Genomic DNA, 448,890 nt, shown 5'->3' with positions numbered 1-448,890 from the left:
CTCAAGGCCAGCCAGAAGCCCAGGCCGCCACCCAGGCTCCAGGCCAGGGTTTGCGCGACGCCAAAACCGTTTTCGCTGGCCTGCAGGCTCAAGCCTAGCAGCGCTACGTTGGCCAGCAGCAAGGGCAGCAAGCCGTCAAAGGGCAGGGCGGGCAGCAGGCGTGTCAGCAGAGTGAGCAGCGGCTTGATCAGCAGCACGCACAGCGGCAGGAACACGAACAGGCGCAGGTACTCAAGCTGCAGGGGCAGCAGCGCCAGGCGGTAGATCAGTTGCCCAAGGCCGACTGCCAAAACCAGCAACACCAGGGTTGCCAGCCCCAGTGCATGCACCTGGCGCCGATCCTGATCGGTAGCGCTGCGCAGCAGTGGGTCGATGGCCAGTCCCTGGTGCAGGACCAGGTTGTTGATCAGCGCGGCGCTGACCAGGGCCAGAAAGAATTCGCTCATGAGGGGGCCGAATGCTGAGGCTGTCCGCCATTATCCGGCAATGACGCGAGGATGAGAACGCCCCGGCCGCAATCGGCCGGGGCGTGAACCTTACTTGATGCGCTGGCCCGGCTTGGCGCCGCTGTCAGGGCTGAGCAGGTAGATCTCTTCGCCGCCAGGGCCGGCTGCCATGACCATGCCTTCGGAGATGCCAAAGCGCATTTTGCGCGGTTTGAGGTTGGCGATCATCATGGTCAGGCGACCTTCGAGCTTGGCTGGGTCCGGGTAGGCCGACTTGATGCCGGAGAACACGTTGCGTTGTTCGTCGCCGATGTCCAGGGTCAGGCGCAGCAGCTTGTCAGCACCTTCCACGGCTTCGGCCTTGAGGATCAGGGCGACCCGCAGGTCGACAGCGGCAAAGGTGTCGAAGTCGATCTCGGCCGATAGCGGGTCCTTGGCCAGTTCGCCATTACCGGTGACGACGCTGGTCTGGCTGGCCGCCAGGTCTTCCTTGGAGGCCGCGGTCATGGCTTCGACCTTGGCTGGGTCGATACGGCTCATCAGCGCCTTGAACGGGTTGAGCTGGTGATTGCTCAGGCGGGTCTGATGGTCGGCCCAGGTCAGCGGGGCGACGTTGAGGAACGCCTCGGCGTCGGCGGCCAGCACGGGCAGTACCGGTTTGAGGAAGATCACCAGCTGGCGGAACAGGTTGATGCCCTGGGCGCAGATCGCCTGGACTTCGTCCTGCTTGCCTTCCTGCTTGGCCAGCGACCATGGCGCCTTGTCGGCGATCCAGGCGTTGGCGCGGTCGGCCAGGCCCATGATCTCGCGCATGGCGCGGGCAAAGTCGCGGCCTTCGTAGGCTTCGGCAATGCCCGGAGCGGCGGCAAGGAAGGCTTCGGTCAGCTCTGGTGCGGCGTCGCCGTCAACCATGACGCCGTCGTTACCCTTGTGGATGAAACCGGCGCAGCGGCTGGCGATGTTGACCACCTTGCCGACCAGGTCGGAGTTGACCTTCTGGATGAAGTCTTCCAGGTTCAGGTCGAGGTCGTCGACGCCGCGGCCAAGCTTGGAGGCGTAGTAGTAGCGCAGGTACTCCGGCGCCAGGTGATCCAGGTAGGTGCGGGCCTTGATGAAGGTGCCGCGCGACTTGGACATCTTCGAGCCGTTGACGGTCAGGTAGCCGTGCACGTTGATACCGGTCGGCTTGCGGTAGCCGGCGCCTTCGAGCATGGCGGGCCAGAACAGGGCATGGAAGTTGACGATGTCCTTGCCGATGAAGTGGTACAGCTCGGCTTTCGAGTCCTTGCTCCAGAACGCGTCGAAGTCCAGCTCCGGGCGGCGGGCGCAGAGGTTCTTGAAACTGGCCATGTAGCCGATCGGTGCGTCCAGCCAGACGTAGAAGTACTTGCCCGGCTCATCGGGGATCTCGAAGCCGAAGTACGGCGCATCACGGGAGATGTCCCATTCCTGCAGGCCGGCATCCAGCCATTCGGCGATCTTGTTGGCCACCGCGTCCTGCAGGGTGCCGCTGCGGGTCCACTGCTGGAGCATGGCCTGGAAGTCCGGCAGCTTGAAGAAGAAGTGCTGCGAGTCCTTGAGCACCGGCGTGGCGCCGGAGATCGCCGACTTGGGGTTCTTCAGCTCGGTTGGCGCGTAGGTGGCGCCGCATTTTTCGCAGTTGTCGCCGTACTGGTCTTCAGTCGCGCACTTGGGGCAGGTGCCCTTGATGAAGCGGTCGGCCAGGAACATTTTTTTGTCCGGGTCGAAGTACTGGGTGATCGAACGGGTAGCGATGTGCCCGGCGTCACGCAGCTTGAGGTAGATCTGGCTCGACAGTTCGCGGTTTTCTTCGGCGTGGGTCGAGTGGAAGTTGTCGAACTCGACCAGGAAGTCGGCGAAATCCCCGCTGTGCTCGGCCTGGACGGCGGCAATCAGTTGCTCGGGGGTGATGCCTTCTTTCTCGGCGCGCAGCATGATGGCCGAACCGTGGGCGTCGTCCGCGCAGACATAAATGCACTGGTTGCCGCGAAGCTTCTGGAAGCGCACCCACATGTCTGTCTGGATGTACTCGAGCATATGGCCAAGGTGAATGGAACCATTGGCATAGGGCAGGGCGCTGGTGACGAGAATCTGACGTGGCTCGGACATGGGGGCTCGGCTACTTTTTTCGGCTACTTGAGATGAAACGGTGATCGGCCACTATAAAACGCCGGGAAATATATTTCACCCCATGGACGTATCTGAACAGGTATGACGGGTTAGCATAGTGGCCTGTTTTGCTCAGTCTTTATAACGGGAGTCTCCATGAGTGCCGTCACTCGCGCAGCCGTCGAAGCCGTACTTCGCCAGTACACCGACCCTTACCTGAACCAGGACCCGGTCAGCGCCGGCTGTGTCCAGGCCATCGATATCCAGGGCAATCGCGTCAGCGTGCAACTGCAACTGGGTTATGCCGCCGGTCTGTTCAAGAACGGCTGGGCGCAGGTTCTGCAAACGGCTGTCGAAGGTCTCGACGGGGTGGCTTCGGCGCAGGTCGAGATCACCTGCGTGATCGCCGCACACAAGGCCCAGGCGCAGATTCCGGGCCTGGCCAACGTCAAGAACATCATTGCCGTGGCGTCGGGCAAGGGCGGCGTCGGCAAGTCGACCACCGCCGCCAACCTGGCCCTGGCCCTGGCCCGTGAAGGTGCGCGGGTGGGGATTCTCGATGCTGATATCTATGGCCCGAGCCAGGGCGTGATGTTCGGTATCGCCGAAGGCACGCGGCCGCAGATCCGCGAACAGAAGTGGTTCGTGCCGCTCAAGGCCCATGGTGTCGAGGTCATGTCCATGGCCTTTCTGACCGACGACAACACGCCGATGGTCTGGCGCGGGCCGATGGTCTCCGGGGCGCTGCTGCAGCTGGTGACGCAAACGGCCTGGGACGACCTCGATTACCTGGTCATCGATATGCCGCCGGGCACTGGCGATATCCAGCTGACCCTGGCGCAGAAAGTCCCGGTGGCTGGCTCGGTCATCGTCACCACGCCGCAGGACCTGGCGCTGCTCGATGCCAAAAAGGGTGTGGAGATGTTCCGCAAGGTCAACATCCCGGTGCTGGGTGTGGTCGAGAACATGGCCGTGCACATCTGCTCCAACTGCGGTCATGCCGAGCATCTGTTCGGTGAGGGCGGCGGCGAGAAGCTGGCGGCCCAGTACGGTGTCGAGCTGCTGGCATCGCTGCCGTTGTCGATGCTGATCCGCGAGCAGGCCGACAGCGGCAAGCCGACGGCGATTGCCGAGCCGGAAAGCCAGATTGCCATGGTCTATCAGGAGCTGGCCCGTCAGGTCGGGGCGCGGATCGTGCTGCAGGAAGCGGCGGCGCCGGCGATGCCGAATATCACTATCAGCGAAGATTGAGGTGATGCTATCGCTGGCAAGCCAGCTCCCACAGGTTCTGCATGCACTGGACCTTGTGGGAGCTGGCTTGCCAGCGATGGGCCACCAGACAGCCTAAAATCAAGGCATAAAAAAAGCCCCACCTGTTAAGGGCGGGGCTTTTTTCAAGCTGTAAAGCGGAAGTTAGATAACTTCTACTTCTTCAGCCTGCATGCCTTTCTGACCGCGGGTAGCGATGAAAGAGACCGCTTGGCCTTCTTTCAGGCTCTTGAAGCCGTCAGCCTTGATGGCTTTGAAGTGTACGAACAGGTCGTCACCGGATTGTGGGGTGATGAAGCCGAAGCCTTTTTCATCGTTGAACCACTTAACGGTACCGGTTTGGCGATTGGACATGGTCTGTCTCCTTGGACAAAGTTAACTACGACTCAGGAAACGCCCTGGCCGAGACTGAGTGCAAAGAGGCAGAAAATTCATGAAGATGGGTTGATCGAAATCTTGCATCAGGTAGATATTCTCAGTGACACGTGCAGCACAGTGGCGTCACCTTAACCCTTTTTCCAGAACGTGCCAATGGTCTTGTGAAGCTTTCTCATAATTCATGACTGACGGTGCTTCAGGCCCCCGCGCAGGCCCCGTCATACGTGGATCCGACGGTTGATGTCGCATGGAACTTTGAACCCGGCGCCGGGCCCGGTAAGATGCCGCACAGAATTTTTTCACCACGCAATTTCAGGACACCCCGCCATGAGCATCAAATCGGACAAGTGGATTCGCCGCATGGCGCTGGAACACGGCATGATCGAGCCTTTCGTCGAGCGCCAGGTGCGCGGTGAGAGCGACAACCGGCTGATCTCCTTCGGCGTCTCCAGCTACGGCTACGACGTGCGCTGCGCCGACGAGTTCAAGGTGTTCACCAACATCAACTCGGCGACCGTCGATCCGAAAAACTTCGATGCCGGCAGCTTTGTCGACGTCAAGAGCGACGTCTGCATCATCCCGCCGAACTCCTTCGCCCTGGCCCGCACCGTCGAATACTTCCGTATCCCGCGTAACGTGCTGACCATCTGCCTGGGCAAGAGCACCTACGCCCGCTGCGGCATCATCGTCAACGTCACCCCGCTTGAACCGGAGTGGGAAGGCCACGTGACCCTGGAGTTCTCCAACACCACCACGCTGCCGGCAAAGATCTACGCCAACGAAGGCGTGGCGCAGATGCTCTTCCTCGAATCCGATGAAGAATGTGAAGTGTCCTACAAGGATCGTGGCGGCAAATACCAGGGCCAGCGCGGCGTTACCTTGCCACGCACCTGAGGCGACAAAGCGAGGGAATTCCTCGCCCCCGGCACACTCCAATGAGTTGAACTGTTCCGCTCGGCAACACGCCAGGCGGACGTCAACCAGGAGCAGCCCATGAAACTCGACCCGACCATCAGTGCCAAGCTGGCCGTGCTGCAGCCCAACAGCGTTGGGGTGCTGGCCTGGTCGTTGCTGGCACATCCGCACCCGCATAGCGTGCAGGCGGGCGGCGTGCCCGGTCAGCCTGACCCGGACACCCCCGATTCACCGCAACCGGGTGAACATCCGCCGATGGAGCCGGGCGAGCCGACCTTGCCCGACGAGCCGCCACCAGCGCCGATCGCCTGACCCCTACTTGAGGTTGCCGCTCAGGAACTGACGCAAGCGCTCGCTTTTCGGATTGCCCAGCACCTCTTCCGGCGGCCCTTGTTCCTCCACCAGGCCCTGGTGAAGGAACATCACCTGGCTCGCCACTTTGCGCGCGAAGGCCATTTCGTGGGTGACCATGATCATGGTCCGGCCTTCTTCGGCCAGGCCCTGAATCACCCGCAGCACTTCGCCGACCAGCTCCGGGTCGAGGGCCGAGGTCGGTTCGTCGAACAGCATGACTTCCGGCTCCATGGCCAGCGCCCGGGCAATCGCCACCCGTTGCTGCTGGCCGCCGGAGAGGAACGCCGGGAACTGATCCGCCACCCGCGGCGCCAGACCGACCTTGTCCAGGTAGCGGCGGGCGCGCTCTTCGGCCTCGTGCTTGCTTACCCCCAGTACCCGCCGCGGCGCCATGGCGATGTTGTCGAGTACGCTCAGGTGGCTCCACAGGTTGAAGTGCTGGAACACCATGGCCAGGCGCGTGCGCAGGCGCTGCAGCTCGTCCGGGTCGGTGACATGCAGGCCATGATGGTCGTGGGTCATGTGCACCGGCTTGCCGTCGAGGGTCATGCTGCCCTCGTTGGGTTGTTCGAGGAAGTTGATGCAGCGCAGGAAGGTACTCTTGCCCGAGCCGCTGGCGCCGATCAGACAGATCACGTCGCCGGTCTTGGCCTTGAGCGAAACGCCCTTGAGCACGTGATGCTCGCCGTAGCGTTTGTGCAGGTCTTCGATGGTCAGTTTGTACATGCGCAGGCTCTAAAGGTAAGGGTTCAAGGCGACAACAGGTAGCCGCTGCGATAGGCCTGGTTGCCTGCCACATGGGCAACGACCATACCGGCGGTGGCCATGCGCCGCAGCGAGCGGGCATAAAGCAGGCCGGGCTGGGTATTGCGCACCGGGGTTACCCGGTCGCTGAGCGGATCGATGACTTCAGCGATCAGCTCATTGGCTTGCAGGTACTGGCCCGGTTTGGCGTGAAACACCAGCAAGCCGCCCAGGGGCGTCGCCACAGGCTCCACACCGGCCAGCGGCGTTGCCGGGTAGCTCAGGGCGGGCAGGGCGGCGGGCTCGCCTTCAATGGCGCCGTAGCGGGTCAGGTAATCGAGGATTGCTGCGCAGTCCTGTTCCGCCAGTGGATGGCTGACATCGCCCTGGCCACGCAATTCGACGGTCACCGAGAAGCTGCCCTGGGGGATCGGGAACTGCTTGGCGAAACGCTGCTGCAATTGCCACCAGACCAGGGTAAAGCACTCATCGAAGGACTGGCCGCCCGAGTCGGTGGCCAGCAGGCTGGCCTGGGCTCCCAGGTAACGTGACAACGGCTCGACCTGTGGCCAGGCCTCCGGGGTGGTGTACAGGTGTGCCACGGCCTCGAAATCGCAGTGCAGGTCGAGCACCATCTCGGCATCGCAGGCCAGGCGTTGCAGGGTCAGGCGCTGGGATTGCAGCGGGGTGTGGGCGACATGGGCGTCCAGGGCGCGGCGCAGGCTTTCGCGAATCAGCGCGATGTTGTGCTGCGGGTCCTGGCTCAGGTGATCGGCGACCTGGTCGCCGACCTGGTCGCTCAGGTCGACGAAGTGGCGGTTGAAGTTTTCCCCGCTCTGCAGCTCATAACGGCCCAATGGCACATCCATCAGCACCTGTTCCAGGCCCACCGGGTTGGCAATCGGCACCAGCACGATCTCGCGGCGCAGCAAGCCCTGGTCCTCAAGCTCAGCCAGGCGTTGCTTGAGGTGCCAGGCCACCAGCATGCCGGGCAGTTCATCGGCGTGCAGCGAGGCCTGAATGTAGATCTTGCCGGCTTGCGGGGGGCCGAAGTGGAAGCTGTGGATCTGCCGGGCAATGCCTGGAACCGGCGCCAGAATGTCGTGAGTCGAGTGATGCATATCAGTCCTAGTGTGTCGGTCCTAGAAAAGCCAGCCAGCGACGTTCGGCGAGGCGGAACAAGCCTACCAGGGCGAAGGTCACGCACAGGTAGATGGCCGCAGCGATGCTGAACGACTGAAAAGTCAGAAACGTGGCCGAGTTGGCGTCACGGGCGACCTTGAGGATGTCCGGCACGGTGGCGGTGAAGGCCACTGTGGTGGAATGCAGCATCAGGATCACTTCGTTGCTGTAGTAGGGCAGCGAGCGGCGCAGCGCCGACGGCATGATGATATAAGCATAAAGTCTCCAGCCGCGCAGGCCGTAGGCCTTGGCTGCCTCGACTTCACCATGGTTCATGCTGCGGATCGCCCCGGCGAAAATCTCCGTGGTGTAGGCGCAGGTGTTGAGGGCAAAGGCGAGGATGGTGCAGTTCATCGCGTCGCGAAAGAAGCTGTCGAGCAGCGGTTGGGCGCGCACCGCTTCCAGGCTGTAGATCCCCGTGTAGCAGATCAGCAACTGGATATACAACGGCGTGCCGCGAAACAGGTAGGTGTAGAACTGGACCGGCCAGCGAATCCAGAAGCGCGGCGACACCCGGGCTATCGACAGCGGGATCGACACCACGAAACCGATGGCCAGCGATGCGGTCAGCAGCCACATGGTCATGGCCAGGCCAGTGATGTGGGTGCCGTCGGTGTAGAGGAAGGCGCGCCAGTATTCCTGCAAGAGTTCGATCATCGGATGGCCTCCCGGGTGCCGACGTTATAGCGCCGTTCCAGCCAGCGCAGGGCGACGTTCGAGGCGCTGGTGATCAACAGATAGATGAAGGCGGCGACCACCAGGAAGTAGAACAGCTGGTAGCTGCTCTTGCCGGCGTCCTGGGCGGCCTTGACCAGGTCGGCCAGGCCGATGATCGACACCAGGGCGGTGGCCTTGAGCATCACCATCCAGTTGTTGCCGATGCCTGGCAGGGCGAAGCGCATCATTTGCGGAAAGACCACGAAGCGGAAACGTTGCAGGCGTTTGAGCCCATAGGCGGTGGCTGCTTCGACCTGGCCGCGGGGCACGGCGAGGATGGCGCCGCGGAAGGTCTCGGTGAAATAGGCGCCGTAGATGAAGCCCAGGGTGATGACCCCGGCGGCGAATGGATCGATCTCGATGTATTCCCATTCCATGGTGTCGGTCAGGGTGGTCAGCCAGGTTTGCAGGCTGTAGAAAATCAGCAGCATCAGCACCAGGTCGGGCACGCCGCGAATCAGCGTGGTGTAGGCCTGGGCGATCAGGCGTAGCGGGCGCACTGGCGAGAGTTTGGCACTGGCACCGAGCAGGCCCAGGCCAACGCTGACCAGCAGCGACATGAAGGACAGTTTGATGGTCATCCAGGTGCCCTGCAGCAGCAAGGGGCCGAAACCCTTCAAGCTGAATGCCGAGAGCCCCAGAAATTGCAGCAGGTCTTCGAACATGAACCGAACCTATGCCAGTAGACGCGAACAGGTGGGAACCGGCGTGGCCGGTTCCCACATGGGTTATTTGCCGCTGTAGAGGTTCAGGTCACCGAAGTGTTTTTTCTGGATTTGGGCATAGGTGCCGTCGTCGTGTAACGCTTTGATACCTTTGTCCAGGAGCGCCTTGAGCTCAGTGTTACCTTTTTTGATACCGATGGCGGTCTTGGATGGCAGCAATTCGCTGTCGACCGGCTCGCTGACTTCGTAGTCGGCGCCTTTGGGCGACTTGAGAAAGCCCAGCTCAGCCTGGAGCATGTCCTGGATCGAGGCATCCAGGCGCCCGGAGGTCAGGTCTGCGTAGACCTGGTCCTGGTTCTGGTAGGCCTGGGTCTTGACCCCGGCCTTGTCCAGCACGGCTTTGGCGTAGGCTTCCTGGATAGTGCCCTGCTCGTAGCCGACGGTCTTGCCCTTGAGCGAGGCCGGGTCGGCGGTCAGGCCGGAACCTTTCTTGAACACCAGGCTGGTGGGACCGGAGAACAGCTCATTGGAGAAATCGATGACTTTCTCCCGCGCCGGGGTAACGGTCATCGACGAGATTACACCATCGAACTTGTTGGCCTTGAGCCCTGGAATCATGCCGTCGAAGTCGCTTTCCACCCACTTGCACTTGACCTTGAGCTCAGCACAGATGGCATTGCCCAGGTCGATGTCGAAGCCCACCAGGGTACCGTCGGCGGCCTTCGATTCGAATGGTGCATAAGACGGATCAACGCCGAAGCGCAGCTCCTTGTATTCCTTGGCCAGGGTATTCCCCGCAGCCAGACACAACGCGAGTGCGGAAAGCGTCAGCCATGCTTTTTTCATTGTGTGTCCTTGGATTCGCAAAGTGTTGGGGTGGCACAAAGCCGTTACCGGTCGATGCCAGACAACACAGTGATAGCAAGTTTCACACCATATTCCAGCCGGCCCCCACAATGGATCGGTGTATGCATGATCCTGTGGGAGCTGGCCTTGCCAGCGATGGGCTGTAGCGCGGCGCTTTTAGTAGCGCGCATCCACCGGTTTGCCACCGTTGGGCCAATCCTTGACCTTGTCCGGGAAGTCCGGCCGTGGTTGCTGCGAGAACCAGGCCGCGACATCCACCGCCTCCTGATCACTCAAGCCACCCTGGCCCAATGGGAACTTCTCGTGGAAGCCAATCGGCATGTTGCGTTTGACGAATGCTGCGGCGGTATAGGTGCGGGCCATGCCGGCGCCGATGTTGAACGACTGCTCGCCCCACAGTGGCGGGTACACCAGGCTGCCGTCTTCACGGGCCAGGCCCTCGCCATTGCTGCCATGGCACACCGCACATTGTTCGGCATACACCTGCTTGCCGTTGTCCAGGTCCGGCTTGATCGCGGTATCGATCTTGCCGACCCCGCGTCCGGCCACTTTGTCGCCCGGCAGGGTGTTCATCTTCATCCAGTCGAAGTAAGCCACCATCGCCTGCATATCCGCTGATTGCGGCGGTAGCGGTTTACCATTCATCGAACGACGGAAGCAGCCGTTGATGCGCTCTTCGAGGGTGACTTCCTTGCCCGCCCGCGGTGCGTAGCTGGGGAAGAATGCCGAGACGCCGACAAACGGCGAACCATCGGCCACGGTGCCGGCGTTGAGGTGGCAACTGGTGCAGTTCAGCGCGTTACCGACGTTGTTCGGCAGCAACTCGCGGGTTTGCAGGTGCAGGCGCATGCCACGGATGACCTGGTCGGCGTTGGCGGCAGCCAGCAGGTTGGCCAGGCGCGGGGTTTCAAATGCCGTCGAGTCGGTGGTCTGCGGGTTGAGTTGCTCACGCAGTGTCTTCACCTGCTTGGCAGTGATCGGCGAGCTGTTGTTGCCCCAGCGATTGCGCACGAAACTCAGGATCTCGGCGATCTCTTCATCGGCCAGGCGCGCAAACCCCGGCATGGTGTAGACCCGCGAATGGGTGGCGGTCTGCGCGGTCTCCCAGCCGGTGAGGGTGATGTGCAGCAAGGAGGTCGGATTGGCCGAGGCGATGCTCGGGTTGCCGGCCAATGGCGGGAACAGGCCCTTGACCCCGCGCCCGTCGGGGCGGTGGCAATCGCTGCAGAACTGGGTGTAGCCCAGGCCGCCACGGCTGCTGAACAGGTCATCCGGTGCTGCAGCTGCCAGCGGGATGTCCGGCATCGGCAGGTCGTCCTTGCCCGGCGGCAGGGACTTCAGGTAGCTGGCGATGGCAATCAGGTCGCCATCACTGAAGTGCTGGGTACTGTGATGGATCACGTCGGCCATGTTGCCCGACACCGTGGCGAAGCGGTTCTGCCCGGTCTTGAGCAGTTGCACGGTGTCGTCGACGGTCCACAGGTTGCGCAGGCTCAGGGCGCGCCAGTGCTCAACGGTTTCGCCGGCGAGGAAGTGCTTGCCGCTGCGACCGGCGTCGCTCATGGCTTTTTCCTGGAAGGCGATGCCGCGTGGGGTGTGGCAGGCACCACAATGACCCAGGCCTTGCACCAGGTAGGCACCACGATTGAGCACCTCATCCTTGTTGGGGTCGGGCTCGAAGGGCTGGGTGTCGACGAAGGCGAAGTTCCACAACGACAAGCCCCAGCGCATGTTGAACGGCCAGCTCATGTCCGCTTCCTGGTTGGTCTGGCTGATCGGCGTCACACCGTGCATCAGGTAGGCATAAAGGGCGCGCATGTCCTCTTCGCTCATTTTCGCGTAGGACGGGTAGGGCATTGCCGGGTAGAGGTTGGTACCGTCCGGGGTAACACCTTCGCGCATGGCCTTGTCGAACTGTTCAAAACTGTAGCGGCCGATACCGGTGTCTGGATCGGGGGTGATGTTGCTCGAATAGATGGTGCCCATGGGCGTTTGCAGTTGCAGGCCGCCGGCCATTTGCGGCGCTTGCGGGGCGGTGTGGCAGGCGATGCAGTCGCCCAGTTGGGCGATGTACTTGCCGCGGGCAAGCAGTTCGGGGTCGGCCGCCGCTGCCGGGGGCGGCTCACTGGCGAGTGCACAGAACGACAACACGGTCGTGGCCACCAGGGCCAGACGGGAGAAGGCAGATGCCATTGCATTATTCCTTTAATCACCTGGCGTGGGGTGGTCCCCTGGGCGCAGGGCTGCAATCGTTTTTATGGTTCATCAGGCAGAGGTTGGTAACGAAACCGGCCTCAGTTTCGTTGTAATGGATTTGGTGGCGGGGGCTGTTGATATGGATCAGCGCAGCCGGCATTGCACCGGCTGCGGGTGGTTGTACCGGGGTTACTTGCCCGGCACCAGGGTCAGGCGCTTGCTGCCATAGGCGCGGTCGAAGTTTTGCGGCTGCACCGGCAGGCTCATGTAGCGGCCTTTGAACCAGGCATCCAGGCCGTCGGCAAAGTGCGGGCTGGCCGGGTTGCCGGACTGGCCGCTGCTGCTTTGCAGTTGCAGCGGTTCGACCTGGCCGAAGTCCACCACCATGCGCAGCGACGGTGCCAGTTGCGCGTTGAAGTCCTTGCCCCAGGCGTAGGGCGCCGGGTTCAGGGTACTGTGGTCACCACCGCTGGCCAGCGGGCCGCGGCTGACGGTATCACCCAGGCCGTGGAAGGTCGGTACCGGCCAGCGGTACTGGTGCAGCTTGCCCCATTGCCAGGCGCGGTGGTCATTGCCCAGTTGCGCTTCGCCGGCGCTGACGGCCGCAGCGAGGCTGCGGGCAAGAATGGTCGGTTTGTCTTCTTTTTGCGCGGTTTTCTGATCGTCCCAGAATGGGCTGTCTTCGCGACCGAGCAGGTGGTCGGCCTGGGCCGAATAGGACAACCGGGCATTGCCGACGAACGCCTGCCAGGCCAGGCCGGATTCGGGGCCCAGCTCGTCGAGGAAGGTCAGTTTTGCGCTTTCCTGCAGGAACAGTTCGTACAGGGCGGCATCTGCCGATGTGCTGCTCAGCCGGCCGTCAAAGGCCATCAGCCGGGTGTAAGCCTCACGGGCCCTGGTCCGCTGATCGGCGGGCAGGGCGTCGATTGCCTGCTTCAGGGGCTGGGCCATGCCGGGCGCTTCGAACATCTTTTTCAGCTTGTCGGCAAACAGCGTGGTCTGGTCGTTCTGCATCAGGATCAGGCTGCGGCTGTCATGTTTGCCATTGCCGGCCAGTTGCGCCAGGCGCTCGGCGCGCTCGGGGTAGTACCAGCTGTTGGACAGCTGCATGCCGTAGCCTTTGGGCACACTGCGCTGGTTGGCATTGCCAAGCCAGCCCTGGGGTGGGTCCTGGTCGTAGGGATGGAGCATCGGGTCGGCGTAACCGTCCCAGTCGTAGCGTCCGTCCCAGCCCGGCGACGGCAGCAGGCCCTGGCCTTCGCGGCGGTTGGGGAAGCGTCCGCTGACTTGCCAGCCGATATTGCTGGCGTCGGCAAAGACGAAGTTCAGCGCCGCGGCGCCGATCTCGCGGGTGTTGTCGAACGCGTGCTCGACTTTCTGCGCCCGCGACAGGTTGAAGAAGGCGTCCAGGCTCTGGTCGCCCTTGAACTCGGGCATGCGCAAGGCCAGGCCCAGGCTTGCATTCTGCGGCTGGCCGAGCAGGGTGCCGTGGCGGGTGTCGTACAGGGTCTCACGCAGCGGGCGCTGGCCCTTGATGAAGAAGGTCTCGTTGCGGGCCTGGGCCGGCAGCCATTTGCCGTCGGCCTGGTACATCAAGCGGTTGCCTTCCTTGCGCAGTTTTTCCAGGAACAGGTCCTGGTTGTCGGCCATCACCGCGCTGGCACTCCAGGCCAGCTTGCCGTTGTAGCCGGACAGCACCAGCGGCAGGCCGGCAATCGACACGCCAGCGGCCTGGTACTTGGGCGAGCGGATCTGCACCGGGCTCATGGCCCAGGCACCGAGGGTATCGCTGGCCATCAGGCTCTTGCCGCTGCGGCTGCGCTGCGGGGCAATCGCCCAGTTGCTGGCGCCGGCCGTGCCGAGCAGGTTGAGCGCGGCCAGTTGCTCGCTGGCCGCGGTCAATGGCGCCAGGCCCGCGAGCTGGCTATTCAGGTTAAGGCCTTTGAGCTTGTCGGTTTCGGCCAGGGCCAGGGGCTCGTCAGGATAGCTGGGCAACAGCCAGGCCAGTTTGTCGGTGCCGACTTTCTGCGCCAGGCCCAGGGCTGCGAGTTCTTCCTGCAGGTTGACCGACTGGCTGAAGGTGTACAGGCAGAAGATCAGCGCCGAGTCCTCGGGCTTCCAGTATTCCGGGCGGTAGCCGCTCTGGGCCAAGGGGGCCGGCAGCTTGTCGCGGTAGCGGAACAGGTAGGCGTTGACGCCGCGGGCATACACCTCGAAGAAACGCTTGAGCCGTGGTGAGGCATCGGCATACAGCTGGTTGGCGCTGGCCTTGAGGTTGGCCGCGCGCATCAGGCGGTCGACTTCCAGCACATCGGCGCCGGCCATTTCCGCCAGGCGGCCTTGAGCCAGCAGGCGCATGCCGACCATCTGCCCGATACGGTCGCCGGCGTGGACATAACCCAGGGCGAACAGCGCATCGTGGAAGTTGCTCGATTCGATCAGCGGCATGCCCATGGCGTTGCGGCGCACTGAAACATTCTGCGCCAGGCCCTTGAGCGGCTGCACGCCTGTAGCAGGCAGCACGCTGTCACGCTGGCCGGCCATCTGGCAGCCGCTCAGGCTCAATAGCCCGAGCATCACAGCGGCTACGCCGAACCGGGGGGTAAAAGGGGGAAGGGCTGGCGCGGCCATGATCAGGCTCCTGCAGGGCGTGGCGGTAAAAGGCGCTACGTTAGTGAGCGCGATCACACCATGCAAGCGGGGCGCCGCCTTTATTTTCAGCAGTTGACGAGGCGTCGATCCTGCCGGGAGGGGCTAGCGGCCGCACCTGTGCTGGGCACAAGCGCCGGCCACTGCTACAAGGCCGCTATCAGGCCCCGTGGCACTTCTTGAACTTCTTGCTGCTGCCGCATGGGCACGGATCGTTGCGGCCGACGTCCTTCAGGGCGTTGCGCACCGGCTCCTGGTGGCCGTGGTTGCAGTGCGGGCCGTGTACATGGCCGTGGTCATGGTCGTGATGATCATGATCGTGGTTGCAGTCAGGGCCATGGACATGGGGTTGCTGGGTCATCTTGGGTTACTCCGGAATAAGATCGCCGGGAATTATCTCACCACTGCGCGACAAGTGCAGGTCGCGGGCGAAGAATAATCCGCTGCTCAGTTCACCTTCCAGGCGATAGCGCAGTGGACCTTGGCTGCCTTTGAGCAATTTTGCCAGGGGTTTGACCTGCTGCCAGAGGTTGGTGCGCACCGGGATCTTGAAGGTGCGCCGCGCGTGGGCGCCGACGCTGCGCCAGAGGCTGGCTTCACCTGCGGTCAGCGCCAGGTCGTTGATCAGCACCTTGTAGCTCAGGTAACGGATGAACAGACGGCTGTCGTTGGGGTTGTCGACCTGCACATGGAGCACGAACTCCTGTTGCAGCAGGCGCATCTTTACCGGTTCCACCTTGAGCAGGTGCACCTGCGGGTCTTGATAGTCCGCGTCCAGCCAGCTGGCGCACCCCACCAGTTGCAGGAGCAGAGCGCCAATCAGCAACAGGCGGGCCATCAGGCTCAGCTACCCAGGTAACTGGAGCAGCACTTCTTGAATTTCTGCCCGCTGTTGCACGGGCAGGGGTCGTTGCGCGTGGCCTTGAGGCTGACAGTGGGGTCGATGAAGTACCAGCGGCCCTGGTTCTGTACGAAGGCTGAGCGTTCGCGATGGCAATGCTCGCCGTCGTTGTCGTGCCAGCGGGCGGTGAAGGTTACGAACGCATGTTCAGGCTTGCCGCCGAACACCTCGGCGCTTTCCACCTCAAGGCCCAGCCAGGTGCTTTGCTGGCTCCAGGCCTTGATCGCTTCGCGATCGAGCCCGGCCTGCTGCGCCGGCAGGGTGGTGGCCACCAGGTAGTCGACCAGCCCCAGCACGTAGGCGCTGTAGCGCGAGCGCATCAGGGTCTGCGCGTCGGGGGCGGGAAGCCCTGCGTGATAATGCCCGCAACAGGTATCAAGCAGATCGCCGCTACCGCAGGGACAAACCGAGACACTCATTGCTTCACCACCAGTACTTGCCAAAATTTTCCGGGTTGGCCCAGAACTTGGCATTGAGCCAGTCCGGGACCTGTTTGTATTCATGTAGATCATAGGTGAACAGGTTTAGAACCTGCGCATCCCGTTGGAATTTTTCGCTGGCCTGCAGGGCCAGGGCGAAAAAATCGGTTTCCTGCCAGCCGCAGGCGCTCAGGTCGGCCAGTACCGCCACGCGGCTGGCGTTGAGGTTACGGATACCCCCCAGCAACTGCAGACCGTCACGTTTGGGCAGATGCTCCAGGCAATCGACCAGCAGCGCCAGGTCGAAGCGTTGCGCCGCCAGCTCCCCAGGCAGCGGGCCGGGGCTGGCCACGGCGATCTGCACATGCGGATGGGCCTGGGCGAACGCCTCCAGTGCCGGAAATCGTTCACCTATCAATAGCAGCCGCTGTGGCGCATAGCGATCGAGCAGGGCGGCAAGGGCCTGTTGCGGGGTGCGCTGGGAAAAGCCGTCCATCATCGGGAATCCTCGGTCAGATCGGGCAAGATTAACGGTCTGGCGTCCCTTGGCATAGTGCCGCAGCGCCGCATCATGGCCTATTGCTGGCGGATATCAATGAGGCGGTCTTTACTCCCAGAGCATCGGTTTTGCACCGATTCCCCCTAGGAGATGCAACAAAATGAGCATAGTACGCACAGCATTACCTCTGGTTCTGCTAACCAGCGTGTTGACTGGTTGTGCAGGTTTGCAAAAAACCGACTGGCCGAAGTGTGCTGCCGTCGGGGGTGTAGGCGGCGCAGCCCTGGGCGCCATCGAGAGTTCCAGCTGGGCTGGCTGGGGCGCGTTGCTTGGCGCAGGCATGGCGGCGGGCTATTGCTGGGCCCATGGCGATGGCGACGAAGACGGTGATGGCGTGCCGGACAGCCGCGACAAATGCCCGGGTACCCCGCGTGGGGTACAGGTCGATGCCAACGGTTGTCCGCCAGAGCCCGTGGCCGTGGTCGAAGAAGTGGCCGTGGTCAAGGAAGAGGTCATCGTCATCCGCGATGTTCACTTCGAGTTCGACTCCGCCAAACTGACCGCTGCTGACAAGGAGCGCCTCAATACCATTGCCACGCGCTTGAAAAGCGAAGCGGCGAACGCTCGCTTGAGTGTCACCGGCCATACCGACAGCAAAGGCTCTGATACCTACAACCAGAAACTCTCGGAACGCCGTGCCCATTCGGTCACCGAGTACCTGATCGAGAGCGGTGTGCCACGCGCCAGCTTCGTCTCGGTGCAGGGCGCGGGTGAAACCCAGCCGGTTGCCGACAATGCCACCGCCGAGGGTCGGGCACAGAACCGTCGTACGGAAATTCGTATCGAGCGCTGAAACGCCGACGGACCGCGGCCTGCGGCTTGAGAAGTACTGCAGGCCGGTCTTTACTCCTGTGTGACCGGTAGAGGCCGGTGACACAGGAGCAATTCTCATGAGTGTTCTCTCCAAGGCCACACTGCCGGTCCTTCTGGCCGCAAGCCTGCTCTCCGGTTGCGCGACCCACAGCGATGGCAGCGCCCCACTCAATCAAAGGACCTGGCCTATCTGCAGTCTGCTTGGCGGTCTGGTCGGTGGCGGCCTGGGGGCCATCGAAAGTTCTGCCTGGGCAGCTGGCGCCGGTGCTGCCGGTGCGATTGCCGGCGGCTTGATCTGTTATGCCCAGGATGGTGATGAAGACGAAGACGGGGTGTTCGATCGTCGTGACCGTTGCCCCGACACGCCGGCCAATACCCCGGTCAGCCACACCGGTTGCCCGTCGCCGCAGTACCCGGTGAGCCAGAAGGCGCCGGAGCCTGCAGCCACCTCGCAGGTCATCACCCTCAGCGATCAGGGGGCCGTGATGTTCGCCTCTGATTCGGCGCAGTTGACCAGTGCGGCCCAGCAACAATTGCAGGCGCTGGGCAGCAAGCTCAATGGCGCCAATGTGGTCAGCGTCAAGGTCATCGGCCACACCGATAGCCAAGGCTCCGATGCCTACAACCAGGCACTCTCCGAGCGGCGCGCGAGCAGCGTTGCCGAGTACCTGATCAGTCAGGGGCTGGCACCGTCGAAAGTCACCAGCCAGGGGCGCGGCGAGAGCCAGCCCATCGCCGAAAACGATACCGACGCCGGCCGCGCGCAAAATCGCAGGGTGGAACTGCACCTTAATTGATTGAGCCACTGGCACAAGGAGCGTGTCAGCCGTTACTGTTGCAGGCGATGCCGGCGTGGCTGGTATCGCCACCGAAAAATAACAACGGGGGGCGCCTATGCAAGGCTTACTGGGGCTGGCCAAGGCCCTGACCGTGGTGTTCTGGTGGGTGGTGCTGGTGAATCTGCTGATTCCCCTGGAGCATCCCTTCCACCTGCTGATCAATGCCGCCGGTGCCGCCCTGCTTGGCCTGCATCTGCTGGAAGTGTTGATGTTCAATGGTTGCTTGCGCACGCGCAGCCATCGTTGGTTCGATCGCTTGCAGATCCTGCTGGTGGGTATTTTTCATGTCCTTTCGATTCCTGCACCCCGCAAGGAAGCTGCTCATGCGTAAATTGATCATTCTGGCTGCGTTGTTCAGCCCCCTGGCCCTGGCCGATGCCATTAGCGTGGCGAGCCATTCGGTGCTGCGCTTGCCGAACAAGTCCAGCGTCGTGCATTTGCAGCGCCTGGAGGTTGCGGATTCCGCCACGTTGTTGCTGCCAGCCAGCCTGGTCGACTTCAAAATCGATGAGTTACACCTGGGGCATGACGCGCGGATTGCCATCGTGCCGGCCGACACCACCTTGCAGATCGAGGTGAGTCGGGCCAGTTTGGGCGAGGGTAGCCAGATTGTCGCCCATGGTGCGCCGGGGACCTATGAAAAGGCGGCGAAGGCCGGGCGCAACCTGGCGTTGCAGTTGCATGAACTGCAGGCCTCGACGCTGGCCATTGATGCCCGTGGCGGGGCCGGTGCTCCGGGATACGTCGGGCTCGATGGCGCCAACGGCAAGCCGGGAGGTTGCACCTGGGGCCAGGCCAGCCGCGGGGCCAATGGCGACAATGGCGGCAATGGCCATGACGGCGCGCCTGGTGGCCGGGTACGGCTGGCGCTGCCGGCGGATTTCCCGGCCGAGCGCATTGTGGTTCAGGTCGATGGCGGCGCGCCAGGTGTGGCAGGGGCCGCCGGCAAGCCGGGGGCCGGTGGCGCGAGCAAGGGCTGCCTGGTTTACAGCACCGCTGGCGGTGCCGCGGGCAAGCCGGGTGTGGCAGGCCAGCCAGGTTTGCCCGGGGCGGCTGGGGAGTTGATTCTGCAGCGCCTGTAAAAATACACGCCGACCCTCTGGGAGCCGGCCTTGCCGGCGATGGGCTGCGTAGCAGCCCCCCAGGCTTCAATTCACCACAACACTCCACCCGACAACACCACTGCGATCCCCAGCATCAGGTTGATCCCGACCATCCGGCGAATCCTCGCCATGACCGCCGCGCCCGCAGGCCAGTCTTCGGCCTGCACCGCCTTGCGCAGTTCCGGGTACAGCAACGACTGGATACGAAAGAACAGGGCGAACATCGCAATCGCGCCACCGATCATCACCTGAACATGCCGCGGTGTCGTCTCGAAGCTGGCAAAACGGGTATTGATCATGATCACACCGCTGATCGCCAGCACCGCGATCGCGATCCACACCCACACGAAAAAACGCTGAAACACTTCCACCCACAGGCGCAGACGAGCGGGGCCATCCAGGGCTGCAACCGCCGCAGGGCGCAGGATCAGCCAGGCAAAGAACATCCCCCCGACCCACACCAGGGCGGCCAGAACATGCAGGCTATAAGGAAGGGCAAAGATGGGCATCGGGATCTCCATTCGGCGCAAAGGGCAATAGCGGGGTATGATAGCGACCCAACCGAAACACTGAAAATTTATCCAGCCCTTCGGGCGCCCGACACCATGATCAGCAACGAACTCAAAACCACGATTCAGGGCGCCTATTCGCGTTTTCTCGAAGCCAAGAGCCTCAAGCCCCGCTATGGCCAGCGCCTGATGATTGCCGAAGTGGCCAAGGTGCTCGGCGATATCGACTGCGACGACGAAGGTCGGCGCGTCGGTGAACCGGCTGTGGTCGCGGTCGAGGCCGGCACCGGTACCGGCAAGACGGTGGCCTATAGCCTGGCCTCGATTCCTGCGGCCAAGGCGGCCGGCAAGCGCCTGGTAATCGCCACCGCCACGGTTGCCCTGCAGGAGCAGATCGTCTTCAAGGACCTGCCCGACCTGATGCGCAACAGCGGCCTGAATTTCAGCTTCGCCCTGGCCAAGGGCCGGGGCCGCTACCTGTGCCTGTCGAAACTCGACCTGCTGCTGCAGGAAGGCCAGGCACAGTCGGCCACTGCCCAGCTATTCGAAGAAGAAGGCTTCAAGATCGAAGTCGATGAGGCCAGCCAGAAGCTGTTCACCAGCATGATCGAGAAGCTCGCCGGCAACCGTTGGGATGGCGACCGTGACAGCTGGCCCCAGGCCCTGGAAGACCAGGACTGGGCGCGCCTGACCACCGACCATAGCCAGTGCACCGGCCGCCATTGCCCGAACTTCCAGCAGTGCACCTTCTACAAGGCCCGCGAAGGCATGGGCAAGGTCGATGTGATCGTCACCAACCATGACATGGTCCTGGCTGACCTGGCCCTGGGCGGCGGCGCCGTGCTGCCGGACCCGCGCGACACCATTTATGTGTTCGACGAAGGCCACCACCTGCCCGACAAGGCCATCGGCCACTTCGCCCACTACACCCGTTTGCGCTCGACCGCCGACTGGCTCGAGCAAACCGCCAAGAACCTGACCAAACTGCTGGCCCAGCATCCACTGCCCGGCGACCTGGGCAAACTGATCGAGCAGGTGCCGGAGCTGGCCCGCGAGATCAAGGCCCAGCAACAGTTCATGTTCAGTGCCTGCGAGCAGGTCGCCGATTTCCGCCCCGGCGAAGACATGGAAGGCCGCGAGCGGCCCCGTCATCGCTTCGAAGGCGGGGTGGTCCCCGAGCACATGCGCGAGATGGGCATCGAGCTGAAAAAGGGGTTCTCGCGCCTCAACGACCTGTTCACCCGCCTGACCGAGCTGCTCAAGGAAGGCATGGACGGCGAAGTCAACATCGGCATCGCCAGCCATCAGGCCGAGGAGTGGTACCCGTTGTTCGGCAGCCTGTTGATGCGTGCCCAGGGCAACTGGGAACTGTGGACCGCCTTCACCGCCGAGGACCCGGAAGACAGCCCGCCCATGGCCCGCTGGTTGACCCTGGCGGAAAGCGGCGCGCTGTTCGACATCGAGGTCAATGCCAGCCCGATCCTCGCCGCCGAAATGCTCCGGCGCAACCTGTGGAGCGTCGCCCATGGCGCCCTGGTGACCTCGGCCACCCTCACTGCGCTGGGCAAGTTCGATCGTTTCCGCATGCGTGCCGGGCTGCCCAAGACTGCGGTCACCAGCGTCGTGCCGAGCCCCTTCCACCACACCGATGCCGGCGTGCTGCGGGTGCCGGACCTGCGCGCCGACCCGCGCGATGCCGCCGCCCACACTGCGGCGATCATCCGCGACCTGCCGGAGCTGGTGGAAGGTTCGCGCGGTTCGCTGGTGCTGTTTTCTTCGCGCAAGCAGATGCAGGACGTGTTCGACGGCCTGGACCGCGACTGGCGCAAGCAGGTGTTCATCCAGGGCAACCTGTCCAAGCAGGAAACCCTCAACAAGCACAAGGCGCGGGTCGATGGCGGTGATTCCAGCGTGCTGTTCGGCCTGGCCAGTTTCGCCGAAGGCGTCGACCTGCCGGGCGCCTATTGCGAGCACGTGGTGATTGCCAAGATTCCGTTCGCGGTGCCGGATGATCCGGTCGAGGCAGCCCTGGCCGAATGGATCGAGGCCCGGGGCGGCAATCCGTTCATGGAAATCGCCGTGCCGGATGCCTCGCTGCGGCTGATCCAGGCCTGCGGGCGCCTGCTGCGCACCGAAGAGGATCGCGGCACCATCACCCTGCTTGATCGGCGCGTGGTCACCCAGCGCTACGGCAAGGCTATTCTCAATGCGTTGCCACCGTTTCGCAGAGAAATTTCCTGAAACCCGGAGCGCAATGCTCCGGGCGTTGTCTATCACTCAGTTCAAGGCCCTATGGGCCCTCAAGGAGAGCTCCAGCCCTATGATTCGCCGTACCTTGCCTGCCGTATTCGCACTGTTGTTCAGCACGCCGCTGCTGGCCGGGCAACAGACGCTGTTCAGCTTCGTTCGCCCGGCCGCGGTGGTCAATGTGGTGACCGAAGATGCCAGCCTGCCGCAGTACAACGCAGAGCAGACGGCCGAGGGCGAGGTGCTGCGCCGGGTGGTGTTCAACCCGGTGCAACAGCCCAAACTGCGCCTGACTCCGCAGTCCGGTGCCTGGGACTGGTCCAGTGCCACGGCCATGACCTTGCGTCTGCAAAGCGCCATGGACTGGGCGCTGACCGTCGATGTGACGGTACAGAGCAGCGATGGCAAGACCCTCACCAGCCGCATCGATCTGCCGGCGGGCCCGGCGCAAACCGTCTATGTGCCGCTCAAGGCCAGCTCGCCCCTGAGCCAGGGCATGCGTGCCGGGCCGCCGATGCCCTGGGTGCATGAGGGCCAGCGGGTGTTGCTGACCAGCAGCGCCGGCGAGGTCGACCTCAAGCAGGTGGTATCGGTGACCTTGTCGATGAACAAGCCCAATGTCGCCCAGAGCATCCTCATCGAGCGCGTCGGCACTCAGGATGACGACCAGTTGCAGAAGGCCGTGTACTCCGGCTTGATCGATGGCTATGGCCAGTCCACCCGCGGCCGCTGGCCGGAGAAGATTGTCAGCGACGATCAGCTCAAGGCCGCCGCCAGCCGTGAGCAGCAGCAGCTCAAGGGCTGGCTGGGAGAGCGCAGCAAGCTCAAGCTGGACAAGTTCGGCGGCATCAACGAGGGGCCGGCGTTCGAGGCCAAGGGCTTCTTCCGTACTGAAAAACGCGAGGGCCGCTGGTACCTGGTGACGCCGCAAGGGCACCCGTTCTACTCCCTGGGCGTCAACACCGTGGCCGCCGACGGCGGTCGCACTTACGTCGCCGGGCGCGAAGCCATGTTCAGCGCACTGCCGCAACCGGGTGAAGCGCTGGCGCAGTTCTACGGCGAGGGCAACAACAACGACGGCAACGGCTCGGCCCGTGGCCGCAATTTCAACCAGGGGCGCTGGTTCGACTTCTATGCCGCCAATATCGAGCGCAGCCATGGCACACCGTGCACGCCGGTGGCAGCCAGCGACAAGGCCCCGGCGGTTGAATGCCCGGTAGCCAGCTTCGACAAGCAACGCTGGCAGGGGCATACCCTCGATCGCCTGCAGGCCTGGGGCTTCAATACCCTGGGCAACTGGAGCGAGCCGACGCTGGGCCAGGCCAGCCGCATGCCCTACACCTTGCCGCTGTCGATCGTCGGTGACTACGCCAGTATCAGCACCGGCATGGACTGGTGGGGCGGCATGCCCGACCCGTTCGACCCACGCTTTGCCATGGCCACCGAGCGTGCGGTGGCGATTGCCGCCCGCGACCACCGCGACGACCCTTGGCTGATCGGTTATTTCGCCGACAACGAACTGGCCTGGGCCGCCCCCGGGGATGACCCCAAGGCCCGTTACGCCCTGGCCTATGGCACTTTGCGCCTGACTACCGACGTGCCGGCCAAGCGCGCCTTCCTCAAGCAGCTGCGCGACAAATACCGCAACCAGGCTGGCCTGTCCAAGGCCTGGGGCATTGACTTGCCGGCCTGGGAGCTGATGGAAGACCCAGGCTTCGAACCGCCGCTGCCAAGCCCTGAGCACCCGGAGATCGAGGCCGACTTCAAGTACTTCCAGAAGGTCTTCGCCGAAACCTATTTCAAGACCATTGCAGACTCGCTGAAATGGCATGCGCCCAATCACCTGTTGCTCGGTGGCCGCTATGCCGTGAGCACCCCGGAAGCGGTCGCCGCTTGTGCCGAGTACTGCGACGTCATCAGCTTCAACTTCTACACGCCCAAACCGCAGGACGGTTACGACTTCAGCCAGCTCAAGGCGCTGGACAAGCCGGTGCTGGTCTCCGAGTTCCAGTTCGGCTCCCGTGATCGCGGCCCGTTCTGGCCGGGGCCGATGGAAGTGGCCAAGGAAGAAGGCAGGGCGCCAGCCTATGCCGGCTTCGTCAAGGCCGCTGTGGATGAGCCGTCGATCGTCGGCGTGCACTGGTTCCAATACCTCGACCAGCCGGCCAGCGGGCGTCTGCTCGATGGCGAGAATGGTCACTTCGGCCTGGTGGGCATTACCGATGTGCCGTTCCAGGGCTTTGTCGACGGTGTGCGCAAAAGCAACCTGCAGGCTCAGGAGCAGATCGGTAAAACCTTCGTCGCCACGCAGAAAATGCCCAAGGCCCCCTGACAGCAGCCGTCTGGCGTGGACCGCCCGGCTTCTGTCTGTTCCCAAATCGTGCGCAGACTGAAACAATGCACACCCTATTGAGAAGCCGGTTTTGCGGGAGTTGCTGGGTGCAGATTCAGGGTCATTACGAGCTTAAGTTCGAAGCAGTGCGTGAAGCCTTTGCGGCGCTGTTCGACGATCCTCAGGAGCGTGGCGCAGCGCTGTGCATCCAGGTCGGTGGCGAGACCGTCATCGACCTCTGGGCCGGTAGCGCCGACAAGGACGGGGCCGAGGCCTGGCACAGCGACACCATCGCCAACCTGTTTTCCTGCACCAAGATGTTCACCGCCGTGACGGCCCTGCAGTTGGTCGGCGAGGGCAAGCTGGCCCTGGACGCGCCTGTGGCGCGTTACTGGCCGGAATTCGCCCAGGCCGACAAGCAATCGATCACCCTGCGCCAGTTGCTCAGCCATCGCGCCGGCGTACCGGCCTTGCGCGAGTTGATGCCGGCCGAAGCCTTCTATGACTGGCAAACCATGGTCCAGGCGCTGGCTGGCGAATCACCCTGGTGGACGCCCGGCACCGCCCACGGTTATGCGGCCATCACCTTTGGCTGGTTGATCGGCGAGTTGATCCGCCGGGCAGATGGCCGCGAGCCAGGCGAGTCGATCGTCGCGCGCACCGCCAGGCCGCTGGGTCTGGACTTTCATATCGGCCTGGCCGAAGAAGAATTCCATCGAGTCGCGCACATCGCCCGCGGCAAAGGCAACATGGGCGATGAAGCGGCCCAGCGCCTGCTCCAGGTAACCCTGCGTGAGCCACAGGCCCTGTCGACCCGGGCCTTCACCAACCCGCCAGGCATGCTCACCAGTACCAACAAGCCAGAGTGGCGCCGGATGCAGCAACCGGCGGCCAATGGCCATGGCAATGCCCGCAGCCTTGCTGGTTTCTATGCTGGCCTGCTGGATGGCAGCCTGCTGGAGTCGGAACTGCTGGATGAACTGACGCGGGAGCACAGCCTCGGCCAGGACCGCACCTTGTTGACCCAGACCCGTTTTGGCCTGGGCTGTATGCTCGATCAGCCACGCGTGGCAAACGCTACCTTTGGTCTGGGCGCGCGCGCCTTCGGCCATCCGGGGGCGGGCGGCTCGGTGGGCTTTGCCGACCCGGAACATGATGTTTCCTTTGGTTTTGTTACCAATACCCTGGGCCCTTATGTGCTCATGGACCCTCGGGCGCAGAAGCTGGTGCGGGTATTGGCCAGCTGCCTTTGATCGGTTGACCCCGGTGTGGCCTGAACCCTTTGGCTATTCTGAAATCCAAAGCCCTGCATTGCTGGGCCAAATTTCTTTCATTTTCATGGTGTATCGCTGATGTCTTCGCATAAATCCTTAGCTCTCGCCCTGTGCCTGGCTGTCACCGGCTGCGCGCAGCATCCTCAGAAACACGGGGCCGCTGATGTCGGTTTCAACTGGTGGCCATTTGGCTCGGACCAGGTCGTCGACAAGGAAGTTAAGGACGTGGTAACTGAAAAAGTGGCCAAGGCCGACGCCAAGTCGGACAGCTCCAGCCGCTGGTGGTGGCCGTTTGGCGAGAACGACAAGAGCAAGGTCGCTGCCGTGCCGAAAATCGACCGCAAGGCGACCCAGGCCTGGCTGGACAGTTACGAGCCGAAGCTGCGCGAAGCCATCAAGGACAGCAAGTTCGAAGTCGAACGCCGTGAAGACGTGTTGGTCGTGACAGTGCCGGTCGACAGCTCCTACAACCCGGACCGTCCGGCCATGCTCCTGCCGGTCACCCTTGGCCCGATCACCCGTGTGGCCAAGGCCATCGAGACCGACAAGCAGACCGCAGTGCTGGTCCTCGGCCATGCCGATAGCAGTGGGGTCGCGGCAGCCAATACCAAGCTCAGCCAGGAGCGCGCCCAGTCGGTGGCCGCCATTTTCCGTCTCAGCGGCCTGGAACGTGATCGCCTGATGCTGCGTGGCATGGGCTCGCAAATGCCGCGCGCGGCCAACGACAGCCTCGAAGGCCGCTCGCTGAACCGCCGCGTCGAGCTGGTGCTGACGCCGCAGAACACCATGGTTGCCTTGCTGGCCAAGTACAAGCAGCCGACCCCGACCCCGGCCGAACTGGTTGCCGTGCAGGATGCCAAAGCCCCAGCCAAGGTCGCGGCTAAGCCGGCTGCCAAGCCTGCGGCCAAGGCCCCGGCGAAAAAAGCCACTGCAGCCAAGAAAGCCGCACCAGCCAAGACCGCGGCCAAGAAGCCTGTCGCCAAGCCAGCAGCGAAAAAGGCTGCGGCACCGGCGGCGAAAAAAGTCGCTGCCAACACCAGCCCTGCGAAGACCAACTGATCGTCAAGGAACGCAGTAATGACCCAATCCCTGGCCGATATGCGCCGCGATTACACCCGTGATGGCCTGACCGAAGCCTTGGCTCCGGAGCAGCCGTTCGCGTTGTTTCGTCAGTGGTTCGATGACGCCCTGAAAACCGAGCAACCGCCGGTAGAAGCCAATGCCATGACCCTGGCAACGGTGGATGGCGATGGTCGTCCGCATTGCCGGATCGTTTTGCTCAAAGGCCTGGATGAGCAAGGTTTTACCTTCTTCACCAACTATGAAAGCGCCAAGGGCCAGCAATTGCTGGTCAATCCCTTTGCGGCCATGACGTTCTTCTGGCCGGCGCTGGAGCGTCAGGTGCGCATCGAGGGCCGGGTGGTCAAGGTCAGCCAGCAGGAATCGGACGAGTACTATCAGGTGCGCCCGCTGGGCAGCCGCCTGGGGGCCTGGGCTTCTCCGCAGAGTCAGGTGATTGCCGACCGTGCCGAGCTCGAAGGCCTGGTAAAGGCCACCGAGCAGCGCTTTAGCGACAACCAGCCGCATTGCCCGGAGCACTGGGGCGGCTATCGCCTGTTGCCCGAGCGTATCGAGTTCTGGCAGGGGCGTGCCAGCCGCCTGCACGACCGCCTCAATTACCGCTTGCAGCAGGGCAACTGGCTGCGTGAGCGCCTCGCGCCTTAATCGGCCTGGTAACCGGCGGCCTCGCGCTCCAGCCAGGCCGCCAGTTCACTGCGTTTGACCTTTTGCGCCTTGGCGCTGTCCAGACGTTGTAGCATGAAGACCTTCTTGCCTTCGTCTTCGCCTGCCAGTGACAAGGCCAGGTCACGGTCCATCCAGCGCTTGATGCGAACGTAGATCCACCAGTGGAAGTAAAGGCCTGCCACGGTGGTGATGACGACGATGAAGTAATCCATGTCTATCCTTGCGCTAGAAGTTTCTACAGGCTGCCCCGATAGAACAGGCTGTACGGAAGCTGAATGGAAGCAATTTTACCGCGCATCTGTCGTGACAGTCGTCAATGCGCGGAGTCTAATGGGCATCTGTCTTACGGAGATCATCCAATGCGTAAATCTGTTCTGCTGGTGGCAAGCTTCACCACAATGTCGCTGTTGCTTGGCGGTTGTGCCTCGAGCCTGACCGGCGATTCGTACTCCCGTGATGAAGCGCGCCGTGTGCAGACCGTGCGCATGGGCACCATCGAGTCGCTGCGGCCGGTGAAAATCGAAGGTACCAAAACCCCGATCGGCGGTGGCGCCGGTGCAATCGTTGGCGGCGTCGCCGGTAGTGCGGTGGGTGGCGGTCGCGGCAGTATCGTTGCCGCCGTGATCGGTGCCGTGGCCGGCGGCCTGGCAGGTTCTGCGGCCGAAGAAGGCCTGACCCGTACCCAGGGCGTGGAAATCACCGTGCGTGAAGACGACGGCAGCATGCGTGCCTACGTACAGGCGGTGCAACAGAACGAGATTTTCCGCGTCGGTGAGCGTGTGCGGATCATGACCGTCGACGGTACCAGCCGGGTTACTCACTGAAGTTGTGAACCGGCCATTAAAAACCCCGACTCGGCAGCGCCGGTCGGGGTTTTTTGTTGCCTTGAGTTTCAGGCCACGGCGGGCTTGCGACTCGACAGCGCGGTGATGCCATAGCCGATCAGTGCGGCGAGGATGGAACCGGTGAGGATCCCCATGCGGTCCATGCCGGCGTACTCGCTGCTGCCCGGGACGAAGGCCAGGGAGCCGACAAACAGGCTCATGGTAAAGCCGATGCCGCAGAGAATCGCGACCCCAAGCACCTGGCCCCAATTGGCGCCTGCGGGCAACGCAGCCATGCCTGCCTTGATCATCACCCAGGCGAAGCCGAATACCCCGAGGGTCTTGCCCACCAGCAGGCCGACGGCGATGCCCATGGGTACGTGATGGGTAAAGCTTTCAAGGCTGACGCCCGCCAGCGACACACCGGCGTTGGCAAAGGCAAACAACGGCAGGATGCCATAGGCGACCCAAGGGTGCAGGGCATGCTCCAGGCTCAGCAGCGGGGAGGGCTCGGCGTTTTTCGTGCGCAGCGGGATGCACAGCGCCAGGGTGACCCCGGCCAGGGTGGCATGCACACCGCTCTTGAGCACGCAGACCCAGAGGATCAGGCCGACCACCATGTACGGGCCGAGCTTGACCACCCCCAGCCGGTTCATCGCGATCAGCACCAGCAGGCAGGCCGCCGCCAGGCCCAGCGACAGGCTCGACAACGTGCCGGAGTAGAACAGGGCGATGACGATGATCGCGCCCAGATCGTCGATGATCGCCAGGGTCATCAAAAACAGCTTGAGCGAAACCGGTACGCGCTTGCCCAGCAGGGCCAGCACGCCGAGGGCGAAGGCGATGTCGGTGGCCATGGGGATGGCCCAGCCAGCCACGGCGGCCGGGTTGTCCTTGTTGAGGAACCAGTAGATCAGTGCCGGTACCACCATGCCGCCGATGGCGGCAGCGCCGGGCAGGACGATCTGCGAGGGCTTGGAGAGGTGGCCGTCGACCACCTCGCGCTTGACCTCAAGGCCGATCAGCAGGAAGAACAAGGCCATCAGGCCGTCGTTGATCCACAACAGCAAGGGTTTGGCAATTTTCAGGGCGCCAATCTGGGCGACCACCGGAACATCCAGCAGGCCGTTGTACAAGTAAGACAGCGGCGAATTGTTGATGATCAGGGCCAGGGCGGCTGCAGCAATCAGTAATAGACCGCTGGCAGCTTCCAACTGAAAGAAACGTGTGAAAGTGCTACGCAGGGGCAAGGGCGCTCTCCATCCTGAAGGTTCTGATAGGGGCACACCCTACCCTGTGGTGATATTCTTTAAAACAAAAACTATATTCTTTTTTGTTATATGCTGTAACCAACTCACGCCCTGCAGCCTAGCAGTTGCAGTCGATAATTCACCGTGGCTGTATCTTTAGTAGTTATCGGAATTTTCCTAACATGTTCTGTTGAACTTCGACTTTTTTGCCCGAGAATCGACCATGACCGATCACCGCCAGTGGGCCCGTGAAGCCATCCGCATTATTGAGGCGGACTTCCAGCGCAGCGCCGATACCCACCTTATCCCGTTGCCCCTGCCAGGCTTTCCCGAGGTCGAGCTGTATTTCAAGGATGAGTCGAGCCACCCCACCGGTAGCCTCAAGCACCGGCTGGCGCGGTCGTTGTTTCTGTATGCCTTGTGCAATGGCTGGTTGCGCCCGGGGGCGCCGGTGATCGAGGCGTCCAGCGGCTCGACAGCAATCTCCGAAGCTTACTTTGCGCGCTTGCTCGGGCTGCCTTTCATTGCCGTGGTACCTGCCAGCACATCGCAGGAGAAGATCGCCCAGATTGCCTTCTACGGTGGCCAGAGCCATCTGGTGCAGGATCCGACGCAGATCTACGCCGAGTCCGAGCGTCTGGCCCGGGAACGTGGCGGGCACTTCATGGACCAGTTCACCTATGCCGAACGCGCTACCGATTGGCGGGCCAACAACAACATCGCCGAATCGATCTTTGCCCAGATGCGTTTCGAGCAGTTCCCCGAGCCGAGCTGGCTGATCTCCAGCCCGGGTACGGGCGGCACCACCGCCACGTTGGGCCGCTACGTGCGCTATCGCCAGCATGCTACCCGGGTACTGTGCGCCGATGCCGAGCGCTCGGTATTTTTCGACAGCTACAGGACCGGTGACCGTTCCCTGCGCCTGGACTGCGGATCACGTATTGAAGGCATCGGCCGGCCACGGGTGGAGGCTTCGTTTTTGCCACAAGTGATCGATGCCATGGTCAAGGTGCCGGACGCCCTGTCACTGGCGGCCATGCATTACCTGGCGCAGCGCCTGGGCCGACGGGTCGGCGGTTCGAGCGGCACCAACCTGATTGGCGCCCTGGCGGCGGCGCAGCAGATGCGCGCAGCAGGGGAGGCCGGCTCGATCGTGGCAATACTGTGTGATGGCGGCGATCGCTATGCCACCACTTACTATGACCAGGAATGGTTGAGCGGGCAGGGGTATCAGTTGGAGGGCTTGATTGAGGCGGTGCAGGCGTGTGTCGAGCGCGGTGAGGCGTTGCCGGCGTCGGTATTGCGCGAGGGTGTTTGAAGGGCGGGCTGCCTTGCAGCCCATCGCTGGCAAGGCCAGCTCCCACAAGGTCCGCTGCGACTCAGACCCCTGTGGGAGCCGGCGTTGCCGGCGATTACTGTGTTGCGGTATGAATCAGGCCTGCAAGCCCAGCATACTGCGCGCCACCGCTTCAGCAATGCGAATCCCGTCAACACCCGCCGACAGGATCCCGCCGGCATAACCTGCGCCTTCACCCGCTGGGAACAGGCCCTTGAGGTTCAGGCTCTGCATGCTGGCATCGCGGGTGATGCGCAGCGGCGATGAGGTGCGGGTTTCGATACCGGTCAGCACCGCGTCAGGCAGGTTGTAGCCCTTGATCTGCCGATCGAAGGCCGGCAACGCTTCACGAATCGCCTCGATGGCAAAATCAGGCAGGCTCGGTGCCAGGTCGCCAAGGCTGATGCCAGGCTTGTACGAAGGCTCGACACTGCCAATAGCCGTGGAGGGTCGCCCGGCGACAAAGTCACCGACCAGTTGCGCCGGCGCCTGGTAGTTGCTGCCCCCCAGCAAATACGCGTGGGCTTCGAGCTTTTCCTGCAGCTCGATACCGGCCAGCGGGCCGCCTGGATAATCTTGCTCAGGGGTGATGCCAACGACGATACCGGAGTTGGCATTGCGCTCGTTACGCGAGTACTGGCTCATGCCGTTGGTCACGACTCGGCCCGGCTCGCTGGTAGCAGCAACCACGGTGCCACCCGGGCACATGCAGAAGCTGTAGACCGAACGGCCGTTCTTGGCGTGGTGCACCAGCTTGTAGTCGGCAGCGCCCAGTTTCGGGTGGCCGGCGTACTTGCCCAGGCGCGCCTGGTCGATCAGCGATTGCGGGTGCTCGATACGAAAGCCGATCGAGAACGGCTTGGCCTCCATGAACACGCCACGGGCATGCAGCATGCGGAAAGTGTCACGGGCACTGTGGCCCAGGGCCAGGACCACGTGGCGCGAGTGCAGCTGTTCGCCGCTTGCCAGCACCACGCCGTTGAGCTGGCCGTCGTCCATCAGCAGGTCGGTGACCTTTTGCTCGAAGCGCACTTCGCCGCCCAACGCCTGGATCTCGTGGCGCATGTTCTCAACCATGCCGGTCAGGCGGAAGGTACCGATGTGCGGCTTGCTGACGTAGAGAATCTCATCCGGCGCACCGGCTTTGACGAACTCGTGCAGCACCTTGCGGCCGTGGTGCTGCGGGTCCTTGATCTGGCTGTACAGCTTGCCGTCGGAGAAGGTTCCGGCGCCGCCTTCGCCGAACTGCACGTTCGACTCGGGGTTGAGCACGCTTTTGCGCCACAGGCCCCAGGTGTCCTTGGTGCGCTGGCGGACTTCCTTGCCGCGCTCGAGGATGATCGGCTTGAAGCCCATCTGCGCCAACAGCAGGCCGGCGAAAATCCCGCACGGGCCGAAGCCGACGACGATGGGGCGCTCCTGCAGGTCGGCAGGGGCCTGGCCAACCACTTTGTAGCTGACATCCGGGGCGACATTGACGTTGTGATCGTCGGCGAACTTTTGCAGCAGTTCGGCTTCGTTGCTCGCTTGCAGGTCGATGGTGTAGATGAACAGCAGCTCGCTGTTCTTCTTGCGCGCATCGTAGCTGCGCTTGAACAGGGTGAAGTCCAGCAGTTGCTCGTCGCTGATCCCCAAGCGTTGCACGATGGCCTCGCGCAGGGCTTCATCAGGATGATCCAGCGGCAGCTTCAGTTCGGTGATTCGTAACATGGCAGGGTCCAGTATCCCGGCCATGAACGGCCGGCGGCTTTACACAAACCGCCAAGTATAAGCTGTTCGCCGCCTTTGCAGACAGGTTAAACGCAGGCGCCGATGATCAGTCGTTGCGCGAGCCGCCGTAGTAGGCACAACCGCGCAGGGTCTTGCCGTCCACCCGCAGCTCGGCGCTCAGGTGCTGGACGCTGCCGGTGGCGCTGTCGACGCAGCGCTGCGGGGCGACCCAGAGTTCGACTTTCTGGCCGTTGGCCTCGGTGCTTAGGCTGAAGCGTCCGTCGGGCAGTTGTTCTTCCAGGTAGGGCACGGCCAGCGAAGGCTGACCGACGCGCTCCAGGACCATGCCCTTGCCGCCGGCCTTGAGGCTCCAGTCCGGCTCATGGCCGCTGGCGCGCAGGGTCAGGCGCTTGAAGTTGGGATCGCTGCAGGCGCTGCTGGAATGCTCGACGCGGTACAGGCGCTGCACATTCAACTGGCCATCGTTGCCGCCTTTCTGGCTGGCCGACAGCGTGCCGCGCACGTCGGCGAACAGGGTGCCGGGCGTTGCCGCCAGTGCGCTGGCTTCCTGCAGCAGGCCGGTGTTGCCGCTGTCATTGACAGCAAAGCGGCGGGTTTCTTCGCAGGGCTTGAACAGCAGTTGTCCGCCCTGGGCAGTCAGTTCGCCCTGCATGCGGGTCTGGCCTGCGGTAGAGGCGGCTTGCGGCTTTTCAGCCAGCATCTGGCAGCCGGCAAACAACGGCAACAAGGCGACAAGCAACAGCGAAGGGGCGGCACGCATCAAGCAAACTCCAGCATCTCGAGCAAAAGGTGCCGCCACGTTACGCAGGCTGGTCGCTGATCACAAGGCCTTAGCCAACCTGGTAGGTCTGGCCGGTCTGCATTCCTTCAACGCTCTTGGCATAGGCCAGTGCCACGTCGGCGGCCGGCACCGGCTTGAACCCGCGGAAATACGGAGCATAGGCCGGCATGGCTTCGACCAGTACGTTGGGGCTGATGGAGTTGACCCGCAGGCCACGGGGCAATTCGATGGCTGCCGCCTTGACGAAGGCATCGAGCGCGCCATTGACCAGGCTGGCCGAGGCGCCGGAGCGGATCGGGTCGCGGTTGAGAATACCGCTGGTAAAGGTGAATGAGCCGCCATCGTTGATGAACTCGCGGCCGATCAACAGCAGGTTGACCTGGCCCATCAGCTTGTCGCTCAGGCCCAGGGCGAAGTGCTCCGCATTCATTTCATCAAGGGGGGCAAAGGTCACGTTACCGGCGGCGCAGACCAGGGCATCGAAGCGGCCGGTCTGTTCGAACAGGCGGCGAATCGAGGCGCTGTCGCTGATGTCCACCTGATAGTCGCCGCTGCTGCGGCCGATGCGCAGCACTTCATGACGTTGTTCCAGCTCTTTGGCAACCGCCGAACCGATGGTACCGCTGGCGCCGATCAACAGGATTTTCATTGAGCCATTCCTCGTGGGTAGTGAAGACAAGGCTCAAGTCTAGGGTGGATTTTTCTGCAGATAAGCGTGCTAATAGGCAACCTTTGGTTTTCATGTGGAAACAATCCGTGAGCGACCTCGACGATCTGGCGGCCTTTGCCGCGTTGATGGATGCCGGCAGTTTCACCCTGGCCGCGCAGCAACTGGGCTGGAGCAAGGGGCAACTGTCCAAGCGCATCAGCGCCCTGGAAGCCAGCCATTCAGTGAAGTTGCTGCACCGCACCACCCGGCGCCTGAGCCTGACGGCTGCCGGCGCCATGTTGCTGCCTCAAGCGCAGGCGTTGGTGCGGCAGATGGAAGGGGCACGGCAAACCCTGGCCATGCTCAAGGACGAACTGGCGGGGCCGGTGCGTATCACCGTGCCGGTGTCGTTGGGGGAGACGTTCTTCGAGGGGTTGCTGATGGAGTTCGCCGCCACCTACCCGGACCTGCAGGTGGAGCTTGAGCTGAACAATGGTTATCGCGACCTTTTGGGCGAGGGTTTCGATCTGGCGATTCGTACCGAGGTGCAGGATGACGCGCGCCTGGTGGCTCGTCCGGTGCTGGCCATGCAGGAACTCACCTGTGCCAGCCCAGCCTATCTGCAACGTCATGGAGAGCCGCGGATACCGGCCGACTTGAGCGGCCATCGTTGCCTGCTCAATAGCCATTACAGTGGCCGTGAAGAATGGTTGTACCACCAGCAGCATGAATTGTTGCGGGTGCAGGTGGCCGGAAGCTTTGCGAGCAATCATTACAGCTTGCTGAAGAAGGCGGCACTGCTGGGTGCTGGCGTCGCTCGCTTGCCGTCGTACATGCTGCATGCAGAACTGGCTGACGGTCGCCTGCAGTGGTTGCTGCGCGACTATCAGACGCGCAGCGTACCGTTGTTTCTGGTACACCCCTATCAGGGCGGGATGCCGAAGCGGGTCCAGGTGCTGGCCGATTACCTGCTGGCCTGGTTCAGGCGTAGCAGTCAGGCGCTACGGACCCTCTAGGGTTACATCTTGTCGTCGTTCATTTCTTTTTTCATCATCTTGTCGTCCTTTTCCATCTTCTTGTCCTTGCTCATGTCCATCATCTTGTCGTCGGCCATTTTCTTGTCCATTTTCATGTCCTTGTCCATGCTCGCTTCCTTGCTCATTTTCATGTCGTCGGCAGCCTGTACCGCAGGCAGGAAGGCCAGGGCCGAGCCCAGGGAGAGGATGAGTGCGGCGGCGCTGAGGGTCTTGTTCATGATGAGGCTCCAGTAGTAAGAGGAGGTAAGAGCCAGTGGTTCTGGCTCACCTGCAGCACTAGAGTCCCTTGCCCGGGAGGCGTTACAGCGGGCAAGAAAAAAGGCCCGAAGGCCTTTTTCCTGATGTTGCATGCAACCGTGGGTATCAACCGCCCAGGTAGGCGTCACGAACCTTAGGATCGGTCAGCAGCGCTTCACCGGTACCTTCCATCACTACCCGGCCGTTTTCCAGCACATAGGCACGGTCAGCGACTTTCAGCGCCTGGTTGGCGTTTTGTTCGACCAGGAACACCGTGACGCCATCGCGGCGCAGTTGCTCGATGATGTCGAAGATCTGCTGGATGATGATCGGCGCCAGGCCCAGTGACGGCTCGTCAAGCAACAGCAGCTTGGGCTTGCTCATCAGCGCACGGCCGATGGCGAGCATCTGCTGTTCGCCGCCGGACATGGTGCCGCCACGCTGGCTGAAGCGCTCCTTCAGGCGCGGGAACAGTTGCAGGACCTTGTCCATCTGCTCCTGGTAATCGCCCTTGCTGGTGAAGAAGCCGCCCATGGCCAGGTTCTCCTCCACGGTCAGGCGGGCGAACACCCGGCGGCCCTCAGGGACCACGGCGATGCTTTTGCGCATGATGTGCGAGGACGGCTGGCCGACCAGTTCTTCACCCAGGTAGCGGATGCTGCCGCTTTGGGCCTGCGGCGAGCCGCAGAGGGTCATCAGCAGGGTCGACTTGCCGGCGCCGTTGGCGCCGATCAGGGTGACGATCTCGCCCTGGCGGATCTCGACGTTGACGCTGTGCAGTGCCTGGATCTTGCCGTAGAAGGTGGAAACGTTTTCGAACTGCAGCATTTACGCTTCCCCCAGGTAGGCTTTGATCACTTCAGGGTTGTCGCGGATCTGTTCCGGCGTACCGTCGGCCAGGGGCGTGCCCTGGTTGATCACCACGATGTGGTCGGAGATGCTCATGACCAGCTTCATGTCGTGCTCGATCAGCAGCACGGTGACGTTGTGCTCTTCGCGCAGCACGGTGATCAGGGCCTTGAGGTCTTCGGTCTCTTTCGGGTTGAGGCCGGCCGCCGGTTCGTCGAGCATGATGATCCGTGGACGGGTCATCATGCAGCGGGCGATTTCCAGGCGCCGTTGCTGGCCGTAGGCAAGCGTGCCGGCGGGGCGGTTGGCGAACTCGAGCAGGTTGACCTTCTCCAGCCAGTACCGTGCGTACTCTTTTGCTTCGAGCTCACTGCGGCGGAAGGACGGGGTCTTGAGCAGGCCGGCGAAGAAGTTGGTGTTCAGGTGCCGGTGCTGGGCGATCAGCAGGTTTTCCAGGGCGGTCATCTCTTTGAACAGACGCACGTTCTGGAAAGTCCGCACCACGCCCTTGCGGGCGATCTGATGGCCGGCCAGGCCCTGGATCGGCTGGCCGTCGAGCAGGATGCTGCCGGCGCTCGGCTTGTAGAAACCGGTCAGGCAGTTGAACACCGTGGTCTTGCCGGCGCCGTTCGGGCCGATCAACGCCACCACCTGTTTTTCCTTGACGGTCAGGGCCACGCCATTGACCGCCAACAAGCCGCCGAAGCGCATGCTCAGGCCGCTGACTTGCAGAATTTCGCGGCTCATCGACGCAGCTCCATATGTGGACGTTGCATAGGCAGCAGGCCTTGCGGACGCCAGATCATCATCAACACCATCAGCGCACCGAACATCAACATGCGGTATTCGCTGAAGTCACGCATCAGTTCCGGCAGCAGGATCATCACAACGGCCGCGAGGATCACGCCCAGTTGCGAGCCCATGCCGCCGAGCACGACGATGGCCAGGATGATGGCCGACTCGATGAAGGTGAACGACTCCGGTGTCACCAGGCCCTGGCGGGCGGCGAAGAAGCTGCCGGCGAACCCGGCGAAGCAGGCACCCAGGGTGAACGCCGAGAGCTTGATCACGGTAGGGTTCAGGCCCAGTGCGCGGCAGGCGATCTCGTCTTCACGCAGGGCTTCCCAGGCGCGACCGATCGGCATGCGCAGCAGCCGGTTGATCACGAACAGCGCCAGCAACGCCAGCAGCAGTGCCACCAGGTAGAGGAAGATCACCTTGTTGATCGAGTTGTACTGCAGGCCGAAGAACTCGTGGAAGGTCTGCATGCCCTCGGCGGCCTTGCGTTCGAAGGTCAGGCCGAAGAAGGTCGGTTTCTCGATGTTGCTGATCCCGTTGGGACCACCGGTCAGGCCGGTGAGGTTACGCAGGAACAGGCGGATGATCTCACCGAAGCCCAGGGTCACGATGGCCAGGTAGTCACCGCGCAAGCGCAACACCGGGAAACCGAGCAGGAAGCCGAAGGTCGCCGACATCAGGCCGGCGATCGGCAGGCAGATCCAGAAGCTCAGGCCGTAGTAGTGCGACAGCAGGGCGTAGCTGTAGGCGCCGACGGCGTAGAAGCCGACATAACCCAGGTCAAGCAGGCCAGCCAGGCCGACCACGATGTTCAGGCCCAGGCCCAGCAACACGTAGATCAGGATCAGGGTGGCGATGTCGACCGCGCCGCGCGAGCCGAAGAACGGCCACACCAGGGCCACGGCGATCAGGCCGAGGATGATGTAGCGCTGGGTCCGCGGCAGGGTCAGGAAGTGGCTGACCTTGGGCGATACCAGCGAGCCCTTGGGCGCTGACTTCATCAGGCCGCTCCACTGCTTGTCGAACAGCACGCGCAGGAACATCAGCACCGAGCAGGCGGCGATGATCGACAGGGTCAGTGGCCCTTGGCCGTGCACTTCCAGGTTGATGCCGACAATGCTGAGTTTCAGGCCAAGTACCGGGAAGGCCACGGCCCAGACCAGCAAGGCGCTGAAAAACGCCGATTTGAGATGTCTGTTCATACTTTTTCAACCTCCGGACGGCCGAGAATGCCGGTCGGACGGAACAACAGCACCAGAACCAAAAGGCCGAACGCCACAACGTCCTTGTACTGGTCACCGAAGATATCGGCGCCAAAGGCTTCAGCCACCCCCAGCACCAGCCCGCCGAGCATGGCGCCCGGAATGCTGCCGATGCCGCCCAATACCGCCGCGGTAAAGGCCTTCAGGCCCACCAGGAAACCGGCGTTGGGGTTGATCACCCCGTACTGCATGCTCAGCAGCACGGCCGCCACCGCCGCCAGGGCGGCACCGATGACGAAGGTCAGGGCGATGATGTTGTTGGTATTGATACCCAACAGGTTGGCCATCTTGATGTCTTCGGCACAGGCCCGGCAGGCCCGGCCCAGACGCGAGCGGGAGATGAACAGGGTCAAACCGGTCATGGCCACCAGGGTGACGATGAAAACCAGGATCTGCATGTAGGAGATCAGCACTTCCTCTGCGCCGCCCGGGCCGAAGGAGATACTCCCAGGGATCAGGTTGGGGATGGACTTGTCCTTGGAGTCCTGGGATAGCAATACGGTGTTTTGCAGGAAAATCGACATGCCGATGGCAGAAATCAGCGGGATCAACCGGTTGCTGTTACGCAACGGACGGTAGGCGACCCGTTCGATACTGTAGCCATAGGCACTGGTAACGACGATCGTCGCGATGAACGCGGCGGTCATCAGCAGCGGCAGTGAATCGATACCCATCATGGCAAGCCCGGCAAGGGCGATGAAGGCCACGTAGGAACCGATCATATAGACCTCGCCATGGGCGAAGTTGATCATTCCAATGATGCCGTAAACCATTGTGTAGCCAATGGCTATCAAGGCATAGGTGCTGCCAATGGTCAGACCATTAACCAGCTGTTGGAAGAAGTGATAGATCTCAGGCATTACAGCGCTCCTAAAAACCTGATACGCATTTCACTGGTGGGGATGCCCCGGCCCGGTCTTGTGGTCTTGGCCACTTCGGCACAGGCAACTGCCAGCGAACCGCTGGTGACGGTTTTAAGATTTTCAGGTGAACCTGCTCCCGGATCGCGGGAATCAGGCCCATGAACCTCGTAAAACAAAGCCCACTGCTCGCACAGTGGGCTTGTAGTCATATAGTCAGACGGGATTACTGAGGAGAAACTTCGGTTTTAGGTTTGCCGAAATGCCATTCGTAGACCACGAATTTGAAGTCTTTCAGGTCGCCCTTGGCGTCGTACGACAGGTCGCCGGTCGGGGTCTTGAAGGTACCGGCGTGGATGGCCGCAGCCACCTTGTCGGAGTCTTCGGACTTGGCGGCCTTGATGCCTTCGGCGATCAGCGTGACAGCCGAGTAGGCCGGGAACACGAACGGGCCGCTAGGGTCTTTGCCGTCGGCCTTGATGGCGTCAACGATGGCCTTGTTCGCAGGGTCGGCGTCGAAGGACTTGGGCAGGGTGACCAGCAGGCCTTCGGAGGCGTTCTGGGCGATTTGCGAGATGGAGTCGTTACCGACACCTTCCGGGCCCATGAACTTGGCTTTCAGGCCTTTTTCCTGGGCTTGGCGCAGGATCAGGCCCAGCTCTGGGTGGTAGCCGCCGTAGTAGACGAAGTCGACGTTGGCTTGCTTGAGCTTCTGGATGATCGAGGAGAAGTCCTTGTCACCGGCGTTCAGGCCTTCGAACACGGCAACCTTGGTGCCTTTGCCTTCCAGGGTCTGCTTGACCGCGGTGGCGATGCCTTCACCGTATTGCTGCTTGTCGTGCAGCACGGCAACCACTTTCGGCTTGACGTGGTCGGCGATGTAGTTGCCAGCGGCAGGGCCCTGGGCGCTGTCCAGGCCGATGGTGCGGAAGACCAGCTTGTAGCCGCGAGCGGTGATTTCCGGGCTGGTGGCAGCCGGGGTAATCATGATCACGCCTTCGTCTTCGTAAATGTCGGAAGCGGGTTGGGTGGAGCTGGAGCACAGGTGGCCGATCACGAACTTGACGCCATCGTTGACCACTTTGTTGGCGACTGCCACGGCCTGTTTAGGGTCGCACGCGTCGTCGTATTCCTTGGCTTCAAGCATCTTGCCGTCGACGCCGCCCTTGGCGTTGATGTCCTTGATGGCTTGTTTGGCGCCAACGAACTGCATGTCGCCGTACTGAGTGACCGGACCGGTTTTCGGGCCGGCGATGCCGATCTTGATGGTATCGGCTGCAAACGAATGGCTGGCAACCCCGGCCAGAACCATTGCGGCAAACAGCTTGGAAATCTGCTTAGTAGCCTTACTCATAGTGCTCCACTCATTCTGTTGTAATTTTTATAGTCCTGGCGGCCAGAGCTTGAGGACCGGATCAGGTTCCGTGGGAGGCCACGCCTCGTCACGGACCCGGATAACCCCCGGATTGGCCCTGGCAACTGTACCGGTACAGTGTAGAGCGCTGCTTTGTCGCTTGAAAAGCAGGCCCGCTGGGGCAAAAACCAGGGGTGTCGCCTAATCGACAGAAAGTTACATAAACGCGCCACTGCTTTGCCTGTTTCACTGGCCGAGTCCGGGCATTTACCACCTTGTCGATCAATTACTTATTTTGAAACTGGGTTTTTCTGCAAAAATACCGACCTTTATTGCGGTCGAATTATTTCTGGTAGGAACCCATGACTGATCAACCAAGCACCCTCTATGCCAAATTGCTCGGCGAGACAGCAACAATCGAGTGGAAAGCGCTGGAGCGTTTTTGGGCCAAGGGTGACCTGATTTGGGTCGACCCGAGCCTGGACCTGATCGAAGTTGCGCAGGCAATGGCCGAAAACCGTAGCGAAACCTTTGCTGCATGGCGTAATGCTGGCACTGTCGGCGCGGTCACTACAGAGCAGGCGCTAGACCTTCAGAGCCGCGATCCAGAGATCTGGGCAGTGGTGGTTTCGCCGTTTATCGTGATTCAGGAAAAGACCAACGGCTGATCGCGCGCCAAAATGGTGCGTGAAAATGCACAGCGAGAAGGTTTTGGTGCTCGGGACTGTTCAGCCGGGGTGGCTGTTGGTAACAGTTGAGTGTGCCGAGAGAGTGCGGTAACAGTCTGATCGCGGGGCAAGCCCGCTCCTACAAATGTAGGAGCGGGCTTGCCCCGCGATGCTTTCAATCAGTAATCCACTTTGCCGGTGTGGCTGTTCAACGAGATCACCCGGGTCTTGCCGATACGGTGACGGTAAATCTCCCGCAGGTACTTCACCGCTTTCTTCACGCATTCGCGTGACAGCCGGATGTCATTGATCGAGACGAACTTGCTCTTGTCGTTGATCAGCTCGCGGTACTTCTTCTCGTACATCGGTTTGATCGCATACCAGTTGGTATCGAGAATCTTCGCCGGGTTTTCGAACTCGTTGAGCAGGTCGTCGATGCGGTCTTCGTCGAAGGCCTCGCTGGTGATGAACTCGAGGATGGCGTTGTCCAGGGTGTCGTCGAAACGGTACGGATTACGCGCGAAGCAACGCTTGATGAAGGCCACGATCAGGGTCAGGAAGTCGTCCGACAGGCACGGGCTCTTGGCGATCAGAGTGGTCAGCGAGAGGTTGGCCGAGGCGCCGATGACCAGCGCGTAGCGCTTGAGCGTGGTGTTGGGGAACAGGCTGTTGAGGTGCGTCTTGAGCCGGTTCAGGTCCATGTACGACAGCTTGTAGTCCTTGGGCAGCGACACGATCGACACCACCGACGAACAGTTCTTGAAGAAGTGCAGGTCGTGCAGCGCTGCCGCGTCATAGCCGGAGGCCTGGTACTGCTCGAGGGCGGCGCGGTAGCGCCGGGACTCGATCGGCAACAGGCTGATGCCTTCGATCGCCTGGGTCACTTTGTTGAAGTGCGGCAGGTCGATGGAGCGGAAGAACAGGTCGTCGATGTTCAACCGTGGCTGTTCTTTCTCGAACACTTTGAATTTGTCCGAACTTGGCGACGGCTGTTCCGGTACCACCGATTCGGCATAGGCGATGGCCACGGGGCCGGCCAGGCTCATGAACAGGTCGTTGGCATCCAGGCGGATGGTTTCGCCAATGTCGATGCCGGCGCGACGGAAGTAGTTCTGGTCGTAGTCGGTGGTCACCGCCTGGGCGGTGAGGATGTTGAAGATCTGCTGGGAGATGTACTGGTTGGCGTGCTTCTCCATGGCATTGACGTCGATGTTCTGGATGTTGCCGTCATCGTTCTCTTCGGCGTAACGCATGATGTCGTTGGAGATCAGCATCATGGCGTTCCACGGGCGGATACGGCCCATGACGCTGGCTTCGCTGCTGTCTTCATTGTCGAAGTTGTAAGAGAAATCCCATTCCTCTGACAGGTACTTACACAGCAGCCGGCCAGCGTTGATGTGCAGGGCTTCGGACATTTCACTGCGGTGATCGGAAATGTTCGGCAGCACGCAGATGCCGCTGGTGAAGATCGGCTCGAAGACAAACGAATGGCCGCTCTTGCCGTCGTTCTCGTCGGCCGGCTTGGTATCGAAGGTCTTGTTCATGTACGAGTATTGCTGGGCCAGGCCGAACTCCGATGCCATCCCCGAGCCGGTACCACCGCCGGCGCTGAAGATGTAGAAGTACAAACGCGACTGGTTGGCCTTGATCCCGCAGGAGTCGATCAGGTACGAGTGGATCAGCTTCCAGTCGGCGCTGGAAAAACGGTGGGTTTCCTTGTTGAGGATGATCTTGGCCAGGTACTGGCCGAGAATCGGCGCGTTACCGGCACCCCCGGCATGGACTTCCGAGAGGTCCATGATCTTCATCTTGCTGTAATCGCGGATAAAGCCGCTCTTCTCGCCCTTGCGCGAGAAGCGGATGCGCCCGGCGATGTCCTTGTCCAGGTCACCGAGCATGACCAATGGCTCTACCAGGAATACCGGTTTGGTGCCCTTGTTCTGCACCAGGCGCAGGTTGTTGCGAATCCAGCGTGCCGGGCTGTAGTTCGGTTCGTTGCCCGCGCGGTCTTCGTTGTTGAATTCGTTGAGGTAGAAGGTCCTGGCGTTGTATACAAGTTCTGCGACATCCAGGGCGATGTTCGAGCCACAGCGGCCCAGGCCAATCAGGCACACCGAAGGGAACTGCTGGTCCAGGCGCAACTGGGCGTCGTCTTCGACGTGCACGCTGGGCGGGAACACCAGATCGCGCAGGCCGTCGAGGTTGTCGAGGATGCGCTGGATATCGGTTTCGGTGAAATACAGGTACTGCTGCGGGTTAAGCGCCCGCGGGCTGTAGTAACTCGAGCCGGGAGCGCTGTACGCGGGAGTGGATGAAGTCAGCTCGGAAACCGCGTTGGCAGAAGTAGTCTTGGAGGTCATTTTGCGCCATTTGCCTGGGGGTGGGTGGCTGTTCTAGTAGGTAGCATAGAGCCATCACTGGATGAGGTTCGCGACTGTATCAGTGCGCATTTGGCGTGAGCGATAGGGGTTAACCCTAGGCCTTTGTAGGAGTTTTCCTTGCCACGCCTGCAAACTGAATCGTCCGATCAGTCAACTTCTTTAATCTGTCTGGAGCTGTACATGAGCACTGCACGTCCTTCGTTGGGGTTTGCCGGTATCGGTCTGATGGGCTTGCCGATGTGTCGGCGGCTGTTGGCGGCGGGTTATCCGCTGACGGTGTGGAACCGCTCAGCGGACAAATGCGCCGAACTGGTGAAGGCCGGTGCCCGCCAGGTGGCGACCCCGGCCGAGCTGTGCCAGCACGCCGATGTGTTGATGCTGTGCCTGGCCGACACGGCGGTGGTGCGCGAGGTGGTGTTTGGCGAACAGGGCATCGTCGAGGGCGGCAAGGCCGGCCAGTTGCTGGTGGATTTCTCCAGCCTCGAACCGACAGCCACCTGCGAGATGGCCCGCGAGCTGGCAGCGAAGACCGGTATGAGCTGGCTCGATACTCCGGTTTCCGGCGGCACCCCGGGCGCCGAAGCCGGCACCCTGGCGATCATGGCCGGTGGCGCGGCGCCAGACCTTGAGCGGGTACGCCCGGTGCTGCTGACCCTCGGTCAGCGTGTCACGCACATGGGGCCGGTAGGGGCAGGGCAGGTGACCAAGGCTTGCAACCAGATGATCGTTGCCTGCAACGCGCTGGTGATTGCCGAGGTGGTGGCGCTGGCCGAGCAATCGGGAGTCGATGCCAGCCTGATCGCCGAAGCGCTGGCCGGTGGTTTTGCTGATTCAAAGCCGCTGCAGATACTCGCCCCGCAAATGGCCGAAAGCCGCTTCGAGCCGGTCAAGTGGCACGTGCGCACCTTGCTCAAGGACCTCGATAGTGCGGTGAAATTCTCCCGCGAACAGGCTTCGGCGACGCCGATCAGCGGCCTGGCCGCCCAATTGATGCGCTTGCATGGTAGTCAGGGCTATCTGCAAAAAGATCCGGCGACGCTGATTGATCTGTACCGGCATAAGGATTGAAGCTGCTCTGCCTCTGCTGATGGCGCTGGTTGAGCTCGCCAAGGATCGGCCGTAGTTCGCCCAGCGGCACTGGCCGGCTGAGCAGGTAACCCTGGACGAAGTCGCAGCCTTGCTGGGCGAGGAACTGGTACTGCTCGACGCTTTCGACGCCTTCGGTGATCACCTGCAGGTGCAGGGTGTGAGCCATGACGATGATTGCCTGGACGATTTCCATGTCCGGTCGGCAACGTGGCACTTCCTGGATGAACGAGCGATCGATCTTCAGCGTGTCCAGCGGCAGGCGCTTGAGGTAGGCCAGTGACGAGTAGCCAGTGCCAAAGTCATCGATTGACAGCGATACGCCCTGGGCGCGAATGCCCTTGAGCAGGGCGATGGTGTTGTGAATGTTGCCCATCAGCGCGTTTTCGGTGACTTCCAGTTCCAGCTGGCGCGCCGAGATCCCGGCCTGGCGCAGGGCATCCTCGATTTCACGGCCCAGCTCTTCACGGGCCAGGGTCAAGGCCGAGCAGTTGACTGTCACCTTGAGCCCGTCATACCCGTGGCGGATGAGCTGAGCCAGGTCCGCGCAGGCATGGCGCAGCACCCACAGATCAAGTTCGGCGATCAGGCCATTGGCTTCGGCAATACCGATAAAACGGTCCGGGCTGAGCAGGCCGTGCTGTGGATGTTGCCAGCGCACCAGCGCTTCGAGCTTGGCAACCTGACCGCTATGCAGGTCGAAAATCGGCTGATAGTGAATGCGCAGGCCATGCTCTTCCAGCAGGGCAATACGCAGTTCCTCTTCCAGTTGCAGTTCGAGGGTGGCGCGGGTTTTCAGGTTGCTATTGAAGAAGTTCAGGTTGTTGCGCCCGCAGCCCTTGGATTGGTACAGGGCCAGGTCGGCGTTTTTCAGCAGCTCTTCGCAGGTACGGCCGTCGTCGGGGAACACACTGATACCGATGCTGGTGGTCATCACCATGCGCCGCCCGGCCAGGTCGATCGGTTCCTTCATCTTCTGCATGATGCGCTGGGCCAGGTGCCGGGCTTCGTCGCGGCTGTGCAGGGCAGTAAGGATGCAGAACTCATCGCCACCAAACCGGGCGACCACGTCCTGGCTGCGGGTGGCAATCTTGATATGCGCGGCAATCACCTTGAGCAACTCGTCGCCAGCGTCGTGGCCGAGGCTGTCATTGATGCGCTTGAAATGGTCGATGTCGAGAAACATCACCGCCAGCATGCCGTCATTGGCCGTTTGTTCGGCCAGGCGCTCGGCGAATACCTGATTGAAGCCACGACGGTTGACCAGGTTGGTCAGGGCATCGTAATGGGCGGCCTGCTGCAGGGAGACTCGGGCCTGGTCGAGCTGGCTGAGCAGCACGTTGACCCGGCGCAGGTCGTGTTCCTTGCTTTGCAGCTTCTTGTCCGACAGTGCGGCGCTGATGCTGCTGGCGCTGATCAGCAAGGTAATGAAGGCAATGGTCAGGCTCAGTTGCAGGCTATTGTCGCTGACTGGCAGCGACAGCGGGGTATCGGGGGCGATCACCAGGGTCAATGCCGCCATCCCCAATAAATGGGTGCCGACAATGCCTGCAGCCATCAGCACGCTGGCGCCGTACTTCATCAATTGATAGAGGCTGCCGCTGCCATTGCGCAAATAGCGGGCGAACAGCAGTGCCGCGAGGCTGGTGGCGATGGCCGCGGCAACGGAAGCGGCAAACAGGTCGGGACGATAGAACTGCTGGGCGCTGGAGCGCATAGCCGCCATGCCGGCGTAATGCATGGCGATAATCCCCAGGCCGAAGCACACCGCCGCTTGCAGGTAATGGCGCGGCAGCAGCTCCTGGCGGCCCAGGGTATTCATGGCCATCCAGCCGGCCAGCAGCATGATCAGCAGCGAAGCGCCGGTCAGGGCGACGTCATAGTGCACTTCCAGTGGTGTTTGCAGGGCCAGCAGGCTGACGAAGTGCATGGCCCAGATGCCGCCGGCCAGGCAGCAGGCACCGAGCAGGCGCCACCGCCGCTGAGCCGCGGGCAACTCAACGTGGCTCAGGCGCTCGGCCATGTCGAGGGTGGCAAAGCTGCCGGCACAGGCGATCAGGAATGCAAGCAGCACCAGGTAGGGGTTATGCCTGCAATCGAGAAGGATCTTTCCGGTTGCCGGAAGTTCGGCGAGCATTTCTAGCCCCAGCCACTCCATAGCATCCCTCTTAGTCGAGTGTGCACTCGTCCCCCAATAGCCAGCTCGGAGACCGTTCTGCAGGAGTATAGGAACTCGGCATTAGTCCATCCTGATTAATGGCACATTGACTCCTACGATTTGGTCATTGAGGCAATAGCGCCGGGTTCTAAAACTGCAAATGCTTACAATTACCCGGTATCAGCGTGGTCAATGATGGCAGACAGATCGTCGAGGGCCCTCTAGATTCAGCTCGGCGTACTGGAAAGCCCCGAACAATAATAACGAGGGACTGATCGATGCAGAGCTCCACTCAAGCGGCGAACGCCTGGCGAATCCTGTTTCTGTTGTTTCTGGCCAACCTGTTCAACTTCTTCGACCGCACCATTCCCGCCATCATCATCGAGCCGATCCGCCTGGAATGGCATTTGAGCGATTTTCAGATCGGCTTGATCGGGACGGCGTTCACCCTGGTGTATGCGATTGCCGGATTGCCGCTGGGGCGCTTGGCCGACAACGGCTCACGCAGCAAGTTGATGGGCTGGGGGCTGATGGCCTGGAGCGGGCTGACGGCGGTCAACGGCATGGTCGGCAGTTTCTGGAGTTTTTTGCTGGTACGCATGGGTGTGGGCATTGGTGAAGCCAGTTATGCGCCAGCTGCCAACTCGCTGATTGGCGACCTGTTCCCCGCTGAACGACGGGCGCGGGCCATGGGCATCTTCATGCTCGGGCTGCCGTTGGGGTTGTTGCTGGCGTTCTTTAGCATCGGCGCCATGGTCCAGGCGTTCGACAGCTGGCGGGCGCCGTTCTTCATCGCGGCGGTGCCAGGGCTGTTGCTGGCGCTGTTCATGTTCATGATTCGCGAACCGGCGCGCGGGGCGGCGGAGCCGGTGGCGATTTCCCAGGCGCCGCTGGACCGGCCGTTGCGCCGGGTCCTGAGTGTGCCGACCTTCTGCTGGTTGGTGCTGGCCGGCCTGACCTTCAATTTCGCCACCTACGCGTGCAACTCGTTCATGGTGCCGATGTTGCAGCGTTACTTCCTGTTGTCGCTGCAGCAGGCAGCGGTGGCCACCGGGGTGATCGTCGGCTTGACCGGCTTGGTGGGCTTGACCCTTGGCGGCTGGATTGCCGACAAGCTGCACCAGCGCTTTGCCAATGGGCGCTTATTGTTTGGCGCCTTGAGCATGCTGATTGCAACCCTGGCCACCGCCTGGGCGCTGCATGCCGGGCGGATCGAGATCGGTGTGTTCGTGGCTGTGTTCGGCGTCGGCTGGTTGTTTGCCTACAACTTCTATACCTGCGTCTACACCGCGATTCAGGATGTGGTGCAGCCGCGTCTGCGAGCGACGGCGATGGCGTTGTTCTTTGCCGGGCTTTATCTGCTGGGCGGCGGCCTGGGGCCGGTGGTGGTCGGTGCGCTGTCGGACCATTTTGCCGTGGCGGCGATGCAGGCGGCGGGGCAGGTGCAGATGAGCGAGGCATTCAAGGCTGAAGGCCTGCATGGGGCAATGTACCTGATACCGGTGGCGTTGATGCTGACGCTGGTGTTCCTGCTGCTGGCCTCGCGGTGCTTTAGCCGCGATGCGCAGAGGATGAGGGAAGGGATGCTGGCAGACAGTGAGGGGGGCGCGGGCAAACTTGCGCAGGCCTGAGGGGCCTCATCGCCAGCAAGGCTGGCCCCCACAAGGTTCAATGTTTGCCTGCAATCTGCAGGTTGATAAAGATCCTGTGGGAGCGGGCTTTGCCAGCGATGAAAACGGCGCGGTTTATCCGGCGACCAACACCCGAATTGCTTCCAGGCGCAGCGCCGCTTTCTCCAGCATTGCCAGGCCTTGTTCACGCTGCTTGCGCAGGGCTTCGATTTCGCTGTCGCGTACGGTCGGGTTGACCGCTTGCAGCGCAGTCAGGCGCGCCAGCTCTTCGTCGGTTTCCGCCGCCAGGCGCTGCTGCGCTTGGGCAACACGCTCGGCATGGCGCGGCATGATCTTGGCTTCGCCGCTGTTGATCCGCGGCGCCAGCACGTCGCGCTGGGCCTGGATGAACTTGTTGGCGCTGGCCTTGGGCACGCTTTCGAGCTGGTCGTTGAGGGTTTCGAAGGACACCCGCGAAGCCAGGTCGTTGCCATTGGTGTCGAGCAGGCAGCGCAGGGCGGCCGGTGGCAGGTAACGGCCCAGTTGCAGGGCGCGCGGGGCCACCACTTCACTCACGTACAGCAGTTCCAGCAGCACGGTGCCGGGCTTGAGCGCCTTGTTCTTGATCAGCGCCACCGAGGTGTTGCCCATCGAGCCGGACAGTACCAGGTCCATGCCGCCCTGGACCATCGGATGCTCCCAGGTGATGAACTGCATGTCTTCGCGTGACAGCGCCTGGTTGCGGTCGTAAGTGATGGTCACGCCTTCGTCGTCGCCCAGCGGGAAGCTGGCGTCGAGCATTTTTTCGCTCGGCTTGAGGATCAGGGCGTTTTCCGAGTGGTCTTCGCTGTCGATGCCGAAGGCGTCGAACAGGGTTTCCATGTAGATCGGCAGGGCGAACTGGTCGTCCTGTTCGAGGATCGCCTCGACCAGCTCCTGGCCTTCACCGGCGCCACCGGAGTTGAGTTCGAGCAGACGGTCGCGGCCGCTGTGCAGCTCGGCTTCGAGGCGCTCGCGCTCGGCGCGGGCTTCGTCCACCAGCGCTTGCCATTCGTCATCGTCACCGCTTTCGAGCAGCGGCAGCAGGCGCGGGCCGAACTGATGCTGCAGGGCGTTGCCGGTTGGGCAGGTGTTGAGGAAGGCGTTCAGGGCCTGGTGGTACCACTGGAACAGCCGCTCTTGCGGGCTGTTCTGCAGGTGCGGCACGTGCAGTTCGATAGTGTGCTTCTGGCCGATCCGGTCCAGACGGCCGATACGCTGCTCGAGCAGGTCCGGGTGGGCGGGCAGGTCGAACAGCACCAGGTGATGGGCGAACTGGAAGTTGCGGCCTTCACTGCCGATCTCCGAGCAGATCAGCACCTGGGCGCCGAATTCTTCGTCGGCGAAGTAGGCGGCGGCGCGGTCACGCTCAAGAATGCTCATGCCTTCATGGAACACCGTCGCGGGAATACCGGAACGCACGCGCAGGGCGTCTTCCAGGTCCATGGCGGTTTCGGCGTGGGCGCAGATCACCAGGACCTTGACCCGCTTGAGCATCTTCAGGGTGTCGATCAGCCAGTCGACCCGGGGGTCGAAGCGCCACCAGCGCTCTTCTTCGCTGCCTTCGCCCTGGGACTGGAAGGCCACTTCCGGGTACAGCTCGGCGTGTTCGCCCAGCGGCAGCTCCATGTACTGGTCGGGGTTGGGCAGCGGGTAGGGGTGCAGGTTGCGCTCAGGGAAACCCTGGACGGCGGCGCGAGTGTTGCGAAACAGCACGCGGCCGGTGCCGTGGCGGTCGAGCAGCTCGCGGATCAGGCGGGCGCTGGCCTGGGTGTCGCCATCGTTGACCGCGGCCAGCAGGGCTTCGCCTTCGGCACCGAGGAAACCTTCGATGGTGGCGTGGGCCTGGGGCGACAGGCGGCCTTCGTCGAGCAGTTCCTGTACCGCTTCGGCTACCGGGCGATAGTGTTCGCTTTCGGCGCGGAAGGCGGCCAGGTCGTGGAAACGGTTCGGGTCAAGCAGGCGCAGGCGGGCGAAGTGGCTGTCCTGGCCCAGTTGCTCCGGAGTTGCGGTCAGCAGCAGGACGCCGGGGATGACCTCGGCCAGTTGCTCGACCAGGGCGTACTCGGGGCTGACCTGGTCTTCATGCCAGACCAGGTGGTGCGCCTCGTCGACCACCAGCAGGTCCCAGCCGGCGGCAAACAGCGCGTCCTGCGCCTTCTCCTCTTCTGTCAGCCACTCCAGGGCGACCAGCGCCAGCTGGGCATCCTCGAAGGGGTTGCTGGCGTCGCTTTCGATAAAGCGCTCGGCATCGAACAGCGCAACCTCAAGGTTGAAGCGCCGGCGCATTTCCACCAGCCACTGGTGCTGCAGGTTCTCCGGGACCAGGATCAGCACGCGGCTGGCGCGGCCCGACAGCAGCTGGCGATGGATCACCAGGCCCGCTTCGATGGTCTTGCCCAGGCCCACTTCGTCGGCCAGCAGTACCCGCGGAGCGATACGGTCGGCCACTTCCCGGGCGATGTGCAACTGGTGGGCAATCGGTTGTGCGCGGGTGCCACCCAAGCCCCAGAGCGACGACTGCAGCTGACGGCTGGTGTGCTCCAGGGTGTTGTAGCGCAGCGAGAACCACGGCAGCGGGTCGATCTGCCCGGCAAACAGGCGGTCGCTGGCCAGGCGGAACTGGATGAAGTTCGACAGCTGGGTTTCCGGCAGGGTGCGAGCCTGATTCTGGGCATCGAGGCCGTGATAGACCAACAGGCCATCGACGTCCTCGACCTCGCGCACGGTCAGCTTCCAGCCCTCGAAATGGGTAATCTGATCGCCAGGCGAGAAGCGCACCCGAGTCAGGGGCGCATTGCGCAGGGAGTACTGGCGGGTGTCGCCAGTGGCCGGGTAGAGCACGGTCAACAAGCGGCCGTCCTGTGCCAGAACGGTCCCCAGACCTAGCTCGGCTTCGCTGTCGCTGATCCAGCGTTGCCCCGGTTGATACTGCTGCGCCATACTGCCTGACTCCCGCCATGAAAAAGCCGACTATCTTAACGGATAGCTCTGTGCAGACCAAAGAGTCTAGCAACTTCATCGACGAAAACCGCTGTCGCCATTGAGGGCCCGATACAGCCATGCCGATCTCCAACCCGTGGTTCATCCGAACGCTGGCCGTGGCGGGACTGCTACTGCTGGGGGCCTGTGACAAGAAAGCTTTCGAAATACTGGCGCCGATTCCCCCCGGGCAGCTCGAGGCGCTGGGTGTGCAATCGCCCGTTCAGAGCGTGCATTACCGCGACCGCGAAGGTGAAGGCCTGCTGGTGCTCAGCCGCAACGATGACCAGGTCCGTGACGAAGAAACCGATCAGGACGTTGACCGGGTGCAGCTCAGCGCCACGCTCTACGGTCGCCAGGACGATGACAGCTTCAAGCCGCGTTGGAAAATCGAAAACGACACTACTTGCGCCGGGCTCGACCTGGATGTCGGCTTTTATACCGATGTCAGCGGCGTCAGCGATCTCAACAACGACGGCCTGGCCGAACTGACGGTTGCCAGCCACGCCTTTTGCGGCGGCGGTGTCGATCCCCTTGAACTGCATGTCGAGCTGCGGGAAGGCCAGGCCAGCTATGCTATCAATGGCCAGTCGCTGATCGCCATCGAGGGCGAGGAGCCTTTTGGCGGTGAGCGTGAAGACAGCCCGTCGCTCAAGAGCGCGCCGCAAGTGTTGCGCGATCACCTCAACGAGGTCTGGAACAAGGTGCTCAAGCGCCCGTGGAGCGAAAGCCAACCCACCCCGGCGGACGAGGCGGACGATCAGTAGCCGGCAATTGTGAAGCGGCCCGCACATTTTACCGGCACTGGCTCAAGGCCCATGGCCACCAGCCGACACACTGGCGACAGGAGATCATCCCATGCTGCCGCCCCTCATCCCGCTCAGCGCTGCACCCGTGACCCAGCAACTGGACCCGGTAAAGCCGACGCCAGATATCAAGCCCGTGGTCCCGGCCCAGCCTACTTCCAGCGACAGTACAATCGACCTCAAGCAGCGTGACCCGGAGCAGGCGGCGATCCTCTTGCGTGAGGAGCAGCGCCGTCAGCACCGCAGGCGCCAGTCGAGCCAGGATGAAGAACTGTACCAACCGCTGCCTGGCGATGAAGTCAACGCCGACAACACCGTACCGGTGGCGCCGTTGATAGGCGAGCAGCCACGCCAGGGGCTGCTGGTGGACATCGAAGTCTGAGGATACAAGCGCTACTGGTCAGCGCCGGCCGCAGCCTTCATCATTGCAGCACTGCAGTCAGCTTTCCGAGCCCACCATGAGCCAAGACGACAACCTGATCGACCTCGGTGCCGAACGTGCACGCCGGGTCCACGACCTCAATGAAAAGCGCCTGAACGAAGTTCGCCAGGCGTTCGAGCAGGCCATGCCGCTGGGCAAGGCGAAGAAGAAGCCCAAGGGCAAACCCAAGAAGCGTTGAAAACTTGATGCAGGTCAAGCCTGTACCCGCCTTGCGCGCCCGCTTCCGGGCGCTATTGACCTCGGTCAATTTCCTTCCCCGAGCCATTCGTTACCTTAAGCCCATCGGACAGGTGCAGGCAAATGGAGGCCGACATGTTCTTCGATAATGTGGTTATCGCTGGAGTGATTACAGTCGGTCTGATGCTGATGTTCTTCGTCGGATTCGGAATTTTCATCTGGAAAGATTCGAACAAGCGCAAAGAGCGCTGATCCTTTCCAGTCACGGGCACGCAAGGCATTTAGGGCGACTTCGGTCGCCCCTTTTTTTTGCCTGTGAAAAAACCTTTAATCAAGCACTGGACTATTAATAGTTAGCTAGCTAATAATTGAGCCCTGAACTTCTCGCTTCATCCTGACTATCTTTACAACACCGTCGTTCAAGGTGCGTCCCGTGCCCATCACGTTGCAGGCCCTGCTGGCGCCAAACACATCCGCTGTGCAATTTGCCCTCAAGACGCTGCTTGGCGGTGGCTTGGCCTTGTGGCTGGCGCTGCGCTGGGGGCTTGAGCAGCCGTCCTGGGCATTGATGACGGCATTCATCGTTGCCCAGCCATTGTCGGGCATGGTGGTGCAGAAGGGCCTGGCGCGGCTGCTGGGCACGCTGGTCGGGACCGTCATGTCGGTGTTGTTCATCGGCGCCTTCGCCCAGACCCCATGGTTGTTTTTGCTGGCCCTGGCCTTGTGGCTGGCGCTGTGTACCGCCTGTTCGACCTTGCTGCGCAGTGCCTGGGCCTATTCGTTCGTGCTTGCCGGTTACACGGTGGCGATCATTGCCTTGCCGGCAATCAACCATCCGCTGCTGGTGTTCGACCAGGCGGTGGCGCGTTGTACCGAAATCTGTCTGGGGATTGTCTGCGCGACGGCCACCAGCGCCTTGCTCTGGCCCATGCGTGTCGAGCAACAATTGAGCGGGCAGGCGCGCCAGGCCTGGCAAAGCGGGCTACAGGCCGCCAGTGCCGCCTTGAGTGGCGAAGAACAGGGGCGCAAGGGGCTGCTGGAGATTCTTGGGCGCATCGTCGCCGTTGACTCCCAGCGCGAGCATGCCTGGTTTGAAGGCAGCCTCGGTCGCCAGCGCGCTCGGGCGATTCGCGGGCTGAGCCAGAAGCTGCTGGTGCTGTTGCGTATTTCCCGCTCGGTGCGTCGGCAATGGCGGCAACTCGATGAGCAGCAGGCGCAGCACATGGCCCCTTGGCTTGAGGAGGTCCAGGCGCTGTTGGCCCATCCCGATCAGGCCAGCCTGTTGCTGCTGCGCCAGCGCGTTTGGGATGCAGCCCACGATGAGCGCATCAGCTCGGCCGAACACTACTGCCTGGCGCGCCTGACCTTGCTGCTGGATAACGCCATGGCCGCGACCCAGGCCTTGCGCGGGGTGGAGGAGGGCAAACCGGCCGCCGATGTGCCCGACAGCCTGGCTGCCCATCGCGATGTGTCGCTGGCCCTGCTGTTCGGCTCGCGCAGCGCCTTGGCATTTTTGGCCATGGCCAGCTTCTGGCTGGCCACTGCCTGGCAGGCGGCTCCCGGTGGGTTGGTGCTGACCTGCGTGGTCTGTAGCTTATTCGCCAGCCGCGAGAACGGCGCGCAGATCGGCATGAGCTTTTTGCGCGGGATCCTGCTGGCGATACCGGTGGCGTTTGTGGTTGGGCAAATCTTGCTGCCGGAGCTCAGCAGTTTTGCCATGCTCTGCCTGGCCATGGGCGTGCCGCTGTTCTTTGGCGCCTTGGGCATGGCCAACCCGAAGATCGGTGCCACCGCGACTTCTTATTGCCTGCATTTTATCGTGCTGGTAGCGCCGCTGAATGTCATGAGCTTCGATGTCGCCAACTTCTTCAATAGCGCCCAGGCCATGCTGATGGGCGTCGGCGCCGCGGTGCTGGCGTTCAAGTTGCTGGTGCTGCGCAACCCGGCCTGGCATGGCAAGCGCCTGCGCGCCGCCACTCAGAGCGACCTGGTGCGCCTGACCCGCCGTGAGCTGCGGGGCGCCGACAGCTGGTTCGGCGGGCGCATGGCCGATCGCTTGCTGCAACTGGCCCGGCATTACAGTGCCTTGCCCGAACATGAGCGCGGGCGCTGGGATGATGGCCTGCACGGCCTGGATATCGGTGACGAACTGCTGCACCTGCGCATGTGCCTGGCGGTTGCCCAAGCGCCGGTGGTCACGGCCGAGCGCCAGTACCTGCAGCAACTTGAAGCGGTATTGGCCAGCGGCCCGGCCCCGGGGCGCGGCCAGCGCCTGGACGCGGCTAGCGAGCAGTTCATCGAGGCGCTGCAACATGTTCCAGGCAGTGACCCGCTGCGCCTGGCCATTGGCGCCGTGCTGCAATTGCAGAAGAGCTGGGGCAAGTGGTGCCGTCGGCAGGAGGAAATCCATGGGCTTGCGTGAATGGGCGCTGGGCGGTGTGCTGCTCAGCCCGTTTCTGGTTTATGTGTTGTTGGCCTTGCTGCTGACCGGCGTGGTGCGCCTGCTGTTGCGTTACACGCCGTTGGGGCGTTGGGTCTGGCATGAGGCGTTGTTCGACTGCGCGCTGTTCGTTTGTATTCTGACCTTGGTGACCCACGTGCTGGGGCCGTTATAAGGAGTGTGACCATGCGTGCTGCTGTACGTATCGCAGTAACCCTGTGCCTGGTGGCGGTGGCCATATTTGCCGGCTGGAAGCTCTGGCAGTACTACATGCTCACGCCCTGGACCCGTGATGCGAAGATTCGTGCCGACGTGGTGATCATCGCCCCGGACGTGTCCGGCTGGGTGCGTGAGCTGAAAGTGCATGACAACCAGCAGGTCAAAGCTGGCGAGCGGCTCATGTCGATCGATCGCGACCGCTTCGAAGCCGCCCTGGACAAGGCCAACGCCGTGGCCGAAACCCGCCAGCAGCAACTGCGTCTGCGTGAACACGAAGCGTCGCGCCGTGCCGCCCTGGGGCCCCAGGCGATCAGCGCCGAACTGCGCGAGAACGCCCAGATCAATGCTGCCGTTGCCCGTGGCGAACTGCGCGAGGCGCAAGCCGAGGTCAAGGTCGCGGCCATCAACCTGGCGCGCAGCCAGGTCAAGGCGCCGCGCAGCGGGCACATCACCAACCTGCGCCTGGCCGAAGGCAACTACGTCAATGCCGGGCAATCGGTGATGGCCTTGGTGGATGACTCGACCTTTTACGTACAAGCCTATTTTGAAGAGACCAAGCTGCCGCGCATTCATGTCGGCGACCCGGTCAAGGTCTGGCTGATGAGCGCTGGCGAGCCGATGCAAGGGCATGTCGAAAGCATCAGCCGCGGCATTACCGACCGCAACGCCAACCCTGACAGCCAGTTGCTCGCCGAAGTTGAACCGACGTTCAACTGGGTGCGCCTGGCCCAGCGCATTCCGGTGCGGATCAAGCTCGATCAGGTGCCGGATGGGGTCAACCTGAGCGCCGGCATGACCGCCAGCGTGCAGGTGCGCGAGGACCAAGTGCAGCATTGAGCGCTTACAGGAACATCCCGCCCGACACTTCCAGGCGCTGACCGGTAATCCAGCCGCCGCCATCGCCCAGCAACAGGGCAACTGCGGCGCCGATATCGTCCGGCAGGCCGACTCGCCCCAGGGCGGTGTTGCCGGCGATGAAGTCATTGACCTCATTGTTATCGCGCACCACGCCACCGCCGAAGTCGGTTTCGATCGCGCCCGGCGCAAGTATGTTGACGCGAATGCCGCGGGCGCCGAGTTCCTTGGCCTGATAGCGGGTCAGCACTTCCATGGCGCCTTTCATCGCGGCATAAGCGGCATAGCCGGGCAGGGCAAAGCGGGTCAGGCCGGTGGAGATGTTGACGATCCGGCCCTGGTCGGCAATCAGCGGCAGCAGGCGCTGGGTCAGGAAAAACGGGCCCTTGAGCTGGATATTGAACAGCTGCTCGAACTGCGCTTCGCTGGTTTCACTGAACGGCGCGTTGATACCGATGCCGGCGTTGTTCACCAGAAAGTCCAAGTGCTGGCGGCCGAATACCTTGTGCAGGGTTTCGCTCAACTGCTGGGCAAAAGCCTCGAAACTGGCGCTGTTACCCACGTCCAGTTGCAACATGGCCGCACGCACGCCGCTGGCCTCGAGGGTTTTAACCAATGCCTGGGCCTCATCAGCCTTGCTGTTGTAGGTACCGATGATGTCGATGCCCTGGGCGGCCAGGTGCAGGGCGGTATTCTTGCCCAGGCCGCGGCTGGCGCCGGTGATCAGTGCGAGTTTGCGGGTCATGGTGTGGTCCTCGTGGTCGAGCCGGTGGCTGAAGTTGGGAGGAGTTTATTGGTCGGTTACTGGCTGATAAATCCATGGAAATCGGAAATACTGATCGGGTAGTCCGAACAGTTGAGCGTTCATCCATGAACAAGCTGGAACTGCTGCGCACCTTTGTACGGGTCAGCGAATTGTCGAGTTTCACCCACGCCGCCGAGAGCCTGGGGCTACCGCGTTCGTCTGTTTCCGAACAGGTTCAGGCCCTGGAAGCGCTGCTCGGCGCGCGCCTGTTCAATCGCACCACGCGGCGGGTGCAGGCCACCCAGGATGGCCTGCAACTGTACGAGCGTAGCAAAGACCTGTTGGCGCGAATGGATGAGCTCGAAGGGCTGTTTCGCACCGATGCGGCAACGCTCAGTGGCCGTTTGCGCATCGATTTTCCGACCTTGGTGGCGCGGCGCATCATTCTGCCGAACTTGCCGCAGTTCATGGACCGCCACCCTGGCCTGACGCTGGAGATCAGCTGCACCGATCGTCAGGTCGACCTGCTACGTGAAGGTTTTGATTGTGTGCTACGCATCGGCACGCTGAGTGACCTGAACCTGGTCGCCCGGCCCCTGGGCAGCCTGCGCATGCTCAATTGCGCCAGCCCCGCGTACCTGGCTCGTTTTGGTACACCGACCAGCCTTGCGGATTTATCCAACCATCGGTTGATTCACTATGTGCAGCATCTGGGGGCGCGCAGCCCGGGCTTTGAGTATGAACAGGACGGCGCGACGCTGTACCAGGCCATGCCCGGGGGCATTACGGTCAACAGCACCGAAGCCTATGAAAGTGTCTGCCTGGCCGGGCTTGGCCTGATTCAGGCGCCGGCTGCCGGGCTGCGCGAATTCCTGGATCGCGGCGAACTGGTGCCGGTACTGCAGGCATTCAATGCGCCACCGATGCCGGTGTCATTGCTCTACGCCGGGCAATTGCACCTGCCACAACGGGTGCGGGTTTTTATGGAGTGGCTGGCGCAACTGCTTCAGGCTCAACTCGATCCAGTGGCAGGCGGAAGGTAAACAGCGTTCCGGCTTCGGCGCTCGACACCACTTCCATGCACCCGCCGTGGGCCAGGGCAATCTGGTTGGCAATGTACAGGCCCAGGCCAAGACCGGGTTGCGGTGCATCGTCACGTGGTCGTGAAAAGGGCTGGAACAGTTGCGCCATCACCTGCGGGGCAATCGGTTCGCCCTGATTGTGCACACCGAGGACGAACACCCGATCGCGGATGTCCGCCATGACATTCACGGGGCTGTCGGCAGCGCCATGGGTCAGGGCATTGGCAATCAGGTTGGACAGCAACTGGGTGACCCGCTCGCGGTCGCAGTGCATGTTGCCGAGGTTGCCGATGTTCAGGTGTATCAAGCGCTCCGGGTGCACCCGTTGCAGCTCCGAAGCCACGTGGCTGAGGGCTTCGGCCAGGTCCGGGCAGGGCTGGACGTTGATCATGATGCCGTTGCCCAAGCGCCCGCGGGCAAAATCCAGGACATCGCGCACCAACTGGTTGGCGCGTCGTCCGCAGGTCAGGATGTGCTGGGCGATGGCGCGGCTTTTTTCATCCTGCAGGCGCTGGCTGAGCAGTTCGGCGCCTGCGGTAATGGCGAACAGTGGATTGCGCAGGTCGTGGCCGAGCACGGCGATGAACTGTTCACGCAGTTCGGCGATGGCGCGCTCTTCTTCCAGGGCCTGTTCGGTTTGCTGGACGTTCTCTTCGCTTTCGATCTGGATCGACAACAGGCGGGCGAAGGACTCCATCATTGGCTGGATGGCACTGCCCTTGAGCTCGGCGGGCAGAGGGTCAAGGGCGCAGATGGTGCCGAAGAAGCTGCCGTCGGTGCGAAACACCGGCACGGAAATGTAGCTCTCGAACTTGTAGATGCGCGGGGTGTGGTGGTTGCAGTACTGCTCGTCTTCGCTGGCCTTGTCGATCACGATGGTCTGGTGGCTGGCGCGGATCTCGTGGCACAGGGTGGTGATCAGCTCCAGTTCGCCGCCGACTTTCAGGCCAAAGCCCAGTGAGTCGAGCACGGCGCAAGCCGTCCAGCTGCTGTCGGTAACCCGGGCGACCGCCGCGAAGCGCATGCCGGTGGTCTCGCAGATAACCTGCAGGATGGCAGGTACTGCATTGATACGGCTGATCGTGGCGATATCTGAAGTGACGGCGGTGCTCATGAATCATCCACGTTCGCTGACTACTGGAGGGCGTTGAGTAGGTTAAGTCTAGCGAGCAACAGCTGCTTCGGTGAAAAAATCCTTTACCGGATGCGATGAATTTCCATTAACCTTGACCTCGAGTTGCCCGCCAGAGCGCAACCCCTTTCGCCCAGCGTGCCAATCCCCTTTTCAAGTGAGGTTTGACATGCACATCACATCCCAGGACATCTGCGCCGCCGCCGACCAGCTCAAGGGCTTTGTCGGTTTTCACCGCAAGCTTGGCAAGCATATCGTGCGTTTCAGCGAAGACTCGTTCGGCATGGACGTGGCTGACGACAGCATCACCCCCAGCAGCGAGTTTGTCTGGCAGGCCGGTGACGGCGAGATCATGACCTTGAGCCGTGCCTTGATCGAGGTTCTGCTGGCGCAGAATGTCGATGAGCGGCTCAATGTTACCGAGCCGCTGCGAATTTACCTGCGCCGCAAGGATTTGCCGGAGATTGCCGCACAGCGGCGGTTGCGGGCCTGAGGCGAGACCGCACTGGGCGCATCGCTGGCAAGCCCGCTCCCACAGGGGGTGGTGCACGCCGATCTACACTGGGAGTCGGCCTTGCCGGCGATGCTTTTCAAGCTGACGCTGCCCAGACTGGCGGGATCCGCCCGCTCCAGGGCAGCGTCTGTTCCAACTGCCCGGCCAGGCTCAGCAGCAGACGCTCACCCGCTGCACCCGCGGTAAACTGCATACCGAGCGGTAAGCCGCTAGCCGCATCCTGGTACAACGGCACCGACATCGATGGCGTACCGCAAATGTTCGCCAGGGCAGTGAAGGGGGAGTGATTGAATACCCGGTGCATCCAGCCCAGCCCATCGACCTGTTCTTGACCTGCGTTGTAGTCGCCGATGACCGGCGGCAGCTCGCTCAGGGTCGGGCTCAGCAACAGGTCAAAGCGTTGGAAGAACCCGCCCAGTTTCCGACTGACCAGGTTGCGCTGATCCATCGCCGCGAGCAGCTCGGTAGCCGACAGTGCTTTGCCATAACGGTGCAGCGCCAGGGTTGCCGGTTCCAGCCATTGAGCGTTGAGCGGGCGGCAAGTCTCGGCACTCAGGGCATCAAGCCAGGCTGCGGTGTTGCTGCCCCAGAAGCGCGCGTTCATCTCGACGAAAGCCTCCCACGACAGACCGATATCCAGGTCTACCTGCTGGCAGTGGTGACCAAGACTCTCCAGGGTTCGGACCAATCCCTGAAGCGCCTCGACCATCAGCGGATTGCTGCGCCGGCCATTGAGCGGATGCCACTGCACGGCAATTTTCAAGGTGCCAGGTGCTTGCTTCAGCGCGCTCAGGTAACTGCTTTGTGCAGGGGCCAGCGGGTACGGATCGCCCGCTTGCGCCCCGGCCATGCAATCGAGCAGCAGGGCGCTGTCGCGCACCGTACGGCTGAGCACACCCTGAACCGCTAGGCCGTTCCAGGCTTCGTCCATGAATGGCCCCATGGAAATCAGCCCGCGTCCGGGCTTGAGCCCGAACAAGCCACAGGCCGCCGCTGGTACCCGGATCGAGCCGCCGCCATCGGTGGCATGGGCAACCGGTACCATGGCGCTGGCCACCGCGGCCGCCGAGCCACCGCTGGAGCCACCGGCGCTGCGGTTCAGGTCCCAAGGGTTGCGGGTCGGGCCGCACAGGCGCGATTCGGTGGTGGTGCTGATGGCCAGTTCCGGCGTGGTGGTACGCCCCAGGGTGAGCAGTCCGGCGCGGCGAAAACGCTGCATCAGGAACGAGTCGGCCGTGCTGGCGGTGCCTTGCGCTAGGCGACTGCCGAACTCGTGGGCGCGGCCCTGCATGCTGATTGCCAGGTCCTTGATCAGAAATGGCACGCCGTACAACGGTCCTTCGGCGCAGGCGGGCAGCGGTTCGTCGTGCCAGTGTTCGGCCAGGGCATTGACCTTTGGCTCCACGCTGGCGATAGCCTGCTGCGCCACTGCCAGCACTTCATCGGCACTGACTTGTCCTTGAGCAATAAGCTCGGCCAGGCCGATGGCATCGAATTGCACATATTCACTCACCTTCATGGCGCACTCCCGTGACAATTGACGATAAAATACCGATGGGTATCGAAAGATACTCATGAGTATAGAGTGATACTTGTTAGTATCGTAGTCAACTGGAGTGAGCCCATGCGTTCGCAACGAATCGCCCGTCTGCCCCCGCGCGAGCGGGTCCTGGATGCTGCCCACGAGCTGTTTTTCAACGAGGGCATCACTCGCGTCACTGTCGATGCCATTGCCGCGAAGGCCGAAACCACCAAGATGACCGTGTACCGGCACTTCGAGTCCAAGGATGTGTTGGTACTGGAGTGGTTGCGTCTGATGATGGCCGAGTACGACGAAGTCTGGGGGCGTTTGGCCGAGCAGTTCAGCGCTCAGCCCGCGCGACAGATCCTCGGTTTTGCCGAGTTTCTGGTACAGGAGCCGGTGCTTTCTTCGCACCGTGGTTGCGCCTATACCAATACACTGGCAGAGCTACCGGTGTGCGATAGCCCGGCGCGCGAGCTGATCGAGGCGCACAAGCGTCGTCAGGCGGCCCGTCTGGTGCGCTTATGTGAAGCGTCGGGGATCGCCGAGCCTGAGCAGGCAGCGTTCGAACTGACGCTGCTGCTCGAAGGCGTGCAGATCGTTGCGCAGAACAAAGGTTTTGACGAGGTCGGCCCGAACCTGCTCAAGCTGGTACGCGCCCGGCTTGGTTTACCTGCGGCCTAGGAGACGTCGGCGCGGCTGTTCTCACCGGCTTGCAGCAGTGCTTCGAAGGCCAGCTTGTCGATCGGCTTGCTCAGGTAATAGCCCTGCACCTCATGGCATTGCTCCTTGCCCAGGGCCTTGAGTTGCTGCTCGGTTTCCACCCCTTCGGCGGTGACGGTCAGGCCCATGGCCTTGCCCAGGTTGATGATCGCCTGAACCACGGCGCGGTCGTTGCCGTCGCTGCTGAGCCCAGCGATGAAGCGCTTGTCGATCTTGATGCTGTCGAATGGGTAGGTGCGCAGGTAGCCCAGTGACGAGTAACCGGTGCCGAAATCATCCATGTTCAGGCGCACGCCCAGCTCCTTGAGCGCATTCATGGTGCTCAACGCGCCTTCGATATCGTTGAGCATGACGTTTTCGGTGATCTCCAGCTCCAGGCGCTGGGCCGGGAATCCGGTCGCGACCAGGATCTCATGAACATCCTTGACCACGTCGCTGCGCGAAAACTGTGCGGGCGACAGGTTGACCGACACCAGCAGGCCCTCCGGCCAGTGGCGGGCGGTCTCGCAGGCTTCGCGCAATACCCAGCGGCCCAGGGGCACGATCAGGTCGGTCTGTTCGGCCAGGGGAATAAAGGTGTCCGGGCCCAGCAGGCCTTCGACCGGATGCTGCCAGCGCACCAGCGCCTCGACCGACACGATCTCAAGGGTTTCCAGGCGGTAGCGTGGCTGGTAGTGAAGGATAAACTCACCGTTCTTCAGTGCCTTGCGCAAGTCGTTTTCCAGTTGGCGGCGGTACTGGATCTGCTTGTTCATTTCTGGCGAGAAGTAGCGCCAGGTGTTCTTGCCTTCTGCCTTGGCCTGATACAGGGCGATATCGGCGCAGCGGATCAGCTCGCCGGCATCGAAGCCCTGCAGGCGCGTCTGCGCCACGCCCAGGCTGGCGCCGATGTGCAGGGCCTGTTCTTCGTAGTGGATCGGCTGGTGCAGGCTGTCGATCAAGCGTGCACAGAAGCGATCGATCTCGTTGCGGCTGTCCATGCCGTTCATTACCAGCACGAATTCATCACCACCCAGGCGCGCCACCAGGTCGCCGTCGCGGGTCGATTCGCGCAGGCGGGCAGCGACTTCCAGCAGCACGGCGTCGCCGGCGGGATGGCCAAGGGAGTCGTTGATCGGCTTGAAGCTGTCCAAGTCAAGCAACAACAGGGTCAGCGGTGTAGCGTCCGGGCCCTTGAGCAAGGCCTGGTCGAGAAAACGCGAGAGCTTGTTGCGATTGGCCAGGCCCGTCAGCGCATCATGCATCGACAGGTGCTGGATGCGCGCGTGGGCAGCGACTTCATCGGTAATGTCGCTGGCGGTGCCTCGATAGCCGGCCAGTTTGCCGTCAAACACAATCGAGCGGGCTGAAACCCGGCAAAACCGTACCTGGCCACTCTGGTCGCGATAGGCGCAGCGCAGGTTGGCAACTTGCTGCGAGTCGGTATCGGCCTGGTTGTCGAGCCACTGTATCAGCGGCGTGGTCTCGCAACTGAGCAGTTGGTTGAGCGGTTGGCCGAGCCAGTCCTCGCTCTGAAAGCCCGTCACGGTGACGAAGCGCTGGGACAGGTAGCTCAGGCGATGATGACGGTCGGTTTCCCAGATCCAGTCCGATGCGGCCTCGGCCACTGCGCGAAAGCGCTGCTCGCTGGCTTCCAGCGCCTGGTTAGTAGCCTGCAGGTTGCGCAGGTTGGCGTCGATTTCCTGTGATGTGCGCAAGGCGTAGCGGAAGAAGTAGACCATCAGCAAACCCAGTACCAGCATGGCGCCGAGCAACGGCGGCAGCACGGCCCAGAGCAATTGTTCGCCGGGGCGCGGGGTGATCCAGTCAAGCCGGTAGCCGGTATCGCCAAGCTTCAGGCTGGGTTGATCCGCCAGCGGCGCGTCGGCTTTTTCGATGTGCATGCCGCTCAGGCCGACGCCGCTGCCCAGGCGGGTGAGTTTTTCCGGCGTCAGTTGATCAACGAAGAGCATCACCGAGGTGGTTTGCGGGTCGATGCCCAGCACTTCGTCATCGGGCCGAATGGCCGCAGCCACCAGTACTGCGGGCCAGCCGTTGAACAGCACGTGTTCGGTAATCTGCTGGCGTTCGGCAGCGACGCTGCGCGCCTTGGCGATGATCGGGCCTAGTGGGCTTTCTATATAGGTATCGGCCGGGGCCTTGCTTAGCTGGCCCTTGAACAGGGCGTACTTGGTCGTCTGGTCATCGATGACGAACACCCCCTCGTAGCCGCTGGCGGTGTACAGCGAGTCGCCAACGTTTTTCTCTTCATACGCCCAGTGCAGGTCGGCGCTGCCATTGAGGTGATCATAAGCGGCGTTCCATACCGCGTAACTGGAAAGAAACTGCCGGGATGACTCCAGCCGCTGCTCCAGGGCCTTATGGGCGTAGAAGCTGCTTTTTTCCCGCTCGTTGGTGTTGAGCGTGGCAGCGATATTGAACAGTGCCCCCAAGGCAATCAGACAGGCAAGTGCGAACAACGCCGCGATGGCGGCAATGAGTTTGCGTGTTTGCAAGCTGGGGCGTTGGCTGGCTGGCAGAGCATCGGCAATCCTGTCCATACTCGGGCTGGTCCTTGTTGAGCTGCATCCCTGCGGCCTGGCCGCGCGGACGAACGTTCACTCAGGATAGGCCAGCTTCAGCGCAGTGAGGTCCGAATCGGCGAAATTGACCTGATTACGGCCACCTTTCTTGGCGCAATACAGGGCTTTGTCCGCTTCATTGAGCCAGGCTTCCGGGTCGGGCAGGGCGTCGCTGCAACTGGCCAGGCCGATACTCAGGCTGATGTGCAGCTCCGGTAGCTGTGGGTTGCGGTAGCTGCCGACCCGTTCGCGCAGGCGTTCCATGGCCTGCCTGGCGTCTTCCAGGCGGGTATCCGGAAGAATGACGCAAAATTCGTCGCCCCCGTAGCGTCCGGCCAGGTCATCATCGCGCAGGGTGCGCTTGAGCTCATTGCTCAACTGGTGCAGGACGCAATCGCCGACGACATGGCCGTAGGTATCGTTGATGGTTTTGAAGTGGTCGATGTCGATGATTGCGATCACCGCTTCGCGGCCTTGCTGCTGGCAGATCTGGAACTTGAGCTGCAGCAGGTCTTTCCATGAGCCATGATTGAGCAGGCCGGTCAGGCTGTCGGTGCGGCTCAGGGCGCTTAGCCTGCGCTTGTGTTCAGACAGCTTCATCGCCAGGCGATAACAGACCCAGCCGACCGCCATGGGGTAGAGCGTCAGCATCGGCAGGCACGCATAGACTTGCAGGGTGGTTGCGTGCAGTTGTAGCCCGGGGCCGAACAGGGCGATCGACAACAGCATGCCCAGGCCCTGGATCAGCAGGCCCCTGAAGAACAGACGCTGGCCGCCTGCAGCGAAGTTGTTCATGGCCATCATCGCCAGGATAGTCACGCTGGGCAGCGGGTTGAACTGCAGGGTGGCGGTCCAGAACCCGCCCATCAGCGAGTCCAGTTGCAGGTTGCGGTACTCGGCGTGGTACGGGACGTTGGCGCGCAGGGCGATTTGATAGGCCAGGTGCGGCCAGACCAGGCCGTTGAACAGCAGCAGGGTCCAGGCCCATGAGGGCACAGGCAGGCTTGAAATCCCGGCCATTACGCTGAGCATGCCGATCCCCAGGCCGATGATGCGCGGCAGGTAAATCCGCTTTACAAATGAAAGTCCCTTGCCGCTTTTCTTTTCCATCATGGATGCTGGTCTATTCCGGGGCGCCGTTTATCGCATAAATGCTGTCAATATTGTTGAACAATCGCAGGCTATTGAAAAATGGCCTTACAAGCCATTTCACGGTTGATGCAATCACTGTGGGGTACCATGAAACTGATCTTCATCCTTGGAGTGTTTCTGCTCATGGCCCCGCTGACTCCCCAGGCCGGTGAACCGGCGCAACGCCAGGATGGGCGCTATCGCAACCAGGTGCAGTTGCCCCAGGACGGGGTGATGAAAAAACTGCGCATCGGCCTTAAATACCTGCTCCTGAGAAAGCCCGCCGATACCCGGCCCAGTGTCAGCATTGCCGTGCAGCCCCTGAGCCGCCAGCAGCTGCTTGAAGCACCGGATCATAGCGTCTGGCGCTTGGGGCATTCCACGGTACTGTTGAAACTGAGCGAGCGCTTCTTCATCACCGACCCGGTGTTCGCCGAGCGCGCCTCGCCAGTGCAATGGGCCGGCCCCCGGCGTTTTCACCCGCCACCACTGAAGCTCGACCAATTACCGCCGTTAACCGCGGTGATTCTCTCCCACGACCACTTCGATCACCTCGACGAGCAGGCCATACGTCAACTGGCCAACAGTGCCGAATACTTCATTGCGCCTCTGGGGGTGGGCGATATTCTGATTGGCTGGGGTGTGCCGGCGAGCAAGGTCCGGCAATTGGATTGGTGGCAGGAAACCAGCGTCGAAGGCGTAAGGTTTGTCGCAACCCCGGCGCAGCATTTTTCCGGGCGCGGCCTGTTCGACAGCAACAGTACCCTGTGGGCATCCTGGGTGATGATCGATGACCAGCTGAAGGTGTTTTTCAGTGGCGATACCGGCTATTTCGACGGCTTCAAGGAGATCGGCAAGCAGTACGGCCCCTTCGACCTGACCCTGATCGAAACCGGCGCCTACAACGTCAACTGGCCCGATGTACACATGCAGCCCGAGCAAAGCCTGCAGGCGCACCTTGACCTGCGCGGGCGCTGGTTGCTGCCGATCCATAACGGTACGTTTGACCTGTCCACCCACAGTTGGCGTGAACCGTTCGACCGCATCCTGGCGTTGGCCAATGCCGCACAGGTATCGCTGAGCACGCCGCAGATCGGCGAGCGGGTCAGCCTCGATCAACCGCACAGTGGTCCGGCCTGGTGGCAGTCCAAGCCACAACGGGAGCTGCGTCAGGGCGGCGAACGGGTGCTGGCGGCGCGAGAGCCCTAGGGTTTCTTGCCTGCCGACTGGTCTTTTTGCCGGTCACGCCGGGGTAGGGCAGTGGGCGGCTTGCTGCTGTCGCTACGCACCTGGGCGTGGCTGATCAGGGCGAAAATGAAGCTGCCGCCAATGATGTTGCCGATCAGGGTCGGCACGGCGAAATCCAGCCAGAATGCCGTCCAGCTGACTTCGCCGGCCCAGACCAGGTAGGACACTTCCACCGAGCCGACGACGATATGGGTGAAATCACCCAGGGCCATCAGGTAGGTGATCATCAGGATGATCCACGCCTTGGCGCTTTCCATCGACGGGATCATCCAGACCATGGTGGCGATCATCCAGCCCGAGATGATGCCTTTGGCAAACATCTGGTTCAGGTCGTTATCCATCACCTTGTGGCCGACGTCGAGGAAGGCGACGTCGGTCTTGCTGTCGAAGATCGGCAGGTTGAGCATCACATAGGACACCAGGATGGTGCCGGCCAGATTGCCGAGCAGTACCACCGACCATAAACGTAGCAAGCGACCGAAGTTGCGCAGGCTCGGTTCGGTCATCACCGGCAGTACCGCGGTCAGGGTGTTTTCGGTAAACAGTTGCTGGCGGGCCAGGATCACGGCAAGAAATCCGGCCGAGTAACCCAGGCTGGCGATCACCTGGCTGCTGTCGTCTTCGGGCAGGCGCGAATAGAACAGCCCCATGGCCATCAGCGACAGGCCCATGCTCAGCCCGGCGGCAAGCGCCGACCAGAACAGCGCGGCGATGGTGCGCTCCAGCTCCTGGTCACCCTGGAAACGAATGATCTCGTGCAATACCGCCGCGCGGGGTGGCTGGTTATGGCTGACTTCCTGCTCTTCGTCTGCAGACAGGCCGGGGGTTTTGCCGCTTTGCGCTTCACTCATGGCGGTGGCTCATCTATGGGGTGCCTTATCTACAGATCGACGCTGCTTCGATTAGTTGCTTGCCTCCAGCAGGTTCAGTGCCAGTTGCGCGACCTGCAGGGGCGTGCGGGCGTCTTCGTGCAAGTCATCCTCGAGAAACCAGGCCGCCGACAAACCACACCAGGCGACGATCCACTGCAGCATGTGCTGACGAGGCAGGTCGGCTGTTTCGCATACAATCTGCAAGCGCCGCTGAAAACAGTGTGGGTCGGTGGCCAGAGCGTGGGTCGGATTACAGAACAGGTTGGCATAGTCGAAGGCGCGGTCGCCGTAGAGGTGCTTGGGGTCGATGGCCAGCCAGCCTCTGTTGCCGAAGTCGAGAACGTTGCCGTGGTGGATATCTCCATGCAGCACCCTCTGTTCGCCGGGGGAGGCGAGCAACTGGCTGGCAATGTCGGCGCAACGTCGGTACAGCCCGCCATTTTCTTCGGCGGCGGGCCACAGGCCGGAAAACCAGGGTTGTAGCTCGACCAGTGGCGGCAGCGGCTGGTCCCGTGGTGCATGCAGGCGGGCAATCGCCGCGCAAAGGATGCGCGTGGCCTCTTCGTCGCGACCGTGTTGAGCATGATCGGCCAGTGAGGCGGTCCCCTGAGCACGCTCAAGCAATACGGCGTGATCGATGTGTTCGAGCACCGCGGCGGCGCCTTGGCCATCCCACCACTGCATCAACAAGGCACCGGACTGTTCTTCGGGTTCGTGGGCGATCTTGAGCATCGCTGCCTTGCCTTTATAAAGGACGGGCAGCAAGTGGCTGCTGTGGGTGATGATTGGCTCGCCGTCGGCGGTCAATTGCCAGCGTTGCAGGTAAGGTTCAAACATAGTGCCTCCCAGGGCAGGCCGGTACTCTCTATACAAGGTGCTCATTCTATATAAGGTGCTCATTTTGCCTTTGTTCAATGTTTTTTGAATTAACCCTTGACGCCCGATTTAATCTCTCTATAATTCGCCCCACTTCCGGCGCAGTCGGAACTGAAAACTCCTTGAGTTTCAAAGAGTTAGCAGTTTCAGGACATTCCGGAGGGGCTTCGATCGAAAGATCGACAGCGGTGAAAAAGGCAGTTGACAGCGGTTTGAAACGCTGTAGAATTCGCCTCCCGCTGACGAGAGATCGCAGCGAGTCAAGCAGTTGAATTTGAACGAAAAACTTCAAAATAAACGCTTGACAGGCTCTGAGGGAAGCGTAGAATGCGCGCCTCGGTTGAGGCGAAAAGCTCTTAACCAACCGCTCTTTAACAACTGAATCAAGCAATTCGTGTGGGTGCTTGTGAGTTCAGACTGATAGTCAAAAAGATTATCAGCATCACAAGTGGCTACACGAAAAATCGAAAGATTTGAAAGTAAGTCATTTGAGATTGCTGAGCCAAGTTTAGGGTTTTCTCAAAACCCAAGCAGTATTGAACTGAAGAGTTTGATCATGGCTCAGATTGAACGCTGGCGGCAGGCCTAACACATGCAAGTCGAGCGGATGAGAAGAGCTTGCTCTTCGATTCAGCGGCGGACGGGTGAGTAATACCTAGGAATCTGCCTGGTAGTGGGGGACAACGTTTCGAAAGGAACGCTAATACCGCATACGTCCTACGGGAGAAAGCAGGGGACCTTCGGGCCTTGCGCTATCAGATGAGCCTAGGTCGGATTAGCTAGTTGGTGAGGTAATGGCTCACCAAGGCGACGATCCGTAACTGGTCTGAGAGGATGATCAGTCACACTGGAACTGAGACACGGTCCAGACTCCTACGGGAGGCAGCAGTGGGGAATATTGGACAATGGGCGAAAGCCTGATCCAGCCATGCCGCGTGTGTGAAGAAGGTCTTCGGATTGTAAAGCACTTTAAGTTGGGAGGAAGGGTACTTACCTAATACGTGAGTATTTTGACGTTACCGACAGAATAAGCACCGGCTAACTCTGTGCCAGCAGCCGCGGTAATACAGAGGGTGCAAGCGTTAATCGGAATTACTGGGCGTAAAGCGCGCGTAGGTGGTTCGTTAAGTTGGATGTGAAATCCCCGGGCTCAACCTGGGAACTGCATCCAAAACTGGCGAGCTAGAGTAGGGCAGAGGGTGGTGGAATTTCCTGTGTAGCGGTGAAATGCGTAGATATAGGAAGGAACACCAGTGGCGAAGGCGACCACCTGGGCTCATACTGACACTGAGGTGCGAAAGCGTGGGGAGCAAACAGGATTAGATACCCTGGTAGTCCACGCCGTAAACGATGTCAACTAGCCGTTGGAATCCTTGAGATTTTAGTGGCGCAGCTAACGCATTAAGTTGACCGCCTGGGGAGTACGGCCGCAAGGTTAAAACTCAAATGAATTGACGGGGGCCCGCACAAGCGGTGGAGCATGTGGTTTAATTCGAAGCAACGCGAAGAACCTTACCAGGCCTTGACATGCAGAGAACTTTCCAGAGATGGATTGGTGCCTTCGGGAACTCTGACACAGGTGCTGCATGGCTGTCGTCAGCTCGTGTCGTGAGATGTTGGGTTAAGTCCCGTAACGAGCGCAACCCTTGTCCTTAGTTACCAGCACGTTATGGTGGGCACTCTAAGGAGACTGCCGGTGACAAACCGGAGGAAGGTGGGGATGACGTCAAGTCATCATGGCCCTTACGGCCTGGGCTACACACGTGCTACAATGGTCGGTACAGAGGGTTGCCAAGCCGCGAGGTGGAGCTAATCTCACAAAACCGATCGTAGTCCGGATCGCAGTCTGCAACTCGACTGCGTGAAGTCGGAATCGCTAGTAATCGCGAATCAGAATGTCGCGGTGAATACGTTCCCGGGCCTTGTACACACCGCCCGTCACACCATGGGAGTGGGTTGCACCAGAAGTAGCTAGTCTAACCTTCGGGAGGACGGTTACCACGGTGTGATTCATGACTGGGGTGAAGTCGTAACAAGGTAGCCGTAGGGGAACCTGCGGCTGGATCACCTCCTTAATCGACAGACATCAGCTGTCTTATAAGCTCCCACACGAATTGCTTGATTCATTGAAGAAGACGATATCGGTAACAGCTCTTAACTGGGTCTGTAGCTCAGTTGGTTAGAGCGCACCCCTGATAAGGGTGAGGTCGGCAGTTCGAATCTGCCCAGACCCACCAGTTTCTTGTTGGGGCCATAGCTCAGCTGGGAGAGCGCCTGCCTTGCACGCAGGAGGTCAGCGGTTCGATCCCGCTTGGCTCCACCACCTTACGTCAAAGCTTAGAAATGAATATTCGCATCGAATATTGATTTCTGAACTTTTTCAGAATCGTTCTTTAAAAATTTGGGTATGTGATAGAAAGATAGACTGGACAGCACTTTCACTGGTGTGTGTTCAGGCTAAGGTAAAATTTGTGAGTGATTACAAATTTTCGGCGAATGTTGTCTTCACAGTATAACCAGATTGCTTGGGGTTATATGGTCAAGTGAAGAAGCGCATACGGTGGATGCCTTGGCAGTCAGAGGCGATGAAAGACGTGGTAGCCTGCGATAAGCTTCGGGGAGTCGGCAAACAGACTTTGATCCGGAGATCTCTGAATGGGGGAACCCACTCAGCATAAGCTGAGTATCTTGTACTGAATACATAGGTGCAAGAGGCGAACCAGGGGAACTGAAACATCTAAGTACCCTGAGGAAAAGAAATCAACCGAGATTCCCTTAGTAGTGGCGAGCGAACGGGGACTAGCCCTTAAGTGGCTTTGAGATTAGCGGAACGCTCTGGAAAGTGCGGCCATAGTGGGTGATAGCCCTGTACGCGAAAATCTCTTAGTCATGAAATCGAGTAGGACGGAGCACGAGAAACTTTGTCTGAATATGGGGGGACCATCCTCCAAGGCTAAATACTACTGACTGACCGATAGTGAACCAGTACCGTGAGGGAAAGGCGAAAAGAACCCCGGAGAGGGGAGTGAAATAGAACCTGAAACCGTATGCGTACAAGCAGTGGGAGCCTACTTGTTAGGTGACTGCGTACCTTTTGTATAATGGGTCAGCGACTTATATTCAGTGGCGAGCTTAACCGAATAGGGGAGGCGTAGCGAAAGCGAGTCTTAATAGGGCGTTTAGTCGCTGGGTATAGACCCGAAACCGGGCGATCTATCCATGGGCAGGTTGAAGGTTAGGTAACACTGACTGGAGGACCGAACCGACTACCGTTGAAAAGTTAGCGGATGACCTGTGGATCGGAGTGAAAGGCTAATCAAGCTCGGAGATAGCTGGTTCTCCTCGAAAGCTATTTAGGTAGCGCCTCATGTATCACTGTAGGGGGTAGAGCACTGTTTCGGCTAGGGGGTCATCCCGACTTACCAAACCGATGCAAACTCCGAATACCTACAAGTGCCGAGCATGGGAGACACACGGCGGGTGCTAACGTCCGTCGTGAAAAGGGAAACAACCCAGACCGTCAGCTAAGGTCCCAAAGTTATGGTTAAGTGGGAAACGATGTGGGAAGGCTTAGACAGCTAGGAGGTTGGCTTAGAAGCAGCCACCCTTTAAAGAAAGCGTAATAGCTCACTAGTCGAGTCGGCCTGCGCGGAAGATGTAACGGGGCTCAAACCATACACCGAAGCTACGGGTATCACTTAGGTGATGCGGTAGAGGAGCGTTCTGTAAGCCTGTGAAGGTGAGTTGAGAAGCTTGCTGGAGGTATCAGAAGTGCGAATGCTGACATGAGTAACGACAATGGGAGTGAAAAACTCCCACGCCGAAAGACCAAGGTTTCCTGCGCAACGTTAATCGACGCAGGGTTAGTCGGTCCCTAAGGCGAGGCTGAAAAGCGTAGTCGATGGAAAACAGGTTAATATTCCTGTACTTCTAGTTATTGCGATGGAGGGACGGAGAAGGCTAGGCCAGCTTGGCGTTGGTTGTCCAAGTTTAAGGTGGTAGGCTGAGATCTTAGGTAAATCCGGGATCTTAAGGCCGAGAGCTGATGACGAGTTGCCTTTAGGCGACGAAGTGGTTGATGCCATGCTTCCAAGAAAAGCTTCTAAGCTTCAGATAACTAGGAACCGTACCCCAAACCGACACAGGTGGTTGGGTAGAGAATACCAAGGCGCTTGAGAGAACTCGGGTGAAGGAACTAGGCAAAATGGCACCGTAACTTCGGGAGAAGGTGCGCCGGTGAGGGTGAAGGACTTGCTCCGTAAGCCCATGCCGGTCGAAGATACCAGGCCGCTGCGACTGTTTATTAAAAACACAGCACTCTGCAAACACGAAAGTGGACGTATAGGGTGTGACGCCTGCCCGGTGCCGGAAGGTTAATTGATGGGGTTAGCTAACGCGAAGCTCTTGATCGAAGCCCCGGTAAACGGCGGCCGTAACTATAACGGTCCTAAGGTAGCGAAATTCCTTGTCGGGTAAGTTCCGACCTGCACGAATGGCGTAACGATGGCGGCGCTGTCTCCACCCGAGACTCAGTGAAATTGAAATCGCTGTGAAGATGCAGTGTATCCGCGGCTAGACGGAAAGACCCCGTGAACCTTTACTATAGCTTTGCACTGGACTTTGAATTTGCTTGTGTAGGATAGGTGGGAGGCTTTGAAGCGTGGACGCCAGTTCGCGTGGAGCCATCCTTGAAATACCACCCTGGCAACTTTGAGGTTCTAACTCAGGTCCGTTATCCGGATCGAGGACAGTGTATGGTGGGTAGTTTGACTGGGGCGGTCTCCTCCTAAAGAGTAACGGAGGAGTACGAAGGTGCGCTCAGACCGGTCGGAAATCGGTCGTAGAGTATAAAGGCAAAAGCGCGCTTGACTGCGAGACAGACACGTCGAGCAGGTACGAAAGTAGGTCTTAGTGATCCGGTGGTTCTGTATGGAAGGGCCATCGCTCAACGGATAAAAGGTACTCCGGGGATAACAGGCTGATACCGCCCAAGAGTTCATATCGACGGCGGTGTTTGGCACCTCGATGTCGGCTCATCACATCCTGGGGCTGAAGCCGGTCCCAAGGGTATGGCTGTTCGCCATTTAAAGTGGTACGCGAGCTGGGTTTAGAACGTCGTGAGACAGTTCGGTCCCTATCTGCCGTGGACGTTTGAGATTTGAGAGGGGCTGCTCCTAGTACGAGAGGACCGGAGTGGACGAACCTCTGGTGTTCCGGTTGTCACGCCAGTGGCATTGCCGGGTAGCTATGTTCGGAAGAGATAACCGCTGAAAGCATCTAAGCGGGAAACTTGCCTCAAGATGAGATCTCACTGGAGCCTTGAGCTCCCTGAAGGGCCGTCGAAGACTACGACGTTGATAGGTTGGGTGTGTAAGCGCTGTGAGGCGTTGAGCTAACCAATACTAATTGCCCGTGAGGCTTGACCATATAACACCCAAGCAATTTGCGTCGAATGACCAGATTGCGGTGTTGTGAAGACTGCAAAGCCGAGAATTTGTAACTCACAAAACATCACATACCCGATTCGCTGGAGTGTCTTAAACAAGACCTTCTGGCAACAGAATTTCTTGACGACCATAGAGCATTGGAACCACCTGATCCCATCCCGAACTCAGCAGTGAAACGATGCATCGCCGATGGTAGTGTGGGGTTTCCCCATGTGAGAGTAGGTCATCGTCAAGATTAAATTCCGAAACCCCTATCTGCGTACGCAGGTAGGGGTTTTGTCTTTCTGGCTGTGGGAGCCGGCCTTGCCGGCGATGCAGGCACCGCCTGATTAGCTGGAAACACCAGCTACCATGATTGCCCTTTCCCCAACCTAAGACCATTCCTGCCCCAGCTTCAGACCCGCCTGACTGTCTTATCTAACCGAGTGTCCGCTTAACTGGCGTCCCTCCCATAACGATAAGAAGGCCAAAGCCCATGTCTGCAAATGCTGCCCCGATCAGTCCCGCCCGTGTCGCAGTCATCCAGTTCGACCCGCAGGTCGGTCTTGAGCACTGCGACAACAACCTCTGCCATGGCCTGCAGCTCGCAGAACAGGCGGTCGGCGAGGGCGCCAATCTGATAGTCCTGCCTGAGCTGGCCAACACCGGCTACAGCTTCAATACTCGAGCCGAAGCCTGGGCTCACGCCGAAGCTCTGGCGGACGGTCCTAGCCTGAAAACCTGGGCAGCATTTGCCCGTGAACACCATGTCTACCTGGTTGCAGGCTTTGCCGAGCGCGACGGCTTGAAACTGTATGACAGTGCTGTGCTGTTCGGCCCGGAAGGCCTGCTGGGGCATTACCGCAAAGCCCATCTGTGGAACCAGGAGAAGCTCTGGTTCAGCCCGGGGAACCTCGGCTTCCCGGTGTTCGAGACGCCCATCGGCCGTATCGGCCTGTTGATCTGCTGGGACATCTGGTTCCCGGAAGTGCCACGTCTGCTGGCCATGCAGGGGGCCGATATCATCTGCGGCCTGAACAACTGGGTATGGACGCCACCGCCGTTGTTCGATGCCAGTGGCCGCTGCATGGCCTCTTACCTGACCATGACCGCCGCCCATGTCAACAATGTGCATATCGCCGCTGCCAACCGGATCGGCAGTGAGCGTGGTGGGCGGTTTCTGGGCTGCTCGTTGATTGCCGGCACCAACGGCTGGCCCCTCGGTGAGATCGCCGGGCCGGAAGACCAATGCATCCTCTACGCCGATCTCGACCTCAGTAGTGCTCGCAGCGCACCGATCTGGAACAGCCTCAACGATCTGCCCCGCGACCGACGGACCGACCTCTACGGTTCGATGCTCGGTTATGACCTGCACCCAGCCTTGCCGCGCTAAGGAGGAGGGATGGACAACTCAATCGAAACCTCCCGTTCCACCTTCTGGCCTTTGCTGTTGTTGTGCCTGACGGTGTCGTTGGTCACCACGGTGCTGCTTGAAGTCATCAGCGGTCGCGCCGACGCTTGGATTGGCCTGTGGCCAGACTATGTGCACATGATGAGCAACCTCAACCAGCCCTTGGCGCGTTTGCGCTGGGTCATCGGCGATATCAGCGAAGTGGCCTTCTACAAGCATGAGCTGCCAGCGCTGGGGTTGCTCGCAGGTGCTGCCCTGGCCCATTGGGCCAACCGCAACGGCAAGCGCTGGCAAGGCTTCGCCATTTGCTACGGTACGGGCTTGTGGCCGTGGCTGGTGACCAGTTCGCTGCTGGGGTTGTGGTTCAGTCATGCGCTGTGGGGCTGGACCTTGAACAGTGGCACCTGGCAACCGACCTTCGTCGCGTTCGTTTCGTTGCCGGCGGCTATGGTGCTGGTGTTTGGTCCAGGCTGGAAGGTCGCTTTCAGCGGCGCACTGATGGGCGCTTTGCTGGTCACGCCGGCCAGCCTGTTGCTGGTCAACTACCTGTGCTACCCCTTGAAGCTGCCAGTGGTCGTCGGCAATGTCGGCGGCATGGCGGTTGCCAGTGTGCTGGCGTTCATCTTGATTCGCCGATTTCCGCTGCTGGTGAGGTCAACCGCGTCGGAACACACCCCACAAGCGGTCGGCCAGATCCAAGCCGATTACGGCATCACCTGGACATTGCGCCGGGTATTGGCCGACTTCAGTGAAGCGCCGTTCTTCGGCAATGAGCTGGCGAGCCTGGGTTTGTTGTTGGGCCTGTTGCTGGCGTACATCCTGTCTCCCACGGGCCCGGCCTACGGCTCGCAACTTGTCGTGCAGATGGTGGCGGGGCAGGTGCTGGCCTCGTTCATCGGTGTGCTGATCTGGCGTAGGCAATGGATGCGCCTGGGCTGGTATCCAACCTATATCCCGATCGTTTCCGTCGTCCCGGCTGCCGTGCTCACCTTCGGCGGTAGCTGGCAGGTGGTCGGGCTCAGTGCGGTGTTGGGAGCACTGCTGGCCCCGCCATTGGCGGCCGCTATCAGCCAGCGCCTGCCAAGCCATATGCATGGCTTCATCGGCAATGTGCTGTCCATGGCTGTTTCTACCCTGGCAATCCTCCCCTTCATCAGTCTGGTTACAGGAGGTGACGCATGACCCTGCCCAAACTTGCCATAGGAACCCTGGGCGGCACCCTCAGCATGCTCCAGTCAGCAGTAGGCGAAGGTGTCACTCCTGGTCTGGACAGCACGCAGATGCTCGCCGAGGCACCCCAGCTTGCAAGCCTTGCGCACATCTCGACGAAAACCCTGCAGATGCTGCCCAGTGCATCGTTGTCCTTCATTCAGTTGATCGATGTCCTGTATTGGGCCAAAGCCCAGGTGGAAGAGGGCGCACAGGGGGTGGTGCTGACCCAGGGCACCGATACCCTCGAGGAAGTGGCGTACTTTCTCGAACTGCTCTGGCCCTTTGATGCGCCATTGATCCTGACTGGCGCCATGCGTGCGGCCAGTGAGCCCGGCGCCGATGGCCCGGCCAATCTGCTGGCAGCGGCGCAGGTGGCGCTGGCTGCGCAGAGTCGCGGCCGCGGCGTACTGGTGGTGATCAATGATCAGATCCACGCCGCTGCCCATGTGCGTAAAACCGAGAGCCTGGCCATGGCAGCCTTCAGCTCAGCGCACTTCGGCTGCGAGGGTTTGGTTGTGGAGGGGCACGCGTGCTACCTGAAGCCTGTGAGGCCTCGCCAGCCCCTGCCAGAGCCTTGGCGTCTCGATCAACGTGTAGCGCTGCTGGAGGCCAGCCTGGCTGCTGACACCCTGCTGCTCGAGCAAATGACCGGGTTGGGCTATGAAGGCTTGGTCGTCGCCGGGTTTGGCGCCGGGCATGTATCCGAAGGGTGGGCAAAGAGTGTGGGATACATCCTCACTAGAATGCCGGTGATTATCGCCTCGCGAACCGGCTCCGGCCCTACGGCGCGGTATACCTATGGCTTTGACGGCGGCGAAATGGACCTGCAACGCAAGGGCGCCCAGATGGCGGGGTTCCTGTGCCCGCGCAAGTGCCGGGTATTGTTGTGGGTGCTGATTGGCTGCGGGATGGATGACGAGCTGGAGCACTGGCTGGCCGAGTATCGTCAGTCGCGATGAAGGGGGATCACGTGGGGCCGCGTGTCGGCACCCACGTGTCCTCGGGCGTGCGCTTAGACCAAGCGCTGAGGCACTACGCCGCGCGGCAGGCGGCTGCTGCCGGGCAGGGCGGTCAGGCGTTCACGCCAGTTGGCCTTGAAGCAGAACGCGGTGGGGCTGGCCTTGGCCATGCGCTGTTTGCGCAGCTCTGCCAGGGACGGGGTGGATTTTTTGGCCGGCGCAGACGACTCCGTCTTGACCAGGGACCGCTGACACGACTTGCAGGAAACCTGGTCAGGGGTGGAGGTGCTGGTGAGGTTATTACCGGCGCGACCGCAAGCGACTGCGTCGCCGCTGGTTGAGTAGTGCATTACCAAGCTGTACATCTCCAAACATAGGAACAAAAGCCCCCTATTTTCGCACAGGTTGGCGGCGGATGCGGCGCCATCGTCAACGCCGTGCCGCAGGCTTGAGTCAGAAGGTTGGAGAACAGCGGTGTTTATAGCGGCGAAATAGTACCGAGTGCGCCAATCGCGATGGCCAGCGCCAGAAAACCCACGACGAAGAATGCAAGCTTACCCATTGAGCGCTCCAGATGACGGTTTTGCGGTGCAGCGCCAGGCTGCACTAGCGAGATGCGCCCGGTAGAGCGGGACGCAGGACTATTTTCGCTCTGGCGCTGTTACCGAAACAGATTCAGTTGGCGCTGCAAAATACGGATCAGATCAACTGTCACGCCGCCACTTAACGCCGCCAGGCACCTTCAGGCACTTCAACCTCACGCTCGGCTTGCGCCAGGGCCCGCTTCAAGCCCTCTACACCCAAGGGGATGCAGTAAGCCGGCTTGGCCCGCTCGAACCGCCAACTGTCGTCCAGGCCGCCGGCATCGACGGTGTCGTAACCCAGGTCGTCGAGCAGCGTGCTCACAACGGTCTTCGCTTCACCATCATCGCCGGCAATAGGCAGGGCACGCCGATCCGTCGCACCCCTGACACGTGCGTATTTCTCCAGGTCCTGGGCAAGAATTGCATTGAACACCTTCACCACCCGCGAACCCGGCAGATGCTTGGCAAGCAGTCGACTGGTGGTGGTCTGGAAGCTGTCCAGCGCGGGAAAATGACCATCGCGGTCCGGGTAGTAGTTGTTGGCGTCCATAACGATCTTGCCCTCCAGCCACTGCGCGGGCACGCTGCGGTAGTGCCCGAAGGGGATCGCCACCAGTATCAGCTCAGCAAACCGCGCCGCATCTTCTGCACTGCCCACCTCGCAGCCCAGAATGCCGCTGCGCACGCTGCTCATGGTCTGCGGCCCACGTGAGTTACTGAGCATCACCTCATGCCCGGCGGCCAGCGCCAGCTGCGCTCCTGCCCGACCGATAAAACCTGCCCCGATAATGCCGATACGCATGTCCTTGCTCCGTTGCGTGATAGGAGCGTTTATGATGATTGGCAACCAGATGGAGATAAATTACCGGTCTGGATAGAGTGTCGTTACCAGGAGTGTTGAATGATGGATCGTCTGACCAGCATGGGCGCCTTTGTGATGGCGGCTGAAGCAGGTTCCTATGCCAGCGCCGCGGAGCGTCTGGGCATGTCGCCACAAATGGTTGCCAAGCATGTAGCCGCTCTGGAACATCGCCTGGGCGCGCGCCTGCTCAACCGCACTACCCGCCGCCAGAGCCTGACCGAGCTTGGCAGCGCCTACTACGAGCGCTGCAAACACATCCTCAGCGAGGCGCAGGCGGCCGACTCCCTGGCGCAGATCATGAACGACACGCCCCGGGGCAAGCTGAAGGTCAGCGCGCCGGTCACCTTCGGCTCCTACAGCCTGATGCCGCTGGTGACTGACTTTCTGCGCCAGTACCCCGAGGTTGAGATCGACCTGCACCTGACCGACCGCTTCGTCGACCTGGTCGAGGAGGGCTTCGAGGTGGCGTTTCGCATCGGCCCCCTGGGCACCTCCAGCCTGACCGCCAGGCCGCTTGCGCCTTACCGCCTGGTGGCCTGCGCTGCGCCGCGCTACCTGGCCGCCCACGGCACCCCACGAACGCCAGCCGACCTCGAACAGCACGAATGCCTGGGCTACGCCTATTGGTCGCGCCCGGCCGATCGCGAGTGGCAGTTCGTCCAGGGCGATACCCTGCACAAGGTGCAGGTCGCCAGCCGTTTGCAGGTCAATGAGAGCAGGGCGCTGATGTCAGCGGCGCTGGATGGCTTCGGGATTGTGCTGGGGCCGGAAGACTTTCTGCGCCCGGCGCTGCAAAGCGGCGAGCTGGTGCGGGTTCTGGCTGACTACCAGCCGCCGAGCCGGCAGATGCATTTGCTCTATACCGCCAACCGGCAGAGAACCGCCAAGCTGCGACGGTTCATCGATGCGGTGCTGGCGCGCTTTGCGACCAGTGTGGAAACCGACCATGCAGCTCATTAGCCCCTGACTCAAAGCCGCAGCCAGCGCGCCGCCACCTGCCGCCAGGGTGGGGGGCTTTGATGGCGCTTCTATGCGCCATGGAGCCTGGCTCGAACAGCACCTCAGGCACATCGCGCAAACGAATCCACGGTTCGTGCTGCCACTGCAGCACGCTAAGCGAATGCCTGCCCCAATCCATCTGGCCGATCCTTGGCACGTCCTGCACTGGCAGATCCTGCCTGTCCCGCAGCCGCGGCAAGGTTCGCCGTTGATCGGCATCGAGCTTGCGCACGATATGTTCGTCAAGGTAACGGCCAATCAGCCGGCGAGTTCGCGAGCGCAGAACCAGGCTTGGGACTCGAGCTGCCCGGCACAGGCCGCAATGCTGTTCCCTCAAGCGGAGCAGCCTTGCGATCCACCGGAAACCGGGTCTTTGATCGCTTCACCGTCCTTGGCCTTGAGGGTCTTGGACGGTGATCCTTAAATATCCCTCCGACGGGCCAACAACACGGCCCACACGGCCTGATAAAGGACGGATACAAAAAGTAACATTAAGAAAACTCATTTAAATCAATCTATTAGGTGTTTTCTGGAATTCAGATACAAAAAATTTCAAAACTCACGTGTACAGATGTGAAATGCCAAGGGTAATTTCACCCTCAAGCTGTGCGGTCAACTGCAATGGAATGCAGCCTGTAGCAACCCGGATCTTCATGCCTCCACCGGGTTTGCACCTACTACAATAGAGGGAGCTAATCGTGAACTGCATTTTCTGTGCAATCGCCAAGAAAGAATCACCGGCTGCCGTTGTCTACGAAGACGAGCAGTGCCTGGCCTTTCTCTCCATCCAGCCGATTACTCCTGGTCATGTCCTGGTCATTCCCAAGGCCCACGCAAGCGGCCTGGGTGATATCCCTCCTCAAACCTGTGGCCACATGATGCGTGTGGGTCAACGGGTGGCGGCCGCCCTGCGTGAAAGCGGCTTGAGCCTCAATGAACACCCCTGCGAAGGTATCAACCTGCTGCTGTGCGATGGCGCTGTGGCCGGGCAGACGGTGGGCCACGCCCACCTGCATGTACTGGCCCGCTTTGTCGGTGACGGTTTCAACCTGGGTCATGCGGACCTTCCACTCGCTACGCCCCAAGTGCTGGGCGAGCGCGCAGAGCAGATCCGTCGAGCCTTGACCTCGCTGCCACCGGTTTAACTGCAAGTCGCTTTAGTTTAAAGGCACGCCCGCGATAAGAGGGGTGCGTGCCTTGCTGTGCGCAGTAAGCAAATCATCAACTTGTAGGCATCTACGCAAGGAGGCGAAGCTATGTATTGTCCTGTGGAAACTTAGGTCGTGCGCTGGGCTGAGTTGAATACTACAGATCACAATAAGAAGGGAATTCTCATGCCATCACTCGCAAGTAATAAGGCTGCCTTGCCTTCGGCAAATATGCAGTTGGTAAAGGATGATTCAGCCGGTTCGGCAATCTACAGTTTCTATGATTCAGTACTTCAAGACTTGTGCCAATCTGACAAGGTCAACGTCAGGCAGGTGGTTACGCCAGCGCAGTTTCTCGAACTGTCTCGTGCCCGCAGCCGGTTGTACGGGCAGCGAAAGACTTACTACAAGACGTTGTTCGGTAACGCGGTCGACGACACCGTATGCCTGGATGAATACGACCCGCGTTCCTACGTGTTTGCCTTTTATTATGATGGTGAAATTATCGGCACCCAGCGTATTACGCCTTTCCCTCACGAGTCGGGCGAGTTCATCAGCCATGAACAACTGGTGCGGTTCTCCGGGCCCAATTACGAGAATGAGTGCGTCGAACTCTCGCGACTTATTGTCGACAAGCATTCCCCGGTCAAGAACGTGGTCAACGGATTGGCGATGACCGGCGCCTCGCTGGTCGCCCTGGAAGGCGGCTACAAAACCTTCATCACCTACGTAAAACCACGGCTTGCGCCGAAGTTCGACAGCTTCGTCTTTGATCAGGACGGTATCTTCTTCCAGATCAAAGCCCGCGGTGATCACTACTACGCCCTGTACAAAGGCGATCTGATGCCGTCGGTCACGCCCTTCTTCGGCCTGCAAAGCTGCCCTGCAGACCTGAAGAACATTGATGACTTGATTCGCTACACCTTGGCCGCCCGTGCCGCGAGGCAGTCACTGGCGGGATGAGCATCCAAAAACAACGACAACACTGAGGTTGATCCAAGATGGAAGCCAGGAACAAAGAAGTGGTCATCGAGTTTTACGAGCGCATGTTTGGCCAGCGGGAACTGGCGGTCGCCGATACGTTGATTGCCGAGGATTATGTACAACACAACAATGTATTTATTCCACCGCGCCGCGAAGGCTTCAAGACCTACTTTACGCAGTTCTTCAAAACATTCCCCGAGTCGGGTACCAGCATTGAACGGGTATGCGCCGAAGGCGATTATGTCTTCCTGTATGCCAAGCACTGGGCCAAGCACAGATTCTTTACGGTGAATTACAAGGTGATCGATATCTATCGTGTGGAAAACGGTGTGCTGATGGAACACTGGGATACTATCGAAGGCCTGGGGTTCTTCTCCAAGTTCATCTACATCATAAAGTCCTTACTGCGCCTGTAAGTCCGTGTTCGCTTGATAGTATAAAAAGTGTCATGAATGATTTATCAACCCGCCAAGGAAGAGAGTGAAATGACTGAAGTGACCGCGTTTCGCAAAGAGCTGAAAGCCATCTGTGATGCCGAATGGGAGAAGATCAAGGCCGGCCGCTTTTTCCAGATGATGAAGCGCCCCGAGTTGCAGCGTGACCTCTACATCAAGTCGATTGTCCAGGTGTATCACTACACCAAGAACAACGCGATCAACCAGGCGGTGGCGTGCTGGAACCAGGACCATAAAAAGGTCGGCCTGCTGCGTTTTGCGATGAAGCATGCGCTGGAAGAACTGGGCCATGAAAACATGGCGTACAACGACCTGATCGCCATTGGCGTCGACAAGTCCGAGTTCGATAAGCCGATGCTGCCGGCCACAGAGGCGTTCTACGGCTACCTGGATTTCGTCTCTGTGTGCCGCGGCATCATTCCACGGCTGGGCTACAGCTTCTGGGCCGAGGACTGCTACGAGCACCTCGAGCCATTGATGGATGTCTGCAAGAACCATCTCAAGCTGACCGATCAACAACTTACCTTCTTTGTCGCCCACGCGATCATCGACGAGAAACACTCCGAGCAAGTCAACGCAGCCATCGACCGCTGGGTCGTGACCGACGAAGAAAAAGAGTCGGTCAAGCAAGTCGCACGCACCACGGTTTACTTGATGGGCAAGATCCTCGAGTCGGTCGCCGACGAGTTCTGAGGCTTGGCAACAGGCGTCCTCGCGCACCCCGCTGCGCGAGGACTTTTTACATGGCGTGCACAACAATAAAGCGATCGGCCGGTCTGGCGCTTGTCCAACCGCCTGGCTGCCACGGTCAATTCACTAGGAGGTGACATGAGTAGCAATAGCGACATGATTACCTGGGGCATGATGCTGCGCAAAATCCCCTTGATCGCCCGGGCCATTCCTCGGCTCATCAGGGGAATCAAAGCCTCCAAGCTCAAGGTCGATCAGCCCTGCGGCCTGGGGTGGGCCTTCGAACAGGCGGTTGCGCGCAACCCTCAAGGACCGGCGCTGCTCTACGAGGACAATCGTTTCAGTTATGAACAGGTCAACCAGTGGGCCAACCGTTTCGCCCACTACCTGCTTGCCCGTGGCCTGAAAAAAGGCGATGTGGTCGGCATATTTATTGAAAATCGCCCGGAATTGCTGGTCAGCGTGCTGGCGGTCAGCAAGATCGGCGGTATCTGCGCCATGCTCAACACCTCGCAGACCAACAACGTCCTGATCCACAGCTTGAGCCTGGTCAATCCCTCGGCGATTATCGTCGGCGAAGAGTTGGTGCCATCCTTTGACGCGGTGCGTAACGAGGTTGCCATCGATGAGCTGAGCACGTTCTTCCTGGCTGACACCGACACCACTCGCGATGCGGGCGTCGCGCCCGAGGGTTACATCAACCTGACCCGCGTCAGCGAAGCGCACTCCGCTGTCAATCCGGCGACCACCCAGCAGGTCTACCTGGACGACGCCTGCTTCTACATTTACACCTCCGGCACCACCGGTTTGCCCAAGGCCGGGGTGTTCAAGCACGGGCGCTGGATGAAAGTCTACGGTAGCTTCGGCATGATCGCCCTGGATATGCGCCCCGATGACATCGTCTATTGCACCTTGCCGCTCTATCACGGCACCGGGCTGTGCGTGAGCTGGGGCTCGGCATTGGCCGGCGCCTCGGGTTTCGCCATCCGCCGCAAATTCAGCGCCAGTCAGTTCTGGAATGACACACGCAAATTCAAGGCCACCACCATTTGCTATGTCGGTGAATTGTGTCGCTACCTGATCGACCAGCCTCCCGCCGGCAACGATGGCGACAACCCGGTGGTGAAAATGATTGGCAACGGCCTGCGCCCGGGCGTGTGGATCGACTTCAAGAGACGCTTCAACATCGAACGGGTCTGCGAGTTTTATGCCGCCAGTGACGGCAACATTGGCTTTACCAACATCCTCAACTTCGAAAACACCATCGGCTTTGCCATCAACGCCTGGTCGCTGGTGGAGTACGAACACGACACCGGCGAGCCGCGGCGCAGCGCGAACGGTTTCATGCAGAAAGTCGGCAAGGGTGGCCAAGGCTTGTTGCTGGCCAAGATCGACGACGACGCCCCATTCGACGGTTACACCGATCCGGAGAAGAGCAAAAAGGTGGTGCTGTACGACGTTTTCGAAAAGGGCGATCGTTACTTCAACAGCGGCGACCTGATTCGCGATATCGGCTTTGGCCACGCCCAATTCGTCGACCGCCTGGGGGACACCTTCCGCTGGAAAGGTGAAAACGTCTCCACCACCGAAGTCGAAAACATCATGGTGCAACACCCCCACATCGCCGAAGCCGTGGCCTACGGTGTGGAAATCAAGAACACCAACGGTCGTGCCGGGATGGCAGCCATCACCCCATCGGCCCCGCTGGAGCAACTGGATTTTTGCGACCTGCTGCGCTTCGTCAAAAGCCAGATGCCTCACTACGCGGTGCCGATGTTCCTGCGCATCAGGACCTGCATGGAAACCACCGGCACGTTCAAATACCAGAAAACCAAGCTAAGGACCGAAGCCTTCGACCCCAGCCAAACCGGTGAAGACCCGGTCTACGCTTGGCTACCGGGCACCGAAACCTACGTGCGCGTGACTGAGCAGGTGCTGCAGGACATTCATGGCGGCAAGTTCCGCTACTGAAGGGCAACTGCGCGAGCGTCAAACCACAAGGCCGAACAAATGCGTAATGCTGCTCACTCAAGCGGAGCAGCATTACGCTTCCTGGTATCCCCGTCATAGTGCTCCGCACCCCATTGCTGAGCGAGTGACGTACCGGCCTTATGCTGAAAAGTGAACTGGCCTAATGATTTTGGACACCTTCGTCGGGCGCTATTATGGCGCCCAATTGGAGGCAAAATCAGTGCGAAAATCTTACTCGAACGAATTCAAAATCAAAGCTGCCGAGATGGTGCTGGACGATGGTGAGTCAGTCCCTGATGTCTGCGAGAGCCTTGGTCTAGGGCGGACCGCGCTTCGTCGCTGGGTCGAGCAACTGCGCCAGGAACGAGAAGGCCAAACACCGGTCGGCGCCAAGGCCATCACTCCAGAGCAGCAGCGAATCCAGGAGCTGGAAGCGCTAGTCCGGCAAAAGGACCGGGATATCGAAATCCTAAAAAAGGCCAGTGCTCTCCTGCTTCGGGACTCCAAGGATCGTTCTCGCTGATCAACGAACTGAGTGAGCAATTTGGTGTTTTCGACTGCTGTCGCGTCCTTGGAGTTCGGCGCAGCAGTTTCTACGCATGGCGAAAACGCCAAGGGCGCGGTCTTCGTCCCGATGAAGTCCCATGATGGCACTGTTTATGTCGCAGGTGCGGAAATGAGGTTGGCGGCCTATCACCAACAACTTAATGAAGAGTCCCTGCACCATATCATTCTTGCCATCTTGGTATTTCTTGCCTTCAGTTTATTGTTCGTAGTCGATCTATTACGCATGCGCGCTCATCTCCAGCAATTGCAGATAAACGAACGGATATTGAGTCAGGCAAAAAATGCCGCTGAGGATGCTGATCGTTCAAAATCCAGATTTCTGGCCACCATGAGCCATGAAATTCGCACCCCCATGTACGGTGTCATCGGGGCCAAGCCCGACTCGACGTTTCCATACGCGATACCGGCATAGGTATTCCCAAAGAGCAGCAAGACAGCCTGTTCGAGCCCTTTGCTCAATTTAAAGCACCCTCTAGCCAAGGCTTCAACGGAAGCGGGCTCGGCCTTTCAATCTGCAAGAATCTAGTCGAGGCGCAACAGGGGACTTTATCCTTTGTCAGTCAGCCTGGCGTCGGCTCGACGTTTTCTTTTTCACTTCCCATGGAAGTTTTTCCAGCGTCGGAAATACCCTTCGATAACGATTATGCAGCAGTGAGTTTCGATTCATCTTTTGCCAGGAATTGCCCGCTCGATATCCTGCTGGTGGAAAATCATCCAATGAACCAGAAAGTTGCCATGGCGATGCTGCAAGAACTGGGTTATACACCCGATCTTGCGTCGGATGGTCTGGAGGCAGTCAATCAGTGCATGACTTCGATGCCCGATATCATTTTCATGGACATCAACATGCCTGTCATGGGTGGGTTGGAGGCGGTCCGCAAGATCCGCCAACTTCCACAAGGCGATAGCTGCTACATCATAGCTTTCACCGCCAGTGCATTTTCGAGCGAAATAGAACGTTTCAGGGCCGCTGGTGCCGATGACATTTTAACCAAACCAGCGAACTTCCAGGCCTTGACCCAAGTGCTTCAACGTGCTGCCAACTACCGGGTCAGAACGCCGGTAGTGGATACCATTTCAAGTTGAAAGGATCTCAGGGGGTAAAGGCCATCACGGAAACAGGAGAACCCGAGCCCTCTTTCAGTCGGAGCACGCCAATGACCAGCGTCGTACCTTTTGCGGGCAACTGATCGAGGTTGGTCAGGCACTCCAGGACAATCCCATCTTTCGCCAGAATCTGACTATTGGTGGCGTAGACCGTGTCCTGACCAGGATCGGCGCCATGTGTATCGATACCGACACCTGCTATCTGGCGCTCTTCAAGCAGAAACTTCGTGGTTGCAGCGCCCACCCCGGGGAAGTGGGGCCCCTTCGAATCTTCATTGATAAAGCGCTTGGGATCGTTCCACAGCGCTTGCCACCCTGTATAAAACAGCACGACAGAGCCCTGGTCGATGCGCCCATGTGCCTGCTCCCATTTCTCGATGTCCTGGACGCCAATCACATAGTCTGCGTCGTCATGGGCCTGGGCTCGGATATCAATCACGACGGCCGGTCGCACCAAGGACTCCGGTTTATAGGCATCAATCCCATTAGCGTTGGGATGAAAACTGTTAGGTGCGTTCATATGGGTTGCGCTGTGCTCGCCGATGCTGAAACGCCGCAGGTAATAACCGTCTTTTTCCTGTGAAGCCACCACATCGAATACCACCGGTGGGTCATTAGGCCAAAGCGGGATGGTCGGGCTAATGATATGGCTGAGGTCGACGACCTTTCGAAATTGGATACTTTGCATTCCCGTGATTTCCTTATTCTCTGCGTAAGCCTTAGCGACACCGACCGACAGCAAAGCGGCCAGAACGCCTACGGACATCCGTTTAAAACAACTCTTTTTTTGCGTTGGCATCGTCATGACGATCCCCTCTTCGATCATTGAAGAACTGCTCCCCTCACGTCCAGTGCTGGCTTGATGAAATTTGCCCTGCACTTTGTCAACAGCACTCAGCTCATAGCGAGACCTCACTCACAAGATCGGTCCCATCTGGGAACACAACGAAAAAAAGGCGCGCATCCCACCACCGACAACAGCGCCGGGCCAGCATGCCGGTAATGGAGACGTTTTTGTATTGAATGATCTCAGGAGGGGAACGCCTGGGCGGAACAGGAAAACAATCGGGGAGCATGTACGAGCGCGAAATCGATATTACCTGCCGGGCGCCTTCGGCGTAAGCGTCCGGCGAACTCACCTTCCGAACTCCAGCATTAAGGGCGATGGTGTCCGCGTATTTTTAAGCGGACGCGATCACCCTTATCGCCAGGATTTCCATGCGCCAACGAAGCTCTTACCCGAAACCGTTCAAGGCTCAGGTCGTTCAGGAATGCCTGCAACCTGGCGCAACCGTGTCCAGTATCGCCATCTGCCACGGTATCAATGCCAACGTCATCCGCAAATGGATGCCGCTCTATCGAGACCAGCCTGCAACAACCTCGCTGCCAGCCTTCGTCCCGCTAAAAGCCGCACCTAAACGGCCAGCCGAAGCGTCAGTGCTCATTGAACTGCCCATGGCCGGGCAACTAATCACGGTGAAATGGCCAACCTCAGATCCTGAGGGCTGCGCGCAATTTATTCGGGCTGTCGTTCAATGATCCGCATTGATGCGATCTGGCTGGCCACCGAACCGATGGATATGCGCGCCGGTACGGAGACAGCATTGGCCCGGGTGATCGCGGTGTTCGGTGCGGCGAAGCCGCACTGCGCTTACCTCTTCGCCAATCGCCGGGCTAACCGGATGAAAGTGCTGGTGCACGACGGCGTGGGCGTCTGGCTTGCTGCGCGGCGACTGAATCAAGGCAAATTTCACTGGCCTGGCATTCGCCATGGATGCGAGGTCGAACTCGACAGTGAGCAACTCCAGGCGTTGGTACTGGAGTTGCCGTGGCAGCGCGTCGGTGCAGGCGGTGTGATCAGCATGCTGTAAACGCCGGCCATTCGGCTGGTCTACATGTCGTCGTCCAGTGCCTGCTCTGGCACAATCGGCGGCATGACTTCCTCGCCCAACCTCGACCAGATGACCCCGGAACAGCTTCGTGCCTTGGCGGCACAGGCGTTGCAGTTGCAGTCTCAGGTCTAGGCGATGAGCAAGAAGATTCAGAACGATGAAACCATCATCGAACAGCTCACGTTCGAAATCGCCCTGCTCAAACGCCACAAGTTTGCCAAGCGCAGCGAGCAAATCAGCCCAGCGCAAGGCAGCTTGCTGGATGACCTGCTCGATACAGACCTTGAAGCTATCGAGGCCGAGCTGAAACAGCTTCTTCCCGCTTCGTCACAGGCCGAGCCACGGCAATCGCCCAAACGTGCGCCATTGCCGCCGCAGTTTCCGCGTACCGTAATTCGTCACGAACCCGAGAGCACCCTGTGCGCCTGTGGCTGCCAACTTCAACGCATTGGTGAAGACATCAGCGAGAAGCTGGATTACACGCCGGGCGTATTTACCGTCGAGCAACATGTGCGTGGTAAGTGGGCCTGCCGTCAGTGCGAAACACTGATTCAAGCGCCGGTACCAGCCCAAGTCATTGACAAAGGTATCCCGACTGCAGGCCTGCTGGCCCACGTGATGGTGGCCAAGTTTGCCGATCACTTGCCGCTGTACCGGCAGGAGAAAATCTTTGGCCGCGCCGGGCTGGTCATTGCTCGCTCGACCTTGGCCCAGTGGGTCGGGCAAACCGGTGTACGGCTCCAGCCGCTGGTCGATGCACTGCGTGATGCGGTGCTGAACCAGGACGTAATTCACGCCGATGAAACACCGGTGCAAATGCTTGCGCCGGGCGAGAAGAAAACCCACCGGGCCTATGTCTGGGCCTACAGCACGACGCCGTTTTCGGCGCTCAAGGCGGTGGTGTATGACTTCAGCCCAAGCCGTGCTGGCGAACACGCACGCAACTTCCTGGGCGACTGGAACGGCAAGCTAGTCTGCGACGACTTCGCTGGCTACAAGGCCGGTTTTGAGCAAGGCATCACTGAAATCGGCTGCATGGCTCATGCTCGCCGCAAGTTCTTCGACCTGCATGTTGCGAACAAAAGCCAGCTGGCCGAACAGGCGCTGCACTCGATTGGCGCTTTGTACGAGGTTGAACGCCAGGCTTGGGATATGAGCAACGAAGACCGTTGGCGAATACGTCAGGAAATGGCGGTACCGATCAGCAAAACACTGCATGACTGGATGTTGGCCCAACGCGACTTGGTGCCCAACGGATCGGCCACGGCCAAAGCCCTCGATTACAGCCTGAAACGCTGGGTAGCGCTGACGCGCTACCTGGACGATGGGGCTGTGCCCATCGACAACAACCAGGTCGAGAACCAGATACGGCCATGGGCACTCGGTCGCTCGAACTGGTTGTTTGCCGGGTCACTGCGCAGTGGCAAACGGGCGGCGGCGATCATGAGCCTGATCCAGTCGGCGCGCATGAACGGGCATGATCCGTATGCCTATCTCAAAGATGTGCTGACGCGGCTGCCCACGCAGCGGGCCAGTGAGATCACTGATTTGTTGCCGCATAAGTGGGTAAATAGTCTGGGCTAATCCTACAGCCGCTTCTCCATAACGATGGTGCGCTCCGCCCCATGAAACTCATCGCGGATTTTTTGATAACCCAACGCGGTATAAAACCTTTCAGCTGTAATCGACGATGGCACACGTACAGCTCCAACTCCTGCGCTGGCAGCAGTTGTATGAATGACATCCATCAAATGCCGTCCGATACCGCCTTTTTGGTGAGCCGGGTCAACGAAAACACTTCTGACCACATCACCGTCGAGACCGGCAGTGCCAATAATGTTTTCGCCCAACAAGGCTACGAAGACCTTACGCTTCGTAAGCTGTGTGGTGATGGCTTCAGGAGAAAAGCTTTGCTCAACCTGAGCGATCACATCAGGCGGATAGTCCTGTGAATTTGACTCACGCAGGGCGGCAATAACTACGCGGCTTATCGCTACTGCATCTCTGCTCGTGGCGGGACGAACGTGACATTGTAGTGGTCTAATGATTCCGGACACCTATTTAGGCGAGAATGCTCGCCATAGAGAGGTGTCTGATGACCAAACAACGTCGTACCTTTACCCCAGAATTCAAGCGCGAAGCTGCCAGCCTGGTGCTCGATCAGGGCTACAGCCATATCGATGCAGCTCGATCACTAGGGTTGGTTGAGTCTGCCCTGCGTCGCTGGGTCAACCAACTCCAGCAAGAACGAGGCGGTGTCACTCCTACCAGTAAGGCGCTCACGCCCGAACAGCAAAAAATCCAAGAGCTGGAAGCTCGAATCAATCGGCTGGAACGGGAAAAATCGATCTTAAAAAAGGCCACCGCGCTCTTGATGGCCGAGGAGCACGAGCGTTCGCGTTAATTGATCAACTTCGTTCTGAAGAGCCTGTTGATCTGTTGTGCTCGGTATTTGAAGTCACCCGATCTTGCTATTACGCGCACTGCCGCAAGCGCCGATCTCCGGACGTTGAGCGATTGGTTTTACGCAGCCGAGTGAACGAGCTGTTCACTCAAAGCCGCAGCGCGGCGGGCAGCCGAAGCATCATGCTCATGATGCGCGCGGACGGCATAGAGATTGGGCGATTCAAGGTGCGCAAGCTGATGAACGAAATGAAATTGATCAGCAAGCAACCTGGCTCACATGCCTATAAAAAGGCGACGGTGGAGCGGCCGGATATCCCGAACGTGTTGGATCGAGAGTTCACTGTGTCGGCGCCGAATGAGGTCTGGTGCGGTGACATCACGTATGTCTGGGCTCAAGGTCGCTGGCACTATTTGGCGGCTGTGATCGATCTGTTCGCCCGTCGCGTGGTGGGCTGGGCGTTTTCATCGAAGCCTGACGCTGACCTGGTTATCAAGGCTTTGGATATGGCCTATGAGCAGCGTGGTCGGCCTCAGAACGTTCTGTTTCACAGCGACCAAGGAAGCCAGTACGGCAGCCGAGGCTTTCGTCAGCGACTGTGGCGCTATCGCTTCAAACAGAGCATGAGTCGACGTGGAAACTGCCACGACAATGCACCGATGGAACGGTTGTTTCGCAGCCTGAAAACGGAATGGATACCGACCGTGGGCTATATGAGCGCTTCGTTAGCACAGCAGGATATCGGCCGGTTTTTGATCCAGCGCTACAACTGGCAACGGCCACATCAATTTAACAGCGGGCTGGCGCCCGCTGTGGCCGAGGAAAAACTTAACGCAGTGTCCGGGATTAGTTGACCACTACACATTCCATGCTGAGACCTCAATCCTAAAGGATTACAGCTTAGCGCATCGCAATGTGTCTTCCCCGGACGCTTACCGAGGCTCGCCTTTCTTAAGCTTTTATCTATGCACAAAAAAGCCACCTCAGCTTTCGGCTGAGGTGGCTATGCGGCTGAGGCTATGGTTTCAGCCGATTTTGAAAAAAGTTCAGCCGATCATGAAAACCTACGAACAGGGAAATCAATCCCAGCTCAACGCCCCACCGGTCTGATACTCGATAACCCGAGTCTCGAAGAAGTTCTTCTCTTTCTTCAAGTCCATGATCTCGCTCATCCATGGGAACGGGTTGGTGGTACCTGGGTACTCTTCCTTCAGGCCGATCTGCGACAGGCGACGGTTGGCGATGAACTTGAGGTAGTCCTCCATCATCGCCGCGTTCATGCCCAGCACGCCGCGAGGCATGGTGTCGCGGGCGTATTCGATTTCAAGCTGAGTGCCCTGCAGAATCATCTGCGAGGCTTCTTCCTTCATTTCGGCATCCCACAGGTGCGGGTTTTCGATCTTGATCTGGTTGATCACGTCGATACCGAAGTTCAGGTGCATGGACTCGTCACGCAGGATGTACTGGAACTGCTCGGCAACGCCAGTCATCTTGTTGCGGCGACCCATGGACAGGATCTGGGTGAAGCCGCAGTAGAAGAAAATGCCTTCCAGGACGCAGTAGTAAGCGATCAGGTTGCGCAGCAGCTCTTTGTCGGTCTCGACGGTGCCGGTGTTGAACTCCGGGTCGGAGATCGCGCGGGTGTAGCTCAGGCCCCAGGCGGCTTTCTTCGCCACCGACGGGATCTCGTGGTACATGTTGAAGATCTCGCCTTCATCCATGCCCAGCGATTCGATGCAGTACTGGTAGGCGTGGGTGTGGATCGCCTCTTCGAATGCCTGGCGCAGGATGTACTGGCGGCACTCGGGGTTGGTGATCAGGCGGTACACGGCCAGGGCCAGGTTGTTGGCAACCAGGGAGTCGGCGGTGGAGAAGAAGCCCAGGTTGCGCATGACGATACGACGCTCGTCGTCGGTCAGGCCTTCCGGGTTTTTCCACAGGGCGATGTCCGCGGTCATGTTGACCTCTTGCGGCATCCAGTGGTTGGCGCAACCGTCCAGGTACTTCTGCCAGGCCCAGTCGTACTTGAACGGTACCAGCTGGTTGAGGTCGGCGCGGCAGTTGATCATGCGCTTTTCGTCAACCGCGACACGGGCAGCGGAACCTTCCAGCTCAGCCAGGCCTTCGGCGATGTCGAGTTGGTCCAGAGCAGCCTTGGCGCGCTTGACCGCGTCGGAGTCAGCGGCGGTCACGGCGCGGGCTTCGAGGGCGGCGACACCGCCGGCGTTGTCGAGCTTGTCGATGCCTGCGGCAGCGGCTTGCGTGGCGGTGGTGCCTTTGGCGGCTTCTTCGCCTTCGTCTTTATCGAATTCGTCCCAGCTCAGCATGGTGGGTCTCCTGCTTGAGGGCCATATCAGTATGGCCGGTGGATCTTGGTTGCGGTGCTTGCGGTTGGGTACTGCGGTGCACGCAAAATCTTGGAATGCTTCCCGGGGCTGAGGCCCTCGGGGGAGGTCGGGGTGGCCCCGACCTTATTGTTCGGCCTGGCGAAGAGAGCGGCAGGGCCGGCCCTATCGCTGGCAAAGCCAGCTCCCACAGGAGAGCTGGCCAGCCTTCAGGCGCTTATTGGCAGGCTTCGCAATCCGGCTCGTCGATCGCGCAGGCCTTCGGTACCGGAGCTGGGCCGGCTGGCGCTGCCTGTACCGGGGCGCTGTCGCCACCGCTGGAAACGGCGTTGAGCTTGCCGGTGTTGATGGTCGACTTCTCGGTGCTGGTCGCGGCCAGGGCACGGAGGTAGTAGGTGGTTTTCAGACCACGGTACCAGGCCATGCGGTAGGTCACGTCGAGCTTCTTGCCCGAAGCGCCGGCGATGTACAGGTTCAGCGACTGGGCCTGGTCGATCCACTTCTGACGGCGGCTGGCGGCGTCGACGATCCACTTGGTTTCCACTTCGAAGGCAGTCGCGTAGAGGTCTTTGAGCTCTTGCGGGATGCGCTCGATCTGCTGCACCGAACCGTCGTAGTACTTCAGGTCGTTGATCATGACCGGGTCCCACAGGCCGCGGGCCTTGAGGTCGCGAACCAGGTACGGGTTGATCACGGTGAATTCGCCCGAGAGGTTCGATTTCACGTACAGGTTCTGGTAGGTCGGCTCGATGGACTGCGACACGCCGGTGATGTTGGCGATGGTCGCGGTCGGCGCGATGGCCATGATGTTCGAGTTACGAATACCTTTTTGTACGCGAGCACGCACCGGTGCCCAGTCCAGGGTCTCGTTCAGGTCGACGTCGATGTACTTCTGGCCACGGGCTTCGATCAGGATCTGTTGCGAATCCAGCGGCAGGATGCCTTTGGACCACAGCGAGCCCTGGAAGGTCTCGTAGGCGCCGCGCTCGTCGGCCAGGTCACAGGAGGCCTGGATGGCGAAGTAGCTGACCGCTTCCATCGACTTGTCGGCGAACTCGACGGCAGCGTCGGAGCCGTAAGGGATGTGCTGCAGGTACAGCGCGTCCTGGAAGCCCATGATGCCCAGGCCGACCGGACGGTGCTTGAAGTTCGAGTTACGCGCTTGCGGCACCGAGTAGTAGTTGATGTCGATCACGTTGTCGAGCATGCGCACGGCGGTGTTGACAGTGCGTTGCAGCTTGGTGGTGTCCAGCTTGCCGTCGACAATGTGGTTCGGCAGGTTGATCGAGCCCAGGTTGCAGACCGCGATCTCGTCCTTGTTGGTGTTCAGGGTGATCTCGGTGCACAGGTTCGAGCTGTGGACCACGCCCACGTGCTGCTGCGGCGAACGCAGGTTGCACGGGTCTTTGAAGGTCAGCCATGGGTGGCCGGTCTCGAACAGCATCGAGAGCATCTTGCGCCACAGGTCTTTGGCCTGGATGGTCTTGAACACCTTGATCTTGTTGTACTCGGTCAGGGCTTCGTAGTACTCGTAGCGCTCTTCGAAGGCCTTGCCGGTCAGGTCGTGCAGGTCTGGCACTTCCGATGGCGAGAACAGGGTCCACTTGCCGTCATCGAAGACGCGCTTCATGAACAGGTCAGGGATCCAGTTGGCGGTGTTCATGTCGTGGGTACGACGACGGTCATCACCGGTGTTCTTGCGCAGCTCGATGAATTCTTCGATGTCCAGGTGCCAGGTTTCCAGGTAGGCACACACAGCGCCCTTGCGCTTGCCACCCTGGTTAACGGCGACGGCGGTGTCGTTGACCACTTTCAGGAAGGGTACGACGCCCTGGGATTTACCGTTGGTGCCCTTGATGTAGGAACCCAGTGCACGCACAGGAGTCCAGTCGTTGCCCAGGCCGCCGGCGAATTTCGACAGCATGGCGTTGTCGTGGATCGCGTGGTAGATGCCCGACAGGTCGTCCGGCACGGTTGTCAGGTAGCAGCTCGACAGCTGTGGACGCAGGGTACCGGCGTTGAACAGGGTCGGGGTCGAGGCCATGTAGTCGAAGGACGACAACAGGTTGTAGAACTCGATGGCACGGGCTTCTTTGTCTTTCTCTTCCAGCGCCAGACCCATGGCCACGCGCATGAAGAACACCTGAGGCAGTTCGAAACGCACGCCATCCTTGTGGATGAAGTAACGGTCGTACAGGGTCTGCAGGCCCAGGTAGGTGAATTGCTGGTCGCGCTCGTGATCGATCGCCTTGCCCAGTTTGTCCAGGTCGAAGTCGGCCAGGGCAGGGTTGAGCAGTTCGAACTCGACACCCTTGGCGATGTAGGCAGGCAGGGCCTTGGCGTACAGGTCGGCCATTTCGTGGTGGGTGGCGCTGTCGGCGACGTTGAGGAAGCCCAGGCCTTCGGCGCGCAGGGTGTCCATCAGCAGGCGGGCGGTGACGAACGAGTAGTTCGGCTCACGCTCTACCAGGGTACGGGCGGTCATCACCAGGGCGGTGTTGACGTCCTTGATGGCCACGCCGTCGTAGAGGTTTTTCAGGGTTTCGCGCTGGATCAGGTCGCCGTCGACTTCGGCCAGGCCTTCGCAGGCTTCGCTGATGATGGTGTTCAGGCGGTTCATGTCCAGCGGCGCCAGGCTGCCGTCGGCCAGGGTGATGCGGATGCTTGGGTGCGGCTGCACGCTTGCGTCTTCGGCGTGGCCACGGGTGGCACGCTCCTTGGCACGCTGGTCGCGGTAGATCACGTAGTCACGGGCGACTTTCTGCTCGCCGGCACGCATCAGGGCCAGTTCGACCTGGTCCTGGATTTCTTCGATGTGGATGGTGCCGCCCGAAGGCATGCGACGCTTGAAGGTCGCGGTGACCTGCTCGGTCAGGCGGGCAACGGTGTCGTGGATGCGCGACGAGGCGGCAGCGGTGCCGCCTTCAACTGCGAGGAACGCTTTGGTGATGGCCACGGTGATCTTGTCATCGGTATAGGCGACGACAGTGCCGTTACGCTTGATCACGCGCAGTTGGCCCGGGGCGGTGGCTGCCAGATCCTGGTTCGAATCGGCGGCCTGCGGGGCCAAAGCCAGCGGGTTCTCGCGAGTTGTGTCGGTTTGCATGGGTGTCTCCACGTTCTCTAAGTATGTTTTAGGCGCTTTTTGAGCGCCAACCGTTCCGTCCGAAAGCCCAACAACCGACCACGAGGGCGCGCAGGAACACGAGGTTCCGGCATGCCGCACAGGTCGGGCATACTCACTTCGGGACAGTTCAGGAATTAGGGCAAATGCTTGCCGCTCCCTGGCCGAAGTCAAAGGTCTTGAATCTACGACTCAAAACTGTTGTTGTCGGGTGTGCTGATGGTCTCACCCGTACCCGAAACAACACCCTCCAAGGGTTTGCAACGGAAGCCTGCGCAGGAGCGGTTTGGCTGCTGATCTCTTCTAAAGTTCAAGCAAAAAATCTACCCGTTGAGGGCTTGAGTTCTCTGCTTGACTTGTGCTTGGGATTTTCAGGAAACCCCAAGATGTAGTGTTTTGTTTCGATGGGGATACAAGATAATGCGGTCTTGGGGGTAATGCAAGGTCGGGCTCTGTGGATAACTTGTGCGTATTTTGTGAGTGATTTCACTCAACCCCTTGTAGGCCGCGTCTTAGCGCTGAATGACCGCCCGTCACCGATTTTTTCGCGGGTCTTAGGGTCGCAGGCAGATTTTGCGGGCGCGAACCCTATCACAAAAAATTGGCTTGTCCGAGCAGCTTTCCCGTTGGTTTTTCACCACCGGTAACGGCGGTTGGCAGGCGTCGGTGCCCGACGTAGTATCCGGGGCCAATGTTGCCTTTTGGTGATGTGGGTACTCTTTATAACAACAAGCTGTTGAGGTGAGCCGTGGAGCAGAGCAGTCGGGTATTGATCGTCGAAGATGACCAGCGGCTGGCCGACCTGACCTGTGAGTACCTGCAGGCCAATGGCTTTACCGTGGACGTGGAAGGCGATGGCGCCCGGGCGGCGGCGCGGATTATCGCCGAGCAGCCGGACCTGGTGATCCTCGACCTGATGCTGCCGGGCGAAGACGGCCTGAGCATCTGCCGCAAGGTGCGCCAGCAGTACCCCGGGCCGATCCTGATGCTCACCGCACGCAGCGACGATCTCGACCAGATCCAGGGCCTGGACCTGGGTGCCGACGACTACGTCTGCAAGCCGGTGCGCCCGCGCTTGCTGCTGGCACGCATCAATGCCCTGTTGCGTCGCAGCGAGGCGCCGGCCGAGGCTCAGGCGCCGCAAACCCTGCAGTTCGGCCCGTTGCGGGTCGACAACACCTTGCGCGAGGCCTGGCTGTACGACAGCGGCATTGAACTGACCAGCGCCGAGTTCGACCTTTTATGGCTGTTGGTGAGCAACGCCGGGCGCACCTTGTCGCGCGAAGAAATCTTCACCTCCCTGCGCGGTGTCGGCTACGACGGCCAGGACCGCTCCATCGATGTGCGGATTTCGCGCATCCGCCCGAAAATAGGCGACGACCCGGAGCACCCGCGGATGATCAAAACCATCCGCAGCAAAGGTTACCTGTTCGTCCGTGAGGCGGCCGAAGCCATGGGCCAGGTGCAATGAACTCGATCTTCCTGCGCATCTATGGCGGCATGCTCGCCGCGTTGGTGCTGGTGGCGGTGCTCGGCGTGCTCAGCCTGCACCTGCTCAACGAGGTGCGCGCCGGCCAGTACCGTGAGCGCCTGGCCCACGGCACCTTTACCCTGATGGCTGACAACCTGGCGCCGCTGGATGGTGTCGAGCGCAAGCGCGCCTTGCTGATCTGGGAGCGCCTGCTGGGGATTCCGCTGGCGTTGCAGGCGCTGAGCAGTACTGCCCTGGACGGTGGTCAGCGCAGCCAGTTGCAGCGCGGCCAGGTATTGGTCGAGAAGACCGGCCCGCACGCGGCCAAGGTGCTGCGCCAGGTGGGTGATCTGGATTTGCTGCTGGTTGGTGAAGTGCAGCAAATCAGTGAGCAACTGGCGCGCGCCACGATCTACCTGCTGGCCGATGAGCTGGTGCGCTATCCGGTGGCCGAGCAGCCGCAGCGCCTGGCGGCCCTCAAGCAGAGCAAGGGCTTTGGCTTTGACCTGCGCCTGCAGCGGGTCAACCAGACCGACATGGACGAAGACCAGCGCCGGCGCATCGACGAAGGCGACACGGTGCTGGCGCTGGGCAAGGACGGCGACTCGATCCGGGTGTTCGCCGGCCTGGTCGGTACGCCCTGGGTGCTGGAAATCGGCCCGCTGTACCAGATGAACCCCTATCCGCCGCAACTGCTGGTGCTGATTGCCGTGCTGGGCCTGTGCCTGATCGGCCTGATCGTTTACCTGCTGGTGCGCCAGCTGGAACGGCGCCTGTCGGGGCTTGAGGCCGCCGCAACCCTGATTGCCCAGGGCAGCCTGGAAACCCGCGTGGCGGCCGACGACGCCGATTCGGTCGGGCGCCTGGCCGCGGCGTTCAACGGCATGGCCGAACACCTGCAGCGCTCGCTGACCATCCAGCGCGAACTGGTGCGGGCGGTATCCCATGAACTGCGTACGCCGGTAGCGCGGCTGCGTTTTGGCCTGGAGATGATTGCCAGCGCCAGCAACGACCAGGCCCGGGACAAGTACCTGACCGGTATGGACGGCGATATTCAGGACCTGGATAAACTGGTCGATGAAATGCTCACCTACGCGCGCCTGGAGCAGGGCGCGCCAGCCCTGCATTTTCAACGGGTCGATCTGGATGCCTTGCTGGATCAGGTGATCGCCGAGCTGGCGCCATTGCGCCGCGAGGTCCGGGTGTTGCGCGGCCCGTGCCAGGGCGCGGAGAAGGCGGCGGACGGCCAGGGGGCGTGGGTCGAGGCCGAACCGCGTTACCTGCACCGGGCGTTGCAGAACCTGGTCAGCAACGCCATGCGCCACGCCGAGTCACAGGTCAGCCTCAGCTATCAGTTGGGGGGACAGCGCTGCCGGATCGATGTCGAGGACGATGGCCCTGGTGTGCCGGAAGGTGTCTGGGAACGTATCTTCACCCCCTTCACCCGTCTCGACGATAGTCGCACTCGCGCATCAGGTGGGCATGGACTGGGCCTGTCGATCGTTCGGCGGATCATCTACTGGCACGGTGGGCGGGCGTCGGTGGGGCGTAGCGAGCGTCTGGGCGGCGCCTGTTTCAGCCTGAACTGGCCGCGCAACCAGGACCGCGAATGAGTGCGCCGATTGCCCTGCCGGTATTGCTCGACGAAGCACGGTTCGATGCCTTGCTGCTGGCGCTCTATGGCCCGCAGCTGATGCCGGCGCAACGGCCGGTGCTGGTGTCGCAATGGTCCAAGTACTACTTTGCCCTGGTGTGGCGAATGGTGCGTGAGGGGCAGCCGTTGTCGGCGTTCAGCGCGACAGCGGTGAAGGTCGACGCGCGCGGTTTGCCGGTTGCGCTGGTCGCCGAGGGCGTCGCTTGCCAAGGCCTGCAGGCGGTCATGGCGGCACATCTGCAGCCCGTTGTTGCGCGTATGGTGGTGTTGGGCGCCGTACCGCCAGCGGTATTGTGGGGCAATGCCGGCGATTGCCTGGATCAGGCGCTGCAAGGCATCAGCGACAACACAGGATTGCAGGTGCTGCTGGAAACGCCCGGCAGCCCTTTATTTGCCGCCATCAGTCAGGATTCCGCAGGTCGGCGTCGGCGCCGCACCTGCTGCCTCAGCTACAAGGTCGACTGGGTCGGGCACTGCGAGCACTGTCCGCTGCTGCCCTGACGCTCAGACGCTGACCAGGCTCAACAGCTGATCATCCTGCAGACAGAACTGGCCCGCCAGCTCGCGGCCGTGGTGCCACTGCGCCGACAGGTCGATGAGCAGGCGCAGGCGTGCATGGCCATCAGCGGACCATTCCAGTACTTCGGCGTGCTCAAAATAGAAGCGCTGCCTGACGATGGGGTAGAGCGCTTTGAACAGGCTTTCTTTCAGCGAGAAGGTCAGGGTCACGGTCAGCCCGATTTGGCTGGGGTCCATACGCTGTATTTCGGCCTCGGTGAGAATCTCCCGGGCCAGGCGCTCGGCGCGCTCGTCGCTGAGCAGGCTTTCCTGATCCAGGCCCAGGCCCAGGCAGTCGCTGCTGCGCGCAACCACGGCGGCGGCCCAGCCTTTGCCGTGGGTGATCGAGCCGCTGATGCCGGCGGGCCAGATCGGCGCGCGGTCTTCATCAGTACCCGGGACATAGTCGCGGCCATCGAGTTGCAGCAAGGCTGCGCGAGCGCACACCCGGCCGGCCAGGTACTCGGCCTGGCGCTTGGCCACTGAGCGTTGCAGGCTGGCGGTCTGCTCGATGCCGGCGCGGCTGAAGTCGTCGCTGGCGAGCAGGGCGGGGTCGAACGGGCAACTGACCAGGATCGCGCCGGGGACCGGACGCGGCAGGGGCCAGTGGTGCAGGAGCGGGGCGCAGCAGGTGGGCAGTCGGTTCATGGCCGGTATTGTGCCGTGGCTGTTGCCGGCGTGCCACTGTGTAGGAGCGGGCTTGCCCCGCGATTGCGGTGTAACAGACACACCGCTATCGCGGGGCAAGCCCGCTCCTACAGGGGTTAACCTTTAGTGAAGATCTTTTTGAAGAACGCCTGCAAATCCGCCCAGGAGCTCTCATCCGCCGACTTGTTGTAGCCAATATCAGGCCCACCATGCCCGCCGTGGCTCAGGCGGTCGGCATCGGGGTTGGTAAAGCCATGCTTGGCCCCGGGAATACTGACGAACTCATAGCTCGCCCCGGCCGCGTCCATTTCTTCCTTGAATTTTTCCACCTGCTCCGGCGTCACCATGCTGTCGCTGGCGCCATGCTCTACCAGCACCTTGGCCTTGACGCTGCCCGGCGTTGCTGGCGCATTGGTGACCAGCGCACCGTGGAAGCTGGCCACCCCGGCCAGTGGCTCACCGCGGCGCGCGGCATCGAGCACCACCTTGCCGCCAAAGCAGTAGCCAATGGCGGCGATCCGCTTGGTATCGGTCTGTGGCTGGATCTTCAGCAGTTCAACCCCGGCATCAAAGCGCTGGGCTGCAGTGTTCGGGTTTTTCAGCGCAGCGGCCATGAATGCCTTGGCTTCGGCCGGGTGCTCGCTGTTCTTGCCGTCGCCATACATGTCGATGGCCAGGGCGCTGTAACCGAGGCCGGCGAGGTCGCGGGCGCGGCGCTTGGCATAGTCGTTGAGCCCCCACAGTTCATGCACCACGACCACGCCCGGGCGCTTGCCCTTGGCGGCGTCGTCGTAGGCGTAATAGCCGACCAGGCGCTTGCCGTCGGCGTCCTGGTAGGGAATCTCACGGGTTTGCACTGCAGCCTGGGCCAGGCTGGCGGCGCCGATCAGGGCCAGAGCGAGCAGACAACGCATGGTCGGTACTCCTTTTTTTTTTTCGGGCGGCTCGTGCAGTCGGTTTTTTGCAATCGGTGCAGCTGTTCAGCCGAGGTTCAGCCAGGGTTCAGCGGCGGTTCAGGACGGCTTGCTTACTCTAGCTTCCACACCAACACAGTGCATCACCTGGAGTACCACACGATGAAAAAGCTCAACACCCTGCTGCTCACCGTTGCTTTCCTTGGCGCCAGCGCCGCCGCCCAGGCCGCTGACACCACTTTCGCTGGCGTCACTTATGGTCAGACCAGCGACAAGATCAAAAAATCCGGCCTGCTGAGCCGCAACACGGATCACCTGAACACCGACGGCATCATCAGCAAGGACAGCACCTACGGCATCCGCGTCGGCCAGATGAACGACCAGGGCCGCTACTACCTCACCTACGACAACGTCTCCAACGACCACAGCGGCCTGAAAGTGCGTCAGGAAAACCTGCTGGGCAGCTACGACCTGTTCTACCCGCTGGGCAGCACCACCAAGCTGTTCGGTGGCGCCAGCGCCGGCCTGACCAAGATGAGCATGGAGTCCTCCGGCTACAGCCGCGACACCGACACCGGCTACGCCATCGGCCTGCAAGCCGGCCTGCTGCAGCAAGTCACCGACAATGCTTCGGTGGAACTGGGCTACCGTTACCTGCGCAGCAATGCCAGCACCGAACTGTCCGAGCATGACGGCCCGAAAGTCGGCAGCCTGCGCCTGAACAGCAGCGCCCAGACCTACCTGTCGGCCAACTACGCGTTCTAAGTCGCCTGGCGATGTCCGAACCGGCCTGCATGCGCACGGCCGGTTCGCTGTTATTCTGCATTCGGTCTACAAATTGACTGGCCAATGAAGGCCGGCACGGGTCTGGAGGAGCGTATGAAACTGCTGGTGGTCGAGGATGAAGCACTTCTGCGTCATCACTTGTACAGCCGCTTGACGGAAAGCGGGCATGTGGTCGAAGCGGTGGCCAATGCCGAGGAGGCCCTGTACCAGGCCGAGCAGTTCAACCATGACCTGGCGGTGATCGACCTGGGCCTGCCGGGCATGAGCGGGCTCGACCTGATCCGCCAGTTGCGGTCCCAGGGCAAGAGCTTCCCGATCCTGATCCTCACCGCTCGCGGCAACTGGCAGGACAAGGTCGAAGGCCTGGCCGCCGGCGCCGACGATTATGTGGTCAAGCCCTTCCAGTTCGAAGAGCTCGAAGCCCGCCTCAACGCCTTGCTGCGCCGCTCCAGCGGCTTTACCCAGTCGACCATCGCCGCAGGCCCCCTGGTACTCGACCTCAATCGCAAGCAGGCAACCCTCGACGAACAGCCCCTGGCGCTGACCGCCTATGAATACCGCATCCTCGAATACCTGATGCGTCATCACCAGCAGGTGGTGGCCAAGGACCGCTTGATGGAGCAGCTGTATCCGGACGATGACGAGCGCGATCCGAACGTCATCGAGGTGCTGGTCGGCCGTTTGCGGCGCAAGCTTGAGGGCAGCAACGGCTTCAAGCCGATCGATACCGTGCGTGGTCTGGGCTACCTGTTCACCGAGCGTTGCCGATGATCCGTTCGCTACGCCTGCGTCTGATGCTGGCGGCCGCGGTGCTGGCGCTGCTGTTCATGCTTGGCTTGCTGCCGGCTTTGCAAAAGGCCTTCAGCCTGGCCTTGCAGGAGTCGATCGAGCAGCGCCTGGCGTCGGACGTCACCACGTTGATCTCTGCCGCACGCATTGAAGACGGCAACCTGCAGATGCCGGTGTTGTTGCCCGACGAAAAATTCAACCTGCCCGACAGCCGCCTGCTCGGTTACATCTATGACCGCCAGGGCAACCTGGTGTGGCGTTCGCGAGCCACCGCGGACGAGAACATCAACTACACCCCGCGCTACGACGGGCGTGGCAACGAGTTCGCACGGATTCGTCAGGACGACGGCGAGGAGTTTTTCGTCTATGACGTCGAGGTCAAGCTGCTCGGTGGCAAGACCGCCGCCTTCAGTATCGTCGCCCTGCAGCCGGTACGTGAATACCAGCACACCCTCGACGGCCTGCGCGAAAAGCTCTACCTGGGCTTCGGCGCGGCGTTGCTGGCGCTGCTGGCGCTGCTCTGGGCCGGCCTGACCTGGGGGCTGCGTTCGCTGCGGCAGATGAGCCGCGAGCTGGATGATGTCGAGTCCGGCGCCCGCGAAGGCTTGAGCAGCGAGCATCCACGTGAACTGCTGCGCCTGACCGACTCGCTCAACCGCCTGTTGCGCAGCGAGCGCGAGCAGCGCCGCCGCTACCGTGATTCCCTGGGGGATCTGGCCCACAGCCTGAAAACACCGCTCACCGTGCTTCAGGGCGTCAGCGAAAGCATGGCCCAGCGCCGCGAAGACCGTGAGCAGGCACGGGTGCTGCAAAGCCAGATCGAACGCATGAGCCAGCAGATCGACTACCAACTGCAACGCGCCAGCCTGCGCAAGAGCGGCCTGGTGCGCCACCAGGTGCAACTGCGGCCGTTGCTTGACAGCCTGTGCAGCACCCTGGCCAAGGTCTACCGCGACAAGCACGTGCACATCAGCGTGGATCTGCCAGCGAACGCAATGGTACCGATGGAGCAGGGGGCCTTGCTGGAACTGCTCGGCAACTTGCTGGAAAACGCCTACCGCCTGTGTCTGAGCCAGGTTCGCATCAGCCTGCTGGCCAACCAGGCGCAGGTTGTACTGTGTATCGAGGACGACGGCCCCGGCGTGCCCGCCAACCAGCGTGAGCGGATTCTCCAGCGTGGCGAGCGCCTGGACCGGCAGAACCCGGGGCAGGGCATCGGCTTGGCGGTGGTCAAGGACATCATTGAAAGCTACGACGCGACCCTGACCCTCGATGACTCGCCGCTGGGCGGTGCTGCCTTTCGGATTCGCTTTGAACTGGAGCGCAACCCCTAGGCGGATTATCGCCATCATTGTCGGAATCTTTTCTGCAGCGTGCGGAAATCCGCCAACCCCACCCCGTCAACCTGCAACCTCTTTGTGCATGACAGCCCCGTAAAACCGGGGCTTGCACCGTTAAAGCGCATTTTGGCATCGGGCTTGCTATGGACTCATCAGAGTTCTGCCAGGCAGCTCGACACAACAAATCCCTCCAGTGCAGGAGGGTTCGCGCTTTAGGTACCCCGCATCCTGGCAAGGATGAGCCGGTACCCTTGAGGAATTAGCCATGACGACGCGTCAGCCACTGTACAAATCGCTGTATATCCAGGTGTTAGTAGCGATCACCATCGGTATCCTGCTGGGCCACTACTACCCTGAAACCGGCGTAGCCCTGAAGCCACTGGGTGACGGGTTCGTCAAACTGATCAAAATGGTCATCGCCCCGATCATCTTCTGCACCGTGGTCAGCGGCATCGCTGGCATGCAGAACATGAAATCGGTCGGCAAGACCGGTGGCTACGCGCTGCTGTACTTCGAAATCGTCTCGACCATTGCCCTGATCATCGGTCTGGTCGTGGTCAACGTGGTCAAGCCTGGCGCCGGCATGCACATCGATGTCAGCACCCTGAACGCCAGCAGTGTGGCTGCCTATGCCGCCGCCGGCGCGCAGCAGACCACCGTGGGCTTCCTGCTCAACATCATCCCCAACACCGTGGTCGGCGCCTTCGCCAACGGCGACATCCTGCAAGTGCTGATGTTCTCGGTGATCTTTGGCTTCGCCCTGCATCGCCTGGGTGCCTACGGCAAGCCATTGCTGGACCTGATCGACCGCTTCGCCCATGTCATGTTCAACATCATCAACATGATCATGAAGCTGGCGCCGGTCGGTGCCTTCGGTGCCATGGCCTTCACCATCGGCCAGTACGGCGTCGGTTCGCTGGTGCAACTGGGCCAGCTGATGATCTGCTTCTATGTCACCTGCGTGCTGTTCATCCTGGTGGTGCTCGGCAGTATCGCCCGCGCTCACGGCTTCAGCATCCTCAAGCTGATCCGCTACATCCGTGAAGAGCTGATGATCGTGCTGGGTACTTCGTCTTCGGAATCGGCGCTGCCACGCATGCTGACCAAGATGGAGCGTCTGGGGGCGAAGAAATCCGTGGTTGGCCTGGTGATCCCGACCGGCTACTCGTTCAACCTCGACGGTACCTCGATCTACCTGACCATGGCCGCCGTGTTCATCGCCCAGGCGACCGACACCACCATGGACATCACCCACCAGATCACCCTGCTGCTGGTGCTGCTGGTCGCTTCCAAGGGGGCTGCGGGCGTTACCGGCAGTGGTTTCATTGTGCTTGCCGCGACCCTGTCGGCCGTTGGCCACCTGCCGGTTGCCGGTCTGGCGCTGATCCTCGGCATCGACCGCTTCATGTCCGAAGCCCGTGCCCTGACCAACCTGATCGGCAATGCCGTGGCCACCGTGGTCGTGGCCAAGTGGGTCAATGAGCTGGACGAAGACAAGCTGCAGGCCGAACTGGCTTCCGGTGGCTCGCCGCTGACCGATACCCGCCCGATGGATGACCTGGGCGTGGCTGAAGGTCCTGCTCGCTAAGATGCAGGCGGTGTAACGCAAAAAGCCCATCTTCGGATGGGCTTTTTTGTGTCTGCGGGGGCTTCCACAGATTGGGTGGGAGCGGGCGTGCCCTGCGATGCTTTATTCCACCCGGGTCTCGCCGCTATACACCAGGGTATTGCGACAGCGCCGGCACAGATAGCGCCGCCCCTGGCGCACCAGGCTATGGCGTTGCGCCGAGAACGGGAAGTCGCTGCCAGCGCACGGGCAGCGGTAGATATAGCGGGTCATCGTGCGGCGCTTGACGGCGTAGTTATGGCAGCGGTGGGGCGGCAGTTCATAGACGCCGCGCATGATCAGCTGCCATTCCTCGCCATGGGGCTGGATGCGGTCGCCAAACAGCTGGTGCGCCACCAGGTGGGCGACCTCGTGGGGCACCGTCTGCTTGAGGAAATCTTCGCTGTTTTCGCGGTACAGCTGCAGGTTGAAGCGCAGCAGGTTCTCGTGCAGGTGGGCGACGCCAGCCTTTTGTCCGCGCAGCTTGAAGCTGACTTCGGGGCGCGGGAAGGGGCGTTTGAAAAAGGTTTCGGCTTGCTGGTAACAGGTTTCGACGCGGGATTTGAGCAGTTCGGGCATATCGGGGAACACTCCTGGCCGACGATTATGCCGCAACCGCAGCGACGCTGCCGAGCCACCTGTCAGCGCACAGTATCAGGCCGCCTTGCGGCGGCCTGAGGGTTGGTGCACCTATGTTGCTGTTCTAATAGTTTGCGTCAGTTGGTATAGACGGGCCCCACGCCCAGTCCCCAGACAATCACGGTGAAGGCCATGATAGCGACCAGCACCACCAGCCCTACTGCCAGTACCGAACTCGAGAACAGGAAGCCCTCGTCGGATGGAATGTTCATGAAGGTCGGCAAGCCGACATACAGCAGGTAGACCGTGTAGCACACCGCTGCGGTGCCAACGATCATACCCAGCCACAGGTGCGGGTACAGCGCCGCCAGGCCACCGATGAACAGCGGCGTTGCGGTGTAGGTGGCAAAAGCGATGCAGCGTGCCAGGCTGGGGTTGGCGTCGTAGGTGCGGGCCATCCAGTGGATGAATGCGCCCATGACCGCCACGCCGCCCAGCATGGCCAGGTAGGACATGATGGTCATCCACAGCGCGCTTTCCTGGGTGAGCATGACCGGAGCGCGATCGCCGATGACCCAGCCGACCTGGGTGGTGCCGATAAACGCCGAAATCGCCGGGATCGCGGCGAGGATCAGCGTGTGGGTCAGGTACATGTGACTGATGCTTTCTTCTTCACCGCGAATTTCTTTCCATTCCTGATCGGGATGGGTAAATAGCCCAACAACGTGATGGATCATGCCGGTCACTCCTATCGCTGTTGCCATCGCCCCCCAGCGGAGCGCTGCGGCCCCAAGTCTGGGCCAGAGGTTGGAGGTCACCTTTGTGTGGCCTTATGTCGCAGTATAGAAAGGCGTTCGCTGCATAAAGCCGGCTTTTTAGAGCAAATCGCGCTGTCAGGGCGCTGCTTAATCACGATGCAGTCTTTATCGGATTGGCCTACGCCCGCTGTTGGTTTAAGGGTAAAATGTTCGGCTTTTGTCACACCTCGCGGATTCCAAGCGCTATGGGCACCCTTTCGGTCAACCAGAACAAACTGCAAAAACGCCTGCGTCGTCTCGCTGGCGAAGCCATCACCGACTTCAACATGATCGAAGACGGTGACAAGGTCATGGTCTGCCTGTCCGGCGGCAAAGACAGCTACACCATGCTCGATGTTCTGCTGCACCTGCAGAAAGTGGCGCCGATCAAGTTCGACATCGTCGCGGTGAACATGGACCAGAAGCAGCCGGGCTTCCCCGAGCACGTGTTGCCGGCTTACCTGGAAACCCTCGGCGTCGAGTACCACATCGTCGAGAAGGACACCTACTCGGTGGTCAAGGAGCTGATCCCGGAAGGCAAGACCACCTGCTCGCTGTGCTCGCGCCTGCGTCGCGGCACCCTGTACACCTTTGCCGACGAGATCGGCGCGACCAAGATGGCCCTGGGGCATCACCGCGACGACATCGTCGAAACCTTCTTCCTCAACATGTTCTTCAACGGCACCCTCAAGGCCATGCCGCCCAAGCTGCGTGCCGATGACGGGCGTAACGTGGTGATCCGCCCGCTGGCCTACTGCAGCGAGAAGGACATCCAGGCCTACTCGGACATGAAGGAATTCCCGATCATCCCGTGCAACCTCTGCGGCTCGCAGGAAAACCTGCAGCGCCAGGTGGTCAAGGACATGCTGGTGGAGTGGGAGCGCAAGACCCCGGGGCGTACCGAGAATATCTTCCGTGGCCTGCAGAACGTGGTGCCGTCGCAACTGGCGGACCGCAATCTGTTCGACTTCACCAGCCTGAAGATCGACGAGACCGCCACCCCGCGGTTTGTCGACGTGTTGAACATCTGACCGCCATGCGCGATTATCAATGGTTGCATGAGTACTGCCTGAACCGCTTCGGCTCGGCCGCGGCCCTCGAAGCGCACCTGCCCCAGGCGAAAAGCCCCGAGCAGTTGCGCGCGATCGGCGCCGACCGTTACCTGTCGACCCTGGCCCTGCGGGTGTTTCGCGCCGGTTTGAAGCACAGCCTGGTGGACGCCAAATGGCCGGCCTTCGAGCAGGTGTTCTTCGCGTTCGACCCGCAAAAGGTCGTGCTGATGGGCGCCGAGCACCTGGAGCGGCTGATGCAGGACACGCGGATCATCCGCCATTTGGGCAAGCTCAAGAGCGTGCCGCGCAATGCGCAGATGATCCTCGATGTCGAGAAGGAATTCGGCAGTTTCGGTGGGTTTATCGCCGATTGGCCGGTGACCGATATCGTCGGCCTGTGGAAGTACCTGGCCAAGCATGGCAACCAGTTGGGCGGGCTGTCGGCGCCGCGTTTTTTGCGCATGTGCGGCAAGGACACGTTCATCCCTACCAATGACATGGCTGCGGCGTTGATCGCCCAGGACATCATCGACAAGCCGCCGACCAGCCAGCGCGATCTGGCCCTGGTGCAGGATGCCTTCAATCAGTGGCATGCCGAGAGTGGGCGGCCGCTGTGTCAGCTGTCGGTGATGCTGGCGCATACCGTCAATCACTGAGATCGGTGGTGCCATCATCGCTGGCAAGCCCGCTCCCACAAAACCCTGTGGGAGCTGGCTTGCCAGCGATGAATTCAACTCTTAGTTCGAACCTTCCCCCGCCAGCCGCCGCTCATACTGAAAGCGCCAGCGCACATACAGCAGGGCACTGACGAACAGCGCCAGGCTGATCGCCACTTCCAGCCAGCCAAACAGCGCCCGGGCCGGGTCGAATGCGGCCAGTACACCTTTGATGAAGTACAGGTTGACCACAAAGCAGGTCCAGGCATGCGCACGGGCGTTGCCCAGCAGCATGCCCGGCAGCAGCAGGGCCAGCGGCACCAGTTCGATTGCCAGGATCACCCCGACCCGCGCACCGTGCAGGTCGGCGAACAGCAGGTTGTTCAGGGTCAGCAAGGCGATCAGGCCGAAAAAGCTCGCCAGGCTCAACGCCCGGGTCAGGCGCAGGCGCGGTGTCAGCCATTCGATTGGGGGCAGCACCTTGGGCTTTTTAGCCACGGCCGTTCTCCAGCAGTTTGGCGGTGCTCGCCAGGCGTTGGCCAAGGGCGCGGCACAGGGCGATTTCGTCGGCATCCAGGTCACGCTTGCCGTCGGCACCGGCATGGTGGCTGGCGCCGTAAGGCGTGCCGCCGCCGCGGGTTTCCAGCAGCGCCGACTCGCTGTAGGGCAGGCCCATGATCAGCATGCCGTGGTGCATCAGTGGCAGCAGCATCGACAGCAGGGTCGACTCCTGGCCGCCGTGCAGGCTGGCGGTGGAGGTGAACGCCGCCGCCGGCTTGCCCACCAGGCCGCCGCTCAGCCACAGGCTGCTGGTACCGTCGATGAAGTACTTGAGCGGCGCAGCCATGTTGCCAAAGCGCGTCGGGCTGCCCAGGGCCAGGCCCGAGCAATGGCGCAGGTCATCCAGGGTGGCATACAGGGCGCCGGTTTCCGGGATGTCCGGGGCGACGGCTTCGCACTCGGTGGAAATCGCCGGTACCGTGCGGATGCGCGCTTCCAGGCCGGCCATTTCGACGCCGCGGGCAATCTGCCGGGCCATCTCGCTGGTCGAGCCGTGGCGACTGTAGAACAGAATCAGGATGTACGGCGCGCTCACGGCAGGATCTCCAGCACCTTCTCCGGTGGCCGGCCGATCACGGCTTTATCGCCGGCAATCAGGATGGGCCGCTCGATCAGCTTGGGGTGCTGGGCCATGGCGTCGATCAACTGCGCCTCGCTGAGGCTGGCGTCGGCCAGGTTGAGCGTTTTGTACTCGTCTTCACCGCTGCGCAGCAACTGGCGTGCACTGATGTTCAGCTTGCCGAGCAGGGCCTTGAGCTCGACGGCAGTCGGCGGGGTTTCCAGGTAGCGCACCACGGTCGGGGCCAGGCCGCGGGCTTCGAGCAGCTCGAGGGCGCCACGGGATTTGGAGCAGCGCGGATTGTGATAGAGGGTCAGGTCAGTCATGTTCGGGTCGCATCCAGCAGGGTGTGGCGGCTATTCTAACCGTAGCGACTTCGCATTTTGTTTGAATCTTCGAGAAGGATTGACCCATGACAAGGCGTTTGGCAGCAGCACTGGCCATCACCGCGAGCCTGTTGCTCGGTGGTTGCGGTGCGGATTACGGCCTGGACCAGCACGGCCAGGCGGTGAAGGCCGAGCAGATTGAAGGGCACTGGCTGGTGCTCAACTACTGGGCGGAATGGTGTGGCCCATGCCGTACGGAAATTCCCGAACTCAACGCGGCGGCCAAGCAATGGCAGGGGCGGGGCGTGCAGGTGCTCGGGGTGAACTTCGACGGCCTGCAGGGTGAAGACCTGAAGAAGGCCAGCGAGGCGCTGGGCATCGGCTTCACGGTACTCGCCAGCGACCCGGCCGAGCGTTACGAGCTGCCGCCTAGCGAAGCCTTGCCGGTGACCTACATCATCGATGACAAGGGCAAGGTGCGCGAGCAGTTGATGGGCGAGCAGACGCTTGAGGGGTTGAAGCAGAAGATCGAGGCGCTCAAGGGCGCTTGACAGCAGATTCAAGCTACAAGCGACAAGCTGCAAGATAGAGCAAGACCGCGCACAGTCTGCTTTTACTTGCTGCTTGAAGCTTGTGGCTTGCCGCTTAAGTCAGCCTTCCTCAGGCCAGAAACGCAGCGGCTTGCCCTCGGCCGGCCAGAAACGCACCTGCTCGATCGGCGAGATGTCCCAGCGTTGCACGGTCTCCAGCGCCTGGAGGAAGCGTTTTTCCTGCTCCATCAGTGCCGGCGCGCAGAGCTTGCGGGTGCTGCCGACCTTGCCGAAGGTCAACTTCTCGCCCTCCAGCTGATACGGCGCGAACCAGTGGTTGCAGCCGGCGTTGCCATAGGCGCGGCCGTCGGCGGCCAGGGTCAGGGTCAGGTGGCTGTAGTCCATCAGCGGACGTTCGCCAATCCACTCCAGCAGGTAGCTGCGTTCCTGTTCCAGCTTCATCGGCTCGGCGGCGCAACCCAGCAGGGCCGTGCCGATCAGGGCTGAGAGCAACAGCGTTTTCACTGGGCCGTCTCCTTGCATTTCGGGCACAGGTGCTTGTCGCCACGGCTGACCCAGCCCAGTTCGGCAATGCGCGCGCTGGCGGCCGGTTGTTGGGCCTTTTTGCCCAGTTTGGCATCGACCGTGAATTCGAAGCTCAGGTTCGCCTGGCAGCTGTCGCAGTTGACCTCCCAGGTGTGGATCGCCAGTTCGCCGAATACCGGGCCGCTGGCCACCGCGACCCATTGGCCGGTGGGGTTGATCAGGTGACGCACGGACTCCACGGTCAGGCGCATGGACAAGTCCTTGCTGCCCTTGAGGGTCACCAGCAGAACGTCGTTCTTCTGGATCGAGCCGCCGTTGCCGGTCACTTGATAGCGGCCTGGCACCAGGGCGCGGCACTCGATCAGGGTGTGTTGCGGGTTAAACAGGGTGTAGCGGAAATCGTGTTCGACCATGGGTCCTCCAAATCTGCCGCGTATCCTAGCATCAACCCTCGACCAAGTTCTGCGGATTGCCTGCCGCCCAGCGGGTTATGTTGTCCAGGGTGGTGGCGGCAATGGCGGCCAGTGCCTCGCGGGTGAGGAAGGCCTGGTGGGCGGTGACGATGACATTGGGGAAGGTCAGCAGCCGCGCCAGCACGTCGTCCTGCAACGGCAGGTCGGAGCGGTCCTCGAAGAACAGCTGGGCTTCCTCTTCATAGACATCCAGGCCCAGGTAGCCGAGTTGGCCGCTTTTCAGTGCCTCGATCAATGCCGGGGTGTCCACCAGTGCGCCACGGCCAGTGTTGATCAGCATGGCGCCAGGCTTAAGGTCAGCCAGGCTCTGGGCGTTGATCAGGTGGCGGGTGTCGTCGGTCAGCGGGCAATGCAGGCTGATCACCTGCGCCTGGCGCAGCAGCTCTGGCAGGCTCAGGTAGCGTGCGCCGAGGGCCAGCAGCTCGGGGTTGGGGTAGGGGTCGTACGCCAGCAGTTGGCAACCGAAGCCGGCCATGATTCGCGCAAAGGCCGCGCCGATCTGCCCGGTGCCGACCACGCCGACGGTCTTGCCGTGCAGGTCGAAGCCGGTCAGGCCGTGCAGGGTGAAGTCGCCCTCGCGGGTGCGGTTGTAGGCCCGGTGCAGGCGCCGGTTGAGTGCCAGGATCAGCGCCACGGCATGTTCGGCTACGGCGTGGGGCGAGTAGGCCGGTACTCGCACCACGGCCAGGCCCAGGCGTTTGGCGGCGGCCAGGTCGACATGGTTGTAGCCGGCCGAACGCAGAGCGATCAAGCGCGTGCCGGCGGCCGTCAGGCGTTGCAGTACGGCAGCGCCGAGGTCATCGTTGATGAAGGCGCAGACCACTTCATGGCCGGCGGCCAGCGGTGCGGTGTCTTCGCTAAGGCGTGCGGGCTGAAAGTGCAGCTCCAGCCCCGGAGCGGGGGCGGCACTGGTGAAGCTGTCCTGGTCGTAGGTCTGGCTGCTGAAAAACAGTACGCGCATGGGATCCTCCTGAAGACTTTGCCTGAAAGTTTAACCAAGGGGCAAGGATCAAGCCTTGCCCCAGGTCAGCCAGGGTTCAGGCGCTCATGCGCGCCTGGGCCGTGAGCCGGGTAATGGCCCGGTCCAGTTCGTCGAGGGCTTGCGGGGCTTGTGGGTCATCCTGCTTGAGCAAGGTTTCACTGCGTTGGCAGGCCGCGCGCAGTTGTGGCACGCCGCAGTAGCGCGAGGCGCCATTGAGCCGGTGCACGCGCTCGATCATGCCATTGCGGTCGGCTGCCTCGCGGGCGGTGCGAATCGCTTCGCGGTCGGACTCCAGCGACGCCAGCAGCATCGCCAGCATGTCAGCGGCCAAGTCCGGTTTGCCCGCCGCCAGGCGCAGGCCCTCCTCGGGGTCGAGGACCTTCAATTCGCTGCTGTCGGGGATGCGCTCCAGCAGTCGTTCCGGGCGTGGTGCGCCGAGGGTCAGGCCGGTCCATTTGAGCACCACCTGGGCCAGTTGGCGTTCGCTGATCGGCTTGGTCAGGTAGTCATCCATGCCACTGTGCAGCAGTGCGCGTTTTTCGTTGGCCATGGCGTGGGCGGTCAGGGCGACGATCGGCAAGGGTGCGCCGCTCTGGCTGCTTTCCCACTGGCGGATCTGCTCGGTGCATTCGCGCCCGTCCATGCCGGGCATCTGCACATCCATCAGCACCAGGTCGAAACGCTCGTCCTGCACGGCCTGAACCGCCGCATAGCCGCTGTCGACCGCCAGCACTTCGGCACCGAGGTCTTCCAGCAGGGTTTGCACCAGCAGCAGGTTGGCCGGGTTGTCGTCGACGCACAGCACTTTCGGCAACGGCTGGTCGGACACCGGCTTGCTTTCGCTGCCCGGGCGCCGCGGTTGGACCATCTCCATCAGGGCCCGGCGTAATTTACGTGTACACGCAGGCTTGGCCTGCAACTGGCTGTGGGGGTTGGGCAGGTACGGATGGTAGAGCGCCTGCTCGGTCGTCGGGCACAGCACCAGGGCCTGGCAGGCAAGGTGCTCCAGTTGCTGGATGTGCTGGCCAAGGCGTTCCGGCGAAAGGCTGTCGAGGTTGACCCCGAGCACCGCCAGCTCGAAGGGTTGCCCGGCAAGGGTGGCGGCCTCGACCGCGTGCAGCAATTGTTCGACGGTAGCGAACAGGCTGACGCTCAGGCCGCAGTCTTCCAGTTGATGCTCCAGGGCCTGGCGCGCCAGTTCGTGGCTGTCGACAATCGCCACCCGGCGGCCCACCAGCGGTTGCATGGGCAGGTCTTCGGCATCGTCACGGGCCTTGGGCAGGCTCAGGCTGATCCAGAACTGCGAGCCTTCGCCTGGCGTGCTGTCGACGCCGATCTCGCCGCCCATCTGTTCGATCAGGCGCTTGGAAATCACCAGGCCCAGGCCGGTGCCGCCGGGCTGGCGCGACAACGAGTTGTCAGCCTGGCTAAAGGCCTGGAACAGCGCTCGCACGTCCTGGTTGGACAGGCCGATACCGGTGTCCTGAACGCTGATGCGCAACTGCACGCTGTCTTCGCGCTCGTCCTCGAGCATGGCCCGGGCGACGATGGTGCCTTCACGGGTGAACTTGATGGCGTTGCTGACCAGGTTGGTGAGGATCTGCTTGAGCCGTAGCGGGTCACCGACCAGCGACAGCGGCGTATCGCGATACACCAGGCTGACCAGCTCCAGCTGTTTGGCGTGGGCGGCCGGGGCGAGGATGGTCAGGGTGTCCTGGATCAGGTCGCGCAGGTTGAACGGAATGCTGTCGAGCACCAGCTTGCCGGCCTCGATCTTGGAGAAGTCGAGGATCTCGTTGATGATGCCCAAGAGGCTGCCGGCGGACTTTTCGATGGTGCCCAGGTAGTCGAGCTGGCGCGGGGTCAGTTCGCTTTTTTGCAGCAAGTGGGTAAAGCCGAGGATGCCGTTGAGCGGCGTACGGATTTCGTGGCTCATGTTGGCCAGGAACTCGGACTTGATCCGGCTGGCCTCCAGGGCCTCCTTGCGCGCCATGTCCAGCTCGATGTTCTGGATCTCGATGGTTTCCAGGTTCTGGCGAACGTCTTCGGTAGCCTGATCGATGCTGTGCTGCAGTTCTTCATGGGCGTTGTGCAGGGTTTCGGCCATGCGGTTGATGCCCGCCGCCAGTTCGTCCAGCTCGTAGCTGCCCATTTGCGGCAGGCGTTCTTCCAGGTTGCCGTCCTTGAGCTGGGTGACGGCATATTTGATCTGGCCGATCGGGCCGTTGATGGTGCGGCTCATGCGCAAGGCCAGCAGCGCGGTGGCGGCCAGGCCCAGTAGAATCAGCAGCAGGCTGGTGAACAGGCTGCGGTAGCCACGCAACAGGGTGCCGTCGTGGGACAGCTCGATTTCCACCCAACCCAGCAGGCGATCGGCTTCGCCAGGAATCAGCTCGCCGGCCAAGTCGCGGTGACGGCCGAACACCGGCAGCAGATAACGGGTGGCGTCATTGCCGGTGCGTTGCAGCAGTTGCGTGCCGCCACCGGTGGGCGCCTGGTTGAGCATGCTCGGGCCGGCGTGGGCCAGGGCGTTGCGATCAGGGCCGAGGAAGGCCACGGCCCGTACATCGGACTGCTCCAGGGCCTGGGCGGCGATGCGCTCCAGCTGCGCCGGGTCGTGACGTACCAGCGCCGGCGCCACCAGCGGTGCCAGTTGTTCGGCAATCATCTTGCCGCGTTGCAGCAGTTGGGTTTGCAGCTCGTTCTGCTGCAACCAGGTGAAATAGCCGCCCAGCACCAGTGCCATCAGGCTGGCCGGCAACAAGGCGAGCAACAGCACGCGGCTTCTGATCCCCAATCTATTCAGCACGCCACTCTCCTGTGCGCGGTAAGCGCTGTAAGTCCCCGCCAGCTCCTGCTGACAGACCAAGTCGGAAAAGTACCGCGCCTACTCGCGTAATGCACTCATTTGTATCTGCTTTTGTCTATTCCAAGCGATAAGCCAGGCTTTGCCCGAGCCTTGGTTGCCTGTGCGCAGTGAATACCCAATAATCGCGCAATTGAGAATTGCTAGCATCGGCCAATGACTCCTGTATCTACTTGCGCGTCCAACATCCTTGCCATCGAGGACGATCCGGTCCTGGGCGCCTACCTGCGTGAGGAGCTGCAGCGCGGCGGCTTCAAGGTCACCTGGTGCCAGAATGGCAGCGATGGCCTGCAGGTTGCCCAGCGCGGCAGCTTTGACGTGGTGTTGATGGACATCCTGCTACCCGGCCTCAACGGCCTGGATGTGCTGGCGCAGCTGCGGCAGAACAGTTCGACACCGGTGATCCTGATGTCCGCCCTGGGGGCCGAAGCTGACCGCATCACCGGCTTCCAGCGCGGTGCCGATGATTACCTGCCCAAACCCTTCAGCATGGTCGAGCTGCAGGTACGTATCGAGGCGATCCTGCGCCGCGTGGCGCTGGAGCGACGCCATCACCAACCGGCACAGGTACAGGCCGGGAAATTGCACTTCGATGAAACGACCAGTGATGTCTGTTACGGCAAGCAATGGGCGGGGCTGACCCTCAGCGAATACCGCCTGCTCGATACCCTGCACCGCAGCGATGAGGAGGTACTGAGCAAAGCCTTCCTTTACCAGCACGTGTTGCAGCGCGGCTATGCCCGCCATGATCGCAGCCTGGACATGCATGTCAGCCAGATTCGCCGCAAGCTCAAGGCCATCGGTTATCTCGAGCGCGAAGTGCGGACGGTATGGGGCAAGGGGTATGTGCTCAGTGGCGCAGAGGTGCACTGAAGTGCCCAACCGTCATTCATTGTTCTGGAAACTGGCGATCCTGCTGGTCGGCTTCTGCCTGCTGATGATCGGCCTGAGCTGGACCTGGGGCCGGCATATGGAAACCCAGAACGCGTTCCTCTCGGACCAGGCCAAAAGCACGTTGCAAGGCTATGCCAGTGAAGCCGAGCAGGCCTGGGCGCGTGGAGGGCAGGCCGGTATCGACGCCTGGCTGGCGGCAGTCCGCGACAAGGAGTCCGGCTGGGTCGGGGTGATCGGCCCGGACCTGCAGTCCCTGAGCAGCACGCCGCTCAACGAGGTTGAAAACCGGCGCCTGACCTTTCTGCGCGGTATCGACTGGCCGGTGAGCCCGCGGTCGATCGGCATGCCATGGATGCGCCTGCCGTTTACCGAGCAGCCGCACCTGGGCACCCTGGTCATGGAACTGCCGCAACGTCTGGCGCCGGGGCAGTACCGGGTGCTGTGGCGGGTAGTCACCAACGGCATCATCCCCGGGCTGTTCACCTTGCTGCTGTGCGTTGGCCTCTACCGCATGCTGATTGTGCCGCTGATCCAGTTGCGCGAGCAGGCCAATGCCTGGCGCGCCGACCAGCTCTCGGCACGGGTGGCCAGCAGCACCACCAGCCGGCAGGACGAGCTGGGTGAACTGGGCCGCGCTTTCGATGACATGGCCGAGCGCCTGCAGGGCACGGTCGCCCTGCAGCAGCAACTGTTGCGTGACCTCTCCCATGAGTTGCGCACACCGTTGAGCCGTTTGCGCGTGGCCTGTGACAGCGAAGCCGATGCGCAGCACCTGCGCGAGCGCCTGGGGCGGGAGATCGACTGCATGCAGCGGCTGGTCGAAGATACGCTGCAACTGGCCTGGCTGGACACCGAGCGTGCGCCGCTGAGCAAGGAGCCCATCCAGGTCCAGGCCTTGTGGGACATGCTGGCCGAAGATGCCTGCTATGAAAGTGGCTGGCCCGCCGCGCAACTGCATTGTGCGCTGGAGGCCTCGTGCTGGGTGCAGGGTAACCTCAACAGCCTGGCCCAGGCGCTGGAGAACATCTTGCGCAACGCCATTCGGCATTCCCCCGCCGGGAGCGTTATCCGCCTGGACGGGCGGCGTCAGGGCGATCACTGGTTGATCTGGCTGCAAGACCAGGGCGGTGGGGTGGCGCAAAGCGAGCTTGAGCGCATTTTCGCGCCCTTTACCCGCCTGGACGGTTCGCGGCCCGGCGATGGCGGCTTCGGGCTGGGCCTGAGCATTGCCCGCAATGCCATCGTCCGCCAGGGCGGGCGATTGTGGGCGCAAAACACTGGCCAGGGCCTGCGGCTGAACATGCAACTGCCGGCGGTGTGATCCCGGGGCCGCTTCGCGGCCCATCGCCGGCAAGTCCGGCTCCCACAGGTACTAGGTGCATGCAAATCCACTGTGGGAGCTGGCTTGCCAGTGATAGGGCCGTAAACTCTTGCTTATAGCTTGCAGCTATAACCCCAACACATTGCGTGATATGGGCAAATCCCGTTTGCCGGTATGATAGGCGCCCCCGCAGTCTGGATTGCGAATACGCCATGACCTTGCAGTACCCAACCATCGCCGATTGCGTCGGCAACACGCCTCTGGTCCGCCTGCAGCGCATTGCCGGCGACACCAGCAATACCCTCCTGCTCAAGCTCGAAGGCAACAACCCGGCAGGCTCGGTCAAGGACCGGCCGGCGTTGTCGATGATCACCCGCGCCGAGCTGCGTGGGCAGATCAAGCCGGGCGATACCCTGATCGAAGCGACCTCGGGCAACACCGGTATCGCGCTGGCCATGGCGGCGGCGATCAAGGGTTACAAGATGATCCTGATCATGCCCGACAATTCCAGCGCCGAGCGCAAGGCGGCGATGACGGCCTATGGCGCCGAGCTGATCCTGGTCAGCAAGGAAGAGGGCATGGAAGGCGCCCGTGATCTTGCCGACCGTCTGCAGGCGGAAGGCCGTGGCCTGGTGCTCGACCAGTTTGGCAATGTCGACAACCCTGAAGCTCACTATGTGAGCACCGGCCCGGAAATCTGGCGCCAGACCCAGGGCACCATTACCCACTTCATCAGCTCCATGGGTACCACCGGCACCATCATGGGCTGCTCGCGCTACCTCAAGGAGCAGAACCCGGCGGTGCAGATCATCGGTCTGCAACCGATGGAAGGCTCGGCCATCCCAGGCATCCGTCGCTGGCCGCAGGAATACCTGCCGAAAATCTACCAGTCCGAGCGCGTTGACCGCGTGGTCGACATGACCCAGAGCGAAGCCGAAGAAACCACCCGCAGGCTGGCCCGAGAAGAGGGCATTTTCTGTGGCGTGTCCTCCGGTGGTGCAGTGGCAGCCATGCTGCGCTTGTCCCGCGAGCTGGAAAACGCCGTGATGGTGGCGATCATTTGCGACCGTGGCGACCGTTATCTGTCGACCGGCATTTTCGATTCAGTGAACTGATGTCCAAGAACAAACGTAACAGCGGCCTGCGCTTTCAGCCGGCCGGTGGCACCCGCGCGCCACAGATCCCTACCGGTAAAAAACAGCGCCTGAGCATCGAGCGCCTGGCCGGTGACGGCCGCGGTATTGCCTTTCTCGACGGCCGCACCTGGTTCGTCAGTGGCGCCCTGGCCGAGGAAGAGGTCGAAGCGCGGGTGCTCAATACCCACGGCAAGGTGGTCGAGGCCCGTCTGGAGCGGGTGTTCATTGCCAGCCCGGCGCGCCGCGAGGCCCCGTGCAAGTACTTCGACCGCTGTGGTGGCTGCAACCTGCAGCATCTGCCCCATGCCGATCAACTGGCGCTCAAGCAGCGCCTGCTGGCCGAGCAGTTGCAGCGGGTCGCGGGCGTGCAACCCGAGCACTGGGCAGCGCCGCTGACCGGGCCGGAGTTCGGCTACCGGCGTCGGGCGCGGGTTGCCGTGCGTTGGGACAACAAGGCGAAAAATCTCGAAGTGGGTTTTCGCGCCGAAGCCAGTCAGGACATCGTCGCCATCGACGATTGCCCGGTGCTGGTACAACCCTTGCAGTCGATCATGCGCCACCTGCCGACGCTGTTGCGTAGCCTGAGCAAGCCGCAGGTGGTTGGCCACGTCGAGCTGTTCAGCGGTACCGCGCTGGCGCTGCTGTTGCGTCATACCGGGCCATTGGGCGAGGGTGACTTGGCGCGCCTGCAGGCGTTCTGCGTCGAGGCGGGTGTACAACTGTGGTTGCAAGGCGAAGGTGAACCTTCGCCAGTGGATGCCGGTCAGAGTCTTGGTTTTTACCTTGAACCCTGGAACCTTGAGCTTGCCTACCGGCCCGGCGATTTTGTCCAGGTCAACGCCCAGGTCAACACCGCGATGATCGAGCAGGCCCTGGCCTGGTTGGCGCCGCAGGCGGATGAACGCGTGCTTGACCTGTTCTGTGGGCTGGGCAACTTCGCTCTGCCGCTGGCCCGGCAGGCGCGGGAAGTGGTGGCGGTGGAAGGGGTACAGGCAATGGTCGAGCGGGCGGCAGCCAATGCTCGTAGCAACAATTTGCATAACACGCAGTTTTTTCAGGCCGATTTATCGCAGCCTTTGGCGGCGTCGGGCTGGGCCGCAGGAGGCTTTTCTGCGGTACTCTTGGACCCACCGCGCGACGGCGCTTATGAGGTGGTGCGAAAAATCGCAGACCTTGGGGCGAAACGTCTTGTTTATGTATCGTGCAACCCGGCGACCCTGGCCCGCGACACCGTCGAACTGGTCAGGCAGGGTTACCGGTTAAAATGTGCCGGGATTCTCGACATGTTTCCTCAGACGGCGCATGTCGAAGCCATGGCGTTATTCGAAGCGGGTTAGCCAGGCTGACGCGTTCGGCGCTGCACCTTGGGTCCGGCAGGGGCAGCACCAGTGATTTCAAGCGCATCGCGAATGCGCTGTAGGGAAAGGTAAACAAAGATGGTACAGGTGAGAGTGCACCAGCCGGTCAATACCGACGGCAGTATCAATCTCGAAGCATGGCTGGATCATGTGGTGAGCGTCGACCTGGCGCTGGACCGGGAGGCCCTCAAGGCCGCCTGCGAGTTCGCCCAGGACGTCGAGAAGAAGGGCAACCCGGCCAAGCATTCCTGGGCCGATGGTACGTCGAGTTTTCAGGCCGGCCTGGAAATCGCCGAAATCCTCGCCGACCTCAAGCTCGACCAGGACTCGCTGGTTGCCGCGGTCATCTACCGCGCCGTGCGCGAAGGCAAGGTAACCCTGGCTGAAGTCGGCCAGCGCTTTGGCCCGGTGGTCTCCAAACTGATCGACGGTGTGCTGCGCATGGCCGCCATCAGTGCCAGCCTCAGCCCGCGCCAGTCGCTGGTGCTGGGCTCCCAGGCGCAGGTCGAGAACCTGCGCAAGATGCTCGTGGCCATGGTCGACGATGTCCGTGTGGCATTGATCAAGCTGGCCGAACGTACCTGCGCGATCCGCGCGGTCAAGGGCGCCGACGACGAGAAGCGCAACCGCGTCGCTCGCGAAGTGTTCGATATCTATGCGCCGCTGGCCCATCGCCTGGGTATCGGTCATATCAAGTGGGAGCTGGAAGACCTGTCCTTCCGCTACCTCGAACCCGACCAGTACAAGCAGATTGCCAAGCTTTTGCATGAACGCCGGCTGGACCGCGAGCGCTTTATCAGCGACGTGATGAGCCAACTGCAGAACGAGCTGCTGGCCACCGGCGTCAATGCCGATATCAGCGGCCGGGCCAAGCATATCTATTCGATCTGGCGCAAAATGCAGCGCAAGGGCCTGGAATTCAGCCAGATCTACGACGTGCGCGCGGTGCGCGTGCTGGTCCCGGAAATGCGCGACTGCTACACCGCGCTGGGCATCGTCCACACCCTCTGGCGGCACATCCCCAAAGAGTTCGACGACTACATCGCCAACCCCAAGGAGAACGGCTACCGCTCGTTGCACACGGCGGTGATCGGCCCTGAGGGCAAGGTGCTCGAGGTGCAGATCCGTACCCATGCCATGCACGAAGAGGCCGAGCTCGGCGTCTGCGCGCACTGGCGTTACAAGGGCACCGACGTCAAATCCAGCTCCAACCACTACGAGGAGAAAATCTCCTGGTTGCGTCAGGTGCTGGAATGGCACGAAGAACTGGGGGACATCGGCGGCCTGGCCGAACAGTTGCGCGTCGATATCGAGCCGGACCGGGTCTACGTGTTCACCCCGGATGGCCACGCCATCGACCTGCCCAAGGGCGCCACGCCGCTGGACTTCGCCTACCGGGTGCACACCGAGATCGGCCATAACTGCCGCGGGGCGAAGATCAACGGCCGTATCGTGCCGCTCAACTACAGCTTGCAGACCGGTGAGCAGGTCGAGATCATCACCAGCAAGCACGGTAACCCCAGCCGCGACTGGCTGAACTCGAACCTGGGCTATGTCACCACCTCGCGGGCGCGGGCGAAGATCGTCCACTGGTTCAAGTTGCAGGCCCGCGACCAGAACGTCGCCGCCGGCAAGACCCTGCTCGAGCGCGAACTCAACCGCCTGGGCCTGCCGCAGGTCGACTTCGAGCGCCTGGCGGAAAAAGCCAACCTGCGCACCGCCGAGGACATGTTTGCCTCGCTGGGCGCCGGTGACTTGCGCCTGGCGCACCTGGTCAACGCCGCCCAGCAACTGGTGGAGCCGGAGCGCAGCGACCATGTCGAGCTGGTGCCACGCAAGGCCACCGGCTACAAGCCGGGCAAGCGTGGCGACATCCAGATCCAGGGTGTCGGCAACCTGCTGACGCAGATGGCCGGTTGCTGCCAGCCGTTGCCGGGCGATGCGATCGTCGGCTACATCACCCAGGGCCGCGGCGTCACCATCCACCGCCAGGATTGCGCCTCGGTGCTGCAACTGGCCGGACGCGAGCCGGAGCGGATCATTCAGGTCAGCTGGGGCCCGGTGCCGGTGCAGACCTATCCGGTGGATATTATCATCCGTGCCTACGATCGTCCGGGCTTGTTGCGTGACGTTTCCCAGGTCCTGCTCAACGAGCGGATCAACGTGCTGGCGGTCAACACCCGCTCGAACAAGGAAGACAACACCGCATTGATGTCGCTGACCATCGAGATCCCTGGCCTGGATGCCCTCGGGCGCTTGCTGGGGCGGATCTCGCAGCTGCCGAACATCATCGAGACGCGGCGTAACCGTACGCCGTAAGACTGCTATCGCGGGTCAAGCCCGCTCCCACAGCATCCTCTGTGGGAGCGGGCTTGACCCGCGATAAGGAACCCAAGATGTATACCCTAGACGACCTGCTCCACCTCATGGCCCGCCTGCGCGACCCGCAGCACGGCTGCCCCTGGGATCTCAAGCAGACTTACGCGACCATCGTCCCCTACACCCTCGAAGAAGCCTACGAAGTGGCCGACGCCATCGAACGCAGCGACTTCGAGCACCTGCAGGGTGAACTCGGCGACCTGTTGTTCCAGGTGGTCTACTACAGCCAGCTGGCACGGGAAGAGGGCCGCTTCGAATTCGACGGCGTGGTCGACAGCATTACCCGCAAGCTGATTCGCCGTCACCCGCACGTGTTCCCTAACGGTGAGCTCTACGCCGCGCTCGACACGCCCAAGCTCGACGACACCCAGGTCAAGCAGCGCTGGGAAGAAATCAAGGCCCAGGAGCGCGCCGAGAAGGGCGAGCCCGAGCAGTTGTCGTTGCTCGATGATGTGCCGGCAGCCTTGCCGGCGTTGTCGCGGGCGGCCAAACTGCAAAAGCGCGCGGCCCAGGTCGGTTTCGACTGGCCGGATGCCTTGCCGGTGCTCGACAAGGTCCGTGAAGAGCTCGATGAAGTGCTCCAGGCCATGGCCGACGACGACAGCGTGGCCCTCGCCGATGAGCTCGGTGACCTGTTGTTCGCAGCAGTGAATCTGGCCCGGCACCTTAAGGTCGACCCGGAAAACGCCCTGCGCGGGGCCAACAAAAAGTTTGAACGACGTTTCCGTTTTATCGAACAGGCATTGCGCGACATAGGCCGTCCGATCGAAGATTGCACCCTCGAAGACATGGACGCGCTCTGGGGCGAAGCCAAACGTCAGGAAAAGAACCTGCCCAGCTGCGGCTGAGCTGTTGCATAAGTGAGTGAACGATGAGCCTTTCCCTTCGCGACCAATTGCTCAAGGCCGGTCTGGTCAACCAGAAACAGGTCAAGCAGGTCAGTAAAGAACAGAAGAAACAAAAGCGCCTGGAGCACAAAGGCCAGGTCGAAGTCGACGATACCCAGCAGCGGCTGGCCAAGGAAGCCATGGCCGAGAAAGCCAAGCGCGACCAGGAGCTCAACCGCCAGCAGCAGGAGAAGGCCGAGCAGAAGGCCCGCGCCGCCCAGGTCAAGCAATTGATCGAGGTCTCGCGCCTGCCCAAGCTGACCACCGAGGACTACTACAACTTCGTCGACGACAAGAAGGTCAAGCGCCTGTCGGTCAACGCCCTGATGCGCAGCAAGCTGAGCAGCGGCTCACTGGCCATCGTTGCCCATGCTGGCGGTTATGAAGTGATCCCCCGTGAGGCGGCGCTGAAGATCCAGGAGCGCGACCCACAGCGTATCGTCCTGCTCAACACCCAGGTTGAAGAGCCGGATGCCGACGATCCGTACGCGGCCTACGTGATCCCTGACGATCTGATGTGGTAATAACGACAAACCCCGCTTCGGCGGGGTTTGTTTTTTTGCATGGGGTTATTGCTGTTGCCGTCTGGTCTCGAGGTATTCCAGCTCGATGCGGTAGCTGTGGGCCTCGTGCTCGTTGTGGAACATGCCGACCAGCTCGCCCTGCTGATGCACATCCCAGATGCGCACGCCTGCAGCCAGGCCTTCGTGAGACATTTTGCTTTCGTCGCGCTCAGTTACTTTGACAGTCATCTGCAAACTCCACTTTCAGTTAACTGCGGCACCGTGTCGCAGGTCTCTTTTATAGAATTTGTTAGCAGGCTAAGTAAATGACTGGCGCATGAAACATCTTTCACGTAGGCGCGGGCTCTTGGGGCTGACTGGCCAAGGGCAATAAAAAACCCCGCACCAGGCGGGGTTTCGGTTGCTACCAGCAATCAGGGCTATCAGTTGCCCTTGACCGCCTTGCCATCGACCGTACCGTCCTGCAGCACGATCACGTACTCCTTGCCGTCCGTTTCGACCTGACGCAGTTGTACCAGCAGGTAGTCCCAGTCCTTGGCGAACCACAGTTCGGTGATGCGCTTGCTCTGGCTCGGGTCGCGCACGCGCTCGACCTTGATGGCTTCGACCTGGCCGGTCTTGGTGGTGACCTTTTCCGTACCCAGGACACGGAAGTCGTAGGTATCGATCTCGTCGCCATCGACCACCTGGTAGCTCACGCTCTTCTTGCCCGCTGCCACGTCGTGCTGCAGGGCCAGTTGATAGGTGGACTTGTCCAGCACGCCGCGGTTGAGCGGCAGGTTGATCGCGTCGCCGCGGTCAGTGCCGGTGATCTTCTTGCTGTTCCAGTCGAAATCCAGATCGACCTTCTTGGCCTTGCCCAGGCCGCCACGTTCGAAGTGGTAGGTCTGAGGCAGCAGGGTGTCCTTGTCCAGGCGCAGGGTACTTTGCTCAGTCAGGCTGGCGATCATCATCGACGCCTTGAAATTGAGGTTCCAGGTACCGTTGGCGTTCTTTTCCAGGCTGCGCTCGGCAGTGCCGCTCATGGGCAGCTGCTTCCAGTCGGCGGTGTAGCTGGCCGAGAACGGCTTCAGATCGGCTGCCTGCAGCGGCAAGGCGAGCACGGCGAGAGCGAAGAGCAGGGCACGACGCATAATTTCTCCTAGGGTCGAATCAAGTGGCCGCTGGCCGCCAGAGGCTGGCCATCCAGTAGAGCACCGTGTTCGCCCAGGCGCAAACGGCCCTCGGCAAACCAGCGCACCGCCAGCGGATAGATCAGGTGTTCCTGGCTGTGAACCCGCTGTGCCAGACGTTCTGGCGTGTCATCCAACTCTACCGGTATTACTGCCTGTACGACCAGCGGCCCGCCATCGAGTTCCTCGGTGACGAAGTGCACGCTGCAGCCATGCTCGGCATCGCCGGCCTCGAGCGCCCGTTGATGGGTGTGCAGGCCTTTGTACTTGGGCAGCAGGGAAGGGTGGATGTTCAGCAGGCGGCCCTGGTAGTGACGGACGAAACCGGCACTGAGGATGCGCATGAAGCCGGCCAGTACCACCAGCTGCGGCTGGTAGCCATCGATCAGCTCGACCAGCGCCGTGTCGAACGCCTCGCGGCCGTCAAAGGCCTTGTGGTCGAGCACGGCGGTGGCGATGCCGGCGTCTTTGGCGCGCTGCAGGCCATAGGCGTCGGCGCGGTTGGAGATGACCGCGCAGATCCGCACCGGGCTGTCGCCGGTGCGGGTGTTGTCGATCAACGCTTGCAGGTTGCTGCCGGTGCCGGACAACAGCACCACGACATCACAGGTCGTGCTCGGCATCAGTGCGCCTTGACGTTCTTCAGCTCGACCTGGGCAGCGCCTTCGGCGGCTACGCCGATCTGGCCGATCACCCATGGCTGCTCGCCGGCTTCACGCAGGACGTTCAGGGCGTTGTCGACCTGGTCCTGGGCAACGCAGATGACCATGCCGACGCCGCAGTTCAGCACGCGGTGCATTTCGTGCTCGTCGACGTTGCCTTGCTGCTGCAGCCAGTTGAATACCGCCGGGCGTTCCCAGCTGGCCACGTCAACCACGGCCTGGGCGCCTTTTGGCAGCACCCGCGGAATGTTGTCGAGCAGACCGCCACCAGTGATGTGGGCCATGGCCTTGACCGCACCGGTGTCCTTGATCAGCTTGAGCAGCGGCTTGACGTAGATGCGGGTCGGGGCCATCAGCAGTTCGGTCAGCGGTTTGCCGTCGAGCTGTACGGTTTCGATATCGGCGCCGGAGACTTCGATGATCTTGCGGATCAGCGAGTAGCCGTTGGAGTGCGGGCCGGACGATGGCAGGGCGATCAGGGCGTCGCCGGTGGCAACCTTGGAGCCGTCGATGATTTCGGCTTTTTCCACCACGCCGACGCAGAAACCGGCCAGGTCGTAGTCTTCGCCTTCGTACATGCCTGGCATTTCAGCGGTTTCACCGCCGACCAGGGAGCAGCCAGCCAGTTCGCAGCCAGCGCCGATACCGGTAACCACGGTGGCGGCAACGTCGACATTCAATTTGCCGGTGGCGTAGTAGTCGAGGAAGAACAGCGGCTCGGCACCACAGACCACCAGGTCGTTGACGCACATCGCGACCAGGTCCTGGCCGATGCTGTCGTGCTTGTTCAGGTTCAGCGCCAGACGCAGCTTGGTGCCGACGCCGTCGGTACCGGAGACCAGAACCGGCTGCTTGTAGCCGGCCGGGATTTCGCAGAGGGCGCCAAAACCGCCCAGGCCGCCCATGACTTCCGGGCGCGCCGTGCGCTTGGCAACGCCTTTGATGCGTTCGACCAATGCTTCACCGGCGTCGATGTCTACACCGGCGTCCTTGTAGCTCAGGGAGGGTTGCTTGCTCATGATCCAGGCCTTTAGGGGGAGGGATTCGGGGGAATCGACCGTGACCTGCCAGGCAAGGCGGAGGGAAATCCGGCTGCCCGACCGTCGCCGGTCTGCGAAGGCGCGCGATTTTATCAGGGTTGCCCGGTAGCGGCCATCCTCAGGCCGACGGGCAGAGCTATTATCTGGCTAAAAATACGCTTTAACAGTGCGCGACTGGTTGCCACGGCGCAGGCTGTATAAGGTATAGCAAAGGCGATGGGCACAATTTAGTGCTCGCGGTTGAATGATTTGCCGGGGGCTGCGGTCTGAGCTGCATCCGTTTGTTGAGCCCACGCTTCTTTATTTTCAGGACAGGAATCCTTCATGCGTTTGCGTAATTACCTGGCCGCCAGCTGTCTGGCCCTGTTCGGCCTCTCGGCTCAGGCCGAAACCCTCTCCGGCCTGTACCAGGTCCGCGAACCGGTCAGCGGTCAGGGCGCCGATGCCCGTACCCAGGCCACCGAAAAAGCCCTCGAGACCCTGGTGTTGCGCCTGACCGGCGATGCCAAGGCGGCGCAAAGCCCGGGCCTGGCGGCACTGCGTAAAGATCCGCAACAAATCATCAGTCAGTTCGGTTTCGAGGCCGGTCCGCCGGAAACCGTGCTGGTCGACTTCGACCCGGGCAGTACCGAGCGCGCCTTGCGCCAGGCTGGCCTGGCCCTGTGGGGTAACAACCGGCCATCGATCCTCGGTTGGTGGTTGAACGACAGCGCCGAAGGCTCGAGCCTGGTTGGCGACGGCCAGGGCAGTGCCGAACCGCTGCGTCGTGCCGCCCAGCATCGCGGCTTGCCGCTGCGCTTGCCACTGGCCGATTTGCAGGAACAACTGGTGGCCACCGGCAAGAACCTTGAAGGCACAGACCCGGCGCCGCTGCGTGAGGCTTCCGAGCGTTATGGCGCCGATGCCTTGCTGGCGGTGCACGCCAGCGAAGCCGATGGCAAATGGCAGGGTAAATGGCGCCTGTGGTTGGGGGAGCAACGCGAGCAGGGCACTGCCGAAGGCGCTGATCAGGCTGCCCTGGCCGATGCGGTGATGCTTGCGGTCAGTAGCCGCCTGGCTCCGCGTTTTGTGGCCCGTCCAGGCGCCAGCAGCGAGATGCAGGTGCAGGTCCAGGGCATGACCCTGGAGCGCTATGCCGAACTGGGGCGGGTGCTCGAGCCCTACGGTGCACGCCTGAAGGCCGTGCAGGGCGATACCCTGACCTACCAGGTCACTGGCAACAGCGATCAGCTGCGCGCGCAACTGGGCCTGGCCAAATTGCAGGAACTGCCGCCCGAAGCGCCAGCGACACCTGCCGCCGTCGATCCGGCCCACCCCGGGGCAACCCAGGCTGCGGCTGCGCAAGCCTTCAACGGGTTGCGTTTCCGTTGGTAAACCCTGACCTGGCCGGGAGCCGTTCATGACTGATACACGCCGCTGGGTATGGGTAGGCGGGGCGCTGCTGTGCGCGGCCTTGCTCTATTGGCTGCACCCGATTCTTTCGCCGTTTCTGGTCGGCATCCTGCTGGCCTACCTGGCCGACCCGCTGGTCGATCGCCTGGAGCGCGCCGGCCTGTCGCGCACCTGGGGCGTGGTGGTGGTCTTTGCCCTGTTCACCCTGCTGTTGACCGTGTTGCTACTGGTGCTGGTGCCGATGCTGGCCAAGCAACTGGTGCGCCTGTACGAGCTGGCGCCGCAGATGCTCGACTGGCTGCAGCATGTGGCCTTGCCCTGGGTGCAGGCGCGCCTGGGCCTGGCCGACGGTTTCTGGAAGTTCGACAAGATCAAGGCCGCCATCAGCGAGCACATGGGCCAGACCACCGACATCGTCGGGATCATCCTGTCCCAGGCCACGGCTTCGGGCCTGGCCCTGATCGGTTGGCTGGCCAACCTGGTGCTGATTCCGGTGGTGAGCTTCTACCTGTTGCGCGATTGGGACCTGATGATGGCCAAGATCCGCAGCCTGCTGCCGCGTCAGCGCGAGGAGCGGGCGGTGGCGCTTGCCGGTGAATGTCACGAGGTGCTCGGCGCCTTCGTCCGTGGCCAGCTATTGGTGATGCTGGCCCTGGGGATCATCTATGCCTCGGGGTTGATGCTGGTGGGCCTGGAGCTTGGCCTGTTGATCGGCCTGCTGGCGGGCCTGGCGGCGATCGTGCCGTACATGGGCTTCATCATCGGTATCAGCGCGGCGATGATCGCCGGGCTGTTCCAGTTCGGTGGCGCCCCCTATCCATTGCTTGGTATCGCTGCCGTGTTCATGGTCGGCCAGGCGCTCGAAGGCATGGTGCTGACGCCGCTGCTGGTGGGTGACCGTATCGGCTTGCACCCGGTGGCGGTGATTTTCGCGATTCTCGCCGGTGGCGAAATGTTCGGCTTTACCGGGGTGCTGCTGGCCCTGCCGGTGGCGGCGGTGATCATGGTGCTGCTGCGCCATGTGCATGACCTGTATAAAGAGTCGGATATTTACGCCGGCGAAATCGACCCGGATCTCTAGCTTGATAGCACCTGGCTTGTATTGGCGCTTGTACGCTTATGCAAGCCTTTGATTTTACTTGTGGTCTGCGCCGATTGTGCGACCGGCGCCACGGGTATAAACTTTGCAGACTTTTCACAAAAGGCCCCTTGCGGTTCCCCGGAACTGCCCAGCCAGCATGAAACCGATCCAGTTGCCCCTGGGTGTGCGTCTGCGTGATGACGCCACCTTCATCAACTACTATCCGGGTGCCAACGCCGCCGCTTTGGGCTACGTCGAGCGACTCTGCGAAGCCGACGCCGGCTGGACCGAAAGCCTGATCTACCTGTGGGGCAAGCAAGGTGTAGGCCGTACCCACCTGCTGCAGGCTGCCTGCCTGCGCTTCGAGCAACTGGGGGAGCCGGCGGTCTACCTGCCCCTGGCGCAATTGCTCGACCGCGGCGTCGAACTGCTCGACAACCTCGAGCAGTACGAACTGGTTTGCCTCGACGACCTGCACGTGATTGCCGGCAAGCCGGAGTGGGAGGAGGCCATGTTCCACCTCTTCAACCGCCTGCGCGACAGTGGCCGGCGCCTGCTTCTGGCCGCCTCCAGCTCGCCCCGCGAACTGCCGATCAAACTGGCTGACCTGAAGTCGCGCCTGACCCTGGCACTGATCTTCCAGATGCGTGCGCTGTCGGATGAAGACAAGCTGCGCGCCCTGCAATTACGCGCTTCGCGCCGTGGTCTGCACCTGACCGACGAGGTCGGGCACTTCATTCTCACCCGTGGTACCCGCAGCATGAGTGCATTGTTCGACCTGCTCGAGCGCCTCGATCAGGCCTCGTTGCAGGCTCAGCGCAAGCTCACCATCCCGTTTTTGAAAGAAACGTTGGGCTGGTAAGGCAGGGGCTAGAGCCTCGGCACGTAAAAGTCACATTTTTTTCGATTGAATTTGCAAATCGATGCGATAGAAGGCATAGTCTCGGCTTCTTTAAATTCCAGACACGGTCGTGCCCATGCTAAATCGCTTCGCACCCCTCGTGCCCCTCGCACTCGTGACCCTGCTTTTTGGCTGCGCGACCACCGGTCCCGTATCGCAGCAGCAGGTTCAGCAGCAACCGGTTTCCGCTCAGGTTTCGACCAAGTCCTCCGTCCAGGCGACGCTCGAGGAAGAGCTGGCCACCGAAGCAGAGCTGCAAGATTTCGCCAGCAGCAAGCCTTACCAGCTGCCAGCCCTGGCCGACAACATTCTCGAGCGCGGCATGTCGCTGATCGGTACCCGCTACCGTTTCGGTGGTACCTCCGAGAACACCGGTTTTGATTGCAGCGGCTTCATCGGCTACCTGTTCCGCGAAGAAGCCGGCCTCAACCTGCCGCGCTCCACCCGCGAAATGATCAACGTCAAGGCCCCGCTGGTTGCTCGCAACAACCTCAAGCCAGGCGACCTGCTGTTCTTCAGCACCAATGGTCGCGGGCGCGTCAGCCACGCCGGGATTTACCTCGGTGACGACCAGTTCATCCACTCCAGCAGCCGCCGCAGCGGTGGTGTGCGCATCGACAAGCTCGGTGATCGCTACTGGAGCAAGACCTTCATCGAAGCCAAGCGTGCACTGGCCATGGCTCCGGCCGCGACCACCATTTCGCGCAACTGATCCTTCGACAGGTTCGACCACGGCGACGCAGCTGAAAAGCTCGTCGCCGTGCGTGTTTACAGAAAGCGTCTAATCTAAACTCTCAACTCTTTTCGGCTCTGGCCGGAGCGGCTTCAGACAGGATGTTCTGACCATGGCGATGATGGCGCGCTTCGCGGTACTTTCCCTCGCGGCACTGCTTGGTGCCTGCTCAAGCCATGCCCCGGCCCCGCGTAAAGTGGTCGAGCCTGCGGTGATGGCGCCGCAAGTGTACTTCTCCCCGGTTGCCGAAGACGTGTTGTTCCGTGCCCTGGGCCTGGTCGGCACGCCTTACCGCTGGGGCGGCAATACCCCGGATTCGGGTTTCGATTGCAGTGGCCTGATTGGCTATGTGTATCGCGATGCCGCCGGTATCTCGCTACCCCGTTCGACCCGCGAAATGATCGGCATCCGTGCGCCGAGCATCGAGCGCAACGAGCTGCAATCCGGTGACCTGGTGTTCTTCGCCACCAATGGTGGATCGCAAGTCAGCCATGCCGGTATCTATGTCGGCGAGGGGCGCTTCGTCCATGCCCCGGCCACCGGTGGAACGGTGCGCCTGGACTACCTGTCCAACAGTTACTGGCAAAAAACCTACCTGAACGCCAAGCGCGTCCTGCAGCCGGCACACCTGGCGCGTAACCCCTGACTTTCGCGAGGTAGACGATGACCGCTCAGACGCTCTACCTCGACGACCCGCTCTACCACTACCTGCAAAGCGTATCGCTGCGCGAATCGCCCTTGCTCGCCCGCTTGCGTGCCGAAACCCAGGCCTTGCCTGAAGCGCGCTGGCAGGTGGCGCCGGAGCAGGGCCAGTTGCTGGCGCTGCTGGTGCGCCTGATCGGCGCCCAGCGAATCATCGAGGTGGGCACGTTCACCGGCTACAGCGCCTTGTGCATGGCCCAGGCCATGGCGCATGGGCAGTTGCTCTGTTGCGACCTTGAAGGCAGCTATAACGCCGTGGCCTGGCGCTACTGGCAGGAGGCCGGAGTCGCTGAGCGCATTGAACTACGCCTGGCACCCGCCTTGCAAACCCTGGCGACACTGCCGTCAGAACGCTATGACCTGATCTTCATCGATGCCGATAAGGCCAATTACCCGCAGTACCTGGAAGAGTCCCTGCGCTTGCTGCGTACTGGCGGGCTGGTGCTGTTCGACAACACCTTGTGGAGCGGACGGGTGCTTGAGAAAAAGCCGGACAGCGAAGACACCCGGGCCATCCAGGCACTGAACCACAAGCTCAAGGATGACCCGCGGGTGGACCTGTCGATGCTGCCGATTGGCGATGGCTTGACCTTGTGCCGCAAGCGCTGAGAGGGCGCAGGGTAATAGTGCATGCGATCTGTGTGGGAGCCGGCCTTGCCGGCGATGGGCCGCATAGCGGCCTCCGGATCACTTGGCCTTGCTCACCCGCCAGATCTTGTTGCCCACATCATCAGCCACCAGCACGCCACCACGCTGGTCATTGATCACCCCCACCGGCCGGCCCATGGCCTTGCCCTCGTCATTGAGAAACCCGCTCAGCAGGTCAATCGGTTTGCCTGCGGGCCTGCCAGCGGTGCTGAAGGGCACGAAGATCACCTTGTAGCCACTGTGCGGCTTGCGGTTCCATGAGCCATGCTGGCCGATGAATGCGCCTTGCTCGAACGGCGACGGCAGCACGCCCGGCTCGGCAAAGGTCAGGCCCAGCGAAGCCGTATGCGGCCCAACGGCATAGTCCGGGGCGATGGCGCTGGCCACCAGGTTCGGGTCGGAAGGGTTGACCCGCTGATCGACGTGCTGACCGAAATAGCTGTAAGGCCAGCCATAGAAGCCGCCATCCTTGACTGAAGTGATGTAGTCGGGCACCAGGTCGCTGCCGATCTCGTCGCGCTCGTTGACCGCGGTCCACAGCTGGCCGGTGTGTGGTTCCCACGCCAGGCCGTTGGGGTTGCGCAGGCCAGAGGCGAAGATGCGCTGCTGGCCGCTGGCCGGGTCGATTTCCCAGATCGCCGCACGGCCTTTTTCCTGGTCCATGCCGTTCTCGCCGACATTGCTGTTGGAGCCGACAGTGACGTAGAGCTTCTTGCCATCCCGGCTGGCGATCACGTTCTTGGTCCAGTGATGGTTCAGCGTACCGCCCGGCAGGTCAGCCACCGGCGTGCCGGGGCCGTGGATCGAGGTGGCGCCGGGTTGGTAGTGAAAGCGCAGCAGGCGATCGGTGTCGGCGACGTAAAAGTCATTGCCAACCAGGGCCATGCCGAAGGGCGAATTGAGGTGCTCGATAAAGGTCGTGCGGGTTTCCGCCACGCCGTCATGGTCGCTGTCGCGCAGCAGGCTGATACGGTTGGCACTGGGGACGCCGGCGCCCGCCCGGTCCATGATCTTGCCCACCACCCAGCCACGAATGCCCATGCCGTTATCGGGCTTGGGTGGGGCATTGGTTTCGGCAACCAGGATATCGCCATTGGGCAGGGCATAGAGCCAGCGCGGGTGGTCCAGGCCTTCGGCGAAGGCCACTACCTGGGTGCCGGGGGCGGCCTTGGGCGTCATGCCCGGGGGCCAGCCTATGGCAGGGGCGATGTTGACGGTGGGGATCAGGGTCTTGTTGGGTTCAGGCAACTGCGGCGACGGGCCAACCCCGTCGCTGACATCCAGGCGCGCGTGCTCGCCGCAGCCGCTTAACCCCGCTGTCACTGCCAGCAGCAGTGCAATCGGCTTGATACCCATGTCGTTTCCCTCGCAACATTGGCCGCTATTGCCAGTAGAGGCGGGCCAGGCGTGGGAGGTTCCCCGCTTCAGGCCTGCTTGAGCAGCAGGGCGATGCCGGGGTAATACTGGCCGGCTTCGTTGTGCAGCTTGCGGTAAGCGTAGGGGAAGTACCAGGCGATGGCGCAGGCGTTGTGCTTTTGCAGGTCGTCGACCAGGTCCTGCAGCTCTTCGGGGCTGGCGTGCTGGCCGGCTTTCCAGGGGCTGGCGAACAGCGCGGCAACCTTGAGCTGGCTGGGCGTAGCGATCTGCCGGGCGGCGTAAACGGTCTCGGCCAGGGCGTTGTTCAAATCGAGCTTGGCAATCTTTGGCCAGCGCTGGCTGCCTTGCAGGTAGGCGGCTTCTTCGTGGTTGGCGATGTACAGGTCGCAGCGGCCTTCACGATCACCGTCCTCGCGCTGTTTCTTGCTCTGGTGCTGTTGCAGGGTCACCAGCTCGGCTTGCCAGGCGGCGGCCGAGAGCAGGCCGAGGTTGGCCTGGGCGCCGTGCCAGTAGGGCGCCTCGCCATCGCCGAGGGTCTGGTTGAAGCGGTCGATGCAATCAACCCAACGTTCCAGGGCGGGGCGCAGGAACTCCAGGCGCGCGTTATTGATGATCAGGCCTTGCATGCTGCTCTCCCTTATAGTTGTGATCGAGTACAGCCGAAGTTATGGCTATTTGATATCACTGAAGTCAGTGTTACACAAGATGACAAAGGCGCCATTGATCCAGGCCAGTTCAGCGCCTTTCATTGACGCTCCGGGTGCAACCCTCTAACCTTCGCGACTTGTTTCAGGTGCTCTGTGGGCTATGGCCTGGCAGGGTGAAACAGGGAAGCCGGTGGGCGTGCAAGGCGCGCGAATCCGGCGCTGCCCCCGCAACGGTAGGTGAGTCAAGGCCGCGCAGGGCCACTGGGTGTTCAACCCGGGAAGGCGCGCGGTCCCGGGTGTTCATGGCCCCGCTCACAAGCCCGGAGACCGGCCTGTAACAGCCAACGGCATCACGGAGGGTGATGCGCGGTTCCTCCGGCCTGTGCCGCAGCCCTGCGCGTTTTCCGTCTGCCATATCCATTCATCTGTCACGCCGTTTCCTTCGCGATCCTTGAGCAACCACAGGCTGCCAGGCTCGTTGCGGGCCGGCCGACAGTGGTTTGCGGAGAACCTCATGACTGAATCCACCGAGCGCGACGAACGCCACCTGGCCCGTATGCAGCGCAAGAAGGCCGTCATCGACGAGCGCATCGCCAATTCGCCCAACGAATGCGGCCTGCTGCTGGTGCTCACCGGCAACGGCAAGGGCAAGAGCAGTTCGGCCTTCGGCATGCTTGCCCGGGCCATGGGCCACGGCATGCAGTGCGGTGTGGTGCAGTTCATCAAAGGCCGCAACAGCACCGGTGAGGAGCTGTTTTTCCGCCGTTTTCCCGAGCAGGTGCGCTACCACGTGATGGGCGAGGGCTTTACCTGGGAAACCCAGGACCGCCAGCGTGATATCGCCGCCGCCGAAGCCGCTTGGGCGGTGTCGCGGCAGATGCTCCAGGACCCGTCGATCGCCTTCGTGGTGCTCGATGAACTGAACATCGCCCTCAAGCACGGTTACCTCGATCTGGACCAGGTCCTCAGCGACCTGCAGGCGCGCCCGCCGATGCAGCACGTGATCGTCACCGGTCGTGCGGCCAAGGATGAAATGATCGAACTGGCCGACACCGTCACCGAAATGGGCTTGATCAAGCACGCTTTCCAGGCCGGTATTCGCGCCCAGAAGGGCGTCGAACTATGAGTGACGCGCGCCATTGCCCGGCGGTATTGATTGCCGCACCGGCCTCCGGCCAGGGCAAGACCACAGTGACCGCCGCGCTGGCGCGCCTGCATCGCAACCAGGGGCGCAAGGTTCGGGTGTTCAAGTGCGGCCCGGATTTTCTCGACCCGATGATCCTTGAGCGCGCCAGTGGTGCGCCGGTGTATCAGCTTGACCTGTGGATGGTCGGCGAGCAGGAAAGCCGCCGGTTGTTGTGGGAAGCGGCGGCTGAGGCCGACCTGATCCTGATCGAAGGGGTCATGGGGTTGTTCGATGGCACGCCATCGAGCGCTGACCTGGCCCGTCATTTTGGCGTACCGGTGCTGGCGGTGATCGATGGCACGGCCATGGCCCAGACGTTTGGCGCCCTGGCCCTGGGCCTGGCGCGCTATCAGCCGGACCTGCCGTTTGCCGGGGTACTGGCCAACCGCGTCGGTACCCTGCGCCATGCCCAGTTGCTCGAAGGCAGCCTGACCGAAGGCTTGCGCTGGTACGGCGGTCTGTCACGGGAAACCGGCATCGAGCTGCCCAGCCGCCACCTGGGCCTGGTGCAGGCGAGTGAGCTGAACGACCTCGATGCCCGCCTGGATGCGGCTGCCGCCGCCCTCGGTGCCAGTTGCGATGCGGCCTTGCCGCCGGCGGTGAGGTTCGCCGCGCCGACCGAGCGGGCGATCGAGCCCTTGTTGCAGGGTGTGCGCATCGCGGTTGCCCGCGACGAAGCCTTTGCCTTCACCTATGGCGCCAACCTCGATCTGCTGCGGGCCATGGGGGCGCAGCTGGCGTTCTTCTCGCCGCTGCATGATGCCAGCCTGCCGGATGCTGACAGTTTGTACCTGCCCGGTGGTTACCCGGAGCTGCATCACCAGGCGCTGGCGAGCAACACACCGATGCTCGAAGCCATTCGCGCCCACCATCACGCCAGCAAGCCATTGCTGGCCGAATGCGGCGGCATGCTTTACCTGCTCGAGGCCCTTACCGATGTCGGCGGCGAGCGTGCCGAACTGCTCGGCCTGCTGGCCGGCGAGGCGGTGATGCAGAAGCGCCTGGCCGCCCTGGCTCTGCAGGCGGTGGAACTGCCCGAAGGCACCTTGCGCGGGCACACCTACCATCACTCGCTGACCAGCACCGAACTTGAACCGATTGCCCGTGGCCAGAGCCCCAACGGTGGCCGCGGTGCCGAGGCGGTCTATCGCCACGGGCGGCTGACGGCGTCCTACGTGCATTTCTACTTTGCTTCCAACCCCCAGGCGTCGGCGGCGCTGTTGTGTCCATGAACGAACATGCTTTTACCGAAGCCGAACGCGCGGCGGTCTATCGCGCGATCGGCGAGCGCCGTGACATGCGCCATTTCAGCGGCGGCGAAGTCGCCCCTGAACTGCTCGCCCGTTTGCTTGAGGCTGCGCACCAGGCGCCCAGCGTCGGCTTGATGCAGCCCTGGCGGTTTATCCGCATCACTCAACGGGAACTGCGTCAGCGTATCCAGGCCCTGGTGGAAGAGGAGCGGTTGTGTACCGCGCAAGCCCTGGGCGAGCGCTCCGACGACTTCATGAAACTCAAGGTCGAAGGGATCAACGACTGCGCCGAACTGCTGGTCGCCGCGCTGATGGATGAACGCGAAGCGCATATCTTCGGCCGCCGGACCTTGCCGGAGATGGACCTGGCGTCGCTGTCCTGTGCGATCCAGAACCTCTGGCTGGCCGCCCGCGCCGAAGGCTTGGGCATGGGCTGGGTGTCGCTGTTCGAGCCCCAGGCCCTGGCCGAGTTGCTGGGCATGCCGGCCGGCGCCAAGCCGCTGGCGATCCTTTGCCTGGGCCCGGTGCAGGCGTTTTACCCGGCGCCGATGCTGGTGCTCGAAGGCTGGACCACGGCGCGACCGCTGCACGACATGCTGTTTGAAAATCACTGGGGAGAGTCTTGATGAGTGTGGCGTTGCTGACGGTGGCCGGGGTGGCGCTGGATGCGCTGCTGGGCGAGCCCAAGCGCCGGCATCCACTGGTGGCCTTCGGGCGCCTGGCCGGGCGTCTGGAGCAACGCTTGAATGCCGGTGGCCGTGGTTGGCGCAGCCATGGTGTCAGCGCCTGGTTCCTGGCGGTGGTGCCGCTGACCTTCGTGGCCATGCTGCTGTCCTGGCTGCCGTACATTGGCTGGCTGGTCGAAGTGCTGGCGTTGTACTGCGCCCTGGGCCTGCGCAGCCTCGGCGAGCACGTGACGCCGGTGGCCGAAGCCTTGCGCCAGGGCGACCTGGAAAAAGCCCGGCAGCGCGTAGGTTATCTGGTCAGCCGCGAAACCCGCGAGCTGGATGAAACCGCCGTGGCCCGCGCCGCCACCGAATCGGTGCTGGAGAACGGCAGCGATGCGGTGTTTGCCGCGCTGTTCTGGTTCGTCGTCGCTGGCGTACCGGGGGTGGTGCTCTATCGCCTGAGCAACACCCTCGACGCGATGTGGGGCTATCGTAATGAACGCTTCGAACGCTTCGGCTGGGCCGCCGCGAAAATCGACGACTTGCTCAACTATATTCCCGCGCGGCTGGTGGCCCTGACCTACGCGCTGCTGGGCAAGACCCGCCTGGCCCTGAGCTGCTGGCGGCGCCAGGCGCCGTTGTGGGACAGCCCCAACGCCGGCCCGGTGATGGCTGCCGGCGCCGGGGCGCTGGGTGTCGAGCTGGGCGGCCCGGCGGTGTACCACGGCGAGCTGCACCAGCGCCCGCAACTGGGCGAAGGCCCGCAGGCCGATGCCGAGGCCATCGAGCGCGGCTGGCGCCTGGTCTGCCAGGGCGTGTGGTTGTGGTTGCTGTTGGTGTGCCTGGGGGCTGAATTCTATGCTTGAACACGGTGGTCGCCTGCAACGCGCAGTGCAGCAGTACGGCATTGCCCGCGAAGACTGGCTGGACCTGTCCAGCGGCATTGCTCCCTGGCCTTATCCAATCCCCGAGATCCCGCTGCGCGCCTGGGCGCGCCTGCCCGAGACCGACGACGGCCTGGAGCGGGCGGCCTGCGAGTATTACCAGGTCGAGCAACTGCTGCCGGTGGCCGGTTCCCAGGCGGCGATCCAGGCCTTGCCGCGTCTGCGCCGCCCCGGCACGGTCGGCGTCCTGTCGCCATGCTACGCCGAACACGCCGAAGGCTGGCGCCGCGCCGGGCACCGGGTGCGCGAATTGCCTGAAGATCAGGTCGATTACTACCTCGACAGCCTCGACGTGCTGGTGGTGGTCAACCCCAACAACCCCAGCGCTCGGTTGATATCTGCCGAGCAACTGTTGGAATGGCACGCGCGCCTGGCTCGCCGGGGCGGCTGGCTGCTGGTCGATGAAGCCTTCATGGACAACACCCCGCAACACAGCATCGCCGCGCATGCCGAGCGCTCCGGGCTGATTGTGCTGCGCTCGTTCGGCAAGTTCTTTGGCTTGGCCGGTGTACGCCTGGGCTTTGTCCTGGCTGAACGTCATCTGTTGCAGCTGCTCGCCGAACAGCTCGGGCCCTGGACCATCAGCGGCCCGACCCGGGTCCTCGGCCAGGCCTGCCTGCTCGATAGCGTCGCGCATCAACAGCAGATTGTTCGCTGCGCCGCTGCCAGCCAGCGTTTGGCCGGGGTACTCAGCGCGGCAGGTTTTGCCCCCCACGGCAGCTGCGACCTGTTCCAGTACCTGGTCACCGATCAGGCGGCGCAGCTGCATGAATTCATGGCCCGGCGCGGTATCCTCCTGCGCCTGTTCACCCAGCCGCCCAGCCTGCGCTTCGGCCTGCCGGCCAGCGAGCAGGACTTCCAGCGCCTGGCCCTGGCCTTCAGCGAATACCGCAAGGAACAACCATGACCACCCTGATGGTGCAGGGCACCACCTCCGATGCCGGCAAAAGCACCCTGGTGACCGCGCTGTGCCGCTGGCTGCTGCGCCAGGGCGTTGCGGTGGTGCCGTTCAAACCGCAGAACATGGCGCTCAACAGCGCCGTGACCGCCGAAGGTGGCGAGATCGGCCGGGCCCAGGCGGTCCAGGCCCAGGCGGCCGGCCTGGCGCCGCACACCGACATGAACCCGGTGCTGCTCAAGCCCAACAGCGACACCGGTGCCCAGGTGATCGTCCATGGCCGCGCGGTCACCAGCATGAATGCCGTGGCCTATCACGACTACAAGGCCATCGCCATGCAGGCGGTACTGGCCTCGCACCAGCGCCTGAGCGCGGCCTATCCGCTGGTGATGGTCGAAGGTGCTGGCTCGCCGGCCGAGATTAACCTGCGTGCCGGCGACATCGCCAACATGGGCTTCGCCGAGGCGGTGGACTGCCCGGTGATTCTGATTGCCGACATCAACCGCGGCGGGGTCTTCGCCCATCTGGTCGGCACCCTGGAATTGCTCTCGCCGAGCGAACAGGCACGGGTCCAGGGCTTTGTCATCAACCGTTTTCGCGGTGATATCGCTTTGCTCCAGCCGGGCCTGGACTGGCTCGAAGCACGTACCGGCAAACCGGTGCTGGGCGTGCTGCCCTATGTGCTGGACCTGCACCTGGAAGCCGAAGACAGCATCGACCAGCGCCAGGGCATCAAGGCCGGGCGTCAGCTCAAGGTCATCGTGCCGGTGCTGCCGCGTATCAGCAACCACACCGATTTCGACCCGCTGCGCCTGCACCCGCAGGTCGATTTGCAGTTCATCGGCCCCGGCCAGCCGATTCCGCCGGCCGACCTGATCATCCTGCCTGGCTCCAAGAGCGTACGCGGCGATCTGGCACAGTTGCGCGAGCGCGGCTGGGACGAGGCGATCAGCCGCCACCTGCGTTATGGCGGCAAGGTGCTGGGCATTTGCGGCGGGCTGCAGATGCTCGGCCAGCGTGTGGAAGACCCATTGGGCCTGGAAGGGCCTGCCGGTGCCAGCGATGGCCTGGGGCTGCTGGACTTTGTCACCGTGCTGGAAGCCGAGAAGCAGTTGCGCAATGTCGCTGGCACCCTGCAACTGGAACAGGCAGCCATCAGCGGCTACGAGATTCATGCCGGCGTAACCCAGGGGCCGGCCCTGCAGCGCCCGGCGGTGCAACTGGACGATGGCCGCGCCGACGGCGCCCTCAGTGCCGACGGGCAGATCTTCGCCACCTACCTGCATGGCCTGTTCGAGGCGCCGCATAGCTGCGCCGCGCTGTTGCGCTGGGCTGGGCTGCAGGAGGTAGAGCAAATCGACTATCACGCCCTGCGCGAACGCGACATCGAGCGCCTGGCCGACCTGGTCGAGCAGCATCTGGACACCGCGCGCCTGCGCCAACTCTGCGGACTGAACTGACATGCTCAACCTGATTCTTGGCGGCGCCCGTTCGGGCAAGAGCCGCCTGGCCGAACAGTTGGCCAGCCAGAGCGGCTTGGCGGTCACCTACATCGCCACCAGCGAACCGCTCGATGGCGAGATGAATGCGCGGGTGCAGTTGCACCGCGAGCGGCGTCCGGCCGAGTGGGCATTGATCGAAGAACCGCTGGAACTGGCTCGGGTGCTCTGCGCCACTGCCGGTGCCGAACGTTGCCTGCTGGTCGACTGCCTGACCCTGTGGCTGACCAACCTGCTGATGCTCGACAACCCCGAGCGCCTGGCGGCTGAACGCTCGGCGCTGCTCGACTGCCTGGCGGGCCTGCCGGGCGAAATCATCCTGGTCAGCAACGAAACCGGCCTGGGCGTAGTGCCCATGGGCGAATTGACCCGCCGTTATGTCGATGAAGCCGGCTGGCTGCATCAGGCCATTGCCGAGCGCTGCCAGCGCGTGGTGCTGACCGTCGCCGGCCTGCCACTTACCCTCAAAGGACCTGTACTATGAGTCAAACCTGGTGGCTTGAAGCCTGCCGTCCTGTTGACCAGGCTGTTCGCGAACAGGCCCTGGCGCGTCAACAGCAACTGACCAAGCCGGCCGGTTCGCTGGGCCGCCTGGAGCAACTGGCGGTGCAACTGGCCGGCCTGCAGGGCCAGCTCAAACCGAGCGTCGAGCAGGTCTGGATCGCCATCTTCGCCGGCGATCACGGCGTGGTCGCCGAAGGCATCTCCGCCTATCCGCAGGCGGTGACCGGGCAGATGCTGCACAACTTCGTCAGCGGCGGCGCCGCTATCAGTGTGCTGGCGCGGCAGTTGAATGCTCAACTGGAAGTGATCGACCTGGGCACCATCGACCTGGCGCTGGAACTGCCGGGTGTGCGCCACCTGCGCGTCGGCCCCGGTACGGCCAACTTCGCCCAGGTGCCGGCGATGACTCACGAACAGGGCCTGCTGGCCCTGCAGGGCGGGCGCGAGAGTGCCTTGCGCGCCGCTGCCAGCGGTGCCCGGCTGTTTATCGGCGGGGAGATGGGCATCGGCAACACCACTGCCGCCAGCGCCTTGGCCTGTGCCTTGCTCGGTTGCCCGGCTACCGAGCTCAGCGGCCCGGGCACCGGCCTGGATGCCGCCGGTGTACGGCACAAGGCCGAGGTCATCGAGCGTGCCCTGAAACAGCACGCGGACCTTGGCGACGACCCGCTGCAACGGCTGTTGTGTTTTGGCGGCTTCGAGATCGCCGCGCTGGTCGGTGCCTACCTGGGGTGCGCCCAGGCCGGTGTCGCGGTGCTGGTGGATGGCTTTATCTGCACCGTCGCCGCCCTGGTAGCCACGCGCATCAACCCGCAGTGTCGTGACTGGCTGCTGTTCGGCCATCGCGGCGCCGAGCCCGGGCATCGCCGGGTGCTTGCCGCGCTCGACGCCGAGCCGCTGCTGGAGCTGGGCTTGCGCCTGGGCGAGGGCAGTGGTGCGGCGTTGGCGGTGCCGCTACTGCGCCTGGCTTGCGACCTGCACGGGCAGATGGCGACCTTCGCCGAAGCCGCGGTTGCGGACCGTCCGGCATGATCATCGACCTGCTGCGCCACGGCGAAACCGAACGGGGCGGCGGCCTGCGCGGCAGCCTCGACGATGCTCTGACCGACACGGGCTGGGCGCAGATGCAGGCGGCGGTGAAGGCTGCGGGGCCCTGGGATGCGCTGGTCAGTTCGCCATTGCAACGCTGCGCACGCTTTGCCGAAGCGTTGGGCACCCAGCTGGACCTGCCGCTGCAACTGGCGCCGGGGCTGCAGGAGCTGCATTTCGGCGAGTGGGAAGGGCGCAGTGCGGCAGACCTGATGCTCACCCACGAAGCCGAACTCGGGCAATTCTGGGCTGACCCTTATGCTTTCACACCGCCAGGCGGCGAGCCCGTGGCGGATTTCTCCGCACGGGTATTGCAGGCCATCAGCGCCTTGCACCAGGGGCATGCCGGCAAGCACTTGCTACTGGTCACTCATGGCGGCGTGATGCGCCTGTTGCTGGCCCGCGCCCGTGGCCTGCCCCGAGAACAATTACTGCAGGTCGAAGTGGCCCATGGCGCCTTGTTTCGCCTTGAGCTGCTGGCCGACGGCAGCCTGCGGGAAGTGCACTGAGATGCTGGCGTTCTGGATCGCCCTGCAGTTTCTCAGCAGCTTGCCGGTGCGCTTGCCGGGCATGCCGGCGCCGGAGCAGATGGGCCGCTCGCTGCTGTTCTACCCATTGGTGGGGCTGTTGTTCGGGGCGCTGCTCTGGGGGCTGAACGCGCTGCTGGCTGGCAGCCCGTTGCTGCTTCATGGTGCTTTGCTGCTCAGTGCCTGGGTGCTGCTCAGCGGTGCCTTGCACCTGGATGGCCTGGCTGACAGTGCTGATGCCTGGCTGGGCGGTTTCGGCGACCGCGAGCGCACCCTGCTGATCATGAAAGACCCACGCAGCGGGCCGATTGCCGTGGTTGCCCTGGTGCTAGTGCTGCTGCTCAAGTTCTGTGCCTTGCTGGCGCTGATCGAGCGCGGCGAGGGGCTGCTGCTGTTGCTCGCGCCGTTGATTGGCCGTGCGGCGTTGCTGGGCTTGTTCCTCAGCACGCCGTATGTGCGCAGCGGCGGGCTGGGCCAGGCCTTGGCGGATCACCTGCCGCGTCGGTCGGGCACGCTCGTTTTGCTGCTCAGCGCGCTGGCCTGTGTACTGCTGGCAGGGCTCAAAGGGCTGTGGGCTGTGCTGGTTGCCGCAGCGGTCTTCGCCTGGCTGCGCCGGTTGATGGTCCGTCGTCTGGGCGGTACTACCGGTGATACCGCCGGGGCCATGCTGGAGCTGCTGGAGCTGGCGGTATTGATCGCCCTGGTGCTGTGAGCGGCGAATAAAGGCTTGCAGTTGCCCAGGTGCGGGTATATACACGCATTATGTTGACCAGCGAATGCATCTGCACCCACCTGCGTCGCGCCGCCCGCGGGGTGAGCCGACACTATGACGAGGCCCTCGACGGCTTCGGGATCAATGTTGCGCAGTTTTCCCTGCTACGCCATTTGCGGCGCCTGGACCAACCGAGTATTTCCACCCTGGCCGAGGCCATGGGCCTGGACCGCAGCACCCTGGGGCGCAACCTGCGGGTGCTGGAGGCCGACGGCCTGGTGGCGTTGGCCGAAGGGCAGGACCTGCGCAATCGTATCGTCCTGTTGACCGAGCAGGGCAGGGCCCGCCTACAGGCAGCGGAACCGGCCTGGGAGCAGGCTCAAAGCGATTTGATCAACACCCTTGGCGAGGGCCAGCGCGACGAACTGGTGCGCCTGCTGGAGTTGCTGGCCTGAGCTTTTTACGATTATAAGCGGGTATATACCCGCATAACCTTGCGGCACTGGAGACAACAAAAATGACATCGGTATGGCGAACCAGTGGGTGGATTCTCCTTGGCGCGGCGCTGATCCTGGCGCTGTCGCTGGGCGTGAGGCACGGCTTTGGCCTGTTCCTGGCGCCGATGAGTGCTGACTTTGGCTGGGGCCGTGGCGTGTTCGCCTTCGCCATTGCCTTGCAGAACCTGATCTGGGGCCTGGCCCAGCCGTTTGCCGGCGCCCTGGCTGATCGCCTGGGGGCGGCCAAGGTAGTGATGGTCGGCGGTATTCTCTATGCCGTCGGCCTGGTGCTGATGGGTATGTCCGACTCGGCCCTGACCCTGTCGCTCAGTGCCGGCCTGTTGATCGGTATCGGCCTGTCGGGCACTTCGTTCTCGGTGATCCTCGGCGTGGTCGGCCGTGCCGTACCGGCGCAGAAGCGCAGCATGGCCATGGGTATCGCCAGTGCCGCCGGCTCCTTTGGCCAGTTCGCCATGTTGCCCGGCACACTGGGCCTGATCGGCTGGCTGGGCTGGTCGGCGGCCTTGCTGGTGCTGGGTTTGCTGGTGGCCTTTATCGTGCCGTTGGTAGGGTTGTTGCGCGATCGACCGTTGCCCAGCGATGGCCATGAGCAGACCCTCGGCCAGGCCCTGCGCGAAGCTTGCTCGCATTCAGGCTTCTGGCTGCTGGCCCTGGGCTTTTTCGTCTGCGGTTTCCAGGTGGTGTTCATTGGCGTGCACCTGCCGGCCTACCTGGTCGACCAGCACCTGCCGGCCACCATCGGCACCACCGTGCTGGCGCTGGTTGGGCTGTTCAATATCGTCGGCACCTACACCGCCGGCTGGCTGGGCGGGAGGATGTCCAAGCCGCGCCTACTGACCGCCCTGTACCTGTTGCGCGCGGTGGTCATCGTGCTGTTCCTGTGGGCACCGATCACCCCGTTCAGTGCCTATCTGTTCGGTATCGCCATGGGCCTGCTGTGGCTGTCGACCGTGCCCTTGACCAATGGCACCGTGGCCACCCTGTTCGGTGTGCGTAACCTGTCGATGCTGGGTGGGATCGTTTTCCTCTTTCACCAGTTGGGCGCGTTTCTCGGTGGCTGGCTGGGTGGGGTGGTGTATGACCAGACCGGTAACTATGACCTTGTCTGGCAGATTTCCATCCTTCTCAGCCTGCTCGCCGCAGCACTCAACTGGCCGGTACGCGAGCGCCCGGTCGCGCGCTTGCAGGCGCAAGCGGCATGAGCCCTATGGCCATTCGCACCGTGCTCGGCCTCGCCGCCGTGCTGGTGCTGGCGCTGGCCTGGTGGGGCTGGCATGAAGGCGGTCTGGCGTTGATGCAGTTGGGCATGGGCGTGTGCTAGGAGTACTCTGATTTCTCCAGGTCCGTTTCAAGGAGAAAAAAGATGCGCACACGCTGGATGTTGGTTCCACTGTTGACCCTGGCCGCCGCTGCCAATGCCCTGGCCGGCGAGTGCCCGGCGCTGCTCGACAGCACGCTGCCGGAGCTGCGCGGCAAGGAGCAGATCAACCTCTGTGAGCGCTTTGCCGGCAAACCGCTGGTGGTGGTCAATACTGCCAGCTATTGCGGCTTCGCCCCGCAGTTCAAAGGGCTGGAGAGCATCTATCAGCAATACCACGGGCAGGGTCTGGAAATGCTCGGGGTGCCGTCCAACGACTTCAAGCAGGAAGACGCCGACGCCGAGAAGACCGCCAAGGTCTGTTACGCCAACTACGGCGTGACGTTCACCATGACCCAGGCCCAGCCGGTGCGCGGCAGTGATGCCACGCCACTGTTCAAGGAGCTGGCTGTGCAGAGCAGCGCGCCGAAGTGGAATTTCTACAAGTACGTGATCGACCGCCAGGGCAAGGTGGTGGCTAACTTCTCCAGCCGAACCAAGCCGGATGATCCGGCGTTCAAGGCGGCGATCGAGAAGGCCATCGCTTCCCAGCCCTGAGCTGCCTCAGTGGCTGGCGTGCACGGTCCAGGCCACCAGCTTGAGCACGATCGGGCGCACCACCAGTACGCAGGCGAAGGCCACCGGCATGGCCAGTTGGTAGGCCCTGAGCACGTTGCCCAGGTACTGCTCGTCGATGCCGGCGTTGGCGGCGGTAATCACAAAGCACATCAGCAGGGCCATGATCGCCGACATGTAGAAGGCGAACACGTAAGGGGTGGCGCGAACGCCGAGCTTGCGTCGGCTGCGGACGCTGGTCTGGGTCGTCATGCGGACTCCGTTGGCAGTGGATGAGGGCGCAGCCTAACAAGGCTGCCTGTGGCCGGGGTAGACGCCTCGGACTTAGGTCTTTATAAAGAAGATCTTACGAATGCCCGGAAGCCTGTCATGAACCTGCTCGGTTCGATCAAGAGTTTCATCAAGGTTGTCGAAGCCGGCAGCATTGCCGGTGGCGCTCGTAGCCTGGGCCTGAGTGCCGCCGCCGTGAGCCAGAATATCGCCCGCCTGGAAGCCCACCTGCAGGTGCGCCTGCTCGCGCGTACTACCCGTAGCATGGCCCTGACCCCCAGTGGCAGCCTGTACTACGACAAGGTCAAACACATTGAGCGCGACCTCGAGCAGGCGCAGCAGGCGGTCACCACCCCGGATTGCGAGCCCAAAGGGCGCTTGTGCATCGCTTCGTCCTCGGCGTTCGGCCGTCACGTACTGGCACCGTTGATTCCGGCGTTCAGCGCGCGCTATCCGCAGCTTTCAATTGAGTTGGTTACGAATGATCGGCGCGTCAACCACGCTCAGGAAGGTGTCGATGTCAGTCTGCGAATCCAGCCGCAACTTGAAGATGGCCTGCTGGCCCGGCACATCGCCCGGGTGCCGTTCATTTGCTGTGCGTCGCCGGGTTACCTGGCGGCAGCCGGTTGGCCGCAATCGCCAGAGCAACTCAAGGAGCACCGCTGCCTGGTGTTCCGCTACCCGGTGGACGGTCGTTTTCTGCGCTGGGGTTTTGTCCGCGAAGGGCTGCGCTTCGATGCCGAGTTCGACAAGGTGCTGATCAGCGATGACATCGACGTGCTGACCCAGATGGCCGTGCAGGATGGCGGCATTGCCCGCCTGGCCGAGTTTGTCGCCCGGCCCTTGCTTGAGCGCGGCCAGCTGGTGGCGTTGTTCGAGTATTCGCAATCGGCCAGGGCCTATGCCCAGACCGAGCCGATGGACGTCTACCTGTGCGTGGCCGACCGCTTTGCCATGACGGCCAAGGTGCGGCTGTTCATGGACTACTTACAGGGCCGCCTGGCCCACCTCTGGCCTTGCGAGCAAGCATGAAAAAACCGCCAGGATTGGCGGTTTTCTGCGACGTGGAATGAATCAGAAGCGGTAGGTGAGCGATGCTCCCAGGCCGTGAGCGCTGTTTTCGTACTTGGCGTTGTAGGAGCCTTTGAAGTGCGCCGGGTCGGTAGGCGAAGTGTTCTGGCGAACCTTGACGTCTTCTTCCATCAGGTAGGAGTAGGCGATGTCGACAGTCATGTCGTCGTTCGGGCTCCAACCTGCACCGAGGCTGAACACCTTGCGGTCGCCTGTAGGGATGCGTGGCGAGCGGTTGGTATTGTTGGTCGGCGACTGGTCGACGCTGAAGCCGGCGCGCAGGGTCCATTCCTTGTTCAGCTTGTAAGCTGCGCCAATGGCGTGAGCCCAGGTATCGTGCCAGTTCTGTTCTTCGCTGATCTGCCCCAGGGCAGGTGCCAGGGGGGCAGGAACACCTTCGTTGTTGACGGTGATGGCTTCCAGGCGGCTCCAGCGCGTCCAGGTGCTACCGACATAAAGTGTCCAGTTGGCATCCAGCTCGTGAGTGACGGAGAAGTCGACCGATTCCGGCGTTTTGATCTTCAACGAGGCATCAAACTTGCTGCCGCTCAGTGGGCCAAAGCCGGAGCCGCTGATTTTGGTGTCACCCTCGAGCTTGTAGTCGACCATCGAGTGGTAGGTCAGGCCTACGCGGGTGCTGTCGGTTGCCTGTACCAGCACGCCGATGTTGTAGCCGATGGCGGTGTCATCACCGGAGATCTTGACCTTGCCGTCATTTCTGCCCAGGGAGGTGCGGTTCAGCGAGGCGGATTCCAGGGTGCCGTCGATACGGTTGATAGTCGGACCGAAACCGATCGAGACCTTGTCGTTGAAGGCGTAGCTGATGGTTGGCTGCAGGGTGATGACCTGGACTTCGCTGTTGCTGCCGAAGTAGCGGCCGGCAAAGCCGCTTTCATAGTCGGTTACCAGGCCGAACGGCACGTACATGCCGATACCGAAGGCCCAATGGTCATCGATAGGTTTGACGTAATAGCCCATCGGCACACCGACGACCGGAACCATGTCGCCGTCGTTGCTGCCACCGAAGGTGCCGCTGCCGCTGATATCGGACTTAGCGATGAGAGCGGCACCACCGACGGTGACTTGCTCGCGTTTCAGGCGCGACATGCCGGCGGGGTTGCCGAAAACGGTGCTGGCATCATCGGCAGAAGAAGAGCGACCCGCGAAACCTGTGCCCATGCCGCTGACGCTTTGTTCGTTGAGGGCGAAGCCGCTGGCGAACAGTTGAGTCGAGGCGAGAGTGACGGCGAGGCTGAGAGAGGTTTTGAGCATGACTTTTTTCATTATTAGAACTCCTTGGGATCTCCGGGGCGAAAACTACCAACATTTCGCCCGCAGCGCTATAGGCTGTATCGCAGGAGATAGAGCGGTTTTGTAGGACAATCCTACCAAGATGGCGGGAATTTTCCGATTTTGGGAAGCAGTGACTCTCAGCAGGCCTGAAGAGTCACAGGGGCGACGCAGGTTTGCCAGGCGCTGGTGAAATCGCGCAGGCGACCCTGGGGTTGGAAGGTTTGTCGCCAGATGCGTGCCAGGCCCAGTAAATCGTCGGCGGCGGGTAGTTCGGGGGCCTGTTCTTCGATCAGCATCCAGGCGATGGCGGTGGCGTAGCGCAGGTTGACGGTCAGTTCCAGGTGCGGGCCGCTGAGAAAGGCATGCTGGCTGGCCAGGCCGCGGACCAGGCTGGCAAGGTCCGGGTCGCGGGCCAGGAACTGGTCCCAGAGGCTTTGGTGGCGCAGTTCGCCGATGCGGTACAGGCCGTGGCCGCGGCGGTCGTGCAGGGCCGAGCCGAGGGCCGACTGGCTGGCGGCGACACCGAGCAGCAGGGCTTCGGCGCTGGCGCAGTGACGGCCCAGATAAACCAGGGTTGGACGAATGACAAATTGGCTCAACTCGCTCGCGGCGATACCCATGATGCCCTCGAACTTGAAATTGACCGGCGGACGCTGGAGCTTGGCAGCTGGTGAGTCGGTCTGGCCCGCCGGAAGCGGCCTTTGCCGCTTGAGTTGAAGTCTAGTGTCATATTCGTGCTGTAAAGGCCTGTTTTTAAAACATTTACGGCTTTTAGTTATAAATCATATGCCGTGTGGCGATTAGTGATTCGCACTAAAGGATGGCCAAATTCCTGTGGGAGCTGGCTTGCCAGCGATGGCCGCAACACGTTAGCCAGGGCTGCCCTCATCGCTGGCAAGCCAGCTCCTACAGGGGGATTCGGCAGATTTACCAGGCATAAAAAAGCCCCGCCAGAGGGCGGGGCTTGAGCGTTTGCAGCATCGTGCGGATCAGGCCACCAGGGCCTGACGGGTGCGCTCGATGACGGCCTGCAGCGGCTCGGCTTCGGAGTATTGCTCCGGGTACAGGCGCTCGCTGTGACGGGCAATGCCGTGCTCGTTGACCAGGGTGAAGCTGAAGCCGCCTTTGCGCGACGCCAGGATCAAGCAGTTCAGAGGGGCAAATGCCTGGGAAAGGGTGCGAATGGCAGCCTGAGTATGGATAGAGTGATTCATAGTTATTAGATGTTCCTGCAATAGACACGGTTTTGATCCGTGCACATATAAAACGTTCCAGTAACGCAGGCATTTAAGCCGGTGCGAAGAACCTGACTGGAACAGGGCAGCCAGTTTTGGGCGCATTTATCATGTGGCGCTGGGGCTGACTGGTAGGTACGTCAGAGGACAGGCAACACACCAGGGTCGGGTTCAATGCCGCTGGGTGAAGATCCTGATCAATCTGCAGGTTGGCTCGGTCAGAGTAAGAAGTGATTTACCTGGGGAGCCATCGAGTGGGCCGGTCCTGGTTTCAACAGGCCTGTCCGAAGTGAGGGGCAGGGCACTGTAAGGACTGCTTTGGCCAGAATTGACTTTCAGCTTGGTACTAACGGCGGCAAGACTACAGGAGTCTGCCGGTCTTGGCAAGCTTTGTAAGTTTTCGTCTGACGAGCCGGCCAGTATGTCGCGTTCCTGGCTCGCTGTGAAGTGCTATTTCACCACCTTTCCAGCGCTGTAAGGCAGGGAACGTGCCAATTTCGTGCAGGGAAATGCCTCGCTTCGGGGCGGTTGTGCACACATGGGGCAGCCGCTGTTACAGCTCTGCAACAACGCGGCAGGTGGCTGCCAATGACTTGGCCGTTGCCTTAAGTCAATGAAAAAAAACACTTATTTTAGCTGGTGAAAAAATCGACAGTTTGACTGGAAGCCCCATTTCATAGGGGTTTGCGGGGTGGTTTAGGGGGTTGTCCACCGAGTTATCCACAGCTTCTGTGGATTGTCCCTAGCGCTTGCTCTAGGACGGGCGTGCCAGCTTTTTAGCCGGTGTCCGACAATCCTTCGGCAGTCTTCTGCCAGGGACAAAATGCCCGCCCTGACGTCAAGAAAAAACGCTGAAATATTTTGAAAAAAAGTGCAAAAAAGCACCGGGCCATTGTCAGAGAAATGGAGTAGAGTGGCGCGCCTCTCGAGTTGCCTTCGCTGTTTTTTATGAAGTTTCGCTCTAAAACCCTCGTTGCTCCTGCTGCCCAACCGCCCCTGCCCGAGCCCAAGCGCTTCTCCTTGAAGGTTGCCTTGTGGTTGCTCGACAGCCCGCGCCTGGGTGACAACCCCAACGTCAAGCACTTCGCCGGGCGCCTGCTCAAGCAGCCGGCGCGCCAGGGTGTGGTGGTCGCCCAGAGCCGCCTGGGGCAGATGCTCTGCCGTGACTGCGGCAATGCCCGCGACCGGCGTATCGGCCATGAACTGCTGCGCCAGGCCGCGCGGGCCGGTGACCGCCGGGCGCAGCTCGAGTACGGCCGCCTGTGTGCCCAGGGGCAATTGAATGAGCCGGCCCAGGGCCGTTACTGGCTGGAACAGGCGGCGGCCCAGGGCTCGCAGGAAGCCGTGCGCCTGCTCAGGCAATTGCCTGACGCCTGAGTGCGGCGCGCAGGCCCAAGGCTGATAAGCTGAGCCGTTGATCGTTGGCCGAGGGAGATCGGGGTGGCTATGGCAGTGGATCTGACCAGTATTCTGCTGGGTATCGTGGTGGCGGCCGTGCCGTGCCTGACGCTGGTGCTGCAGGTGCAGCGGCGCCTGAGTGCGCGCCAGGCGCAAGCAGCCTTGCTCGAGGAGCGCCTGAGCAACGTGCAACTGGCCCAGGAAGGCCTGCTCGCCCAACTGGATGCCAGTCGCGACGAAATCAGCGACCTGGGCCAGGCCAATGCCGCCAAGCAGGCTACCCTGGCTGCCCAGGCCCGTGAGCTTGAGCTGTTGCAGATCGATCGCGACAACGCTCGCGACGCCGCGCACGCCTGGCAGCTCGAACGCGCTGCCCGCGAAGCCGAATTGCGTCGCCTGGATGCCCACAGCGCAGCCCTGAGCGCCGAGCTGCGTGAACAACAGGAAAGCCATCAGCAACGCCTCGACGACCTGCAGGGCTCGCGTGACGAGTTGCGCGCGCAATTCGCCGAAATGGCCACGAAGATCTTCGATGAGCGCGAGCAGCGCTTCGCCCAGACCAGCCAGCAACACCTGGGGCAGTTGCTCGACCCGCTCAAGGAGCGCATCCAGGCCTTCGAAAAACGCGTGGAAGACAGCTACCAGCAGGAAGCCCGCGAGCGCTTCTCGCTGGCCAAGGAGCTGGAGCGCCTGCAGCAGCTCAACCTGCGCCTGAGCGATGAAGCCACCAACCTGACCCAGGCGCTCAAGGGCCAGAAGACCCAGGGTAACTGGGGCGAGCTGATTCTGGAGCGGGTCCTGGAGCACGCCGGGCTTGAGAAAGGCCGCGAGTACCAGACCCAGGTCAGCCTCAAGAGCGCCGACGGCGAGCGCTTCCAGCCCGACGTGCTGATCATGCTGCCGGGCGACAAGCAAGTGGTGGTCGACTCCAAGGTCAGCCTCACCGCTTACCAGCAGTATGTTGCCGCCGATGACAGCGAGATCGCTCAGGCCGCGCTCAAGCAGCATGTGCTGTCGCTGCGCAATCACGTCAAAGGCTTGTCCGGCAAGGACTACAATCGCCTCGAAGGGCTGCACAGCCTGGATTTCGTTTTGCTCTTCGTGCCCATCGAAGCCGCGTTTTCGGCGGCCTTGCAGGCTGAACCGAATCTGTTCCAGGAAGCCTTCGACCGCCAGATCGTGATCGTCAGCCCGACCACGTTGCTGGCCACCTTGCGGGTTATCGACAGCCTGTGGAAGCAGGAACGCCAGAGCCAGAACGCCCGGGAAATCGCCGAGCGCGCCGGCTGGCTGTATGACAAGTTCGTATTGTTCATCCAGGACCTGGACGAGCTGGGCAACCGCCTGCAGCAGGTCGACAAAGCCTACAGCGCGGCGCGCAACAAGCTCTGCGAAGGCCGTGGCAACCTGATCAGCCGCAGCGAACAGCTCAAGCTGCTCGGCGCCCGGGCCAGCAAGAGCCTGCCTGCCGAGCTGCTCGAACGGGCCATGAGCGAAGGCGACCCACTGGCCGCCAGCGCCCTTACTGGGCCAGGCTCAGATGCCGATTGAGCAGGGCGCGCAGGGCCGCCGGCTTGACCGGCTTGGCCAGGTAGTCGAGGCCGGCGGCATGCACCTGGGCGACCATCTCGCTGCGCCCGTCGGCGCTGATCACCACGCCAGGTACCGGCTCGCCGAGGCGGGTGCGTAGCCAGGCCATCAGTTCGGTGCCGATCTCGCCGTCGTCCAGGTGATAGTCGACCAGCGCCAGGTGCGGGCGCAGGCCGTTTGCAAGCAGGGCATCGCATTCTGCGCGGTTGCGCGCGGTGGACACCTGGCAACCCCAGCGGCTGAGCAGGCTGTTCATGCCGATGAGAATGCTGTCTTCGTTGTCGACGCACAGCACCTGCAGGCCCGCCAGTGGCTGCCCGGCCTGTTCGGCGGGGCAGGCCAGCGCTATCGCCGGCGCCGTGGCCAGTGGCACGCTGACGCGGAACACGCTGCCCTTGCCCGGCCAGGAGCGCACCTCAAGCGGATGCCCGAGCACTTTGCACAAGCCGTCGGCGATTGCCAGGCCCAGGCCCAGGCCTTTTTCCGCGCGGGTCTGGTGGCTGTCCAGGCGTTTGAACTCCTCGAAAATCACCTGCAGCTTGTCATCGGCGATGCCGCTGCCACGGTCCCAGACCTCCAGCCACAACCGTCCTTGCTGGCGGCGCACACCCAGCAGGATCGGGCTCTTGCCGTAGCGGAAGGCGTTGGTGAGGAAGTTCTGCAAAATTCGCCGTAGCAGTTTCATGTCGCTCTGCACCCGCAGGCGGCTGCCGCGCAGGCGAAAATCCAGGCCTTGCTGCTGGGCCAGGACCTTGAATTCGGCGCCGAGGGTGTCGAACAGCTCGTTGAGGGCAAAAGGCTTGGCGTCGGGAGTGATCTTGCCGTTCTCCAGGCGCGAGATGTCCAGCAGGTCGCTGATCAGCTCTTCGGCCGAGCGCAGCGAGCTGTCCATGTGCTGGACCAGTTGCTGGGCGTCGGCCGACAAGCCATCGCCCTGATGCGACAGCGCCGCCGAGAACAACCGCGCGGCGTTCAGCGGCTGCATCAGGTCGTGGCTGACCGCAGCCAGGAAGCGAGTCTTGGACTGGTTGGCGGCTTCGGCGTGGCTCTTGGCTTCGGTCAGTGCCTGGTTCAGTTGCGACAGTTCATGGGTGCGTTCGGCCACCCGTTGTTCGAGGCTTTCGTTGGCACCCTTGAGGGCCTGTTCGGCTTCGCGGAACGGGGTGATGTCGGTAAAACTCATGACAAAGCCACCGCCGGGCATCGGGTTACCGATCAGCTCGATCACCCGGCCATTGGGGAACAGGCGTTCTGAGGTGTGCGCGCGGCCCTGGCGCATCCAGTGCAGGCGCCTTGCCACGTGCACCTGGGCCTCGCCCGGGCCGCACAGGCCGCGCTCGGCGTTGTAGCGGATGATGTCGGCAATCGGCCGGCCGACGCTGATCAGCCCGTCGGGGTAGTTGAACAACTCCAGGTAGCGGCGGTTCCAGGCCACCAGGCGCAGCGACTGGTCGACCACGCTGATGCCCTGGCTGATGTTCTCGATCGCCCCTTGCAGCAAGGCGCGGTTGAACTGCAGCACTTCCGAGGCTTCGTCGGCGATACGCACCACATCCTCAAGCTGCATGTCGCGGCCTTCGATGGCCGCCTTGACCACCGCGCGGGTCGAGGAGGTGCCCAGTACGCCGGCGAGCAGGCGCTCGGTGTGTTCGATCCAGTCGCCGTCGGCGTTCTGGTTGGGGTTGAAGCCCTTGCCCTGGCGGTAGGCAAAGCGGATGAAGCTTTGCCGGGCGCGCTCTTCGCCGACAAAGCGTGCGGCCAGGTGCAGCAGGTCGTCGATCTGCACCGCCAGCAGCGAACGGCTGCTCGGCCGTGCGCTGGTCTGCTGGCCGATGAAGCGCCCGGCTTGCCAGTGCTCGGACACCCGGGTTCGCGAGAGGATCGACACCCAGGCGAACAGGGTGAAGTTACCCGCCAGCGACAGCACCACGCCCTGGGTCAGCGGGGTGATCGGCAGGTTCAACGGGTTGCCGTGCAGCCAGGCCAGGCCCGGGAACAGCGTCAGCGACCAGCCCAGGCTGTGGGCGGCAATCGGCAGCACCAGGGTGTAGAACCACAGGAACACCCCGGCGGCCAGGCCGGCGAACACGCCGCGGCGGTTGGCCTGCTTCCAGTACAGGGCGCCGAGCATGGCCGGGGTCAATTGGGTCACGGCGGCAAAGGCCACCTGGCCGATGGTCGCAAGGCTTGCGGTGGAGCCGAGCAGGCGGTAGCTGACGTAGGCCAGCAGGAGGATGACGACGATGGTCACCCGGCGCACCGAGAGCATCCAGTGGCGGAAGGCTTCGAACGGCCGCTCGGCGTTGTTGCGGCGCAGCAGCCAGGGCAGCAGCATGTCGTTGGAGACCATGGTCGACAGCGCCACGGCTTCGACGATGACCATGCCGGTGGCCGCCGAAGCGCCGCCGATAAAGGCCAGCAGCGCCAGCGCCGGATGGGCTTCGGCCAGCGGCAGGCTGATGACGAAGGAGTCCGGTAGCACCGAACCTGGCAGCAGCATCTGCCCGGCCAGGGCGATCGGTACCACGAACAGTGCGGCGAGGATCAGGTACATCGGGAACACCCAGCGTGCCAGGCGCAAGTCCTGGGGCTCGATGTTCTCTACCACGGTGACGTGGAACTGGCGCGGCAGGCAGATGATCGCCATCATCGCCACGCCGGTCTGCACGATCATCGACGGCCAGTTGATGGTCTCGTTCCAGAAGCCTTCCAGGCGCGGCGCCAGTTGCGCCTTGCTGAACAGGTCGTCGAAGCCGTCGAACAGGCCGAAGGTGACAAAGGCGCCGACGGCGAGGAAGGCCAGCAGCTTGACCAGGGATTCAAAGGCAATCGCCAGGACCATGCCGCGGTGGTGTTCGGTGACATCCAGGCTGCGCGTACCGAAGACGATGGAGAACAGCGCCAGCACCAGCGACACCACCAGCGCGGTGTCCTGCACGCGGCTGCCGGTGGCATCGGCGCCAGCCCCGATCAACAGGTTGACGCCGAGCACGATGCCCTTGAGCTGCAGGGCGATGTAGGGCAGCACGCCGATCAGGCAGATCAGCGCCACCACCACCGCCAAACTCTGGGATTTGCCGTAGCGCGCGGCGATGAAGTCGGCGATCGAGGTGATGTTTTCCTGTTTGCTGATCAGCACCATCTTCTGCAGCACCCAGGGGGCGAACAGCAGTAGCAATACAGGGCCCAGATAGATCGGCAGGAATGCCCAGAGTTGTTCGGCGGCCTGGCCGACGGCGCCGAAGAAGGTCCAGCTGGTGCAGTACACCGCCAGTGACAGGCTGTACACCCAGGCACGCAGGCGCGGCGGCAGCGGCGTGCTGCGGCGGTCGCCGTAGAAGGCGATGGCGAACATGATGGCCATATAGGCCAGGGCGACCACGGCGATCAGCCCACTGGACAGCGACATGACAACTCCGAAGCAAAAGGGTGATTCAGCCCGACAGCGAACCTCGATCAATCAGTCTGGCACGCCGCAGAGGCTTCGTCAGCGCCGACGATGGTCGCAGTGGCAGAGCGTCGCAGGCCTTAGCCGGGCAAGGCCAGGTCAAGCAGGCAGTAGAGCTGTTCCAGGGTTGGCGGGGCTTCGGCGAACAAGGTGCGGTAGACGGTCGGCGCGACGAGCAAATCGAGCAGGCGCTCGATGTCCGGCAAGGCCTCGCCGCGCGCCTGGGCACGATCGAGAATGACCTGCAGCTGCCCGCGCAGGATATGGGTGCAGTAACCCGGGCAGGCGCTGCTGAGTACGTCGCGCATCAGGTTGCGGCCTGGCTCGGAGGTGATTTCGTCGAGGTATTGCTCGGTCCAGGCGCGCAGGTCGGCGCGCAGCTCGCCGGTGTCGAGCGGTGCAACGTCGGGCAGCACACGCTCGACGGCGACATCGGCCAGCAAGGCTGCCAGTTCGCCCCAGCGCCGGTAGATGGTCGACGGGGTGACGCCGGCGCGGGCGGCAATCTGGGGCACAGTCAGGCTCGCCCGGTCCTGCTCCTGGAGCAACGTGCGTACGGCCGCATGGACTGATTGCTGCACACGGGCACTGCGGCCGCCCGTGCGGATACCTTCTTTGATCGCCATGGGCCAAACCTTAACACAAAGGGTTTGCGTTAAGGCTGGAGGGCGCGCACACTGCACTAAAGCTAATCGTTAGCTTTTATTGGGAGTGCTGATGGTTTTTGAATCCATACCCCCGGGCGCCCGGGGTTTTCGCCTGGTGTACCTGGCCGTTGCTTTGCTGGGCTTTCTCGCCGCCTCCAGTGCGCCGACGCCGTTGTACCATCTGTATCAACAGGCCTGGCAGTTCTCGGCGGCGACGTTGACGCTGATCTTTGCCGTCTATGCCCTGAGCCTGCTGGCGGCGCTGCTGACGGTCGGCTCGTTGTCGGATTACCTTGGCCGCCGGCCTTTGATCCTTGCGGCCTTGCTCCTGGAAATCAGCGCCATGGGCCTGTTCATCGTCGCCGACAGCGTCGCCTGGTTGCTCGCTGCGCGGGTGTTGCAGGGCTTTGCCACCGGCATGGCCACCAGCGTGCTGGGGGCGGCCTTGCTCGATACCGATCGCCACCAGGGGCCGCTGGTCAACAGCCTAGCGCCGTTACTGGGTATGGCCTGCGGTGCGCTGGGGACCAGCCTGTTGGTCGAATATGCTGCATGGCCATTGCGCTTGGCCTACTGGCTGCTGCTGGGCTTGTTTGCCGTGCTGACCCTGTTGCTGCTGCGCCTGCCGGAAAGCGTCAGCCGCCAGCGCGGAGCCTGGGCGTCCCTGCAGCCGGCCTTGAGCGTGCCGGTGCAAGCCCGTCGCGCCCTGTGGCGGATGTTGCCAGTGGATATCGCGGTGTGGGCGTTGGGTGGATTCTTTCTGTCGCTGGCACCGTCGCTGGTGCGCGAAACCACGGGATCCACCTCCAACCTTACCGGCGGGGCGCTGGTCGCCGCGCTGACGTTGAGCGGCGCGGCGGCAATCTTCAGCCTGCGCCAGCAACCGGCACTACGCGTTCTGCGTCTGGGCACGGTGCTGCTGGCCAGTGGTGTGGCGCTGATTTTGCTGGCGCTGCACAGTGCTGCGCTGGGTTTGTTCTTCATTGCCACGCTGGTGGCCGGCAGTGGCTTCGGCGCCGGTTTTCTCGGTGCCTTGCGCAGCACCCTGCCACTGGCCGAAGCTCACGAGCGGGCCGGGTTGATGTCGACCTTCTATGTGCTCAGTTACCTGGCGTTTTGCCTGCCGGCCTTGCTGGCCGGCTTCATGGTTCGCCACTTTGGCCTGATCGCGACTAGCCAGGTGTATGCCCTGGGCTTGTTGGCCCTGTGTCTGCTGGCCGCGTTCGGCCTGTTCGGTCAGCGTTCGGCCGCCACCTGTTCGGCTTGAGGTGCGGCAGGGCGGGCCCCCAGGTAATAGAACAGCGCTGCCAGCAGCACCGAAAAAATCAACAGGTAAAAGGTCGCCACCGGCACCAGGTGCGCCAGGGCAAAGCCGCAGATCACCGGGCCCAGCGCCGCGCCGAGGTTGGACAGGTTCTGCGCGCCGTAGTACACGCCACGCAGATGCTCCGGGGCAATGCTGTCGATGAACATGTACTCGGCGGGGATGACAATGATCTCGCCGAGGGTGAACACCAGCATCGCCAGGCACCAGACCAGCAGCGACTGGGCCAGCGAGAAACCCAGCAGGCCGACCAGGAACAGCGCCATGCCGGCGATCAGCCAGGGCATCAGCTGGCGGCTGCTGATGCGCCGGCCAATCACATACTGCAAGGCAATCACCGTCACCGCGTTGGTGGCCACCAGGTAGCTGATGTAGCGCGCCGCCTCGCTGGCGCTGCTGGTTACCACCAGGTACTGCGACAGGTAGGCGGTGAACTGGCCGAACACCACCGCGCTGAGGGCACCGCCGAGGGTGAAGCAGATCAGCCGGCGGTCTTTCACCAGTTGCACGCCGACACTGAGAAACCCGGCCTGTTCGTTGCCTTCGACCCGCGCCCGCGCCGCGCGCTCGCCCCAGCGCCGGTAGCTCAGGCACATGGCCAGGCCGAGCAGCGCCGAGAGCAAAAACGGCAAGTGATCATCCAGCAGCACCAGCGCCACGCCGACGAAGGGGCCGACCGCGTAGGCGACGTTGCTGAGGGTGTACTTGATCGAGAACACCTCGCTGCGCTCCTCCAGCGGCAGCAGCGCGCAGAAGCCGGCCTTGGCGGCAATGTCCACCACTGCCAGGGCCAGGTTGATCAGCACCAGGCAGAGGAAGAACAGGCTGAGTTCGCGGCTGACCACCGCGCCAATGAAGGCCAGGGTAAAGGTCAGGGTCGCGGCGATGATCACCGTGTAGCTGCGCAGGGTATCGATCAGGTAGCCGCCGTACAGGCTCAGCAATGAGGCGACGATCAGTGCGCCGCCGATCATCAGGCCGATGCCGCTGATGTCCAGGGCGAAGTTCTGTGCAAGGTAGACCACCAGGTAGGGCAGGGTGATCGCCCGGGCCAGGGTCAGGATGAAGGTGGTCGCCAGTAGCAGGCGAACCTGCGCCGAGTAGCTTTTGATAGCGGTGAGCATTGTTAACCACGTCCTTGTTGTTATCGGTGCTGAGCATACGCGTTGGGCGAGGTAATCTGTATATCTGTAAAACCGATAGCAGATAGAGAAAATACCCGTTATATAGATATATTTTTCAGGCATAAGATGAGCTCAACCTCACCGGAGGACAGGAGAATCCATCATGCCTTGCAGCCAAACCCGCACCTCGCCGTTACGCCCGCTGAGCCAGCTGGCGCACCCGCGCGAAGTGATTCGTCAGTTCACCCCCAACTGGTTCGCCGCGACCATGGGCACCGGCGTGCTCGCCCTGGCCCTGGCGCAGGTTGATGTACCAGGCCTGCGCGGCCTGGCCGAATCCCTGTGGTTGCTGACCATCGGCCTGTTCGTGCTGTTTACCTTGCTGTACACCGCGCGCTGGGTGCTGTTCTTTGACGAAGCGCGGCGGATCTTCGCCCATTCCACCGTATCGATGTTCTTTGGCACCATCCCCATGGGGCTGGCGACCATTCTCAACGGTTGCCTGGTGTTCGGCATCAATCGCTGGGGCGAAGGCATCCTGCCCTGGGTCGAGGCGCTGTGGTGGTTCGACGTCGGCCTGGCGCTGCTGTGCGGCGTGGCCATTCCCTACCTGATGTTCACCCGCCAGGAACACAGCATCGACCAGATGACCGCGGTATGGTTGCTGCCGGTGGTGGCGGCTGAAGTTGCCGCCGCCAGTGGCGGCCTGTTGGCGCCGCACCTGGTGGATGCGCACACGCAGTTTCAGGTGCTGATCACCAGCTATGTGCTGTGGGCGGTGTCGTTGCCGGTGGCGTTCAGCATCCTCACCATCCTCATGCTGCGCATGGCCCTGCACAAGCTGCCGCAGGCCAACATGGCGGCGTCGAGCTGGCTGGCCCTGGGGCCGATCGGTACCGGTGCCCTGGGCATGCTTCTGCTCGGCGCCGATGCCCCGGCGATCTTCGCCGCCAATGGCCTCGGCAGCCTCGGTGAAATCGCCCGTGGCCTGGGCCTGATTGCCGGGATCGTGCTGTGGGGCGCGGGCCTGTGGTGGTTGCTTACCGCAGTGCTGATCACCCTGCGCTACATCCGCCACGGCATGCCGTTCAACCTCGGCTGGTGGGGCTTTACCTTCCCGCTGGGGGTGTACACCCTGGCCACCCTGAAACTGGCGGCCTGGCTGGGCCTGGGTTTCTTCCATGAGCTGGGCATGCTGCTGGTGGTGGCCCTGGCCACACTGTGGCTGCTGGTCACCGCCCTGACCCTGCGCGGTGCCTGGCATGGCGAGCTGTTCGTGTCGCCGTGCATTGCCGGCCTGAACAAGTAGATTGCATTTACCTGGGTGTTTGTGGCTTTGTGCGGCCTGCGCGTATCCAATAACAAAGCCTCACTCAGGTACACGGACGATGAGTCAATCTTCACAATTCAGCCTGCTTGGCAAACGGCGCTTTTTGCCGTTCTTCGTCACCCAGTCGCTGGGTGCGTTCAACGACAACCTGTTCAAGCAGTCGGTCATCCTGCTGTTTCTCTACAAGATCGCCAGCCCCCACGGCCAGGACACTGCCATCTGGGTCAACGCCTGCGCGTTGATGTTCATCCTGCCGTTCTTCCTGTTCTCGGCGCTGGCCGGGCAGTTCGGTGAGAAGTACGCCAAGGACGCGCTGATCCGCGTGATCAAGCTGGCCGAGATCGCGATCATGGCGGTCGGTGCCATTGGCATCATGACCCAGATACCCTTGCTGATGCTCCTGGCGTTGTTCGGCATGGGCACCCACTCGGCCATGTTCGGCCCGGTGAAGTACTCGATCATGCCCCAGGCCCTGCGCGAGGAAGAGCTGGTCGGCGGCAACGGCCTGGTGGAAATGGGCACCTTCCTGGCGATCCTCGCCGGTACTATTTGTGCCGGGGTACTGATGTCCAGCGCCGATTACGGCGTCTGGGCGTCATCGGCGGTGGTGCTGGTGGCGCTGCTGGGCTACCTGGCCAGTCGTGGCATTCCGCGCGCCGCAGCTTCTACGCCGGAGCTGAAAATCAACTGGAACATCGCCAACCAGACCCTGGCCACCCTGCGCATGGGCCTCAAGCAGACGCCTGCGGTGTCGCGCTCGATCGTCGGCAACTCGTGGTTCTGGTTCATTGGCGCGGTGTACCTGACGCAAATCCCCGGTTACGCCCAGCAATGGCTGCACGGCGACGAGACCGTGGTGACCCTGATCCTTACCCTGTTCTCGGTGGGCATCGCCGTCGGTTCGCTGTTGTGCGAGCGCATGAGCGGGCACAAGGTGGAAATCGGCCTGGTGCCGTTCGGCTCCTTCGGCCTGAGCCTGTTCGGCCTGCTCTGGTGGTGGCACTCCGGCGAGATCCTGCCGGCGGCCGCGCCGTACGACTGGCTGGCGGTACTGGGCATCGCCCAGGCCTGGTGGGTGCTGGGGTCGATTCTCGGTCTGGGTGTGTTCGGCGGCTTCTATATCGTGCCGCTGTATGCACTGATCCAGTCGCGCACCCCGCAAGACCAGCGTTCGCGGGTGATTGCCGCCAACAACATCCTTAACGCACTGTTCATGGTGGTCTCGGCGATCTTCAGCGTGGTGCTGCTGAGCTTCTTGGAACTGAGCATTCCGCAGCTGTTCCTGGTGGTGTCGCTGCTCAACATCGCGGTGAATTTCTATATCTTCCGCATCGTCCCCGAGTTCACCATGCGTTTCATGATCTGGCTGCTCAGCCATTCCATGTACCGCGTCGAGCACCGTGACCTGCAGCAGATTCCTGATCAGGGCGCAGCACTGTTGGTCTGCAACCACGTGTCGTTCGTCGATGCGTTGCTGATCGGTGGCGCGGTGCGCCGGCCGATTCGCTTTGTCATGTACTACAAGATCTACCGCTTGCCGGTGCTCAACTTCATCTTCCGTACCGCCGGGGCGATTCCGATTGCCGGGCGCAGTGAAGATATCGAGACCTACGAACGGGCGTTCAAGCAGATTGCCGCTTACCTGGCTGACGGTGAACTGGTGTGCATCTTCCCCGAGGGCAAGCTGACCAGCGACGGTGAAATCGACGAGTTCAAGGGCGGCCTCAGCCGGATCATCGAGCAGACACCGGTGCCGGTGATTCCGATGGCGTTGCAGGGCCTGTGGGGGAGTTTCTTCAGCCGCGATCCGGCCAAGGGCTTCTTTCGCCGCTTGTGGTCGCGGGTGACCCTGGTGGCCGGTTCTGCCGTCCCGGTGGAAGCGGCAGAGCCGGCAATGCTGCGTGAGCGGGTCAGCGCACTGCGCGGCGACTCACGCTGAAGCGGCGGGGCAGGGTCAGCTGGTGCTGACCTTGAGCCCGACCAGGCCGCAGATGATCAGCGCCACGCTGACCAGCCGTACCAGGGGCATGGATTCACCGAACAGGATGATCCCGGCGATCACCGTGCCGACTGCGCCGACGCCGGTCCAGATTGCGTAGGCAGTGCCCAGCGGCAGTTCTTTCATGGCCAGGCCCAGCAGGCCGAGGCTGATGACCATCGCGGCAACGGTCAGTACGGTGGGCAGGGGGCGGGAAAAGCCGTCGGTGTACTTCAGACCGACGGCCCAGCCGACTTCGAACAGGCCGGCGAAAAACAGGATGATCCAGGACATGCAGAGTCTCCATCAAGTGATGGGGCCGTCCCCGGAATGGTCACGCGGTGCGTCGTGAGGCCGTCCTCACAGGGGGCATAAGCTATCAGCTGCAAGCGACAAGCTGCAAGCAAAGGCAGCGCGCGTGGCTGTTGCTCTTTCTTGCAGCTTGAAGCTTGCAGCTTGAAGTCAGATCCCCTGCGGGATTTCTTCTCCTCCCAACGCCTCGAACAGCGCCGGCAGGAACTCGCCAAAGGTCAGCATCATCAGGGTGAAGCTGGCATCGAGCTGGCCCAGGGCCTCGTCGCCGCCGTCTTCTTCAGCCTGGTCCTGCAGCAGCTCTTCAAAGCGCAGGCGCTTGATGACCATCTTGTCGTCGAGCACGAACGACAGTTTGTCCTGCCAGGCCAGCGACAGTTGCGTCACGACCTTACCGGTGCCCAGGTGCAACTGGATCTCGTCGCTGGTCAGGTCCTGGCGCTTGCAACGGACGATGCCGCCGTCTTCGTGGGTGTCGCGCAGCTCGCACTCATCCAGTACATAGAAGTCAGGCGCGGCCTGCTGGGTCTTGACCCAGTCGGTCATGGTCGCGCTCGGGGCGATCTTCACGGTCACCGGGCGCACCGGCAGCGAGCCGATGACTTCACGCAGGGTCGACAGCAGGTCTTCGGCACGCTTGGCGCTGGCCGAATTGACCAGGATCAGGCCTTGCTTGGGGGCGATGGCGGCGAAGATCATCGAGCGACGAATAAAGGCGCGCGGCAGGAAGGCCTGGATGATCTCGTCCTTGATCTGGTCGCGCTCCTTCTTATAGACCTTGCGCATCTGCTCGGCTTCGATCTCGTCGATCTTCTCCTTGACCGCATCGCGCACCACGCTGCCCGGCAGAATGCGTTCTTCTTTACGTGCGGCGATCAGCAGGAAGTCACCGCTGACATGCACCAGCGGTGCGTCTTCACCTTTGCCGAACGGGGCGATGAAGCCATAAGTGGTCAACTCCTGGCTGGCGCATGGGCGAGCCGGCTTGCTGGCCAGAGCGGTTTCCAGTGCCTCGGGGTCGAACGGGATGTCCTGGGTCAGGCGGTAGGTCAGCAGGTTTTTGAACCACATGGGGTGAATCTCTCCTCAACACATAAGGAGGGCATTATTCTCCGAGCGGGCGCTTCAGGCCAAGTCCGCTAAGTCTTTGGAACGCCTGAAAATTTTTTTTAAAAAAGTACTTGCCAGAGTGTGCGGTGCTCCGTAGAATGCGCGCCACACCGAGACGAAGGGTGATTAGCTCAGCCGGGAGAGCATCTGCCTTACAAGCAGAGGGTCGGCGGTTCGATCCCGTCATCACCCACCACTTCTCAGTGTATCGCGCAGCGGTAGTTCAGTCGGTTAGAATACCGGCCTGTCACGCCGGGGGTCGCGGGTTCGAGTCCCGTCCGCTGCGCCATATTTAGCTTCCAGGGCCCACTGAACACCCGGAAGCCACAAAGAAAGCGACCTTAGGGTCGCTTTTTTTGTTTCTGGAATTCGTCCAGAATCCACCAGTACGCTGGGACGCTACTGTTTTCTCCGTGCCAGCCCCACTTCTGAGCAAGAGATCGAACATGCAGGATGCAAGCACTTCCCCGGCGCCAATGCTGGGTATCGACCTGGGTACCACCAACAGCCTGGTGGCGGTCTGGCAAGATGGCCGGGCACAACTGATTCCCAATGCCCTCGGCGACGTGCTCACTCCTTCGGTGGTCAGCCTCGACGAAGACGGCAGCATCCTGGTCGGCAAGGCTGCGCGCTCGCGCCTGACCACCCACCCGCAACGTACCGCAGCCGCCTTCAAACGCTTCATGGGCAGCGAAAAAAAGATCACGCTCGGTGACCAGACCTTCAGCCCCGAAGAACTGTCGGCGCTGGTGCTCGGCTCGCTCAAGGCCGATGCCGAAGCTTTTCTCGGCTGCCCGATCAGCGAAGCGGTGATTTCCGTGCCGGCTTACTTCAGCGACGAGCAGCGCAAGCGCACCAGCTTTGCCGCCGAGCTTGCCGGGCTGAAAGTCCAGCGCCTGATCAACGAACCGACGGCTGCGGCCATGGCTTACGGCCTGCACGAGCAGAAGTTCGAGCGCACGCTGATCTTCGATCTTGGCGGCGGCACGTTTGACGTCACGGTGCTGGAGTACGCGCTACCGCTGATCGAGGTGCATGCCTCGACCGGCGACAACTTCCTCGGTGGCGAAGACTTTACCGCCGCCTTGCTGCAGGCCTGCCTGCAGGACTGGCAACTCAAGCCCGCGATGCTTGCGCCCCAGGCCCTGGCCAGCCTTGCCGATGCCATCGAGCAGCTCAAGTGCAAACTGGGCGAGGGCGAGCAGCACTTGAGCTGGAACGGTGACGGCGTCAGCCGCCAGTGGTCGCTGGATGAAGCCCGTGCGCAGAAGATCTGGGCGCCTTTGCTGGCGCGGATTCGTGCGCCGATCGAGCAGGCCCTGCGCGATGCGCGCCTGCGCGCCAGTGACCTCGACAGCCTGGTGCTGGTCGGCGGTGCCACGCGCATGCCGGTGATCCAGCAGATGGTCTCGACCCTGTTCGGCCGCCTGCCTTACCGCCACCTCGACCCGGACACCATCGTTGCCCTCGGCGCCGCCACCCAGGCGGCGTGCAAGGCGCGCGATTCGGCGATCGAAGAGCTGATCCTCACCGATGTCTGCCCCTACACCCTGGGTATCGCCGCAGTGGATGGTGAATACCAGAGCGAGATCTTTGCGCCGATCATCGACCGCAATACCGTGATTCCGACTTCACGGATCAAGCCGTTCTATAGCACCCACATTGAACAGAAAATGATCAGCATCCGGGTCTATCAGGGCGAGCGACCGAGTGTCGAAGACAACATCTTTGTCGACTCCTTCAAGGTCCCGCTGACGCCAAACGGCAAGCTCCAGCGCCTGGACGTGCGTTTTAGCTACGACATCAACGGCCTGCTGGAAGTCGATGTCACCTTGCCGGGTACTGGCGAGCAGTTCAGCCACGTGATCGATCGCAGCCCTACCGGGCTGGATGAAGAAGCGCGCCAAGCCAGCCATGCGCGCCTTGCAGGGCTGAAGATCCACCCGCGCGACGCATTGCCCAACCGGACCTTGCTGGCCCGCCTGGAGCGCGCCTGGTCGCAGACCCTGGGCGATGACCGCGACTTGATCGGTGACTGGCTCAAGGAGTTCAGCGCGATCCTGGCCGGCCAGCACTCGACAGAGATCGCCAACGCTCGCCAGCGCCTCATCGAGGCGCTGGACGAACTGCGTTACTGACCGTTGAGCCGCCGCAGGGCGGCTTGCAGGCCACTGTCCAGGCTGTCCTGTGGCTGATGGACGGGCGGCACACCGTAGCGGTTGGGCAGCGGTTCGCCTGGCAGTATCAGCAGCACCAACGGCAAGAAGTGCAGGAACGGGAGCAGCATCGCGAAGATGATCATCGTCGGGATGCCCCGGCCAATATCGTGCAGACGGCGCAGGGTGGCACTGCCGAGCAGGCCGAAGAACAACAGGCCGAAGAAGGCCTGCCCGAGCGAAGTGCTGGCCGTCAGGGTGAGGATCGGCCCGAGCAAGACGCTGCCGACCACCTGTACGCCATAGCCCTTGCGACCCAGGCGGCTGCCCAGTTTCCATAGGTGCGAGGCCGGTACCGGCTGGCTGCCGGTATTGGCCAGCAGCAGACGCTCAGACCACGACAGCAATGCCGTCAGTGCTGCGCGAATGCCGGCGTCCATGCCCGGGTAATCCTTGCCGCGCTGCAGCTCCTTGAGCACCTTGGCCCGCGGTACCCCGGCGCTGCCGTAGCGTGCCAGGTTCTTGAGGGCGTCGAGCATGCTGTAGAACAGCGTGCTGTTGATCAGCTCGTCTTCTTCCAGCACCTTGCGTGGCGGGCGCACCGGTTCGCCCTTGATCAGGCCGCTGCGAAACGGTTCGAACCAGGCGTCCGGGCAGGTCAGGGTGGAAATGCGCCGCAGCAGGCTGCCATGCTGCTCGGCGCTCAGGCTCGGGTCGTGATAGAGAATGCCGCACAGCACCATCATGCCCAGCACGTCATCGTCAAACGCGTGCGGGTCGTGCTCCAGGCAGGCATACAGTTGCAGGTTGCTGGGCAGCTTGGCGCTGTCCAGGGCTTGTTGCACGGTGAGCAGGCGCTGGCTGATAAAGTGCTGCAGCGGGTCGTTGTCGTCCAGCCAGCCCAGCAGGCCATTGACGTTGCCTTGCTGGCTCTGCAGGCGTAGCAGCAACTGCTGCAACCCGGCGAACGGATGGCCAGGCGCATACGGCAGGCTTGCCAGCAGTTGCGTCGGCACCATCGCCAGCCAACGCTCGGGTTCATCGATCAGGGCGAGCATGAACAGGTTCTGCCGGTGCCAGGTCCACAGGCCGTCGTCGGCAGGCGGGCGCGGCAGCTCGATACCAGCCTCGGCCAGCTCCGAAAGCAGCTGTACGCCATAGGGCTCGGGCATCAGGTTGCCCGGCTTGATCAGTTCGGTGAGCTTGGGCAGGGTTGCGGCCGGGTAGCTGCGCACCCGCCGCAGCCAGTCGCGGGCCACCGACAGGCCGTTGCCTTCGCGCAGCACTTCGGGCAGTTGCGGGTGCGCCGAAGGGCTGTTGATGAAGGCGGTCAGGGCCAGGGCCAGCGGCGACTGGTTGAGCCAGCGCAACTGTTGCTCGGCCTGGTACTTGAAGCCTTCGAGGATCAGGATCTCCAGCGGATCATCGCCCAGCGGTTCGTCCAGGATCTGCCGCAGCAGGCCGCTGTCACCGCGGGTCAGGGCCCAGGCGTGGCGGTACAGGCGCTGCAACTGACGGTCCGGCTGATCGTCGAGCAGCCAGGCCAGCAGCGGCAGTTCATCTTCGCCGTCCAGGTACCATTTGACGTAAATCCCGGCGATACCTTCGTACTCGTTACGCGCGGCTTCGACCAAGCGCGTCACGGTTTCCGGGCGCTGCGACGGGCTGCCCCAGATCTGCCCAGGGTCGTTCGGGTCTTGCGGCCATTCGTATACCGGATCCAGGCGATCCATGGCCTGGATCAGCAGCGGCAGGCGCTGCGGTTGGTGCTTGGCGCACAGGTTCAGCAACCAGCGGGCGGCTTCCGGGTACTGGTGTTCGCGCCACAGGCGGGTCCAGCACTGGCGGGCCAGCTCTACCTGGCCGGTGTCGCTGGCCTGGCAGGCGAGCATATACAGCAGGTCGATATCGTCCGGGGCCTGGCGTTGTTGCTCGGCGATCAAGGCAAAGAAGCAGGTGTTGCCGATGCCGGCCTGGCACAGCTGCGCCAACAGGCGCTGGATATAGGCCTGGTCATCCGGGAACGGCATGCAGGTGTGCAGGGTGGCGAAGCTCTCGAATTCGAACAGCGGCCGGTTATGGTAGAAGTAATCCAGGTTCCTGGCGAACCACAGGGCTTCGACCTGCGCTTCGGCCGACCAGTGTTTCATCACGCGGGTGTCGAACGGGTCTGGCTCGCTGATACTTTCGAGGAATTCGTCGGCCTGGCGCGGATCCTCCAGACGCAGCACTTCGTTTTCCCAGCCCAGGTGAGTGGCCATCAGCTGCACGCAGGCGTGCGACAACGGGCCGGCCTCCATCAGGTTGTACAAAAGGTGCCAGCTGATCTGTTCCTGGTCACCCAGGGTCAAGCTGCTGAAACCATCGATGAAGGCCTGCCAGGCCGGCGGATCGAAGCGTCGGGTCGGGTCGGCGAGCAGCTTGGCGAAGTCCGCCATGGTCTGTTCGATCAGTGTATTGCGCGCAGGCACCGGATCGTCGTGCTCAAGGTCCTCATCCTGCTCGTCGCGGGCCAGGCGCAGGGCGTGCTCATAGGCTTCGCGCAGGGCCTGGAAACCTTGCGGGTCGGTTTCCGGGTGGTGCTGCGGCAACAGTGCGCGGTAAGCGCCGCGGATGACATCGGGATCGTTGGTCGGCTCGATGCCCAGGCGAATCCAGCAGCTCATGACCAGCAATCCTTCGGCAGGGTGTCAGGGCGTTCAGGCAGGTTCAGCGGCAGGTCCCAGGGGATGCTGGCGAAAAAGCCCAGGGAATCTTGGCTCAGGTTTATCATGATGCAACGGTTCCTGTGTTCGCTGCCCTGGCGTTCCAGGCTCCGGGCCAGTTCCTCGTCGCTGCTGCTGGAGCAGTTCCACAGCGCCCTGCCACACAGGTAACCGGCCAGGTAGCGGTCCCAGTCGTTGTAGTAGTGGCGTGCACGCAGGGCCAGGCGGCCGTGCAGCCAGAGGCTTTCATCGAGGCTGACGTAGCCCCTGCGCAGGCCGGCGCGCAGCAGGTAGCTCATGCGCCCGATGTCCCAGGCGCGTACGCCGCCCTGGCCGCAGTCGGCGAGGGTACGCAGGGCGAACTGGTACTCGACGCGTTGGCGTGGGCTCAACAGCTCAAGCACCTGCTGCCATTCGCTGGGCAGGCAGCGCGCGGCTTGCCAGTAGGCGTCCTTGACCCGATGGGCGTGGCCGGTGTCGGCCATGCTGAGGATGTCCAGCAGCTCCTGGCGATTGGTGATGCCCCACCACTTTTTCAGGTCGGCCCCGTCCTCCTCGTCGAGTTCGAAGTAAGTCGCTGCGGTGTAGCTGGCGCCATTGAGGGCGACCATGGGCGCGGAAAGGGCGTACAGCCAGTGCTGCTCGATTTCTTCCATGAAAAAGCTCCGGGGCCGGTAGGGGAGTGTGCGGGTGCCGGCCGTAATGGCGCGGATTGTAGAGAGCCGCGCGGTGCGCGGCAAACCGGATTCGCTGCGTTAAGCGCTGGCCAGCATGGCGCGCTCTTCTTCGCGCAGGGTCAGCACTTCAAAACCGTCGGCGGTGACGGCAATGGTGTGTTCCCATTGCGCCGACAGGCTGCGGTCGCGGGTGATCACCGTCCAGCCGTCCTTGAGGGTGCGCACGCCACGTCCGCCCTGGTTGATCATCGGCTCGATGGTGAACACCATGCCGGGCTTGAGCGGCAGGCCGCTGCCCGGGTGGCCGTAGTGCAACACTTCGGGCGCCTCGTGCATCTGCCGGCCGATGCCGTGGCCGCAGTACTCACGCACCACGTTGTAGCCAGCGGTTTCGGCGTGGCGCTGGATGGCGTGGCCGATATCGCCCAGGGTCGCGCCGGGGCGCACGTGGCGAATGCCTTGCCAGAGCGCGGCATAGGTGGTGTCGACCAGTCGCCGGGCGGCGGCATCGATCTGTCCCAGGCAGTACATCTTCGATGAGTCGGCAATGTAGCCGCCTTGCTCCAGGGTGATGTCGACGTTGACGATGGAGCCCGCCTTGAGCACCTCATCGGTGTGCGGCACGCCGTGGCACACCACGTGGTCGACCGAGGTGTTCAGCGAATAGGCAAAGCCGTACTGGCCCTTGCTCGCCGGTCGCGCCTTGAGCACATCGACGATGAACGCCTCGGCCCGGTCGTTGATCTGCAGGGTGCTGACCCCGGGGGCGATGAAATTGTCGAGGTGGGCGAACACCTGGCTCAGCAACTGGCCGGCAGTGCGCATCAGGGCCAGCTGTTCGGCGTTTTTCAGGACCACTTGGCTCATGGGGGAAGGTATTTCGTCTCTTTGAATGTACGCCAATGATACGGCCACGCCTGCTGGCTGTGCCATCCGATGGTGCAAGCGGGCCCAATGCGGTGCAGCCTGGCAGCCGCCGGTGAGTGCCCGAGCCCCGCACAGCAAGGCCTTGCCGATTCTGGCGCGGCCCTTGCTATAGCTTGAACATCCGGCAATCAACGCAGATTGCCCCGTTCACGACAAAGGCGCCGTGTTGCCCCCGCTTGTTGATTCAAGCCGGGGCAGCAGGGCGCCTTTTTGTTTGCGCAATCAGGAGGTAGGCCGATGAGCAGCACCAGCGTGCGCAGCGTGTGCCCGTATTGTGGCGTCGGTTGTGGCATCGTCATGACCGTGGAAGGCGGGCGGGTGACCAAGGTCAGTGGCGACAAACAGCACCCCAGCAACTTTGGCCGCCTGTGCACCAAGGGCCTGACCGCCCATCAACCGCTGCGCGAGTCCGGGCGCATGGAGCACGCCTACTTGCGTGACCAGCGTCAGCGCGACCCGGTGCAGCGCGGCATGCAGACCGCCATCGAACAGGCCGCGCAGCGCCTGCGGGCGATTATTGATGAGCATGGGCCCGACGCCCTGGGGTTCTATGTCTCCGGACAGATGTCGTTGGAGGCCCAGTACCTGATCAACAAACTGGCCAAGGGCTTTGTCCGCAGCCGGCATATCGAGTCCAACTCGCGCCTGTGCATGGCCAGTGCCAGCAGCGGCTACAAACTGTCGCTGGGCGCCGATGGGCCGCCGGGCAGCTACCAGGATTTTGATCGCGCCGAGGTGTTTTTCGTGATTGGCGCGAACATGGCCGATTGTCACCCGATCCTGTTCTTGCGCCTGCTCGACCGGCTCAAGGCCGGCGCGCGGCTGATCGTCGTCGACCCCAGGCACAGCGCCACCGCTGCCAAGGCCGACCTGTTCCTGCAGATCAAGCCAGGCACCGACCTGGCGCTGCTCAATGGCCTGCTTTATCTATTGCGGCAGAACGGCCAGTGCGACGCCGATTTCATCCAGCGCTACACCGAAGGCTGGGAGGCGATGCCGGCCTTTCTCGAGGACTACACACCTGAGCGGGTCGCCGCCATCACCGGGCTGCGCGAAGTCGATATCCGCCAAGCTGCAACGTGGATCGGCCAGGCCCCGGAGTGGATGAGTTGCTGGACCATGGGCCTGAACCAGAGCATCCATGGCACCTGGCAGACCAACGCCCTGTGCAACCTGCACCTGGCCACCGGCGCCATTTGCCGGCCGGGCAGCGGGCCGTTTTCGCTGACCGGCCAGCCCAATGCCATGGGTGGGCGCGAAATGGGTTACATGGGCCCCGGCCTGCCAGGGCAGCGTTCGGCGCTGGTCGCGGCAGATCGTGCCTTCGTCGAGCAGCTCTGGCAGATCCCAGCCGGCAGCCTGCGCAGCGAAGCCGGTGACGGCACGGTGGCGCTGTTCGAAAGCCTGGCGGCCGGGCAGATCAAGGCCTGTTGGATCATCTGCAGCAACCCGGTGGCCAGCGTCGCCAACCGCCAGCAGGTGATCGAAGGCTTGCAGGCGGCGCAGTTGGTGATCACCCAGGATGCCTTCCTCGACACCGAGACCAATCGCTACGCCGATATCCTCCTGCCCGCCGCCTTGTGGGCCGAGGGCGAGGGGGTGATGGTCAACTCCGAGCGCAACCTGACCCTGATGAACCAGGCCGTCGAGGCGCCGGGCGAGAGTTTGCCCGACTGGCAGATCATTGCCCGTATCGCCTGTGCCATGGGCTACGCCGAGGCGTTCAGCTACGCCAATGCCGAGGCGGTGTTCGACGAGCTGCGTCAGGCCTGGAACCCGGCCACCGGCTACGATGTGCGCGGCGTCAGCTATGCCGGCTTGCGCGAGGCAGCGCAGCAGTGGCCGTGTGAACCCGGACGCGAGCATGATCGCAGCCCGCTGCGCTATCGCAACGACGGTGTCAGCCAGGTCCTGCTGCGTGATGCGCAAGGCCAGGTGCCTGCCATTGCCTTTCCCACCCCCAGCGGCAAGGCACGCTTCTTTGCCCGGCCTTGCCTGCCCAGCGCCGAACGGCCAGACGCTGACTTTCCGCTAGTGCTCAACACCGGCCGGGTCCAGCACCAGTGGCACACCCTGACCAAGACCGGCAAGGTGGCGGCGTTGAACAAGCTCGACCCCGGGCCGTTCGTGGAGATTCATCCGGACGATGCCGAGCGCCTGGGCATCGCTGAAAAGGATCAGGTGCAGATCCGTTCACGCCGCGGGCAGGCGCTGCTGCCGGCACGGATCACCACCCGGGTACTGGCGGGCAACTGCTTTGCGCCGTTTCACTGGAACGACGTCTACGGCGACAACCTGGCGATCAATGCGCTGACCAGCGACGCGGTCGATCCGCTGTCGCTGCAACCGGCCTTCAAGTACTGCGCGGTGGCCCTGAGCCGGGTCGCTGGCGAACGTATCGAGGCCGTCCAGGTCGATCAGCAGCACGCCTCGGTACAGGACAAGCACCTGCTGCTCTGGGCCTCGCAAACCGGCAACGGTCAGGCCCTGGCCGAACAGTGCGCCGAGCGCTTGCGCCAGGTCGGCTTGCCGGTCCAGTTGCGCTGCATGGAAGACGTGGCTGTGGAGCAACTGGACAATCCCGCCAGCCTGCTGCTGATCGCCAGTACCTTTGGCGACGGTGACGCGCCGGACAGCGGCGCGGCGTTCTGGCGTGGCCTGCATGGTGAGCACTCCCAACGCTGCGCCGGTGTGCCCTATGCGGTGCTGGCCCTGGGGGATTCCAGCTATGAACAGTTCTGCGGGTTTGGTCGCAAGCTCGATCAGCGCCTGGCAGAACTGGGGGCTGAGCGCTTGCTGGACAGGGTCGATTGCGAGGGCGATCTCAATGAACCGGCCGGGCAATGGTTGCAGGCGCTGCTGGGCAAACTGGGCCACGGCGAGCTGCTGCTCGAAGCGCCAGTGGCAGCGCCGGCCGCAACCGGCTTCAGTAAAACCAGGCCGCTGGCAACGACCCTGGTCGGCAATCGCCTGCTCAATGGCCCCGGCGCGCTCAAGGAAACCCGCCAACTGGTATTCGACCTGGGCGACAGCGGTTTCACTTATCAGTCCGGTGACGCCCTGGGTGTATGGCCGCGCAACTGCCCGGCGTTGGTCGACGAACTGCTGACCGCCACCCGCTTCGATGGCAGCCGCTGCATCAGCCTCAAGGGCCAGGCCGACATGCCGTTGGCCGAGGCGCTGCTGGAGCACCTGGAGATCGCCCGCATCACGCCGCCATTGCTCGAGGCCTTCGCGGTTGGCAATGAGCAACTGCGCGAGTTGCTTGCACCGCACAACAAGGCTGCGCTCAAGGACTGGCTGTGGGGCAAACAGCTGATCGACCTGGTGCACGCGTGCAAACCCGAGCTGAGCCTGGATAGCTGGTTGGGCCTGCTAAAACCCTTGCAGCCGCGGCTGTACTCGATCAGCTCAAGCCAGAAGCTGCATCCGCATCAGGTGCACCTGACGGTTTCCACCGTCCGTTACGGCCAGCGCAAGGGCGTGTGCTCGACCTACCTGGCCGACCGCAGCGAGCCCGGCCGGGTAGAAATCTTCAGCCAGCCGACCGCGCACTTTCGCCTGCCCAGTGACAGCTCGGCGCCGGTGATCATGGTTGGCCCCGGCACCGGTGTGGCGCCGTTCCGGGCGTTTCTTCAGGAGCGTCAGGCCGAGGGTGCCACAGGCCGCAACTGGCTGCTGTTCGGTGAGCAGCAAGCGGCCACGGACTTCTACTACCGCGACGAGCTGCTGGCCTGGCAGCGGGACGGCCACCTGAGCCGCCTGGACACCGCGTTCTCCCGCGACCAGGCGCAGAAGATCTACGTCCAGCAGCGCATGCTCGAACACGGCGCCGAACTCTGGCGCTGGCTGGAGGAGGGCGGGCACTTGTATGTCTGTGGTGACGCCGAGCGCATGGCCAGGGACGTCGATGCGGCGCTCAAGCAGGCGGTTCATCAGCACGGCGGCATGAGTGTGGAGCGGGCCGAGGCCTATGTCAGCGAACTGAGCCGCGCCAAGCGCTACCTGCGTGACGTCTACTGAGCGCCCCATAAGGGGGAGGGCTGCACCAGCCTGGGTCGATAACGGCCCGGACGGATAGCGTAGAACCCCCGGTTTCAAAGACTTTGGCAGTTGGCACGCTACCTGCTTTTGCTTGCTTACAACGTCCTCGCGGGTCAATGGCGATTCGCAACCGGGACTACATAAAACGACCAGGCAAAGGCGCCTGGAGCTTCGGCTCCAGGCGCCTTTTTTGTTTTTCGGGGTTGGCCCCCAGCAGCAAAGCCACCGTGAATGGCCTTGAGTGAGGATCGGGTATGAATGGGTTTACCAGCATCGAAGCGCGGCAACAGCTGATCATCGTCGGCAACGGCATGGTCGGTCATCACTGCATCGAGCAACTGATCGAACGCGGTGCCCTGGGCCGCTTCCAGGTGCGGGTGTTCGGCGAAGAGCGCCAGCGCGCCTACGACCGTGTGCACCTGTCGGAGTACTTCAGTGGCAGTGATGCCGAGACCCTGGCGCTGGGCGAGGCGGGTTTGTACGCCGGGCACGGCATCCACCTGCACCTGGGTGAGCCGGTCCTGGAGATCGACCGCGAACGCTGCGAAGTGGTCACCCGCACCGGGCGCTACCCTTATGATCAACTGGTCCTGGCCACCGGCTCCTATCCGTTCGTGCCGCCGATTGAAGGCTCGCACGGGGCGGCGCGCCTGGTCTATCGCACCCTCGATGATCTCGATGCCATCCGCGCCGCCGCCAGCAGTGCCCGCCGTGGCGTGGTGGTCGGCGGTGGCCTGCTCGGCCTTGAGGCGGCCAATGCCTTGAAGTCCTTGGGCCTGGAGGCCCACGTGGTGGAGTTCGCCCCGCGCTTGATGCCGGTGCAACTGGATGCCGAAGGCGGCGCGGCCTTGCGTGCGCAGATCGAAGCCCTGGGGGTTGGCGTGCACCTGTCGCGGGCGACCCAGGCCATCGTTGCCGGTGAAGACTATCGCTACCGGATGAACTTCGACGGCGGCGAGTTTCTTGAAACCGACCTGATCGTGTTCTCCGCCGGTATCCGCCCACAGGACGCCCTGGGTCGCAGCAGCGGCCTGGAAATCGCGCCGCGCGGCGGGGTGGTGATCGACAGCGCGTGTCGCAGCAGCGACCCACGGATCTTCGCCATTGGCGAATGTGCCTCATGGAACGGCAGCGTATTCGGCCTGGTCGCGCCGGGCTACAGCATGGCGCGCAATGTCGCGGCGGCCCTGGCCGGTGAAGACGCTGGCAATTTTACCGGTGCCGACATGTCGACCAAGCTCAAACTGCTCGGCGTCGATGTCGGCTCCATCGGCGACGCTCACGGCGCTACGCCGGGCGCACGCAGCTATCGCTTTATCGACGAAGCCACATCGGCCTATCGCCGGCTGGTGGTCGATGCCAGCGGCAAACAGGTGATCGGCGCGGTGCTGGTCGGCGACAACAGCTACTACGACACCTTGCTGCAATACGTGCAGAACGGCATTGCCCTGCCAGCCGACCCGGCCGGCCTGATCCTGCCGCAGTCGGCCGGCGCGCCGGCACTGGGCGTCGATGCCTTGCCCGCCAGCGCGACCCTCTGCTCCTGCCACAACGTCAGCAAGGGCGCGGTCTGCGCGGCTATCGACAACGGTTGCGGCGACCTCGGCGAGCTCAAGCAGCAGACCAAGGCCTGCACCGGTTGCGGTGGTTGTGCGGCGTTGCTCAAGCAGGTGTTCGAGCATGAACTGATCGCCCGTGGGGTCAGCGTCGACAAGAGCCTCTGCGAGCACTTCGCCTACACCCGCCAGGAGCTGTACGCGCTGGTGCGGGTCGAGGGCATCCTCAGTTTTGACGAGATGCTCGCCAGGCATGGTCGCGGCCATGTCGGCTGCGATATCTGCAAACCCACGATCGGCTCGATTCTCGCCTCGTGCTGGAACCAACCGATCATGGACCCGTCGCTGGTACCACTGCAGGACACCAACGACACCTTCATGGCCAACATGCAGAAGAACGGCACCTACTCGGTGGTGCCGCGGATTCCCGGCGGCGAGATCACCCCCGAGAAGCTGATCGTCATCGGCGAAGTGGCGAAAAAATACGACCTCTATACCAAGATCACCGGCGGCCAGCGCATCGACCTGTTCGGCGCCCAGCTGCATGAATTGCCAGAAATCTGGGCCGAACTGATTGCCGCAGGCTTCGAGACCGGCCACGCCTACGGCAAGTCGACGCGCACAGTGAAGTCCTGCGTGGGCAGTACCTGGTGCCGCTACGGCGTACAGGACAGCGTACAGATGGCCCTGACCCTGGAAGACCGCTACAAGGGCCTGCGTTCGCCGCACAAGCTCAAGTTCGCGGTGTCCGGCTGCACCCGCGAATGCGCCGAGGCACAGAGCAAGGACATCGGCGTGATCGCTACCGAGAAAGGCTGGAACCTGTACATCTGCGGCAACGGCGGCATGCGCCCGCGGCATGCCGAACTGTTCGCCACCGACCTGGACGACGCCAGCCTGATCCGCATCATCGACCGCGTGCTGATGTTCTACATCCGTACCGCCGACAAGCTGCAGCGCACCTCGGTGTGGCGCGAAAGCCTGGAGGGCGGCCTGGACTACCTCAAGCAGGTGATCCTCGACGACAGCCTGGGCCTGGGCGCAGAACTGGAAGCGCAGATGCAGCTGGTGGTCGACCGCTACGAGTGCGAGTGGGCCAATGCCCTCAAAGACCCGGAGAAACTCAAGCGCTTCCGTACCTTCGTCAACGACCAGCGCCCGGACCCGGGTGTGCACTTTGTCCGCGAACGCGGCCAGCGCCGGCCCATCGGCGCCGGCGAACTTCACTTGATCCCGACCACCGAGGAGGTGCTTTGATGAGCCAGTCCAACGCTGCGATAACTGTTCAGGCGCAACACTGGCAGGCGGTCTGCAGCCGTACCGACCTGATCGCCCAGTCCGGGGTGGTGGTGTGGTTCGACGGCCGCCAGGTGGCGCTGTTCTACCTGCCCGGGCATGCCACGCCACTGTTTGCCGTGGACAACCACGACCCCAAGTCAGGGGCCAATGTGATCGGCCGCGGGCTGGTGGGGGAGCTCAAGGGCGAGTTGGTGGTGGCGGCACCGTTGTACAAGCAGCATTTCTGCTTGCGTGACGGGCGTTGCCTGGAGGATCCGCGGCAGGCCTTGCAGGTGTGGCCGGTGCGGATCAGTGGCGAGCAGGTAGAGCTGGGTCGCTATTGATGGCCTCATCGCGGGTCAAGCCCGCTCCCACAAAAACGGTGGGAGCGGGCTTGACCCGCGATCAACCGCAAAGCGGTCGCAGTCCGGGCCGAGCCCCGATAAACTCCGTGGATGAACCTCGATACCCGGATCAAATTCCGCCACCTGCTGTGCTTTCTCGAAATCGCCCGCCAGGGCAGTTTCGCCAAGGCTGCCGACGCCATGGCGATCAGTCAGCCGGCTATCTCCAAGACCCTCAAGGAGCTTGAAGAGCTGCTTGAGACGCGGCTGTTCGAGCGCAGCAAGCAGGGCGTCGAGCTGACCCCGGCCGGGGTGCGTTTCATGCGCTACGCCGGCCCCAGCGTGCAGGCCCTGCGCGAAGGGGTGAGCACCCTGCGCGGTGAAGAGCACGCACCGCCCCAGGTGCGTGTCGGCGTGTTGTCGACGGTTGAAAGCCTGCTGATGCCCGAGGTGCTGTGCCGCCTGCACCAGCGCCATGAGGCCCTGGTGGTCAGCGTTGCCACTGGCCCCAGTGCGCACCTGCTGGGGCAATTGCATGTGGGCGAACTGGACCTGGTGATCGGGCGCATGACCGACAGCCCGCAGATTCAGGGGCTGATGTTCGAGCACCTGTACAGCGAGTCGATGTCGCTGGTGGTGCGCCCAGGTCACCCTTTGCTCGGCCGCCAGCCGATCGAGCGCAGCCAGGTCGGGCACTACCCGCTGGTGCTGCCGCTGGCCGGCACGACCATCCGCAAGCATGCCGACAGCCTGTTCGTGCAGTGCGCCATCGAGCAACCGGCGCAACGCCTGGAAACCCTGTCGCCGGCCCTCAGCCGACGTTATGTGCAAGGCAGCGATGCGGTCTGGGTCGCCCCCCGGGATGCGGTGCGCGTTGACCTCAGCCGCGGTGAACTGTGCGAGCTGGACCTGGGCGTCAGTGAACCGGGCGGCTCGGTCGGCATCTGCAGCAACGCCGCCTTGCCCCTGGCGTTGCCTGCGCAATGGTTATGCGAGGTTTTGCGCGAGGTGGCGGCGCAGTACCGCGACGGCCACTACCCTTGAGCGCCCGCTGAGAGCAGGGCATTGATCTCTTGCAGGCCGGCGTCGCCGAGGCTGCCGCTGGCGGCCAGCAACCTGAGCTGGGCCAGCACGATCGCATAACGCTGCTCGGCCAGTTGCTGTTCGGTCTGGGTCACCTGTTGTTCGGCGTCCAGCACATCGGAACTGATCCGCGCGCCGGCCTCGAAGGCGCGGGTGGTCGAGGTCAGGTTGGTCTGGCTCGAGCGCAGCGCCTGCTGCAGCGCCGCGTACTGGCTGATGCCGCTGGTCAGGGTCAGGTAGGCCTGGCGCGCCATCAGGCCGGCCTCGCGGCGGGCGTCCTCGACTTCATCCAGGGCCACACCGTGCAGGGCGCGGGCTTCGCGGGTGCGGCTGGTGGTGCCGCCACCGGCGTACAACGGCAGGCTGACCTGCACACCGACCACGGTCTGGGTGTATTTTTCTTCCGGCAGGGTGACGTCGTAGAGGCTGCCGCCCACCGAGGCGAAGCGGCCGTGAGCGGCCACCAGGTCGACCGTGGGCAAATGCCCGGCTTGCTGCTTGTCGATTTCCTTTTCTGCCACCAGGCGCTTGATCTGCGCCGCCTGGACCTTGAGGTTGTGCTGTTGCGCCTGCTCGGCCCAGGTGCCGATCAGCGCTGGCTGCGGCCCCTGGAAGCGCACCTGCGGGTCGAGCCGCGCCAGGGCCGCGGGCACACTGCCGGTCAACTGCGCCAGGGTTTCCTGGTGCAATTGCACGGCGTTGTGCGCGGCCATCTGCCGGGCATAGGCCAGGTCGTAGCGGGCCTGGATGCGCTGCACTTCGCTTTCGGTGCCGGAGCCGGCCTGGTAGAAGCGTTCAGCCTTGCTGCGCTGCTCCTGCAGGGTGCGCACCTGCTGGCGGCTGGTGCTGAGCAGGTCTTCGGCCAGCAGCAGGTCAAAGTAGGCGTCGGCGACTCGCAGCATCAGGTCCTGGCGGGCGGCCTGCAGGTTGATTTCCCCGGCCAGCACCAGGGCCTTGCTCTGGTCATGGCCGATCACGTTCTGCCAGCGCAGCAGCGGCTGGATCAGCACCAGTGCGTAGGCATTGGAGTTGTCGCGGTTGCGTGTGGACGCGCCGCTGTCGTCGCGGTCGACCCAGGCGGCGCCCCCTTCAAGTGACAGGTTGGGCAGCAGCAGGGCGCGGCCCTGGGGTTCTTTCTCGTTGCTGGCACGTTGTTGTTCGATGGCCGCGGCGTATTTCATGTCATGGGCCAGGGCTTTTTGATAGAGCTGGTAGAGGTCATCAGCCCGGGCCTGCTGGCTGCTGGCGAGCAGTAGCAGGGCGATCAGGCTTGCGCGGATTCGCGAGAGTTGTTCGAGCACGGCAAGGCTTCCTGTTCGGATTGAGCGATTCGTTTGGGGTTGCGCATCAGCAGGACCATCGGCACACCGATCAGCATTACTGCGCCAAGCAGGCCGAAGAGCATGCTGAAGCCGAGCATCTGTGCCTGTTCACGGGTATTGACCAGGGCCAGCAGGGCTTGCGCCTGGGCCGGATCGCTGGTGCCCAGCGAGAGCACGCGTGGGTCGTAGCGGGCAACATCCCAGCCGCTGGCGATGATGCTCGACTCGGTGACGTGCTCGGATAATTGCCGGTAGCGCGCCCAGGAAAAGCGCGTCAGCAAGGTCGCGGCGATGGCGATGCCGACGCTGCCACCGAGCTGGCGCATGAGGTTGAGCACCCCCGAACCGACCGAGATCAGCTGTGCAGGCAGTTGGCGCATGGCCAGGTTGGTGAGCGGAACGAAAATCATGCCCAGGCCAAGCCCGCGGATGATCAGCGGCCAGTACAGGGTGTCGGGGCTGCTTTGCAGGGTGAACTGGGTGTGCAGGTACATCGCATAGCCGTAGATGAGGATGCCGACGCTGACGAACAGCCGTTCATCGATCTTGTTTTCCTGGGACAGCTTGCCGATCACCAGGGTGCTCACGGCGCTGGCCAGGGCCCCGGGAAAGATCACCATGCCGCTCTGGTAGGCGCTCTGGTCCAGCAGCGTCTGCAGCAGCAACGGCACCATGAACAGCGTGCTGTACAGGCCGAAGCCGACACAAAAGGCACAGACCGAGCCCATGAGGAACTCGCGGTTGCGAAACAGCGCCATATTGACGATCGGCGTGGCCACGCGCTGCTCCCACCAGAAAAACGCCAGCAGGCCGAAGCTGCCCAGCAGCAGGCAGGCGATGGTCAGGTCCGATTCCAGCCAGTCCCAGTGTTCGCCGCGCTCGAGCATGATCTGCAGGCTGCCGACGCCCAGGGCGAGCAGGGCGAAGCCGATGTAGTCGATGCTTTGCGGGCGTTTCTCGTTGATTGAGTCATGCACGCAGAGCCACGACAGAAGGATCGCCACAGCGCCGATCGGCAGGTTGATCAGAAAGATCCAGTGCCAGGAGAATTCATCGATCAGGTAACCGCCCACCGAGGGCCCCAGGGTCGGTCCCATCATTACCCCGACCCCGTACAGGGCCAGGCCAGTGCTGACCTTTTCCTTGGGGAACACGTCGTAGATGATTGCCTGGGAGATACCCAGCAAGCCACCGCCAGCCAGGCCCTGGATAATCCGGAAGGCCACCAGTTGCCAGAGCTCGGTGGACATCGCGCAGCCCAGCGAGGCCAGTACGAACAGGATCGAGGAAACCAGGTAGTAGTTGCGCCGGCCGAACCAGGCCGACAGCCAGCCACTGGCCGGGAGGATTACTACGTTGGCGACGATGTAACCGGTCGAGACCCAGGAGATTTCATCCACCGAGGCGCCGAAGCTGCCCATCAAGCTGGGAATGGCAACGTTGACGATGGTGACATCGAGCAGCTCCATCATCGAGATCAGGGTGACCGTGAAGGCCACCAGCCAGGGCGATTTCATAGGGTCTGCTCGGCGTCCCGGATGTTCACCTCAACGAACACGCTCATGCCCTGGCTCAACGCATTGCGGTATCGCTCGGGCACCTGGTCGAGTTCGATGCGCGCCTGGATGCGTTGCACTACCTTGGTGAAGTTGCCGGTTGCGTTTTCCTGGGGCAGCAGTGAGAAGCGCGCACCAGTGGCCGGCACCAGGCTTTGTACGACGCCTTCGAAGCGTTCACCGGGGAAGGCATCGACGCTGATCCGGGCCTTTTGTCCGACCCGCACGCGGCCGATGTGGGTTTCCTTGAAATTGGCGATTACCCACAGGTGCTCGGTACTGACCAGGCTCAAGAGCTTTTGCCCGGCGACCACGAATTGCCCGGGCTCGACTTCCTTTTTTGCGATGATGCCGGCCTGGGGCGAGGTCTGGCGGGTGTCCTGCAGCTGGATCCGAGCCAGTTCAAGTTCCGCTTCGGCAGCACCGATGCGGTATTCCTCGACTTTCAGTGCCGCCTTGTTGGCCAGGGTGCCTTCGACGGCGGCGCGGGAGTTACTGCGGGCTGCCTGTAGCTCGTGGTTCAGGGCATTGAAGCGCGCCTGGGCGGCTTCCAGGTCCTGGGTGCTGACTACGCCCTGGCTGGCCAGGCGCCGGGTACGCTGGTAGTCGCTGCGGGCTTGCTCGAGGTTGGCACCGAGCTGGGCGATGGCGGCTTCGGCGGCAAGGCTGCGGGCCGCGGCGCTGCGCACCTGGCTGTCCATCAGGCCGGGCATGCCACCCTGGCCGGCGGCGACCATCAGGCCGAGGTAGTTGGCCTGGGCTTGCTCGACCCGCCGGCGGTACTCGTCCTCGCGTACCTGGTAGAGCAGTTCGCCCTGTTCGACCCGGGCGTTTTCGCGGATCGGAACCTCGACCACGGTTCCGGAGAGTTTGGCACGGATCGGGATGATGACCCCCTCCACCTCGGCATTGTCGGTACTGACGTATTCCCGGGCGTATTGCCAGCGCTGCCAGCCAAGAAACAGCAGGCCACCGATTACCAGTGCACATACCGCCAATTTGCCGTATTTGCTTTTCACCATGTCATACGCTCTTCGTCTGGATTTTTATCGCGCAGGAAGGGCTGTGCACCGGGCCGTAGCCCGGCACGCAGGTGCTGCCCTCAGCCCAGTTCGGCCTGGTACTGGTGTTGTAATTCGGGTGTCGGCAGGCGCTCGGCCAACAGGTGCTGCACGCCGTCCCACAGGCCGATGCGGGCATTGATGGCGCTGCGCGCGCTGTTGACCAACTGGGTTTGCTGGGCCGGTTCGGTGATGATGGCGGCGATGATGCGTTTGGCCGCCGGGCCGTGGTCGTCGCCGTCCATCTCGATGTGGCGTTTGAGGTAGTAGGTCAGCATCGGCACGCTATCCTCGCTGACCGACCAGTTCTCCAGCAGGCGCCCGAACATGTCCGGGATGATGTCTTCGCGACCGAAGAAGAAATACGCCAGGGCTTGCTCCGTGGTGCCGTACAGGGCGACGTCGAGGGTCTGGCTGACGAAGATCTTGGCCGGCAGCGGAATGTCCGGGGCCGCCAGGGCCTGGCCAAGCGGGGCGCCGTTACCGAGCTGGGTGAGGAAGTTGCGAAACGGCGCGGTGTTGGCACCGATTTCTTCCATGGCGTTGACATACAGCTCCATGTGGCTGATGAAGCCGCCACCTGGACGCTCGTCGGTTTCCTCGCCGATGACTATCTCGTTGATCAGGCGGGCGGCGGTGATGTGCTTGGGCGCCAGCCACGGCAGCTCGACGCAGGTCAGGTCACGCTGGATGCGTTTGAGCAGGGTCATGAAGTCCCACACCGCAAAGACGTGGACCTCCATCAGCAAGCGCACGTCATCCAGGGTGGCGATATTGGCGAACAGCGGGTGCTCCAGCAGGGTGCGGCGTTCGTCCTGGATATATTGATCGATCTCGAAAGACATACTCGGCTCCATGAGTGTCATTGTTGGAAGTGTCAGCGGGCGGGTCCGCTGCCCTCGAGCGAAGCGGGTGCCCGCTCGGGTGTTGCCTGCACCTCCCCGCTGTAGGGGAACTGGCTGGAGCAGTACCTGAACGAGCCGATGAAGCTGGGCTCGAGCAAGGCCTGCCGGTCCTGGTACCAGCCACTGGCGAGCAAGCGCCGATGGACCTGGGGGAGCCGCCAGCACGGCACCCGAGGGTACAGATGGTGTTCCAGGTGATAGTTCGAGCCCGCGTGTAGCAGGCTGCACAGCAGCGAAGTGCGCGAACGGGCGATCGGCGTTTCGACGTCGCTGGCGAAGGCATGCTCCTGGTAGGCATTGACGCCGGAAATCAGCAGGGCCAGCAGCAGGCACACCACGAGCGCCGGCAGCAACACTGGCCAGTGGCTGGCCAGGCCAGCCCAGAGGACGATCCAGCCGGCCTGGCACAGCAGGTTGACCCGTGCCAGCAGGCGGATCTGCTGCGCCGGCAATGGCAAGCGGCCCTCGACCCTGGCCCCGGGCAGCGCCAGTTGCACGGTCTGCAGCAAGTAGCGAGCGGTGGCCTGCAAGCGCGAGACAATCATCCGCATCAACGGATGCCGATAGCGGCGAAACAGTCGCCAGTCCGGGTCTTGCGGGCCGTTGCTGTGGCGGTGGTGCTGCCAGTGGTCGACGAAGTAGCCGGTGACACAGAACCCTGTAAGTATCGAACTGCACAGCACGCCTAGCAGGCAACTGAGCAGGCGCTTGTCGCTGAAGTTGAAGTGAAACCCCTCGTGGCCGAGGATGCCCTGCAGGAACATCCCGTACGCCGCCGGTATCAGCAGCGGCAGGGCGCCCAGGGCCCACGCCGGGCCATGTCCGGCAAGGCCCACATAGGCCAGCAGGGGCACGGCGAACAGCAGCAGGGCATAGCCGATGACCAGGGCCGACTCCAGCGCGGACGTCGCGAACAGGCGCCGTTCGAGCTTGAGTTCAGGCTTGTGAAATGCCGGCCGGTGCATGCCTGGCTCCTTACTCGATCAGCTCGGGTTTGAGCGTCAGTTGTCCAGCCTTGGTCAGCGTGCGCAGGCGCAAGGCGATGAAGGCGTCGACCAGGCTCGGCATGCAGCGCGCACTGTACATGGCCACGGTGCCGAGGAAGGTCAGGCCGCGATTGCGCAAACCGCGCTTGAGGCAGGCACGAACCAGGCCGTCGCTGGCAGCGCCGATTTTTTCTTCAAGCGACAGCAGGGTCTTGTCGCCCAGCTTGAAGCTCACCAGGCGCTTGACCGACAGCCCCACCCGCTGGGCGGGCTGGTGGATGGCGGTATCGATGAAACCGGGGTAGACGGTGACCACATCCAGCTCCCCGGGGTACTGCATGCGCAGCACGTCTGAGTAGGCGCTCATGGCCCGCTTGCTGGCGGCATAGGCGGCAACATAGGGGGCGTTGACCAAGGCGAACAGTGACGACACGTTCACCACCTTGCCGCGGCTGCGCAGCAACCCCGGGAGGAAGGCGGCGGTGAGTTGCCAGGGGGCGAGCAGGTTGATTTCCATGGCCCGGCGCACTTCATCGGTAACCCCGGTCTCGCCGCGTTCGAGGGTCAGGGTGCCGGCATTGTTGACCAGGATATCCAGGTCGCCGAATCGTTCCTGGATTGAGTGCACGGCCTCGGCCAGGGCTTGCTGGTCGCACAGGTCGAGCAGGTAGAAGGCATCCAAGTGCAGGCTGGCGTCGCTTTCCAGGCGGTCGATACCGATCACCGTCGCGCCCAGGCGCTTGAGCTTGTGGGCGGTCTCCAGGCCCAGCCCACGGGCGACACCGGTGATCACCACGGTCTTGTTCATCAGGTTCACGCTGCAACTCCTTTGGCAATGCTGAATGAGGCGTCCTGCAGGTAGGCGTCGAGATTCTTGCTCATCGCTATCTTGGCTGGCGGATGGAACTGCAGCCCGCGGCAACTGAGCATCCACTGCGAGCTGTCGGTGGAGCGGATGAAGTCCAGGCCGCCGAGCATCTGGTGAGCCTGGTCCGAAGTACTGGCCAGCAGTTGCTCTATGCCGTAGCGCACCAGCAGCAGGCGGGCCAGGACCGCCGAGAGGTCGTCGGGGTGGCGCTGGATATCAAGTGCCGCGCCTTCCAGTGCGCTCAGGCACAGTTGCATCTGCGCGGCCAGTTCGACCCGGTGGTGTTCGCTCCAGCGCTGCTGCGCCACCACCGCTTCCACCAGGCCCAGGCAGGCGCCGAGGTAAGAGGCGCTGATCAACAGCTCGAACCAGATGAAACCGATAGTCTGGACTTCGCCCAGCTGGGTCTTGAGGCCGGCGGAAAACACCATCTTGTTGTCGACCAGCACCCGGTCCAGGCGCACCTCGACGCTTTCGGCTGCCGCCAGGGCGCTGTTTTGCCAGAACGGCTGGTGGCTGATGCCCGGCGCGCTGGCCGGGATAAGCGCGACCATCAGTTCTTCGCCCGCCGGGCTGATGCGGCTGTAACTGGCGGTCAGCAAGTCCATGGACTTGCCCAGGCTGCAGGGTTTCTTGCTGCCGCTGAGGATTACGCCGGAGGGGGTTTGTTCAGCCTGCATGCCGGCGTCGAGAATGCCACCGCCGGGTACGCCCTCGGCAAAACCCGAGGCCAGCAGCAAGCGCTGGCGGGCAATGGCTGAGAGCAACAGGCCTTCGGCGCCCGCGCCGTTCTGGCCGATGGCGACCAGGCTTGCCACCGAGAACTGGTGCATGGTGCTGGCCACCGCCAGTGACGGCGAGCGTGCGCCCAGGGCGAGTTGTACATGCACGGCCTGGAAGGCGTCGGCGCCCAGTCCACCAGCTTCCTGGTTGATCAGCAGGCTCACCGGACCGTGATGCTTGAACCAGCCAACCACCGGGCTGTCGGCTGCTTCCCGTGCGGCGAAGGGGATTTCGCCAAGCAGGGCATCAAAGCCTGGGGCAAAGTGCTCGAGAATGGCCCGCGAGCGTTGCAGTAAAGCCAGGGTCATGGTCATCAATCCTTGATGTAACTGGCCGGGAACAGGCCGCTGATGATGGCGCGGATGTTTTCCGAGATTGCCTGTTCGGCGACCGGATCGAGCATGTCGGCAAGCATCGGCAAACCGAGGTCGAAGCAGGAATCGAAGGCAATGGTGGCGTCGTTGCCATCGGCCTCTACGTGCCAGGAGCCGGAGAAGTGATCGATGTCACCGGCGGTCTGGCGGAAGGAGATCTGGCGGTTGCTCGGGTCGAAGGTGTCGCGTTCCTGCCACTTGAGGATGCCGTTGTGAAAGTTCACCTCCCAGTCAGTGAGCGTCACGTTTTCGCTGAGGTTCTTGACGTCGATCTTGCGTACCGACGTGCAGTACTGCGGATAGGCGCTGAAATTGCTGATGGCGGCGTAGACTTCATCGGCGCTTTGACGGGGGATGAAGGCATTCAGGCGGACTTCTTTCATGGGCGGGTACCGGTCGGGAGTGAGGAGGTGAGTGCCACGGCAAAGCCGTCCAGTAGCCATTCGACGTCGGTTTCGCTGTACAGCGCCGGTGGGGTCAGGCGGATGACCCGGTGATCGTTGAGCGAATGGCAGACGATGATGCGTTGGTCGAGCAGGGCCATGACCATGTTGGCGGCGATGGACGCATCGACGAACTCGAAGCCCAGCAGCAGGCCGGCGCAACGCAGTTGTACCTGTTTGGTCCAGCCGTTTTGCTCCAGTAGCTGTTCGAAGCGCCCGCGCAGCAACTCGCCCAGCGCACGGGCTTTCTGTACCAGGCCGTCACGCTGCATCACCTGCAAGGTGGCCTGCACCGCCGCCATGGCCAGCGGGTTGGCACCGAAGGTGGTGGTGTGCATCAGCGGGTTGCGGTTCAGCGGTTCCTGCATCCGCGCCGTGGCGACCATGGCGCTGACCGGCACGCAGCCACCGGACAGGCTTTTGCCGACCAGCATGATGTCGGCCACCACGCCTTCGCGCTCACAGGCCCACCAGTAGCCGGTTCGGCCCAGGCCCGACTGGATTTCGTCGAGGATCAGCACGGCGTCGTGATCGTCACAGAGTTCGCGCACCCGGCGCAGGTAGCCCGGCGGCGGGATCAGCACGCCAGCTTCGGCCTGGATCGGCTCGAGAATCACGCAGGCACGGCAATCGAGGCTGGCCAACTGCTGTTCCAGGGCCTGGGTGTCACCAAAGGGCAGGAAATGGGTGTTGCCCAGCAGGCCGGCGAACGGCTCGCGGTAGGTCGCGCGGCCGGTCACGGCCAGGGCCCCGAGGGTCTTGCCGTGGTAGCCGCCGATGGTTGAAAGGGTTGCCTGGCAGCCGTTCATGCAGGCCAGCTTCAGCGCCGCTTCGGTGGCTTCGGTGCCTGAGCTGCAGAAGTACACATATTGCAGCCCGGGCGGGCAGACCTCGGCCAGTGCCGCCGCAGCGGCGGCCTGATAGGGGTTGAGCAGCAGCTTGCTGGCCATGGCGTGGCTGTGCAGTTGCTCGCTGACCTTGGCCAGCACCTCGGGATGGCCGTGGCCAAGCAGGAACACGCCATAACCGCCGGCATCCAGGTAGCGATTGCCATCGATGTCGTAGATGTACACACCGGCACTGGAGGCTTCGATCTGCAGGTTCATCATCGACGCCAGGCGCGCATAGCCGGCATTCACATGATTGCGGTACTGCTGCTGGATCTTTGCCTTGAGGGCTTCGTTGGGGTTGGCCGTAATGCTGTTCATTCATGCCTCCATGGCAATGGCGGATCGTTGGGGACCCGGCGCCGGCACCTTGAGCATGCGCTGCATGGCCGAGAGCTTGGGCGAGAGCTGGCCGAGGGTGCGGGCCAGTTCCCGCTGCGGGTCGCGGGTATGCATGCGGTGCGCCGGCAGCAATTGCGCCAGGGAGCTGGGCAGCGGCGTACGCAGGCTGGCGTAGCGGCACATCTGCGTGGCCCGGCCCAGTGCGGCACGTACGTTCTCTTCCAGTGCCGGCAGGAATACCGGACGGATCAGCCGGTCGTAGATGTCCGGGTTCATGCAGCGCGGGCGGTCGAAGGGCTTTTGCTGGTTGGCCATCTCCGCGCACATCAGGTCCAGCAGGGTTGTGATGTCCAGGGCATCGGGGCCGTTGGTGAGGTAGTAGTCATCGCCAATCAGGCGCTGGTCCAGGGCGCTCTTGATTGCCGCGGCAGCGACGTCACGGGCGATCAGGTCGACATAGCCGCGTTCCGGGCAGGGGATGATTGGCAGGTAGCCGGACATCATCAGGCCCATGGTCAGGTGAAACCCCTGGAAGTTGGGCATATGCCCGTTCTCGGCATCGCCGATGATGATCGAGGGGCGGAAGATCGACACCGGGATGTCGGCGCTGCGCACCAGTTTTTCGGCCTGGCGCTTGGCGATTTCATAAGGCGTTTGCGGCACCACGCCAGGGTAGTAGTCGCAAGGGTGGGTGAAGGCTGTACTGATGTGGTACAGCGGCGTGCCCGCCTCCTGGACGAAGCTGACAATGTTTTCCGTGCCCTGGTAGTTCACTGAAAAGATCTGCTCGGCCTGGCCGTCGAGGCGGGTGATGGCGGCCGAATGGATCACCCAGTCGACCCTGGCCAGCAACGCCCGGTAATCGCTGTCGCTCAGGCCCAGGTAGGGCTGGCAGATATCCCCGCGCAGCACTTCGACGTTGCTCTGGCGAATCCGGCTTTTGCGCGCCAGGCAGATAATCCGGTAGTCATCACCCAGCTGGTCGATCAAGGTTTCGCCCAGTACACCGGCTCCGCCGGTCAGTAGAACGGTCATCCGTGAATGTTCAGACATGTGCTTACGCTCCTTGCAGACATGAAGTGAATGAAGAGGGTTGGCGCTGAAGGCGACCGGGCAGTCAAAGGGCGGGCACTGTGCCCGTCGCGAAGCGAATTTTTATTGTTTGGCCGCAGGCCCCATTAAACCGGGGCCGCAGCCGAGCCTTCCCGCCACTGATTGGAGATCCCGAGGAGGAGGGCGGGGCAAGGATGGCGGTTTGTCAGGAGAGGGTCTTGAACGATTCGCTTGTCTTGCGCAGTACCAGCGCGGCACGGCTGGGCGACATGCCGATCATGCGCCGCATCATGCGGGTCAGGTGGGCCTGGTCGGAGAATTCGCCGTCGGTGGCCGCCTCGGTGAGGCTGGCGCCGGCGGCCAGGGACTGGCAGGCGCGTTCCAACTTGCGCCAGATGATCCACTGCGACAGCGGCACGCCCATCTGGCTATGGGCGAAGAAGCGCAGGCGCGGGCTGGACAGCCCCACGGCGTTTGCCGCCCGCGATACGGCGCCGGTGCCGCCACAATATTCACGCAACAGCAGCAGGGCATTGGACAGGCGCGGGTCGAAACTGTCATCGGCCACCAGCACCGCATTGAGCGCTGCCATCACCTCTTCGAAGCTGTCGGCCTGGCGAAAACACTCGAGGATTTCGTCACTCGCCAGGACCGTGCCGCTGGCATCGAGCAGCGCATTGAGGGCGCGGCCCAGCGGCGCGTCCGGATAGACATAAAGGAAGGCGACGCGATCGGCATTGGGCCGCGAGCGGTGATTGACGAAGGGCCCGATGATCACCCCGGCACCGCACAGCGTCCGTTCCTTCAGTTCGACGGTGACATCGCTGTGAATACCGATGCACAACTGGATTGCCACGTGGGCATGAGCACTGGTCTGGTCGGTCTTGCCGACATAGCCGAACCAGTAGTCGCCAAAGGTAACCTTGCCATCCCACATCATCTGATTTCCTTTTCGATTGCGCGGGTCCTCTTGAATGAACGAGTAGCCTCATGCCGTAATCTACCCGGTCAGACGCCGATGATAACTGTGTGCCATGGGCTGGTCGATAAAGGTGGTTACAAATGTACTCTGGCAGATTTGTCATATGCTGCTACGCCTGATGAGGTGCAAGCGCAGGCCCGCTCACCCGGTAATATCCTGCTTAGGCTACAGCGGTGAACTTATCCGGCGTTTCTCGCTCTTATCCCGGTAGCCATTGGTCGTGGCCGCCTGATAAGCTCGCGGCTTTACTCGATTGCCCTATTGGCGCATGAACAAGGAAATAGCATGAAACAGCATCGGTTGGCGGCTGCGGTTGCCCTGGTTAGCCTGGTACTGGCGGGTTGCGATTCGCAGACCAGCGTCGAGCTGAAGACCCCGGCACAGAAAGCCTCCTACGGTATTGGCCTGAACATGGGCAAAAGCCTGGCTCAGGAAGGCATGGACGACCTTGATTCGAAAGCTGTCGCTCAAGGTATCGAAGATGCCATCGGCAAGAAAGAACAGAAGATCAAGGACGAAGAGCTGGTTGAAGCCTTCGCCGCCTTGCAAAAGCGCGCTGAAGAGCGCCTGGTCAAGATGAGCGAAGAGTCGGCTGCCGCCGGCAAGAAGTTCCTTGAAGAAAACGCCAAGAAGGCTGGCGTGGTCACCACCGCTTCGGGCTTGCAGTACGAAGTGATCAAGAAGGCCGACGGCGCCCAGCCCAAGCCGACTGACGTGGTTACCGTTCACTACGAAGGCAAGCTGATCGATGGCAAGGTGTTCGACAGCTCCGTCGAGCGCGGCAGCCCGATCGACCTGCCGGTCGGCGGCGTGATCCCGGGTTGGGTCGAAGGCCTGCAACTGATGCACGTGGGCGAGAAGTACAAGCTGTACATCCCGTCGGACCTGGCTTACGGTGCCCAGAGCCCGAGCCCGATGATCCCGGCCAACTCGGTACTGGTGTTCGAGCTGGAACTGCTGGGTATCAAGGACCAGGCCAAGGCTGAAGAGCCTGCCGATCCAGCTGCCGAGTAAGGCCAGCGGATCCCCGCAACGCCCCGTCTCGACGGGGCGTTGTCGTTTCTGGGGTTTACCGAACCCTGGGGGCCGTGCAGGGTCTTAAGCGCTGCACCTGTTGATGGATCAGCGCGCGGCGGGCAAAACGTTTGCGTGATTGAAACAGGTGTGTAAAAAACGCCCGATTTAACCCGGACCCTTGCCGGGCGGGCGCCTTGAGCCTGAAACTGAGCTCTGTTCACAAGGTTATCCACAATTATTGTGGATAACCTTCCTTGGCACTGGCCCTGGAGGCCGTATGAAAGCACCGTGGAACTTCGCCCGATTTCTGCCCCTGGCCGAGCGTCTGCTCAGCCGCGGACGTTTGCCGGCGCTGATTTTTGCCGTGGCGCGCAAAGGCCCACGGCTGGGCAAACTGCGCGAGGACGTGCGCCTGATGCAGGCCCTGTGCCTGGCCTGGTGGCGCGGCGAGTACCGGGCGATCAGCCCCAAGGCGCTGATCACCGTGGTGGCCGGGCTGCTGTACTTTGTCAGCCCGCTGGATGCAATCCCCGACTGGTTGTTGGGCGTCGGCCTGCTCGATGACATCGCCGTACTGGCCTGGGTGATGAAAGCGGTGGCCGATGAACTGGCCGCCTTCAGCGCCTGGCGCAACCGTCAGGCACCGGAAAAACTGCGGGTGGTCGAACGCCTGCCCGACACCCCCGAAGCCCTGCGCCTGGAGCAAGAAAAAAGCTGATCACATCACGACCCTGCACACCCTTATTGGCTGGTAATATAATTGGCATAAGGATTATGCCTACCGATTACATATCGTAATCCTACAAGGGGGTTGTAATGGGTATTCAGGTCATCAGCCGAGACGGTCAACCCGAGTACGCGGTTGTTCCCTGGGAGCAGTACCAGGCGCTGCTCAAAGCCGCCGGGCAAGGCGAGCCGGGTGCCGCCGAAAACACACCATCCAACATTACCGACAGCGCCAGCTTGCCGAGTTTCAGTGAGCTGGCGCGTTTGCGTGAGGGCAAGGGCCTGGCGCCGGAGCAGTTGGCACGCAGCGTTGGCATCAGCCCGGTGTACCTGGCGCTGATCGAAAGTGGTGAGCGCCAGCCGGATGCTGCGATTCGCCGCAGCCTGGCCTGGGAACTGGGTGTGGCCGGCTGGAGCGAGCCGTCGTGAGCGTTCGGATCAGCCGCCAGCACTGGGAAGGCCTGCTCGGCGAGCTGGACGTCGCCCGCCGCCAACGCCACCTGCTGACTTACCGTGCCTTGCTTGAGCGCTTGCAATTGCCCAGCCCGGCCATGCAGACCCTGACCGCTGCCCTGGAGCACCTGGCGGCGCTTGATGCCCGCGCCGAGCAGCCACTGCGTAGCTCGCTGGTGATCAGCCAGGGCGCCAGCCGCTTGCCGCGTACCGGGTTTTTCGAGTGCGTCGAGCGCCTGGGGCGTTTCTCCGGCCCCTCCGATGGCATGGCTGCGGCCTCCTGGCATGCTTCGGAAGTGGTGCGGGTGTTCGAGTACAGCTACCCCGAACACGAAGAAGCCTGAGCGGCGGGCGCGGTATCGATCAGGTACAGGCTGTGCCCCGGCACATCCTTGGCCTGATGCTTGGCCTGTGAGGCCAGCTCGGCCAGTTGCCCGGCATCGAGCCCGGCACAGGCCTGTGGGTGCAACTGCACTACGCCGATCGACAGCGACAGCAAGGCGAATTCCTGGCGCCGGCCCTGACGGTCGGTGGCAATGAAGCACCCGGCTTGCAGGTGCTCGGCACGGTAGAAGCGCCGGCACTGTTTGTGAAAATCCTCCAGCAACAGCTGCAAACGCTGTTGCCAATCCTCTGAACCGAGCACCAGCATGAAATCGTCGCCTCCGATGTGGCCGACGAAGTCCCGGCTGGGGTCGACCCGTTCGTTCAGGCACTGAGCCAGGCACAGCAGCACTTCATCGCCGCGAGCGTAGCCATAGATGTCGTTGAACGGCTTGAAGCTGTCGATATCGACGTAGCAGATCGCCGCAGCGCGCTGCTGTTGCAACAGGCGGGTCAGGCACTGCTGGATCGGCACATTGCCTGGCAGCAGGGTCAACGGGTTGGCGTAACGGGCCTGCTGGATCTTCTGCTCGGTGATCAGCTTGAGCACGTCGATCACCCGTCCCAGGCCCAGGTAACGGCCGTTGTGGGTGATGATGAAATCTTCTTCGATACGCTGGCGGGCGCGGCTGGTGAGCAGGCGGCTGACCTGCTGCAGCGACTGGCCAAGATCCACCGCGAGAAAATCGTCGCTCATCAAGCGGCTGATCGGCTTGCGCGCGAACAGCTCGGTGGCAAACGGCTTGAGCAGGGCATCGGAGAGCGAGTGGCGATGGACGATGCCACAGGGTTGCTGGTGCTGATCGAGTACCGCCAGCGAGTTGAGGTTGGCCTGGCTGCGAAACAGCTCGAGTACCTGCGGGGTTGGCGCGTCGCGGTTCACTGCGGGCTGTTCGATCAGCAGTGCGGCGAGGTTGCCGCTGTCTTCGTGGAGGCTCTGCAGCGCCTGCGTCGGTTGTCCGAGCATGTTCTGCACATCCCGCGCCGCCTGTTCCTGCGGACGGCCCAGCAGGTAGCCCTGGACCAGGTCGATGCCCATCTCGGTCAGTACCTTGAGCTCTTCGGCCAGCTCGATGCCTTCGGCGATCACCTGGGCGCGCGAGGCCCGGGCGATTTGCAGGATCGAGCCGACGAACTCGCGCTTGACCGCATCCAGGTGAATGCCGTCGATGAAATGGCGGTCGATCTTGACGTAGTCCGGGCGCAGCTCCGACCACAGGCGCAGGCTCGAGTAACCGGCGCCCAAGTCGTCGAGGGCGATTGAGAAGCCCATGTCGCGGTAATGGTGCAGGGCATTGAACAGCAGTTGGAAGTCGTCGGTGGGAGTTTGTTCGGTCAGTTCGATCACCACCCGGCTGGGCGGCACGCCAAGCTCGTGAAGCATCTTCAGGGTGCGTCCGGACTGGTACTGCGGCTCGAGCAAGGATTCGGGCGAGACGTTGAGGAACAGCTTGCCCTCGAGGTTCTGCTGGCTGAAGCGCCGGCAGGCGTTTTCCCGGCAGGCCACTTCCAGTTCGGTCAGGCGTCCGGCCTGGCGGGCCACGGCAAACAGGTTGATTGGCGAGTGCAACGGGCTGTTGGATGGGCCGCGGCTGAGGGCTTCGTAGCCAAGGATGCGCCGTTCGGAAAGGCAGACAATGGGTTGGAACAGGCTGTGCAAGCCGCTTTGAGCGAGGATGGTGCTCAACGCGCTGAGCTGTTCGTTGACGGTCATTGTCAGGGCTACCTTGAAAAAAAGGGACTGGGCACCTACGGCGCTCAGTCCCTTATTTCACGACAGTCTGATGACTATTTGATGACGCAATGACGCGCAGTCACATTATTTTGCCATCACCGCTTTCACGGGTTGTTTTTCGCCACCGCCGTATTCAGGCCCAGGTAGTCCAGCAGGATTCGTCCGGACTCCGCCAGGTAGGCGTCGTCTTCCGGCTTGGTATCGTCCGGTTCGACCGGCAGGGCGTCTTCGTCTTCCTTTTTCAGTTCCTTGAGCGGCTCTTCGCCCTTGGCCTTGCGGCGGGTGTTTTCCAACGCCAGCTGCTTGCTTTCGATATCGGCGTGCTGGGCACGGCGTTCGGCTTCGTTGAGGCTGACGGTTTTCTCGTTCATCAGCTTCTGGGTCAACGCCAGGCGGTCGCGGATGTAGACGAACTCCGGGTCCTTGGCCGTACGGGTGTCGTGACGGGCCTTGAGCTGGGCCAGGAACGGCTTGAACGGGTCGAGCGCAGGCTTGATCGCCGGGCGGATGGTGTCCCATGGCATGGCTTCGGGCAGGGCGCTTTCGCCGATTTCCTTGGTGTCGATGATCGATGGGTAATCGATGTCCGGCAGCACGCCCTGGTGCTGGGTGCTTTGCCCGGACACCCGGTAGAACTTGGCCAGGGTCAGCTTCAGCTCGCCATGGTTGAGCGGCTGGATGGTTTGCACGGTGCCTTTGCCGAAGGTCTGCCCGCCGAGGATCAGCGCGCGGTGATAGTCCTGCATGGCGCCGGCGAAAATCTCCGATGCCGAGGCTGACAGGCGGTTGACCACCAGTGCCAGCGGGCCTTTGTAGAAGGCGCCGTTGTTTTCGTCTTCGAGCACGTCGACGCGGCCGTCGCTGTTGCGCACCAGCACCGTCGGGCCCTTGTCGATGAACAGGCTGGTCAGCTCGGTGGCTTCCTGCAGCGAACCGCCGCCGTTGTTGCGCAGGTCGATGACCACGCCGTCGACTTTTTCCTTCTGCAGTTCAGTCAGCAGTTTCTTCACATCGCGAGTGGTGCTCTTGTACTCGGGATCGCCAGCACGGAAGGCCTTGAAGTCCAGGTAGAAGGCCGGGATCTCGATGATGCCGAGCTTGTAGTCGCGCCCATCCTGCTTGAGCTTGAGCACCGATTTTTTCGCTGCCTGCTCTTCGAGTTTCACCGCTTCACGGGTGATCGGCACGATCTTGGTGGTCTGGTCGTTCGGCGCATTGCTGGCCGGGATGATCTCCAGGCGCACCACCGAGCCCTTCGGCCCGCGGATCAGCTTGACCACTTCATCCAGGCGCCAGCCGATCACATCGACCATTTCCTTGTTGCCCTGGGCCACGCCGATGATCTTGTCGGCCGGTGCCACCTGCTTGGTCTTGGCGGCAGGACCGGCCGGTACCAGGCGCACGATCTTGACCTGGTCGTTGTCGCTTTGCAGCACGGCACCGATACCTTCGAGCGACAGGCTCATGTTGATATCGAAGTTTTCCGCGTTGTCGGGCGACAGGTAATTGGTGTGCGGGTCGTAGGACTGGGCGAAGGTGTTGATGTAGGCCTGGAAGATGTCTTCGGCACGGGTCTGGTCCAGACGCGTGAGCTGGTTCTTGTAGCGCTTGGTCAGCAACTCCTGGATCGCCTTGGGTTCTTTGCCGGCGATTTTCAGGCGCAGCACTTCATCCTTGACGCGTTTGCGCCAGAGGTCGTCGAGCTCGGCCTGGGTCTTCATCCACGGCGCGTCCTTGCGGTCGATCAGCAGGGACTCCTTGGTGGTGAAGTCGAAGTTGTCGACGCCCTTGCTCAGCTCGGCCAGGGCGAAGTCCAGGCGCGATTTGACCCGGTCCAGGTAGCGCTTGTAGATGGTGAAGCCGGGGTCGAGATTACCGCTCTTGAGGAAATCGTCGAACTGGGTCTTCCACTTGTCGAACTCGGCGATGTCGCTGGCGGTGAAGTAGCTGCGCGCAGGATCGAGGAGTTTGAGGTAGCTGTCGTAGATGATGACCGAGCGCGCATCGTTGAGCGGCGGCTTGCTGTAGTGGTGGCGCTTGAGCAGCTCGACCACGTTGAGGCTGGCGACCACTTCATCGCGGTCGGGCTGGAGCTTATCCCAGCTGTTGGCGGCCCATGCACTGCCCGCCAATGGCAGACTGCCCAGACCGATCAACAGGGCGAGGGTGGTGCTTGGCAGAAAATGCTTCATGCTGATTCGACGTAGGGACAATTGATCACGCATATTAGGCCGTCTTTGAATTCGCCGGTTCCATGAAAACCGGACGCATAATGCAAAAAGCCCGGGGCTACAGCACCCGGGCTCAGTCATGACTCAACTATGGAGGCACTGTGAAGGCATTGCAAGGCGTTGACGGACATGTGGAGTGGGTTGCGACGACAAGTCCAGCTTGCGATATCGGTCAAGTACGAATTCGCGTGGCCGCAGCCGGCCTCAATCGCGCCGACCTGCTCCAGCGTGCCGGGCTCTACCCGCCACCGCCGGGGGCCAGCGAGTTTCTCGGCCTGGAATGCTCGGGGGTGATCAGCGAAGTGGGCGCAGGCTCCTCCTGGCAGGTCGGCGACCGGGTATGTGCCTTGCTCGCCGGTGGCGGCATGGCCGAGGAAGTGGTGGTCGACGGCCGTCACGTGCTGCCGGTCCCCGAAGGCCTGAGCCTGCAGGAAGCGGCGGCGATCCCCGAGGTGTACGCCACCGCCTGGCTCAATGTGTTTCAGCTGGCCGGGCTCACGCCGGGCGAGAAGGTCTTGCTGCATGCCGGTGCCAGTGGTGTCGGCTCGGCGGCGATCCAGTTGTGCAAGGCCTTTGGCAGCCCGTGCTGGGTCAGCGTCGGCTCGGCCGAGCGCCTGGCTTATTGCCAAGGGCTGGGTGCCAGCGGCGGCGTGGTGCGCAGTGAAGACCTCAACGCGCTGAACGATTTTGCCCCGTTCAACGTGATCCTCGACCCGGTCGGCGCCAACTATGCCGAGCTCAACCTCAAGCTGCTGGCACGGGACGGACGCTGGGTGATCATCGGCTTGATGGGCGGGCGCAAGGCCGAGCTGGACCTGGCGCAGTTGCTGGGCAAGCGCGTGCAGGTAATGGGTTCGACCCTGCGTACCCGGGACGATCAGTTCAAGGCTGACCTGCTCAGCGACCTCGGCCAGCAGGTGTGGCCGCTGTTCGGCGAAGGCCGGCTCAAGCCGCAACTGGCCAAGGCCTTCCCGGTCCAGGATGCAGAAGCGGCGTTTGCCGAGCTTGCCAGCAACCAGGTGTCGGGCAAGCTGGTGCTGGTGATCGACGAGAGTCTGGTGTAGGCCGCCAATCGTTGGCAAGCCAGCTCCCACAGGTCAGGTGTATGCAGTACCTGTGGGAGCTGGCTTGCCAGCGATGCCTTTCATTTCCAGGTATGAATCGGCCACTTGTTCTTCTCGGCATGCTCACGCAACACCGGGTCCGGATTGACCACATGCGGGTAATCCACCTTCAACAGCAACGGCAAGTCGTTGCGTGAATCCGAGTAGAAGCTCGCGCCCTCCAGGTTCTCTTCCTGCTCATCCAGCCATTCCAGCAAGCGGGTGATCTTGCCTTCGCGGTAGGTCAGCACGCCAGTGGTCTTGCCGGTATAAACGCCGCGCTCAACCTCCAGCTCAATGCCGAGAATCTCATCGATGCCCAGGCGGTCGGCAATCGGCTTGACCAGGTGGGTACCGGAGGCCGAAATCACCAGAATCCGGTCGCCGGCCTTGCGGTGGGCGGCAATGGTTTTGCTGGCGTCACTGAAGATGATCGGTTCGATGAAATCTTCCACCCAGGGTTCGACCAGGTGCTCGACCTCTTCCGGTGGGCGGCCAATCAATGGCTCGAGGCTGAAGGCCATGTAGTCCTCCATGGCCAGGTGACCCTTGCCATAGGCGTCCATCAGTGCCTTGTCACGGCGCAAAAAGGATTCGCCATCGACCCAGCCAAGGCGGACCATCTGCTCGCTCCACAGCGACGCGCAGTCACCGTGGATCAGGGTTTCGTCCAGATCGAAAATCGCTAGTGCCATATTCAGAGCAACTCCTGTGCAACCCTCAGGCGACTTCGCAGAGGGCGGTGGGATCGATCGACAAGGCTACCCGCTGGCCATCCGGATGCAGGTCGGCGGACGAGCGGTTGAGCACATCGACCAGCAATTCTACCCCGCGCGCTTCGACACGGTAGCGGATCACGTTGCCAAGCAGGCTATGGCTGCGCACCCGCCCCTCCAGCTCGCCTTCCAGGCCCAGGGCGATGGCCTCCGGGCGGATCGCCAGGCGGCTGCTCACCGGGCGTTGCAGCAGGCGGCTGGCGCTGTCGGCGTCGAGCAGGTTGTAGTTGCCGATGAAGCCGGCGGCAAACACGTCCACCGGTGCGGTATAGAGGGTTTCGGCATCGCCGCTCTGGACGATGCGGCCCTGGTTCATGAGGAAGATGCGGTCGGACAGGGTCAACGCTTCTTCCTGGTCATGGGTGACGAAGATGGTGGTCAGGCCCAGCTCGCGCTGGATGGCGCGGATCTGCTCGCGCAGGTGTTTGCGAATGCGCGCGTCCAGCGCCGACAGCGGCTCGTCGAGCAGCAGCAGGCGCGGGCGGGTGACCAGCGAGCGGGCCAGGGCCACGCGCTGGCACTGGCCGCCGGACAGCTGGTGCGGGTAGCGGCGGGCAAAGTCCTGCAGCTCGACCAGGTGCAGCACTTCGCGGACCCGCGCCTGGCTGTCGTCGCTGTTGACCTTCTGCATGCGCAGGCCGAAGGCGACGTTCTGCTCGACGGTCATGTTGGGGAACAGCGCGTAGCTCTGGAACACCATGCCGATCCCGCGCTTTTGCGGGCTGAGCGGCACCAGGTCGTTGCCATCGAGCAAGATCCGCCCGCTGTCTACGGCGGTCAGCCCGGCGATGCAGCGCAGCAGGGTGGATTTGCCGCAACCGGAAGGGCCGAGCAGGGTGACGAATTCGCCGCGTTCGATCTGGCAGTTGATGTCGTTGAACACCGTGCTGCCGGCATAGCTTTTTTGCAGGTTCTGTACGCTGACAAAGCTCATATCAGGACTTGTCCTTGTTCAGGCGGTTGGCTGCCCAGGTCAGCACCAGCACGAAGAGGAAATAGGAAATCACCAGGGCACTGTTGAAGTGGCCGCTGCTGTTGCGCATGTTGTTGAGGTACACCTGCAGGGTCTCGTAGCGGGTGCCGACCAGCAGGTTGGCGAACACGAACTCGCCGAACAGGAACGAGAACGACAGCAGCAAGGCCACCATCAGGCCCTTGCGCAGGTTCGGCAGCACCACCAGGAAGGCGGCCTGGAAGGTGCTGGCGCCGAGCAACTGGGCAGCGTCCATCAGGTCGCGCAGGTTGATCGCCTGCAGGTTGTTGGTAATCGCCCGGTACATGAACGGCAGGGCCACGGTGAAGTAGCAGCCGATCAGGATCCACGGCGTGCCGACCATGGCCATCGGCCCCGAGCCGTAGAGCTGCAGCAGGCCCACCGACGACACCACCGGCGGCACCGCGAAGGGCAGCAGGATGAGGATGTTCATCAGCGCATCGAGCCGCGGGAAGTGGTAATGGACCACGAACAACAGCGGCAGTATCAGCAGTACCGACAGCAGCAGCGCGCCGACACAGACCAGCAGCGACTGGCCGAAGGCTGCGAGAAAACGCGGGTCGCTCCACAGCGCCAGGTACCACTTTAAGGTCAGGCCGCTGGGCAACAGGCTTGCCGACCAGCTGGTGGCCAGCGAGTAGAGCAGGGTGCCGGCCAGTGGCAGCAGGAGGATGATGAACAGCAGGTAGACCACCAGGCGGTGGTACAGCGACGAGGTGCCCGGTTCAGCGCGCGACATGGTAGCTCCGCTTCAACAGCCATTGATGGACGAAGGTCACCAGGGTCATCAGCCCGACCAGGATGACCGCCAGGGCGCTGGCCAGGTTCGGGTCCAGCGAGATGTCGCCGGCTACCAGCGCGGCGATGCGGATTGGCAGCACGTTGAAGTTGCCGGTGGTCAGCGCATAGACCGTGGCGTAGGCGCCCAGGGCGTTGGCCAGGAGGATCACGAAGGTGCCCAGCAGGGCCGGTGTGAGCACCGGCAGACCGATGTGCCGCCAGTATTGCCAGGCGCCGGCACCGAGCAGCTCGGCCGATTCACGCCAGTCCTCGCGCAGGGCGTCGAAAGCCGGGTAGAGCAGCAGCACGCCAAGGGGGATCTGGAAGTAGGTGTAGAGGATGATCAACCCGCTCTTGGAATAGAGGTTGAAGTCTTCGATGATCCCGGCCTGCTTGAGCAGCATGGTCAGCGCGCCGTTGAAGCCGAGCAGGATGATGAAGGCGAACGCCAGCGGCACGCCGGCGAAGTTGCTGGTCATGTTGGCAAAGGCGTTGACGAAGTCGCGCAGGCGCGAATCGACCCGGCGCAACGAGTAGCTGCCGAGGATGGCGATGAGGATGCCGAACAGGCTCGACCAGAAGCTGATCTGCAGGCTGTGCTGGATCGCCTGGCGGTAGAACTTCGAGTTGAACACCTTGCTGAAATTGTCCAGGCCCCAGCTTGATTCCACCTGCACGCTGTGGAGCATTACCCAGGCCAGCGGGGCGATCTGGAAGATGATGAAAAACACCGCGAAAGGCGCCAGGCAGAGCAGTGCCAGCCATTTGCCGCGCTTGATCGAATTCACTTGAGCAGCTCCCGGCACACCGGTTTGTCGTGGGGCACGCCGAGCAGTTCGCAGAGGGTGCCGCACAGCTCGGTCTGCAGCGGCTTGGCGACCGGGTCGAGGCTGAACGCATCGCCGAAGACGAACAGCGGTACTTCGCGTTCCTCGGCCAGCAGGCCGTTGTGCGAGCGGTCGTTGTTCATGCCGTGGTCGGCGGTGACCAGCACTTGATAGCCCTCTTCGAGCCAGGTGCGCAGGTAGTCGGCCAGAAGGATGTCGGCGCTGCGTGCGCTGTTGCGGTACTGGCTGCTGTCCAGGCCGTGGCGATGCCCGGCGTCGTCGATGTTCATCGGGTGCACCAGGAGGAAGTTCGGTGCATGACGGCGGCGCAGGTATTCGGCGTCGGCGAACAGGTGCGAATCGGGGTAGTGGTCGGCGTAGTAGAACAGCCCGTGCTGGATCGGCAGCTTGGGCGCGTGGGTGTGGCGGTCGCGCAGCGGGTCGAAGGGCGAGCGGTTGTACAGCTCGCTCATCCAGTGATAGGCCGCCGCTGCCGTGCCCAGGCCGGCTTCGCGGGCGTAGTGGAACACGCTGCGCTGGTTGGACAGGCGGTTGACGTTGTTGTGGACGATGCCGCTGTCGATGGGCGCGACACCGGTGAGGATGCATTCGTACAGCGGGCGCGACAACGACGGTAGCTCGCACTCGACCCGGTACAGCGCTGCGCGGTCAGCTTCGACATAGGCATGCAGATGGCCCATGGCGTGGTGTGCGACCTGATGGTTGAGGCCATCGAGCAGGACCAGGATGACGTTGTGGTTCATAGGGACTCCGCAATTGTGGCTGACCTCATCGCTGGCAAGCCAGCTCCCACAGGCACTGCATACACCGGACCTTGTGGGAGCTGGCTTGCCAGCGATCGGGGCGGCAGGGGCTGCCTGACGCCCCCAAAGGGTTCACTCCATCTCGATGATCACTTGCTCCTGCCACAGCTGTGGCAGCTTCTTGGAGGTCGCTTCCCACGCCGGCGCATCCTTGATCGGCTGCACCGCCTTGTACTGCTCGTTGGGCAGCAGCTTGGCCTGTACCTCCGCCGGCAGTTTCAGGTGCTCGGCACGGATCGGCCGGGCGTGGCCTTCAGCCAGGTTGATCTGCCCGGCATCGCTGAAGATGTACTCGCGGGTCAGCTTGGCGGCGTTGGGGTTTTTCGCGTACTTGTTGATGATCGTGGTGTAGCCGGAGATCACCGAGCCGTCAGACGGGATCAGCACCTCGAAGCGTTTCGGGTCGATCTGCTGGCGGTAGCTCAGGCCGTTGAAGTCCCAGACCACACCGACTTCGATCTCGCCCTTCTCCAGGGTCTGGATGGTCGGGTTGGCCAGCGACAGGCGCTTTTGCTGGGCCAGCTTGGTGAACAGCTGCAGGCCCGGTTCGATGTTCTTCTCGTCGCCCTTGTAGGCAATGGCGGCGGCCAGTACGCCGTTGGCGGCCTGGGCGGCGGTACCGACGTCACCGATGGCGACTTTGTACTTGCCTTTTTCCAGGTCATGCCAGGTTTTCGGCATGTCTTGTTCCTTCACCAACTGTTTGTTGATGATGAAGGCGATGGTGCCGGTGTAGGCCAGGGCCCAGTGGCCGTCTTTATCCTTGGCCCAATCCGGGATCTGCGCCCAGGTGCTTGGCTTGTACGGCTGGGTCACGCCCTTGGTCACGGCGATCGGGCCGAAGGCGGCGCCGACGTCACCGATGTCGGCACTGGCGTTGTCTTTTTCAGCCTCGAACTTGGCCACTTCCTGGGCCGAGCTCATGTCGGTGTCGATGTGCTTGAGGCCGTATTTTTTCGCCAGGTCGTCCCAGGTGCCTTTCCAGTTGGCCCAGGCATCGGGCATGCCTACGCTATTGACCACGCCTTCCTTGCGGGCAGCGTCCTCGAGGGCCTTGAGGTCGGTGTCGGCGGCCATGGCCGTGGTGCACAGAGCAATGCTCGAGCCTAACAGTGACGCCAGAAAAAACTGTTTCATCCGAAGCTCCTTGATGGGGTGCCTTGCAAAACGCGAATGGTGTTGTTGGACGTTGTTGCGGTTCGGTTGGTCTAGGTCAGCAATACCTGAGCCAAGGTAGGCCTGTTGCATGACAATTTGATGTCCAGGCGTGCTGCCGGCCAGGGCTTGGGGCCCTGAAAATCAAGCGTAGACCACCCTGGCTGTCATCTGGCATTCATCTGCAGTGCCTAGGCTTGCACTATTCTCATAGCCCTGAAGGCGCCAAAAGTGGGCGCTGCCGGTGCTGGACTAGTCCAGATAGGTAACCTTTGATGCAGCCACTGCCACCGCGAGCAGTAACAGCCATCTGTCATGCCCTGCAGGAGCAGATCGAGCATGGCCTCCTGTCGCCCGGCTGCAAGCTGCCGGCCGAACGCAAGCTCAGCGAGGTGTTCGACACCACGCGCATCACCCTGCGGGAAGCGCTGGTGCAACTGGAGGCGCGCGGCTTGATTTACCGCGAGGAGCGGCGCGGCTGGTTTGTCGCGCCCGAGCGGCTGACCTACGACCTGATCGAGCGCAGCCATTTTCACGCCATGGTCCGCGACCAGGGCCGCGAAGCGCGCACCGAGCTGTTGTCGGCGCGCCTGCAACCGGCGGCGGCAGCGGTGTGCGCACGGTTGCAACTGGCGCCGCTGTCGAGTGTGATTCAGATCTGCCGGTTACGCCGGATAGATGGCCGTGCGGTGTTGTATGCCGAGCACTACCTGAACCCCGACTACTTCCCGGGGATTCTTGAACACGACCTGAGCCAGTCGCTGACCGAGCTTTATGCGCGTCGCTATGGCATCGAATACGGCCGGGTGCGTTTCGAGATTTTGCCCACCGCCTTGCCGGTGGCGGCGGCCACCGCGCTCAAGGTCTCGGCCGGCAGCCCCGGCCTGCACATCACCCGGGTCAACAGCGACCAGCACGGGCGGCTGATCGACTGTGACCTTGAGTACTGGCGCCATGACGCGATCCGCATCAAGGCCGAAGCCGGTTAGGCCTTGGTGGGGGTTTCGCTGAACGGGGTGCTGGCGTCGGCGGTGATCACCTGCACGCTCAAGCGCGGGGTGGCCAGGTCCAGGCCAGCTTCGTCGAGCTGACGCTTGAGCGCCAGGTTGAAGGCCCGCGACACTTCCCACTGCTTGATCGGCGCGGTCTTGAAGCGGGCACGCAGGATTGCCGAACCCGACTCGAAGCTCTCCACGCCTTGCAGCTCCAGCGGCGACCAGATGTTGCGGCGCATCAGCGGATCGTTGCGCATCTTCTGCCCGACATCGCGGATCAGGGTAATGGCCTGGTCGATGTTCATGCTGTGCGGGATGGCCACGCGGAAGATCGCGTAGCCGAACTCGCGGGAGTAGTTCTTGATGCTTTTGATTTCGCTGAACGGGATGGTGTGGACGATACCGTCGATGTCGCGCAGGCGCACGGTGCGGATGGTCAGGCCTTCGACCGTGCCCAGGTGGCCGCCGACATCGACATAGTCGTCGATGGCCAGGGAGTCTTCGATGATGATGAACAGCCCGGTGATCAGGTCGGCAACCAGCGATTGCGCACCAAAACCGATGGCCAGGCCGATGACACCGGCACCGGCCAGCAACGGGGTGACGTTCATGCCCATGTTGGCCAGGGCGACGATCACCGCAATGATGAAAATCGCCACGAATAGCACGTTGCGGATCAGCGGCATCATGGTTTGTGCACGGGCGTTGGCCAGGCCCTTGCGCGAGCGGGTCAGGGCGTGGTGCACGGCGGTGTCGGAGAGAATCCAGACCAGCCAGGCGGCGATCAAGGTGCCGGCCAGGCCGAACAGGCGCACCGCCACTTCATGGCCTTCGCCTTCGGCAAAGCCGATCAGCGAGAAGCCCCAGACGCGCAGGCCGAGTTCGATGAATACCAGCCAGATGCTCAGGTGCACCAGGGTGTAGCCGAAGCTTTTCAGGCGCTCCGAGTACACCGCCTGGCGGCGATTGGCCCGTTGCGGCTTGAGTGCGTGGCGGCGGACCAGGCCGTTGATGACCATGCACAGGATCACCAGCACCGTGCACATCAGCGACTGGCGCAGGGCGGTGCTGGTGTCGCCAGCGGAAATAAAGGTGGCGAACAGCGAAATCGCCACCAGCACCAGCGCTGGCAGGTACCAGAAAGTGCCGAGGATTTCGATGGTGTCGCTTAGCGCCCGGCGGGTCAGGCGCCGTGACAGCGGCTGGTTGCGGATCAGGTGGGCAATGGGCCGGCGAAAGCGCAGGATGAACAGCCCGGTGGACAACCCGGCGAGGATGTTGGCCAGGGTCGCCAGGGTGTGCGACAGGTGATCGCCCAGGGCACCGGCCATGCGCGGGTCGTTCATCGCCTCGCCGAAGGCGGCGAAGCTGCCAATCAGCCACAGCGGGCGGAAGGCCTGGTGGCGGAGGATGTGCAAGGCGCGGTGACGGTGCGGGCCGTCGAGCAGGGAGAAGGCGATGACGCAGATCGCCGAGAAGCAGGTGCCCACCACCAGCGCATAGGCCAGGACCATGGCCATCGACTTGCCCAGCGACGAGGGCAGGGCGAAGCTCAGGTACACGGTGATCACCAGCGCCACCAGCCAGGGCCCGAGCTTGCGCAGGGCAAAGCGCACCAGGTCCCAGGTGCGTGGATGTTGCGGCAGTTCTTCGGTGAGGCCAAAGCGCAGGCGCAGCTGGTGGCCGACCCAGTTCAGGGCGTAGGCCAGCAGGCTCCACAGGGCAATGATCGCGGCAAAGCCGAAGAGGATCGGCGGCCATTCGTGCCAGGGCACCAGGCGGGCGTCGAGCTCGATCTGCGCCAGCTCCAGTTCGCGGGTCCAGCGGTTGAACGGGCTGGCCTCGCCACTGAACTGTTTTTCCAGCTCGTTGAAGGTGCTGCCGATCAGGCCCAGCACGCCTTGCTCGGCACTGGGTTGCGCTTGCTTGGTACTGTCGCGCAGTTTTTTCAGGTCGGCCAGCAGCTTGCTGCGTTGCTGGTCGTTCTCCAGGGTCTTGATCACTTCGTCCAGCGACTGGCCCAGGGGCTCCGTGGCTTCGGGCTGGGCCTTGCTGCCGCCGCCGAGCAGGCCCGGCAGGCCGGCGGCGTGCGCTGGCGCTATGAAGAGCAAGGGTAGGAGCAGGAGAACAACGCGGAAAAAGGCAGGCACCGGACAATCAACCTCAAAACGATCAATCGCCCGAGTGTAGTGTATTTGTCAGTTGAGTTTCTCGAGGATCTTCCAGCACATGATGCCGATCATGCCCAGGGTACCGATCCACATCATCAGCACGCCGATATTGCGGTCGCGCAGGTTGAAGCCCACGGTCAGCAGGATCAGGCCGGCGATGACTGGAAGGAACAGGGATTGGAAGGCTGACATGCGGCAAGGTCCTTGTGCTTGAGAGTTATGGCTCAAGCATAGCGGGAATCGCCGGGGTGGGGGTTGATCGGGGTCAGGCTGGTGGGCCTCATCGCTGGCAAGCCCGCTCCCACCGGTTCGGCATGTGGGAGCTGGCTTGCCAGCGATGCAGGCGCCGCGCAGTTACGGCAGGTCGCGGCTGTGATAGAACGCCGTCAGCACCTTGACCAGATGCGCCAGGTCATGGCTGCCGCACAGTTCGCGGATCGAGTGCATGGCGAAGGTCGGCAGGCCGATGTCAACGGTGCGCACGCCCAGATGGCTGGCGGTGATCGGGCCGATGGTCGAGCCGCAACCCATGTCGCTGCGCACCACGAAGCTCTGCACCGGTACTTCCTCGGCCATGCACAGGTGGCGGAAGAAGCCGGCGGTTTCGCTGTTGGTGGCGTAACGCTGGTTGTTGTTGACCTTGATCACCGGGCCGGCATTGAGCTTGGGTCCGTGGTTGCCGTCATGCTTCTCGGCGTAGTTGGGGTGCACGCCGTGGGCGTTATCGGCCGAGACCAGCAGCGAACGCTGGATCGTGCGGACAAAATCGTCACCGTCGGGCAGCAGGCGGCGCAGGGTCTGTTCGAGCATCGGGCCGTCGGCGCCACAGGCCGAGCAAGAGCCCACCTCTTCGTGGTCGTTACATACCAGCACGCAGGTTTCATCGCTGTCGGCAGTGAGCAGCGCCTGCAGGCCTGCATAGCAGGACAGCAGGTTGTCCAGGCGGGCACCGGCGATGAACTCGCCGTGCAGACCGACCAGGGCGGCGCTCTGGGTGTCGTAGAAACTCAGTTCGTAGTCCAGCACCACATCGGCGTTCAGGCCGTGCTCGCGGGCCAGTTGGTCGGTGAGCAGGGCGCGAAAATCCACGCGCTCGTCACCGGCGACCTGGGCCAGGATCGGCGGCAGTTCGGTCTGCGGGTTGATTGCCCAGCCTTCGTTGGCGGTACGGTTGAGGTGGATCGCCAGGTTCGGGATCACCGCGATCGGCAGCTTGAAGTCGACCAGCTGGCTTTCGACCTTGCCATCACGGCGGAAGGTCACCCGCCCGGCCAGCGACAGGTCGCGGTCGAACCACGGCGCGAGCAGGGCGCCGCCATAGACTTCTACGCCCAGTTGCCAGAAGCCCTGGCGTTGCAGCTCGGGCTGCGGCTTGACCCGCAGGCACGGGCTGTCGGTGTGGGCGCCGACCAGGCGGATACCGTCGAGCAGCGGCGAGTGACGGCCGAGCTTGAAGGCGATGATCGAGGAATCGTTGCGGGTAACGTAGTAGCGACCGCCGGCCACGGTGGCCCAGCTGTCGCGCTCGTCCAGGCGCTGGTAACCGGCGGCATCGAGGCGCTGGGCCAGGGCGGCGGTGGCATGGAACGGCGTAGGGGAAGCCTTGAGGAAGTCGATCAGGCCTTGATTCAGTGCATCGCGCATAGGTCACTCCAGACAGCAGTGGCGGCATTTTAGCGGGTGAGCTGCAAGCTGCAAGCTGCAAGAGGCGGCGCAACTCGATGCAGAGTGACTGCTTGAAGTTTGAAGCTTGAAGCTTGCCGCTGGCGCCGTCAGAACGGCGCCGGACACTCGAAGCGCAGCCGCTCCCCGGAAACCGGATGGGTAAAGCTCAGCATGCTCGCGTGCAGGCACAACCGCTCGTGGGCCGCCAGCGCCTCGGGGCAGGCATACAGGCGATCGCCCAGCAGCGGGTGACCGATCGACAGCATGTGCACGCGCAACTGGTGCGAGCGCCCGGTGATCGGCGTCAGCTCGACCCGGCAATGATCGCCACAGCGCTCGACGATACGCCAGAACGTCAGGGCATGCTTGCCTTGCTCGTGGTCGACCACGTGGCGCGGCTTGGTCGGCGGGTCGTAGCGCAGCGGCAGGTCGATGCTGCCGCTGTCCAGCTCCGGTTGGCCCCAGCACAAGGCGGTATAGGCCTTTTCGGTTTCACGGTCGTGAAACTGGCGGGACAGTTCGCGGTGACTGTCGGCGTCGCGGGCCAGCAGGATGATCCCCGAGGTTTCCCAGTCCAGGCGATGGACGATCAGGGCATCGGGGTAGCCGTTTTCCTGCAGGCGGGTGATCAGGCAATCCTTGTTGTCTTCGGCCCGGCCCGGCACGGACAGCAGCAGGGTCGGCTTGTTGACCACCAGGATGGCGTCATCTTCATGCAGGATGTGAACGTTGGACAGCGGCATTGCGTGTTCCAAAATAGTTGTGGGAGCGGGCTTGCCCCGCGATGCGATATGACTGACAGATCGCTATCGCGGGGCAAGCCCGCTCCCACAGGGTGCTCGAAAACGCTATCAGCGATCGGGCAGGGTGATGTTGAGTTCCAGGATCGAGCAGCTGCCCTGGTTTTCCAGAGCGACCTGCACATCATCGGAGCCGATGTTGACGTACTTGCGGATCACTTCCACCAGTTCCTTCTGCAGGGCTGGCAGGTAGTCCGGAGTACTGCGCTGACCGCGCTCGTGCGCCACGATGATCTGTAGACGCTCTTTCGCGACCGAGGCGGTGCTTACTTTTTTGCTGGCACGAAAGAAGTCAAAAAGGTTCATTGGTTAGTTGCCTCCAAACAGGCGCTCGAAGAATCCCTTCTTCTTCACATCAAGGAACCGATGTTCCACGTTTTTGCCCAGCAGGCGGTCAACGGTATCGCTATAGGCCTGGCCAGCATCGCTCTGGTCGTCAAGGATCACCGGCACGCCCTGGTTGGATGCCTTGAGCACCGCCTGGGATTCCGGAATCACGCCCAGCAGGGTCACCGAAAGGATTTCCTTGACGTCTTCGACGCCGAGCATTTCGCCCTGGCTGACGCGCTCGGGGTGGTAGCGGGTGATCAGCAGGTGTTCCCTGATCGGGTCTTCGTTGCGTTCGGCGCGGCGCGATTTGCTCGCCAGCAGGCCCAGCATACGGTCCGAGTCACGTACCGAGGAGACTTCCGGGTTGGTCACGACGATCGCTTCGTCAGCGAAGTACATGGCCAGGTGGGCACCTTTCTCGATACCGGCCGGCGAGTCGCAGACCACGTATTCGAAGTCCTCTTTGAGCTGCATCAGGACTTTTTCCACGCCTTCCTGGGTCAGCGCGTCCTTGTCGCGGGTCTGGCTTGCGGCCAGCACGTAGAGGTTTTCAAGGCGCTTGTCCTTGATCAGTGCTTGCTGCAGGTTGGCTTCGCCGTTGACCACGTTGACGAAGTCGTATACCACGCGGCGTTCGCAGCCCATGATCAGGTCGAGGTTACGCAGGCCGACGTCGAAGTCGACAATGACAGTCTTGTGGCCGCGCAATGCGAGGCCGGTACCAATAGCGGCGCTGGTGGTGGTCTTACCCACACCACCCTTGCCGGATGTAACCACGAGAATCTTGGCCAAGGTGTTTCACCCCTAAAGAAAAGGACGTCGAGTCCCAAAAAATACAAAAAACGGCAACATCAAAAAAAGTTGCGCAGAAAATGGCGGCAAGTATCCGTTAAAGACGGGTGATGTTCAACACGTCACCGGACAGGCTGACCTGCACCCCTGCCCCCCACAGCGGATCGCGGCGCAGGTCTTCGGAGACCTTGTATTGCCCGGCGATCGAGACCATCTCGGCGGTCAACTGCTGGCAGAAGATCCGCGCCCGGGTGTTGCCCTTGATCCCGGCCAGTGCCCGCCCACGCATTGCACCGTACACATGGATGTTGCCATCGGCGAGAAGTTCCGCCCCCGGGCTGACCGACGACACCACCACCAGGTCGCCGCCCTGGGCGTAGATCTGCTGGCCGCCGCGTACCGGCGTGGTGATGATCTTGGTCGGGCGGATGCTCGGTTCCGGCGGTGGCGGCGGGGCCGGGGCCGGCTCGGGCTTCTTCACTTCCGGCTCTGGCTCCAGCGGCCGCTCACGGGCGCCGGACGGTGGCAGCACCGGCAGGTCGATGGCGATCGCTGCGGCGATGTCTTCGATTCGGCTGGCACGGATGGCCAGGGTGCGCAGGCCGTGATGGCGGCAGACGCGCATCAGCCCGGGCAGGTCGACTGCGCCTTCGCCGGCCGGGAGCTTGTCCAGGGCCAGCACCAGCGGGGTGTTGCTGAAGAAATTCGGCGCCTGGGCCACCTTGGCCGCCAACTGCCGGTCGAGGCCTTCGAGGTTGTTCCGGGCAAGCTCGAGCACGGTAATGGCGAGCATGCTGCCCTTGAGCTGGAACACGGGGTCTTGGTCTGGCGTTTGGGTTTGGCTCATGGTCTGCATTAGGGCGGCTTGTTACGAAAAAGTGCCCAGACTTATAACGAGAACACCGGTTGGCCGCAACCCGTGCCGAACCGTTGTAGAATGCCCGGCCCTTGTCTTTCCGGAATCTTTAATGGATCGCCCGCGTTTTCGTCGTTACTTTCTGCACCCGCGCTTCTGGCCGCTGTGGCTGGGCCTGGGCCTGCTGTGGCTGATCGTGCAGCTGCCATACCGGGTATTGCTGGTGATCGGCCGTGCCCTGGGGGCGCTGATGTACCGGGTGGCCGGCGAGCGCCGCTACATTGCGGCGCGTAATCTGGAGCTGTGTTTCCCCGAGCTACCGTCCGTCGAACGGCAGCGTCTGCTCAAGGAAAATTTCGCTTCCACCGGCATCGCCTTCTTCGAAATGGCCATGAGCTGGTGGTGGCCAAAGGCCCGGTTGGCACGCCTGGCGCACATCGAGGGGCTTGAGCACCTGCAGGCCGCCCAACGTGATGGCCAGGGTGCCATCCTCATGGCCCTGCACTTCACCACCCTGGAGATCGGCGCTGCACTACTGGGCCAGGAGCACACCATCGACGGCATGTACCGCGAACACGGCAACCCGGTGTTCGATTTCATCCAGCGCCGTGGCCGCGAGCGGCACAACCTCGATTCGCTGGCGGTAGAGCGTGAGGACGTGCGCGGCATGCTCAAGCTGCTGCGCGCCGGGCGCGCCATCTGGTACGCACCGGACCAGGACTACGGCGCCAAGCAGAGCCTGTTCGTGCCGCTGTTCGGCATCGAGGCGGCGACCGTCACCGCGACGACCAAGTTTGCCCGGCTGGGCAAGGCGCGGGTGATTCCCTTCACCCAGCAGCGCCTGGCCGATGGCAGCGGTTACAAGCTGGTGATCCATCCGCCGCTCGCAGACTTCCCTGGCGAGACCGAAGAGGTCGATTGCCTGCGCATCAATCAATGGATCGAAGCGGCCCTGCGTGAATGCCCGGAGCAGTACCTGTGGGCGCATCGGCGCTTCAAGTCGCGCCCGCCAGGGGCGCCGAAACTCTACGAAAAACGGCGTTGAGGCTATCGCTGGCAAGCCAGCTCCCACAGGGTCGAGCCAGCCCTGAAGCTGTGGGAGCCGGCCTTGCCGGCGATAGGGGCGACACAATTGGCGGGAGGAACCCATGGCAGCAAAACCGATCACCGGCTTGATCCTCTCCGGCGGCGGCGCCCGCGCCGCCTACCAGGTCGGTGTGCTGGCCGGCATCGCCGACCTGTTGCCGCCGGGTGCGGCCAATCCCTTTCCGGTGATCGTCGGTACCTCGGCCGGCGCCATCAATGCCGTGACCCTGGCCAGCGGCGCGATCCACTTTGCCGACGCCATCCGCCGCCTGACCAGCTTCTGGCAGGGCTTTCGCAGCCATCAGGTGCTGCGCAGCGACTGGCCCGGAGTGATCCGCCAGGCCAGCCGTTTCGTTTGCCACAACCTGCTCGGCCTCGGCACGCCAGTGCCGGTGGCGCTGCTCGACAGCTCCCCCTTGCGCAAGCTGCTCAACCAGCACCTGGACATGAACGGCATCGACCAGGCCATCGAGCGACAGCACCTGCATGCCGTGGCGGTAACCGCCTTCGGTTATGAGTCCGGTCAGGCGGTGACCTTCTACCAGGGCAGAGGTGCTATCGATCCCTGGCTGCGCCACCGGCGGATCGGCCTGCCGACCCGCCTGAGCGTCGAACACTTGCTGGCAAGTTCGGCGATCCCGTTGCTGTTCGCGCCGATCAAGCTTGGCGAGGAGTTCTTCGGCGATGGCGCGGTGCGCCAGTCGGCGCCGATCAGCCCGGCGCTGCACCTGGGCGCCAGCCGGGTGCTGGTGGTCGGGGTCAGCGGCAACCCGCAGCGGCCCACGGCAGGCGACCTGCAACCGCGCATCTTCAGTGGCCAGCAACCGAGCCTGGCACAGATTGGCGGGCACATGCTCAACAGTACGTTCATTGACAGCCTGGAAGACGATATCGAGTTGCTGCAGCGGCTCAATCACCTCAGCCACCTGATGCCGGAACACCTGGAGCGCCGGCGTTTGGGCCTGGCGCCGGTCGAGGTACTGGTGGTTGCGCCCAGCCAGCCCCTGGATGAGATCGCCGCCCGCCACCGGCGTGAATTGCCTGCCGCCTTGCGCCTGTTCCTGCGTGGTCCGGGGGCGACCAAAACCAGCGGGGCGGGGGTACTCAGCTACCTGTTGTTCGAAGCCGGCTACTGCAGCGAACTGATCGAACTCGGGCGCCGTGACGCCTTGGCCAAGCGCCGCGAACTGTGCGCGTTTCTTGGTCTGCCGCCGCTCAGCTGAAGCCGCTTACTCGGCGATCTGCAACTTGCGCGCTTCGGTGTAGACGTAGCGCACCTTCTCGTACTCGAACGGCGAGTTCAGCTGGCCATAACGGAAACTGGTGGTGTAGCGCTTGTCGATGGCGCGCAAGGCCAAGACTTCCGGGTGGTTGCTGCTGACCTCGGCGACATTGAGAAAGTTGATCCAGTTCTCGGCGCTGTAGTCCACCACCAGGCCACCGGTATCGCGCAGGTTCGAGGGGCCGAGGATTGGCAGCATCAGGTATGGGCCGTCTGGCACACCGTAGAAGCCCAGGGTCTGGCCGAAGTCCTCGCTCTGGTGCGGCAGGCCCATCTTGCTGGCCGGGTCCCACAGGCCGGCGACGCCGATGGTGGTGTTGAGCAGCAACCGCGCGGTGATTTCCATCGAGCGCTTGCCCTTGAACTGCAGCAGGCTGTTGAACAGGTTCGGCACATCGCCAACGTTGCTGAAGAAGTTGCTTACGCCACTGCGCACGAAATGCGGGGTGATGTAGCGGTAGCCATTGACCACCGGCAGAAATACCCATTGGTCGAAGCGGTAGTTGAAGTGATAGATGCGCCGGTTCATCGATTCCAGCGGGTCGTAGACGGTCAGCGCCGCCAGGGTCGAGCGTTCGAATTCGCGCTGGTCCAGGCCCGGGTTGAATTTCAGTGCCTTGAGCGGCTCGGTGAAACCATCGCTATCGACGTTATTGGCTTCGATGACGCTGGTGCGCGGCGCGGTTTCTTCAACCGCCTCGGCCATGCCACAGGCCAGCAGCGCGCTAATGATCAATAGGCGTTTAACCACGGAAGAACTCCAGCATGTCGTCGCTGTTGACGCGGTAATTGAGGTTGCCGCAATGGCCGCCATGAGGGTACAGGGTCAAGCGCTCGCCAAAGGCGCTACGCAGGAACCCCAGGTCGCCAGGGCCAAGGATGACGTCGTCGGCGTTATGCATCACGGCGATTTTCGGGCTTTGCTGCAGGTAGTCCTTGAGTGCATAGAGGCTGACCTGGTCGACCAGTTGCAGCAGGCTGCCGCCGTCGGTGCGGGCGCGCCACATGGGGATTACCTGCTCGGTCAGGTAGCAGTCGAAGTCGCATTGCAGGGCCCGCTTGAAGAACGGTGTGAGGCTGCTGCCTTCGGTGATCGGGTACTTGGGCGGGATGATCAGGCCGCGGCGGTTGATCAGGTCGGAGGTAAAGGCGATATCGGCCGCCGAGAAGCGGAACGAGGTCCCGATGACCATCGCCATCTGCTCATTGGACAGGTGCTGGCGTGACTGCTGGAAGTCGTAGAGCAGGGCATCGTTGAGGTCGATGTAGCCCTTCTGCTGGAAATAGCGGGTCAGCTTGTTGAGCACCAGCTCATAGAACGTCGTGCTGTTGTTGACCCCCTTGACCTCGGTCTGCACCAGCTTGTCGAGGTTGCTGATCGAGGTGTAGAGGTTGACCGGCGGGTTTAACAGCAGCACGCGCTTGAAGTTGAAGCTGCGCCGGGTCTCGTCCAGGTGGCTGACGAATGCGGCGTCCAGGGCGCCGAGGCTGTAACCGCTGAGGTAGTACTCGCTGACCGGCAGGCGCGGGTGCTGGGCGCGCACGCCCTGCATCACCCGGTACAGGTCTTCGGCATCCTCCTTGGTCACCCCGGGGGTGGCATAGCGCGAGGCGGCGGTGATGAAGTCGAAGCTGGTCGGCGACGACAGCTGCACCACGTGATAGCCAGCTTTGTAATAGAGCTTCTTCAGGTATTCGTTGATGCTGCTGGAGTAGGGCGCGCCGGTGCCGGCGATCAGAAACATCAGCGGCGCTTCGTGGTCCTGGCGGGCCAGGCGGTACTTGAGCTTTTTGACCGGCCAGAAGTTGTCCGGCAGGGTGAAGGCCCGCTCCGGACGCAGGTTCAGGCTGTAGTCGGACTGGGTGATGTCGTCGTCGCTGGGCAGTTCCGGGCGCAGCTCCGGAGGCGTCGTGGCGATGGTCGCCTCGAACGGGTTGGTCAACGGGTAGCCGTAACTGGCGGCGTCGATGGTTTGTGCCCAAGCGCACGCACTCGAGATAAGGCCGCCCAACAGGGCAGCGAGGCGCAGAGAACGAAGCATGACGGATCCCCAAAAATGCAGCGGCAAAGTGCGTTACGCAGGCTAGGACCATGATGGCCCTGGCAAAGTTGCCTGGCGCTCCGGCATTTATCGTCCCAGATGTTGCCGATGCCCGTTGAGGATACGCAACATTTGGTTCCACTTATCTACAGGACAAAGTAGTTGAGGCTGGCGCTTTTGCCTTGCATAGACGCCTCGGACGATTATGCTGGGCGCCGATTTCACGTTTCTGGAGTGTCGCATGTCCCGTCGTTTACCGCTGATCGCTTTGCTGGTGTTCCTGCCTTTGTGGCTGGCGGCAAGCTATGGGCTGCGCTATGTGCTGATGGAGGACGCCCACTGGCTCGCCACCTGCGCCGATCAGGCACAATTGTGGGGCTGCCAGGCGCGCTCGGTCATGGGCTTGATGATTCACTTCAGGCTGCTGGCCTGGTCGGCCCTGGGCCTGGCGCTGCTGGCCACGCTGGTGCCTGGGCGCGCAGGTTGGCGCCTGGGGGTGGCGGCGCTGGTGTGCGGGATTCCGGCGCTGGTGTTGTATACCGCGAGCATTGCGGTGTTCGCGGTGGTGCTGGCGGGGTTGCGCCTGGTGCGGCGCTCCAGCTGACATTGCGGCGCTGCCATCGCTGGCAAGCCAGCGCCCACAGGGGCTGTTGTGGGAGCTGGCTTGCCAGCGATGGGGTGCGAAGCAGCCCCGGTTACTGCTGAAGCCGAACCCTCAGGCTGCGCCACAACGCCGCCACCATCAGTACGCTCACCCCGGCCCAGACCAGCGCTTGCTGGTTGCTCAGCCCTTCAAGGAACAACTGCGGGGCAATGCCGCCGCCAACGATCAACGCCAGCAAGGCTGCTTCGGCCCGGCGTGCCGGTACCGGCCGCAACAGGTACACGACCGCTGGCAACAACAGTGCCGGGCTCGGGAAACTGCGATAGCGCGGGTCGAACACCAGCGCCAGCATACTCACCGCCGCCGCAAAACCTGCCGCCAGCAACCACCCTCCGGCACGTGCTTCAAGCCAGGCGAAGGCGCGCCCACGCCAACCCTGACGCTGCGACAACGCCAGCGCGCCATGGGCCAGTACCAGCAGGTTGAGGCCCGCCAGCAGGAGCGCCCAGATCCACTCTCCGGCAAATCGGCTATTGATTCGCACCATTTCGCCCCACAGGCCCAGGCTGGCGGCGCCCAGTGCCGCCAGCAACGGCACCAGCAAGGCCGCGCGGGTACCGCGCACACGCCCGGCCAGCAGCAGGGTGGTGGCGAACAGCGCAACACCGACGCCCAGCCACTGCGGCCAGAACGCCAGGTTGCTCACCGGCCCTTCAAGGATGCCCTTGTCCTGGCGATCGGCGTCATACAGGCCCCAATAACCGCCTACGGCGCCTTCGCTGGCACGTTTCCACGGTTGGTCGAAGGCTTCGATCAGGTTGTACTTCCAGCCCTGCTGTTCGGCCATGGCCACGAAGCCACGGATGAAACGCGCTTCGTTGACCCGGCTGGGCAGGGCGGTTTCGCGCTGGCGGCCTTCGCTCGGCCAGCCGGTTTCGCCAATGACGATGTCCTTGGGCGCGAAGCGGTTGCCGAACACCTGGCGAATCTCGCCAACGTGCACCAGGGCATCGTCGATGCTCTTGGGATCATCTTCCCAGTAGGGCAGCAGGTGGATGGTCAGGAAGTCCACCGTCGGGGCGATCTCGGGGTGTTGCAGCCAGAACTCCCAGACATCGGCGTAGGTCACCGGCACGCTGACCTGGCTTTTCACCTGGTTGATCAGCGCCACCAGTTGCGGGCCGGTGACCTCCTTGCGCAGCAGGGTTTCGTTACCGACGATCACCGCCTTGACCACATCCGGGTTGGCATTGGCCGAGGCGATCAGGGCCTTGACCTCCTTTTGCGAATCCACCGGGTTGGCGTTGATCCAGGCGCCGAGCATCACCTTCAGGCCATGCTTGCGGGCCAGGTCCGGGATCGCCTCAAGCCCGGTCATCGAATAGGTACGGATGCACTCGAAGCGCTGCGCCAGCAAGGCCAGGTCCGCGTCCATGCGCGCCGGGCGCAGCTGGAACGGCTGGTCGAAGGGTGATTGGTCCTTGTCGAATGGCGTGTAGGAGGCGCACTGCAGCTTGTGCGAAGCGCTGGCCGCATCCGGCAGTACCACCGGTTTGCCCAGGCCGTACCACAGGCCCCCCAGGGCAAACAGGCCCAGTAGGCAGGCGAACAGGTAGGGTAAAAGCGGGAAGCGCGCAGTCGAGGACATGGATCGGACCGTCTGGGAACAAAGCCGGCAATAGTACCTGCAAATGGCTCAGGCCAAAGCCTTGGGCGGCAAAGTTAGCCGCGGTGGATGTTGCTTGATGTAACGATCCACGTTGCTGGCGATGTGATGTCGTTTCTCGTTGCCTTGAGGTCGTTACCAGAGCAGGTCAGCAAGCATGCGCGGTTGATGATGCAGCTTCCGTGACGTGACGAGGGGATGCTTGGATGAAAATGCGACGACTCCTGGGGGTGGGCACCGCCCTGGTAATGGCCATTGGCGCGGGGCAAGCGCTGGCCAAGGAAGTGAGCATCGGCTATGTCGATGGCTGGTCCGACAGTGTGGCGACCACTAACGTCGCCGCCGAAGTCATCAGGCAGAAACTCGGCTATGACGTCAAACTGCAGGCCGTGGCCACCGGCATCATGTGGCAGGGGGTGGCTACCGGCAAGCTCGATGCCATGCTCTCGGCCTGGCTGCCGGTAACCCATGGCGAATACTGGACCAAGAACAAGGACAACGTGGTCGACTACGGCCCCAACTTCAAGGATGCCAAGATCGGCCTGATCGTCCCCGAGTACGTCAAGGCCAACTCCCTGGCCGACCTCAAGACCGATGACAGCTTCAAGAAGAAAATCGTCGGCATCGACGCAGGTTCCGGCGTGATGCTCAAGACCGACCAGGCGATCAAGGACTATGACCTGAGCGGCTACAAACTCCAGGCCAGCTCCGGCGCGGCGATGACCGCAGAGCTGGGCCGCGCCTATGCCAAGCAGCAATCGATCGCGGTGACCGGCTGGGTACCGCACTGGATGTTCGCCAAGTGGAAGCTCAAGTTCCTCGAAGACCCCAAAGGCGTGTATGGCGCTGCTGAAACCGTCAACAGCATCGGCAGCAAGGAACTGGACAAGAAAGCCCCGGAAGTGGCGGCATTCCTGAAAAACTTCCAGTGGCAGTCCAAGGATGAAATCGGCGAGGTCATGCTGGCCATTCAAGAGGGCGCTAAACCCGAGGCCGCAGCCAAGGACTGGGTAGCCAAGCACCCGGAACGCGTAGCACAGTGGACCGGCAAGTAATGGCCTAAGGCTTCTATCTGGCACCTTCCAGGGCCGCGGCAGCGAAAACGCTGTCGCGGCCCTTGTCGTTTCAGGCTGTTACCGATTCGGTAAAAGAGTTTTGCATCTAAGACTAAGGTCGTCTGGAGTGCGTCCGAAGGCAGCATAAAGTGGAGTGGGTTCTACCTAATCTGTGCTGCGAGGACAAAAACAATGAACGACAGCATTTACCTCTCGATACAAAACAGCCCGCGGTTCAAGGAGCTGGTTTCAAAACGCGAACGCTTCGCCTGGATTCTCTCGGCGATCATGCTCGGTCTCTATTCCGCCTTCATCCTGTTGATTGCCTATGGCCCGCATGTATTGGGTGCCAAGCTCAGCCCTGACTCGTCGATCACCTGGGGTATTCCCCTCGGCGTCGGTCTGATTGTCTCGGCCTTCATCCTCACGGCCATCTACGTGCGTCGCGCCAACGGCGAGTTCGACGAGATGAACAAGGCGATCCTCAAGGAGGCTCAGCAATGATCCGGCGTCTACTGGCAACCCTGGCCTTCGGCGTTTTTGCACCCGCCGTCTGGGCCGCTGACGCCCTCACCGGCGCGGTGCAGAAGCAACCGTTGAACGTGTCGGCGATCGTCATGTTCGTCGCCTTCGTCGGTGCCACCCTGTGCATCACCTACTGGGCATCCAAACGTAACAAGTCCGCCTCTGACTACTACGCCGCCGGCGGGCGCATCACCGGTTTTCAGAACGGTCTGGCGATTGCTGGCGACTACATGTCGGCAGCCTCTTTCCTGGGTATTTCCGCCCTGGTGTTCACCTCTGGCTACGATGGCCTGATCTACTCGATCGGTTTTCTGGTCGGCTGGCCGATCATCCTCTTCCTGATCGCCGAACGCTTGCGTAACCTGGGCAAATACACCTTTGCCGACGTCGCTTCGTACCGCCTTGGGCAGAAGGAAATCCGCACCCTGTCGGCCTCCGGTTCGCTGGTGGTGGTGGCCTTCTACCTGATCGCGCAGATGGTTGGCGCCGGCAAGCTGATCCAGTTGCTGTTCGGCCTCGACTACCATGTCGCGGTGATTCTGGTCGGCATCCTGATGTGCATGTACGTGCTGTTCGGCGGCATGCTCGCGACCACCTGGGTGCAGATCATCAAGGCCGTGTTGCTGCTCTCCGGTGCCAGCTTCATGGCGCTGATGGTGATGAAGCACGTCAACTTCGACTTCAACGCGCTGTTCTCCGAGGCGATCAAGGTTCACCCCAAAGGTGAAGCGATCATGAGCCCCGGTGGCCTGGTCAAAGATCCGATCTCGGCGTTCTCCCTTGGCCTGGCACTGATGTTCGGTACCGCCGGCCTGCCGCACATCCTGATGCGCTTCTTCACCGTCAGCGATGCCAAGGAAGCGCGCAAGAGCGTACTCTACGCCACGGGCTTCATCGGCTACTTCTACATCCTGACCTTCATCATCGGCTTCGGCGCGATCCTGCTGGTCAGCACCAACCCGCAATTCAAGGACGTCGCTGGCGCCCTGATCGGCGGCAACAACATGGCCGCGGTACACCTGGCCAACGCGGTAGGTGGCAGCGTGTTCCTCGGCTTCATCTCGGCAGTGGCCTTCGCCACCATCCTGGCAGTGGTTGCCGGCCTGACCCTGGCCGGTGCTTCGGCGGTCTCCCACGACTTGTATGCCAGCGTGATCAAGAAGGGCAAGGCCAACGAGAAGGATGAAATCCGCGTCTCGAAGATCACCACCATCGCCTTGGGCGTACTGGCGATCGGCCTGGGTATCCTCTTTGAAAGCCAGAACATCGCGTTCATGGTTGGCCTGGCGTTCTCCATCGCTGCCAGCTGTAACTTCCCGGTACTGCTGCTGTCGATGTACTGGAAGAAGCTGACCACCCGTGGCGCCATGATTGGCGGCTGGATGGGCCTGGTCAGTGCGGTGGCGCTGATGGTTCTCGGCCCGACCATCTGGGTGCAGATTCTCGGCCACGAGAAGGCGATCTACCCGTATGAGTACCCTGCGCTGTTCTCGATGCTCATTGCCTTTGCCGGTATCTGGTTCTTCTCGATCACCGACAAGTCCAAGGCCGCCGATGATGAACGGGCGCTGTTCTTCCCGCAGTTCGTGCGCTCGCAGACTGGCCTGGGTGCCAGCGGTGCGGTGTCTCACTAAGTAGGCAAAAGGCAGCCTTTGGCTGCCTTTCCAGCCACAAGCCACAAGCCACAAGCCACAAGCCACAAGCCACAAGCCACAAGCCGCAAGTTGAAGCCGTACGCGTACTGCTTTGACTTGCGGCTTGCCGCTTATGGCTTGCCGCTTTTCTATATCTTGCCGAGCAATAACAGGATCAACAGGATGATCAGCACCGTACCGATGATGCCGGATGGCCCATAGCCCCAACTTCTGGAGTGCGGAAAGACGGGTAAGCCACCGATCAACAGCAGAATCAGGATGATGATAAGTATGGTGCCCATGGCAGTTTCCTTGTTTGGCTTGAGAAGTAGGCGTTACGCTGCAATCCATCTCTTCGGTCATGTGTTTCATGCCCGCCTGTTAATTCCGACTGCTGCCAGTGGCTAAAAGTTTTATCGGTTGTTAACACGCCACTTTCACCGCTGTTTGCCCCGCCCATTCAGCATCCTGATACAGCGTGGGTCGCGGCCTTGCCTTCGCTACACTGGCCTGAACTTTCCAGAACAGTACAAGGCAGCCTGCTATGCAAAAGCGCATGATGATTACCGGTGCCGGCTCGGGGCTTGGGCGCGAAATTGCCTTGCGCTGGGCGCGCGAGGGGTGGCGGTTGGCCCTGGCCGATGTCAATGAGGCCGGCCTCAAGGAAACCCTGGCGCTGGTACGCGAAACTGGCGCTGACGGCTTTGTGCAGCGCTGCGATGTGCGCGACTACAGCCAGTTGACCGCCCTGGCCCAGGCCTGTGAAGAAAAGCTCGGTGGTATCGATGTGATCGTCAACAACGCCGGGGTGGCCTCTGGCGGCTTTTTCGCCGAGCTGTCGCTGGAAGACTGGGACTGGCAGATCGCGATCAACCTGATGGGCGTGGTCAAGGGCTGCAAGGCCTTCCTGCCGCTGCTGGAGCGCAGCAAGGGCACGATCATCAACATCGCTTCGATGGCGGCCTTGATGCAAGGCCCGGCGATGAGCAACTACAACGTTGCCAAGGCTGGTGTGCTGGCCCTGTCGGAAAGCCTGCTGATCGAGCTGCGCCAGCATGAGGTCGCCGTGCATGTGGTGTGCCCGTCGTTCTTCCAGACCAACCTGCTCGACTCGTTCCGCGGTCCGACCCCGGCAATGAAGGCCCAGGTCGGCAAGCTGCTGGAAAGCTCGCCGATCAGCGCCGCCGATATCGCCGACTACATTCACCAGCAAGTGGCCGCCGGCGAGTTCCTGATTCTGCCCCATGAACAGGGCCGTGAAGCCTGGAAGCTCAAGCAGCGCACCCCGCAGCTGCTCTACGACGAAATGGCCAGCATGGCCGAGAAAATGCGCGCCAAGGCCCGACCGTCCCAGGCTTGAGCGTCGGCATCAGGTATTCTTGGCCATCCCTTGAACAGCCTTGAGTACCTGGTGTGATCAATTACCTGTGGTTTTTTCTCGCGGCGGTCTTCGAGATCGCCGGTTGTTATGCCATCTACCTGTGGCTGCGCCTGGGCAAGAGCGCTTGGTGGATTGCCCCGGCCCTGCTCAGCCTGTCCCTGTTCGCCCTGATCCTCACCCGGGTCGAGGCCGCTTACGCCGGGCGCGCCTATGCCGCCTATGGCGGTATCTACATCGTCACATCGTTGCTCTGGCTGGCGCTGGTCGAGCGAGCCCGGCCGCTGGGCAGTGACTGGATCGGCGCGCTGCTGTGCGTGCTGGGTGCCAGCATCATCGTGCTCGGACCACGTCTACAGACAGCCTGAAGGGTCAAAAACAACAAGAATCTGTAGGCAAAATCGCCTAGTTAGGTGGGATCTGTCTAATTAGTTGTCAGAGCATTGAAGGCGTCCGGCGCCCCGTGCAGTCTCCGAACTTCCTGATTTGTGGAGGATCGGAGCATGTTGGTAATAGGCCGCGAAATAGGCGAAATCATCGCCATTGACGATCACATCAAGATCAAGGTGTTGTCGGTGGACGGCAATACGGTGCGCTTTGGCATCAGTGCCCCCCGGCACGTCGAGGTGCACCGGGCAGAGATCTACAAGCGCATTGTCGAGCAGTTGGCCAAGCAGGCGGTGGCCGGCTGAATCAATCGAGCAGTTCCCTGGGCACGTCGTGCTTGGCCAGCAGCTGGCATTGCTGGCTGTCGAGATCAAACAGGATGAATGCCTGTTTTTTTGCCAGCGCCTGGCGTACCCGCAGCACGCGGGTTTCCAGCGGCGTGTCGTCACCGTTGTCGGTGCCGTCGCGGGTGACGAAATCCTCGATCAGGCGGGTGAGGGTTTCGGCTTCCAGTTGGTCGTAGGGAATCAGCATGAACAGGACAGGTCTGGCGAAAAGGTACCGCCATGCTACGCGAAACCTGTCCTGGCTGTGTAGGCGCCAATGTTTGTTGCCGACCAGGCTGTCTAATCCGCACACAAGTCCTTAAGACAGAGCCGGGCCGGTCAGCTTTTAGCGTGTGGCTTGCCGCTTGCCGCTGCATTTTTGCTTCTGACCAGATCACGCAACATGAAACGATTCGGGTGGCACGCTTCGGCGACGGCGCGAGGCACTGGCAGCGGCGCGTTGTCGGCCCAGGCGGCGATCAATTCGCCAGAAAGTGGCGCGGTGATCAGCCCGCGCGAGCCATGGCCGCTGTTGATGAACAGGCCTTCGAGCCAGGGGCAGGGGCTGTCGGGGATCTGCCGGGCATCCCGGGCCAGCACGGCGTAAACCTCGTTGAACTGCGCCTGGTCGGCCAGCGGGCCGACAATTGGCAGGTAGTCGGGGCTGGTGCAGCGAAACGCGGCGCGGCCCTGCAACGCGTGCGGGTCGAGGTCGTGGGCGCCCAGGCGCTGGGCCAGGTCGCTGGAGATCGCTTCGAGCAAGCCGAGGTTACCGACATGCTCGCCAGTGGTGGGCGTCAGGTCGGTGCTGTGGAAATCGAAGCTGGCGCCGAGGGTGTGCTCGCCATTGCGCGGTGGTGCCACGTAGCCGTCGGCACAGACCACGGTGCTCAAGGCCTGGCTCTGTGCAGTAACCGGCAGGCGGGTGATCTGGCCACGAATCCGCTTGAGCGGCAGCCCGGCGCAAGGCTGGAAGCTATGGATCTCGGCGGCGGTGGCGAGTACCACCAGCGGTGCGCTGGCCAGCAGCTTTTCACTTTCCCAGGCTTGCCACAGGCCGTCGACCTTGCGCAGTTGCAGCACCTGATGATGGGGCAGCAGGGTGATGTTCGGGTGCTGCAACTGGGCCTGGCACAGCGCCGGCGGATGCACCCAGCCGCCTTCGGGGTAGAACAGCCCGCCACTGCCCAGGGCAACCCCGGCCAGCTGCTCGGCCTGCTCGCGGTCCAGGCGTTGCAGCAATTGCGGGTTGAAGGCCTCGGCCAGTTGCTGCTGGCGTTGGTCTTCCTTGGCATCGAACGCCAGTTGCAGCACCCCGCAGCCATCCCAATCCTGCCCGCGCTGCAGGCGTTCGAGCAGCCGCCTTGTGTAGCCGAAACCGCTGAGGATCAAGCGCGACAAGGCCGTGCCGTGCGCGGATAACTTCAGGTACAGCACCCCTTGCGGGTTGCCCGAGGCTTCCGCCGCCGGCGTTGCATGGCGCTCCAGCACTTTCACCTGCCAACCGCGGGCGGCAAGGCTGGCGGCGCTGGCGCAACCGGCCAGGCCGGCGCCGATCACCAGCGCCTGGCGCGGCCCTGGCAATACCGGCGGGCGAGCAAACCACGGCGCGCTGGCGGGCGGCAGTGGCTGCTCGGCTGGCCGGCCATTGAAGGTCCCGCGCAGGATTTCCCATTTCTTGCCGATGCCGGGAATGCGCTTCATGGTAAAGCCCACGGCGATCAGGCCCCGGCGCACCCAGCCAGTGCTGGTGAAGGTGCCGAGGGTGGCCGTGGGCGATGACAGCCGGCCGATCTGGGCGAACAGTTCCGGGGTCCACATTTGCGGGTTCTTGGCCGGGGCAAAACCGTCGAGGAACCAGGCGTCGACCTGGGCATCGAGCTGCGGCAATTGCTCCAGCACGTCACCGATCATCAAGGTCAGGCGCACCCGGCCCTGCTCGAACACAAACGGCTGGAAGCCTTGGTGCACCGCCACGTACTGAGCCAGCAACTGGCTGCTGAACGGCGCCAGTTGCGGCCACAGAGCCAGGGCGCGGCCGAGGTCGGCGCGGGTCAGGGGGTATTTTTCGACGCTGATGAAATGCAGCCGCGCATCACGCGGGGCGCACTCGGCAAACAGCTGCCAGGCGCAGAAGAAGTTCAAGCCGGTACCGAAGCCGGTTTCACCGATCACCAGGCACTGGCCCGGCTGCAGCGCAGTGAAACGCCGGCGCAGGTCGTTCTGGTCGATGAACACATGACGGGTTTCCTCCAGGCTCTGCTCCTTGGAGAAATAGATGTCGTCGTATTGGCGCGAGTGCGGTCGGCCTTGGTCATCCCAGTCGATCTGGGCGTATTGGGTTACTTCGGTCATGTTCGGCTCAGCGTTGGCAAGAGGGCCATTTTAGCTGATCGGTGCCAGGCTGTTTGACCTGCGGCAGGCTTTGTTTTGTACCGACAAAGGTTTTTACAATCCGCTAGTCTTGCTTATCCATGTAGGGAGCCTGGTATGTTCGAATCCGCTGAAATTGGTCACGCCATCGATAAAGACACCTATGAAGCCGAGGTTCCGGCACTGCGTGAAGCGCTGCTGGAAGCCCAGTTCGAACTCAAGCAGCAGGCGCGTTTTCCGGTGCTGGTGCTGATCAACGGCATCGAAGGCGCCGGCAAGGGCGAGACAGTCAAGCTGCTCAACGAATGGATGGACCCGCGCTTGATCGAGGTGCGCACCTTCGACCAGCAGACCGACGAAGAACTCGCCCGGCCACCGGCCTGGCGCTATTGGCGGGCACTGCCGGCCAAGGGGCGGATGGGCGTGTTTTTTGGCAACTGGTATAGCCAGATGCTCCAGGGGCGGGTGCATGGCCAGTTCAAGGATGCCGTGCTCGACCAGGCCATTCGTGGCGCCGAGCGCTTGGAGGAGATGCTCTGCGATGAAGGCGCGCTGATCTTCAAGTTCTGGTTCCACCTGTCCAAGAAGCAGATGAAGGCCCGGCTCAAGGCGCTCAATGACGACCCGTTGCACAGCTGGCGGATCAGCCCGCTGGACTGGCAGCAGTCGGAGACCTACGACCGTTTCGTGCGCTTTGGTGAGCGGGTGCTGCGGCAAACCAGCCGTGACTACGCGCCCTGGCACGTGATCGAAGGCGTCGATCCGCATTACCGCAGCCTGGCCGTGGGCAAGATTCTGCTCGAAGGGCTGCAGGCGGCGCTCAAGGCCAATCACGCACCGATCCACCAGGCCAACATCGCCCCGCTGGGCGAAAGCATCGACCAGCGGAGCCTGCTTGGCAGCCTCGACCTGAGCCTGCACCTGGACAAGGACGACTACCAGGAGCAGTTGATCACCGAGCAAGCGCGCCTGGCCGGTTTGCTGCGTGACAAACGCATGCGCCGGCATGCGCTGATCGCGGTTTTCGAGGGCAATGATGCGGCGGGCAAGGGCGGTGCCATCCGCCGGGTTGCGGCGGCGCTCGACCCGCGTCAGTACCGCATCATACCGATTGCCGCGCCCACCGACGAAGAGCGCGATCAGCCTTATTTGTGGCGTTTCTGGCGGCACATTCCGGCGCGCGGCAAGTTCACCGTGTTCGATCGCTCCTGGTATGGCCGGGTGCTGGTCGAGCGGGTCGAAGGCTTTTGCAGCCAGGCTGACTGGATGCGTGCCTATGGCGAGATCAACGACTTTGAAGAGCAACTGAGCAACGCCGGGGTCGTGCTGGTCAAGTTCTGGCTGTCGATCGACGAACAGACCCAGCTCGAGCGCTTCCAGGAACGGGAGCAGATCCCGTTCAAGCGCTTCAAGATCACCGAGGAAGACTGGCGCAACCGCGAAAAATGGGGGCAGTACGCGGAGGCGGTGGGCGACATGGTTGATCGCACCAGCACCGAGATCGCGCCCTGGACCCTGGTTGAGGCCAATGACAAGCGCTGGGCGCGGGTCAAGGTTTTGCGCACCATCAATGAGGCGCTGGAGGCGGCGTTCAAGAAGGACAAGAAATAGGACCTCATCGCCGGCAAGCCAGCTCCCACAGAAAGGGTGCAAACCTGGCCTTGTGGGAGCCGGCCTTGCCGGCGATGGGGTGCGTAGCGGCGCCAGCAGGAACTCAGGGAATGAAGTACTGAATTCTTTTCCACAATCGCGCCTGTCTCCCCATCAGCCCACCCCGTAGAATCCGGTTTCCCCCCACCACAGGGCTATCGAGGCTGGTTATGCATATTTCTTCCGGACGCTGGGTTTACGGTCTGTCCTTGTCGCTACTGACCGCCGTGCTCTGGGGTATCTTGCCGATCAAGCTCAAACAGGTGCTGCAGGTGATGGACCCGATCACCGTGACCTGGTTTCGCCTGCTGGTTTCCGGTGGTCTGCTGCTGGCCTGGCTGGCGGCGAGCAAGCGCCTGCCCTCGTTCGACAACCTCGGGCGCAAGGGCTGGGGCCTGGTGTTGCTGGCCACCTGCGGCCTGGTTGGCAACTATGTCCTGTACCTGGTCGGGCTCAAGTTGCTCAGCCCCGGCACTGCGCAACTGGTGGTGCAGATGGGCCCGGTGCTGTTGCTGGTGGCCAGTGTGTTCCTGTTCAAGGAGCGATTCAGCCTGGGGCAGGGCATGGGCCTGGCGATCCTGCTGGTGGGCTTTGGCCTGTTTTTCAATCAGCGCCTGGATGAGCTGTTGAGCTCCTTGAGTGTCTATACCACCGGCGTGCTGACCATTTTGCTGGCGACCACCATCTGGGTGTTCTATGCCCTGAGCCAGAAGCAACTGCTGACGGTGTGGAATTCACTGCAGGTGATGATGGTGATCTACCTGTGCTGCGCGGCGCTGCTGACGCCCTGGGTGCATCCGCTCGAAGCCCTGCAATTGAGCCCGCTGCAAGGCTGGCTGTTGCTCGCCTGCTGCCTGAACACCCTGGTGGCCTATGGCGCCTTTGCCGAAGCCCTGGCGCACTGGGAAGCCTCCAAGGTCAGCGCGACCCTGGCGATTACGCCGTTGATCACCTTCGTCGCCGTGGCCCTGGCGGCCTGGTTCTGGCCCGACTACGTGCACGCCGAGCAGATCAACACCCTGGGCTACATCGGTGCGCTGGTGGTGGTGCTGGGTTCGGCGCTGACCGCCCTGGGCCCGTCGATCATGGCCGGCTGGCGGGCCAGGCGCGTACGCCTGGCCCGGTGACTCAGCCCTTGTCGCCCGGTTCGAGCATTTTTTCCGGGCGTACCCACTGGTCGAACTGCTCGTTGGTCAGGTAGCCCAGGGTCAGCGCCGCCGCGCGCAGGGTGGTGCCTTCGCTGTAGGCCTTCTTGGCGATTTCCGCCGCCTTGTCGTAGCCGATGTGCGGGTTGAGCGCGGTCACCAGCATCAGCCCGCGCTCCAGGTGCGCGGCCATCTGTTCGGTATCCGGTTCGATACCGGCAATGCAGTGCTGCTGGAAGTTGCTGCAACCGTCAGCCAGCAGGTCGATGGACTGCAGCAGGTTGTGGATGATCACCGGCTTGAACACGTTCAACTGCAAGTGCCCTTGGCTTGCGGCAAAGCCGATCGCGGTGTCATTGCCCAATACCTGGCAGACCAGCATCGACAGGGCCTCGCATTGGGTCGGGTTGACCTTGCCGGGCATGATCGAGCTGCCCGGCTCGTTGGCCGGCAGGCGCACTTCGGCAATGCCGCCGCGCGGGCCGGAGCCGAGCAGGCGCAGGTCGTTGGCCAGCTTCATCAGCGCCACGGCGAGGGTTTTCAGGCCTCCGGCGAGGGTGGTCAACGGTTCATGGCCGGCCAGGGCGGCGAACTTGTTCGGCGCGGTAACAAAAGGCAGGCCGCAAAGGGCGGCAAGCTCGGCGGCAATGGCTTCGGCAAACCCGTGCGGGGCATTCAGGCCGGTGCCCACGGCAGTGCCGCCCTGGGCCAGCTCGCACACCGCTGGCAGCGCCGAGCGAATGGCGCGTTGGGCGTAATCGAGCTGGGCGACATAGGCCGAGAGTTCCTGGCCGAAGGTGATCGGCGTGGCGTCCATCATGTGGGTACGGCCGGTCTTCACCAGATGCTGATGGCGCGCTGCCAGTTCCGCCAGCCCCGACGACAATTCGCCAATCGCTGGCAGCAGCTTGTGCTGCACCGCCTGGGCGGCGGCGATGTGCATGGCGGTGGGGAAGCAGTCGTTGGAGCTCTGCGAACGGTTGACGTGATCGTTGGGGTGGACTGGCGCTTTGCCGCCTCGACCCTTGCCGGCCAGTTCGTTGGCCCGGCCGGCTATCACTTCGTTGACGTTCATGTTGCTCTGGGTGCCACTGCCGGTCTGCCAGACGACGAGTGGAAACTGGTCATCCAACTGGCCGTCGAGCACCTCGTCGGCGGCCTGTTCGATCAGTCGGGCGATGTCCGCCGGAAGGTCTCCGTTGCGGTTGTTGACCCGTGCTGCGGCTTTTTTGATCAGTGCCAGGGCATGCAAGACCGCCAGCGGCATGCGCTCCTTGCCGATGGCAAAATTGATCAGCGAGCGTTGCGTCTGGGCACCCCAGTAGGCCTGGTCAGGAACTTCGACCTGCCCCAGGCTGTCAGTTTCGATACGGCTCATGCTGCGCTCACTCCCTTGTGGTCTGAATTCGCAGTTTAGGTCCTTATTCGACATCGCGGTTCCATCGCGCGTCGATCCACTTGAGCACTGTGCCACTGTCGGCGCAGAATGCTCTACTCTGGGGTACTACCTCCTCTGTCTACTTGAAGGAATTCCGATGACCCGTCTTCGCGCCCTCTGCACTGCTGTAGCGCTGGTCTGCGCCAGCGGCCAGGTGCTTGCAGATACCGCCAGCCACAACGCCAGTGCTGAAAAATTCCTCATGATGGCACATGCCGACAAGCTCGGTACTCCGGTCTACATGCAGGTGCAGCAGATGTTTGCCCAGCGTTTCGAGCAGACCAAGGCACCCGCCTCGAAGAAGTCCGTGCTCGACAGCTACCAGGCCAAAGCCAACGCCGCCCTGGACCAAGCCATTGGCTGGAACAAGCTCAAGCCGGACATGGTCAAGCTCTACACCAGCACCTTCACCGAAAGCGAACTCAAGGACCTGGTAGCGTTCTACCAGTCGCCGCTGGGCAAGAAAGTCCTGGAGAAGATGCCGCAGGTGACTCAGCAATCGGCCCAGCTGACCCAGCAGAAACTGGAAAGCGCGGTACCGGTGGTCAACAAGCTGCTGGCTGACATGACCAATGAACTCGATCCGAACGCCGGCAAGGCCGCGCCGGCCAAGAAGTAACCAGCGGAGCCTGACATGACCATGCAGCAAAAAATCGAGCAGAGCCTGCAGGCGCTGGCACCCCAGCACCTTGAGGTGCTCGATGAAAGCCACATGCACAGCCGTGGGCAGCAGACCCACTACAAGGCGGTGCTGGTGAGCGAGCAGTTCGAAGGCCTGAACAGTGTCAAGCGTCACCAGAAGGTCTACGCCACCCTCGGTGAGCTAATGAGCCAGTTCCATGCCCTGGCACTGCACACCTACACGCCGCAGGAATGGCAGAAAATCGGCGTCGCCCCGGCCTCGCCGACCTGTGCCGGTGGCAGCAAGCACTGATTTTCTCGTCAGGTTTTTGCTAGAATGCTCAACGCGCCGCTTGTCGGCGCGTTTTTATTTGGCATCCGGTCCGCCCTTTGCGAGGGCGACCACCTGGAGAAGTTACTGCATGTCCCAAGCTATCGTCGTCGCGGCGCTGTACAAATTCGTCACCCTGAAAGATTACGTCGAGCTGCGCGAGCCGCTGCTCGAGAGCATGATGGCCAACGGCATCAAGGGCACCTTGTTGCTGGCCGAGGAAGGTATCAACGGCACCGTCTCCGGTACCCGTGAAGGCATCGACGGCCTGCTGGCCTGGCTGCGCAGCGATGCGCGCCTGGTGGATATCGACCACAAGGAATCCTACTGCGACGAACAGCCGTTCTACCGCACCAAGGTCAAGCTCAAGAAAGAGATCGTCACCCTCGGCGTGCCGGGCGTGGACCCGAACTACAAGGTCGGCACCTACGTCGAGCCCCAGGACTGGAACGCGCTGATCAGCGACCCTGAAGTGCTGCTGATCGATACCCGCAACGACTACGAAGTGGCGATCGGCACCTTCGACGGCGCGATCGACCCCAAGACCACCACCTTCCGCGAGTTCCCCGAGTACATCAAGGCCAACTTCGACCCGGCCAAGCACAAGAAAGTGGCGATGTTCTGCACCGGCGGCATCCGCTGCGAGAAAGCCTCCAGCTATATGCTCGGCGAGGGTTTTGAAGAGGTCTATCATCTTAAAGGCGGGATCCTCAAATACCTCGAAGAGGTGCCACAGGATCAAAGCCGCTGGCAGGGCGACTGCTTCGTGTTCGACAACCGGGTCACCGTGCGTCACGACCTGACCGAGGGCGATTACGACCAGTGCCATGCCTGCCGCACCCCGATCAGCGTGGAAGACCGTGCGTCCGAGCACTACTCGCCAGGCATCAGTTGCCCGCATTGCTGGGACAGCCTGAGCGAAAAGACCCGACGCAGTGCCATTGACCGGCAGAAGCAGATCGAGCTGGCCAAGGCGCGCAATCAGCCTCACCCGATCGGTCACAACTACCGCAAAGCTGCCGAGGCCTGATTGATGTCCGCACGCCTGCTTTATGTGATGGACCCGATGTGCTCCTGGTGCTGGGGCTTTGCCCCTGTCGCCGAGGCCCTGATCGCCCAGGCGCGGGCAGCAGGCGTACCGACCCAGGTAGTGCTGGGTGGCCTGCGTTCCGGCAGCCGGGCGCTGGATGTCTCGACGCGCGGTTACATCCTCGATCACTGGCAGGCGGTGCACGACGCCACCGGGCAGGATTTTCAGTTCGAAGGTGCGCTGCCTGACGGTTTTGTCTACGACACCGAGCCTGCCTGCCGGGCCCTGGTCACCGCGCGCAGCCTTGACCCGCAGCATGTCGGCACGTTGCTCAAGCTGATCCAGCAAGCGTTCTACCTGCGTGGCGAAGACGTCACCCGCGCGCCTTTGCTGGTGGAGCTGGCCGAGCAGGCCGGTTACGAGCGCGCAGCCTTTGCCGAGGCCTTTACTAGCGCCGAACAACGCTCGGCCACGGCGGCGGACTTCACCTGGGTCCAGGACCTGGGCATCGCCGGCTTCCCGACCCTGCTGGCCGAACGCAATGGCCAGCTGGCTTTGCTGACCAACGGCTACCAGACCCTCGAATCCCTCGAACCGCTGCTCGGCCGCTGGCTGAAGCAGGCCGCCTGTGCTTGACCTGCCGGGTTCACCCGACCCGGTACCAGGGCCAGGCCCTGTGCATGCTGATCGCTTGAGCTGGGCAGAAATCCGCCGCCTGGCCCTGCGGCATAAAAAAGCCCTGTGGATCGCCAATGGCGTGGCCGTGCTGGCAGCGCTGTGCAGTGTGCCGATCCCCTTGCTGCTGCCGTTGCTGGTCGATGAAGTGCTGCTGGGGCATGGCGATGCCGCGCTGAAGTGGATGAACCAGTTCCTCCCCGGCAACTGGCAGGTTGCCGCCGGCTACATCGGCCTGATGCTGCTGTTCACCCTGACCCTGCGTTGCGCCGCCTTGGCCTTCAATGTGGTGCAGGCCAAGCTGTTTGCGGGCCTGGCCAAGGACATCGTCTACCGCTTGCGCATTCGTCTGATCGAGCGCCTCAAGCGCATCTCCCTCAGCGAATACGAGAGCCTGGGCAGCGGTACCGTGACCACCCACCTAGTCACCGACCTCGATACCCTCGACAAGTTTGTCGGCGAAACCCTCAGTCGGTTCCTGGTGGCCATGCTGACCCTGACCGGCACCGCCGCCATCCTGATGTGGATGCACTGGAAGCTGGCGCTGCTGATTCTGTTGTTCAACCCGTTGGTGATCTTTGCCACGGTGCAGTTGGGCAAGCGGGTCAAGCACCTGAAAAAACTGGAGAACGACAGTACCTCGCGCTTCACCCAGGCACTGACCGAAACCCTCGACGCGATCCAGGAAATCCGCGCCAGCAACCGTCAGGGCTATTTCCTCGGCCGCCTTGGCCTGCGCGCCCAGGAGGTACGCAACTACGCTGTCGCCTCGCAATGGAAAAGCGATGCCAGCGGACGTGCCAGCGGCTTGCTGTTCCAGTTCGGTATCGATATTTTCCGCGCCGCGGCGATGCTCACGGTGCTGTTCTCCGATTTGTCGATCGGGCAGATGCTGGCGGTGTTCAGCTACCTGTGGTTCATGATCGGCCCGGTCGAGCAACTGCTGAACCTGCAGTACGCCTATTACGCCGCCGGTGGCGCCCTGAGCCGGCTCAACGAACTGCTGGCGCGTGCCGACGAGCCGCAGTATCCCGGTGGCGTCGACCCGTTCAAGGGGCGCGACACCGTTGGCATCGAAGTGCAGGGGTTGCGCTTTGCCTACAACGACGAGCCGGTGCTCGATCAGCTCAACCTGTCGATCGCCCCGGGCGAGAAGGTCGCGATCGTTGGTGCCAGCGGCGGCGGCAAGAGCACCTTGGTGCAATTGCTGCTGGGCCTGTACAGCGCCCAGGCCGGGACCATCCGCTTTGGTGGCTCGACCCTGCAGGAAATCGGCCTGGAAACCCTGCGTGAGCATGTGGCGGTGGTGCTGCAGCACCCGTCACTGTTCAACGACACGGTGCGCGCCAACCTGACCATGGGGCGCGACTGCAGCGATGATGCCTGCTGGCAGGCGCTGAACATCGCCCAGCTCGACACCACCATTGCCGCCTTGCCGCAAGGCCTGGACAGCGTGGTTGGCCGCTCTGGCGTGCGCTTGTCCGGCGGCCAGCGCCAGCGCCTGGCGATTGCGCGGATGGTGCTGGCCGAGCCCAAGGTGGTGATCCTCGACGAGGCCACCTCGGCCCTGGATGCGGCCACCGAATACAACCTGCACCAGGCCCTGACTCGTTTTCTCAGTGCCCGCACCACCCTGATCATTGCCCACCGCCTCTCGGCGGTGAAGCAGGCCGACCGGGTGCTGGTGTTCGACGGCGGCCATGTCGCCGAGGACGGCGATCACCAGCAATTGATCGCCGAAGGTGGCTTGTACGCCAAGCTGTACGGCCATTTGCAACAGAGTTAGGGCAAATTGCTGTGCATGTGAGAAAAGCTCTCCAGTATTAATAGCAAATAGCCTAGGCTGTGCTTTTGTAGGTGAGATTCATCCGGCTCTGTTGCAAGGGACCTCATGAAGCGAAAACGGACTCTCGAAGCGCCAAAGTTGTTGGGCATTATCTGGCCATTTGTTGCTGTTGTACTGTTTCAGGCCTTGCTCGGGAGCATCAGCCTGTACGCGCTGTCGGCAGTGCGTGGTTATGTGGCGGGCGAGAGCTTGTGGTCCAAGGGCCAGAAAGACGCTATCTATTACCTCAACCTGTACGCTGACAGCCGCGACGAGGCGGTTTTCAAAAAGTACCGCAAGGCGATTGCCGTGCCCCAGGGCGGCCATGACCTGCGCGTAGCCCTCGACCTGCCGAGCCCGGATATCGACGCCGCGCGCCGTGGCATTCTCCAGGGCGGCAACCATCCCGACGACGTGTCCAGTGTGATCTGGCTGTACCTGAACTTTCACCAGGTCAGCTATATGCAGGAGGCCATCGAGCTGTGGGCGGTCGGTGACGGATTCCTGCGCCAGCTGGATGAAGTCGCCGAGCAGATGCACAACGGTTTTCGTTCAGGCCAGGCCGATGCCCGTAGGGTCGCGGGCTGGAAGGCGCAGATTGCTGCGATCAACGATGCCGTGACCCCGGCCGCGCGGGCTTTCAGCGACGCCCTGGGCGAAGGCTCGCGAATGTTGCTGCGGGTATTGCTGGTCACCAACCTTGCGACCGCACTGTTCCTGATTGCCCTGGCCTGGATGCGCTCGAGCAAGCTGCTGGCCCAGCGCCAGGCCTTTGCCAATGCCCTGGAAGTGGAGAAGGAGCGGGCGCAGATCACCCTCGAATCCATCGGCGATGGCGTCATCACCACCGATGTCGAAGGCTGTATCGCCTACATGAATCCCGCGGCCGAACAGCTGACCCACTGGCATGCGGCCCAGGCCCAGGGTTTGCCCCTGGCGGCGCTGTTCAGCCTGCTGGACGAGAATGCCGAAAAAGACAGCCTGACCCTGGTCGAGCGCGTACTTGAGGGCGGGCTCAAGGGCGGCAGCGAACACACCAAACTGATCCAGCGTCTGGACGGCAGCACTGTGTCGGTCACCCTGGTGGGCGCGCCGATCATGGCTGAGGGCAAGGTCAGTGGCATCGTCCTGGTGCTTCACGACATGACCCAGGAGCGTCAGTACATCGCCAACCTGTCCTGGCAGGCGACCCATGATGCCCTGACGGGCCTGGCCAATCGCCGCGAGTTCGAATACCGCCTGGAACTGGCGCTCAATGCGCTGGCACGCAAACCGGCGCGCCACTCCTTGATGTTTCTTGACCTGGACCAGTTCAAGCTGGTCAACGATACCTGTGGCCATGCTGCCGGGGACGAGCTGCTGCGCCATATCTGCGCCGTGTTGCAGGCCGGGCTGCGCGAAGGCGATACCCTGGCGCGGCTGGGCGGCGACGAGTTCGGCATCCTGCTGGAGAACTGCCCCCAGGAGCAGGCTGAACGCATTGCCGAGAGCTTGCGCCAGGCGGTGCAGAGCCTGCACTTCGTGTGGAAGGGGCGGCCATTCATGACCACCGTGAGCCTGGGGCTGGTGCATATCGCCCAAGGGCCGGCCACCCTGGAAGCCTCGCTGCGGGCAGCCGACATGGCGTGCTACATGGCCAAGGAAAAGGGCCGCAACCGCGTGCAGGTGTACCACGCCGACGACAGTGAGCTGTCCATGCGTTTTGGCGAGATGGCCTGGATCCAGCGCCTGCACGTGGCCCTGGAAGAGAACCGCTTCTGCCTCTATGCCCAGGAAATTGCCGCCCTGGGGCCCCATGAAGGCGTCGGGCATATCGAGATCCTCCTGCGCCTGCACGACGAGAGCGGCCGCATCATCCTCCCTGACAGCTTCATTCCCGCCGCCGAGCGCTATGGCCTGATGACCGCGCTGGACCGTTGGGTGGTGCGCAGTGTGTTCAAGGTCATCCGCCAATGCCTGGACGAGCAACGCGACGGCCCATTGGCCATGTGCGCGATCAACCTGTCGGGCAGCAGTATCGGTGACGACAAGTTTCTTGAGTACCTGCAGCGGCTGTTTGCCGAGTTCGCCATTCCGCCGCACATGATTTGTTTCGAAATCACTGAAACCAGCGCAATCGCCAACCTGGGCAGTGCCATCCGCTTTATCAACGAGCTCAAGGGGCTAGGTTGCCGGTTCTCGCTGGATGACTTCTGCGCCGGTATGTCGTCGTTCGCCTATTTGAAGCATTTGCCTGTAGACTTCCTGAAAATCGACGGAAGTTTTGTCAAGGACATGCTCGATGACCCGATCAACCGGGCCATGGTCGAGGTGATCAACCACATCGGTCACGTGATGGGTAAACGCACCATCGCCGAGTTTGTCGAAACCCCGTTGATCGAGCAGGCCCTGCAGGAGATTGGCGTCGATTACGCCCAGGGATACCTGATCGAGCGGCCACAGGTGTTCACCTGTGACAGCTTGCAGCGCAAACGGATTGCTGCAAGGCCCCTGCTGTTCAAGGCGCCGGGGACCTTTCGCTGAGATCCACCGAAAATCACAAGGAACAAGGAGCTGACAGTGATTGACGCGTTTATTCGTACTGGTCCATTGATGGACCCCAGCAGTTACCCGTTTTGGGCCCAGCAGTTGATCAAGGACTGCAGCGAGAGCAAGCGTCGGGTGGTGGAGCACGAGCTTTATCAACGTATGCGTGATGGTCGCCTCAGTGGCCGGACCATGCGCCAGTACCTGATTGGCGGCTGGCCGGTGGTCGAACAGTTCTCCCTGTACATGGCCAAGAACCTCACCAAGACCCAGTACGCCCGCCACCCCGGCGAAGACATGGCGCGGCGCTGGCTGATGCGCAACATCCGCGTCGAACTCAACCATGCCGATTACTGGCTGTTCTGGGCCCAGGCCCATGGCGTCGCCCTCGAAGACCTGCAGGCGCAGCAAGTCCCCAGCGAACTCAATGCCCTCAGCGACTGGTGCTGGCACACGTGTGCGACCGATTCGCTGGTGGTTGCCATTGCCGCTACCAACTACGCCATCGAAGGTGCAACCGGTGAGTGGTCGGCGCTGGTTTGCTCGACTGGCGTCTACGCCCAGGGTTTCCCGGAGGAAGGCCGCAAGCGCGCCATGAAATGGCTGAAGATGCACGCCCAGTACGATGACGCGCATCCGTGGGAAGCCCTGGAGATCGTCTGCACCCTGGCCGGCAACAACCCGTCGGTGGCGCTGCAAACCGAACTGCGCCGGGCCGTCTGCAAGAGCTACGACTACATGTTCCTGTTCCTTGAGCGCTGCATGCAGCACGAGCAGGAACAGCGCCAGCAGCCCGCCCGGGCGCGGGCTGAGCTGGCCGAGGGCTGAGCTTACTGGGCGTTGAAGGCCTGGCCGTTGATGCCAGTGCTGTCCGGGCCCATCAGGTACAGGTAGACCGGCATGATCTGCTCTGGCAGCGGATTGTTTTCCGGGGTTTCCGCAGGGTAGGCCTGGGCGCGCATGCTGGTACGGGTGGCGCCCGGGTTGACACTGTTGGCACGCACTGGCGCCACCCCTTCAAGCTCGTCGGCGAGGGTCTGCATCAGGCCCTCGGTGGCGAACTTCGACACCCCATAGGCACCCCAGTAGGCTCGGCCTTTGCGCCCGACGCTGCTGGAGGTGAAGATCACCGAGCCATCCGCCGACAGCTTGAGCAGCGGCAGCAGGGTGCTGGTGAGCATGAACATGGCATTGACGTTGACCTGCATCACGCGCATGAAGTTGTCGCCCGAGAGCTGCTCCAGCGGCGTGCGCGGGCCGATGATCGAGGCGTTGTGCAGTAGGCCGTCGATATGGCCGAACTCGGCTTCGATCATCGCTGCCAGCTCGTCGTACTGGTGCGGCAGGGCGGTTTCCAGGTTGAACGGAATGACCGCGGGTTTCGGGTGGCCAGCCGCTTCGATCTCATCGTAGATCTGGCTCAGGTTGGCTTCGGTCTTGCCCAGCAGCAAGACGGTGGCGCCATGGGCGGCGTAGCTCTTGGCCGCGGCCGCACCGATACCGCGACCGGCGCCGGTGACCAGAATGGTCCGGCCTTTGAGCAGGTCGGGGCGGGCAGAGTAATCGAACATGGGGTTACCTCTAGATAGGTGATGGCTTCATCGCTGGCAAGCCAGCTCCCACAAGGTTGGTGGTGACCTGTGGGAGCCGGCCTTGCCGGTACGAAGGTTCAGCAGCCGCAAAGCGCGTTATCGAGCACCTTGCGCAGCTCCAGTGGATGATCGACCACCACATCCGCGCCCCAGTTGTTGGGGTTGTCATCTGGATGAATGTAGCCGTAGCGCACCGCCGCAGTGCGGGTGCCGGCATCGCGGCCCGACTCGATGTCACGCAGGTCGTCGCCGACGAACAGCACGCTGGCCGGGTCCAGATTGAGGGTCTTGCAAGCGAGGATCAGCGGCTCGGGGTCCGGCTTGCTGTTCTTCACGTGGTCCGGGCAGATCAGCAGCGCCGACCGTTCGCTCAGGCCCAGTTGCTGCATGATCGGCTCGGCGAAGCGCACCGGCTTGTTGGTGACCACGCCCCAGATCAGGTTGCCTTTCTCGATGTCGGCCAGCAGTTCGGCCATGCCGTCGTAAAGCTTGCTGTGCACCGCGCAACCCTGCTGGTAACGCTCGAGGAACTCCAGGCGCAGGGCCTCGAAACCTTCGGCTTCAGGGTCGAGGTCGAAGGTCGCCGACACCATGGCCTTGGCGCCGCCCGAGACCACGTCGCGGATTTTCTTGTCGTCGATGGCCGGCAGGCCGCGCTCGGCGAGCATGGCCTGGCAGATGGCGATGAAGTCCGGCGCCGTGTCGAGCAGGGTGCCGTCCATGTCGAAAAGTACCGCTCGCAAACGCATGCTTATTCCTCGCGCAGGGTCTGGATCATGTAGTTGACGTCAACGTCGTTGGCCAGCTTGTAGTGCTTGGTCAGCGGGTTGTAGGTCAGGCCGATGATGTCCTTGACGGTCAGGCCGGCATCGCGGCTCCAGGCGCCAAGCTCGGACGGGCGGATGAATTTCTTGAAGTCGTGGGTGCCGCGCGGCAGCAGCTTCATGATGTATTCGGCGCCGATGATGGCGAACAGGTAGGCCTTGGGGTTGCGGTTGATGGTCGAGAAGAACACCTGGCCGCCGGGCTTGACCATGCGGAAGCAGGCGCGAATCACCGAGGACGGGTCCGGCACGTGCTCGAGCATCTCAAGGCAGGTAACCACGTCGAACTGCTCGGGCATTTCTTCGGCCAGGGCTTCGGCGGTGATCTGCCGGTACTCGACGTTGACCCCGGACTCGAGCTGGTGCAGCTGGGCCACGGCCAGCGGCGCTTCGCCCATGTCGATACCGGTGACGGTGGCGCCGCGCAGGGCCATGGCCTCGCTGAGGATGCCACCGCCGCAGCCGACGTCGAGGACTTTCTTGCCGGCCAGCTTGACCCGCTCGTCGATCCAGTTGACCCGCAGCGGGTTGATGTCGTGCAGCGGCTTGAACTCGCTCTCGCGGTCCCACCAGCGGTGGGCCAGGGCTTCGAACTTGGCGATTTCGGCGTGGTCGACGTTGCTCATGGAACAGTCCTCTGAATCTTGGATAATTTGCTCTTGCCCGCCAGCACTGGCTGCCGGGCGCTTATTCGTTGCGCTCGCCGATCCGCTGGCCCCAGGCGCAGGCGGTGGCGTGCAGGGCCTGTTCGTCCAGGCGGGTCAGGCGCCGGTCGTCAAGCAGTGGCTTACCGGCAACCCAGACGTGCTTCACGCAGTCCCGGCCGCTGGCGTAGATCAGTTGCGAAACCGGGTCATACAGCGGTTGCTGGGCCAGCCCCGAGAGGTCGAAGGCGACCAGGTCGGCGGCCTTGCCCAGCTCCAGCGAACCGGTAATCGCCTCCAGGCCCAGGGCCCGGGCGCCATTGAGGGTGGCCATGCGCAGCGCCCGGTGGGCGTCCAGGGCGCTGGCCGAACCGGCCACGGCCTTGGCCAGCAGTGCCGCGGTACGGGTTTCGCCGAGCAGGTCGAGGTCGTTGTTGCTGGCCGCGCCATCCGTGCCGACGGCAACGTTGACGCCAGCCTGCCACAAGCGCTCGACCGGGCAGAAGCCGCTGGCCAGCTTGAGGTTGGACTCCGGGCAGTGCACCACACTGGTGTTGCTTTCTACCAGCAGGGCCAGATCCTCGTCGCTGACCTGGGTCATGTGAACCGCCTGCAGGCGCGGGCCGAGCAGGCCGAGACGGGCCAGCCGAGCCAGCGGGCGCTCGCCACGGGTCTGCAGCGATTGCTCGACCTCGAAGGCGGTTTCATGGATGTGCATGTGGATCGGCGCGTCCAGCTCTTCGGCAATGACGCGGATCTTTTCCAGGTTGTCGTCGCTCACCGTGTACGGCGCATGCGGGCCCAGCGCTACACTGATGCGTGGGTGGTGGCGCAGGTCGCCGAACAGCTCGATGCCCAACTGCAGGGCTTCGTCGGTGCTGCGCGCGCCGGGGATGGGGAAGTCCAGCAGGGGCACGGCGATCTGCGCGCGAATGCCGCTGAGGTGCACGCGCTCGCTGGCGACCTTGGGGTAAAAGTACATGTCGCTGAAGCAGGTGATACCGCCTTTGACCTGCTCGGCAATGGCCAGGTCGGTGCCGTCACGCACGAACGCTTCATCGACCCAGCGCCCTTCGGCCGGCCAGATGTGCTCTTCGAGCCAGGTCATCAGTGGCAGATCGTCGGCCAGGCCGCGAAACAGGGTCATCGCCGCGTGGCCGTGGGCGTTGATCAGCCCGGGGCTGAGCAGGCAGCCCGGCAATTCGCGGGTTTCGCTGGCAATAAACGCCTGGGCCTGGCTGCGCGGGCCGATGAACACGATCTGCCCATCGCGGATGCCCAGGCCGTGATCCTTCAATACCACCCCGGCAGGTTCGACCGGCACCAGCCAGGTAGGCAGGAGCAGCAGGTCGAGCGGCGTAGCGGGTTTGGGCATGACAGGTTTCCCTGGGCGACTGGAAGTGAGGGCGAAGTATACCCGAGCGTCCGCGCCTGGGGCTCGCTATAATCGTCCGCTTTTGATGTCCGAATGATGGGGTGAGGCATGCGCGATCGACTAATGGCTGCAGAGAAGGTGAAAGCCATCGATTGGCGGGATGGCACCCTTTATCTGCTCGACCAGCGCGCGCTGCCGGGCGCGCAGGTCTGGCTGGCCTGCGGCGATGCCGCTGCGGTGGCCGAAGCCATTCGCTCGATGGCGGTGCGCGGCGCTCCGGCCATCGGCATCAGTGCCGCCTACGGCCTGGCCATGGCGATTCGCCAGCGCCTGGCCGCTGGTGGTGATTGGGAAATGGCCCTGGAAGAGGACTTCGAGCTGCTGGTGCATGCCCGGCCAACCGCCGCCAACCTGTTCTGGGCCCTGAACCGCATGCGTGAACGCCTGCTGCGGCTCAAGCCGGGCGATGACGTGCTGGCCATCATGGAGGCCGAAGCCATGGCCATCCACGACAGCGACCGCGAAGCCAACCTGACCATGGCCCAGCTGGGCGTGGAACTGATCCGCAAGCACCAGGGCAACGAGCAGACCATCCTTACCCACGGCAATACGGGTGCTCTGGCCACCGGTGGTTTCGGCACGGCCCTTGGGGTGGTGCGCGCCGCGTACCTGGAGGGCATGATCGAGCGTGTCTATGTCGGTGAAACCCGCCCGTGGCTACAGGGTTCGCGCCTGAGCGCCTGGGAGCTGGCAGGCGAGGGCATCCCGGCAACCATCACCGCCGATTCCGCCGCCGCCCACCTGATGAAAACCAAGGGCATTACCTGGGTGATCGTCGGCGCCGACCGCATCACCGCCAATGGCGATGTGGCGAGCAAGATCGGCACCTATCAGCTGGCGGTCAACGCCATGCACCATGGCGTGCGTTTCATGGTCGTGGCGCCCAGTTCGAGCATCGACATGAATCTTGAGAGCGGCGATGACATCCTCCTCGAAGAGCGCAGCGCCAGCGAGTTGCTGGAACTTGGCGGCGAGCCGCTGGGCGCCACTTTCGAGGCGTTCAACCCGGTGTTCGACGTGACCCCGGCCGACCTGATCGACGTGATCATCACCGAAAAAGGCATTGTCGAGCGCCCGGATACGGTGAAGATGGCGCAACTGATGTGCCGCAAGCGTTTGCATTGAGTCTTTGCCCTCGTCTGCGGCCTGCTGTAGCGGCTAACGGGCGTTATCGACGAGCAGTAGGGTAGTAGTGCCGCAGGCTACTCCCACCCTCTGGGCGATTGTGGTAACATCCGACGGTTTCCAAGGCCGCCCTGCGGGGCTGTCTTTACTGCGCAGATCCATGGCATAACTCGTTGATTTGTCGTAAGTCGTTGCAAGGAGTCACTTTGCAGCGGCGAGCTTCGTTCGTCCCATATGGATGTGACGAGGTTTCACCAGAAAAAGGAATCAGGCTTCTCATGGGCGAACTGGCCAAAGAAATCCTCCCGGTCAATATCGAAGACGAACTGAGACAGTCCTACCTCGACTACGCGATGAGCGTCATTGTCGGGCGTGCACTGCCCGATGCGCGTGATGGCTTGAAGCCCGTGCATCGCCGCGTTCTGTATGCGATGAGCGAACTGGGTAACGACTGGAACAAACCGTACAAGAAATCCGCCCGTGTGGTCGGTGACGTGATCGGTAAGTACCACCCGCATGGTGATACCGCCGTTTACGACACCATCGTACGTATGGCCCAGCCGTTCTCGCTGCGTTACCTGCTGGTCGACGGCCAGGGTAACTTCGGTTCGGTCGACGGCGACAACGCCGCCGCCATGCGATACACCGAAGTGCGCATGACCAAGCTGGCCCACGAGCTGCTGGCCGACCTGCACAAGGAAACAGTCGACTGGGTACCCAACTACGATGGTACCGAGCAGATCCCGGCGGTCATGCCGACCAAGATCCCCAACCTGCTGGTCAACGGTTCCAGCGGTATCGCCGTGGGTATGGCGACCAACATTCCGCCGCACAACCTCGGTGAAGTCATCGACGGTTGCCTGGCGCTGATCGACAACGCCGACATCACCGTCGATGAACTGATGCAGTTCATCCCCGGCCCCGACTTCCCGACCGCGGCGATCATCAACGGCCGCCAGGGCATCATCGAGGCCTACCGCACCGGCCGTGGCCGCATCTACATGCGCGCCCGCTCGATGGTCGAAGACATCGACAAGGTCGGTGGCCGCCAGCAGATCGTCGTCACCGAGCTGCCGTACCAGTTGAACAAGGCGCGTCTGATCGAGAAGATCGCCGAGCTGGTAAAAGAGAAAAAACTCGAAGGCATCACCGAGCTGCGCGACGAGTCTGACAAGGACGGTATGCGCATCGTCATCGAGCTGCGTCGTGGCGAAGTGCCGGAGGTGATCCTCAACAACCTCTACGCCCAGACCCAGTTGCAGAGCGTCTTCGGCATCAACGTGGTGGCGCTGATCGACGGCCGTCCGCGGGTGCTGAACCTCAAGGAGCTGCTCGAGGCCTTCGTTCGCCACCGCCGCGAAGTGGTCACCCGCCGTACCGTGTTCGAACTGCGCAAGGCGCGCGAACGCGGGCATATCCTTGAAGGCCAGGCGGTTGCCCTGTCCAACATCGACCCGGTGATCGCCCTGATCAAGGCTTCGCCGACGCCGTCCGAGGCCAAGGAAGCGCTGATCAGCACGCCGTGGGAATCCAGCGCCGTGCAGGTGATGGTCGAGCGCGCTGGCGCCGACTCCTGCCGCCCGGAAAACCTTGACCCGCAGTTCGGTCTGCGTGATGGCAAGTACTTCCTGTCGCCGGAACAGGCCCAGGCCATTCTGGACCTGCGCCTGCACCGCCTGACCGGCCTTGAGCACGAGAAGCTGCTGGCCGAGTACCAGGAGATCCTCAACCAGATCGGCGAGCTGATCCGCATCCTCAACAGCGCCGAGCGCCTGATGGAAGTGATCCGCGAAGAGCTGGAGCTGATCCGTGCCGAATACGGCGACGTGCGCCGCACCGAGATCCTCGATGCGCGCCTGGACCTGACCCTGGGCGACATGATTCCGGAAGAAGACCGGGTCGTGACCATCTCCCATGGTGGCTACGCCAAGACCCAGCCGCTGGCCGCCTACCAGGCCCAGCGTCGCGGTGGTAAAGGCAAGTCGGCTACCGGCGTCAAGGACGAGGACTACATCTCGCACCTGCTGGTCGCCAACAGCCATACCACCCTGCTGCTGTTCTCCAGCAAGGGCAAGGTGTACTGGCTCAAGACCTATGAAATTCCCGAGGCCTCCCGTGCCGCGCGCGGTCGACCGCTGGTCAACCTGCTGCCGCTGGACGAGGGCGAGTACATTTCGACCATGTTGCCGGTCGAGGAGTACACCGAAGGTCACTTCATCTTCATGGCTACCGCCAACGGCACCGTGAAGAAGACCCCGCTGGAGTCCTTCAGCCGTCAGCGCAGCGTTGGCCTGATCGCTCTGGAGCTGGACGAAGGCGATGTGCTGATTTCCGCGGCCATCACCGATGGCGAGCGTGAGGTCATGCTGTTCTCCGACGCCGGCAAGGTCACCCGCTTCAAGGAGTCCGACGTTCGCGCCATGGGCCGTACCGCCCGCGGTGTGCGTGGCATGCGCCTGGCCGAAGGGCAGAAGCTGATCTCCATGATCATCCCGGAAGAAGGCAGCCAGATCCTCACCGCTTCCGAGCGTGGTTACGGCAAGCGGACCGAAATCGGCGAGTTCCCCGAGTACAAGCGTGGCGGTCAGGGCGTTATCGCCATGGTCAGCAACGAGCGTAACGGCCGCCTGGTCGGTGCGGTGCAGGTGCAGGACGGTGAGGAAATCATGCTGATTTCCGACCAGGGCACCCTGGTCCGTACCCGTGTCGGCGAAGTCTCCAGCCTGGGCCGTAACACCCAGGGTGTGACCCTCATCAAGCTGGCCAGCGACGAGACCCTGGTGGGTCTGGAGCGGGTCCAGGAGCCGTCCGAAGAGGAAGGTGACGAGGACTTCGACGCCGAGGTGGAGGGCGCTGACGTGGACGCCGATGCGGCGCCACAGGCCGACGCTGCCGACGAAGAGGCACAGCCGGAATAATCAAGTAGTAGCGTAACCCTGGTGGGGGAGGTCGCGGCAGTCGGGCACAGCTCGCTGCCCGACCGGCTCCTGCGGACATCAAGAGCAGAGCGAGAGTGGATGTGAGCAAACGAGCCTTTAACTTCTGCGCAGGCCCTGCTGCGCTTCCCGACGCTGTTCTGCAGCGCGCCCAGGCTGAAATGCTGGACTGGCGTGGCAAAGGCCTGTCCGTGATGGAAATGAGTCACCGTAGCGATGACTACGTGGCCATTGCCGAGAAGGCCGAGCAGGATCTGCGCGACCTGATGTCCATTCCCACCAATTACAAGGTCCTGTTCCTGCAGGGCGGTGCGAGCCAGCAGTTCGCCGAGATCCCGCTCAACCTGCTGCCCGAAGAGGGGACCGCCGACTATATCGAAACCGGTATCTGGTCGAAAAAAGCCATCGAAGAGGCTCGCCGCTACGGCAACATCAACGTTGCTGCCAGCGCCAAGCCTTATGACTACCTGGCCATCCCTGGCCAGAACGAGTGGAAGCTGAGTAAGAATGCCGCCTACGTGCACTACGCCTCGAACGAGACCATTGGTGGTCTGGAGTTCGATTGGGTGCCGCAGACCGGTGACGTGCCGCTGGTGGTCGACATGTCCTCGGACATCCTCTCGCGTCCGATCGATGTCTCCAACTTCGGCCTGATCTACGCCGGCGCCCAGAAGAACATCGGCCCGAGCGGCCTGGTGGTGGTGATCGTCCGCGAAGACCTGCTCGGCCGCGCCCGCAGCAGCTGCCCGACCATGCTCGACTACAAGGTCGCGGCCGACAACGGCTCGATGTACAACACCCCGGCGACCTATTCCTGGTACCTTTCCGGGCTGGTCTTCGAGTGGCTGAAAGAGCAGGGCGGCGTCGAGGCCATGGAGCAGCGCAACCGGGCCAAGAAGGACCGCCTGTACGGTTTCATCGACAGCAGCGAGTTCTACACCAACCCGATCAGCGTCAATGCCCGTTCGTGGATGAACGTGCCGTTCCGCTTGGCTGACGAGCGCCTGGACAAGGCGTTCCTCGCTGGCGCCGACGCTCGCGGCCTGCTCAACCTCAAGGGGCACCGCTCGGTCGGCGGCATGCGCGCCTCGATCTACAACGCCCTGGGGCTGGATGCCGTTGAAGCGCTGGTTGCCTACATGGAAGAATTCGAGAAGGAGCATGGATGATGTCTGAGCAGGAACTCAAAGCGCTGCGGGTGCGCATTGACAGTCTCGATGAGAAGATCCTCGAGCTGATCAGTGACCGTGCCCGTTGCGCGCAGGAAGTGGCGCGGGTCAAGACTGCGACCCTGGCCGAAGGCGAGACCCCGGTATTCTATCGCCCCGAGCGTGAAGCCCAGGTGCTCAAGCGCGTGATGCAGCGTAACCAGGGGCCGCTGGGCAACGAAGAGATGGCGCGTTTGTTCCGCGAAATCATGTCGTCGTGCCTGGCCCTGGAACAGCCGCTCAAGGTGGCCTACCTGGGCCCTGAGGGGACCTTTACCCAGGCGGCGGCGCTGAAGCATTTCGGCCATGCGGTGATCAGCAAGCCGATGGCGGCCATCGACGAAGTGTTCCGCGAAGTGGCGGCCGGTGCCGTCAACTTTGGCGTGGTGCCGGTGGAAAACTCCACCGAAGGTGCGGTCAACCACACCCTCGACAGCTTCCTTGAGCACGATATGGTGATCTGCGGCGAAGTCGAGCTGCGTATTCACCATCACCTGCTGGTGGGCGAGAACACCAAGACCGACAGCATCAGCCGTATCTACTCCCACGCCCAGTCGCTGGCCCAGTGCCGCAAGTGGCTGGACGCTCACTACCCGAATGTCGAGCGCGTCGCGGTGTCGAGCAACGCCGAAGCGGCCAAGCGGGTCAAGGGCGAGTGGAACTCGGCGGCGATCGCCGGCGACATGGCGGCTGACCTGTACGGCCTGACCCGTCTGGCCGAGAAGATCGAAGACCGTCCGGACAACTCCACGCGCTTCCTGATGATCGGTAACCAGGAAGTGCCGCCGACCGGCGATGACAAGACCTCGATTATCGTTTCCATGAGCAACAAGCCGGGCGCCTTGCACGAGTTGCTGGTGCCGTTCCATGAGAACGGCATCGACCTGACTCGTATCGAGACTCGTCCTTCGCGCAGCGGTAAATGGACCTACGTATTCTTCATCGATTTCGTCGGCCACCACCGCGACCCGCTGATCAAAGCCGTGCTGGAGCAGATCAGCCAGGAAGCCGTGGCCCTGAAGGTGTTGGGTTCCTACCCCAAAGCGGTACTCTGAAGCGATGAGTGGCGTACATGCAGTCTTGAACAGGGTCCAGCTCCGTGGTTGAAGTCGTGGTAAACAAGCCTGAGCCGATCATCGGTCGGCTGGTGGTGGTCGGGTTGGGCCTGATTGGCGGGTCCTTCGCCAAGGGCTTGCGTGAAAGCGGCCTGTGCCGCGAAGTGGTCGGTGTCGATCTGGATCCGCAGTCGCGCAAGCTGGCGGTGGAGCTGGGCGTGGTCGACCGCTGTGAGGACGACCTTGCCGTCGCCTGCGTCGGCGCTGATGTCATCCAGCTTGCCGTGCCGATCCTGGCCATGGAAAAACTCCTCGCCCGCCTGGCTCGGCTTGATCTGGGGCAGGCGGTGCTGACCGACGTCGGCAGTGCCAAGGGCAATGTCGTGCGCGCAGCTCGCGAGGCCCTTGGCGGGCATTTGCCGCGCTTCGTGCCCGGGCATCCGATTGCCGGCTCCGAGCAGAGCGGGGTGGAGGCTTCCAATGCTGCTCTGTTCCGCCGCCACAAAGTCATTCTCACGCCGCTGGCCGAAACCGATCCTGCTGCCCTGGCGCTGGTCGACCGGCTTTGGCGTGCGCTGGAGGCCGATGTCGAGCATATGCAGGTCGAGCGCCATGATGAAGTCCTGGCGGCGACCAGTCATCTGCCGCACCTGCTGGCCTTCGGCCTGGTCGATTCCCTGGCCAAGCGCAATGAAAACCTCGATATCTTCCGTTACGCTGCCGGAGGTTTCCGCGATTTCACGAGAATCGCCGGAAGCGACCCGGTCATGTGGCACGACATTTTCCTCGCCAACCGCGAGGCTGTCCTGCGCACGCTGGATACATTTCGCAGCGATCTCGACGCCTTGCGCGACGCGGTCGATGCAGGGGATGGGCATCAGTTGCTGGGCGTCTTCACCCGCGCCCGTGTTGCCCGCGAGCATTTCAGTAAAATCCTGGCCCGACGGGCCTATGTGGACGCTATGAACTCCAACGACCTGATTTTCCTGGCAAATCCTGGTGGCCGCGTATCTGGCCGTATTCGTGTACCAGGTGACAAATCGATTTCCCATCGCTCGATCATGCTCGGCTCCCTGGCTGAAGGCACCACTGAAGTGGAAGGCTTTCTCGAGGGTGAAGATGCCCTGGCGACCTTGCAGGCCTTCCGCGACATGGGGGTGGTCATCGAAGGCCCGCACCATGGCCGGGTAACCATCCACGGCGTCGGCCTCAACGGCCTGAAGCCGCCACCGGGCCCGATCTACCTGGGCAACTCCGGCACCTCGATGCGTCTGCTGTCGGGCCTGCTGGCCGCACAGCCGTTCGATACCGTATTGACTGGCGATGCCTCGTTGTCCAAGCGGCCAATGAACCGCGTGGCCAACCCGCTGCGGGAAATGGGCGCAGTAATCGAAACCGCCGCCGAAGGTCGTCCGCCGATGACCATCCGCGGCGGCCACGCGCTCAAGGCCTTGACCTACACCCTGCCGATGGCCAGTGCCCAGGTCAAATCCTGCCTGCTGCTGGCCGGTCTGTATGCCGAAGGCAAGACCACTGTCACCGAGCCTGCGCCGACCCGTGACCACACCGAGCGCATGCTCCGTGGATTTGGCTACAGCGTTAAGGTCGACGGCCCTACGGCTTCGCTGGAATCGGGCGGCAAGCTCAGTGCCACGCATATCGAAGTGCCAGCTGACATTTCCTCGGCGGCCTTCTTCCTGGTGGCGGCGTCGATTGCCGAAGGCTCCGAGCTGCTGCTCGAGCACGTTGGCATCAACCCGACCCGTACCGGCGTCATCGACATCCTGCGCCTGATGGGCGGCGACATTACCCTGGAAAACCAGCGTGAAGTCGGCGGTGAACCGGTGGCTGACTTGCGCGTGCGCGGGGCTAAACTCAAGGGTATCGAGATCCCCGAGCACCTGGTGCCACTGGCTATCGACGAGTTCCCGGTGCTGTTTGTCGCCGCGGCCTGTGCCGAAGGCCGTACCGTGCTGCGCGGCGCCGAAGAGCTGCGGGTCAAGGAGTCCGACCGCATCCAGGTCATGGCCGACGGCCTGCTGGCCCTGGGCGTGAAGTGCGAGCCGACGCCGGACGGCATCATCATCGATGGCGGCGTTATCGGCGGTGGTGAAGTTCATGGTCATGGCGACCATCGCATCTCCATGGCCTTCAGTGTTGCCTCGTTGCGCGCCACGGCGCCAATCCGCATCCATGACTGCGCCAACGTCGCGACCTCGTTCCCGAACTTCCTCGCCCTGTGCGCCGAAGTCGGCATTCGCGTGGCAGAAGAGGGCAAGTCGTGAGTTCCAACGCACCGGTCATCACCATCGACGGGCCGAGTGGTTCGGGCAAGGGTACCGTTGCCGGCCTGCTGGCCCGTGAGCTGGGTTGGCGCCTGCTGGATTCCGGCGCGCTGTACCGGTTGCTGGCCTTTGCCGCCAACAACCACGGCGTCGACCTGACCAATGAAGAGCTGTTGGTCAAGATCGCTGCGCACCTGGATGTGCAGTTCATCGCTGCCGAGCCGGGCAAGCTGCAGCAGATCATTCTCGAGGGCGAGGATGTCAGTCATGTCATTCGCACCGAAACCGTCGGTGCCGGTGCCTCGATGGTCGCCTCGCTGCCGGCGGTGCGCGAGGCCTTGTTGCAACGTCAGCGGGCATTCCAGGAAGCCCCGGGGCTGATTGCCGATGGTCGCGACATGGGCACCGTGGTGTTTCCGGATGCACCGCTCAAGGTGTTTCTGACCGCCAGCGCCGAGGAACGTGCTCGCCGCCGTTACTTGCAGTTGAAGGCAAAAGGCGAAGATGTTAGTCTGTCAAGTCTGCTAGAAGAGATCCGTGCGCGTGATGAGCGTGACACCCAGCGCGCAGTGGCCCCGCTCAAACCGGCGGCCGATGCGATCCAGCTGGATTCCACGGAGTTGTCCATCGAGCAGGTGTTGCAACGCATCAAGAGCGAGATCGCCCTGCGCGATATCGCCTGATGGCCAGGAGAGCAGGCAGGGGCACCAGTCAACGTCCTGCCGGCTTTCCTTTATATGAACGAAACCCACATTGTCTGGAATGTGGCTGATGGGCGTTTGTCCCGCCCGAATCTACAGGAATTAAAATGAGCGAAAGCTTTGCAGAACTCTTTGAAGAAAGCCTGAAAACCCTCAATCTTCAGCCGGGTGCGATCATCACCGGTATCGTTGTCGACATCGACGGCGACTGGGTTACCGTACACGCTGGCCTGAAGTCCGAGGGCGTCATCCCGCTCGAGCAGTTCTACAACGAAGCTGGCGAGCTGACCATCAAGGTCGGTGACGAAGTTCACGTTGCGCTGGACGCGGTCGAAGACGGCTTTGGCGAAACCAAACTGTCCCGTGAAAAAGCCAAGCGCGCCGAGTGCTGGATTGTTCTGGAAGCAGCTTTCGCCGCCGAAGAAGTGGTCAAGGGCGTTATCAACGGTAAGGTTAAAGGCGGCTTCACTGTCGACGTTAACGGTATCCGTGCGTTCCTGCCTGGTTCCCTGGTTGATGTCCGCCCAGTGCGCGACACCACCCACCTGGAAGGCAAAGAGCTGGAATTCAAGGTCATCAAGCTGGACCAGAAGCGCAACAACGTTGTCGTTTCCCGTCGCAGCGTCCTGGAAGCCGAGAACAGCGCCGAGCGCGAAGCTCTGCTGGAATCCCTGCAGGAAGGCCAGCAAGTCAAAGGTATCGTCAAGAACCTCACCGACTACGGCGCATTCGTTGACCTGGGCGGCGTTGATGGCCTGCTGCACATCACCGACATGGCTTGGAAGCGTATCAAGCACCCATCGGAAATCGTCAACGTTGGCGACGAGATCGATGTCAAGGTTCTGAAGTACGATCGCGAGCGTAACCGTGTATCCCTGGGTCTGAAGCAACTGGGTGAAGACCCATGGGTTGCTATCAAGGCTCGTTACCCAGAAAGCACCCGCGTCATGGCGCGTGTTACCAACCTGACCGACTACGGCTGCTTCGCAGAGCTGGAAGAAGGCGTGGAAGGCCTGGTACACGTTTCCGAAATGGACTGGACCAACAAGAACATCCATCCTTCGAAAGTCGTACAAGTCGGCGACGAAGTGGAAGTCATGGTTCTGGACATCGACGAAGAGCGTCGTCGTATCTCCCTGGGCATCAAACAGTGCAAGTCCAACCCATGGGAAGACTTCTCTGGCCAGTTCAACAAGGGCGACAAGATCTCCGGCACCATCAAGTCGATCACCGATTTCGGTATCTTCATTGGTCTGGACGGCGGCATCGACGGCCTGGTTCACCTGTCGGACATCTCCTGGAACGAAGTCGGCGAAGAAGCCGTACGTCGCTTCAAGAAGGGCGACGAGCTGGACACCGTCATCCTGTCTGTTGACCCAGAGCGCGAGCGCATCTCCCTGGGTATCAAGCAGCTGGAAAGCGATCCGTTCTCCGAGTACGTTGCTGCCAACGACAAGGGTGCAATCGTTAAGGGTGTTGTAAAAGAAGTTGACGCCAAAGGCGCCATCATCACCCTGGCCGACGACATCGAAGCCACTCTGAAAGCTTCCGAAATCAGCCGTGACCGCGTTGAAGACGCGCGTAACGTCCTGAAGGAAGGCGAAGAGATCGAAGCGAAGATCATCAGCGTTGACCGCAAATCGCGCGTCATCCAGCTGTCGATCAAGTCGAAAGACGACGCTGAAGAGAAAGAGGCTATCCAAAGCCTGAAAGAAGCTGCTCCTTCGGAAGCTGCTGACACCACCATGGCTGCGCTGCTGCGTCAGGCAATGGCCAAACAGAACTAAGTTCTGCTGGTGTTAAAAAAGGGCGACTTCGGTCGCCCTTTTTTGTGCCTGCGATTCCTCCCGCGCGCTGAAACCCTTGTGCCAGTGAGCTTCGGTGAAATTGGCGGCAAACCGCCATCATCTATTGTGCCAAGGCGTATTTCTTCAAATTCCGATTAAGTCAAGAACCGCCCTGTTCAAATCCCTCAGGTCATGCTAAAAACAACGAAGCAATGATCTAGCTGCTTGATAAAGAAGGGAAAAATATGACGAAGTCGGAGCTGATCGAACGTATTGTCACCCATCAAGGGCTGCTCTCATCCAAGGATGTCGAGCTGGCCATCAAGACTATGCTTGAGCAAATGTCCCAGTGCCTGGCCACTGGCGACCGCATCGAAATTCGCGGCTTCGGCAGCTTCTCCCTGCACTATCGCGCCCCCCGCGTAGGCCGCAACCCAAAAACCGGGCAGTCCGTCAGCCTGGACGGCAAGTTTGTGCCGCACTTTAAGCCGGGAAAAGAACTTCGGGATCGGGTGAACGAGGAAGAAGATCATTGATCAAACAGGGAGCTGAACGCATGGGTAAGATCAAGCGGCTGGTGATCGTGCTGCTGTTGGTGGGCATCGCGCTGATGACTCTGATGTTTTCCCTGGAAAACCAGCAGGAGGTCAGTATTGTCTTCCTTGGCTTTATAGCGCCACCGCTCTCAGTGTCTCTCTTGATGGTGTTGGCATTGTTGCTCGGTCTAGTGATTGGACCGTTGTTGGCGTGCCTGATTCTCTTGGGTAAGGGGCGAAGGGGGCGTGCAGCGGTTTAAGTCCCGAGAGAGTCATGGTTTTCTCGATAATGCAAATCGTTATCTTTTTGCTGCAACTCTCGATAAGTGGTCGATCTATCGGGTGAACTTCCCCGTTGCCGCCGAGTCAAAGTCAGTGTTTGTCAGGTTTGAAATTCATTTGGCCTATGAGTGTGTGGTCTGGCGGGCTGTGTCCAGTCAAGAGAGCCTATTATGCGCAGGTATTTTTTGTTTTAGTCTGGAGTGAATTGGAGCTTTCACCTATTATTTGGTCATGCGCCTGATTGACTGTCGAAGTGAGGAAGTTGGCGTTAAAGTCGGTGAGCCTGATCCAAGGAAAAATAGAAAATATGGCTAATGAACGCTCAATCCTTAACGAGCAAGATGAAATTGATTTGATTGAAGTACTCAAAAGATTGAAAGCTCGGTGGCTGCTGATTGTGCTCTCCATGGCTGTATTTTTTTTTGTTGCTGTCATCTATGCACTGCTGGCTAAGCCTGTATACGAAGTTAAGGTATTTGTCCAGTCGCCAACCCATAATGATATTGCCAACTTGAACTACGGGCGAGGGGGCGATAGCAACCTGGATGTGCTCAAGGTTAAAGACGTTTATGAAGTTTATCTTCGTCACCTTCAATCGGAATCCCTGCGTCGGGAGTTTTTTCAGAAGGTCTATCTACCAACAGTAAAGGGAGATGACCGTGCAGGGTCCCAAGACGCCCTGTATGAGCGTTTCAATAAAATGCTGTTGGTGGCTCCGGCTAGCAAGGACCCCACCTCGCGATACGTCATAACCGCGAATATTTCTGATCCTAACGAAGCTGCGGCATGGGTTGTCGACTATGCGCTGCAGGCCGGGCAGCGAGCCAAGGATGAGGTGCTCAAGAACATCAAGAGTGACTCGACCGTAAAAGCAAATAACCTTGAGCAGCAAATCGATTCTATTCAGGAAAGTTCGCGCAAGGAGCGCGAAGACAGAATCGTGCAGTTGCAGGAGGCGCTGCGGGTGGCAAGGTCGATCGGTCTGGAAAAACCTTCAGTCATGACCGGCAAGATGTCCATCGAGATTACTTCTGGCCTGGACGGTGCTCTGGCGTATATGCGCGGCAGCAAGGCGCTAGAGGCGGAAATTGCCAACCTTCAAACGCGTCAGTCAGATGATCCGTTCATTGGTAACTTGCGTGAGCAGCAGGAGCGTTTGGCGTTCTACCGATCGTTGGATGTCGATCCTTCCAGCGTCGCCGTTTTTCGTCAGGACGGGGTGGTGGAAGTGCCTGATCAGCCGATAAAGCCCAAAAAGTTTTTGCTGGTGCTCATGGGGCTGGTTGTTGGGTTCATTGCCGGGATCGTGTTGGCGTTTATCTGGCCGGTGCGTCAACGCCGCGCAGATGCCAGGGGCTGAGCACGCTGTTTAAGGCCATTCATTTTGCGCGGGTATTGGATGCTGGCCCTGTGCCTTAGAAAATGTCACAATCTCCCTGTTCGTCGCCTGACGACAGGGAAGTTTGATTGGTCTACAAGGAAGGCTAAGGACGGAAACCTGCTGTGGGCGAGTATTAAACTCTTCCAGGTAGGTGTTCGGCTTGACAAATCTCTCCCATGTTTCCCCTCTAGTCCATCATGATGAAGTTGATCTTTTTATAATAATGCAGTCCTTATGGCGTCAAAAAAAAATGATTGCTGGCGCTGCATTACTTGGTGGCGTATTAGCAATTTTCTACATTTTCACGGCCACTCCCGAGTATGAGGTCAGCACAGTCCTGCGCCCGGTTGAGCTCAATGATCTGGATGCGCTGAACCGATCCGAGGTGTACACCCTACCGCCTAACAGTGCGTTACTTCGGGTGGGGGCTGCGTTGGATTCGTACGACGCCAGGCTCGGTTATTTTCGAGCACACCCCGAGCTGTTTGCTGCGTTTGGTCGTCCGGGTCGTACGCCCGAACAGTCTTTTGAAAACTTCAATCGGAATTCACTAAAGTTAGTTCAGGCCGATCCGAAGAAGACTAATCAACTCACTGACTATATTGGTCTGGAAATGAGTTACCCCGAAGGCGTCAAGGGGGATGAAATCCTCAACGGCTTTGTTCAATATGCGATAGATATCGAGCGTAACAAGGTTGCCAGTGATCTCCGGATTATCGTGGGTAATCGCCTGAGTGAGGTGAATGACAAGCTCAATGCCGCACGGAGCGCTTACGAAGACGAAAAGCAATCGCAGATTGCCACCTTGTTGGAAGGGGATAATCTGCGCCGTGCAGAGTTGCAGGACGAACTTAAGGCTCTGCGCGTTCAGCTCAAGGCGCAAAGAGAAAGTCGCATAGCCCAATTGGATGAGGCTATCGCGATTGCCCGGTCTTTGGGCTTGAAGATGCCTTCAACACCTTCATCCATGACTCCCAGCGAGGGCGTAGGTGGTAATGTTATTCGCACTGAAGTGAATAACCAGCAGAATCCTCTGTACTTCATGGGTACCGATGCCCTTGAAGCTGAACGCAGCGTGTTGAAGCGGCGTGCATCCGACGATTTTTCTGAACCTAGAGTGGCCCAAATTCACAAAGAGCTGGCACTGTTAAGTGCAAACCGCAAGGTCGAAGTTCTTAAGCGCCGGCAAAACGAAGACGTTTTTCTGAAAGGAATCGAGTCGCTTCGTGCCGAGCGAGTGAGGTTGACCAATATCAATGTGGACATGCAGCATCTGAAAATGGTCAGTGTCGATCGTCTTGCGTTGCAACCAGGTAGCCCTAAAAACCCTCGAAAAGCACTTCTGATTGGTTTTGGCCTGCTGTTGGGCGCGATGCTGGGTATGGTAGTGGCCATGTTCCGTCACGCACTGGCGACACGTCGTACGTATATTCCTGTCCAGGCACCTGGATCCTTGGCTCAGAATATCCATTCCGGAGTCGTGTCGGGTATCAAGTCAGATTGATGTCAGCGTCTTCAGCGTTGCGGCCCTGGGTCCTGATTGAGTGCATGAGAACAACACCAGGGCAGGGCGCTAAAGATGATAAGATAGATGTTTAGCTGCAATTGATAGCGCCCCCCTTTAGGCAGCGCGGGTGATGCGCTCAGGCGCGCTACGCCTATCCGTAAAGTAGCTGTAGGAACAAGACAAGGTAGTGGCTGATTGCTACTTTCTTGGCCAGAAACAGAGTAAATGGCGGGTTGAACGCTGATCTTCAACAGCAGCTTGGCCAACGTCGAGGAAACAAAAAATTGCGGCCAGCGCCCTCGTTCCCTGGCCAAGGAGTCGGTATGAGCGAAAAAAACATCTTCGTCACCCAACCTTACCTGCCTGCGCTTGAGGAGTTTGTCCCTTACCTGCAACAGATTTGGGATAACAAGATTCTCACCAACGGCGGTCCGATGCACCAGCAGTTGGAAGCGCAATTGTGCGAGCACTTGGGGGTCGAGCACATCGCATTGTTCAACAATGGCACCATCGCCTTGCTGACTGCCTTGCAAGCGTTGCGTATTTCGGGAGAGGTTATCACCACCCCGTACTCTTTCGTTGCGACAGCGCATTCGTTGCTATGGAATGGTATCAAGCCGGTGTTCGTTGATATCGATCCCCAGACGCTTAACATTGATCCCGCCAAGATCGAGGCGGCCATTACGCCGCAGACAACTGCCATCCTGCCGGTGCATTGTTATGGCAATACATGCGACGTTGATGCCATTCAAAAAATTGCCGACAATTATAATCTCCGCGTGATTTATGACGCCGCCCACGCGTTTGGTGTAAAGGACGCCGGCGGAAGTATTTTGCGCCATGGCGACCTCAGCGTGCTGAGCTTCCATGCGACAAAGGTATTCAATACTTTCGAGGGCGGCGCCATCATTTGTCCGGATGCGAAGACCAAGAAACGTATTGATCAACTGAAAAACTTCGGTTTTGTTGATGAAGTCACCGTGGTTGCTCCGGGTATTAATGGCAAGATGGGTGAAATCAACGCGGCGTTTGGTTTGCTGCAGTTGAAACATATTGATGAAGCCATGTTGGCACGGCAGAAAATTGATCTGGCTTATCGTGACCAACTGAAGGATATCAAAGGCATCAGTTTGCAAGGGGCTACTGGGCAAATAGTATCCAATTATTCGTACTTTCCAATTTTGGTAGAGGCGGATTACCCACTCAGCCGTGATGAGCTCTATGAGAAATTGAAAGAGCACAGTATTTTTACGCGTCGGTATTTTTATCCGCTGATCAGCGAGTTTCCGATGTATCGCGGTATGACATCGTCCAAGCGTAGCAATCTGCCTGTCGCCAACAGTGTCTCGGAGCGTGTGTTGTGTCTGCCTATTTATCCTGCACTGGAAGAGCAGTCGGTCAGCGCTATCGTTAGTATTATCCGTAGTCTGCAGGCGAGTCATTCATGAAGTTAGCAATCATGCAGCCGTACTTTTTTCCGTATGTCGGCTATTTTGACCTGATTGCGTCTGTGGATAAGTTTGTATTTTATAATGATGTCAATTTCATAAAAAACGGCTGGATCAACAGGAATCGGTTGTATCTCTCCGGGGACGTTAGGTACTTTACTGTTCCGCTTTCCGGAGCAAGCTCCTATTCGAAAATCTGCGAAGTCAACATTCAGCCGCGTCAGGCCTGGGCGCGCAAACTGATGGAAAGTATTCGTCAGTCTTACGCAAAGGCCCCGAACTTTTCCGCCACCTTTGATTTACTTCGAGACGTTATCGAAGGTGAAGGTGAGAGCGTTGCCTGCCTGGCACAGCGAAGCATTCGGAAAAGTGTGGAGCGATTGGGTTTTTCAACGGTCTTTGTCGAATCGTCCTCTATTTATAATAATTCTCATTTGAATGGTCCTGAGCGGGTAATGGATATTTGCCTGCAAGAACATGCTGAAGAATACATAAATCCCTCGGGTGGCCGAGAGCTTTATGACCCAGCTTATTTCTTGCAGAACGGTATCAAGCTGAGCTTTTCAAGTGCGAATCTTGTGCCTTACCCGCAGTTTGACCGGCCGTTCTCTCCAGGGCTTTCCATCATCGACATGATGATGTTCAATGAATTTGATCGCTGTCGGGAACTCATCTGTCAAGGTGAACGATGCTAGACAAGGCTATTGGTGGATATTTTGAGCTTGAGCTGCCTCCAGGTGGGCCAGGCCCTTATCCCGGTGCATTCAAGTTTCAGTCCGCGCGGGCAGCATTTTGTGCCTTGCTTCGCGCGGGGCGTCCCCGTCGTGTCTGGGTGCCCCGTTACATCTGCGACGCGATGTTGGCACCGCTAAAAGTTGTAGGTATAGCCGTCGAGTTCTACACGCTCGAGGAGGACTTTTCTGTTGCTGCTGATTTGCAACTGCAAGCGGATGAGTGGCTTCTTTATGTCAACTACTTTGGCTTGTGTTCCCTTCAACAGCAGCGGTTGTTGCAACGGTTCAACCCTGCTCAAGTAGTGTTCGACCATGCGCAGGCGTTTTTTGCACCGCCCCTCGATTGCCTGGCAACTATTTATTCACCGCGAAAGTTTTTTGGTTTGCCGGACGGTGGCTTGATGGTGACGCGTTTGCCAGGGGTCGAGCCTGCAGAAGTGGATGAGGGGGCACTCCTGCGCGCGACCCATCTGCTTAAGCGTTTAGCAGGGACTCCGGAGTCCGGTTATGCTGACTATCAGAACGCAGAGCGCTCCCTGGAGGACGTCGAGCCGAAGAGGATGTCGGTGCTGACAGAGCGCCTGTTCACTAGTATCGATTATGCTGCGGTCAAAGAAAAACGAAATGAAAATTTCCGCTTTCTTCATCACGCTCTGGCAGGCTCGAATACGTTGAGTCTAGATCTGGACCTGGTCGACGGCCCGCTGTGCTATCCGATGCTTCCAACAACGTCGGTATCACATGCTAGTTTAGCTAAGCAGCGGATCTTTGTAGCCCGGTACTGGCCTGACGTTATGGCTCGCACCTGTCCGGGTGATAGAGAACGTCTGTTTTGCGAAAGGCTATTACCCCTATCCTGTGATCAGCGATACGGGAAAAGCGATCTTCTGAATGTTATTAATGCGGTCAAGGGGGCGTTATGAATATTCGTGGGAAAGTAGTAACTTTGCGTGCAATTGAAGTGAGTGATATTGATCAGCTCAACCGCTGGGCGAATGCACCGGAGCTGTGGGAAAAGTTAGGCGGCTGGCACTTTCCTTACTCCAGGCAAAGTACTGAGCAGTGGGTGCGTGGTATCAATAATAATGATATGAAGAACCAGGTATACGCAATCGACACTGAAGAGCAGGGGTTGGTCGGCACTGCCAATCTGGTAAATATTGATTGGAAAAACAAAAATGCTTTTCATGGCATGATGTTGGGCGATAAAGAAAGTCGTGGCAAGGGTTATGCTCAAGATACTGTAATGACCATTATGCGCTACGCCTTTGAGGAATTGGGCCTGAATCGTCTTGATGGCGATATGATTTCGAGTAATGCGTTGTCGGTGAATTTTTACACCAAGCGCTGTGGCTGGGAAATCGAAGGCACCAAGAAAGACTGGTTTTACCGTAAGGGTCAGTACTTCGACAAGGTGGTGGTTGGAATTACCCGGGCACGCTATGAAGAGTTCTGTTCGTCGATCAACTACTGGGGCTGAGTGAATGCAAAGTGAGATTTCGTTCGCGGAAATTGCGGTAGGTATGCAGTTTTCATACGGGCAGACCATTACCGATGCTGATATCAAGGCTTTTTCTGGAATCTCCGGAGACAAGAACCCTGTTCATATGAGTGACGAATACGCAGAGCAATCACGTTATAAAAAACGAATTGCTCATGGCTTAATGTCCGCGAGTTACTTTTCTGCCATCTTTGGAATGAAGTTTCCGGGGCCCGGCTGTGTGTACGTCTCTCAGTCGTTGAAGTTTCTGCGTCCGGTTTACATCGGTGATACTGTCAATGCTATCGTCACGGTCACCGCGATTGATGAAGCAAAACGCAGGGTGTTTTTCGAGACCGTGTGCAAAGTGAAAAACAAGAATGTAATTTCGGGCGAGGCTGAAATATATATACCTCTGTCCAAGTGATGGGTTAAAGCATTGTCTCTGAAGCGCAATATCCTGGCGAATTATGTTAGCCAGCTGTATGTGACGGCCGCCGGCATACTTATTCTCCCCCTGTACATCAAGTATATGGGGGCGGAAGCGTATGGCCTGGTTGGGTTCTTCACCATGCTGCAAGCCTGGTTCGCATTGCTGGACCTGGGGCTGACGCCTACTATTGGTCGCGAAACAGCTCGTTACCAGGGGGGGGCTATGACCGCACTGGCTTTTCGCCAGTTGCTTCGTTCCCTCACTGTCATTTTCACGACGATTGCAGTGGTGGGGGGCGTTGGCCTATGGGCGCTTTCCGAAGCTGTAGCGGTTCGTTGGTTGAACGTGACAAGCCTGCCGATGGACGAAGTTATTCTCGCTGTACAAATCATGGCCATCAGTGTCGCTTTGCGCTGGCTGGGCGGCTTGTACCGAGGTGTCATCAGCGGCTCCGAGCGCCTGGTTTGGCTCAGTGGGTTCAACGCTGTAATTGCGACTTTGCGTTTCGTAGTGGTTTTTTTCAGCATGTACCTTTACGGCTTTACGCCGTTCGTATTTTTTGTCCACCAGTTGGTCGTAGCTGGCTTGGAGCTGGTAGGGCTCTTTTTGCAGAGTCAGCGCCTGGTTCCATCCAAGAGCCATGTAGCAGAAGCCATTGGCTGGTCTTTTAGACCGGTGCAACCGCTACTGGCGTTTGCCATGACGATTGCATTCACCTCTTCAGTCTGGGTACTGGTGACACAGACAGACAAATTGATCCTGTCTGGCATTCTGCCGTTGGCCGAATACGGTTACTTCACCCTCGCGGTACTAGTCGCCAGCGGAATCATGGTGGTCAGTGGTCCGGTTAGTAACGCCATCATGCCGAGGATGGCAAGACTGCATGCGCAAGGCGATGAACAGGAGGTTGTCACTGTTTATCGGCGAGCCACACGCTTGGTCAGCATCATTGCCGGAGCCGCAGCAATCACCATCGCGTTCGGTGCAGAGCAATTGCTGTTTGCCTGGACCGGCGATGCAGCGCTTGCTGCTAAAGCGGCTTCAGTGTTGCAACTGTATGCGGTGGGGAATGGTTTGCTCGCCGTGAGTGCCTTCCCTTACTACCTGCAGTACGCGAAAGGTAATCTGCGTTATCACTTGATTGGCAACGCCATTATGGTGGTTGTCCTGGTGCCTGCAATCATTCTGGCGGCCACGCGTTACGGCGGCATGGGGGCTGGTTACGTGTGGTGCGCGACCAACGGTTTGTTTTTGCTCACCTGGGTTGCGTTTGTACATCGCAAGCTGGTGCCGGGCTTGCACACAAAGTGGATGGTGCGCGACGTGCTGCTGATCAACCTGCCTGCGATTTTCGCTGCCAGCGGGTTTAGCATGATCGGGATGGTTCATGAGACGAGACTTGCATCGCTGCTCTATATAATTTTGCTAGGCGGAATTGTTCTCCTGGCCAGTCTTCTCGGCGCAGGAGTGAACCATCGAACCCTCGCCGGGATGCTTTCGAAAATCAAAGGGTAAGGTGTGTCATGGAGGCGATTAAAGCGTCGGTATGTGTGGTTGCTTATAATCAGAAGGATTACCTGCATGCGTGCCTGACCAGTTTGGTCGAGCAACAAGTAGATTTTGGTTATGAGATCATCGTTGGCGATGATGCCTCGACAGACGGTACGGCTGATGTCGTGAGTGAATTTGTCGAGCGCTACCCGCAGCTTATAGTGTCTGTGCGCCACGAAAAAAACGTTGGGCCTACCGCGAATTATGTGTCGGTTCATAGCCGGGCGCGCGGGGAGTTTGTTTTTCATATGGACGGTGATGACATTGCCTTCCCTAACAAGCTGAAGCGGCAAATTGAGTTTCTTGAGAGCAACAGTGAGTGCGTACTGGCATGGCATAAAGTAGAGGTGTTCAACGATGCCGGTGAAGTGAGTCGCATCCTGCATGAGAACCTTGGACAAGTAGTCGACGTGAATGCCATTACTCAAAAGAATTTGCTCCGCTATGGGATGCTCGGTGCCCATAGCGCAACGGCGTATAGAAGAAGCGCAATGCCAGATTTCAGCCTGCTGAAAGGGGAGGTCCTGGATTATTTTCTGGTCTGTCTGATTCTGGCATCCGGTAATGCAGGACGTATCGAGGAGGTATTAGGCGGCTACAGGGTTAATGCCGCAGCCACCACCGCCTCGAAGAAGGGCTCGTTGTATTTCAAGGGGTCGCCGATCCGGGATTTGTATGCAGAGCACTTGGCGTACTTCTTGAAGTCAAAGGGCCGCAAAGAGGTTCAGTTGGACGTCTTTTTAAATGCCCTTTTCAATTTTGTAGTCGATGTGAGGTTTCTGCGCCCCAGTTCAGTGACGTTTCTAATACTGGCGACTAAGACATTCTCCTTTGTGGGTGCGTTTAAGTTTGCCAGCTATTTCAAGCGTGCACTCGAGCTCAGGAAATGAAAACCACATCGAAAGCGCAAGCACTGTCCTGGCACCCTGTCTTTTGTTTGGCGCTGCTGTACTTTTTTTCCAACGTCTATTTTTTCTCCAAGGTTTTTTCGGGTGAGGAGATCGGCGTTGATCAATTGGTTCGGCAGTTTGACGAGCACGTTGCTTTAGTCACGTTGCTGTTGTTGGGGGTGACGTTTTTTTTCTTGGTTGGCTTGCACTGGGCTAATGCTCAATTAGTGCGGGCGCGGAGTTTTAGCCTTTCGAATGTCTGGGGGGGCGGAATTTTTTTATATCAAGTCTTCTATCTTTTCAATAGCGTTTATTTTGGGGTTAATATCGCGGGCGTGCAAGATGACGTGAGGAGCCCGTTTCAATTCTTATTTACGTTGCTTGATCCAGATATCTTGTTCTTGGTGATAGCGGTTTCGCTGAGGTCACCGCGTCTTTTTTGGGCGAATACGGGTTTGTACCTGATGTCGACAGTTGTCAGGGGCTGGGGAGGGGCATTTGTACTGCTGCCGATTCTGCTTCTGTGTAGATATTATCCAGTGCGAGTCAAACTCTCGTCCATTGTTCTTTTAGCCGGCTCATCGGTTTTGGTGTTGTTGGCATCACCCTTTATCATTGAAGCTAAATGGTTGGTGCGGTCCGGTGCCGAGGTTGGCCAGTTTTTCTCCAACGTGATGGAACGGGGTTATTTGAATGCCTTGGACATGACGCTGGAATACATTCTTACTCGGTTCCAAATGTTCGGCCATGTGGCCATGCTGGTGGAAAACTCAACGGTCGTGACCAGTGCCTATGATGCCAATGAGTTCATACCCTACTGGGCCGACGGCTTGCTGCAATGGGTGGTGTTGAAGCTGAACGGCATCGACATTATTCAGTTGAACAGGTACATGGTGAGCTACTTCTTTAATGCAGAGAACTCAGCATACAGCACCAATCCCGGCTTGGCCGGTTGGGTTGCTGTATTGGGTGAACGCTCGGTATTTTTCTTTCTCTATGTGTTCGCTATTGTGTTCTTTCCGGCATGGCTGGTGCGAAAGTATGCGGGTGTTCCGCATTTTCTGTTGTTGTATTCTTTTGTTTTCATATGGCTATTTCATGGCTGGATCGGCGCATATTTGAATTTTGTCGTGTACTCGCTGTGTATAGTGCTTTTGAGGAAGATCGTTGTGTTCCGAAAAAAAGCACTGGTGTAATCGTGTCGACTGGATGGGGCGGCAAAATGAGTTTTTCAGTTTTAATGTCGGTGTATATAAAGGAAAATCCTGATTACCTAAGGGCATGCCTTGACAGTTTGCTTGCGCAACAGCTCAAGTCGCCAGATGTGGTACTGGTTGAAGATGGTCCGATCACCGAGGCCCTGCGTGATGTAATCGACAGCTACAAGGATCGGTTGCCCTTGAATAGTGTCAAGCTGCCGAAGAACAAGGGCTTGGCCAACGCCCTGAACGAGGGGTTGGCACGCTGTCAGTTTGAGTTAGTAGCCCGTATGGATACCGATGATGTCGCGCTGCCTCAACGGTTTGAACGGCAAGTCGCGTTTATGCAAGAGCATCCTGATGTCGACGTTTCCAGTGCCTGGATCGAAGAGCGAGACCAGGCCATGGAAAAGGTGCTGTTCTTGAAAAAGCTGCCATTGAGTCATGACGAGCTGGTTATTTTTGCGAAGCGGCGAAACCCCATCAGTCATCCGGCGGCGATGTTTAGGAAAAGCAAGGTACTTGCGGTGGGCGGTTATCCGCTTATCTTCCCGGAGGATTATGCTTTGTGGAGCCTCATGATGGTCAAGGGGCTACGCTTTGCCAATATTCAGGAAGTACTGCTTCATATGCGCACTGGCGAAGATTTTATTGGTCGCCGCGGATTGAATTTCTTAAAAGGCGAAATCAAACTTTTGAAATACCAGCGTGACATAGGCTTTTTAAGCTGGAGCAGTTACCTTACCAACTTAGTCGCACGGTCGGCGGTCCGGCTGCCACCTTCGGCGATACGTCGACTGCTGTATAAAATTTCTCGATGACGGTGCGGGGCAGCGCCTGTCTGCGGAGGCAGGCGCTGTCGGATTTGTGCGACGAACTCGATCAGTGACGAAATTAATGGGATGGATAGGGGTTATGACGACATTGCGGGTGCTTTCATGAAGGTGCTTGTGACAGGGGCGACAGGATTTGTAGGTCGTTCGCTGTTTCAGTGGCTGTCCCGGCAAAAAGACTGCAACGTAGTTGGCAGTTGCCGTGACCCGCGGCAGGTAGAAACGGAGGCGCTGCCGCTCATTCCGGTGGGTGAGCTGTCTGCTGAAACTGATTGGCACGCAGCCCTTGTTGATATCGATGTCGTTGTTCACCTCGCGGCCCGCGCCCACGTACTCGATGAGTCGGGTGGTGATCCTCGGGCTGAGTTCCAGCGTGCGAACGTGGACGGCGCAATAGCCTTGGCCAACCAGGCTCTTGCCGCAGGCGTGCGGCGCTTCATTTTTATCAGTTCTATTGGCGTCAATGGCAATGTCACTGGTGAGCACGTCTTCAGCGAACAGAGCGCGCCAGCCCCTCACGCTGAGTATGCCCACTCCAAGCTCGAGGCAGAATCCAGATTAAAGGCATTACTGGACGGCACCACCATGGAGTTGGTTATTATTCGACCGCCCCTTGTATATGCCGGTCATGCGCCAGGAAATTTCAAGCGACTGCAGAAGCTTATTGCTTCCAATATACCCTTGCCGTTTGCGATGATTAACAATCGACGCAGTATGGTTGCGCTGGAAAATCTCGTCGATTTCATTGGATGCTGCATCTTTCATCCGCTGGCGGCTAACCAGCTTTTTTTGGTTGCCGACGGCGTCGATGTTTCGACTGCACAGATGGTTCGCTATTTGGCAAAAGGCATGGACAGCCGGGTGATCTTGCTCCCGGTGCCCGGCAGGCTGCTGCATTGGGGGGCGAAACTGCTTGGTAGAGAAGGGATGTACACGCAGTTGTGTGGGTCGCTCGTGATCGACTCCAGCAAGTCTCGTACGTTGCTTGGGTGGCGGCCACCGGTTTCGCCCGAAGATGCACTGGTAAGTGCCGGTCGTGATTTCAAGGCATTGCACAACGCTCAGAGGTAGGAATGCAGCGCTGTGCGGGATATTTCGAGAATAAGGTTTAGTTGATGAATCTCTGGTGGTGGTTGCCGGTAGTAACCGGTCTTGCGTTTGTACTGACCGGTGCTTTGCGCCGTTATGCCTTGGCTCGTAGCTTGATTGACACGCCAAACGCACGTAGTTCGCACTCGGTTCCCACGCCGCGTGGTGGGGGGGTTGCAATTGTGGTGGTATTCCTTATGGGCTTGCCGCTACTTGCGCTGATGGGCGGTGCAACCTGGTCTGCTACCTGGGCTCTGCTCGGTAGCGGTGCGGCGGTCGCAGCCCTGGGATTCCTCGACGACCATGGGCATATTGCGGCTCGTTGGCGTTTGCTTGGGCATTTTGCCAGCGCCCTGTGGGCGTTGTTCTGGATCGGTGGTCTGCCATCCTTGGTGGTTTTTGGTGTTGCCCTCGATCTGGGCTGGTTCGGCTACGCGCTGGCTGCGGTTTACCTGGTCTGGCTACTGAATCTTTACAACTTCATGGATGGCATTGATGGCATCGCCAGTGTTGAGGCGATCTGTGTATGCCTGGGCGGCGCCCTGCTTTACTTCCTGTTGGGACAACCAACGGCAGCGCTCCTGCCTATGCTTTTAGCTTGTGCCGTGCTCGGCTTCCTGTTCTGGAATTTCCCTCCCGCACGCATTTTCATGGGCGATGCCGGTAGTGGTTTCCTGGGCCTTGTTTTAGGCATCCTGTCGCTACAGGCTGCCTGGGTAATGCCGCAGTTGCTCTGGAGTTGGATCATTTTGTTGGGCGTGTTTGTGGTGGATGCCACGTTCACACTGCTGCGACGTCTGTTGCGAGGTGATAAGGTCTACGAGGCGCACCGCAGCCATGCCTACCAGTATGCTTCCCGCCATTTTGGTCGACATCTGCCTGTTACATTGGCGGTCGGCGCTATAAACATTTTTTGGTTGTTGCCCATCGCGCTTTGGGTCGGGTTGGGTGGTGTAGATGGTCTGCTCGCTGTGTTGATTGCCTATGCCCCACTGGTATTGCTTGCAGTCAAGTACCGCGCTGGTGAGCTGGAACAACCTTCGGTAGTGTGAAGTCTTTCGGGCTGCACTGCGCCAGTGGTGCGCGGCACGGGTGAGGTTTGCGCAGATACCGGATGAATATGATAAGACCTGGCATGCAGAAGCACTGATGTTGGGCAAATCAAGTACCACAATCGGGATGAGTGTTCGGTGATTTATGGATGACGCTGTTCTGGTAACTGGCGGTGCTGGTTACATTGGCTCGCATGCGGTCGTCGCCTTGTTGGACGCCGGTCATGACGTGGTCGTATTGGATAACCTGTGCAACAGCTCGGCACGGTCGTTGGACCGTGCCTGCCAGATCACCGGGCGCCAGCCGGTATTTGTGCAGGGGGATGTATGTGACCGCGGTGTGTTGGACAAGTTGTTTGCCCAATATCGTATTACCAGTGTATTGCACTTTGCCGGGCTCAAGGCCGTGGGCCAGAGCATGCGCGAACCGCTGGCCTACTATGAGAACAATGTAGCGGGAAGCGTGACGCTTTCTCAGGCAATGGCGGCGGCAGGCGTGTTCAAGCTGGTGTTCAGCTCGTCGGCTACCGTGTACGGTGAGCCCGAGCAGATGCCCATCAATGAAAGCTTCCCGACAGGCGCGCCGACCAACCCCTATGGTCGGTCAAAGCTGATGGCTGAGCAGATCCTCACGGACCTGGTCAACTCGGACCCTCGTTGGAGCGTTGCGCTGTTGCGTTACTTCAATCCTGTGGGTGCGCACCCCAGCGGACTGATGGGGGAAGACCCCAATGGCATCCCCAACAACCTGCTGCCCTATATCAGCCAGGTCGCAATCGGCAAGCTCAAGGAATTGACGGTTTTTGGCTCCGACTACCCAACAGTAGATGGCACGGGTGTTCGTGATTACATCCATGTGGTCGACTTGGCCGATGGCCACCTGAAAGCGCTGCGGGCCCTGGGTGAAAGAAATGGACTCAATATCTGGAATCTGGGAACGGGCAAGGGCTACAGCGTGCTGGAAATGGTTCACGCCTTTGAGCAAGTCTGTAACCGTGCGATTGCCTATCGCCTGGCCCCCCGTCGCCCCGGCGATATCGCAGAAAGTTGGGCGGACCCCACCAAGGCCGAACGCGAGCTTGGATGGAAGGCTGAACGGACCTTGAACGATATGATGGCCGACACCTGGCGATGGCAGTCCTCGCATCCACGCGGATACGGCGACTAGCCTCAGGCTACGGTGGGAATGTCCCTGCTGTTACCGATAATTTGTGCGTCTATCAGGATGGTGATACGTTGCTACGCCCGATAGACACTGTTCATTGACTTGGCGATGCACGGTAGCACGCGGGAAATCTCTACAAAAAATGCATTCACCGCCAAAGGGATCGGTATGAAATCCTTTTGGTTGAACGCAGGTGTGTGACTAAACTTTTCAAACCTGGCGCTTAGTGAATGTGTCTCCCCGGTCAGGTTTTTCAGATTTCGTTTCAGCTAGTTTCTTGCGCCCAGCCGACGTTGGCCGGGCGAATGAAATGATGTAGTTGATGCTATGTTCATTTGAGGTTTTTTTGAACAAGACACTTTTAATCATCGGTGCTGGTGGTCATGGCAAGTCGGTAGCTGAAGCGGCATTGTTGTCGGGTCACTGGCAAGCAGTCCTGTTTGTCGACGACCGTTGGCCGCAGGCACGTGAGGCATTTGGTTGTCAGATAGTCGCAGACGTGGCTGGGTTGGCCAACGTCGCTCACCTGGCACAGGGCGCTGTGGTGGCGGTGGGCAGCAATACACTGCGAAAGACCTGGTTTGAGGCGCTTGCAAGTGCAGGCTTGCCCCAGGCAACAGTGATCCACCCTCAGGCCTGTGTGAGCGCCTCTGCGCAAATAGGGCCTGGTTCCGTGGTCATGGCGCTGGCGGTGGTCGGTGTCGATGTGCATGTAGGGGCGGGTGCAATCATCAACGCCGGTACTGTGGTTGACCATGATGCCGTGGTTGAAGATTTTGTTCACCTCGGGGTTGGCGTCAGTATTGCTGGTGGCGTCCGTATCGAGTCCAGCGCTTGGTTGCAGGCTGGGTGCAGTGCCGGTTATGGCGTCGTCGTTAAGCGCAATACCGTTTTTGCCCCAGGCACAGCCCTGACAGCAAAGGATTGAGGAGTTAGTATGGTTTGGCACCGAATCGATGGAATCCGTCAACGACTGCTGGGTTTGCCCAGAAGGCATAAGCGCACGCTCCAGGTAATTGTCGATGTGATCCTCGTCTGGATTGCCCTGTGGATGGCATTCGTTGTACGCCTGGGGGAATTCGATGTTGTGCATCCTTTCGCCGGGCACGGTTGGTTGTTTATCTGTGCGCCTTTGATCGCATTGCCGCTGTTCATCCGCTTTGGCATGTACCGGGCGGTTATGCGCTACCTCGGTAACGATGCATTGATTGCAATCGTCAAGGCCGTGTCACTCTCGGCCTTGTTACTGGCGCTGGTTGTTTACTGGTATCGCGATAGCACGGTTGCTGTTCCTCGCTCGATGGTATTCAACTACTGGTGGCTCAGCTTGCTGTTGCTGGGCGGGCTGCGCTTGGTAATGCGCCAATTCTTCATGGGGGATTGGTTCGATCCGTCCGTGAAGCAATCGACGACGCGGGGCGACAACCGAGTTCGGGTGGCGATCTATGGGGCAGGGGCGGCGGGTAATCAATTGGTTGCCGCATTGCGCACTGGTCGATCTATGTTGCCGGTTGCATTTATCGATGACGATTCTTCGATCGCCAATCGTGTCATTGCAGGTATACGCGTCTACAAGCCCAAACATATTCAGCAGATGATAGAAGAGACCGGCGCCAGCGAAATTTTGCTGGCGATTCCTTCTGCGTCCCGCGCACGTCGACGCGAAGTACTGGGTATGCTCGAACCTTTCCCGCTACATGTACGCTCGATTCCGGGCTTCATGGACCTTGCCAGTGGCAAGGTCAAGGTTGACGATCTTCAGGATGTGGATATCGCTGACTTGCTCGGGCGTGATGCGGTGCCGCCACAGCAGGCGTTGTTTGAACGCTGCATCAAAGGGCAGTCTGTGCTGGTTACCGGTGCAGGCGGGTCGATTGGTTCAGAACTTTGCCGCCAGATCATGGCATGTGGAGCTCGAGTGCTGATCCTGTTCGAGCATTCCGAGTTCAACCTCTACAGTATTCATCGGGAACTGGAGCGGCGTATTGCTCGAGAAGCGTTGCAACTGCAATTGGTGCCCATTCTTGGCTCTATTCGCAACGCTGCACGGTTGCAGGATGTGATGCGCACATGGCGAGTTGACACTGTTTACCACGCCGCTGCGTATAAACATGTGCCGATGGTTGAACACAACATTGCCGAAGGGGTGCTGAACAACCTCCTGGGTACCTTGAATACCGCCCAGGCGGCCATCAAGAGCGGCGTGGAAAACTTCGTGCTGATTTCCACGGATAAGGCCGTGCGACCGACCAATGTGATGGGTAGTACCAAACGGTTGGCCGAGATGGTTTTGCAGGCTTTGAGTCGTGAAGCGGCGCCGGCATTGTTCAATGATGGTAGTGGTGTACATCATGTGAACAAAACACGCTTCACCATGGTGCGCTTTGGAAATGTGTTGGGTTCTTCGGGCTCGGTGATACCGTTGTTTCGTGAGCAGATCAAGCGCGGTGGTCCGGTGACCGTGACACATCCCAATATCACTCGATATTTCATGACCATCCCCGAAGCGGCGCAACTGGTTATTCAGGCCGGTTCGTTGGGAGAGGGGGGGGATGTTTTCGTTCTGGACATGGGAGCACCGGTCAAGATCGTCGATCTGGCGGAAAAAATGATCAAGCTGTCGGGCTTGAGCGTGCGCTCCAATTCGAATCCGCATGGCGATATAGCCATCGAGTTCTCCGGTTTGCGGCCAGGCGAGAAGCTCTACGAGGAGCTGTTGATTGGTGATAACGTGCAGCCAACCGAGCACCCTATGATCATGCGTGCCCATGAGGAATATCTGGATTGGGACGTCTTCAAAGAGCGATTGGCAGATTTGCTGGTTTCTGTGGAGGCGGACGATTTTGTTCACGTGCGGCAGTTGCTTCGTGAAACCGTCAACGGCTATGTTCCTGATGGTGAAATCGTCGACCACATCTATGTGCAGCGCAGAACAGAAGTGTAATTTCATTGGGTGCTATTGAACCCCGATTGGATTCAATCGGGGTTCAAGCTTAGAGTTTGCCGCTCGTGAATCTACGCTGGGTCGCCCAGGTTGGTAGTTTTCACATTTGTTAACGTTGTTGCTCAGCTGTACATGCGCTTTCCAGGCAGGCTGAAAGCCCCGTGTTTCGAGGACATATATCGCCCAGCAGGCTTTGGTCTGATTTGGTAAAGATTGCTCCCAGCCCAGAGATTTGACTCTCATCGTGGCCGTTCTAGGTTTCAAAGGCAGCCAAGGTAAAGCTGCCCCTGAAACCTAGCAACAAGGAGCTCCATCCATGTCCATGCGCAATACTGTCCTGTCCTACCTCCTGCTACCTCTGTTTACCACTGTGTCGCTTTCCACCAGCGCGGCCCCGCAACCAGAGACAAGCCCTTCGACTTCCATGGTCACCCTGCAACCGACTGCCAAACTGGACCTAAACCAGGCTGATGCCTCTACATTGCAAACCGCCCTGGTTGGGATCGGCAAGACCAAGGCCGAAGCCATCGTCGCTTACCGTGATGAACACGGAGCTTTCACCTCGGTGGATGAGCTACTGGAGATCAAAGGCATCGGCAAGGCGCTGCTGGATCGCAATCGCGACAAGCTCACGGTCAACTGACCAGAGGGGCACAGAGGCGCCGGTCATCGACCGGCGTTTCTATTGCTGCAGTTACCTTTGGTCGGTTCATATTGAATAAATATTACGATGGTAATATTTTATTTTGACGCTTTCCTGCATTTCCTCAGTCCGGAGTCCACGACAATGTCAGACCATCCAGTACCACTTACTGCACTCGTTACAGGCGCTTCTTCCGGAATCGGTGCTGTCTATGCCGAGCGCTTGGCCGCACGCGGGTACGATCTGTTGCTTGTTGCACGGGATCGCCAGCGTCTTGAAGCCCTGGCGAGCGATCTTCAGGCGCGCCACGGTATCAACGTCGAGGTGTTGGCCGCAGACCTCGCCCAATCGAACGATCTGGCGCGGGTCGAGCAACGCCTGCGCAGCGACGGGAATATTGGCGTGCTGGTAAATAACGCCGGGATTGCCCTGCACGGCACCCTGGCGGATGCCACGGCAGAACAGATCGATGCATTGGTCGCGCTCAATATCGTCGCCTTGACCCGCCTGGCCTCTGCGGCGGCAGCACAGTTTTCCAGTGCCGGCCGCGGCATAATCATCAACCTCGCTTCGGTGGTAGCCCTGGCGCCAGAGATGTTCAACGCGGTCTACAGCGCGAGCAAGGCCTATGTCCTGAGCCTGACCCAGACGCTGCAAGGGGAGCTCAAAGATAAAGGGGTACAGGTCCAGGCTGTGCTACCCGGGGTGACTCGTACGGAAATCTTCGAGCGCTCAGGCCTTGATGTAACCCAGATCGACCCGCAGATGGTGATGGAAGTAGGGGAGATGGTTGATGCGGCGCTCAGCGGCCTGGACCAGAAAGAACGGGTGACCATTCCGTCACTGCCGGACGTGGCGGATTGGCAGGCTTACATCAAGGCCCGGGATGCGCTGGGGCCAAATCTGTCGCGCAGTTCGTCGGCGGCGCGCTACAAGTAGCGCCGTGTGTTGCCGAGTCGCGTAAACGGCTCAGCGGTCCTGCGCATCCTTGGCATCCATTTCAGCATTTCGCTCATGCACGCGCTTAAGCTGTTCCTCGGTCAAGGGCAGCTTTTTCGCGGTATCGCGCAGCAGCATCAGGCCACCGACGATGGAGCCGATTGCGAGGACCAGAATCAACCAGGCATACCAGGGCATGTAGTTCTCCTTTTAAACAGCGAATGACGCTGCCTCATTAAATTGGAGCAAACACATCATTCATTGGTTCAATTATAGGGGCTGGGGCGGGACGCGGTCATTTCGCGATCATCGGCCCCCCACAGGCCGCCGCTTCGTTTACAATGCGCGCCGTTCAAGACTTGCCAAGAGACCAGCCCATGTCCGCCTGCCAGACGCCCATCATCGTCGCCCTGGATTTCCCTACCCGTGACGCCGCCCTGAAGCTGGCCGATCAGCTCGATCCCGCCCTGTGCCGGGTCAAGGTCGGCAAGGAGCTGTTCACCAGCAGCGCGTCGGGCATCGTCGAATCCCTGGTCGAGAAGGGCTTCGAAGTGTTCCTCGACCTGAAATTCCATGATATCCCCAACACCACCGCCATGGCCGTCAAGGCCGCGGCGGAGATGGGCGTGTGGATGGTCAACGTGCACTGCTCCGGTGGCCTGCGCATGATGGCGGCCTGCCGTGAGGTGCTGGCCCAGCGTAGCGGCCCGCAGCCGCTGCTGATCGGCGTGACCGTGCTGACCAGCATGGAGCGTGAGGATCTGGCCGGTATCGGCCTGGACATCGAGCCGCAAGAACAGGTGCTGCGTCTGGCGGCCCTGGCCGAGAAGGCTGGTATGGACGGGCTGGTGTGCTCGGCCCTGGAAGCTCCGGCGCTGAAGGCTGCGCACCCGTCTCTGCAACTGGTGACCCCGGGTATTCGCCCGGCCGGCAGCGCCCAGGACGACCAGCGTCGCATCCTGACCCCGCGCCAGGCCCTGGATGCCGGCTCCGACTACCTGGTGATCGGCCGCCCGATCAGCCAGGCCGCCGATCCTGCCCAGGCACTGGCGGCCGTGGTCGCTGAAATCAGGGCTTAAGCACCAGCTTGCCGAAGTTTTCCCCGCTAAACAGCTTCAACAGTGTTTCGGGGAAGCTTTCCAGCCCTTCGACCACGTCTTCCTTGCTCTTCACCTTGCCGGTTGCCAGCCAGCCGGCAATTTCCTGCGCTGCCTTGCCATAGTTGGCGGCATGGTCCATCACCACGAAGCCTTCCATGCGCGCACGGTTGACCAGCAGTGACAGGTAGTTGGTCGGGCCTTTGACCGCTTGTTTGTTGTTGTACTGGCTGATGGCGCCGCAAATGACCACGCGTGCCTTTAAGTTCAGGCGGCTGAGCACGGCATCGAGAATGTCGCCACCAACGTTGTCGAAATAGACATCGACGCCTTTCGGGCACTCGCGCTTGAGGCCTTCGAGGACATCTTCGGCCTTGTAGTCGATGACGCCGTCAAAGCCCAGTTCACTCTTGAGGTACTGGCATTTCTCGGCGCCGCCGGCGATCCCCACCACGCGACAACCCTTGAGCTTGGCAATCTGCCCGGCAATGCTGCCGACGGCGCCGGCAGCGCCGGAGATCACCACGGTTTCTCCTGCTTTGGGCGCACCGACTTCGAGCAGGGCGAAGTAGGCGGTCATGCCGGTCATGCCCAGGGCCGACAGATAACGCGGCAGCGGCGCCAGTTTCGGGTCGATCTTGTAGAAGCCCTGGGGCTCGCCGACAAAATAGTCCTGGATGCCCAGCGCGCCGTTGACGTGATCACCGACGGCGAAGCCCGGGTGTTTGGATGCAATCACTTCGCCGACGCCCAGCGCGCGCATCACCTGGCCCAGGGCTACCGGTGGGATGTATGACTTGCCTTCGTTCATCCAGCCGCGCATGGCCGGGTCCAGGGACAGGTAGAGGTTCTTCACCAGCACCTGGCCTTCAGCCGGTTGAGCCACTGGCACTTGTTCGTAAGTGAAGTCGTCGCGGGTGACGGCGCCGATCGGGCGTTTGGCGAGGAGGAAGCGGCGGTTGCTCTGGGCAGTCATGGCAAGGCTCTCGTTTGAAGGGCAATGTTTGTTGATAGACCCAGATCGGCCAACCGGCAAGGTTTACCCGCCTGGCGAATACACTGCAATCCACTGAGCTGATTGAGCAGGGCAAAGACAATCACCCACGCCGATAGTGCTTCAACCGGCGTCCTGATGATGCTGCCCAACGCTGCTGATCGCTGCCTAGACTCCTCAGCACTGACCTTACTTTGTTGCGGGAGCTAGCGATGAGCATGAGTTTTTCCGGCCAGGTTGCCCTGGTCACCGGTGGTGCTGCGGGGATTGGCCGGGCGACGGCACTGGCGTTTGCCGCCGAAGGGTTGAAGGTAGTGGTAGCCGACCTGGATCAGGCTGGCGGCGACGGCACGGTCGAGTTGATCCGCAGTCGCGGCGGCGAGGCTTTGTTCGTCAGTTGCAACGTCACTCGCGAGGCTGATGTGCGGCAACTGATGGCGCGCACCGTGGAGGCGTATGGGCGCCTGGACTACGCCTTCAACAACGCCGGCATCGAGATCGAGCAGGGTCGCCTGGCCGAAGGCAGCGAAGCGGAGTTCGATGCGATCATGGGTGTCAACGTCAAGGGCGTGTGGCTGTGCATGAAGTACCAGTTGCCGTTGATGCTGGCCCAAGGGGGTGGCGCTATCGTCAATACGGCGTCGGTGGCGGGGCTGGGGGCGGCGCCGAAGATGAGCATCTACAGCGCCTCCAAGCATGCGGTGATCGGCTTGAGCAAGTCGGCGGCCATCGAATACGCCAAGAAAAAAATCCGCGTCAACGCCGTGTGCCCGGCGGTGATCGACACCGACATGTTCCGCCGCGCCTATGAGGCTGACCCGCGCAAGGCCGAGTTCGCCGCCGCCATGCACCCGGTTGGGCGCATCGGCAAGGTCGAGGAAATCGCCAGTGCGGTGCTTTACCTGTGCAGCGACGGCGCCGCGTTCACCACCGGCCAGGCCCTGGCGGTCGATGGTGGTGCCACGGCTATTTGACTGCCGTCAGCATTGGCTCGGCGAGCGCCTTGTGGCTGCGTGCCAGGGCCAGGCCGACCAGCAGGCAACCGGCCAGCAGCACCAGGCCGAACACCAGCAGGGCGGTGCCCGGCCCGAGGCGGTCGACCAGCAACCCGGTGATGATTACCGGCAGGCTGAAGCCCATGTAGGCCAGAAGGAAGAAACCTGCGCTGGCACGGGTTTTTTCCTCGCCTGCCAGGCTGTTCACTGCTGACAGGCCGCCAAGGTAAACAAAGCCATAACAAGCGCTGCTGGCGGCGATGGTGCCCAGCAGCACGGCGGCCAGCGCGCCGCCGTCCGCCCCCCAGGCCAGCAGTGCATAGCTGCAAGGCAGTATCACCAGGCCAATGGCCGTGGCCCGCACTGGCGCCAGGCGCTTGGCCAGCGGCTGGAACAGCAGCCCGCAACTGATCACGCAAAAGGTCGAGAACCCTGACCAGTTGGCCAGGCCATGCTGTTTGAGGATCGACGGCAGCAAGGCGATCACCAGGCCGACACAGGCCCAGGCCAGCAGGATTGCCAGGCCGTAGGGCAAGCTGCCGGCAGGGTAGTAGGGCAAGCGCAACAGGGCGGCGGGATTGTCCAGGCGCCGGTCGGGCAACTGCCATACCGCCAGCATTGCCAGGCAGGCCACTGCCAGGTGCAGGTAGAAGCTGCCAGGCGTCAGGCTTGGGCCGCTAAGCAGAAACAGGCTGGTCAGCGCCGCGCCGAGGCCAAAGCCCAGCGAGGTGCTGGCGGTGACCAAGGTGGCAGCATGGCGGTTGTCGCCAGCGTGCATCAGTTCGCTCATGTAGGCGGTGCCGGTGGCCGACGCCAGTGCGGTGCCGATACCGAGCAGCAGGCGTGCCAGGCCCAGGGTTTCCAAGACAGGGGCCAGCAGCATCAGCAGGGTGGCAAGCATCGACAAGGCCAGGGCGACGAGGATCAACGGACGGCGCCCGACCCGGTCGGCCAGGCCGCCGAGCAACAGCAGCACCGGTATCACCCCCAGCACATAGCCGGAGAACGCCATGGCCGTGGCCCCGGCACCATAACCGGAAAGCTCGGCATAGGTGGTGTACAACGGTGCCTGCAGATTGACCGCGAAGGTGATCAGGCACAGGGCAAAAGCCAGTAGGGCGGGGTGGCGCTGGGTGGGCATGGTCGGCTCCTTGTCGAGGGGCTGACTATCCGGCGCCCGGCAGGGCGTCACAAGGCACACTGGCGAGGGTTTTGTGATTAACTGTTCGGACAAAATCCACGAACACTTTGCCATGCACCTCAGCCTTGATCGTCACTCCGCCATCCCGCTGGTACAGCAATTGACTGGGCAGCTGCAGGCCTGGATCGAAGGCCAGCGCCTACGCCCCGGTAGCCGCTTGCCGTCGATACGTCAGTTGGCCCGGGAGCAGGGCGTCAGCCAGTCCTGCGTGATCGAAGCCTACGACCGGCTGGTGGCGGCGGGCTGGTTGCAGGCGCGTCATGGCGCCGGATTTTTTGTTGCCGAACAGCGGCTCAAGATGCCTCTGGTTGATCAGCCGATCCGCGACGAGGCATTTGACAGCCGATGGCAGCAGTTCACTGACGATCCGGCTGAGCTGCTCAAGCTCTGCTGTGGCTGGGTGCCTTCCAACTGGCGCGCCACCGAGGCGATTGCCCAGGCGGTGCGTCAGGTCAGCCGTGGCGCGCTTGAAGACTTGATCGACTATTGCCCGCCGTTGGGCCTGGCCAGCCTGCGCGCGCAGTTGCACAAGGGCCTGGAGCAGATCGGCATCCAGGCCGCGCCTGAGCAGATCCTCACCACCCAGGGCGCCAGCCACGCCCTCGACCTGCTGGTGCGCACACTGCTCAAGCCCGGCGACAAGGTGCTGGTAGAAAGCCCGGGTTACTACAACCTGTACAGCCTCCTGCGCCAGCATCAGGTGGACATGCTCCACGTGCCGCGAACCCCTCAGGGCCCTGATCTGCATGTGCTGGAAGACCTGCTCAAACGGCACCGCCCGCGTTGCCTGTACATCAACAGCCTGTACCAGAACCCCACCGGCAGCAGCCTGTCGCCCAAGGCCGCTTATCGCTTGCTGGAACTGGCCCGTGAACATGACGTGTTGATCATCGAGGATGACATCTACGCGGATTTTCAGGACAGTGCGGTCACGCGCCTGGCAACCCTGGATGCCGAGCAGCGGGTGATTTACCTGGCCAGCTTCTCCAAGACATTGAGCAGTTCGCTGCGGGTTGGCTATCTGGTGGCCAGGCCTGATCTGGTCGCTCGCCTGGCTGAATTGAAAATGGTCAGTGGCCTGGGCACTTCACGCTTTACCGAGCAGGTCGTGGCGCAGATGCTGGGCAACGGTAGTTACCGAAAAAGCATCGCCCGCTTGCGCGTGCGACTGGCCCAGCATATGGCCAAGGCCCTGGGGCAATTGGAAGCCAATGGCTGGGAAGTGTTCACTGAGCCGTACGGCGGCATGTTCGTCTGGGCCCGCTGCCCGGGGCGGGATTTCGCTGAGCTGAACCGTGAGGCGCAGGCCTGTTCGGTGCTGCTGGCGCCGGGCAGTGCTTTCGATCAGGGCGCTGCTTGCGACTGGTTACGGATCAATGTCGCCTATGCGCAGGACCAGCGCGCGCAGGCGTTCTTCCAACGTGCCGGGCGACCTCGGCTGTCCTGAAAACGACGCGACTGTAGCTTTTTGCCATTATTCCGACGCCGGGATCTTGTGCCGCTGGCCGCGCCGTTGCCACTCTTCACCCTTGATGCATTTGCGGGTATCGGGGGGAAGTGCGATGAGTTCGGCCAAGCGTGGTTTTTTCGCCAACCTGGGCATGGCCCGCAAGCTTGGGTTGGGGTTTGCCCTGGTGTTGCTGTTGACTGCGGTGGTGGCTGCGGCGGGGGGCGCCGCGCTGCACAGCGTCGGGCAACGTTTCGATGGCTTGAAGCAGATGGCGGCGCTCAATACCGCACTGCTCGACACCCGTTTGCAGGAGCAGGCATTCGCCCTGCGCTCCGATCCCAAGGCGGTAGAGGCTGTGCATCAGCGTGTCGAAGCGCTGCAGGAGCAAGCGCGGGCGCTGGTGCAACTGGCCGGCGTCGAGCAGGCGCTGAGCGACTACCGCCAGGCCTTCGACCAGTTCGTCGAGCTGACCCAGGCCAAGGAGCTGGCACTGGACATGGCCAGCTGGTCGGTCTCCAGCGTTGCCAACAACCTCGATGTGCTGCAGTCCGGGCTGGCCGATGACGGTACTTACACCCTCAAGGACACCCAGGGCCAGCAGGGCGCCGAGTTCGTCGAGCAGGCCGGGCAGGTGGCCCAGGTCGCGCGCCTGATGCTGCAGGCCATGGATGAGGCGCGGGTGCGCCTGGAGCAGAACCGCAAGGGCGCCGAAGACGCGCGCCAGGGTCGCATTGAACAGACCGAACAGGCTGCTGCCCTGGTCGAGCAGTTGAAGGCCGCCGTGACCGATGCCGGTTATCAGACCGTGCTTGGCGAAGTCGGCACGCATATCGTCAGTTTCAGTGAAAAGCTCGCCGAATACACCGACCTGCTCGGCCGCGAGCAGCAGCTCAAGCAGCAATTGCAGGCACGTGCCGAGCAGATCACCGGCCAGGTCGATCAAGCCTATCTCGCTGAAGACCGGGCCATGCAAAGTGAGTTGAAGAACAACGCCATACTGATCCTTGCGGCCTCGCTGCTGGCACTGCTGGTGGGCGTGCTGGCGGCCTGGCTGATCACCCGCGCGGTGGTCGGGCCGCTGCGTCAGGTAATGGGCCGTGCCCAGCAGATTGCCGCCGGCGACCTGCGCGGTGATATCGGTGTCTACCGCCAGGATGAGGTCGGGCAGTTGATGCTGGCCATGCAGCAGATGGGCACGGGCTTGAGCGCAATCGTCAGCGGCCTGCAAAACGGTATCGAACAACTGGCCAGCAACGCCCAGTCGCTGTCGGCGGTCACTGAACAGACCAATCGCGAGGTCAACAGTCAGAAGGATGAGACCGAGCAGGTGGCCACTGCCATGCAGCAGATGACCGCCACCGTGCATGATGTCGCACGCAACGCCGAAGAGGCTGCCCAGGCGGCGCAAACGGCGGATGACAAGGTGGAAAGCGGTCAACAGGTGGTACGCCAGAGCATGCAGCGTATCGAACAGTTGGCAACTTCCGCCGAGTCAGCCAGCCAGAGCATCGAGACTCTCAGCAGCGAAGTGCAGAACATCGGCCAGGTACTTGAAGTGATCAAGAGCGTCGCCGAACAGACCAACCTGCTGGCGCTCAATGCCGCCATCGAGGCCGCGCGGGCGGGTGAGCAGGGGCGTGGTTTTGCCGTGGTCGCCGACGAGGTGCGGGCGCTGGCCCGGCGCACCCAGCAATCAACCGAGGAAATCGAGCGCCTGGTCAGCAGCTTGCGCAGTGGTGCCCAGGCCTCGGTGGCGCAGATCCAGGGCAGTGCCGAGTTGGTCAAGTTGGCCGTCAGCGATGCCCTGCACACGGAAAGCGCCCTGGGCAGCATTGCCGCGGCGGTGTCGTTGATCCAGCAGATGAACCAGCAGATTGCCGCGGCGGCGCAGCAGCAAAGTTCGGTGGCCGAAGAGATCAACCGCAGCGTCACCCAGATCCGCAGCAGCGCCGATCAGTCGGCGCTGGCCATGCAGGGCAACGCCAGCTCAAGTATCGAGCTGGCGCAGTTGGGCAATGACTTGAAGGGGATGGTCGGGCATTTTCGCCTGTAGGAGCGGCGTCCCTACGACTATTTACGCCAGTTGAGTATCATCAAGGTCAGCACCCCGGCAACAATCCCCCAGAACGCCGATCCGATCGAGAACAGGGTACAGCCGGACGCTGTGACCATGAAGGTGATCAGCGCAGCTTCGCGCTCCCTGGCCTCGTTCATCGCCACGGTCAGGCCGTTCATGATCGAGCCGAACAGCGCCAGGGCGGCAATCGACAGCACCAGCTCCTTGGGCAGGGCCGCGAACAGCGCCGCCAGGGTGGCGCCGAAAACCCCGGCGATGCCGTAGAAAATCCCGCACCAGACCGCTGCGGTGTAACGCTTGTTCGGGTCTTCGTGGGCATGCGGCCCGGTGCAGATCGCCGCGCTGATGGCCGCCAGGTTGACGCCGTGGGAGCCGAACGGGGCCAGCACCAGCGAGGCCAGGCCGGTTACCGTGATCAGCGGCGAGGCCGGTACCTGGTAGCCGTCAGCGCGCAGCACGGCGACACCGGGCATGTTCTGCGAGGTCATGGCTACCACGAACAATGGAATGCCGATGCTGATGGTGGCGGCCAGGGAGAAGCTTGGCGTGGTCCACACCGGCGTGGCCACTTCCAGGCTGAAACCGCTGAAGTCGAGCAGGCCCATGGCTGCGGACAACACAGTACCGACCACCAGCGCCGCCAGCACCGAGTAGCGAGGCGACACGCGCTTGATCAGCAGGTAGCTGAAAAACATGCCCAGCACCAATGCGGTCCGATGCTGGGCGGCAATGAAAATCTCGCTACCGATCTTGAACAGGATCCCCGCCAGCAACGCCGAGGCCAGCGACGCCGGAATGCGCTTGACCAGGCGCTCGAAGCTACCGGTCATCCCACAGATCACCACCAGCACTGCGCAGGTGATGTAGGCACCAATCGCTTCGCCATAGCTGACCCCACCCAGGCTGGTGATCAGCAGCGCCGCGCCGGGCGTCGACCAGGCGACGGTGATCGGCGTGCGATAACGTAGCGACAGGCCGATGCTGCACACTGCCATGCCGATCGACAGCGCCCAGATCCACGAAGAAATTTGCCCGGTGGTCAAACCGGCTGCTTGACCGGCCTGGAACATCAGCACCAGGGAGCTGGTGTAACCGGTGAGCATGGCAATGAAACCGGCCACTAGCGCGGACGGCGAGGAGTCGGCCAAAGGGCGCAATTGCGCGGACGTGGCATCGGGCATCGGGGCATTCCTTGTGCTGGATGTAAGCAGGTATTTCAGACTACCGCGCACACTGTTGATCTTTGCCATACAGCAGGCATTGCAATTAGCCGTACAGTCGCCAACTATGGGCGCGGGTACGATTGAGCCTTACGAAGAGGGGGAGTGATGTACAAGGTTTACGGCGACTACCAGTCGGGCAACTGCTACAAGATCAAGCTGATGTTGCACCTGCTCGACCTGCCTTATGAATGGCATTCGGTGGATATCCTCAAGGGCGAGACGGAAACCCCGGCGTTCCTGACCATGAACCCCAACGGCAAGGTGCCGGTGCTGGAGCTCGAAGATGGCACCTACCTGTGGGAGTCCAACGCGATTCTCAACTTCCTGGCCGATGGCAGCGAGTTCCTGCCCACCGAACCGCGTTTACGCACCCAGGTGTTGCAATGGCAGTTCTTCGAACAGTACAGCCATGAGCCGTACATCGCCGTGGCGCGCTTCATCCAGTTCTACCTGGGGCTGCCGCAAGACCGGCTGGAGGAATACAAGACCCTGCACAAGGGCGGCTACAAGGCCCTGCGGGTGATGGAGAAGCAACTGCAGCTGACGCCATACCTGGTGGGCGATAACTATTCGATCGCCGATGTCGCGCTGTACGCCTACACCCATGTCGCCCATCAGGGCGGGTTCGACCTTAATGAGTACCCGGGCATCCAGGCATGGCTGGAACGTGTGGCCAGCCATCCCCGTCACGTGACCATGCTCGGTTGAGCGATCAGGCGGCAAAACGCTTGTTGAGGTAGTCGATGATCACCTTGGATTCATACATCCAGGTGGTCTTGCCGTCTTCCTCGATACGCAGGCACGGTACCTTGATCTTGCCGCCTTCGGCGAGCAGGGTCTGGCGATCCTGTTCGTTGTTCTTGGCGTCGCGCAGCGCAACCGGCACATTCAGGCGGTGCAGGGTGCGGCGGGTTTTCACGCAGAATGGGCAAGCGTGGAACTGGTACAGGCTCAGGCCCTCGGCCTGTTGCTCGACCCGGGCCTGGGCGGCCGGGTCGCGCTTGAGCTTGGCCGGGCGGCTGATCCAGTCACCGAACACAATCAATTGGCCGAGGCCCACACGCAGTGCTTTGACGATCATGGCAACTCCTGAGAATAAAAAAAGCCGACCACGAAAGGTCGGCTTGCAGTCTGGTTCGCTTACTTGATCAGGCTGAGAAACTCGCTGCGGGTCGCGGCGTTTTCACGGAACTCGCCGAGCATCACCGAAGTGATCATGGTCGAGTTCTGTTTTTCCACACCGCGCATCATCATGCACATGTGCTTGGCCTCGATGACCACCGCCACGCCCAGGGCGCCGGTGACCTTCTGGATCGCTTCGGCGATCTGGCGGCTGAGGTTTTCCTGGATCTGCAGGCGACGTGCGTACATGTCGACGATCCGCGCCACCTTCGACAGCCCCAGGACTTTGCCGTCAGGGATGTAGGCAACGTGGGCCTTGCCGATGAACGGCAGCATGTGGTGCTCGCACAGCGAGTACAGCTCGATGTCCTTGACCAGGACCATCTCGCTGTTATCGGAGCTGAACAGGGCGCCGTTGGTCACTTCTTCCAGGGTTTGCTCATAACCGCGGCAAAGGTACTGCATGGCCTTCGCTGCCCGTTTGGGCGTGTCGAGCAGGCCCTCGCGGGAGATATCCTCGCCAAGCTGGCCAAGGATCGCGGTGTAGTTCTGTTCCAGGGACATGGATCTACCTGTGGGATTTTATCGCAAACGCGAAGGGTACGGCGGCGACGGCGGCGCTGCAAGTACGGCGTTACTCGTCGCGGCCTTCGAGCATGGTTCGCTTGAGCATGACATACACCGCGCCAGTACCGCCATGGCGGGCCTGGCACGAGGTAAAACCAAGGACTTGCGGGTGCTGGCGCAGCCAGGTGTTGACGTGGCTCTTGATCATCGGCCGCTTGCCATCCAGGCGTACCGCCTTGCCATGGGTGACGCGCACGCAGCGCACTTCGAAACGGGTCGCTTCGGCGAGGAAGGCCCAGAGGGTTTCCCGCGCCTTTTCGACATTCATGCCATGCAGGTCAAGGCTGCCTTCGAAGCCGATCTGGCCAAGCTTGAGCTTGCGCATCTGGCTTTCCTGGACGCCGTCACGGCTCCAGTGCAGGTCGTCTTCAGGGCCGACATCAATGACGAACTGGTCCGACAGGCCATCGACCACGGTCTGGTCGCTGCGCACTGTCGCGGCCTGGCGCAGGCCCGCCAGTTTCTTGCGGTCGGCCTTGGGTTTACCGACTTCGGCGCGATCATGCGTGATCGGCTTGACACCGCGCATCTCGCTTTTGAACAGGGAAAAATCGTCGTCTTGCATGTAAGCCTCCGCCTGGGCGGCGTAGTTTACGCGACTCCCCCACGGCGTGCAGTCAATCGTGTTTTTTCATCAGGTGCGGTGACAGGTTGAGCTCGCGGCTGCGACGCAGGCGCAAACGGCTGCGGCGCCAGAACCACACGCCCAGGTACAGCAGCAACAGGCCAAGGCCGAGCAAGACGCTGGCACCGGCCGGGTTGGCATTGAGCTCGCCCAGGGCAGCGGGGCGTCCCAGCAGGCTGGCGGCGCCGGCCATGGCCAGGAGCACGCCAGCGGTTGCCAGCAACGCCGAGAACGCCGCCGCAAAGCGCATGCCCCAGTTGCGGGGCGTGCGTGGGCGTAAGCGCTTGGCATCGAAACCATCGGATATTTTCATTCCGATTTCCTCTATGGATATCCGGCGTTGGACCGAAAAGCCCTGAGGTGGTTCCGCCCGGCTGCCGGGCGGTCGCTCAGATCAGGCTGGTGGTCGGCGCTACACAGGCAAAGTTGTCGGCCATGATCGCCATCTCGCTCTGCTGAATCTGCGCCGCCGGGATCACGCCATCCTTGAAGGGCAGGTCGCGGGTGGCGCAAGCATCTTCGATCAGGGTGCAGCGGTAGCCGTAATCCTTGGCCCGGCGCACGGTGGTGCTGACGCTGGAGTGGCTCATGAAGCCGCAGACGATCAGGTCCAGGTGGCCGTATTTCTGCAGGGTTTCATGCAGGGTGGTGTTCTTGAAGGCATTGGGCATGCGTTTTTCGATGATCACCTCATCGCCCTGCGGCTCAAGGCCCGGGATGAACTCACCGCGCGGGCCCTGCGGGTCGAACATGCCGCCGACGGTACCCAGGTGACGCACGTGGATGATCGGGCGCCCGGCCTTGCGGGCCGCCTCGAGCATTTTAGCGATGTTGGCCACGGCAGCATCCATGCCCGAGAGCGCCAGGGGACCGCTGAGGTACTCCTTTTGCGCATCGATAATCACCAGGCTGGCATTGTTCAGCTTGGCCGGCGGATAGCCGCGACCGCTGAGGTGGAACATCGTCGTTGGAACAGACATCAAGGGCTCCTTTGGATAGGGCTTTTACCCTATTGTCCCCTGCCTGAGCACTTATGTGAATCGCTTCGCGTACAACCAGCGTCGTTAGTGGCCTGCAGCCAGCTTGGCGATATCCTTACAGGGTGTTTTTGCCGATCATTTCTGCTGCCGGGCTGTTAGAATCGCAGGTCGTCTTTCAAGGAGTCTGTTGTGATCACTTCTCGCTTGCGCACCCTGCGCGATCATATCCGTTGGGCCGTCAGCCGTTTCCACGAGCAGGGCCTGTTTTTCGGTCATGGCGCCGACAACGCCTGGGATGAAGCGCGGCTGCTGGTGCTGGGGTCGGTGCATCTGCCCTGGGAAGTCGCCGACGCCTATCTGGACTGTCAGCTGGAAGACGACGAACTGGTCAATCTCCAGCGCCTGCTCAAGCGCCGCATCGAAGACCGCGTACCCACCGCCTACCTGCTCGGTGAGGCCTGGTTCTGTGGTTTGTCGTTCATCGTTGACGAGCGCGTGCTGATTCCGCGCTCACCCATTGGCGAGCTGATCGAAAAACGTTTCGAGCCGTGGCTGGCCAGCGAGCCTGCGCGCATCCTCGACCTGTGCACCGGCTCTGGCTGCATCGGCATCGTCAGCGCCGAAGTGTTCCCGGACGCTGAAGTGGTGCTGGCCGACCTGTCCTTCGAGGCACTGGAGGTGGCGAACCAGAACATCGAGCGTCATGGCCTGGAAGAGCGCGTCTATACCGTGCAGGGCGATGGCTTCGGCGGTCTGCCGGGGCAGCGCTTCGACCTGATCCTGTCCAATCCGCCGTATGTCGATGCCGAAGACTTTGCCGACATGCCCGAGGAATATCATCACGAACCGGAACTGGGCCTGGCCTGCGGCAATGACGGCCTGGACCTGGTGCGGCGGATGCTGGCCGAAGCGGCCGATCACCTGACCGAGAAGGGGTTGCTGATCGTCGAGGTTGGCAACAGCCAGGTGCATGTCGAGGCGCTGTATCCGCAAGTGGATTTCGCCTGGCTGGAGTTCGAGCGGGGTGGGCACGGGGTGTTCATGCTCACGGCGCAGCAGTGCCGGCAGCATCAGGAGTTGTTTGCCTCGAAGGTGTAAGGCTTCAGGTTTGCAGTGAATCCATCGCTGGCACGCCAGCTCCCACAAATTGCCCTTGTGAGAGCTGGCGTGCCAGCGAGGCTTTTTAGCGGTGAGTCGCAATCCAGATCAACAACCCCGCCTGAAACACCGCAAAGGCCACCAGGCAGGTGATGGTAAAGCGCAGCCCGCTGTCTTCACGGCGGTACTTGCTGACCCGCTCGTCACGCTCGCGCAATTGCGCTTCTTTTTCCTGCAGGCTCTGCTCGGCCTGTTGCAGCATCTGCGCAGCATCGAGTATCTCCACCCGCTGCACCTTGTCACTGTTCCAGCCGCCCTTGAGTTCACCGACCTGCACATCGACAAAGCGTCCCTTCAGGTGCTGGGCATCAGCGTACTCGACCTCCAGGCCATGACTGCGCAGCACATGGTCACGGCGCAGACGGGTGTCTTCGTTGAGGGCGTCCTTGTTCGGCAGGGCCGCGCCTTCGACCCGATAGTGCGGCCACTTGCGTTGCGCCCAGGTCACCGCCTGGTTCATCAGAAAACGCCCCAGGCCGCGGTTCAGCGGCTCGATCTGCAGGCCGGAGTCAGGGCTGAAGGTCACGCGTTTTTCTTCGTGGTCGACCCATACATCCAGGTGGTTCTGTTCCTTGCGCACCTTCTGCGCCGGCAGCTGGATAGCCATGCGTAGCAGGCTGGTCTGTTTGTTGTGGCGTTCGGCATAGCCGTACTGGACGAAGCGCAGCGGCCGCGCACCGCTGTTGCGGTCGGTCGGCAGCGGCGCCAGGCGCAGCATCTGGAAGTGTTCGGGGGCAACATCGGCCCAGGGCAGGGGCGCAACTTCCGCTGCTGCCTGTTCGGCAGTCGTCTCGGCGGTGTCCTGGGGGGCGGCTTCGGTCATCACGGCAATCCTCATGTGCGCAGCAGGCTGGTCGCATTGACGAAGCCAGCACCACTTTATCGGCAGGACTGGCCCGGACTGGAGGCGTAATTTCTGCGATTGGGCCTCAGCTGGCGGGCAACCGCTGAATGAAGTCGACAACGCGCTTGCCCAGTTCGGCCGCTTGCGGCAGTTGCGGATCAAGATAACTGTCGCGTTGCTGGCTGATTTGCTCCGGTGCGATGCGCAGCATGTGGTTCATGCCCTTGATCAAGGCAAGCTCGGCATCCGGCTTGGCGGCCTTGAGGATCTCGGCGTTGTCGACATTGACCTGGAAGTCATGGGTGCCCTGGATGATCAGCGCCGGTACCTTGACTTTGGCAAAGGCCTCGGCCGGGTCCTGGCGGAACAGCGAAATCAGGTAGGGCTGCACGCTGGGGCGCAGTACATCCTGCAGGGGCAGGGGCACGCGAGAGGAGGTCTTGCCGTTTTTCAGGCGATCAAGGATATCGCCGGCACTGGCCATGTAGCGCCCGGGCACCCGCTCAAATATCTGTGCGCGCAGCGCCTTGTCGATCGGCCAGCCACTGCCGGCAATGCTGATCACGGCGCTGGCGCCGCTTTGCTCGGCGGCAAGGCTGGCGATCAACGCACCTTCACTGTGGCCAAGCAGAATCAGGCGGCCGAAACGTGGGTCGGATTTGATCTTCTGGCTCCAGGCCACGGCATCGGCGACATAGCGCTCTACCGTCAGGTCGCGCTCGTCCGGGGTGGCCGCGAGGCTGGCCGCGACGCCGCGCTTGTCGTAGCGCACGCTGGCGATATTGTTTTTCGCCAGGGTCAGGGCCAGTTGCTTGAGGTTGTCCGTGTTGCCGCCGTAGGGGTTGTTGCCATCGCGGTCGGTGGGCCCGGAGCCGGCAATGATCAGCACCACCGGTGGTGGCTGCTCGGTACGCGGCAACAGCAGGCTACCGTGCAGCACGCCGCTGCCGGTATCGAGGCTGACCGGGCGCTGGAACACGGTGGGAGCGGCAGCCTGGACCAGGCCGCTGAACAGCAGGGTGAGTACCGCAACAATACGCAACATCATCAGGCCACTATCGAGAGAGTGCGGTTTGGACCGGGCCGGGCGCAGAAGGTTCGCCGTCAGGGATGAACTGAATGGTTAGCCTGCGTATACTGGCGCTCTTGTTCAAATCTGGCTGATTCGCGGAGCGTCCTGCATGTCCGGCAATACCTACGGCAAGCTGTTCACTGTCACCACCGCTGGCGAAAGCCATGGCCCGGCGTTGGTCGCCATTGTCGATGGCTGCCCGCCAGGCCTGGAGATTTCCCTGGCCGACCTGCAGCACGACCTGGACCGGCGCAAGCCCGGCACCAGCCGCCACACCACCCAGCGCCAGGAAGCCGACGAAGTCGAAATCCTCTCGGGAGTGTTCGAAGGCCGCACCACCGGCTGCTCCATTGGCCTGTTGATCCGCAACACCGACCAGAAGTCCAAGGACTACTCGGCGATCAAGGACCTGTTCCGCCCGGCCCACGCCGACTACACCTACCACCACAAGTACGGTGAGCGTGATTACCGTGGCGGCGGCCGCAGCTCGGCGCGGGAAACCGCCATGCGCGTGGCCGCCGGTGCCATCGCCAAGAAGTACCTGGCCACCCAGGGCATCCGCATCCGCGGCTACATGAGCCAGCTCGGGCCGATTGAAATCCCCTTCAAGACCTGGGATTCGGTAGAGCAGAACGCCTTCTTCAGCCCGGACCCGGACAAAGTCCCGGAGCTCGAGGCCTATATGGACCAGCTGCGCCGCGACCAGGATTCGGTCGGGGCGAAAATCACCGTGGTCGCTGAAGGCGTCATGCCCGGCCTGGGCGAGCCGATCTTCGATCGCCTGGATGCCGAGCTTGCCCACGCGCTGATGAGTATCAACGCGGTCAAGGGCGTGGAAATCGGCACAGGTTTTGCCAGCGTCGCCCAGCGCGGTACCGAGCACCGTGACGAGCTGACCCCGGAAGGCTTCCTCAGCAACAACGCCGGCGGCATTCTTGGCGGTATTTCCTCCGGTCAGCCGATCGTTGCCCACCTGGCCCTCAAGCCGACCTCGAGCATCACCACCCCTGGCCGCTCCATCGACGTCGATGGCAACCCGGTTGAGGTGATCACCAAGGGCCGTCATGACCCGTGCGTGGGTATCCGCGCCACGCCGATTGCCGAGGCCATGATGGCCATCGTGCTGATGGACCACCTGCTGCGCCACCGCGGGCAGAACGCCGACGTGCGCGTGAAGACGCCGGTGCTGGGCCAGCTGTAATGCTGGCGCCTGCCAATCGCGCCGCGGCTCGCTGAGCCGTGGCGCCGATTCCCTACTGGCGGCTGTCCAGTTTCTACCTCTTTTACTTCGCCTTGCTCGGCTCGACAGCGCCGTTTCTGGCGTTGTATTTCGATCACCTGGGTTTTTCCAGTGCGCGCATCGGCGAGCTGGTGGCCATCCCCATGCTGATGCGCTGCGTGGCCCCCAACCTGTGGGGCTGGCTGGGCGACCGCAGTGGCCAGCGCTTGCTGATCGTGCGCCTGGGCGCCTTGTCGACCCTGGCGACCTTTTCGTTGATCTTCTTCGGCAAAAGCTACGCCTGGCTGGCGCTGGTGATGGCCCTGCATGCGTTCTTCTGGCATGCGGTACTGCCACAGTTCGAGGTCATCACCCTGGCCCACCTGCAAGGGCAGACCGCACGCTACAGCCAGATCCGTCTGTGGGGCTCGATCGGCTTCATCCTCACCGTGGTCGGCCTTGGCCGATTGTTCGACTGGCTTAGCCTGGATATCTACCCGGTTGCCTTGGTGGTCGTCATGGCCGGTATCGTCGTGGCCAGCCTCTGGGTGCCCAATGCCCAGCCGCCGGGGCAGCATGAGCGTGCGGCCGGCGGCGGTTTTCTCAGGCAACTGGCAAGCCCGGGTGTTGCCGCGTTTTACCTGTGCGTGGCACTCATGCAGCTTAGCCATGGCCCGTACTACACCTTCCTGACCCTGCACCTTGAGCACCTGGGTTACAGTCGCGGCACCATCGGCATGCTCTGGGCCCTGGGGGTGGTGGCCGAGGTGCTGATGTTCCTGGCCATGAGCTGGATCCTGGCGCGGGTCTCGCTGCGCCGGGTGCTGCTGGCCAGTTTTGCCCTGGCGGCCGTGCGCTGGGTGTTGCTGGGCAACTTTGCCGAGCACCTGGGCGTACTGCTGCTTGCCCAGGTCCTGCACGCAGCCACCTTCGGCAGTTTTCACGCGGCCGCCATCGCTTTCGTGCAACGCAGTTTCGGCGCCCGCCAGCAAGGCCAGGGCCAGGCGCTGTATGCAGCGCTCGCCGGCACGGGCGGCGCCTTGGGCGCCTTGTGTTCGGGGTACAGCTGGAACCTGCTGGGGCCGGCTACCACCTTTAGTATTGCCAGCGTCGCGGCCCTGGCCGCAGCCGTTATCATTGCACTTCGAATGAAAGAGGACAGGGCATGAGCCTTGGCCGTGAACCATTGGCCGGTAGTAAGGAGTTGCCCTGATGAGCAGCCTGACCGTGTATCACCAGTCCACCCCGGATATTCCCAACAAAGTCTTGACTCATCTTGAAGACATTGCCGCGACCCTGGCCGAGCAGGGCGTGCGTTTCGAGCGTTGGCAGGCCGCCGCGCCCATTCAGGCGGGGGCCAGCGATCAGGATGTGATCGGCGCTTATCAAGCCAGTATCGACGCGCTGAAGGCCGAGAAGGGCTTTGCCGGTGTCGAGGTAACCCGCGAAGCGGACGCCCGCTTGCTTGCCGAGCATACCTGCGACGAAGATCAACTGCGCTTTTTCGCCGCCGGGCGCGGGCTGTTCAGCCTGCGGATCGAGGATTACATCTATGCGGTGTTGTGCGAGAAGGGCGACCTGATCGGCGTGCCGGCGGGGGTTCGGCATTGGCTCGACCTGGGCGAGGAGCCGCGGTTTGTGGCGATCCGGGTGTTTAACCAGGCACAGGGTTCGGTTGCCAACTTTACTGGCGACAAGATCGCTGCAGACTTTCCTCGGCTTGATGACTGAGTGATCGCCATCGCGGGGCAAGCCCGCTCCTACACAGACTTGTAGGAGCGGGCTTGCCCCGCGATGCGATCTCCATGCTTACCGATAAGTCGGCAAGGCAAACCGCTGCTGGCTCTGCAAATTTGAAATCAGTGGCAACTCACTGGCCTGCCCGGCCAGGTCGCGGCGAATCGCACTGATCGCCCACGACAGCTGTTCGGCGCTGTGCAGTTGGGCATAAGAAATCGAGCGCTGGGTCTGGGTGCCGTCCGCTGCCCGCAGGGTCAGCAGAATTCCACCGTCGGGGCGCGCCTGAGTGGTGACGTCGTAGGCGGAGAATACCGAGGCGAATTTTTCCTGGATGAGGTCCATATCAGCTCCTGACTGTTAGTGGCAGACATGGAGTGACTGGTGCAGTGACTGTGCCAGCTTTTATTTGATATAAAATCGTTATAAATCAACAAGTTATAATTTATGTCGAAGAACGCTATCGTGCACTCTGCACGGTCGTGCATTTTGCACAGTGCATTTTGCAGTGCTGCCCTGGCCAATAGATTTCTTCTGTCATGGCCATGAGTTATCCACCGTTGACCCGGCGTGCTCGCTGACAAAGACTTGGGCCTTTCCGATAGCCAGGAGGTTCCCCATGTCTGACCAACGTAGCCCCACGCCGATGAACGATGACGAGGCGGCAGCGTTCGCCGAAGAAGTGTTCGACCGGGCGCGCAAGGGCGACGCGGTGATGCTCGGGCGCTTGCTGGAAAATGGCCTGCCGGTGAACCTGCGCAATGGCAATGGCGATACCTTGCTGATGCTTGCCAGCTATCACGGGCATCTGCAGGCCGTTACAGTGCTGCTCGAGCACGGTGCCGACCCGCAGATTGCCAATGACAAGGGCCAATTGCCCATCGCCGGCGCCGCTTTCAAGGGCCACCTGGAGATGGTCCAGTTGCTGGTGGATAAAGGCGCCGAGGTCGATGGGACGTCTGCCGATGGGCGTACGGCGCTGATGATGGCGGCGATGTTCAACCGCACGGTCATCGTCGATTACCTGCTGGGCAAGGGCGCTAACCCGCGCCACCGTGACGCCCGTGGCAGCGATGCCCTGGGCGCGGCGCAAACCATGGGTGCCCCTGAGACCAGCGAGCAGTTGCTCAAGCTGCTCGGCTAACCCCCCGGGGCCTTTTGCGGCTATCCTTGGCGACTTTTTTACCGTCGCAGGGCCCCCACATGAAATCCCAACTGGTCGAACTCATCGGCAAAATCAGCGCTGGCTGCATGCGCGAGGAAGACATCGCGCGCATCGCCGACGAAGCCGCCCAGGCCTATGCCGACCCGCAGGCGTTCCTCGCCGCCAACCCGGACATCAACTACGACGACAGCTTCCCGATCCCGCTGGGTGAATGGATTGTGGTCGGCAGCCTGCCCGATACCGTGCTGTTCCAGGCCGATACCTACCAGGACCTGTTTGCCCAGATCGTCGACTCCTTCGACAAGAGCGTGCCGTTCAACCTCAAGCCCAAGCAGTTGGCCAAGGTCGAGCCGCTGACCGCGCTCAACCGCATCCAGGTGCAGATGGGCGCGATGAACAAGGAGGCTGGCGGCTACGTGCTGATGAACTTCAGCCAGTTGCTCGATGACGAGCTGCAGATGGTGCTGGTCGGCAACGACGAGCTGCCACGGGTGCTGGAACTGTGCGCCGAGGTCGGCATTGCCGCAGCGCCGGCTCTGGAAGCGCTACGGGTTGCCGTGCACGTTTAACCGAGGGCGGTATCGAGGAACATCATCACCGCAAAGCCGCCCATCAGGCCCAGGGTTGCCGAGGTCTGGTGGCCGTTGCGGTGGGTTTCCGGGATCACTTCGTGGGACACCACGAAGATCATCGCCCCGGCCGCCAGGCCCATGCTCACCGGGTAGGCGATAGCAAAACCGCTGGAGATGCCCAGACCGATCACGGCACCCAAGGGTTCCATCAGGCCCGAGCCGATTGCCACCAATGCCGCCTTGAAGGTCGAAAGACCGGTTGCGCGCAGCGCCAGGGCCACGGCCAGGCCTTCGGGAATGTCCTGGATGGCGATGGCGCTGGTCAGCGGCAGGCCGACATTGAGGTCGCCGTTGGCAAAACTGACGCCGATGGCCATGCCCTCGGGCAGGTTGTGCAGGGTGATCGCCAGCACGAACAGCCACACCCGGTTGATCCGCTCGGCCTGTGGGCCGCAGGGGCCGGTGCTCTCGTGTTCGTGCGGGGTAAAACGGTCGAGACCGAGCATCAGCAGCACGCCCAGGCCCATGCCGACGACCACCGTCAATGCCGCGTAAGGGCCATTGCCGGTGATCCCACGGGCCGCGTCGAGGCCGGGCAGAATCAGCGAGAACGAGCTGGCAGCGAGCATCATGCCGGCGGCAAAGCCGAGCATAACATCCTGCGTTCGCGCGCTGATCTCGCGCAGCACCACGGCCATGACCGCACCCAGGGCGGTAGCGGCAAAGCCGGCAAGGCCACCGAGCATGGCCATGTGCAGGTTTTGCTGGTGCTCGCCATGCACAGCGTTCCAGGCACTGGCGACCAGCAGGCCGAGCACCGCCAGCAGGCTCAAACCCAAGCCTGCGCTGAGCCACGGGCTGCTTTGTGCCTGTTGTATCCAGGCGCTCCATAGTGGCGCGGGGGCAGGGCTGCTGTGGCTGTGGGCGGGTGGCATAGGGACCTCTGGCTGCAATTCAATGAACCGAGTGTAACCAGCGCTGCTGGGCTGCGGCGAACGATTCGCCTCTATCGGGCTGATAGCCAGCTATCCTGAGGGCAGGCGTGATCATGGGAGCAATACCATGGGGTCTACCTTCAATAGCGTGGTTGGGCTGATCATTCTGGCCCTGGACATCTGGGCGATCATCAATGTGATCAAGAGCGGTGTCAGTGGCGGCGTCAAGATTCTCTGGGTGCTGCTGATTCTGCTGTTGCCTGTGCTGGGCCTGATCATCTGGGCGATCGCCGGGCCGCGGGGCAATGTGCGGCTATAGTCCGCTATCGCGGGGCAAGCCGGCTCCTGCCCCGCGATAATTTTCAGATCAACCAGGTCCCCTCCAGTTCCAGCAAGATCTGCTTGCGCTCGATCCCCCCGGCAAACCCGGTGAGGGTGCCATTGCTGCCGATCACCCGATGGCAGGGCACAATGATCGCGATCGGGTTGGCGCCATTGGCGGTGCCCACTGCCCGCACCGATTTCGGCTTGCCAATGGCCTGGGCAAGCTCGCCGTAGCTGCAGGTGGTGCCATAGGGAATGCGCTGCAGGGCCTGCCACACCTGGCGCTGGAATGGCGTGCCGTGGGCCGCCAGGCGCACTTCGAAATGTTCGCGCTTACGGGCAAAGTACTCGTCGAGCTGGCGTGCCACATCGTCCAGCTGGCGAGTGGCCGGCTGCCAGTCTTCGGCCAGTTCCCAGGGCTGGGCGGCATCCATGTGCAGCATGCGCAGGCCCTGTTCATCGCCTGCCAGTAGCAGCGGGCCAAGCGGGCTTGGGAGGTAGCGATAAAACATGGCGTAATGATCTCGATGCGGATAACACTGATTCTATTACGAAATTTTCACAATCGATTGCCGACAATTTGCTCGCGCAATTATCCAATCGCCGAATGGCCGTGCAACGTGCTCGCGTTTAGGGCACATTTGCCGATTCGTTTTACCGCCTTCCTCGAACCTGAACCCTAGGGATCTTCCAATTCATGGCTACCACGGACGCCTTGAGTCAACAGCGGGCTGCGTCGCGCCCGTTGCAACCGACGCTGAAATCGCACCTGGCCTACACCCTGCTGTGCGGTCTGGTGATCATGCTGATGCTCAGTCTGGTCCGCCTGGCCCTGCTGGCCTATAACAATGACATGATCGGCGACACGCCGATGTCGACTGTAGCCGAGGGCTTCTTCAACGGTCTGCGTTTCGACCTGCGGGTCGTGGTGTACCTGAGCATCCCGCTGCTGCTGGCCATCCTCAGTGCCCGGGCCATGGCCGCACGCGGCCTGTTCCGTGCCTGGCTGACCATCGCCTCGAGCATCGTCATGTTCCTCGGCCTGATGGAGATGGATTTCTATCGCGAGTTCCACCAGCGCCTCAACGGCCTGGTGTTCCAGTACGTCAAGGAAGACCCGAAAACCGTGCTGAGCATGCTCTGGTACGGCTTCCCGGTAGTGCGCTACCTGCTGGCCTGGGCCTTTGGCACCTGGCTGCTGAGCCTGCTGTTCAAGGGCATCGACCGCCTTACCCGGCCCGATGGCGTGTATGAAAGCCAGGTCGCTGGCAAGCGTAGCGTAGCACCTTGGTATGTGCGCGGCGTGGTGTTCTTCATGGTCCTGCTGGTGGCGGTCATCGCTGCTCGCGGCACCCTGCGCCAGGGCCCGCCAATGCGTTGGGGCGACGCTTTCACCACCGACTCGAACTTCGTCAACCAGTTGGGCCTGAACGGCACCCTGACCCTGATCGATGCGGCCAAGAGCCGTTTCGGCGAGGACCGCGCCAACATCTGGAAGTCGACCATCGAGCAGGGCCTGGCTACCCAGGCCGTGCGTGACATGCTGCTGACCGCCAACGACAAGCTGGTCGATGCCGACAGCGCCGCGGTGCGCCGTGATTTCACCCCGCCAGCGGACAACACCCTGCCGATCAAGAACGTCGTGGTGATCCTCATGGAGAGCTTCGCCGGTCATTCGGTAGGCGCCCTGGGCAGCCCGAACAACATCACCCCGTACTTCGACAAACTGGCGAAAGAGGGCGTGCTGTTCGACCGCTTCTTCTCCAACGGCACCCACACCCACCAGGGCATGTTCGCCACCATGGCCTGCTACCCGAACCTGCCGGGCTTCGAGTACCTGATGCAGACCCCGGAAGGCGGCCACAAGCTGTCGGGCCTGCCGGCGCTGCTCAGTGCCCGTGACTACGACGACGTCTACGTCTACAACGGCGACTTTGCCTGGGACAACCAGTCCGGGTTCTTCGGCAACCAGGGCATGACCACCTTCATCGGCCGTAACGACTTCGTCAATCCGGTGTTCTCCGACCCGACCTGGGGCGTGTCCGACCAGGACATGTTCGACCGCGGTAACGAAGAGCTGGCCAAGCACGATGGCAAGAAGCCGATCTACGCGCTGCTGCAGACCCTGTCCAACCACACGCCGTATGCACTGCCCAAGGATTTGCCGGTCGAGAAGGTCACAGGCCAGGGCCGCCTGGACGAGCACCTGACCGCCATGCGCTACTCCGACTGGGCCTTGGGCCAGTTCTTCGAGAAGGCGCGCAAGGAGCCTTACTTCAAGCAAACCCTGTTCGTCATCGTCGGCGACCATGGCTTCGGCAACCACCAGCAGGTCACCGAGATGGACCTGGGGCGCTTCAACGTGCCGCTGCTGCTGATCGCCCCGGGTATCCAGGACAAGTTCGGTGCGGTCAACCACACCGTGGGTACCCAGATCGACATCGTGCCGACCATCATGGGCCGCCTGGGCGGCGAAACCCGTCACCAGTGCTGGGGCCGTGACCTGCTTAACCTGCCGGCCGGTGACCAGGGCTTCGGCATGATCAAGCCATCGGGCAGCGAGCAGATCGTCGGGCTGGTCAAGGGCGACCGGATCCTGATCGAGTCCAAGGACATGTCGCCACGCATGTACCGCTACGAGCTCGGTGCCAACTTCAAGGCCGAGCTGATCGAAGCCCCGGACCAGAAGGACCTGACCCACAAGCTCGAGTCGTTCATCCAGACGGCGACCAAGAGCTTGCTGGACAACACCGCTGGTGTAGTGCACGGCACCCCGGAATAACGTCGTTGCTAGCGCTGTAAACAGGACCCCGGCTTGCCGGGGTCTTGGCTTTCTGGGCCATGGGTGCTCAAATCGCGCGCTTGAGGAAGCGGGGGCTGCAACGGCGCCCATCAAAAAAGGATTTTTACGTGCGCGTGTTCGTGTTGTTTGCCTGCCTGTGCCATTCACTGTGGGCGCTGGCCGATGTTGCACCGGCGGATTACCAGACGCCCCCCGGCTGGCGTACCGAATGCATGGGCCGGGTGCAGTTCGATGTGCCCAAGGACATTGCCTGGCACACCTCCAGTGGCTACTGGCAGTACTACAATTTCGAGCTCCCCGACCCCACGATCACCCCTGGGGACAAGCAGATTGCCTACGGCGAAGGGTTGACTGGCGAGCTGCCCTTTCTGGTCGACATCGAGGTCAGCCCGTTGACCACCCGTGCACTCTACGAACAGATCCGCTATGTGCAGAGCCTCACCCGTGGCCCGGCGCAGGAGCGGGTGGTGAAGGCACAGATGGAGGCGCTGGATGCCGCCATCTCTGCGAGCCGTGACGATGAAACGCGCTACAGGGCACTGAGTGATCAGTACTACGACTTGCGTGAAAAGCTCCAGCGCATAGGCTATGTGAATTCGCAACTGGTAGTGCTTGACGACATGATCAAGCAATTTACTGGCGAGGGGCGGTCGGTGGCGAAGCTGCAGGTCGAGCGTGATGCCTTCTTCGAGGAGCAGGCGCAATGGCCGACCGATGTAGAGTACGAGCATGAGCGCTTTATCGAGCTGGGTGTGCCGGACGCCTCTGCAAACTGGTATGAAGGCAATCTGACTGCCTACCTGTGGCGCGATCAACGCATCTACCGATTCAAATTCTACAGTGGCGCCAATACCGCGACAGACACCGCTGCGCTGGCCCGGCTGGAGCCCAGGGCGCGCGCTGTGCTGGCCGCGTTCCGCACCCGCAAGCAATACGAAATCCCCCAGGACAACGGCTTCTGTGTGCCCTTCGGCTTCATTGCCGACGATGGCACACCGCGCCATGCCATCACCCTGGGCCTCAACCCCGCAGACAACCCGAACCTGTTGCACCGCCTGAGCATGAGCAGTGACAGTGACAAGGCCGTCGAGATGGTGCCGATGCTGCTGGATCGACTGATCGCCAATCCGTTTCCGCTGCAGATCAGCGTCGATAAGTTCGGGCCCTCAAGCGTGCGGATCGGGGCCGCCAAGGGCAGGTTCGGCGGCGCACGCTTTCGCGTCTATGAGCCTGACAGTCTTAAGCCGGCGGCCACTGAAACGTTCAGGATGGTCGCTGGCGCCTTGAGCTCCGGCTACCAGCCCACCGTGGTACTGGGAGTGACCGATGAACACTCCGAGCCGCCGCTGCAGTTCGAGCCCTCCAGGGACGAGTTTCTGCGCACGCTGCAAAGCATACGTGCGCTGCCGGGCGGCCATCGCTTTGAGCCGCAAGTCGACTGAACAACCACCCCGCGGCGAGGTCAACGGTAGGTAGGCCAGATTCACCCCGAACATCGGTACAGAGGAGCGTCCAATGAAAGACTGGGTCATTACTTTTGTTGATCAGAAGGGCGAACGTACCTCGCTGCCTTTCACCGCAGAGCTTGAGCCGAGCATCGAAGAGGCTGCGCGGCTGATTCGTACCCATCTGTTTCCGGTCCTGGGCGAACTGGACCTCAATGATTTCCAGGACCGCGAACCCTCGCCGACCGCCAAATGGCTCAAAGAGCAGAACGGCGTGGAGATCACTGCCATCACTGAAGCACCCTGAGCCCGTTGGCTGGCACGCCCGGCAATCAGGCGCTACGCTGCAGACAAGGTCGGGCGATTGTTTCTGATTGTCCGGGCTTGCCGATCCACGTCACGCAACAGCTCGAATTGCCCCCGCACGTCTTGTGTGGCGGGCAGGTGCGTTTTGCACTGAAAGTCTATCCATCGGTAATGAGGAGGACGATTCATGAGCAGCCAATACGAGGACATCAGCAGCACGGTCTTGCGTCGGATGAAAGAAGGGGGGTTCAACTTCGCCCAGATTCATCCCATCGAGTTTTATGCGGTATTTCCGGACGAGGCACGGGCGCGGCGAGCGGCAGGAAAGTTTCGCGGCGAATCACTCAGTGCCCAGGTACATGAGCGCGATGATGGCGCCTGGCACCTGGAGCTGAGCAAGGTGATGTTTGCAACCTATGGCGGTATTGGCGAATTCGAACAGGATTTCGAAGCGGTCATCGCGCCATTGGGCGGTGAGATTGAAGGCTGGGGAGTCAAGCAGGAGCGTCAACTGGCTTGAATCCAGGGCCCGGCGAGGGCGGCTGTTGCCGCCCGGTACGGGCTGATCAGCGCTTCGCAATGAAGCGTTGCTGCCAACGCAACCGGAACGCTTGCACAGATCTGGTGCGATCGTCCTTTTGTCAAAGTACAAGCTATTGAAAAACAAGGAATTATGCCGCTGGCACGGGGCTTGCGATGGCTCGGGTGCACGGGTGACAAGGAGTTCGGCATGATCCGCACCTTTTATGACGAAATGTACGCCGCTGACGGCCTGGTCCGTCCGCATTACCGGGCGTTCGCCCGCTGGCTGGCCGAAACCCCGCCGGAGCTGCTGGCCCAGCGTCGACGTGAAGCCGACCTGCTGTTCCACCGCGCCGGCATCACCTTCACCCTCTATGGCGACGAGCAGGGCACCGAGCGGCTGATCCCCTTCGATACGATTCCGCGCAGTATTCCCGCCAGTGAGTGGCGGGTGGTGGAGCGGGGCTGCATTCAGCGGGTCAAGGCGCTGAACCTGTTTCTGGCTGACCTGTACCACGACCAGCGCATCATTCGCGCCGGGATCATCCCGGCCGAGCAGGTCCTGGCCAACGACCAGTACCAGCTGGCGATGCAAGGCCTGGACCTGCACCGCGACCTCTATTCGCACATTTGCGGGGTCGACCTGGTGCGCGACAGCGACGGCAGCTACTACGTGCTCGAAGACAACCTGCGCACTCCCAGCGGCGTCAGCTACATGCTCGAAGACCGCAAGATGATGATGCGCCTGTTTCCCGAGCTGTTCGCCGCCCAGCGCATCGCCCCCATCGATCATTACCCTAACCTGTTGCTCGATACCCTCAAGAGCTCAAGCCCGCTGGATAACCCCAGCGTGGTGGTGCTGACGCCCGGGCGTTTCAATAGTGCGTTCTTCGAACACGCCTTCCTCGCCCGCGAGATGGGCGTCGAACTGGTCGAGGGCGCCGACCTGTTCGTGCGTGACGAGCGGGTGTTCATGCGTACCACCGACGGCCCCAAGGCGGTGGATGTGATCTACCGGCGCCTGGACGATGCCTTCCTCGACCCCCTGGCGTTCAATCCCGATTCGATGCTCGGCGTGCCCGGGCTGCTGGCCGCCTATCGCTGCGGCAACGTGGTGCTGGCCAATGCGATTGGCACCGGCGTTGCCGACGACAAGTCGATCTACCCCTATGTCACCGACATGATCCGTTTTTACCTCGATGAGGAGCCGATCCTGAAGAACGTGCCGACCTGGCAGTGCCGCAAGCCTGAAGAGCTTTCCCACGTGCTTGCGCATTTGCCGGAGCTGGTGGTCAAGGAAACCCAGGGCTCCGGTGGCTACGGCATGCTGGTCGGGCCGGCAGCGACCCGCGCCGAGATCGAGGCGTTTGCCGCACGGATCAAGGCCCGGCCGGCGGCCTACATCGCCCAGCCAACGCTGTCGCTGTCGACTTGCCCGACCTTTGTCGACAACGGCATTGCCCCGCGGCATATCGACTTGCGGCCTTTCGTGCTGTCCGGGCGCGAGACCCGGGTGGTGCCTGGCGGCCTGACCCGGGTTGCCCTGCGTGAAGGCTCACTGGTGGTCAATTCGTCCCAGGGCGGCGGTACCAAGGACACCTGGGTGGTCGAGGATTAAGCCATGTTGAGTAGAACTGCCTCCGATTTGTACTGGATGTCACGTTACCTGGAGCGCGCGGAAAACCTCGCGCGGATGCTTGATGTCAGTTATTCGCTGTCGCTGATGCCGCAGGATGGCCGCGGTGACGGCCTGGATGAAATGGCCATGCCGCTGTTGATCACCGGTACTCTCGACGATTACCTGGAGCGCCACGGCCAGTTGCATGCCGAGCGCCTGCTGCACTTCTTTGCCCTGGACCCGGAAAACCCGGCAAGCATCTACAGTTGCCTCGGCGCGGCGCGGGCCAGTGCCCATGCGGTTCGTGGGCGGATCACCGCCGACATGTGGGAAAACATCAACGCCACCTGGCTGGAGATTCGTGGCATCGCCGAGCAGGGCCTGGGGCGCTACGGCATGAGCCGTTTCTGCGAGTGGATCAAGGAGCGCTCGCACCTGTTCCGTGGTGCTACCTACGGCACCATCATGCGCAACGACGCCTTTCGCTTCATTCGCCTGGGCACCTTCATCGAGCGCGCCGACAACACCCTGCGCCTGCTCGATGCCCGCTACGAGATGCTCGGCGACGAGGCCGAGGCGGTCAGCGACAGCTCGGCGCGCGGCTATTACCAATGGAGCGCCTTGCTGCGCGCGCTGTCGTCATTCGAGGCCTACACCGAAATCTACCGTGACGCCCCGGCTGCCCGCCATGTCGCCGAGCTGCTGCTGTTGCGCGCCGATGTACCGCGCTCGCTGCGAGCCTGCACCGAAGAGATCGACCAGATCCTCGCCAGCCTGCCCGGTGGCAACGGCCGCCCGGCCCAGCGCCTGGCCGCCGAGGTGGACGCACGCCTGCGCTACACCTCGATCGATGAAATCCTTGCCGAGGGCCTGCACCCCTGGTTGACCCATTACATTCCGCTGGTGCGTGAACTGGGCAATGCCATTCACAGTGCCTACCTGGAGGCTGTATAAGACTGACCATTAGCCACGAAACCGCCTACCACTACGAAGAGCTGGTGCGCTCGAGCATCCAGTACCTGCGCTTGACCCCGCACGACAGCGAACGCCAGCAGGTGCTCAGCTGGCAGCTGGACCTGCCGCGGCCGGTGCGGGCGCAACTGGACCCGTTCGGCAACATCCTGCATGTGCTGAGCCTGGAGGAGCCGCATGCGGACCTGGTCATCGGCGCCCGCGGCCTGGTCGACATCGATGAAAGCCGTGAAACCGAGCACGAGCTGCAATCACCGCTGCCGTTCCTGCGCTTCACCCGCCTCACCGAAGCGGATGATGCGTTGCGCGCCTTCGCCAGCCAGCAATGCCGCAAGCGGCGTGACCGCTCGGCGTTGATCGAGCTGATGAACGCCCTGAACCAGCGCATGGCCTACCGGCCGGGCAGCACCGCCGTCGACACCAGCGCGGCTCAGGCGTTTGCCGGTGGGGCCGGGGTTTGCCAGGACCATACCCATGCCTTCCTGGCGTGCGCGCGCAGCCTGGGCGTGCCGGCGCGCTACGTGTCCGGGTACCTGTTCGACAGCGACAGCCAGCAGATGGCCAGCCACGCCTGGGCCGAAGCCTGGCTTGAGGATGCCTGGTACAGCTTCGATGTCACCAACCAATTGGCCCGGCCCGAACGGCACCTGAAGCTGGCCGTGGGCCTGGACTACCTGGATGCCTGCCCGGTACGCGGCATGCGCCGGGGTGGCGGTTTCGAGCAGATGCACGCCAAGGTGCTGGTGACTCCGGCCCTCAACGCCCAGCAGCAGTGAGCTTCAGGGTTTGCGCGTGACCATGTGGCGCAGGTACGCAAGCAGTGCGTCCAGCTCACTGTCGTTGATGACCGTTTCGGTAAACCCGGGCATTTTCGCCTGGGGCCATTGGCGCAGGCTTTGCGGGTCGCGGATATAGCGCCGCAGATAGTCGGCCTGGAAGTATTCGGTGGGGTTGTGCGGCAGGTTCAGGTCCGGGCCGAACTGGGCGTCACCGGCAGCGTTGAGGCGATGACACGCCAGGCAGTTTTTCTGGAACACGGCAAAGCCTTGGTTGATCGGATCATCGGCGGCCAACCCCGGTGCCGGGCGCATGGCTGGGAACCGCTCGGCCACCGTCGCCAGACGGCGAATGCTGGCGACCTGGAACGGCCACTGCTCCGGGCTGATGCGCCCGGCTTGCGGGTCGGTCCAGACCAGATAGAAAGGCCCGGCGCTGGTTTTGCCTTTGGCCAGGGGTGGCCAGGGCTTGGCCGGGTCTTCAATGGCTAGCCAGGCTCGGGCAGGGCCGTCCTTGAGCAAAGGCGCAGCCGGCATCTCGGCAGCAAAACCATCCAGGGCTACGGCCTGCAGGTGATCATCAGCCCGTACGCCCTGCAGGAGCGCAGCCAGCGGCACCGCGCGGTAGTGCATGGTTTTCTTGTAGGAAACATCGTTGTCGATCTGGATGTCCTGCACCAGCGGGTGTTTGAGCAGCTCGGCGCTCTGCCAAGGGCGACTGCCATTACCCAGGTCCAGGGTCAGTTGTGCCGCCTGCAAGGGCAGGCAGAGCAGGGCAATGAGCAAGGTAAAGCACTGGCGCATGGGCACTCTCCAACCATCAGGGTCGGCAGATTACCTGCACACAAGCGGCTTGTGCCAGGCACAAACCCAGGGAAGAGGGCATGTCGCTCAGCCGAACAGGCGCGAAAGGTTCGGCAGGATCAACAGCAGCGTAGTGGCGAAGAGGATGAGCCCGGCTTGACGTACTTTGTGTTGTTTGAACATGGCTGACCGCCTTTTTGTTGTTATTCCTGAGTGCCCAGAGGCTTCCTTGTCATCGATCTGGCGAACATCATTTAACGCTGTGAAACCATTAAGACGCGAACTGTTGCTAATGGGTATACAGCTAACCTTAGGGTCAACGTCACCCGTGTTTTAGAACGCTTTAATCTGTACTTAAGCAGTTATGTGCAGTTTTTGCTATGAGGCCTTTGGCCATCCATCAGCATTCCCCTTGCTAGACACTTGCGTGCCTTTAGTGAGTGGATCCACAGATCGTGACCGTTCGTCCGAGCATCATACTTGCCTGCGCGCCTTATTCGGGGCAGGCTTTACGGGGCAATCCCGCCTTTGTCGTTCAGGACTATTTATATGTCGCTACGCATCTGCATCCTGGAAACCGACGTCCTGCGACCCGAGCTGGTCGAGCAGTATCAGGGCTACGGACGGATGTTCGAGCAGCTGTTCTCCCGCCAGCCAATCGCCGCCGAGTTTCGCGTCTACAACGTGTTGAACGACGAGTATCCCGATGAAGACCAGGTGTTCGATGCCTACCTGGTCACTGGCAGCAAGGCCGACTCGTTCGGTGATGATCCGTGGATTCAGAAGCTCAAGGCGTTCCTGCTGGACCGCTACCAGCGTGGCGACAAATTGCTTGGCGTGTGTTTCGGTCATCAGTTGCTGGCGCTACTGCTGGGTGGCAAGAGCGAGCGCGCGCACCAGGGCTGGGGGGTGGGTACACACCGCTATGTGATGAACGCCAAGGCGCCGTGGATCAGCCCGCAGGTCGAAGAACTGACCTTGCTGATCAGCCATCAGGACCAGGTCACACGCCTGCCGGAAAACGCCACGGTGATTGCCTCCAGCGATTTCTGCCCGAACGCGGCCTACCACATCGGCGATCAGGTGCTGTGCTTCCAGGGCCACCCGGAGTTCATCCACGACTATTCGCGGGCGCTGCTTGAGTTGCGCCAGGACAGCCTCGGCCAGGAGGTGTACCACAAGGGTATCGACAGCCTGGTGCATGAGCATCACGGCAGTACGGTGGCCGAATGGATGATGCGTTTTGTCGCGCACAAACCTCAGGGCAGCTCGAACTGAGGCCTGCCGTTACAGCCAGCCGGAGCGCTTGAAGCTGGCATACAACGCCGTGCAGCCCACGGCGATCCCGCCCAGCACGGCAAAGTAGCCGTAGTGCCAGCTCAGTTCCGGCATGTTCTGAAAGTTCATCCCGTAAATCCCCGCCACTGCGGTGGGGAACGCCAGGATCGCCGCCCAGGCGGCAAACTTGCGCTGCACGATGCTCTGGCGCGAGGACTCCAGCAGCATGCCGATTTCGATGGTCTGGCTGGCGATATCGCGAATCCCGGCCAGGTCTTCCATCTGCCGGGTGACGTGGATCTGCACATCGCGAAAATACGGGCGCATGTTCTTGTCGATAAAGGGGAAGGTCAGGCGCTGCAGTTCTTCGCTGACTTCGACCATTGGCGCCACGTAGCGGCGCAGGCGCAGGATGTCGCGGCGCAGGCTGTGGATGCGCTGGATGTCTTCTTCCTTGAGCGAGCCGCTGAGCACGCTGCGCTCCAGTTCCTCGATCTCGCCATGAATGGCTTCGCTGACCGGCTGGTAGTTTTCGGTCACGAAGTCGAGCAGGGCGTAGAGCACGAAGTCCTCGCCGTGCTCCAGCAGCAGCGGGCGGGCCTCACAGCGCTGGCGCACCAGGGCGTAGGACTTCGAATGACCGTTGCGCGCAGTGATGATGTAGCCATTGCCGGCGAAGATATGCGTCTCGATGAACTCCAGCTTGCCTTCATGGCGCACAGGCGAGTACGTGACGATGAACAGGGCGTCACCGAAGGTTTCCAGCTTGGGCCGGCTGTGTTTTTCCAGTGCGTCTTCGATGGCCAGCTCATGCAGGTTGAACTGGCGCTGCAGATTGGCCAGCTCCTGGGCATCGGGCTCTTCCAGGCCAATCCAGACAAAATGCCCGGGCTTGCTCGCCCATTGGCTGCCTTCGTCCAGGCTGATGTTGGTGACCTTCCTGCCGGCGCTGTACACCGCCGCTGCAACGACTCGACCCATGGTTGTCCGCTTCTTCTGTTAACCGTGCCAGTAGCTTGGTCTGACTGGCACAATTCGGCAACTGTTCACGCCAGGGCCAGCTCGCCTTCCATGCGATCGATACAGTGCTGCATCTGCACGCGGCATTGCTCGGCCAGCGCCGGTACATCCTGCTGGGTCAGGCCACTGGTAGCGATGGGGGGCAGTGAGCGGATGATCACCTTGCTGCGGCGCCAGCCGTTGAGGCTCAGGCGGCAGGCATAGCGGCTGACGCATACGGGCACGATCGGCACGCCGGCTTCTACGGCCATGTGAAAGGCACCTTTCTTGAAGGTGATCAGGTGCTCGCCGGCATTGCGCGTGCCTTCGGGGAACACCCAGATCGAGGTGTCGTCTTCGCTCAGGGTGCGGGTGGTGGTCTGGATTGCCCGGCGCGTCTGGTAGGCATTGCCGCGATCGACCAGCACGTTGCCGCCCAGCCAGAACAACTGGCCGAACAGGGGAATCCACTTCAGGCTCTTCTTGCCGATGCACACGGTACGCCGTGGCACCACATGACCCAGCACGAACAGGTCGTAGTTGGACTGGTGGTTGGCGATGATCACGCAGCCCGGCGGCTGATCGAACAGCGGGCCGACCTCGGCCTTGATCTCAAGGCGCATCAGCCAGGTGGCAGGCAGCCCATAAAGGCGTGCACAGATTCGGCTGTTGTCCGGGTTGAACGGTCGGCACAGGCCAACCAGCACACCGAGAACACCGGCCAGGAGAAAATGCAGCCCCAACAGGAACATGCGGATAATAAAAAGCATCGTACGACTCACACCAGGCAAACGCGGCGCAGTGTACGGGTGTGCACTTCTATCGGCAAACGCTCATTGGCGCGGGGCAGGCCCGATTGCGCGAATAATCGCAATCAGGCCTTGGTAGGGGGTCAGCCCAGGTGTTCCTGGTCGCGGATGATCGCGTCGTCGAGGATCTCGAACAGTGCTTTGCGCACCTTGAGCTTGGTGTGCTTGTGGGCGTTCATGTTGATCTTCTTCAACTGGCGGGCTGCCGTCAGCGCAGCTTCCTGCAGCTGTTCGACCGGCACTACCTTGTCGAGGAAGCCGGCGTCGACGGCGCTGGCCGGGTCGAACATCTCGGCGTTGATCACCGACCGGTGGAACGCCGAGCGGCGCAGGCGATCCCGGGCCAGTTCGATACCGGCGTGGTGCATGGTCATGCCGATCTGCACTTCATTAAGGCCGATGCTGAACGGGCCTTCGACACCGATGCGGTAGTCGGCCGAGAGCAGCAGGAAGGCGCCTTTGGCCACCGCGTGGCCCGGGCAGGCAACGATGATCGGAAACGGGTGCGAGAGCATGCGCCGGGCCAGGGTGGAGCCGGCGGTCACCAGGCTGACGGCCTCTTTGGGGCCGGCGGTCATGACTTTCAGGTCGTAGCCGCCGGAGAGAATGCCTGGCTGGCCGGTGATGATTACCACCGCGCGGTCTTGCACGGCCTGGTCGAGGGCGGCATTGAACGCCTTGATGACGTCAGGCGAGATGGCGTTGACCTTGCCGTTGTTCAGGGTCAGGGTCGCAATGCCGTCTTCGAGGTGGTAGGTAATCAGCTCACTCATCACAGGGTTCCTTAAGGGGGAGTGGGGCAGACGTTACTCAGGCAAGTGCCCGAGGTAAAGCGCTGTGACTGACTGACCGGTCAGCGTCCCGGCCCACGTGCTTGTCCTGACGGGAGCGCGGTAAACCGGGCTGCCGAAGCACGCCAGAGAATGGCGGCTTTGCCCTGTGTGCCGTGTTTTTTCGATTAAATGGCTTAAGCACATGAATATTCTGAAAAAAACCTTTGCCATTAGAACCTCTTTCGACTACATTAGCGCGCCTCGACAGGCTGAACTGCTTGGCGAGAACCGGTGAAGTGTCCGAGTGGCTGAAGGAGCACGCCTGGAAAGTGTGTATACAGGAAACTGTATCAAGGGTTCGAATCCCTTCTTCACCGCCACATCTAGAAAAGCCCCCGACCTGAACAAGGCCGGGGGCTTTTTGTTTTGCCCATGAAAAAGGATGTTTCAGATGCTCAAAGAATGTTTTACCAAGGCCCAGATCCTTGCCGCTGAACAATTGCTGACCCTGATCAGTCCGTCGGCGGCAATGGCCAGCCAGCATGTCCAGGCCCTGCGCGAGGTCGAGCTGGATGAAGACGACGTCGAGGAATTCGAGGACGATCCGCAGCAACTGATGTATATCGTCAAGGATGTGGCTGACTGGGAGTCGGTGTTCTTCGTCGACTGGAAAGACACCGAGTCGTTTGTACAGAGCGTGCAACAGCTGGCCGAGGCGCGGGATGCCGAAGTCACTTTCGGTGTCGAAGACGCGGAGGATGAAGACTTCCTCGACGACACCACGGTGCCCGAGCTGATGGTCACGGCCCACGACGAACTGCACAAGCAGGGCCTGGTGCTGTGGAACTGGTCCACCGACAGTGACTGCTACAGTGGCTTCATCACCACCAGGGACGTGGCGGCGCAGCTGGTTGCGTTGGGCGAGGTGTTGGAAGTGGAAATTCGCGAGGGTAGCGAGCCGTTCTGACGGCGGTGCTTGGTGGGAGCTGGCTTGCCAGCGATGGGGCCAGTGCAGTCAGCACATCAGGTGCTGCCTGGATTACGACCGCTTCGCGCTCGATCGCTGGCAAGTCCAGCTCCCACAGGTCCGGCGGCGTACGCAGATTCATTGTGGGAGCGGGCTTGACCCGCGATGAGGCCCTCAGAAACTCACAGAAGCCGAAACCCGTGCGGTGCGCGGCGCACCCTGAAACAGATAACCATCCCCCAGGTACTCCCCGGCATCGCGCCAGTAGCGTTTGTCGAAGACGTTATCCACCATCAGCCGCAGTACTGTGTCGTAGCCGCCAACCTTGGTGCTGTAGCGGCTCCCCAGATCGAACACCGCATAGCTGCCGACTTCCACCGTACCGGCCTGATTGGCGTACTTGCTGGCGCTGTAGCGCGCGCCGCCGAGCAGGGCCAGGCCCGGGATTGGCAGGCTGTAGTCAGCCTGCACCGCGGCACGCAAGTTCGGTACGTTCAGCGCCTGATGGTCTTCGTAGTCAGCCGTGCCGCTGTTCTTGACCCGCGCGCGAATCGCCGCGGCACTGGCATTGATCTGCAAGTTGGAAGTCAGCCAGCCGCTGGCGCCCAGCTCCAGGCCGATGTTCTTCTGCTGGCCTTGCTGCACATAGGTGAAATGTCCGGCGCCATCAGGTTGCGAATACTGATAGGCCTGGCGCAGCTGGAACAGCGCTGCGCTCAGGCTCAGGCGTTGCCAGTCGCGCTTGATGCCCAGCTCGATCTGCTGCGAGGTGGTCGGGGCGAGGATGTCCTGGTTGTTCTGGGCAAACCATGGCGCCGCGCTGCCTGCTGAAAGGCCTTTGCTGTAGCTGGTGTACAGCGAGATATCAGCACGTGGTTTGTAGATCAGCGCTGCGTTGGGCAGCAGCTCGTACTGGCGGGTATGGCGGCGATCGTTGCCGGCTTCATCGAAGGCTCTTTCGTCCAGGCGCACCACGCGAGCGCCCAGTTGGGTCTGCCACTGCTCGTTGAAAGTGATCCGGTCACTGACAAAAACACCGTATTGACGGCTGTCCAGGCGCCGTTCGGAGTGCCCTGGCGAGCCATCGAACGGCTCCAGTGCAGGGGTTGGCTGGTAGATGTTGCCGCTACCGATGAACTGGTTGAAGGTTGGCCGCTGATCGAGGGTGCGCCGCTGTGCGCTGCTGCCGACCGTCAACTCATGGCCCAGCCCGGCCAGCTCGAAACGCCCGTTCAGCAGCGCTTGGGCTTCGTCGATACGGCGTGTGTCGTCCGGGCTGCGGAAATCATAGATGTCGTAGTCGCCTTGCGGGCTGAAATAGTTCGGTACGCTGGATTCGGCGCAACTGGGTGCGCCATAGCAGCCCCAGGCAAACGAACTGTAGTCATCGATCACCACCTTGCTGCGCGAGGCGCTGAGGCTGCCCGTCCAGTTGTCACTGAAGCGATACTCGAAGCGCCCGCCAAGGTTCAGCGAATCGATTGTCACCGGGTTGGCCCAGTGCTGATAGGCCAGGCGGTCATGCGGGTCGATACCGTGGGGCAGGCTGTTGCCGCCCAGTAGCTGATAACCCGGCACCGAGCGCTGTTCGCGCTGCTGGTATTCGGCGTCCAGTTGCAGCACCGCGTCGGGGTTGATTTGCCAGTCGAAGGCCAGGGAGGCGAAGTCGCGCTTGCCGTCGGCATGGTCGACGTAGGAGCGGATATCTTCATGGGCCAGGTTGGTGCGCAGGCCGAACTGGCGCTCGCTGCCGAACCAGCCGCCCAGGTCGGTGGCGATGTAGCGTTCACCCTGCTCGTTGCTCGACACTGTCACCGAACGCACATCTTGCGCTCGCTTGGTCACGTAATTGATCAGCCCGCCGGGTTCCGACACGCCGCTCTGCAAGCCCGACAGGCCCTTGAGCAACTCGACCTGCTGTTTGTTCTCCAGGGCCACGTTCTGCTCGCCGGCGATGGTCTGGCCGTTGATCCTGTAGCTGCTGGCGGCATTGAGCTCAAAACCGCGCACGTTGAAGTTTTCGTAGTAGCCGATCGGGGCATAGCTTTCACCCACCGAAGCATCGCTTTGCAGGACTTCGCTGAGTGTGCGCACCTGACGATCAGCCAGCAGTTGCTCGCTGAACACCGCAATCGACGCCGGGGTGTCCAGCAATGGTGCCGGCTGGAAGCCGCCGACGGCCGCTTCGCGGGCCTGATAGCCCTCGCTGTAGGCCTCGGACACCTGCACCGGGGCCAAGGTAATGCTGTCCTGAGCCAGGCTGTGCGTGGCTGGCAGGGCCAGGCTCAGGCCGAGCAGGCGCAAGGGCAGGCGAGGGCGGGGCAGGGTCATGCAGGAGCTCCTTGACGGCGAACGCGGACGCGCCGTTATTGATCGGCTGCAGTCCGAAAGGGTTTTTTGCCCAGTAGGTAGAGGGGCGTGGGCCCAGGCATTGATAGCCTGCCGGTATTGCGCCGGGCAGGCGGGGACGCAATCTTAGCAGGGGCAACCGGCTGGCGGCGCCCCTGTTTTCAATCGGCTGCTACTGCCATGAACGAGCGGGCGTCGCGCGGCTTCAACCGTTTGCTGCGGTCTGGGAATGGCGCCGCCAATTACCGTCGATTTTCGACCAGGTTTTCTTGTCGGTGATGGCCATCAGCTTGCGACCATCCTTGAAGGTTGCGAGGAAGGTCACCTCCTCTTCCTTGCCGCCTAACCACAGGCCGGCGATCAGGCCAACCGGGCCGGCCACCAGGGCACCGGCCACACCCCAGCCAAGGGCACTGCTCAGGCTGCGGCTGGACTCCTGATTGGCAACGACCAGGTCGGTAATGCGGGTAAGGGCGATTTTCTCGCCGGGTGAAGGGCTACGGGCGGTCTTGAGTGTGAGCGATCCATTGCGGTACTCGCCTTCACCTTGCAAGAAATCGCCGGATTGAACCGTGAGTCTTGTCATAGTGGCGTCCAGGTTGAAAGGGCTATTGACCAATCCCTACTCAGCGCCAGCGCACGGCACAAGTCAATGGTCAGGCGACGGAGGGTACTCCCCTAGTTGTCACAAAAAAGTAAAGGTTCAGGGCCCACGAGTTATAACGGCATGTCGCATTCTTATAATTAAAGTTCGGATTCGCAACTAAAGCCTCCTGCTCGGTTTTCGTCTGTCGCTCGCTTTTTTAGTGGAGTCGATATATCGCCGTTTGCGCAAATTGATGCCGCTAAGCTAAATCAAGGGTTTTAAAATTGTAGGACAATAAACAACTTGGGTTAATGAAAATTGGCGTCAAAAAAAGCTGGACAGTTCAATTCCTGGTGTGTCAGTTTTTCCCCGCCTCATTCAGGCGAGTGATAGGACGATCTCGCCGCGGGAGCGTCCTGTCGGACAACAACTGCTTTTTTGTAAACAAGGAAGTGTCTGTATGTCGAAAGTCAAAGAAAGCGCTATTGTTTCAGCTGGCTCTGTATTGCAACCACACGGTGCAAGTTCCGCTTACAGCCTGATCAATAGTTTCGGCCATCAATATGATCGCGGCGGCAGTGCGACAGTGAATGGCAAACCTTCGTTCTCGGTCGACCAGGCCGCTACCCAGTTGCTGCGTGACGGCGCTGCCTGGAAAGACCTGAACAAGGACGGCACCATCAACCTGACCTATACCTTCCTGACCAAGGCGCCTGCTGGCTTCGACAGTCAGGAACTGGGCTCGTTCAGCGCCTTTTCCGCCCAGCAGAAGGCTCAGGCCAAACTGTCCATGCAGTCCTGGGCAGACGTGGCCAAGGTCACCTTCAAGGAGGCCGCGACAGGTGGCGACGGTCACATGACCTTCGGCAACTACAGCGATGGCAGCAGCGGCGGTGCGGCATTTGCCTACCTGCCATTTGACCGGCCAGGCTCGCACAAGGGTGAATCCTGGTACCTGATCAACAGCCAGTACCAAGCCAACGTCAACCCGGAAAACGGCAACTACGGGCGTCAGACCCTGACCCACGAAATCGGCCACGTGCTGGGCTTGTCTCACCCGGGCGACTACAACGCCGGGGAAGGCTACCCGACCTACGCCGATGCTTCCTACGGTCAGGACACCCGTGGCTACAGCGTCATGAGCTATTGGGGCGAGAGCAACACCAACCAGAACTTCACCAAGGGCGGCGTGCAGGTGTACTCCTCGGCACCGCTGATGGATGACATCGCGGCAATCCAGAAGCTGTATGGCGCCAACTACGCGACCCGCTCCGGCGACACCGTGTACGGCTTCAACTCCACCGCTGACCGCGACTTCTACTCGGCCACCTCGGCCTCGTCGAAAGTCGTCTTTTCGGTGTGGGACGGCGGCGGCAACGACACCCTGGACTTCTCCGGTTTTACCCAAAACCAGAAGATCAACCTCAATGACGCGTCGTTCTCTGATGTCGGCGGCATGATTGGCAATATTTCCATTGCCAAGGGTGCCATCGTCGAGAATGCCATCGGCGGCTCGGGCAACGACCTGCTGATCGGCAACGCCGTGGCCAACGAGCTCAAGGGTGGTGCCGGCAACGACATCATCTACGGCGGCGGCGGTGGCGACAAACTCTGGGGTGGTGCCGGTTCCGACACCTTCATCTTCGCTGCCAGCAGCGATTCGACCCCGAGCAATCCTGACCGGATCATGGATTTTGTCAGCGGTCAGGACAAGATCGACCTGTCGGCCATCTCGGCCTTTGCCGTCAACAAGCTGCCACTGCAGTTCGTTGATGCCTTCACCGGTCATGCCGGCGAGGCGGTACTGAGCTTCGATCAGGCCAGCAACCTCGGTAGCCTGTCGATCGACATCACCGGCAACAGCCTGTCTGATTTCCTGGTGACCACCGTAGGTCAGGCGGTCGCCACGGATATCGTGGTCTGACAACAGCCTGGAAGGGCGGCGCGCAAGCGCCGCTTCTTCTGAGAGGATTACAGGCAGATGATGGCTCTCAAGCGAATGATCGCGCTCGGCGCGGTTCCCCTGATGTTGATGACCGAGGTCGGTATGGCAAGCAGCCTGCTACTCCCCACTCCCGCACAACTGGCCGGTGACTGGACGCTTTACCCCGAAGCCGATCGCGCTGCAGGTTGCGAGCTGTACCTGGATGTAACGCAAACCTTGCGCGGTGATCTGCAATGCGTAGAAGTGCTGATAGGCAAGCGCCCCAGCGGCTGGTTGCCAACCCCCGATACCCTGGCCTTGCTGGATGGCAGCGGCAGCGCATTGGTGCACTTCAACCGTTATAAGCCCGGTATGTTCAAGTGGACTTCCGCGTCCGGCGAGACACTGTTGTTGGAACGTAAGAATAAAGAATAAAACCTTGTAGGCGATTGCCGATTTTTCAGGGATAGAAAGGCGGACAATGAACAGGCCGACTCATAAAGCCGGTGCGCCCTTGTGGGCAGCACTGGCCGATCACAAGTCCACGCTTCTGAGTGTGGGTTGTTTTACCGCGTTGATTAACCTACTCATGCTGGTGCCCTCGATTTATATGCTGCAAGTGTATGATCGGGTACTGTCTTCGCAAAACGAAACAACCCTGTGGATGTTGACGTTGATGGTGGTCGGCTTCTTTGTGTTTATTGGTGCACTGGAAGCGATCCGCAGTTTCATTGTTATTCGGGTCGGCAACCAACTGGAACAGGGCTTTAACCTGAATGTCTATCGGGCGGCCTTTGAGCGTAACTTGCGCCGGGGGGACGGACAGGCAGGGCAATCGCTCAATGACCTGACGCAGGTGAGGCAATTTGTCACCGGTCCCGCGTTGTTCGCTTTCTTCGATGCCCCCTGGTTTCCGATTTACCTGGCGGTGATCTTTCTGTTCAACGTCTGGCTGGGTGTCATGGCCTGCGCTGGTGCGTTGTTGCTGATTGCCCTGGCAATCCTCAACGAACGCCTGACCCACAAGCCGCTGGTTGAAGCCAGCGGTTTCCAGCAGCAGTCCACGCACCTGGCCAGCAGTCAGTTGCAAAACGCCGAGAGCATCCAGGCCATGGGCATGCTCGCAGCGTTGCGCCAGCGCTGGTTCGCCTTGCATTCGCGTTTTCTGACCTTGCAGAACCAGGCCAGTGATACCTCGGCGGTGATCACCGCGATCAGCAAGTCGCTGCGCCTGTGCCTGCAGTCGCTGGTGCTGGGGCTGGGCGCCTTGCTGGTGATCGAGGGGCAGATGACCCCGGGCATGATGATCGCCGGGTCCATCCTCATGGGCCGGGTGCTCAGCCCCATCGATCAGTTGATTGCTGTGTGGAAGCAGTGGAGCGGGGCGCATATGGCCTATCAGCGTCTGGACGGCCTGCTGCGCGAGTTTCCCGAGCCGCCGGCACCGATGGCCTTGCCTGCGCCAAGCGGGCGCCTGAGCTTCGAGCAGGTCAGTGCCGGGCCGCCAGGCAAGCGCGTGGCAACCCTGCAGCAGATCAGCTTCAACCTGAGTGCCGGTGAAGTGCTCGGGGTACTGGGTACCTCCGGCTCGGGCAAGTCGACCCTGGCCAAGGTGCTGGTCGGCGTCTGGCCGACGCTGGCCGGTACCGTGCGCCTGGACGGCGCCGACCTGCACCGTTGGGATCGCGAGGCCCTGGGCCCGCACATCGGTTACCTGCCACAGAACATCGAACTGCTGCGCGGCAGCATTGCCGAGAACATTGCCCGCTTTGCCGAACTGGACGGCCACAAGGTGGTCGAGGCGGCGCGTCAAGCCGGTGTGCACGAGCTGATTTTGCGCTTGCCGCAAGGCTACGACACCCGCCTGGGCGAAGACGGCGGCGATCTTTCCGGCGGGCAGAAGCAGCGCATCGCCCTGGCTCGTGCCCTGTACGGTGGGCCGAGCCTGATCGTGCTCGACGAACCCAATTCCAACCTCGACACCAGTGGCGAGGCGGCGCTGGCCACCGCCATTGCGCAAATGAAAGCCCAGGGCCGCACCGTGGTGCTGGTTACCCATCGCTCGGCCGCGCTGGCCCAGGCCGACAAGCTGCTGGTACTCAGCGAGGGCCGGATGCAGGCATTTGGGCCGGCGCATGACGTCATGCAGGCCCTGAGCCGGGCCCAGGAGCAGGCTCAGCGCCAACCGGCCAATGCCGCATTGGCAACCGGAGGTGGCGCATGAGCCAGGTCGATAAAAGCCGCAGTGCACGCTTTTATGTACGCCTCGGCTGGTTGCTGACCCTGGTCGGCTTTGGCGGTTTTATCGCCTGGGCAACCCTGGCGCCGCTTGATCAGGGCATTGCCGTGCAAGGCACGGTGGTGGTCTCGGGCAAGCGCAAGGCGGTGCAGTCCCTGGCCGGCGGCGTGGTCAGCCGCATCCTGGTCAGTGAAGGCCAACGGGTTAAGCAGGGGCAGCCACTGTTTCGCTTGGACCAGACCCAGGTCCAGGCTGACGTGCAGTCGCTGCAGGCCCAGTACCGGGTGGCATGGGCCAGCCTGGCACGCTGGCAGAGCGAGCGCGATAACCTCGGCGAAGTCGTCTTCCCGGCAGAACTCAGCGCCGACCCCGACCCGCAGTTGAGCCTGGTGCTTGAAAGCCAGCGGCAGTTGTTCAGCAGCCGCCGCGACGCCCAGGCCCGCGAGCAGGCCGGGCTGACCGCCAGTATCGACGGTGCGGTCGCCCAGTTGGCAGGCATGCGCCGCGCCCGTGGTGACCTGCAGGCCCAGGCCGATTCACTGCGCGAACAACTGGAGAACCTCAAGCCGTTGGCCAGCCAGGGCTATATCCCGCGCAACCGCTTGCTGGAGTATCAGCGTCAGTTGTCCCAGGTCCAGCGCGACCTGGCGCAGAACAACGGCGACAGTGCGCGGTTGGAGCAGGGCATCGTCGAGTCGCGGCTGAACCTGCAACAGCGTCGTGAGGAGTATCAGAAGGAAGTGCGTAGCCAACTGGCGGAAGCGCAGTTGAAAAGCGTCACCCTGGAGCAGCAACTGACCTCGGCCGGTTTCGACTTGCAGCACAGCGAAATTCTCGCCCCGGCCGATGGCATCGCGGTCAACCTGGGCGTGCATACCGAAGGTGCGGTGGTGCGTGCCGGAGAAACCCTGCTGGAGGTGGTGCCCCAGGGCACTGCCCTCGAGGTCGAAGGGCGCTTGCCGGTCAACCTTGTGGATAAAGTCGCGGTACAGCTGCCTGTGGATATCCTTTTCACGGCCTTTAACCAGAGCAGCACGCCGCGGGTAGCGGGCGAGGTGGCGCTGATTTCCGCCGACCAGTTGCTCGATGACAAGACCGGCCAGCCGTACTACGTGCTACGCAGCACGGTCAGCGAACAGGCACTGGCGCGCCTTGACGGCCTGGTGATCAAACCGGGAATGCCGGCCGAACTGTTCGTGCGCACCGGCGAGCGCTCGATGCTCAATTACCTGTTCAAACCCCTGCTCGATCGGGCAGGCACTGCGTTGACCGAACAATAAGGAAGCCCGTGCATGAAAAGCTTGATGACCGGGCTGCTGGCGGCGTTCGCCCTGACAACAGGGGCGGGCGCGCAGGCCATGGGGCCGTTTCAGGTGTATGAGCAGGCGCTGCGCAAGGACCCGGTGTTCCTTGGCGCGCTCAAGGCCCGCGAAGCCGGGCAGGAAAACCGCGCCATTGGCCGCGCCGGTTTGCTGCCGAACCTGTCGTACAACTACAACAAGGGCCGCAACGATTCCAAGGCCCGCTACCTGGGCGACTCGCGGCGCGAGGATGAAGACCGTCACTACAACAGCTATGGCTCGAGCTTCATCCTCCAGCAGCCCTTGCTCGACTACGAAGCCTACGCCAGCTACCGCAAGGGCGTGGCCCAGGCGCTGTTCGCCGACGAGGCGTTTCGCGACAAGAGCCAGGAGTTGCTGGTGCGGGTAATGACCAGCTATACCCAGGCGCTGTTTGCGCAAGACCAGATCAGCATCAGCGTGGCCAGCAAGCAGGCGTATCAACAGCAGTTCCAGCAGAACCAGCAACTGTTCCAGCAGGGCGAGGGTACCCGTACCGATATTCTCGAAGCCCAGGCCCGCTTTGAGCTGGCCGACGCCGAGGAGATCCAGGCGCGCAACGATCAGGACGCCGCCTTGCGTGAGCTGGGGGCATTGATCGGCGAACCCTCGGCACGCATCGACGAACTGGCGCCGATCAACGACGGCTTTGCCTTGCTGGCGCTGCAACCGGCGACCTATGAGGCCTGGCATGAGCTGGCGCTGGCCAATAACCCGCAACTGGCATCCCAGCGCCAGGCCCTGGAGGTGGCCGAATACGAAGTGGAACGCAACCGTGCCGGGCACCTGCCCAAAGTCACCGCCTACGCTACATCGCGGCAAATGCAGTCTGACAGTGGCAACACCTACAACCAGCGCTACGACACCAACACCATCGGCATCGAAGTCAGCCTGCCGTTGTTTGCCGGTGGCGGGGTGTCGGCGGCCACCCGTCAGGCCAGCCGCAACCTGGAGCAGGCCGAATACGAACTGGACGGCAACACCCGGGCAACCCTGATCGAGTTGCGCCGCCAGTACAACGCCTGCCAGTCGGGCGTCAGCCGCCTGCGCGCCTATCAGCGGGCGCTGACCTCGGCCGAGGCGTTGGTACAGTCGACCCGCCAGAGCGTGCTGGGGGGGGAGCGGGTCAACCTCGATGTGCTCAATGCCGAGCAGCAGTTGGCAACCACCCGCCGCGACCTGGCCCAGGCCCGCTACGACTACCTGCTGGCCTGGGTCAAGCTGCATTACTACGCCGGGACCCTGCGCGAAGAGCACCTGGCCCGGGTCGATGAGGCCTTTGTACGCCGTTAGGCGGTACGCAGGCGCACGGCGCGCTGGCGTTCGGCCAGGCCCCAGACCAGCAAGGCCAGGGCGCCGATGCTCAGACCGGCGATGACAATACCGTCCCAGCCGTAGCGCTGGAACAGTTGCGTACCGAGCAGCGAGCCGAGTGCACCGCCGATGAAGTAGCAGGTGATGTAGCCGGCATTCAGGCGGTTGCGGGCTTCCGGGCGCAGGGCAATCACGGCATTCTGGTTGCTCACGTGCACCAGTTGAACCGCCAGGTCGAGCAACAGCACACCGAGCAACAGTGCCGCCAGCGACGACTGTGCATAGGCCAGCGGCACCCATGAGAGCAGCAAGGCCAGCAAGCCTACCGTGGTGCCCAGCGGGCCTTTGCCACGGTCGGCCAGGCGCCCGGCCCAGTTGGCCGACAGGGCACCGGCGGCACCAGCCAGGCCGAACAGTCCGATCACGGCGTCAGAGAAATGGTAGGGCTCGGCCGACAAGAGAAACGCCAGCGGGGTCCAGAACAGGGCAAACAAACTAAACGACAACAGGCCCAGCAACGAGCGCAAGCGCAGGATCGGCTCGTCAACGAACAGGCGGAACACCGAGCCGAGCAGCGCTGGATAGCTGAGCCCGGCGTGCTGATGACGCTCGGGCAGGGCGCGGAACAAGGCGATCGCCGACAGCCCCATCAACGCCGCAGCCAGCAGGTAGATGCTGCGCCAGCTGCCCAGTTCGGCCATGAAGCCGGCGGCGGTGCGCGCCAGCAGGATGCCCAGCAGCAACCCGCTCATCAGCGTGCCGACGACTCGCCCGCGCTGCGCTGGATCACTGAGGCCGGCGGCCATCGGCACCAGCACCTGGGCGACTACCGAGAACAGGCCGGTGAGGGTGGTGCCGATCAGCAGCCATGCCAGGCTGGGCGAAAAGGCGCTGATCAGCAGGCCCAGGGTGCTGATGGCGATCATGCTGACGATCAGTTTGCGCTGTTCGAACAGGTCGCCCAGAGGGGCCAGCAACAACAGGCCGGCGCCGTAGCTCAGCTGTGCGGCGATGACGATGGCCCCGGCGCTGGCGGTGGTCAGGCCGAAGTGTTCGGCGATGCTGTGCAGCAAGGGTTGGGCGTAATAGTTGCTGGCGACGGCAAGGCCCGTGGCGGTCGCCATCAGCAGAATCAGGCCGCGGCTCAGGGTGTGGCTGGAAGAGGTCATGGACCGTCTCGATCAGTGGCAGTTGGGAAGTGACAGTATCGGAAATACGCTAGCATGACGCCAATGTATCGTTTTCATTCTATCCATCTTGAAAATAGATCAATCCATGAACCTCAAGCAGATTGAATATGCCCTGGCGGTGGTCGACACCGGTAGCTTTACCCGTGCCGCCGAGCGCTGCCATGTGGTGCAGTCGGCCTTGAGCCACCAGATTGCCAGGCTGGAAGAAACCCTCGGCGTCAGCCTGTTCGAGCGTAGCTCGCGGCGCGTGCGCCTGACGCCGGCGGGCGAAGCCTTCGTGCAGAGTGCCCGGCCAGCGCTGGAAGCCACCCGGCGGATTGCCGAAGATGTCGCCGCGGCCTGTGGCGAAGTACGCGGGCAATTGTCCATCGGCGAGATCACCTCGCTGACCGAACTTGACCTGGTCGATCTGCTGGCCGATTTTCATGCTCAGCACCCGTTGGTGGATATCCGCTGGCTGATGGCCAAGAGCGAGTTGCTCATTGCCGATGTGCGCGAACGGCGCCTGGACGTGGGCTTTATCGGGGTTTGGCCGGGCGAGCGGCTGGACGGCGTCGAGTACCGCCTGCTGGCCGAAGAGGAACTGGTGGCGGTCATGGCCGTCGAGCATCCCTTGGCGGGTGCCGCGCGCTTGTCTCTGGTTGATCTCCAGGCCCAGCCACTGGTGGATTTTCCGGCCGGTAGCGGCGCCCGCCGGCAAACCGACGAGGCCTTTGCCGCCGCCGGCGTGCGTCATCGGGTGCAGTTCGAGGTGACCAATATCCGCCTGGTGGAGAAGTTTGCCAAACGCGGCCTTGCCATCGGCCTGGTGCCGGCGCGAATTGCCAACAGCTTCAACGGCGTGATGTCGGTGGCAATCGAGGATGCGCCGGTGCGTCACGTGTATGCGATCTGGTCGATGCACCCGACCCCGGCCGCCAGGGCCTTTGCCCAGCTGATTGAACAGCGCCTGGCGGTCAGGGATGGCCATTGACCCGCCTCAGGCCGCGAAGCCGCCGTCGATGCTCAGGCTGGCACCGGTAATGTAGGCTGCCTCGGGGCCGGCCAGGTAGGCGACGAAGCTGGCAATCTCGTCGACATGACCGTAGCGACCCACGGCCATCAAGCCCATCAGGCTTTCGGCGAATTCGCCTTGGGCCGGGTTCATGTCGGTGTCCACCGGGCCCGGCTGGACATTGTTGATGGTGATGCCCAGCGGCCCGAGGTCACGGGCCAGGCCGCGAGTCAGGCCGACCAACGCCGATTTGCTCATGGCATAAGGGCCGCCACCGGCGAAGGGCATGCGTTCGGCATTGGTGCTGCCGATGTTGATGATCCGCCCGCCCTGGCCCATGTGCCGGACGGCCGCTTGCGTGGCCACGAAGACGCTGCGCACGTTCACCGCCAGGGTGCGGTCGAAGTCCTCCAGGCTGAAGTCCGCAAGCGGCCCCACCGCCAGAACCCCGGCATTGTTGACCAGAATATCCAGGCGACCGAACGCTTCAACAGTGCTTTGCACCGCCTGCTGCACAGCGCTGGCATCGGCACTGTCGGCCTTGATGGCCAGGGCCTTGCCGCCGGCGGCGATGATGCTCTGTTGCAGGGCGTCGGCCTGGGCCGTGGCGTTGGCATAGGTGAAGGCGACACTGGCGCCTTCGGCGGCCAGGCGTTTGACGATGGCGGCGCCGATACCGCGCGAACCGCCCTGGATCAGGGCTACTTTGCCGTGGAGGCTGGATTGGGTCGACATGCTGTGCTCCCGAAAGAACAAGGCTGGATGCCTTGGATGGGGCTCAGTATCGGCCGCTGATTACCCTGTCGGTAGCCAGTAATCGCTATAGTCTGTGTAAACCAGAAGTATGGAATCATCGGTATGGAATCCTTCAGCAGCATCGAGTGTTTTGTCCGCAGCGCCGAAGTCGGCAGCTTTGCCGAAGCGGCGCGGCGCCTGAGCCTGACCCCGGCGGCGGTGGGCAAGAACGTCGCCCGGCTGGAGGCGCGCCTGGGCGTGCGCTTGTTTCAGCGCAGCACCCGGCGCTTGACCCTGACCGAGGCCGGGCAGCGTTTTCTCGGCGAGGTGGCGGCGAGTTTTCAGACCATCCAGTACGCCGTGGCTAACCTGGCCAGTGCCGAAGGGCAACCGGCCGGCACCCTGAAGGTGAGCATGGGCACGGTGTTCGGCCGCCTGTACATCGTGCCGCTGCTGGCCGAGTTCCTGCGGCGCTATCCGGCAATCAGCCCTGACTGGCATTTCGATAACCGTCAGGTCGACCTGATTGGCCAGGGCTTTGATGCGGCCATTGGCGGTGGCTTCGACCTGCCCCAGGGCGTGGTGGCGCGCAAGCTGACCCCGGCGCACCGGATTCTGGTGGCGGCGCCGACGTACTTGCAGCAGCATCCGCCCATTACCCAGCCCGCCGATTTGCACGCGCTGGACGGCATCCTCATTCGTTCTCCGCAGACCGGGCGGGTACGTTCCTGGCCGTTGACCAGCCGCGAGCGGGAGCAGAGCCCTTTGAGCTTGCGTTTGCGCATGACCATGAGTGACTCGGAGGCAGCCTGTGCGGCGGCGGAGCAGGGCCTGGGCGTGGCGCTGGTGAGCATGCCGTTCGCCGTGCCGTACCTGCAGGCTGGCCGGCTGCTGCGGGTGTTGCCGGACTGGTATGTGGACGACGGCAATATCTCGCTGTACTACACCGAGCACAAATTGCTACCGGGCAAGACCCGGGCGTTTGTCGATTTTGTCATCGAGCAGTTTGCCCGGCAGGGGTTGGCGCAGCGGTTTGATGCGTTGGGTTCCTTGTGAAGGGGGCTGCGCAGCCTTGCCGATCACAGCACTTTAAGGATGTAATAACTCTGGCATACCCCGCCGAGCACCAGGCTCACCTCATCCTCTTCAACCTTGCCGATCAAACGTTGCCCCAGTGGCGAGCGCGGGGTGATCACCGTGACCAGTTGCGCCCCCTGGCCAATCTTCAGCCCGGCGCCTTCGGGCCCTAGAAACAGCTGCTGGCAAGTGCCGTTTTCGGCCTCGAGGGTCACCAGGTTGCTGACCTGGATCCCGCGTTGCGGGTCATAGTCGCGCAGCAACAATTGCTGGTACGCTGCCCGCGCCTGGCGGATTTCCTCCATGCGCCGGGCTTGCCCGGTGGCCAGGTACGACGCTTCAAGGCCCAGGGTGTCGTACTTGTTCTCGGCGATGTTCTCTTCGGCGGTGGCCGCTTCATAGGCGGTTTGCGCGGCGCGCTGGGCGACATCCAGATCAAAGCTCAGGGTATCGATGATGCGTTGCAGCAGGTCGGCTTTGGTCATGGGCTCAGTTGCAGAATTCAAGAACGAGGGCACGGCTTTTTTCGGTCGGCGCGGTGCGGTTCTGTTGCAGCCAGAACTGGCATTTGGGGTTGGACAGATTGCGCAGGCTGCCTTGCGCCTGCTCTTCGGCCTGCTGTACTTGCTGGTTGCGCAGGATCTGTTTGTATTGCTCGAACATCTGCTTTTGCGAGTCGGCTGTCTCCGGCGACGCCGGCGCCGTGGCTGGCGGCGCCAGCACCTGGCCGATCGGCTGCACCGTCGCTGGCAGCAGGCGCCCGGCCAGCCACAGGCTCAGGGCAATAGCCACAGCGCCAAGCCACAGGCCTAGCGCAATGCACAGGATCAGTTGCAGGGGTTTTAGGGTGATCTTCAATTCGCGAGGGCGGGGCATGATGGCCTCCTGGCCAGGACACGGGTTGCCATTGTCGCACGGTGCAACGGTTTTTTTCGTGCCACGCTTTTGTCAGTGATGATTTACCCGGACAATCGGCGCTTTTTCCAAGGGGCCAGCGATGAAAGCGCGGTGGGACATCTTCTGTTGTGTCGTCGATAACTACGGCGACATCGGCGTGACCTGGCGCCTGGCCCGGCAACTGGTGGCCGAGCAGGGCCTGGCGGTGCTCCTGTGGGTGGATGACCTGAAGGCGTTCGTGCGTATCTGCCCCGAAGCCCAGGCCGACGTCGCCCAGCAATGGCAGCAGGGCGTGGATGTGCGCCAATGGCCTTCCGATTGGCAGGACACTTCGGTAGCTGATGTGGTGATTGGCGCTTTCGCCTGTCAGCTACCGCCTGCCTATGTGCAGGCCATGCTCGAACAACCCCGTGCGCCATTGTGGTTGAACCTGGACTACCTCAGCGCTGAAGACTGGGTCGAAGGTTGCCATGGCTTGCCGTCGCCCCAGGCCAATGGCTTGCGCAAGGTGTTTTTCTTCCCAGGCTTTACCGCCAAGACCGGCGGCTTGCTGCGTGAGGCGAGCTTGCTGCCACGTCGCCAGGCGTTTGAGCAGGACCCGGCCGCACGCAAGGCGTTTCTGCAGGGGCTAGGTGTAACGCCAGAACGCAATGCCCGGCTGATTTCGCTGTTCGCCTACGAAAACCCCGGCGTCGCCAGCTGGCTGGATGCCCTGGCTGCCGACTGCCGCGCCAATCACCTGCTGGTGCCCGAAGGCCGGGTGCTGGGCGACGTTCAGGCCTGGCTCGGCGAGCAGGCGCTGAGCGTAGGCAGCATTGCCCGGCGCGGTGCCTTGACCGTGCAGATCCTGCCTTTCGTCAGCCAGGACGATTACGACCGGCTGCTCTGGTGCTGCGATTTCAACGCGGTGCGTGGCGAAGATTCGTTCGTCCGCGCGCAATGGGCCGCACGGCCGCTGCTCTGGCATATCTATGTGCAGGAAGAGTATGCCCACTGGGAAAAACTCGAAGCGTTTCTCGATCTGTACATCCAGGGATTGTCCGCGCCCGCCGGGGCCGCGCTGGTACAATTGTGGCGTGCCTGGAACATGGACAACGACATGGGCCAGGCCTGGCAACAGGTGCTGGCGCACTGGGACGAGCTGGACCAGCACGCCCGCCGCTGGAGCGCGGTGCAAGCCGCTCAGCCGGACCTTGCCACGGCGCTGGTACAGTTTTACCGAAATTGGCTATGATATGCGGCCTCGATTTTTGTAAATCCATCCAAATTCGGATATCTCGCAATGAAAACTGGTAAAGAGCTGAAACCCGGTACCGTACTGCGGATCGACAACGACCCGTGGCTGGTTCAGAAAACTGAATTCACCAAGTCGGGCCGTAACAGCGCGATCATGAAGACCAAGCTGAAGAACCTGCTGACCGGCTACAAGACCGAGACCGTTTACGGTGCGGACGACAAGCTGGACGACGTGATCCTGGATCGCAAAGAAGCGACCCTGTCGTTCATCAGCGGTGACTCGTTCACCTTCATGGACACCACCGACTACACCATGTACGAACTGAACGCCGAAGACATCGAGGCCGTTCTGCCGTACATCGAAGAAGGCATGGAAGACGTCTGCGAAGCCGTATTCTTCGAAGGCCGCCTGGTATCGGTAGAACTGCCGACCACCATCAGCCGTCAGGTTGTCTACACCGAGAACGCTGCTCGCGGCGACACCTCGGGCAAGGTCATGAAACCTGCCAAGCTGAAAAACGGCACTGAAATCAGCGTTGCTGACTTCATCCAGATCGACGAGTGGATCGATATCGACACCCGCGACAACAGCTTCAAGGGCCGTTCCAAGAAGTAATTCTTGCGCCCATGAAAAACCCGGCCTTGGCCGGGTTTTTTTATGCCTGGTGTTTTATCGCTCAGACAGTGACATGCAAGCGTACATCGACGTTGCCACGGGTGGCATTGGAGTACGGGCAAACCTGGTGGGCAGCTTCAACCAGTTGCTCTGCCTCAGCCTGCTCCAGCCCCGGCAGGTCGATGTTCAGGTCGATATCCAGACCGAAGCCACCCGGAATCTGGCCAATACCAACCTTGGCAGTGATCGAGCTCTCGGCTGGCAGGGCCTTTTTCTGCTGGCCGGCAACGAACTTCAGGGCGCCGATAAAGCAGGCCGAGTAGCCGGCGGCAAACAGTTGCTCGGGGTTGGTGCCGTCGCCACCTGCGCCGCCCAGTTCTTTGGGGGTGCTCAGCTTGACTTCCAGCTTGCCGTCGCTGGAGCGCGAACTGCCGTCGCGGCCACCGGTGGATTTGGCTTGGGCAATGTACAGCGGAGTGACCTTTTGCATGATGAGCCTCGCTTGTGAGTTGCGCCGCGGCGCTGAGTGGGTACGGGAATTAAGTTAGCGCGCAATTATTTAGTGCGCAAGATAATTTTCGGCTGACCTACCAACGGTCATTTCTCAGCATAGCGCTCAGAGGTTTTTTTGCAGGTTGGCGCGCAGTTCCAGCAAATCGGCCTGCAGCTGTTGCAGGCGTTCGAGGTTCTCGCCGCTGGCGGCCAGAATGCAGTGGGGCACGTCTTTGGCCCGGGCTTGCAGGGCTCGGCCCTGATCGCTTAGTTGCACCAGCACCACCCGTTCATCTTCGCGGCTGCGGCTGCGCTTGAGCAGGCCTTCGGCTTCCAGGCGTTTGAGCAACGGTGTCAGAGAACCCGGATCGGTCAGCAGGCGCTGGCTGATCTCTCCGACGGTCAAACCGTCCTGTTCCCACAGCACCAGCATTGCCAGGTACTGTGGATAAGTCAGCCCGAGTTTGTGCAGCAGCGGTTTGTAGACCTTGGTCATCAGCAACGAAGTCGAGTGCAGGGCAAAGCACACCTGGTTGTCCAGGAGCAGTTCGTCGCAAGGAACAGGCGCTTTAGGGTCGGCGTTCATGCACATCCTTCAATGGGTTGGGTCCTTTAAATTTAGCACGCAGGTCATTAGCGCACTTACTGCCAGCGCAGCTCGCTTTGCAGCGCCAGGTCCCACGGCGGGATCGGGCTGAAGCGGTGCTTGAGGAATTCGAGCAGCAAACGGCTGCGAGAGTTCGTTTCATGTTCCAGGCGCAGGGCATAGATGCCGCTGCTTTCGGCGCTGGGCAGGCCGTTGTCACAGAATAGCGGCAGCAATTCGCCACGCAGCAGGTATTCGCTGATCAGCCAGGTGGGCAGGTGGGCAATGCCCAGGCCTGCCAGGGCGCCGAACAACAGGGTTTCGGCGTTGTTGGCACTCATGCGCATGCGGGTGGGGCGATACAGGCGCATCTGCCCCTCGACCGCGAAGCGCCAGGCGAAGGGCGGGGCCAGGCCGTCCCAGTCCAGGCCGTGGTGTTCGGGTAATTCAGCGGGGCTGGCGGGAATGCCGCGCTGGGCCAGGTAAGCGGGGCTGGCGCAGGCAATGCGGACCATGTAGGCCAGCGGTGTGGCCACCAGGCGGGTATCGGCCAGGGGCCCTGCGCGCAGCACCAGGTCGACTTCGCCCAGGTGCGAGCCGTGCAGGTCGACGAAGCTGTCGATCAGGCGCAGTTGCACATCCAGCCCCGGATAGGCCACCAGAAAGTCGGCGATGGCCGGGGCCAGGTGGCGGCGGCCAAAGGCGGCCGGGGCGTCGATGCGGATCAGGCCTTCCGGGGCGTTGCTCAGCGATACCGCTTCAGCGCGGGCCAGGCGCAGCTCTTCGACAATCCTGCGGGCGCGTTCGGCAAAGGCATTACCCGCCGGGGTCGGCCGTACCGCATGGGTGCTGCGCACGAACAGGCGGCTGCCGACCGCGTTTTCCAGGGTGTCGATACGCCGCGCCACCGCCGAAGGCGTCAACGGATGGCGCCGGGCGGTGGCGGAGAAGCTGCCGGTTTCCAGTACATCAAGAAACAGGCTGAGTTGTTCGGTCAGGGCATCGGGGTTCATGCTGAAGTCTGCTTTTGCGTAAATAGCATAGCCATTGTGCGTTGCTGTGCGTTTCCCCGCTAGCACCAGCTCGGTAGCATGCACCGATTGGTATTTCAGAGAGACGGCAATGATCGAGTGGGCGATGTACATAGCGCTGGGCGCGGCACTGGGCACGGTGGGCGGGTTGTTCGGCATCGGTGGCGGGCTGATCGCGATTCCGGCGCTGGGGGTGTTGTTCGGCCTCGACCAGCAACTGGCCCAAGGCACCGCGCTGGTGATGGTGGTACCGAATGTGCTGCTGGCGCTGTGGCGGTATCACCAGCGAAATCGCATCGAACTCAAACATGCCTTGCCGCTGGCCGCGACCAGCTTTGTTTTCGCCTGGCTCGGTTCGATCTGGGCGGTGGGTGTGGATGCCCAGGCCATGCGCTTTGGCTTTGTGCTGTTCTTGGTGGCGCTGGCCGCCTGGAACCTGGCGCGGATGTTCATGCGTACGGCGCAGCCGTCCAGCGAGCTGCGCCAGCCCTGGCCGTGGCTGGGCGTACTGGGCAGCGGCGCGGGGGTGCTGGGCGGCTTGTTCGGGGTCGGTGGGGCAGTGGTGGCGACCCCGGTGCTGACCAGCGTGTTCGGCACCACCCAGGTGGTTGCCCAGGGGTTGTCACTGGCCCTGGTAGCCCCCAGTACTGCCGTCACCTTGCTGACTTACGGCGTGCATCAGCATGTGCAGTGGAGCATGGGCATCCCGCTGGCTATCGGTGGCCTGCTGAGCATCAGCTGGGGTGTGAAACTGGCTCACGCCCTGCCGGAAAGAGTCCTGCGTTCACTGTTCTGTGGGTTTCTGGTGCTCTGTGCGGTGATGCTGGCCTTCAAGATCTGAAGCCTTCGATGATGTAGTCGGCCAGGCAGTCGGTCATTTCCGACTGCGTGGTGCGATTGCGCAGCAGCATGATGCTGGCGGTGGGCAAGGGTGGCAGGCCTTCGGCTTCGCCAATGATCTGCAGGTCGCTGGTGATCAGGCTCTGCAACTGCGCGGTGACCGCCAGGCCGGCACTGACCACGGCCATGATCGCCGCGGTGCTAGCGCTGGTGTAGGCGATCCGGTACTCCTTCTCGATGGCATCCAGGGCATTGCAGGCCCAGGTCCGGCAATAGCAATCGCAGTTGAACATCGCCAGCGGCAGAGGGTTGTGCTCATGCGGGCAGAAGCCCCGGGCTTGCACCCACACTGCGCGCTCGCGGCGCAGCAACTGGCCGATTTCGTTGCCCGGTTCGCGGGTGATGATGGTCAGGTCCAGATCCTGGCGTTGCATCAACTGCCGAGAGCTTTCGCAGTGCACTTCGACCTGAACCAACGGGTAGGCCTGGGCGAAACTGGACAGGATGCCCGGCAAAAAGCGCATGGCGTAGTCGTCCGGCGTACCGATGCGCACCACCCCGACCATGTGCGGCATGCGCAGGGTATTGAACACCTCGCCGTGCAGCTTGAGGATGCGCCGGGCGTAGCCGAGCAGCACCTGGCCCTCGGCAGTCAGGCGCACCTGGCGGCCATCGCGCTCGAACAGCTGGCGCTGGATGATGTCCTCCTCCAGGCGCTTCATCTGCATGCTCACCGCCGACTGGGTACGATTGACCACTTCGCCAGCACGGGTGAAGCCGCCGTGTTCGGCAATGGCGACGAAGGTGCGCAGCACGTCGGAATCGATACTCTGGTACTGGGACAAGGCATCAATCTCCTAGATGTATTACATAAGAAACATTCGTTGGATTGATCTTATGCCGGACCTGACACTGTCGTCATCCCAACAGGAGGGTAAGACGATGAAAGGTCAGAAATCGCTTGTTCTGCAGTACTCAACGTCCCAGCACAGCTGGTTTTACCAGCTCACCCACGTCGCGGCCCAACGGCTGATGCGTTGGCGCCAACTGCACCGCGAGCGCCGCGAACTGGCGCGCCTGAGTGATGCGGCGCTGGATGATATCGGTCTTAGTCGGGCGGATATCCTGCGCGAGGTGGAGCGGCCATTCTGGGAGGATCCACTGAAAAAATGAGTCGCATCATCGAGGTGCCACGACTAGTGTAAGTGGGCTTGTTCACAAGGAGCCGGGCATGCCCACCACACAGTCCCTTTCCCTGGCCCAGGCGCGCCGCCTGGCGCTGTCGGCACAAGGCTTCAACACTCGCCAGACAAGCGCGTCGATGGGGGCCGCGCAGCTGCAGCGGATGATCGAACGCCTGGGGGGGGTGCAGATCGACTCGGTCAATGCCCTGGTACGCTCCCACTACCTTCCGCTGTTTTCCCGTCTTGGCAGTTATCCACAGGCGCTGCTTGATCAACTGGCCTGGGGCCGCAACCGTCAACGCAAACTCTTCGAGTACTGGGGGCATGAGGCCTCGCTGCTGCCGCTTTCGCTGTACCCGTTGCTGCGCTGGCGCATGGACCGTGCGCGTCAGGGCCAGGGCATCTATCAACAGCTGGCGCGCTTTGGCCGCGAGCAGCAAGCGACCATCGCCCGGGTGCTGGCGGCGGTGACCGAACAGGGCGCTCTGGGCGCGGGCAGCCTGTCGACCCGCCAGGAGCGTGCCGGCCCGTGGTGGGACTGGAGCGCTGAAAAGCACGCGCTGGAGTGGCTGCTTGCCGCGGGATTGGTCAATGTCGCCGGTAGGCGCGGTTTCGAGCGCCTGTACGATTTACCCGAGCGGGTGCTGCCGGCGGCATTGCTTGAGCAACCGCCAATGAATGAGGCCGACGCGCAACGCGGACTGTTACTGCATGCCGCGGGTGCGTTGGGGGTGGCTACCGAGAAGGACCTGCGAGACTACTTTCGCCTGGCCCCCGGCGATAGCCGCGCACGGCTGGCCGAGCTGGTCGAGGAGGGCGCATTGCAGGCCTGTGCGGTGCAGGGCTGGACGCAAGCGGCGTACTGCCTGGGTTCGCCACGGGTGCCGCGCAAGGTGAGCAGCAGCGCCTTGCTTTCGCCCTTTGACTCGCTGGTCTGGGAGCGGGAGCGCACCGAGCGTCTGTTTGATTTCCGCTACCGGCTGGAGATCTACACGCCTGCGCACAAACGTGTGTACGGCTATTACGTGCTGCCGTTCCTGCACAACGAACGCATTGCCGCACGGGTCGACCTGCGTGCCGAGCGCGCTAACGATTGCCTGGCGGTACACGCGGTGCATGAAGAACAGGCGGGGCTGGATGAGGCGGGCATGCAGGCCCTGGCTGAAAGCCTGCAGCGCATGGCCGCCTGGCTGGGCCTGGCCGAGGTGCAGTTGAACTGCCCGCGTGCCAGTGCCGCACGCTTGCGCGAGGCGCTGGCACGCAGTGACCTCAGCGACGTACCTGCTTGAGGGTTTCGGCAATCAGGAAGGCCAGCTCCAGTGACTGATCGGCGTTCATCCGCGGGTCGCAATGGGTGTGGTAGCGGTCGGAGAGGGCGTCTTCGGTGATTGGCCGGGCGCCGCCGATGCACTCGGTGACGTTCTGCCCGGTCATTTCGATATGAATCCCCCCGGCATGGCTGCCTTCGGCCTGATGGACCTGGAAGAACTGCTTGACCTCGCTGAGGATCTGGGCGAAATCGCGGGTCTTGTAACCGCTGCTGGCCTTGATGGTGTTGGCGTGCATCGGGTCGCAGCTCCACAGCACCTGGCGCCCTTCGCGCTCGACGTTGCGGATCAGGGCCGGCAGATGTTCGCCGACCTTGTTCGCCCCCATGCGCACGATCAGGTTGAGGCGGCCGGGGTCGTTGTCCGGGTTGAGCACGTCGATCAGGCGAATCAGCTCTTCGCTGTTCATGCTCGGGCCGACCTTGACCCCGATCGGGTTGTTCACCCCGCGCAGGAACTCGACATGGGCGCCATCGAGCTGGCGGGTGCGGTCGCCGATCCAGAGCATGTGCGCCGAGCAGTCGTAATAGTCGTTGGTCAGGCTGTCGCGACGGACGAAGGCTTCTTCATAGTTCAGCAGCAGCGCTTCGTGGGCGGTGAAGAAGCTGGTTTCGCGCAACTGCGGCGAGCTGTCCAGGCCGCAGGCGCGCATGAAGGCCAGGGTTTCGTCGATGCGGTCAGCCAGCTGGCTGTACTTTTCTGCCAGCGCCGAGTTGGCGATGAAGTCCAGGTTCCACTTGTGTACCTGATGCAGGTCGGCGAAACCGCCCTGGGCAAAGGCGCGCAGCAGATTGAGGCTGGCAGTGGACTGGTGGTAGGCCTGCAGCAGGCGCTCCGGGTCCGGGATCCGGCTCTTTTCATCGAAGCCGATGCCGTTGACGATGTCGCCGCGGTAGGCCGGCAGGGTGACGCCGTCAATGGTTTCATCGCCTGCCGAGCGCGGCTTGGCGAACTGCCCGGCCATGCGCCCGACCTTGACCACCGGGCAACCGGCGGCAAAGGTCATGACAATGGCCATTTGCAGCAGCACCTTGAAGGTGTCACGAATCTTGGCTGCCGAGAACTCGGCGAAGCTCTCGGCGCAATCGCCGCCTTGCAGCAGGAACGCGCGGCCCTGGGTGACCTCGGCGAACTGACGGCGCAGTTCCCGGGCCTCGCCGGCAAAGACCAGCGGCGGGTAGCTGGCCAGGGTCTGCTCGACCTTGAGCAGGTGCGCGGCATCGGGGTAGCTCGGTTGTTGCTGGATCGGCAGGGCGCGCCAGCTGTCAGGACTCCAGGGGTGGTTCATCACGGGCTCGATCTGGTCGGAAAAGGGCTGTCTGCCATGTTAACAGGTGCCACGTACCTTGTTGCACTGGCGCCATTGACGGACAATGGCGGTTTTTGCTTGGTACAGCGGCGCCTGCCGGGAGACAGCATGACAGAGGAACGGGTAGAGCGGCTGCTGGCCCAGGTCCACGATCAGTACGGCACCATCAGTGTGCTGGAAGTCGATGACTATCGCTTTCTCGAATTTGGCGAGGCGATCGAGCAGAGCTGTGTGTTCACCGCCGACCCGAGCTGGCTGGAGTACGACTACACCCGGGCCATGCTGATTGGCGCGCTGGCCCACCCCGAACCCGAGAGCGCGCTGTTTCTGGGCCTGGGGGCCGGTACCCTGACCCAGGCGTGCCTCAAGTTCCTGCCGCTGGAAGACGTCGAAGCCATCGAACTGCGCCCGGATGTGCCGCGCCTGGCCATCGAGTACATGGGCCTGGATGATGATCCGCGCCTTTATATCCGCATTGGCGATGCGATGGAGCTGCTGGAAACCGCCGAGTCCGCTGACTTGATTTTCGTCGACCTGTACACCGATCATGGCCCGGGTGTTGCGCACCTGGCCTGGCGTTTTCTGGAGGATTGCCAGCAGCGTCTGAATCCCGGTGGCTGGCTGGTGATCAACCAATGGGCCAGCGATGACGGCAAGCCGTTGGGCGCTGCGTTGTTGCGCGGGCTCTACCATCGTCATTACTGGGAACTGCCGGTCAAGGAGGGTAACGTCATCCTCATGGTGCCGGCTGACCTTGAGCAGCAGCTCGATCTGCCCGGCCTCACCGCCAGGGCCGAGGCGCTGGCGCCACAACTGGGCTACTCGTTGCAACCGCTGATCGGCGCGATCCGCCCGGCGTCCTGAGGCGCGTCACTGGGTCACTGGCGGAAAATCGATTCAGCCGCCGGTGCGGTTATCTTCCCGGGCCCGCCTTGGCGTGGCCTGGCGCTGGCGTGGTTGATTAAAAAAAACTCCCGTGAATTGCGAATTCAGGTATAGTACGCGCCGGTCTTTCACCGGACCTCGTTTAAGGTAGTGCAATTCCCCGAAGCCAGCTTCGGCTGCGCGTCCGCCCCGCGGACTCTCCTTGACGTTCCTTTTTTTCTTCAATCGTTTTCGCAAATCCCCGCCGACAAAGCTGCCAGGGTGACCTTCGGGTCTTACAAGGCATGTGCAGCTTTGGAGCATGGGTCTTTGCGGATGCACTTAGAGGCAGACCCATGACCCAGGAAACCGGCGGCTTCGCCGCTCTCGAACTTCATCCGAGCATTGTTGCTGCAGTGCTGGCTACCGGCTACGAAGAGCCGTCCGCCATTCAGCAGCAATCGATCCCGATTATTCTCGCTGGTCACGACATGATCGGTCAGGCGCAGACCGGTACCGGTAAAACCGCTGCCTTCGCTCTGCCAATCCTGCACCGCATCGACCCGAGCAAGCGCGAGCCGCAAGCCCTGATCCTGGCGCCAACCCGTGAGTTGGCGCTGCAAGTAGCCACCGCTTTCGAAACCTACGCCAAGCAGATGCCGGGCGTAACCGTGGTGGCCGTGTACGGTGGTGCCCCGATGGGCCCACAACTGAAAGCTATCCGTAACGGCGCGCAAATCGTCGTTGCTACCCCGGGCCGTCTGTGCGACCACCTGCGTCGCGACGAGAAGGTCCTGGCGACCGTCAACCACCTGGTGCTCGACGAAGCCGACGAAATGCTCAAGCTGGGCTTCATGGATGACCTCGAAGTGATCTTCAAGGCCATGCCGGAAAGCCGTCAGACCGTGCTGTTCTCGGCCACCCTGCCTGCTTCGATCCGTGCCATCGCCGAGCGCCACCTGCGCGAGCCGAAGCACGTCAAGATCCAGAGCAAGACCCAGACCGTCACCGCCATCGAACAAGCCCACCTGATGGTCCACGCCGACCAGAAGGTTTCCGCTGTCCTGCGCCTGCTGGAAGTGGAAGAGTTCGACGCGCTGATCGCCTTCGTGCGGACCAAGCAAGCCACCCTGGACCTGGCCAGCGCCCTGGAAGCCAAAGGCTACAAAGCCGCTGCGCTGAACGGTGACATTGCCCAGAACCAGCGTGAGCGCGTGATCGACTCGCTCAAGGACGGCCGTCTGGACATCGTCGTCGCCACCGACGTCGCTGCCCGTGGCCTGGACGTACCGCGCATCACTCACGTGTTCAACGTCGACATGCCGTATGACCCTGAGTCCTACGTTCACCGTATCGGCCGTACCGGCCGTGCGGGTCGTGAAGGCCGTGCGCTGCTGCTGGTTACCCCGCGCGAGCGTCGCATGCTGCAGGTGATCGAGCGTGTGACCGGTCAGAAAGTTGCCGAAGTTCGCCTGCCGAACGCTCAGGCCGTTCTCGATGCCCGCATCAAGAAGCTGACCAACAGCTTGGCGCCGTTGGTTGCCGATGCTGAGTCGACCCACGGTGATCTGCTTGATCGCCTGACTGCCGACATCGGTTGCAGCCCGCGTGCCCTGGCCGCTGCCCTGCTGCGCAAGGCTACCAACGGTCAGGCCCTGACCCTGGAAGCCGTCGAGAAAGAGCAGCCGCTGGTTCCGACCTACACCCCGCGTGAGCGCACTGGCGATCGTCCAGAGCGTGGCGAGCGTGAGCGTCGTGCACCGATGCCGCTGGGCGAAGGTCGTGCTCGCTGCCGTACCGCGCTGGGCGCGCGTGACGGTATCGCCGCCAAGAACCTGCTGGGCGCCATCCTCAACGAAGGCGGCCTGGCCCGCGAAGCCATCGGCCGCATCCAGGTGCGCGACAGCTTCAGCCTGGTCGAGCTGCCGGAAGAAGGCCTGGAGCGTCTGCTGACCAAGCTCAAGGACACTCGTGTTGCCGGCAAGCAGCTGAAGCTGCGCCGTTACCGCGAAGACTGATCCGCGAGCGATAAAAAAATCCCCGACTGGTTCGGGGATTTTTTTTGCCTGTGCCAAGCTGTGGAGCTGTCCGTGGGAGCAATTGTCTGTAGTGGGAGCGTGCATCTACCCTGTGGGAGCCGGTCTTGCCAGCGATCGAGCGCGCAGGATCAGTCGAACCGGTAGATATCCATCCCCAGCGCCCCGAGCGTAAACCCCTGGTGGGCAATCCCGAAGCGCCCACCTGCACCCCGGGCGAAGTACAGCGGCAACAAGTGCTCATCGCTCGGATGGTTGCGCACTGCAAACGGCGCCCGCTGGCGGTAGTCATGCAGGGCAGGGGTGTCGTCGGCTGCCAGCTTGTCGATCATCCAGTCACGAAATGCCAGGGCCCAGGGCTCGACGCTGTCCGGGCCGGCCTGCCAATCCAGTTCGCGCAGGTTGTGGGTAATGCTGCCTGAGCCGATCAGCAGGATGCCTTCTTCGCGCAGCCCGGACAGCGCTTTGCCCATCCGTTCCTGCAGTTGTGGGCCCAGCTGGCTGGGTAGTGAAACCTGTACCACGGGAATGTCGGCGGCCGGGTACATCAGCGACAAGGGTACCCAGGCGCCATGATCGAACGGTCGCTTGGGGTCCAGGCGGGCCGGCAGGCCGGCATCGCACAGCAGGTGCTTGAGGCGTTCGGCCAGCGCCGGCTCGCCGGGCGCGGGGTATTGCAAGGCAAACAGGGCGGCGGGAAAACCGCCGAAGTCATGCCAGGTCTCGGGGTGGGGATGGCTGGATACCCACAGCTCGCGGCTCTCCCAGTGCGCGGAGACCACCACGATGGCCTTGGGTCGCGCTAGTTGCCTTGCCAGGCGCTGCAGGGCCGGGCCGCTGGCGCCTGGCTCGAGGGCGAGCATCGGCGAGCCATGAGAAATAAACAGGCTGGGCAGCATGGGGAGCGTCCTGAAGGTTAAGATGGGGCTATCTTCAGGCAGATCATTGATCTAATTCCAATATAAGTTTTTGCATAATCTGATCGAATAATTCGAGGTATGCCATGCAGGCAGAGTTCTGGCACAAGCGCTGGGCAGACAACCAGATCGGCTTTCATCAGGGGCAGGTCAACAGCTATCTGCAACAATATTGGCCGGCCCTGGGCCTGGCGTCCGGCAGCAAGGTGCTGGTGCCCCTGTGCGGCAAAAGCCTGGACCTGGCCTGGCTGGCCGGGCAGGGCCATCGGGTGCTCGGCATCGAGCTTTCCCAGCGTGCCGTGGAGGACTTTTTCAGCGAGCAGCAGTTACAGCCTGAGGTCGCTCAGCAAGGTGTGTTCACGACCTATCGCAGCGGTAATCTGGAGCTTTGGTGCGGAGATTTCTTTGCCCTGAATGCTGACGATATCGCTGACTGCAGTGCGCTGTATGACCGAGCGGCGGTGATCGCCTTGCCGCCGGCGTTGCGCGAGCGCTATGCGGCGCTGCTCAGCGGGTGCCTGGCGCAAGGTTGCCAGGGGCTGTTGATCACCATGGATTACGACCAGGCCCTGCTGCCGGGGCCGCCCTTTGCCGTGGTCGATGCAGAGGTGCAGCAGTTGTTTGCTGACTGGCAGCCTCTTGAGCTGGAGGCGCGGGACATTCTCGCCGAAAGCCCCAAGTTCGTTCAGGCCGCAGTGCCGCAGCTGTCCGAGCGGGTGTACCGCCTGCAGCGCTGAAATGCAAAAGGGCGACCGAAGTCGCCCTTTTTTGTTACCGGTGTCCGATCAGCCGCGACGGCGCAGGGCTTCGATACGGTCTTCCAGCGGCGGGTGGCTCATCAGCAGGCCAGCCAGGCCCTGCTTGAGGCCGCCATTGATGCCGAAGGCATTGAGGGTGTCGGGCATGTGCACCGGCACGCCTTGTTCCGAGCGCAGGCGCTGCAGGGCGCCGATCATTGCGTTGGTGCCGGCCAGGCGGGCACCGGCTTCGTCGGCGCGGAACTCGCGTTTGCGCGAGAACCACATGACGATGATGCTGGCCAGAATGCCCAGTACCAGTTCGGCGACGATGGTTGCAATGTAGTAGGCAATGCCCTGGCCTTCTTCGTTCTTGAAAATCACCTTGTCGACGAAGTTGCCGATGATGCGGGCAAAGAACATCACGAAGGTGTTGACCACGCCTTGCACCAGGGCCAGGGTGACCATGTCGCCGTTGGCCACGTGGCCGATTTCGTGGGCCAGTACGGCGCGCACTTCATCGGGCGAAAAACGCTCGAGCAGGCCCTGGCTGACCGCTACCAGGGCATCGTTGCGGTTCCAGCCGGTGGCGAAGGCGTTGGCCTCGTAAGCCGGGAAGATACCGACTTCCGGCATCTTGATGCCGGCTTCGCGGGACAGCTCCTCGACGGTCTGCAGCAGCCATTGTTCGTGGCGGGTGCGCGGTTGGCTGATGATCTGGGTGCCGGTGCTCATCTTCGCCATCCACTTGGAGATGAACAGCGAGATCAGCGAGCCGGCAAAGCCGAATACCGCGCAGAAAATCAGCAGCTGGTCGAGTTTGAGGTCAACCCCGTTGGCCGCCATGAACCCGTTGAAGCCAAACAGGCTCAGGGTAATGCTGGCAATCAGCACAACCGCGAGGTTGGTGGCCACAAACAGTAAGATGCGCATCATGGTTGTTACGTTCTCCTGACGGATAAAAGTGTCACGTATGCGGGGTATATAAGGTGCGCGCTGCGGTGATTCAACCGGGCGACTATTTCAAACTGTGTACTTGCCTGTATTACAGACGAATTCCAGCAACCCGCACGCCAGAGCGGCGGGTGATATCAGTGCTGAAAACTCGGTGTGTAAGGTCTGCGCCGCTAATGGCGCAGACGATTCCATATCAACGGTAGGTTACTGCTGATATGTCTTCAGGAAGTTTCCGATACGGCCAATGGCCTGCTCCAGGTCGTCGACCCGGGGCAGGGTCACCACGCGGAAGTGGTCCGGCCACGGCCAGTTGAAGGCTGTCCCCTGAACGATCAGCAGTTTCTCCGAGAGCAGCAGGTCGAGGACGAATTTCTCGTCGTTGTGGATCGGGCAGACCTTCGGATCAATGCGCGGGAACGCATACAGCGCACCCATCGGCTTGACGCAACTGACCCCGGGAATGCTGTTGAGCAGCTCCCAGGTACGGTTGCGCTGCTCGAGCAGGCGGCCTTGCGGCAGTACCAGGTCGTTGATGCTCTGGTAGCCACCGAGGGCGGTCTGGATCGCGTGCTGGCTCGGCACGTTGGCGCACAGGCGCATGTTGGCCAGCATGTCGATGCCTTCGATGTAGCTCTGGGCGTGATGCTTGGGCCCGGAGATGGCCAGCCAGCCGGAACGGAAACCCGCCACCCGGTAGGACTTGGACAGGCCGTTGAAGGTCAGGCAAAGCAGGTCCGGCGCCAGCGAAGCGGTGCTGATGTGCACGGCTTCGTCGTAGAGGATCTTGTCGTAGATCTCGTCGGAGAACACCACCAGGTTGTGCTGGCGGGCCAGTTCGAGCATACCCAGCAGCAGCTCGCGCGAGTACACCGCGCCGGTCGGGTTGTTCGGGTTGATGATCACCAGGGCCTTGGTGTTGGAGGTGATCTTGGCCTTGATGTCGTCCAGGTCCGGGAACCAGTCGGCCTGCTCGTCGCACAGGTAGTGCACCGGGTTGCCGCCGGCCAGGCTTACCGCGGCGGTCCACAGCGGATAGTCCGGAGCCGGGATCAGCACTTCGTCGCCATTGTTGAGCAGCGCCTGCATCGACATCACGATCAGTTCGGAGACGCCGTTGCCCAGATAGATGTCTTCAATGCCGACACCTTCTACCTGCTTTTGCTGGTAGTACTGCATGACCGCCTTGCGCGCGCTGAACAGGCCTTTGGAGTCGCTGTAGCCCTGGGCGGTCGGCAGGTTGCGGATCACGTCCTGGAGGATCTCGTCCGGCGCCTCGAAACCAAAGGGTGCCGGGTTGCCGATGTTCAGCTTGAGGATGCGATGGCCTTCCTCTTCCAGGCGTTTGGCGTGCTTGAGCACCGGGCCGCGAATGTCGTAGCAGACATTGGCGAGCTTGTTCGATTTGCTGACCTGCATGATGTGATCCCGATTAGAAAAGATCGCCGCGCAATGCGCTGTGAAAACGTTTGAAATGCGTGTGACGCGGGTGCCAGACTGATGTCTGATGAGGCGCAATAATATACGTGCCGCCCGCCCTGTGGAAAAGCCATGGCGCGGGGTTTTTGGACAGATGAGGCCTGATGATGGAAAAACTCGAGAAAACCCTCGAAGAATGGCGCGCCATGCTCGACCCCGAGCAGTACAACGTGTGCCGCCTGAAGGGCACCGAGCGGCCGTTCAGCGGCAAGTACAATGGCACCAAGACCGACGGCGTCTACCATTGCATCTGCTGCAGCGAAGCGCTGTTCGATTCGAAAGCCAAATTTGACTCCGGATGCGGCTGGCCCAGTTTTTACGAGCCGATTGCCGACAGCGCGATGATCGAGATTCGCGACACCTCCCACGGTATGATCCGCACCGAGGTGACCTGCGCCAAGTGTGACGCCCACCTGGGGCACGTGTTCCCTGACGGCCCGCCGCCGACCGGGCTACGCTATTGCATCAACTCGGTCTGCCTGGACCTGGTGCCCCGCTGATAAAAGGAGAAAGGTCATGGCCGACGCAATGCTGAAGATCCCCTGCATTACCCTCACCGGTGAGCAAAAAGCCCTGGCCGATTACCCCGCCAAGGCGCTACTGGTGGTCAACACCGCCAGCCAGTGCGGTTTTACTCCGCAGTACAAAGGCCTGGAGCAGCTCTGGCAGCGTTATCGCGAACAGGGGCTGGTGGTGCTGGGCTTTCCCTGCAATCAGTTCGGCAAGCAGGAACCCGGTGATGCGCAGGAGATCGCGCAGTTCTGCGAGCTCAACTTCGGTGTCAGCTTCCCGTTGTTTCGCAAGATCGAGGTCAACGGCAGCGGTGCCCATCCGTTGTTCGTCGAGTTGAAAAAGCGCGCGCCCGGTTTGTTCGGCTTGCAAGGGATCAAGTGGAACTTCACCAAGTTCCTGATTGATCCGGCCACCGGCAAGGTCAGCCGCTATGCGCCAAGCACCAAGCCGGACGCCTTGACCGGCTCGATCGAAAAGCTGCTCAGGTAGCCTTCAGCGGCACCCAGTGATCGATCAGCGCCAGCAGTTCTTCGCGGCGAAACGGTTTGGCCAGGTAATCACTCATCCCCGCTGCCCGGCAACGTTCGCGTTCCTCGGGCATGGCGTTGGCGGTCAGGGCGACGATCGGCAGGTCTGGCCAGCGTCCGCTCTGGCGGATGCGCCGGCTGGCTTCGTAGCCGTCCATCACTGGCATGTTGCAGTCCATCAGCACCAGGTCGAATGGTGCCTGTTCCAGCTGTTCCAGGGCTTCGGCGCCATGGGCGGCAACGCTGACCTCGCAGCCGAGCTTGGCCAGCATGCCCTTGGCCACCAATTGATTCACCGGGTTGTCCTCGACCAGCAGGATGCGCGCGCGCCGTTCACTGTGCTGGGCGCCGTCCAATGGGGACTGGTTGATGTTGTCGGTGCCATGCAGGGTGCGCCGCAGCGTCTGATACAGGGCATTGCGCGCCAGCGGTCGCGCCTGCTGCTGCAACGGCGCCAGGTGTGCGGCCTGTTCACCGGGCAGGAAGTTGCCATAGGCGGTCACCAGCAGAATCGGCGCGCTGATCTGCGGGCGCAGGCTGAACAGGCAGTCCAGGTCGTCGGTGATCAGCAGATCTGGCTGTGCCTGCCCAAGTTGCGTCGGATGATCGTAGCGCTGGTAGTCCAGGCCCCAGCCGGGCAGCAGGGTGAGCAACAGTTCGGCCAGGCCGCTGCTGGCATTACTGATTGCGGCAACGCTACCCTGCAACGGTTGTGCAGGGACTGCCGGGGTGTGGCTGGGCAAGGGCAATTCGGCGCTGAACTGGCTACCGAAACCGGCTTCGGAGCTGATGCTCAGGCGCCCCTGCATGGCTTCGCAGAGGTTGTTGGTGAGCGCCAGCCCCAGGCCGGTACCGCCGTACTGGCGTGTGATTCCGGCACCGGCCTGGGTGAAGGGCTGGAAGATCCGCACCTGGGCTTCACTGGGGATGCCGATGCCGGTATCGCAGACGTCCAGGCGAATACCGCCGGGGTAGCTGGTCAGGCGCACATCGACACGGCCGAAGCGGGTGAATTTCAAGGCATTGGACAGCAGGTTGCTGACGATCTGCCGCACCCGGGTTGGGTCGCCGAGTACCATCGAGGGAAACAGCGGATCGATCAGGCAGGTCAGCTCGACACTCGGTGCGGCGTTCTGCGACAGCAGATTGGCGGTGTCTTCGACCAGGGCGCCGAGGTCGAAGGGGATGCGCTCGAGTTCAAGCTGCCCGGCGTCGAACTTGGACAGGTCGAGAATATCGTTGAGCAGCTCGACCAGCACTTTTCCCGAGTCGTGGGCGATCGACAGCTGTTGACGTTGCTCGGCATTGAGCGGGCTGTCCAGGGACAGGGCGATCATGCCCAGCAGGCCATTGAGCGGCGTGCGAATTTCGTGGCTCATGTTGGCCAGGAAGGCCGCGCGGGCCTGAGCCATGTCCAGGGCGCGGCGCCGGGCGACTTCGAGCTCTTCATTGGACTGGCTCAGACGGGTGTTGCTGGCCTTGAGCTCATTGGTGCGCGCCGAGACGATGTTCTCCAGTTCGTTGAGGTAATCGGTCAGGCGGTTTTCGGCGTTGCGCCGTTGCTGGATCTCGGTGGCCATGCTGACGAACTGCTGGTTGGCGACCTTGACCAGCACGCCGATCTCGTCGAGTTCATGGCCCGGTGGGAACGACAGCTTGGACTGCGACGGATTGCGTGAGTCGCTGTTGCTCAAGGCCCTGATCACCCGTACCAGCGGTTGGGTCAGCATGATGTAGAACAGGCCGAGAAGAATGCCGGTCAGAATCAGGCTGCGGATGAAACCGTTGAGCAAGGTGACTTCGGCACGCTTGAGAAAGCGGCTGCCGAAGGCAAAAGTGTCGACGTCCAGGAACAGCGTGCCCAGGGACTCGTCGGGCATATGGCTGAGAAACAGCCGGTCTTGGAACTGGCGTGACTCACTGAAGAGGAAATCGCTGATCAGCCGGTAGCTGCTTTCCTGGCGTGGGCGCTGAACATCGGCGAGTACGGTGTCGTTGTTGTCGATCAGCCAGGCGCGGGTGATCGCCGGCGATTGCAGCAAGCCGCGGGTCAGCTCCTGGGCCAGCTCGGCATCGATGTTGTACGCGATGCGCGAGGCCGGGTTATGGCTGATTTCCAGCAGCGACAGCATCTCGCGGTTGATAGAGGCGTCTTCACTGGCATAATCGATACCGATCTGGATGAGACTGAGCAATGTACCCAGGATGAAGCCGACCAGGACCGTCAGCCGGGCTTGCTTGTAGGACAGGCGATTGGTGAACTTGATATCCATGAGTCCCGAGCCAGTTTCACATTCCGTGCGCTGCGCAAGCATAGCCGATCAGTCCCGGCTGCTGGCACGCCCTGTCACACATTCAGCTATGCCTTTGTCCTTGCAACTGTCTTGAGGAAATCTTGTGGACTCTCGTTTGAATGCTTTTCTGGAACGTGCAGAAACCGTGCTTGCCCGCCTTGAGCCCTTGTTGCCGGCGGTGCGTGCGAACATCGACTGGTCGCAATGCCTGGCTGCGCGCTGGCAGCGTGATGGCCGTAGCGGCTACCTGTTGCCGCTGGAGGTCAGCCTCGACATGCGCCTGTCCGACCTGATCGGTGTCGATCAGCAGCGCGAGCAACTGGGGCGCAACACCCGCCAGTTTCTTGATGGCATGCCTGCCAACCATGCACTGCTCTGGGGTTCGCGCGGTACCGGCAAGTCATCGCTGGTGCGAGCGTTGCTGGCCGAGCATGCCGAGGCCGGCCTGCGCCTGATCGAAATCGAGCGTGATCACCTGGCCGACTTGCCGCGGGTGGTTGAGCAACTGCAGAAACTGCCGCAACGCTTCGTGCTGTTCTGCGATGACCTGTCGTTCGAAGCCGGGGAGGGCGATTACCGGGTGCTCAAGAGCGTGCTCGATGGCTCGCTGGAGCAGGCCCCGGATAACGTGCTGCTGTACGCTACCTCGAACCGCCGCCACCTGGTGCCGGAGAAACAGAGCGACAACGAAAACTGGAAGATGGTCGACGGCGAGCTGCACCCCAACGAGGCGGTGGAAGACAAGATTGCCCTGTCTGACCGCTTCGGCCTGTGGCTGTCGTTTTACCCCTTCACCCAGGAGCACTTCCTCAACGTGGTCGAACACTGGATCGGCCAGCTGGCCCGGCGCGCGGAGCTGGTCTGGAGCCGCGACGAGGAGCTGGACATTCTCGCTGTACGCTGGGCGACCGGCCGCGGCAACCGTAACGGCAGATGCGCCTACCAGTTCGCCCGCTATTGGGTCGGGCTGAAACTGTTGGAGCAAAAACCATGATCGACCTCAACGCTACCGGCGCTGGCCTCGAAGGCTACGGCCTGCTGGCGGCCCAGCTGGAAGCCCTGTTTGCCGATGAACGTGACTTCATTGCCAACGCCGCGCAGTTTTCGGCGTTCCTCTATAGCCAGGTCGATGACTTGAACTGGGCTGGCTTCTACCTCAATCGCAACGAGCAACTGGTGCTCGGGCCGTTTCAGGGGCAGGTGGCCTGTGTGCGTATTCCCTTCGGTCGCGGTGTATGCGGTGCGGCCGCGGCCAGCCGGGAAACCCAGCGGGTCGAAGACGTGCACGCATTTCCCGGGCACATTGCCTGTGACAGTGCATCGAACAGTGAGCTGGTGATTCCGCTGGTCAAGGACGGGCGCTTGATTGGCGTGCTGGACCTGGACAGCCCTAAGCTGGCGCGCTTCAGTGAGGTGGATCAGGCGGGGCTGGAGCGCTTGGCGGGGATCTTTCTGCGTTTGACTGATTGCTGACGAGCGCTTTGCGCTCGATCGCCGGCAAGGCCGGCTCCCACAAGGTTCGGTGTATACAGGGCCTGTGGGAGCCGGCCTTGCCGGCGATCGGGTCAACCAGAACTCAGTCGTAGATGACTTTCTTCTTCCAGTCTTCGGTGGTGTCGGTTTTCAGGCCTTCGGTCAAGGCGTTGGTTTCGTCCGCGGCCGGTTCCAGCTGGCTCAGCACCTGAGCGTTGGCGCGGGCCAACAGCTTCTCCATGTACTCGAGCTGCTCGCGGTAAACCGCCGGGTCCGGCTGCTTGCGCAAGTACTGCACGCCGCGCTCGAACGCCAGGCGTGCATGCCCTGGCTGGTTTTGCTGCAGCGCCTGCTGGCCGAGGTTGTTGAAGAACTCGATGTGCAGCAGTACCAGGATATGGCGGATTTCCTTGACCCAGTACTTGGCCTCGTTGGTCGGCAGGAAGCCTTCCTGAGCAGCACGGGTAATCTGGTTATGCATGCCTTCGAGCAGGAAGCGGACATCCTTGGCCCGGGCTTCGGTTTGAATCGGCATCGGCGGATTGTTCACCGGCAGCGCCTCACCCTTGGCGATCAGCCCTTCAAGCTCGGCAATCCGCGCCCGGATGTCGCGGCTGTGTTTGTCCAGGGCCAGTCGGCGCTGGTTGAGGTTGAGTTCCAGGCGGGTCAGTAGCAACTTGAGTGCCGGGGTCATCAACTGGCCAGGAAAGGTTTCGGTGATTTCGCCACAACGGCGCAAACGTTCGGCCAGCTCGATCTTCAGCCGGGCACGCTCGAGCTTGTTGTTCTCGACCACGTTGTTCAGGTAGCCGATCACGATCAATAACGCGATCCCCGCTACTATAAGCAGGGTGATCAGAAGTGGTGTCACCGTTAACGCCTCATACAGGATGATTTACTGTTTGAGTGTAGTGGCTAAGCTTTTAGCCGGATAGAGCTGTTTGGCAGTTGCCTGGGGGTAGTTGATGGCCTTTTGCTTTCAACCTGCCGTGGCTGCTGGGCCGAAGGCGGGTAGGGCGTCAGAAAAAAAACGTCAAGCGTAAGGCGCGCGATGGCCTGGCAGAAGGCTGCAAAGCTTCGCGAAGTCATTGATTTAAATAAATTTATACAGAGGGGTTGACGGCTTATCAAAGCATCCCTAGAATGCGCGCCACTTGCAGCGTAAAGCACACAGCGAAACGCGGCAGGGAGTGAATGTTGTAGTGTGTCCCCTTCGTCTAGTGGCCTAGGACACCGCCCTTTCACGGCGGTAACAGGGGTTCGAGTCCCCTAGGGGACGCCAATGCGGGAATAGCTCAGTTGGTAGAGCACGACCTTGCCAAGGTCGGGGTCGCGAGTTCGAGTCTCGTTTCCCGCTCCAGTTTACAAAGGCTTTGCTTAACGGCAGGGCTTGTAAAAACCCAGCGTCAGATCTTAACGGTTTGAGTTGGTAACTGAAGCATGCATTGCATGTTTCGGGCGTCGTCCCCTTCGTCTAGTGGCCTAGGACACCGCCCTTTCACGGCGGTAACAGGGGTTCGAGTCCCCTAGGGGACGCCATTTTTGCGGGAATAGCTCAGTTGGTAGAGCACGACCTTGCCAAGGTCGGGGTCGCGAGTTCGAGTCTCGTTTCCCGCTCCAAATATGGTGCTCCAGCGTTTGATAACGCTGTAGTGATGGAACAAGGGCATCAGCGCTTGTTCTTGCCGGTTTGCCGGTCGCTACAAAGTTTGCGGGAATAGCTCAGTTGGTAGAGCACGACCTTGCCAAGGTCGGGGTCGCGAGTTCGAGTCTCGTTTCCCGCTCCAAATAAAGAAACGCCGTTCATTTGAACGGCGTTTTTTTTCGTCTCGGTTTTAACCGCCACCTGCAGACGGCAGGACTGTTGTCAGCCCTGCGCGCCTGTAGCGCTTAATGCTTGCTGTCGTCGTCCGACATGCTCAGCAGCTGTTTTTCCTGATTCCAGTCGAAGGGCTCGTCATTCTGCTCGGCTTCGAAGCGGCGCTCTTCCAGTTCCTGGTACATGTCCAGCTCGTTCTCCGGCATGAAGTGCAGGCAGTCGCCGCCAAAGAACCACAGCAGGTCGCGCGGGACCAGGTGAGCGATTTGCGGGTAGCGCTGGATGACCTGGCAGATGATGTCCTGGCCAAGATAGGTGCTTTCCGGGTCGACCGGCAGTTGCAGCATCAGCTCGTCGAAGCGCTCCAGAAACAGCGCGTGGCTTTCTTCCGGTACCTGCTCGGCTTCGCCCAAGGCAACCAGGATGGTGCGCAGGTGGGTGAGCAGGGCGAGATGATATTCCAGGCGATCGGTAGCCATGCTGGCAATCCTCTTGAGCAAAAACGGGCGCGGGAGTATACGGCGCCCGGCGCCCGATGTCCCGGCTCTTAGCGAATCTTGCCGTCGGCCGGTAGCAGTTCCTCCTTGTTGAAGGCGTCCACATCGATCACCCGGCGGCGTGCCGTTTCAGCGGCATGCAGGCTTTGCGCCTCAACGGCTTGCAGCACGCCGGCATGCAGGGCAGCATCGATTACCGATTCGCCCGGGGCGGCGGCGACCTGGCCGCTCTTGAGTGCCTGCTGCAGCTTTTTGCGCAGCGGCTCGCTTGCGCTGAGTTGCTCGTAGGCCTGTTGCAGGGCCGCAACCGGGTCACCCTCCGCTTGCGGTCGGTAGCAACCGGCAAGCAGTTCTTCCAGGGCCGGGTCGCCCTTGGCGCGGCCAATCAGTTCGGCGATCTCGGCGTCCAGTTCATCGCTTGGCCCGCTGTGGCGGCGCCCGAACGGGAACACCACCAGGCGCAGGGCGCAACCGAGCAAGCGATTGGGGAAGTTGTCGAGCAGCCGGTCCAGGGCTTTTTCGGCTTGGCCGAGGCTTTCTTCCATGGCCCAGCGCAATAGCGGTTGCAGGTGCTCGGGCGAGTTCAGGTCGTGGTAACGCTTGAGTGCAGCCGAGCCCAGGTACAGGTGGCTGAGCACATCGCCCAGGCGCGCCGACAGGCGTTCGCGGCGTTTGAGTTCGCCGCCGAGCAGCATCATGCACAGGTCCGCGAGCAGGGCGAAGGCCGCCGCCTGACGGTTGAGGGCGCGGAAGTAACCCTGGCTCAAGGCATCGCCCGGGACTTTCTCGAAGTGACCCAGGCCCAGGCCGAGGACCAGGGTGCTGGCGGCGTTGCCCACGGCAAAGCCGATGTGCTGCATGAGCAGTTGGTCGAACTCCTTGAGTGCCTGGTCGTGGTCTTCGCGGCCGGCCAAAGCCATTTCCTTGAGCACGAACGGATGGCAGCGAATCGCGCCCTGGCCGAAGATCATCAGGTTGCGCGAGAGGATGTTGGCACCCTCGACGGTAATAAAGATCGGCACGCCTTGCCAGTTGCGCCCCAGGTAGTTGTTCGGGCCCATGATGATGCCCTTGCCGCCATGCACATCCATGGCGTGCTGGATGCACTCACGGCCGCGCTCGGTGAGGTGGTACTTGAGGATCGCCGAGAGCACCGAGGGTTTCTCGCCCAGGTCCACAGCCTTGGCGGTGAGCAGGCGCGCGCTGTCCATCAGGAAGGCGTTGCCGCCGATGCGCGCGAGGGATTCCTGGATACCTTCGAAGGCCGCCAGTGGCACATTGAACTGCTCACGGATACGCGCATATTGGCCGGTGACCAGGCTGGTGTATTTGGCCGCGCCCGTGCCCACTGCCGGCAGGGAGATCGAGCGGCCCACCGACAGGCAGTTCATCAGCATCATCCAGCCCTTGCCGAGCATGTCCTGGCCGCCGATGAGGAAGTCCAGCGGCACGAACACATCCTTGCCGCTGTTGGGGCCGTTCATGAACGCCGCGCCCAACGGCAGGTGGCGCTTGCCGATCTCGACGCCAGGGATGTCGGTGGGGATCAGTGCCAGGCTGATGCCCAGTTCTTCCTTGTCGCCCAGCAGGTGTTCGGGGTCGTAGGCCTTGAAGGCAAGACCCAGCAGGGTGGCGACAGGGCCGAGGGTGATGTAGCGCTTTTCCCAGTTGAGGCGCAGGCCGATGACTTCCTCGCCTTGCCACTGACCTTTGCAGATGACGCCGGTATCGGGCATGGCGCCAGCATCGGAGCCGGCCAGCGGGCCGGTGAGGGCGAAGCAGGGGATCTCGTCACCACGGGCCAGGCGCGGCAGGTAGTGATTGCGCTGCTGGTCGGTACCATAGTGCAGTAGCAGTTCGGCCGGGCCGAGGGAGTTGGGCACCATGACTGTCGAGGCGAGGTCGCCGCTGCGGGTCGCCAGCTTCATCGCCACCTGCGAGTGGGCATAGGCCGAGAAACCCTTGCCGCCGTACTCCTTGGGGATGATCAAGGCGAAGAAGCCATGGCGCTTGATGTGCTCCCAGGCGGCGGGCGGCAGGTCCAGGTCCTGGCCGATCTGCCAGTCGCTGACCATGGCGCAGAGTGCTTCGGTGGGGCCATCGATAAAGGCCTGTTCTTCTTCAGTGAGTTCGGCCTTGGAATAGCCGAGCAGGGTGTTCCAGTCCGGGCGGCCGCTGAACAATTCGCCGTCCCACCACACGGTGCCGGCGTCGATGGCTTCGCGTTCGGTCTGCGACATCGGCGGCAGGGTGCGCTGGAACCAGCCGAACAACGGTGCGCTGAGCACGTTGCGGCGCAGGTCGGGGAGCAGCAGCGGGGCGGCCACGGCGGCCAGCAACAGCCAGAAGATCGTCAGCAACCAGACCGGTGAATGGCTGAAAATGCCCATCGCCAGCAGGTACAGGGCGACGATGCCCAATGCTGGCAAGGCGGCAATGCGACGGTGGGCCAGGTAAGCCACGCCGATCACCAGGACCACTAACCACAACAGCAACATAGGAAGTTCCTCCGTGAAACATCAGGGCATTTCGCCATCCATCGAAGCTTAGACCGCATCGGCTAAACGGCTTGCCTGAACAGTGACAGGACATGACCTCAGGAGTTCGCCTGAATGCCAGATGATTGCCAGCGTGATCGCCTGGAGTAGACTGGGCGACCCGTCAAACCAATAGGGATATGTCATGCTCAAGATCTGGGGTAGGAAGAACTCGACCAATGTCAGGAAAGCACTGTGGTGTGCCGAAGAGCTTGGCCTTGAGTATGAGTCGATAAATGCCGGGGGCGCCTTCGGCCTGGTCAATGACCCGCAATACCGGGCATTGAACCCCAACGGCCTGGTGCCGATGATCGAAGACGACGGCCTGGTGCTTTGGGAGTCCAATGCCATCGTTCGCTACCTGTGCGCGCAATACGGTAGCGCGTCGGGTTGGTATGAGACGGACGCGCGCAAGCGCGCCGAGGCGGACAAGTGGATGGACTGGGTCACCTCGTCGCTCGCCACGCCGTTTCGCCCCTTGTTCTGGGGCATGGTGCGCACGCCTGAAGAGCAGCGGGATTGGCTGGCAATCAACGCCGCGCACAAGACCTGCGCGCAGCTGCTTTCGATTGCAGATCAGGCCTTGGCCAATTCGCCGTATCTGTCCGGCGATACCCTGGGCATGGGCGACATTCCGCTGGGCTGTTTTGCGTATGCCTGGTTCGAGATGCCTATCGAGCGTCCCGAAATGCGTCACCTGCGCGCCTGGTATGAACGCTTGCGGGAGCGCCCGGCGTACCAGGCGGCAGTGATGACCGCACTGACCTGATCACTGTTGATCGGGCAACTACGGTCAATCTGATAGTTATTATCGATACACATGACTGTACTTGTCCGGTCTGCACAAGCACCATGGTCATATTCACTGCGGCCGGCCTTGCCCGGCCGCGTCTAGAACCTTCCACACTGGTACGCGACCCGCTATGAGTTCTGCTCTGTCCATAAGGCAGCTAACCAAAACCTACGGCAACGGTTTCCAGGCCCTCAAGGGTATTGACCTGGATGTCGCCGAAGGTGACTTCTTCGCCTTGCTCGGCCCCAATGGCGCCGGTAAATCCACCACCATCGGCATCCTCTCGACCCTGGTCAACAAGACCAGCGGCAGCGTGAATATTTTCGGTCACGACCTTGATCGTCAACCCGCCGCGCTCAAGCGTTGCATTGGCGTGGTGCCGCAGGAATTCAACTTCAACCAGTTCGAAAAGACCTTTGACATCGTCGTGACCCAGGCCGGTTACTACGGCATTCCGGCCAAGGTGGCCAAGGAGCGTGCCGAGCAGTACCTGACCCAGCTCGGCCTGTGGGACAAGCGCAATGCACCGTCGCGTGCGCTGTCCGGCGGCATGAAGCGCCGGTTGATGATCGCCCGCGCCCTGATTCACGAGCCGCGCCTGTTGATCCTCGACGAGCCCACCGCGGGCGTCGACATCGAGCTGCGCCGTTCGATGTGGAGCTTCCTTACCGAGCTCAACCAGAAAGGCATCACCATCATCCTCACCACCCATTACCTGGAAGAGGCTGAACAGTTGTGCCGCCACATCGGCATCATCGACCACGGCACCATCGTCGAGAACACCAGCATGCGTGCCTTGCTGAGCAAACTGCATGTCGAGACCTTCCTGCTCGACCTCAAGCAGGACTTGCCCCAGGCGCCACACCTGGTCGGTTATCCGTGCCGTCTGATCACCCCGCACACCCTGGAAGTGCAAGTGGACAAGGAAGTGGGCATCACCGCGCTGTTCGGCCAGCTGGCGCTGCAGAACATCGAGGTGCAGAGCCTGCGCAACAAGACCAATCGTCTCGAGGAGCTGTTCGTGTCCCTGGTTGAGAAAAACCTGGCAAAGGTGGCGGTATGAGTTCGGAACTGAGCGCCAACCTGGTCGCCCTCAATACCATCGTCTACCGCGAAGTACGCCGCTTCACCCGGATCTGGCCGCAGACCTTGCTGCCTCCGGCAATCACCATGGTTCTGTATTTCGTGATCTTCGGTAACCTGATTGGCCGGCAAATTGGCGACATGGGCGGTTTCACCTACATGGAGTACATCGTCCCGGGGCTGATCATGATGTCGGTGATCACCAACTCCTACGGCAACGTGGTGTCGAGCTTTTTCGGCAGTAAATTCCAGCGCTCGATCGAGGAGCTGATGGTGTCGCCGGTGTCGCCGCACACCATCCTCGTCGGCTACACCCTGGGCGGTGTATTGCGCGGCCTGGCGGTGGGGGTGATCGTCACGTTGCTGTCGTTGTTCTTCACCGACCTGCAGGTGCACCACCTGGGCGTGACCATTGTCGTGGTGCTGCTGACGGCGACGATCTTCTCGTTGCTGGGCTTCATCAATGCGGTGTTCGCACGCAACTTCGATGATATCTCGATCATCCCGACCTTCGTGCTGACGCCGCTGACCTACCTGGGCGGGGTGTTCTACTCGATTACCCTGCTGCCGCCGTTCTGGCAGACCGTGTCGATGGCCAACCCGGTGCTGCACATGGTCAACTCGTTCCGCTATGGCATTCTCGGCGTGTCGGATATCCGTATCGGCGTGGCCATCAGCTTCATGCTGGTCGCCACTGCGGTGCTGTATGTCGGTTGTACGCGCCTATTGGTCAGCGGGCGAGGAATGCGTACCTGATTGCTTGACCTTGCGCCGGCGCCACTGCCGGCCTACCCACCAGCGCCAGTAGAGCATGGTCAGGCAGTAGGCGAGGGCGCCGAGCAACACGCCACACACCACTGAACCGAGCAGGAACGGCTGCCACAAGGTCGACAGCTGGTCGGTGATCCATTCGAAGGTCAGTTCTTCGGGCAGGCTGCGTGGCGGAATCTGCATCAGCCAGGCGCCCATCTGGTAGGTGCAGAAGAACACCGGCGGCATGGTGATCGGGTTGGTCAGCCACACCAGGCTGACCGCGATCGGCAGGTTGCCGCGCACCATGATCGCCAGGCTGGCGGCCAGTAGCATCTGCATCGGAACCGGGATAAAGGCGGCGAACAGACCGACGGCCATGGCCCGCGCAACCGAATGCCGGTTGAGGTGCCAGAGGTTGGGGTCGTGCAACAGCCGGCCGAGAAAGCGTAAGGATTTGTGTTCCCTGATGCTGGTCGGATCGGGCATGTAGCGTTTGAAGAGACGACGCGGCATGTGGGGTCTCGGCAATCTGAAGGGTGCCAGTATGCACGGATTCTAAAAGTGCCTTATTCAGACTTTGTGACAATTATTTAGCGAGCGCTTGCCGTCACTGATCTAAGCCTCAGGAGGTGGTTCACTTCTGGAGCTTCAACCTTATGCGCACAGGGATGTTGGCGCTTGCGCTCGGGCTGATCAGTCTCGGGTTTCTACCGGCTTTGCCGTCTGTCTGGGGACTTGTCCTGCTGACAGTTGTCGGACTTTCCTGCTTGCCTTCGCGGCTCTGGCCAATCGGGTTGTTTCTGTTGGGGTTGAGCTGGGCCTGTGTCTCGGCGCAATCGGCGCTGGACCAGCGTCTGGCGGCAGAACTCGATGGCCGTACCTTGTGGATTGAAGGCCGGGTCACAGGCTTGCCGGAGCAGGGCGCGCGCTCGGTGCGCTTCGAGCTGAGCGCTGCCCACTCTCGCCGTGCGCAATTGCCCCGGCGAATACAGCTCAGCTGGTTTGGCGGGCCAGCGGTCAACAGCGGTGAGTTTTGGCGATTGGCCGTCAGCCTCAAACGCCCCTCCGGTTTGCTCAATCCTCATGGTCCCGATCAGGAAGCGAGCCTGTTGGCCCGGCGTATCGGTGCCACCGGCAGCGTCAAGGCCGGCGAGCGCCTGGCACCGGCGACAGCGGCCTGGCGCGATCACCTGCGCCAGCGCTTGTTGGCTGTGGATGCCCAAGGCCGGGAGGCGGCGCTGGCCGCGCTGGTACTGGGTGATGGCGGCGGGTTGGCGCGCGAAGACTGGCAGGCGTTGCAGGCAACCGGTACGGTGCACTTGCTGGTGATCTCTGGCCAGCATGTGGGGCTGCTGGCCGGGTTGGTGTATGCCTTGATTGCCGGGCTGGCGCGCCTTGGCTGGTGGCCGCCAAGGCTGCCCTGGTTGCCTTGTGCCTGTGCGCTGGCACTTGCCGCCGCACTGGTCTACGGCGTGTTGGCCGGTTTTCAGGTGCCGGTGCAGCGTGCCTGTGTGATGCTGGCCATGGTGCTGCTCTGGCGCCTGCGTTTTCGCCATCTGGGCGTTGGCTTGCCGCTGTTGCTGGCGATGAACGCGGTGTTGCTGTGGGAGCCGCTGGCCAGTTTGCAGCCGGGCTTCTGGTTATCGTTCGTGGCCGTGGCGATTCTGATCTTTACCTTCAGCGGCCGCCTTGGCGCCTGGAACCCGTGGCTGGCCTGGGGTCGCGCCCAGTGGTTGATCGCCATCGGCTTGTTGCCGGTGTTGCTCGCGCAAGGTTTGCCGGTGAGCTTGACGGCACCGCTGATCAACCTGCTGGCGGTGCCGTGGATCAGCCTTGCGGTGTTGCCGGCGGCGTTGCTCGGCACCCTGTTGCTGCCGGTGCCGTATCTGGGGGAGGGGCTGTTGTGGCTGGCCGGTGGCTTGCTCGACGGTTTGTTCCGGATGTTGGCAGAAGCCGCTGTCTGGCGCCCAGCCTGGCTGCCTGCGGCACTGCCTTTCTGGAGCTGGTTGCTGGTGTGCCTGGGGGCGTTCCTGCTGCTGTTGCCGCGCGGCTTGCCGATGCGCGCCCTCGGCTGGCCTTTGTTGCTGCTGGCGGCATTTGCGCCACAGGAGCGCGTACCCGAGGGCCAGGTGGAGGTCTGGCAACTGGATGTCGGCCAGGGGCTGGCGTTCATCTTGCGCACCCGTCACCACGCCATGCTCTATGACGCGGGCCCGGCCATGGGCGATTTCGATTTGGGCGAGCGGGTGGTGCTACCCAGCTTGCACAAGCTGGGCGTGCGCCAGCTCGACCTGATGCTGCTCAGCCACGCCGATGCCGACCACGCCGGCGGCGCTCGCGCCGTTCAGCGCGGTTTGCCGGTACTACGGGTGCTCAGTGGCGAAGCGTCGGCCTTGCCTGCTGTGCTACAAGCGCAATCTTGCGGTAGCGGCGAGGGTTGGCAGTGGGACGGGGTCAATTTTTCCCTCTGGCAATGGCATGACGCCGGTGATAGCAACCAGGATTCCTGTGTGTTGCTGGTCGAGGCGCAAGGCGAGAAGCTGCTGCTCACCGGTGATCTCGATGCCCGTGGCGAGCGGGCCTGGGTGCGGGATTGGCAGGCGGGCCAGGTCGATTGGCTGCAGTCGCCCCATCACGGCAGCCGCAGTTCCTCCAGTGAGGCGCTGTTGAGCGCAACCGCCCCGCGTGGCGTGCTGATCTCCCGGGGGCGCTACAACGCCTTCGGTCATCCTCACCCCGAGGTCATGGCGCGCTATCGGACGCACGGTATCCAGGCTTACGACAATGTCGAACACGGTGCGCTGCGCCTGCGCCTGGGGGCGTTCGGCGAGCCTGAAGGGCTGCGCGCCCAGCGGCGTTTCTGGCGTGAGCCGAGATGACGACCTTCGGCAGATGAGCCCCCTGGGGTCCTATGGTAAAGTGGCGGACTTTTTCGAGGGGATGCTTACTGTGTGGGAATTGGTCAAGTCCGGTGGCTGGATGATGCTGCCGATCATTCTGAGCTCCATCGCTGCCATGGCGATCGTCGCCGAGCGTCTCTGGACCCTGCGCGCCAGCCGGGTCACGCCACCGCATCTGCTGGGCCAGGTGTGGATGTGGATCAAGGATAAACAGCTCACCAGTGACAAACTCAAGGCCCTGCGTGCCGATTCGCCACTGGGCGAGATCCTCGCTGCGGGCCTGGCCAACTCGCGCCATGGCCGCGAGATCATGAAGGAATGCATCGAAGAGGCCGCCGGCCGGGTCATTCATGAGCTGGAGCGCTACATCAATGCCCTGGGCACCATCGCCGCCATGGCGCCGCTGCTCGGCTTGCTCGGCACCGTGCTGGGCATGATCGATATCTTCAGCGCCTTCATGGGCACCGGCATGACCACCAACGCGGCGGTGTTGGCCGGTGGTATCTCCAAGGCGCTGATCACCACGGCGGCCGGCCTGATGGTTGGTATCCCGGCGGTGTTCTTCCACCGTTTCCTGCAGCGGCGCATCGATGAGCTGGTGGTCGGCATGGAGCAGGAGGCGATCAAGCTGGTCGAAGTGGTGCAGGGCGACCGTGATGTCGACCTGGCCGAGGGCAAGGCGTGAAATTCCGGCGCAAGCCACGGGAGACCGTGGACATCAACCTGGCCTCGCTGATCGATGTGGTGTTCATCCTGCTGCTGTTCTTCGTGGTCACCACCACCTTCACCCGCGAAACCCAGTTGCGCGTCGAGCTGCCGGAATCGGTCAGCGGCGCGCCGGCACCGGATTCCGAGCTCAAGCAGCTGGACATCACCATCAGCGCCGATGGCGTCTACTCGGTGAACAACCATCTGTTGCCCAAGAGCGACCTGGCGACCCTGACCGAAGCCCTGCAGCAGGAATCCGCAGGTGACACCAAACTGCCGTTGTCGATCAGCGCCGACGGCAAGACCCCGCATCAGGCGGTGGTGACTGCCATGGATGCGGCCGGCAAGCTCGGTTTCAGCCAGTTGCGCATGACCACGGTCGAGGCGGCTCAGGGGACGCCCTGATGGCTATTGCCGATCGCCTGCTCGATGCCTGGTACGCCGGGCATCCTGCCCTGGCCCTGCTGCGTCCGCTTGAAGCCCTGTATCGCCGCGTGGTGCTGGGCAAGCGCGCGCGCTTTCTCAGTGGTGAAAGCCAGTGTTACCGCGCGCCGGTGCCGGTGATTGTGGTGGGCAACATCACCGTCGGCGGAACCGGCAAGACCCCGATGATTCTCTGGTTGATCGAGCATTGCCGTCAGCGCGGCCTGCGCGTCGGCGTGGTCAGCCGCGGTTATGGTGCCAAGCCACCGCAGTTGCCTTGGCGCGTGCGTGCCGAGCAGGGCGCGGCCGAGGCGGGCGATGAGCCTTTGCTGATCGTCCAGCGCAGCGGCGTGCCGCTGATGATCGACCCGGACCGCTCGCGCGCCGTACAGGCGTTGCTGGCCAGCGAGACGCTGGACCTGATCCTTTGTGACGACGGCATGCAGCACTACCGCCTGGCGCGCGATCTGGAGCTGGTGCTGATCGATGCCGCCCGCGGCCTGGGTAATCGCCGCTGCCTGCCAGCCGGCCCCTTGCGCGAGCCGGTGGAGCGCCTGCAGGAAGTAGACGCGGTGCTTTACAATGGCGCCACGGCCGACCGGGAAGACGGTTTTGCCTTTGCCCTGCAGCCTACCGCGCTGGTCAACCTGCGCAGCGGCGAGCGTCACCGTCTCGACTATTTCCCTCCTGGCCAGGCCCTGCATGCGGTGGCCGGCATTGGCAACCCGCAACGTTTCTTCAACACCCTGCAGGGGCTAAACTGGCAGCCTGTGCCACACCCTTTTGCCGATCATGCCGAGTACAGCGGCCAGGCCCTGAGCTTCACGCCTGCGTTGCCTGTGGTCATGACCGAGAAGGACGCGGTCAAATGCCGCGCCTTTGCTGCTGACGACTGGTGGTACCTTGCGGTCGATGCTGTGCCTTCGCCGGGCTTCCAGGCCTGGATCGATGCCCAGCTCGCTCGCTTGCTGCCCGGGTCGCAGCCCTCCTGATTCGTTTCTTTTCCGGCCATTGGCCCGAGGAATTTCCATGGACACCAAACTGCTCGATATTCTTGCCTGCCCGATCACCAAAGGCCCACTCAAGCTCAGCGCCGACAAGACCGAGCTGATCAGCAAGGGCGCCGGTCTTGCCTACCCGATCCGCGATGGCATCCCGGTAATGCTTGAAAGCGAAGCGCGCACCCTGACCGATGACGAGCGTCTGGACAAATGAGCCTGGCCTTTACCGTTGTGATTCCGGCGCGGCTCCGGTCGACCCGCTTGCCGGGCAAGCCGTTGCTGACGATTGCCGGCAAGCCGATGATCCAGCATGTCTGGGAACAGGCGTGCAAAAGCAGCGCCAGCCGCGTGGTGATCGCTACCGATGACGCGGGTATTTTCAAAGCCTGTGAGGCCTTCGGCGCCGAAGTGCTGATGACCCGCGAAGACCATGACTCCGGTACCGACCGCCTGGCCGAAGTGGCTGCCAAGCTGGGCCTGGCCGCCGATGCCATCGTGGTCAATGTTCAGGGCGACGAGCCGCTGATCCCGCCGGTGATCATTGATCAGGTGGCGGCCAACCTGGCGGCCCATCCTGAAGCGGGCATCGCCACTCTGGCCGAACCGATCAGCGACATCGAAGCGCTGTTCAACCCCAATGCGGTCAAGGTGGTCAGCGATTGCAACGGTCTGGCCCTGACCTTCAGCCGTGCCCCGTTGCCGTGGGCGCGTGATGCCTTTGCCCACAGTCGTGAGCAAATGCCGCAAGACGTGCCGTACCGCCGTCACATCGGCATGTACGCCTACCGCGCTGGCTTCCTGCAGGATTTCGTCGCCTGGGGCCCGTGCTGGCTGGAGAGGACCGAAGCGCTGGAGCAGTTGCGCGCGCTCTGGCATGGCGTGCGTATTCACGTCGCCGATGCCATCGATGCGCCGCCCGTGGGCGTCGACACCCCTGAAGACCTGGAGCGCGTGCGGCGCTTGCTGGAGGCCTGATGCGGGTACTGTTCGTGTGCCTGGGCAATATCTGCCGTTCACCCACCGCCGAAGGCGTGTTGCGTCACCAGTTACAGGCTGAGGGCCTGGGCGAATTGATCGAGGTGGCTTCGGCCGGTACCGGTGACTGGCATGTCGGCAAGCAACCCGATACCCGTACCTGTCGTACCGCCCGCATACGTGGCTATGACTTGTCGCAGCAGCGTGCGCAACAGGTCAAGGCCGCGCACTTCAATGAATGCGACCTGATCCTGGCCATGGACAAGAGCAATCTTGGCCATCTGCGGGCAATGCAGCCTGCCGGGTCAAAAGCCGAGCTGGACTTGTTCCTGCGTCGCTATGACGGTGCGCTGGATGAGGTGCCGGATCCTTACTACGGCGCCGAAGAGGATTTCGAGCAGGTCCTGGACCTGATCGAAGTCGCCTGTCGCCGATTGGTCATCGAACTCAAGGGCCGTCTATGAGCGGGCAGTGGCAGCAACACGTATCGCTCAAGCCGTACAACACCTTCGGCATTGACGTGAAGGCCCGCTATTTCACTGAAGTCCATAGCGACGATGAGGTGCGCCAGGCCTTGGCCCGGGCGAGTGAGCAGGGCGTACCGGTGCTGGTGGTCGGCGGTGGCAGCAACCTGCTGCTGACTGGCGATATCCAGGCGTTGGTTATGCGCATGGCCAGTCGTGGCCTGCGCATCCTGTCTGACGACGGTGAGCGGGTAGTGGTCGAGGCCGAAGCCGGTGAGCCCTGGCATCCGTTCGTGCAGTGGAGCCTGGCCCAGGGCCTGGCCGGGCTGGAAAACCTCAGCCTGATCCCGGGCACGGTCGGCGCCGCGCCGATGCAGAACATTGGTGCCTATGGCGTCGAGATCAAGGATGTGTTCGCCGGGCTCACCGCGCTGGATCGCGAGACTGGCGAGTTGCGCGATTTCAGCCTGGAAGAATGCGCCTTTGCCTACCGTGACAGCCTGTTCAAGCGTCATCCGGGCCGCTGGTTGATTCTGCGGGTGCGCTTTGCCTTGAGTCGGGTTATGCACGCGCACCTGGAGTACGGTCCGGTGCGGCAGCGCCTGAGCGAGCAGGGCGTCAGTCAGCCGACTGCGCAGAATGTCAGCGATGCGATCTGCAGCATTCGCCGCGAGAAGCTGCCCGACCCGCTCGAACTGGGCAATGCCGGGAGCTTCTTCAAGAACCCGGTGGTGGCTGCGGTGCTGGCCGAAAAGATCCGCTTGCAGTACCCGGGGCTGGTGGCTTATCCACAGGCTGATGGTCAGTTCAAACTGGCTGCGGGCTGGTTGATCGAGCAGGCTGGCTGGAAGGGGCATCGCGAAGGCGATGCCGGGGTGCACCGCTTGCAGTCGCTGGTGTTGGTCAACTATGGCCAGGCTAGCGGTGTGCAGTTGCATCAACTGGCGCAGAAAATCCAGGCCGACATCCTTGAGCGTTTCGGGGTCGAGCTGGAAATGGAGCCGAATCTGTACTGATTTGTGCTGTCCTTGTGGAAGCTGGCGTTGCCAGCGATCGAGCCCGAAGGGGTCGTAGGCTGTGCTGGCCCTATTGCCGGCAAAGCCGGCTGCCACAGGTGATCCGCTTTCCTGCAGGCAATAAAAAAGCCCCGCCAGTTACCTGGCGGGGCTTTTTTTCAGCCTGGATAATCAGACGAGCGGTTTGTGCTCTTCTGTGGTTTCCAGTTTCTCCTCGACCACTTCTTCAGCCGGTGCAGCAGGCGCCTCTTCAGCGACCACGGCAGCGCTGGCTTCGGCGGCGGCCGCTGCAGCGGCGGCTGCGGCAGCTTCGGCTTCACGCTTGCGACGGCGTACTTCACGTGGATCGTTCGGGGCGCGACCACTGCTGGTCAGGGCGCTGGCCGGTGCTTCAACAGCAGGTGCCGGCGCTTCGACCGGTGCTGGCTCGACAACGGGCGCAGGCGCTTCGACTGCTTCGGCAACGACTACCGGTTCAGCCACAACCGGTGCCTGCACTGCAGGCTCTGGCTCGACTGCAGCAACCGGCTCGACCGCTTCAACTGGTGCAGGCACGGATGCTTCGACCACTGGAGCGATGCTGGCTTCGATGGCCTGCGGCGCTTCGACCGGGGCAGTGAACGGTTGTTCGACAACCGGTGCGGCAGCGACTTCAGCAGCCTGGACGGTTTCAACCACTTCGGCGACTTCAGTGACTTCAACCACTGGCTGGGCAGCTTCGACAGCGACGGTTTCGCTGGCAGCGACTTCAACAACGGCCTGCTCTTCGACAGCAGCAGTGGCGCGTTCGGCCTGCTGGTTGGCTTCGGCTTCGGCAGCGGCGCTGATGTTGCTGGTGGCAACAGCGGCGGTCACGGCCAGGCCGGCGGCCAGTTCAGCGCCCAGCTCGGTGGCTTGAGGCTGCTCTTCGCTGCCTTCTTCCGAGCCTTCTACCAGGTTGCCGTTGGCATCGCGTTGACGCTCGCGACGGTTGCTGCGACGACGCTGGCCACGGGAGCGGCGGCGAGGGCGTTCGCCTTCGGTGCCTTCCTGGTTGTCATCTTGCAGCAGCTCTTCGTTCGGCAGTTGTTCATCAGCCGCTTCTGCAGCCTGTTCGGCTGGGCGAGGCTGACGCTCTTCACGCGGCGGACGCGGTTGACGCTCTTCACGTGGTGCGCGCTCTTCACGCGGAGCACGTTCTTCGCGCGGGGCGCGCTCTTCACGTGGGGCGCGTTCTTCGCGTGGTGCACGTTCTTCACGAGGCTGACGCTCTTCACGCGGGGCGCGCTCGGGGCGCTCTTCGCGTACGGCCGGGGCGACGGCGTCCAGTGGCTCGCGCAGTTCGCGGACCGGACGCTCCTCGCGGGAGCGGCGTTCTTCACGTGGTGCGCGTGGTTGGCGCTCTTCACGCGGCTGGCGTGGTGCGCGCTCTTCACGGGCAGGGGCTTCTTCGCGAGCTTCGCGTGGCTGACGCTCCTCACGCGGGGCGCGCTCGGCACGCTCTTCACGCGGCTTGCGCTCTTCGTCGCGGCGGCCGTTGCGGTTGCGGCTCTGCTGACGACCGTTGCGACGCTCTTCGTTGCGCTGCGGGCGTTCGCTGGCAGGTTTCTCGGCAACTGCAGGGGCGGCGGCGGCAGGTTCGTCCTTGCCGGCGAACAGGCTGACCAGCGACTTCACCAGGCCTTTGAACAGGCTTGGTTCAGGTGCGTGCACCGGGGCAGCCACTGGCGCGGCAGCTTCGGTCGGCACCGGGGCGTTGGCGCGCGCCGGGGCAGTCTTGACCGCGGCTTCCTGGCGTACCAGGGTGCGGGTGGCGGCAGCCGGTTGGACTTCTTCGGTCTCGGCGGCAGCGATTTCGTAGCTGGACTGGCCGCTCAGGGCTTCCGGGCTGTCGTCGCGCAGGCGCTGGACTTCGAAATGCGGGGTTTCCAGGTGATCGTTCGGCAGGATGACGATACGGGCCCGGGTGCGCAGCTCGATCTTGGTGATCGAATTGCGTTTTTCGTTGAGCAGGAAGGCGGCAACCGGAATCGGCACTTGGGCGCGGACTTCGGCGGTGCGGTCTTTCAGGGCTTCTTCTTCGATCAGGCGCAGGATTGCCAGCGACAGCGATTCGACGTCACGGATGATGCCGGTACCGCTGCAGCGTGGGCAGACGATGCCGCTGCTTTCGCCGAGCGAAGGGCGCAGGCGCTGACGGGACATTTCCAGCAGGCCGAAGCGCGAGATGCGGCCAACCTGTACGCGGGCACGGTCGGCTTCCAGGCATTCGCGGACTTTTTCTTCCACGGCGCGCTGGTTCTTGGCTGGGGTCATGTCGATGAAGTCGATCACGATCAGGCCGCCGATGTCGCGCAGGCGCAGCTGGCGGGCGATTTCCTCAGCCGCTTCCAGGTTGGTCTGCAGGGCGGTTTCCTCGATGTCGCTGCCTTTGGTGGCGCGCGCCGAGTTGATGTCGATGGAGACCAGGGCTTCAGTCGGGTCGATGACGATCGAGCCGCCGGACGGCAGGTCGACGACGCGCTGGAAGGCGGTCTCGATCTGGCTTTCGATCTGGAAGCGGTTGAACAGCGGCACGCTGTCTTCGTACAGCTTGATCTTGCTGGCGTACTGCGGCATCACCTGGCGAATGAAGGTCAGGGCTTCTTCCTGGGCGTCGATGCTGTCGATCAGTACTTCGCCGATGTCCTGGCGCAGGTAGTCGCGGATCGCGCGGATGATGACGTTGCTTTCCTGGTAGATCAGGAATGGCGCGGCGCGGTCCTGGGACGCTTCCTTGATCGCGGTCCACAGCTGCAGCAGGTAGTCGAGGTCCCATTGCATTTCTTCGCTGCTGCGGCCAAGGCCGGCAGTGCGCACGATCAGGCCCATGTCGGCAGGGGCGACCAGGCCGTTGAGGGCTTCGCGCAGTTCGTTGCGCTCTTCGCCTTCGATGCGGCGGGAGATGCCACCGGCACGCGGGTTGTTCGGCATCAGTACCAGGTAGCGACCGGCCAGGCTGATGAAGGTGGTCAGGGCCGCGCCCTTGTTGCCGCGCTCTTCTTTCTCGACCTGGACGATGACTTCCTGGCCTTCGCTGAGCACTTCCTTGATGTTCACCCGGCCTTCGGGCGACTTCTTGAAGTATTCGCGGGAGATTTCCTTCAGCGGCAGAAAGCCGTGACGCTCGGAGCCGAAGTCGACGAAAGCGGCTTCCAGGCTGGGTTCGATCCGGGTGATCCGGCCTTTGTAGATGTTGGCCTTCTTCTGCTCACGCGCGCCGGACTCGATGTCCAGGTCGTAGAGACGTTGGCCGTCCACCAGAGCTACACGCAACTCTTCGGGTTGAGTCGCGTTAATCAGCATTCTTTTCATGTAATACCGTCGGTTTCCGGGCTGCCGGAAACGGCGTTCGGCACACACGACTTCTCACGGTCTGTGTCAGGTGCGCAAGGAGTGGCGGGCCACCCCCGTGTCCAGCAACTTTCGAGTCCGACTGGTCACCCAGTACTGCCGAAGTCGCGACGACGCGTCCTGCTTGCTGTGGTGTCAAATGCACTCAGTCAGGAGGAGGAATCAGCCTTCGGCCGTGGACGCCCGTGGGGCATCTTGATCAAGACCGGGTCCGGTCGCCTGGCCAATAGGCCGGTGGACTGGACGCAGTACTACACGGTCCGACGGTTGTGCATCTCCACCCTACACGTATCCCTGATAATTCGGGTGCTGCCGCGCGCTGAATCCGCAACGGGTTGCATTTTCGCCAGCTCCATACGGGAGCCCGCGCCTTTTATGTCCAAGGCTGGTATTTCCGAAGCCGTCGCCATGACTGCGTGAAATTGACGGCACTGACAGAGTGGCAGCGAAAAAAACGTGGGGGAGGGTGAAATACCGCTCTTGTAGTTTTTTATCGGTCTTCTCTGCACGGCGCTGGTGGCGATTCCAGGCATTTCTGTAAACTGGCGAAAGCCCCGTCGGACGGCCTCGCGTCCTCGAGAATTGCGTCGGTCAGGGCCGGCTGTAAGCCGTGAGTCCGCTGGCCAGCCGCTTTTGGCGGCGTTCGCGACTATAGCAGCAATCATTAAGTGCTTCAAATCCATAAAAAATTGTTATGATTGGCAAATGACGACTAATGCCCCTCCGACCTCCGGCGTCCAGCTGATCGAGGTCGCGCCGGAACTTGCCGGCCAACGAATCGATAATTTCCTCATCACTGCACTCAAGGGTGTTCCCAAGACCTTGATTTACCGCATTTTGCGCAAAGGCGAAGTGCGTGTGAACAAGGGCCGGATCAAGCCCGAGTACAAGTTGCAGGCCGGTGACATCGTGCGCGTGCCGCCCGTTCGTCTACCCGAACGTGACGAACCGGTGCCGGTGGCCCAGGGTTTGCTTCAGCGCCTTGAAGCGGCGATTGTCTACGAAGACAAGGCTCTGATTGTGCTCAACAAACCGGCCGGTATTGCCGTGCACGGTGGTAGTGGCCTGAATTTCGGTGTGATCGAAGCCTTTCGTCAGATGCGTCCCGACGCCAAGGAGCTGGAGCTGGTCCACCGCCTCGATCGCGATACCTCTGGCCTGTTGATGATTGCCAAGAAGCGCAGCATGTTGCGTCACCTGCACGCCGCCCTGCGTGGCGATGGCGTCGACAAGCGCTACATGGCGCTGGTTCGCGGTCACTGGGCCACCGCCAAGAAGCAGGTCAATGCGCCGTTGCTCAAGAGCAACCTGCGCTCCGGCGAGCGCATGGTCGAGGTCAATGACGAGGGCAAGGAGGCGCTGACGATCTTCCGTGTGCTGCGCCGTTTCGGCGAGTTCGCCACGATCGTCGAGGCGCGGCCGATCACCGGGCGTACCCACCAGATTCGCGTGCATGCCCTGCATGCCGGGCATTGCATTGCCGGCGACAGCAAGTATGGCGATGAAGATTTCACCCGCGAGATTCGCGACCTTGGTGGCAAGCGCCTGTTCCTGCATGCCTACGCCCTGACCGTGCCGTTGCCCGATGGCGGCGAGCTCAAGCTTGAGGCGCCGGTGGATGAAATGTGGGCCAAGACCGTGGAGCGCCTGAGTGCAGCGTGATTACGATCTGCTGATCTTCGACTGGGACGGCACCCTGGCCGACTCCATCGGTCGCATCGTCGAGGCCATGCACCTGGCCGCCGGTCGCGCGGGCTATGCCGCCTGCGATGATGAGGCGGTCAAGGGTATAATTGGCCTGGCGTTGCCAGAAGCCATCAGTGTGTTGTATCCGCAGCTCGATGCGGGGCAGGTGGCGCAGTTCCGCCAGCACTATGCTGACGTGTACATGGCCCTGGATGACCAGCCTTCGCCGCTGTTCGAAGGTGTGGTGGAGTCGCTGGAGGCGTTCCGTGCCGAGGGCTATCGCCTGGCGGTGGCCACCGGCAAGGCGCGTCGCGGTCTCGATCGTGTGCTGCGCGCCAATGGCTGGGAGGGCTACTTCGACATCACCCGGGCGGCCGACGAGAGTCGCGGCAAACCGCACCCGCAGATGCTCGAGGAGATCCTTGCTCATTGCCAGGTCGAACCGCAGCGAGCGTTGATGGTTGGAGATTCATCATTCGACCTGTTGATGGCCAGCAATGCTGGCATGCATTCGGTAGCGGTTGGTTACGGCGCCATGTCGCTGGAGGCCTTGAGTGCCTTTGGGCCGCAGCTGTGTATTGATCATTTTTCTCAGTTGCAGGCCTGGCTTAGCCAATCGCCTGTGGCAGCAGATTCCAGGGTAGGTGAGCATGACTGACGAGTGGAAGGCGCCCAGCGCCGAAGACAACGAAGAGCGCAAGAGCTGGAAGCTGCTGGAGAAAACCCTCCTGGCTGGTGTTCAGGAGCAGCGTCGGGCGCGGCGCTGGGGGATTTTCTTCAAGCTGATGGGCTTTGTGTACCTGTTCGGCATCCTTGCCTTGTTCACGCCTTTGATGGACATGGACAAAGCGGCCTCGCGCAGCGTCAGCCACACCGCGCTGGTCGAAGTGCGCGGCTTGATTGCCGATCAGGAGCCCGCCAGCGCTGACAACGTCGTCGGTGGCTTGCGCGAGGCGTTCAAGGATCCGAAAACCAAGGCGGTGGTCCTGCGCATCAATAGTCCGGGTGGCAGCCCGGTGCAGTCAGGGTACATCTACGACGAAATTCGCCGCCTGCGCGCAGAGCACCCAGCCATCAAGCTGTATGCGGTAATCAGTGACCTGGGCGCTTCCGGTGCCTACTACATTGCCAGTGCCGCTGATCAGATCTATGCCGACAAGGCCAGCCTGGTTGGCTCCATCGGTGTGACGGCGGCCGGCTACGGCTTTGTCGGCACCATGGAGAAGCTCGGTGTCGAGCGTCGTACCTACACCGCTGGCGAGCACAAGGCCTTCCTTGATCCGTTCCAGCCGCAAAAGCCTGAAGAGACGGCGTTCTGGCAGGGCGTGCTGGAAACCACGCACAAGCAGTTCATCGCCAGTGTCAAGCAGGGTCGCGGCGAGCGCCTCAAGGACAAGGAGCATCCTGAGCTGTTCAGTGGCCTGATCTGGTCGGGTGAGCAGGCGCTGGCCCTGGGGCTGGTGGATGGTCTGGGCAGTGCCGGTTACGTGGCGCGTGAAGTGGTAGGGGAGAAGGAGCTGGTCGACTTCACTGTCGAAGAGTCGCCGTTCGATCGCTTCTCCAAGCGCCTGGGTGCCAGTGTTGCCGAGCGCCTGGCCATGTGGATGGGCTTTCAGGGGCCATCGCTGCGCTGATTGTATTGCCTGATGAAAAGCCGGCCCTTGGAGGCCGGCTTTTTTGTGCTCGCGGTATCAGGGCAAGCTCACGCCTTCAGCCAGCAGCATATCCACCAGGCGAATCAGCGGCAGGCCGATCAGGCTGGTGGCATCCACCCCGTGGGTGCTCTGGAACAGGCTCACGCCCAGGCCTTCGGCCTTGAAGCTGCCGGCGCAGTCGTAGGGCTGTTCGGCGCGCAGGTAGCGTTCGATGCGCTTCAGGTCCAGCTCGCGCATGTTTACCGTGAAGGGCACGCAGTCGACCTGGCAGTGGCCGGTAGTGCTGTTGAGCAGCGCCAGGCCGGTGAGAAAGCTCACATGATTGCCGCTGGCGGCCAGCAGCTGCTCGCAGGCGCGCTCGAAGGTGTGTGGTTTGCCGAGGATCTGCTCGCCCAGCACTGCCACCTGGTCGGAGCCGATGATCAGGTGCCCGGGATGGCTGTCGGCCAGGGCCAGGGCTTTTTCCCGGGCCAGGCGCTTGACCAGGTCAAGGGCGGGTTCCTCGGGCAGGCGCTGTTCGTCGATATCCGGGGCGGCGCAGCTGAAAGGCAGGCGCAGGCGCTCGAGCAGTTCGCGCCGGTAAGGTGAGCTGGAAGCCAGTAATAAAGGCAGCATGATAGACTCCTGGGCAGGTGAAACGATTCTAACATGCTGAACGGAGCCGAATTTCCTTTGACAGGGGCGGGGGTCATCCCTAGAATGCTGCGCCTATGTTGAATGACCCGATTCCACCTCACGTTGACCCGCGCAAATTGGCCGATCGTGGTGTTTCCCTCGAAGGAACACTGCAGCTCGCCGATTTGGAGAGACTCTGCGACCCGCTTTCCGACACTGTCGGTACGGTGCAGGCTAAATTCGATTTTGAGCGCGACGAGCAGAAGGCTGTGGTTATCCACACCGACCTGAGCGTCGAGGTCAAGATGGTTTGCCAGCGTTGTCTTGAGCTGGTCACCCTGCCGATCCACAGCGAATGTACTTACGCCGTGGTGAAGGAGGGTGCGAATACCCAGTCGTTGCCGAAAGGTTATGACGTGCTGGAACTGGGCGAAGATCCTTTGGATCTGCAGGCCTTGGTCGAGGAAGAGCTTCTGCTCGCCTTGCCTATCGTGCCTGCTCATCATCCGGAAGAATGCCAGCAGCCGGCGGGCGCCGATGAGCCCGAACCGAGCAAGGACGAGGTAACACGGTCCAACCCGTTCAGTGTATTGGCGCAGTTAAAGCGTGACCCAAACGTTTAGGAGTTAATCAATTATGGCTGTTCAGCAGAACAAAAAATCCCGCTCTGCCCGTGACATGCGCCGTTCGCACGACGCCCTCTCGGAAAACGCTCTGTCCGTAGAGAAAACCACTGGTGAAGTGCACCTGCGTCACCACGTATCGCCAGAAGGCGTATACCGTGGTCGTAAAGTGATCGACAAGGGCGCTGACGAGTAATCCTTGTCCGCTCAGATCATCGCGATTGACGCAATGGGCGGGGACTTCGGTCCCCGCAGCATTGTTCAGGCAAGTATTGCTTGCCTGTCGGCTACCCCCTCGCTGCACCTGACCCTCGTCGGTCAACCCTCCCTCCTTGAAGATCTAGTCGCTGGCCAGTCGGCAGCGGATCGCGCGCGCCTGCAGATCGTGGCCGCCAGCGAGGTGATCGGCATGGATGAGCGGCCGTCCCAGGCGTTGCGCGGCAAGCCCGATTCGTCCATGCGCGTGGCCCTGGAACTATTGCGTGATGGCAAGGTTCAAGCCTGCGTGAGTGCCGGCAACACCGGTGCGCTGATGGCGCTGTCGCGCTATGTATTGAAAACCCTGCCCGGCATCGACCGCCCGGCCATGGTTGCCGCCATTCCCACCCAGACCGGTTATTGCCAGTTGCTCGACCTGGGCGCCAATGTCGACTGCAGCGCGGAAAACCTCTACCAGTTCGCCGTGATGGGCTCGGTGGCCGCCCAGGCCCTGGGGATTTCCCGGCCGCGTGTGGCCTTGCTCAACGTCGGTACCGAAGACATCAAGGGCAACCAGCAGGTCAAGCTTGCCGCGAACTTGCTGCAGAACGCCCGTGGGCTGAACTACATCGGCTTTGTCGAAGGTGACGGGTTGTACCGTGGCGAAGCGGATGTGGTGGTGTGCGACGGCTTTGTCGGCAATATCCTGCTCAAGTCCAGTGAAGGCCTGGCGACCATGATCGGTTCGCGCATCGAGGCCCTGTTCAAGGGCGGGTTCGGTGCGCGCCTGGCCGGTGCCGTGGCCATGCCGCTGCTGCGCCGCCTACAGGCTGACCTGGCGCCGGCGCGACATAATGGCGCAAGCTTCCTTGGCCTGCAGGGCATCGTCATCAAAAGTCATGGCTCTGCCGGTGTACAGGGCTTTCAGAGCGCCATCCAGCGCGCGCTGATCGAGATCCAGGAGAACCTGCCGCAACGCTTGCACGGCCGCTTGGAAGACCTGTTGCTTTAGGTATATGCCTCAGGAAGTGGTTAAATGTGACCGCTTGGTCCTCGTTACCATCCAACTCTTCAGTTTCTTGTGCTCAGCCTGGTGCTGGGCGCTTTATTTCCGACGACAAGATCACTAGGGGCTTGTTCAATGTCTGCATCCCTCGCATTCGTCTTTCCCGGTCAAGGTTCGCAGTCCCTCGGCATGCTTGCCGAGTTGGGTGCCCAGTATCCGCTGGTCATTGATACCTTCCGTGAGGCCTCCGAGGCTCTGGGCTATGACCTCTGGGCGTTGACCCAGGCCGGTCCGGAAGAGCAACTCAACCAAACCGACAAAACCCAGCCGGCCATTCTCACTGCCTCGATCGCCTTGTGGCGCTTGTGGCTGGCAGAGGGCGGTGCGCGTCCGGCGTTCGTTTCCGGTCACAGCCTGGGCGAATACAGCGCCCTGGTCGCCGCTGGCAGCCTGAGCCTGGGTGACGCTGTGAGGCTGGTCAAGCGTCGCGGCGAACTCATGCAGGAGGCCGTGCCGGCCGGGCAGGGCGCCATGGCGGCGATTCTCGGCCTGGACGATGCTGTCGTCGTGGGTATCTGCGCAGAAGCTGCCCAGGGCGAAGTGGTCAGTGCGGTGAACTTCAACTCGCCAGGTCAGGTAGTCATCGCCGGTGCCAAGGCCGCCGTTGAGCGTGCCATGGAAGCCTGTAAGGCTGCTGGCGCCAAGCGCGCACTGCCACTGCCGGTCAGCGTGCCGTCGCACTGCGAGCTGATGCGCCCGGCTGCCGAGCGCTTTGCCGAATCGGTCAATGCCATCGACTGGCAGGCCCCGCAGATCCCGGTGGTGCAGAACGTCAGCGCTGCCGTTGCGGCTGATCTCGATACCCTCAAGCGCGACCTGCTGGAGCAGCTGTACAAGCCGGTCCGCTGGGTCGAGTGCGTGCAGACCCTGGCTGCCAAAGGCGCGGTAAACCTGGTCGAGTGCGGCCCGGGCAAGGTTCTGGCCGGCCTGAACAAGCGCTGCGCCGACGGCGTCAACACCTCTAACCTCAATACCCCGGATGCTTTCGCCGCGACGCTCGCGGCGCAGGCCTGATTTAGGAGAAGCTTGCATGAGCCTGCAAGGTAAAGTTGCCCTGGTTACCGGCGCCAGCCGTGGTATCGGCCAGGCTATCGCCCTGGAACTGGGCCGTCTGGGCGCTACCGTGATCGGTACCGCCACCTCCGCTTCGGGCGCCGAGCGTATCGCCGCGACCCTCAAGGAACACGGCATCACCGGTACCGGCCTTGAGCTGAACGTGACCAGCGACGAGTCGGTCACCGCTACCCTGGCCAAGATCCAGGAACAGTTCGGTGCGCCGACCATTCTGGTCAACAACGCCGGTATCACTCGTGACAACCTCATGCTGCGCATGAAGGACGACGAGTGGTTCGACGTCATCGACACCAACCTGAACAGCCTCTACCGTCTGTCCAAGGGCGTGCTGCGCGGCATGACCAAGGCACGCTGGGGTCGTATCATCAGCATCGGCTCGGTGGTCGGTGCCATGGGTAACGTCGGCCAGGTCAACTACGCCGCCGCCAAGGCCGGTCTGGAAGGTTTCAGCCGCGCCCTGGCGCGTGAAGTCGGCTCCCGTGCGATCACCGTCAACTCGGTGACCCCGGGCTTCATCGACACCGACATGACCCGCGAGCTGCCTGAAGCTCAGCGTGAAGCGCTGCAGATCCAGATCCCCCTGGGGCGTCTGGGCCAGGCTCAGGAAATTGCCAATGTGGTAGCTTTCCTGGCCTCTGAAGGTGCAGGCTATGTGACCGGCGCGACCATCCCGGTCAACGGCGGCATGTACATGTAAAATCGGATGTGACGGATTGCTTCAAAAAAATGTCATACGAGCTGTCTAAAATCCGTTATAAAGCTGCAACCAGATTCTAGTCGGTTGGCAGGTGTGGTCTTGCAAGGCGTGTTGCGCTTGAAAAGCAGACGTCTTTCTATACACTTACACACCGGCCAGCTGCCTGACATATGTCCATTAGGAGTGAAAACAAGGTATGAGCACCATCGAAGAACGCGTCAAGAAAATCGTCGCCGAGCAACTGGGCGTTAAAGAAGAAGAAGTGAAGAACGAATCTTCCTTCGTCGAAGATCTGGGTGCCGATTCCCTTGACACTGTTGAGCTGGTGATGGCTCTGGAAGAGGAATTCGAGACCGAAATCCCTGACGAAGAAGCCGAGAAGATCACTACTGTTCAAGCTGCTATCGACTACGTCAACAGCCACCAGGCTTAAGACGTTGTAGTCGTCGCTTCTTGTCATGGAAAAACCGCACTGCCTTTGCCGGCGTGCGGTTTTTTCTTTACAAGAGATGTAGTCAATTGAATAAGGAGAGTGCTGTGTCGCGTAGACGCGTCGTGGTCACCGGTATGGGTATGCTGTCGCCACTGGGTACGGATGTGCCGAGCAGTTGGCAGGGCATTCTGGCTGGCCGCAGTGGCATAGGTCTGATCGAGCATACTGACCTGTCTGCCTACTCCACCCGTTTTGGCGGCTCGGTAAAGGGCTTTGAAGTCGAGCAGTACCTGTCGGTCAAGGAAGCCCGCAAGCTCGATCTGTTCATTCAGTACGGCCTGGCTGCCGGTTTTCAGGCGGTGCGTAATGCCGGCCTGGAAGTAACCGATGCCAACCGCGAGCGCATTGGCGTGGCCATGGGCTCGGGTATCGGTGGCCTGACCAATATCGAAGAAACCAGCCGGACCTTGCATGACCAGGGCCCGCGGCGTATTTCGCCATTCTTCGTACCGGGTTCGATCATCAACATGATTTCCGGTTTCCTGTCGATCCACTTGGGGGTACAGGGGCCTAACTACGCTATTTCCACTGCGTGCACCACGGGTACCCACTGTATCGGCATGGCCGCGCGCAACATCGCCTTCGGTGAAGCCGACGTGATGATTGCCGGCGGTGCGGAGATGGCCGCCTGTGGTCTGGGCATGGGCGGTTTCGGTGCGTCGCGGGCGCTGTCGACCCGCAATGACGACCCGACCCGTGCCAGCCGTCCGTGGGACAAGGGGCGTGACGGTTTCGTGCTCGCCGACGGTGCCGGTGCGCTGGTGCTCGAAGAGCTCGAGCACGCCAAGGCGCGCGGCGCAACCATCTATGCCGAGCTGGTTGGTTTCGGCATGAGCGGTGACGCCTACCACATGACCTCGCCGCCAGAAGACGGCAGCGGGGCTGCGCGCTGCATGGCCAACGCCCTGCGCGATGCCGGCCTGAATGCCAGCGACGTTGATTACATCAACGCCCACGGTACCTCGACGCCAGCCGGCGACCTGGCTGAAGCGTCGGCGATCAAGTCGGTGTTCGGCGAGCACGCCTACACGCTGGCGGTCAGCTCGACCAAGTCGATGACCGGTCACCTGCTCGGCGCTGCCGGTGCAGTCGAGGCGATCTTCAGCGTGCTGTCGATCAACAGCCAGGTGGCGCCGCCGACCATCAACCTGGATGAGCCGAGCGAAGGCTGCGACCTCGATTTCGTGCCGCACCAGGCACGCAACATGCCGATCGAGGTGGTGCTGTCCAACTCCTTCGGGTTTGGCGGTACCAACGGCTCGCTGGTGTTCCGCCGGTTCGCCGGCTGATGCACAGCTGGGTCGACGGCCAGCCGGCAGATGCACTGACGGTGCAGAGCCGGGGGCTGGCCTACGGCGATGGTCTGTTCGAGACCATTGCCGTGCGGGCCGGTCGGCCGTCACTGCTCGAGTATCACCTCGATCGCCTGGCGCTGGGTTGCCAGCATCTGGCGATTTGCGCTGATCACGGCCTGATTCGCGACGAGATATGCCGTTATGCCAGCCTGCTGGGTGACGGTGTGCTCAAGCTTATTGTTACCCGTGGCGACAGTCAGCGCGGCTATGCGCCGGCCGCTGGCGTGGCGCCACGGCGTATTCTCCAGGGCAACCCCTTGCCCGGTTATCCCACGCAGCATGCCGAGCAGGGTGTTCGCTTGTTCGACTGCCAGACGCGCCTGGCCGAGCAACCGCTGCTGGCGGGTTTGAAGCACCTCAATCGCCTCGAGCAAGTATTGGCTCGCGCCGAATGGCAGGACGCCACGTACGCTGAAGGTTTGATGCGCGATGTTTCCGGGCGCATTATCGAAGGGGTGTATAGCAACCTGTTCCTGGTGCGTGACGGCCAGCTGCTGACCGCCGATCTGAGCCGCTGCGGTGTGGCCGGGGTGATGCGCGCAGCCTTGCTCGATCACGCCAGGGCAGTTGGAGTCCCCCTGCGAATAACCGACCTGAGCCTGCGGGACCTGCAGCAGGCCGACGAAGTCTTCGTCTGCAACAGCGTCTACGGCATCTGGCCGGTACAGGCTTTTACATCGCTGAACTGGCCGCCGGGGCCGCTCACCCGTAAACTGCAGGCCATTGCCCGTACGCTACTGGATGCCTGATTTGTGAGACGTAAATTCTTGGTGCTGCTGGAGACCGGGTTGATCCTGGCCGGCCTGATGTTGGGGTATTCGGCCTGGAAGGTGAATTCGGCGCTGGAGCAGCCCCTGCACGTGTCTCAGGAGCGGTTGCTCGACGTGCCCACCGGTACCACCCCCAATCGTATGTTCTACCGCATGGAGAGCGACGGTGTGCTGGAAGATGCCTTCTGGCTGCGCCTGTACTGGCGCTTCAACATGGCTGGCGTGCCGCTGCACACCGGCGAATACCGCATGACCCCGGGCATGAGTGTGCGCGATCTGTTCGAGGTCTGGCGCCGCGGTGATGTGGTGCAGTACACCCTGACCCTGGTAGAAGGCTGGAATTTCCGCCAGGTGCGCGCGGCGCTGGCCAAGCACGAGAAGATCAAGAAGACCCTCGACGGCCTGAGCGACGCCGAGGTCATGGACAAGCTCGGCCACCCGGGCGTGTTCCCGGAAGGCCGCTTCTTTCCTGATACCTACCGCTTCGTGCGGGGCATGACCGACGTCGAGTTCCTTCAGCAAGCCTATGCGCGCCTGGAAGAGGTGCTGGCCAAGGAATGGGCGGAACGCTCCAGCGACGTGCCGTATCGCGACCCGTACCAGGCGCTGATCATGGCCTCGCTGGTCGAGAAAGAGACCGGCGTGCCTCAGGAACGCGGGCAGATTGCCGGGGTGTTCGTGCGGCGCATGCGCATCGGCATGCTGCTGCAAACTGACCCGACGGTGATCTACGGCATGGGCGAGCGCTACAACGGCAAGATCACCCGCGCCGACCTGCGCGAACCGACTCCGTATAACACCTACACCAATGCCGGCCTGCCGCCGACGCCGATCGCCATGGTCGGTCGCGAAGCCATTCATGCCGCGCTGAACCCGACGCCGGGCAGCAGCTTGTACTTCGTCGCCCGTGGCGATGGCAGCCATGTGTTCTCCGATGATCTCGATGCGCACAATTCGGCGGTCCGCGAATATCAGATCAAGCGCCGCGCCGACTACCGTTCGAGCCCGGCACCTGTCACCGAACCTGAACCCGAGGTTGCACCGCAGACTCCGCAAACGCCGGAAGTCAGCCCTGTGCCTGCGCCTGAGCAACCGGCGCCGGCCAGCGAAGAAACCTCCCCGCAATGATCAACTGTAAGGACTGCCTGTGAGCGGCTTGTTTATCACCCTGGAAGGTCCCGAAGGCGCGGGCAAGAGCACCAATCGCGAGTACCTCGCCGAGCACCTGCGCGCCGCGGGCCTGGATGTCGTGCTGACCCGCGAGCCCGGCGGTACACCGCTGGCCGAGCGGATTCGCGAACTGCTGCTGGCGCCCAGTGACGAGAAAATGGATGCCGACACCGAATTGTTGCTGGTGTTTGCCGCCCGTGCCCAGCACCTGGCCGAAGTGATTCGCCCGGCCCTGGCCCGCGGCGCGGTGGTGCTGTGTGACCGTTTTACTGATGCCACTTACGCCTACCAGGGCGGTGGCCGCGGCCTGTCGTTGGCGCGCATCGCCACCCTGGAGAATTTCGTCCAGGGCGATTTGCGTCCGGACCTGACCCTGGTGTTCGACCTGCCGGTGGAAATCGGCCTGTCCCGCGCAGCCGCCCGCGGCCGCCTGGACCGTTTCGAGCAGGAAGGCCAGGCCTTCTTCGAAGCGGTACGTCAGGCCTACCTGGCCCGCGCCCAGGCTGCGCCGCAGCAATACCGGCTGATCGATGCCGCGCTGCCGCTGGCACAGGTACAGCAGTCTCTGGACGCCTTGCTGCCGCAGATCCTGGAGCGTTGCCGTGGCTGAGGCCTTCCCTTGGCAGCAGGCCTTGTGGCAGCAACTGGCCGGGCGTACCCAGCATGCCCATGCCTACCTGCTGCACGGCCCGCAGGGCATCGGCAAGCGCGCCCTGGCCGAACGCCTGATGGCCCTGTTGCTGTGCCAGCGTCCAGAAGGGCTGCAGGCTTGCGGGCAATGCAAGTCGTGCCTGTTGCTCGCAGCAGGTAGCCATCCGGACAACTACGTGCTGGAGCCGGAAGAGGCCGACAAGCCGATCAAGGTCGATCAGGTTCGCGACCTGGTGTCCTTCGTGGTGCAGACAGCGCAGTTGGGTGGGCGCAAGGTGGTGTTGATCGAGCCGGTCGAGGCGATGAACGTCAACGCCGCCAACGCCTTGCTCAAAAGCCTCGAAGAGCCCTCGGGCAATACCGTGTTGCTCTTGGTCAGCCATCAGCCCAGCCGCTTGCTGGCGACCATCAAGAGCCGCTGCCAGCAGCAGGCCTGCCCGCTGCCGAGTCGGCAGCAAAGCCTGGCCTGGCTCGAGCAGGCCTTGCCCGACTGCGACGAGCAGGAGCGCCTGGAACTGCTCAGCCTGGCGGCCGGTTCGCCGTTGGCGGCGGTCAGCCTGCAGGCCCAGGGTGTGCGCGAGCAGCGCGCGCTGGTGGTCGATGGGGTGAAGAAGCTGCTCAAGCAGCAGCAATCGCCCAGCCAGCTGGCCGAAGCCTGGAATGCCATTCCTTTGTTGCAACTGTTTGACTGGTTCTGTGACTGGTCCAACCTGGTCCTGCGTTATCAGTTGACCCAGGACGAGGAGGGGTTAGGCTTGAGCGATATGCGCAAGGTGGTTCAGTACCTGGCGCAGAAGAGCAGCCAGGGCAAGGTCCTGGAGATCCAGGACTGGATTCTGGCCCAGCGCCAGAAGGTCCTGGGCAAGGCCAACCTCAATCGGGTGCTGTTGCTCGAGGCGCTGCTGGCGTCCTGGGCGATGTTGCCGGGCCAGCGTTGAGCTGCGCCGTCCCTTCATTACTTTTCAGCGTTGTCATGTGCCCATGCTTGTAGATTCCCATTGCCACCTCGACCGTCTAGACCTTACCGCCCACCAGGGCTCCCTGGATGCGGCGCTTGATGCTGCCCGCGCGCGTGGCGTCGGGCACTTTCTGTGCATCGGCGTCAGCGCCGACAACGCCCAGGCGGTCAAGGACCTCAGCGAGCGCTACAGCGATGTCGACTGTTCAGTGGGTATCCACCCGCTGGACCTCACCCCTGACGGTGCGCCGGCGCTGGACTGGTTGCTCAAGGAGCTTGAGCACCCGCACGTGGTGGCCATCGGTGAAACCGGCCTGGACTATCACTACGAACCGGAAGCGGCCCAGGTGCAGCAGGACTCGTTCCGCCTGCACCTGGAGGCGGCGAAGGTCACGGGCAAGCCGGTGGTCATCCATACCCGCGCGGCGCGTGCCGATACCCTGGCACTGCTGCGCGAAGCAGATTTGCCGCAGGCCGGCGTGCTGCACTGCTTCACCGAAGACTGGGACATGGCCAGGGCGGCGCTGGACCTGGGCTATTACATCTCGTTGTCGGGCATTGTCACCTTCCGCAATGCCGATGCACTGCGCGACGTGGCGCGGCAAGTACCGGCCGATCGCCTGCTGGTCGAGACCGATTCGCCGTACCTGGCACCCATTCCCTATCGCGGTAAAGCCAACCTGCCGCAATACGTACGGGAAGTGGCGGAGTTCGTGGCGATGGTACGCGGCGAGGGCTATGAGCAATTGGCCGAGCAGACCACCGCGAACTTCAAGCGGCTGTTTCCGTTGGCGCGGGTAAGCTGAGTTCGCCTGCTGAAAAACAGGCAAAAAAAACCCGGGTTCTGGGGGGTGAATCCGGGTTAAGACCATTAGGAGTAAAACAAAGGTACGCGGTCCCTGAGCACCTTTATCGACGCGCCACTTGGGGGGATGCGCCGCGTCAACACCTGAAGTATTGGTCAGGATTGGCGCGCCGCCAGCATCAGCTGCTCGTTTTTTAAACAGATTTGGAATACGGCTGCGGCTGCTGAGCACTCATCGCTCTGCAATCTGCCGCACAATCGCCAGAGTTTCTTCGATTATCTGCTTAGGTGTGTAGAAGTGCGGGGAAAATCGAACGCCCGGGCCTCGTGGGATGCATATCACCTGTTGCTGCTTGAGCTGCTGATAGACCTGCAGGTTTTCAACCCCTTCAATGCTGAAGGACACAATCCCTGAGCGGCGCGCCGGGTCTTGCGGGTTGTGCAGCGTTACCCCGGGTATTGCGGCCAGGCCCTCATTGAGCCACTGCACCCGTTCCTGCAGCTCGGCTGCCACGCGATCCATTCCCACGTCTTCGAGCAACGACAGGCTGGCTTCCAGTGCCGCGGCCCCGAGCATGTTCGGGCTGCCACATTCAAAGCGCCGGGCGCTGTGGGCCGGTTGCCATTCACTGCGGGTGTAGTCGCCCATGTGCTCGAGCATGTGCCAGCCGTACTCGCTGAGCTTGAGCAGCGGGCGCACCTCGGCGCGGCAATAGAACACCCCCAGGCCTTCCGGACCGAGCAGCCATTTATGGCCATCCGCCATGGCGAAGTCGCATTGATAGGCCTGGACGTCGAAGGGCAGGGCGCCCAATTGCTGGATGGCGTCGATGCAGAACAGCACTTCGCGATCACGGCAGCCTTGGCCCAGGCGCGGCAGGTCCAGGCGCAGGCCGCTGGCGAACTGCACGGCGCTGATCGCCAGCAGGCGTACCTTGGGGCCGCAGGCAGCCAGTAAGGCGCCTTCCGGGTCGCTGCCCTTGAGGCTGACCTGAATGACGCTGACGCCTTTGTCGGCCAGGGCCTCCCAAACGATCCGGTTGGAAGGGAACTCTTCGTCGCTGATGACGATCTGGTCGCCGGCCTGCCAGTCGATGCCGAAGGCGACGAAAGACAATGCCTCGGAGGTGTTCTTGACCAAGGCAATGTCATCCGTCGACGGTGCGTTCGTCAGGCGCATCAGGCGTTCACGTAGACGCTGCTCCATGGCCAGCCAGTCCGGATAGTCCCTTGCGCCGAGCAAAACGTTCTCGTTGGCGAAGCGCGAAACCGCCTGGCTGGCGCGTTTCGGCCAGGGTGCCACGGCAGCATGGTTCAGATAGCGAAGGCCCGGGGCCTGTTCAAACTCATCAAGAAACATAGACATGGTTGGATGATCCGTGCATTTTGGCGCAAGTTAGGCATAATAACCGGCTTCGATTTTGATCCAGTCCTTCTTATGCAGAAAGAACCTCGTAAGGTCCGTGAGTTTCGTCGCCGTGAGCAAGAAATTCTCGATACCGCGCTCAAGCTGTTTCTCGAACAGGGTGAAGACAGTGTCACCGTCGAGATGATCGCTGATGCCGTCGGTATCGGCAAAGGCACGATCTACAAGCACTTCAAATCCAAGGCGGAGATCTACCTGCGCCTGATGCTCGACTACGAGCGCGATTTGAACGAACTGCTGCACTCTGCCGACGTCGACCGCGACAAGGAAGCCCTGTCGCGCGCCTACTTCGAATTCCGCATGCGTGATCCGCAGCGCTACCGCCTGTTCGACCGCCTCGAAGAGAAGGTGGTCAAGGGCAACCAGGTGCCGGAGATGGTCGGGGAGCTGCACAAGATCCGCGCCTCCAACTTCGACCGCCTGACCCTGCTGATCAAGGGCCGCATCAGCGAAGGCAAGCTCGAAGACGTGCCGCCGTACTTCCATTACTGCGCTGCCTGGGCACTGGTGCATGGGGCGGTGGCGCTCTATCACTCGCCGTTCTGGAGCAATGTGCTGGAAGATCAGGAAGGCTTCTTCCAGTTCCTCATGGACATCGGCGTGCGCATGGGCAACAAGCGCAAGCGCGACCCGGATAGCACCGGTAGCTGAGACATCCAGCCAAACCATGGCGCTACTGGGATTGGGTGGCGAGGAATATACTCAGGTATGAGGCTTGCAAAAACCTGATTTTTGAGTCAGGTTTTGCAGGCCCGATTCACCCATGCCGGAGTCACCCATGATCGTCGACCGCCAAGGCAGGCGTTTTCGCAATTTGCGTGTCAGCCTGACGGCTGCCTGCAACTACGCCTGTACCTATTGTGTGCCGGACGGCAAGCGTCTGGTCGCGGCCCAGGACGAGCTCTCGGCCGAGGCCATGGCCCGTGGCGTGGCTTACCTGGTGGAGGCTGCCGGCATCGAGCGGGTGCGCGTCACTGGTGGCGAGCCGCTGGTCAGCCCCAAGCTTGAAACCTTCCTCGCTTCAATCGCCACCCTCGGCCTGGATGAAATCAGCCTGACCACCAATGGTCAGTTGCTGGCGCGCAAGCTGCCCTTGCTGCGCGCGGCGGGTATCCGTCGTCTTAACGTTTCCCTCGATACTCTTGACCCGGACGCCTTCCGGCGCATTGCCCGTGGCGGCGACCTGGCCACCGTGCTGGACGGCATGAGCCAGGCCAGCGCCGCGGGCATGAAGATCAAGGTCAACATGGTGCCGCTGCGCGGGCAGAACTTCGACCAGGTCCTGCCGCTGCTGGAGTATTGCCTGGCCCACGGCTACGAGCTGCGCTTCATCGAGCTGATGCGCATGGGGCACCTGGCTCGCGACAGCAATGCCTTTTTGCAGCAGTTCGTCAGCCTCGAGCACCTGTTGCAATTGATTGGCGGGCAGTACGAGTACCTGCAGGCCAATGCACCGGTGGATGCCACCGCCTTGCGCTATCAGATCCCGGGGCAGGGCTACTTCGGCATTATCGCCAACGAGAGCGTACCGTTCTGCCGCACCTGCTCGCGCTTGCGCCTGTCGTCCACCGGGTGGCTGCACGGTTGCCTGTCGTCGAGCAACCGTCACTATATCGGCGATCTGCTCGACAAGCCGCGCCATCAGGCCTTGCCGGCGCTGCAGGGCTTGCTGGTCAAAGCCCTTGGCGACAAGCAGTCGGTGGCGTTTTCCGGCGGCGCGACGGTGATGAAGATCATTGGCGGCTAAGACTGGCGCAAAAGCTGCATCTGCCAGCCGTTCGCCGGTTTTCCGTCACCGGCCACTGGAGGATAGATGCGTAGCCTGGTTTTGCTGCTGGCGCTGACGGCGCTGGGCGGCTGCATGAATGTCAGCGATATGGGCGAGGGCGCCCGATATCACATGAGCGATGCCGGTCTGCTCGATCACAGCGACACCCGTCGTTCGCTGTCGGTGCGCCTGCAGCCTGATTCATTCATTTACATTGGCCAGGGTGCCTTCGTGCCGCCGGGCAAGGGCCCGTATCCGCGCCCTAACGTGGTGGCCGAAGAGGCCTTCAAGGGTTTTATCGAGTACTTCCCCCTGGTTCGCCGCGCCCCGGCGCCGTTGGGCCTGGAGCAGGCGCTGATCGAGGCGCGTGAAGTCGGCGCCCATTACCTGCTGTACACCCGCTTTGCCCGCACCGATGATCGCATCGGCAATGGCGATGAGTGGTACGACGAACAGGCGGTTGACCGCCTGGGCATCGATACCGGGGTGGTGCAACTGATGCTGATCGAAACCAGCACCCGTTACCTGATCGACACCGCGCAGATCAAAAGCCGCGGCGGTTTGCTGACGTTCCATGACAACAAGCCGGAAGATTTGCTCAGGTCCCCGCTTGAGGATTACGCTCGCAGCCTGTTAGGCATGAGTCGTTGAGGAGAGGGTGATGCAAGATACCGGCAAGGCCAGTGATCTGCTGGCGCAGATTCCCAAGGCAGAAAAAGGCCTGCCGCCCGTGCATCTGTGGAACCCGGATTTTTGCGGCGACATCGACATGCGCATCGCCCGCGATGGCACCTGGTACTACCTGGGTACGCCAATCGGGCGAAAACCGATGGTGCGGCTGTTCTCGACCATCATTCGCCGCGACGGTGACGACTACTTCCTGGTGACGCCGGTGGAGAAGGTCGGTATCAAGGTCGATGACGCGCCCTTTGTCGCTGTCAGCCTTGAAGTGCAGGGCGAAGGCGAGCAGCAGCTGCTGCGTTTTACCAGCAATGTCGACGACCAGGTCGAGGCTGGCCCCGAGCATCCGCTACGCTTTGAGATCGATGCGCAAACCCAGGAGCCTTCGCCGTATGTGCACATGCGCAGCAACCTCGAAGCGCTGATCCACCGCAACGTCTTCTACCAGTTGGTCGAGCTGGCGGTGCCGCGGCAGATTGATGGCCAGCAGTGGCTGGGTGTCTGGAGTGGTGGCCGCTTCTACCCCATTGGCCAGGTTGCCGGTATGGAGCCTGGTGGATGAGCTGCTGCCGGTGACCGAGCCCTATAGCCAGTAGCGAAACTTCTGTTCGGGCAGAAACGAAAAAACCTCCAGTGCTCAGGGCAACTGGAGGTTTTTCAGGTGTTTGGCTCCGCGACCAGGACTCGAACCTGGGACCCAATGATTAACAGTCATTTGCTCTACCGACTGAGCTATCGCGGAATCTGTGGCGTATCTTACTGATTGCTAAGGGGAAGTCAAGCCTCCCCCGTGCATTTCAGTAATTACAGAACCTCAACGATCGCCTTGGTCACCACATGGATGTTGCTTTGGTTGAGCGAGGCGACACAGATGCGGCCGGTATCCAGCGCATAGATACCGAATTCGTTCTTCAGGCGGGCGACCTGCTCAACGGTGAGGCCCGAGTAGGAGAACATGCCGCACTGGCGACCGACGAAGCTGAAGTCCTGCTTGGCGCCGTACTGGGCCAGCAGCTCGACCATCTGCTTGCGCATGCCGTGGATGCGCAGGCGCATCTCGGCCAGCTCGTCTTCCCACATCGTGCGCAGCTCTGGGCTGTTGAGCACGGTGGCGACGATGGTGGCGCCATGGGTTGGCGGGTTGGAATAGTTGGTGCGGATCACGCGCTTGACCTGCGACAGCACGCGAGTGGCCTCTTCCTTGGACTCGGTGACGATCGACAGTGCGCCAACGCGTTCGCCGTACAGCGAGAAGGACTTGGAGAACGAGCTGGAAACGAAGAAGTTCAGGCCCGACTCGGCGAACAGGCGTACGGCGGCGGCGTCTTCGCTGATGCCGTCGCCAAAGCCCTGGTAGGCCATGTCGAGGAACGGCACGTGGCCTTTGGCCTTGATTACTTCGAGGACGTTTTTCCAGTCTTGCGGGGTCAGGTCGACACCGGTCGGGTTGTGGCAGCAGGCGTGCAGCACAATGATCGAGCCGGACGGCAGGGCGTTGAGGTCTTCGAGCATGCCGCTGCGGTTGACGTCGTGGGTGGCGGCGTCGTAGTAGCGGTAGTTCTGCACCGGGAAACCGGCGGTTTCAAACAGCGCGCGGTGGTTTTCCCAGCTCGGGTCGCTGATGGCGACGACGGCGTTCGGCGACAGTTGCTTGAGGAAGTCGGCGCCGATCTTCAGGGCGCCGGTACCGCCGACGGCCTGGGTGGTGATCACGCGACCGGCGCTCAACAGCGGCGACTCGGCACCGAACAGCAGCTTCTGCACGGCCTGGTCATAAGCGACGATACCGTCGATCGGCAGGTAACCGCGGGAAGCGTGCTGGGCAGCGCGCTGGGTTTCGGCTTCGATCACTGCGCGCAGCAGTGGGATACGCCCTTCTTCGTTGCAGTAAACACCCACACCCAGGTTGACCTTGTTGCTACGGGTATCGGCGTTGAAAGCTTCGTTGAGGCCCAGAATGGGGTCGCGTGGTGCCAGCTCGACAGCGGAAAACAGGCTCATTATTACCTTGGCTCTGAATGGAGAGTGGAAGAGATCGCACGCTCCAGTCGCTTGCACTAGAGCGGTGCACAAACGGGGAGTCAGTATAGTGATACCGGCTGGTCACGGCGACAGTCTGTCGCAGCTTTTCCTGCTGTTTGGCCGAATATTTTTCGACCGTTAGTCGATTTCACCGGTCCATCGTCAGAAATGCCCGCAACACTGAGTTGAAACTGGCGCTCGGGGCCCTAAATTCGGTATAACTACTGTCTATAAATACAGTTGCCCGCGCCAGCGATGAAACCATCGCGATCACACAGAGGTTTGTCATGTCCGAGTTCCAGCTCGTCACCCGTTTCCAGCCGGCCGGCGACCAGCCCGAGGCCATTCGCCTGATGGTCGAAGGAATCGAGGCGGGCCTTGCGCACCAGACCCTGCTCGGGGTGACCGGCTCGGGCAAGACCTTCAGCATCGCCAACGTGATCGCCCAGGTGCAGCGCCCGACCCTGGTGCTGGCGCCGAACAAGACCCTGGCAGCGCAGCTGTACGGCGAGTTCAAGGCGTTCTTCCCGAACAACGCCGTGGAGTATTTCGTTTCCTATTACGACTACTACCAGCCTGAAGCCTACGTGCCGTCCTCCGACACCTTCATCGAGAAGGACGCCTCGATCAACGACCATATCGAGCAGATGCGCCTGTCGGCGACCAAGGCGCTGCTGGAGCGGCGCGATGCGATCATCGTCACCACCGTTTCCTGCATCTATGGCCTGGGCAGCCCGGAAACCTACCTGAAGATGGTCCTGCACGTGGATCGCGGCGACAAGCTCGACCAGCGCGCGCTGCTGCGTCGCCTGGCCGACCTGCAGTACACCCGCAACGAGATGGACTTTGCCCGCGCCACCTTCCGCGTGCGCGGTGATGTGATCGATATCTTCCCGGCCGAATCGGACCTGGAAGCCATCCGCATCGAGCTGTTCGACGACGAGGTGGAGAACATCGCCGCCTTCGATCCGCTGACCGGCGAAGTGATCCGCAAGCTGCCGCGCTTCACCTTCTACCCCAAGAGCCACTACGTGACCCCGCGCGAGACCCTGCTCGAGGCGGTGGACGGCATCAAGGAAGAACTGGCCCAGCGCCTTGAGTACCTGCACAAGAGCAACAAGCTGGTCGAAGCCCAGCGCCTGGAGCAACGCACCCGCTTCGACCTGGAGATGATCCTTGAGCTGGGCTACTGCAACGGCATCGAAAACTACTCGCGCTACCTCTCCGGGCGCCCGGCCGGTGCGCCGCCACCGACCCTCTACGACTACCTGCCGGACGACGCCCTGCTGGTGATCGACGAATCCCACGTCAGCGTTCCGCAAGTCGGCGCCATGTACAAGGGCGACCGCTCGCGCAAGGAAACCCTGGTCGAGTACGGCTTTCGCCTGCCTTCGGCGCTGGACAACCGGCCGATGCGTTTCGATGAATGGGAGGCGGTCAGCCCGCAGACCATCTTTGTCTCGGCGACCCCGGGCAACTACGAAGCCGAACATGCCGGCCGCGTGGTTGAGCAGGTAGTGCGCCCGACCGGCCTGGTCGACCCGCAGGTCGAGGTGCGCCCGGCCACCACCCAGGTCGACGATCTGCTCTCGGAGATTCGCAAGCGCGTGGCGGTGGAAGAGCGGGTGCTGGTGACCACCCTGACCAAGCGCATGGCCGAAGACCTCACCGACTACCTGGCCGACCACGACGTGCGCGTGCGCTACCTGCACTCGGACATCGACACCGTCGAGCGGGTCGAGATCATCCGCGACCTGCGCCTGGGCACCTTCGATGTGCTGGTGGGCATCAACCTGCTGCGTGAAGGCCTGGACATGCCCGAGGTGTCGCTGGTGGCGATCCTCGATGCCGACAAGGAAGGCTTCCTGCGTTCCGAGCGTTCGCTGATCCAGACCATCGGCCGCGCCGCGCGTAACCTCAATGGTCGCGCGATCCTCTATGCCGACAACATGACCGGCTCCATGCAGCGGGCGATTGGCGAGACCGAGCGGCGCCGCGACAAACAGATTGCCTTCAACGCCGCCAATGGCATCGTGCCCAAGGGCGTGGTCAAGGACATCACCGACATCATGGAAGGCGCCAACGTGCCCGGCTCGCGCAGCAAGAAGCGCAAGGGCATGGCCAAGGCGGCAGAGGAGAGCGCCCGTTACGAAGCCGAGCTGCGCTCACCGGGCGAGATCGCCAAGCGCATCAAGCAGCTGGAAGAGAAGATGTACCAGCTGGCGCGCGACCTGGAGTTCGAGGCGGCGGCGCAACTGCGCGACGAAATTACCGCGTTGCGCGAGCGCATGATCACGGCGTGAGGGCGACGATCGCGCCCATTGCTGGAGCCCGATGCCCGCTCCCTGTTAACATCCCGCCTTTGTTTCATCTCTAGTTCGAGACTGTCCATGACCACCGTTCGCACGCGTATCGCGCCATCGCCTACTGGCGATCCCCACGTCGGCACCGCTTACATTGCCCTGTTCAACTACTGCTTTGCCAAGCAGCACGGCGGCGAGTTCATCCTGCGTATCGAAGATACCGACCAGTTGCGTTCGACCCGCGAGTCGGAACAGCAGATCTTCGACGCCCTGCGCTGGCTCGGCATCGAGTGGAGCGAAGGTCCGGACGTCGGCGGCCCGCACGGCCCTTACCGGCAGAGCGAGCGCGGCGATATCTACAAGCAGTATGCCCAGCAGCTGGTTGACCTTGGTCACGCCTTCCCGTGCTTCTGCACCGCCGAAGAGCTCGACCAGATGCGCGCCGAGCAGATGGCCCGCGGCGAAACCCCGCGCTACGACGGCCGCGCCTTGCTGCTGTCGGCAGAAGAAGTGCAGCGCCGCCTGGCCGCTGGCGAGCCGCACGTGATCCGCATGAAAGTGCCGAGCGAAGGCGTCTGCGTGGTCCCGGACATGCTCCGTGGCGACGTCGAGATTCCGTGGGATCGCATGGACATGCAGGTACTGATGAAAACCGACGGCCTGCCTACCTACTTCCTGGCCAACGTCGTCGATGACCACCTGATGGGCATCACCCACGTGCTGCGCGGCGAAGAGTGGCTGCCGTCGGCGCCCAAGCTGATCAAGCTGTACGAGTACTTCGGCTGGGAACAACCGGCCCTGTGCTACATGCCGCTGCTGCGTAACCCGGACAAGAGCAAGCTGTCCAAGCGCAAGAACCCGACCTCGGTGACCTTCTACGAGCGCATGGGCTTCATGCCTGAAGCCATGCTCAACTACCTGGGCCGCATGGGCTGGTCGATGCCGGACGAGCGCGAGAAGTTCTCCCTGGCCGAGATGGTCGAGCACTTCGACTTGTCGCGCGTCTCCCTCGGCGGGCCGATTTTCGATATCGAGAAGCTGTCGTGGCTCAACGGCCAGTGGCTGCGTGACCTGCCGGTGGAAGAGTTCGCCGCGCGCCTGCAGAAGTGGGCGTTCAATCGCGACTACATGATGCAGATCGCACCGCACGTGCAGGGCAGGGTAGAGACCTTCAGCCAGGTTGTGCCATTGGGCGGCTTCTTCTTCGAAGGTGGCCTCAAGCTCGATGCCAAGCTGTTCGAGAGCAAGAAACTCTCGGCCGACCAGGTACGCCAGGTCATCCAGCTGATCCTGTGGAAGCTCGAAAGCCTGCGCCAGTGGGAAAAAGACCGTATCACCGGCTGCATCCAGGCGGTTGTCGACGCCCTGGAACTGAAGCTGCGTGACGCCATGCCGCTGATGTTTGCCGCGATCACCGGCCAGGCCAGTTCTGTCTCGGTGCTCGATGCCATGGAAATCCTTGGCCCGGACCTGACCCGCTACCGCCTGCGCCAGGCCCTGGACCTGCTTGGTGGTGTGTCGAAGAAAGAAAACAAAGAGTGGGAAAAGCTCTTGGGCACCATCGCCTGATTGCTTTTCAGGGCTGCTTTGCAGCCCATCGCTGGCAAGCCAGCTCTCACGGGGGAGCTTTGTGGGAGCTGGCTTGCCAGCGATGAGGCCAGGATGTCGGGTAGGGAATTAGCTGTAGTAGAGCGGTTGCACCCCAGTAAATACGGGGTGTTTCCCGGTTTCGGGCGGTAAGTGTTTGTTATCTCGGAAATTTTTTTTGAATTTTGTTGAAAATATATTTGACAGGTTCGCCATCCGATCTTAATATGCGCCCCGTCCACAGCGATGAACGAAACGAAACGCGAAGCACCCAGCCAAGCGGTTCAGTTCAAAGCGACATTGTGGGGCTATAGCTCAGCTGGGAGAGCGCCTGCATGGCATGCAGGAGGTCAGCGGTTCGATCCCGCTTAGCTCCACCAAATTCCGATTCGTAGTCAGCTAGGCTGACTGCGAAATCAACCGGGTTCCAGCAACCAGGTTGGTAAGGTAAGAAGGTTCGTCCCCTTCGTCTAGTGGCCTAGGACACCGCCCTTTCACGGCGGTAACAGGGGTTCGAGTCCCCTAGGGGACGCCAGTTTCACACAAGCAACGTCGAAAGAAGTTGCTGGGCCGCGAGGCTAAAAATCTGGGGCTATAGCTCAGCTGGGAGAGCGCCTGCATGGCATGCAGGAGGTCAGCGGTTCGATCCCGCTTAGCTCCACCAATTTTGCCAGGATTCGTGAAAACGGGTCTGCACGAAGGTTACAAGTCCCCTTCGTCTAGTGGCCTAGGACACCGCCCTTTCACGGCGGTAACAGGGGTTCGAGTCCCCTAGGGGACGCCATTTTACCCACTTTGTGGGATTTCAAGGCTCATTCGATTATTGAATGAGCCTTTTGTTTTTGCCTCGAAAAAACTTTCCCCCCAACCCTCTCTTGCCTGACGCGACAAGCGGCAGCACTTTCTGCTTGCGGAAAAATATTATGAGAATAATATTCTAACCATAATATTTTGGAGGCGAGCATGAACGACAAAAAGGCGAAAACCCGCGAACGGATTCTCGATGCAGCCTGCAGTGCGCTGATTCAGCACGGCCCGGCCGAGCCCAGCGTCAATCAGGTAATGGGGGCTGCCGGCTTGACTGTCGGAGGCTTTTACGCCCATTTCGACAGCAAGGACGCGCTGATGCTCGAAGCCTTTCGCCAGTTGCTGGGCGAGCGTCGGGCGCTACTCGCCGAAGTCGACCCGAACATGAGTGGCGAGGAGCGCCGTGCCCTGGTCGCCGCCTTTTATCTTTCTCGCAAGCACCGCGACGCCACCGAGCGCGCCTGCCCGCTGCCCACCTCGCTGGGCGAAATGGCGCGCCTGCCGGAGGCCTTCCGGGCGGTGCTGGCCGAGCACATCGAATTGATGATGGCCAATCTTGCCGACAGCCCTGAGGAGGCCGACAAGGTCCTGGCCGACATGGCCCTGATGATCGGTGGCCTGGCCCTGGCCCGCGCTTTGGGCACTGGCGAGCTGTCTGACCGCATCCTGCGTGCCGCCAAGTCGGCGGTTGTCTGAACCACGCGCTATCCACCGGAGCAAAGCGATGAATACCTTGAGCTGGATTCGTAGCGTCAACGGCACCCTTGGGCACATTGCGCCGGAGCATGTCGCGCGCAAGATGCGCCGGGCCTTCATGACCCCGCGCAACCTGCCGCCACGGGAATGGGAGCTGCCACTGCTGGCCCGTGCCGAGCGCATCACCTTGCGCTTCGGGCTTTCGGCGCTGCGCTGGGGTCAGGGCCCGACGGTGCTGTTGATGCACGGTTGGGAAGGGCGCCCAACCCAGTTCGCACGCTTGATCGACACCCTGGTCGAGGCTGGCTACACCGCCGTGGCGCTGGAAGGCCCGGCGCATGGCCGTTCGCCGGGTAGCGAAGCCAATGTGGTGCTGTTTGCCCGGGCCTTGCTTGAGGCCGCCGCCGAACTGCCGGCGCTGCAGGCGGTGATCGGCCACTCCATGGGCGGTGCCAGCATGCTCCTGGCCCTGCAGTGGGGCCTGCGCGCCGAAGTGGCGGTGAGCATCGCCGCGCCAGCCCAGTTGCTTGGCGTGGTCCGTGGCTTTGCGCGGCACCTGGGCATGCCGGCACGGGCGCGGGCGGCGTTTATCCGCCAGATCGAGCGTGATGTCGGTGTGCAAATTGCCCGCCTTGATGTCAGTGGCTACCAATTGGAGCTGCCTGGCTTGATCGTGCATGCCGAGGATGACCCGCTGGTACCGGTCAAGGAGTCCGACGCCATTCACCGGGCCTGGTTCGACAGCCGCCTGCTGCGCCTGCCTGACGGCGGCCATCAGCGCGTGCTGGCTGACCCGCAACTGGTCGAGGGGGTGCTGGCGTTGCTGCAGCGCAGCAGTTCACCGGCGCGGCAATCGGCCTGAGCATCCGGTACACTCTGCCCGTTCACCACGGACCTGGAGCGGGCATGAGTTGGGATCTGGCAACACCGTTCATCATCGACCTGCGGGTCGCTGCCGACGACATCGACGGCCTCGGCCACGCCAACAACGCAGTCTACGTCACTTGGCTTGAGCGTTGCGCCTGGCGCCACTCCCAGCGCCTGGGGCTGGACCTGGCCGAGTACCGGCGCCTGGACCGGGCCATGGCCGTGGTCCGCCACGAAATCGACTACCTTGCCGCCGCCTATGAAGACGACGAGTTGCAACTGGCAACCTGGATCGTCGACTGGGACCAACGGCTGAAAATGACCCGGCGCTTCCAGCTGGTTCGTCCCAGCGACGGCACCACCTTGCTGCGCGCGCAGACCACCTTCGTCTGCATTGAGTTATCCACGGGGCGGCCCAAGCGCATGCCGGGCGAGTTTATTGACGGCTATGGCCCGGCGCTGATGGCCGGAGCGCTGTAGGTCGCGGATTTTGCTAGACTGCCGGCCTTTTCCAGCCGAGATGCAACCCATGCAAATTGCCCTGGCCCCGATGGAGGGGCTGGTCGACGACATTCTTCGCGACGTACTGACCCAGGTGGGCGGCATCGACTGGTGTGTCACCGAGTTCATTCGGGTCTGCGACCGCTTGTTGCCGGCGGCCACCTTCGAAAAGCTCGCGCCGGAGCTGAGCCAGGGCGCGCAGACCGCTGCCGGGGTGCCGTTGCGCGTGCAATTGCTGGGCTCCGACCCGGTGTGCCTGGCCGAAAACGCGGTGCTGGCCTGTGAGCTGGGCGCGCCGGTGATCGACCTCAACTTCGGCTGTCCGGCCAAGACCGTGAACAAGTCGCGTGGCGGTGCGGTGTTGCTCAAGGAACCAGAGCTGCTGCATGCCATCTTGCGAGAAGTGCGTCGCGCGGTTCCTGCGCATATTCCGGTCACGGCCAAGATGCGCCTGGGCTTCGACAGCCCCGACGGCGCCCTGGACTGTGCCCGGGCCCTGGCCGAAGGCGGCGCCGAGCAATTGGTGGTGCATGCGCGAACCAAGGTCGACGGCTACAAGCCGCCTGCCCATTGGGAGTGGGTGGCGCGGGTGCAGGACGTGGTCAAGGTGCCGGTGTATGCCAACGGCGAGGTCTGGACTCTGGAAGACTGGCGGCGTTGCCGAGAAGTCAGCGGTGTTGAAGACATCATGCTGGGCCGTGGCCTGGTTTCGCGCCCGGACCTTGCCCGGCAGATCGCCGCCGAACGTGATGGTGTCGAGTTCGTGCCCATGGACTGGCACAGCTTGCTGCCGCTGATCCGGGACTTCTGGGGCCAGGCCCGGGCGCAGATGACGCCGCGCCAGGCACCGGGGCGCTTGAAACAGTGGGTGGCGATGTTGACCCGCACCTACCCCGAGGCGGTGGCGCTGTTCACTGAATTGCGCCGGGAAACCGACTGTGACCGGGTCGGGCAGTTGATCGGTGTGCCGGTCTGCGAGGCGGCCTGAAAAAAATTTTGCAGGGTTGCTTGAAAAGCAGGCGAGGGTCCTTATCTAGGGAGTACGCGATGCCGAAGTCGGGTCGCGCTACTACACAACCTCGCTGATTTTCAGGAGATGCATCATGACTACTGCTTTTTCTCTGGCTCCACTGTTCCGTCATTCCGTGGGTTTCGACCGTTTCAACGACCTGTTCGAATCTGCGGCGCGTAATGAGGCGGGTAGCAGCTACCCTCCCTACAACGTTGAAAAACATGGCGATGACCACTATCGAATCGTCGTTGCTGCGGCAGGTTTCCAGGAGCAGGATCTGGACCTGCAAGTGGAAAAAGGCGTCTTGACCGTGACTGGCGGCAAGCGTGACAGCAACGCTGAAAGCGTTACCTATCTGCATCAGGGCATCGCCCAACGGGCGTTCAAGTTGTCGTTCCGGTTGGCTGACCATATCGAGGTCAAGGCGGCTGGTCTGGCTAACGGGCTGCTGAGCATTGATCTGCTGAGGATCGTGCCGGAAGAGGCCAAGGCCAAGCGGATCCCGATCAATGGGGATGGCAAGCCTGCTCTGAATTGATTGGTTGATGTTGATGAGGGCACCTTCGGGTGCCCTTTTTTATGGTCTTTGGTTTTTGGTGATTATCCGTTGGCGAGGGTGGTGCTGAGTCACCTTTCCGCCCTTACGGCGGGTTACTTTGGCAGTCGCCCCAAAGTAACCAAAGGGCTTGCCCCACCAGGGGCCCTACGCTGCGCTTCGGGTTCCCTCGCTACGGTGTTGCTACGGGGCATTGCGAACTACGAGTTGCAAGCAACTCTACGTTTCGCAACTTCGGCTAACGCCGAAGGTGCTGCGCACTAGCCCCTTCGCAACACCTGCACTCGGCCCTTCTGGTTAACGGGGCCGGTAGATCAAGATCACAAGCAGATCAAGATCAAGAGCACAATTCGCTTCGCTCTTGCTTTGTGGAAGCGGGCTTGACCCGCGATGCGATTTGGCAGGCAGGGCGCTATCGCGGGGCAAGCCCGCTCCTACATTTTCGGTCGCTTTAGTAGCCTGCCGGCGCTTCAAGCAACATCGCCCGAAACTCCCCCAGCGGCAACGGCCGGCTATGCAGATACCCCTGGTACAAATGGCACCCCAGCCGCTCGAGAAACTCCAGCTGCTCCGACAGCTCCACCCCTTCGGCGATCACCGCCAGGTCCAGGCTGCGGGCCATGGCGACGATGGCGCGGACGATCTCGGCGTCGTTGGGGTCCAGCGGTGCGTCGCGGACGAACGATTGGTCGATCTTCAGGGCGTCCACCGGCAGGCGTTTGAGGTAGGTCAGCGAAGAGTAGCCAGTACCAAAGTCATCCATGGCAAAGCTCACGCCCAAGGCCTTGAGCTCGCGCATTTTGCTGATGGTGTCTTCCAGGTTCTGAATGACGATGCCTTCGGTAATCTCCAGCGTGAGGATTCTGTGCGGCAGGCGGAAGTCGTCGAGGCTGCGCATCACCCGCTCGACGAAGTCGTTCTGGCGGAACTGTCGCGGGCTGATGTTCACGCACAGGCTGAAGTCGTCCGGAGCGATCAGGCCGTCGCGTAGCATGCCGGCACAGGCATCGCAGGCTTCGTCGAGGATCCAGTTGCCAACTTCCAGTATCAGCCCGCTTTCTTCCAGCACCTGGATGAACTGCGCCGGCGGCTGCTGGCCCAGTTGCGGGTGGTGCCAGCGCAACAGCACTTCGGCACCGACGATGCGGTTGTCGCGGGCATCGACCTGGGGCTGGAAGTGCAGGGCCAGTTCGCCGCGGGCCAAGGCCAGGCGCAGGTCGTTTTCCATGCGCAGGCGCTCGCTGGCGGCCTTTTGCATGGTGGTGTGGAACATTTGCGTGGTGTTGCGCCCGGAATCCTTGGCCCGGTACAGGGCGATGTCGGCGCGTTTGAGCAGGTCGGCCGGGGTCGAGCCGTGGTCGGGGATCAGCGCCACGCCGATACTCGGCGTCACCTGCAGGCGCTGGCCGTCCAGCGACATCGGCTCGGCCAGCAGTTCGCGCAGGGTGTCGGCCAGTTCGCGGACTTTCTCCGTGACTTCCTCGCGGCTGCCTTCCAGGCCGCTGAGCAGGACCACGAATTCGTCACCGCCCAGGCGCGCGACGGTGTCCTCCAGGCGCACGCTGGCTTCCAGGCGCGCGGTGATGATCTTGAGCACCGTATCGCCGACCGGATGGCCGAGGGAATCGTTGATGTGCTTGAAGTGATCGAGGTCGAGAAACAGCAGGGCGCCACGCAGGTTGTGGCGCTTGAGCAGGGCGATCTGCTGGCTCAGGCGGTCCATCAGCAGGGCGCGGTTGGGCAGGTTGGTCAGCGGGTCGTGGTAGGCCAGGTGACGGATTTGCGCCTGGGCGTTCTTCAACTGGCTGACGTCGCGGGCGGTGAGCAGCAGGCACTCGGTTTCGTTGAGGTTGATCGGCTCGATCGACACCTCGACGGTAAGAATGTCGCCGCGCTTGTTGCGCCCGAGCATTTCCCGGTGATGCACACGGCCTTTTTCCTGAAATTCGCTGAGCAGCGCCGCGCGCTGCTTGTCGTCGGCCCAGATGCCGATGTCGTGCACGGTCTGGCCGATCACTTCGGCGGCGCTGTAGCCGGTCAGGCGGCAGAAGCCATCGTTGACCTCCAGGTAGCGGCCGCTGTCGCGCTCGGTGATGGTGATGGCATCGGGGCTGGAGTGAAACGCCTTGGCGAATTTCTCTTCGCTGGCCTTGAGCGCCGCCTCGGCGCGCTGCTGCTGGGTGATATCGCGCAGGGTGGTGACGCTGCAGGGCTGGTTGTCGACCTTGATCAGGCGGCTGGAGATCACGCAGGTCAGCGGCTGGCCGTCCTTGTGGTTGACCACCACGGCGACGTTGTTCAGGGCCTGGTCACGGATCACCCGTTCGATGCGTCGGGCGCGTTCGGCGGACTCGGCCCACAGGCCGATCTGTTCGGCGGTGTTGCCCAGTACCTGCTCGGCGTTCCAGCCAAACACCTGGGTAAAGGCCGGGTTGATCTCGATGAACTGGCCGCTGTCCTGGCGAGTGACGCAGATCGGGTCGGGGCTGGCCTGGAACAGGCTGGCGAACTTTTCTTCGGAGCTGGTCAGGCGCTGTTCGCGTTCGACCTGGTCGCTGATGTCCAGCAAGGTGCCGGCCATGCGCAGCGGGTTGCCTTGTTCGTCGCGGTACAGCCGTGCACGGCTTTCGATGTAGCGCGAGGTGCCATCTTCCAGCTGGATGCGGTAGGTGATCTGGTAGTTGCCGGCCGGGCCTTCACGCAGGCTGCGATAGGCCTGGCGCATGGTGCTGCGCTCCAGTTCCGGCACGCCTTCGAAAAACGCCTCGAAGGATTCGTGAAAGGGGGCCGGTTCAAGGCCGTGTAACTGGGCCGCGCGCGCCGAGCCGTAAAGCATGCCGCTGGGGATGTGCCAGTCCCAGGTGCCCAGCTGCGCCGAGTCCAGGGCCAGGTCCAGGCGTTCCTGGCTGTCCTTGAGTGCTTGTTCGGCGCGCTTGCGTTCGCTGGTGTCGACAAAGGTACTGAGCAGGTAGGCGGTGCCTTCCAGCTCGATATTCTGGGTGCAGAGAATGCCGTCGTGAATTTCGCCGTTGCTGCCGCGAAACTGCACTTCGAGGGTCACCGGGCCGCTGGTGCCGCTGGTCGCCGCCAGTACCTGGTGGCGCTGCTGCGGATGGACCCACAGGCCCAGCTCCAGGGTGCTCTTGTGGATGATCTGGTGGCCCGGCCAGCCGAGGATGTTCTCAAAATGCTGGTTGACCTCGTAGATCATGCCGTCGGCACGGCGGGTCAGCAGGATGACATTGGGGCTCAGGTGGAAGAGGGTGGCGAAGCGCTTTTCCGAGTTGATCAGCGCCGCTTCCCGTTCGCGTTGACGGGTGATCTCGCGGATTACCCCGACCATTTGCCGCCGTCCGCTGCGGTCCTTGGTCATGCTGCCATTGATTTCCAGCCAGTGCAGGCTGCCATCGGGCCAACGGATGCGATGGCGCAGAGCCTGCTCCACCGGCTCGCCATTGACCACTGCATGAAACGCCTGCAGGGCACGGGGGCGGTCTTCCATGGGCACCAGTTCGAGGTAGTCCAGGTCGTTGGGCAGTGGGTGGTGCGGATCGAAGCCGAACAGTGCCTGGGTGCCGCGCGACCAGCTGATCTGCCCGGTCTCGACATCCCAGAACCAGGCACCCAGGCGCGCACCGTTGAGCGCCGCCAGCAGTTGCGGGGCGTTTTCCCAGGTTTGCTCCGATTCCTGAGGGTCCGCCGCATGAATTCGGGGCATGCGCGGAAAACGGTTTGCTGATTTGGGCATCGATACCAGACCTTTGGCAGATAACGCGTCCTTGAGCGGGCAGGCTTGCCCGGATGCTACCTCAGTGGTTCAAGGGGCTTGCTTGGCTGTCGAGCAGTGCCATAAAGGCCCTGGCGGCATTCGATAACGTTCGCTCGGTGTGCAGAATGTAGCCTAGCTGGCGCGACAGCTGTATGCCCGGCAAGGCGATGGGCGCAACCTGCTCATCGAGCATAGTACGTGGCAACACACTCCATGCCAGGCCGATGGAAACCATCATCTTGATAGTTTCCAGGTAGTTGGTGCTCATGGCGATGTTCGGGGCCAGGCCCTGGGCTTCGAACAGGCGCTGGACAATATGGTGTGTGAAGGTGTTGCCGCCGGGAAAAACCGCCGGATGGTGGGCAATGTCGGCCAGGCTCACCGCGCCCTTGCGCGCCAGTGGATGCTCGGGGGCGGCGACGAAGTCCAGCGGGTCGTCCCATACCGGCACGGCGCGTACCAGGTGGTGGGGCTCCGGGGCCAGGGTGATTACGGCAATTTCCGCTCGGCCATGGAGGATTTCTTCGTAAGCTACTTCTGAATCGAGAAACTGGATGTCCAGCGCCACCGCCGGGTACTGGCGGGTAAAGGCTCTTAATAGCGGTGGCAGGCGGTGCAGGCCGATGTGATGGCTGGTGGCCAGGGTCAGGCGCCCGCTGACTTCACCGGTGAGGTTGCTCAGGGCCCGGCGGGTGTCGTCCAGCACATTGAGTATCTGGTAGGCGCGCGGCAGCAAGGCGCGGCCGGCCTCGGTCAGGTTGACCTCGCGGCCCAGGCGGTCGAACAGGCGCACATCCAGCTGCTGCTCAAGGCCGGCGATGCGTTTGCTGATCGCCGGCTGGGTCAGGTGCAGGCGTTCGCCGGCCCCGGAAAAGCTGCCGGTCTCGGCGATCGCGATAAAGGCATTGAGGTTGGCCAGGTCCACTACTCGAATTCCTTTTGGTTATCCAAAGCATAAAAATTATGAATTTGAGTTATTCAATCTACCGGCATAGCATCGTCCGTACAAGCCAAGGGGTTATTGGCATAGAAAGACGCTGATGAGGAACAGTCTGATGGCCGGCAAAACGCTTTACGACAAGCTCTGGGATTCGCATTTGGTCAAGCAGCGCGACGATGGTTCGGCGCTGATCTACATCGACCGTCACATCATTCACGAAGTGACGTCGCCGCAAGCCTTCGAAGGCCTGCGCCTGGCCAATCGCAAACCCTGGCGCATCGATGCCAACATCGCCACGCCTGATCACAACGTGCCCACCACTCCTGAGCGCAAGGGCGGTATCGACGCCATTGTCGACCAGGTTTCGCGTTTGCAGGTTCAGACCCTCGATGAAAACTGCGACGAGTATGGCATCGTCGAATTCAAGATGAATGACGTGCGTCAGGGCATCGTCCACGTCATCGGCCCGGAGCAGGGCGCGACCTTGCCGGGCATGACCGTGGTCTGCGGCGACTCGCACACCTCGACCCACGGTGCCTTCGGCGCCCTGGCCCACGGTATCGGCACCTCCGAGGTCGAGCACGTGCTCGCGACCCAGTGCCTGGTGGCCAAGAAAATGAAGAACATGCTGGTGCGCGTCGAAGGCAAATTGCCGTTCGGCGTCACTGCCAAGGACATCGTCCTCGCCGTGATCGGCAAGATCGGTACCGCAGGCGGCAACGGCCATGCCATGGAATTTGCCGGCAGCGCCATTCGCGAGTTGTCGGTCGAAGGCCGCATGACCATCTGCAACATGTCCATCGAAGCCGGTGCCCGGGTTGGCCTGGTGGCTACCGATGAAAAAACCGTCGAGTACGTCAAGGGCCGCCCGTATGCGCCCAAAGGCGAGCAGTGGGCACAAGCGGTCGAAGCCTGGAAAGACCTGGTGTCCGACGCCGATGCGGTGTTCGACACAGTGATCGAGCTGGACGCTGCGCAGATCAAGCCGCAGGTCAGCTGGGGCACCTCGCCGGAGATGGTCCTGGCCGTCGACCAGCACGTGCCGGACCCGGCTGCCGAAGCCGACCTGGTCAAGCGTGGCTCGATCGAGCGGGCCTTGAAGTACATGGGCTTGAGCGCCAACCAGGCGATCACTGACATCCAGCTTGACCGGGTGTTCATCGGCTCCTGCACCAACTCGCGCATCGAAGACCTGCGCGCCGCCGCCGAAATCGCCAAGGGCCGCAAGGTGGCCGCGACCATCAAGCAGGCGATCGTGGTGCCTGGCTCGGGCCTGGTCAAAGCCCAGGCGGAAAAAGAAGGCCTGGACAAGATTTTCCTCGAAGCGGGCTTTGAGTGGCGTGAACCGGGTTGCTCGATGTGCCTGGCGATGAACCCCGACCGCCTGGAGAGTGGCGAGCATTGCGCCTCCACCTCCAATCGCAACTTTGAAGGGCGCCAGGGTGCCGGTGGTCGTACCCACCTGGTGAGCCCGGCAATGGCCGCCGCCGCCGCCGTTACCGGCCGTTTTATCGATGTACGTGAGTTGATCCAAGGGAGCGCAGCATGAAAGCCTTTACCCAGCACACTGGCCTTGTCGCGCCATTGGACCGTGCCAACGTCGACACCGACCAGATCATTCCCAAGCAATTCTTGAAGTCGATCAAGCGCACCGGCTTTGGCCCCAACCTGTTCGATGAATGGCGCTACCTGGATGTCGGCCAGCCGTACCAGGACAACAGCAAGCGCCCGCAGAACCCGGATTTCGTACTCAACCACGCGCGTTACCAGGGGGCCAGCGTATTGCTCGCCCGCGAGAACTTCGGTTGCGGTTCGAGCCGCGAGCATGCGCCCTGGGCCCTGGAAGAATACGGCTTTCGCAGCATCATCGCGCCGAGCTACGCCGACATCTTCTTCAACAACAGCTTCAAGAACGGCTTGCTGCCGATCATCCTCAGCGAGCAAGAGGTCGATGAGCTGTTCAAGCAGGTCGAAGCCGAGCCTGGCTACCAGTTGAACGTGGACTTGCAGGCGCAGACCGTGACCCGCCCGGACGGCAAGGTGCTGAGCTTCGAGATCGACGCGTTTCGCAAGCACTGCCTGCTCAACGGCCTGGATGACATCGGCCTGACCTTGCAGGACGGCGATGCGATCGCCGCCTTTGAAGCCAAGCATCGGGCTAGCCAGCCCTGGTTGTTTCGTGACGTCTGACTAATACGGTGAACCGGCTGACGCCATCGCCGGCAAGACTGGCTCCCACAGGTGCTGTGAGCACCACAGCCTGTGTGGGAGCTGGCGTTACCAGCGATGAGGCCAAGGAGATCGCAATGACCAGCACCACCCATAAGGACGTCGTCCAGCGCCAGTTCGGTGAACAGGCCAGTGCCTACCTGAGCAGCGCCGTGCATGCCCAGGGCAGTGAGTTTGCCTTGTTGCAGGCCGAACTTGCCGGCCAAGGCCGCGCACGCCTGCTGGACCTTGGCTGTGGCGCCGGCCATGTGAGTTTCCACGTTGCCCCGCTGGTGCGTGAAGTGGTGGCCTATGACCTGTCGCAGCAGATGCTCGACGTAGTTGCCGCCGCAGCTGCCGAACGCGGCTTCGAGAACATCGTTACCGAGCGCGGCGCCGCCGAGCGTCTGCCGTTCGCCGATGCTTCCTTCGATTTCGTCTTCAGCCGCTACTCGGCGCACCACTGGAGCGACCTCGGCCTGGCCTTGCGTGAAGTGCGCCGGGTGCTCAAGCCGGGTGGCGTGGCGGCCTTCATCGACGTGATGTCGCCGGGCAGCCCGCTGCTCGATACCTACCTGCAGAGCGTCGAAGTGCTGCGCGATACCAGCCATGTGCGCGATTATTCGGCCAGCGAATGGCTGCAACAGGTCAGCGAAGCCGGCCTCTTCACCCGCAGCCACAGCCGCCAGCGCCTGCGCCTGGAGTACAGCTCCTGGGTCGAGCGCATGCGCACCCCTGAAGTGATGCGTGGCGCCATTCGCCAATTGCAGCAGGCGATGGGCGAAGAAGTACGGCAGTATTACCAGATTGAAGCCGACGGCTCGTTCAGCACCGATGTTGTGGTGCTCTGGGCCGAACGCTAGGTTTTTTCCGGCAGGCCAACAGGGCGTGCCGCTTGAATTGAATAGAGGAAAGCATGAGCAAGCAGATTCTGATTCTTCCAGGTGATGGCATTGGTCCGGAAATCATGGCCGAGGCGGTCAAGGTTCTGGAGCTGGCCAACGACAAGTTCCAGCTCGGCTTCAGCCTGGAGCACGACGTGATCGGTGGCGCCGCCATCGACAAGCACGGCGTACCCCTGGCCGACGAGACCCTGGCTCGTGCACGCAAGGCCGATGCAGTGCTGCTCGGCGCCGTTGGCGGGCCGAAGTGGGACAAGATCGAGCGCGACATTCGCCCCGAGCGCGGCCTGCTGAAGATCCGTTCGCAACTGGGCCTGTTCGCCAACCTGCGCCCGGCGATCCTCTACCCGCAACTGGCCGACGCCTCGTCGCTCAAGCCGGAAATCGTCGCGGGCCTGGACATCCTCATCGTTCGTGAGCTGACCGGCGGCATCTACTTCGGCGCGCCACGCGGCACCCGCGAGCTGCAAGGCGGCGAGCGCCAGGCCTACGACACCCTGCCGTACAGCGAAAGCGAAATCCGCCGTATCGCCCGGGTCGGTTTCGACATGGCCCGCGTGCGCGGCAAGAAGCTCTGCTCGGTGGACAAGGCCAACGTCCTGGCTTCCAGCCAGCTGTGGCGCGAGATCGTCGAGGAAGTGGCCAAGGACTACCCGGATGTCGAGCTCAGCCACATGTACGTCGACAACGCCGCCATGCAACTGGTGCGTGCACCCAAGCAGTTCGATGTGATGGTCACCGACAACATGTTCGGCGACATCCTGTCGGATGAAGCTTCCATGCTCACCGGCTCCATTGGCATGCTGCCATCAGCGTCGCTGGATGCCGACAACAAAGGCATGTACGAGCCTTGCCACGGCTCGGCACCGGACATCGCCGGCCAGGGCATTGCCAACCCGTTGGCGACCATTCTTTCGGTGTCGATGATGCTGCGCTACAGCTTCAACCAGCAGGCGGCAGCCGAAGCCATTGAAAAGGCCGTCAGCCTGGTGTTGGATCAGGGGCTGCGCACCGGCGACATCTGGTCGGCCGGTTGCAGCAAGGTAGGTACGCAGGAAATGGGCGACGCAGTAGTCGCAGCGCTGCGGAATCTGTAATCTCTCGGGCCCGCTGCTGTTTTTCCTTGTGAAGCAGCGGCCCACTTTTTAGCAAAGGTGTAGTTGCGATGAAACGTGTAGGTCTGATCGGTTGGCGCGGTATGGTCGGTTCCGTGCTCATGCAGCGGATGCTGGAAGAGCAGGATTTTGATCTGATCGAGCCGGTGTTCTTCACCACCTCCAACGTCGGTGGCCAGGGTCCGGCAGTGGGCAAGGATATTGCTCCGCTCAAGGACGCTTACAGCATTGAAGAGCTCAAGACCCTCGATGTGATCCTGACCTGTCAGGGCGGCGACTACACCAACGAAGTCTTCCCCAAGCTGCGCGAAGCCGGCTGGCAGGGCTACTGGATCGACGCCGCTTCCAGCCTGCGCATGCAGGATGACGCGGTCATCGTCCTCGACCCGGTCAACCGCAAGGTCATCGACCAGCAGCTCGACGCGGGCACCAAGAACTACATCGGCGGCAACTGCACCGTCAGCCTGATGCTGATGGGCCTGGGCGGCCTGTTCGAAGCGGGCCTGGTCGAGTGGATGAGCGCCATGACCTATCAGGCAGCCTCCGGCGCCGGCGCGCAGAACATGCGTGAGCTGATCCGCCAGATGGGTGCCACCCACGCCGCCGTGGCCGATGACCTGGCCAACCCGGCCAGCGCCATCCTCGACATCGACCGCAAGGTCGCCGAGGCCATGCGCAGTGAAGCCTACCCGACCGAGAACTTCGGTGTGCCGCTGGCTGGCAGCCTGATCCCGTGGATCGACAAGGAACTGCCTAACGGCCAGAGCCGTGAAGAGTGGAAGGCCCAGGCCGAGACCAACAAGATCCTCGGCCGCTTCAAGAGCCCGATCCCGGTCGACGGTATTTGCGTGCGCATCGGCGCCATGCGTTGCCACAGCCAGGCGCTGACCATCAAGCTGAACAAGGACGTGCCGATCGCCGACATCGAAGGCATGATCAGCCAGCACAACCCTTGGGTGAAACTGGTGCCGAACCAGCGTGAAATCAGCATGCAGGAGCTCAGCCCGACCAACGTCACCGGGACGCTGAACATCCCGGTGGGTCGCCTGCGCAAGCTGAACATGGGCTCCCAGTACCTGGGCGCCTTCACCGTCGGTGACCAGCTGCTGTGGGGGGCGGCCGAGCCGCTGCGGCGCATGCTGCGGATCCTGCTGGAGCGTTGATCGCCAGTCAGTGTTGAACCCAAGCCCGTGCTGGAAACAGCGCGGGCTTTTTTGTTGGCCCTCAAAGCATCGCTGGCAAGCCAGCTCCCACAGGTTCGGTTTGTACAGACCCTTGTGGGAGCTGGCTTGCCAGCGATGGGCTGCATAAGCAGCGCCAGTAGCAGCAGGCACAAGACTGCAAGACGAAATCCAAGTAAAGTGCCGCTCCCGCCGTTCCAGCAGAGGATTTTTCCATGAGCCAGCCTATTGATATCGCCGTCATCGGTGCCACCGGTACAGTCGGTGAGACCCTTGTACAAATTCTGGATGAATGCGATTTCCCGGTCGGCACCCTGCACCTGCTGGCCAGCAACGAATCGGCGGGCAGCGGTGTGATGTTTCGCAGCAAGAGCCTGCGCGTGCGCGAGGTCGACAGCTTCGACTTCAGCAAGGTCAAGCTGGCTTTCTTTGCCGCCGGCCCGGCGGTGACCCGCAGCTTCGCGCCACGGGCGCAGGCGGCCGGTTGTGCGGTGATCGACCTGTCCGGCGGCCTGCCGGCCGAACAGGCGCCGGCGGTGGTGCCAGAAGCCAACCCGGCGGTGCTCGACAACCTCAAGGCGCCGCTGCAACTGAGTAGCCCAAGCGCCGCCGCGATCGCCCTGGCGGTCACCTTGGCGCCACTCAAGGGCCTGCTGGAGCTTGAGCGCATCAACGTTACCGCGTGCCTGGCAGTCTCGGCCCAAGGGCGCGAGGCGGTCAACGAGCTGGCCCGGCAGACTGCCGAGCTGCTCAATGCCCGGCCGCTGGAGCCACGCTTCTTCGACCGGCAGATGGCCTTCAACCTGCTGGCCCAGGTCGGCGCCAGCGATGCCGAAGGCCATGGTGCCCTGGAGCGCCGCCTGGTCAGCGAGTTGCGCGAGGTGCTCGGCTTGCCTTCACTGAAGATTTCCGTGAGCTGCGTTCAAGTCCCGGTGTTTTTCGGCGATAGCTACAGTGTGTCCGTGCAAAGCCGTACGCCGGTCGACCTGGCGGCGGTCAACGCCGCGCTGGAAGCCGCTGACAGCATCGAGCTGGTGGAGGAGGGCGATTATCCGACGCCAGTGGGTGACGCAGTGGGCCAGGACGTGGTCTATGTTGGACGGGTACGCGGTGGAATCGACGAGGCTGAGCAGCTCAACCTCTGGCTGACCACCGACAATGTGCGCAAAGGCGCGGCCCTGAACGCGGTCCAGCTGGCGCAATTGTTGATAAAAGGCCTTGTGTAAAAGATACTTGCCGACAATTTGCCCCACTTGTTCTCGGTTGCCGGGGAAGGTTCATTCAAAGGAAGAGGTCATGCTTCGAATTCGCAAACTGGTCTTAGCAATTGCCGCGGCGTCGGCGCTGTCGTCCGGTATGGCGCATGCCCTCGGGTTGGGCGAGCTGACGTTGAAGTCAGCGCAGAACCAACCCCTGGATGCCGAGATCGAACTGCTCGATGTCCGCGACCTGACGGCGGCCGAAGTGGCGCCGAGCCTGGCGCCGCCCGAGGAGTTCGCCAAGGCCGGTGTCGAGCGCCAGGCGTTTCTCAATGACCTGACCTTCACCACGGTGATCAACCCCAACGGCAAGAGCGTGTTGCGGGTGACCTCGAGCCAACCGCTGCCGGCCCCGATGGTCAAGTTCCTGGTTCAAGTCATGTGGCCGAGCGGTCGACTGCTGCGCGATTACAGCGTGCTGGTCGACCCGGCCAAGTTCAACACGCCGGCCGGGCAACCGGCGCCGGCGGGCGTTGCACCTGCGGTGACGGCAGCCAACTACACCACCGTGCGTCGCGATACCCTGTGGGAAATCGCCTCGAAAGCCCGTCAGGGTGGTTCGGTGCAGCAGACGATGCTGGCCATCCAGGCGTTGAACCCGGATGCCTTCATCAACGGCAACATCAACCTGCTGAAAACCGGCCAGGTCCTGCGCCTGCCCGATCAGCAGCAGATCACCAGTATTCCTCAGGCCCAGGCCGTCACCGAAGTCGCCGAGCAGTACGCTGCCTGGCGCGAAGGCCGGCGCCTGGGCCCGCGTGCGCGCCAGCTCGACGCCACCCGGCGCAGCGGCACCGAGGCGGCGCCGGCGCGCATCGCCAATCAGGACAACCTCAAGCTGGTCGCGCCCGGCAGCAAGGCCGCCGCGGGCAGCAAAGGCCTCAGCGACAAATTGGCCATGGCCCAGGAAAGCCTGGACACCAGCCGTCGCGACAATGAAGAACTCAAAGGCCGCATGGCCGACCTGCAGAGCCAACTGGACAAACTGCAGCGCCTGATTGCGCTGAAGAACGACCAGTTGGCCAAGCTCGAGGCCCAGGGCGCCGCAGATGCCGCTGCGCCTGAAGCCGCCGCGACCCAGCCACCGGCGATCTCTGCCGAGCTGCAACCGGCCCCGGCACCTGCGCAGCCAGCAGTCACGCCAGCGCCGGCAGCGGTCGATACCGCACCGGTTGACCCGGCGCAGCCTGCGGTCGCCGAACAGGCGCCGGCCGATTCGAACAAAATGCTCGACGATCTGCTCGGCAACCCATTGCTGCTGGCGCTGATTGCCGGCTCCGCGGTGTTGGTGCTGTTGCTTTTGCTGCTGTTGCTGGCCCGCAAGCGCAAGGCCGACCAGGAAGCGGAAAAACACCTGCGCATGGCCCGGGCCCTGGCGGAGGAGGGCGAGCGCGCTGCAGACCTGGACCTGCCGCCAAGCAGCTTTGAAGGCCTGGACGTGGTGCCGCCGAGCGTTACCCTGGCGCCGGCAGTGGTGGCCGCGTCCGCTGCTGCCGCGACAGCCGCCGCATTGCCTGCCGAAGAGCCTGCGCCTGAACCTGCGCAAGCTACGCCGAGCACACCGGTGCAAGGCCCGATTGCCGCGCCGCTGGTTGCCCCGGCGGCCAGTGCTGCGGCACCGACCGGCGATACCTTGCTCGACGAAGTGGAGCTGAACATCGCCCGTGGCCGCCTCAATCACGCCGCCGAGCTACTGGAGCCCGCGGTTGCCGCCGCGCCGGAGCGCAGCGACCTGCGCTTGAAGCTGATGGAAGTCTACGCCCGTCAGGGCGACCGGGATGGCTTTGTCGGCCACGAGCGCCAGTTGATCGCCACCGGCCAGAACCATGCCGATGTCGAAGCCTTGAAAAACCGCTTCCCGGCCATGCTGGCAGTCGCTGGCGCAGGTGTCAGTGCTGCGGCGCTGGCGGCCGAACTGGACGCCCAGTACGTCCAGGAGCTGCTGCAGGACGAAGCGCTTGCCGAGCCGGTCGCTGAAGTCGAGCCTGTGCTTGAGGCCGAGCCGGTCGTTGAGCCTGAGCCTGCCGTTGAGGAGCCGCTGGCGGATCTTGAGCCGTTGCCTGAAGACGACCTGGACAGCGCTTTCGACCTGAGCCTGGAGGAAGATCTGCAAGGCCTGGAACTGGACGAACCGCCACTGCTCGATGAGCCTTCGCTGGCCGTTGAAGAACCGCAGGTGGCAGAAGTCGCGGGCGAAACCAGCCCCGCTCAACCGGACTTCGACGCCTTGCTGGAAGAGCATCTTGCCCAGCCTGAGCAGGCCCTGGATGACCTGGCCGATTTTGACCTCGATGTCGCAGGCGACGAGCCTGCGCCACCGCCGAGCAGCGAAAACGTCGATGTCGCCGCCGAGCTGGCGGCGTTCGATGAAACCATGCCGGAGTTCGACCCGCTGAGCGAGCTGGACCTGCCGGAAGACTTCGACCTGTCGCTGTCGCTGGACGACTCGGAGGCGGACAAGCACTTTGCCTCGGAGCTCGATGACGTCAACGCCGAACTCGACAAGCTGTCGCAAAGCCTTGAGCAGCCATCGATCGAAGCGCACTTCACTGAAGCGGACGCCGCCCTGAGCGACGACCTGGACGATGATTTCGACTACCTCGGCGGCGCCGACGAAGTGGCCACCAAGCTTGACCTGGCCCGGGCCTATATCGACATGGGCGACCATGACGGCGCCCGCGACATCCTCGATGAAGTGCGCAAGGACGGCAGCGATGCCCAGCGCCAGGAAGCCGACGAGCTGCTCTCGCGCCTGGTCTGAGTTCAGCCTGTGTACCGCCGACGGCAGCCCAAGTGGCTGCCGTTGTCGTTATAATTACCGCCATCTGCTAAACCAACAGGCTGTATCCCTTGGAAATCATTGATAACGCGGCTGCCGAAGTGGCGGCCGAAGGCTTCTTTCGTATTGCTTTGGGCGTTGAGTACAAAGGCTCGCGCTACCGCGGCTGGCAGCGCCAGGCCAGTGGCGTGGCGAGCGTGCAGCAAACCCTGGAAGAAGCCTTGTCGCGGGTGGCCGATTCGCCGGTCACCCTGCACTGCGCCGGGCGCACCGATGCGGGCGTGCATGCCTGTGGCCAGGTGGTGCATTTCGACACCCAGGCGGTGCGCAGCATGAAGGGCTGGACCATGGGCGCCAATATCAACCTGCCCCATGACATCAGCGTGTCCTGGGCCAAGGAAATGCCCGCGCACTTCCATGCGCGCTTCAAGGCCATCGCCCGGCGTTACCGCTACGTGATCTACAACGACCAGATCCGCCCGGCGCACCTGGGCGAAGAGGTGACCTGGAACCACCGGCCGCTGGACGTCGAGCGCATGGCCCTGGCCGCCGAGTACCTGGTCGGCACCCACGACTTCAGCGCCTTCCGCGCTGGCCAGTGCCAGGCCAAGTCGCCGATCAAGAATCTTCATCACCTGCGCGTTACCCGCCACGGCCAGATGATCGTCCTCGACATCCGCGCCAGTGCCTTCCTCCACCATATGGTGCGCAACATTGCCGGCGTGCTGATGACCATCGGCGCCGGCGAGCGTCCGCTGGAGTGGGCCAGGGAAGTGCTGGAAAGCCGCGAGCGGCGCGCCGGCGGGGTGACCGCGCATCCGTACGGGCTGTACCTGGTGCAGGTCGAGTACCACGACGAGTTCGAGCTGCCCGAGCGTTACATTGGCCCACACTTCCTGACCGGCTATGAGACATTGACAGGCTGACGGCCCGCAAGCCATTTGCTAACATCCGGGACTTTCCGCTTTCTGCTGAGGTTCACAGGTCATGAGCGCCGTTCGCAGCAAAATCTGCGGCATTACCCGCATCGAGGATGCGCTGGCCGCAGCCGAGGCGGGTGCCGATGCCATCGGCCTGGTGTTCTATGCCAAAAGCCCGCGGGCGGTCAGTGTGCAGCAGGCGCGGGCGATCATCGCCGCACTGCCGCCGTTCGTCACCACGGTGGGTCTGTTCGTCAACGCCAGCCGCTGTGAGCTGACGGAAATCCTCGAAGCGGTGCCGCTGGACCTGCTGCAGTTTCATGGCGATGAAACCCCGGCCGAGTGCGCAGGTCTCAACCGCCCATGGATCAAGGCATTGCGGGTGCGCCCGGGCGACGACCTGGAGGCCAGCTGCAAGCTCTACAGCGGTGCCAGCGGTATTCTTCTCGATACCTACGTGGCCGGCGTGCCAGGCGGTACCGGCGAGGCCTTCGACTGGTCGCTGGTGCCTGCGCAACTGAGCAAGCCGATCATCCTCGCCGGTGGCTTGTCGCCTGAGAACGTGGCGCACGCCATCCAGCAGGTGCGGCCTTACGCGGTGGATGTCAGCGGGGGCGTGGAGCAGGCCAAGGGCATCAAGGACCCGGCACGGATCGAGGCATTTATCCGTGCGGTCAAGCAGGCGTGAAATCGCTGCATGCTGCGGATGTGACGGCTGGCCGCGCGCCATCGTCCATAGCTTTCGCAGCCCGGTGCTGCCGGATCGCGCCCATGGGCCGGTCGAAATTACCGGGTGACGCCACTGGCGTCGCCCTTACAGGTTGACGATGGTGCGGTATCGGGGTGGCTCGCTGCAGGCGGGCGCCGGAGCCGGACCATCATCGCGTCATACACGAATTGAGCTCAAGGGCATACGCGCGAGCTGGCAGCCATAGCCTGCCGGTCGCCGCTACTGGAGAAAGAAAGCATGAGCAACTGGTTAGTAGACAAACTGATCCCTTCGATCATGCGTTCCGAGGTGAAGAAGAGTTCGGTCCCTGAAGGTCTGTGGCACAAGTGCCCGTCCTGCGAGGCCGTGCTGTATCGTCCGGAGCTGGAAAAGACCCTGGATGTCTGCCCTAAGTGCAACCATCACATGCGTATTGGCGCCCGCGCCCGTATCGACATTTTCCTCGACGCCGAAGGCCGTGTTGAGCTGGGTGCCGACCTGGAACCGGTCGATCGCCTGAAGTTCCGCGATGGCAAGAAGTACAAGGACCGCCTGACTGCCGCGCAGAAGCAGACCGGCGAAAAAGACGCGCTGATCTCCATGAGCGGCACCCTGTTGGGCATGCCGGTCGTGGTCAGTGCCTTCGAATTCTCCTTCATGGGAGGCTCCATGGGCGCCATCGTCGGCGAGCGTTTCGTGCGTGCCGCCAACTACGCCCTGGAACACCGCTGCCCGATGGTCTGCTTCTCGGCCTCCGGTGGTGCGCGCATGCAGGAAGCGCTGATCTCGCTGATGCAGATGGCCAAGACCTCGGCGGTACTGGCGCGCTTGCGCGAAGAAGGCATCCCGTTCATCTCGGTGCTGACCGACCCGGTCTACGGCGGCGTTTCCGCCAGCCTGGCGATGCTCGGCGACGTCATCGTCGGTGAGCCCAAGGCGCTGATCGGCTTCGCCGGCCCGCGCGTGATCGAGCAGACCGTACGCGAGAAGCTGCCAGAAGGCTTCCAGCGCAGCGAGTTCCTCCTCGAGCACGGTGCCATCGACATGATCATCCCGCGTCAGGAACTGCGTCAGCGCCTGGGCAGCTTGCTGGCGCAAATGATGGGCCTGCCGACGCCGAAGTTCGTCGCTCCAGTGAGCGAGCCGCTCGTCGTTCCGCCGGCGCCTGCCACCGTATGACCCAACGTACCCTTGGCGACTGGCTCGCCTATCTCGAGCAGTTGCATCCGTCGGCCATCGACATGGGCCTGGAGCGTTCGCAACAGGTCGCTGCGCGGCTCGGGCTGGGCCAGCCGGCGCCACGGGTAATCACCGTGACCGGCACCAACGGCAAGGGCTCGACCTGCGCCTTCATGGCCGCGTTTCTGCGCGCCCAGGGTCTCAAGGTCGGGGTCTACAGCTCGCCGCACCTGCTGCGTTACAACGAGCGGGTGCAGATCGACGGCGCTGAAGCCGGCGATGAGCAGCTGTGCGAAGCCTTTGCCGCCGTCGAGGCGGCCCGTGGCAAAATTACCCTGACCTACTTCGAAGCCGGCACCCTGGCGGCGTTCTGGCTGTTCAAGCAGGCGGCGCTGGACGCCGTGGTGCTCGAAGTCGGCCTGGGCGGGCGCCTGGATACCGTCAATATCGTCGATGCCGACCTGGCGCTGGTGACCAGCATCGGTGTCGATCATAGCGATTACCTGGGGGATACCCGCGAGTCGGTAGCCTTCGAGAAGGCCGGGATTTTCCGCGCAGGCAAGCCGGCCCTGTGCGGCGACCTCAATCCGCCACAGCCCTTGCTGGACAAGGCTCGCGCCTTGCACAGCCCGCTGTTCCTGCGTGGCCGCGACTTCGACCTGGCCAGCACCGACCAGTTCTGGCAGTGGCGCGGGGTCGATGCCCGCGGCGAGGTGGTCGAGTTGCAGGACCTGCCGTTACTCGACCTGCCGATGGAAAACGCCGCGTTGGCGCTGCAGGCCTACCTGTTGCTCGACCTGCCGTGGGATGCCGGGCAAATCGCCGCGGCCCTGCGCAGTACACGCATGGTCGGCCGCCTTGATCGCCGGGCCTTTACCTGGCAAGGCAAAGCGTTGACTATCCTCATGGATGTCGGGCACAACCCGCATGCTGCCGAGTACCTGGCTCAGCGCCTGGCCGCCCGGCCGCTGCCGGGCAAGCGCCTGGCGGTGTTCGGTCTGCTCGCCGACAAGGACCTCGAGGGTGTGCTCAAGCCGCTGCAGCAACAGGTTCAGGCCTGGGCCGTGGCGCCGCTGGATACCGCCCGCAGCCGGCCGGTCGCCGAGCTGCACGCGGCGCTGACGAACCTTGGCGCTGCGGTGCAGTCTTACGCCAGTGTCGCTGCCGCTCTGGAAGGGCAGTGCGCGCAGGCAACGGCGGATGATGAAATCCTGCTGTTCGGATCATTTTTCTGTGTCGGCGAAGCCTTGCAGTGGCTCGACCGGCAGGCCACGGAGGACGGGGCAAATGGCATTGCTGGATAAAGTGGTCAAGCAACGCATGGTCGGGGCGCTGGTGCTGGTGGCACTGGCGGTGATCTTCCTGCCGATGCTGTTCTCCCGCGAAGATGAAATGCGCCAGGTGCGCGTCGAAGCCCCTGAGGCGCCGGCTGCACCGACCCTGCCGCAAGTGCAGGTGGAGCCGGTGCAGGTGCCGGAGCCGCAGGTATTGCCTGAGGAGCCCGTCATCGTCGAGCAGTCCGCTGCCCCGGCGCAGGCGCCCAGCGCGCCAATTGCCCCGGTGCCAAGTGCCACGCCGGCGCCAACCCCGGCCCCGGCTGTACCGGCTGTCGCCGCAAAACCGGCCGAGCCTGCGCCAGCCAAGGCGCCGGCCAAGCCCGCGGCCACGGTCGCCACGGCGCCCAAGCCGGCAGCGGGCAAGATCGACGCCAACGGCCTGCCGGTCAGCTGGTCGATCCAGATGGCCAGCTTGTCCAACCGCGCCAGTGCCGACAACCTGCAGAAAACCCTGCGCAGCCAGGGCTACAACGCCTATATCCGTTCGGCCGAAGGCATGAACCGGGTGTATGTCGGGCCGTTGATCGAGCGCGCTGAGGCCGAGCGCCTGCGTGATGTGATCAACCGCCAGCAGAAGCTCAAGGGCTTTGTCGTACGCTTCCAACCCGAGCGCAGTTGAACCCTTGCCGCCCGGCCCGCACCGGGCGGTAAATCACTGCTTACCGACAGCCCGTTGCTCTGGTAAAATGCGCCGCCTTATCCGTTTGCAGGCACCACTGTGGCATTTACCTGGGTCGACTGGGCGATTCTCGCGATCATCGCCATTTCTTCGCTGATCAGTCTCAAGCGCGGCTTTGTCAAAGAGGCCTTGTCGCTGCTTACCTGGATCATCGCCGGTGCCGTGGCCTGGATGTTCGGTGGCTCGCTGTCGCAGTACCTGGAAGCCTATATCCAGACGCCTTCGGCCCGGGTCATCGGCGGATGCGCCATTCTTTTCGTCGCCACCCTGCTGGTGGGGGCCATGATCAACTTTCTCATCGGCGAGCTGATTCGCGTCACCGGGCTGTCCGGGACCGATCGCTTCCTGGGCATGGCCTTTGGCGCTGCCCGCGGGGCCTTGCTGGTGGTAGTGGCCGTCGGGTTGTTGAGCCTGGGGCCGGTACAACAGGATCAGTGGTGGCAGGAGTCTCGCCTCCTGCCACAATTTCTATTGGTAGCTGACTGGTCGAAAAACCTCATTCTGGGGTTCACCAGTCAGTGGCTAGCCAGCGGGATCAGCGCACCGGCTGATCTCCCGTTCCAGGAACAGCTGCTTGGGCCCAAAACGCCTTGACCGCTGTTCAGTCCAGTTTCATTAAGTAGGGGTTGCGTCGCATGTGTGGCATCGTCGGTATCGTCGGTAAGTCGAACGTCAATCAGGCGCTGTATGACGCGCTAACCGTCCTCCAGCACCGCGGCCAGGACGCTGCCGGTATTGTGACCAGCCATGATGGCCGGTTATTCCTGCGCAAGGACAATGGCCTGGTCCGTGACGTGTTCCAGCAGCGTCATATGCAGCGCCTGGTCGGTCACATGGGTATTGGCCACGTGCGCTACCCGACCGCGGGCAGCTCGACCTCGGCCGAGGCTCAGCCGTTCTACGTCAACTCGCCCTACGGCATCACCCTGGCGCACAACGGCAACCTGACCAACGTCGAACAGTTGGCCAAGGAGATCTACGAGTCCGACCTGCGCCACGTCAACACCAGTTCCGACTCGGAAGTGCTGCTCAACGTCTTCGCCCATGAGCTGGCGGTGCGTGGCAAGCTGCAACCGACCGAAGAAGACGTATTCGCCGCGGTCACCGACGTGCACAACCGTTGCGTCGGCGGTTACGCGGTGGTGGCGATGATCACCGGCTACGGCATCGTTGGCTTCCGTGACCCCAATGGCATCCGCCCGATCGTTTTCGGCCAGCGTCACACCGACGAAGGCGTCGAGTACATGATCGCCTCCGAAAGCGTTTCGCTGGACGTGCTGGGCTTCACCCTGATCCGTGACCTGGCGCCGGGCGAAGCGGTGTACATCACTGAAGAGGGCAAGCTGCACACCCGTCAGTGCGCGACCAACCCGCAGCTGTCGCCGTGCATCTTCGAGCACGTCTACCTGGCTCGCCCTGACTCGATCATCGACGGCGTTTCGGTCTACAAGGCGCGCCTGCGCATGGGCGAGAAGCTGGCCGAGAAGATCCAGCGCGAGCGTCCGGACCACGACATCGACGTGGTCATCCCGATTCCCGACACCAGCCGCACCGCGGCGCTGGAGCTGGCCAACCACCTGGGCGTCAAGTTCCGCGAAGGTTTCGTCAAGAACCGCTATATCGGCCGTACCTTCATCATGCCCGGCCAGGCCGCACGCAAGAAGTCGGTGCGCCAGAAACTCAACGCCATCGAACTGGAATTTCGCGGCAAGAACGTGATGCTGGTGGACGACTCGATCGTGCGCGGCACCACCTGCAAGCAGATCATCCAGATGGCCCGCGAAGCCGGCGCGAAAAACGTCTACTTCTGCTCGGCCGCCCCGGCGGTACGCTTCCCTAACGTCTACGGCATCGACATGCCGAGTGCCCACGAGCTGATTGCTCATAACCGCAGCACCCAGGATGTCGCCGAACTGATCGGCGCCGACTGGCTGGTCTACCAGGACCTGCCGGACCTGATCGAAGCGGTCGGCGGTGGCAAGATCAAGATCGAGCATTTCGATTGCGCGGTGTTCGACGGCAAGTACGTCACCGGCGACATCGACGAAGCCTACCTGGACAAGATCGAGCAGGCGCGCAACGACGCCTCCAAGGTCAAGAACCAGGCGGTCAGCGCGATCATCGACCTCTACAACAACTAAGTTAGGAGCAGCGGCATGACACAGGAATGGGATGCCGGGCGCCTGGACAGCGACCTCGAAGGGGTCGCTTTCGACACGCTGGCGGTACGCGCCGGCCAGCATCGCACGCCGGAAGGTGAGCACAGCGATCCGCTGTTCTTCACCTCCAGCTATGTGTTCCGTACGGCGGCCGATGCCGCCGCGCGGTTCGCCGGCGAGGTTCCAGGCAACGTCTATTCACGCTACACCAACCCGACCGTGCGCGCCTTCGAAGAGCGCATCGCCGCCCTTGAAGGCGCCGAGCAGGCGGTGGCCACCTCCACCGGCATGTCGGCGATCCTTTCGACCGTCATGGCCCTGTGCAGCGCCGGCGATCATGTGCTGGTCTCGCAGAGCGTCTTCGGTTCGACCATCAGCCTGTTCGAGAAGTACTTCAAGCGCTTCGGCGTGCAGGTCGATTACGTGCCGCTGACCGATCTGGCCGCCTGGAACCAGGCGATCAAGGCCAACACCAGGCTGCTGTTCGTCGAGTCGCCCTCAAACCCCTTGGCTGAGCTGGTGGATATCGCCGCCCTGGCCGAGATTGCCCATGCCAAGGGCGCGCAACTGGTGGTCGACAACTGCTTCAGCACTCCGGCCTTGCAGCAGCCGCTGAAGCTGGGCGCCGACATTGTCGTGCACTCGGCGACCAAGTTCATCGACGGCCAGGGCCGTTGCATGGGCGGCGTGGTTGCCGGGCGCAGCGAGCAGATGAAGGAAGTGGTGGGCTTTTTGCGCACCGCCGGGCCGTCGCTGAGCCCGTTCAACGCCTGGATCTTCCTCAAGGGCCTGGAGACCCTCAACCTGCGCATGCGCGCCCACTGCGCCAACGCCCAGGCCCTGGCCGAATGGCTGGAGCAGCAGGAGGGCATCGACAAGGTCCACTACGCGGGCCTGCAGAGCCATCCGCAGCATGAGCTGGCCAAGCAGCAGATGAGCGGTTTCGGCGCCGTGGTGAGCTTTGAGGTCAAGGGCGGCAAAGAGGGCGCCTGGCGCTTCATCGATGCCACCCGGCTGATTTCGATCACCGCCAACCTGGGTGACAGCAAGACCACCATCACCCACCCGGGCACCACCTCCCACGGCCGTCTGTCGCCGCAGGAGCGTGAGGCCGCCGGCATTCGCGACAGCCTGATCCGGGTCGCGGTGGGGCTGGAAGACGTGGCTGACCTCAAGGCCGACCTGGCCCGCGGGTTGGCGGCGCTGTGATCGACTGGTCGGTGGGCGACAGCAGCCATAACGGTCGCGTCGCCCTGGTCACCGGCGCGGCGCGCGGTATTGGCCTGGGCATTGCTGCCTGGCTGATCAGCGAAGGCTGGCAGGTGGTGCTCACCGACCTCGACCGTGCCCGTGGCGCGAAAGTGGCCAAGGTGCTCGGCGACAACGCCTGGTTCGTCGGCATGGATGTCGCCGACGAAGCCCAGGTGATGACTGGTGTGGCTGAAGTGCTGGGCCAGTTTGGCCGGCTCGACGCCCTGGTGTGCAACGCCGCGATTGCCGACCCGCACAACACCACCCTCGAAAGCCTGAGCCTGGCGCACTGGAACCGGGTGCTGGCGGTCAACCTTGGCGGCCCGATGCTGCTGGCCAAGCACTGTGCGCCGTACCTGCGCGCCCATTGCGGGGCGATCGTCAACCTGGCGTCGACCCGCGCCGGGCAATCGGAGCCCGACACCGAGGCCTATGCCGCGAGCAAGGGCGGGCTGCTGGCCCTGACCCATGCCCTGGCCATGAGCCTGGGCCCGGAGATTCGCGTCAACGCGGTGAGCCCCGGCTGGATCGATGCACGTGATCCTGCCCAGCGCCGTGCCGAGCCGCTGACCGAAGCCGACCATGCCCAGCATCCGGCGGGCAGGGTAGGGACGGTGGAAGACGTCGCGGCGATGGTGGCCTGGTTGCTGTCGCGCAATGCCGGCTTCGTCACCGGCCAGGAATTTGTGGTCGACGGTGGCATGACCAAGAAGATGATCTATCGGTAGCTGCAGGATGTCCGCAATGTGCTTTTGATTTTGCTTTTTCTTGTGGCTTGCAGCTTGAAGCTTGAAGCTGTTTTTTTCACCTCAGTGAAAAAAACTTCAATCAGGCTATTGACTTAGGTTCGATACCTGCGTAAATTTCGCCACCTCAGCGAAGCACACGGGTGATTAGCTCAGCCGGGAGAGCATCTGCCTTACAAGCAGAGGGTCGGCGGTTCGATCCCGTCATCACCCACCACTTCCTGAGATGTTCCTGACCCGACACTTTCGCAAGAAGGTGTTACCAGAGAGGAACCGGACGCAAGTCCATATGCGCAGCGGTAGTTCAGTCGGTTAGAATACCGGCCTGTCACGCCGGGGGTCGCGGGTTCGAGTCCCGTCCGCTGCGCCACTATTCTCCAGATCGGTTTAACGACCGGTTTGAGGTTTCAAGGCCAACAGCCTTGTAGCCAGATCCCAGTTTCAAGCGGGCGCAAGCCTGTACGATACGCAGCGGTAGTTCAGTCGGTTAGAATACCGGCCTGTCACGCCGGGGGTCGCGGGTTCGAGTCCCGTCCGCTGCGCCATCTTCGCTTCGAGGCCCTTGAACTCCTCGAAGCAACAAAGAGAGCGACCTGAGGTTGCTTTTTTTGTGCCTGAGTTTTGCAGCCTTCGCGCAACTCGGGTGAGCACGACACGCAGCGGTAGTTCAGTCGGTTAGAATACCGGCCTGTCACGCCGGGGGTCGCGGGTTCGAGTCCCGTCCGCTGCGCCATATCGAAGTAACAAAGAAAGCGACCTTCGGGTCGCTTTTTTTGTGCCTGAATTTCGGCACCGTGGTGCGGCCATCGCCGGCAAGGCCGGCTCCCACAGGAGCGCGGTGTACACAAAACTTGTGAGAGCTGGCCTTGCCAGCGATGAGGCCTACTTGGTCTACATCCAGTCCTCACAACCGTTATGCTAGCGCCTTCAGTCTTCCACTGAGGTTCAGGATGAACAATCTTCAAGACTCGATCGCGGTGATCACCGGCGCCGGACGCGGCCTGGGTGCCGCCCTGGCCATCTCGCTGGCCGACGCCGGTTGCAAGGTGGTGCTGTGCGGGCGCAATGAAGCGGCGCTGGCACACGTCGCCGCCACTATCGAAACCCGCACAGGCCAGCTGCCGACCACGGTCCAGGTCGACCTGGCCGACAGCGCCAGCGTTACCCGCGCCACGCAAACCATCAGTCAGCGCTTTCCCACCCTCGACGTGCTGATCAACAACGGCGCCATGTGGCTGGAAGCGAACGAGCAGGGCTACTCGCCCGAAGACGTGCAGGGCGTGATCAACGCCGCGGTCACCGGCACCTTCCTCTTCACCCAGGGCCTGCTGGCGTCGCTACGCCGCTCCCGGCGCCCGGACATCGTCACCATAGGTTCGATCAGCGCATTGCCCAATGCCGCCTTGCACAGCGTCTCAGTGCCGTTCTACGCCGCCAAGCACGCCCAGCGGGCGCTGGCCGAAGGGTTGCGTCAACAGCTGGCGGGTACGCCGATCCGTTCGTTGTGCGTGCACCCGCCGTACCTGGACGATATCTCCCCGACCGAACCTGCCTGGGAGGCCGTCAGCGAGCGCCAGAAGGGTGAGCGCGGCACCAATCGGGATGTGGTCGAGGCGGTGCTGTTTGCCGTGACCCGGCCGCGGCATGTGAGCCTGTCGTCGATCGTCATCGACAGCGACGACGGCGGCCTGTTCGGCTGAGTCAACGGCTAAACCCTGAAGCGCGCCACCAGCTGTTGCAGTTCGCAGCCCAAGCGCGCCAGTTCCACTGACGAGGCCGCAGTCTGCTGTGAAGCGGTGGACGACTGTTCGGCGACATCACGAACGCTGAGCACGCTGCGGTTGATCGATTCGGCCACGGCGCTCTGCTGTTCGGCGGCGGTGGCGATCTGCAGGTTCATGGTCTGGATGCTGGTCACGGTCTGGGTGATGGCCTGCAGTTCGATACCGGCCTGATTGGCCATCTCTACCGTGCCGCCGACCTGCTGCTGGTTGGCGTGCATCATTTCGGCGGCCTTCTGTGCGCCCTGTTGCAAGGAGACGATCAGCGCTTCGATCTGTGCTGTCGACTGCTGGGTGCGCAGTGCCAGCCCGCGAACCTCGTCGGCCACCACGGCAAAACCGCGGCCGGCCTCGCCAGCGCGCGCCGCTTCGATGGCGGCATTGAGCGCCAGCAGGTTGGTCTGCTCGGCGATGGCGTTGATCACCGTCATCACCGTACCGATGCGTTCGCTTTCTTCCGACAGCTGGCTGATCGCGCTGGCCGAACTGCCGATATCGTCCGCCAGCTGGCCGATCTGGTTCAGGGCCTGCTGTACCACGCGGTTGCCCTGTTTGGCCTGGCTGTCGGCCTGGCGCGTGGCTTCGCTGGCTTCTTCGGCATTGCGCGCGACTTCCTGGACGGTGGCGACCATTTCGCTCATCGCCGTGGCCACCTGGTCAGTCTCGACCTTCTGGCTGGTGATGCCGGCGCTGGTCTGCTCGGTGATGGTCGACAGCGCTTCGGCGGCGCTCGACAGCTGGCGGGTGACATGCCCGGCCTGGCCGAGCATCTCCCGCAGGTTATCGCCGCTTTGCGCCAGCGCCTGCAGCAGCTGGCCGAATTCGTCGCGGCGCGGTTCGCTGGCGGTGTTGGTCAGGTCGCCTTCGCCAATGCGCCGGGCAATCTCCAGCGCCTGGCGCAGTGGCTGGGTGACCTGGCGGATGATCAGCGCACTGATCAGCACACCCAGCACCAGGGCGGCGAACAGCAAGGCGAGCATCAGGCTGCGGCTGTTGCTGGATTCTTCGGTGCTCTTCTGGTTTTGCAGGGTGATCAACTGGTTGATCGCCTCCAGGCCCTGGTGGACGTTTTCCAGCAGTTGATCGTGAAGCTTGGTCTGCAGCAGGGTGCCGCCGGTCGCCGCCTTGAGTTGCTCGAATTGTTCCAGGTACAGCTTGAGATCGTCCCCAGTGGCCTTGAGCAGGCGCTGCGAGTCGGCATCGGGCAGGGCGGCGAGGTTTTCCTCCACCAACGCTGTGGCCCGCTGATGGGCCTTGGTTAGCTGGCTGGTGAAGGTGCCTTCGCGGCGTTGCTCGAAGCTCAGCTGGGCGGCACGCATTTCATTGAGGTTGTCGAGGATGTAATTGACCGACACCAGGCGGTCGGCCCGTTGGGTCAGGGTATTCAGGCTACTGATGGCGGTAATGGCCAGCAGCACCATCAATACCAGGATGGGCGTAAAGCCGAGCAGCAGCTTGATTTTCACGGATAGGTTTTTCACCGAGGTAACTCCTGTCGACCGGTATGGCGTCAATAATGGCTAGTTGCCAGCGTAGTCGCAGAATGTGCAGGGCAAAAGTCAGATGGATCCGATCAGACAGTAGGGTTTGAGTGAAGTAATTGTGGGCTTATCGACCAATGGTCAACCCTAGGCACCGGGGGTGATCGCTGGCGCTTTGGATGAATTTTCTGCGGTGATTGGCAGCCTACGGTTTCAGCATGCCGCCGATGTGATGCACAATAGGCACCGACCGTTTTCCTCAGGATTTGCAATGTCAAAGTCAACCGTCTGCGGTGCGCTCGGGCTGGCCCTTGTGCTGGCGGGTGTTTCCGGCTGTTCTTCGAAGAAAGCTGCCATTTACGAACACGAGAATTTCGACGACTCGGGTACCTTTTCGCGCAGCTTTCCGGTCAGTGAGGCCGGTACCTGCGAGGCTGCCCGCCGTGCCTTGCTCAGCCAGGGCTACATCATCACCAGCAGCGATGCAGGCCAGGTCAATGGCAACAAGAGTTTCCAGCAGACCGGCGATTCGCACCTGCAGATCAGCTTCAACGTGGTCTGCGCCCGTGACAGCGGCGACGAGCAGCGCTCGACCATGTTCGCCAACGCCCTGCAGGACCGCTATGCGCTGAAAAAATCCAACACGTCGGCCAGCCTTGGCGTGGGTGTGCTGGGTTCGGTGTCGATGCCGATCGGCTCCAGTGACGACTCGATGGTCAAGGTCGCCAGCGAAACCGTGACTTCGGCCAAGTTCTACGAGCGTTACTTCGCCCTGGTCGAAAGCTTCCTGCCCAAGGAAAACAAGAAAAAGGCCGGCCCCAAGCCTGCGGATAAGCCGGCAGTGGAACTGGGCGTGCCCGAGCCTGCGCCGCTAGCGCCAGCGGCCGCCCTGGCCCCGACGCCTGCGCCAGCACCTGCGACGCCAGCGCCGGCTGCAGCAGTACCGGTCACCGAGCCGGCTGCGGCGCCAGCTGCCGAGGTGCCTGCCGCCCCCGTGGTCGATGACAGCAATGGCTCGCAGCCGGTACCGCCGCCGGCAGAAGCTGCGCCGATCAGTGTCCAGGACAGCAGCTCGCCGGCAGCCGCCGAGCCGGCCCCGACCGTCGCCCCGGCAGCGCCGGCCAGCAGCGCCGAGCAGGCGCCGCTGTAACTTCGCCAGTGTCTGCTACGTTGTTTTGACAAGCGTCATTGTCATTTTTCTTTCATCACGGCACTTTAGGCTCGTTGACGAATCAATGACATGAATGAGAAACGACGGAGCAGATGATGGACGACTATCAAGAAGAACTACTCGAATACCGCGCCATTGAGCTCGACCCGGTCGAGCCCGCTGAAGACGCCACCGAGCTGTAATCAGCCGGTACGCCGCTGGCTGCGGCGAAACTCGCCCGGGGTGATGCCGTTCCAGCGCTTGAACGCGCGTTGAAAGGCCTCTGCCGAGGCAAACCCGAGTAGATAGGCAATCTCGCCGAAGGCCAGCTCCGTGTCGCGAATGTAGGTCATGGCCAGGTCGCGCCGGGTATCGTTGAGGATCGCGCGAAACTGCGTGCCTTCCTCGGCCAGCTTGCGCCGCAGGGTCCAGGTCGGCAGTTGCAGGTGCCTGGCCACTTCCTCCAGATCCGGTTCCCGTCCACCGTTCAGCAACGGCCCCAGCAGATGGGCGATGCGCTCGCCCAGGCTGCGTATCCGCGTGCGCTGTTCAAGCTCGGCCTCACACAGTTGCAGCAGGTGCTGCCAGGTGCTCGGGCAGTGCGCGGGGTTGCGCAGGGCCAGGTTGGCGCGGCTCAGGCGCAGCTGATTGGTGCCTGCGCCGAACTGCACCGGGTTGCTGCTCAAGGCTTGGTAGTGGGCGGCGTAGGCAGGCGCGTCGAATTCGATCTCGACCCGTTCTGCCAGCAGGGTCACCCCCGCCAGGCTCGACAACTGCGCCAGCCAGCCGGCCAGCAGTGAGTCCACCACGAAGCGGTTGTAGGCGTTGTACGGGCTGATCGAGTAGAAACGCAGCCAGACGCCGCCACTGTCTTCGTGATAGCTTGAATGCCCGCGGTAATTGGCCGCATACAGTGGTTCGAAGCGCAGCAAGGTGCGCGCGGCTTCGCCCACGGTCGGCGCTTGTGCCGCCGTGACGCCGGCCAGGCCTGCCTGGCCGAGGCGGCTGATATGGCCCATGTGCAGGCCCAGGGCCGGATCGCCGGTCAGCTCGATGGCGGCATGGCCCAGGTGCATGTAGCGCGGGATCGACAGGCGCGCCCCCGGTTCGGCCAGGCGCGCCGGGTCCAGGCCGTAGCGGGCGAGCAGGGGAGAGGGATCGATCCCGCGTTGCTGCAGGGTTTCACTCAGCGGCTGAATGAAACCGACCGACAGGTCGCCCAAGCGCACACGTGGGCGATTCATGCGTTTACAACCAGACGTTCAGCAGGCGCGCACCGGGGCTGGCAGTGCCGCCCAGGTTCACCCCGTTGAGCTGGGCAAAGCCCTGGCCATCGGCGGCCTGGTCCCAGAAGCGCCCGCGCAGGAACACACTCATGCTGCTGACCTTGGCGGTGTTGGCCTCCAGGGTCAGGCGCTGCCAGGCGTCGCGTTCGCTCACCTCGCCCGGCTTGAGCGTCAGCGACGAGGCCAGGGGTTGGTGGCGGTTGCCGCGCCATGGCGCGCTCCAGCTGTTGTGGCCGCTGAGGAACACCGGGTTGGCGACGATCTGGGCAAACTGGTTGACCAGTTGCTGCTGGTTGCTGGGGTACCAGCTGTCGCTGCCGATCAGCACGCCAAGGCGCCCGGCAGGGGTTTGCAGCACCTGTGGCGGTTGATCGGTGCCGCTGCTGATAAAGCGCCGCACTTCGCTGTCGGGGTGCTGTTGGCGCTGCGGCTGGCCAAGCACCGAGCCGTCGCTGGCGAAGACCAGGCTGGCGTTGTACAGGGCACCGGAGCCGATCCGCAGGGTGCCGCGCTCGACATAAGGTTCAGGCAAGACGATAGAGCCCGCCACCAGGGTCACGCCGAACTCCTTGGCCAGGCCCCCGAACAACTGCTGGTAATCCTCGGCCATCTGCCCGGCTTTCATTCGCAGGTGCGCATCGGCACGGCGGTCGTCGCCTTCGGCGCCGAGCATGGCCAGGCCGTAGCGCAGCGGGTTGCTCAGCTCCAGCCATTGCAGGGCTTCGCGGCGCTGGGTGACCTGATACAGCTCGCTCTTCTCGCCGCGGGCCCACAGCCAGGTGCCGATGTGTTCGGGCAGGATGACGATGGTCTTGGCGTTGATCAGGCCTTGGGCGCGGGCGTGTTCAAGGTAGGCGGCCAGCTTGCGGTGCAGGCGTTGCAAGCTTTGGTAGTCGCCAGGGAACAGTTGCGGCTCGACCCCCAGCAAATTGCCGTGATCGGCCGGCACGCCTTCGCTCAGGGCCAGCTCGATGCGCAGGTCCGACAGGTAGTGGCCGGCCGGGCGCTGTTCGGTCCAGAACCCGTAGCCACTCAGGGCGGCAATGACAACCAGCGCCAGGGCGCTCAACAGGAGTTTTCGCATGAAACGGGACAGCGCCGACAAGGGATTCGGCCCCTAGGGTAGACCCCGCGCGCAGTAGGATCAATAACTTGTCACTTTCGGTCATTGAGCCGCGCCCGCTGGCTCTTTAATGTCGGCCTCAGATAACTGACGGGCCCCGCCAGCCTTGGCGAGGCGCCCGCATTCCGTGATTACGCCTGTTGTGGAGTTGACTATGGCCGCCGCTCAATACCCGCATTTGCTCGCCCCGCTGGACCTGGGTTTCACCACCTTGCGCAACCGCACGCTGATGGGCTCGATGCACACCGGCCTTGAAGAGAAGCCCGGCGGTTTCGAGCGCATGGCGGCCTACTTTGCCGAGCGCGCCCGTGGCGGCGTCGGCCTGATGGTGACCGGCGGCATTGGCCCGAACGTGGAGGGTGGGGTGTATTCCGGCGCTGCCAAGCTGAGCACGCCGGAAGAAGCCGATAAACACCGCATCGTCACCAAAGCGGTGCATGAGGCCGGTGGCAAGATCTGCATGCAGATCCTCCACGCCGGTCGCTATGCCTACAGCCCGAAATCGGTAGCGCCAAGCGCCATCCAGGCGCCGATCAACCCGTTCAAGCCGCGCGAGCTGGATGAAGAGGGCATCGAGAAGCAGATCCAGGACTTCGTCACCTGCTCGCTACTGGCGCAAAGCGCCGAGTACGACGGCGTCGAGATCATGGGGTCGGAAGGCTACTTCATCAACCAGTTCCTCGCCGCCCACACCAATCAGCGCACCGACCGCTGGGGTGGCAGCTACGAGAACCGCATGCACCTGGCGGTGGAAATCGTCCGCCGTGTGCGCGAAGCGGTAGGGCCGAACTTCATCATCATCTTCCGCCTGTCGATGCTCGACCTGGTCGAGGGCGGCAGCAGCTGGGAAGAGATCGTGCAGCTGGCCAAGGCCGTGGAACAGGCCGGCGCGACCCTCATCAACACCGGTATCGGCTGGCACGAGGCGCGGATCCCGACCATCGCCACCAAGGTGCCGCGCGCGGCGTTCAGCAAGGTCACCGCCAAGCTGCGCGGTGCAGTGCAGATCCCGCTGATCACCACCAACCGCATCAACACCCCAGAAGTCGCCGAGCAGATCCTTGCCGAAGGCGATGCCGACATGGTCTCGATGGCGCGGCCGTTCCTGGCCGACCCGGAGTTCGTCAACAAGGCCGCCGCCGGGCGTGGCGACGAGATCAACACCTGCATCGGCTGTAACCAGGCCTGCCTGGACCACACCTTCGGCGGCAAGCTGACCAGTTGCCTGGTCAACCCGCGCGCTTGCCACGAAACCGAGCTCAATTACCTGCCGGTAACCCAGGTCAAGCGTATCGCCGTAGTGGGCGCCGGCCCCGCCGGCCTGGCTGCTGCCACCGTGGCAGCCGAGCGCGGCCATGAGGTGACCCTGTTCGATTCGGCCAGCGAGATCGGCGGCCAGTTCAACGTGGCCAAGCGCGTGCCGGGCAAAGAGGAGTTCTACGAGACCCTGCGCTACTTCAAGCGCAAGCTGCAGACCACCGGTGTCGAGCTGTGCCTGAACACCCGCGTCGATGCCGAGCAGCTGGCGGCGGGCGGCTTTGACGAGATCATCCTCGCCACCGGTATCGCTCCGCGCCTGCCGGCTATCCCTGGCATTGAACACGCCAAGGTGTTGAGCTACCTGGACGTGCTGCTGCAACGCAAGCCGGTAGGGCAGAAGGTTGCGGTGATCGGCGCTGGCGGTATCGGCTTTGACGTCTCCGAGTACCTGGTGCACCAGGGCGTGGCCACCAGCCAGGACCGCGAGGCGTTCTGGAAGGAGTGGGGCATCGATACCCAGCTTGAAGCCCGCGGTGGTGTGGCCGGCATCAAGGCCGAACCCCATGCGCCGGCGCGTCAGGTGTTCCTCCTGCAGCGCAAAAAGACCAAGGTCGGCGATGGCCTGGGCAAGACCACCGGCTGGATTCACCGCACCGGCCTGAAGAACAAGCAGGTGCAGATGCTCAACAGCGTCGAGTACCTGAACATCGACGATGCCGGCCTGCACATCCGCATCGCCGAGGGCGAGCCGCAGGTGCTGCCGGTGGATAACATCGTCATCTGCGCCGGCCAGGACCCGCTGCGCGAACTGCAGGACGGCCTGGTCGCCGCTGGCCAGTCGGTGCACCTGATCGGCGGTGCCGATGTCGCCGCCGAGCTGGATGCCAAGCGCGCCATCAACCAGGGGTCGCGCCTGGCCGCCGAACTCTGACTGGCGCAGCGCGGCGGGCTGCCGGGCCCGTCGCGCTGTTACACTGCGCTGCCCTGGCAGCCCTGTTGTGCCCCTCCCATGATCGGCAGATTCGACGACCTTCCTCTCGCGCCCCTGCAACCCTTGCCCCTGAGCTGGCTGCGCGCCCATGGCGTGGAGCTGGCGGTGTTGCGCCTGGACCTGATCGACCCGCTGATCAGCGGCAACAAGTGGTTCAAGCTGCTCGAACACCTGCGAATCGCCCAGGCCCAGGGGGCGCCTGGGGTGATCAGCCTTGGCGGCGCCCATTCCAATCACTTGCATGCCCTGGCAGCCGCCGGCAAGCGTTTCGGCTTTGCCACCGCAGGCCTGCTGCGCGGGCACGCGCAAGACACACCGACGGTGCGCGACCTGCAGGCCTTTGGCATGCAGCTGCATTGGCTGGGGTATGGCGGCTATCGCGAGCGTCATCAGCCGGGTTTCTGGCAACCCTGGCAGGCGCTTTACCCCGGCTGGCATTGTGTCGCCGAAGGCGGCGGCGGGGCCCTGGGCGCCAAGGGCTGCGCCTTGATCGTCGAGCAGGCGCACGCGCAATTGGCGGCGCTGGGCTGGGCGGATTATCACGGCTGGTGGCTGGCGGCAGGTACTGGTACCACCCTGGCCGGGTTGGTGCTGGCGGAAGCGGGCAGGCACGAGGTTCATGGCGCCTTGGCCGTGCCGCTGGACCATGGCGTGCCCGAGGCGGTGCAAACGTTGGTGGGCAAGGCCGGTTACCGCTTGCATGAGGCCTGCCGTGGCGGCTTTGCCAAGGTCGATGACGAACTGTTGGCGTTCATGGCCGAGTGCGAGGCGCAGTCGGCGATGCCGCTGGAGCCGCTGTACACCGCCAAAGCCTTGCTGGCGCTACGTCGGGAGGTCGAAGCCGGGGCCTTTGCCCCTGGTACCCGGCTTATCTTCCTGCACAGCGGCGGCCTGCAGGGCCGCCGCGGTTTTGCCTAGTTGTTGCGTGGCAACATGCGCAGCAGGGTGTTATCGCGCTGCACGTAATGATGGTACAGGCCTGCGACCGCATGCAGGCCGATCAGCCAGTAGCCCCAGGTGCCGATACGCTCGTGCCAGCCCTTGATGAATTTGGCCTGGTCCGGGTCCGGGGCGATCAGCGCCGGCAGCTCGAAACCGTAGAACGGGATCGGTTTGTTGGCGGCGCTGAGCAGTAGCCAGCCGGCCAGCGGCAGGCCGATCATCAGCAGGTACAGGGCCAGGTGCATCAGGTGCGCCAGGCCTGTCTGCCAGGCCGGTGGCGCCGGAATGATCGCTGGGGTCGGGCGACCCAGGCGCAGGGCCAGGCGTAACCAGACCAGCACGAACACGCTCAGGCCCAGCATGAAGTGCAGGTCTTTCATCAATGCGCGTTCGGCGCTGTCCTTGGGAAACATGCCGCGCAGTTCGATAAAGGCGTAGACCGCCGCCAGCAGCACCAGCATCAGCCAGTGCAGGGCAATCGACAGGCCACTGTAGCGGGCCTGGTTTTGGCTCAGAGTCATGGGTGTTCCTCATCATCAGGTCGAAGTCCGCGCTCTTCTGGCGCAGTCAGCTAACTGTAACCGCTTGCCAGCCGGTTACCCGGGCATTGCAGCAGAAATTCATCACCGCCGTCTTGATCTGTCGCTAGAATCCGGCGCTTGTGCCCCACTATTTTGCAAGGTTTGTACTTCATGCTGATGGCATCTTTGATTTTCCTGCTGACCATTACCCTGGTGATCTGGCAGCCCCGTGGCCTGGGCGTGGGCTGGAGCGCCACGGGCGGGGCGCTGCTGGCGTTGCTTTGCGGGGTGGTGCAGTGGAGCGATATCCCGGTGGTCTGGCACATCATCTGGAACGCCACTGGCACCTTCATCGCCCTGATCATCATCAGCCTGCTGCTCGATGCCGCCGGCTTCTTCGCCTGGGCGGCGTTGCATGTGGCGCGTTGGGGGCGCGGCAGTGGCCGGCGCTTGTTCTGCTACATCGTGCTGCTGGGGGCACTGGTGTCGGCACTGTTCGCCAATGATGGTGCGGCGCTGATCCTTACCCCGATCGTGGTGGCCATGCTCCTGGCCCTGCGCTTCAGCCCGGCGGCGACCCTGGCGTTCGTCATGGCCGCAGGCTTTATCGCTGATACCGCCAGCTTGCCGCTGGTGGTGTCGAACCTGGTCAACATCGTCTCTGCCGACTTCTTCGGTATTGGCTTCAACCGCTACGCGGCGGTGATGGTGCCGGTCAACCTGGTCGCCGTGGCGGCCACCCTGGCAGTGCTGCTGTGGTACTTTCGCCGCGACATTCCGCGCAACTACGACCCGCTGCAACTGGATGCCCCGCGCAGCGTGGTGCAGGACCCGGCGACCTTCGTCGCCGGCTGGCTGGTGCTGATGATCCTGCTGCTGGGTTGCTTTGCCCTGGAGCCGCTGGGCATTCCGATCAGCGCGATTTCTGCAGTGTGCGCCCTGGTGTTGCTGCTGGTGGCGGCGCGCGGGCACAAAATCTCCACGCGCAAGGTGCTCAAGGAAGCGCCCTGGCACATCGTGGTGTTCTCCTTAGGCATGTACCTGGTGGTCTACGGCCTGCGCAATGCCGGGCTGACCGATTACCTGGCCGGCTGGCTCGACGGTTTTGCCATGGGCGGGGTGTGGGGCGCGGCGCTGGGCACCGGGCTGCTGACCGCGGTGCTGTCGTCGATCATGAACAACCTGCCGACGGTGCTGATCGGCGCCTTGTCGATCGATGCCAGTACCGCCACGGGTGTGGTCAAGGAGGCGATGATCTACGCCAACGTGATCGGCAGCGACCTGGGGCCGAAGATCACCCCGATCGGCAGCCTGGCGACCCTGCTGTGGCTGCATGTGCTGGAGCGCAAGGGGGTGAAGATTGGCTGGGGGTATTACTTCAAGGTCGGGATCGTGCTGACGGTGCCGGTGTTGTTGCTGACCTTGGTGGCGCTGGCGCTGCGGTTGACTGTGGTTTAGGGCTGGCTTCATCGCCGGCAAGGCCGGCTCCCACAACCTGTGGGAGCTGGCTTGCCAGCGATCGCCTGCGCAGCAGGCGTAAAACCCGTCACCCTGGCAGGTTCGGCCATAAGTCCGAGACCAGAAACAACCGCTCGGCTTCCTCCCACTCGCCACGCTCACCCTCGACCAGCCGCACCAGCAACTGCGCTGGCGCCAGCGGGTCCAGCGCCTGCAACCAGGTCTCGAAGCGCTGTGCCGACCAGCAGTCCTGCGCCGGGTAACAGGCCGGCGCCAGCCAGGCATGGCGCGGCAATGGCTGCCAGCGACCAGGTGCACTCTGGGCACGGAACGCTGCCCAGTCACGCTGGTGCAACCATCGCCCACGCAAGTGCTGTGGGTTGGCCCCGCGCGGCGCTTGCGCCTGTCCCGGCCAGGGGTACAGCAGGTAGCCGCCCAGCCACAGCTGCGCACTGAACTGCTCGATCTCCAGCGCCGCCAGCGCTTCGCGGCTTTCGCTACGGGCCGATATCGGCAGTTGATGCTCGGCCAGGTGCGCAAGCTTGCGGTCCAGGCGATCGTGACAACCCGGCCCCAGCCACTGCGCCGGGTTGTCGTCGGTGCCGTGCTGCGGGCCCAAGTATAGCTTGATTGCCAGTTCCAGGTGGTGCACGCCGTCACTGTCGCGCAGCAGCAGGTCCAGCTCGCCGAGGGTATGCCCGCCGTTGCGGATCGGCAGGTTGGCGGCCAGCAGGGTCACGCCCGGGGCATGCTGGAGGACAAACTGCCATAGACGTTCGTAGTACAGCCCCAGGCGCCGGGTGCTGGCCTGGGTCAGCCAGTACAGCAGGGCGTGGCTGTCACGGTCCTGCTCGAGCAGCCACTGCTGCAGCCGTTCTGGCTCGGCCACCCAACGGCTGGCGGCCAGTGGATGACGCTGCGGCCACGGCGTGTCGCGCAGCATCGGCGGCGCGAGAATGACCCAGGCCAGGTCGCGCACCTGAGGCTGGCGCAACTGGCGGGGCAGGTCGATCAGGCTGGGAAACGGGTTCATTCAGCGAGCATAGCCGCTAAGCCTGCGCGCCTGGCGAATTTCTCCGGCGTTTGCCGCTGCACGGCGCTTTCGCCCATAATCGAACTCTTTGGCGAGCATCGCCTTTTTACCCGCCGTAGAGCCCTGGAGCCCCATGGAGCAATTTCGCAATATCGGTATCATCGGCCGCCTCGGCAGCTCCCAGGTGCTCGATACCATTCGCCGACTGAAAAAATTCCTGCTGGAGCGGCATCTGCACGTCATCCTTGAGGACACCATCGCCGAAGTCCTGCCCGGCCACGGCCTGCAGACCTCAACGCGCAAGTTGTTGGGCGAAGTCTGCGACCTGGTGATCGTCGTCGGTGGCGACGGCAGCTTGCTCGGCGCCGCCCGCGCCCTGGCCCGGCACAACATTCCGGTGCTGGGTATCAACCGTGGCAGCCTGGGCTTCTTGACCGATATCCGCCCCGATGAGCTGGAAGTGAAAGTCGCCGAGGTACTCGACGGCCATTACCTGGTGGAAAACCGTTTCCTGCTGCAGGCCGAGGTCCGCCGCCACGCCGAAGCCATCGGCCAGGGCGACGCCCTCAACGATGTGGTGCTGCACCCGGGCAAGTCGACGCGGATGATCGAATTCGAGATCTACATCGACGGCCAGTTCGTCTGCAGCCAGAAGGCCGACGGCCTGATCGTCGCCACCCCGACCGGTTCCACCGCCTACGCGTTGTCGGCGGGCGGGCCGATCATGCACCCCAAGCTCGACGCCATCGTCATCGTGCCGATGTACCCGCACACCTTGTCCGGGCGGCCGATCGTGGTCGACGGCAACAGCGAGCTGAAGATCGTGGTGTCCAAGGACCTGCAGATCTACCCGCAGATTTCCTGCGACGGCCAGAACCATTTCACCTGTGCGCCGGGCGACACCATCACGGTGAACAAGAAGCCGCAGAAGCTGCGTCTGATCCACCCGCTGGATCACAATTACTATGAGGTATGCCGGACCAAGCTCGGCTGGGGCAGCCGCCTGGGTGGTGGAGGCGAGTGATGCTCGATCCCGCTCGCAGTTTCGACCTGATCGGTGACGTGCACGGTTGTGCGCACACCCTCGAACGCCTGCTCGATGCCCTCGGCTACAAGCGCCAGGGCGGCGTCTGGCGTCACCCGTCGCGCCAGGCGCTGTTCCTCGGCGACATCATCGACCGTGGCCCGCGGATTCGCGAAGCGCTGCACATCGTCCATGACATGGTCGAAGCCGGCCAGGCCTACTGCATCATGGGCAACCACGAGTACAACGCCCTGGGCTGGAACACCCCGGCGTTGCCCGAGAGCGGCAAGCACTACGTGCGCGAGCACACTCCGCGCCACGGGCGGCTGATCTACGAGACCCTGACCCAGTTCGAACAGCACCCGGGCGACTGGCAGGACTTCCTCGAGTGGTTCTACGAGCTGCCGCTGTTCATCGACGCCGGGCGTTTTCGCCTGGTGCATGCCTGCTGGGACGCGCGCCTGATCGAGCCGCTGCGCCAGCAGTACCCGGACGGGCGCATCGACGAGCATTTCATCCAGGCTTCGGCGGTGCCGGAGAGCTTTGCCGCCACGGTCTGCAACCGCCTGTTGCGCGGTACCGACATGCGCCTGCCGGACGGTTTGACCCTGACCGGGGGCGACGGCCTGACCCGCGCGTTTTTCCGCACCAAGTTCTGGGAAGAAGACCCGCAAACCTACGGCGATATCGTCTTCCAGCCCGATGCGCTGCCCGAGCAGGTGGCCAACGCGCCGCTCAGCCACAGCCAGAAGAACGCCTTGCTGCGCTACAGCGAGGACGAACCGATGCTGTTTGTCGGCCATTACTGGCGCAGCGGCAAACCGGCGCCGATCCGCGCCAACCTGGCCTGCCTGGACTACAGTGCGGTGCTGTACGGCAAACTGGTTGCTTACCGTCTGGATGCTGAAACCCGCATCGACCCACGCAAGTTCGTCTGGGTCGATGTCGACCGGCCGGAGGCCAGCCAATGACTGTAGTGGAGGTATTACGCATGCCGCTGAGTACCGATCTCAGCGGTTTTGTCGGCCTGTTACGGCGCCTGCAGGTGCCGCACCGGGTCAGCGAGGAGGGCGGCGACCTGGTGTTGTGGGTGGCCGAGGACTTCGCCGAAGACGTGCGCGAGCTGTATCAGCGCTTCCCAGAGGGCAATGCGGAGTTTGAATTGCCGGCCGACACCGCCCTGGCGCCACCGGCACAGCCAAGCGTCGGCGAGCAGTTGCGCGCCAGCAAGGCCACGGCGGCGATCCTGCTGCTGTGCCTGATCGTTGCCGGCCTCACCGGGCTTGGCGACAACTTCGCCACCTTGAGCTGGCTGACCTTCCTCGATTTTCGCGTGCAGGGCGATTACCTGTACTTCACCCCGTTGGCCGCAAGCCTTGCCGATGGCCAGTGGTGGCGCCTGTTCACACCGATGCTGGTGCATTTCGGCATCCTCCACCTGGCCATGAACGGCCTTTGGTACTGGGAGCTGGGCCGGCGCATCGAGCTGCGCCAGGGCCCGTGGAACCTGCTCGGCATGACCCTGCTGTTCAGCCTGGTGTCCAACGCCGCCCAGTACCTGTTTGGCGGCCCGAGCCTGTTCGGCGGCCTGTCGGGGGTGCTCTACGGTTTGCTCGGGCATGTCTGGCTGTACCAATGGCTGGCGCCCAACCCTGTGTATCGCATGCCGCGCGGCGTGCTGGTAATGATGCTGGTCTGGCTGTTGCTGTGCCTGTCCGGTTTGATCAGCCTGCTCGGCTTCGGCCAGATCGCCAACGCCGCTCATGTCGGCGGGCTGTTGGTCGGTTGCCTCAGCGGGCTCTTGGGCGGGGCGCTGGCCCGGCGTAAACTGACCGCTTGATTTTGGGAGACGTTATGTCCACTTTTGCGCAAATGATTGAAAACATCACCCCGGAAATCTACCAGAGCCTGAAACTGGCCGTGGAACTGGGCAAATGGGCAGACGGGCGCAAGCTCACCACCGAGCAGAAAGAGCTGTCGCTGCAGGCGGTGATCGCCTGGGAACTGCAGAACCTGCCCGAGGAAGAGCGCACCGGTTACATGGGGGCGCAGGAATGCAGCTCCAAATCGGCACCGGTGGCGAACATCCTGTTCAAGTCGGATGCGATCCATTGATCGAACTCGGCCGCGGCTCCATCAGCAAAATGTCGGCGCGCCTCGACGCGTCGATGGTGCAGTACGCTTTTCGCCTGGGCGAGCAGGAAGTGCCGGTCAACCCCTTGATCGGCAAGACCGTGCGCCTGGAATACCTCGGTGCCATCCATTGCAGCCACTGCGGGCGCAAGACCAAGACCAGCTTCAGCCAGGGTTACTGCTACCCGTGCATGATCAAGCTTGCGCAGTGCGACGTGTGCATCATGGCCCCGGAAAAATGCCATTACGATCAGGGCACCTGCCGCGAACCCGCGTGGGGCGAGCAGTTCTGCATGACCGATCATGTGGTGTACCTGGCCAACTCCTCGGGCATCAAGGTCGGCATCACCCGCGCCAGCCAGCTACCGACGCGCTGGCTTGACCAGGGCGCCAGCCAGGCGCTGCCGATCGTGCGGGTTGCCACCCGCCAGCAATCGGGGCTGGTCGAGGACCTGTTCCGCAGCCAGGTCGCCGACCGCACCAACTGGCGCGCCTTGCTCAAGGGCGATGCCGAGGCGGTCGACCTGCTGGCCGTGCGTCAGCAGTTGTTCGACAGCTGCGCCGAGGGCTTCAGCGCCCTGCAGACGCGATTCGGCCTGCAGGCGATCCAGCCGCTGACTGACGCCGAGGTGCTGGAAATCCGCTACCCGGTCGAGGCCTACCCAAGCAAGATCGTCAGCTTCAACCTGGACAAGAATCCCGTGGCTGAAGGCACGCTGCTGGGCATCAAGGGCCAGTACCTGATCTTCGACACCGGCGTGATCAATATTCGTAAATACACGGCGTACCAGCTCGCCGTGCATCAGTAAAAAAGGACCGCCACATGCGTACCGAACAGCCGCAAGTGATCTACCTCAAGGACTATCAGGCCCCCGAGTACCTGATTGACGAGACGCACCTGACCTTCGAACTGTTCGAGGACCACAGCCTGGTCCACGCGCAGCTGGTCATGCGCCGCAACCCGGCCCGTGGTGCTGGCCTGCCGCCGCTGGTGCTCGACGGCCAGCAGCTGGAGCTGCTCAGTGTGGCCCTGGACGACCAGGCCCTGGCTGCCGGCGACTACCAACTTGACGATAGCCACCTGACCGTACAGCCCAAGGCTGCGACCTTCACCCTCGACACCAGCGTGAAGATCCACCCCGAGAGCAACACGGCCCTCGAAGGCCTGTACAAGTCCGGCAGCATGTTCTGCACCCAGTGCGAGGCCGAAGGGTTTCGCAAGATCACCTACTACCTCGACCGCCCGGACGTGATGAGCGCGTTCACCACCACGGTGATCGCCGAGCAGCATCGCTACCCGGTGCTGCTGTCCAACGGCAACCCGGTCGGCAGCGGCCCACAGGACGACGGCCGGCACTGGGCGACCTGGGAAGACCCGTTCATGAAACCGGCCTACCTGTTCGCCCTGGTCGCCGGTGACCTGTGGTGCGTTGAAGACAAGTTCACCCGCCAGTCGGGCCGTGACGTGACCCTGCGCATCTATGTCGAGCCGGAAAACATCGACAAGTGCCAGCACGCCATGACCAGCCTGAAGAAGTCCATGCGCTGGGACGAAGAAGTCTACGGCCGTGAGTACGACCTGGACATCTTCATGATCGTTGCGGTCAACGACTTCAACATGGGCGCCATGGAAAACAAGGGCCTGAACATCTTCAACTCCAGCTGCGTGCTGGCCCGCGCCGAAACCGCCACCGACGCCGCCCACCAGCGGGTCGAGGCGGTGGTCGCCCACGAATACTTCCACAACTGGTCGGGCAACCGCGTGACCTGCCGCGACTGGTTCCAGCTGTCGCTCAAGGAAGGCTTCACGGTGTTCCGTGACTCCGAATTCAGCGCCGACATGAACTCGCGCACGGTCAAGCGCATCGAGGATGTCGCCTACCTGCGTACCCACCAGTTCGCCGAAGATGCCGGGCCCATGGCCCACGCCGTGCGCCCTGACAGCTTTATCGAGATCTCCAACTTCTACACCCTGACCGTGTACGAGAAGGGTTCGGAAGTGGTGCGCATGGTCCGCACCCTGCTTGGTGCCGAGGGTTTCCGCAAAGGCAGCGACCTGTACTTCGAGCGTCATGATGGCCAGGCGGTGACCTGCGATGACTTCATCAAGGCCATGGAAGACGCCAACGGCGTCGACCTGAGCCAGTTCAAGCGCTGGTACAGCCAGGCCGGCACGCCGCGCCTGGCGGTCAGCGAGGCCTACGACAGTGCTGCGCAAACCTACAGCCTGACCTTCCGTCAAAGCTGCCCGGCAACCCCGGACAAGGTCGAGAAAAAACCGTTCGTGATCCCGGTGGAACTGGGCCTGCTCGATGCCCAGGGCAACGATATCGCCCTGCGCCTGCAAGGCGAGGCGGCTGCGGTCGGCACTTCGCGGGTGCTGTCGGTGACCGAAGCCGAGCAGACCTTCACCTTCGAAGGCGTTGCCGCCAAGCCGCTGCCATCGTTACTGCGTGGTTTCAGCGCACCGGTCAAGCTGAGCTTCCCCTATGACCGCGACCAGCTGATGTTCCTCATGCAGCATGACAGCGATGGCTTCAACCGCTGGGAAGCCGGCCAGCAACTGTCGGTGCAGGTGCTGCAGGAGCTGATCGCCCAGCACCAGCAGGGTGCCAAGCTGGTGCTTGACCAGCGCCTGGTGACCGCGTTGGGCACGGTGCTGGCCAACGAGCAACTGGATCAGGCCATGGTCGCCGAAATGCTTTCGCTGCCCAGTGAGGCCTACCTCACCGAAATCAGCGAAGTGGCCGATGTCGATGCCATCCACGCCGCCCGCGAGTTCGCCCGCCAACAGATCGCCGAGCAGCTGTTCGAGGCCCTGAATGCACGTTACCAGGCCAACCGCGGGGTATCGCGTGGCACCGAGTACCTCGCCGAGGCCGAGCACTTTGCCCGGCGCAGCGTGCAGAACATCGTGCTGTCGTACCTGATGCTCAGCGCCAAGCCTGAAGTCCTGGCCGCGACCCTGGAGCAGTTCGACGCCTGTGACAACATGACCGAGCGTCTCACCGCGCTGGCCGTGCTGGTCAATTCGCCGTTCGAAGCCGAGCGGGCCAAGGCCCTGGAGAGCTTTGCCGAGCACTTCAAGGACAACCCGCTGGTCATGGACCAGTGGTTCAGCGTACAGGCGGCCAGCACCCTGCCGGGCGGCCTGGCACGGGTCAAGGCACTGATGCAGCACCCGGCGTTCACGATGAAGAACCCGAACAAGGTCCGCGCCCTGGTCGGTGCCTTCGCCGGGCAGAACCTGGTCAACTTCCACGCTGGCGATGGCTCGGGTTACCGCTTCCTGGCGGACTTAGTGATCGAGCTCAACGCACTCAACCCGCAGATCGCGTCGCGCCAACTGGCGCCGCTGACCCGCTGGCGCAAATACGACAGCGCGCGTCAGGCGCTGATGAAAGGTGAGCTGGAGCGCATTCTGGCTAGCGGTTCGCTGTCCAGTGATGTGTATGAGGTCGTGAGCAAAAGTCTGGCTTGATGGCCCTATCGCCGGCAAAGCCGGCTCCCACAGGGAACTGCATGCACCGACCCTGTGGGAGCTGGCTTGCCAGCGATTGCTTCCCCGCAAATCCCCCCGCTTAACAAAAGATAACGTCCCGTTCGTTGTCAGTCCTTTGCAAACCCCGATAGGATGGCTCTCAGCTATTGCGGGGCTCTGGAACACGGTTTTTGGCAGTACCTGCATATAGATTGACCCAAATAACAATAAAGGGGGATAGATCTATGACTGAGCCTGTCATGGCGGGTCTCGGCGGTGCTGCGCGTAAAGCCGGCAGTCGCCCTTGGGCATTGGCCGCCAGCGGCTTGCTGGTAGTGGCAATCGGGCTTTGGGCCAACACGGTCGAGGCTGCAGCCGCTGCAACCGATGTCTACTCCACCGAATCGTCCAAGGCGGTAAACAGCCTGCTGCTGGACGTCACCAAGGCCGGCGCGCGCCTGGTCGCTGTCGGTGATCGCGGCCATATCCTGTTTTCCGATGACCAGGGCAAGACCTGGACCCAAGCCAAGGTACCGACCCGGCAACTGCTCACGGCGGTCTATTTTGTCGACGACCAGCACGGCTGGGCGGTCGGCCACGATGCGCAGATCCTCGCCAGCACTGACGGTGGCGCCACCTGGAGCAAACAATTTGAAGACCTGGCGCGCGAAGCGCCGTTGCTCGACGTCTGGTTCAAGGACACCCAGCACGGCTTCGCCGTGGGTGCCTACGGCGCATTGCTGGAAACCACCGACGGCGGCAAGACCTGGAACGAGGTCGGCGATCGGCTGAACAACGAAGACCAGTTCCACCTCAACGGTATCGCCGCGGTGAAAGACGCCGGCCTGTTCATCGTTGGCGAGCAGGGCAGTATGTTCCGCTCCAGCGACGACGGTCAGACCTGGGAAAAGCTCGAAGGTCCCTATGAAGGCTCGCTGTTCGGTGTCACCGGCACCGCCCAGCCGCGTACCTTGCTGGCCTACGGATTGCGCGGCAACCTCTACCGTTCCACGGATTTTGGCGATAGCTGGCAACAGATCGAATTGAAAGCCGCGCGCGGCAACCTCGAATTTGGCCTGGCAAGCGCTACGCTTCTCGATGATGGCAGCCTGGTACTCGTGGGCAATGGCGGCAGTGTGTTGCGCAGCAGCGACGACGGCCAGAGCTTCAGCGTGTTCAACCGGGCCGATCGCATCGCCCTGGCCGGCGTCAGCGGGCTGAGTGGAGGGCGCCTGGTGCTGGTAGGCCAGGGTGGCGTGCACCTGGCTTCGGCCCAGGGCGCCGAAGGAGTGCAGCCATGACCGGTCAGGAGCAGTTCAACATGAACCAGCAACACCATCAGGACAAGACGACTTTGCTCGAACGCCTGATCTTCAACAATCGCCCGGTGGTGATCCTCATCTGCTTGCTGGTCAGCGTGTTCCTGTTCTGGCAGGCCACGCAGATTCGTCCTTCCACCAGTTTCGAAAAAATGATCCCGCTCGAGCACCCCTTCATCGAGAAGATGCTCGAGCACCGCAATGACCTGGCCAACCTCGGCAACACCGTGCGCATCTCGGTGGAGGCCACCGACGGCGATATCTTCAGCAAGGAGTACATGGAAACCCTGCGTCAGGTGCATGACGAGGTGTTCTACATTCCCGGCGTCGACCGTTCCGGGCTGAAGTCGTTGTGGAGCCCCAGCGTGCGCTGGACCGAAGTGACCGAAGAGGGCTTTGCCGGTGGCGAAGTCATCCCGCAGACCTACAACGGCTCGCCGGAAAGCCTCGACAAGCTGCGTAACAACGTGCTCAAGTCCGGGCAGGTCGGGCGCCTGGTGGCCAACAACTTCAAGTCGAGCATCATCGATATTCCGCTGCTGGAGTCCTATCCCGACCCGCAGGACCAGGGCAAGCTGATCAAGCTCGACTATCAGCAGTTCTCCCATCAGCTGGAAGAGAAGATCCGCGACAAGTTCCAGGCCCAGAACCCCAATGTGAAGGTACACATCGTCGGCTTCGCCAAGAAGGTCGGCGACCTGATCGACGGCCTGATGATGGTGGCGATGTTCTTCGGGATCGCGCTGGTGATCACCTGGGTGCTGCTGTACTGGTTCACCTGGTGCATCCGCAGCACCATCGCCGTGTTGATCACTACCCTGGTGGCGGTGGTCTGGCAACTGGGGCTGATGCACGCGGTGGGCTTCGGCCTTGACCCGTACTCGATGCTGGTGCCGTTTTTGATCTTCGCCATCGGCATCTCCCACGGGGTGCAGAAGATCAACGGCATCGCCTTGCAGTCCAGCGATGCCGACAACGCCCTGACCGCCGCGCGGCGTACCTTCCGCCAACTGTTCCTGCCGGGGATGATCGCCATTCTCGCCGACGCCGTGGGCTTCATCACCCTGTTGATCATCGACATCGGCGTGATCCGCGAGCTGGCCATCGGTGCGTCGATCGGTGTAGCCGTGATTGTCTTCACCAACCTGATCCTCCTGCCGGTGGCGATCTCCTATGTCGGCATCAGCAAGAAGGCCATCGAGCGCAGCAAGAAGGACGCCACCCGCGAGCATCCGTTCTGGCGCCTGCTGTCCAATTTTGCCAGCGCCAAGGTGGCGCCGGTGTCCATTGTCCTGGCCTTGCTGGCCTTCGGTGGCGGTCTCTGGTACAGCCAGAACCTGAAGATCGGCGACCTCGACCAAGGCGCGCCGGAGCTGCGTCCGGACTCGCGCTACAACCAGGACAACGCCTTCATCATCGACAATTACTCGACCAGTTCCGACGTGCTGGTGGTGATGGTCAAGACCCCGACCGAAGGCTGTTCGGTACACGCGACCATGGCGCCGATCGACGAGCTGATGTGGAAGATGGAGAACACCCCTGGGGTGCAGTCGGCGATCTCGCTGGTGACCGTGTCCAAGCAGATGATCAAGGGCATGAACGAGGGCAACCTGAAATGGGAAAGCCTGTCGCGCAACCCGGACGTGCTCAACAGCTCGATCTCCCGTGCCGACGGCCTGTACAACGCCGACTGCTCGCTGGCGCCGGTGCTGATCTTCCTCAACGACCACAAGGCCGAGACCCTCGACCGTGCGGTCAAGGCGGTGCAGGAGTTTGCCGACAGCCATAACAAGGAAGGCCTGGAATTCCTCCTGGCTGCCGGTAACGCCGGTATCGAGGCGGCCACCAACGAAGTGATCAAGTCGGCCGAGCTGACCATTTTGATCCTGGTGTACATCTGCGTGGCGGTGATGTGCATGATCACCTTCCGCTCCTTCGCCGCGACCCTGTGCATCGTCCTGCCGCTGGTGCTGACCTCGGTGCTGGGCAACGCGCTGATGGCCTACATGGGCATCGGCGTCAAGGTCGCGACCCTGCCGGTGGTGGCACTGGGCGTAGGCATTGGCGTGGACTACGGCATCTACATCTACAGCCGCCTGGAGAGCTTCCTGCGCGCCGGGTTGCCGCTGCAGGAAGCCTACTACCAGACCCTCAAGTCCACCGGCAAGGCGGTATTGTTCACCGGCCTGTGCCTGGCCATCGGCGTGTGCACCTGGATCTTCTCGGCGATCAAGTTCCAGGCCGACATGGGCCTGATGCTGACCTTCATGCTGCTGTGGAACATGTTTGGTGCGCTGTGGCTGCTGCCGGCTCTGGCGCGGTTCCTGATCAAACCGGAGAAAATGGTGGGCAAGGAGGGCGGTTCGATTTTTGCCCATTGACCGCTGCTGTCATCGGGGCTACTTCGTAGCCCATCGCCGGCAAGACCGGCTCCCACAGGTGCGCATTACCTGTGGGAGCCGGTCTTGCCGGCGATGCTTTTGACGATCAGGTATCATGGGGGTTTTCCCGCCAGTGATCTTCCTGCAATGACAACCCTCTCCCAAGCCCTCGAATCCAGCAACATGCTCCTGATCGACGGCCTGCACGCCTTTGACTTCACCTTCGACGAAACCGGCCTGAGCATCGAGCTGATGGACGGCCGTGCCTTGAAAAAATACAAGTTCTCCCCCGAGCAGATCGGCGCCGCCCGGCTTGAAGGTACCGACTGGCTGGTCGCGGCCGAGACTGGCGAGCATCGGCTAGTCTGTATGAGTGCCTTTAGTGCCTGCGATGAGGAAGACGATGACGCGCCTGCTGAAGAACCTGCTGATCGCCAGTAGCATGAGCCTGACGCTCACCGCCCAGGCCCACGACCTGCTGGTCGGCAGCTATACCGCAGGCAGCAGCGAAGGTATCTACCGCTACCGCTTCAACAGCGACAGCGGCCAGATCGACCCTGCGCCGCTGCAGATCCTCATGAGCGAAAACCCGTCCTGGCTGACCCTCTCGGTGGACAAGCGCCTGCTGTTTGCCGTCAACGAGAACGGCGCCGGCAACGGCCAGGTCAGCAGTTTTGCGATTGGCAAGGACGGCAACCTCAAGGCGCTGAGCCAGGTGCCAAGCCAGGGCGATGAACCAACCCATTCCAGCCTCAGCCAGGACCAACGCTACCTGTTCGTCGCCAATTACGGCGTGTTGCCCGCCCCGGGCGGCAGCCTGAGTGTGTTGCCGGTGGGGCGTAACGGCTACCTGCAAGCCTCGGTGCAACAAGACCGGCACAAGCCCAGCGGCGTCAACCCGGAGCGCCAGACCGCGCCCCATGTGCACTCTGTGGTGTCATCGGACGACGGCAAGTACGTGTTCGCCAGCGACCTGGGGGCCGACAAGGTGTTTGTCTACCGCTACGACGGCGCCAGCCCCACGCAACCACTGAGCGCGGTCGAGCCGGTTAGCCTGCCACCGGGCAGCGGGCCGCGGCACCTGCTGTTTGACCGCGATGGCAAGCATGCCTACCTGACCCTGGAGATGAGCGCCCAAGTGGTGGCCTTCGATTATCAGGACGGCAAGCTGGTGGAGCTGCAGCGCCTGCCATTGACCGAGCAGAACGATGCCTCGGCCAAGGCGGCGGGGGCATTGCACCTGTCGGCCGACGGGCGCTTTCTGTATGTCAGCAACCGTGGCACGGCCAACGAGCTGCTGGTGTTTGCCGTGGATGACAAGAGCGGCAAGCTGATGCAGGTGCAGCGGCGCAGTGTCGAGGGCGATCACCCGCGGGAATTTACCCTCGACCCTACCGGCAAGTACCTGTTGGTGGCCAATCAGAAGAGCAACCAGATCGTGGTGATCCGCCGTGATCCACGCAGTGGCTTGCTGGGCGAAACCGTACAGAAGCTGGCCCAGGATGCGCCGTCGGACCTGAAGTTCGTCAACTGACTATCAATTGCCTTGATGTTGGCTACTGCTGCAATGAATTTCTGTGCGCCGCGCCAGCGGCGTAAGTTTGAACCACGGCCCCAAGCGGCCACTTCAAACCACAGACTTCGAGGTCAGCGCCATGAACTTCAACCTTTTCCCGGTCATCGCCGCTTCCGCCATTTCTGCTTCGGTGGTCCTGCCGGCCAACGCCCATGTCGAGCTCAGCGAGCGTAAATCGTCGACCCAGAGCTATACCCAGAAATACCTGCAACAAAGTGCCAACTTCTACGCTGCGCTGGACCACAAGTCGCAGCATTGAGCGTGTAGATTTTTCTGGTAATAGCATATCGCCATGTGATTGAATTTGACGCTAATTTATTGACGTCAGGGGATAACACATGAAATGGCGAATTCTGGCGGTGTTGCTGTTCCTCTATTCTTCGCCGATTCTGGCGCTGTAGCTTCTGGCCTCATCGCTGGCAAGCCAGCTCCCACAAGGCCCCTGTGGGAGCTGGCTTGCCAGCGATGGGTTCAACGCGCCATGATCGCCTTGAACAATGCCGACTCCAGCCACCTCTGCAACCATGCCCGCAAGTGCGGGTAGGGCGCGTGGGCGAACCACTCAGGCTCCACCCCGGCAAACTGGCGCATCAACGGCAACAATGCCGCGTCAGCCAGGCTGGGATGGTCCGCGAACAGGTACGCCTGCTGCGCCAGTCGCGCATCCAGTTCCACCAACCAGCTTTCGGCCTGGGCCCGGTAATGTTCCCGTGAATGCTGCGGATAGCGTTCGGCGTACTTGTACAGGTTGACCTGGGCCTTGAACTCGCGATCATTGCGTGCGATCAGCGCATCAGCGGCTTGCGCCGCCTGCGGGTCGGCCGTCAGCCGCCAATCGTGCGGGTCGTGCCGGGCCAGGGCCCAGCGCATGATGTCCAGGCTTTCCTCCAGTACCAGGTCATCGGCACTCAACACCGGCACCGTGCCCTTGGGCGACAGGGCCAGCAGTTCGGCTGGCTTGGCCTTGAGGCTGACTTCGCGGATCTCTACCGGGCACTGGGCGTAGCGCAGGGCCAGGCGCGCGCGCATGGCCCAGGGGCAGCGGCGGAACGAGTAGAGGATCATCCGCTGACCTCCACGGTACTCAGGCCATTACCCTGGCGGCGGACCTGGATCTGCACCGGGATGCGCTCGTGCATCTCCTGCACGTGGGAGATCACCGCGACCTTGCGGCCCTGGGCCTGCAGGCCGTCGAGCGCGTCCATGGCCAGTTGCAGCGATTCCGGATCGAGGCTGCCGAAGCCTTCGTCGATAAACAGCGATTCGATGCGCAGGGTGCTCGAAGCCATCGAGGCCAGGCCCAGGGCCAGGGCCAGCGAGACCAGGAAGGTCTCGCCGCCCGACAGCGAATGCACCGAGCGCAGTTCGTCACCCATTTCCGTGTCCAGCACCAGCAGCCCGAGCAGGCTGCCACCGCGCTTGAGCCGGTAGCGCCGGGCCAGTTGGCGCAACTGGGCGTTGGCGTGGTGCACCAGCAGGTCGAGGTTGTAGCCCTGGGCGATCTTGCGGAAGGTATCGCCGGTGGCCGAGCCGATCAGGGCGTTGAGCCGTGCCCAGCGCTGCCACTCGCTGTAGGCCGTGGCGATCTGCTCGGCCAGGGCCTGGTGAGCCAGTTGCCGGCGCTGGTCTTCGGCCTGGGCGGCACGCAATTCGGCGCAGGTCTGTTCGCTGGCGGTCAGTTGCACCTGCAGGCTGTCGAAGGCCTGTTCCAGCGTTTCGCGGGTGAGCTCGGCATTGCCCTGGGCCTGATGCTGGTCCAGGCGTTGCTGGCGCTCCTGCAGCAGGGTACGCGCCTGTTCGATGGCCTTCTCGCTGTCCTGCAGCTCCTGGCGCAGTTGCGCCACGGCGTTGTCGTCGAGCGCCAGCAACTGCTCCAGGCCGCTGTCGTCCAACTCCGGGTGGCCCTGGCGCCATTGTTCGATCTGGCCGCGCACCTCATGGTGTTCCTGCTCCAGCGCGCTCAGGCGTTCGCCCTTGGCCTTGAGCTCGGCGGCCAGTTCGATCAAGCGTGCCTGGGTCTCCTGCAACTGTTGGCCGGCCTGGGTTTCGGCCTGGCGCGCTTGCTCCACCGCCTGGTCCAGATGCTGCTGCCAATGCTCGGCGCTGGCCTGTTCGCCGAGCAGGCTGGCAAGGCTGTCGCGGCTGGCTTGATGCTGGCGCTCCAGCTCGCTGAACTGCTGTTGCAGTTCTTCCTGCTTCTGAATCCGTGCCTGTTGCTGCAACTGGGCTTTGTCCAGGGTCTGCTGGCGCTCGCCGTGCTCCTGCTGTTCGTCCTTTTGCCGTTGCAGCAGGTCCAGGCGCAGGGCCAGTTGCTGGTCCAGGCGCATGAAGGCGGCAGCCGGCTCCTGGCGCAGGTCGTTGAGGATCTCGCCAGGCAACAGGCTGGCGAAACTGGCCAGTTCCTGCTCCAGGCGCTCTTGGTCACTGGCCAGCGCCGTTTGCTGCTGGCTCAGGTGCTGGTTGGCCTGCTGGCTGGCGTCTTGGGCTGCCTGCAATTGCTGTTGCAGGCGGCTGGCGTCTTTCTGCAGGGCCAGTAGGGCGTTCTGGCGCTGTTCGTCACGACTGATGTCGTGGTTCAGGTTGCGCGCCTGCAAGTCCAGCCAGGCGCTGCGCTGGCTGGCGTCCTGCTCGGCCAGCGACGGGTATAGCGGGTGCGCTTCAAGGCTTGGCTGCAGCGCGTGTTGCTGGTTGCCCAGTTGTTCCTGCTGGTGCAGGTACTCCTTGACCTGGCCGTTGACGCCACCCAGTTGAGTGCGCAGTTCATCGAGCTGTTTCTTCAGCCCGTCGACCATTTGCTGTGCGTTGGCCTCTTCGTTCTGGTCGTGGCGGCCGAGGCTTTGCAGCAGGGCTTCGGGCTGGTGATAAGGGTGCTCCTGGCTACCGCACACCGGGCAGGGCTGGTCGTCTTGCAGTTGCGCGCGCAGCTCTTCGACGCTCTGGCTGCGGGCCAGGCGTTGGCGTTCGAGCAACTGGCGGGTAACGCTTAGCGCTTGCTCGGCGGCGGTCAGCTGGTTCTTGCCATTGAGGCCTTCGCTGATCAGCTGCTCGCGTTGCTTCAACGCCGCTTGCTGGCGCTCGCGCAAGGCTTGCAGGCGCTGTTCGAGGTCCTGCTGGTTGCTCCACAGCCGGCTCAGTTCTTCGACCTGACGCTGCTGCTGGCGGTTTTTCTGCAGCAGCTCGCCGAGCAGGCCGATCTGTTCGGCCAGGGCCTGGGGTTCAGCCTCGGCTTCGCGGTAGAGCAGGGCCAGGGCGGCGCGCTGCTCCTCAAGCTGGGCACTGGCCTGGCTGGCACGCTCCTGCAGGCCAGGCAGCTCGGCGTGGCCCTGGTTGAGGCGGTTGCCCAGCTGCATCAGTTGCTGCAGGCGGTCGCGATAGGCGCTCCAGGCTTCGCTCAGCCCGGCCAGCGGCGCGCTTTGCTCCAGCTGTTGGCCGATCTGCTGCAGGCGCTGTTCGCTCAGGCGTTGCTGTTCATCGAGGGTCAACAGCTGTTGCTGGCCCTCGGCACTGGCCTGCTCGGCCTGGTGCTTGAGCGTCGCGCTGTTGGCCAGTTCCTGGTGCAGGCGGGCGAGGGTGTTCTGCTCGGCAAAGGCCTGGCGCACCGATGGCGCGCTGTCGGTTTGTTGTGCCAGGGCCTGGGCGAGGGCCGCGTGGGCCTTGCCCAGGTCGTCCTGCAGTTGCTGCTGGTGGCCATGCAACAGGTCATGCTGCTGGCGCTGCGCGGCGATGCTCATCGCCAGCGGGCTGAGCTGGGCATTGAGCGCCTGCTGGCGGGCAAACTGGTGACGCTGCGGCGCCAGCTGTTCCAGGCGCGCGAGTTTCAGCCGCTCGCTGTGCAGGCTGTCGTTGTGCTGCTGGGCACTGTGCAGTTGCGCCGTGCTGGTCTGCACCTGTTCCTGCAGTTGCAGCAACTCGGTGAGCCAGCTGCGCTGCTGTTCAAGCTGGCGCAGTTGCGCCTGTTCGGCCTTGAACCGATCGAGGGCCCCGCTGTAGCGCTGGTCGAGTTCGGCGCGGGCCTCGGCGGCCATAGGCATCACGCCGCTGGCCTGGTCCAGCAGGGCCTTGTGCGCCTCTTCGGCTTCCTTGCTCTTGCTGTAGGCGCGGCGGCCCAGCTGGCTGTAGATCGCCGTGTTGGTAAGCTTTTCCAGCAGCTCGCTGCGCTCTTTGTCATCGGCCTTGAGAAAGGCGCTGAACTCGCTCTGGGCCAGCATCACCGCGCGGGTGAACTGTTCGAAGTTCAGGCCCAGGCGCGACTCGATCAGTTGCTTGTATTCGGCCTTGCTCTGGTTGCTCAGCAGCTGGTCGCTGTCCAGGTCATGCAGGCTCTGACGGCTGCCTTGCAGCTTGCCGTTGGCCTTGTCGCGGGCGCGGTTGGTTTCCCAGCGGGCGCGGTAGCGCCGGCCGTCGATGCCGACGAAATCCACCTCGGCAAAACCGCTGCCCGAGCCCCGGCGCAGCAGGGTGCGCGGGTCGCTGGTGAGGATGTCGCTGTCGACCTCCGGCAGCTTGGTCTCGCGGCCGATGTTGTTCAGCCGTGGCACGGCGCCGAACAGCGCCAGGCACAGGGCGTCGAGCAGGGTACTCTTGCCGGCGCCGGTGGGCCCGGTAATGGCAAACAGGCCGGCGCTGGCCAGCGGCTCGGCGGTGAAGTCGATCTCGATCGGGCCTTCCAGCGAGGCCAGGTTCTTCAGACGGATGGCGAGAATCTTCATGGCTGTTCTTCCTCCTGCTGGACGTCCTGCAGCAACAGGGCAAAGTCGGCCAGGGTCTGTTCGTCGACGGCATTGCCATAGGCCTGCTCCCAGGCGCGGCTGAACAGCTCGTGCGGGGTCAGTTGGCCCAGTTCCAGCAAGTCGGCGCCGCTCTCATCCTCGCTGCGCCCGTTGCCGGCATACTCGGCCGCGATGCGCACCAGGCGCACGGCCTTGCCGTGCAGGGCGCCTTCGAGCTGGGTGCGCAGGTCGGGCAGGGGCTCGTCCAGGCGTACGCGGATCTCCAGCCAGGGTTGGCGCTGCGGATCGTCGAGCAGGTCAATCACCGGCAGCTCGGCCAATTGCTCGAGCACTTCGGCCAGTGGCGCCGGGCCCAGCCGTTGCAGGTGCACGGCCCGCGGCACCAGGCGCGATTCGACGCTGGCCAGGTTGGCGCCATCCAGTTCGATTTCAAGGATCTGGTGTTGATAGCCGATTTCCGAGAACGACAGCGGGATTGGCGAGCCGCTGTAGCGGATGCGCTCTTCGCGGTTGACCTTCTGCGGCTTGTGCAGATGGCCGAGGGCGACATAGCTGATTTGCGGGGCGAACAGGCGCGCGGGCAAGGCTTCGGCGTTGCCGATGATCAGGCTGCGTTCGGAGTCTTCCGAGACCGAGCCACCGGCCATGTGCGCGTGGCTCACGGCAATCAGTGCCTGGCCGGCCTTGCGCCGTTGCAGGGCGGCGGCGATGAGTTTCTCGTGGACCTGGGCAATGCCACGCAGGTAGTCATCGCCCAGGTGCGCACCGGTGACTTCCGCCGGGCGCAGGAACGGCAGCGCCAGGCACCAGGCGGCGACCTTGCCCTTGGCGTTGGTCAGCGGAATCAACAGGCGCTCGCTGTCCAGTTCACCTTCGTCCAGCCACTGCACCCGGCCCAGGGCGTGGGTGTGCAGGCGGCGCATCAGCGGCGCCGGTAGTTCAATGCGCGAGCCGGAGTCGTGGTTGCCGGCGATCATCACGATGTTCAGCTTGGGCTGCTGTTCGTGGGCCTGGACGATGAAGTCGTAGAGCCGCTCCTGGGCTTTGACCGGCGGGTTGACGGTGTCGAAGATGTCGCCGGCAATCAGCAGCGCATCGGGCTGGCGCAGCTTGAGCTGGCCGAGCAGCCATTCGAGAAAACAGGCGTGTTCGAAATCGCGTTCCTGGCCGTGCAGGGTTTGTCCCAGGTGCCAGTCGGAGGTGTGAAACAGACGCATGAAGGGTTCCGCAGTGTGCCGGCATAGCGCCCGGGGGCGCCACGCCTTGAGGTTATTTGGGGTACAGCGGCGGCAGGCTGCCGCTCTCGCTTTGCGCAGGCTGGACCTGCTCGGCGGCCGGGATGGTGCCAATGGCCCGCCATAATTCTTCACCTTGCCAATACTGCCCGCTTTCGCTGTACAGCGCGCCGTTGAGGCCATCGAGGGCATCGGACAGCGGCACGAAACGTGCGGCCATCTCGGCCAGGGTTTCCGGTTGCTGACGCGCCCAGGCATCCAGGGCCTGGCGCGTGGCTTGGGGGTCGTTGGCCTGGCACGCGCGCTTGAGGTCATCAAGCAGGGTGCGCGGGCTCGGCCCGGTTTGCGCCGCACGCAGCACCGCCGGTTGCGAGCGCGCCCGCCACCACAGGGCAAAGCCCAGCAGGGTGGTCAGGGCCAGTACCAGGGTACTCAGTTGCCAGGGCCAGAGCAGGTGGGTTTGCACTGTGACCGGATCGACGCTGGCCGGTTTGTCGGCGCTCAACGCCGGGTTGTCCTCGATCTGCAGGCTACGAGCGGGCAGGCTGCTGCGTTCCAGGTGATCTTCGCGGGTGTTCCACCAGACCACTTCCTGGCTCGGCAGTTCCAGCCGGCCGCTGTGGGTCGGCACCAGCGCTTCGCGCTCTTCACGCACACCGAGCAGGCCACGGTCGTTGACCTGGTTGCGCAATTGCGGCTGGTCCGGGTAGCGGCGCAGGCCGGTGACTTCGGTGCCCGGCAGCGGTGGCAGCTGGGCGCTGGACAAGCCCTCGGCCTGGAGGATCACGGTGCGGGTCAGCGAGTCGCCGATCTGGGTCTGCTGCTGGGCCGGGTCCGGGCTCCAGTGTTCTTCCAGGGTCAGGCTGTTGGCCGGCAGCCAGGGCGCATTGGCCGGGTAGTCGGCCGGGATCGGGTCGACTGTCAGCACCAGCGGCGTCGAGCTGACCTGCACCTGCTTGCCGGCGCGCGGGGTGTTGAGCTCCTGCTCGGCATCGTTCTGGGCAGCGGTGGCGCTGAAGTTCAGGGCCGGGATTTTCAGGTCGCCACTCTGCTGGGGGTAGATCGCATAGCGCATTTCGATCACGCCGTGGCGCACGCCGTCGATGAGTTTCTCGAAGGTGCGCGACTCGCCCAGCGGCTCGACCCTGGCGTTGTCCAGTTGCAGCGGGCTGAGGCTGCTGTCGTCGTACAGCGGTACCGAGTGGTAGATGCTCAGGGTCAGCACCGCCTGGGCCTGGACGTAGACTTGCGGCTGGTCGAGGCTGGCGTCGATGAACACCGGGCCCTGGTTTTCGCGACTGACCTCGTTGGCCTGGATCTGCAGGCTGATCGGCTGGCTGCGCACTTCGCCCAGCTGCAGGGCGGGAATTTCCACACTGCCGCTCTGGCGCGGCAGCAGGGTAATGATCCAGCGCGTGTTGGCGCTGCTCTCGTCAAGGCTGTTGAGGCTGTTGACCTGGCGCGTGCCACGTACTTCGAAGTTGGCCTGCAGCGGCGTCAGGTCGGGTTTGCCGAACTGGGTGACGTCCTGGGTCTCGAGGGTCAGCTCAAGGGTTTCGCCGGCATTCAGGCGTGTGCGGTCGACACTGGCGAGCAGCGCCGCTGCCTGCACCTGCAGGGCGAGAAAGAGGCTGAAGACCAGGACGCAAACGCGACTCATCGATGGGTTTCCTGATGTTGTTGCTGTTCATACCAGAATTTACGCCGCAACAGTTCGGCCGGGTTGTCCGGGATCTGTCGCAGCCATTGTTCCAGGGCCTGGCGCTGTTCGGCATCGAGGCTGCTGTCAGCCGGGCGCTGGGGCGGCCGGGTAGTGTCATCGTCGTCAGCGCCGCTGGCGCTGTTCTGCGCCTGCTCGCTGCTGCTGTCCTCGGCCTTGGCCGCTTCATCCGGATCCTGCGCAGGTTTTGCCGCAGCCTGGTCCTGGGCGTTCTGCGAGCTGCTAGCAGTATCGCTGCTGCTGTTGGGGTTGCTCTGCGGGTTGTCTTCCGGCGGTTGCTCGGGTGCGTGTTCGGCCTGGCGTTGTTGCAGCAGTTGTTCGACCAGTGCCTTGTTGACGAGTGCCGGTTGCAGTTCCGGTTGGCGTTCCAGGGCCTGCTCGTAGGCATCCAGCGCCGCTTCCAGTTCACCGCTGCGGGCCAGGGCGTTGCCGCGATTGTAATGGTCGGCGGCGCTGTTGCCCTGGGCGAACTGGCGGGCGGCGCCGTTGAAGTCGCCGGCCTGGTACAGCGCCAGGCCTTTCCACTGCGGGTCTGCGAAGTGCCGGGCGGCATCGGCCGGACGTTGCCGTTCAAGCAGGCGCTGGCCTTGCTGGTCAGGGCGCAGCCACAGGTCGTTGAACTCGAAGGCGTGGCTGGGCTGCGGCACGGCCAGCAGCAACGGCAGGCAGAACAACCAACCGCGACGGCCGGCGCACGCGGCCAGCAGCAACAGTGGCAGCAACAGCCAGTAGCCTTGGTCGGCCCAGCTGTCGAGTTGTACGGTTTGGCCATCGTCACGCAGACTGCGCGGGTTGTCGAACAGGCGCAGGCCGCGTAGGTCGAGGTCGTCGATACGGGCACTGCGGTAGCGCCCGCCGGTGCTGTTGATAAAAGCCTTGAGGCTGGCGCTGTCCAGGCGCGGCAGGAGGATCCCGCCCTGGTCGTCCTTGAGGAACTCGCCGTTGGCCTGCTTGACCGGCGCCCCCTCGGCGCTGCCGACGCCGAGCATCAGCAGGCTCGGGCCCTGGCGGCCGAGGGCCTGGACAATGCCCTGGCGTTCCTGGGCATCGAGCGAGGAGCCGATCAACAGCAGGCGGCCCTGGCCCAGGCCGGCCTGAGCGAGCAGGGCCAGGCCCTTGCGCACGGCCAGGTCGGCGTGCTGCCCGGCTTGCGGCATGATCGCAGGATCCAGGGCTTCGAGCAGATTGCGACTGGTGGCCAGGTCGTCGGACAGCGGCACCAGGGTGTGGGCGCTGCCGGCATAGACGATGATCGCGGTCTGGCTGTCGCGGCGGTGCTCGAGCAGGTCGAGGATCTTGCGTCGGGCCTGTTCCAGGCGGGTTGGCGCCGCGTCGTCGGCGAGCATCTGCGGGGTCAGCTCAAGCAGGATCACCAGCGGGTCGGCCGGGCGCTGGCGGGTATCTTCCAGGCGTTGCCAGCTGGGCCCGACCAGGGCCAGCACGGTGATCAACCAGGCCAGGCCCAGGGCGATCCACGGCAGTTTGCTGTCGCGGCCGCTGCCGCCACCCAGCAGCACGGCATGAAAGGCCGGTGGCAGGATCATCTGCCAGCGCCCGGCGCGTTTTTGCCGGTGCCACAGCTTCCATAGCAGCCAGGCCAGCAGCGGCAGGACGAGCAGCCACAGCGGGCGCAGCCATTGCGGCCACAATTCGCTCATCGGCGCCTCCTCAAGCGCAGCCGTTGCAGGCGCTGACGCCATTCCGGGTGCGGCTGCAAGAAGCGCGGGCGGCGCAGCAAGCGCTGCAGCAGGTTGTCCGGCCATTGCTGCTCGATCACCAGCAGCAGGCTCAGCACCAAGGCCAAGGCCAGCGGCCAGCTGTACAGCGGCTGGGCGGTGCGCGCCTGGGTCGGCTGCTGGGCCACAGGTTCCAGGCGGTCGAGCGCTTCGCCGATGGCATGCAGTTCTTCGCCGTCGTGGGCGCGGAAGTAGCTGCCACCGGTGAGCTCGGCGATTTCCTTGAGCGAGGCTTCGTCCAGGTCCAGGCTTGGGTTGATGCCCAGCAAGCCGGCGGTACCGGTTTGTTCCGGGTCGGCACCGATGCCGATGGTGTAGATGCGCACGTTTTCCTGGGCGGCCAGGCGCGTGGCGGTCAGCGGGTGAATCTGCCCGCCGTTGTTGGCGCCGTCGGTGACCAGCACCAGCACCCGGCTCTGTGCCGGACGTTGGCGCAGGCGCTTGAGGGCCAGGCCAATGGCGTCGCCGATGGCGGTGTTCTTGCCGGCGATGCCGATCTGCGCTTCGTCGAGGAAGGTACGTACGGTGCGCCGGTCGAAGGTCAGCGGGGCCTGCAGGTAGGCCTGGCTGCCGAACAGGATCAGGCCGACGCGATCGCCCTGGCGGTCTTCAAGAAAATCACCGAGCAGGGCCTTGACCAGGGTCAGGCGGCTGACGTCGTCGCCTTGCCACTGCATGTCGGGAAAGTCCATGGAGCCAGAGACGTCCACCGCCACCAGCAGGTCGCGGCCACTGGCGGCCACCGGTAACGGCTCGCCCAGCCATTGCGGGCGGGCGGCGGCAAACAGCAGCAACAGCCACACCAGCACGAACGGCGCCTGCTGGCGCCAGGTCGGCAGGTTCAGGCGCGCGCGGCGCCCGGCCAGGCCTTCGAGTTCATCGAGAAAGCTGACCTTGAGCACCGGCTCACCACTGTCGGCGGCCGGCAGCAGCAGGCGCGCCAGCCAGGGCAGCGGCAACAGTATGAAGACCCACGGCCAGGCCAGCTCAAACATGTTTGCGGATCCAGGTTTCGACCGACTGGTTGAGGCCGTTGATGGCTTTGTCGTCGAGTTTGCATTCGGGTTTGTAGGCGCCTTCGACCAGCACCATCCAGCGGGTCAGGCCGGCGGCCGGGCAGCGGTTATCGAGAAACGCCAGCCATTGGCGACCGTTGAGGGTATGGCTGTGGCTGCCCGGATAAT

General features: G+C 62.2%; 413 protein-coding genes, 19 tRNA genes, 3 rRNA genes, 3 pseudogenes and 1 riboswitch (2 of these 439 cut by a window edge). Of the genes and pseudogenes, 274 read left to right on the top strand and 164 right to left on the bottom strand.

From position 1 onward, the window contains the following. Together KHO53_RS04465 and metG are read right to left on the bottom strand one after the other, a co-directional pair. Positions 1-446 carry the 5' portion of an Rnf-Nqr domain containing protein gene (locus tag KHO53_RS04465; protein WP_036996647.1) on the bottom strand. The gene continues 136 nt to the left of window position 1, outside the view, so the window shows 446 of its 582 coding nt (coding positions 1-446); the start codon lies at positions 444-446; its stop codon lies beyond the left edge, outside the window. Between the two features lie 90 nt (positions 447-536). Further along, positions 537-2,576 (bottom strand): methionine--tRNA ligase, encoded by a 2,040-nt coding sequence (gene metG / locus KHO53_RS04460; protein ID WP_010221052.1) that lies wholly within the window; start codon positions 2,574-2,576, stop codon positions 537-539. A gap of 156 nt (positions 2,577-2,732) precedes the next feature. Here metG and apbC point away from each other — a divergent pair, with 156 nt between their 5' ends. Next, positions 2,733-3,827 carry an iron-sulfur cluster carrier protein ApbC gene (gene apbC / locus KHO53_RS04455; RefSeq protein ID WP_213570028.1) on the top strand — a complete coding sequence of 365 codons (1,095 nt, stop codon included), beginning with the start codon at positions 2,733-2,735 and terminating at the stop codon, positions 3,825-3,827. Positions 3,828-3,989: 162 nt separating this feature from the next. On the opposite strand, the gene KHO53_RS04450 is transcribed toward apbC, so the two are convergent. Then, complete coding sequence (locus KHO53_RS04450; protein ID WP_010221054.1) at positions 3,990-4,199, bottom strand: cold-shock protein; 210 nt, start codon at positions 4,197-4,199, stop codon at positions 3,990-3,992. A 351-nt stretch (positions 4,200-4,550) separates the two neighbouring features. Between KHO53_RS04450 and dcd the strand changes: the two genes are divergently transcribed. Together dcd and KHO53_RS04440 are read left to right on the top strand one after the other, a co-directional pair. Next, complete coding sequence (dcd, locus tag KHO53_RS04445) at positions 4,551-5,117, top strand: dCTP deaminase (RefSeq protein ID WP_010221055.1); 567 nt, start codon at positions 4,551-4,553, stop codon at positions 5,115-5,117. A 99-nt stretch (positions 5,118-5,216) separates the two neighbouring features. Further along, positions 5,217-5,450, top strand: coding sequence for a hypothetical protein (locus tag KHO53_RS04440; RefSeq protein ID WP_010221056.1), 234 nt, complete (start codon positions 5,217-5,219; stop codon positions 5,448-5,450). Positions 5,451-5,453: 3 nt separating this feature from the next. Here the strand turns inward: KHO53_RS04440 and KHO53_RS04435 are convergent, their stop codons facing one another. From KHO53_RS04435 to KHO53_RS04385, 11 genes are all read right to left on the bottom strand, one after another. Further along, positions 5,454-6,218 (bottom strand): ABC transporter ATP-binding protein, encoded by a 765-nt coding sequence (locus KHO53_RS04435; RefSeq protein ID WP_010221057.1) that lies wholly within the window; start codon positions 6,216-6,218, stop codon positions 5,454-5,456. 23 nt (positions 6,219-6,241) lie between these two features. Next, positions 6,242-7,357, bottom strand: a complete 1,116-nt coding sequence (locus KHO53_RS04430; RefSeq protein WP_010221058.1) for a succinylglutamate desuccinylase/aspartoacylase family protein — start codon at positions 7,355-7,357, stop codon at positions 6,242-6,244. Positions 7,358-7,364: 7 nt separating this feature from the next. Then, the gene (locus KHO53_RS04425; RefSeq protein WP_010221059.1) at positions 7,365-8,075 is read right to left on the bottom strand and encodes an ABC transporter permease; all 711 of its coding nucleotides are present in this window, start codon (positions 8,073-8,075) and stop codon (positions 7,365-7,367) included. Continuing rightward, positions 8,072-8,800 (bottom strand): ABC transporter permease, encoded by a 729-nt coding sequence (locus KHO53_RS04420; protein ID WP_010221060.1) that lies wholly within the window; start codon positions 8,798-8,800, stop codon positions 8,072-8,074. Before KHO53_RS04420 ends, KHO53_RS04425 begins: the two co-directional genes overlap by 4 nt. 63 nt (positions 8,801-8,863) lie before the next feature. Further along, positions 8,864-9,646: a transporter substrate-binding domain-containing protein gene (locus KHO53_RS04415; protein ID WP_010221061.1), complete on the bottom strand. Its 783-nt coding sequence runs from the start codon at positions 9,644-9,646 to the stop codon at positions 8,864-8,866. A gap of 177 nt (positions 9,647-9,823) precedes the next feature. Continuing rightward, a complete protein-coding gene (locus KHO53_RS04410) occupies positions 9,824-11,860 on the bottom strand; it encodes a c-type cytochrome (protein ID WP_100782842.1) in 2,037 nt (678 codons plus the stop codon). A gap of 192 nt (positions 11,861-12,052) precedes the next feature. Continuing rightward, a complete protein-coding gene (locus KHO53_RS04405; RefSeq protein WP_100782843.1) occupies positions 12,053-14,494 on the bottom strand; it encodes a penicillin acylase family protein in 2,442 nt (813 codons plus the stop codon). Positions 14,495-14,672: 178 nt separating this feature from the next. Next, positions 14,673-14,873: an SEC-C metal-binding domain-containing protein gene (locus tag KHO53_RS04400; RefSeq protein WP_010221064.1), complete on the bottom strand. Its 201-nt coding sequence runs from the start codon at positions 14,871-14,873 to the stop codon at positions 14,673-14,675. Between the two features lie 6 nt (positions 14,874-14,879). After that, on the bottom strand, positions 14,880-15,350 hold the full coding sequence (locus KHO53_RS04395; protein ID WP_010221065.1) for an LEA/WHy family protein: 471 nt from the start codon (positions 15,348-15,350) through the stop codon (positions 14,880-14,882). A 5-nt stretch (positions 15,351-15,355) separates the two neighbouring features. Continuing rightward, positions 15,356-15,832 (bottom strand): YchJ family protein, encoded by a 477-nt coding sequence (locus KHO53_RS04390; RefSeq protein WP_010221066.1) that lies wholly within the window; start codon positions 15,830-15,832, stop codon positions 15,356-15,358. Positions 15,833-15,836: 4 nt separating this feature from the next. Next, positions 15,837-16,331, bottom strand: a complete 495-nt coding sequence (locus KHO53_RS04385; RefSeq protein ID WP_026001193.1) for a DUF6231 family protein — start codon at positions 16,329-16,331, stop codon at positions 15,837-15,839. 160 nt (positions 16,332-16,491) lie between these two features. On the opposite strand from KHO53_RS04385, the gene KHO53_RS04380 reads away from it, so the two are divergent. The 4 genes from KHO53_RS04380 to KHO53_RS04365 all read left to right on the top strand — a co-directional run bounded on the left by KHO53_RS04380 (position 16,492) and on the right by KHO53_RS04365 (position 19,125). Further along, positions 16,492-17,184 carry a PA1041 family peptidoglycan-binding anchor lipoprotein gene (locus KHO53_RS04380; RefSeq protein ID WP_010221068.1) on the top strand — a complete coding sequence of 231 codons (693 nt, stop codon included), beginning with the start codon at positions 16,492-16,494 and terminating at the stop codon, positions 17,182-17,184. A 97-nt stretch (positions 17,185-17,281) separates the two neighbouring features. Next, positions 17,282-18,001, top strand: coding sequence for a PA1041 family peptidoglycan-binding anchor lipoprotein (locus KHO53_RS04375; protein WP_010221069.1), 720 nt, complete (start codon positions 17,282-17,284; stop codon positions 17,999-18,001). 97 nt (positions 18,002-18,098) lie between these two features. After that, positions 18,099-18,374 (top strand): DUF1145 domain-containing protein, encoded by a 276-nt coding sequence (locus KHO53_RS04370; protein WP_010221070.1) that lies wholly within the window; start codon positions 18,099-18,101, stop codon positions 18,372-18,374. Further along, entirely contained in the window at positions 18,367-19,125 is a 759-nt protein-coding gene (locus tag KHO53_RS04365) for a hypothetical protein (protein WP_010221071.1), read from the top strand. The genes KHO53_RS04370 and KHO53_RS04365 overlap by 8 nt, the downstream gene beginning before the upstream one ends. A gap of 71 nt (positions 19,126-19,196) precedes the next feature. Here KHO53_RS04365 and KHO53_RS04360 read toward each other — a convergent pair whose 3' ends face one another. Beyond that, positions 19,197-19,655, bottom strand: a complete 459-nt coding sequence (locus KHO53_RS04360) for a CopD family protein (RefSeq protein WP_010221072.1) — start codon at positions 19,653-19,655, stop codon at positions 19,197-19,199. Between the two features lie 96 nt (positions 19,656-19,751). Between KHO53_RS04360 and dinG the strand changes: the two genes are divergently transcribed. The 5 genes from dinG (at position 19,752) to pdxH (ending at position 27,233) form a co-directional block, all read left to right on the top strand. Then, the gene (gene dinG / locus KHO53_RS04355) at positions 19,752-21,896 is read left to right on the top strand and encodes an ATP-dependent DNA helicase DinG (protein WP_010221073.1); all 2,145 of its coding nucleotides are present in this window, start codon (positions 19,752-19,754) and stop codon (positions 21,894-21,896) included. A 79-nt stretch (positions 21,897-21,975) separates the two neighbouring features. Next, on the top strand, positions 21,976-24,234 hold the full coding sequence (locus KHO53_RS04350) for a beta-galactosidase (protein WP_213570027.1): 2,259 nt from the start codon (positions 21,976-21,978) through the stop codon (positions 24,232-24,234). Positions 24,235-24,341: 107 nt separating this feature from the next. After that, entirely contained in the window at positions 24,342-25,487 is a 1,146-nt protein-coding gene (locus tag KHO53_RS04345; RefSeq protein WP_010221075.1) for an EstA family serine hydrolase, read from the top strand. A gap of 99 nt (positions 25,488-25,586) precedes the next feature. Next, a complete protein-coding gene (locus KHO53_RS04340; protein ID WP_213570026.1) occupies positions 25,587-26,567 on the top strand; it encodes an OmpA family protein in 981 nt (326 codons plus the stop codon). Between the two features lie 18 nt (positions 26,568-26,585). Further along, positions 26,586-27,233 (top strand): pyridoxamine 5'-phosphate oxidase, encoded by a 648-nt coding sequence (gene pdxH / locus KHO53_RS04335; protein WP_010221077.1) that lies wholly within the window; start codon positions 26,586-26,588, stop codon positions 27,231-27,233. On the opposite strand, the gene KHO53_RS04330 is transcribed toward pdxH, so the two are convergent. Continuing rightward, on the bottom strand, positions 27,230-27,466 hold the full coding sequence (locus KHO53_RS04330) for a hypothetical protein (RefSeq protein WP_010221078.1): 237 nt from the start codon (positions 27,464-27,466) through the stop codon (positions 27,230-27,232). The two genes, pdxH and KHO53_RS04330, sit on opposite strands and share 4 nt — an antisense overlap. 147 nt (positions 27,467-27,613) lie before the next feature. On the opposite strand from KHO53_RS04330, the gene KHO53_RS04325 reads away from it, so the two are divergent. After that, positions 27,614-28,078, top strand: a complete 465-nt coding sequence (locus KHO53_RS04325) for an outer membrane lipoprotein (RefSeq protein ID WP_010221079.1) — start codon at positions 27,614-27,616, stop codon at positions 28,076-28,078. Between the two features lie 68 nt (positions 28,079-28,146). On the opposite strand, the gene nhaA is transcribed toward KHO53_RS04325, so the two are convergent. After that, positions 28,147-29,328 (bottom strand): Na+/H+ antiporter NhaA, encoded by a 1,182-nt coding sequence (gene nhaA, locus KHO53_RS04320; RefSeq protein WP_010221080.1) that lies wholly within the window; start codon positions 29,326-29,328, stop codon positions 28,147-28,149. A 223-nt stretch (positions 29,329-29,551) separates the two neighbouring features. Here nhaA and KHO53_RS04315 point away from each other — a divergent pair, with 223 nt between their 5' ends. Further along, positions 29,552-30,646 (top strand): PLP-dependent cysteine synthase family protein, encoded by a 1,095-nt coding sequence (locus KHO53_RS04315; protein WP_036996634.1) that lies wholly within the window; start codon positions 29,552-29,554, stop codon positions 30,644-30,646. 114 nt (positions 30,647-30,760) lie between these two features. On the opposite strand, the gene KHO53_RS04310 is transcribed toward KHO53_RS04315, so the two are convergent. The 3 genes from KHO53_RS04310 to KHO53_RS04300 form a co-directional block, all read right to left on the bottom strand. Next, positions 30,761-32,374, bottom strand: a complete 1,614-nt coding sequence (locus KHO53_RS04310) for an NAD(P)/FAD-dependent oxidoreductase (protein WP_213570025.1) — start codon at positions 32,372-32,374, stop codon at positions 30,761-30,763. A gap of 106 nt (positions 32,375-32,480) precedes the next feature. After that, positions 32,481-33,155, bottom strand: coding sequence for a COG3650 family protein (locus KHO53_RS04305; protein ID WP_115085661.1), 675 nt, complete (start codon positions 33,153-33,155; stop codon positions 32,481-32,483). Between the two features lie 70 nt (positions 33,156-33,225). Further along, positions 33,226-33,825, bottom strand: coding sequence for a short chain dehydrogenase (locus tag KHO53_RS04300; RefSeq protein WP_115085662.1), 600 nt, complete (start codon positions 33,823-33,825; stop codon positions 33,226-33,228). Positions 33,826-33,932: 107 nt separating this feature from the next. On the opposite strand from KHO53_RS04300, the gene KHO53_RS04295 reads away from it, so the two are divergent. Beyond that, the gene (locus KHO53_RS04295; RefSeq protein ID WP_115085663.1) at positions 33,933-34,841 is read left to right on the top strand and encodes a LysR family transcriptional regulator; all 909 of its coding nucleotides are present in this window, start codon (positions 33,933-33,935) and stop codon (positions 34,839-34,841) included. 2 nt (positions 34,842-34,843) lie between these two features. Here KHO53_RS04295 and KHO53_RS04290 read toward each other — a convergent pair whose 3' ends face one another. The 6 genes from KHO53_RS04290 to KHO53_RS04265 all read right to left on the bottom strand — a co-directional run bounded on the left by KHO53_RS04290 (position 34,844) and on the right by KHO53_RS04265 (position 40,222). Beyond that, positions 34,844-35,080: a hypothetical protein gene (locus tag KHO53_RS04290; RefSeq protein WP_115085664.1), complete on the bottom strand. Its 237-nt coding sequence runs from the start codon at positions 35,078-35,080 to the stop codon at positions 34,844-34,846. Positions 35,081-35,225: 145 nt separating this feature from the next. Next, positions 35,226-35,927, bottom strand: coding sequence for an ABC transporter ATP-binding protein (locus KHO53_RS04285; RefSeq protein WP_213570024.1), 702 nt, complete (start codon positions 35,925-35,927; stop codon positions 35,226-35,228). After that, the gene (gene livG / locus KHO53_RS04280; protein ID WP_115085666.1) at positions 35,928-36,695 is read right to left on the bottom strand and encodes a high-affinity branched-chain amino acid ABC transporter ATP-binding protein LivG; all 768 of its coding nucleotides are present in this window, start codon (positions 36,693-36,695) and stop codon (positions 35,928-35,930) included. After that, on the bottom strand, positions 36,692-37,948 hold the full coding sequence (locus KHO53_RS04275) for a high-affinity branched-chain amino acid ABC transporter permease LivM (RefSeq protein ID WP_036996628.1): 1,257 nt from the start codon (positions 37,946-37,948) through the stop codon (positions 36,692-36,694). The genes livG and KHO53_RS04275 overlap by 4 nt, the downstream gene beginning before the upstream one ends. Continuing rightward, complete coding sequence (gene livH, locus KHO53_RS04270) at positions 37,945-38,868, bottom strand: high-affinity branched-chain amino acid ABC transporter permease LivH (RefSeq protein WP_010221091.1); 924 nt, start codon at positions 38,866-38,868, stop codon at positions 37,945-37,947. Before livH ends, KHO53_RS04275 begins: the two co-directional genes overlap by 4 nt. 226 nt (positions 38,869-39,094) lie before the next feature. Next, positions 39,095-40,222, bottom strand: a complete 1,128-nt coding sequence (locus KHO53_RS04265) for a branched-chain amino acid ABC transporter substrate-binding protein (RefSeq protein WP_010221092.1) — start codon at positions 40,220-40,222, stop codon at positions 39,095-39,097. 362 nt (positions 40,223-40,584) lie between these two features. Between KHO53_RS04265 and KHO53_RS04260 the strand changes: the two genes are divergently transcribed. Continuing rightward, complete coding sequence (locus tag KHO53_RS04260; protein WP_010221093.1) at positions 40,585-40,890, top strand: DUF2288 domain-containing protein; 306 nt, start codon at positions 40,585-40,587, stop codon at positions 40,888-40,890. A 179-nt stretch (positions 40,891-41,069) separates the two neighbouring features. Here the strand turns inward: KHO53_RS04260 and KHO53_RS04255 are convergent, their stop codons facing one another. Then, positions 41,070-43,250 carry a hypothetical protein gene (locus KHO53_RS04255; RefSeq protein WP_010221094.1) on the bottom strand — a complete coding sequence of 727 codons (2,181 nt, stop codon included), beginning with the start codon at positions 43,248-43,250 and terminating at the stop codon, positions 41,070-41,072. Between the two features lie 201 nt (positions 43,251-43,451). On the opposite strand from KHO53_RS04255, the gene KHO53_RS04250 reads away from it, so the two are divergent. Next, positions 43,452-44,339 (top strand): NAD(P)-dependent oxidoreductase, encoded by an 888-nt coding sequence (locus KHO53_RS04250; protein ID WP_213570023.1) that lies wholly within the window; start codon positions 43,452-43,454, stop codon positions 44,337-44,339. On the opposite strand, the gene KHO53_RS04245 is transcribed toward KHO53_RS04250, so the two are convergent. Beyond that, positions 44,239-46,515 carry a putative bifunctional diguanylate cyclase/phosphodiesterase gene (locus KHO53_RS04245; protein ID WP_010221096.1) on the bottom strand — a complete coding sequence of 759 codons (2,277 nt, stop codon included), beginning with the start codon at positions 46,513-46,515 and terminating at the stop codon, positions 44,239-44,241. The genes KHO53_RS04250 and KHO53_RS04245 overlap by 101 nt on opposite strands. Positions 46,516-46,793: 278 nt before the next feature. Between KHO53_RS04245 and KHO53_RS04240 the strand changes: the two genes are divergently transcribed. Then, positions 46,794-48,146 (top strand): spinster family MFS transporter, encoded by a 1,353-nt coding sequence (locus KHO53_RS04240; protein ID WP_036996626.1) that lies wholly within the window; start codon positions 46,794-46,796, stop codon positions 48,144-48,146. Between the two features lie 114 nt (positions 48,147-48,260). Here KHO53_RS04240 and rapA read toward each other — a convergent pair whose 3' ends face one another. After that, positions 48,261-51,107: an RNA polymerase-associated protein RapA gene (gene rapA, locus KHO53_RS04235; protein WP_213570022.1), complete on the bottom strand. Its 2,847-nt coding sequence runs from the start codon at positions 51,105-51,107 to the stop codon at positions 48,261-48,263. Between the two features lie 119 nt (positions 51,108-51,226). On the opposite strand from rapA, the gene KHO53_RS04230 reads away from it, so the two are divergent. From KHO53_RS04230 to KHO53_RS04205, 7 genes are all read left to right on the top strand, one after another. Continuing rightward, on the top strand, positions 51,227-51,913 hold the full coding sequence (locus KHO53_RS04230) for a M949_RS01915 family surface polysaccharide biosynthesis protein (RefSeq protein WP_036996625.1): 687 nt from the start codon (positions 51,227-51,229) through the stop codon (positions 51,911-51,913). A gap of 91 nt (positions 51,914-52,004) precedes the next feature. After that, positions 52,005-52,334, top strand: a complete 330-nt coding sequence (locus tag KHO53_RS04225) for a hypothetical protein (protein WP_010221100.1) — start codon at positions 52,005-52,007, stop codon at positions 52,332-52,334. Between the two features lie 76 nt (positions 52,335-52,410). Beyond that, entirely contained in the window at positions 52,411-52,572 is a 162-nt protein-coding gene (locus KHO53_RS04220; protein WP_010221101.1) for a hypothetical protein, read from the top strand. Positions 52,573-52,706: 134 nt separating this feature from the next. After that, on the top strand, positions 52,707-52,823 hold the full coding sequence (gene ccoM, locus KHO53_RS25770) for a cytochrome c oxidase subunit CcoM (protein ID WP_010221102.1): 117 nt from the start codon (positions 52,707-52,709) through the stop codon (positions 52,821-52,823). A 181-nt stretch (positions 52,824-53,004) separates the two neighbouring features. Beyond that, a complete protein-coding gene (locus KHO53_RS04215; RefSeq protein WP_100782850.1) occupies positions 53,005-54,993 on the top strand; it encodes an FUSC family protein in 1,989 nt (662 codons plus the stop codon). Further along, positions 54,980-55,186, top strand: a complete 207-nt coding sequence (locus tag KHO53_RS04210) for a DUF1656 domain-containing protein (protein WP_010221104.1) — start codon at positions 54,980-54,982, stop codon at positions 55,184-55,186. Before KHO53_RS04215 ends, KHO53_RS04210 begins: the two co-directional genes overlap by 14 nt. Positions 55,187-55,197: 11 nt before the next feature. Continuing rightward, on the top strand, positions 55,198-56,067 hold the full coding sequence (locus tag KHO53_RS04205; protein WP_213570021.1) for an efflux RND transporter periplasmic adaptor subunit: 870 nt from the start codon (positions 55,198-55,200) through the stop codon (positions 56,065-56,067). Between the two features lie 4 nt (positions 56,068-56,071). Here the strand turns inward: KHO53_RS04205 and KHO53_RS04200 are convergent, their stop codons facing one another. Next, positions 56,072-56,830, bottom strand: a complete 759-nt coding sequence (locus tag KHO53_RS04200; RefSeq protein WP_010221106.1) for an SDR family NAD(P)-dependent oxidoreductase — start codon at positions 56,828-56,830, stop codon at positions 56,072-56,074. 125 nt (positions 56,831-56,955) lie between these two features. Between KHO53_RS04200 and KHO53_RS04195 the strand changes: the two genes are divergently transcribed. Next, entirely contained in the window at positions 56,956-57,873 is a 918-nt protein-coding gene (locus KHO53_RS04195; RefSeq protein WP_010221107.1) for a LysR family transcriptional regulator, read from the top strand. Here KHO53_RS04195 and KHO53_RS04190 read toward each other — a convergent pair. Continuing rightward, entirely contained in the window at positions 57,812-59,026 is a 1,215-nt protein-coding gene (locus tag KHO53_RS04190) for a GAF domain-containing sensor histidine kinase (protein WP_010221108.1), read from the bottom strand. The two genes, KHO53_RS04195 and KHO53_RS04190, sit on opposite strands and share 62 nt — an antisense overlap. Positions 59,027-59,213: 187 nt before the next feature. Here KHO53_RS04190 and KHO53_RS04185 point away from each other — a divergent pair, with 187 nt between their 5' ends. Then, entirely contained in the window at positions 59,214-59,537 is a 324-nt protein-coding gene (locus KHO53_RS04185) for a DUF2025 family protein (RefSeq protein ID WP_010221109.1), read from the top strand. Positions 59,538-59,634: 97 nt separating this feature from the next. On the opposite strand, the gene KHO53_RS04180 is transcribed toward KHO53_RS04185, so the two are convergent. After that, positions 59,635-61,077 (bottom strand): amidase, encoded by a 1,443-nt coding sequence (locus KHO53_RS04180; RefSeq protein WP_213570020.1) that lies wholly within the window; start codon positions 61,075-61,077, stop codon positions 59,635-59,637. A 105-nt stretch (positions 61,078-61,182) separates the two neighbouring features. Between KHO53_RS04180 and KHO53_RS04175 the strand changes: the two genes are divergently transcribed. Continuing rightward, a complete protein-coding gene (locus KHO53_RS04175) occupies positions 61,183-61,764 on the top strand; it encodes a TetR/AcrR family transcriptional regulator (RefSeq protein ID WP_010220522.1) in 582 nt (193 codons plus the stop codon). Here the strand turns inward: KHO53_RS04175 and KHO53_RS04170 are convergent. After that, positions 61,761-64,343, bottom strand: a complete 2,583-nt coding sequence (locus KHO53_RS04170; protein ID WP_213570019.1) for a bifunctional diguanylate cyclase/phosphodiesterase — start codon at positions 64,341-64,343, stop codon at positions 61,761-61,763. The genes KHO53_RS04175 and KHO53_RS04170 overlap by 4 nt on opposite strands. Positions 64,344-64,400: 57 nt before the next feature. Continuing rightward, complete coding sequence (locus tag KHO53_RS04165) at positions 64,401-65,474, bottom strand: diguanylate cyclase (RefSeq protein WP_026001161.1); 1,074 nt, start codon at positions 65,472-65,474, stop codon at positions 64,401-64,403. 129 nt (positions 65,475-65,603) lie between these two features. Here KHO53_RS04165 and KHO53_RS04160 point away from each other — a divergent pair, with 129 nt between their 5' ends. Further along, positions 65,604-66,704, top strand: coding sequence for an MBL fold metallo-hydrolase (locus KHO53_RS04160; protein ID WP_159389058.1), 1,101 nt, complete (start codon positions 65,604-65,606; stop codon positions 66,702-66,704). Here the strand turns inward: KHO53_RS04160 and KHO53_RS04155 are convergent. Together KHO53_RS04155 and KHO53_RS04150 are read right to left on the bottom strand one after the other, a co-directional pair. After that, positions 66,701-67,594 (bottom strand): formate/nitrite transporter family protein, encoded by an 894-nt coding sequence (locus KHO53_RS04155; RefSeq protein ID WP_100782854.1) that lies wholly within the window; start codon positions 67,592-67,594, stop codon positions 66,701-66,703. The genes KHO53_RS04160 and KHO53_RS04155 overlap by 4 nt on opposite strands. Before the next feature lie 51 nt (positions 67,595-67,645). Next, positions 67,646-68,452, bottom strand: coding sequence for an aminoglycoside phosphotransferase family protein (locus KHO53_RS04150; protein ID WP_010220516.1), 807 nt, complete (start codon positions 68,450-68,452; stop codon positions 67,646-67,648). A gap of 577 nt (positions 68,453-69,029) precedes the next feature. Here KHO53_RS04150 and KHO53_RS04145 point away from each other — a divergent pair. From KHO53_RS04145 to KHO53_RS04110, 8 genes are all read left to right on the top strand, one after another. After that, positions 69,030-70,566, top strand: a 16S ribosomal RNA gene (locus KHO53_RS04145). An 85-nt stretch (positions 70,567-70,651) separates the two neighbouring features. After that, a tRNA-Ile gene (locus tag KHO53_RS04140) sits at positions 70,652-70,728 on the top strand. Between the two features lie 10 nt (positions 70,729-70,738). Continuing rightward, a tRNA-Ala gene (locus tag KHO53_RS04135) sits at positions 70,739-70,814 on the top strand. A 214-nt stretch (positions 70,815-71,028) separates the two neighbouring features. Then, positions 71,029-73,918, top strand: a 23S ribosomal RNA gene (locus tag KHO53_RS04130). Positions 73,919-74,057: 139 nt separating this feature from the next. Then, positions 74,058-74,173: ribosomal RNA gene (rrf, locus tag KHO53_RS04125) — 5S ribosomal RNA — on the top strand. Together the 16S, 23S and 5S rRNA genes with 2 tRNA genes alongside form the textbook arrangement of a ribosomal RNA operon. A 240-nt stretch (positions 74,174-74,413) precedes the next feature. Continuing rightward, positions 74,414-75,310, top strand: a complete 897-nt coding sequence (locus KHO53_RS04120) for a nitrilase family protein (protein WP_100783482.1) — start codon at positions 74,414-74,416, stop codon at positions 75,308-75,310. A gap of 9 nt (positions 75,311-75,319) precedes the next feature. Then, a complete protein-coding gene (locus tag KHO53_RS04115; protein ID WP_010220490.1) occupies positions 75,320-76,510 on the top strand; it encodes a hypothetical protein in 1,191 nt (396 codons plus the stop codon). Beyond that, positions 76,507-77,499 (top strand): asparaginase, encoded by a 993-nt coding sequence (locus KHO53_RS04110; protein WP_100783483.1) that lies wholly within the window; start codon positions 76,507-76,509, stop codon positions 77,497-77,499. Before KHO53_RS04115 ends, KHO53_RS04110 begins: the two co-directional genes overlap by 4 nt. 53 nt (positions 77,500-77,552) lie before the next feature. Here KHO53_RS04110 and KHO53_RS04105 read toward each other — a convergent pair whose 3' ends face one another. Continuing rightward, positions 77,553-77,849, bottom strand: a complete 297-nt coding sequence (locus KHO53_RS04105) for a hypothetical protein (RefSeq protein WP_213570018.1) — start codon at positions 77,847-77,849, stop codon at positions 77,553-77,555. Between the two features lie 373 nt (positions 77,850-78,222). Continuing rightward, positions 78,223-78,885, bottom strand: a complete 663-nt coding sequence (locus tag KHO53_RS04100) for an NADPH-dependent F420 reductase (RefSeq protein ID WP_213570017.1) — start codon at positions 78,883-78,885, stop codon at positions 78,223-78,225. A gap of 99 nt (positions 78,886-78,984) precedes the next feature. Between KHO53_RS04100 and KHO53_RS04095 the strand changes: the two genes are divergently transcribed. From KHO53_RS04095 to KHO53_RS04060, 8 genes and pseudogenes are all read left to right on the top strand, one after another. Then, the gene (locus KHO53_RS04095) at positions 78,985-79,905 is read left to right on the top strand and encodes a LysR family transcriptional regulator (RefSeq protein WP_213570016.1); all 921 of its coding nucleotides are present in this window, start codon (positions 78,985-78,987) and stop codon (positions 79,903-79,905) included. 737 nt (positions 79,906-80,642) lie between these two features. Then, positions 80,643-81,089, top strand: a complete 447-nt coding sequence (locus KHO53_RS04090; protein WP_010220483.1) for an HIT family protein — start codon at positions 80,643-80,645, stop codon at positions 81,087-81,089. 189 nt (positions 81,090-81,278) lie between these two features. Next, complete coding sequence (locus tag KHO53_RS04085) at positions 81,279-82,055, top strand: hypothetical protein (protein WP_223253920.1); 777 nt, start codon at positions 81,279-81,281, stop codon at positions 82,053-82,055. Between the two features lie 38 nt (positions 82,056-82,093). Beyond that, positions 82,094-82,492, top strand: a complete 399-nt coding sequence (locus KHO53_RS04080) for a nuclear transport factor 2 family protein (RefSeq protein ID WP_010220481.1) — start codon at positions 82,094-82,096, stop codon at positions 82,490-82,492. Positions 82,493-82,561: 69 nt separating this feature from the next. Next, positions 82,562-83,224, top strand: a complete 663-nt coding sequence (locus KHO53_RS04075) for an iron-containing redox enzyme family protein (RefSeq protein ID WP_010220480.1) — start codon at positions 82,562-82,564, stop codon at positions 83,222-83,224. A 135-nt stretch (positions 83,225-83,359) separates the two neighbouring features. Continuing rightward, positions 83,360-85,192, top strand: a complete 1,833-nt coding sequence (locus KHO53_RS04070) for a long-chain-acyl-CoA synthetase (RefSeq protein ID WP_010220479.1) — start codon at positions 83,360-83,362, stop codon at positions 85,190-85,192. Positions 85,193-85,355: 163 nt separating this feature from the next. Further along, entirely contained in the window at positions 85,356-85,715 is a 360-nt protein-coding gene (locus KHO53_RS04065; RefSeq protein ID WP_010226374.1) for a transposase, read from the top strand. 96 nt (positions 85,716-85,811) lie between these two features. Continuing rightward, a pseudogene (locus KHO53_RS04060) lies at positions 85,812-86,845 on the top strand (response regulator); the annotation flags it as partial. A gap of 7 nt (positions 86,846-86,852) precedes the next feature. On the opposite strand, the gene KHO53_RS04055 reads toward KHO53_RS04060, so the two are convergent. After that, a complete protein-coding gene (locus KHO53_RS04055) occupies positions 86,853-87,692 on the bottom strand; it encodes a cyclase family protein (protein WP_223253822.1) in 840 nt (279 codons plus the stop codon). A 392-nt stretch (positions 87,693-88,084) separates the two neighbouring features. Between KHO53_RS04055 and tnpA the strand changes: the two genes are divergently transcribed. The 3 genes and pseudogenes from tnpA (at position 88,085) to tnpC (ending at position 90,342) form a co-directional block, all read left to right on the top strand. After that, positions 88,085-88,405 carry an IS66-like element accessory protein TnpA gene (tnpA, locus tag KHO53_RS04050; RefSeq protein ID WP_213570015.1) on the top strand — a complete coding sequence of 107 codons (321 nt, stop codon included), beginning with the start codon at positions 88,085-88,087 and terminating at the stop codon, positions 88,403-88,405. After that, positions 88,402-88,737 (top strand): IS66 family insertion sequence element accessory protein TnpB, encoded by a 336-nt coding sequence (gene tnpB, locus KHO53_RS25580; RefSeq protein ID WP_249684258.1) that lies wholly within the window; start codon positions 88,402-88,404, stop codon positions 88,735-88,737. Before tnpA ends, tnpB begins: the two co-directional genes overlap by 4 nt. Positions 88,738-88,800: 63 nt before the next feature. Continuing rightward, positions 88,801-90,342, top strand: a pseudogene (gene tnpC, locus KHO53_RS04040) (IS66 family transposase). Positions 90,343-90,344: 2 nt separating this feature from the next. Here tnpC and KHO53_RS04035 read toward each other — a convergent pair. Beyond that, positions 90,345-90,803, bottom strand: a complete 459-nt coding sequence (locus KHO53_RS04035) for a GNAT family N-acetyltransferase (RefSeq protein WP_213570611.1) — start codon at positions 90,801-90,803, stop codon at positions 90,345-90,347. Positions 90,804-90,853: 50 nt separating this feature from the next. Between KHO53_RS04035 and KHO53_RS04030 the strand changes: the two genes are divergently transcribed. Next, positions 90,854-92,016 (top strand): IS3 family transposase gene (locus tag KHO53_RS04030; protein WP_213570014.1). Its coding sequence is split into 2 segments (ribosomal slippage): positions 90,854-91,106 and positions 91,106-92,016, totalling 1,164 coding nucleotides; the frame shifts between segments, so codons are not numbered across the junction. Positions 92,017-92,241: 225 nt separating this feature from the next. On the opposite strand, the gene KHO53_RS04025 is transcribed toward KHO53_RS04030, so the two are convergent. Continuing rightward, a complete protein-coding gene (locus KHO53_RS04025; RefSeq protein ID WP_010220478.1) occupies positions 92,242-93,489 on the bottom strand; it encodes a ribonucleotide-diphosphate reductase subunit beta in 1,248 nt (415 codons plus the stop codon). Between the two features lie 235 nt (positions 93,490-93,724). Next, entirely contained in the window at positions 93,725-96,613 is a 2,889-nt protein-coding gene (locus KHO53_RS04020) for a ribonucleoside-diphosphate reductase subunit alpha (protein WP_010220476.1), read from the bottom strand. Positions 96,614-97,379: 766 nt separating this feature from the next. On the opposite strand from KHO53_RS04020, the gene KHO53_RS04015 reads away from it, so the two are divergent. Genes KHO53_RS04015 through fhuF form a run of 3 tightly spaced genes read left to right on the top strand, consistent with a single transcriptional unit; the run spans position 97,380 to position 100,257 of the window. Beyond that, complete coding sequence (locus tag KHO53_RS04015) at positions 97,380-98,102, top strand: response regulator (RefSeq protein ID WP_026001155.1); 723 nt, start codon at positions 97,380-97,382, stop codon at positions 98,100-98,102. Continuing rightward, complete coding sequence (locus KHO53_RS04010) at positions 98,099-99,715, top strand: ATP-binding protein (RefSeq protein ID WP_036996601.1); 1,617 nt, start codon at positions 98,099-98,101, stop codon at positions 99,713-99,715. Before KHO53_RS04015 ends, KHO53_RS04010 begins: the two co-directional genes overlap by 4 nt. After that, entirely contained in the window at positions 99,712-100,257 is a 546-nt protein-coding gene (gene fhuF / locus KHO53_RS04005; protein WP_249684256.1) for a siderophore-iron reductase FhuF, read from the top strand. Before KHO53_RS04010 ends, fhuF begins: the two co-directional genes overlap by 4 nt. A gap of 3 nt (positions 100,258-100,260) precedes the next feature. Here fhuF and KHO53_RS04000 read toward each other — a convergent pair whose 3' ends face one another. Together KHO53_RS04000 and KHO53_RS03995 are read right to left on the bottom strand one after the other, a co-directional pair. Further along, the gene (locus KHO53_RS04000) at positions 100,261-100,962 is read right to left on the bottom strand and encodes a 4'-phosphopantetheinyl transferase family protein (protein ID WP_036996600.1); all 702 of its coding nucleotides are present in this window, start codon (positions 100,960-100,962) and stop codon (positions 100,261-100,263) included. Between the two features lie 116 nt (positions 100,963-101,078). After that, positions 101,079-101,876 (bottom strand): dienelactone hydrolase family protein, encoded by a 798-nt coding sequence (locus tag KHO53_RS03995; protein WP_010220393.1) that lies wholly within the window; start codon positions 101,874-101,876, stop codon positions 101,079-101,081. Positions 101,877-102,038: 162 nt separating this feature from the next. Between KHO53_RS03995 and KHO53_RS03990 the strand changes: the two genes are divergently transcribed. The 4 genes from KHO53_RS03990 to KHO53_RS03975 all read left to right on the top strand — a co-directional run bounded on the left by KHO53_RS03990 (position 102,039) and on the right by KHO53_RS03975 (position 106,379). After that, on the top strand, positions 102,039-102,641 hold the full coding sequence (locus KHO53_RS03990; protein ID WP_010220391.1) for an outer membrane protein: 603 nt from the start codon (positions 102,039-102,041) through the stop codon (positions 102,639-102,641). Between the two features lie 114 nt (positions 102,642-102,755). Beyond that, positions 102,756-103,433 carry a response regulator gene (locus KHO53_RS03985; RefSeq protein ID WP_010220390.1) on the top strand — a complete coding sequence of 226 codons (678 nt, stop codon included), beginning with the start codon at positions 102,756-102,758 and terminating at the stop codon, positions 103,431-103,433. After that, positions 103,430-104,785: an ATP-binding protein gene (locus KHO53_RS03980; protein ID WP_036996598.1), complete on the top strand. Its 1,356-nt coding sequence runs from the start codon at positions 103,430-103,432 to the stop codon at positions 104,783-104,785. The genes KHO53_RS03985 and KHO53_RS03980 overlap by 4 nt, the downstream gene beginning before the upstream one ends. Before the next feature lie 271 nt (positions 104,786-105,056). After that, positions 105,057-106,379, top strand: a complete 1,323-nt coding sequence (locus KHO53_RS03975) for a dicarboxylate/amino acid:cation symporter (RefSeq protein ID WP_010220388.1) — start codon at positions 105,057-105,059, stop codon at positions 106,377-106,379. Positions 106,380-106,481: 102 nt separating this feature from the next. Here the strand turns inward: KHO53_RS03975 and KHO53_RS03970 are convergent, their stop codons facing one another. Both KHO53_RS03970 and KHO53_RS03965 read right to left on the bottom strand, forming a co-directional pair. Next, entirely contained in the window at positions 106,482-106,976 is a 495-nt protein-coding gene (locus KHO53_RS03970) for a SprT family zinc-dependent metalloprotease (protein WP_213570013.1), read from the bottom strand. A gap of 137 nt (positions 106,977-107,113) precedes the next feature. Then, positions 107,114-107,713 carry a Yip1 family protein gene (locus tag KHO53_RS03965; RefSeq protein ID WP_010220386.1) on the bottom strand — a complete coding sequence of 200 codons (600 nt, stop codon included), beginning with the start codon at positions 107,711-107,713 and terminating at the stop codon, positions 107,114-107,116. 266 nt (positions 107,714-107,979) lie between these two features. Between KHO53_RS03965 and ttcA the strand changes: the two genes are divergently transcribed. After that, positions 107,980-108,804, top strand: a complete 825-nt coding sequence (gene ttcA / locus KHO53_RS03960) for a tRNA 2-thiocytidine(32) synthetase TtcA (protein ID WP_010220385.1) — start codon at positions 107,980-107,982, stop codon at positions 108,802-108,804. Positions 108,805-108,809: 5 nt separating this feature from the next. Continuing rightward, complete coding sequence (locus tag KHO53_RS03955; protein WP_010220383.1) at positions 108,810-109,481, top strand: DNA-3-methyladenine glycosylase I; 672 nt, start codon at positions 108,810-108,812, stop codon at positions 109,479-109,481. Between the two features lie 81 nt (positions 109,482-109,562). On the opposite strand, the gene KHO53_RS03950 is transcribed toward KHO53_RS03955, so the two are convergent. From KHO53_RS03950 to arsC, 3 genes are read right to left on the bottom strand one after another with little or no spacing between them, the layout of a single operon-like run. Next, the gene (locus KHO53_RS03950) at positions 109,563-109,979 is read right to left on the bottom strand and encodes a DUF2069 domain-containing protein (RefSeq protein ID WP_010220381.1); all 417 of its coding nucleotides are present in this window, start codon (positions 109,977-109,979) and stop codon (positions 109,563-109,565) included. Then, a complete protein-coding gene (wrbA, locus tag KHO53_RS03945) occupies positions 109,972-110,577 on the bottom strand; it encodes an NAD(P)H:quinone oxidoreductase (protein WP_010220380.1) in 606 nt (201 codons plus the stop codon). The genes KHO53_RS03950 and wrbA overlap by 8 nt, the downstream gene beginning before the upstream one ends. After that, a complete protein-coding gene (gene arsC, locus KHO53_RS03940) occupies positions 110,574-110,927 on the bottom strand; it encodes an arsenate reductase (glutaredoxin) (RefSeq protein ID WP_010220378.1) in 354 nt (117 codons plus the stop codon). The genes wrbA and arsC overlap by 4 nt, the downstream gene beginning before the upstream one ends. Positions 110,928-111,013: 86 nt before the next feature. Between arsC and KHO53_RS03935 the strand changes: the two genes are divergently transcribed. After that, positions 111,014-111,478 (top strand): TlpA disulfide reductase family protein, encoded by a 465-nt coding sequence (locus KHO53_RS03935; protein WP_036996596.1) that lies wholly within the window; start codon positions 111,014-111,016, stop codon positions 111,476-111,478. Positions 111,479-111,577: 99 nt separating this feature from the next. On the opposite strand, the gene KHO53_RS03930 is transcribed toward KHO53_RS03935, so the two are convergent. From KHO53_RS03930 to KHO53_RS03915, 4 genes are all read right to left on the bottom strand, one after another. Beyond that, positions 111,578-111,982 (bottom strand): META domain-containing protein, encoded by a 405-nt coding sequence (locus KHO53_RS03930; RefSeq protein ID WP_010220376.1) that lies wholly within the window; start codon positions 111,980-111,982, stop codon positions 111,578-111,580. Further along, positions 111,979-112,416 carry a hypothetical protein gene (locus KHO53_RS03925; protein ID WP_213570012.1) on the bottom strand — a complete coding sequence of 146 codons (438 nt, stop codon included), beginning with the start codon at positions 112,414-112,416 and terminating at the stop codon, positions 111,979-111,981. Before KHO53_RS03925 ends, KHO53_RS03930 begins: the two co-directional genes overlap by 4 nt. A gap of 31 nt (positions 112,417-112,447) precedes the next feature. Further along, the gene (locus KHO53_RS03920) at positions 112,448-113,437 is read right to left on the bottom strand and encodes a 2-hydroxyacid dehydrogenase (protein WP_213570011.1); all 990 of its coding nucleotides are present in this window, start codon (positions 113,435-113,437) and stop codon (positions 112,448-112,450) included. 76 nt (positions 113,438-113,513) lie between these two features. Then, on the bottom strand, positions 113,514-116,267 hold the full coding sequence (locus KHO53_RS03915; RefSeq protein ID WP_026001148.1) for a response regulator: 2,754 nt from the start codon (positions 116,265-116,267) through the stop codon (positions 113,514-113,516). 213 nt (positions 116,268-116,480) lie between these two features. Between KHO53_RS03915 and KHO53_RS03910 the strand changes: the two genes are divergently transcribed. The 7 genes from KHO53_RS03910 (at position 116,481) to KHO53_RS03880 (ending at position 124,823) form a co-directional block, all read left to right on the top strand. After that, positions 116,481-117,197: a response regulator transcription factor gene (locus KHO53_RS03910; RefSeq protein WP_036996594.1), complete on the top strand. Its 717-nt coding sequence runs from the start codon at positions 116,481-116,483 to the stop codon at positions 117,195-117,197. After that, complete coding sequence (locus tag KHO53_RS03905) at positions 117,169-118,539, top strand: sensor histidine kinase (RefSeq protein WP_159389045.1); 1,371 nt, start codon at positions 117,169-117,171, stop codon at positions 118,537-118,539. The genes KHO53_RS03910 and KHO53_RS03905 overlap by 29 nt, the downstream gene beginning before the upstream one ends. Before the next feature lie 212 nt (positions 118,540-118,751). Next, positions 118,752-119,654, top strand: coding sequence for a cysteine synthase CysM (gene cysM / locus KHO53_RS03900; RefSeq protein ID WP_026001147.1), 903 nt, complete (start codon positions 118,752-118,754; stop codon positions 119,652-119,654). Then, positions 119,654-121,012, top strand: a complete 1,359-nt coding sequence (rlmD, locus tag KHO53_RS03895) for a 23S rRNA (uracil(1939)-C(5))-methyltransferase RlmD (protein WP_159389044.1) — start codon at positions 119,654-119,656, stop codon at positions 121,010-121,012. Before cysM ends, rlmD begins: the two co-directional genes overlap by 1 nt. Before the next feature lie 99 nt (positions 121,013-121,111). Continuing rightward, positions 121,112-123,352 carry a GTP diphosphokinase gene (gene relA, locus KHO53_RS03890; protein ID WP_010220367.1) on the top strand — a complete coding sequence of 747 codons (2,241 nt, stop codon included), beginning with the start codon at positions 121,112-121,114 and terminating at the stop codon, positions 123,350-123,352. Positions 123,353-123,429: 77 nt separating this feature from the next. Next, entirely contained in the window at positions 123,430-124,260 is an 831-nt protein-coding gene (gene mazG, locus KHO53_RS03885; protein WP_010220366.1) for a nucleoside triphosphate pyrophosphohydrolase, read from the top strand. Between the two features lie 23 nt (positions 124,261-124,283). Next, positions 124,284-124,823, top strand: coding sequence for a DUF2058 domain-containing protein (locus KHO53_RS03880; protein ID WP_010220365.1), 540 nt, complete (start codon positions 124,284-124,286; stop codon positions 124,821-124,823). A 45-nt stretch (positions 124,824-124,868) separates the two neighbouring features. On the opposite strand, the gene KHO53_RS03875 is transcribed toward KHO53_RS03880, so the two are convergent. From KHO53_RS03875 to purM, 4 genes are all read right to left on the bottom strand, one after another. Continuing rightward, the gene (locus KHO53_RS03875) at positions 124,869-125,051 is read right to left on the bottom strand and encodes a hypothetical protein (protein WP_010220364.1); all 183 of its coding nucleotides are present in this window, start codon (positions 125,049-125,051) and stop codon (positions 124,869-124,871) included. Positions 125,052-125,245: 194 nt separating this feature from the next. Further along, positions 125,246-125,956 (bottom strand): DUF3108 domain-containing protein, encoded by a 711-nt coding sequence (locus KHO53_RS03870; protein WP_010220363.1) that lies wholly within the window; start codon positions 125,954-125,956, stop codon positions 125,246-125,248. Between the two features lie 8 nt (positions 125,957-125,964). Next, complete coding sequence (gene purN, locus KHO53_RS03865; protein WP_010220362.1) at positions 125,965-126,618, bottom strand: phosphoribosylglycinamide formyltransferase; 654 nt, start codon at positions 126,616-126,618, stop codon at positions 125,965-125,967. Beyond that, positions 126,618-127,676, bottom strand: a complete 1,059-nt coding sequence (gene purM / locus KHO53_RS03860) for a phosphoribosylformylglycinamidine cyclo-ligase (protein WP_010220361.1) — start codon at positions 127,674-127,676, stop codon at positions 126,618-126,620. The genes purN and purM overlap by 1 nt, the downstream gene beginning before the upstream one ends. 345 nt (positions 127,677-128,021) lie before the next feature. On the opposite strand from purM, the gene KHO53_RS03855 reads away from it, so the two are divergent. From KHO53_RS03855 to KHO53_RS03830, 6 genes are all read left to right on the top strand, one after another. Further along, positions 128,022-129,071: a DUF2066 domain-containing protein gene (locus tag KHO53_RS03855; RefSeq protein ID WP_213570010.1), complete on the top strand. Its 1,050-nt coding sequence runs from the start codon at positions 128,022-128,024 to the stop codon at positions 129,069-129,071. 25 nt (positions 129,072-129,096) lie between these two features. Beyond that, entirely contained in the window at positions 129,097-130,170 is a 1,074-nt protein-coding gene (locus KHO53_RS03850) for an AI-2E family transporter (RefSeq protein ID WP_010220359.1), read from the top strand. Between the two features lie 157 nt (positions 130,171-130,327). Next, positions 130,328-131,032: a DnaA regulatory inactivator Hda gene (hda, locus tag KHO53_RS03845; RefSeq protein WP_010220358.1), complete on the top strand. Its 705-nt coding sequence runs from the start codon at positions 130,328-130,330 to the stop codon at positions 131,030-131,032. Positions 131,033-131,147: 115 nt separating this feature from the next. Beyond that, positions 131,148-131,783: a C40 family peptidase gene (locus KHO53_RS03840; protein ID WP_036996589.1), complete on the top strand. Its 636-nt coding sequence runs from the start codon at positions 131,148-131,150 to the stop codon at positions 131,781-131,783. Positions 131,784-131,916: 133 nt separating this feature from the next. Beyond that, on the top strand, positions 131,917-132,450 hold the full coding sequence (locus tag KHO53_RS03835; RefSeq protein ID WP_010220355.1) for a C40 family peptidase: 534 nt from the start codon (positions 131,917-131,919) through the stop codon (positions 132,448-132,450). Positions 132,451-132,467: 17 nt separating this feature from the next. Further along, complete coding sequence (locus tag KHO53_RS03830; protein WP_010220354.1) at positions 132,468-133,115, top strand: O-methyltransferase; 648 nt, start codon at positions 132,468-132,470, stop codon at positions 133,113-133,115. Positions 133,116-133,193: 78 nt separating this feature from the next. On the opposite strand, the gene KHO53_RS03825 is transcribed toward KHO53_RS03830, so the two are convergent. Next, entirely contained in the window at positions 133,194-134,510 is a 1,317-nt protein-coding gene (locus KHO53_RS03825) for a PQQ-dependent sugar dehydrogenase (protein WP_213570009.1), read from the bottom strand. Between the two features lie 68 nt (positions 134,511-134,578). After that, the gene (locus KHO53_RS03820) at positions 134,579-135,157 is read right to left on the bottom strand and encodes a hypothetical protein (RefSeq protein ID WP_213570008.1); all 579 of its coding nucleotides are present in this window, start codon (positions 135,155-135,157) and stop codon (positions 134,579-134,581) included. A 148-nt stretch (positions 135,158-135,305) separates the two neighbouring features. After that, a riboswitch (cobalamin riboswitch) is annotated at positions 135,306-135,528 on the top strand. 164 nt (positions 135,529-135,692) lie between these two features. Between KHO53_RS03820 and cobO the strand changes: the two genes are divergently transcribed. The 14 genes from cobO (at position 135,693) to KHO53_RS03755 (ending at position 146,888) form a co-directional block, all read left to right on the top strand. Next, positions 135,693-136,304: a cob(I)yrinic acid a,c-diamide adenosyltransferase gene (gene cobO, locus KHO53_RS03815; RefSeq protein ID WP_213570007.1), complete on the top strand. Its 612-nt coding sequence runs from the start codon at positions 135,693-135,695 to the stop codon at positions 136,302-136,304. After that, positions 136,301-137,596, top strand: a complete 1,296-nt coding sequence (locus KHO53_RS03810; RefSeq protein WP_100782161.1) for a cobyrinic acid a,c-diamide synthase CobB — start codon at positions 136,301-136,303, stop codon at positions 137,594-137,596. The genes cobO and KHO53_RS03810 overlap by 4 nt, the downstream gene beginning before the upstream one ends. Continuing rightward, entirely contained in the window at positions 137,587-138,240 is a 654-nt protein-coding gene (gene bluB, locus KHO53_RS03805; protein WP_213570006.1) for a 5,6-dimethylbenzimidazole synthase, read from the top strand. The genes KHO53_RS03810 and bluB overlap by 10 nt, the downstream gene beginning before the upstream one ends. Continuing rightward, the gene (gene cbiB, locus KHO53_RS03800; RefSeq protein WP_010220348.1) at positions 138,240-139,148 is read left to right on the top strand and encodes an adenosylcobinamide-phosphate synthase CbiB; all 909 of its coding nucleotides are present in this window, start codon (positions 138,240-138,242) and stop codon (positions 139,146-139,148) included. The genes bluB and cbiB overlap by 1 nt, the downstream gene beginning before the upstream one ends. After that, entirely contained in the window at positions 139,141-140,133 is a 993-nt protein-coding gene (cobD, locus tag KHO53_RS03795; RefSeq protein ID WP_010220347.1) for a threonine-phosphate decarboxylase CobD, read from the top strand. The genes cbiB and cobD overlap by 8 nt, the downstream gene beginning before the upstream one ends. Beyond that, entirely contained in the window at positions 140,130-141,584 is a 1,455-nt protein-coding gene (locus KHO53_RS03790) for a cobyric acid synthase (protein WP_213570005.1), read from the top strand. Before cobD ends, KHO53_RS03790 begins: the two co-directional genes overlap by 4 nt. A 1-nt stretch (position 141,585) precedes the next feature. After that, on the top strand, positions 141,586-142,107 hold the full coding sequence (gene cobU, locus KHO53_RS03785) for a bifunctional adenosylcobinamide kinase/adenosylcobinamide-phosphate guanylyltransferase (protein ID WP_213570004.1): 522 nt from the start codon (positions 141,586-141,588) through the stop codon (positions 142,105-142,107). Beyond that, positions 142,104-143,159 carry a nicotinate-nucleotide--dimethylbenzimidazole phosphoribosyltransferase gene (cobT, locus tag KHO53_RS03780; protein WP_010220344.1) on the top strand — a complete coding sequence of 352 codons (1,056 nt, stop codon included), beginning with the start codon at positions 142,104-142,106 and terminating at the stop codon, positions 143,157-143,159. The genes cobU and cobT overlap by 4 nt, the downstream gene beginning before the upstream one ends. Then, entirely contained in the window at positions 143,156-143,725 is a 570-nt protein-coding gene (gene cobC, locus KHO53_RS03775; protein WP_010220343.1) for an alpha-ribazole phosphatase family protein, read from the top strand. Before cobT ends, cobC begins: the two co-directional genes overlap by 4 nt. Position 143,726: 1 nt before the next feature. Continuing rightward, positions 143,727-144,455: an adenosylcobinamide-GDP ribazoletransferase gene (locus KHO53_RS03770; protein ID WP_100782159.1), complete on the top strand. Its 729-nt coding sequence runs from the start codon at positions 143,727-143,729 to the stop codon at positions 144,453-144,455. Between the two features lie 50 nt (positions 144,456-144,505). Beyond that, entirely contained in the window at positions 144,506-144,910 is a 405-nt protein-coding gene (locus KHO53_RS03765; protein WP_010220341.1) for a MarR family winged helix-turn-helix transcriptional regulator, read from the top strand. A 62-nt stretch (positions 144,911-144,972) separates the two neighbouring features. After that, positions 144,973-146,175 (top strand): MFS transporter, encoded by a 1,203-nt coding sequence (locus KHO53_RS03760; protein ID WP_010220339.1) that lies wholly within the window; start codon positions 144,973-144,975, stop codon positions 146,173-146,175. After that, positions 146,172-146,294, top strand: a complete 123-nt coding sequence (locus KHO53_RS25765) for a hypothetical protein (RefSeq protein ID WP_257792352.1) — start codon at positions 146,172-146,174, stop codon at positions 146,292-146,294. Before KHO53_RS03760 ends, KHO53_RS25765 begins: the two co-directional genes overlap by 4 nt. 42 nt (positions 146,295-146,336) lie before the next feature. Continuing rightward, positions 146,337-146,888 (top strand): glutathione peroxidase, encoded by a 552-nt coding sequence (locus tag KHO53_RS03755; protein WP_213570003.1) that lies wholly within the window; start codon positions 146,337-146,339, stop codon positions 146,886-146,888. A 6-nt stretch (positions 146,889-146,894) separates the two neighbouring features. Here KHO53_RS03755 and KHO53_RS03750 read toward each other — a convergent pair whose 3' ends face one another. Next, positions 146,895-147,158, bottom strand: a complete 264-nt coding sequence (locus KHO53_RS03750) for a DUF2798 domain-containing protein (protein WP_010220336.1) — start codon at positions 147,156-147,158, stop codon at positions 146,895-146,897. Between the two features lie 117 nt (positions 147,159-147,275). Between KHO53_RS03750 and KHO53_RS03745 the strand changes: the two genes are divergently transcribed. Then, complete coding sequence (locus tag KHO53_RS03745) at positions 147,276-148,208, top strand: LysR family transcriptional regulator (RefSeq protein WP_213570002.1); 933 nt, start codon at positions 147,276-147,278, stop codon at positions 148,206-148,208. A gap of 42 nt (positions 148,209-148,250) precedes the next feature. On the opposite strand, the gene KHO53_RS03740 is transcribed toward KHO53_RS03745, so the two are convergent. The 3 genes from KHO53_RS03740 to KHO53_RS03730 all read right to left on the bottom strand — a co-directional run bounded on the left by KHO53_RS03740 (position 148,251) and on the right by KHO53_RS03730 (position 150,754). After that, positions 148,251-149,531 carry an OmpP1/FadL family transporter gene (locus KHO53_RS03740; RefSeq protein WP_010224274.1) on the bottom strand — a complete coding sequence of 427 codons (1,281 nt, stop codon included), beginning with the start codon at positions 149,529-149,531 and terminating at the stop codon, positions 148,251-148,253. A 146-nt stretch (positions 149,532-149,677) separates the two neighbouring features. Continuing rightward, positions 149,678-150,160, bottom strand: a complete 483-nt coding sequence (locus KHO53_RS03735) for a hypothetical protein (RefSeq protein WP_010224273.1) — start codon at positions 150,158-150,160, stop codon at positions 149,678-149,680. A gap of 369 nt (positions 150,161-150,529) precedes the next feature. Then, positions 150,530-150,754, bottom strand: coding sequence for a hypothetical protein (locus tag KHO53_RS03730; protein ID WP_010224272.1), 225 nt, complete (start codon positions 150,752-150,754; stop codon positions 150,530-150,532). 969 nt (positions 150,755-151,723) lie between these two features. Here KHO53_RS03730 and KHO53_RS03725 point away from each other — a divergent pair. Together KHO53_RS03725 and KHO53_RS03720 are read left to right on the top strand one after the other, a co-directional pair. After that, positions 151,724-152,152, top strand: a complete 429-nt coding sequence (locus KHO53_RS03725) for a tetratricopeptide repeat protein (RefSeq protein ID WP_026001396.1) — start codon at positions 151,724-151,726, stop codon at positions 152,150-152,152. 183 nt (positions 152,153-152,335) lie between these two features. Continuing rightward, positions 152,336-153,724, top strand: a complete 1,389-nt coding sequence (locus KHO53_RS03720; protein ID WP_162835466.1) for a DNA recombination protein RmuC — start codon at positions 152,336-152,338, stop codon at positions 153,722-153,724. Here KHO53_RS03720 and KHO53_RS03715 read toward each other — a convergent pair. Both KHO53_RS03715 and KHO53_RS03710 read right to left on the bottom strand, forming a co-directional pair. After that, positions 153,696-157,172, bottom strand: a complete 3,477-nt coding sequence (locus KHO53_RS03715) for a PAS domain-containing hybrid sensor histidine kinase/response regulator (protein WP_213570001.1) — start codon at positions 157,170-157,172, stop codon at positions 153,696-153,698. The genes KHO53_RS03720 and KHO53_RS03715 overlap by 29 nt on opposite strands. A gap of 119 nt (positions 157,173-157,291) precedes the next feature. Then, positions 157,292-157,837, bottom strand: a complete 546-nt coding sequence (locus KHO53_RS03710; protein WP_036996578.1) for a TetR/AcrR family transcriptional regulator — start codon at positions 157,835-157,837, stop codon at positions 157,292-157,294. 91 nt (positions 157,838-157,928) lie between these two features. Here KHO53_RS03710 and KHO53_RS03705 point away from each other — a divergent pair, with 91 nt between their 5' ends. Beyond that, on the top strand, positions 157,929-159,125 hold the full coding sequence (locus tag KHO53_RS03705; RefSeq protein WP_213570000.1) for an MFS transporter: 1,197 nt from the start codon (positions 157,929-157,931) through the stop codon (positions 159,123-159,125). Here the strand turns inward: KHO53_RS03705 and KHO53_RS03700 are convergent. Continuing rightward, positions 159,095-160,306 carry an MFS transporter gene (locus KHO53_RS03700; protein ID WP_036996577.1) on the bottom strand — a complete coding sequence of 404 codons (1,212 nt, stop codon included), beginning with the start codon at positions 160,304-160,306 and terminating at the stop codon, positions 159,095-159,097. The two genes, KHO53_RS03705 and KHO53_RS03700, sit on opposite strands and share 31 nt — an antisense overlap. A 163-nt stretch (positions 160,307-160,469) precedes the next feature. Here KHO53_RS03700 and KHO53_RS03695 point away from each other — a divergent pair, with 163 nt between their 5' ends. Next, positions 160,470-161,615 (top strand): TDT family transporter, encoded by a 1,146-nt coding sequence (locus KHO53_RS03695; protein ID WP_010224257.1) that lies wholly within the window; start codon positions 160,470-160,472, stop codon positions 161,613-161,615. A 79-nt stretch (positions 161,616-161,694) separates the two neighbouring features. Next, on the top strand, positions 161,695-163,575 hold the full coding sequence (locus KHO53_RS03690; protein WP_010224256.1) for an MFS transporter: 1,881 nt from the start codon (positions 161,695-161,697) through the stop codon (positions 163,573-163,575). Between the two features lie 15 nt (positions 163,576-163,590). On the opposite strand, the gene sugE is transcribed toward KHO53_RS03690, so the two are convergent. Next, entirely contained in the window at positions 163,591-163,908 is a 318-nt protein-coding gene (sugE, locus tag KHO53_RS03685) for a quaternary ammonium compound efflux SMR transporter SugE (protein WP_213569999.1), read from the bottom strand. A gap of 168 nt (positions 163,909-164,076) precedes the next feature. Further along, on the bottom strand, positions 164,077-164,997 hold the full coding sequence (gene rdgC, locus KHO53_RS03680) for a recombination-associated protein RdgC (protein ID WP_010224252.1): 921 nt from the start codon (positions 164,995-164,997) through the stop codon (positions 164,077-164,079). Positions 164,998-165,156: 159 nt separating this feature from the next. On the opposite strand from rdgC, the gene KHO53_RS03675 reads away from it, so the two are divergent. The 3 genes from KHO53_RS03675 (at position 165,157) to KHO53_RS03665 (ending at position 167,174) form a co-directional block, all read left to right on the top strand. After that, a tRNA-Val gene (locus KHO53_RS03675) sits at positions 165,157-165,232 on the top strand. Positions 165,233-165,248: 16 nt separating this feature from the next. After that, positions 165,249-165,325, top strand: a tRNA-Asp gene (locus KHO53_RS03670). A 157-nt stretch (positions 165,326-165,482) separates the two neighbouring features. Beyond that, positions 165,483-167,174 (top strand): molecular chaperone HscC, encoded by a 1,692-nt coding sequence (locus KHO53_RS03665; RefSeq protein WP_159389034.1) that lies wholly within the window; start codon positions 165,483-165,485, stop codon positions 167,172-167,174. Here the strand turns inward: KHO53_RS03665 and KHO53_RS03660 are convergent. The 3 genes from KHO53_RS03660 to map form a co-directional block, all read right to left on the bottom strand. Further along, positions 167,168-169,858, bottom strand: a complete 2,691-nt coding sequence (locus KHO53_RS03660; protein ID WP_213569998.1) for a DUF805 domain-containing protein — start codon at positions 169,856-169,858, stop codon at positions 167,168-167,170. The two genes, KHO53_RS03665 and KHO53_RS03660, sit on opposite strands and share 7 nt — an antisense overlap. Beyond that, complete coding sequence (locus tag KHO53_RS03655) at positions 169,855-170,553, bottom strand: DUF1266 domain-containing protein (RefSeq protein ID WP_100782154.1); 699 nt, start codon at positions 170,551-170,553, stop codon at positions 169,855-169,857. The genes KHO53_RS03660 and KHO53_RS03655 overlap by 4 nt, the downstream gene beginning before the upstream one ends. Positions 170,554-170,652: 99 nt before the next feature. Further along, entirely contained in the window at positions 170,653-171,441 is a 789-nt protein-coding gene (gene map / locus KHO53_RS03650) for a type I methionyl aminopeptidase (RefSeq protein ID WP_213569997.1), read from the bottom strand. 297 nt (positions 171,442-171,738) lie between these two features. Between map and KHO53_RS03645 the strand changes: the two genes are divergently transcribed. From KHO53_RS03645 to pcaQ, 4 genes are all read left to right on the top strand, one after another. Further along, entirely contained in the window at positions 171,739-175,524 is a 3,786-nt protein-coding gene (locus tag KHO53_RS03645; RefSeq protein WP_213569996.1) for a bifunctional nitrate reductase/sulfite reductase flavoprotein subunit alpha, read from the top strand. Between the two features lie 275 nt (positions 175,525-175,799). Then, on the top strand, positions 175,800-178,358 hold the full coding sequence (gene nirB / locus KHO53_RS03640) for a nitrite reductase large subunit NirB (RefSeq protein WP_213569995.1): 2,559 nt from the start codon (positions 175,800-175,802) through the stop codon (positions 178,356-178,358). After that, positions 178,358-178,723, top strand: coding sequence for a nitrite reductase small subunit NirD (nirD, locus tag KHO53_RS03635; RefSeq protein ID WP_213569994.1), 366 nt, complete (start codon positions 178,358-178,360; stop codon positions 178,721-178,723). Before nirB ends, nirD begins: the two co-directional genes overlap by 1 nt. A 111-nt stretch (positions 178,724-178,834) precedes the next feature. Further along, complete coding sequence (gene pcaQ, locus KHO53_RS03630; protein ID WP_010224234.1) at positions 178,835-179,767, top strand: pca operon transcription factor PcaQ; 933 nt, start codon at positions 178,835-178,837, stop codon at positions 179,765-179,767. Here the strand turns inward: pcaQ and KHO53_RS03625 are convergent. The 11 genes from KHO53_RS03625 to KHO53_RS03575 form a co-directional block, all read right to left on the bottom strand. Next, positions 179,758-181,107, bottom strand: a complete 1,350-nt coding sequence (locus KHO53_RS03625) for a TolC family outer membrane protein (protein ID WP_010224232.1) — start codon at positions 181,105-181,107, stop codon at positions 179,758-179,760. The genes pcaQ and KHO53_RS03625 overlap by 10 nt on opposite strands. Further along, entirely contained in the window at positions 181,071-182,645 is a 1,575-nt protein-coding gene (locus KHO53_RS03620; RefSeq protein WP_036996567.1) for a DHA2 family efflux MFS transporter permease subunit, read from the bottom strand. Before KHO53_RS03620 ends, KHO53_RS03625 begins: the two co-directional genes overlap by 37 nt. Then, complete coding sequence (locus tag KHO53_RS03615) at positions 182,642-183,706, bottom strand: HlyD family secretion protein (protein ID WP_010224228.1); 1,065 nt, start codon at positions 183,704-183,706, stop codon at positions 182,642-182,644. Before KHO53_RS03615 ends, KHO53_RS03620 begins: the two co-directional genes overlap by 4 nt. Positions 183,707-183,786: 80 nt before the next feature. Continuing rightward, positions 183,787-184,590 (bottom strand): DUF3050 domain-containing protein, encoded by an 804-nt coding sequence (locus KHO53_RS03610; RefSeq protein ID WP_010224226.1) that lies wholly within the window; start codon positions 184,588-184,590, stop codon positions 183,787-183,789. 32 nt (positions 184,591-184,622) lie between these two features. Further along, positions 184,623-185,615, bottom strand: a complete 993-nt coding sequence (locus KHO53_RS03605) for a fatty acid desaturase family protein (protein ID WP_010224225.1) — start codon at positions 185,613-185,615, stop codon at positions 184,623-184,625. 10 nt (positions 185,616-185,625) lie between these two features. Then, positions 185,626-186,444, bottom strand: a complete 819-nt coding sequence (locus KHO53_RS03600) for an SDR family NAD(P)-dependent oxidoreductase (protein WP_223253828.1) — start codon at positions 186,442-186,444, stop codon at positions 185,626-185,628. 5 nt (positions 186,445-186,449) lie between these two features. Next, complete coding sequence (locus KHO53_RS03595) at positions 186,450-187,595, bottom strand: acyl-CoA dehydrogenase family protein (RefSeq protein WP_026001394.1); 1,146 nt, start codon at positions 187,593-187,595, stop codon at positions 186,450-186,452. 5 nt (positions 187,596-187,600) lie between these two features. Continuing rightward, complete coding sequence (locus KHO53_RS03590) at positions 187,601-188,044, bottom strand: type II toxin-antitoxin system RatA family toxin (RefSeq protein ID WP_010224222.1); 444 nt, start codon at positions 188,042-188,044, stop codon at positions 187,601-187,603. Further along, positions 188,041-189,312 carry an aspartate aminotransferase family protein gene (locus KHO53_RS03585; RefSeq protein WP_010224221.1) on the bottom strand — a complete coding sequence of 424 codons (1,272 nt, stop codon included), beginning with the start codon at positions 189,310-189,312 and terminating at the stop codon, positions 188,041-188,043. Before KHO53_RS03585 ends, KHO53_RS03590 begins: the two co-directional genes overlap by 4 nt. Further along, positions 189,313-190,386 (bottom strand): SDR family oxidoreductase, encoded by a 1,074-nt coding sequence (locus tag KHO53_RS03580; protein WP_010224220.1) that lies wholly within the window; start codon positions 190,384-190,386, stop codon positions 189,313-189,315. Positions 190,387-190,591: 205 nt separating this feature from the next. Further along, complete coding sequence (locus tag KHO53_RS03575) at positions 190,592-191,323, bottom strand: helix-turn-helix domain-containing protein (protein WP_010224218.1); 732 nt, start codon at positions 191,321-191,323, stop codon at positions 190,592-190,594. Between the two features lie 330 nt (positions 191,324-191,653). Here KHO53_RS03575 and bamJ point away from each other — a divergent pair, with 330 nt between their 5' ends. The 4 genes from bamJ to KHO53_RS03555 all read left to right on the top strand — a co-directional run bounded on the left by bamJ (position 191,654) and on the right by KHO53_RS03555 (position 193,908). Beyond that, on the top strand, positions 191,654-192,382 hold the full coding sequence (bamJ, locus tag KHO53_RS03570) for a BamJ family beta-barrel-assembly machinery protein (RefSeq protein ID WP_010224217.1): 729 nt from the start codon (positions 191,654-191,656) through the stop codon (positions 192,380-192,382). A gap of 280 nt (positions 192,383-192,662) precedes the next feature. Next, entirely contained in the window at positions 192,663-193,103 is a 441-nt protein-coding gene (locus KHO53_RS03565) for a YkvA family protein (protein WP_010224215.1), read from the top strand. A 98-nt stretch (positions 193,104-193,201) separates the two neighbouring features. Next, the gene (locus KHO53_RS03560) at positions 193,202-193,540 is read left to right on the top strand and encodes a helix-turn-helix domain-containing protein (protein ID WP_010224213.1); all 339 of its coding nucleotides are present in this window, start codon (positions 193,202-193,204) and stop codon (positions 193,538-193,540) included. Further along, positions 193,537-193,908: a hypothetical protein gene (locus KHO53_RS03555; protein WP_010224211.1), complete on the top strand. Its 372-nt coding sequence runs from the start codon at positions 193,537-193,539 to the stop codon at positions 193,906-193,908. Before KHO53_RS03560 ends, KHO53_RS03555 begins: the two co-directional genes overlap by 4 nt. On the opposite strand, the gene KHO53_RS03550 is transcribed toward KHO53_RS03555, so the two are convergent. Next, positions 193,884-195,662 carry a bifunctional diguanylate cyclase/phosphodiesterase gene (locus KHO53_RS03550; protein WP_036996565.1) on the bottom strand — a complete coding sequence of 593 codons (1,779 nt, stop codon included), beginning with the start codon at positions 195,660-195,662 and terminating at the stop codon, positions 193,884-193,886. The two genes, KHO53_RS03555 and KHO53_RS03550, sit on opposite strands and share 25 nt — an antisense overlap. Before the next feature lie 125 nt (positions 195,663-195,787). Further along, the gene (locus tag KHO53_RS03545) at positions 195,788-197,875 is read right to left on the bottom strand and encodes a carboxy terminal-processing peptidase (RefSeq protein ID WP_189638140.1); all 2,088 of its coding nucleotides are present in this window, start codon (positions 197,873-197,875) and stop codon (positions 195,788-195,790) included. A gap of 140 nt (positions 197,876-198,015) precedes the next feature. Here KHO53_RS03545 and KHO53_RS03540 point away from each other — a divergent pair, with 140 nt between their 5' ends. Then, complete coding sequence (locus KHO53_RS03540) at positions 198,016-198,978, top strand: NAD(P)H-quinone oxidoreductase (RefSeq protein ID WP_036996564.1); 963 nt, start codon at positions 198,016-198,018, stop codon at positions 198,976-198,978. An 80-nt stretch (positions 198,979-199,058) separates the two neighbouring features. Here the strand turns inward: KHO53_RS03540 and KHO53_RS03535 are convergent, their stop codons facing one another. The 6 genes from KHO53_RS03535 to KHO53_RS03510 all read right to left on the bottom strand — a co-directional run bounded on the left by KHO53_RS03535 (position 199,059) and on the right by KHO53_RS03510 (position 204,355). After that, on the bottom strand, positions 199,059-199,712 hold the full coding sequence (locus tag KHO53_RS03535; RefSeq protein WP_213569993.1) for an HAD family hydrolase: 654 nt from the start codon (positions 199,710-199,712) through the stop codon (positions 199,059-199,061). 25 nt (positions 199,713-199,737) lie between these two features. Then, entirely contained in the window at positions 199,738-200,727 is a 990-nt protein-coding gene (locus tag KHO53_RS03530; protein ID WP_010224205.1) for an ABC transporter ATP-binding protein, read from the bottom strand. A gap of 1 nt (position 200,728) precedes the next feature. Beyond that, positions 200,729-201,526 carry an ABC transporter permease gene (locus KHO53_RS03525; RefSeq protein WP_213569992.1) on the bottom strand — a complete coding sequence of 266 codons (798 nt, stop codon included), beginning with the start codon at positions 201,524-201,526 and terminating at the stop codon, positions 200,729-200,731. After that, positions 201,513-202,346, bottom strand: a complete 834-nt coding sequence (locus KHO53_RS03520; protein WP_162471133.1) for an ABC transporter permease — start codon at positions 202,344-202,346, stop codon at positions 201,513-201,515. The genes KHO53_RS03525 and KHO53_RS03520 overlap by 14 nt, the downstream gene beginning before the upstream one ends. 5 nt (positions 202,347-202,351) lie before the next feature. Next, positions 202,352-203,158: an alkaline phosphatase family protein gene (locus KHO53_RS03515; RefSeq protein ID WP_213569991.1), complete on the bottom strand. Its 807-nt coding sequence runs from the start codon at positions 203,156-203,158 to the stop codon at positions 202,352-202,354. Positions 203,159-203,290: 132 nt separating this feature from the next. Beyond that, positions 203,291-204,355, bottom strand: coding sequence for an ABC transporter substrate-binding protein (locus KHO53_RS03510; protein WP_010224201.1), 1,065 nt, complete (start codon positions 204,353-204,355; stop codon positions 203,291-203,293). A 293-nt stretch (positions 204,356-204,648) separates the two neighbouring features. On the opposite strand from KHO53_RS03510, the gene phnR reads away from it, so the two are divergent. After that, complete coding sequence (gene phnR / locus KHO53_RS03505) at positions 204,649-205,362, top strand: phosphonate utilization transcriptional regulator PhnR (RefSeq protein ID WP_010224200.1); 714 nt, start codon at positions 204,649-204,651, stop codon at positions 205,360-205,362. Here the strand turns inward: phnR and KHO53_RS03500 are convergent. From KHO53_RS03500 to minC, 7 genes are all read right to left on the bottom strand, one after another. After that, positions 205,359-207,518 (bottom strand): mechanosensitive ion channel family protein, encoded by a 2,160-nt coding sequence (locus KHO53_RS03500; protein WP_010224198.1) that lies wholly within the window; start codon positions 207,516-207,518, stop codon positions 205,359-205,361. The genes phnR and KHO53_RS03500 overlap by 4 nt on opposite strands. A gap of 48 nt (positions 207,519-207,566) precedes the next feature. Then, positions 207,567-207,731, bottom strand: a complete 165-nt coding sequence (locus KHO53_RS03495) for a hypothetical protein (RefSeq protein WP_010224196.1) — start codon at positions 207,729-207,731, stop codon at positions 207,567-207,569. A gap of 162 nt (positions 207,732-207,893) precedes the next feature. After that, positions 207,894-209,183 (bottom strand): M18 family aminopeptidase, encoded by a 1,290-nt coding sequence (locus tag KHO53_RS03490; RefSeq protein WP_010224194.1) that lies wholly within the window; start codon positions 209,181-209,183, stop codon positions 207,894-207,896. A gap of 128 nt (positions 209,184-209,311) precedes the next feature. After that, entirely contained in the window at positions 209,312-209,947 is a 636-nt protein-coding gene (locus KHO53_RS03485; RefSeq protein ID WP_100782145.1) for an RluA family pseudouridine synthase, read from the bottom strand. 108 nt (positions 209,948-210,055) lie between these two features. Continuing rightward, a complete protein-coding gene (gene minE, locus KHO53_RS03480) occupies positions 210,056-210,310 on the bottom strand; it encodes a cell division topological specificity factor MinE (RefSeq protein ID WP_010224188.1) in 255 nt (84 codons plus the stop codon). A 3-nt stretch (positions 210,311-210,313) separates the two neighbouring features. Beyond that, on the bottom strand, positions 210,314-211,126 hold the full coding sequence (gene minD, locus KHO53_RS03475) for a septum site-determining protein MinD (RefSeq protein WP_010224187.1): 813 nt from the start codon (positions 211,124-211,126) through the stop codon (positions 210,314-210,316). Positions 211,127-211,223: 97 nt separating this feature from the next. Then, positions 211,224-211,973, bottom strand: a complete 750-nt coding sequence (gene minC, locus KHO53_RS03470) for a septum site-determining protein MinC (protein WP_010224186.1) — start codon at positions 211,971-211,973, stop codon at positions 211,224-211,226. Between the two features lie 121 nt (positions 211,974-212,094). Between minC and KHO53_RS03465 the strand changes: the two genes are divergently transcribed. Both KHO53_RS03465 and KHO53_RS03460 read left to right on the top strand, forming a co-directional pair. Next, on the top strand, positions 212,095-213,027 hold the full coding sequence (locus KHO53_RS03465; RefSeq protein WP_010224185.1) for a lipid A biosynthesis lauroyl acyltransferase: 933 nt from the start codon (positions 212,095-212,097) through the stop codon (positions 213,025-213,027). 103 nt (positions 213,028-213,130) lie between these two features. Continuing rightward, positions 213,131-214,291 (top strand): patatin-like phospholipase family protein, encoded by a 1,161-nt coding sequence (locus KHO53_RS03460; protein ID WP_010224184.1) that lies wholly within the window; start codon positions 213,131-213,133, stop codon positions 214,289-214,291. Between the two features lie 6 nt (positions 214,292-214,297). On the opposite strand, the gene KHO53_RS03455 is transcribed toward KHO53_RS03460, so the two are convergent. Together KHO53_RS03455 and mlaY are read right to left on the bottom strand one after the other, a co-directional pair. Continuing rightward, positions 214,298-215,056, bottom strand: a complete 759-nt coding sequence (locus tag KHO53_RS03455) for an MlaA family lipoprotein (protein ID WP_249684418.1) — start codon at positions 215,054-215,056, stop codon at positions 214,298-214,300. A gap of 37 nt (positions 215,057-215,093) precedes the next feature. After that, a complete protein-coding gene (gene mlaY / locus KHO53_RS03450) occupies positions 215,094-216,392 on the bottom strand; it encodes a lipid asymmetry maintenance lipase MlaY (RefSeq protein WP_010224181.1) in 1,299 nt (432 codons plus the stop codon). 241 nt (positions 216,393-216,633) lie between these two features. Between mlaY and KHO53_RS03445 the strand changes: the two genes are divergently transcribed. Beyond that, a complete protein-coding gene (locus KHO53_RS03445; RefSeq protein WP_010224179.1) occupies positions 216,634-216,996 on the top strand; it encodes a hypothetical protein in 363 nt (120 codons plus the stop codon). A 91-nt stretch (positions 216,997-217,087) separates the two neighbouring features. On the opposite strand, the gene KHO53_RS03440 is transcribed toward KHO53_RS03445, so the two are convergent. Further along, positions 217,088-218,644 carry a glycoside hydrolase family 17 protein gene (locus KHO53_RS03440; protein ID WP_010224177.1) on the bottom strand — a complete coding sequence of 519 codons (1,557 nt, stop codon included), beginning with the start codon at positions 218,642-218,644 and terminating at the stop codon, positions 217,088-217,090. A 224-nt stretch (positions 218,645-218,868) separates the two neighbouring features. On the opposite strand from KHO53_RS03440, the gene KHO53_RS03435 reads away from it, so the two are divergent. From KHO53_RS03435 to KHO53_RS03425, 3 genes are all read left to right on the top strand, one after another. After that, positions 218,869-219,717, top strand: coding sequence for a glycine betaine ABC transporter substrate-binding protein (locus KHO53_RS03435; protein WP_213569990.1), 849 nt, complete (start codon positions 218,869-218,871; stop codon positions 219,715-219,717). Between the two features lie 192 nt (positions 219,718-219,909). Further along, entirely contained in the window at positions 219,910-220,221 is a 312-nt protein-coding gene (locus KHO53_RS03430; RefSeq protein ID WP_010224173.1) for a DUF485 domain-containing protein, read from the top strand. Then, positions 220,218-221,876: a cation acetate symporter gene (locus KHO53_RS03425; protein WP_010224171.1), complete on the top strand. Its 1,659-nt coding sequence runs from the start codon at positions 220,218-220,220 to the stop codon at positions 221,874-221,876. The genes KHO53_RS03430 and KHO53_RS03425 overlap by 4 nt, the downstream gene beginning before the upstream one ends. A gap of 149 nt (positions 221,877-222,025) precedes the next feature. Here the strand turns inward: KHO53_RS03425 and KHO53_RS03420 are convergent, their stop codons facing one another. Continuing rightward, positions 222,026-222,178, bottom strand: coding sequence for a DUF3309 family protein (locus KHO53_RS03420; protein WP_010224169.1), 153 nt, complete (start codon positions 222,176-222,178; stop codon positions 222,026-222,028). 242 nt (positions 222,179-222,420) lie between these two features. On the opposite strand from KHO53_RS03420, the gene KHO53_RS03415 reads away from it, so the two are divergent. From KHO53_RS03415 to csrA, 3 genes are all read left to right on the top strand, one after another. After that, positions 222,421-223,236 carry an SDR family oxidoreductase gene (locus tag KHO53_RS03415; RefSeq protein ID WP_010224167.1) on the top strand — a complete coding sequence of 272 codons (816 nt, stop codon included), beginning with the start codon at positions 222,421-222,423 and terminating at the stop codon, positions 223,234-223,236. A 53-nt stretch (positions 223,237-223,289) separates the two neighbouring features. Continuing rightward, positions 223,290-223,622 carry a YnfA family protein gene (locus KHO53_RS03410; protein WP_010224166.1) on the top strand — a complete coding sequence of 111 codons (333 nt, stop codon included), beginning with the start codon at positions 223,290-223,292 and terminating at the stop codon, positions 223,620-223,622. 135 nt (positions 223,623-223,757) lie between these two features. After that, the gene (csrA, locus tag KHO53_RS03405; protein WP_010224165.1) at positions 223,758-223,946 is read left to right on the top strand and encodes a carbon storage regulator CsrA; all 189 of its coding nucleotides are present in this window, start codon (positions 223,758-223,760) and stop codon (positions 223,944-223,946) included. A gap of 1 nt (position 223,947) precedes the next feature. Here csrA and KHO53_RS03400 read toward each other — a convergent pair whose 3' ends face one another. Together KHO53_RS03400 and mnmC are read right to left on the bottom strand one after the other, a co-directional pair. Next, a complete protein-coding gene (locus KHO53_RS03400) occupies positions 223,948-224,175 on the bottom strand; it encodes a YheU family protein (RefSeq protein ID WP_010224164.1) in 228 nt (75 codons plus the stop codon). 131 nt (positions 224,176-224,306) lie between these two features. Beyond that, entirely contained in the window at positions 224,307-226,322 is a 2,016-nt protein-coding gene (mnmC, locus tag KHO53_RS03395) for a bifunctional tRNA (5-methylaminomethyl-2-thiouridine)(34)-methyltransferase MnmC2/FAD-dependent 5-carboxymethylaminomethyl-2-thiouridine(34) oxidoreductase MnmC1 (RefSeq protein ID WP_213569989.1), read from the bottom strand. A gap of 135 nt (positions 226,323-226,457) precedes the next feature. Here mnmC and pap point away from each other — a divergent pair, with 135 nt between their 5' ends. Next, the gene (gene pap, locus KHO53_RS03390; protein WP_213569988.1) at positions 226,458-227,951 is read left to right on the top strand and encodes a polyphosphate:AMP phosphotransferase; all 1,494 of its coding nucleotides are present in this window, start codon (positions 226,458-226,460) and stop codon (positions 227,949-227,951) included. Positions 227,952-228,160: 209 nt separating this feature from the next. Then, positions 228,161-229,117 carry a DMT family transporter gene (locus KHO53_RS03385; protein WP_010224161.1) on the top strand — a complete coding sequence of 319 codons (957 nt, stop codon included), beginning with the start codon at positions 228,161-228,163 and terminating at the stop codon, positions 229,115-229,117. 1 nt (position 229,118) lies between these two features. On the opposite strand, the gene KHO53_RS03380 is transcribed toward KHO53_RS03385, so the two are convergent. After that, on the bottom strand, positions 229,119-230,513 hold the full coding sequence (locus KHO53_RS03380) for a class II fumarate hydratase (protein WP_010224159.1): 1,395 nt from the start codon (positions 230,511-230,513) through the stop codon (positions 229,119-229,121). A 157-nt stretch (positions 230,514-230,670) separates the two neighbouring features. On the opposite strand from KHO53_RS03380, the gene KHO53_RS03375 reads away from it, so the two are divergent. The 7 genes from KHO53_RS03375 (at position 230,671) to KHO53_RS03345 (ending at position 238,409) form a co-directional block, all read left to right on the top strand. Continuing rightward, positions 230,671-231,192 carry a DUF2059 domain-containing protein gene (locus KHO53_RS03375; protein ID WP_010224157.1) on the top strand — a complete coding sequence of 174 codons (522 nt, stop codon included), beginning with the start codon at positions 230,671-230,673 and terminating at the stop codon, positions 231,190-231,192. 15 nt (positions 231,193-231,207) lie between these two features. After that, positions 231,208-231,507 (top strand): BolA family protein, encoded by a 300-nt coding sequence (locus tag KHO53_RS03370; RefSeq protein ID WP_010224156.1) that lies wholly within the window; start codon positions 231,208-231,210, stop codon positions 231,505-231,507. Between the two features lie 109 nt (positions 231,508-231,616). Then, the gene (gene trhO, locus KHO53_RS03365) at positions 231,617-232,555 is read left to right on the top strand and encodes an oxygen-dependent tRNA uridine(34) hydroxylase TrhO (RefSeq protein WP_010224155.1); all 939 of its coding nucleotides are present in this window, start codon (positions 231,617-231,619) and stop codon (positions 232,553-232,555) included. Positions 232,556-232,558: 3 nt separating this feature from the next. Beyond that, the gene (locus KHO53_RS03360) at positions 232,559-233,191 is read left to right on the top strand and encodes a DsbA family protein (protein ID WP_010224154.1); all 633 of its coding nucleotides are present in this window, start codon (positions 232,559-232,561) and stop codon (positions 233,189-233,191) included. Beyond that, on the top strand, positions 233,184-235,016 hold the full coding sequence (locus KHO53_RS03355; protein ID WP_010224153.1) for an ABC transporter ATP-binding protein: 1,833 nt from the start codon (positions 233,184-233,186) through the stop codon (positions 235,014-235,016). Before KHO53_RS03360 ends, KHO53_RS03355 begins: the two co-directional genes overlap by 8 nt. 105 nt (positions 235,017-235,121) lie before the next feature. Continuing rightward, the gene (locus KHO53_RS03350; protein WP_010224152.1) at positions 235,122-237,578 is read left to right on the top strand and encodes an EAL domain-containing protein; all 2,457 of its coding nucleotides are present in this window, start codon (positions 235,122-235,124) and stop codon (positions 237,576-237,578) included. Positions 237,579-237,614: 36 nt separating this feature from the next. Next, positions 237,615-238,409: an iron-containing redox enzyme family protein gene (locus tag KHO53_RS03345; protein WP_010224151.1), complete on the top strand. Its 795-nt coding sequence runs from the start codon at positions 237,615-237,617 to the stop codon at positions 238,407-238,409. 2 nt (positions 238,410-238,411) lie between these two features. Here the strand turns inward: KHO53_RS03345 and KHO53_RS03340 are convergent, their stop codons facing one another. The 4 genes from KHO53_RS03340 to KHO53_RS03325 form a co-directional block, all read right to left on the bottom strand. Then, positions 238,412-239,152 carry a YciK family oxidoreductase gene (locus KHO53_RS03340; protein WP_213569987.1) on the bottom strand — a complete coding sequence of 247 codons (741 nt, stop codon included), beginning with the start codon at positions 239,150-239,152 and terminating at the stop codon, positions 238,412-238,414. 98 nt (positions 239,153-239,250) lie between these two features. Then, a complete protein-coding gene (gene mupP, locus KHO53_RS03335) occupies positions 239,251-239,922 on the bottom strand; it encodes an N-acetylmuramic acid 6-phosphate phosphatase MupP (protein ID WP_010224148.1) in 672 nt (223 codons plus the stop codon). Between the two features lie 2 nt (positions 239,923-239,924). Beyond that, positions 239,925-240,623 carry a bifunctional 2-polyprenyl-6-hydroxyphenol methylase/3-demethylubiquinol 3-O-methyltransferase UbiG gene (gene ubiG, locus KHO53_RS03330; RefSeq protein ID WP_036996554.1) on the bottom strand — a complete coding sequence of 233 codons (699 nt, stop codon included), beginning with the start codon at positions 240,621-240,623 and terminating at the stop codon, positions 239,925-239,927. Positions 240,624-240,684: 61 nt separating this feature from the next. Beyond that, positions 240,685-242,016: a TRZ/ATZ family hydrolase gene (locus tag KHO53_RS03325; RefSeq protein ID WP_010224146.1), complete on the bottom strand. Its 1,332-nt coding sequence runs from the start codon at positions 242,014-242,016 to the stop codon at positions 240,685-240,687. Between the two features lie 108 nt (positions 242,017-242,124). Between KHO53_RS03325 and mtnA the strand changes: the two genes are divergently transcribed. The 27 genes from mtnA to KHO53_RS03190 all read left to right on the top strand — a co-directional run bounded on the left by mtnA (position 242,125) and on the right by KHO53_RS03190 (position 273,279). After that, positions 242,125-243,201 carry an S-methyl-5-thioribose-1-phosphate isomerase gene (gene mtnA / locus KHO53_RS03320; protein WP_010224145.1) on the top strand — a complete coding sequence of 359 codons (1,077 nt, stop codon included), beginning with the start codon at positions 242,125-242,127 and terminating at the stop codon, positions 243,199-243,201. A gap of 278 nt (positions 243,202-243,479) precedes the next feature. Further along, the gene (gyrA, locus tag KHO53_RS03315; protein ID WP_010224144.1) at positions 243,480-246,119 is read left to right on the top strand and encodes a DNA gyrase subunit A; all 2,640 of its coding nucleotides are present in this window, start codon (positions 243,480-243,482) and stop codon (positions 246,117-246,119) included. Between the two features lie 101 nt (positions 246,120-246,220). Next, positions 246,221-247,306 carry a 3-phosphoserine/phosphohydroxythreonine transaminase gene (gene serC / locus KHO53_RS03310; protein WP_159389019.1) on the top strand — a complete coding sequence of 362 codons (1,086 nt, stop codon included), beginning with the start codon at positions 246,221-246,223 and terminating at the stop codon, positions 247,304-247,306. Then, positions 247,306-248,400 (top strand): prephenate dehydratase, encoded by a 1,095-nt coding sequence (gene pheA / locus KHO53_RS03305; protein WP_010224140.1) that lies wholly within the window; start codon positions 247,306-247,308, stop codon positions 248,398-248,400. Before serC ends, pheA begins: the two co-directional genes overlap by 1 nt. A gap of 77 nt (positions 248,401-248,477) precedes the next feature. Continuing rightward, positions 248,478-250,685 (top strand): bifunctional prephenate dehydrogenase/3-phosphoshikimate 1-carboxyvinyltransferase, encoded by a 2,208-nt coding sequence (locus KHO53_RS03300; protein WP_026001392.1) that lies wholly within the window; start codon positions 248,478-248,480, stop codon positions 250,683-250,685. Then, positions 250,682-251,368, top strand: a complete 687-nt coding sequence (gene cmk, locus KHO53_RS03295) for a (d)CMP kinase (protein WP_010224137.1) — start codon at positions 250,682-250,684, stop codon at positions 251,366-251,368. The genes KHO53_RS03300 and cmk overlap by 4 nt, the downstream gene beginning before the upstream one ends. Positions 251,369-251,493: 125 nt before the next feature. After that, positions 251,494-253,173 carry a 30S ribosomal protein S1 gene (gene rpsA / locus KHO53_RS03290; protein WP_010224136.1) on the top strand — a complete coding sequence of 560 codons (1,680 nt, stop codon included), beginning with the start codon at positions 251,494-251,496 and terminating at the stop codon, positions 253,171-253,173. A gap of 245 nt (positions 253,174-253,418) precedes the next feature. Then, positions 253,419-253,709, top strand: coding sequence for an integration host factor subunit beta (ihfB, locus tag KHO53_RS03285; protein WP_095161539.1), 291 nt, complete (start codon positions 253,419-253,421; stop codon positions 253,707-253,709). Between the two features lie 20 nt (positions 253,710-253,729). Beyond that, entirely contained in the window at positions 253,730-253,969 is a 240-nt protein-coding gene (locus KHO53_RS03280; RefSeq protein WP_213569986.1) for a lipopolysaccharide assembly protein LapA domain-containing protein, read from the top strand. A 299-nt stretch (positions 253,970-254,268) separates the two neighbouring features. Next, positions 254,269-255,351 (top strand): LPS O-antigen chain length determinant protein WzzB, encoded by a 1,083-nt coding sequence (locus KHO53_RS03275; protein ID WP_349628458.1) that lies wholly within the window; start codon positions 254,269-254,271, stop codon positions 255,349-255,351. 181 nt (positions 255,352-255,532) lie between these two features. Further along, complete coding sequence (locus KHO53_RS03270; RefSeq protein WP_249684246.1) at positions 255,533-256,876, top strand: Wzz/FepE/Etk N-terminal domain-containing protein; 1,344 nt, start codon at positions 255,533-255,535, stop codon at positions 256,874-256,876. A 326-nt stretch (positions 256,877-257,202) separates the two neighbouring features. Then, positions 257,203-258,327, top strand: coding sequence for a DegT/DnrJ/EryC1/StrS family aminotransferase (locus tag KHO53_RS03265; RefSeq protein WP_213569985.1), 1,125 nt, complete (start codon positions 257,203-257,205; stop codon positions 258,325-258,327). Further along, the gene (locus tag KHO53_RS03260; RefSeq protein WP_213569984.1) at positions 258,324-259,022 is read left to right on the top strand and encodes a WbqC family protein; all 699 of its coding nucleotides are present in this window, start codon (positions 258,324-258,326) and stop codon (positions 259,020-259,022) included. The genes KHO53_RS03265 and KHO53_RS03260 overlap by 4 nt, the downstream gene beginning before the upstream one ends. Next, a complete protein-coding gene (locus KHO53_RS03255; RefSeq protein ID WP_213569983.1) occupies positions 259,016-259,984 on the top strand; it encodes a hypothetical protein in 969 nt (322 codons plus the stop codon). The genes KHO53_RS03260 and KHO53_RS03255 overlap by 7 nt, the downstream gene beginning before the upstream one ends. Then, the gene (locus KHO53_RS03250; protein ID WP_213569982.1) at positions 259,981-260,541 is read left to right on the top strand and encodes a GNAT family N-acetyltransferase; all 561 of its coding nucleotides are present in this window, start codon (positions 259,981-259,983) and stop codon (positions 260,539-260,541) included. The genes KHO53_RS03255 and KHO53_RS03250 overlap by 4 nt, the downstream gene beginning before the upstream one ends. 4 nt (positions 260,542-260,545) lie before the next feature. Beyond that, positions 260,546-260,968 (top strand): MaoC family dehydratase, encoded by a 423-nt coding sequence (locus tag KHO53_RS03245; protein WP_095161553.1) that lies wholly within the window; start codon positions 260,546-260,548, stop codon positions 260,966-260,968. A 12-nt stretch (positions 260,969-260,980) separates the two neighbouring features. After that, positions 260,981-262,489 (top strand): lipopolysaccharide biosynthesis protein, encoded by a 1,509-nt coding sequence (locus KHO53_RS03240; RefSeq protein WP_213569981.1) that lies wholly within the window; start codon positions 260,981-260,983, stop codon positions 262,487-262,489. Positions 262,490-262,497: 8 nt separating this feature from the next. Then, a complete protein-coding gene (locus KHO53_RS03235; protein WP_213569980.1) occupies positions 262,498-263,415 on the top strand; it encodes a glycosyltransferase family 2 protein in 918 nt (305 codons plus the stop codon). Continuing rightward, a complete protein-coding gene (wzy, locus tag KHO53_RS03230; RefSeq protein ID WP_213569979.1) occupies positions 263,412-264,611 on the top strand; it encodes an oligosaccharide repeat unit polymerase in 1,200 nt (399 codons plus the stop codon). The genes KHO53_RS03235 and wzy overlap by 4 nt, the downstream gene beginning before the upstream one ends. Positions 264,612-264,637: 26 nt before the next feature. After that, positions 264,638-265,435, top strand: coding sequence for a glycosyltransferase (locus KHO53_RS03225; RefSeq protein WP_213569978.1), 798 nt, complete (start codon positions 264,638-264,640; stop codon positions 265,433-265,435). A gap of 117 nt (positions 265,436-265,552) precedes the next feature. After that, the gene (locus tag KHO53_RS03220) at positions 265,553-266,518 is read left to right on the top strand and encodes an NAD-dependent epimerase/dehydratase family protein (protein WP_213569977.1); all 966 of its coding nucleotides are present in this window, start codon (positions 265,553-265,555) and stop codon (positions 266,516-266,518) included. 44 nt (positions 266,519-266,562) lie between these two features. Then, the gene (locus tag KHO53_RS03215) at positions 266,563-267,588 is read left to right on the top strand and encodes an MraY family glycosyltransferase (RefSeq protein WP_213569976.1); all 1,026 of its coding nucleotides are present in this window, start codon (positions 266,563-266,565) and stop codon (positions 267,586-267,588) included. 145 nt (positions 267,589-267,733) lie between these two features. Continuing rightward, entirely contained in the window at positions 267,734-268,756 is a 1,023-nt protein-coding gene (gene galE, locus KHO53_RS03210) for a UDP-glucose 4-epimerase GalE (protein WP_213569975.1), read from the top strand. A gap of 343 nt (positions 268,757-269,099) precedes the next feature. After that, positions 269,100-269,681: an acetyltransferase gene (locus tag KHO53_RS03205; protein ID WP_249684244.1), complete on the top strand. Its 582-nt coding sequence runs from the start codon at positions 269,100-269,102 to the stop codon at positions 269,679-269,681. Positions 269,682-269,690: 9 nt separating this feature from the next. Beyond that, positions 269,691-271,697, top strand: a complete 2,007-nt coding sequence (locus KHO53_RS03200) for a polysaccharide biosynthesis protein (protein ID WP_213569973.1) — start codon at positions 269,691-269,693, stop codon at positions 271,695-271,697. Positions 271,698-272,019: 322 nt separating this feature from the next. Continuing rightward, entirely contained in the window at positions 272,020-272,340 is a 321-nt protein-coding gene (locus KHO53_RS03195) for a ComEA family DNA-binding protein (RefSeq protein ID WP_213570607.1), read from the top strand. 144 nt (positions 272,341-272,484) lie between these two features. After that, positions 272,485-273,279, top strand: a complete 795-nt coding sequence (locus tag KHO53_RS03190) for an SDR family NAD(P)-dependent oxidoreductase (protein WP_100782109.1) — start codon at positions 272,485-272,487, stop codon at positions 273,277-273,279. 30 nt (positions 273,280-273,309) lie between these two features. Here KHO53_RS03190 and KHO53_RS03185 read toward each other — a convergent pair whose 3' ends face one another. Next, the gene (locus KHO53_RS03185; protein ID WP_010224101.1) at positions 273,310-273,477 is read right to left on the bottom strand and encodes a DUF2897 family protein; all 168 of its coding nucleotides are present in this window, start codon (positions 273,475-273,477) and stop codon (positions 273,310-273,312) included. Positions 273,478-273,656: 179 nt separating this feature from the next. Between KHO53_RS03185 and pyrF the strand changes: the two genes are divergently transcribed. Then, positions 273,657-274,358, top strand: a complete 702-nt coding sequence (gene pyrF / locus KHO53_RS03180) for an orotidine-5'-phosphate decarboxylase (protein WP_010224100.1) — start codon at positions 273,657-273,659, stop codon at positions 274,356-274,358. Here the strand turns inward: pyrF and KHO53_RS03175 are convergent. Beyond that, positions 274,348-275,352, bottom strand: a complete 1,005-nt coding sequence (locus KHO53_RS03175) for an NADP-dependent oxidoreductase (protein WP_213569972.1) — start codon at positions 275,350-275,352, stop codon at positions 274,348-274,350. The two genes, pyrF and KHO53_RS03175, sit on opposite strands and share 11 nt — an antisense overlap. Positions 275,353-275,582: 230 nt before the next feature. Here KHO53_RS03175 and KHO53_RS03170 point away from each other — a divergent pair, with 230 nt between their 5' ends. After that, positions 275,583-276,344 carry an SDR family oxidoreductase gene (locus tag KHO53_RS03170; protein WP_213569971.1) on the top strand — a complete coding sequence of 254 codons (762 nt, stop codon included), beginning with the start codon at positions 275,583-275,585 and terminating at the stop codon, positions 276,342-276,344. On the opposite strand, the gene KHO53_RS03165 is transcribed toward KHO53_RS03170, so the two are convergent. Beyond that, positions 276,337-277,506, bottom strand: coding sequence for an MFS transporter (locus tag KHO53_RS03165; RefSeq protein WP_213569970.1), 1,170 nt, complete (start codon positions 277,504-277,506; stop codon positions 276,337-276,339). The two genes, KHO53_RS03170 and KHO53_RS03165, sit on opposite strands and share 8 nt — an antisense overlap. Before the next feature lie 112 nt (positions 277,507-277,618). Here KHO53_RS03165 and KHO53_RS03160 point away from each other — a divergent pair, with 112 nt between their 5' ends. From KHO53_RS03160 to KHO53_RS25905, 3 genes and pseudogenes are all read left to right on the top strand, one after another. Next, complete coding sequence (locus tag KHO53_RS03160; RefSeq protein ID WP_213569969.1) at positions 277,619-279,013, top strand: aminotransferase-like domain-containing protein; 1,395 nt, start codon at positions 277,619-277,621, stop codon at positions 279,011-279,013. Then, a pseudogene (locus KHO53_RS25910) lies at positions 278,943-280,208 on the top strand (HAMP domain-containing protein); the annotation flags it as partial. The gene KHO53_RS03160 and the pseudogene KHO53_RS25910, both read left to right, overlap by 71 nt. After that, on the top strand, positions 280,188-281,069 hold the full coding sequence (locus KHO53_RS25905) for a methyl-accepting chemotaxis protein (protein WP_374045282.1): 882 nt from the start codon (positions 280,188-280,190) through the stop codon (positions 281,067-281,069). The pseudogene KHO53_RS25910 and the gene KHO53_RS25905, both read left to right, overlap by 21 nt. A 17-nt stretch (positions 281,070-281,086) precedes the next feature. Here the strand turns inward: KHO53_RS25905 and KHO53_RS03150 are convergent, their stop codons facing one another. After that, a complete protein-coding gene (locus tag KHO53_RS03150) occupies positions 281,087-282,274 on the bottom strand; it encodes a benzoate/H(+) symporter BenE family transporter (RefSeq protein ID WP_213569967.1) in 1,188 nt (395 codons plus the stop codon). Between the two features lie 147 nt (positions 282,275-282,421). Here KHO53_RS03150 and KHO53_RS03145 point away from each other — a divergent pair, with 147 nt between their 5' ends. After that, positions 282,422-283,024 (top strand): glutathione S-transferase family protein, encoded by a 603-nt coding sequence (locus KHO53_RS03145; RefSeq protein ID WP_010224090.1) that lies wholly within the window; start codon positions 282,422-282,424, stop codon positions 283,022-283,024. Positions 283,025-283,028: 4 nt separating this feature from the next. Here the strand turns inward: KHO53_RS03145 and KHO53_RS03140 are convergent, their stop codons facing one another. The 5 genes from KHO53_RS03140 to KHO53_RS03120 all read right to left on the bottom strand — a co-directional run bounded on the left by KHO53_RS03140 (position 283,029) and on the right by KHO53_RS03120 (position 285,670). Further along, positions 283,029-283,397, bottom strand: coding sequence for a glutathione S-transferase N-terminal domain-containing protein (locus KHO53_RS03140; RefSeq protein ID WP_010224089.1), 369 nt, complete (start codon positions 283,395-283,397; stop codon positions 283,029-283,031). Positions 283,398-283,456: 59 nt separating this feature from the next. Further along, a complete protein-coding gene (gene folE, locus KHO53_RS03135) occupies positions 283,457-284,002 on the bottom strand; it encodes a GTP cyclohydrolase I FolE (RefSeq protein WP_010224088.1) in 546 nt (181 codons plus the stop codon). A gap of 70 nt (positions 284,003-284,072) precedes the next feature. Beyond that, the gene (locus KHO53_RS03130) at positions 284,073-284,630 is read right to left on the bottom strand and encodes a Smr/MutS family protein (RefSeq protein ID WP_010224087.1); all 558 of its coding nucleotides are present in this window, start codon (positions 284,628-284,630) and stop codon (positions 284,073-284,075) included. 52 nt (positions 284,631-284,682) lie between these two features. After that, positions 284,683-285,003, bottom strand: coding sequence for a hypothetical protein (locus KHO53_RS03125; protein WP_010224086.1), 321 nt, complete (start codon positions 285,001-285,003; stop codon positions 284,683-284,685). Positions 285,004-285,079: 76 nt separating this feature from the next. Continuing rightward, positions 285,080-285,670 carry a cysteine hydrolase family protein gene (locus KHO53_RS03120; RefSeq protein ID WP_010224084.1) on the bottom strand — a complete coding sequence of 197 codons (591 nt, stop codon included), beginning with the start codon at positions 285,668-285,670 and terminating at the stop codon, positions 285,080-285,082. Between the two features lie 189 nt (positions 285,671-285,859). On the opposite strand from KHO53_RS03120, the gene prmB reads away from it, so the two are divergent. Continuing rightward, the gene (gene prmB, locus KHO53_RS03115; protein ID WP_010224082.1) at positions 285,860-286,768 is read left to right on the top strand and encodes a 50S ribosomal protein L3 N(5)-glutamine methyltransferase; all 909 of its coding nucleotides are present in this window, start codon (positions 285,860-285,862) and stop codon (positions 286,766-286,768) included. An 85-nt stretch (positions 286,769-286,853) separates the two neighbouring features. Here the strand turns inward: prmB and KHO53_RS03110 are convergent, their stop codons facing one another. Together KHO53_RS03110 and KHO53_RS03105 are read right to left on the bottom strand one after the other, a co-directional pair. Further along, the gene (locus KHO53_RS03110) at positions 286,854-287,651 is read right to left on the bottom strand and encodes a hypothetical protein (RefSeq protein WP_010224080.1); all 798 of its coding nucleotides are present in this window, start codon (positions 287,649-287,651) and stop codon (positions 286,854-286,856) included. Positions 287,652-287,757: 106 nt separating this feature from the next. After that, the gene (locus KHO53_RS03105) at positions 287,758-288,720 is read right to left on the bottom strand and encodes an alpha/beta hydrolase (protein WP_010224078.1); all 963 of its coding nucleotides are present in this window, start codon (positions 288,718-288,720) and stop codon (positions 287,758-287,760) included. Positions 288,721-288,853: 133 nt separating this feature from the next. Between KHO53_RS03105 and aroC the strand changes: the two genes are divergently transcribed. From aroC to KHO53_RS03090, 3 genes are read left to right on the top strand one after another with little or no spacing between them, the layout of a single operon-like run. Then, positions 288,854-289,945 carry a chorismate synthase gene (aroC, locus tag KHO53_RS03100; RefSeq protein ID WP_213569966.1) on the top strand — a complete coding sequence of 364 codons (1,092 nt, stop codon included), beginning with the start codon at positions 288,854-288,856 and terminating at the stop codon, positions 289,943-289,945. 38 nt (positions 289,946-289,983) lie between these two features. Further along, entirely contained in the window at positions 289,984-291,132 is a 1,149-nt protein-coding gene (locus KHO53_RS03095) for an MFS transporter (RefSeq protein ID WP_213569964.1), read from the top strand. Positions 291,133-291,175: 43 nt separating this feature from the next. After that, positions 291,176-291,694, top strand: coding sequence for a 1,2-dihydroxy-3-keto-5-methylthiopentene dioxygenase (locus tag KHO53_RS03090; protein WP_213569963.1), 519 nt, complete (start codon positions 291,176-291,178; stop codon positions 291,692-291,694). 78 nt (positions 291,695-291,772) lie between these two features. Here the strand turns inward: KHO53_RS03090 and KHO53_RS03085 are convergent, their stop codons facing one another. Next, on the bottom strand, positions 291,773-292,045 hold the full coding sequence (locus KHO53_RS03085) for a DUF3509 domain-containing protein (protein WP_213569959.1): 273 nt from the start codon (positions 292,043-292,045) through the stop codon (positions 291,773-291,775). A 274-nt stretch (positions 292,046-292,319) separates the two neighbouring features. Here KHO53_RS03085 and KHO53_RS03080 point away from each other — a divergent pair, with 274 nt between their 5' ends. Both KHO53_RS03080 and KHO53_RS03075 read left to right on the top strand, forming a co-directional pair. Next, complete coding sequence (locus KHO53_RS03080) at positions 292,320-292,844, top strand: ankyrin repeat domain-containing protein (RefSeq protein WP_010226362.1); 525 nt, start codon at positions 292,320-292,322, stop codon at positions 292,842-292,844. Between the two features lie 59 nt (positions 292,845-292,903). Then, entirely contained in the window at positions 292,904-293,434 is a 531-nt protein-coding gene (locus KHO53_RS03075; protein WP_010226361.1) for a hypothetical protein, read from the top strand. On the opposite strand, the gene KHO53_RS03070 is transcribed toward KHO53_RS03075, so the two are convergent. Next, positions 293,431-294,372, bottom strand: a complete 942-nt coding sequence (locus KHO53_RS03070) for a ZIP family metal transporter (RefSeq protein WP_213569958.1) — start codon at positions 294,370-294,372, stop codon at positions 293,431-293,433. The genes KHO53_RS03075 and KHO53_RS03070 overlap by 4 nt on opposite strands. Positions 294,373-294,499: 127 nt before the next feature. Here KHO53_RS03070 and KHO53_RS03065 point away from each other — a divergent pair, with 127 nt between their 5' ends. Beyond that, on the top strand, positions 294,500-294,691 hold the full coding sequence (locus KHO53_RS03065; protein ID WP_010226359.1) for a PLDc N-terminal domain-containing protein: 192 nt from the start codon (positions 294,500-294,502) through the stop codon (positions 294,689-294,691). A 43-nt stretch (positions 294,692-294,734) separates the two neighbouring features. On the opposite strand, the gene KHO53_RS03060 is transcribed toward KHO53_RS03065, so the two are convergent. Next, positions 294,735-295,208: a methylated-DNA--[protein]-cysteine S-methyltransferase gene (locus tag KHO53_RS03060; protein ID WP_036996530.1), complete on the bottom strand. Its 474-nt coding sequence runs from the start codon at positions 295,206-295,208 to the stop codon at positions 294,735-294,737. Positions 295,209-295,393: 185 nt separating this feature from the next. Between KHO53_RS03060 and KHO53_RS03055 the strand changes: the two genes are divergently transcribed. The 7 genes from KHO53_RS03055 to KHO53_RS03025 all read left to right on the top strand — a co-directional run bounded on the left by KHO53_RS03055 (position 295,394) and on the right by KHO53_RS03025 (position 303,138). Continuing rightward, the gene (locus KHO53_RS03055; RefSeq protein ID WP_100782065.1) at positions 295,394-297,478 is read left to right on the top strand and encodes an LTA synthase family protein; all 2,085 of its coding nucleotides are present in this window, start codon (positions 295,394-295,396) and stop codon (positions 297,476-297,478) included. Positions 297,479-297,522: 44 nt separating this feature from the next. After that, on the top strand, positions 297,523-298,941 hold the full coding sequence (locus KHO53_RS03050; RefSeq protein WP_213569957.1) for a hypothetical protein: 1,419 nt from the start codon (positions 297,523-297,525) through the stop codon (positions 298,939-298,941). Between the two features lie 73 nt (positions 298,942-299,014). After that, positions 299,015-299,251, top strand: coding sequence for a hypothetical protein (locus KHO53_RS03045; RefSeq protein WP_010226352.1), 237 nt, complete (start codon positions 299,015-299,017; stop codon positions 299,249-299,251). A 186-nt stretch (positions 299,252-299,437) separates the two neighbouring features. Then, a complete protein-coding gene (locus tag KHO53_RS03040; RefSeq protein WP_010226349.1) occupies positions 299,438-299,770 on the top strand; it encodes a ribonuclease E inhibitor RraB in 333 nt (110 codons plus the stop codon). A gap of 210 nt (positions 299,771-299,980) precedes the next feature. Beyond that, entirely contained in the window at positions 299,981-301,390 is a 1,410-nt protein-coding gene (locus tag KHO53_RS03035; protein ID WP_036996527.1) for a circularly permuted type 2 ATP-grasp protein, read from the top strand. 3 nt (positions 301,391-301,393) lie between these two features. Further along, positions 301,394-302,344, top strand: a complete 951-nt coding sequence (locus KHO53_RS03030; RefSeq protein ID WP_010226344.1) for an alpha-E domain-containing protein — start codon at positions 301,394-301,396, stop codon at positions 302,342-302,344. Next, positions 302,341-303,138 carry a transglutaminase family protein gene (locus KHO53_RS03025; RefSeq protein ID WP_010226342.1) on the top strand — a complete coding sequence of 266 codons (798 nt, stop codon included), beginning with the start codon at positions 302,341-302,343 and terminating at the stop codon, positions 303,136-303,138. The genes KHO53_RS03030 and KHO53_RS03025 overlap by 4 nt, the downstream gene beginning before the upstream one ends. A gap of 3 nt (positions 303,139-303,141) precedes the next feature. Here KHO53_RS03025 and KHO53_RS03020 read toward each other — a convergent pair whose 3' ends face one another. Next, entirely contained in the window at positions 303,142-303,942 is an 801-nt protein-coding gene (locus tag KHO53_RS03020; protein WP_036996526.1) for a cytochrome c, read from the bottom strand. A gap of 549 nt (positions 303,943-304,491) precedes the next feature. On the opposite strand from KHO53_RS03020, the gene KHO53_RS03015 reads away from it, so the two are divergent. Next, a complete protein-coding gene (locus KHO53_RS03015) occupies positions 304,492-305,220 on the top strand; it encodes an amidotransferase (protein WP_010226339.1) in 729 nt (242 codons plus the stop codon). 9 nt (positions 305,221-305,229) lie between these two features. Here the strand turns inward: KHO53_RS03015 and KHO53_RS03010 are convergent, their stop codons facing one another. The 3 genes from KHO53_RS03010 to KHO53_RS03000 all read right to left on the bottom strand — a co-directional run bounded on the left by KHO53_RS03010 (position 305,230) and on the right by KHO53_RS03000 (position 307,801). Next, a complete protein-coding gene (locus KHO53_RS03010) occupies positions 305,230-306,201 on the bottom strand; it encodes a magnesium and cobalt transport protein CorA (RefSeq protein WP_010226338.1) in 972 nt (323 codons plus the stop codon). Positions 306,202-306,266: 65 nt separating this feature from the next. Continuing rightward, on the bottom strand, positions 306,267-306,989 hold the full coding sequence (locus KHO53_RS03005) for a lysophospholipid acyltransferase family protein (protein ID WP_213569956.1): 723 nt from the start codon (positions 306,987-306,989) through the stop codon (positions 306,267-306,269). Between the two features lie 122 nt (positions 306,990-307,111). Next, positions 307,112-307,801 (bottom strand): crotonase/enoyl-CoA hydratase family protein, encoded by a 690-nt coding sequence (locus KHO53_RS03000; protein WP_010226334.1) that lies wholly within the window; start codon positions 307,799-307,801, stop codon positions 307,112-307,114. 290 nt (positions 307,802-308,091) lie between these two features. On the opposite strand from KHO53_RS03000, the gene KHO53_RS02995 reads away from it, so the two are divergent. Both KHO53_RS02995 and KHO53_RS02990 read left to right on the top strand, forming a co-directional pair. Then, positions 308,092-308,181 (top strand) — tRNA-Ser (locus tag KHO53_RS02995). Between the two features lie 71 nt (positions 308,182-308,252). After that, entirely contained in the window at positions 308,253-308,768 is a 516-nt protein-coding gene (locus KHO53_RS02990) for a DUF6630 family protein (RefSeq protein ID WP_010226332.1), read from the top strand. Between the two features lie 174 nt (positions 308,769-308,942). Here KHO53_RS02990 and KHO53_RS02985 read toward each other — a convergent pair whose 3' ends face one another. Beyond that, a complete protein-coding gene (locus KHO53_RS02985) occupies positions 308,943-311,099 on the bottom strand; it encodes a TonB-dependent siderophore receptor (protein ID WP_010226330.1) in 2,157 nt (718 codons plus the stop codon). Positions 311,100-311,322: 223 nt separating this feature from the next. Beyond that, entirely contained in the window at positions 311,323-311,703 is a 381-nt protein-coding gene (locus KHO53_RS02980) for a hypothetical protein (RefSeq protein ID WP_010226328.1), read from the bottom strand. A 460-nt stretch (positions 311,704-312,163) separates the two neighbouring features. On the opposite strand from KHO53_RS02980, the gene KHO53_RS02975 reads away from it, so the two are divergent. The 5 genes from KHO53_RS02975 to KHO53_RS02955 are packed head-to-tail and all read left to right on the top strand — an operon-like array spanning position 312,164 to position 318,499. After that, the gene (locus KHO53_RS02975) at positions 312,164-313,627 is read left to right on the top strand and encodes a serralysin family metalloprotease (protein ID WP_010226325.1); all 1,464 of its coding nucleotides are present in this window, start codon (positions 312,164-312,166) and stop codon (positions 313,625-313,627) included. A gap of 57 nt (positions 313,628-313,684) precedes the next feature. Further along, positions 313,685-314,062 (top strand): AprI/Inh family metalloprotease inhibitor, encoded by a 378-nt coding sequence (locus tag KHO53_RS02970; protein WP_010226323.1) that lies wholly within the window; start codon positions 313,685-313,687, stop codon positions 314,060-314,062. 46 nt (positions 314,063-314,108) lie between these two features. Further along, positions 314,109-315,851 carry a type I secretion system permease/ATPase gene (locus KHO53_RS02965; protein ID WP_100782061.1) on the top strand — a complete coding sequence of 581 codons (1,743 nt, stop codon included), beginning with the start codon at positions 314,109-314,111 and terminating at the stop codon, positions 315,849-315,851. Next, a complete protein-coding gene (locus KHO53_RS02960) occupies positions 315,848-317,146 on the top strand; it encodes an HlyD family type I secretion periplasmic adaptor subunit (protein WP_010226317.1) in 1,299 nt (432 codons plus the stop codon). Before KHO53_RS02965 ends, KHO53_RS02960 begins: the two co-directional genes overlap by 4 nt. 12 nt (positions 317,147-317,158) lie before the next feature. After that, positions 317,159-318,499 (top strand): TolC family outer membrane protein, encoded by a 1,341-nt coding sequence (locus KHO53_RS02955; protein ID WP_010226316.1) that lies wholly within the window; start codon positions 317,159-317,161, stop codon positions 318,497-318,499. On the opposite strand, the gene KHO53_RS02950 is transcribed toward KHO53_RS02955, so the two are convergent. Then, the gene (locus tag KHO53_RS02950) at positions 318,496-319,689 is read right to left on the bottom strand and encodes an MFS transporter (RefSeq protein WP_036996509.1); all 1,194 of its coding nucleotides are present in this window, start codon (positions 319,687-319,689) and stop codon (positions 318,496-318,498) included. The two genes, KHO53_RS02955 and KHO53_RS02950, sit on opposite strands and share 4 nt — an antisense overlap. Positions 319,690-319,795: 106 nt before the next feature. Here KHO53_RS02950 and KHO53_RS02945 point away from each other — a divergent pair, with 106 nt between their 5' ends. Next, entirely contained in the window at positions 319,796-320,683 is an 888-nt protein-coding gene (locus tag KHO53_RS02945; RefSeq protein ID WP_010226314.1) for a LysR family transcriptional regulator, read from the top strand. Positions 320,684-320,689: 6 nt separating this feature from the next. On the opposite strand, the gene KHO53_RS02940 is transcribed toward KHO53_RS02945, so the two are convergent. Then, the gene (locus KHO53_RS02940) at positions 320,690-321,439 is read right to left on the bottom strand and encodes a 3-oxoacyl-ACP reductase family protein (protein ID WP_010226313.1); all 750 of its coding nucleotides are present in this window, start codon (positions 321,437-321,439) and stop codon (positions 320,690-320,692) included. A 117-nt stretch (positions 321,440-321,556) separates the two neighbouring features. On the opposite strand from KHO53_RS02940, the gene KHO53_RS02935 reads away from it, so the two are divergent. Then, entirely contained in the window at positions 321,557-322,495 is a 939-nt protein-coding gene (locus KHO53_RS02935) for a LysR family transcriptional regulator (RefSeq protein WP_100782059.1), read from the top strand. Between the two features lie 23 nt (positions 322,496-322,518). On the opposite strand, the gene KHO53_RS02930 is transcribed toward KHO53_RS02935, so the two are convergent. Beyond that, the gene (locus tag KHO53_RS02930) at positions 322,519-323,001 is read right to left on the bottom strand and encodes a transcription elongation factor GreAB (RefSeq protein WP_100782058.1); all 483 of its coding nucleotides are present in this window, start codon (positions 322,999-323,001) and stop codon (positions 322,519-322,521) included. A 4-nt stretch (positions 323,002-323,005) separates the two neighbouring features. Continuing rightward, positions 323,006-323,392: a hypothetical protein gene (locus tag KHO53_RS02925; RefSeq protein ID WP_010226309.1), complete on the bottom strand. Its 387-nt coding sequence runs from the start codon at positions 323,390-323,392 to the stop codon at positions 323,006-323,008. Between the two features lie 121 nt (positions 323,393-323,513). On the opposite strand from KHO53_RS02925, the gene earP reads away from it, so the two are divergent. After that, positions 323,514-324,647 (top strand): elongation factor P maturation arginine rhamnosyltransferase EarP, encoded by a 1,134-nt coding sequence (gene earP, locus KHO53_RS02920; RefSeq protein ID WP_213569955.1) that lies wholly within the window; start codon positions 323,514-323,516, stop codon positions 324,645-324,647. Positions 324,648-324,695: 48 nt separating this feature from the next. Continuing rightward, on the top strand, positions 324,696-325,265 hold the full coding sequence (gene efp, locus KHO53_RS02915) for an elongation factor P (RefSeq protein ID WP_010226307.1): 570 nt from the start codon (positions 324,696-324,698) through the stop codon (positions 325,263-325,265). Positions 325,266-325,326: 61 nt separating this feature from the next. Here the strand turns inward: efp and KHO53_RS02910 are convergent, their stop codons facing one another. The 3 genes from KHO53_RS02910 to KHO53_RS02900 form a co-directional block, all read right to left on the bottom strand. Then, a complete protein-coding gene (locus KHO53_RS02910; RefSeq protein WP_010226306.1) occupies positions 325,327-325,755 on the bottom strand; it encodes an organic hydroperoxide resistance protein in 429 nt (142 codons plus the stop codon). 126 nt (positions 325,756-325,881) lie between these two features. Then, complete coding sequence (locus tag KHO53_RS02905) at positions 325,882-326,343, bottom strand: MarR family winged helix-turn-helix transcriptional regulator (RefSeq protein WP_010226305.1); 462 nt, start codon at positions 326,341-326,343, stop codon at positions 325,882-325,884. A 56-nt stretch (positions 326,344-326,399) separates the two neighbouring features. Beyond that, the gene (locus tag KHO53_RS02900) at positions 326,400-327,356 is read right to left on the bottom strand and encodes a LysR family transcriptional regulator (protein ID WP_010226304.1); all 957 of its coding nucleotides are present in this window, start codon (positions 327,354-327,356) and stop codon (positions 326,400-326,402) included. A gap of 109 nt (positions 327,357-327,465) precedes the next feature. Here KHO53_RS02900 and KHO53_RS02895 point away from each other — a divergent pair, with 109 nt between their 5' ends. Continuing rightward, on the top strand, positions 327,466-328,215 hold the full coding sequence (locus KHO53_RS02895) for a sulfite exporter TauE/SafE family protein (protein ID WP_213569954.1): 750 nt from the start codon (positions 327,466-327,468) through the stop codon (positions 328,213-328,215). On the opposite strand, the gene KHO53_RS02890 is transcribed toward KHO53_RS02895, so the two are convergent. Beyond that, positions 328,205-329,059 (bottom strand): LysR family transcriptional regulator, encoded by an 855-nt coding sequence (locus tag KHO53_RS02890; RefSeq protein WP_010226302.1) that lies wholly within the window; start codon positions 329,057-329,059, stop codon positions 328,205-328,207. The two genes, KHO53_RS02895 and KHO53_RS02890, sit on opposite strands and share 11 nt — an antisense overlap. A gap of 97 nt (positions 329,060-329,156) precedes the next feature. Between KHO53_RS02890 and KHO53_RS02885 the strand changes: the two genes are divergently transcribed. Beyond that, a complete protein-coding gene (locus KHO53_RS02885; RefSeq protein WP_010226301.1) occupies positions 329,157-329,387 on the top strand; it encodes a DUF1127 domain-containing protein in 231 nt (76 codons plus the stop codon). Between the two features lie 58 nt (positions 329,388-329,445). Beyond that, complete coding sequence (locus KHO53_RS02880; protein ID WP_213569953.1) at positions 329,446-330,687, top strand: winged helix-turn-helix domain-containing protein; 1,242 nt, start codon at positions 329,446-329,448, stop codon at positions 330,685-330,687. Here KHO53_RS02880 and KHO53_RS02875 read toward each other — a convergent pair. After that, positions 330,668-332,014 (bottom strand): class II 3-deoxy-7-phosphoheptulonate synthase, encoded by a 1,347-nt coding sequence (locus KHO53_RS02875; RefSeq protein ID WP_010226298.1) that lies wholly within the window; start codon positions 332,012-332,014, stop codon positions 330,668-330,670. The genes KHO53_RS02880 and KHO53_RS02875 overlap by 20 nt on opposite strands. A 129-nt stretch (positions 332,015-332,143) precedes the next feature. Between KHO53_RS02875 and KHO53_RS02870 the strand changes: the two genes are divergently transcribed. Then, positions 332,144-332,899, top strand: a complete 756-nt coding sequence (locus tag KHO53_RS02870; protein WP_010226296.1) for a spermidine synthase — start codon at positions 332,144-332,146, stop codon at positions 332,897-332,899. Between the two features lie 356 nt (positions 332,900-333,255). Continuing rightward, a complete protein-coding gene (locus KHO53_RS02865; RefSeq protein WP_036996503.1) occupies positions 333,256-334,917 on the top strand; it encodes a DEAD/DEAH box helicase in 1,662 nt (553 codons plus the stop codon). A 149-nt stretch (positions 334,918-335,066) separates the two neighbouring features. Here the strand turns inward: KHO53_RS02865 and KHO53_RS02860 are convergent, their stop codons facing one another. Beyond that, a complete protein-coding gene (locus KHO53_RS02860; protein ID WP_213569952.1) occupies positions 335,067-335,834 on the bottom strand; it encodes a DODA-type extradiol aromatic ring-opening family dioxygenase in 768 nt (255 codons plus the stop codon). A gap of 104 nt (positions 335,835-335,938) precedes the next feature. Between KHO53_RS02860 and KHO53_RS02855 the strand changes: the two genes are divergently transcribed. Beyond that, positions 335,939-336,589, top strand: coding sequence for a thiopurine S-methyltransferase (locus KHO53_RS02855; RefSeq protein WP_213569951.1), 651 nt, complete (start codon positions 335,939-335,941; stop codon positions 336,587-336,589). Positions 336,590-336,637: 48 nt separating this feature from the next. Here the strand turns inward: KHO53_RS02855 and htpX are convergent, their stop codons facing one another. After that, the gene (gene htpX, locus KHO53_RS02850) at positions 336,638-337,525 is read right to left on the bottom strand and encodes a protease HtpX (protein ID WP_036996500.1); all 888 of its coding nucleotides are present in this window, start codon (positions 337,523-337,525) and stop codon (positions 336,638-336,640) included. A gap of 225 nt (positions 337,526-337,750) precedes the next feature. Beyond that, the gene (locus KHO53_RS02845; RefSeq protein ID WP_010226289.1) at positions 337,751-338,962 is read right to left on the bottom strand and encodes a pyridoxal phosphate-dependent aminotransferase; all 1,212 of its coding nucleotides are present in this window, start codon (positions 338,960-338,962) and stop codon (positions 337,751-337,753) included. Between the two features lie 167 nt (positions 338,963-339,129). Between KHO53_RS02845 and msrB the strand changes: the two genes are divergently transcribed. Beyond that, entirely contained in the window at positions 339,130-339,522 is a 393-nt protein-coding gene (gene msrB, locus KHO53_RS02840; protein ID WP_036996498.1) for a peptide-methionine (R)-S-oxide reductase MsrB, read from the top strand. 16 nt (positions 339,523-339,538) lie between these two features. Continuing rightward, positions 339,539-340,024 (top strand): glutathione peroxidase, encoded by a 486-nt coding sequence (locus KHO53_RS02835; RefSeq protein ID WP_036996497.1) that lies wholly within the window; start codon positions 339,539-339,541, stop codon positions 340,022-340,024. Here the strand turns inward: KHO53_RS02835 and KHO53_RS02830 are convergent. Further along, complete coding sequence (locus KHO53_RS02830; RefSeq protein WP_174242302.1) at positions 340,017-342,377, bottom strand: response regulator; 2,361 nt, start codon at positions 342,375-342,377, stop codon at positions 340,017-340,019. The genes KHO53_RS02835 and KHO53_RS02830 overlap by 8 nt on opposite strands. A gap of 82 nt (positions 342,378-342,459) precedes the next feature. On the opposite strand from KHO53_RS02830, the gene KHO53_RS02825 reads away from it, so the two are divergent. Together KHO53_RS02825 and msrC are read left to right on the top strand one after the other, a co-directional pair. Continuing rightward, a complete protein-coding gene (locus KHO53_RS02825) occupies positions 342,460-343,350 on the top strand; it encodes an ATP-binding protein (protein WP_010226285.1) in 891 nt (296 codons plus the stop codon). Then, positions 343,347-343,829, top strand: a complete 483-nt coding sequence (msrC, locus tag KHO53_RS02820) for a free L-methionine (R)-S-oxide reductase MsrC (RefSeq protein WP_010226283.1) — start codon at positions 343,347-343,349, stop codon at positions 343,827-343,829. Before KHO53_RS02825 ends, msrC begins: the two co-directional genes overlap by 4 nt. A 103-nt stretch (positions 343,830-343,932) precedes the next feature. Here msrC and KHO53_RS02815 read toward each other — a convergent pair whose 3' ends face one another. After that, positions 343,933-344,700 carry a hypothetical protein gene (locus tag KHO53_RS02815; RefSeq protein ID WP_010226281.1) on the bottom strand — a complete coding sequence of 256 codons (768 nt, stop codon included), beginning with the start codon at positions 344,698-344,700 and terminating at the stop codon, positions 343,933-343,935. A gap of 335 nt (positions 344,701-345,035) precedes the next feature. On the opposite strand from KHO53_RS02815, the gene KHO53_RS02810 reads away from it, so the two are divergent. From KHO53_RS02810 to KHO53_RS02790, 5 genes are all read left to right on the top strand, one after another. Continuing rightward, positions 345,036-345,111 (top strand) — tRNA-Glu (locus tag KHO53_RS02810). 2 nt (positions 345,112-345,113) lie between these two features. Next, positions 345,114-345,189: transfer RNA gene (locus KHO53_RS02805), tRNA-Gly, on the top strand. A 103-nt stretch (positions 345,190-345,292) separates the two neighbouring features. After that, positions 345,293-345,368: transfer RNA gene (locus KHO53_RS02800), tRNA-Glu, on the top strand. A 5-nt stretch (positions 345,369-345,373) separates the two neighbouring features. After that, positions 345,374-345,449 (top strand) — tRNA-Gly (locus KHO53_RS02795). A gap of 91 nt (positions 345,450-345,540) precedes the next feature. Continuing rightward, a tRNA-Gly gene (locus KHO53_RS02790) sits at positions 345,541-345,616 on the top strand. Between the two features lie 103 nt (positions 345,617-345,719). On the opposite strand, the gene KHO53_RS02785 is transcribed toward KHO53_RS02790, so the two are convergent. Next, positions 345,720-346,127 (bottom strand): PA2817 family protein, encoded by a 408-nt coding sequence (locus KHO53_RS02785; RefSeq protein WP_010223202.1) that lies wholly within the window; start codon positions 346,125-346,127, stop codon positions 345,720-345,722. 68 nt (positions 346,128-346,195) lie between these two features. Further along, a complete protein-coding gene (locus KHO53_RS02780) occupies positions 346,196-348,643 on the bottom strand; it encodes an acyl-CoA dehydrogenase (RefSeq protein ID WP_010223203.1) in 2,448 nt (815 codons plus the stop codon). A gap of 184 nt (positions 348,644-348,827) precedes the next feature. On the opposite strand from KHO53_RS02780, the gene KHO53_RS02775 reads away from it, so the two are divergent. The 3 genes from KHO53_RS02775 to KHO53_RS02765 all read left to right on the top strand — a co-directional run bounded on the left by KHO53_RS02775 (position 348,828) and on the right by KHO53_RS02765 (position 351,314). Beyond that, positions 348,828-349,451 (top strand): glutathione S-transferase, encoded by a 624-nt coding sequence (locus tag KHO53_RS02775; protein ID WP_010223204.1) that lies wholly within the window; start codon positions 348,828-348,830, stop codon positions 349,449-349,451. Between the two features lie 154 nt (positions 349,452-349,605). Continuing rightward, positions 349,606-350,538 (top strand): ABC transporter ATP-binding protein, encoded by a 933-nt coding sequence (locus tag KHO53_RS02770; protein ID WP_010223205.1) that lies wholly within the window; start codon positions 349,606-349,608, stop codon positions 350,536-350,538. Then, positions 350,535-351,314: an ABC transporter permease gene (locus KHO53_RS02765; RefSeq protein WP_010223206.1), complete on the top strand. Its 780-nt coding sequence runs from the start codon at positions 350,535-350,537 to the stop codon at positions 351,312-351,314. The genes KHO53_RS02770 and KHO53_RS02765 overlap by 4 nt, the downstream gene beginning before the upstream one ends. Here the strand turns inward: KHO53_RS02765 and KHO53_RS02760 are convergent. Next, entirely contained in the window at positions 351,282-351,824 is a 543-nt protein-coding gene (locus tag KHO53_RS02760) for a DUF2062 domain-containing protein (RefSeq protein WP_010223207.1), read from the bottom strand. The genes KHO53_RS02765 and KHO53_RS02760 overlap by 33 nt on opposite strands. Before the next feature lie 143 nt (positions 351,825-351,967). Between KHO53_RS02760 and KHO53_RS02755 the strand changes: the two genes are divergently transcribed. From KHO53_RS02755 to murB, 8 genes are all read left to right on the top strand, one after another. Further along, positions 351,968-354,190 (top strand): DNA internalization-related competence protein ComEC/Rec2, encoded by a 2,223-nt coding sequence (locus KHO53_RS02755; protein WP_010223208.1) that lies wholly within the window; start codon positions 351,968-351,970, stop codon positions 354,188-354,190. 70 nt (positions 354,191-354,260) lie between these two features. After that, a complete protein-coding gene (gene pocA / locus KHO53_RS02750; protein ID WP_010223209.1) occupies positions 354,261-354,896 on the top strand; it encodes a flagellar polar localization protein PocA in 636 nt (211 codons plus the stop codon). Beyond that, on the top strand, positions 354,893-355,324 hold the full coding sequence (gene pocB / locus KHO53_RS02745) for a flagellar polar localization protein PocB (protein ID WP_010223210.1): 432 nt from the start codon (positions 354,893-354,895) through the stop codon (positions 355,322-355,324). Before pocA ends, pocB begins: the two co-directional genes overlap by 4 nt. Continuing rightward, positions 355,324-356,334 carry a tetraacyldisaccharide 4'-kinase gene (gene lpxK, locus KHO53_RS02740; RefSeq protein WP_100782052.1) on the top strand — a complete coding sequence of 337 codons (1,011 nt, stop codon included), beginning with the start codon at positions 355,324-355,326 and terminating at the stop codon, positions 356,332-356,334. Before pocB ends, lpxK begins: the two co-directional genes overlap by 1 nt. Before the next feature lie 37 nt (positions 356,335-356,371). Then, on the top strand, positions 356,372-356,557 hold the full coding sequence (locus KHO53_RS02735) for a Trm112 family protein (RefSeq protein WP_003247142.1): 186 nt from the start codon (positions 356,372-356,374) through the stop codon (positions 356,555-356,557). Then, on the top strand, positions 356,554-357,318 hold the full coding sequence (kdsB, locus tag KHO53_RS02730) for a 3-deoxy-manno-octulosonate cytidylyltransferase (RefSeq protein ID WP_036996492.1): 765 nt from the start codon (positions 356,554-356,556) through the stop codon (positions 357,316-357,318). The genes KHO53_RS02735 and kdsB overlap by 4 nt, the downstream gene beginning before the upstream one ends. Then, on the top strand, positions 357,318-357,782 hold the full coding sequence (locus KHO53_RS02725) for a low molecular weight protein-tyrosine-phosphatase (protein WP_010223213.1): 465 nt from the start codon (positions 357,318-357,320) through the stop codon (positions 357,780-357,782). Before kdsB ends, KHO53_RS02725 begins: the two co-directional genes overlap by 1 nt. Continuing rightward, positions 357,779-358,798 carry a UDP-N-acetylmuramate dehydrogenase gene (gene murB, locus KHO53_RS02720; protein ID WP_010223214.1) on the top strand — a complete coding sequence of 340 codons (1,020 nt, stop codon included), beginning with the start codon at positions 357,779-357,781 and terminating at the stop codon, positions 358,796-358,798. Before KHO53_RS02725 ends, murB begins: the two co-directional genes overlap by 4 nt. 171 nt (positions 358,799-358,969) lie before the next feature. Here the strand turns inward: murB and rne are convergent, their stop codons facing one another. Beyond that, entirely contained in the window at positions 358,970-362,131 is a 3,162-nt protein-coding gene (rne, locus tag KHO53_RS02715) for a ribonuclease E (RefSeq protein WP_081492796.1), read from the bottom strand. Between the two features lie 744 nt (positions 362,132-362,875). Here rne and rluC point away from each other — a divergent pair. Genes rluC through KHO53_RS02700 form a run of 3 tightly spaced genes read left to right on the top strand, consistent with a single transcriptional unit; the run spans position 362,876 to position 365,490 of the window. Further along, positions 362,876-363,832, top strand: coding sequence for a 23S rRNA pseudouridine(955/2504/2580) synthase RluC (gene rluC, locus KHO53_RS02710; protein ID WP_010223216.1), 957 nt, complete (start codon positions 362,876-362,878; stop codon positions 363,830-363,832). Beyond that, positions 363,822-364,514 carry an HAD family hydrolase gene (locus KHO53_RS02705; protein WP_010223217.1) on the top strand — a complete coding sequence of 231 codons (693 nt, stop codon included), beginning with the start codon at positions 363,822-363,824 and terminating at the stop codon, positions 364,512-364,514. Before rluC ends, KHO53_RS02705 begins: the two co-directional genes overlap by 11 nt. Next, the gene (locus KHO53_RS02700; RefSeq protein ID WP_100782049.1) at positions 364,507-365,490 is read left to right on the top strand and encodes a S49 family peptidase; all 984 of its coding nucleotides are present in this window, start codon (positions 364,507-364,509) and stop codon (positions 365,488-365,490) included. The genes KHO53_RS02705 and KHO53_RS02700 overlap by 8 nt, the downstream gene beginning before the upstream one ends. A gap of 57 nt (positions 365,491-365,547) precedes the next feature. Here KHO53_RS02700 and KHO53_RS02695 read toward each other — a convergent pair whose 3' ends face one another. After that, positions 365,548-366,126: a Maf family protein gene (locus KHO53_RS02695; protein ID WP_036996486.1), complete on the bottom strand. Its 579-nt coding sequence runs from the start codon at positions 366,124-366,126 to the stop codon at positions 365,548-365,550. Positions 366,127-366,221: 95 nt separating this feature from the next. Here KHO53_RS02695 and KHO53_RS02690 point away from each other — a divergent pair, with 95 nt between their 5' ends. The 12 genes from KHO53_RS02690 (at position 366,222) to KHO53_RS02635 (ending at position 375,987) form a co-directional block, all read left to right on the top strand. Continuing rightward, the gene (locus KHO53_RS02690) at positions 366,222-366,749 is read left to right on the top strand and encodes a YceD family protein (RefSeq protein WP_010223220.1); all 528 of its coding nucleotides are present in this window, start codon (positions 366,222-366,224) and stop codon (positions 366,747-366,749) included. Positions 366,750-366,762: 13 nt separating this feature from the next. Beyond that, positions 366,763-366,945, top strand: coding sequence for a 50S ribosomal protein L32 (gene rpmF / locus KHO53_RS02685; protein ID WP_010223221.1), 183 nt, complete (start codon positions 366,763-366,765; stop codon positions 366,943-366,945). A 3-nt stretch (positions 366,946-366,948) separates the two neighbouring features. Then, entirely contained in the window at positions 366,949-367,959 is a 1,011-nt protein-coding gene (gene plsX, locus KHO53_RS02680; RefSeq protein WP_081492797.1) for a phosphate acyltransferase PlsX, read from the top strand. A 129-nt stretch (positions 367,960-368,088) separates the two neighbouring features. Beyond that, positions 368,089-369,027: an ACP S-malonyltransferase gene (fabD, locus tag KHO53_RS02675; RefSeq protein WP_026001331.1), complete on the top strand. Its 939-nt coding sequence runs from the start codon at positions 368,089-368,091 to the stop codon at positions 369,025-369,027. A gap of 16 nt (positions 369,028-369,043) precedes the next feature. Next, on the top strand, positions 369,044-369,784 hold the full coding sequence (gene fabG / locus KHO53_RS02670; protein ID WP_010223224.1) for a 3-oxoacyl-ACP reductase FabG: 741 nt from the start codon (positions 369,044-369,046) through the stop codon (positions 369,782-369,784). 196 nt (positions 369,785-369,980) lie between these two features. Next, positions 369,981-370,217: an acyl carrier protein gene (gene acpP / locus KHO53_RS02665; protein WP_010223225.1), complete on the top strand. Its 237-nt coding sequence runs from the start codon at positions 369,981-369,983 to the stop codon at positions 370,215-370,217. Positions 370,218-370,321: 104 nt separating this feature from the next. After that, on the top strand, positions 370,322-371,566 hold the full coding sequence (gene fabF / locus KHO53_RS02660) for a beta-ketoacyl-ACP synthase II (protein ID WP_036996485.1): 1,245 nt from the start codon (positions 370,322-370,324) through the stop codon (positions 371,564-371,566). Continuing rightward, positions 371,566-372,381, top strand: a complete 816-nt coding sequence (pabC, locus tag KHO53_RS02655; RefSeq protein ID WP_213569950.1) for an aminodeoxychorismate lyase — start codon at positions 371,566-371,568, stop codon at positions 372,379-372,381. The genes fabF and pabC overlap by 1 nt, the downstream gene beginning before the upstream one ends. Positions 372,382-372,384: 3 nt before the next feature. Further along, the gene (gene mltG, locus KHO53_RS02650; RefSeq protein WP_213569949.1) at positions 372,385-373,530 is read left to right on the top strand and encodes an endolytic transglycosylase MltG; all 1,146 of its coding nucleotides are present in this window, start codon (positions 372,385-372,387) and stop codon (positions 373,528-373,530) included. Positions 373,531-373,549: 19 nt separating this feature from the next. Beyond that, on the top strand, positions 373,550-374,182 hold the full coding sequence (gene tmk / locus KHO53_RS02645; RefSeq protein WP_213569947.1) for a dTMP kinase: 633 nt from the start codon (positions 373,550-373,552) through the stop codon (positions 374,180-374,182). After that, positions 374,175-375,161 carry a DNA polymerase III subunit delta' gene (locus KHO53_RS02640; RefSeq protein WP_010223231.1) on the top strand — a complete coding sequence of 329 codons (987 nt, stop codon included), beginning with the start codon at positions 374,175-374,177 and terminating at the stop codon, positions 375,159-375,161. The genes tmk and KHO53_RS02640 overlap by 8 nt, the downstream gene beginning before the upstream one ends. Positions 375,162-375,204: 43 nt before the next feature. Next, positions 375,205-375,987, top strand: a complete 783-nt coding sequence (locus KHO53_RS02635; RefSeq protein ID WP_036996481.1) for a TatD family hydrolase — start codon at positions 375,205-375,207, stop codon at positions 375,985-375,987. Positions 375,988-376,218: 231 nt separating this feature from the next. Here KHO53_RS02635 and KHO53_RS02630 read toward each other — a convergent pair whose 3' ends face one another. Then, entirely contained in the window at positions 376,219-377,352 is a 1,134-nt protein-coding gene (locus tag KHO53_RS02630) for an aminotransferase class V-fold PLP-dependent enzyme (RefSeq protein ID WP_036996480.1), read from the bottom strand. A 72-nt stretch (positions 377,353-377,424) separates the two neighbouring features. Between KHO53_RS02630 and KHO53_RS02625 the strand changes: the two genes are divergently transcribed. From KHO53_RS02625 to KHO53_RS02610, 4 genes are all read left to right on the top strand, one after another. Beyond that, on the top strand, positions 377,425-378,063 hold the full coding sequence (locus tag KHO53_RS02625; RefSeq protein ID WP_010223234.1) for a TetR/AcrR family transcriptional regulator: 639 nt from the start codon (positions 377,425-377,427) through the stop codon (positions 378,061-378,063). Between the two features lie 127 nt (positions 378,064-378,190). Next, on the top strand, positions 378,191-379,159 hold the full coding sequence (locus tag KHO53_RS02620; RefSeq protein WP_010223235.1) for a GTP 3',8-cyclase MoaA: 969 nt from the start codon (positions 378,191-378,193) through the stop codon (positions 379,157-379,159). A 66-nt stretch (positions 379,160-379,225) separates the two neighbouring features. Next, a complete protein-coding gene (locus KHO53_RS02615) occupies positions 379,226-379,831 on the top strand; it encodes a DUF4823 domain-containing protein (protein WP_036996478.1) in 606 nt (201 codons plus the stop codon). Positions 379,832-379,841: 10 nt separating this feature from the next. Further along, a complete protein-coding gene (locus KHO53_RS02610) occupies positions 379,842-380,423 on the top strand; it encodes a DUF1285 domain-containing protein (protein ID WP_010223237.1) in 582 nt (193 codons plus the stop codon). A 104-nt stretch (positions 380,424-380,527) separates the two neighbouring features. Here KHO53_RS02610 and KHO53_RS02605 read toward each other — a convergent pair. Together KHO53_RS02605 and KHO53_RS02600 are read right to left on the bottom strand one after the other, a co-directional pair. Continuing rightward, positions 380,528-380,603 (bottom strand) — tRNA-Asn (locus KHO53_RS02605). 62 nt (positions 380,604-380,665) lie between these two features. Then, positions 380,666-381,862 carry an amino acid aminotransferase gene (locus tag KHO53_RS02600; protein ID WP_010223238.1) on the bottom strand — a complete coding sequence of 399 codons (1,197 nt, stop codon included), beginning with the start codon at positions 381,860-381,862 and terminating at the stop codon, positions 380,666-380,668. Between the two features lie 308 nt (positions 381,863-382,170). Here KHO53_RS02600 and uvrB point away from each other — a divergent pair, with 308 nt between their 5' ends. From uvrB to KHO53_RS02545, 11 genes are all read left to right on the top strand, one after another. Next, on the top strand, positions 382,171-384,186 hold the full coding sequence (gene uvrB, locus KHO53_RS02595) for an excinuclease ABC subunit UvrB (RefSeq protein WP_213569946.1): 2,016 nt from the start codon (positions 382,171-382,173) through the stop codon (positions 384,184-384,186). Between the two features lie 87 nt (positions 384,187-384,273). Next, the gene (gene gltX / locus KHO53_RS02590; RefSeq protein ID WP_100782042.1) at positions 384,274-385,755 is read left to right on the top strand and encodes a glutamate--tRNA ligase; all 1,482 of its coding nucleotides are present in this window, start codon (positions 384,274-384,276) and stop codon (positions 385,753-385,755) included. 322 nt (positions 385,756-386,077) lie between these two features. Then, positions 386,078-386,153, top strand: a tRNA-Ala gene (locus tag KHO53_RS02585). A 79-nt stretch (positions 386,154-386,232) separates the two neighbouring features. After that, positions 386,233-386,308: transfer RNA gene (locus KHO53_RS02580), tRNA-Glu, on the top strand. Positions 386,309-386,361: 53 nt separating this feature from the next. Continuing rightward, positions 386,362-386,437: transfer RNA gene (locus KHO53_RS02575), tRNA-Ala, on the top strand. Positions 386,438-386,481: 44 nt separating this feature from the next. Continuing rightward, positions 386,482-386,557, top strand: a tRNA-Glu gene (locus tag KHO53_RS02570). 179 nt (positions 386,558-386,736) lie between these two features. Next, positions 386,737-387,276, top strand: a complete 540-nt coding sequence (locus KHO53_RS02565) for a TetR/AcrR family transcriptional regulator (RefSeq protein WP_213569945.1) — start codon at positions 386,737-386,739, stop codon at positions 387,274-387,276. A 28-nt stretch (positions 387,277-387,304) separates the two neighbouring features. Then, the gene (locus KHO53_RS02560) at positions 387,305-388,138 is read left to right on the top strand and encodes an alpha/beta fold hydrolase (protein WP_036996475.1); all 834 of its coding nucleotides are present in this window, start codon (positions 387,305-387,307) and stop codon (positions 388,136-388,138) included. Between the two features lie 44 nt (positions 388,139-388,182). Continuing rightward, positions 388,183-388,623, top strand: coding sequence for an acyl-CoA thioesterase (locus KHO53_RS02555; RefSeq protein ID WP_036996474.1), 441 nt, complete (start codon positions 388,183-388,185; stop codon positions 388,621-388,623). Between the two features lie 49 nt (positions 388,624-388,672). Further along, positions 388,673-389,632 carry a tRNA dihydrouridine synthase gene (locus KHO53_RS02550; protein WP_100782041.1) on the top strand — a complete coding sequence of 320 codons (960 nt, stop codon included), beginning with the start codon at positions 388,673-388,675 and terminating at the stop codon, positions 389,630-389,632. Between the two features lie 115 nt (positions 389,633-389,747). Further along, positions 389,748-390,194 (top strand): Hsp20 family protein, encoded by a 447-nt coding sequence (locus KHO53_RS02545; RefSeq protein WP_010223248.1) that lies wholly within the window; start codon positions 389,748-389,750, stop codon positions 390,192-390,194. Positions 390,195-390,663: 469 nt separating this feature from the next. Here KHO53_RS02545 and KHO53_RS02540 read toward each other — a convergent pair whose 3' ends face one another. Together KHO53_RS02540 and KHO53_RS02535 are read right to left on the bottom strand one after the other, a co-directional pair. Continuing rightward, positions 390,664-393,960: a sensor domain-containing protein gene (locus KHO53_RS02540; protein ID WP_213569944.1), complete on the bottom strand. Its 3,297-nt coding sequence runs from the start codon at positions 393,958-393,960 to the stop codon at positions 390,664-390,666. A gap of 61 nt (positions 393,961-394,021) precedes the next feature. Then, complete coding sequence (locus KHO53_RS02535; protein ID WP_010223251.1) at positions 394,022-394,906, bottom strand: LysR family transcriptional regulator; 885 nt, start codon at positions 394,904-394,906, stop codon at positions 394,022-394,024. A 130-nt stretch (positions 394,907-395,036) separates the two neighbouring features. Between KHO53_RS02535 and leuC the strand changes: the two genes are divergently transcribed. The 21 genes from leuC to KHO53_RS02430 all read left to right on the top strand — a co-directional run bounded on the left by leuC (position 395,037) and on the right by KHO53_RS02430 (position 415,045). Beyond that, positions 395,037-396,470 carry a 3-isopropylmalate dehydratase large subunit gene (gene leuC / locus KHO53_RS02530; RefSeq protein ID WP_010223252.1) on the top strand — a complete coding sequence of 478 codons (1,434 nt, stop codon included), beginning with the start codon at positions 395,037-395,039 and terminating at the stop codon, positions 396,468-396,470. Next, a complete protein-coding gene (gene leuD, locus KHO53_RS02525; protein WP_036996470.1) occupies positions 396,467-397,111 on the top strand; it encodes a 3-isopropylmalate dehydratase small subunit in 645 nt (214 codons plus the stop codon). The genes leuC and leuD overlap by 4 nt, the downstream gene beginning before the upstream one ends. A 116-nt stretch (positions 397,112-397,227) precedes the next feature. After that, complete coding sequence (locus KHO53_RS02520; protein ID WP_010223254.1) at positions 397,228-397,992, top strand: class I SAM-dependent methyltransferase; 765 nt, start codon at positions 397,228-397,230, stop codon at positions 397,990-397,992. Positions 397,993-398,045: 53 nt separating this feature from the next. After that, positions 398,046-399,128: a 3-isopropylmalate dehydrogenase gene (leuB, locus tag KHO53_RS02515; protein WP_036996469.1), complete on the top strand. Its 1,083-nt coding sequence runs from the start codon at positions 398,046-398,048 to the stop codon at positions 399,126-399,128. A gap of 68 nt (positions 399,129-399,196) precedes the next feature. Next, positions 399,197-400,309 (top strand): aspartate-semialdehyde dehydrogenase, encoded by a 1,113-nt coding sequence (asd, locus tag KHO53_RS02510; RefSeq protein WP_010223256.1) that lies wholly within the window; start codon positions 399,197-399,199, stop codon positions 400,307-400,309. A gap of 233 nt (positions 400,310-400,542) precedes the next feature. Further along, positions 400,543-401,553, top strand: coding sequence for an aspartate-semialdehyde dehydrogenase (locus KHO53_RS02505; RefSeq protein WP_010223257.1), 1,011 nt, complete (start codon positions 400,543-400,545; stop codon positions 401,551-401,553). 70 nt (positions 401,554-401,623) lie between these two features. Continuing rightward, complete coding sequence (locus KHO53_RS02500) at positions 401,624-404,347, top strand: FimV/HubP family polar landmark protein (RefSeq protein WP_213569943.1); 2,724 nt, start codon at positions 401,624-401,626, stop codon at positions 404,345-404,347. Between the two features lie 119 nt (positions 404,348-404,466). Then, positions 404,467-405,291, top strand: a complete 825-nt coding sequence (gene truA, locus KHO53_RS02495) for a tRNA pseudouridine(38-40) synthase TruA (protein ID WP_412034238.1) — start codon at positions 404,467-404,469, stop codon at positions 405,289-405,291. A 61-nt stretch (positions 405,292-405,352) separates the two neighbouring features. Continuing rightward, the gene (locus KHO53_RS02490) at positions 405,353-405,973 is read left to right on the top strand and encodes a phosphoribosylanthranilate isomerase (protein ID WP_010223260.1); all 621 of its coding nucleotides are present in this window, start codon (positions 405,353-405,355) and stop codon (positions 405,971-405,973) included. A gap of 279 nt (positions 405,974-406,252) precedes the next feature. Continuing rightward, positions 406,253-407,173 (top strand): acetyl-CoA carboxylase, carboxyltransferase subunit beta, encoded by a 921-nt coding sequence (gene accD / locus KHO53_RS02485; protein WP_010223261.1) that lies wholly within the window; start codon positions 406,253-406,255, stop codon positions 407,171-407,173. After that, complete coding sequence (gene folC / locus KHO53_RS02480) at positions 407,170-408,477, top strand: bifunctional tetrahydrofolate synthase/dihydrofolate synthase (RefSeq protein WP_213569941.1); 1,308 nt, start codon at positions 407,170-407,172, stop codon at positions 408,475-408,477. Before accD ends, folC begins: the two co-directional genes overlap by 4 nt. Continuing rightward, positions 408,461-409,129: an SPOR domain-containing protein gene (locus KHO53_RS02475; RefSeq protein WP_036996464.1), complete on the top strand. Its 669-nt coding sequence runs from the start codon at positions 408,461-408,463 to the stop codon at positions 409,127-409,129. Before folC ends, KHO53_RS02475 begins: the two co-directional genes overlap by 17 nt. Positions 409,130-409,228: 99 nt before the next feature. Continuing rightward, entirely contained in the window at positions 409,229-409,783 is a 555-nt protein-coding gene (locus KHO53_RS02470) for a CvpA family protein (RefSeq protein ID WP_036996463.1), read from the top strand. A gap of 41 nt (positions 409,784-409,824) precedes the next feature. Continuing rightward, a complete protein-coding gene (purF, locus tag KHO53_RS02465; protein WP_010223267.1) occupies positions 409,825-411,330 on the top strand; it encodes an amidophosphoribosyltransferase in 1,506 nt (501 codons plus the stop codon). 15 nt (positions 411,331-411,345) lie between these two features. Next, a complete protein-coding gene (locus KHO53_RS02460) occupies positions 411,346-412,557 on the top strand; it encodes an O-succinylhomoserine sulfhydrylase (protein ID WP_010223268.1) in 1,212 nt (403 codons plus the stop codon). Positions 412,558-412,568: 11 nt separating this feature from the next. Then, positions 412,569-413,327 (top strand): SDR family oxidoreductase, encoded by a 759-nt coding sequence (locus KHO53_RS02455; RefSeq protein WP_174242333.1) that lies wholly within the window; start codon positions 412,569-412,571, stop codon positions 413,325-413,327. A gap of 159 nt (positions 413,328-413,486) precedes the next feature. After that, positions 413,487-413,562 (top strand) — tRNA-Val (locus tag KHO53_RS02450). A 76-nt stretch (positions 413,563-413,638) separates the two neighbouring features. Continuing rightward, positions 413,639-413,715: transfer RNA gene (locus tag KHO53_RS02445), tRNA-Asp, on the top strand. Positions 413,716-413,813: 98 nt separating this feature from the next. After that, positions 413,814-413,890: transfer RNA gene (locus KHO53_RS02440), tRNA-Asp, on the top strand. Between the two features lie 111 nt (positions 413,891-414,001). After that, positions 414,002-414,078: transfer RNA gene (locus tag KHO53_RS02435), tRNA-Asp, on the top strand. A gap of 217 nt (positions 414,079-414,295) precedes the next feature. Beyond that, positions 414,296-415,045 carry an SDR family oxidoreductase gene (locus tag KHO53_RS02430; protein ID WP_010223270.1) on the top strand — a complete coding sequence of 250 codons (750 nt, stop codon included), beginning with the start codon at positions 414,296-414,298 and terminating at the stop codon, positions 415,043-415,045. Positions 415,046-415,053: 8 nt separating this feature from the next. Here the strand turns inward: KHO53_RS02430 and KHO53_RS02425 are convergent, their stop codons facing one another. Then, positions 415,054-416,607: a methyl-accepting chemotaxis protein gene (locus KHO53_RS02425; RefSeq protein WP_254469303.1), complete on the bottom strand. Its 1,554-nt coding sequence runs from the start codon at positions 416,605-416,607 to the stop codon at positions 415,054-415,056. A 271-nt stretch (positions 416,608-416,878) separates the two neighbouring features. Between KHO53_RS02425 and KHO53_RS02420 the strand changes: the two genes are divergently transcribed. After that, on the top strand, positions 416,879-417,757 hold the full coding sequence (locus KHO53_RS02420; RefSeq protein WP_213569939.1) for a DUF2242 domain-containing protein: 879 nt from the start codon (positions 416,879-416,881) through the stop codon (positions 417,755-417,757). A 203-nt stretch (positions 417,758-417,960) separates the two neighbouring features. On the opposite strand, the gene KHO53_RS02415 is transcribed toward KHO53_RS02420, so the two are convergent. Further along, a complete protein-coding gene (locus KHO53_RS02415) occupies positions 417,961-419,001 on the bottom strand; it encodes an AraC family transcriptional regulator (RefSeq protein WP_213569938.1) in 1,041 nt (346 codons plus the stop codon). A 4-nt stretch (positions 419,002-419,005) separates the two neighbouring features. Further along, a complete protein-coding gene (locus KHO53_RS02410; protein ID WP_213569937.1) occupies positions 419,006-420,127 on the bottom strand; it encodes a nitrilase-related carbon-nitrogen hydrolase in 1,122 nt (373 codons plus the stop codon). A gap of 193 nt (positions 420,128-420,320) precedes the next feature. On the opposite strand from KHO53_RS02410, the gene KHO53_RS02405 reads away from it, so the two are divergent. Together KHO53_RS02405 and KHO53_RS02400 are read left to right on the top strand one after the other, a co-directional pair. After that, complete coding sequence (locus tag KHO53_RS02405; protein WP_213569936.1) at positions 420,321-422,357, top strand: NADPH-dependent 2,4-dienoyl-CoA reductase; 2,037 nt, start codon at positions 420,321-420,323, stop codon at positions 422,355-422,357. A gap of 78 nt (positions 422,358-422,435) precedes the next feature. Beyond that, a complete protein-coding gene (locus KHO53_RS02400) occupies positions 422,436-423,335 on the top strand; it encodes a 1-aminocyclopropane-1-carboxylate deaminase/D-cysteine desulfhydrase (RefSeq protein ID WP_213569935.1) in 900 nt (299 codons plus the stop codon). On the opposite strand, the gene KHO53_RS02395 is transcribed toward KHO53_RS02400, so the two are convergent. Then, complete coding sequence (locus KHO53_RS02395) at positions 423,332-423,880, bottom strand: cytochrome b (RefSeq protein WP_010223278.1); 549 nt, start codon at positions 423,878-423,880, stop codon at positions 423,332-423,334. The genes KHO53_RS02400 and KHO53_RS02395 overlap by 4 nt on opposite strands. A 171-nt stretch (positions 423,881-424,051) precedes the next feature. Here KHO53_RS02395 and KHO53_RS02390 point away from each other — a divergent pair, with 171 nt between their 5' ends. Beyond that, positions 424,052-425,338, top strand: a complete 1,287-nt coding sequence (locus KHO53_RS02390) for an arsenic transporter (protein ID WP_010223279.1) — start codon at positions 424,052-424,054, stop codon at positions 425,336-425,338. An 88-nt stretch (positions 425,339-425,426) separates the two neighbouring features. Here KHO53_RS02390 and KHO53_RS02385 read toward each other — a convergent pair whose 3' ends face one another. Then, positions 425,427-426,371: a DUF1853 family protein gene (locus tag KHO53_RS02385; protein WP_036996454.1), complete on the bottom strand. Its 945-nt coding sequence runs from the start codon at positions 426,369-426,371 to the stop codon at positions 425,427-425,429. Positions 426,372-426,504: 133 nt separating this feature from the next. Here KHO53_RS02385 and KHO53_RS02380 point away from each other — a divergent pair, with 133 nt between their 5' ends. From KHO53_RS02380 to KHO53_RS02330, 11 genes are all read left to right on the top strand, one after another. Beyond that, entirely contained in the window at positions 426,505-427,395 is an 891-nt protein-coding gene (locus KHO53_RS02380) for an NAD(+) kinase (protein ID WP_010223281.1), read from the top strand. Further along, complete coding sequence (locus KHO53_RS02375; protein WP_010223282.1) at positions 427,395-428,366, top strand: metallophosphoesterase; 972 nt, start codon at positions 427,395-427,397, stop codon at positions 428,364-428,366. Before KHO53_RS02380 ends, KHO53_RS02375 begins: the two co-directional genes overlap by 1 nt. Continuing rightward, complete coding sequence (locus tag KHO53_RS02370) at positions 428,363-429,235, top strand: rhomboid family intramembrane serine protease (protein WP_010223283.1); 873 nt, start codon at positions 428,363-428,365, stop codon at positions 429,233-429,235. The genes KHO53_RS02375 and KHO53_RS02370 overlap by 4 nt, the downstream gene beginning before the upstream one ends. A gap of 14 nt (positions 429,236-429,249) precedes the next feature. Continuing rightward, positions 429,250-429,510 (top strand): YeaC family protein, encoded by a 261-nt coding sequence (locus KHO53_RS02365; protein ID WP_010223284.1) that lies wholly within the window; start codon positions 429,250-429,252, stop codon positions 429,508-429,510. Beyond that, a complete protein-coding gene (locus tag KHO53_RS02360) occupies positions 429,507-430,337 on the top strand; it encodes a DUF2797 domain-containing protein (protein ID WP_213569934.1) in 831 nt (276 codons plus the stop codon). Before KHO53_RS02365 ends, KHO53_RS02360 begins: the two co-directional genes overlap by 4 nt. Positions 430,338-430,351: 14 nt before the next feature. Continuing rightward, the gene (pepN, locus tag KHO53_RS02355; protein ID WP_213569933.1) at positions 430,352-433,009 is read left to right on the top strand and encodes an aminopeptidase N; all 2,658 of its coding nucleotides are present in this window, start codon (positions 430,352-430,354) and stop codon (positions 433,007-433,009) included. A gap of 245 nt (positions 433,010-433,254) precedes the next feature. Continuing rightward, on the top strand, positions 433,255-434,310 hold the full coding sequence (locus KHO53_RS02350) for a WD40/YVTN/BNR-like repeat-containing protein (protein WP_081839698.1): 1,056 nt from the start codon (positions 433,255-433,257) through the stop codon (positions 434,308-434,310). Between the two features lie 20 nt (positions 434,311-434,330). Beyond that, a complete protein-coding gene (locus KHO53_RS02345; RefSeq protein WP_026001336.1) occupies positions 434,331-436,709 on the top strand; it encodes an efflux RND transporter permease subunit in 2,379 nt (792 codons plus the stop codon). Positions 436,710-436,856: 147 nt separating this feature from the next. Next, positions 436,857-437,150: a DUF5629 family protein gene (locus tag KHO53_RS02340; RefSeq protein WP_010223289.1), complete on the top strand. Its 294-nt coding sequence runs from the start codon at positions 436,857-436,859 to the stop codon at positions 437,148-437,150. Further along, entirely contained in the window at positions 437,113-438,243 is a 1,131-nt protein-coding gene (locus KHO53_RS02335) for a lactonase family protein (protein ID WP_249684234.1), read from the top strand. The genes KHO53_RS02340 and KHO53_RS02335 overlap by 38 nt, the downstream gene beginning before the upstream one ends. A 121-nt stretch (positions 438,244-438,364) precedes the next feature. Then, positions 438,365-438,544, top strand: coding sequence for a hypothetical protein (locus KHO53_RS02330; protein WP_010223291.1), 180 nt, complete (start codon positions 438,365-438,367; stop codon positions 438,542-438,544). A gap of 212 nt (positions 438,545-438,756) precedes the next feature. Here KHO53_RS02330 and KHO53_RS02325 read toward each other — a convergent pair whose 3' ends face one another. The 7 genes in view from KHO53_RS02325 to KHO53_RS02295 are tightly spaced (at most 52 nt apart) and all read right to left on the bottom strand, a layout consistent with a single transcriptional unit that may run on beyond the window. Further along, positions 438,757-439,350: a glutathione S-transferase gene (locus KHO53_RS02325; protein WP_036996449.1), complete on the bottom strand. Its 594-nt coding sequence runs from the start codon at positions 439,348-439,350 to the stop codon at positions 438,757-438,759. Next, positions 439,347-442,994 carry an AAA family ATPase gene (locus KHO53_RS02320; RefSeq protein ID WP_213569932.1) on the bottom strand — a complete coding sequence of 1,216 codons (3,648 nt, stop codon included), beginning with the start codon at positions 442,992-442,994 and terminating at the stop codon, positions 439,347-439,349. The genes KHO53_RS02325 and KHO53_RS02320 overlap by 4 nt, the downstream gene beginning before the upstream one ends. Further along, positions 442,991-444,232 (bottom strand): exonuclease SbcCD subunit D C-terminal domain-containing protein, encoded by a 1,242-nt coding sequence (locus KHO53_RS02315; protein ID WP_213569931.1) that lies wholly within the window; start codon positions 444,230-444,232, stop codon positions 442,991-442,993. Before KHO53_RS02315 ends, KHO53_RS02320 begins: the two co-directional genes overlap by 4 nt. Positions 444,233-444,284: 52 nt before the next feature. Further along, positions 444,285-445,910 carry a BatD family protein gene (locus KHO53_RS02310; protein WP_100782029.1) on the bottom strand — a complete coding sequence of 542 codons (1,626 nt, stop codon included), beginning with the start codon at positions 445,908-445,910 and terminating at the stop codon, positions 444,285-444,287. Beyond that, positions 445,907-447,628 (bottom strand): VWA domain-containing protein, encoded by a 1,722-nt coding sequence (locus KHO53_RS02305; protein ID WP_036996445.1) that lies wholly within the window; start codon positions 447,626-447,628, stop codon positions 445,907-445,909. Before KHO53_RS02305 ends, KHO53_RS02310 begins: the two co-directional genes overlap by 4 nt. Next, positions 447,625-448,701: a vWA domain-containing protein gene (locus tag KHO53_RS02300; protein WP_213569930.1), complete on the bottom strand. Its 1,077-nt coding sequence runs from the start codon at positions 448,699-448,701 to the stop codon at positions 447,625-447,627. The genes KHO53_RS02305 and KHO53_RS02300 overlap by 4 nt, the downstream gene beginning before the upstream one ends. After that, a protein-coding gene (locus tag KHO53_RS02295) for a DUF4381 domain-containing protein (protein WP_036996444.1) crosses the window boundary here: on the bottom strand, positions 448,694-448,890 show its final stretch. 298 nt of this gene lie beyond the right edge of the window; 197 of the gene's 495 nt are visible here — the last part of the coding sequence; its start codon lies beyond the right edge, outside the window; it ends in the stop codon at positions 448,694-448,696. The genes KHO53_RS02300 and KHO53_RS02295 overlap by 8 nt, the downstream gene beginning before the upstream one ends.

Source organism: Pseudomonas sp. RC2C2 (assembly GCF_018390435.1).
Classification (GTDB): domain Bacteria; phylum Pseudomonadota; class Gammaproteobacteria; order Pseudomonadales; family Pseudomonadaceae; genus Aquipseudomonas; species Aquipseudomonas donghuensis.
The sequence above is the reverse complement of the archived record's forward strand: the minus strand, read 5'-3'. Positions and strand labels throughout refer to the sequence as shown.

Bases quoted from the DNA above. Each gene is read 5' to 3' on its own strand.
- lpxK (WP_100782052.1), top strand. From the start codon at position 355,324: ATGGCTATTGCCGATCGCCTGCTCGATGCCTGGTACGCCGGGCATCCT.
- KHO53_RS03385 (WP_010224161.1), top strand. From the start codon at position 228,161: ATGCATATTTCTTCCGGACGCTGGGTTTACGGTCTGTCCTTGTCGCTA.
- KHO53_RS02430 (WP_010223270.1), top strand. From the start codon at position 414,296: ATGAACAATCTTCAAGACTCGATCGCGGTGATCACCGGCGCCGGACGC.
- KHO53_RS04265 (WP_010221092.1), bottom strand. From the start codon at position 40,222: ATGAGTAAGGCTACTAAGCAGATTTCCAAGCTGTTTGCCGCAATGGTT.
- KHO53_RS04415 (WP_010221061.1), bottom strand. From the start codon at position 9,646: ATGAAAAAAGCATGGCTGACGCTTTCCGCACTCGCGTTGTGTCTGGCT.
- earP (WP_213569955.1), top strand. From the start codon at position 323,514: ATGAAAGCGCGGTGGGACATCTTCTGTTGTGTCGTCGATAACTACGGC.
- purN (WP_010220362.1), bottom strand. From the start codon at position 126,618: ATGCCGAGCACGACCTGTGATGTCGTGGTGCTGTTGTCCGGCACCGGC.
- KHO53_RS02980 (WP_010226328.1), bottom strand. From the start codon at position 311,703: ATGACAAGACTCACGGTTCAATCCGGCGATTTCTTGCAAGGTGAAGGC.
- KHO53_RS02725 (WP_010223213.1), top strand. From the start codon at position 357,318: ATGCGGGTACTGTTCGTGTGCCTGGGCAATATCTGCCGTTCACCCACC.
- KHO53_RS02300 (WP_213569930.1), bottom strand. From the start codon at position 448,701: ATGTTTGAGCTGGCCTGGCCGTGGGTCTTCATACTGTTGCCGCTGCCC.
- KHO53_RS04360 (WP_010221072.1), bottom strand. From the start codon at position 19,655: ATGCCCATCTTTGCCCTTCCTTATAGCCTGCATGTTCTGGCCGCCCTG.
- mupP (WP_010224148.1), bottom strand. From the start codon at position 239,922: ATGCGTTTGCGAGCGGTACTTTTCGACATGGACGGCACCCTGCTCGAC.
- pepN (WP_213569933.1), top strand. From the start codon at position 430,352: ATGCGTACCGAACAGCCGCAAGTGATCTACCTCAAGGACTATCAGGCC.
- KHO53_RS03175 (WP_213569972.1), bottom strand. From the start codon at position 275,352: ATGACTGCCCAGAGCAACCGCCGCTTCCTCCTCGCCAAACGCCCGATC.
- KHO53_RS03740 (WP_010224274.1), bottom strand. From the start codon at position 149,531: ATGAAAAAAGTCATGCTCAAAACCTCTCTCAGCCTCGCCGTCACTCTC.
- KHO53_RS04385 (WP_026001193.1), bottom strand. From the start codon at position 16,331: ATGATGGACGGCTTTTCCCAGCGCACCCCGCAACAGGCCCTTGCCGCC.
- rluC (WP_010223216.1), top strand. From the start codon at position 362,876: ATGACGACTAATGCCCCTCCGACCTCCGGCGTCCAGCTGATCGAGGTC.
- metG (WP_010221052.1), bottom strand. From the start codon at position 2,576: ATGTCCGAGCCACGTCAGATTCTCGTCACCAGCGCCCTGCCCTATGCC.
- KHO53_RS04400 (WP_010221064.1), bottom strand. From the start codon at position 14,873: ATGACCCAGCAACCCCATGTCCATGGCCCTGACTGCAACCACGATCAT.
- htpX (WP_036996500.1), bottom strand. From the start codon at position 337,525: ATGATGCGCATCTTACTGTTTGTGGCCACCAACCTCGCGGTTGTGCTG.
- KHO53_RS03260 (WP_213569984.1), top strand. From the start codon at position 258,324: ATGAAGTTAGCAATCATGCAGCCGTACTTTTTTCCGTATGTCGGCTAT.
- KHO53_RS03400 (WP_010224164.1), bottom strand. From the start codon at position 224,175: ATGCTGATTCCCTACGACCAACTGGAAGCCGAAACCCTCACCCGCCTG.
- KHO53_RS03870 (WP_010220363.1), bottom strand. From the start codon at position 125,956: ATGCGTCGTGCCCTGCTCTTCGCTCTCGCCGTGCTCGCCTTGCCGCTG.
- KHO53_RS02615 (WP_036996478.1), top strand. From the start codon at position 379,226: ATGCGTAGCCTGGTTTTGCTGCTGGCGCTGACGGCGCTGGGCGGCTGC.
- KHO53_RS03905 (WP_159389045.1), top strand. From the start codon at position 117,169: ATGTGCTCAGTGGCGCAGAGGTGCACTGAAGTGCCCAACCGTCATTCA.
- KHO53_RS02940 (WP_010226313.1), bottom strand. From the start codon at position 321,439: ATGTCGACCCAATCCAGCCTCCACGGCAAAGTAGCCCTGATCCAGGGC.
- KHO53_RS03730 (WP_010224272.1), bottom strand. From the start codon at position 150,754: ATGAATCACTCTATCCATACTCAGGCTGCCATTCGCACCCTTTCCCAG.
- KHO53_RS03595 (WP_026001394.1), bottom strand. From the start codon at position 187,595: ATGACCCTGGCTTTACTGCAACGCTCGCGGGCCATTCTCGAGCACTTT.
- KHO53_RS02620 (WP_010223235.1), top strand. From the start codon at position 378,191: ATGATCGTCGACCGCCAAGGCAGGCGTTTTCGCAATTTGCGTGTCAGC.
- arsC (WP_010220378.1), bottom strand. From the start codon at position 110,927: ATGACTGACCTGACCCTCTATCACAATCCGCGCTGCTCCAAATCCCGT.
- KHO53_RS03810 (WP_100782161.1), top strand. From the start codon at position 136,301: ATGAGTGACGCGCGCCATTGCCCGGCGGTATTGATTGCCGCACCGGCC.
- KHO53_RS02765 (WP_010223206.1), top strand. From the start codon at position 350,535: ATGAGTTCGGAACTGAGCGCCAACCTGGTCGCCCTCAATACCATCGTC.
- KHO53_RS04210 (WP_010221104.1), top strand. From the start codon at position 54,980: ATGGGCTTGCGTGAATGGGCGCTGGGCGGTGTGCTGCTCAGCCCGTTT.
- KHO53_RS03030 (WP_010226344.1), top strand. From the start codon at position 301,394: ATGTTGAGTAGAACTGCCTCCGATTTGTACTGGATGTCACGTTACCTG.
- KHO53_RS04425 (WP_010221059.1), bottom strand. From the start codon at position 8,075: ATGATCGAACTCTTGCAGGAATACTGGCGCGCCTTCCTCTACACCGAC.
- KHO53_RS02845 (WP_010226289.1), bottom strand. From the start codon at position 338,962: ATGCAGGTCAGCAAATCGAACAAGCTCGCCAATGTCTGCTACGACATT.
- KHO53_RS03710 (WP_036996578.1), bottom strand. From the start codon at position 157,837: ATGGCGATCAAAGAAGGTATCCGCACGGGCGGCCGCAGTGCCCGTGTG.
- KHO53_RS02315 (WP_213569931.1), bottom strand. From the start codon at position 444,232: ATGCGTCTGTTTCACACCTCCGACTGGCACCTGGGACAAACCCTGCAC.
- tnpA (WP_213570015.1), top strand. From the start codon at position 88,085: ATGCGCCAACGAAGCTCTTACCCGAAACCGTTCAAGGCTCAGGTCGTT.
- KHO53_RS04190 (WP_010221108.1), bottom strand. From the start codon at position 59,026: ATGAGCACCGCCGTCACTTCAGATATCGCCACGATCAGCCGTATCAAT.
- KHO53_RS03835 (WP_010220355.1), top strand. From the start codon at position 131,917: ATGGCGATGATGGCGCGCTTCGCGGTACTTTCCCTCGCGGCACTGCTT.
- mlaY (WP_010224181.1), bottom strand. From the start codon at position 216,392: ATGCTTCGTTCTCTGCGCCTCGCTGCCCTGTTGGGCGGCCTTATCTCG.
- rdgC (WP_010224252.1), bottom strand. From the start codon at position 164,997: ATGTGGTTCAAAAACCTGCTGACCTACCGCCTGACCCAGGACATCCCG.
- KHO53_RS02780 (WP_010223203.1), bottom strand. From the start codon at position 348,643: ATGTTGCTGTTGTGGTTAGTGGTCCTGGTGATCGGCGTGGCTTACCTG.
- KHO53_RS03130 (WP_010224087.1), bottom strand. From the start codon at position 284,630: ATGCAAGACGACGATTTTTCCCTGTTCAAAAGCGAGATGCGCGGTGTC.
- KHO53_RS04185 (WP_010221109.1), top strand. From the start codon at position 59,214: ATGCACATCACATCCCAGGACATCTGCGCCGCCGCCGACCAGCTCAAG.
- rapA (WP_213570022.1), bottom strand. From the start codon at position 51,107: ATGGCGCAGCAGTATCAACCGGGGCAACGCTGGATCAGCGACAGCGAA.
- KHO53_RS04405 (WP_100782843.1), bottom strand. From the start codon at position 14,494: ATGGCCGCGCCAGCCCTTCCCCCTTTTACCCCCCGGTTCGGCGTAGCC.
- KHO53_RS04285 (WP_213570024.1), bottom strand. From the start codon at position 35,927: ATGCTGCAGTTCGAAAACGTTTCCACCTTCTACGGCAAGATCCAGGCA.
- KHO53_RS03980 (WP_036996598.1), top strand. From the start codon at position 103,430: ATGATCCGTTCGCTACGCCTGCGTCTGATGCTGGCGGCCGCGGTGCTG.
- KHO53_RS03435 (WP_213569990.1), top strand. From the start codon at position 218,869: ATGAAAATGCGACGACTCCTGGGGGTGGGCACCGCCCTGGTAATGGCC.
- minE (WP_010224188.1), bottom strand. From the start codon at position 210,310: ATGAACCTTTTTGACTTCTTTCGTGCCAGCAAAAAAGTAAGCACCGCC.
- leuB (WP_036996469.1), top strand. From the start codon at position 398,046: ATGAGCAAGCAGATTCTGATTCTTCCAGGTGATGGCATTGGTCCGGAA.
- KHO53_RS03965 (WP_010220386.1), bottom strand. From the start codon at position 107,713: ATGATCCATCACGTTGTTGGGCTATTTACCCATCCCGATCAGGAATGG.
- acpP (WP_010223225.1), top strand. From the start codon at position 369,981: ATGAGCACCATCGAAGAACGCGTCAAGAAAATCGTCGCCGAGCAACTG.
- KHO53_RS04450 (WP_010221054.1), bottom strand. From the start codon at position 4,199: ATGTCCAATCGCCAAACCGGTACCGTTAAGTGGTTCAACGATGAAAAA.
- KHO53_RS02905 (WP_010226305.1), bottom strand. From the start codon at position 326,343: ATGAACGCCGACCCTAAAGCGCCTGTTCCTTGCGACGAACTGCTCCTG.
- KHO53_RS03170 (WP_213569971.1), top strand. From the start codon at position 275,583: ATGAGCATGAGTTTTTCCGGCCAGGTTGCCCTGGTCACCGGTGGTGCT.
- leuD (WP_036996470.1), top strand. From the start codon at position 396,467: ATGAAAGCCTTTACCCAGCACACTGGCCTTGTCGCGCCATTGGACCGT.
- KHO53_RS03075 (WP_010226361.1), top strand. From the start codon at position 292,904: ATGAAATCCCAACTGGTCGAACTCATCGGCAAAATCAGCGCTGGCTGC.
- KHO53_RS02500 (WP_213569943.1), top strand. From the start codon at position 401,624: ATGCTTCGAATTCGCAAACTGGTCTTAGCAATTGCCGCGGCGTCGGCG.
- KHO53_RS02630 (WP_036996480.1), bottom strand. From the start codon at position 377,352: ATGTCTATGTTTCTTGATGAGTTTGAACAGGCCCCGGGCCTTCGCTAT.
- fhuF (WP_249684256.1), top strand. From the start codon at position 99,712: ATGAGTGCGCCGATTGCCCTGCCGGTATTGCTCGACGAAGCACGGTTC.
- KHO53_RS03695 (WP_010224257.1), top strand. From the start codon at position 160,470: ATGCCTTGCAGCCAAACCCGCACCTCGCCGTTACGCCCGCTGAGCCAG.
- KHO53_RS03750 (WP_010220336.1), bottom strand. From the start codon at position 147,158: ATGACGACCCAGACCAGCGTCCGCAGCCGACGCAAGCTCGGCGTTCGC.
- KHO53_RS03920 (WP_213570011.1), bottom strand. From the start codon at position 113,437: ATGCGCGTACTGTTTTTCAGCAGCCAGACCTACGACCAGGACAGCTTC.
- relA (WP_010220367.1), top strand. From the start codon at position 121,112: ATGGTACAGGTGAGAGTGCACCAGCCGGTCAATACCGACGGCAGTATC.
- cbiB (WP_010220348.1), top strand. From the start codon at position 138,240: ATGAGTGTGGCGTTGCTGACGGTGGCCGGGGTGGCGCTGGATGCGCTG.
- KHO53_RS03725 (WP_026001396.1), top strand. From the start codon at position 151,724: ATGAAGTTTCGCTCTAAAACCCTCGTTGCTCCTGCTGCCCAACCGCCC.
- KHO53_RS03255 (WP_213569983.1), top strand. From the start codon at position 259,016: ATGCTAGACAAGGCTATTGGTGGATATTTTGAGCTTGAGCTGCCTCCA.
- KHO53_RS02365 (WP_010223284.1), top strand. From the start codon at position 429,250: ATGTCCACTTTTGCGCAAATGATTGAAAACATCACCCCGGAAATCTAC.
- KHO53_RS03490 (WP_010224194.1), bottom strand. From the start codon at position 209,183: ATGCGCGATGCACTGAATCAAGGCCTGATCGACTTCCTCAAGGCTTCC.
- KHO53_RS02520 (WP_010223254.1), top strand. From the start codon at position 397,228: ATGACCAGCACCACCCATAAGGACGTCGTCCAGCGCCAGTTCGGTGAA.
- KHO53_RS03955 (WP_010220383.1), top strand. From the start codon at position 108,810: ATGCGCGATTATCAATGGTTGCATGAGTACTGCCTGAACCGCTTCGGC.
- KHO53_RS02420 (WP_213569939.1), top strand. From the start codon at position 416,879: ATGTCAAAGTCAACCGTCTGCGGTGCGCTCGGGCTGGCCCTTGTGCTG.
- map (WP_213569997.1), bottom strand. From the start codon at position 171,441: ATGAGCCAAGTGGTCCTGAAAAACGCCGAACAGCTGGCCCTGATGCGC.
- KHO53_RS04010 (WP_036996601.1), top strand. From the start codon at position 98,099: ATGAACTCGATCTTCCTGCGCATCTATGGCGGCATGCTCGCCGCGTTG.
- KHO53_RS02875 (WP_010226298.1), bottom strand. From the start codon at position 332,014: ATGAACCACCCCTGGAGTCCTGACAGCTGGCGCGCCCTGCCGATCCAG.
- KHO53_RS03910 (WP_036996594.1), top strand. From the start codon at position 116,481: ATGACTCCTGTATCTACTTGCGCGTCCAACATCCTTGCCATCGAGGAC.
- KHO53_RS02380 (WP_010223281.1), top strand. From the start codon at position 426,505: ATGGAGCAATTTCGCAATATCGGTATCATCGGCCGCCTCGGCAGCTCC.
- KHO53_RS02975 (WP_010226325.1), top strand. From the start codon at position 312,164: ATGTCGAAAGTCAAAGAAAGCGCTATTGTTTCAGCTGGCTCTGTATTG.
- folC (WP_213569941.1), top strand. From the start codon at position 407,170: ATGACCCAACGTACCCTTGGCGACTGGCTCGCCTATCTCGAGCAGTTG.
- mazG (WP_010220366.1), top strand. From the start codon at position 123,430: ATGTATACCCTAGACGACCTGCTCCACCTCATGGCCCGCCTGCGCGAC.
- KHO53_RS02395 (WP_010223278.1), bottom strand. From the start codon at position 423,880: ATGACTCTGAGCCAAAACCAGGCCCGCTACAGTGGCCTGTCGATTGCC.
- cobO (WP_213570007.1), top strand. From the start codon at position 135,693: ATGACTGAATCCACCGAGCGCGACGAACGCCACCTGGCCCGTATGCAG.
- KHO53_RS02555 (WP_036996474.1), top strand. From the start codon at position 388,183: ATGAGTTGGGATCTGGCAACACCGTTCATCATCGACCTGCGGGTCGCT.
- dcd (WP_010221055.1), top strand. From the start codon at position 4,551: ATGAGCATCAAATCGGACAAGTGGATTCGCCGCATGGCGCTGGAACAC.
- KHO53_RS02865 (WP_036996503.1), top strand. From the start codon at position 333,256: ATGACCCAGGAAACCGGCGGCTTCGCCGCTCTCGAACTTCATCCGAGC.
- gyrA (WP_010224144.1), top strand. From the start codon at position 243,480: ATGGGCGAACTGGCCAAAGAAATCCTCCCGGTCAATATCGAAGACGAA.
- KHO53_RS02970 (WP_010226323.1), top strand. From the start codon at position 313,685: ATGATGGCTCTCAAGCGAATGATCGCGCTCGGCGCGGTTCCCCTGATG.
- KHO53_RS04260 (WP_010221093.1), top strand. From the start codon at position 40,585: ATGACTGATCAACCAAGCACCCTCTATGCCAAATTGCTCGGCGAGACA.
- KHO53_RS03605 (WP_010224225.1), bottom strand. From the start codon at position 185,615: ATGCACCGGCCGGCATTTCACAAGCCTGAACTCAAGCTCGAACGGCGC.
- KHO53_RS04430 (WP_010221058.1), bottom strand. From the start codon at position 7,357: ATGCATCACTCGACTCACGACATTCTGGCGCCGGTTCCAGGCATTGCC.
- KHO53_RS03035 (WP_036996527.1), top strand. From the start codon at position 299,981: ATGATCCGCACCTTTTATGACGAAATGTACGCCGCTGACGGCCTGGTC.
- accD (WP_010223261.1), top strand. From the start codon at position 406,253: ATGAGCAACTGGTTAGTAGACAAACTGATCCCTTCGATCATGCGTTCC.
- KHO53_RS03735 (WP_010224273.1), bottom strand. From the start codon at position 150,160: ATGGGTATCGCCGCGAGCGAGTTGAGCCAATTTGTCATTCGTCCAACC.
- KHO53_RS03565 (WP_010224215.1), top strand. From the start codon at position 192,663: ATGAAAGCACCGTGGAACTTCGCCCGATTTCTGCCCCTGGCCGAGCGT.
- KHO53_RS04105 (WP_213570018.1), bottom strand. From the start codon at position 77,849: ATGCACTACTCAACCAGCGGCGACGCAGTCGCTTGCGGTCGCGCCGGT.
- KHO53_RS03645 (WP_213569996.1), top strand. From the start codon at position 171,739: ATGAGCAGCACCAGCGTGCGCAGCGTGTGCCCGTATTGTGGCGTCGGT.
- KHO53_RS02330 (WP_010223291.1), top strand. From the start codon at position 438,365: ATGAACTTCAACCTTTTCCCGGTCATCGCCGCTTCCGCCATTTCTGCT.
- KHO53_RS04435 (WP_010221057.1), bottom strand. From the start codon at position 6,218: ATGTACAAACTGACCATCGAAGACCTGCACAAACGCTACGGCGAGCAT.
- KHO53_RS04420 (WP_010221060.1), bottom strand. From the start codon at position 8,800: ATGTTCGAAGACCTGCTGCAATTTCTGGGGCTCTCGGCATTCAGCTTG.
- purM (WP_010220361.1), bottom strand. From the start codon at position 127,676: ATGAGCAAGCAACCCTCCCTGAGCTACAAGGACGCCGGTGTAGACATC.
- KHO53_RS03700 (WP_036996577.1), bottom strand. From the start codon at position 160,306: ATGCTCACCGCTATCAAAAGCTACTCGGCGCAGGTTCGCCTGCTACTG.
- KHO53_RS04440 (WP_010221056.1), top strand. From the start codon at position 5,217: ATGAAACTCGACCCGACCATCAGTGCCAAGCTGGCCGTGCTGCAGCCC.
- KHO53_RS02950 (WP_036996509.1), bottom strand. From the start codon at position 319,689: ATGACCTCTTCCAGCCACACCCTGAGCCGCGGCCTGATTCTGCTGATG.
- KHO53_RS04370 (WP_010221070.1), top strand. From the start codon at position 18,099: ATGCAAGGCTTACTGGGGCTGGCCAAGGCCCTGACCGTGGTGTTCTGG.
- KHO53_RS02320 (WP_213569932.1), bottom strand. From the start codon at position 442,994: ATGAAGATTCTCGCCATCCGTCTGAAGAACCTGGCCTCGCTGGAAGGC.
- aroC (WP_213569966.1), top strand. From the start codon at position 288,854: ATGTCCGGCAATACCTACGGCAAGCTGTTCACTGTCACCACCGCTGGC.
- KHO53_RS02735 (WP_003247142.1), top strand. From the start codon at position 356,372: ATGGACACCAAACTGCTCGATATTCTTGCCTGCCCGATCACCAAAGGC.
- sugE (WP_213569999.1), bottom strand. From the start codon at position 163,908: ATGTCCTGGATCATCCTGTTTTTCGCCGGCCTGTTCGAAGTCGGCTGG.
- KHO53_RS03610 (WP_010224226.1), bottom strand. From the start codon at position 184,590: ATGTCTTTCGAGATCGATCAATATATCCAGGACGAACGCCGCACCCTG.
- KHO53_RS04375 (WP_010221069.1), top strand. From the start codon at position 17,282: ATGAGTGTTCTCTCCAAGGCCACACTGCCGGTCCTTCTGGCCGCAAGC.
- KHO53_RS02565 (WP_213569945.1), top strand. From the start codon at position 386,737: ATGAACGACAAAAAGGCGAAAACCCGCGAACGGATTCTCGATGCAGCC.
- KHO53_RS03545 (WP_189638140.1), bottom strand. From the start codon at position 197,875: ATGAAGCATTTTCTGCCAAGCACCACCCTCGCCCTGTTGATCGGTCTG.
- KHO53_RS03620 (WP_036996567.1), bottom strand. From the start codon at position 182,645: ATGAAATCGCCCTGGCTGGTGGCCTTCACGGTCACCCTGATCTCGATG.
- KHO53_RS02990 (WP_010226332.1), top strand. From the start codon at position 308,253: ATGCTCAAAGAATGTTTTACCAAGGCCCAGATCCTTGCCGCTGAACAA.
- KHO53_RS02335 (WP_249684234.1), top strand. From the start codon at position 437,113: ATGACGCGCCTGCTGAAGAACCTGCTGATCGCCAGTAGCATGAGCCTG.
- KHO53_RS03020 (WP_036996526.1), bottom strand. From the start codon at position 303,942: ATGCGCCAGTGCTTTACCTTGCTCATTGCCCTGCTCTGCCTGCCCTTG.
- KHO53_RS04155 (WP_100782854.1), bottom strand. From the start codon at position 67,594: ATGAGTGAAGCGCAAAGCGGCAAAACCCCCGGCCTGTCTGCAGACGAA.
- KHO53_RS04065 (WP_010226374.1), top strand. From the start codon at position 85,356: ATGATTTTGGACACCTTCGTCGGGCGCTATTATGGCGCCCAATTGGAG.
- KHO53_RS02945 (WP_010226314.1), top strand. From the start codon at position 319,796: ATGAACCTCAAGCAGATTGAATATGCCCTGGCGGTGGTCGACACCGGT.
- KHO53_RS02410 (WP_213569937.1), bottom strand. From the start codon at position 420,127: ATGCGAAAACTCCTGTTGAGCGCCCTGGCGCTGGTTGTCATTGCCGCC.
- KHO53_RS03770 (WP_100782159.1), top strand. From the start codon at position 143,727: ATGCTGGCGTTCTGGATCGCCCTGCAGTTTCTCAGCAGCTTGCCGGTG.
- KHO53_RS03455 (WP_249684418.1), bottom strand. From the start codon at position 215,056: ATGGCCGAGGCGGTTGAAGAAACCGCGCCGCGCACCAGCGTCATCGAA.
- KHO53_RS03340 (WP_213569987.1), bottom strand. From the start codon at position 239,152: ATGTTCGATTACTCTGCCCGCCCCGACCTGCTCAAAGGCCGGACCATT.
- KHO53_RS03535 (WP_213569993.1), bottom strand. From the start codon at position 199,712: ATGGCACTAGCGATTTTCGATCTGGACGAAACCCTGATCCACGGTGAC.
- pdxH (WP_010221077.1), top strand. From the start codon at position 26,586: ATGACCCAATCCCTGGCCGATATGCGCCGCGATTACACCCGTGATGGC.
- KHO53_RS03120 (WP_010224084.1), bottom strand. From the start codon at position 285,670: ATGTCTGTTCCAACGACGATGTTCCACCTCAGCGGTCGCGGCTATCCG.
- KHO53_RS02960 (WP_010226317.1), top strand. From the start codon at position 315,848: ATGAGCCAGGTCGATAAAAGCCGCAGTGCACGCTTTTATGTACGCCTC.
- KHO53_RS04240 (WP_036996626.1), top strand. From the start codon at position 46,794: ATGCAGAGCTCCACTCAAGCGGCGAACGCCTGGCGAATCCTGTTTCTG.
- KHO53_RS03975 (WP_010220388.1), top strand. From the start codon at position 105,057: ATGACGACGCGTCAGCCACTGTACAAATCGCTGTATATCCAGGTGTTA.
- KHO53_RS02350 (WP_081839698.1), top strand. From the start codon at position 433,255: ATGACTGAGCCTGTCATGGCGGGTCTCGGCGGTGCTGCGCGTAAAGCC.
- KHO53_RS04070 (WP_010220479.1), top strand. From the start codon at position 83,360: ATGAGTAGCAATAGCGACATGATTACCTGGGGCATGATGCTGCGCAAA.
- KHO53_RS02385 (WP_036996454.1), bottom strand. From the start codon at position 426,371: ATGAACCCGTTTCCCAGCCTGATCGACCTGCCCCGCCAGTTGCGCCAG.
- cobD (WP_010220347.1), top strand. From the start codon at position 139,141: ATGCTTGAACACGGTGGTCGCCTGCAACGCGCAGTGCAGCAGTACGGC.
- KHO53_RS02600 (WP_010223238.1), bottom strand. From the start codon at position 381,862: ATGAGCCTGTTTTCCGCTGTCGAGCTGGCACCACGCGACCCCATTCTG.
- ttcA (WP_010220385.1), top strand. From the start codon at position 107,980: ATGGGCACCCTTTCGGTCAACCAGAACAAACTGCAAAAACGCCTGCGT.
- KHO53_RS03850 (WP_010220359.1), top strand. From the start codon at position 129,097: ATGACTGATACACGCCGCTGGGTATGGGTAGGCGGGGCGCTGCTGTGC.
- ubiG (WP_036996554.1), bottom strand. From the start codon at position 240,623: ATGAGCAACGTCGACCACGCCGAAATCGCCAAGTTCGAAGCCCTGGCC.
- pabC (WP_213569950.1), top strand. From the start codon at position 371,566: ATGCACAGCTGGGTCGACGGCCAGCCGGCAGATGCACTGACGGTGCAG.
- KHO53_RS03000 (WP_010226334.1), bottom strand. From the start codon at position 307,801: ATGAGTGAGCTGATTACCTACCACCTCGAAGACGGCATTGCGACCCTG.
- KHO53_RS03880 (WP_010220365.1), top strand. From the start codon at position 124,284: ATGAGCCTTTCCCTTCGCGACCAATTGCTCAAGGCCGGTCTGGTCAAC.
- KHO53_RS04150 (WP_010220516.1), bottom strand. From the start codon at position 68,452: ATGTTTGAACCTTACCTGCAACGCTGGCAATTGACCGCCGACGGCGAG.
- KHO53_RS04245 (WP_010221096.1), bottom strand. From the start codon at position 46,515: ATGGAGTGGCTGGGGCTAGAAATGCTCGCCGAACTTCCGGCAACCGGA.
- KHO53_RS04230 (WP_036996625.1), top strand. From the start codon at position 51,227: ATGCCGATCTCCAACCCGTGGTTCATCCGAACGCTGGCCGTGGCGGGA.
- KHO53_RS03830 (WP_010220354.1), top strand. From the start codon at position 132,468: ATGACCGCTCAGACGCTCTACCTCGACGACCCGCTCTACCACTACCTG.
- cobU (WP_213570004.1), top strand. From the start codon at position 141,586: ATGCTCAACCTGATTCTTGGCGGCGCCCGTTCGGGCAAGAGCCGCCTG.
- KHO53_RS03080 (WP_010226362.1), top strand. From the start codon at position 292,320: ATGTCTGACCAACGTAGCCCCACGCCGATGAACGATGACGAGGCGGCA.
- KHO53_RS02390 (WP_010223279.1), top strand. From the start codon at position 424,052: ATGCTGATGGCATCTTTGATTTTCCTGCTGACCATTACCCTGGTGATC.
- KHO53_RS02955 (WP_010226316.1), top strand. From the start codon at position 317,159: ATGAAAAGCTTGATGACCGGGCTGCTGGCGGCGTTCGCCCTGACAACA.
- KHO53_RS04205 (WP_213570021.1), top strand. From the start codon at position 55,198: ATGCGTGCTGCTGTACGTATCGCAGTAACCCTGTGCCTGGTGGCGGTG.
- KHO53_RS02770 (WP_010223205.1), top strand. From the start codon at position 349,606: ATGAGTTCTGCTCTGTCCATAAGGCAGCTAACCAAAACCTACGGCAAC.
- KHO53_RS03220 (WP_213569977.1), top strand. From the start codon at position 265,553: ATGAAGGTGCTTGTGACAGGGGCGACAGGATTTGTAGGTCGTTCGCTG.
- KHO53_RS04055 (WP_223253822.1), bottom strand. From the start codon at position 87,692: ATGATCGAAGAGGGGATCGTCATGACGATGCCAACGCAAAAAAAGAGT.
- bamJ (WP_010224217.1), top strand. From the start codon at position 191,654: ATGAAACAGCATCGGTTGGCGGCTGCGGTTGCCCTGGTTAGCCTGGTA.
- KHO53_RS03590 (WP_010224222.1), bottom strand. From the start codon at position 188,044: ATGAAAGAAGTCCGCCTGAATGCCTTCATCCCCCGTCAAAGCGCCGAT.
- KHO53_RS04255 (WP_010221094.1), bottom strand. From the start codon at position 43,250: ATGACCTCCAAGACTACTTCTGCCAACGCGGTTTCCGAGCTGACTTCA.
- KHO53_RS02460 (WP_010223268.1), top strand. From the start codon at position 411,346: ATGACACAGGAATGGGATGCCGGGCGCCTGGACAGCGACCTCGAAGGG.
- gltX (WP_100782042.1), top strand. From the start codon at position 384,274: ATGACCACCGTTCGCACGCGTATCGCGCCATCGCCTACTGGCGATCCC.
- KHO53_RS04225 (WP_010221100.1), top strand. From the start codon at position 52,005: ATGCTGCCGCCCCTCATCCCGCTCAGCGCTGCACCCGTGACCCAGCAA.
- KHO53_RS03190 (WP_100782109.1), top strand. From the start codon at position 272,485: ATGTCAGACCATCCAGTACCACTTACTGCACTCGTTACAGGCGCTTCT.
- KHO53_RS03760 (WP_010220339.1), top strand. From the start codon at position 144,973: ATGACATCGGTATGGCGAACCAGTGGGTGGATTCTCCTTGGCGCGGCG.
- KHO53_RS02695 (WP_036996486.1), bottom strand. From the start codon at position 366,126: ATGCTGCCTTTATTACTGGCTTCCAGCTCACCTTACCGGCGCGAACTG.
- KHO53_RS02755 (WP_010223208.1), top strand. From the start codon at position 351,968: ATGCGCACAGGGATGTTGGCGCTTGCGCTCGGGCTGATCAGTCTCGGG.
- KHO53_RS04390 (WP_010221066.1), bottom strand. From the start codon at position 15,832: ATGAGTGTCTCGGTTTGTCCCTGCGGTAGCGGCGATCTGCTTGATACC.
- KHO53_RS04300 (WP_115085662.1), bottom strand. From the start codon at position 33,825: ATGAAAATCCTGTTGATCGGCGCCAGCGGTACCATCGGTTCGGCGGTT.
- KHO53_RS03585 (WP_010224221.1), bottom strand. From the start codon at position 189,312: ATGAACAGCATTACGGCCAACCCCAACGAAGCCCTCAAGGCAAAGATC.
- KHO53_RS03235 (WP_213569980.1), top strand. From the start codon at position 262,498: ATGGAGGCGATTAAAGCGTCGGTATGTGTGGTTGCTTATAATCAGAAG.
- pyrF (WP_010224100.1), top strand. From the start codon at position 273,657: ATGTCCGCCTGCCAGACGCCCATCATCGTCGCCCTGGATTTCCCTACC.
- KHO53_RS02550 (WP_100782041.1), top strand. From the start codon at position 388,673: ATGCAAATTGCCCTGGCCCCGATGGAGGGGCTGGTCGACGACATTCTT.
- hda (WP_010220358.1), top strand. From the start codon at position 130,328: ATGAAACCGATCCAGTTGCCCCTGGGTGTGCGTCTGCGTGATGACGCC.
- purF (WP_010223267.1), top strand. From the start codon at position 409,825: ATGTGTGGCATCGTCGGTATCGTCGGTAAGTCGAACGTCAATCAGGCG.
- KHO53_RS03090 (WP_213569963.1), top strand. From the start codon at position 291,176: ATGAGCAGCCTGACCGTGTATCACCAGTCCACCCCGGATATTCCCAAC.
- KHO53_RS03380 (WP_010224159.1), bottom strand. From the start codon at position 230,513: ATGAGCCGTATCGAAACTGACAGCCTGGGGCAGGTCGAAGTTCCTGAC.
- KHO53_RS03185 (WP_010224101.1), bottom strand. From the start codon at position 273,477: ATGCCCTGGTATGCCTGGTTGATTCTGGTCCTCGCAATCGGCTCCATC.
- nirB (WP_213569995.1), top strand. From the start codon at position 175,800: ATGAATGGGTTTACCAGCATCGAAGCGCGGCAACAGCTGATCATCGTC.
- KHO53_RS02345 (WP_026001336.1), top strand. From the start codon at position 434,331: ATGAACCAGCAACACCATCAGGACAAGACGACTTTGCTCGAACGCCTG.
- KHO53_RS02855 (WP_213569951.1), top strand. From the start codon at position 335,939: ATGCAGGCAGAGTTCTGGCACAAGCGCTGGGCAGACAACCAGATCGGC.
- KHO53_RS04305 (WP_115085661.1), bottom strand. From the start codon at position 33,155: ATGCGTGCCGCCCCTTCGCTGTTGCTTGTCGCCTTGTTGCCGTTGTTT.
- KHO53_RS02775 (WP_010223204.1), top strand. From the start codon at position 348,828: ATGCTCAAGATCTGGGGTAGGAAGAACTCGACCAATGTCAGGAAAGCA.
- mnmC (WP_213569989.1), bottom strand. From the start codon at position 226,322: ATGACCGAAGTAACCCAATACGCCCAGATCGACTGGGATGACCAAGGC.
- kdsB (WP_036996492.1), top strand. From the start codon at position 356,554: ATGAGCCTGGCCTTTACCGTTGTGATTCCGGCGCGGCTCCGGTCGACC.
- KHO53_RS03040 (WP_010226349.1), top strand. From the start codon at position 299,438: ATGAGCAGCCAATACGAGGACATCAGCAGCACGGTCTTGCGTCGGATG.
- KHO53_RS03200 (WP_213569973.1), top strand. From the start codon at position 269,691: ATGGTTTGGCACCGAATCGATGGAATCCGTCAACGACTGCTGGGTTTG.
- KHO53_RS03430 (WP_010224173.1), top strand. From the start codon at position 219,910: ATGAACGACAGCATTTACCTCTCGATACAAAACAGCCCGCGGTTCAAG.
- KHO53_RS03705 (WP_213570000.1), top strand. From the start codon at position 157,929: ATGGTTTTTGAATCCATACCCCCGGGCGCCCGGGGTTTTCGCCTGGTG.
- KHO53_RS03370 (WP_010224156.1), top strand. From the start codon at position 231,208: ATGACCATGCAGCAAAAAATCGAGCAGAGCCTGCAGGCGCTGGCACCC.
- KHO53_RS02985 (WP_010226330.1), bottom strand. From the start codon at position 311,099: ATGACCCTGCCCCGCCCTCGCCTGCCCTTGCGCCTGCTCGGCCTGAGC.
- KHO53_RS02505 (WP_010223257.1), top strand. From the start codon at position 400,543: ATGAGCCAGCCTATTGATATCGCCGTCATCGGTGCCACCGGTACAGTC.
- cobT (WP_010220344.1), top strand. From the start codon at position 142,104: ATGAGTCAAACCTGGTGGCTTGAAGCCTGCCGTCCTGTTGACCAGGCT.
- KHO53_RS02690 (WP_010223220.1), top strand. From the start codon at position 366,222: ATGTTGAATGACCCGATTCCACCTCACGTTGACCCGCGCAAATTGGCC.
- KHO53_RS04290 (WP_115085664.1), bottom strand. From the start codon at position 35,080: ATGAACAAGACCCTCAGCGCCGCCGCACTCATCCTCTCCCTGGGCTCG.
- mtnA (WP_010224145.1), top strand. From the start codon at position 242,125: ATGCGCGATCGACTAATGGCTGCAGAGAAGGTGAAAGCCATCGATTGG.
- KHO53_RS03530 (WP_010224205.1), bottom strand. From the start codon at position 200,727: ATGAGCTTTGTCAGCGTACAGAACCTGCAAAAAAGCTATGCCGGCAGC.
- KHO53_RS03250 (WP_213569982.1), top strand. From the start codon at position 259,981: ATGAATATTCGTGGGAAAGTAGTAACTTTGCGTGCAATTGAAGTGAGT.
- KHO53_RS02700 (WP_100782049.1), top strand. From the start codon at position 364,507: ATGACTGACGAGTGGAAGGCGCCCAGCGCCGAAGACAACGAAGAGCGC.
- fabG (WP_010223224.1), top strand. From the start codon at position 369,044: ATGAGCCTGCAAGGTAAAGTTGCCCTGGTTACCGGCGCCAGCCGTGGT.
- KHO53_RS02370 (WP_010223283.1), top strand. From the start codon at position 428,363: ATGACTGTAGTGGAGGTATTACGCATGCCGCTGAGTACCGATCTCAGC.
- leuC (WP_010223252.1), top strand. From the start codon at position 395,037: ATGGCCGGCAAAACGCTTTACGACAAGCTCTGGGATTCGCATTTGGTC.
- KHO53_RS02305 (WP_036996445.1), bottom strand. From the start codon at position 447,628: ATGAGCGAATTGTGGCCGCAATGGCTGCGCCCGCTGTGGCTGCTCGTC.
- KHO53_RS03085 (WP_213569959.1), bottom strand. From the start codon at position 292,045: ATGGACCTCATCCAGGAAAAATTCGCCTCGGTATTCTCCGCCTACGAC.
- KHO53_RS02490 (WP_010223260.1), top strand. From the start codon at position 405,353: ATGAGCGCCGTTCGCAGCAAAATCTGCGGCATTACCCGCATCGAGGAT.
- KHO53_RS03360 (WP_010224154.1), top strand. From the start codon at position 232,559: ATGTCCGCACGCCTGCTTTATGTGATGGACCCGATGTGCTCCTGGTGC.
- apbC (WP_213570028.1), top strand. From the start codon at position 2,733: ATGAGTGCCGTCACTCGCGCAGCCGTCGAAGCCGTACTTCGCCAGTAC.
- cysM (WP_026001147.1), top strand. From the start codon at position 118,752: ATGACCTTGCAGTACCCAACCATCGCCGATTGCGTCGGCAACACGCCT.
- msrC (WP_010226283.1), top strand. From the start codon at position 343,347: ATGATCGACCTCAACGCTACCGGCGCTGGCCTCGAAGGCTACGGCCTG.
- KHO53_RS02610 (WP_010223237.1), top strand. From the start codon at position 379,842: ATGCAAGATACCGGCAAGGCCAGTGATCTGCTGGCGCAGATTCCCAAG.
- KHO53_RS03425 (WP_010224171.1), top strand. From the start codon at position 220,218: ATGATCCGGCGTCTACTGGCAACCCTGGCCTTCGGCGTTTTTGCACCC.
- KHO53_RS04080 (WP_010220481.1), top strand. From the start codon at position 82,094: ATGGAAGCCAGGAACAAAGAAGTGGTCATCGAGTTTTACGAGCGCATG.
- KHO53_RS02310 (WP_100782029.1), bottom strand. From the start codon at position 445,910: ATGAGTCGCGTTTGCGTCCTGGTCTTCAGCCTCTTTCTCGCCCTGCAG.
- KHO53_RS04195 (WP_010221107.1), top strand. From the start codon at position 56,956: ATGAACAAGCTGGAACTGCTGCGCACCTTTGTACGGGTCAGCGAATTG.
- KHO53_RS02415 (WP_213569938.1), bottom strand. From the start codon at position 419,001: ATGAATCGCCCACGTGTGCGCTTGGGCGACCTGTCGGTCGGTTTCATT.
- KHO53_RS25765 (WP_257792352.1), top strand. From the start codon at position 146,172: ATGAGCCCTATGGCCATTCGCACCGTGCTCGGCCTCGCCGCCGTGCTG.
- KHO53_RS03215 (WP_213569976.1), top strand. From the start codon at position 266,563: ATGAATCTCTGGTGGTGGTTGCCGGTAGTAACCGGTCTTGCGTTTGTA.
- KHO53_RS03110 (WP_010224080.1), bottom strand. From the start codon at position 287,651: ATGACCGAAGCCGCCCCCCAGGACACCGCCGAGACGACTGCCGAACAG.
- KHO53_RS04025 (WP_010220478.1), bottom strand. From the start codon at position 93,489: ATGCTGAGCTGGGACGAATTCGATAAAGACGAAGGCGAAGAAGCCGCC.
- rne (WP_081492796.1), bottom strand. From the start codon at position 362,131: ATGAAAAGAATGCTGATTAACGCGACTCAACCCGAAGAGTTGCGTGTA.
- KHO53_RS03440 (WP_010224177.1), bottom strand. From the start codon at position 218,644: ATGTCCTCGACTGCGCGCTTCCCGCTTTTACCCTACCTGTTCGCCTGC.
- KHO53_RS04330 (WP_010221078.1), bottom strand. From the start codon at position 27,466: ATGGATTACTTCATCGTCGTCATCACCACCGTGGCAGGCCTTTACTTC.
- KHO53_RS02545 (WP_010223248.1), top strand. From the start codon at position 389,748: ATGACTACTGCTTTTTCTCTGGCTCCACTGTTCCGTCATTCCGTGGGT.
- KHO53_RS03515 (WP_213569991.1), bottom strand. From the start codon at position 203,158: ATGAACCACAACGTCATCCTGGTCCTGCTCGATGGCCTCAACCATCAG.
- KHO53_RS04325 (WP_010221079.1), top strand. From the start codon at position 27,614: ATGCGTAAATCTGTTCTGCTGGTGGCAAGCTTCACCACAATGTCGCTG.
- KHO53_RS02835 (WP_036996497.1), top strand. From the start codon at position 339,539: ATGGCCGACGCAATGCTGAAGATCCCCTGCATTACCCTCACCGGTGAG.
- KHO53_RS03465 (WP_010224185.1), top strand. From the start codon at position 212,095: ATGGATCGCCCGCGTTTTCGTCGTTACTTTCTGCACCCGCGCTTCTGG.
- trhO (WP_010224155.1), top strand. From the start codon at position 231,617: ATGTCCCAAGCTATCGTCGTCGCGGCGCTGTACAAATTCGTCACCCTG.
- KHO53_RS03160 (WP_213569969.1), top strand. From the start codon at position 277,619: ATGCACCTCAGCCTTGATCGTCACTCCGCCATCCCGCTGGTACAGCAA.
- KHO53_RS02405 (WP_213569936.1), top strand. From the start codon at position 420,321: ATGGCCGCCGCTCAATACCCGCATTTGCTCGCCCCGCTGGACCTGGGT.
- KHO53_RS03495 (WP_010224196.1), bottom strand. From the start codon at position 207,731: ATGTCAGCCTTCCAATCCCTGTTCCTTCCAGTCATCGCCGGCCTGATC.
- KHO53_RS02635 (WP_036996481.1), top strand. From the start codon at position 375,205: ATGCTTGTAGATTCCCATTGCCACCTCGACCGTCTAGACCTTACCGCC.
- KHO53_RS03140 (WP_010224089.1), bottom strand. From the start codon at position 283,397: ATGATCGTCAAAGCACTGCGTGTGGGCCTCGGCCAATTGATTGTGTTC.
- KHO53_RS03820 (WP_213570008.1), bottom strand. From the start codon at position 135,157: ATGCAAGGCCTGATCATCAATAACGCGCGCCTGGAGTTCCTGCGCCCC.
- dinG (WP_010221073.1), top strand. From the start codon at position 19,752: ATGATCAGCAACGAACTCAAAACCACGATTCAGGGCGCCTATTCGCGT.
- tnpB (WP_249684258.1), top strand. From the start codon at position 88,402: ATGATCCGCATTGATGCGATCTGGCTGGCCACCGAACCGATGGATATG.
- KHO53_RS03580 (WP_010224220.1), bottom strand. From the start codon at position 190,386: ATGTCTGAACATTCACGGATGACCGTTCTACTGACCGGCGGAGCCGGT.
- ccoM (WP_010221102.1), top strand. From the start codon at position 52,707: ATGTTCTTCGATAATGTGGTTATCGCTGGAGTGATTACAGTCGGTCTG.
- rlmD (WP_159389044.1), top strand. From the start codon at position 119,654: ATGTCCAAGAACAAACGTAACAGCGGCCTGCGCTTTCAGCCGGCCGGT.
- KHO53_RS03600 (WP_223253828.1), bottom strand. From the start codon at position 186,444: ATGAACAAGACCGTGGTGATCACCGGTGTCGCCCGTGGGCTGGGCCTG.
- KHO53_RS04020 (WP_010220476.1), bottom strand. From the start codon at position 96,613: ATGCAAACCGACACAACTCGCGAGAACCCGCTGGCTTTGGCCCCGCAG.
- KHO53_RS02625 (WP_010223234.1), top strand. From the start codon at position 377,425: ATGCAGAAAGAACCTCGTAAGGTCCGTGAGTTTCGTCGCCGTGAGCAA.
- KHO53_RS03005 (WP_213569956.1), bottom strand. From the start codon at position 306,989: ATGCTTTTTATTATCCGCATGTTCCTGTTGGGGCTGCATTTTCTCCTG.
- KHO53_RS03575 (WP_010224218.1), bottom strand. From the start codon at position 191,323: ATGTGGGATGGCAAGGTTACCTTTGGCGACTACTGGTTCGGCTATGTC.
- folE (WP_010224088.1), bottom strand. From the start codon at position 284,002: ATGTCCCTGGAACAGAACTACACCGCGATCCTTGGCCAGCTTGGCGAG.
- KHO53_RS03105 (WP_010224078.1), bottom strand. From the start codon at position 288,720: ATGATGTTGCGTATTGTTGCGGTACTCACCCTGCTGTTCAGCGGCCTG.
- efp (WP_010226307.1), top strand. From the start codon at position 324,696: ATGAAAACTGGTAAAGAGCTGAAACCCGGTACCGTACTGCGGATCGAC.
- KHO53_RS03045 (WP_010226352.1), top strand. From the start codon at position 299,015: ATGAAAGACTGGGTCATTACTTTTGTTGATCAGAAGGGCGAACGTACC.
- KHO53_RS03065 (WP_010226359.1), top strand. From the start codon at position 294,500: ATGGGGTCTACCTTCAATAGCGTGGTTGGGCTGATCATTCTGGCCCTG.
- KHO53_RS03510 (WP_010224201.1), bottom strand. From the start codon at position 204,355: ATGAAACAGTTTTTTCTGGCGTCACTGTTAGGCTCGAGCATTGCTCTG.
- KHO53_RS04085 (WP_223253920.1), top strand. From the start codon at position 81,279: ATGCCATCACTCGCAAGTAATAAGGCTGCCTTGCCTTCGGCAAATATG.
- KHO53_RS04175 (WP_010220522.1), top strand. From the start codon at position 61,183: ATGCGTTCGCAACGAATCGCCCGTCTGCCCCCGCGCGAGCGGGTCCTG.
- KHO53_RS02925 (WP_010226309.1), bottom strand. From the start codon at position 323,392: ATGCCCCGCCCTCGCGAATTGAAGATCACCCTAAAACCCCTGCAACTG.
- KHO53_RS04075 (WP_010220480.1), top strand. From the start codon at position 82,562: ATGACTGAAGTGACCGCGTTTCGCAAAGAGCTGAAAGCCATCTGTGAT.
- KHO53_RS04200 (WP_010221106.1), bottom strand. From the start codon at position 56,830: ATGACCCGCAAACTCGCACTGATCACCGGCGCCAGCCGCGGCCTGGGC.
- KHO53_RS04220 (WP_010221101.1), top strand. From the start codon at position 52,411: ATGAGCCAAGACGACAACCTGATCGACCTCGGTGCCGAACGTGCACGC.
- KHO53_RS04350 (WP_213570027.1), top strand. From the start codon at position 21,976: ATGATTCGCCGTACCTTGCCTGCCGTATTCGCACTGTTGTTCAGCACG.
- KHO53_RS02475 (WP_036996464.1), top strand. From the start codon at position 408,461: ATGGCATTGCTGGATAAAGTGGTCAAGCAACGCATGGTCGGGGCGCTG.
- KHO53_RS03415 (WP_010224167.1), top strand. From the start codon at position 222,421: ATGCAAAAGCGCATGATGATTACCGGTGCCGGCTCGGGGCTTGGGCGC.
- KHO53_RS04250 (WP_213570023.1), top strand. From the start codon at position 43,452: ATGAGCACTGCACGTCCTTCGTTGGGGTTTGCCGGTATCGGTCTGATG.
- KHO53_RS02900 (WP_010226304.1), bottom strand. From the start codon at position 327,356: ATGAACCCCGATGCCCTGACCGAACAACTCAGCCTGTTTCTTGATGTA.
- KHO53_RS03485 (WP_100782145.1), bottom strand. From the start codon at position 209,947: ATGCCGCTGTCCAACGTTCACATCCTGCATGAAGATGACGCCATCCTG.
- KHO53_RS02965 (WP_100782061.1), top strand. From the start codon at position 314,109: ATGAACAGGCCGACTCATAAAGCCGGTGCGCCCTTGTGGGCAGCACTG.
- KHO53_RS03550 (WP_036996565.1), bottom strand. From the start codon at position 195,662: ATGACCGTCAACGAACAGCTCAGCGCGTTGAGCACCATCCTCGCTCAA.
- KHO53_RS03445 (WP_010224179.1), top strand. From the start codon at position 216,634: ATGTCCCGTCGTTTACCGCTGATCGCTTTGCTGGTGTTCCTGCCTTTG.
- KHO53_RS03055 (WP_100782065.1), top strand. From the start codon at position 295,394: ATGGCTACCACGGACGCCTTGAGTCAACAGCGGGCTGCGTCGCGCCCG.
- phnR (WP_010224200.1), top strand. From the start codon at position 204,649: ATGCAGCCACTGCCACCGCGAGCAGTAACAGCCATCTGTCATGCCCTG.
- KHO53_RS03165 (WP_213569970.1), bottom strand. From the start codon at position 277,506: ATGCCCACCCAGCGCCACCCCGCCCTACTGGCTTTTGCCCTGTGCCTG.
- fabD (WP_026001331.1), top strand. From the start codon at position 368,089: ATGTCTGCATCCCTCGCATTCGTCTTTCCCGGTCAAGGTTCGCAGTCC.
- KHO53_RS02860 (WP_213569952.1), bottom strand. From the start codon at position 335,834: ATGCTGCCCAGCCTGTTTATTTCTCATGGCTCGCCGATGCTCGCCCTC.
- livG (WP_115085666.1), bottom strand. From the start codon at position 36,695: ATGAGCCGCGAAATTCTGCAAGTCAGCGGCCTGAGCATGCGCTTCGGC.
- KHO53_RS03985 (WP_010220390.1), top strand. From the start codon at position 102,756: ATGAAACTGCTGGTGGTCGAGGATGAAGCACTTCTGCGTCATCACTTG.
- KHO53_RS02910 (WP_010226306.1), bottom strand. From the start codon at position 325,755: ATGCAAAAGGTCACTCCGCTGTACATTGCCCAAGCCAAATCCACCGGT.
- KHO53_RS04315 (WP_036996634.1), top strand. From the start codon at position 29,552: ATGACCGATCACCGCCAGTGGGCCCGTGAAGCCATCCGCATTATTGAG.
- KHO53_RS02930 (WP_100782058.1), bottom strand. From the start codon at position 323,001: ATGACCAAAGCCGACCTGCTGCAACGCATCATCGATACCCTGAGCTTT.
- KHO53_RS03660 (WP_213569998.1), bottom strand. From the start codon at position 169,858: ATGAGCTGCTGGATTCGCCTGGGCATCGAGCCGACCAACGATCCCGAT.
- KHO53_RS03280 (WP_213569986.1), top strand. From the start codon at position 253,730: ATGGGTAAGATCAAGCGGCTGGTGATCGTGCTGCTGTTGGTGGGCATC.
- galE (WP_213569975.1), top strand. From the start codon at position 267,734: ATGGATGACGCTGTTCTGGTAACTGGCGGTGCTGGTTACATTGGCTCG.
- KHO53_RS03525 (WP_213569992.1), bottom strand. From the start codon at position 201,526: ATGTCGCGCGCTGAACCGGGCACCTCGTCGCTGTACCACCGCCTGGTG.
- KHO53_RS02540 (WP_213569944.1), bottom strand. From the start codon at position 393,960: ATGCCCAAATCAGCAAACCGTTTTCCGCGCATGCCCCGAATTCATGCG.
- KHO53_RS03995 (WP_010220393.1), bottom strand. From the start codon at position 101,876: ATGCGTTGTCTGCTCGCTCTGGCCCTGATCGGCGCCGCCAGCCTGGCC.
- ihfB (WP_095161539.1), top strand. From the start codon at position 253,419: ATGACGAAGTCGGAGCTGATCGAACGTATTGTCACCCATCAAGGGCTG.
- KHO53_RS04410 (WP_100782842.1), bottom strand. From the start codon at position 11,860: ATGGCATCTGCCTTCTCCCGTCTGGCCCTGGTGGCCACGACCGTGTTG.
- KHO53_RS03765 (WP_010220341.1), top strand. From the start codon at position 144,506: ATGTTGACCAGCGAATGCATCTGCACCCACCTGCGTCGCGCCGCCCGC.
- KHO53_RS02325 (WP_036996449.1), bottom strand. From the start codon at position 439,350: ATGATCCTCTACTCGTTCCGCCGCTGCCCCTGGGCCATGCGCGCGCGC.
- KHO53_RS03745 (WP_213570002.1), top strand. From the start codon at position 147,276: ATGAACCTGCTCGGTTCGATCAAGAGTTTCATCAAGGTTGTCGAAGCC.
- KHO53_RS03655 (WP_100782154.1), bottom strand. From the start codon at position 170,553: ATGGAAGAAATCGAGCAGCACTGGCTGTACGCCCTTTCCGCGCCCATG.
- KHO53_RS04095 (WP_213570016.1), top strand. From the start codon at position 78,985: ATGATGGATCGTCTGACCAGCATGGGCGCCTTTGTGATGGCGGCTGAA.
- murB (WP_010223214.1), top strand. From the start codon at position 357,779: ATGAGCGGGCAGTGGCAGCAACACGTATCGCTCAAGCCGTACAACACC.
- KHO53_RS03615 (WP_010224228.1), bottom strand. From the start codon at position 183,706: ATGGTGAAAAGCAAATACGGCAAATTGGCGGTATGTGCACTGGTAATC.
- KHO53_RS03825 (WP_213570009.1), bottom strand. From the start codon at position 134,510: ATGGGTATCAAGCCGATTGCACTGCTGCTGGCAGTGACAGCGGGGTTA.
- KHO53_RS03145 (WP_010224090.1), top strand. From the start codon at position 282,422: ATGTACAAGGTTTACGGCGACTACCAGTCGGGCAACTGCTACAAGATC.
- KHO53_RS03060 (WP_036996530.1), bottom strand. From the start codon at position 295,208: ATGTTTTATCGCTACCTCCCAAGCCCGCTTGGCCCGCTGCTACTGGCA.
- pcaQ (WP_010224234.1), top strand. From the start codon at position 178,835: ATGAACCTCGATACCCGGATCAAATTCCGCCACCTGCTGTGCTTTCTC.
- KHO53_RS03755 (WP_213570003.1), top strand. From the start codon at position 146,337: ATGCGCACACGCTGGATGTTGGTTCCACTGTTGACCCTGGCCGCCGCT.
- KHO53_RS02885 (WP_010226301.1), top strand. From the start codon at position 329,157: ATGAAAGGTCAGAAATCGCTTGTTCTGCAGTACTCAACGTCCCAGCAC.
- csrA (WP_010224165.1), top strand. From the start codon at position 223,758: ATGTTGGTAATAGGCCGCGAAATAGGCGAAATCATCGCCATTGACGAT.
- KHO53_RS04115 (WP_010220490.1), top strand. From the start codon at position 75,320: ATGGACAACTCAATCGAAACCTCCCGTTCCACCTTCTGGCCTTTGCTG.
- KHO53_RS03665 (WP_159389034.1), top strand. From the start codon at position 165,483: ATGCAGGATGCAAGCACTTCCCCGGCGCCAATGCTGGGTATCGACCTG.
- KHO53_RS03715 (WP_213570001.1), bottom strand. From the start codon at position 157,172: ATGTCGCTGTCCAGTGGGCTGATCGCCGTGGTCGCCCTGGCCTATATG.
- KHO53_RS04110 (WP_100783483.1), top strand. From the start codon at position 76,507: ATGACCCTGCCCAAACTTGCCATAGGAACCCTGGGCGGCACCCTCAGC.
- KHO53_RS03840 (WP_036996589.1), top strand. From the start codon at position 131,148: ATGCTAAATCGCTTCGCACCCCTCGTGCCCCTCGCACTCGTGACCCTG.
- KHO53_RS03460 (WP_010224184.1), top strand. From the start codon at position 213,131: ATGGCAGCAAAACCGATCACCGGCTTGATCCTCTCCGGCGGCGGCGCC.
- KHO53_RS03935 (WP_036996596.1), top strand. From the start codon at position 111,014: ATGACAAGGCGTTTGGCAGCAGCACTGGCCATCACCGCGAGCCTGTTG.
- KHO53_RS03325 (WP_010224146.1), bottom strand. From the start codon at position 242,016: ATGCCCAAACCCGCTACGCCGCTCGACCTGCTGCTCCTGCCTACCTGG.
- KHO53_RS04365 (WP_010221071.1), top strand. From the start codon at position 18,367: ATGCGTAAATTGATCATTCTGGCTGCGTTGTTCAGCCCCCTGGCCCTG.
- KHO53_RS04165 (WP_026001161.1), bottom strand. From the start codon at position 65,474: ATGGAAAAGAAAAGCGGCAAGGGACTTTCATTTGTAAAGCGGATTTAC.
- KHO53_RS03125 (WP_010224086.1), bottom strand. From the start codon at position 285,003: ATGAAAATATCCGATGGTTTCGATGCCAAGCGCTTACGCCCACGCACG.
- KHO53_RS02400 (WP_213569935.1), top strand. From the start codon at position 422,436: ATGATCGGCAGATTCGACGACCTTCCTCTCGCGCCCCTGCAACCCTTG.
- KHO53_RS02895 (WP_213569954.1), top strand. From the start codon at position 327,466: ATGATCGAGTGGGCGATGTACATAGCGCTGGGCGCGGCACTGGGCACG.
- KHO53_RS03015 (WP_010226339.1), top strand. From the start codon at position 304,492: ATGTCGCTACGCATCTGCATCCTGGAAACCGACGTCCTGCGACCCGAG.
- KHO53_RS04310 (WP_213570025.1), bottom strand. From the start codon at position 32,374: ATGTTACGAATCACCGAACTGAAGCTGCCGCTGGATCATCCTGATGAA.
- KHO53_RS02760 (WP_010223207.1), bottom strand. From the start codon at position 351,824: ATGCCGCGTCGTCTCTTCAAACGCTACATGCCCGATCCGACCAGCATC.
- wzy (WP_213569979.1), top strand. From the start codon at position 263,412: ATGAAAACCACATCGAAAGCGCAAGCACTGTCCTGGCACCCTGTCTTT.
- KHO53_RS03970 (WP_213570013.1), bottom strand. From the start codon at position 106,976: ATGCCCGAACTGCTCAAATCCCGCGTCGAAACCTGTTACCAGCAAGCC.
- KHO53_RS25905 (WP_374045282.1), top strand. From the start codon at position 280,188: ATGCTGGCCATGCAGCAGATGGGCACGGGCTTGAGCGCAATCGTCAGC.
- rpsA (WP_010224136.1), top strand. From the start codon at position 251,494: ATGAGCGAAAGCTTTGCAGAACTCTTTGAAGAAAGCCTGAAAACCCTC.
- KHO53_RS02340 (WP_010223289.1), top strand. From the start codon at position 436,857: ATGACAACCCTCTCCCAAGCCCTCGAATCCAGCAACATGCTCCTGATC.
- KHO53_RS03265 (WP_213569985.1), top strand. From the start codon at position 257,203: ATGAGCGAAAAAAACATCTTCGTCACCCAACCTTACCTGCCTGCGCTT.
- KHO53_RS04180 (WP_213570020.1), bottom strand. From the start codon at position 61,077: ATGAAGGTGAGTGAATATGTGCAATTCGATGCCATCGGCCTGGCCGAG.
- msrB (WP_036996498.1), top strand. From the start codon at position 339,130: ATGGAAAAACTCGAGAAAACCCTCGAAGAATGGCGCGCCATGCTCGAC.
- pheA (WP_010224140.1), top strand. From the start codon at position 247,306: ATGTCTGAGCAGGAACTCAAAGCGCTGCGGGTGCGCATTGACAGTCTC.
- KHO53_RS03790 (WP_213570005.1), top strand. From the start codon at position 140,130: ATGACCACCCTGATGGTGCAGGGCACCACCTCCGATGCCGGCAAAAGC.
- KHO53_RS03375 (WP_010224157.1), top strand. From the start codon at position 230,671: ATGACCCGTCTTCGCGCCCTCTGCACTGCTGTAGCGCTGGTCTGCGCC.
- KHO53_RS04100 (WP_213570017.1), bottom strand. From the start codon at position 78,885: ATGCGTATCGGCATTATCGGGGCAGGTTTTATCGGTCGGGCAGGAGCG.
- KHO53_RS02785 (WP_010223202.1), bottom strand. From the start codon at position 346,127: ATGGCTACCGATCGCCTGGAATATCATCTCGCCCTGCTCACCCACCTG.
- rpmF (WP_010223221.1), top strand. From the start codon at position 366,763: ATGGCTGTTCAGCAGAACAAAAAATCCCGCTCTGCCCGTGACATGCGC.
- KHO53_RS04120 (WP_100783482.1), top strand. From the start codon at position 74,414: ATGTCTGCAAATGCTGCCCCGATCAGTCCCGCCCGTGTCGCAGTCATC.
- KHO53_RS04395 (WP_010221065.1), bottom strand. From the start codon at position 15,350: ATGGCCCGCCTGTTGCTGATTGGCGCTCTGCTCCTGCAACTGGTGGGG.
- KHO53_RS03350 (WP_010224152.1), top strand. From the start codon at position 235,122: ATGAAGCGAAAACGGACTCTCGAAGCGCCAAAGTTGTTGGGCATTATC.
- KHO53_RS03690 (WP_010224256.1), top strand. From the start codon at position 161,695: ATGAGTCAATCTTCACAATTCAGCCTGCTTGGCAAACGGCGCTTTTTG.
- KHO53_RS04160 (WP_159389058.1), top strand. From the start codon at position 65,604: ATGAAACTGATCTTCATCCTTGGAGTGTTTCTGCTCATGGCCCCGCTG.
- KHO53_RS03225 (WP_213569978.1), top strand. From the start codon at position 264,638: ATGAGTTTTTCAGTTTTAATGTCGGTGTATATAAAGGAAAATCCTGAT.
- KHO53_RS02870 (WP_010226296.1), top strand. From the start codon at position 332,144: ATGACAGAGGAACGGGTAGAGCGGCTGCTGGCCCAGGTCCACGATCAG.
- uvrB (WP_213569946.1), top strand. From the start codon at position 382,171: ATGTCCGAGTTCCAGCTCGTCACCCGTTTCCAGCCGGCCGGCGACCAG.
- KHO53_RS02880 (WP_213569953.1), top strand. From the start codon at position 329,446: ATGCCCACCACACAGTCCCTTTCCCTGGCCCAGGCGCGCCGCCTGGCG.
- KHO53_RS03070 (WP_213569958.1), bottom strand. From the start codon at position 294,372: ATGCCACCCGCCCACAGCCACAGCAGCCCTGCCCCCGCGCCACTATGG.
- KHO53_RS04340 (WP_213570026.1), top strand. From the start codon at position 25,587: ATGTCTTCGCATAAATCCTTAGCTCTCGCCCTGTGCCTGGCTGTCACC.
- livH (WP_010221091.1), bottom strand. From the start codon at position 38,868: ATGCCTGAGATCTATCACTTCTTCCAACAGCTGGTTAATGGTCTGACC.
- nirD (WP_213569994.1), top strand. From the start codon at position 178,358: ATGAGCCAGTCCAACGCTGCGATAACTGTTCAGGCGCAACACTGGCAG.
- KHO53_RS03010 (WP_010226338.1), bottom strand. From the start codon at position 306,201: ATGGGTCGAGTCGTTGCAGCGGCGGTGTACAGCGCCGGCAGGAAGGTC.
- cobC (WP_010220343.1), top strand. From the start codon at position 143,156: ATGATCATCGACCTGCTGCGCCACGGCGAAACCGAACGGGGCGGCGGC.
- KHO53_RS03195 (WP_213570607.1), top strand. From the start codon at position 272,020: ATGCGCAATACTGTCCTGTCCTACCTCCTGCTACCTCTGTTTACCACT.
- KHO53_RS04275 (WP_036996628.1), bottom strand. From the start codon at position 37,948: ATGAACAGACATCTCAAATCGGCGTTTTTCAGCGCCTTGCTGGTCTGG.
- KHO53_RS03150 (WP_213569967.1), bottom strand. From the start codon at position 282,274: ATGCCCGATGCCACGTCCGCGCAATTGCGCCCTTTGGCCGACTCCTCG.
- KHO53_RS04170 (WP_213570019.1), bottom strand. From the start codon at position 64,343: ATGGACAGGATTGCCGATGCTCTGCCAGCCAGCCAACGCCCCAGCTTG.
- asd (WP_010223256.1), top strand. From the start codon at position 399,197: ATGAAACGTGTAGGTCTGATCGGTTGGCGCGGTATGGTCGGTTCCGTG.
- KHO53_RS03925 (WP_213570012.1), bottom strand. From the start codon at position 112,416: ATGGTCGAACACGATTTCCGCTACACCCTGTTTAACCCGCAACACACC.
- KHO53_RS03990 (WP_010220391.1), top strand. From the start codon at position 102,039: ATGAAAAAGCTCAACACCCTGCTGCTCACCGTTGCTTTCCTTGGCGCC.
- KHO53_RS04000 (WP_036996600.1), bottom strand. From the start codon at position 100,962: ATGAACCGACTGCCCACCTGCTGCGCCCCGCTCCTGCACCACTGGCCC.
- KHO53_RS03560 (WP_010224213.1), top strand. From the start codon at position 193,202: ATGGGTATTCAGGTCATCAGCCGAGACGGTCAACCCGAGTACGCGGTT.
- KHO53_RS03855 (WP_213570010.1), top strand. From the start codon at position 128,022: ATGCGTTTGCGTAATTACCTGGCCGCCAGCTGTCTGGCCCTGTTCGGC.
- KHO53_RS02375 (WP_010223282.1), top strand. From the start codon at position 427,395: ATGCTCGATCCCGCTCGCAGTTTCGACCTGATCGGTGACGTGCACGGT.
- pap (WP_213569988.1), top strand. From the start codon at position 226,458: ATGTTCGAATCCGCTGAAATTGGTCACGCCATCGATAAAGACACCTAT.
- KHO53_RS03245 (WP_095161553.1), top strand. From the start codon at position 260,546: ATGCAAAGTGAGATTTCGTTCGCGGAAATTGCGGTAGGTATGCAGTTT.
- KHO53_RS02560 (WP_036996475.1), top strand. From the start codon at position 387,305: ATGAATACCTTGAGCTGGATTCGTAGCGTCAACGGCACCCTTGGGCAC.
- KHO53_RS04380 (WP_010221068.1), top strand. From the start codon at position 16,492: ATGAGCATAGTACGCACAGCATTACCTCTGGTTCTGCTAACCAGCGTG.
- minC (WP_010224186.1), bottom strand. From the start codon at position 211,973: ATGAGCCAAACCCAAACGCCAGACCAAGACCCCGTGTTCCAGCTCAAG.
- KHO53_RS02830 (WP_174242302.1), bottom strand. From the start codon at position 342,377: ATGCTTGCGCAGCGCACGGAATGTGAAACTGGCTCGGGACTCATGGAT.
- KHO53_RS03420 (WP_010224169.1), bottom strand. From the start codon at position 222,178: ATGGGCACCATACTTATCATCATCCTGATTCTGCTGTTGATCGGTGGC.
- KHO53_RS03875 (WP_010220364.1), bottom strand. From the start codon at position 125,051: ATGACTGTCAAAGTAACTGAGCGCGACGAAAGCAAAATGTCTCACGAA.